Genomic DNA, 461,373 nt, shown 5'->3' on the forward strand with positions numbered 1-461,373 from the left:
GTGATCGCGGCCGCGACGACAGCGAGGTCCCACGGGTCCCGCACCTCGTAGCAGCTCGGGCCCGCGGACGTCAGCACCGCGCAGCGCTGGTTCCACTGCCAGATGCCGACGAACGTGTAGGCGCCGAACACCATGAGCGACACGCCGGTCGCGAGGCCGTCGAGGCCGTCGGTGAGGTTGACCGCGTTCGACCACGCCGTGATGAGGAAGTTCGCCCACAGCACGAACAGGATCAGGCCGATCGTCGCCCCCGCGAACGCCAGGTCGATGCCCGAGTCCCGCACGAACGAGATCTTGGTCGACGCCGGCGTGCGGAAGCTCGCGTCGGGGAAGTTCAGCGCGAGGACCGCGAACGTGATCCCGACGAAACCCTGGCCGATGATCTTGCCGCGCGCCGAGAGCCCGAGGCTGCGCTGACGCGAGATCTTGATGAAGTCGTCGAGGAACCCCACGAGGCCGAGGCCCGTCATGAGGAACAGCGCGAGGAAGGTCGAGATGCTCGGCAACCTGCCCGCGACGATCGCGGACGCCGCGACACCGACGAGGACGGACCCGATGATGACGACGCCGCCCATCGTGGGCGTGCCACGCTTCGTGAAGTGCGCCGTCGGGCCGTCCTGACGGATGAACTGCCCGTACTGCTTGTGCACGAGGTACCGGATGAACAGCGGCGTGAGGAGCAGCGACAGCACGAGAGCCGTGCCGCCCGCGACGAGGATGGCGATCATGCGGCGGCCCCTGCGCCCACGAGCCGGTCGGCGAGGCGCCACAGGCCCGTGCCGTTCGACGCCTTGACGAGGACGACGTCACCCTCCTCGAGATACTCGGCGAGGAGCTTCTCCGCGGCTTCGAGGTCGTCGACCTGGACAACCTCGTCGCCCCACGACCCCTCCATCTGAGCGCCGTCGAAGATGGCCCAGGCGCCCGGCCCGACGACGATCGTCAGGTTGATGTTGAGCCGCACAGCGAGCCGACCGACCTCGTCGTGACGTTCCCGGCTCTCCTCGCCGAGCTCGAGCATCTCGCCGAGCACGGCGACCGAGCGCCGCTCACGTCCTGCGACGACGGCGAGCGCCTTGAGCGCCGCCCGCATCGAGTCGGGGTTCGCGTTGTAGGAGTCGTCGATCACGGTGACGCCGTCAGGGCGGTCGACGACGTGCATCCGGTGCGGGCTGAGCGCCGTCGCCCCGCTGAGGCGCTCGGCGACGGTCGCCACGTCGAGCCCGAGCTGGAGGCCGACCGCAGCGCACGCCAGCGAGTTGGACAGGTGGTGCTCGCCGACGAGCTGCAGGCTCACGGGCGCGCTCGCCCCGGCCGCGCGCAGCTCGAACGACACGCGGCCTGCGCGGTCGATCCGGACGTCGTCGGCTGCGACCTGCGCACCCGAGACCGTCCCGAACGTCACGACGTCGCCCGCAGCGAGCGGCGCCATCGCGGCGACGCGGTGGTCGTCCGCGTTGAGGACGGCGACGCCGCCCTCGGCCGCGCCCGTGACGAGCTCGCTCTTCGCGCGGGCGATCGCCTCCACGCCGCCGAACTCGCCGAGGTGCGCCGTACCGACCGCGAGGACGACAGCGACGTCGGGCGGGGCGATGCCCGTGAGGTACGTGATGTTGCCCTCGTGGTCGGCGCCCATCTCGAGGACGAGGAACCGGGTGCTCTCGGTGACCTGGAGGACCGTGAGCGGCAGCCCGATCTCGTTGTTGAAGGAGCCGCGCGGCACGACCGTCTCCCCCGACGGGGACACGACCTGCCCGACGAGGTCCTTCGTCGTCGTCTTGCCGACGGAGCCCGTCACCGCGACGACCTTGAGCTCTCCGCGCGAGCGCACGCGCGCGAGGACGTCGCGAGCGACCTGCCCGAGCGCCGCCTGCACGTCGTCGACCACGACGACCGACGGAGCGTCCACCTCGCGCGCCGCGAGCACGACGGCCGCACCCGCCTCGGTCGCCCGCGCCACGTAGTCGTGCCCGTCGACGTGCTCGCCCGCGAACGCGACGAACATCCCGCCCGGCTCGACGAGCCTCGAGTCCACGACGACCGGTCCCGTGACGACTGCGTCGCCGTCACCGACGAGCCTGCCGCCGGTCAGGCGGGCGATCTCGTCGGCCTTGAGAGCGATCATGCGTGCGTATCTCCTTCGTCGTGCGGCGTGGCCGGCGTGCGCTCGCGACCTGCGGTGCGGGCGGCCAGCGCGGCCCGCGCCTCCACCCGATCATCCAATGGGAGGTCGACACCGTCGACCTCCTGAACCGTCTCGTGCCCGCGCCCCGCGAGCAGGACCGTGTCCGAGTCACCGGCCTCGAGGACCGTCTGGCGGATCGCTTCCGCGCGGGGCGCGACCTCGAGTATCTCAGGTCCGGGACCTTCACGTCCGGTCGCGGCCCGCGCGCCCGCGAGCACCTCGGCGCGGATCGGGGCCGGCGGCTCTCCGTGCGGGTCGTCGTCCGTGACGACGACGACGTCCGCCCAGCGAGCGGCCACTGCGCCCATGTGCGGGCGCTTGCCGCGGTCGCGCTCCCCCGTCGCGCCGAACACGACGACGAGGCGTCCCGGTGTCGTCGTGCGCAGCGAACGGAGCGCGAGCTCGAGCGCGTCGGCGTTGTGCGCGAAGTCGACGACGACGCGCGGCGCGTCCGAGAGCACCTCCATGCGTCCGGGGACGCGCGCGTCGAACCCTTCCGGTCCGAGGGCCGCGACGAGCTCGTCCGCGTCGACCCCGGACTCGAGCAGCATGACGCACGCGAGGGCCGCGTTCGCGACGTTGAACCCGCCCGGGAGCGCGACGCGCGTGGGGACGCGACGACCGTCGCGGTGCACGAGCGTCAGACGCGTCCCACCAGCCTCGGTCTCGGCGTCGCGCACGGTCCAGTCGGCGTCCGCACCGGCCGTCGCGACGGTCGTCACGGGCACCCGGGCCTCGCGCGCCATGCGCGCACCCCACTCGTCGTCCACGACGACGACCGCGCGACGCGCCCGCTGAGGCCCGAACAGCTCGGCCTTCGTCGCGAAGTACTCCTCGAACGTGCCGTGGAAGTCGAGATGGTCCTGGCTGAGGTTCGTGAAGCCGACGACGTCGAAGACGATCCCGTCGACGCGATGCATCGCGATCGAGTGCGACGACACCTCCATCGCGAGCGTGTCGACGTCGTCCGCGACCATCGCCGCGAGCCAGCCCTGCAGCTCGGGGGCCTCAGGGGTCGTCAGCGTGCTCGGGACGACGGTCTCCCCGAAGCGCGTCTCGACGGTCCCGACGAGCCCCGTGCGGCGGCCGAGCGCACGCAGCGCGTGGTCCAGGAGGAACGTCGTCGTCGTCTTGCCGTTGGTGCCGGTCACGCCGAACGTCGTCATCACCTCCGCGGGCTCGCCGTGCACGTGCGCCGCGGACGCGCCGAGCGCCGCCCTGACGTCCTCGACGACGAGGACCGGGACCGCGCACCCCGCGTCCCGGACGATCTGAGCCCCGGCCGCGTCCGTGAGCACGGCCGTCGCACCCCGGCGCACCGCGTCGTCCGCGAACGCCGCGCCGTGCACGCGCGCACCGGGGACCGCGGCGAAGAGGTCCCCCGGGACGGTCCGACGGTTGTCGAGGACGACAGACGCGACGTTCGCCGAGGGATCTCCGTCGAGCCTGGCGCCGACGTGCGCGGCCAGGTCGGCCACCAGGACCTGTCGACGGGCAGGCGGGAGGATGCGCGGAGAGCTCACGGAGCAGAACCTATCTGGTGCGTGGCGTCCCGGCCCTCGGACGGGCCGCGACGCCACGTGTGAGGAGTGTGCAGGGTCACCACTCGAGCGGGAACGTCTTCGGCTTCGAGTCGTTGGGCTCGACGCCGAGGTGCTGGAGCGCGAACGCCGTCACGTCCGAGAAGACGGGCGCGGCGACCACGCCGCCGTACTGGAGCTCCGGGTAGTAGAGGACGACGGAGACCGCGACGCGCGGGTCGTCAGCCGGCGCGACACCGTTGAACGACGCGACGAAGTGGTCGAGCTTCCCGGTGTGCGGGTTGGCAGCCTGCGCAGTTCCCGTCTTGCCCGCGACGCGATAGCCGGGGATCGCCGCGAGCGAGCCCGTACCTTCGGAGACGACGCTCTCCATCATCGCGAGGACCGTGTCGGCCGTCTTCTCCGAGACGACGCGCACCGGTTCGCCGACCTCGAACGGGGTCACCGTCCCGTCAGGGCCGACGTACTCCTTCACGATGTGCGGCTGTGAGCGGAGCCCACCGTTCGCGATCGTCGCGAACACCTCGTTCGCCTGGATCGCGTTGACGGACACACCCTGGCCGAACAGGACGTTCCACTGGGTGCGGCCGTCCCACTTGTCGACGGGGTGCAGGATCCCGGGCGACTCACCAGGCAGGCCCACGCCGGTGCGCTGACCGAACCCGAACTTCGACAGGAAGTCGTATCGCACCTGCTTCGGCAGCTTCTCGCCGATCTGGACCGTGCCCGTGTTGGAGGACTCCGCGAAGATCCCCGCGACCGTCATCTTCTGGACCGGGTGCTCGTGCGAGTCACGGATCGTCTGGTTGTTCGAGGTCACGTACGCGTCAGGGACCTCGAACTTGCTCGTGGGCGTCACGACCCCGGTCTCGAGCGCGGCAGCCATCGTGATGACCTTCGCGGTCGATCCCGGTTCGAAGACGTTGGACACGGCGCGCGACCCCCACGTGGACGGGTCCGACGAGCTCAGGTCGCCCGGGTTCACCGTGTCGGTCTCACCGAGGGCCAGCACCGCGCCGGTCTTGACGTCCTGCACGATCGCAAAGCCGTAGGTCGCCCCGGTCTTGCGCTTGGCGTCCTGGATCGCGTCCTGCGCCTTCCACTGCAGGTCGCCGCTCAGCGTGAGCCGGACGTCCTGGCCGGGCTGTGCCTCGGTGCGCTCCTGCTCACCGGTCGGGATCTGGTGACCGCGCAGGCCGGTCTCGACCTCGTAGGAGCCGGGCGTGCCGCGCAGCGCCTCGTCGAACGTCTGCTCGACACCTGCCGAACCGATGCCCTCGGAGTTGACGAAGCCGATGATGTTGCCCGCCGTCGTGCCGTTGGGGTACTCCCGGACCGAGGTGCGCTCGGCAGCGATCCCGGTGATGTTGAAGGCCTTGATGGCCTGCCAGGTGTCCGGGAGGACGTTCTTGGCGATGTACTTGCCGCGGGCTGTGCCGACGAGCGTCGCGGCGAGCTCGGCGGGCTGCACGCCGAGGAGCGGTGCGAGCACCTCCGCCGCCGCCTCGATGCCCGTGCCCACGATCTCCCGGTCGACGACATGCTTCCACGTCGGCACGAGAGTCAGGTCGGCCTTGATGTGGTAGCGCTCCCCCGACGTCGCGAGGACGTTGCCCTCCGCGTCGAAGATGTCGCCGCGGCCGGCCGGGATCGTGCCGCTGACGAGCCGCTGCTCGAGGGCGGCGGCAGCCAGCTCGGGGCCCTGGATGATCTGGATCGACACGAGCCGGCCCGTGAAGCCGACGAGGACGGCGAGCACGCACGCCATGAACCAGCGCTGCCGACGGCGAGGGTCGCCGACGCGCGCACGCGGGAACAGCGGGCCGCGGGGCGTGGGAGGTGCAGGCCGTCGGCCCGCAGCGGCACCCTTTCCAGGAGTCTGCTGCCCGGCCCGGGCGCCCGCCGGGACGCGGACACGTGCGGGCGCGCCGGCGCGCTCCTGCGGGCGGCGGGCCTGCGGGGCGGCGGAGCGCGGCGCGCGAGCGGTCGCGCGCTGACCGCGCCCGTCGGTCGCGGAACGGGGCGCGGCATGCGTCCGCGAGGCCCCCTGGTTGCGGGCGACAGGCTGGGTGCGAGGGCTGGCCTCGCCGCGACGTGCAGCGACGGGAGTGCGACGCGGCTGCTCGCCAGCCCGTGGCGGCACGCGACGCGGCTGCGCGGCACCCGACCTCTGCTCGTCCATCCCCACGTCCTAGTTCTTCGCCGGGGCTGGCGCCCCGATGATCTTCCCGGCCGCGAGATCGATGAACGCGGGCGTCGAGTCCTGGACCATGCCCAGCTCGCGGGCACGCGCGGCGAGGGCGCCGGGCGCCGACTTCGCGTCGAGGTCAGCGAGGAGAGCCTGCTCCTGCTCGGCGAGCCGGGCGATCGCCGACTGCAGGTCGCGCTCCTCGTACGCACCGTGCGCCATCGCCGTGTTCAGCAGGAGCACGGCGACGAGCGAGGCGACGAGCACCGCCATGCAGAGCAGGACGAACGGCACCCGGCTGCGGGGTCGTGCAGGAGCAGCGACGAGGTGGATGTCGGGGGCGGACTGCGCCGGGGCTGGAGCGGTGGCCCGCCGTACCGAGGGTGCGAAGGAAGGCACGCGTGCGGGCGCTGCGCTCGAGCTCATGGGTGCACCGCCGTACGGTCGAGAAGGTGGTCAGGGGTCGGACGGGTCCGGCGCGCGGCGCGCAGCCGGACGGAGGCTGATCGCGGGTTGGTCTCGAGCTCCTCACCACGCGCCTCCTCGGCGCCGCGTGTGAGCAGCTCCAGGTAGGGCTTGTGGGTCTCGGGCTCGACCGGGAGCCCGGGGGGCGCGCTCGACGTCGCCCCGCGGGCGAGGGTCCGCTTCACGATGCGGTCCTCGAGCGAGTGGTAGGACTCGACGACGATGCGGCCGTCGACCGCGAGGACCTCGACGGCGGCGGGCACGGCACGCGAGAGGACCTCGAGCTCGCCGTTCACCTCGATCCGCAGCGCCTGGAAGGTGCGCTTGGCGGGGTTGCCCCCGGTCTTGCGGGACGCGGCCGGGATGCAGGCGCGCACGAGGTCGACGAGCTCGGCGCTGCGCGTCCAGGGGCGCTCCTCGCGGCGTCGGACGATCGAGCGTGCGATCTTGCCCGCAAAACGCTCCTCGCCGTACTCGCGGAGGATGCGGGTGAGGTCTCGCTCGTCGTACGTGTTGAGCACGTCGGCGGCGGTGGGTCCGGTCGTCGCGTCCATGCGCATGTCGAGCGGGGCGTCCTGCGCGTACGCGAAGCCGCGGTCCGCCTCGTCGAGCTGGAGAGACGAGACGCCGAGGTCCATGAGGACCCCCTGGACCTCGCGCAGCCCCTGGTCGGCGACGACGTCGGCGATCTCGTCGTAGACGGCGTGCACGGGCGTGAACCGGTCGCCGAAGCGCTCGAGGCGCCGAGACGCGAGCTCGAGCGCCTGGGTGTCACGGTCGATGCCGATGACCCGCGCCTCGGGGAGCTGCTCGAGGACTGCCTCCGTGTGGCCGCCCATGCCGAGCGTGCAGTCGACGAGGACGGACCCTGGGGCCGCGAGCGCTGGCGCCAGGAGGTCGACGCAGCGCTGGAGGAGCACGGGGACGTGACGGTCCGACGTGGGGCGCGGGTCGTTCGCCATGGGCTCTCCTCTCGTGTCTGGTCGCGGCCCGGCAAGGGCGGGAGTACGGGGTGGACGTGGCAGGTCGGGTGGTGGTCGATCAACCGCCCGACCAGGTCTCCCACCGCGACCCCGCTGGCACCGGGGAAGGTGTGCCAGATGGGGCGGGAGGAGGCCGAGGCGTGCGGGTGCGTGGCTCCTAGAACGGGAAGGGCGGCAGCACCTCCTCGGCGGTGTCGGCGTATCCGGACTCCTGGCCGGCGAGGTACTCGTCCCAGGCGGCCGAGTCCCAGATCTCGACGCGCGTACCCATGCCGATGACGGCGACGTCACGGTCGAGGCTCGCGTACTCGCGCAGCGGTGCGGGGATGGAGATCCGGCCCTGCTTGTCGGGGATCTCGTCGCTCGCTCCCGAGAGGAACACGCGGAGGTAGTCACGCGACTGCTTGCTCGTGATCGGCGCGAGGCGGATCTGCTCGTACATCCGGCGGAACTCGTCCATGGGGAGCAGGTAGAGGCAGTGCTCCTGACCGCGGGTCATGACGAGACCGGAGGCGAGCTGCGACCGGAACTTGGCCGGGAGGATGAGCCGCCCCTTGTCGTCGAGCCGAGGGTTGTAGGTGCCCAGGAGGAGGCTCGGCGCGCCCGTGAACGACTCAGCGCCCATGTGGATGCACCTCCCCTCATCTCCCGATGGCCCCACAGTACTCCACAATCCTCCACCGTCAACGACGAGATAGCCCTTCTTGAACCGTGTCCTGAACAAATTCGCAGGTCACAGCAGTGGAGGGAAGTGGAGGGAAATCTGCATCCAGTCAGCCTGACGCTCCGCAGGCCAGCCGAGGAGACCACCGAAAGGCCCCACGAGGCGCCCCAGCACGCCCTGATGAGGGCCCGTGGAGCACAGTGGGGGTCCACCGGGCACCGCCGGTGGAGGGAAGTGGGGGGACGTCCGGAGCGACGCGGGACCCGGACGAATGCCTCACGCCGGTCCGTTCCTCTAGGCTTCACCCAGCCGACGAGGAGGAACCGTGACGACGACGCAAGTTCCGAGCAGCCAGGAGCTCTGGGAGATCACCACCACGTGCGACCAGGTCCGGGAGCAGCTCTCCGGCGTGCTCTCCGGAAAGCCCGAGGTCGTGCTCACCACGATCGCCGTCATGCTCGCCGAGGGTCACATCCTCCTCGAGGACGTTCCCGGCGTCGGCAAGACGACCCTCGCCAAGGCGCTCGCACGTGCGATCGACGGCCGCGTCGGACGCATCCAGTTCACCCCGGACCTGCTGCCGAGCGACCTCACCGGCGTGAGCATCTATCGCGCCCAGCAGCACGAGTTCGAGTTCCGGCCCGGTCCGATCTTCGCGAGCATCGTCATCGGCGACGAGATCAACCGCGCCTCGCCGAAGACGCAGTCCGCGCTCCTGCAGTGCATGGAGGAAGGCCAGGTCACCGTCGACGGCCGCACCTACTCGCTCCCCCGCCCCTTCCTCGTCGTCGCGACCCAGAACCCGGTCGAGATGGAGGGCACCTACCCGCTACCCGAAGCGCAGCGCGACCGTTTCATGGCATGCCTGAGCGTCGGCTACCCCTCCCCCGACGCCGAGCTCGAGATGCTCGAGCGACGCGAGGGACGCGACCCCCTCGACGCCGTCCAGAAGGTCACGGACTCCGCGACCATCGAGCGGTTCGTCCAGACCGTGCACCGCATCCACGCCGCGACCGCCGTCAAGCGCTACATCCTCGACCTCGTCGCCGCGACGCGCGCGACGCCGGCGCTCCGGCTCGGCGCATCACCCCGCGCCTCGGTGCAGCTCCTGCGCGCCGCGAAGGCCGTCGCCGCGCTGTCCGGACGCGAGTACGTGATCCCCGACGACGTGCAGATGCTCGCGCACCCCGTGCTGTGCCACCGGCTGATCCTCAGCCCTCAAGCCCGCGCAGGCGGGCAGACCACCGCCTCCGTCGTCGACGACGTGCTCGCCTCCGTCCCGGTCCCGAGCCCGCACCACGTCTCGTGACGCTGCGCCCCGCAGGCCCGACGCCGGCCCGCGTCCGGCTCACCGGCCGCGGGGTGGGCCTCGCCGGAGCAGGCACCGCGCTCGCCGTCGGCGGTCACCTCGTCGACCTGTCAGCGGTCGCCCTCGCCGGGTGCATCGTCCTCGCCGCTCCCCTCGTGTCCTGGCTCGCCCTGCGCGCACGCCCGCTCGGCCCGCGGCTGCGTGTGCGCCGCTCCCTCCAGCCGACGCCCGCGCACGCAGGTCAGGACGTCTCCGTGACCACCGAGGTGGGACCCTCGCGCCCGACCCCGTGGTCCGTCGCCGCCTCGCGCGCGCTCAACCTCGGCGAGGCCGTGCCCGAAGCGTTGCGCGGCCACGCCGTCCTGCGCGCCGCCGTCCGTCCGACGCCGCGCGGCACCTCGCTGCACTACACCCTGCGTCCCAGGCAGCGCGGTCGCTGGCCCGTCGGGCCGCTCGCGACGCGCCGCTACGACGTGCTCGGGCTCGCGACCGCGACCGAGCAGGTCGGCGCGGCCGTACCGCTCACGGTCTGGCCGTCCCTGCTGACCGGGACGATCAGCGACACAGGGGCCCGCTCGGGCCTCACCCCGATGCGGGCCGGCGCGAACGACCCGAGCGACGAGGACACGTCGCTGCGCACCTACCAGGCCGGCGACGACCTGCGCCGGGTGCACTGGGCGAGCGCTGCGCGCCACGGCGAGCTCATGGTCCGCACGAGCGAGGGCGCCAGCCAGGCCCCCGTGTGCGTGATCCTCGACGTCGCCTCCCTCAACGGGAGCGGTGAGCCCGGCTCGCAGAGGCACGTCGCTCTCGAGTGGACCGTGTCGGTCGCGGCCTCGGTCGCCGTCAGCCTCCTCGACTCCGGCCACCCCGTGCGCCTCGTCCTGTCCGACGGCGGCACCGCCCAGGCGGGCCTGCGCGGAGGCGACGGGCAGGCCGGCGCACGCTGGGTGCGATCGCGCGACGCGCAAGGACACGCGGTGCTCCTCGACCTGACCGTCGACGCAGGGCGCCGCGAGCCAGGAGCCACCATCGCCGGGACCCGCGACGACGTGCTGTCTGGCCTCGTCGGCGACAGCCAGCTCGGCGAGATCGTCATCGCGGTGACCGCCTCGACGAGCCGCGACGAGACGTCGCCTCTCGCCGTCGTCGGCGGGACAGCATCACGCCGCTACGCCATCGTCGTCCCGGTCGACAGGACGCAGGACGCCGTGCCGACGCTCCTCGAGCACGGCTGGCGAGCCACACCCCTGCCCGTGGGCGGGGACCTCCCCGCTGCCTGGGACCGGCTGACCGGAGGGACCCGATGACACGGCTGAGCGCACCGACGCCGTCGGGCATCCCGACCCCCGCCAAGGTGGTCGCTTCCGGGGCCGTCGTCCTCGCGATGACCATCGCGTGCGTGGCCGGTCTGGACGGGCTCATCCTGCCTGGCGCGTGGCGGTGGACTGTCGTCGCGATCCTCACGGCCGTCACCGGGGTCATCGTCGCCGCGCGCCTCGCCCTGCGCCGCTGGTCCGGACCGGACGTGAGCACGCTCGCGAGCCTGACCCCGTCCCTCGCCGGTCTCGTGACGGCCGTGCTGCTGCTGGCCGCGCGGTTCGGCCGCAGCGCGCCGCGCGGGACGAGCGGCGACCTCGACCTGTCCGTGTCACTCGAGAACTTCCGCGGTCTCGCGCGCCTCGCCCGCACGATCGAGGAGATCGCGGTCACGACGATCGCACCGATCACCCCGCTCGAGGCGATCGTGGCGCTCTTCACCGCTGGCGCGTGCCTCGTCCTCGTCCTGATGGACATGTTCGTCGCGGTCCGCGTCCCTGCGCTCGCCGGCCTCGCGACGTCGCTCCTCTGGCTCCCCGCCCTCATGATCGTGGGCGACGTCCCCGCGTGGTCGGTCATCACGGTGACCGGGCTTCTGCTCGTCCTCCTCGCCGTCGACCGTCCCACCGGCGCGACGGCACAGACGGGTCGCCGGACTGCCCGTGAGACAGCGATACCGGTCGCCGGTGCTGGCCTGACGATCACCGCGGTCGTCGCGGTCGGGCTCGCCGTGTCGCTCGTGCTGCCGTCCCTCCCCTGGCGCGGCGTCGTCGCCGCTCCCGACCTGAGGACGGGCGTCGCGAACCTGACCGACGACCTCGACCTGCGCCGCAGCCTGCAGGAACAGTCGACCCGCGAGGTCCTCACGTACACGGTCTCCGAGGGAGCTCCGCCGGTCGGCCCGCTGCGCACGACGTCGCTCGTGGACTTCGACGGACAGCAGTGGCAGCCGTCGGACAGCGCCGGCGAGCCCGCGCGCGCCGGGGACCTGCTGTGGCCGTCTCTCGCCGAGGGGAGCTCGGCGACGAGCTTCGCGCTCCGGATGCAGTTCGAAGGTCTGGCGTCGTCGACCGTCCCGGTCCCGCTCGAGCCTCGCATGATCACGTCGAACCGCCAGATGAGCTACGACCCGGAACGGGACGCGGTCGACGTGGCGAACCGCCTCTCGAGCGGCGACTCCCTCGAGATGACCGTCATGCCCCGCGACCTCGACCCGGCGCGCCTGCGGTCCCGCAACACGCTCGAGCTTCTCGACCAGTCCCTCTCGGGTCCTTTCGTCGACCCGGACCGGACGGTGCCCGAGACCTCGCACTCCGCCGACGTGGCGCAGCTGGCCCGGTCGGTCGTCGGCACTGCGGAGAACCGGTACGACGCCGCCGTCGCGCTCCAGGACTTCCTGCGGACGAGCCCGGACTTCAACTACTCGCTCAGCGTCCCGGCCCCGACGTCCGACGACGCCGTGTGGGACTTCCTCCAGGACGGCACCGGGTACTGCGTGCAGTTCGCGTCCGCGATGACGATCATGGCGCGCACGCTCGGCATCCCTGCGCGGATGAGCATCGGATACCTGCCGGGCACGGTCGGGTCGGACGGTGTCGCGGTCGTCCGCGGTCGCGACGCGCACGCGTGGCCGGAGATCTACTTCGACGACGTCGGCTGGGTGCGGTTCGAGCCCACACCGGCGTTGCAGTCGGGTGCACTGCCCGGGTACGCCGCGACGGCGACGGCGACGCCCACCCCGACGGCGACGAAGACGCCCACCCCCACCACGACGTCGCAGCGCCCGACGCGCAGCGCGACGACAGGTCCGACCCGCACCACGGCGACGGCGACGGCGTCGTCCTCCACGAGCGGGCCCGGTGTTCTCGTCGCATCGCTCGTTCTCGTGCTCGTGGCAGCGGCGGGCGTGACCGCGATGCTGCTGCGTCGACGAGCGTCTCGAGTGCACGCGCGCGACGTCGAGGAGGCGTGGTCCACCATCGTCCGCGCCGCTCGCAAGGGCGGTCTCGAGGTGGATCCTGCCGCGACCGTGCGGTCCACGGCCGCGCGGATCGCCCCTGACGGTGACGCTGTGGGCGAGGTCGGGCGTCGCGTGGAGGTCGCGAGGTATGCGCCTGCACCTCGCGCGACTGACAGGGACGAGCTCGACGGGCTGGTTCGCGCGGCTCTTGCTGAGGTCGCGACGCGGTTGGCGGAGGTTGCCAGGTCCGAGGACGGGGGCGACGACGCCAGCACGGCTGAGGAACGGCCCCGCGAGGCGGGTACGAGCGACCGTGGCGAACCTCGATGAGGTCGCAGGTCTCGTCGAGGTCCCGCGTCTCGTCGAGGGCGAAGGGACGGTCGCGGCCGTCGACGTGTGACCTAGCCGAGCGGGCGTCAGCCCTAGCGAGCGGCACGGGGCGCGGCACGCGCAGTGAGCAAACGACGGCCTGGTTCAGCTCACCGGACGTGTCGGCCGCTCCACGGTCGGGCTGGTGCGCGTCGTGAAGGGACGACGCCCGGGCGGGCGTGACGTCTGCGCGGCGCGCGTGGGTCAGAGGCCCTGGTCGCGGCGCCGGTCCCAGCGCTCTTCGAGGCGGGTCATGAAGTCACCAGATCCGCGGCGCTTGGTCGACTTGGCGGTCTTCGAGATCTTTCCGTCAGCGTCGACGGTCCCGAGGGGGCCCTTCTTCGCGGCGGGGCGCAGGAGCGCATAGGCGACGCCACCGAACATGATGGCGAACCCGATGATCCCGACGGCCGGCACGTCGGTCATGACGCCGACGATGAGGAGAACGACGCCGACGACGACGCCTGCTCCCGCAAGCACGTAACGGACACCCGAGCGCCGCGCAGACGGTGACATCGCGCTCGCAAGCTTGGGGTCCTCGGAGTACAGCTGCTGCTCCATCTGCTCGAGCACCCTCTGCTCATACTCTGAGAGCGGCATGAGCACCTCCTCGTGTCGACGCGCCGGACCTGTTCCACCTCAAGGATAGGTCGAGATCCTGGGAGGCGGTAGTTGCGCCGCTCGGGCCTGTCGCAACCGCACGCTTCAGGAGGAGCGGCGCAGGCCTGCCGCTCCCATGCTGATCGCGGCACTGCCGAACTTGCCTCGGACGAGGTCGAGTGCGGCCTCTGCATCGCGGCGCCCCTGGCTCGTCTCGAGGACGGCATCCTCGAGGGTCGGCTGACTGATGCTCCCGGCGCGTTCTCGCAGGTCCTCGACGCGGATGCCGACCAGTCGCACGTCGAGCCCGCGCAGGTCCACCCCGGAGAACAGCTCGCGCGCGACGAGGTAGACGTCGCGCGCCACGTCGGTCGGCGAGCCGAGGGTGCGTGACCGGGTGAGCGTGCGGAAGTCGCTCGTGCGCACCTTGAGAGATACGACACGCCCGACGACGCCCTGGCGCCTCAGCCGTGTCGCGCAGCGGTCTGCCAGCTCGAGCAGGCGAGCCTCGATCTGCGAGATCTCGGACGAGTCCTCACGGAAGGTCACCTCCGCGCCGATCGACCGTTCGACCTGTGTGGTCTCCACTGCGCGTGGGTCCTTGCCCCACGCGAGGTCGTGGAGCCGGGCCCCTGACGCCTTGCCCACGACACGCTGCAGCAACGACACGTCCGTGTCGGCGAGCTGGGCGACCGTCGTGATGCCGAACCGTTCGAGCGCCTCCTCGGTCTTGCCGCCCACGCCCCAGAGAGCTCCGACCGGGAGCGAACGCAGGAACGGCACGGTCGCCTCCGCCGGTATCACGAGAAGACCGTCCGGCTTGGCGTGCACCGAGGCGATCTTCGCGACGAACTTGGAGCTCGCCACCCCGATCGAGCACGGGAGCCCGAGCTCCGCGCTGACGCGGGAGCGGATGCTGGCGGCGATGTCAGCAGGCGGCCCCAGGCGGCGGCGGGCGCCACGGACGTCGAGGAACGCTTCATCGACGCTCACCTGCTCCACGACGCTCGTGACGTCGCGCAGGATGCCCATGACAGCGACCGACGCCTCGCGGTACGCCGCCATGTCGGGTCTGATGACGATGGCCTGGGGGCAGGCACGCAACGCCCTCGACATCGGCATCGCTGACGACACCCCGAACGCTCTGGCCTCGTAGGTCGCGGCAAGCACGACGGACCGCTCGCCTCCTCCGACGATCACGGGCCGACCGGCCAGCTGGGGCTGGCGCACGAGCTCGACCGAGGCGAAGAACGCGTCCATGTCCACGTGCAGGATGTGGCAGCCGTCGTCGGACGTACCCCACTGCCCCGGACGGACCGTTGCCCGCGGGCCCCGGCTCATGATGCCCTCACGACGGCAGGCCGAGCCGCCGCGACTGCGTCCGCCAGCAGTACCGCGACGGCATCCCGGAAGTCCTCGGCCGCGGCAAGGGCCTGCTCCGCAACCGCAGCGTCCACGGACGACAGGTCGCCTGCCTCGATCGCCGCACGCACGCGAGCGGACCGCGCGAAGACCTGGACCCACTCGGCCAGCTCGGGGACGAACTCCCCCGCGAGCTGCCACACGTTGCGGCCCCGGCCACGCACCTTGGCACGACCGCGCGCCTCGAGGATCGCGCCGGCAGCGCGCAGCGCAGCGAAGTGGGCGTGCAAGAACGTGTCAGCCGGGTCGCTCGACAGCTGGGCGGCAAGGATCTCGGCGTCGCAACGCTCGAGGAGGCGGCCCGCAGCGCGGACGCCAGGCAGCTCGGCGGCGCTTCGGTCGGCGCGGACCACAGCGCCGGACGCTGGGTACGCCAGAACGAGGCGCCCGGCAGGAGCACTGCCGTACCGCTCGTGAGTCGCCGTCGTCATGCTCTCCACCTCCCACATCCATGATCGAACACATGTTCGATACCGTCAAGCCCGCGGAGCCCCGGCACGTACCGTTGAGCCATGGCCCGCTCGTCACGTCGACAGAACCAGAACCCTCTGACATCGCGACGCCCCGAGCTGCCGGTCGGGCCCGTCGACATCGCGTCGGGCACCGTCGAGCTCGTCGCCGACCGCGACGACCCGCGCGCGGTCACCGTGCACGTCAACGGCGTGCCGAGCTCCTACGTCCATCTCGACGACCCGACATTCCTCGCCTTCGAGTACATGCAGCAGATGGCATGCCTCATCGACGCGCTCCCCGCAGGCCCGCTCTCCGTCATCCACGTCGGCGCCGCAGGATGCTCCCTCGCCCGCTACGTCGCCGCCGAACGCCCCGGCAGCCGCCAGGTCGCCCTCGACCCTGACCCCACGCTCCTCGAGCTCGTCCGAGGATGGTTCGACCTTCCGCGCGCACCCGAGCTGCGGCTCCGGGCACAGGACGGCCGCGAGGGGCTCGTGAGCCTGCGCGACTCGAGCGCCGACGTCATCATCCGCGACGCGTTCGCCCCCGACACCACGCCGCGCCACCTGACGACGCTCGAGTTCCTCACCGAGGTCGCGCGCGTGCTGCGTCCCGGCGGGCTCTACCTCGCGAACATCGCCGACCGCGCTCCCCTCACCCTGACCCGCAGCGAGGTCGCGACCGCGCTGCAAGCACGCGAGCATGTCGCTGGACGCACCGAGACACGATCGCCGTGGGCCGACCTCGCCGTCGTCGCCGAACCGGCCGTCCTCAAGGGCCGGCGCTACGGCAACCTCGTCCTCGTCGCGCTCCGCGCCGACGAGGACCTCGCGCCTCGCGACTCCTGGCTGTCCGACGTCGACCGGCCGCTCCGGGTGCTCCCCGTCCCCGCCACACGCCTGGGTCGCGTCGACCTCACCCAGCTCAGCGCAGCCGCGCAGGCGCTCCTCGACCCCGCTACCGGCTGAGCGCGAGGCTCAGCGGGGCTCGGCGCCGTCGTCCTCGCCGCCGTCGGGCGCCTGCTCCGCGAGGAAGCGCTCGAACTCTGCGCCGATCTCCTCCGCCGTCGGGATCGCCACGGGCTCCGCCAGCAGGCTGGTGCGCCCCACGCCCTCGACGTAGGCGTCGTACTGCCGCTCGAGCGCATGGACCACGCTCTGGATCTCCTCGGACTCTGCGGCCTGGCGGCCGATCTCCTCGAGCGACTCGGTCGCCGCGTCCTCGAGCGCCTCAGCGTCGAGGTCGAGCCCCGTGGCCACCTCGACGCGACGGAGAGCCGCGAGCGCCGCGGGCGCGAACTGCCCCTGCGCGAGGTAGTGCGGTACGTGCACGGCGAAGCTCATCGCGTCGGTGCCCGCCTCGCCCAGCCGCCGCTCGAGCAGCGCCCCGAACCCGGCGGGCACGGAGACCCGCCCGAAGATCCGCGGCTGCACGCCGGTCAGCTCAGGACGGGTCGCGCTCGTCGTCGCACCGACGGGCCGCGTGTGCGGAACCGCCATCGGTATGCCGTGGACCCCGACCGCGAGACTCACGCCGAACTGGTCGACGAGCCCTTGCACCGCCGCCGCCACACGCTCCCACTGCAGATCAGGCTCACGACCGTGCATCAGGAGGAACCCCGTGCCCTCCGCGTCCTTCACCAGGTCGATCACGAGCCGCGGCTCGTCGTAGTCGGCCCAGTGGTCCTCGTCGAAGATCATCACCGGTCGCCGCGCACGGTAGCTCAGCAGCTGGTCGACGTCGAACGTCACGAGCCGGCGCGCCTCGAGCCGGTCGCGCAGGTGGTCCGACGTGAGCTCGCCGGTGCTCCCCGCGTCGACGAATCCGTCGAGCAGGTGGATGAGGACAGGGCCGTCTGCGCCGGGAGCGCTCGCCAGGCTGGCAGCGACGTCAGCGTCGAGGTGGTAGATGTCCTGCGGGTCGAGCACCGGCTCCTCCTGGGATGTCGTCGGCTGGGCCCGCTCGTGCGGGCCGCACACGTTGCAACGACGCTCCGCCCCGGTTGATTCCCAAGGCCGTGCGTCCGCCATAATGGTTGGCCGTGGCCGACGAGGAGAGCACGAGGTGACCAGGTGACGGTCGACGACGGTCGGTCAGGAATGGCGGCCCGTCCGCCCGAGGTGCTCAAGGAGCAGGAGGTCGTCGACGGGCTCTACGCCCGGCTCGACGAGCTCCGTTCGCGCGCCCGCGCGCGGCTCGGTCAGGTGCGCCGCTCAGGACCGTCGGGCTCCCCGCAGAACAGGTCCGAGCGCGACGCGTTCGCGACGCTCTACGAGGACCGCCTCGCGCAGCTCGAAGCGGTCGAGGACCGCCTCGTCTTCGGCAGGCTCGACCTGGCGGACGGCGGCGACCGCTATGTCGGCCGCATCGGGCTGAGCGACGAGGCGCACGCCTCTCTGCTGACCGACTGGCGCGCTCCAGCAGCCCAGGCGTTCTACCGCGCGACGAGCGCCCAGCCCGACGGCGTGCTGCGCCGTCGGCACCTCGTCACCCGGGGCCGCGCGGTCCTCTCGGTCGAGGACGAGATCCTCGACCTCGACTCGATCGACGAGCAGGACACGACCCACCTGTCCGGCGAGGGTGCGCTCGTCGCCGCGATGGCAGCCGGGCGCACGGCGCGCATGTCGGACATCGTCGCGACGATCCAGGCCGAGCAGGACCGCATCATCCGCTCCGCGCTCGAGGGCGCGCTCGTGGTCCAGGGCGGCCCCGGCACCGGCAAGACTGCGGTCGCCCTGCACCGCGCCGCCTACCTCCTCTACGCGCACCGGCGGGTGCTCGAGCGCTCCGGGGTGCTCCTCGTGGGACCGAGCGAGGACTTCCTCGGGTACATCGACCAGGTCCTGCCCTCGCTCGGCGAGACGGGCGTCGTGTCGACGACGATCGGCTCGCTCCTCCCGGGCATCCGGGCGACCGCGGTCGAGGGCGACGTCGCGGCACGTCTCAAGGGAGACCTGGGCTTCGCGCGGTCGGTCGCGCGCGCCGTGCGCGCCCGGCAGCGCGTCCCGCAGGCGGACGTCCACCTGGAGCTCGACGGCGTCCCGCTCGTCATCCGTCGCGGCGACGTCGAGCAGGCGATCGACCGCGCGCGCCGCACGCGCAAGCCGCACAACCTGGCGCGGCCGGTCTTCGTCAAGGACGTGCTCAAGCGGCTGGTCGCGCAGTATGCCGAGCACGTCGGGACAGATCTCGAGCCCGAGGAGCGGGCGATCGTCCTCGAGGACCTGCGCTCGCACCGCGACGTGCGCGTGACCCTCAACCTCGCGTGGTTCCCGATCACTCCGCAGCGCCTGATCGAGGACCTGTGGATCAAGCCGCACCGCCTCGAGGAGGCGGCACCGCACCTGAGCGCGGAGCAGCGCGCGGCGCTGCGTCGCGAGCCGGGCGCACCGTGGACGGATGCGGACATCCCTCTGCTCGACGAGGCGGCCGAGCTGCTCGGGGAGGACGACGAGGCGGCACGCGTGCAGGCGCGCGCGGACGCGGAGCAGCGCAAGCGCGACGTCGAATATGCCCAGCAGGTCCTGTCCCGGTCCGACGCGGGCGCGCTCGTCTCCGCCGAGATGCTCGCCGACCGCTTCTCGTCAGGGGGCACGACCCTGACGACGGCGGAGCGTGCGGCGTCCGACAGGTCGTGGACCTACGGTCACGTGATCGTCGACGAGGCGCAGGAGCTCTCGGCGATGGCATGGCGGATGCTCTTGCGGCGCTGCCCCACGCAGTCGATGACGATCGTCGGCGACGTCGCCCAGACGTCGAGCAGCGCGGGCACCCGCTCGTGGGCGTCGATGTTCTCGCAGGTGCTGCGTCCGGGCTGGCGGCTCGAGGAGCTCACGGTCAACTACCGGACGCCGTCGGCGATCGCAGAGGCGGCACAGCGCGCGGCGGTCGCGGCGCGCCTGCCCGTCTCGCGGGTGACGTCGGCCCGCGAGGTGCCCGAGGCGCTGCACGCGGTCGCGCTCGTCGACGGCGACCGTCAGCTGCGCGCGATCGTGGCCGATGCCCTCGACCGGCACGTCCGCGAGGACGGCACGGGGCGCGTCGCCGTCCTGGCGACGTCCGAGCGGGCGGACCGGCTGCGCACGGTCCTGGCGGGGGCCGCCGACGGCGTGCTCACCACCGTGCAGGACGCGCTCGTCGTCCTCGACGTCCGCAGCGCGAAGGGCCTCGAGTTCGACGCCGTCGTGCTCGTCGAGCCCGACGAGCTCGCGCCGTCGGACCTCTACGTGGCGATGACGCGCCCCACCCAGCAGCTCATCCTGGTGCACTCGCGCGACCTTCCGGAGGGCACCATCCCCCAGGCGTGACGGGTCCAGCGGCTGGACGAGTTTGTGAGCCTCCTCGCACCCGGCCGATACTGGCCGGGTGCAACGAGCCCTTCTGCTGGAGAACCTCCACCCTCTCGCCACCTCGATCCTGCAGGCGCAGGGCATCGAGGTAGTCACACGCACGGGCGCTCTCGACGAGCCTGAGCTCATCGAGGCGCTCGACGGCGTGCACATCCTGGGCATCAGGTCCAAGACCACCGTCTCGCAGCGCGTGATCGAGTCCGCGCCCGACCTGATGGCGATCGGTGCGTTCTGCATCGGCACCAACCAGATCGACCTGGCCACCGCTGCCCGCCACGGCGTCGCAGCGTTCAACGCGCCCTTCTCGAACACCCGCTCGGTCGTCGAGATCGCGATCGCCGACATCATCGCGCTCACGCGGCGCCTGACGGTGTTCAACGACGAGATGCACGCTGGCACGTGGAACAAGTCGGCTGTCGGCGCGCACGAGATCCGCGGCCGCACGCTCGGCATCGTCGGCTACGGCAACATCGGCACCCAGCTGTCGGTCCTCGCCGAGAACCTCGGCATGTCCGTCGTCTTCTACGACACGGCGGAGAAGCTTGCGCTCGGGAACGCGCGCCGCATGGAGTCGCTCGACGAGCTGCTGGAGATCGCGGACATCGTCACGCTCCACGTCGACGGCCGCGCGGGCAACGCCGGCATGTTCGGTGCGGAGCAGGTCGCCAAGATGCGGCCGGGTGCGGTGTTCCTCAACCTGTCCCGCGGATTCGTGGTGGACTACGGCGCGCTGCGCGACGCGATCCTGTCGGGTCACGTGGCGGGCGCTGCGGTCGACGTCTTCCCGACGGAGCCCAAGCGGAAGGGTGACCCCTTCGCGTCGGAGCTCCAGGGTCTGCCGAACGTCATCCTCACGCCGCACACCGGCGGTTCGACCGAGGAGGCACAAGAGGCGATCGGCCAGTTCGTCGCGACGAAGATCCGCGACTACCTGACGACGGGCTCGACGACGCTGAGCGTCAACCTGCCGAACCTGGCGCTCGAGCACGGGGACGGCGTCAACCGCCTCGCGTACCTCCACCGCAACGTCCCCGGTGTGCTCGCTCGGGTCAACCAGATCCTCGCGACTCACGACGTCAACATCGAGGGTCAGCTCCTCGCGACGCGCGGCGATCTCGGCTACGTGGTCACGGACGCCGAGGGCAGCATCCCCGCCGAGGTGCTCGACGAGCTCGGGGCGCTGGACGCGACGATCCGGCTCCTGCAGGTGGGCTGACCAGACGACCGACACGAGAGGGGCGTCCGGGACGATGTCCCAGGCGCCCCTCTCGTGTCGTCTGTGCGAAAGCGTCAGCCGGACTTGCGGCGGAAGGTGCGCTGCGTCGGCCCGCTCGTCTCGGAGCCGTGGACCGCGCCCGTGTTCTGCTCGTTGTCACCGCCGGGGTGCTTGCCGGCGCTCTTGCGCTCGAGTGCCTCGCGGAACTTGTCCTTCACGTCCTGCGGCACTGCCTGGCGCTTGTCGTCCGTCATGCCTCACCTCCGAGTGTGTCGACGGGCCGCCATCTGCGGCGCCTGCCCTCCAGCCTGCCCTGAACGCGGCGGAGGTGCCAGGACAAAACACGGACGGCGTGGCGAGAAGGCACGCACGACCGGCCGAGGCCCTACTCGGCGTCCCGGACCGAGTCGGTGTCGACGACCTCTCCGTCGAGCGCTTCGGCGTTCTCGCGGTCAGCGCGCAACGCGGTGATGGCCGACTCGAAGTCCTCGAGCGAGCTGAAGTCCTGGTAGACGCTCGCGAACCGGAGGTAGGCGACCTCGTCGAGCTCGCGCAGCGGCCCGAGGATCGACAACCCGATCTCGTTCGCGTCGATCTCGGCACTGCCGGAACCGCGGATGGAGTCCTCGACGCGCTGCGCGAGGATGGCGAGGTCGTCGTCACTCACGGGACGCCCCTGGCAGGCTTTGCGCACGCCGTTGGAGACCTTCTCGCGACTGAACGGCTCGGTCGCACCCGAACGCTTGACGACCGTCAGGCTCGACGTCTCGATCGTGGAGAAACGCTTCTGGCAGGCCGTGCACTGGCGCCTGCGTCGGATGGAGAGGCCGTCGTCCGAGGTGCGGGAATCGATCACTCGCGAATCCTGATTCCGGCAGAACGGGCAGTGCATCACAATCCTTCGCGACGATCGGGGCGTACTCTCCCGCCGAATCTAGGTGGCGCACCCCGACGAAGCAAGGCAAACCGCCGCGCGCGCGGCAGCGACCTGATCAGGGCAGGACAGGCACGACGAGCTGCTGACCGACCGACAGCTGGCTGCCAGCGAGGTCGTTGAGCTCCATCAGGTCGTCCATGACGTCCCTGACGTCCTCACCCACCGGCGTCGCCGCAGACGCGATCTGCCACAGCGACTCCCCCGACGCGACCGTGTGGACGGTGACCTCCTGAGGCGCCGACGGGGCGTCCGCGTCGGCGACCGACGCGAACAGCACGGCCCCCAGCGCGACGACGAGGAGCGCGAGCAGGGAGAGCACGACCCGGCCCCGCCGGGTCAGTCGCAGAGGCGCCTCGGCCTGGGGTGCACGCGCGACGGAGACCCGCTGCACCCGCGGGCGCAGCTCGACGACGACACCGGCTCGTGCGCCCGGCCCTGCGACCACCATGCTGCTCATCTGAACTCCGCTCCCAGCGCCGCGAGGCGCCTGCTCATCGACCCGAACACCTGTATGACGAACATGTGTTCTATTTCTAGCAGCGTGGGGGCCTCTTGTCGAGACACGATCGAACGGGTGTTTGAAACGAGTCCCTCGCTCCCCTACGCTGAAACAAGAGCATCACGAGCCTCTGACACTGCGGTGCGGCGGTCTGGATGCCCGCCTGACCACACGGGATGGCGACCGTCCGACGATCAGGGAGCCGAGCGTGAACGAGACCAGGACGCGAGAAGCCGACGTGAGCCCGGGGGGCGAGGTCGTCCTCGGCGAGACGTTGACACCGCGCCAGCGTGCGGTGCTCGAGTGCATCCGGCAGTCTCTCGAGGCCCGGGGCTACCCGCCCACGATGCGAGAGATCGGCGAGCGCGTCGGTCTCACGAGCCCGTCGAGCGTCAAGCACCAGCTCGAGTCGCTCGAGCGCAAGGGGTTCCTGCGGCGGGACCCGAACCGGCCCCGTGCGATGGAGATCGTGCAGGCGCACGACGCGCAGCTCGTCCCTCTCGACCGCGGCGCCACCGAGGCACCGGGCCGCCCCGCCCTGTCGCTCGTGTCGGAGGGCGCGGCCCCCGAGGACAGCAGGCCCGCCCCGTCGTACGTCCCGCTCGTCGGCCGCATCGCTGCTGGCGGTCCCATCCTCGCCGACCAGGTCGTCGAGGACGTGTTCCCGCTCCCCCGTCAGCTCGTCGGCGACGGCGACCTCTTCCTCCTGACCGTCGTCGGCGACTCGATGATCGACGCCGCGATCTGCGACGGCGACCTCGTCGTCGTCCGCAGCCAGCCCGTCGCCGAGAACGGTGAGATCGTCGCCGCGATGATCGACGGCGAGGCGACCGTCAAGACGCTGCGCCGCGCGCACGACGGCGTCTGGCTCATGCCTGCCAACGCGGCCTACCAGCCCATCCCCGGGAACGACGCGACCATCCTCGGTCGGGTCGTGAGCGTGCTCCGCTCCCTCTGACCGGCGCCGGCACGCGAGCGAGCGGCCGGAGACGCACCGCGGGCCCGGACCGACAAGGTCCGGGCCCGCGGTGCGTCCAGGTTCTGGGTGTCAGAAGCCGAACTGTCGCGCGACCGCGCGAAGCTGGTCGGCCGAGTTCTTCAGCCCGTCGTACTCAGCGTCGGAGAGCGGGATCTGCAGCGTGTCGTAGATGCCGCGGCGCCCGACGATCGACGGGACCGAGAGGCACACGTCAGTGATGCCGAAGTAGTCGTCGAGGAGCGACGACACTGGCAGGACCGAGTGCTCGTTGTTGAGGACGGCCTCGATGATCCGGGTGCCTGCGAGCCCCACGGCGTAGTTCGTCGCGCCCTTGCCCTCGATGATCCGGTAGGCGGAGTTCGCGACCTCGTGCGCGATCTGGGCGCGGACCTCGGCCGTCAACGGGCCGTGCTTGCCCGAGCGGTTCCACTCGAGCAGCGGGATCGCACCGATGGACGCGGAGTCCCACAGCGGGATCTCGGAGTCGCCGTGCTCGCCCGCGATGTACGCGTGCACGTTCTGCACCGCGACGCCGCAGTGCTCGGCGATCAGGTAGCGCAGGCGCGACGAGTCGAGCACCGTGCCCGAGCCGAACATCTGCTGCGGCGGCAGCCCCGAGATCTTGAGCGACGCATACGTCACGACGTCGACAGGGTTCGTCACCATGATGTAGACCGCGTCCGGTGCGACCTCGACGAGCGGCGGCAGGATCTTCTTCATCAGCTCGATCGTCGCCCCGGCGAGATCGATCCGGCTCTGGCCCGGCTTCTGCTTCGCCCCTGCGGTCACGACGACGACGTCCGCGTCGGCGCACACGGCGATGTCGTCCGAGCCGAGCACCTCGGCCTGCGGGACGAACTGGACGCCGTGCTGGAGGTCGAGCGCCTCGGCCTCGACCTTGGCGGCGTTGATGTCGTGCAGCGCAACGGTGCGTGCGGCACCGCGCATGAGGGCCGCATAGGCGAGCGTCGCTCCCACGGCACCCGCACCGACGACGGCGAGCTTGGTCGTGCGGCGTGCGGGCTCGAGCGACAGGTCAGGGGTGTGCGTTGACATCGGTCCTCCGGTCGTGACGTCGGCGCCGCGCGAGGGCACGCACGGCTGGTGCCAGCCTAGCCAGCCAGGCGACGCAGCGCCGCGACGACCGTGTCGTGGTCGGTCGTCGGCCACAACGGGGGCATCGACCTGGTGAGGAACGTGCCGTAGCGCGCGGTGTGCAGGCGCGGGTCGAGGACCGCGACGACGCCACGGTCGCTCGTCGCACGCACGAGCCGTCCAGCGCCCTGCGCGAGCAGGAGCGCGGCGTGCGTCGCGGACACCTGCATGAAGCCGTTGCCCCCGGCAGCGGCGACGGCCTCGGTCCGCGCGGAGCGCACGGGGTCGTCAGGGCGCGGGAACGGGATGCGGTCGATCAGGACCAGGCTGCAGGCCGGGCCGGGGACGTCGACCCCCTGCCACAGCGAGAGCGTGCCGAAGAGGCACGCCTCCTCGTCCTCGGCGAACTGCTTGACGAGCGTCGGGAGCTGGTCGTCGCCCTGGCAGAGGATCGGCACGTCGAGACGCTCCCGCATCGCTTCAGCAACGGCGTCGGCGGCCCTGCGCGACGAGAACAGCCCGAGCGTGCGGCCGCCCGCGGCCTCGATGAGCTCGGCGACGGCGTCGAGCTGTGCATCGGTCGCGGGCTCGCGCCCGGGCGCGGGCAGGTGCTTCGCGATGTAGAGGATCCCCTGCTTGGCGTAGTCGAAGGGCGTACCGACGTCGATGCCGGACCAGCCCCGGACCGACGGCGCTGCGGAGGGCTCGACGCCGAGGGTGCCCTCGCCGCGCGCGCTCGTCCCAGGCTCGGCTCCAGCAGGGCCGAGCAGCCCGAGCGACCGGGCCACCGGCTCGAACGTCCCGCCGAGGCTCAGGGTCGCGGACGTGAAGATCCCCGTGCGCTCGGTGAGCAGGTGCGTCCGGACGAGCCCCGAGACGTTGAGCGGCGCGCTGTGCAGCCGCGTGATGCCCGACGCGTCCCACCCGCCGTCGGCGGAGCTGCGTGCGCTCCAGAGGACGTCGTGACCTGTCGGGTCGGCGGCCATACCTTCGGCGACCTCGAACAGGACGAGCATCGCGGCCTGGGCGATCTTGGCACCGCCGTCGGTCGCGTCCTTCTCCCCTGCGGCTGGCTTGAGCGCGGTGACGAGCTCGCGGGCTGCGTCGCGTACGTGGGCGACGGCGGCGCGCACGCCGTCGGGCAGGCCGTGCGGGAAGCGCCCCTCGGGCAGGTCCATGAGGGCGGCGCCGAGATCGGCGGCGGCGCGGTCGAGGTCGGGGGTCGGAAGCCCTGCGTGCCGACGCGCGAGCCGCGCGGCAGCCTCGATGGAGGCCGCGGACAGCTCGGCAGTGGACTGGCTGGTGATGCGGTCGGCGAGCTCGTGCGCCTCGTCGACGACGAGCACCGCGTGCTCGGGGAGCACGTGCGTGCTACCCGATGCGGCGATGCCGAGCATGGCGTGGTTGGTCACGACGACGTCGGCCTCACGCGTCTGCGCGCGCGCCCGCTCGGGGAAGCACTCCGAGAGCAGCGGGCACTTCTGCCCGAGGCACTCGAGCGAGGTGACCGACACCTGCCGCCAGGCGCGGTCCGAGACGCCGGGCACGAGGTCGTCGCGGTCGCCGGTGTCCGTCTCCTCGGCCCATGCTCGCAGCCGGAGCACCTCGGCGCCGAGCCGTCGCACGGGCGACGCGTCGGCGCCGGAGGTGTCGGTCTCGATGCTGCGCGGTTCGTCGCCCGGCAGGTCGAAGAGCGTGGCGCCGGGCTCGTCCGACGGGTACCCGCCCGCGAGCCGGTGCTTGCACAGATAGTTGTGCCATCCCTTGAGGAGCGCGATCGCCGGCTTGCGCGGCAGGTGCGGGGCGAGCGCGTCGACGACGAGCGGCAGGTCGCGCGTGAGCACCTGGCGTTGGAGCGCGAGGGTCGCGGTCGAGACGACGACGCGCTCGTCCTCCTCGACGGCGTGCGCGACGACCGGGACGAGGTAGCCGAGCGACTTCCCGGTTCCTGTGCCTGCCTGGACAAGCAGGTGCTCGCCCGTCGCGATCGACGTCGCAACCGCGCGGGCCATGTCCTGCTGCCCGTGACGGACGCTGCCTCCGAGCGCCTCGACGGCGGCACCCAGGAGCGTGATCGCGGTGTCTGCGGCCCGCTCCGCGGCTCCCCGGCCGGCGTAGTCGTCGGTCGTGGGCGTGTCGGTCACCGGCACATCCTACGTGGGAGGGACGGCCCCGGACGGGCTGTCCTCAGGCGAGCGACACCGTCTTGAGCTCGGTAGCGAGGCCCTCCGCGGCGCGACCGCGCAGCAACGTGCCCTGGGCCGTGTGCTCCTCGTGGTCGATCTCACCCTCGAGGTGCATGCGGTTGACGAGGTCTCCACGCGTGTACGGGACGACGACCTCGACGCTGACGTCCGGGCGCGGCAACGCGTCAGCGATCAGCTCGAGGAGCGCGTCGATGCCCTCGCCCGTGTGCGCCGAGACGACGATCGTCGAGCGCTCCCGGCCACGGATGCGGGTGATGACCTCGGGGTCGGCGACGTCGGCCTTGTTGAGGACGATCACCTCGGGGACGTTCTCGACTCCGGGAATCTCGGCGAGCACCTCGCGCACCGCGGAGATCTGCCCCTCGGGGTCGGGGTGGGACGCGTCGACGACGTGCAGGAGCAGGTCGGCCTCGCCGACCTCCTCGAGCGTCGACCGGAACGCCTCGATGAGCTGGTGCGGGAGCGCCCGGACGAAGCCGACCGTGTCGGCGAGCGTGTAGACGCGTCCGTCGGCGGTCTGCGCGCGGCGGACGGTCGGGTCGAGGGTCGCGAAGAGCGCATTCTCGACGAGGACTCCCGCGCCCGTGAGCGCGTTGAGCAGGCTCGACTTGCCGGCGTTCGTGTAGCCGGCGATCGCGACGGCCGGGATCGCGTTCCGGCGGCGCGTCGCCCGCTTCGTCACGCGTGCGGGCGCCATCGCGGCGATCTCGCGGCGCAGCTTGGCCATGCGGTCACGGATACGACGACGGTCGAGCTCGATCTTGGTCTCGCCGGGACCGCGCGAGCCCATGCCTGCTCCGGCGCCGCCGACCTGCCCACCGGCCTGCCGGGACATCGACTCGCCCCAGCCACGCAGGCGCGGCAGCAGGTACTCGAGCTGTGCGAGCTCGACCTGCGCCTTGCCCTCCCGGGACTTGGCGTGCTGCGCGAAGATGTCGAGGATCAGGGCGGTGCGGTCGACGACCTTGATCTTGATGATGTCCTCGAGCGCTCGACGCTGGGAGGGAGCGAGGTCGCCGTCGACGATGACCGTGTCCGCGCCGACCGCCGCGACGATGCCCGCGAGCTCGGCAGCCTTGCCCGAGCCGAGGTACGTCGAGGGGTCGGGCGTCTGCCTGCGCTGGAGGAGGCCGTCGAGGACCTGCGAGCCGGCGGTCTCGGCGAGGGCTGCGAGCTCGCGCAGCGACACCTCGGCGTCAGCGGTGCTGCCGCCCGAGTAGACGCCGACGAGCACGACCTTCTCGAGCCGCAGCTGGCGGTACTCGACCTCGGTGACGTCCTCGAGCTCGGTCGAGAGTCCGACGACGCGCTTGAGGGCGCTGCGCTCGACCAGGTCGAGCTGGTCGCCGTCCGCCGAGGTGTGGACCGTACCTCCCGCGTCGAGCGCGGTGCCCGCCCGAGCCAGCACCCGCGCGACGACGTCGTCGGCGATGTCACGCTCCTCGCGGGGCGTGGGCTCCAGGGTGGGGTGCGTCATGTGGTGCCTTCCTTGCCGGGGGTTCCGGGCGCTGCGTCGTCGACGGCGCCGCCCCTCCAGGGTCCCACGGCCGTGAGGCACGAGCGAGAGATTTCACGCAGGGCGTGAGCGGCGCCGGCGGTCGGGCACGGTCCTGGGCCGGTGCGTGTCGCCGTAGGCTACTGAGGCTGGACAGCCGTCATCGACCCGCAGGAGAGCTCGACGTGAGCAACGACCACTACTTCACGGCGCAGCCCGCGTCGAAGGACGAGCGCCGGCTCGTGAGCGTCCGCCTGGACGGCCGTGACGTCGAGATCGAGACTGCGGGCGGGATCTTCTCCCCCGGTCGCCTCGACCTCGGTACGCAGGTGCTGCTCCGCTCGGTGCCGGAGCCTCCGCAGCGCGGGAACCTGCTCGACGTCGGGTGCGGCTGGGGTCCCGTCGCCCTGACCCTCGCGCTCCAGGCGCCCGAGGCGACCGTGTGGGCGGTCGACGTCAACGAGCGTGCGCTCGACCTCACGCGCCGCAACGCGGCGCGTCTCGGTCTCGACAACGTCGTCGCGCGCCGGCCCGAGGACGTGCCCGCCGACGTCCGCTTCGCGACGCTGTGGTCGAACCCTCCGATCCGCGTGGGCAAGGACGTGCTGCACGGCCTCCTGCGGACGTGGCTCCCGCGGCTCGAGCCTGGCGCTGAGGGCTACCTGGTGGTCCAGCGGAACCTCGGCGCGGACTCGTTGCAGGCGTGGATCGACGCCGAGGTCGCGCCGGGGACGAGCAAGGCCGCCTCGGCCAAGGGCTTCCGCGTCCTGCGGGTGCCCGGACCTGCGTCCTGACGTATCACCGCCGCCCGACGGCACCTCGGTGCGACGCGTCGCCGGGCGACAGAAGTTCACCCCGCCGTCCCCGGACCTCGGCGCGCCAGCGTCAGAGGCCGTCGCTAGTGTGGGCGCGTCGCTCAGGCGAACGTCCGCACCGCACCCGCACGGGAGCACGACGAGGGAGATCAGATGGGGTTCTTCACCAAGCCAGCAGGAGCAGTCGCGACCGGGTCCAACACGCCCGTGACCCGCGAGCGCGTCGCCGCGATCCTCGAGGCCGCTGACTGGAACATCGGGGTGGACGGGGACGGCGACGTGTTCGGCACGTGGGACGGCCACCTCTTCTACTTCTTCCTCCTCGGCGAGCGCGACGAGATCCTCCAGGTGAGGGGGCGGTGGGCGGGTGACGCCCCGGCCGGCGCCCAGGCGGAGCTCCTGCCGTTCCTCGACGAGCACCACCGCGACCGCCTCTGGCCCAAGGTCTACACGCGGGAGGAGTCAGAGAGCACCGGTGTCTACGCCGAGATGTCGACCGACCTCGAGTTCGGGGTCGCGGACGACCAGCTCGAACAGCTCCTCAAGTGCGCGCTCTTCACGAGCCTGCAGCTCTTCGACCGGCTCGCCGAGGCGTTCCCGCAGTGGGCGCCGGCGGACGCGGAGTGACCGGCTCGGCGTCGGCGGAGGCCTCGAGCGAGACGGCTGCGTTCCAGGTCGACCTGCACGGCATGGTCGACCTGCTCGCCCGGCACCTGTACTCGAGCCCTCGCGTCTACCTGCGCGAGCTCCTCCAGAACGGTGTCGACGCGCTGACCGCGCGCGCCATGCACGAGGGGGTGCCAGAGCGTGCAGGAGCGATCTTCCTGACGCCGTGCGCTGACGGTTCCCTCGAGGTGCGCGACGACGGGATCGGGCTCACCCGTGCCGAGGCGGTCGAGCTGCTCGCCACGATCGGCCGGTCCTCCAAGCGTGACGCCGACCTCGGCGCGGCTCGGAGCGAGTACCTGGGGCAGTTCGGCATCGGTCTGCTCTCAGCGTTCATGGTTGCCGACGAGATCGAGCTCGTGTCGCGCTCGGCTCGAGACCCGCACGCGCCGGCGATCCGCTGGCGCGGGTTCGCCGACGGGCGCTACGAGCTGACGGCGATCCGCTCCGACGACCCGGACGTCCCGGGCGGCGGCGGGAGCCTCGTGCGCCTACGCCCTCGGCGGGACATGGAGCACTGGCTGTCCGTCGAGACCGTGACGGCCCTCGCGACCGACGTCGGCGGGCTGCTGCCGGTGCCTGTCCTCGTCACGACGGAGCTCGAGGACGGATCGGGTACCGTCCGCCGCCGCGTGAGCGCAGCTCGGCTGCCGTGGTCCCGGCACAGCGCCACGGACCGCGAGCGCGACGCGGCGCTCGTCGACCATGCGGAGCGGACGCTCGGTTTCACGCCGCTCGCCCGGATCGACCTCGACCTCCCGCTCGCCGGGCTCACCGGTGTCGCATACGTGCTGCCGTCTGCCATCGCGCCGACGAGCACGCCCCAGCATCGCGTCTACCTGCGCCGCATGCTGCTGTCGGCATCGATCCCGGACCTGTTGCCGCCGTGGGCGTTCTTCGTGCGGTGCGTCGTCGACGTGGGCGCGCTGCGCCCGACCGCCTCCCGCGAGGGGCTCTACGACGACGAGGTTCTCCTTGCGACCCGGGAGGCCCTCGGGCGCCAGGTGCGTGCGTGGCTCCTCGAGACTCTCGCCGAGGGGTCGCCGCTCGCGACGGCGTTCCTCCGCACGCACCACCTCGCGGTGCGGGCGCTCGCGCTGCAGGACGACGAGATGCTCGACGTCGCTGCGCGCGTCCTGCCGTTCGAGTCCACACGAGGCCCGATGACGCTCGCGGCCGCTGCCGAGGCCCTCGACGGCGCGCCCCTGCTGTACACGACGGACCTCGAGGAGTTCCGCCGTCTCGCGCCGGTGGCGAGCGCGCAGGACGTGCTCATCGTCAACGGCGGCTACGTCTACGACGGAGACCTCCTCGACCGCGTCGCGCGCCGCTTCCCGGCGTGGCGCGCGGCGCGGGTCCGGGCGGAGGACGTCGCGCACGAGCTCGAGGAGGTCGCGCCGGTGCGTGAGCTCGAGGTCGCGGACGCCTTGCGTGACGCGTCGGCAGCGCTCCACGAGGCGGGGTGCGACGTCGTGCTGCGGCGCTTCGAGCCCGTCACGCTCCCTGCTGTCCTGCTGCGTGACGCCGAGGGCGACCACGCCCGTGAGGCGCAGCGGACGGCTGAGTCGGCTGACGACGTCTGGGGCGGGATCGTCGCGGGGCTCACGGCGCCCGCTCCACCGCGCCGGCTCGTCCTCAACGACGCCAATCCGACCGTCCGTGCCCTGCTCGCCGGGACGGCGGGACCGGTGCGCGACGCGGGCACCCACGCGCTCTACGTCACGAGCCTGCTGTCGTCGGGCCGCCCTCTCCACGACGCCGAGGCACGCCTGCTCGACGGCGCTCTCACGACGCTTCTCGACAGTGCGTTGCACACCGCACCAGACCAGACCACGCAGGACGACCGGGAGGACAACCCGTGACCAGGACGAGCCAGGAAGCCGAGGCAGCCCTCGGTCGCACGAACGCGCTGCCGTACGGCGTCGCAAGGACCGCCGCGACGCTGGCCGAGGTCGAGCGGATCGAGGCGGAAGGGCCCGACGAGGTCCGCGCCTACGCGTACACGTCCCTCGTCGACGCCTACGTGTGGGGAGGCGACGTCGCGAAGGCGTACGTCCCGTTCACGCGTGCGCTGCGCCTCTACGACGAGCGCCCCGACCTGTTCGACGCCTACGACTCGCACGCCCTGTTCTGGTCGTTCAAGTGGATGGTCGGGCACCTGTCCGACTTCCCCGAGATCTCGGTCGCCCAGATCACGTCGACGCTCGAGGACATGGCGCGGCGGTTCGCGGTAGCCGGCCACGGGATGAACGCCGTCGAGCTCAGCCGGTTCCAGTGGGCGCGAGCCCGCGGCGCCGCCCCTGAGGAGGTCGCGGCAGCCTACGAGACCTGGGTCGCCACGCCGCGCGACGACTACTCGCAGTGCGAGGCGTGCGAGCCGGGAGACCGGGCCGCCTACCTCTTCGAGGTGGGGCGCCGGGACGAGGGCATCCGCCTGCTCGAGACGGTGCTGACGGGGTCGCCCTCGTGCGCGACAGAGCCGGGCGACATGCTCTCGCACCTCCAGCTGGCCTACCTCGACGCGGGCGACGCGGACGCTGTCGTCCGCACGCACCGCCGCGGCCTGCGCCACCTCGACGGGGAGACGACTCTCGACGCGCCGACGGCGCGGCACGTCGAGCTGCTCGCCCGCACCGGCAACCACGGCCGCGCGCTCCGCATGCTCGAGAAGGTCGCGGGGGCGCTGCTCGAGGCGGACTCCCCGGGCGAGCGGCTGAGCGTCCTCACGCACGTCGGCGTCGGCGTCCGCGTCATCGCCATGGCCGAGCCGTCGACCCCGGTCTCGCTGCCCGGGGTCCCGGCGTCCTCGGTCGACGAGCTCGCGGCGTGGATCGACGCCGAGGCTCGCGAGCTCGCTCGAGCCTTCGACGCGCGCAACGGCAACGACGCTGCCTCCGCCAGGCTCGCCCGCTCCCGCGACAGGGACGTGCGGACGCTCCGGGTGGACCTCGACGTCCTGTCGACCAGCGCCGCACCCCACGAGCACGGCCCGGCCCAGACCGGGTCAGCAGAGCCCGGCAGCGAGAGTGCCGACAGCCTCGACAACGCCCACACGCTCCTCGCGCAGGCCGAGTCGCTCGTGGCCGACGACCGGGTCGCGGCCGCGCGGGTCTACGCCCAGGCGTCCGCCCTCGCCGAGGCCGAGGGAGACCTCGAGACAGCAGGGCTCGCGCTGGCCGAGGCCGCTCAGCTCGCGGCGCTCGAGGACGACGCCGTCGGCGCGACCGGTGCGTTCCGACGCGCTCTCGCGCTCCTGAGGGCAGGCGGCGCCGCCCCCCGCACCGCGGGCCCCGTCGCGCGGGCCGCCGCGGCCGTCGCCCCGGAACGCGGAGACCAGGAAGCCGTGCTCCAGTTCGTCGACCGTGTCCTCATCGAGATCGCGGGCCAGCAGCCCGACGAGCCGGCACCGGGGCACGGCACGAGCCTCACCGCTCGTGACAGCGCACAGCTCGCGCTCGAGGCCGCCGAGCTGCGGGACACCAGGGCGCGCCTGCTCGCGACGCTCGGGAACCTCGATGAGGCAGCGGAGATCGCGGAGGACGTCGCCGCCGAGATGGCCGGGCTCGGTCGCACGGGTGACGCCGCCCACGCCTTCTGGCTCGCTGGCCGGTGCCGGGCGCAGAGCGACCCGGAGGCTGCGGTCGCCCTGCTCGAGTCAGCCGTGGAGGGTTTCACCATGATCCGTGGCGAACGGTCCAGCCGGGGCGCGGCGTCGGACGAGCTCGTCGAGCTCCTCACCGCCCTCGGTCGCGAGGACGACGCCGCCGCGGTGCTGAGCAGGCTGATGGCGACCTGACCAGCCCGCCGTCACGCGGGTTCGGAGGTCAGCCCCGCCCGCAGCTCGGCCAGGTCGACGTGCCCGTGCGCGACGAGCACCGCCGGTCCCGCGAGCTCGACGCGCTGGTCCGGCAGCATCCGGACCCGCACCCTCCCGCCAGGGACGTCGACGAACCACGTGCTCGGCGCACCCGCGCCGGCCCACGCCGCGACCGCGAGCGCAGCCGCGCATGCGCCGGTGCCGCACGACCGCGTCTCGCCCACGCCACGCTCGTGGACGCGCATGCGCACGGGCCCGACGGTCGTACCGCCGCCGTCGTGCGTCTCCGCGCGCGGCACCACGTACTCGACGTTCGTCCCGGCGGGCGGCACCGGCGCGACCTCGGGGATGCTGGTGAGGTCGAGCCCGTCCAGCTCGGCGTCCGTCGCGAGCGCGACGACCGTGTGCGGGTTGCCCATGTCGACGCTCAGCGCGACCCGTACGCCGTCGAGCCCCGTCGTGCGCACCTGCGCGTCGTAGCCGTCGGCGAGCGCCTGCGTCCCGCCCGTGAGGCGCCACTCCCCCATCTCGACCGCGTACTGGTCGCCCTCGCGCCGGACGCGACGCACTCCGGCGCGCGTGCCGATCGCGAGCGCGCGCCCGTCCGCGAGGTCCGCGAGGCCGAGGTGCTCGAGGAAACGCACGAAGACGCGCACGCCGTTGCCGCACATCTCGGCGATCGAACCGTCGGCGTTGCGGTAGTCCATGAACCACTGCGCGTCCGGGGCGTCCGCGAGCGCGGCGCGTCCCTCCGGGAGAGCGGAGCTCGGCACGACGCGGATGAGGCCGTCGCCCCCGATGCCGGCACGACGGTCGGTCAGGGCGCGGACGTCGTCGGGCGTCAGCGCGAGCTGGTCGTCCGGATCGGCGACGAGGACGAAGTCGTTCTGCGTCCCGTGCCCCTTGGAGAAGGCCAGCTGCTGCGTCATGAGCCCAGGGTACGGCGCACCGGGACGGTCAGGTCGACAGGGTCCAGCGTCCCGGCGTCCGCTCTCTCGACCACAGCGAGCGCCTGCTCGACGACGTCCGGCGCCTGCGCGTCGAGCCACACGATCCGCGGGTCACGCCCGAACCAACCCATCTGCTTGCGGGTGAGCCGTCGGGTCGCGGCGACCGTGCGCTCCTGCGCTTCGGCCTCGTCGATCTCGCCGTCCAGCATCGCGAGGACCTCCGCGTAGCCGACGGCGCGGCTCGCGGTGCGGCCCATGCCGCGCCCGCGCAGGGCGCGGACCTCGTCGACGAGACCGTCACGCCACATGCGCTCGACCCGGGCCGCGACGCGTGCGTCGAGCGCAGCACGGTCGTGGTCGAGCCCGATCTGCACGGTCGGCCGGACGTGCTCCTGGACCGGGAGGTGCGCGCTGAACGGCTCGCCCGTGATCTCGATGACCTCGAGCGCGCGCACGATCCGCTTGGTGTTGCCGGCACCGATGTTCGCTGCGGCCTGGGGGTCGCGTCGGGCCAGCTCGTCGTGGAGGGGGCGCGTCCCCTCCACCTCGGCCCGGCGCTCGAGCGCGGCGCGCACGCCGGGGTCGGTCGGGGGGAACTCGATGTGGTCGAGCAGCGCCCGCACGTACAGGCCAGAGCCGCCAGCGACGACAGGCCGCCCCCCACGTCCGAGGATGCGGGCGACGTCCGCACGCGCCTCGCGCTGGAACGCCGCGACAGACGCCTCCTCGGACGGGTCGATCACGTCGAGCTGGTGGTGGACGACGCCGCGGCGCTGCTCGACAGGCACCTTCGCAGTACCGACGTCCATGCCGCGGTAGAGCTGGAACGCGTCCGCGTTGACCACCTCGCCCTGGACGCCGTCGCTCGGGGCGAGCCTCAGCGCGAGCTCGATCGCCAGGTCGGACTTGCCCGTCGCCGTCGGCCCCACCACCGCGACGACGACGCGTCCGGCGGCGTCGCTCCCGGATTCCCGCCCGTTCGTCCTCAACACCCCGACACGGTACCCGAGGGTAGGGTGGCGATCATGCCCTTCTGGACGCGCGACTCCCGCCGCGGGCCGTCCGAGGAGCCCGACAGCGCAGGTCAGGACGCCTCGGCCGGTCCCACCCTGTCTCCGCTCGACCTTCCGGACGAGCACCCGACCACGACCGATCCCACCGTCTTCCCGCGACCGCTCACGATCGAACGCGTCGCAGCCGACCTGCGCCGACGGGGTGCCGGGTTCTCGGTCGCTGAACGGACCGGCGAGCTGACCGCCCTGTGGGGGACGCGCTCGTTCGTCCTGTCCACGCTCGGTGAGCCGCCCACGATCCTCCAGGTGCGCGGCCAGTGGAACCGTGAGGCGTCGATCGACCACCTCGACGAGATCCTGACGTTCTGCAACGAGTGGAACATGCAGCGCTTCTGGCCCAAGTGCTACGCCCAGGTCCGGGACGACGGCGCTGTCATGGTCCGCGCGGAGAACGCCCAGGACCTTCACGAGGGGGTCAACGACGCCCAGCTCGCGCAGCTCGTCAGCTCTGCCTTCGCCACGACCGCGACGTTCTTCGCCGGGCTCGACGCGCGGTTCCCCGACCCGCTCCTCGAGGCGGGGTCATGAGGGGGCTCCCGTTCCGGCGTCGGGCGGACGAGCCGCAGGCGTCGGGGCCCGTCCCGATCCCGCTCACGCGCGCACGCATCGCGGCATACCTGGACAGCGAAGGCTACAAGCACGTCATGGACGACGACGGCGACCTCGCCGCGAGCTGGAACGGAAACCCGTTCTGGCTCATCGTCTCGGGTGAGCGGGAGGAGGTGCTCCAGGTACGGGGCCGCTGGGCGACCACGCTCCCCCTCGCCGCCCGCGCCTCTCTCCTGCACGTCATCAACGGCTGGAACCGGGACCGCTTCTGGCCCAAGGCCTATGTCCGCGACGAGGGCGGCCTGCTCGCGGTCTACGGCGAGTGGTCGATCGACCTTGCTCACGGCGTCACGGACGAGCAGCTCGGCAGGTCCGTCCTGACGGGGCTGGCGACCACGCTCCAGCTGTTCGAGCACGTCGCAGCGACTCTGCCGCCGTCCGACTCACCTGACGCGGACTGAGGCCGCGCGGCGCCTGAGCGCGACGACGTCAGGCGCGACGGATCATCGGCAGCCCGAGCGTGACCGGTCCACCCGACGCGGGGGCCGAGCCGTGCGAGTGGTCGTCCCCGCCCAGCCCCAGACGGGCGCGCTCGCGCGCGACCCACGCGTCACCGGCGCGCGTCCTGCGCACCTCGTAGACGTCGTCGACCTCGCTGCGGTCCGCGACCAGGTGGTGCGGTGCCGTGCGGGTCACGCGAGCGACGACGAGGTCGCCCGGGCGCGGGAGGCGTGGGTCCACGGCCTCCGCGAGGCGCGCGTCCGCGCCGCCGGCCTCACCCACGACGCGAGCGACGCCGTCAGGCAGTGCGACGTGCACGAGCCGGTTGTCGCGGGCACGGCCCGTGACGCGGTGCGACGCGTCGTCCTTGCGGCCGGCACCCTCTCCGACGAGCACCTCGACGACGCGGCCGAGCTGGCGCGCCGACTCCTCCTCGCTGATCCGGTCCTGGAGCGCCACGAGCCGTTCGAAACGCTCCTGGACGACCTCCTTCGGAAGCTGGTCCGGGAGCTCGGCTGCGGGCGTGCCGGGGCGCGGCGAGTACTGGAACGTGAACGCGTTCGTGAACCGTGCGGCCTCGACGACGCGGAGCGTCTCGAGGAAGTCCTCCTCCGTCTCCCCCGGGAAGCCGACGATGATGTCGGTGCTCACGGCGGCGTCGGGAAGCTGCGCGCGCACCTTGTCGAGGATCGCGAGGAACTTCTCCGAGCGGTACGAACGGCGCATCGCACGGAGGACCCGGTCGGAGCCCGACTGCAGCGGGAAGTGCAGCTGCGGCATGACGTTGTGCGTCTGGGCCATCGCGTCGATCACGTCGTCCGTGAACGCGGCGGGGTGCGGGCTCGTGAAGCGCACGCGCTCGAGCCCCTCGATCTGTCCGCACGCACGCAGCAGCTTCGCGAAGGCACCGCGGTCGCCGAACTCGACACCGTACGAGTTGACGTTCTGGCCGAGGAGCGTGACCTCGATCGCGCCCTGCGCGACGAGCGCCTCGACCTCCGCAAGGACCTGCCCCGGGCGACGGTCGCGCTCCTTGCCGCGCAGGTGCGGCACGATGCAGAAGGTGCACGTGTTGTTGCAGCCGACACTGATCGACACCCAGCCCGCATACACAGACTCGCGGCGCGTCGGGAGCGTCGACGGGAACACCTGGAGCGACTCGGCGATCTCGACCTGAGCCTTCTCGTTGTGCCGGGCCCGCTCGAGCAGGACCGGCAGCGCGTCGAGGTTGTGCGTCCCGAAGACGACGTCGACCCACGGCGCCCGGTCCACGATGCCCGCGCGGTCCTTCTGCGCGAGACAACCACCCACGGCGATCTGCATGCCCGGGCGCTCGCGCTTCATCTCGGCGAGCTGGCCGAGGTTGCCGTACAGCTTGCTCGCTGCGTTCTCGCGGACGGCGCACGTGTTGATGACGACGACGTCAGCGCGGCTGGCAGCCTCGTCGGCCGCGGAGGCCCGGACATAGCCTGCCTGCTCGAGCATCCCGGCCATGTGCTCGGAGTCGTGCACGTTCATCTGGCAGCCGAGGGTGCGCACCGCATAGGTGCGTGCGGCGGCAGCGGACGCGTCGACGTCGGGCAGGGCGGGGGTCTGGGTACGTGTGGACATCCCTCCCAGTTTACGGCGCCAACGAGCCGCTCCCGGCACCCTCGCGCAGCGGCCGTCCGACGCATGAGACCTGCGTCCATGACCCGATCGATACCTCTTCGTGACCTGTCTGGGTGGCGCGCCCGACCGTCAGTACCTACGGTAGGGAAATGGTGGACAACGGCACAACACCGGCAAGTCGGCATGCACCCGGCACTGACGGGCAGTCCCCGCGCGAGTCGACCGGGCCGCTCGTCGAGCTGATCGACGTCAACAAGCACTTCGGCGACCTCCACGTCCTGCAGGACATCAACCTCGAGGTCCGGCGCGGCGAGGTCGTCGTCATCATCGGCCCCTCAGGCTCGGGCAAGTCGACCCTGTGCCGCACGATCAACCGCCTCGAGACGATCGACTCGGGCACCATCCGCGTCGACGGCAAGGTCCTCCCGGAAGAGGGGAAGGAGCTCGCCCGCCTGCGCGCCGACGTCGGCATGGTCTTCCAGTCCTTCAACCTCTTCGCCCACCGGTCCGTCCTCGACAACGTGACCCTCGGCCCCATCAAGGCCCGTGGTGTGTCGAAGAGCGACGCCCAGACGCAGGCGCTCGCCCTCCTCGAGCGCGTGGGCGTGCAGAACCAGGCGCAGAAGCTCCCCGCGGCACTGTCCGGCGGCCAGCAGCAGCGCGTCGCGATCGCCCGCTCCCTGGCCATGAGCCCCAAGGTCATGCTGTTCGACGAGCCGACCTCCGCGCTCGACCCCGAGATGATCAACGAGGTCCTCGACGTCATGGTCGCTCTCGCGAAGGACGGCATGACGATGATCGTCGTCACCCACGAGATGGGCTTCGCCCGCCGCGCCGCCGACCGCGTCGTCTTCATGGCGGACGGCCAGATCGCCGAAGAGGCAGACCCCGAGACGTTCTTCACGGCGCCCCGCACGGACCGCGCCCGCGACTTCCTGTCCAAGATCCTCACCCACTGACCCCCGCCCCACCGCGGCGGGAGACGAGACCCTGGAGGAACACCATGCGCACGAAGCTCATCGCGGCCGGCACGGCCGCTGCAGCCATGGCCGCACTGCTCACCGGCTGCGGATCGTCCGACGACGACAAGCTCACGATCGGCATCAAGTTCGACCAGCCCGGGCTCGGCCTCCGCAGCGGCTCGGACTACTCGGGCTTCGACGTCGACGTCGCCCGGTACGTCGCCAAGGAGCTCGGCTACGAGGCGGACCAGATCGAGTTCAAGGAGACCCCCTCCCCGCAGCGGGAGAACATGCTCCAGTCCGGTCAGGTGGACATGATCTTCGCGACGTACTCGATCACCGACGCACGCAAGGAGAAGGTCGCCTTCGCCGGCCCCTACTTCATCGCCGGCCAGGACCTCCTCGTCGCAGCCGACAACACCGACATCACCGGCCCCGACGCTCTCGACGGCAAGAAGCTCTGCTCCGTGCAGGGCTCGACGTCGGCACAGAAGGTCAAGGACGACTACTCGACGGGCGTCCAGCTGCAGGAGTTCGACACGTACTCCAAGTGCATCGAGCAGCTCGCTGCCGGCACGATCGACGCCGTCACGACCGACGACATCATCCTCGCGGGCTTCGCCGCCCAGCCGGCCAACGCAGGCAAGCTCAAGGTCGTCGGCAGCCCGTTCTCCGAGGAGCAGTACGGCGTCGGACTGCCCAAGGACAACGACACGTGCCAGAAGGTCAACGACGCGATCACGAAGATGATCGAGGACGGGGCCTGGCAGAAGGCCGTGGACGACAACACGGCGGAGGGCTACACCCCCAGCGCCGCGAACCCGCCCACCCCTGCCGCCTGCAGCTGACCCTTCCCGGGCGGGCGCGGGGACGCGCCCGCCCGTCCCTCCTCCGACCACGAGGTGATCGATGACGACGCTCTATGCCGACGTCTCCTCGCTGTTCGCCCAGTACGACATCCTCGGGGCGTTCGCGATGACACTGCGACTGACCGGGATGGCGCTCCTCGGCTCGCTCGGGATCGGAACGGTCCTCGCTGTCATGCGGATCTCGCCGATCCCCTCGCTCCAGCTCGGCGGAGCGATCTACGTCAACGTCGTGAGGAACACGCCGCTGACTCTCATCCTCGTCGCATGCTCCCTCGGCCTCTACACGCAGCTCGGCATCGTGCTCGCGGACAGCTCGTCGCCGACGTTCATCGTGGACAACAACATCCGGCTCGCCGTGCTCGGCCTCTCGGCCTACCACGCGTCCTTCGTGTGCGAGGCGCTGCGGTCCGGTGTGAACACGGTCCCCACGGGGCAGGCAGAGGCCGCACGGTCGATCGGGTTGTCGTTCGGTCAGAGCCTGCGGCTCGTCATCCTCCCGCAGGCGTTCCGCGGCGCGATCGCCCCGCTCGGCAACGTGGTCATCGCGCTGACGAAGAACACGACCGTCGCCGCGACCATCGGGGTCGCCGAGGCGTCGTACGTCATGAAGGAGATGATCGAGTTCCGTCCTGACGTGATCTTCCTGGTGTTCGCGATCTTCGCGATCGGCTTCGTCGTGATCGTGCTCCCCGTGGGCGTCTTCATGACATGGCTGTCCCGACGAGTGGCGGTGACCCGATGAGCACGAACCCCTTGTTCGACGTCCCTGGGCCTCGGACGCGGCGCGCGTTCCGTGTCGCCAACGTGCTGGCCCTGCTGCTGCTCCTCGGCGGGCTGGCGTGGGTGCTGGTCGTGCTCGAGCGTCGTGGCCAGCTGACGGCGGCGAAGTGGGAGCCGTTCCTGACAGCAGGCGTGTGGACCGACTACCTCCTCCCGGGGATCGGCGGCACGCTCACGGCTGCGGCGTGGTCGGTCGTGTTCGCGGGGATCTTCGGCGTCGTCCTCGGGCTCGGCCGGTTGTCGCAGAGCCGCGTCCTGCGTGCTGTGAGCGGAGCGGTCGTGGAGTTCTTCCGGGCGGTCCCGGTCCTCCTGATGATGGTCTTCGTCTACCAGCTCCTGATCGTCTACCGGCTGGTGCCGTCAGACAAGCTCGCGCTGACTGCGGTGGTCACGGCACTGACGCTCTACAACGGCTCGGTCGTCGCCGAGCTGGTGCGCTCGGGCGTCCTGTCCCTTCCCCAGGGCCAGCGAGAGGCGGGGCTCGCGGTGGGCCTGACCCATGGGCAGACGTTGCGCAACGTGCTTCTCCCGCAGGGTGTGACGGCGATGCTCCCTGCTCTGGTGAGCCAGCTCGTCGTGGTGGTCAAGGACTCCGCCCTCGGGTACCTGATCAGCTATGCGGAGCTGTTGCGGCAGGCGGAGTACGTCGCGACGAACTTCTCGAACTACATCCCGGCGGTCATGGTGATCGCGGCGATCTTCATCACGATCAACTTCGCTCTGTCGACGGCTGCGGACCGTCTGGCGCGACGCCTGCGGTCGCGGACGTCGGGACGGCTGACGCCTCAGGCACCCGGGATGGTCACGAGCACGAGGTGACGGCCCGAGGCGCCGTGGCGCTGCGAGATCATCCCGCGGTCGCGCGGGCGCGCAGCTCCCGCACGACGGTGACCGTGACCTGGCCGAGGACGAGGTCGCGCTCGGCGATGTCACGGGCGATCTGGTCGGCAAGATCCGCGAGGGCGGAGTCCGGGACGGCGTCAGGCTCGACGACCACGCGAACCTCGTGCCCGGAGGCCATCACGACGACCCCGGAGACCCCGTCCACATGGCTGACGTGCCTCTCGAGCTCGTCCATCCGGCGGACGAAGGCGCTCGCGTCTTCGCGGCGCGCGCCGGGCCTGGCGGCAGAGATCGCGTCGGCGATCTGGACGATCACGGCCTCGATGGTCTCGGTGGGCACCTCGTCGTGGTGCGCCGCGATGGCGTTGACGATGACCGGGCTCTCGCCGTGCTGGGAAGCGAGCCGTGCCCCCTCCGCAGCATGCGTCCCGGCTCCACCCCGGCTCACGCCCTTGCCGAGGTCGTGGAGGAACCCCGCGCGCCGGGCGCTCTCGGCGTCAGCACCGACCTCGGCGGCGATCGCTGCGGCGATCAGGGCAGTCTCGACGAGGTGCTCCTGCACGTTCTGGCCGCCCGAGGTTCGGTAGGAGAGCTGGCCGACGATCGTCAGGAGCTCGGGTGCCAGGCCGCGGACTCCCGCTTGCTGCGCGGCCGCGAGCCCGCTCGCCTGGACGCGCTCTGCGGTCTGGCGGGTGGCCTCGGCCACCGCGGTCTCGATGCGATCGAGGTTGATGCGCCCGTCGGCGACGAGCCGTTCGAGAGCGACGCGAGCGACCTCGCGCCGCTCGGCGTCGAAGCACGACAGCACGACGTCGTCGGACTGGTCGTCGATGATCATCGTGACACCGGTGAGCGCCTCGAAGGCACGGATGTTGCGTCCGTCCTTGCCGATGACGGGGCCCTTGAGGTCCGGGGACGGGAGCGGCACGACAGACACTGCGGCCTGGGCGCTCGTCGGAAGAGAGAGCCGGCCCACAGCGTCGACGATGATCCGGCGGGCTCTCGCTTCGGATTCCTTGCGAACCTGCTCCTCGTGGCGCCGCGCCTTGTCGAGCGCCTCCTGGCGGGCGTCGTCGAGCAACCGCCGCACCAGCTGGTCACGTGCGTCGCTCACGCTGAGGCCCGCACTGTCGGCAAGCTGCTGGTCGACCTGACGCTCGAGGTCCTCGAGCCTCAAACGCTCGGACTCGACCGTGTCTTGCAGGGCTGCGATGGCCGCCCGATCTGAGACGAGCCGCGCTTCGACGCCCTCGAGCCGCTGACGTTCGGCCTCGACGCTGCGTTCCCGCTCGGTGACTCGCTCGTCGCGGCCCGCGACGTCCTTCGCCTGACCGATCGCGGTCTCGCGCACCGAGGCGGCATAGTCACGCGCCTGCTCGCGGACGGCTTCAGCCTCGCGTCGCGCGACGAGGACGAGGAGGAGTGCGACGAGGCAGGCGCCGAGCAGGACCAGAAGCAGGATGCTCGTCTCGACCGTTCCCATGACCCTCCCTCACGATGCGCACCGGACCTACGGGGCCATCCTTTCAAACGAATGTGGCCCGTGACGACCAGCCCAGGGTGTCGACATCAGTCTGCGCCGTCGACGACCTCACGGATCACCTGCATGGACACGCTCGACGAGTATCCCTTGCGGCCAAGAAACCCTGCGAGCCGTCGCCGGCGCGTGTCAGGGGGAAGGGACGTCATCCGGGCCGCTCTCGAGGCGGCGAGGCGTCGTGCGGCCATGAGCTCGTCGTCGTCGCCGACCTGGTCGAGCGCATCGCGCGCGACCGCCTCGGCGATGCCCTTGTTCCGCAGCTCCGCGGCGAGAGCTCGTCGTGACAGACCACGCTCGGTGAACCGGGTGCGGACGAGCGTGTGCGCGTACTGCACGTCGTCGATCAGCCCGACTTCTTCGAAGCGGTCGAGCACCTCTGCGGCGATGTCAGGGTCGACGTCCCGGTCAGCGAGTCCCCGCGCGAGGCGCGAACGGCTCTTGGCCGAGGCCGTGAGCGCCCGGAGCAGATACTCGCGGGCACGTTCGCGTTCTTCCTCGGGATCGGGCGCAGGCACGGTGGCGTCCCCTCCCTCCTCCGAGATGGACATGGCTCCGCCCTCGCTGCCCATGCGCACGGACGCGCCGTCCCGCCGTGCGGGCCGACGCGTCCGTGCGGCTGGGCGACTCAGAAGTCGACCTTCTTGCTCTTGGCGGCCTTGGTGGTCTTCGCCGCGGGAGCGTCAGCCACCGCGGCCGCGGGAGCGTCTGCGGCCGCCGGCTCGTCGGTGCTCGGCACGATCCCGAGCTTCTCAAGGATGCGGCGCTCGATGTCGGCTGCCAGCTCGGGGTTGTCGCGGAGGAACGACCGCGCGTTCTCCTTGCCCTGTCCCAGCTGGTCGCCGTCGCACGTGAACCAGGAGCCGGACTTGCGCACGATTCCCTGCTCGACGCCGAGGTCGATCAGGCTGCCCTCGCGCGAGATGCCGACGCCGTAGAGGATGTCGAACTCTGCCTGCTTGAAGGGCGGTGCCATCTTGTTCTTCACGACCTTGACGCGCGTGCGGTTGCCGACAGCGTCGGTGCCTTCCTTGAGGGTCTCGATGCGACGGATGTCGAGACGCACGGACGCGTAGAACTTGAGCGCCTTGCCACCCGTCGTCGTCTCCGGCGAGCCGAAGAACACGCCGATCTTCTCGCGAAGCTGGTTGATGAAGATCGCGGTCGTGCCCGAGGTGCTCAGCGCGCCAGTGATCTTGCGCAGCGCCTGGGACATGAGCCGGGCCTGGAGGCCGACGTGGCTGTCCCCCATCTCGCCCTCGATCTCGGCCTTGGGCACGAGCGCCGCGACCGAGTCGATCACGATGATGTCGATCGCGCCCGAACGGATCAGCATGTCCATGATCTCGAGGGCCTGCTCACCCGTGTCCGGCTGCGACACGAGCAGCGCGTCGGTGTCGACGCCGAGCTTGCGCGCATAGACCGGGTCGAGCGCGTGCTCGGCGTCGATGAAGGCGGCGATGCCCCCCGCGCGCTGGGCGTTCGCGACGGCGTGCAGCGCGACGGTCGTCTTGCCCGAGGACTCAGGGCCGTAGATCTCGACGATGCGACCGCGCGGGAGCCCGCCGATGCCGAGCGCGACGTCGAGCGTGATGGAACCCGTCGGGATGACCTCGACGGCTGGGCGGTTGTCGTCGCCGAGACGCATCACCGAGCCCTTGCCGAACTGGCGGTCGATCTGGCTGAGCGCTGCTTCGAGCGCCTTCTCGCGGTCAGCGGTTGCTGCCATGGCTGTCACCTCTGTGCTCGGGCGACCTGCTGGCCGCGCGTCTCCGGTCGTTCGTGCTGTCGTGCCGACACTAGGACCGACCTCTGACACCGTCGCAGGACGGGGCAGGAACGGTGCTTCCCGAGACGTGCCGACGCCTCTGAGGACAGACGATACCGAACATCTGTTCGAGAGGCGACGGTGCTCGCGCCCGGCGTGTCGGCGAGCCGCTCAGCGGCGCGGCGGGGCCTGTCGGTGCGGGTCGGTGCCCCATCGCTTGTCCTCCGGGACGCTCATCGCGTCGCACAGCGCGTGCCACACCACCCTCGGCTCCTCGCCGTCGTCGAGCGCCTGGACCGCAGTCCGGTCCTGGAGCGGGGGCAGCACCTGGTCACCCGTGATCGAGCGCCCGTAGGCGCGGCCGAACACGTCGTCGACCAGGTCCCAGAACTCGCGGTAGCGCACCCACCAAGCCTGCCACGCGACGGGAGCACCGCCGTGCCGTTGTCGGTGGTGAACGACACAATGTCCTGCATGAGCAGTCCTGAGGTGCGCAGCGAGCCCGCGGCACGCGAGCCGGCCGACACCCTCGCCGGCTTCCACCCGGCGACGCGGGCGTGGTTCGAGGGCGCGTTCGCCGCCCCGACGGCGGCACAGTCCGGAGCATGGGCGGCGATCGACGCCGGCGACCACGCGCTCGTCGTCGCTCCGACCGGCTCGGGCAAGACGCTCGCGGCCTTCCTCTGGTCGATCGACCGCCTCCTCGCACGCCCACGCCCTGAGGACGCGTCGATCGCCCCCGAGCCCGTCCAGGACCGGATCGTCTACGTGTCGCCGCTCAAGGCCCTCGCAGCCGACGTCGAGCGGAACCTGCGTGCGCCGCTCACCGGGATCGGCCACGCAGCCCGGCGCCTGGGCTTGACGATCCCCGACCTCACGAGCGGCGTCCGCACCGGTGACACACCGCCAGCCGAGCGGCGGCGCCTCGCGGTGCGGCCGCCCGACATCCTCATCACGACGCCCGAGTCGCTCTTCCTCATGCTCACGTCTTCCGCCCGCGACGGACTGCGTGGCACAGGCACGATCATCGTCGACGAGATCCACGCCGTCGCCGGCACGAAGCGCGGTGCGCACCTCGCGGTCTCGCTCGAGCGGCTCGACGACCTGCTCGACCGCCCTGCCCAGCGGATCGGGCTGTCCGCGACCGCCCGCCCGGTCGCTGTCGTCGCGGAGGTGCTGGCCGGGCACCGGCCCCCGGAGGACGGGGGCCGCGCCGTCACGGTCGTCCAGCCTCCCGCCCGCAAGCAGGTCGAGGTCGACGTCGTGCTCCCTGTCGAGGACCTCACGGACCTCGCGCGGCCGACGTCGGCGATGCCGGCACCGGACCCGACCGACCTGTCCGGCCCGGCCGCGGGCCCGCTCGCACGGCCGTCGATCTGGCCGCACGTCGAGGAGCGGATCGTCGACCTCGCACAGGAACGGCGCTCGACGATCGTGTTCACCAACTCGCGCCGCACGGCCGAACGCCTGACCGCACGGCTCAACGAGATCTGGGCCGAGCGGCAGGGAGAGACGGTCCCCGACCCGGGGGCGACGCACCCGGCGGCGGTGCCGGGCCAGTCCGGCACCGCCGCCGGCGCCGCCGGCGTCCTCGCGCGTGCGCACCACGGGTCCATGTCCCGGGCCGAGCGCACCTTCACCGAGACAGAGCTCAAGGCAGGCAGGCTGCCGGTCGTCGTCGCCACGAGCTCGCTCGAGCTCGGCATCGACATGGGCGCGGTCGACCTCGTCGTCCAGGTGGGCTCCCCGCCGTCGGTCGCGAGCGGGCTCCAGCGCGTCGGACGCGCCGGGCACCAGGTGGGCGCCCCGAGCCACGGCATCGTCCTGCCGACGTTCCGCGGCGACCTCGTCCCCGCCGCGGTCACGGCGGCACTCATGCGCGACGGCCAGATCGAGTCGCTGCACCCCGTGCGCAACCCGCTCGACGTGCTCGCCCAGCAGATCGTCGCGATGGTCGCGATGGAGGACCGTACGGTCGCCGACGTCGCGGCGACGGTACGGCGCAGCGCACCGTTCGCCCACCTGCCCGACTCTGCGCTCCGGTCGGTCCTCGACATGCTCTCGGGCCACTACCCGAGCGAGCAGTTCGGCGAGCTGCGCGCGCGACTGACGTGGGACCGCAGCACCGACGTCCTGAGCGCCCGGCCCGGCTCTCAGCGGCTTGCCGTGACGAGCGGCGGCACGATCCCCGACCGCGGCCTGTACGGAGTGTGCCTCGCGGGGCCGGGCGGCGTCTCAGGCTCGACCACGTCCGACGCCGTCCACACCGACGACGTGCCCGTGCGCGCCCGTGGTGGCCGTCGCGTCGGCGAGCTCGACGAGGAGATGGTCTTCGAGTCCCGCGCGGGCGACACGTTCACGCTCGGGTCGAGCACGTGGCGGATCGAGGAGATCACCCCCGACCGCGTCCTCGTCTCCCCCGCACCCGGCCTGCCCGGGCGGCTGCCGTTCTGGAAGGGCGACGCGCCTGGTCGGCCGGCAGAGCTGGGCCGCGCTCTCGGCGCATGGGTCCGCGCGCTGCCCGCCGCTCCCACGCGTCGTGCACGCGACGCTGCTCAGGAGGTCCTTCCCGCAGACCCGCGCATCCTCGAGCTGCGGGTTCAAGGGCTCGACCCGTGGGCGGCGACCAACCTGCTCACGTACGTCGACGAGCAGAGGACCGCGACCGGGACCGTGCCGGACGACCGGACGATCGTCGTCGAGCGCTTCCGCGACGAGCTCGGAGACTGGCGCATCGTCGTCCACTCCCCGTACGGGGCGCGCGTCCACGCCCCGTGGGCGCTCGTGCTCGCGGCGCGCCTGCGCGAACGGCTCGGTGTGGACGTCGCAGCGATGCACGCAGACGACGGCATCGTCCTGCGCCTGCCCGACGACAGTCCCGGTGGCCCCGGCCGACACGACCCGTCCGGGCCGCGTTGGACCGACTCGTCCGAGGCCCCCGACCTCGTCGAGGACCTCCTGCTCGACCCTGAGGACGTCCACCGCCTGGTACGCGACCACCTCGGCGGCTCCGTCATGTTCGCCTCGCGGTTCCGCGAGGCCGCCGCACGCGCGCTCCTGCTCCCCCGCCGGTCCCCCGACCGCAGGCAGCCCCTGTGGCAGCAGCGGCAGCGCAGCGCGCAGCTCCTCTCCGTCGCGTCCGGGCACGACCAGTTCCCGATCGTCCACGAGGCGGTCCGCGAGTGCCTCCAGGACGACTTCGACGTCGCAGCGCTCGCCGACCTCATGCGCGCCGTCGCGACGGGCGAGATCTCGGTCGTCCACGTGGACACGCCGTCACCGTCTCCCTTCGCGCAGTCGCTCCTGTTCAGCTACACGGCCCAGTTCCTGTACGACGGCGACGCGCCGCTCGCCGAGCGCCGCGCGGCCGCCCTCACGCTCGACCCGAACCTCCTCGACGAGCTGCTCGGCCGCACCGCGGAGGCGCAGGTCGCGGACCTCCTCGATGTCGACGCGGTCGCACGCACCGCGGCGGAGCTCGCCGGTCTCGCCCCTGACCGGCAGTCCCGGCACGCCGACGACGTCCTCGACATGCTCCGCCGGCTCGGGCCGCTCACGCTCGCCGAGGTCGAGGAACGCACCCTGCCCGACGTGCGCGACCACGCCGCCCGCTGGCTGGCGGCGCTCGCGGACGCGCGGCAGGTGTTCAGCACGAGACTGCCGGGTGCGGAGCGTCCTGACCCTGTGTGGGCGGCCACGACCGACGCCGCACGACTGCGCGACGGTCTCGGTGCCCCGCTCCCGGCCGGCCTGCCCGTCGACCTGACGGCGCCCGTCCCGGACCCTGTCGGAGACCTCGTGCTGCGCCACGCACGCACCCACGTGCCGTTCGCTGCGAGCGCCGTCAGCGCGCGGTTCGGGCTGCCCCCGGCCGTCGTCGACGACGTGCTCACCCGGCTGGCTGCTGCCGGACACCTCGTGTCCGGGCGTCTCCTGCCCGAGGCGCTCGGGGGCACAGGGCTCGAGCACTGCCACCGCGACGTCATGCGGGTGCTGCGGCGGCGGTCGCTCGCAGCCCTGCGCGCCGAGGTCGAGCCGGTCCCACCGCGGACGCTCGGCGTGTTCCTGCCGCGCTGGCAGCGTGTCGGCGCGCTCCGCGGCCGCACCGGTCTGCTCTCGTCGATCGAGCAGCTCGTCGGCGTCCCTGTGCCCGCGAGCGACCTCGAGACGCACATCCTCCCGGCGCGTGTCGTCGACTACGAGCCGGGCATGCTCGACGAGCTCACGACGTCGGGCGAGGTGCTCTGGTGCGGGCACTCGGCGCTCCCGGCCGCGGGGCGCGCGGCGGGCAACGGGCTCGTGTCCCTGCACCTCGCCGACACGGCGCACCTGACTCTGCCGTGGGACGGGCTCGCCGGCGGCGCCGTCGGGACCCCTGAGCCCGAGGACACGACCGCCGCCGTGGTCGAGCGCCTCGTGCGGACAGCGCTCGACGGCGCCGGGGCCTTCTTCCTCGACCGGCTCGTCGACCGGGTCCGCGACGTCGGCGACGCCGCCGAGCTCCCCGTGGACCTCACGGCGGCCGTCCGCGACGCACTGTGGCACCTCGTCTGGGCCGGGCGGGTCACGAACGACTCCCTCGGACCTGTCCGCGAGCTCCTCGGCCCGACCCGGTCCCGCGTCAGCCGCACGCGCACCGCACGGCCGGTGCGCCGCGGCCGGACGGGCCTTGCGGCGCTCGCTGCTGCGAGCAGCGCAGGACGCGCCGGGGCGCTCCACGGCGGCGGACGTTGGTCGCTCCTGCCGCGCGCCGAGCAGGACCCGACCGTGCGCGCCCACGCGCTCGCGACCGTCCTGCTCGAGCGGCACGGCGTCGTCACCCGGGCGCTGGCGGCCGCCGAGCAGGTCAGCAGCACCCAGATCGGTGGCGCCTTCCGGGTGCTCGGTGCGCTCGAGTCGCAGGGTGAGGCCCGGCGGGGCTACTTCGTCGAGCACCTGGGCGGCACCCAGTTCGCGCTCCCGGGCGCTGTCGACACGCTGCGGCAGGACGCGCGCGACCTCGAGCGTGCCGCCGACGGCGGCTCCGCGAGCCCGTCGACGCCAGCATGCTTCGTGCTCGCCGCGACCGACCCAGCCAACCCGTACGGCGCAGCGCTGCCGTGGCCGCCGCCGGGCGAGGTGGCCCACCGACCGGGCCGCAAAGCGGGCGCGGTCGTCGTTCTCGTGGCCGGGGAGCTCGTATGGTTCGTCGAGAAGGGCGGCCGCACGGCGCTGTCCTTCACGACGGACGACGACGTGCTCGGGGAGGGCGCGGCTGCGCTCGCCGAAGCCGTGCGCGAAGGCCGTCTGGGACGGGTCACCCTCAGCAGGGTCGACGGGCACGAGGTGTTCGGAGCGTCGAGCCCCGCCCTCGCCGCACTCCTCCGCGCTGGGTTTGCCGTGACGCCGCGAGGGCTGCGCGTCTCGGCAGGGAGCAGCCGTGCCTGAGGGCGACGTCCTGCGACTGACCGCCTCGCGCCTCCACCAGGCGCTCGCGAGCACCACGCTCTCCCGGGTCGACCTGCGCTGGCCCGGGGTCGACGACGCGACGCTCCGCGACGGACGAGTCACGGAGGTCGCCGCGTACGGGAAGCACCTCCTCGTGCGGACCGACCACGGGTGGACGCTCAGGACGCACCTGCGCATGGAGGGTTCCTGGCACGTCGCACGGACCGGCTCCGACCAGGCCCGAGGGCGCTCACCCTTCGTGCGCGCCGTCCTCGGCAACGAGACGTGGACTGCGGTCGGCTACCGCCTCGGGATGCTCGACCTCGTCCGCACCCGCGACGAGCACACGCTCCTAGGGCACCTGGGGCCAGACCTGCTCGCGGACGACCTCGCCGTCGACGTCGATCTCGTGCGCGAGCACCTGCTCGGTGACGAGCCGCAGACCCCGGTCGCGGAAGCGCTCCTCGACCAGACCCGGCTCGCCGGTATCGGCACGATCTACGCGTCGGAGAGCCTCTTCGTCGCGCGCGTGCACCCGTGGGAGCCGCTCGCGAACATCCCTGAGGAGCAGCTCGCCCTCGTCCTGTCGACCGCCCGCGAACTCATGCTCCGAGCGGTCGCTGAGGGCCTCGGTGCCCGCGCGAGGCTGGTCCACGCACGCGTAGGGCGGCCGTGCGTGCGCTGCGGCACGGCTGTCACCGTGCGGCAGGCTCGCAGGCCGCCCTTCGAGCGTCCGATCTTCTTCTGCCCGCGGTGTCAGCGAGGGCAGGGTGGGTGGACCTGACGGCCGCACCGGTGCGGTCGGCTCAGCCGACCGGGGTGAGCTCGCGCCGCGAGCTCGGGTACCTGTCGACCGCCGTGGCGAACTCGTCCGGGACCGTGTCCGGGATGAGCAGACCCTCGGCGACGGCTACGCGGTCGCTGACCTCGCGGAGCACGAGCGAGAGCGGCAGGTCCAGCGCCTCGCAGATGGAGCCCAGGAGCTCGGAAGACGCTTCCTTCTGCCCGCGCTCGACCTCGCTCAGGTAGCCCAGGGACACACGTGCCGACGAGGACACCTCACGGAGGGTTCGCCCTTGCCGCTGGCGCGCATCGCGCAACACGTCCCCGATCTCTCGTCGTAGGACAATCATCAGACGCCCCCTCTCTGCTTGTCGGCCGCCCGCGTTCGGTGCTGTGCACCGCCGTTCGTAGCGACGTCGGTCCGGCTGGTAGTTCTACGGTACCGCCGACCGCCGATAACCACCTCGGCAAATCCGCGATCCTCGAGAATCACCCGCACACTCGTCACAACTACCGGACGGGCGCGTTTGTTCCCGCTCCCGGTGCGTCCTCGCCGAGCACCTCGAGCGCGAGGCCGATCGCCCGGGCAACGGTGGCCGCCCGGATCGCCGCACGGTCGCCGTCGAGAGCCAGGCGGCGCACGGTCGAGCGCCCGTCCACCTGCACGGCGACGAACACCGTGCCGACCGGCTGGCCGTCCTGCGGGTCCGGTCCCGCGACCCCGGTGGTCGCGAGCCCGACCGACGCGTCCGCGAGGCGCGCGACGCCTGCCGCCATCTGCTCCGCCACGAGCGGGTGCACGGCGCCCTCCCGCGCGAGCAGGTCCCCGTCGACTCCGAGCACGCTCGCCTTGAGGTCCGTCGCGTACGCGACGACTCCCCCGCGCAGGACGGTCGACGCGCCCGGCACGTCGACGATCGCGCTCGCGAGCGCCCCGCCGGTGAGCGACTCTGCGACGGCGATCGTGCGCCGTTGCGCTGCGACGAGCGCGACGAGCGCGGCGGCGCGGCCGGTCACCGCTTCGGACGCAGCCGGGCGGCCTGGACGAGGTAGTCGACACCCGTCACGACGGTCACCACCACGGCCGCGACCATGAGGACGACACCCACGACATGGACGAAGCCGGGCAGCACCCAGGTGGGCGCGAGCAGCGCGACGATCGCTGCCGACTGCAGGACGGTCTTGACCTTGCCGCCGCGCGAGGCGGGCAGCACGACGTACCGCAGCATGAAGAACCGCATGACGGTGATGCCGAGCTCACGCACGAGGATCAGTGCGGTCACCCACCACCACAGCTCGCCGATGATCGACAGCCCGACGAGCGCAGTCCCGACGAGCGCCTTGTCCGCGATCGGGTCCAGGAGCTTGCCCAGGTCGGTGACGAGGTTCCGCCGCCGTGCGAGGTATCCGTCGAGCTTGTCGGTGCTCGCCGACACCGCGAAGATCACGGTCGCCACCCAGCGCCACGTCTGGGACTCGCCACCGTCGGCGAGGAGCGCCCACACGAAGAACGGGACGGTCGCGATGCGGGTGGCCGTGATCGCGTTCGGGAGGTTCCACTGCTGGCGCCACGGCGTCGTCGTAGTCGGCACCCACCCAGGATAGGTCCTGCACAAAGGGCGTCCACGCGGGCTGCGTGCTGTCGGCGCCGCGGTCGCGCTAGTGTCCTCGCATGCGCCACGCCCGCCTCACCCCACGCGCCTCACGCGCGCAACGCGTCCTCCTGGGGGCGGCGATCGTGACCGTCGTGGGCGCCGGAGGCCTCGCGGCCGCGACGACGGTGCGCGATGACACGCGGGGCGCCCAGGCCACCACGACCACGACGAGCGCAGCGGGGACGGACGCATCGGCGCCGACCACGACGACGCCCGCGCTCCCAGAGGACATCAGCTTCACGATCCTCGCCGCAGGAGACGTCCTCCCGCACCTGCCCGTCATGAAGTCTGCGCGCGCGGGAGACGGCTACGACTTCAGCCCGCTCCTCGCGGGTCTCGACCCGTGGGTCCAGGGCGCCGACCTCGCGCTGTGCCACATGGAGGTGCCCGTCGCGCCGAAGGGTCGACCAGTGAGCGGCTACCCGATGTTCGGCACGACACCAGCGCTCGTCGAGGATCTCGCGGAGCAGGGCTGGGACGGCTGCTCGACGGCGTCGAACCACTCGGTCGACCGCGGCTACGCAGGTGTCGAGCGCACCCTCGACGTGTTCGACTCGGCAGGCCTGGGACACGTCGGGACAGCTCGCTCGGCGCAGGAGGCGGCGGCACCTGCGCTGTACCGCGTCACCGTCGACGGCCAGCCGACGCTCGTCGCGCACCTGTCCGCGGCGTACGGCACGAACGGCATGCCCGTCGACGCGGACAAGCCCTGGTCCGTGACGCTCATCGACACGGACCGGATCGTCGCGCAGGCCAAGGCCGCTCGGGCCGACGGCGCCGACATCGTGCTCGTCTCGATCCACGACGGCACCGAGTACCGCACCGCCCCGACGGAGCACCAGGAGAAGGTCGCCGCTGCTCTCGCTGAGTCGGGCCAGGTCGACGTCGTCATCGGCCACCACGCGCACGTCCCCCAGCCCATGACGCGGCTCGCGGGCGGGCCCGGGGGCCGCGGCATGTGGCTCGCGTACGGGCTCGGCAACCTCCTGTCGAACCAGTCGGCGGAGTGCTGCGCATCCGAGTCGTCCAACGGGCTCCTGCTCGTCGCCGAGGTCACGCGCGTCGCCGGCGGCCCTGCTGAGGTCACCGACATGACGTGGGTCGGCACGACCGTCGACCGTGTCGGGAAGCACACCCTGCACGCGCTCGCAGACATCGTCGGCGCGGCGACCGGCAAGCTCTCCGCGAAGGAGATCGACGCTCGCTATGCACGCGTGCGCGACGCCGTCGGCACGGACCTCCAGGAGCGCACCTCACCGCCCGAGCACCAGCGCAGCACCGTCGAGGTGATCTCCCGCCCGCGCTGACCGCCTGAGCGCAGTCAGCGACCGGTCTCGTTCCAGGCGTCGTCGACGCCCGGCGTGTCGTCGTCGTAGTAGTCGGTCGCGGCCGGCGGCAGGCCCGCGTCAGCCCCTGCGGCGTAGCGGTCGCCGTCCTCCGACTGGTCGTAGGCCTCCGCGCCCGAGCCGGGCTCAGGCTCCCCACGGAGCATCGCGAGGGTCCCGGCGAGGTCGTCGGGCTGCACGAGCACCTCGCGCGCCTTCGACCCCTCGGAGGGGCCGACGATCTCGCGCGATTCGAGCAGGTCCATGAGACGCCCAGCCTTCGCGAAGCCGACGCGCAGCTTGCGCTGGAGCATCGACGTCGACCCGAACTGTGACGTGATGACGAGCTCGGCCGCCTGCAGCAGGACGTCGAGGTCGTCGCCGATGTCCTCGTCGACCTGCTTCTTCGCCGCGGTGACCGCGACGTCCTCGCGGTAGACGGGCTTGAGCTGCTCCTTGACGTGCGCCACGACGGCGTGGATCTCGCTCTCGGTGACCCACGCGCCCTGGACGCGCATCGGCTTAGCCTCGCCCATCGGCATGAAGAGCGCGTCACCCTGGCCGATGAGCTTCTCCGCGCCCGGCTGGTCGAGGACGACGCGGGAGTCGGTGAGCGACGACGTCGCGAACGCGAGGCGGGACGGCACGTTCGCCTTGATGAGGCCCGTGACGACGTCGACGCTCGGGCGCTGCGTCGCGAGCACGAGGTGGATGCCTGCTGCTCGGGCGAGCTGCGTGATGCGCTGGATCGACGCCTCGACGTCGCGCGGCGCGACCATCATGAGGTCGGCGAGCTCGTCGACGACCACGAGCAGGTAGGGGTACGGCGCGATCTTGCGCTGCGATCCTTCGAGCGGCTTGACCTTGCCCGCGCGCACCGCGGTGTTGAAGTCGTCGATGTGCTTGAAACCGAACATCGCGAGGTCGTCGTACCGGGCATCCATCTCGCGCACGACCCACTCGAGGGCCTCGGCGGCCTTCTTCGGGTTCGTGATGATCGGCGTGATGAGGTGCGGGATGCCCTCGTAGATCGTGAGCTCGACGCGCTTCGGGTCAACGAGCACCATGCGCACCTGGTCGGGCGTGGAACGCATGAGGAGCGACACGATCATCGAGTTCACAAAGCTCGACTTGCCGGCGCCGGTGGCGCCGGCGACGAGGATGTGCGGCATCTTCGCGAGGTTCGCGACGACGTAGCCGCCCTCGACGTCCTTGCCGATACCGATCACCATCGGGTGCTCGGTGCGGCGCGCCACCGACGAACGCAGCACGTCGCCGAGCGCGACCGTCTCGCGGTCGGCGTTGGGGATCTCGATCCCGATCGCGGACTTGCCGGGGATCGGCGAGAGGATGCGGACGTCCGCGCTCGCCACGGCGTACGCGATGTTCTTGCTGAGGGCGGTGACGCGCTCGACCTTCGTGCCCGTGCCGAGCTCGACCTCGTAGCGCGTGACGGTCGGTCCACGGGAGAAGCCCGTGACGGACGCGTTGATCGAGAACTGCTCGAACACGTTGGTGAGCGCCTCGACGACCCGGTCGTTCGCGGCGGAGCGCACCTTGTGCGGCGGACCCTTGACGAGGCTCTCCTCGCTCGGCAGGAGGTAGACGACGTCGCCCTCGAGCATGGGCTGCTCCCCCGGCGGCACGGGAGCCGTCGGGGGGGCCGCGAGCTCGTGCGCGGGCGCGTCGACGGCCGTGATCGCCTCGGTCACGGCGTCGTGGTCGACGGGCGCAGCGAGCGCCTCGGTCGCCGCCGCGAGCACCTCCGTCTCCTCGGCCGCCTCGATCTCGCCGCGGAGCGCGGCAGCCTCGAACGCCTCGTCGCCGACGTAGCCGGGAAGCCCGTCGTGCTGCGCGACGTCCTGCGCGCGGGACCCGCCTCGGCCGAACCGACGCCGACGCTTGGGCGCCTCCTCGGGCTCACCGTCATGCCGGGACACTCCCTCGGCGAGGGCCAGGGGCCCGTCCTCGTCCACGTCCGCAGGGACGCCCTTGCCCGTGAGGCGGTCCAGGAGCGTCCGGAGCCGCGGGACGATCTGGTTGATGGGGGTCGCGGTGAGCACCAGGATCCCGAAGAACCCGAGGATGAGCAGGACCGGCACGGCGATCCACGCGCTCAGACCGGCGACGAGCGGGTTGCCAGCGACGACGCCGACGAGGCCGCCGGCGGACTGCACGGCATCCCACCGCGGCGGGGCCGGCAGCTCTGCCCAGACCGCGACCAGTCCGCACACGGACACGACCATCGCCGTGAGACCGATCGACTTGCGGCTCGTGACGGCCGAGTCGGTGGGGTTGCGCATGAAGCGCACCGAGAGCCACAGCAGGAGCAGCGGCACGACGACGCCCACGATGCCGACCGCGCCCGCCACGACCACGTGCACGAAGTCCATGACGAACCCCTCGAGCCGGAACCACTCCCGGCCCGCCGTGATGATCGTCAGCGCGAGGAGCAGCAGCGCGACACCGTCGCGGCGGTGAGCCGGGTCGAGGTCGTGCGCGCCCTGGCCGATCCGCCGCGCGGAGCCGCCCACGAGGTGGGCGCAGCCCATCCAGGCTCCCTTGACCATCCGGACAGGGAGCGGTGACCGTGCCGGTCCTGCGTCCGTCACGGGCTTGCGCCCGGTCGAGCCGGCGCGCGCGGACCCGGACTTCGCGGCCGCGGGGCGCGCGGCTCCACCCGAGGCGCGCACCGTCGTCGAACGGTTGCGCGTTCCGGAAGAGGAGCTGGACCCACGTGTCGCCATGCTGCGAAATCTACCGTCCAGACGCACGCAGCCCCGGCAGGCGCCGCCGTGAGGCGGGCTGCCGGGGCTGCGTGGCGAGGATCACGCCTCGACGACCACCGGGATGATCATCGGGCGACGACGCAGCCGGTTCGACACGAAACGACCGACGACGCGGCGCATCACCTGCTGCAGCTGGTGCGTGTCGACGCTGCCCGTCGAGGCTGCCTCCTCGAGGGCAGCGGTGAGCTGCGGCAGGATCGACTCGAAGACGGCCTCGTCCTCGGCGAAGCCGCGAGCGTGGATCTCGGGCCCTGCGAGGACCTTGCCGGTCCCCGAGTCGATCACGGCGAACAGGGAGATGAAGCCCTCCTCGCCGAGGATCCGCCGGTCCTTGAGCTCCGCGTCCGTGAGCTCGCCGACGCTCGAGCCGTCCACGTAGACGTAGCCGCACGGGACCGCGCCCACGATCGACGCCTTACCGTCGACGAGGTCGATCACGAAGCCGTCCTCAGCGAGCACGACGCGCTCAGGCGGAACGCCCGTGCGCACCGCGAGGGCGCCGTTCGCGACCAGGTGACGCACCTCGCCGTGGACCGGCATGACGTTCTTCGGTCGAAGGATGTTGTAGCAGTACAGGAGCTCGCCGGCGGAAGCGTGGCCCGAGACGTGAACCTTGGCGTTGCCCGAGTGCACGACGCGTGCGCCGAGGCGCGTGAGGCCGTTGATGACGCGGTAGACCGAGTTCTCGTTGCCCGGGATGAGCGACGACGCGAGGATCACCGTGTCGCCGGGACCGACAGACACCTTGTGGTCACGGTTCGCGATGCGCGACAGCGCGGCCATCGGCTCACCCTGCGAGCCGGTGCACATGAGCACGACCTGATCGTCGCGCAGCGTGTCGATCTTCTTGATGTCGATGAGCAGACCCTCGGGCACGTCGAGGTACCCGAGCTCTGCCGCGATCCCCATGTTGCGGACCATCGAGCGGCCGACGAACGCGACGCGGCGCCCGTGGGAGTGCGCAGCGTTGAGGACCTGCTGGACCCGGTGCACGTGCGACGCGAAGGACGCGACGACGACGCGCTTCTCGCACGTGTCGAACACGGCGTCGAGCACGGGGCCGATCTCCGTCTCGTTCGTGACGAAACCGGGGACCTCGGCGTTCGTGGAGTCGACCATGAACAGGTCGACGCCCTTCTCGCCGAGGCGCGCGAACGCGCGCAGGTCGGTGACGCGCCCGTCGAGCGGGAGCTGGTCCATCTTGAAGTCGCCCGTGTGCAGGACGGTTCCCGCCGACGTGGTCACCGCGACCGCGAGCGCGTCCGGGATCGAGTGGTTGACGGCGACGAACTCGCAGTCGAACACACCGAGCTTCTCGGTCTGCCCCTCCTTGACCGTGAGGGTCAACGGGGTGATGCGGTGCTCCTTGAGCTTCGCCTCGATGAAGGCGAGCGTGAGCTGCGACCCGACGAGCGGGATGTCGCGGCGCAGACGCAGGAGGTAGGGCACGCCACCGATGTGGTCCTCGTGACCGTGCGTCAGGACGATCGCCTCGATGTCGTCGAGGCGGTCCTTGATGTAGTCGAAGTCGGGGAGGATCAGGTCGACCCCGGGCTGGTGGTCCTCAGGGAACAGGACGCCGCAGTCGATGATCAGCAGGCGTCCCTCGTGCTCGAGGACCGCCATGTTCCGGCCGACCTCACCGAGCCCGCCGAGGGGCACGATGCGCAGGGCGCCGGGTGCCAAGGGAGGCGGTGCGGGAAGCTCGGGGTGGGAGTGGCTCAACGTGGTGCCTTTCGTTCTGCTCAGTCGACCAGGCCGGCAGCCACCAGGTGGCTGCGCACGCCGACGACCTCGTCATCGGTGGCTGCCACCTGGGGCAGCCGAAGAATGCGGTTGGGAAGCAGGCCGAGGATCTCGAGCGCTGCCTTGGCCATGACGGCCTGGAAGCCGGCGCCGTTGACGGCGTCGATCGCTTCCGTGATGGTCGAGAACACGCGCCAGGCGCGGGCGTGGTCGCCCGCGTCGAAGGCTGCGGTGATCTCGGCGAGCTGGTCGCCGACGAGGTGCCCGGCGACCGACACGATGCCGCTCGCGCCGTACGCGAGATAGGCGGGGTACAGCGAGTCGTCACCGCAGTACCAGGCGAGGCCGGTCGATGCGATGAGCTTGGAGGCCCCGTAGATGTCACCCGTCGCGTCCTTGATCGCCACGACGTTCTGGTGCTCTGCGAGGCGGCTGATCGTGCTGGGTGAGAAGCGGACCCCGGTCCGTGCCGGGACGTCGTAGAGCATGACCGGGAGGTCGGTCGCCTCTGCGACGGCGAGCGTGTGCCGGTAGACGCCCTCCTGGCTCGGTCGCGAGTAGTAGGGGCTCACGACGAGGAGGCCGTGCGCCCCCGCTGCTGCTGCCTGCTCGGCCATGCGCACGGCGTGCGCCGTGTCGTTCGAGCCGGCACCGGCGACGATCCGTGCGCGGTCTCCGACGGCCTCGACGACCGCAGTGACGAGCTCGGCCTTCTCCGGCGCGTGCGTCGTCGGCGACTCCCCTGTCGTGCCGTTGAGCACGAGACCGTCGTGGCCGTGGTCGACGAGGTGGGTCGCGAGCCGCACCGCGGCGTCGATGTCCACCTCACCGTCGATACGCATCGGGGTGACCATGGCGGTGAGCACTGCGCCGAACGGGCGCGCAGGGGTCTGTGCAGGCATGGTGACAACCTACCGCGCCACGCCTCCGGGCGTGGGCTTGTCCGCCGTCGCGTCGTGCGGGCCAGGGCACCCCAACTGCTATCCTCGCGAACCGTGGGGGCAGGGACAGAACATGATGATGACACGACGCGCGCCGGCACGCCCGAGGGCGACGGCACCGAGGCGTCTCAGGGCGAGCGAGCCGCACGCACGGCCGTCGGCGTCTCGCGGCGCCGGCTGCTGACGACGACGTTGTCCGCGGCGGCGCTCGCCGCAGCGTCGACCTACGCGGCGTCCGACGCCGTCGCGCACCGACCACGCAAGCACAGCCCGACGTATCGCGTCTGCCCGCGCCCCGAGCTGGAGACGGCTCGCCGGGACGCGCGCGTCGTCTGGCGCGGTCACCCCGCGGAGCGACTCGTGTGCCTGACGTTCGACGACGGACCCGACCCACGGTGGACGCCGCTGGTCCTCGACCTCCTCGCCCGGCACGACGCCCGCGCGACGTTCTTCGTGCTCGGCTCTCACGTCGTCGCGCACCCTGACGTCGCCCGCGCGACCGCGCAGCAGGGCCACGAGATCGCGAGCCACGGCTGGGACCACCAGGACATGACCGTCCTCGAGCAGACGCCCCTCCTCGACGAGTTCCGGCGCACTCACGACGCGATCGTCGAGCACACGGGCACGACACCCCGCCTCGTGCGCCCCCCGTGGGGCAGGATCGACTCCCCCGGCCTGTGGGCCGCGTCGGAGCACGGGTACGACATCGCGCTCTGGTCGCACCACCTCCCCACCGACGGCGCGGCTGCGAAGGTCGACCGTGACATCGAGACCGCGAGCCCCGGCATGATCGTCTTGTGCCACGACGGGCGCGGCACGCCCGCAGAGTCGCTGTTCGTCGAGGTCGAGCGGCTCGTCGCGACGCTCACGGCGGACGGCTACCGGTTCGTCACCGTGTCGGAGATGCTCGCAGCGCCCGAGGCGCCCTAACGCCCGGAGCTCTCAGAGCGCTTCAGCTCCCGCGCGCTCGTACCGGGAGATCTCGAACCGCATGCCGTTCGCGGCGGTCGTCCAGCCCTGCGCCGGTTCACGGTCCACGAGCCGCCACTCGTCCAGGTCGACCTCGGGCGCGAACGTGTCCGCCTCGGTGAGGGTGTCGATCGTGGTCACGACGAGCACGTCCGCGTACGGCATCGCGAGCTCGTAGACCTGTCCCCCGCCCACGACCCACGCGTCCTTGCCGCGCACGTGCTCGAGCGCGTCCGCCAGCTCCGTCACGACGAGAGCACCAGGGGCGTCGAGCTCGGGGTTCCGCGTGAGCACGACGTTCTCGCGGCCCGGCAGCGGGCGGAACCGCTCCGGCAGCGACTCCCACTGGAGACGCCCCATGACGACCGGGCACCCGCGCGTCGTGGCGCGGAAGTGCGCCATGTCCTCCGGCAGGTGCCACGGCAGGTCGCCGTCGCGGCCGATCCCCCGGGCGCGGTCCTGCGCCCAGATCATGCCGAGCCGGCCCGCGGTCATACCGCGACCGGCGCGCTGATCGCGGGGTGGTGCTCGTACCCGTGCACGACGACGTCGTCGAACGAGTAGTCGAACAGCGACGCCGCGGGCTTCAGCTCGAGCGTCGGGAACGGGAACGGCTCGCGCGAGAGCTGCTCGCGCACCTGCTCGTGGTGGTTGTCGTAGATGTGGCAGTCCCCGCCGGTCCAGACGAAGTCGCCGACCTCGAGGCCGACCTGCGCCGCGACCATGTGCGTCAGCAGCGCGTAGGACGCGATGTTGAACGGCACGCCGAGGAACAGGTCCGCGGAGCGCTGGTACAGCTGGCACGAGAGCCTGCCGTCCGCGACGTAGAACTGGAAGAACGCGTGGCACGGTGCGAGAGCCATCGCGTCGAGCTCGCCGACGTTCCACGCGGACACGATGATGCGCCGCGAGTCGGGGTCCGTCCGCAGCGTCTCGAGCACCTGCGCGAGCTGGTCGACGTGACCGCCGTCCGGTGTCGGCCACGACCGCCACTGCACCCCGTACACAGGCCCGAGCTCGCCGTCGGCGTCTGCCCACTCGTTCCAGATCCGGATGCCGTTCTCCTGGAGCCAGCGGACGTTCGAGTCCCCGCGCAGGAACCACAAGAGCTCACCGACGACGGAACGCACGTGCACGCGCTTGGTCGTGACGAGCGGGAAGCCGCGCGACAGGTCGTAGCGCATCTGGTGGCCGAAGACGCTGCGCGTCCCCGTGCCGGTGCGGTCCGCCTTGGGCGTACCGGTCGCCATGACGTGCCGCAGCAGGTCCTCGTACTGCGTGTCGACGGGACCCTGCCCGGGGCTGGCGGTCGAGGTGCTGACGGTGTCACGCGTCGGGGCAGTCATGACCCAGATCGTAGTCCGGGCCACGCCACCGACGAGGGTGTGTCCGCGGTGTGCCGCGACGTCCGTCCGTGAGAGAGACTAGGCGGATGAGCCTGTTCTCCCCGACCGCCGACGTCTCGGTCCGCCCCGCGGTCTCGGGTGACGAGGACGCCGTCGCCCGTATCCAGCTCTCCGCCTGGGCCGCGACCCACACGGACGTCCTCACCGAGGACGTGCTCGACAAGCTCGACGCGGACCGCATCCGCGCTCAGTGGCGCGACGCGATCATGTCCCCGCCGGGCCCGGGCTTCGCCGTCCTCGTCGCGTGCTCCGGCCCGCACGTCGTCGGCTTCTGCGCCGTCGCTCCCGCTCAGCTCGTGTCGCTCGAGGTGCTCCCTGAGCACCGTCGCGGCGGTCACGGCTCTCGCCTGCTCATGGCGGGCGTCGACCGGCTCAGGTCGGACGGTGCGGACGAGGTCGTCACGTGGGTGCTCGACGGCGACACGGGCCGCGAGCAGTTCCTCGCCGGTGCAGGGCTCGGGCCCGACGGGCGCACCCGTCTGCTCGCGACCGGCCTCAAGGACGTCCGTGAGTCGCGCTGGAGCGCGTCGCTCTAGCGGAAGTCTCGCTCCGGCGGGTCGCCGTGCGCTAGCGGGCCCCGCTACGGAACAGCGCCGATGCCCGCCGCAGCCCTGAGCGCGCACGCTTGCGGTCCCCCGCGGCGTCGTACGCGAACGACAAGAGGTACCAGGCCTCCCAGCTCTCCGGCTCAGCCTCGGTACGGGCCCGCGCGACCTCGAACGCCGCGTCGGCCGCGTCACGATCGATCCTTCCGCCCGGCGACCGCGGCAGGTCGTCGACCGGGAGCGCCCCGCGCTCGGCGAGCAGGTCCGCCATGCGCTGCACGGTGAACGCGAGCTGCCACTCGCGCACGATCAGCCCGAGGCAGACGAGCGGCGCGACGAGCGCCGCGACACCCATCGTGATCCCGAACGGGTCGCCCGTCCGGACGAGCGCGACCCCCTTGCCCAGGACCGCCCACAGGTACAGGGCGAACAGCGCCGTGACGACGACAGCAGGAACGACTCCGCGCCGCATGCTCGGGGCCTTCAGGAGAGGTCCAGGACGTTCTCGAGGCCGACCGTCAGCCCGGGGCGGGACACGACCTCTCGGACCGCGAGCAGGACGCCCGGCATGAAGGAGACACGGTCGAACGAGTCCTGCCGGATCGACAGCTGCTCGCCGGTGTTGCCGAACAGGATCTCCTCGTGCGCGACGAGCCCCCGCAGCCGGACGGCGTGCACGCGGACCCCGTCCACGTCGGCTCCCCGAGCCTCCCAGCCCGTCTCGGTCGCGTCCGGGCTCGACGCGACGCCAGCCTCTGCGCGCGCCGCCGCGATCGCGTGCGCGGTGTGCCGGGCGGTGCCCGACGGCGCATCGACCTTGTCGGGGTGGTGCAGCTCGATGACCTCGACCGACTCGAAGTAGCGCGCGGCCTTCGCCGCGAACGTCATCGCGAGGACGGCGGACAGCCCGAAGTTGGGCGCGATGAGCACACCTCGCGCCGTGCCGCTCTCCGCGAGGCGCTCGAGGTGCTCGCTCACGCGGGCACGGGACGCGTCGTCCCAGCCCGTCGTCCCGACGACGACGTGCGCGCCGCCGTCGAGCGCGGCATGGACGTTCGCCTCGGTGACCGACGGGACGGTGAAGTCGATCGCGACGTCGGCGCCGCTCTCGCGGACGACCGCGGCGACGTCGTCGCCCACGTCGATGCGGGCGACGAGCTCGAGGTCGGGGGCGCCGTCGACCGCGGCGCACACCGTCTGGCCCATGCGGCCAGCGGCTCCGAGCACGGCGACCTTGAGGGGGGTGGTGGTCTGATTCGTCACGAGGTTCACACTAGCCGCCGCGATGACGCGCGCCGGGGCGTGTCCGCCCTCCGGCGCGCTGCGCCGCGGCGGGCTGGCGCCGGCTGGCAGGCGCGACGAAGCCCCGGCGCCCTGGCCCGCCGGGGCTTCGGTACGGTCACGTGGCCTGGTCGCGAGACTCAGCGGCCGAACGGGCCGACGCGCACGATCGTGCGGTCTCGCGACGCGAGCTCCTTCGCGAGGGTCTGCACGTCCTCCGCGGTGACCGAGCGCATGCGCTCGAGCGCCTCCTCGAGGCTCTGCAGCTCCCCGTGGACGAGCTCGGCCTTCCCGAGCCTGCTCATCCGGGAGCCCGAGTCCTCGAGCCCGAGGACGAGTCCGCCGGAGAGCTGACCGCGGCTGCGCTCGAGCTCGGTCGGCGTGATACCGCCGTCGGCGAGCTTCTCGAGCTCCGCCGCGAGCAGCGCTGTCACCTCGTCGACCTTGCTGGGCGTGCAGCCCGCGTACAGGCCGAAGATGCCGGTCCCGCCGAACCCGGAAGCGAACGAGTACGTCGAGTACGCGAGACCGCGACGCTCCCGGATCTCCTGGAACAGCCGCGAGGACATACCCCCGCCGAGCACCGCGTTGAGGACGGTCATCGCGTAGCGACGGTCGTCGGTCGCGCTGAGCCCGAGGGTTCCGAGCACGACGTTCGCCTGCTCGACGGGACGGTGCACGTCGCACTCGACGCCGCGAGGGATCTCGCCGAGGTCGGCGATCGAGTCCGTGCGGCGCGGACGCGGCGCGTTCGCAGGGTCGAGATCCCACCCTCCCGCGACGAGGGAGTCGGCCACCTGCGCGCAGAGCGCGTCGTGGTCGACGTTGCCCGCAGCAGACACGACGAGCGTCTCGGGGCGGTAGTGCCAGCGGTAGTGCTCCCAGACCGCGTCCCGCGGGACCGCGTTGATCGTCGCGGGCGTGCCGCCGATGGGGCGGCCGAGCGGGTTGTCACCGAGGACGGCGGTCGAGAACTCCTCGTGGACGACGTCGCTCGGGTCGTCGTCGTTCATCGCGAGCTCTTCGAGGATGACGCCGCGCTCGGTCTCGAGCTCGTGTGCGTCGATCCGGGCGGAGGTCACCATGTCGGTGATGACGTCGACGGCCATGGGCAGGTCGGTGTCGAGCACGCGCGCGTAGTAGCACGTGTGCTCCTTGCCGGTCGCGGCGTTGGCCTCGCCGCCGACGGCGTCGAACGACTCGGCGATGTCGAGGGCGCTGCGCCGAGCGGTGCCCTTGAAGAGCAGGTGCTCGAGGAAGTGCGTCGAACCGAAGTGCCCGTCGGTCTCGTCACGAGAACCGACGGGCACCCAGGCACCGAAAGATGCGGAGCGCTGGCCGGGCATCGACTCGGTGATGACCCGGACCCCGCCGGGCAGGATCGAGCGCCGGATGACGGCGCCGTCCTGCCCGGCGGTGAGCTCGCTACCGGGCTCTCCGGCCCGGGTGAGGGGAAGGTCCCAGCTCACGTCAGGCGTCGGCCTGCTCGTCGCCGGACTCTTCGCCCTCGATGACCGCGTGCAGCGACAGCTTGCCGCGCGGGTCGACCTCACCGATCTCGACCTGGACCTTCTGGCCGATCGAGAGGACGTCCTCGACGTTCTCGACGCGCTTGCCACCGACGAGCTTGCGGATCTGGCTGATGTGCAGCAGACCGTCCTTGCCCGGGGACAGCGAGATGAACGCACCGAACGAGGTGGTCTTGACAACCGTGCCGACGAAGCGCTCGCCGACCTCGGGGACGTGCGGGTTGGCGATCGCGTTGATCGCCGCACGAGCGGCCTCGGCCGAGGGGCCGTCGGTCGCACCGATGTAGACGGTGCCGTCGTCCTCGATCGAGATGTCGGCGCCGGTCTCGTCCTGGATCTGGTTGATCATCTTGCCCTTCGGGCCGATGACCTCGCCGATCTTGTCGACAGGCACCTTGACCGCGATGACGCGCGGCGCGTTCGGCGACATCTCGTCGGGCGTGTCGATCGCCTCGTTGATGACGTCGAGGATCGCGAGACGCGCCTCCTTGGCCTGGGTCAGCGCGCCGGCGAGCACGTCGGCGGGGATGCCGTCGAGCTTCGTGTCGAGCTGGATAGCCGTGACGAACTCGCGGGTGCCGGCGACCTTGAAGTCCATGTCCCCGAACGCGTCCTCGGCACCGAGGATGTCGGTGAGCGCCGCGTAGCGGGTCTCACCGTCGACGGTGTCGGAGACGAGGCCCATCGCGATGCCCGCGACGGCGGCGCGCAGCGGCACACCGGCGTTGAGCATCGAGAGGGTCGACGCGCAGACGGAGCCCATCGAGGTCGAACCGTTGGAGCCGAGAGCCTCGGAGACCTGACGGATCGCGTACGGGAACTCCTCGCGGCTCGGGAGCACGGGGATCAGCGCACGCTCGGCGAGCGCTCCGTGGCCGATCTCGCGACGCTTCGGCGAGCCGACTCGGCCGGTCTCACCGGTCGAGTAGGGCGGGAAGTTGTAGTGGTGCATGTAGCGCTTGCGCGTCTCGGGCGCGAGCGTGTCGAGCTGCTGCTCCATGCGGAGCATGTTGAGCGTCGTGACGCCGAGGATCTGCGTCTCGCCGCGCTCGAAGAGAGCGGACCCGTGCACGCGCGGCAGCACCTCGACCTCGGCCGAGAGCGTGCGGATGTCCCGCAGCCCGCGGCCGTCGATGCGGAAGCCGTCCGTGAGGATGCGCTTGCGGATGAGCTGCTTCTGCACCGAGCGGTACGCGGCGGAGAGCTCCTTCTCACGACCCTCGAACTGGGAGGCGAGCTGCTCGACGACCTCAGCCTTGATCTCGTCGAGGCGAGCCTCGCGAGCCTGCTTGTCAGCGATCGACAGCGCCTCGCCGAGGCTCGCCGTCGCGGCAGCCTCGACAGCGTCGTACGCGTCGGCCTGGTAGTCGGGGAACGTCGGGAACGCCTGGGTCTCCTTCGCGGCGCTCGCAGCGAGCTGCGCCTGCGCCTCGACGAGGGCCTTGATGAACGGCTTGGCAGCCTCGAGGCCCTGCGCGACGACCTCTTCGGTCGGTGCGACGGCACCCTCGTCGTGGATGAGGGTCCAGGACGCCTCGGGCGCCTCGGCCTCGATCATCGCGATCGCGACGTCGTCACCGACGACGCGGCCGGCGACGACCATGTCGAACGTGGCGCGCTCACGCTCGGAGTAGCGCGGGAACGCGACCCACTGGCCGTCGATCAGTGCGATGCGGACACCCGCGACCGGGCCGGAGAACGGCAGGCCGGAGAGCTGCGTGGACGCGGACGCGGCGTTGATCGCGAGGACGTCGTACGAGTCGTCCGGGTGGATCGCCATGACGGTCAGGACGACCTGGACCTCGTTGCGCAGGCCCTTGACGAAGAGCGGGCGCAGCGGACGGTCCACGAGACGGCACGCGAGGATGGCCTCGGTCGAGGGACGGCCCTCGCGGCGGAAGAACGAGCCGGGGATCTTGCCGGCGGCGTACTGCCGCTCCTCGACGTCGATCGTCAGCGGGAAGAAGTCGAACTGCTCCTTGGGGTGCTTGCCGGCCGTCGTGGCCGACAGGAGCATGGTGTCGCCGTCGAGGTAGGCGGCGACGGCGCCGGCTGCCTGCTTGGCGAGGCGGCCCGTCTCGAAACGGACGGTGCGGGTGCCGAAACGACCGTTGTCGATCGTTGCTTCGGCGAACTGGATCTCGGGACCCTCCACGGGTGCCCTCCTCTCGTCATCCGCCCTGCTCTCGACGGTCTTCGATCGAGGCCTACGCAACGCGTTCGCGCTGACGGGGGCCACTACCGAGGACCGGACGAGACAGGCAGGGCGGCGGTTCAGATGATGACGAACAAGTCTTCGTCAGGACGGTGACACTACGCCAGCCCGGACCCTGAGGGGTCCGGGCTGGTGAGGTGTCGGATCAGCGGCGCAGACCGAGGCGCTCGATCAGGCTGCGGTAGCGGTTGATGTCGACCTTCTGCAGGTAGCCGAGGAGGCGACGGCGCTGGCCGACGAGGAGGAGCAGACCACGACGGCTGTGGTGGTCGTGCTTGTGCTCCTTGAGGTGCTCGGTCAGGTCCTTGATGCGCTGCGTCAGCATCGCGATCTGGACCTCGGGCGAACCGGTGTCACCCTCGTGGGTGGCGTACTCGGTCATGATGGCCTGCTTGGTGGCCTTGTCGAGGGGCACGGCTCTCCTTGTGTTTCACTCGTTGCGCGGCGCCCTGGGGCTGGTTCACCCGGGCTCTCTCTGTCCGCGGCCGCTATGACGGCACACCGATCCTACCAGGCAGGCAAGAGCCGGCGCAGGACCTACTCAGCGCGCCGTGGTGACGGCGCTCACCCGAACTGTCTTCGCGTCGAGCGTCTTGACGGTGACGGTCCCCGAGAACGCCTTGGGCAGCGTGACGTTCAGGCGAGAGAGCCTGCTTGTCTTGGTCGCCTTGAGGGAGAACGTCTTGACCTTCTTCGTGCCCGTGTAGACGGCGATGCGGCCGTAGCCCTTGCCCTTGCCCGCGGTGACCTGGATCGTCTTGGCGCTCTTGACCTTCGTGACCGCGATGGTCGCGCCCTTCTTCTTCGTCGAGAACGCGAAGTCGCGGAAGTAGCTGCCGTGCCGGACCTTGGTCCACGCCTTGGATCCCTTGGACCGCACGAGCGTCCCGGTCGAGACCGGACGCGTGATCGTGGGGAACGTCGCGCGGGCGGACGTCGTCCTGCCGGGAGCGACGGCGCGGATCCCGACCTGGGCCGACGCGCCGCTCGCGATCGTGACGACGTACTTGCGGGACGTCGTCGTCGCGACGGTCTTCCACGCGCCGTAGCCCTTGCCGTGGGCCGCGGTGCGCACCTGGACCTTGTACGACGTCGCGCCGGGGACGGCCGCCCAGCGCAGCGTGGCCGTGCTGGAGAGCCGGACAGGGGCGACCGTGGCGGCGGGCGTGGTGAGCCCAGGCTTGGCGAGCGCGCTCGGCGCGGCCGGCACGTCGGTCGTCGCGGGGAAGCGCGGGAACGCGAGCGCGCTCAGCGCGACGCGTGCGTCGTCGAGCGTGACGAGACGGATCCGGCCGCTCGTCGGGGCAGGGAGGTCGAGCACCCGCGCGGCAGCGCGGTCGACCGTGGACGCCGACCAGCTGAGCGTCCCGAGCGGCGTGTCGCCGAGCAGGACCTGCGTGCGCCCGCGTCCCGGCCCCGCCTCGCCGTGGACGACGACGCGACGCGCGTCGCGCACGCTCTCAACTGCGAGGCTCGCGCCAGCGACGTTCGTGGACCGCAGGTTGCCGTTGACGGCGCCGTCACCCGGCTCCTGGGTCCAGCGGAGCTTCGACGACCACGTGATGGCCGACGTCGCCACGGGGCGTGCCGTCTGCGTCAGGATGCTGAGCGCCCCGCGGCGCCCCGCGGAGTCGACCCCGCGCACGGCCACGATCCGGTTGGCGCCCGCGTCGAGCCTGACGGTCGCGGACGTCGCCGTCACGGTCGCATAGGTACCCCAGCCGCGGGAGTCCGTCATCGCGTAGCCGTGGCTGCCGACGCGGGTGAGCAGCTCGTAGCGCACCGCACCGGGTACTGCCTGCCACGAGTATGTGGAGCCGGCATCGAGCTGGGCGGGACTCTGCCGAGCATCGTGCGCTGCGACTCGTGGTGCGGGCAGGGCGGCCCCGGCGTTGCCGTGCGCCGCTACCGCCTCGCCGACGGCGGTCTTGACCTTCTTCCGGATCTCGGGGAGCTTCGCGTAGAGGTACTTGCCGGGGCACGCCGTGATGTTCGTGTCGCGGTGCCCCTGGATGACGTTCACGGTGACGACCTCGCCCGGCTTGGCATGCACGCCGCTCTTGGTGCTGGTGCCGGTCGTGAGGCGCACGGTGCCCAGAGGGTCGAGACCGTGCTGGTACGCCTTCCAGGCGAGCACCCGCGAGATCGCGTCGACCATCGCGGCTGTCGGCTTACCCGTCTCGAGGTTGCCGATCGCCGAGATCCCGATCGTCGTCGTGTTGTACCCGCCGGCCTGGGCGCCGATCGGCAGCGTGTCGATCGCGCCGTAGCGCCCCTCGTAGATGGATCCGTACTTGTCGACGAGGAACTGGTAGCCGATGTCGGGCCACTTCATGCTCTGCGTGTGGTACGCGTAGATGCCCCGGACGAGCTTGGGGCCGTCGCCCTTGGCGTAAGAGTTCGAGTTGACCGTGTGGTGCACGTACATCGCGTTGAGGACCGCCGACTGGTCGGGCGTGCCCCAGCCCCTGCGGAGCTTCTCGTCGGCGCCCCACCCCTTGCGCGTGACCACGGTCGGCTTGATCTCGTAGCCGTTCGCGGCGGACGCGGAGGCGGCGGGCGCAGACGGCGAGACTGCGGCAGCGTCAGCGGCCGAGTCGCCGGCGTCGATGAGCTCGATGCGCAGACCCGACGGCGCTTCGCCGCTGAGCGTCCGCACGCGCGCCTGGATGCCGTCCGCACGGGCGGACGCGACCGGCTCGGTGCCCGTCCGGTCGGAGTCGGCAAGACCCTCGGAGGCGGGCAGCGTCGTCCACTCCCCCCATCGGCCGTCCTCGCGGATCCGCACGACGACCTCGATGACCTCCTCGGTGCTCGCCGCGTCCCACGTGACACCAGCCACGGTGAAGGCCTCGGTGCGCTCGAGCGCGCTCAGTGCTGCGAGGTCAGGGTCCTGCGCCGACTCGAGCGGTGCGACCTCCTCGGCGTGGTCCTCGTGGACGCCCTCAGGCTCCTGCGCCTCGGCGAGCGCCAGCGCACGGGACAGCTGCGGGTCCGTCTGCTCAGGGTCCACGGGCGCGTCGATCGCCGTGGGGTCGGCGGCGGCCTCGGGATCGATGCCGTCGAGCGGCAGCGTGGAGCGCTCTGGCGTCACGGGGGACGCAGCGGCGACGGGGAGCGTGACGACTGGGAGCGCCACCCCGGCGATGGTGAGCGCGGCCGTGAGGACGACCGGGACGATCCTGCGCATGCTTCTCCCTCTCGCGCGGCCTCGGGGGTGGCCGCCGTGTGCCTATCGGCGCGGAGGGCCCGACAATCAGCGAACGGGCCCGTCCGAGTTGCACGATAACGCACGGCGCGCGCGCACACGAGCCCCTTCAGCCTCACGCTTCACGCCGCTTGACGCGGCACGCGCGGCCTCTCGACAGCCCGGGCCGCGTCCTTCCAGGTCAGCGGTGCGCGAGCACCTCGCGGCACCGGTCGACGTCCTCGGCCATGCGCGCGACCAGCGCCTCGACCGAGTCGAAGCGCAACGTCGGCCGCAGGTGCTCGACAAGCTCGAGCTCGACGACCTCGCCGTACAGGTCGAGGTCCGTCCGGTCCAGGACGTAGGCCTCGACCCGACGCTCCACACCGGCGAACGTCGGATTCGTGCCGATCGAGATCGCCGCCGGCAGCACGAGGTCCTCGACCGGGGTGCCCTCGGGCGCAGCGTCGCGGCGCAGCCGCCCCGCATACACGCCGTCCGCCGGGACGTGACCCTCGATCGGCCACCCGAGGTTCGCGGTCGGATACCCGATCGTCCGGCCCCGCGCGTCACCGTGGACGACCGTCGAGCGCACCCGGTGGTTGCGCCCGAGCACCTGCGCTGCACGCGCGACGTCACCGTCGACGAGCAGGTTGCGTGCGCTCGTCGACGACCAGCGCCCGCCGCCCAGGCCCAGGTCCTCGATCGCGACGACCTCGAAGCCGTGCTGCGCCCCGAGCTCCGCGAGCGTCGCGAGCGTCCCCGAGTTCCCCCACCCGAACCGGACGTCGTGCCCCACCACGACACGTGCAGCGCGCAGGCCCCGCACGAAGCACGACTCGACGAACTCCTGCGGCGACTGCCGCGCGAAGTCGAGCGTGTAGTCGATCACGAGGACCGCGTCGAGGCCCAGCCCTGCGAGCAGCTCGAGCCGCTGTGCCGGGCTCGTGAGCAGCTCGGGCGCGTGCTCAGGCTGGTGCACGGCGCGCGGGTGCGGCACGAACGTCACCGCGACCGACGTCAGGCCGCGCTCGCGTGCCTGGTCGACGACGCTCCGCAGCACCTCCGCATGCCCCCGGTGGACGCCGTCGAAGTTCCCGATCGTGACGACCGTCGGGCCGAGGTCACCGGGGACCTCCGTCAACCCGTTCCAGACCTGCACGGCTACTCCTGCCCGCGGGTCGTGCCCGCACGGTCCGGCTCGGGCCCACCAGCGGTCCTGGCGGCAAGGTCCTCGAGGGTGCCGAGAACCGCGAGCGGCTGCAGACGCTCGCCCGCGACCTCGACGACGGCGACGAGCGCCCCGTCGGGCGCGATCGCCGCGACGGGCCCCCCAGCATCCTCGCCCTGACGGGCGATCCGTCGGCCGTGCAGCAGCTCGACCACCTCGGCGCCGGTCAGGTCGCGTGCCGCCATGATCGCGCGCGCCGCCCGTGCGAGCGGCAGCACGGGAAGAGGCTCGTCCCGCTCCTGGGCCGCGTCGACCAGGTCGTCGACGGTCGGAGCCTGCTCGACCTTGTACCCGCCGACGCGCGTGCGGCGCAGCGCCGTGAGGTGCCCGCCCACACCCAGGTCCGCACCGAGGTCGCGTGCCAGGGCTCGCACGTACGTCCCCGACGAGCACACGACGACGACGTCCACGTCGAGCACGACGCGCCCGTCGACGTCGACCCGGCGCAGCTCAACCACGTCGAAGCGCGAGACCGTCACCGGGCGGGCGTCGAGCACGACGCTCTCCCCCGACCGGGCCAGAGCGTAGGCGCGCTTGCCGTCGACCTTGATCGCGGAGACCGTGCTCGGGACCTGCAAGATGTCGCCCGTGAGCCGTGCGACGCCAGCACTCACCACGTCCTGCGTCACGCCCGACGCGTCGACCGCGTCGACGGGCTCGCCCTGCGCGTCGTCCGTCGTCGTCGTCTCACCGAGGCGGATCGTCGCGCGGTACTCCTTGTCGGCGCCGACGACGTACGTCAGCAGCCGGGTGGCCCTGCCGATGCCGATGACCAGGACGCCTGTCGCCATCGGGTCGAGCGTGCCCGCGTGCCCGACCTTGCGCGTGCGGGCCAGGTAGCGGACCTTCGCGACGACGTCGTGGCTCGTCCAGCCGAAGGGCTTGTCGACGACGAGGATGCCGTCGGGCGCGGGAGGCCAGGTCCGGGTGTCCGGACGGCGCTGGGGGCTGGGGGTCACGGGTCTCAACGTTATCAGCGGCGCGGCTGCGCCGACGCCGCGAACCGAGGACCGTCCACGGGGTGGTCCGTCACGCACGAGAGGGTCGGACCCGCATGCCGCGGTCCGACCCTCTGCGTGCGACGACGTCGCTCAGGCGTCGTCGTCCTCGGCACGAGGCTTCTTGTACGGGTCGGCGTCGCCGGCGAATGTCGCCTCGCGACGCACCTTCTCGAGCTCCGCGTCACGACGACGCGCCTCGAGCAGAGCCGAGTCGAGCAGCGCCGCGGTCTCGGGGACCGCGTCGAGGATGAACTCGATCGTCGGCGTCAGGCGGATGCCCGTCTGCTTGCCGACCTCGCTGCGGATGATGCCCTTGGCGCTCTCGAGCGCCTTGGCGGTGTCCGCCTGCGCCTCCTGGTCGCCGAGCACCGTGTAGAAGATCGAGGCGTTCTGAAGGTCGCCGGTCACGCGCACGTCGGTGATCGTCACGAAGCCGAGGCGCGGGTCCTTGATCCGCGTCTCGAGCATCTGCGCGACCACGACCTTGATGCGGTCAGCCACCTTGAGGGCCCGGGGGTGATCCACCATGTCGTCGCTCCTGTTCTGGTGGTGATGTCTGGGATGGGACGCCGGGAGGGCCGGACCGTCGGTCCGACCCTCCCGGCGTCACGTGCGTCAGGAGCGCGGCTTCTCGCGCATCTCCCACGTCTCGATGACGTCCTCGACCTGGAGGTCGTTGAACGACCCGAGGCCGATACCGCACTCGAAGCCCTCGCGGACCTCGGTCGCGTCGTCCTTGAACCGCTTGAGCGACTCGATCGTGAGGTTGTCCCCGACGACGACGCCGTCGCGCAGCACGCGAGCCTTCGCGTTGCGGCGGATGAGACCCGACCGCACGATCGTGCCCGCGATGTTGCCGAACTTGGAGGAACGGAAGATCTCGCGGATCTCGGCGGTACCGAGCTGGACCTCTTCGTACTCCGGCTTGAGCATGCCCTTCATCGCAGCCTCGACGTCGTCGATCGCCTGGTAGATCACCGAGTAGAACTTGATGTCCACACCCTCGCGGTCCGCCATGTCGGCGACCCGCTCTGCGGTCTTGACGTTGAAGCCGATGATGACGGCGTTGTCGACCGTCGCGAGGTTGACGTCGTTCTGCGTGATCGCACCGACACCGCGGTGGATGACGCGCAGCTGGACCTCGTCGCCCACGTCGATCTTGAGCAGCGAGTCCTCGAGGGCCTCGACTGCACCGGAGACGTCACCCTTGATGACGAGGTTGAGCGTCTCGACCTTGCCCTGCTCGAGAGCCTGCGTGAAGTCCTCGAGGCTGATGCGCTTGCGACGCTTGGCGAGCGTCGCGGCACGCTCGGCCGCCTCGCGCTTCTCGGCGATCTGACGAGCCGTGCGGTCGTCGGGCGCCACGAGGAACGAGTCGCCGGCGCGCGGCACCGACGTCAGGCCGAGGACCTGGACCGGACGCGCCGGACCAGCGGCGTCGACAGCGTTGCCGTGCTCGTCGAACATCGCACGCACACGGCCGTGGGCCGTGCCCGCGACGATCGAGTCGCCGACGCGGAGCGTGCCCTGCTGGACGAGGACGGTCGCCACCGCACCGCGACCCTTGTCGAGGTTCGCCTCGATCGCGACACCACGCGCGTCCTTGTCCGGGTTGGCCCGCAGGTCGAGCGCCGCGTCCGCCGTGAGGAGGACCGCGCCGAGCAGCTCGTCGATGTTGAGGTTCTGACGGGCGGAGACGTCGACGAACATCGTGTCGCCGCCGTACTCCTCGGCCACCAGGTTGTACTCGGTGAGCTGCTGACGGATCTTCGCCGGGTTCGCCGACTCCTTGTCGATCTTGTTGACCGCGACGACGATCGGCACACCGGCAGCCTGGGCGTGGTTGAGCGCCTCGACCGTCTGCGGCATCACGCCGTCGTCCGCCGCGACCACGAGGATCGCGATGTCGGTGACCTCGGCACCACGAGCACGCATGGCCGTGAAGGCCTCGTGACCCGGGGTGTCGATGAAGGTCAGCGCGCGGTCGACACCGTCGTGCATGTGACGCACCTGGTAGGCACCGATGTGCTGCGTGATGCCACCAGCCTCGCCCGACACGACGTCTGTGCGACGGATCGCGTCGAGAAGACGCGTCTTTCCGTGGTCGACGTGACCCATGACCGTGACGACCGGCGGACGGGCCTGCAGGTCCTCCTCGGACTCGTCGGCGAGCTCGCCCTCGAGGTCGATGTCGAAGGCCCCGAGCAGCTCGCGGTCCTCCTCCTCGGCCGAGACCATCTCGATGACGTAGCCGAGCTCGGCACCGAGGGTCGCGAACGTGTCCTCGTCGAGCGACTGCGTCGCGGTCGCCATCTCACCGAGGTGGAACAGCACCGTGACGAGCGACGCCGGGTTCGCGTCGATCTTGTCGGCGAAGTCGTTCAGCGACGAGCCGTGGCGCAGCCGGATGACCGAGCTTCCGGTGCCGCGGGGCACCTGCACGCCGCCGAGCGACGGCGCCTGCATCTGCTCGAACTCCTGGCGCTTCGCCCGCTTCGACTTGCGCCCGCGGACGGGGCGCCCTCCAGCACGACCGAACGCACCCTGGGTGCTGCCGCGACCGGCACCACCCGGGCGGCCGCCACCACCGGGACGACCGGCAAAGCCGCCGCCACCACCAGCGGGGCCACCACCGGGAGCGCCGCCACCGCCGGGACGGCTGAAGCCGCCACGACCGCCGCCGCCACCAGCGCCACCGGGACGACCGCCAGCACCACCGGGCGCCGGGCGACCGACCGACGTACGGCCAGGCATCATGCCGGGGTTAGGACGGGGACCGCCACCAGGACGCGGCGCGCCCGGACGCGGAGCACCGGGACGCGGAGCGCCCGGACGGGGACCGCCGGACCGCTCGCCCGACGGCGCCGCCTGGGCGTCAGGACGCGCACCAGCACGGGGCATGCCCTGGCTGGGTGCGAACGGGTTGTTGCCTGGGCGGGGTCCGCTCGAACGCGGCATGCCCTGGCTCGGGGCGAACGGGTTGTTGCCCGGACGCGGACCGCTCGCCGACGGCGCCTGAGGGGCAGGCGTCGGGGCTGCGGGCTTGGCGCTCGGCGCCGCCTCGGCAGGCACGGCGGGAGCCGCCGGCGCGGCCGGAGCCGGAGCAGCGGGGGCGGGTGCCTCCGCAGCGGGCTCAGCGGCCTTCTCAGCAGGCGCAGCCGGGCGAGCGGGCGCCTTCGGGGCACGGGCGGGCTTGGCAGCCGCCGGCGCCTCGGCGTTCGCCGGGAAGGCGTCGCGGAGCTTCCGGACGACCGGCGGCTCGATGGTCGATGAAGCCGACCGGACGAACTCACCGAGCTCGCCCAGCTTGCTCATGATGGTCTTGCTCTCCACACCGAGCTCCTTGGCGAGCTCGTACACGCGGATCTTTGCCACTTCTCTCCTGTCCAGGCCCATCCCCGGACAGGGAGGGACCGATTTAGTTCTGGGGGCTCATCGCTGAGTACTCATCGGGTGCCCATCGGCGTCTGACCCGCTTTCCTTGGTGACTGTCCAGACTCGTGACGCCCGGCAGCAGGGAGCTGCCCGTCGCGTCCTTCGTGCTCTTTCATCCAGCTGCGCACCGCCGTGAGATCGGCTGGGCCGTCCAGGCGGAGCGCTCGTGCAGGTGCCCGCCGTCGTTCCGCGAGCTCCAGGCAGCGCAGGTCCGGGTGGATCCACGCGCCGCGGCCTGGGAGGCGCTTCCGCTCGTCGACGACGACCGGGACCGCCCCGTGACCGAGGTCCGGCTGGGCCGGACCGGTGCGCTCGCGCACCAACCTGACCAGCTCGGCACGCTCCCCGGTGCCACGGCAACCGACGCACGTCCGGACAGGTCCGGGGGCATGGTCCTGCCCAGTCTGCGACCCGTCACGGTCATAGAGGGAGGGCACGGCAGGCCCGGTGTGCGTCTGCACGGGGTCCAGTCTAGCGCCCCTGTCCAGTCTCGGGCGCAGGCGCACCGTCACCGCCGCCGTCGGAACGGATGTCGATGCGCCATCCCGTGAGCTTCGCTGCCAGGCGGGCGTTCTGACCTTCCTTGCCGATCGCGAGCGACAGCTGGAAGTCCGGGACGACGACACGAGCCGACCGCGTAGCCTCGTCGACGATCTCGACGGACGACACGCGCGAGGGCGACAGGGCGTTCGCGACGAACGTCGCGGGATCCTCGTGGAAGTCCACGATGTCGATCTTCTCGCCGTGCAGCTCCGCCATGACAGCGCGCACGCGCTGCCCCATCGGGCCGATGCACGCGCCCTTCGCGTTGACACCCGGGACCGTCGCGCGGACGGCCATCTTCGTGCGGTGCCCGGCCTCGCGGGCGAGCGCGACGATCTCGACGGTCCCGTCGGCGACCTCGGGAACCTCCATCTCGAAGAGGCGACGCACGAGGTTGGGGTGAGTCCGGCTCAGCGTGATCTGCGGACCCTTGAGGCCGCGAGCGACCTCGAGCACGTACGAGCGCAGACGCTCGCCGTGCACGTACTTCTCGGTGGGGACCTGCTCGTGGGCGGGGAGGACCGCCTCGGTCCCTCCGACGTCGACCAGGACGACCCGCGGGTCGCGTCCCTGCTGGATGATGCCGCCGAGCAGCTCACCCTCCTTGTCCCGGAACGTACCGAGCACCTGGTCGTCCTCGGCGTCGCGCAGACGCTGCACGATGACCTGGCGCGCGGTCGCAGTCGCGATCCGGCCGAAACCCGCGGGCGTGTGGTCGAACTCGGGGCCGAGCTCACGCAGGGTCCGGGTCGTGCCGTCCTCCTGCTGGACCTCGGTGAGGATCTCCTCGCGAGCGAGCACCGTGACGTGGCCGGACTTGCGGTCCACGACGACGCGGGCGCTGTGGTGCGCGTCAGGTGTGCGCAGGTACGCCGAGTGCAGCGCCTGCTCGATGGCCTCGATGAGCAGGTCCAGCGGGAGCTCGCGCTCGTGCTCGAGCATCCGCAGCGCGGTCATGTCGATGTCCATGTCAGGCCTCCTCGTCCTCGGGTCCGAGATCGACCTCGTCGATCCGCTTCATCTCGACCTCGATGCGTCCGCGACGCACGGTCGCGAGCGGAACGCGCACCTCGTCACCCTCGACGTCGAGGACCACGTCGTCACCGTCCACGTCGGTCACGCGACCGACGACGGGCTGCCCCTCGGTGCACTCGATCCGCACGAGACGCGTCCGCGCCCGACGGAAGTGCCGAGGCTCGGTCAGCGGCCGCGACGTGCCCGGGCTCGAGACCTCGAGCTGGTAGGCGCGCGGGAACAGGTCGGACGCGTCGAGCGCGTCGGAGACGGCGCGGGAAACCTCGGCGACACGCTCGAGCTCGACGCTCCCCACCTCGTTCTCCTCGAGGTCCACGGTCACGCGGACGACGGCGCGCTGCGCCGGTCCCACGATCGTGACGTCCTCGAGGAACAGCCCGCTCGCGCGCACGACCGGGGCGATCACGCTCGCCACCGCTGTCGGCGTCGGTGTCTCGGCCTCTGGTGCCATCTTCATCTCCTGTCGGATCCAGGCGCACATCTGCACCTGGTGACGACCGGTGTGTACTTGTACGCGCAGCAGGCACAGCCTATCGGCACCGCAGGGGTGCGGCATGCCGTGACCTGGTGACGCTCATCGCGCGTGGCATGATCGGCAGCGATGGAACCGCACCCGCTCCTGCCCCCCGCCGCCCCGACCGTCGTCGTGACGTCGCGGGGACGCGCCCACCGCGGCCCGCTCGGCGGTCAGGTGCGTCGGCTCACCGCGGCCGCCGCCGTGGTGGCGATGCTCACAGGCTGCGGGGTCCGCATGGAGACGCCCTCCCCGACGCAGCCGGTGCCGGACGCGGTCGAGGCCGCGCGGCGCGCGGCCGTCCAGGACGTCGTGGACGTCGAGGCGCAGGCCCGCGCGACGATCGCGGCCCTGCCCGCCGACGCGAAGGGCGACGCGAAGCGCACGACCGACGGACAGCGCGAGTCGCTGCAAGCCGTCCTGGACGACGCCGGCGCGCACCTCGCAGCGCTCGGCGGACAGTACGTCTCCGGGCTCCTGGACGCCGACGGCGTCCCCCTCCCCGCTGAGCCGACCCCGGCGGTCGCGGAACCCGGCACCCAACAGACGGTGGACCGGCTCGTGCAGTCGTACGCCCGCGCCCGCGGCGCGCTGACGACCCAGGAGGACGACGCCGTCGCGCGGCTCATGGCGTCCGTCGCCGTCGCGCAGCTCACCCGCGCCCAGTCCCTCGCCGCTGCCGGCGGCGACACGCTCCCAGAGATCGATGCCCCCGTGTCGGCCCAGGTTCCCGACACGCTCCCCGACGGCGTGGACGCGGACCTGGTCCCCCTCGTCGCAGCCGAGGACGCCGCAGGCTACACGTACGAGGTGCTCGCGGCCCGGACGAGCGAGGCCGAGCGGGTCGCCGCACGCACCCGGGCGGCTCAGCACCGCGAGCGCGCGGAGGCGTGGGCGCGTCTCGCTGAGGTGGACGGCACCGCGCAGGACCCGCGCCAGATCGCCTACGCGCTGCCCGACGGGCTCCTCGCCGACCCCGCCGACACCACGGGCGTCCACACGCTCGAGACGAACCTCGCCGCGAGCTACGCGACCCTGGTGTCGCAGGTCGCGCCCGAGCAGCGCACAGCGATGCTCGACTTGCTCACGGACACCTACGGGGCGGCGCTGACCTGGGGTGCGGCACCTGTCGCGTTCCCCGGCCTTCCCGAGCGGCTGCCCGCCAGCTGATCTGCGGCCGCACCTGCACCACCCCGGCGCCCGCACTCGATAGCGTGGCGTCATGACAGCTCCCGCACCCGCCCTGCCCGTGATCGAGGCGCGCGCTCTGAGACGCACGTTCGGGGAGGTCGTCGCTGTCGACGGCATCGACCTGACCATCCGTCGCGGCGAGGTCGTCGCGGTCCTCGGCCCTAACGGCGCCGGCAAGACGACGACGATCGAGATGCTCCTCGGCCTGCGCCGGCCGACGTCTGGCACGGTCCACGTCCTCGGCGCCGATCCCGAGTCCGCTGACGTGCGCGCCCGCGTCGGTGCGATGCTCCAGGACACGGACGCCCCGGCCTCGCTCACGGTCGCCGAGATGATCACGCTCGTCGGCACGTACTACCCGATGCACCTGCCGACGCCGTTCGTGCTCGAGCGGGCCGACCTCGTCGAGCATGCGGGCAAGCGTGTCAACCAGCTCTCCGGCGGGCAGCGGCAGCGGCTCTCGTTCGCGCTCGCGATCGTCGGCGACCCGGACATCCTGTACCTCGACGAACCGACGGCTGCTCTCGACGTCGTCGCGCGGCAGCGGTTCTGGTCCTACGTCCGCGCGTTCGCCGACCTGGGCCGGACGATCGTGTTCTCGACGCACGACATGAACGAGGCCGACGAGGCCGACCGGGTCGTCGTGATCGACCACGGGCTGGTGATCGCGGACGCGAGCCCCACCGAGCTCAAGCGGCTCGTCGCCGCGACGACGGTCACGATGCGCACCGACGCCACGCCGGACGCGCTGCACGGCCTCCCCGGAGTCCGCAGCGCGACCATCGAGGAACCGGGCCCCGACGGGCTGCGGCCCGTGGTGCTCCACGTGAGCGACGCCGTCGCGCCGCTGCGCGCACTCCTCGCGTGCGACGCGACCGTCGTCGACCTCCTCGTGACCGAGGCGAGCCTCACGACGGCGTTCCTCCATCTCACCAGCCAGCCCGAGCAGCCGGAGGTCACCGCGTGAGCACCGACCAGCACCTCGCCCGCGTACCGAGCCCCGAGGCGCTCCCGAGCGGCGGGCGTCTCCCCCGGCTCGCCGCCCAGGTCGCGTCCGAGGTCACCCGCTACCGGCGGCTGCCCGAGTACTTCATCGGCGTCGTCGTGCTGCCTGTCATCCTGTTCGCGATGTTCGGCCTGCCCAACGCGGGCACGACGCTGCCCGGCGGCACGACCGTCGTCGCGCTGCTGTTCGTGTCCTTCTCCTGCTACGGCGTCGTGTCGCAGTCGTTGTTCTCGTTCGGCGCGGAGCTCGCGGCCGAGCGCGAGGCGGGGTGGCTGCGCCGACTGCGTGCCACTCCCATGCCGATGAGCGTCTACTTCGCCGGCAAGCTCGCCGTGAACCTCGTGTTCACGCTCCTCATCGCGATCGCGACGGCGCTCCTCGCGACGTTCGCAGGCGATGCGGCCTTCGCTCCGGGGCGCCTCGCGGCGACGGTCGGCGTGCTGCTCCTGGGCACCGTCGTGTTCTCGCCGATGGGCGCGGCGATCGCCTACTGGGCGCGACCGCGAGCGGCCTCGACGATCGTCAACCTCGTCTTCCTGCCGCTGTCGTTCCTCTCGGGGTTCTTCTTCCCGCCGAGCCAACTCCCCGACGTGCTCCAGGGGGTCGCGCCGTGGCTGCCGACCTTCCACTTCGGCCAGCTCGCCTGGCGAGCGATGGCACCCGCCGACGACGTGCGCCGCTTCGGTGCGGAGCTGTCCGGCAGCGCGTGGCAGCACGTCGCCGTCGTCCTCGTGTGGGGTCTCGTCTGCACGGTCGTCACCGTGTGGGGCTACCGGCGCGAGCTGCAGCGCGAACGGTCCTGACGCGCCGACGGCCGCAGGCACGCTCTCGCGCCTGCGGCCGTCGGCCGGTCCCACGTCTCAGAAGGTGCTGACGATCCCCTCCACGTGCGCGACGACGTCGTCCACGGCGACCTGGATGCGCTCGGTGCTCGTACGCTCGCGCACCTCGATCACCCCGTCCGCGAGTCCGCGACCGACGACGACGATGAGGGGCACTCCGAGGAGCTCGGCGTCGGCGAACTTCACGCCGGGCGAGACCTTGGGGCGGTCGTCGTACAGGACCTCGACGCCGCGCGCCGAGAGCTCCGTCGCGACCTTCTCCGCCGCAGCGAACACGGCCTCGTCCTTTCCGGTCGCGACGACGTGCACGTGCGCGGGTGCGACGTGGGCGGGCCACGTGAGGCCCGAGTCATCGTGGTTCGCCTCAGCGAGCGCCGCGAGCGCGCGCGTCACGCCGACGCCGTACGAACCCATCGTCACGGTGACCTGCTTGCCGTTGACGTCGAGCACCTTGAGGCCGAGCGAGTCCGCGTACTTGCGGCCGAGCTGGAAGATGTGGCCGATCTCGATGCCGCGCGCGAGCTCGAGCGGGCCCGAGCCGTCAGGTGCGGGGTCGCCCGCGCGCACCTCGGCGGCCTCGATCGTGCCGTCGCCGACGAAGTCGCGGCCGGCGACCAGGTCGAACACGTGCGCGTCGGCCACGTTCGCGCCGGTGATCCAGCGTGTACCGGCGACGACGCGCGGGTCGAGCAGGTAGCGCACGCCCTCCTCGTCGCCCGTGTTGGCGCGGCCGACCGCCTGCGGGCCGATGTAGCCCTTGACGAGCTCGGGGTGCTTCGCGAACTCGGCCTCGCCGGCAGGCTCGGCCTCAGCGGGCGCGAGCGACGCCTCGAGACGCTTCATGTCGACCTCACGGTCGCCGGGCAGACCGACGACGACGAGCTCCTTCGAACCGTCCGGGTGCGTGAGCGACAGCACGACGTTCTTGAGAGTGTCCGCCGCCGTCCACTCACGGCCGTCCGAGCGCGGGTGGTTCGCGTTGGCGAACGCGACGAGCGACTCGATCGTCGGCGTGCCGGGCGTGGCCTCGACGTGCGCAGCCGGCGCGTCGTCGAACGGCAGCGCGTCCGGGACGGGGGTCACGACAGCCTCGACGTTGGCCGCATACCCGCCCGCCGAGCGGACGAACGTGTCCTCCCCGATCGGGCTCGGCGACAGGAACTCCTCCGAGCGGGAGCCGCCCATGGCCCCGGCGGTGGCCGCGACGATGACGTACTCGAGGCCGAGGCGCGTGAAGATCCGCTCATAGGCCGCACGCTGCGCCTGGTAGGACGCCTCGAGGCCCGCGTCGTCGATGTCGAACGAGTAGGCGTCCTTCATGATGAACTCGCGGCCGCGGATCAGACCAGCACGAGGGCGCGCCTCGTCGCGGTACTTGGTCTGGATCTGGAAGAGCGTCAGCGGCAGGTCCTTGTACGACGAGTACAGGTCCTTGACCAGGAGCGTGAACATCTCCTCGTGCGTCGGCGCGAGCAGGTAGTCGGCGTCCTTGCGGTCCTTGAGGCGGAACAGGTTGGGACCGTACTCGGTCCAGCGGCCCGTCGCCTCGTAGGGCTCGCGCGGCAGGAGCGCCGGGAAGTGGACCTCCTGGGCGCCAGCCGCGAGCATCTCCTCGCGGACGACCGCCTCGACCTTGGCGAGGACGCGCAGGCCGAGCGGCAGCCACGTGTAGATACCAGGGGCGGCGCGACGGATGTACCCGGCGCGCACCAGCAGGCGGTGGCTGGCGACCTCCGCGTCGGCGGGGTCCTCTCGCAGGGTCCGGACAAAGAGCTGACTCATTCGCAGAAGCACAGGGCAAGCGTACCGACTGGCGGCCCCTGCCCTGGCCGCGTCAGAACATCACGGTCGCGTACGTGCCCTCCCGCACGAACCCCACGCGCTCGTAGGCCGCGAGCGCCCTGGTGTTGTATGCGTTGACGTAGAGCGACACGAGCGGCGCATGGGTCGCGAGCACGGCGCTGACGACCGCAGCCACACCCGGCGCGGCGAGGCCCTCCCCTCGGCGGGACGGCGTGACCCACACGCCTTGGAGCTGGGCGACCTGGGGCACGAGCGCCCCGACCTCCGCCTTGAACACGACCGTCCCGCGTCGCCCTGCTCCTGCGCCGTCGACCCGCACGTACGAGCGCCCCTCGGAGATGAGCTGCAGCACGCGGCGCTCATACCCGGACGACGACGCCGAGAGCGGCGAGTAGCCGACCTCCTCGACGAACATGCTCACGCACGCAGGCAGGAGCGTGCCGAGCTCCTCCGGGAGGCTCGCACGCACACGGGGGTCGGGCTCGACCGCGGGCGAGGACGCGATGACGAGCGACGGCTGCTCCGGCCGGATCTCGCGCGCAGGGCCCCAGGCGCCGTCGAGATGGTTCCAGAGCGCGAGCACCGCCCCGGCACGACCGACGATCGAGGACGATCGACGCCCCCTGTCGCGCGCGAGCGCCGCGAACGCCGCGCACGCCTCGTCTCGTCGACGCGGCGTGAGCCACGGCGACAGGACGGGCACGAGGTTGGCCCCTGCCCAGCAGACCGCCTCGAGGGGCCCCTCGGCAGGGAATCCCCACACCTGTCCTCCCGACGAGGCGAGGCCGCTCTCGGCGGCGGCGACCAGCCGGCAGTACCCGAGCACCGACCCGACCGGGTCGGCGGCGCACAGCTCGAGAGCAGCCGGCAGGTCGACGTCGGTCAGCTGCCGGGCCTGCTCCAGGCCCGGGGCGAGGTCGCGCCCCACGGGTCGTCCGCGCTCAGCCCGCGACCGACACGGTCGGGGCGGCACCCTCGACCGGCTCCATCGTCGCGGCGATACGCATCGCCTCGTCGATGAGCGTCTCGACGATCTGGTCCTCCGGGACAGTCTTGACGACCTCACCCTTGACGAAGATCTGCCCCTTGCCGTTCCCGGAGGCCACGCCGAGGTCAGCCTCGCGCGCCTCGCCCGGGCCGTTGACGACGCAGCCCATGACGGCGACGCGCAGCGGGACCGTGAGCCCCTCGAGGCCAGCGGTGACGCGTTCGGCGAGCGTGTACACGTCCACCTGGGCCCGGCCGCAGGACGGGCACGACACGATCTCGAGCCGACGCGGGCGCAGGTTGAGCGACTGCAGGATCTGGATGCCCACCTTGACCTCCTCGACGGGAGGGGCCGAGAGGGAGACGCGGATCGTGTCGCCGATGCCCTGGCTGAGCAGCGCGCCGAACGCCGTCGCAGACTTGATCGTGCCCTGGAACGCCGGGCCGGCCTCGGTCACGCCGAGGTGCAGCGGCCAGTCGCCACGCTGCGCGAGCAGCTCGTACGCGCGGACCATCACGACAGGGTCGTTGTGCTTCACGGAGATCTTGAAGTCGTGGAAGCCGTGCTCCTCGAAGAGCGACGCCTCCCAGACGGCGGACTCGACGAGCGCCTCAGGCGTCGCCTTGCCGTACTTCTCGAGCAGGCGACGGTCGAGCGAGCCGGCGTTGACCCCGATGCGGATCGACGTGCCGGCGTCGCTCGCGGCACGCGCGATCTCCTTGACCTGGTCGTCGAACCTGCGGATGTTCCCCGGGTTGACCCGCACCGCCGCGCAGCCTGCGTCGATCGCCGCGAACACGTAGCGCGGCTGGAAGTGGATGTCGGCGATCACGGGGATCTGTGACTTCTTCGCGATGATCGGCAGCGCGTCCGCGTCGTCCTGCGACGGGCACGCGACACGCACGATGTCGCAGCCCGCGGCGGTCAGCTCGGCGATCTGCTGAAGCGTCGCGTTGATGTCCGTCGTCGGGGTCGTCGTCATCGACTGGACCGAGATCGGTGCGTCGCCGCCGACCTCGACCGTGCCCACGCGGATCTTTCGGGTCTTGTGCCGGGGCGCCAGGACGGGGGGCTGTTCCTTGACGGACGGGATGCCGAGGCTGATCGGTACGCTCACCCCGTCAGTATCCCCCTCGCGAGGCGACGGCGGCGCCCTGGGACCGAGGTGCTGCACACAATCCACCCGCCCCGCTCAGGTCAGCGTCACCGGCACCACGAGGTCGGCGACGATCAGGAGCGCGGAGATGCCGATGAGCACGGCGAACACGCCGTACGCGAGAGGCATCATCCTGGCGGTGTCCGGAGGCCCCGGCAGCGGCGAGCGGCCGCGCAGGCGGGCGGCCTGGCGGCGCGCACCCTCGTAGAGCGCCCCGACGACGTGACCGCCGTCGAGAGGCAGGAGCGGGATCAGATTGAAGACGAACAGCGCGATGTTCAGGCTCGCGAGGAGCGACACCCAGATGACCACCCGGTCGCCCGTCGTCACGCCCTCGAGGTCCGCAGAGCCGACCTCACCCGCGACCCTGCCGACACCGACGATGCTCATGACCGAGTCCTGGGCGCGCTCACCGCCCGTGACGAGCGTCCGGCCGACGTCCCACACCTGGACGGGCAAGGTGGTGACGATCCGGGCCGTGCCCGTGACCTGGGTCCACAATGCCTCAGCGGTGTCCCCGAGGTCGCCGCGGACCTTCTCGACGGTCGGGCCCACGCCCACGTACGCCGACGTGACGGTCTGCGGCTCCCCCGCGTCGTCGAGCACAGGCGTCCCCGCGGCGTCGACCACCGTGCGCGTCGCGACCTGCGGCTGCACCGTGACCTCGGTGCGCGCGCCGTCGCGCTCGATCACGACCGCCGCCGGGCGGTCGCCGTTCGCGCTGATCGCGGCCGTCACGTCAGACCACGTGTCGACGTCGGTGCCCGCATAGCTGAGGATCCGGTCGCCAGGCTCGAGGCCCGCAGCAGCGGCTGGCGACTGCTGGTCGCCCGCTGCGCACGCGCCCGCCGTCGTCGCGGGGACGCACGGGACGACGCGCTCGACCGTCGTCGTCGGCTGCACGGACCCGACACCCATGACGAGCACGCCCATGAGGACGAGCGCGATGAGGAGGTTCATGAACGGGCCGCCCAGCATGACGACGACCTTCTTCCCGGCCGAGAGCCGGTAGAAGGCACGGTGCTCCTCGCCCGGGAGGATCTCCTCGGCCGACGCGTCGCGGGCGTCCTGCGCCATCTCCGCGAACCGGCCCGGCCGGCTCTCCCCCGTGCCCGGCGCGTACATCCCGACGAGCCGCACGTAGCCACCGAGCGGGATCGCCTTGACGCCGTACTCCGTCTCGCCACGCGTCCGTGACCACAAGGTCGGCCCGAAGCCGACCATGTACTGGCTCACCCGCACGCCGAAGCGCTTCGCGGGCACCATGTGCCCGACCTCGTGGAGCGCGATCGACAGGAGCATCCCGACGACGAACACGACGACACCGATCAGGTACCCCATGCGACTGCTTCTCCTCGGTGCTGTGCTTCGCCCCGACGGGGCGTTCAGGGTGATGGTACGGCTGGCGGGTCCCGGGCAGGAACGGCGGCGTCAGCGCGCGAGCACCTCGTTCGCCCGAGCACGGGCCCACGACTCAGTCTCGAGCACGAGGCTGGGAGTCAGGTGAGAGGTTCCCGGGCCCTCGTGCTCGGCGAGAACTGCCTCGACGGTCGCGACGATGTCGAGGAAACCGATGCGGCCGGCGAGGAACGCGTCGACGCACTCCTCGTTCGCGGCGTTGAGCACGGCCGGGTGCGTCGGCGACGCGGTCACGGCATGACGCGCGAGGCCGACGGCGCGGAACGTCACCTCGTCGAGCGGCTCGAACGTCCACGACGTCGCGGCGGTCCAGTCGCACGCGGGCGCCGCGTCTGGCACGCGGTCGGGCCAGCCGAGGCCGAGCGCGATCGGGATGCGCATGTCTGGTGGCGACGCCTGCGCGATCGTCGACCCGTCCGTGAACTCGACCATCGAGTGGACGACCGACTGCGGATGCACGACGACCGTGATGTCGGCGACCGGCACGTCGAAGAGCAGGTGCGCCTCGATCAGCTCGAGGCCCTTGTTCATCATCGACGCCGAGTTCACCGTGACGACCGGACCCATCGCCCAGGTCGGGTGCGCGAGCGCCTGTTCGGCGGTCACGCCCGCCATCTCCTCGCGCGTCCATCCGCGGAACGGTCCGCCCGACGCGGTGAGCACGAGACGGCGAACCTCGTCACGACGTCCGGAGCGCAGCGCTTGCGCGATCGCAGAATGCTCCGAGTCCACCGGCACGATCTGCCCGGGCCGCACCGCGGCCTTCGTGACGAGCGCCCCTCCGACGACGAGCGACTCCTTGTTCGCGAGCGCGAGCGTCGAGCCCGCCTCGAGCGCCGCGATCGTCGGCTCGAGACCGACAGAGCCCGTGATGCCGTTGAGGACGACGTCCGCACCGCACGCCGCGACCTGGGACGCAGCCCGAGGACCGGCGAGGACCTCGACGCCCGTACCCTCGAGCGCCTCGACGACCGCGGCACGCGCGGACTCGTCGTGCACCGCGACGACGCGTGCCCCGACCTCACGCGCCTGACGTGCGAGCAGACCCGGGTCACGGCCACCTGCGCTCAGCGCGACGACGTCGAAACGACCAGGGTTGCGCCTGACGACGTCGATCGCCTGCGTACCGATCGACCCCGTCGACCCGAGCAGCGCGACCGTGCGACGCCCGTCGGAGGTCACTCGACGCCCAGGAGGACCTCGATGGCGCGGGTGAGGAACGCGTCGACGGGAGCCTCGGCGTAACCGTCCCGACCGCGCCGACGCCGGAACTTGGCCTCACGAACCTCGGTGGACGTGATCGGCTCGCCGCGGTCGAAGTAGCTCACGAGGCGGGCGCACAGAGCGTCGACGTCGTCGGCGTCGTACGACCAGTGGCCCCGGCTGCCAGGAGCGAACTTCTCCCCCGCCGGGCGGCTCAACCGCCCGTACAGCGTGCGTGCACGCTCGGCGAGCAGGGCCATCCACGCCTGCTGCCCGTTCTGGGCGACGTACTCGGTGCGCTCCTTCGCCACGAATGCGGACTCGAGACGGTCGAGCGCCGCGTCGACCTCCGCGAACGCGTAGCCGCCGCGCGTGAAGCCGAACGCAGCCCGGTGGATCGACGCAGCGTCGAGACCCGTGCTTGCCGAGCCCTCGTACTCGCGCCGAGCGCGGTCGAAGAGCTCGTCGACGTCCTCCGGGGCATACCCGGTACGGAGCCTGGACACGGTCGAGAACATGGTGCTGCTCACTCGTCCTCCTCCTCGGCGGCCAGCTGGCCGCACGCGCCATCGATGTCGCTGCCGCGGGTGTCGCGGATCGTCGTGGGGATGCCGTGGCCGCGCAGGCGCGCGACGAACTCTGCCTCGACCGCGGGGTCGCTCGCCGTCCAGATCGAGCCCGGCGTCGGGTTGAGCGGGATCGGGTTGACGTGCACCCAGCCCCGGCCCCGCGCGTTGAGCTTCTTGCCGAGCAGGTCGGCGCGCCACGCGTGGTCGTTCATGTCGCGGATCAGCGCGTACTCGATGCTCACGCGACGACCCGTGACCGTGTGGTACTCCTTCGCCGCGTCGAGCGTCTCGTCGACCGACCAGCGGGTGTTGATCGGCACGAGCTCCGAGCGCAGCTCGTCGTCCGGCGCGTGCAGGGACAGCGCGAGCGTGAGCGGCAGCCCCTCGCCGCTGAGCTTGCGCATCGCGGGCACCAGACCGACCGTCGACACCGTGATGTTGCGCGCCGACATCCCCATGCCGTCCGGCACCGGGGCGACGAGCTGCCGGATCGTGCCCATGACGGCCTTGTAGTTGGCGAGCGGCTCACCCATGCCCATGAACACGAGGTTGTTGAGGCGGCCCGACCCGCCGGGGATCTCACCGTCGACGAGCGAGCGCGACGCCGCGCGCACCTGCTCGACGATCTCCGCGGTCGATAGGTTGCGGGTCAGGCCGAGCTGCCCGGTGGCGCAGAACGGGCACGCCATGCCGCAGCCAGCCTGGCTGGAGACGCACAGCGTCGACCGGTTCGGGTACTGCATGAGCACCGACTCGACCTTCGCGTCGTCGAACAGGTGCCAGAGCGTCTTCACGGTCGTGCCACCGTCGGCCTTGAGCGTGCGAGACGCACGCAGGAGCGGCGGGAAGAGCGTCTCGGTGAGGCCCTCGCGCGTCGCCGCGGGCAGGTCCGTCATGAGCGCCGGGTCCGAGGTGAGGTGCCCGTAGTAGTGCTGCGCGAGCTGCTTCGCGCGGAAGGGCTTCTCCCCCGCCTCGGTCACCGCGACGACGCGCTCCTCGGGGGTTAGGTCCGCGAAGTGGCGCGGCGGCTTGCCCCGCCGGCCAGCGGCCGGGGTGGCGAGGTTGAGCGTCACGGGGACGCGTCGTTCTGACATGGGAGAAGTCTCTCAGGGTTGGTCAGCCCGCGGCCGGCAGGGACACGGACAGCAGGAGGTACACGAACGGGGCGGTAAGGAGCAGGGAGTCGAGCCGGTCGAGCACGCCGCCGTGCCCGGGAAGCAGCGTGCCCATGTCCTTGAGCTCCATGTCTCTCTTGAGCAGCGACTCGGCGAGGTCGCCGAGCGTCGCGGTGACAGGGGTCGCGACGCCGAGCGCGAACCCGACCCAGAGCGGCTCGCCGAGCACGACGACGCCGCCGACGAGCCCGACGGCGAGCGCGAGCAGGAACGAGCCAGCCAGCCCTTCCCAGCTCTTCTTGGGGCTGATCGTCGGGGCGAGCGGGTGCTTGCCGAACCGGACGCCGGCGAAGAAGCCACCGGTGTCGCTCGCGACCGCGAGCAGAACGAACACGAGGACGCGCGTGGCGCCGTCGGGCTGCGCGAGCAGGAGCATCGCGAAACCTGCCATGAGAGGCAGGTACGCGGCGGCGAACGCGCCGGCCGAGGCATCGCGCAGGGCACGCGCTCCACGCGCGTCGATCGCACGCCACACGACGACACCCACGACCGTCAGCACGAACGACACCATGAGGGCCTCGAGGCCCGACGTGTACGCCGAGACGAGGATCCCTGCGGTGCCCACCCACAGCGGGGCGAGCGGGAGGTGCACGTCACGGCGGGAGAACGCCTGAGCCAACTCCCACAAGGCCGCGCACACTGCGACCAGAGCGAACAGGACGAACGCGGGCCGCCACAGGTAGAGGGAGCCGACGACGACGACGAGCAGGCCCACCCCCACCGCGACGGCCTTCGGAAGGTCACGTCCGCCGGTCGAGGAGGTGCGAGGCTCAGCGTCCACGGGCAGGTCAGCCATCAGACCTCGAGAAGCTCGGCTTCCTTGGCGGCGAGGATGACGTCGATCTCGTCGGTGTGACGCTTCGTGAGTCCGTCGAGCTCCTTCTCTGCACGCGAGCCCTCGTCCTCACCGATCTCACCGTCCTTGACGGCGCGGTCGATCGCGTCCTTCGCCTTGCGACGCACGGAACGCACGGAGACGCGCGCGTCCTCAGCCTTGGACTTGGCGAGCTTGACGTAGTCGCGGCGACGCTCCTCCGTCAGTGCAGGCAGCACGACACGGATGACGTTGCCGTCGTTCGCCGGGTTGACGCCGAGGTCGGAGTCGCGCAGTGCCTTCTCGATCGCCGTCATCGCCGTCTTGTCGAACGGGGAGATGAGCACCGTGCGCGCCTCGGTGACGTTGAACGACGCAAGCTGCTGCAGAGGAGTGGGGCTGCCGTAGTACTCGACGAAGATCTTGGAAAACATCGCCGCGTTGGCACGACCGGTGCGGATCGCCGCGAAGTCCTCCTTGGCGACCTCCAGTGCCTTGTCCATCTTTTCCTCTGCCTCGAGGAGAGTCTCGTCGATCACCGGTGCTCCTTGTGTCGCGTTGGGTGCTCGCGTCAGCGAGCGGGGGTTGCTTCGTGGCCACGCTCAGCGCGTGGTGACTACCGTGCCGATGTTCTCACCCAGGAGGGCGCGGGTCACGTTACCGGTCTCCCCCATGCCGAAGACGCGCATCGTGACGTCGTTGTCCATGCAGAGGCTGAAGGCGGTCGAGTCGACGACCTTGAGCCCGTGCAGGAGAGCGTCCGAGTACGTGAGGGTGTCGAGCTTGCGGGCGTCGGGGTCGACGTTCGGGTCGGCGGAGTAGACGCCGTCCACGCCGTTCTTGCCCATGAGGACCTCGTCGCAGCGCGTCTCGAGGGTGCGCTGGACGGCGACCGTGTCGGTCGAGAAGTAGGGCATGCCGGCGCCTGCGCCGAAGATGACGACACGGCCCTTCTCCATGTGCCGGATGGCGCGCAGCGGGATGTAGTTCTCGGCGACCTGGCCCATCGCGATCGCGGTCTGCACGCGCGTCGAGATGCCCTCCTTCTCGAGGAAGTCCTGGAGAGCGAGGCAGTTCATGACGGTGCCGAGCATTCCCATGTAGTCGGCGCGGGCGCGGTCGAGGCCACGCTGCGAGAGCTCGGCCCCGCGGAAGAAGTTGCCGCCACCGACGACGATCGCGACCTGGACGCCCGCGTTGACGGCCGCGGCGATCTCCGCAGCGACACGCTGGACCACGTCGGGAGCGAGCCCGATCTGACCACCGCCGAACATCTCTCCGGAGAGCTTCAGCAGGACGCGGCGCGCCTTCTTCGACGTCTGCGTGGTCGTGGTCTCGTCGCTCATCGGGTCTCGCCTTCTCGTGCTCTCGTGGTCCGTCCGCGCGCCGCGGACAGGTGCTGAGGTGGTGCGGGTGCGCCGTCGGCCCGACCCCACCGGGGTCGGGCCGACGGCGCGTGCAGGAGTCAGGCCCCGACGCGGAAGCGCACGAAGGACACGACGTTGCCGCCGGCCTCCTGAGCGACCTTGCCGACGGTCTTGCTCGGGTCCTTGGCGAGCGGCTGCTCGAGAAGGACGACCTCTTCGAAGAACTTGTTGAGACGGTTCTCCGCGATCTTCGCGATGATGTGCTCGGGCTTGTTGCCGCCCTCGTTGCGCGCCGTCTCCTCGACGATGCGGCGCTCGTTCTCGACAGCCTCGGCCGGGACGTCCTCGCGGCTGAGGTAGGTCGGGGCGAGCGCGGCGACGTGCTGCGCGACGTCCTTGCCCACGGATGCACCGGCGGCGTCGGTGACGACGAGGACACCGATCGTCGGCGGGAGGTCCTTGGCCGTGCGGTGCACGTAGCTCGTGACCTTCGGGCCGGAGACGACGGCGACGCGACGCAGGACGACCTTCTCGCCGATCTCCGCGGACAGGTTGGTCACGGTGTCCGCGACGGTGCCGTCAGCCGTCGGTGCGGCGAGAGCCGACTCGACGTCGGTCGCGCCTGCGGCGACGACCGCGGCAAGCACGGTGTCAGCGAGGCCGATGAACTTCTCGTTCTTCGCGACGAAGTCGGTCTCGCAGTTGAGCTCGACGAGGGTGCCGGTCTCACCCGCGTCGGTCGTGGTGATGTCGACGGCGACGAGGCCCTCGGACGTCGCGCGGTCCTCGCGCTTGGAGACGCCCTTGAGGCCCTTGATGCGGAGGATCTCGAGCGCCTTGTCGGAGTCGCCGTTCGCCTCGTCGAGAGCCTTCTTGACGTCGAGCATGCCGGCGCCCGTGCGCTCGCGCAGCGCCTTGATGTCAGCGGCGGTGTAGTTCGCCATGATGTGGTCCCTTGCCTGTGGTGGTGTGCGGTGGGAAGACGGCAGCCGGGCGGGGTGCTCCCCGCCCGGCTGCAGTCATCACTCGGACTTCGGCGCCTCGGCCTCGGCCGCGGGAGCAGCCTCAGCGACGGGGGCAGCCTCGGCGGCCGGAGCAGCCTCGGCGGCGGGAGCGGCCTCAGCAGCGGCGTCGCCAGCGAGGAGCTCGCGCTCCCACTCGGCGAGCGGCTCGGCCGGCGCCTCGGCGGCACCGGACTTGCCCGACGCACGCTGGAGCAGACCGTCCGCGACGGCGTCAGCGATCACGCGGGTCAGCAGCGCGACGGCGCGGATCGCGTCGTCGTTGCCCGGGATCTTGTAGTCGACAACGTCCGGGTCGCAGTTGGTGTCGAGGATCGCGACGATCGGGATGTTGAGCTTGCGCGCCTCGGCGACAGCGAGGTGCTCCTTGTTCGTGTCGACGATCCAGACGGCGGAGGGGACCTTCGCCATGTCACGGATACCACCGAGGGTCTTCGTGAGCTTGTCCTTCTCGCGGCGGAGCACGAGAAGCTCCTTCTTCGTCAGGTTCGAGCCAGCGACGTCGTCGAAGTCGATCTGCTCGAGCTCCTTCATACGCTGAAGGCGCTTGTGGACCGTGCCGAAGTTGGTGAGCATGCCACCGAGCCAGCGGTGGTTGACGTAGGGCATCCCGACGCGAGCGGCCTGCTCGGCGATGGGCTCCTGCGCCTGCTTCTTCGTACCGACGAACAGGATCGAGCCGCCGTGGGCGACCGTCTGCTTGACGAACTCGTACGCGGTGTCGATGTACGACAGCGACTGCTGCAGGTCGACGATGTAGATGCCGTTGCGCTCCGTGAAGATGAACCGCTTCATCTTCGGGTTCCAGCGGCGGGTCTGGTGTCCGAAGTGGACACCGCTCTCGAGGAGCTGGCGCATGGTCACGACTGCCATGGCACTTCCTTCCGGCACGGCCGCGGATCCTCCGCCTGCCGTGCACCTTGATCGGCGGCCCGTCGGGCCGCGTGCGGTTGTCGGTCGTCCCGGTCGGGACCACCCCTGGTGCCCTGGATCGAGGGACCGGCGAACCGGACCACCCCTCGACCCCCCTCCGCCCGTAGGCGGCCGTGCCTGTCTGGCAGGCATGGAACGGGAGCAGAGCACGCGATGTCACCGGCTGGTCAGGATCGTCGAGGTTGGTCGACGGCATGACGCAGCCAGAGCGGGTCAAGTGTACCTGACGCTCCCCCGTCCACAGTCATCGCCGACGGGAGTGCTCCTCACCGCCGGGCGGGGCGCCGCACGCTGCGCGCGACGCCCGTGCTCGGCTCGTCCCATGATCCTCCCGACCGTGCCGCTGCGTACGCGCCCGGTGGCCGCGATCGTCGCGCTCGTCCTCGCGGCGCCACCTCCCGCCACCCCTCACGAACCGTCACAGGCCGCGCCCGGCCAGCGCTCCGTCGGCTGGGTGCGCCCCGTCCAGCCAGGGGCAGTCGTCGCCACTTTCGATCCGCCCGAGCAGGACTGGCTCGCTGGCCACCGCGGCGTCGACCTGGCTGCTGCGGTCGGTGAGGTCGTGCGCGCTCCCGCGGACGGGGTCGTCACGTTCACAGGGAAGGTCGCGGGGCGCGGCGTCCTCGTCGTCACGCACGACGACGGGCTGCGGACGTCCTTCGAACCCGTCGCCGCGACCGTCGCGCGCGGGGCGACGGTAGGCGCTGGCGAGGCCGTCGCGACCCTGTCGGCAGAGCAGGGTCACTGCGCCCCCGCGTCCTGCCTCCACTGGGGCGTGCGCGTCGGTGAGAGGTACGTCGACCCTCTCGCGTTCCTGGACCGGCCGAGGATCGTGCTGCTCGGCCGGCGGCGCCCGCCCGGTGTCAGGCGTGCTCGGCGGCGACGAGCAGGTCGCGCAGGCGCGACATCGCAGCAGTGTGCATCTGAGAGATCCGCGACTCGGTCACCCCGAGGATCGTGCCGATCTCCGCAAGGGTCATGTTCTGGAAGTAGTAGAACGTCAGGACCAGCTTCTCGCGGTCCGAGAGCCGACCGATCGCCTGCGACAGGAGGAACTTCGTCTCCTTCGCCTCGAACGTGCGGGCAGGGTCGTTGGTCCGGCTCTGGTGCGTCGCGTCCACCGCGCTCACCTGGCCGAACTGCTCGGCGCCGATACTGAGCAGCTCGTCGAGGGCGACGACGTTCGCCGAGGCGACCTGGGTGCGGACCGCGCGGACCTCTTCGACCTGGACGCCGAGCTGGGCGGCGACCTCGCTCTCCTGGGGGCTGCGGTGGTGGATCGCCTCGAGCTCGCTGTGCGCCCGGTCGATCGCACGCGCCTTCGTGCGGACGGAGCGCGGCAACCAGTCGATCGAGCGCAGCTCGTCGATGATCGCGCCACGGATGCGGGACGACGCATACGTCTCGAACTTGATCTCGCGGTCCAGCTCGAACTTCTCGATCGCGTCGATGAGCCCGAACATGCCGTACGAGACGAGGTCGGCGTGCTCGACGGAGCTCGGGAGGCGGGTGGCGATGCGCGACGCGACCGCTGCGACGAGCGGCGCGTAGTGCAGGATCAGCTGCTCGCGGCGTGCCGTGCAGGCCTCACGCTTGTAGTCGAGCCACGCCTGCGCGATCTCGGCCGCCACGTCGACCTCGTCGGGGACGAGGTAAGGGCGGAACGTCGTGCTCGGCGCCTGGACCGGCACCGCGGTCAGGGTGGGCGTCGCTGCTGGCTGGCTCATCGGTGTTCCTCGGGACTCAGGCACGGGGGTGCGCAAGCTGGAATGACGAGCGCAGGCGCTCGGGGCTGACGTGGGTGTACCGCTGGGTCGTGGCGAGGGTCGCGTGACCGAGGACCTCCTGCACGCCGCGGAGGTCCGAGCCGCCCGCGAGGAGGTGGGTCGCCGCTGTGTGCCGCAGGCCGTGCGGCGCGATGTCGTCAACCCCTGCGAGCGCCGTCAGATCGTGGACCGCCTGACGGATCTGGCGCTGCCCCCAACGCTGCCCGCGGTTGCCGATGAGAAGAGCGCGCTGGGAGGCCGAGGACACGAGGACGGGGCGTCCCCTCTCGAGCCACTGCGTGACGGCATCGGCCGCAGGGACACCGAACGGGACGGCCCGCTCACGGTCCCCCTTGCCGACGACACGGACGAGGCGCTGCCCGAGGTCGACGTCCTCGACGTCGACGCCGACGAGCTCGCCGACACGGATCCCCGTCGCGTAGAGCAGCTCGACAGCGGCCCAGTCACGCAGGTGCGTCGGGTCGTCGCTCTCCGCCCGCTCACGGGTCGCCTCCATGAGGCGTTCAGCCGCCTCGACGCCGAGGACCGTGGGCAAGGTGCGGTCGGCGCGCGGGCTCGCCAGCCTGCTCGCGGGGTCGCTGGCAAGATAGCCGCTGCGGGCGGCCCACTCGAAGAAGGAGCGCACGCTCGCTCCGCGCCGCGCGAGCGTCGCGCGCGACAGGTTCCGCTCGCTCTGGTCGGCGAGCCAGCCGCGGAGGTCGTCGATCGTCACGTCGCGCGGGCCGCGGCTGCCGTCCCGGCAGATGTAGGAGACGAGCTGCTCGACATCGCTGCGGTACGCGCGGACGGTGTGCACGGCGAGGCCGCGTTGAAGCTCCAGGTGCGTGCAGAAGTCCGACACGAGCGCGTCCCACTGCGCCGTGTCGCCGGGACCCTGGTCCATCTGCACGGGTCAACGGTGACGTGCCGCACCACCGCTGCACAAGGGGCGACTCCGATAAATCGCGGCAGCCATGTCCGTTTCGTCACAGCCCGTGCCGATATAACGGTTCGCTTCCTGAGAAGTTCACGAGAACGTTATCGGCGAATCGCTTCGACAGTTGTTCAGGCAGGACCTCTGTCCCGGCGCCAACCTGAGCCTGTGCGCACCGCCAGTCCCCGCGCCTCCAGCTCCCCGAGCCCCGAGAGCACGTCGCGAGGCCCGGCACCGGAGGCCTTGGCGAGGGCCTCGACCCGTGCGGACGCCCTGAGCGGGAGCGCGTCGTACACGCTCCGGGCGGCGTCGCCGAGCCCGTCGGTCGCGCGCACCTCCACGCTCCTCTCCGGCGCGGCGTCGCCACCGATCGCCCCAGCCAGCTCGGCGACCTCGTCCGCGTCCGTGACGCACACGGCGGCGTGCTCGCGCATCAGCCGGTGGCAGCCGGCCGAGGCCATCGAGGTGACCGGACCCGGCACCGCCCCCACAGGGCGGTTGAGCCTCGCGGCATGGGCCGCCGTGCTGAGGGAACCCGAACGCCAGGCAGCCTCGACGACGACGGTCGCGCCCGCGAGCGCCGCGATGACCCGGTTGCGCTGCAGGAAGCGCGTCCTGCTGGGCATCGAGCCGGGCGGAACCTCCGACACGACGGCACCACCCTCGACGAGGATCCGTTCCAGCAGGTCCCGGTTGCCTGCGGGGTAGAGGCGGTCGACGCCGCCCGCCATGACCGCGACGGTGGTACCCCCAGCCGCGAGCGCCCCGCGATGGGCTGCGGCGTCGATCCCGTACGCCCCGCCCGAGACGACGACGAAGCGCCGGTCTGCGAGGCCTGCAGCCAGGTCGGCGGCGATGCGCGTGCCGTAGTCGGTGCTCGCGCGAGCCCCGACGAGCGCGACCGAGCGTCCGAGTGCGGCGTCCCAGTCCGACAGGTCCCCGCGTCCGTCGCGGACCCAGAGGCAGAACGGCGCGGCGTCGCCGAGCAGGTCTGCGCCGCGCGGCCAGCCTCTCGCCCCCGGCAGGAGGAGGCTGCCGTCGAGGGACCTCAGGACGCGCAGCTCTCGACGAGGGTCGACGCCGTCGAGCCGGGGCGCCCATCGCGCGAGCCCGGCGAGGATCCGTCGGGCGAGCGCGCTGCGTCGCACCGCCGGGACACCGAGCCTCTCGAGCAGCCCGTCGACGGCGGGCCGTTCGGCACCAGGACCGATCGCAGCGAGCGTCCAGTCCAGGGCGGCAGTCGCCCCCACCGCCCGGACGAGCATGCCGGCGGTCGTGTCACCCGGCTCGGCGACACGGCTCCATGCGGCCGCGGCGAGCACGGGGTCGGCAGTGTCGAACGAGACCTTCATGCGCCACTCCCCCGGGTCCGCAGTGCGAGCGCCTGCCCGATCTCCTCGCGGCCCGGGCTCCCGAGTCCCGCGAGGTCGGCGATCGTCCAGGCGGTGCGCAGCACGCGGTCGGCGCCGCGCAGGCTGAGGGCACCCCGGTCGAGTGCCGCGTCGAGGAGGGCCACGCCTCCGTGCCGTGGTCCGAGCAGCGTGCGCAGGTGGCTCCCGGGGACCTGGGAGTTGGTCGTCCACCCGTGCTGGCCGAGCCGTTCGCGCTGCGCCCCCCGCGCTGCGGCGACCCGTGCCGCGACGACGGCCGTGGGCTCGCCCGGGGTGTTCTCGGCGATCTCCGTCCGCGTGACCGGGCCGACCTCGACCTGGAGGTCGACGCGGTCGAGGAGCGGCCCGGCGAGCCGGCCGAAGTACCGTCGGCGCGCCATGGGCGCGCACGTGCAGCCGGTTCCCTTGCCGACCGCGAGGCCGCACGGGCACGGGTTGGCTGCGAGGACGAGCTGGAATCGGGCGGGGTACCGCGCGGCGCCGCTCACGCGGTGAATGACGAGCTCACCGTTCTCGAGCGGCTGACGCAGCGTCTGGAGCACACGGGTGGCGAACTCCGGGGCCTCGTCCATGAAGAGCACGCCGCGGTGCGCGCGCGAGGCCGCGCCGGGTCGCGGCACACCCGACCCGCCGCCGACGATCGATGCTGCGGTCGCGGTGTGGTGCGGGTCCTCGAACGGAGGGCGCCGGATGAGCCCGCGCGTCGGGTCGAACGTCCCCGCGACGGAGTGCACGGCGGTCACCTCGACAGACTCGTCGTCGGTCAGGTCTGGAAGGAGTCCGGGAAGGCGCGCGGCGAGCATGGTCTTGCCCGCGCCCGGCGGCCCGACCATGAGCAGGTGGTGAGCGCCGGCGGCGGCGACCTCGAGCGCGGCGCGCGCCTCGTGCTGGCCGACGACGTCCGCGAGGTCGGGTGCGCTCTCGAGCGGGCCCGGCGGCGACGGGAGGCCGCGAGCCGCGCGTGCCTCGGGCTCGGGGATGTCCGCCCCGTACGCGTACGCAAGCTCGGCGAGCGAGGCGACCGCGTGGACCTCGGCGCCGGGGACGAGACGCGCCTCGCGCTCGTCGGCGGCGGACACGACGACGCGCCTCGCGCCGCCCGCGACGGCAGCGGCGACCGACGGCAGCACCCCGCGGACGGGGTGCACGCGCCCGTCGAGCCCGAGCTCTCCGAGGTGCACGACACCCCGCGCGGACGCTGCGTCGATCAGCCCGGCACCGCTGAGGGTCGCGACGGCGATCGCGAGGTCGAACGCGGAGCCGTGCTTGGGGAGCGAGGCGGGCGACAGGTTGACGGTCACCTTGCGCTGGGGCCACGACATGCCGCTCGACGTGACGGCGGCGCGGACCCGGTCGCGGGCCTCGCTCAGCGACGCGTCCGGGAGGCCGATGAGCGTGAACCCCGGGACCGACGCCGCGAGGTGCGCCTCGACCTCGACGAGATGGCCCGTGAGGCCGACGAGCGCGACGGCCCCGGCCGTGCCGAGCCCGCTCACGACACACCCACGAGGTGCTCGAGCACGACGGGACGTCCGGGCTCGGCGACGATCGCGACGACGTCGACCCGGACGGAGCGCGGCCTCAGATCGTGCTCGTGGAGCCACTGCCCGCCGAGCCTGCGCACCCGCGAGAGCTTCGTGTCCGTGACTGCCTCGGCCGGGTGGCCGAACCCGCGCCCGGTCCGTGTCTTGACCTCGACGAGCACGAGCTCGTCGCCGTCGAGCGCGACGATGTCCAGCTCGCCGGCATGCCCGCGCCAGTTCCGGTCCAGGACCGTCCATCCGAGCTCTTCGAGCCGCTCTGCGGCCCACTGCTCTCCTCGCCGTCCGACGGCGTCCTTGGCACGCATGGCACCACCTCCGGCCACCAGGGTGCGGCCGGGTGGGCGCAATCCGGGCGGAGCACGGCGAGCACGTGGGCGGAGCGCGCGAAGCAGCCCCTTGTGGGCGGCCGTTCAGTGCGTCAGATCGTGAGCTCCGGCCGGGCGAGCTCCTCGACGTTCACGTCCTTGAACGTCACGACCCGCACGGACTTCACGAAGCGGGCCGAACGGTAGACGTCCCACACCCACGCGTCCGCGAGCGTCAGCTCGAAGTACACCTCGCCTGCCGCCGAGCGGACCTGGAGGTCCACCTGGTTCGCGAGGTAGAACCGGCGCTCCGTCTCCACGACGTAGGAGAAGAGGGAGACGACGTCCCTGTACTCGCGGTACAGGGCCAGCTCCATGTCAGTCTCGTAGTTCTCGAGGTCTTCAGCGCTCACCCGACCATCATCGCCCATCCGCGGCGCCGGACGTCACCACAGCACGCTCCGGGAGAGACCACGACCGGCGGTGCAGCTCGCACGGACCGAGCTCGCGGAGCGCGTCGAGGTGCGTCTTCGCGCCGTAGCCCTTGTTGCGGTCCCAGCCGAACCTCGGGAACTGCTCGTGCGCCGCGGCCATGAGGCGGTCACGTGCGCACTTGGCGAGCACGCTCGCCGCAGCGACCGACGCGCACCTCAGATCGCCCTTGACGACCGTACGGACCTCGCGGGCGACGTCGAGCGGCGCGGCGTCGAACGCGTCGAACAGGTCCCCGCCGGGCGGCGTCAGCCAGTCGTGCTTCCCGTCGAGGACGACGGCGCGCACGGGCCCGCACATAACCTCCGCTGCGGCGAGAGCACGCTCCCCCGCACGACGCAGCGCGACGATGATCCCCGCCTCGTCGATCTCCTCGGGCGTCGCGTGACCGACTCCCCACGCCGTGACCCAGTCCTGCACGAGCGGCTCGAGCCGCTCGCGGGCCGCCGCGCTCAACAGCTTGGAGTCGGTCAGCCCCTCGGGGTACGGGAACCGCAGCGCCTCGGGCCCGAGGACCGCGACGCCTACCGTGACGACGCCAGCGAGCGCTCCGCGGCCCACCTCGTCCATCCCCGCGACGAGGGGCACGCCCTCGGCGCACCACCCGTCCTCGACGAAGACGTCGGGCGGCTGGACCGTCACGGTTCCGGAACCTCGTCGAAGACGTCGCCGGGGTTGCGCATGATCGCGATCCGGTCAGCGGGCCACACCTTGGCGAACGCGACACCCACGACGTTCTCGAGCGGGACGAACGGTCCGCCTGGCTGCCCGCCGGTGAAACGGGAGTCGTAGGAGCCCTGGCGGTTGTCTCCCTGCACCCACAGGTGCCCCTCCGGGACCACAACGTCGAAGTCGACCTGGCTCGGGATCGACCCGGGACGCAGGTACTCCTCCTCGTCGAGCGGCCCACCGTTGACCGTCATCCGGCCCTCGGCGTCGCAGCACACCACATGGTCGCCTGGCAGCCCGATGACGCGCTTGATGAGGTGCTCGCCCGAGTCCTGCGGGAGAAGACCGACGAACGTGAAGAACGACTCGACGGCGTCGGGCAGCCCGCTGCTCGCGGGAGCGGACGAGTCGAGCCAGCCGCCCGGGTCCTTGAACACGACGACGTCACCACGGGAGAGGTCGAACGGTCCCGGCGTCAGCTTCGACACCAGGACGCGGTCTCCCTTGACGAGCGTGGCCTCCATGGACTCGCTCGGGATGAAGAACGGCTGCACGAGGAACGTCTTGACGGTCCAGGAGAGCACGAACGCTGCGACGAGGATGATCGCCGTCTCCTTGAGGAGCGACGCCCACGTCGACTTCTTCTGCGGGGCGCTGCGCGTGCGGCGGGTCTGGTCCACGCCCTCAGGCTGCGGCGCGGCCTCGTCGTCGCGCGGGTCGGTTCCCGGGGCGTCCATGTTCGTCACTGCTCCACTGTGCCATGTCCGGGCGTGCCGGACGTCCGCGGCTCACGGTGCCGCAGGCACCGAGGAGGTCGGGATACGACCGCGGGCGAGCGACCAGTGGTCGCTCGCCCGCGGGGAGGCAGGAAGGCCTGCCGAGTGCTCGTCAGGCCTTGGGGGCCGTCTCGCGCTTCTCCTTGATGCGGGCCTTCTTGCCGCGGAGCTTGCGCAGGTAGTAGAGCTTGGCGCGACGGACGTCACCGCGGGTGACGACCTCGATCGACTCGATCGTCGGGGAGTTCACCGGGAAGGTGCGCTCGACGCCGACACCGAAGCTGATCTTGCGGATGGTGAACGTCTCGCGGACGCCGTCGCCGCGGCGGGCGATGACGATGCCCTGGAACGCCTGGACGCGGGAGCGGGTGCCCTCGACGACCTTGACGTTCACCTTGAGGGTGTCGCCGGCGCGGAACTCGGGGATGTCGGTCCGCAGCGAGGCTGCGTCGACGGAGTCGAGCGTGTGCATGATGTTCTCCTCGTCCTGCCACAGGTCAGGAACGCGTTCGTGGACCGCGAGGGTCCGTCTGTCGAGAGGTGGTGCCTGGCAGGTTGGCACCTGCCTCGCTCAGGCTCTCCCCTGTGGCAGAGGCCCGTGACGCACCGACGAACAATCTTGCCACACGGTGAGCCTGTCGGCGCAATCGCCGTCGCGTGACCGCCGCCTCACCCCGCGGACGGCTCGTGGTGCAGCGCGCCGTCGCGCACGTGCCAGCCCAGCTCGGCGAGCAGCGCCCGGTCCAGCTTGTCGAGCGTGTCGACGTCGAGCGCAGCCACCATGTCCGGACGTCGCTCGGCTGTACGCACGATCGCCTGGTCCCGACGCCAGCGCGTGACCTTGCCGTGGTGCCCGCTCATCAGCACGGGAGGGACCTCGAGGTCCCGCCATGCTGGCGGCTTCGTGTACACGGGGTACTCGAGCAGCCCGGCCTGCGAGTGCGACTCCTCGACGACGGACTCGGGGTTGCCGAGGACGCCCGGGAGCAACCTCGCGACCGCCTCGATCATGACGAGCGCGGCGACCTCACCGCCGTTGAGGACGTAGTCCCCGATCGACGCCTCCTCGACGCGGACGCCAGCCTCGCGGTAGTGCTCGGCGACGCGCGCGTCGATGCCCTCGTAGCGACCGCACGCGAACACGAGCTGGGGGCGCGTCGCCCAGTCCTCCGCGGTGCGCTGCGTGAACGACGGTCCCGACGGCGTCGGGACGACGAGCGTCGCGCCCTCGTCGAGCACGTCGTCAAGCGCCGTGCCCCACACGTCCGGACGCATGACCATCCCGGCGCCCCCGCCCGCAGGCGTGTCGTCGACCGTGCGGTGCCGGTCGGTCGTCCAGTCACGCAGGTCATGGACGCGCAGGTCCAGCAGGCCTGCTGTGCGGGCCTTGCCGACCAGGGAGAGCTCGAGAGCGGCGAGGTACGCCGGGAAGATCGAGACGACGTCGATACGCACTCAGCCGCGCTCCTCGGCCTCGCCCGGCTCCGGGAGCGCGACGTCGAGGTTCTCGGCGTCACGAGCGAGGAGGCCGCCGGGCGGGGTGAGGACGACGCGCCCACCAGGGACGTCGACGGTCGGGACGATCGCGGTGACGAACGGCACGAGGGTGCGCGCGCCGTCGGCCTCCTCGACGACGAGCACGTCGTGCGCCGGGAGGTGCTCCAGCCCCTTGACGGTGCCGACCACGGTCCCGTCCTCGAGCTCGGCGCGCAGGCCCGCGAGCTCGTGGACGTACCAGGCGTCCTCCTCGTCGGACTCGTCTGCGTCGACGACGAGCTCGACGCCGCGCAGCGCCTCGGCGGCGGTGCGGTCGTCGACGCCGTCGAGCTGTACATACCACCGACCGCTCGACACGCGGTTGCGCACGATGGTCAGCGGGCCACGACCGGCCGGCTCCGTGTCGAGGACCGCGCCGACGGCGAGACGCTCCTCCGGGATGTCGGTGCGGACCTCGAGAGCCACCTCGCCGCGAAGACCCTGGGCCTTGCTGATCCGGGCGACGGTGAGACGCGGGCTGGTCATGGGGGGCTCCTGGGTCGTGGTGGGATGCGTCAGGCCCGACACCCTCGCGGGGGCCGGGCCTGACGTGGAGGTACGCGGCGGGCGTGCGGTCGAGGACCGCGCGCTCACCAGGGTGCGATGCTCACCGGCGGTCGACGTCAACCACGTCGACACGCACGGGGCCGTCCGTCGCGAGGGCGCTGACGACGGTGCGCAGCGCCTTGGCGGTACGGCCGGAGCGGCCGATGACGCGTCCCAGGTCGTCGGGGTGCACGCGCACCTCGAGCAGCTCGCCGCGGCGCAGTGCCTTGGCGTTCACCCGGACGTCCTCGGGGTTGTCCACGATGCCGCGGACAAGGTGCTCCAGAGCATCAGCGAGCATCAGGCCTGCTCCTCGGCCTCGGTGCTCTCCTCGGCCGGAGCCTCGTCAGCAACGGGAGCCGCGGACTTCGCCTCGGCAGCCTTCGCCTTGATCTTCTCGGCCTGCTCGGCGGCGGCAGCGATCGCGGCGGCGGGGTCGACCTTGTCGCCCTTGACGCGCAGCGTGCCCTCGGCGCCCGGGAGGCCCTTGAACTTCTGCCAGTCACCCGTGATCTTGAGGAGCACAGCGACCTGCTCGGTCGGCTGCGCGCCGACGCCGAGCCAGTACTGCGCACGCTCGGAGTCGATCTCGATGAGCGAGGGCTCCTCGGTCGGGTGGTACTTGCCGATCTCCTCGATGACGCGGCCGTCGCGCTTGGTGCGCGAGTCGGCGACGACGACACGGTAGTAGGGAGAACGGATCTTGCCGAAACGCTTCAGACGAATCTTGGTGGCCACAGTGGTGGTCTCTCCTGGTTCTGGGTATGGGCGGACCGCACCGATCTCCGGTGGGGCCGGAGCTCAGGATGGTCCAGGACACGGCGCTGCGCGGAGAGAGGGGCCGGGCACACCGAGTACAGGGGAACATTCTGCCAGACGCGAACCTCATCTCCAACCGTGCGACTCGCCACACTCGCACGCCCGACGACGTCCGCCCGGCAGTCACCGGCGCACACGCGAGCCCTACGATCGCCTAGGCTCTCGCCACCCCTGACGCACGCACGGAGGATCGATGACAAGCACCGACGCCCGAGACGAAGCCCGATCGCCGCGGCGGGCCGTAATCGACGGTGTGCCAGTCCTGTGGGAGGACGTGCGGACGGACCCTAGCGCATACCTCGTGCTCGCGGTGGGCTACCGCGACGCCTCCCCCGCAGAGGCAGGCCTCTCGCACCTCGTCGAGCACCTCGTGATGCGCCACGTGGACGTACCTCCGGGGGCGAACGCAAGCTCTGGCCCCGACGAGACGGTGTTCTGGGCGACCGGCCCGGAGCAGGTGCGCGCCGACTTCCTCCTCTCGGTCTGCGAGGCTCTCGAGCACGTTCGCACCATCGACGACGACGCGCTCGACATCGAGCGCCGCACGATCGTGGCAGAGATCGGTCGCGAGCAGCTCTGGGGCACGCACGACCCGTTCAGCCTGCGGTTCGGCCTCAGAGACCTCGGCGTGCTCGGGGTCAACCACGGGCGGCTGCTCGACTGGACGGCCGCCGAGGTGCGCGCGTTCGCCGAGCGACACCTGCACGCGGGCGCCGCGACGCTCGTCCTCACCGACGAGCCCTGGGACGGCATCCGGCTCCCCTTGCCCACCGGACCCGCTCCCGTGCGCAACGCCCCGGAGGACATGCTGGAGCACCGGATCGTCCACCGCGCGCCAGGCGCCCCGCTGCTCTGGACCGCCATGACCGGAGGCGAGCACGCCAGCGGAGCGACCGCGATCGCGCGCACCGTCCTCGAGCGCGCCGTCTACACCGCGGCACGGACGCGGGACGGCAGCGCCTACGCCGTCGAGGCCGTCCGCTGGTTCGTCGGCGCCGGTGAGGCCTGGCACCTCGAGGTCGACGTGCCACCGCACGCCTGCGCGGCGGCAGTCCGCGCGCTCCTCGAGACCGTCGATCGGCTCACGACCGACGGTCCGACGTCGGACGAGCTGGACGCTGCGCGCCGTGCCATCCTCGCGGAGCACGAGCACTCGGGCGCGAGGATCGGGCGGCTCGTCGCCCACGCCACGCTCGAGCTGCTCGAGTCTCCCCGGCTGCCAGTCACCGCGGACGACGTCGCGCGCGCCTCGCTCGAGGAGGTCCGCGCAGCGCTGCATGCCGCGGCGCAGACCGCTGTGCTCACGCTTCCCTTGTCCCCGGAGGCCGAAGACGCAGTCGATGTCGCGGAGACGAACGGGTACGCCTGGTCGACCGGTGTCGAAGACCCCGAGGGACGCAGCCTCAAGGAGGTCGTCGACGCGGCCTTCGACATCCGCGGGACGCTGCGGGGCCGCGCGACGTCGACCGTCCACAACGGGAAGTTCTTCAGCCCCGCTCGCGGCGCGACCGTAGCCGTGTGCGACGACAGGCTCGTCCTCATGGATGCCGGCTTCGCCGCCACGCTCCTGCTCGACGAGCTCGAGCTCGTCGGTCGCGACTCGGACGGCGACGTCGAGCTCGTCACGTCGCGAGGCGGCGTCGTCGTACTCCACCCGGCGCACTACCGCGGCCTCCCGAAGAAGCTGGACGGGTGGATCGCGCGCGCACCGCGCGCTCTCGTGTACGACAAGGCGCGTGTCCCGCTGCTCGGCGGCGCCGACTGAGGAGGCGGGGCCGACAGCTCAGGCGACCCTGCGGCCACGCAGCACGACCGCGCTCGGTGCCGCGAGGACCGCGACGTCGACCGCCGGGTCTGCGGGGTAGACGACGACGTCGGCCTCGGCGCCCTCCGCGACCGGCGCCACGCCGAGGTACGCGCGGGTCCGCCAGCTCGCCGCCGCCAGGATCTCGAGCGGCGGGATGCCGCAGCGGGCGAGCTCCGCGCACTCGGTCGCGATCAACCCGTGGGGGATCGTCCCGCCCGCGTCGGTCCCGACGAGCAGCCGCACTCCTGCGTCGAACAGGTTGCGCACGTGCTCGTAGCGGCGCGCGTGCATGCGGCGCATGTGCTCGGCGTACACCGGGTAGCGGCCGGCGCTCGCCGCGATCGAGTCGAACCGGCCGACCTGCATGAGCGTCGGGGTCACCGCGATCCCCCGCCGTGCGACCTCGGCGACCTGCGCGTCGTCGAGACCCGTACCGTGCTCGAGGCAGTCGACACCAGCGGCCAGCAGCCCGGGCAGCGCCTCGTGGGAGAAGGTGTGCGCCGTGACGCGGGCCCCCGCCGCGTGCACCCTCGCGAACGCGTCGGCGAGCACATCGTCAGGCCACAGCGGCCGCAGGTCCGCCCGCTCCCCCTCGTCGCGGTCTATCCAGTCGGCGACGACCTTGACCCAGCCGTCGCCGCGCGCCGCCTCGCGGGCGAGCTGCGCCGTCAGGTCCTCGACGTGCTCGAGCTCGACGGCGTAGCCACGCAGGTACCGCTTCGGCCGCGCGACGTGCGTCCCGCAGCGCACCAGCCGCGGCAGGTCGTCACGCTCGTGCACCCACCGCGTGTCGAGCGGCGAGCCCGCGTCGCGCTGCAGCAAGACTCCGGAGTCACGATCAGTGACGGCCTGACGCACGGCTTCCTCGCGGGAAACGGCGCCTGTGGCGCCGAGCCCGACGTGGCAGTGCACGTCGACGAGACCGGGCACCGCCCACCCCTCGACGCGCACGACGTCGCGGCCCGGGAGCGTCGGACGCGTGAACGTCAGCCGACCCTCGACGACCCACGCCTCGGCGCGGACGTCGTCGTCGCCCAGGCGCACCGGCCCGGCGAGGTGCAGCACCGCGTCACGGCCCGACGTCATGTCAGCCGCCGAGCAGCTTCTTCAGCTCGTCCATGTCGGGCACGGCAGCGGCGTCAGGCTTGGAACCGAACCCGAACGCGGACCCCTTCGGTGCCGCTGGTGCGTCGGCGATCCCGGCTGCCCGGTTCGCCGCCTCGCGCTCCTGCTGGGCGCGCTTCGCCGGGTTGCCCGACTTCGCCTTGCCCTTGCCCTTCTTCGGCGGCGGAGCCATCCGGCCCTTGGACTTCTTGCCGCCCATACCCGGCAGCGCGCCCATCCCCGGCAGACCGCCGCCCGAGCGCGCCATCTGCTTCATCATCTTCTGAGCGCCCTCGAAGCGCTCGATGAGCTGGTTCACGGCCGTCGTCGTCGTGCCCGCACCCTTGGCGATGCGCGCCCGGCGCGAGCCATTGATGATCCGGTGGTTCGCCCGCTCGGCCGGCGTCATGGATCGCACGATCGCCTCGACGCGGTCGACCTCGCGCTCGTCGAAGCTGTCGAGCGCCTCGCGCATCTGCCCCATGCCTGGGAGCATGCCGAGCATCTTCTTCATCGAGCCCATGTTGCGCATGGCCTGCATCTGCACGAGGAAGTCGTCGAGCGTGAAGTCGTCGCCGCTCTGGAGCTTCGCGGCCATCTTCTCGGCCTGCTCGGCGTCGAACGCCTTCTCCGCCTGCTCGATGAGCGTCAGCACGTCACCCATGTCGAGGATGCGCGACGCCATGCGGTCCGGGTAGAACGGTTCGAAGTCCTCGAGCTTCTCACCCGTCGACGCGAAGAGGATCGGGCGGCCGGTGACGCGCGCGACCGAGAGGGCCGCACCACCGCGCGCGTCGCCGTCGAGCTTCGACATCACGACACCCGTGAAGTCGACGCCCTCGAGGAACGCGCTCGCGGTCGCGACCGCGTCCTGGCCGATCATCGCGTCGATGACGAACAAGACCTCGTCCGGCTGCGTGGCCTCACGGATCTCGCGCGCCTGCGCCATGAGCTCGGCGTCGACGCCGAGGCGGCCAGCCGTGTCGATGATGACGACGTCGTGCTGACGCGAGCGGGCCGTCGCGACACCGCCGACCGCGACAGCTACCGGGTCGCCCGTCGGGACCTCGTCCTCGCCCGCGACCCCGGGGTGGGGCGCATAGACGGTCGCCCCCGCACGCTCGCCGACGACCTTGAGCTGCGTGACTGCGTTCGGACGCTGCAGGTCCGCTGCAACGAGCAGCGGCGTGTGGCCCTGATCCTTGAGGTGCTTCGCGAGCTTGCCCGCGAGCGTCGTCTTGCCGGCACCCTGGAGGCCGGCGAGCATGATGACGGTCGGCGCGGTCTTCGCGAACGACAGACCGCGCGCCTGCTCGCCACCGAGGATCGAGACGAGCTCCTCGTTGACGATCTTGACGACCTGCTGCGCCGGGTTGAGCGCCTCGGAGACCTCGGCCGACAGGGCGCGCTCACGCACCGCCCCGGTGAACTCGCGGACCACAGGGACCGCGACGTCGGCGTCGAGCAGGGCTCGACGGATCTCGCGCACGGTGGCGTCGATGTCCGCCTCGGACAGGCGCCCGCGCGTGCGCAGGTTCTTGAACGTCGATGTCAGACGGTCAGACAGGGTGGCGAACACCGGGTATCCCTCACGATCACAGCAACGATGACAGACGCTCAGCCTACCCGCCCAGGGCCGCCAGGCCGCGCCGGTACAGGTCGTCGACGAGCCGCGCCCGCCAGGCGGTCCACCCGTTCGGCCCGAGCGAAGACGAGTCCGCCTCGGTCACGATGCGCAGGATCTTCAGCAGGTCGCGGCGGTGCTCGACGACGTCGAGCAGCTCGGCGAGCGTCTCGGGCGCGTCCGGGTCCGCGGTCGTCGCGAGACGGGCCAGCGTGAGGTGGTGCCGGACGAGGCGCGCCACGTCCCGGGCGACGCCCTCGTCGAAGCCCATGCGCCGCACGATCGCCGGAGCGATCTCGGCGCCCACGACCGAGTGGTCCGTAGCGCCCGGTCGCTTGCCGATGTCGTGCAGCAGCGCCGACAGCAGCAGCACCTCAGGATCCTCGACCTCACGGCGGTCACGGCCCGCGCGCGCGACCACCTCGACGAGGTGCCGGTCGACCGTGTGCCGGTGGATCGCAGACCGCTGCGGACGGTTGCGCACGGCCGCCCACTCAGGGATCCACCCGGTCACGACGCCCGCGAGGTCGAGCGCCTCCCAGACCGCCACCTGGTCGTGCTGCGACCCGAGCAGCGTCATCAGGTAACCCCGCGCGACCTTGGGCCACGGCTCGGGCAGCGGCGGGCATCCCGCCAGGTTGACCGCCGTCACGGGCGAGACCGCGAGCCCGGTACGGGCGGCCGTCGCAGCGGCGCGCAGCGGCAGCAGCGGGTCCTTGTCGGGCTGCGCGTCGATCGCGAGGACGAGCTCGCCGTCGTGCTCCACGAGGCCGTCCGAGACCGCGCGCAGGCGCGGCGGCACGCGTCGACCGCGCACGACGAGCGGCCTGCGCGCGACCGACGGCCGCACGAGCGCCTGGCGCGCACGCCGGACCGTCGTGTCGAGCGCGTACGTCACGGTGCGCCCCGCCTCGGCGAGCGACGCGAGCAGGTCGTCCGCGTCGCCGACGCCCAGCAGCTGGGCGACCTCCTCCTGGTCCTGCTGGACCAGGCGGTTCGTCGAGCGGCCCGTGACGACCCCGAGCGCGTCGCGCACGTCCAGCAGGTGCGCCCGCGCGCGGTCGACGTCGCCGTGCGGCCGGTCCGTGAGCCACGACGCCGCGAGCGCGGAGAGCACGATCGCGTCCCGGATGCCGCCACGCGCCTCCTTGAGGTCCGGCTCGATCAGGTAGGCGATCTCGCCGCTGCGCTCCGCGCGGGCGCGCGTCGAGGCGAGCAGCTCGGGCAGGCGGCGCCGGGACGCGCCGCGCCAGTCCGTGAGCACGGCAGACGACGCCTTGTGCACGAGCAGCGCGTCCCCCGCGACGACCCGCGTGTCGAGCAGCCCGACGGCGGCCGGCACGTCGGTCGACGCGACCTGACGGCACTGCGCGAGCGACCGCACCGAATGGTCAAGGTCGAGCCCGGCGTCCCACAGCGGGTACCAGAGCCGGTCGGCGAGCGCAGAGAGCTGCTGCGCCGAGCGCGTGCGCCCGTCGTGCAGGAGCACGAGGTCCAGGTCGCTCAGCGGCCCCGCGTCCCCGCGGGCCAGGCTGCCCACCGCGGCGAGAGCGACGCCGTGCTCCGGCTCGTCGCCGAGCGCCTCGCGCCACAGCGCGGCGAGCGCGGCCACGACCACGTCGCTCTGCCGACGACGGCGCTCGGCACCCGACTCGGCGCTCCCCGCGCCCTGCATCGTCCGACGTGCGTCCTCGAGCCGGAAGCGGCGGAGGTCCCGCACCCCGATGATCTCGGTGTGCGGGACCTCCTGCGCCCCGGATCGGATCGTTCCGTCCCGGTCGTCCTGCATGCGACCTACAGAGCGTCCGCGCCGCGCTCGCCCGTGCGCACCCGGGCGACCTCGTCGACGGGCACGGACCAGACCTTGCCGTCGCCGATCTTGCCGGTCTGCGCCGCGGTGACGATGACCTCCAGGACCGTCGCAGCGTCCTCGTCCGAGACGAGGACCTCGATGCGGATCTTCGGGACCAGGTCGACCGTGTACTCGGCGCCGCGGTAGACCTCGGTGTGACCCTTCTGGCGTCCGTAGCCTGAGGCCTCGGAGACGGTCATCCCGCGGATGCCCGCTGCTTCCAGTGCCGACTTCACGTCGTCGAGACGGTGCGGCTGGATGATTCCAGTGACGAGCTTCATGCCTTGCCCTCCGTGATCACTCGGCCAGAGCCGATCGTTTCGTAAGCGGCCTCGCCGTGCTCGGCGAGATCGATGCCGCCGACCTCGGCCTCCTCGGAGACCCTCCAGCCGATGGTCTTCTTGATGGCCAGCCCGATGATGCCGGTCACGACCCCCGAGACGAGGATCGCGACGAGGGCGATGACGACCTGGACCACGAGGAGCTTGGCGCCGTCACCGAAGAACAGCCCCCCCTCGCCTGCCAGGAAGCCGATACCGACGGTACCGACGAGGCCACCCACGAGGTGGACGCCGACGACGTCGAGCGAGTCGTCGAAGCCGAAGCGATACTTCAGGCCGACCGCGAGGGCACAGAGTGCACCGGCGACGACGCCGAGGATGATCGACGTGACGGGGTTCAGGACGCCGGCGGCCGGCGTGATCGCGACGAGGCCGGCGACGATGCCCGACGCGGCACCGAGCGACGTGGCGTGTCCGTCCCGGATCTTCTCGACGACGAGCCAGCCGAGGATCGCGGCGGCAGCAGCGGACGTCGTGTTGATCCAAGCGAGGCCCGCGGCGCCGTTGGCGCCGAATGCCGAGCCCGCGTTGAAGCCGAACCACCCGAACCACAGCAGGGCTGCACCCAGCATGACGAAGGGCAGGTTGTGCGGGCGCATCGGCTCCTTGCCGAAGCCCTTACGCTTCCCGATCAGGATCGCCAGCACAAGTCCGGCGATGCCGGCGTTGATGTGGACGACCGTTCCACCAGCGAAGTCGACCGGGACGACGTTCGCGACGCCGTCGGTGGCGCCGAAGAGCATCGCTGCGATGCCGTTGTCCCCGTTCTTGAGGATGCCGCCCGCTCCCCACACCATGTGCGCCATCGGGAAGTACGCGAGCGTCACCCAGAGGGGCACGAAGAGCATCCAGCTGCTGAACTTCACGCGGTCAGCGATCGCACCCGAGATGAGCGCAGTCGTGATGATCGCGAACGTCACCTGGAAGGCGACATCGATCGCGACGGGGTACTCCCCTCCCTCGAGACCGTTGAGCAGGAACGCTCCGTCAGCGTCGGTCAACGTGCCCGAGAGCCCGAACTGCTCGAAGGGGTTTCCGAAGATGCCCAGCACTGACGTGCCATACGACATCGACCAGCCCCAGAGGACATAGATGACGCCGATGACTGCCATGGCCCCGAAGGACATCATCATCATGTTGAGGACGGACTTGCTCCGGACCATGCCGCCGTAGAAGAAGGCAAGCCCGGGGGTCATGAGCAGGACGAGGGATGCTGACATCAGCATCCAGGCTGCTGCTCCCGTGTCGAATTCCATCGGTGATCTCCCATCGCCAGCCCCTCGGCCGGCCCGGGATCAACAGTCGCGGACCTGCGTTTCGCCTGGACGCGATGCGTGTTCCGACCGTGTGACAGTTCCCGCCGCTACGTGAACACCATGTTTCATCGCCCTGCTGGTGCCGCTCTCAGTCGCCGAGCAGACCGTCGACGAACGCCTCCGGGTCGAACGGCGCGAGGTCGTCAGGGCCCTCCCCGAGCCCGACGAGCTTGACCGGGACCCCGAGCTCACGCTGGACGGCGACGACGATCCCACCCTTGGCGGTCCCGTCGAGCTTCGTCAGGACGATGCCCGTCACGCCGGCGACCTCGCCGAACACGCGCGCCTGGTTGAGGCCGTTCTGGCCCGTCGTCGCGTCGAGGACGAGGAGCACCTCGGTGAGCGGCGCCTCCTTGAGGATCACGCGGGAGATCTTGCCGAGCTCGTCCATGAGGCCGGCCTTGTTCTGGAGGCGGCCCGCAGTGTCGACGAGGACGACGTCCGCGTCCTCGCTGCGGCCGCGCCGGACGGCGTCGAACGCGACCGCCGCCGGGTCCGCACCGTCCCGGTCGGACCGGACGGTCGGGACGCCGACGCGCGAGCCCCAGGTCTCGAGCTGGTCGGCGGCCGCCGCACGGAACGTGTCGGCGGCGCCGAGCACGACCGAGCGGCCTTCGGCGACGAGGACGCGCGCGAGCTTGCCGACCGTCGTCGTCTTGCCGGTGCCGTTGACGCCGACGACGAGCACGACCGCGGGCGTCGGCGAGCCGTCCTCAGCCGTCGCTCCGGTCGTGCCGAGCGAGCGGTCGAGGGTCGGGTCAACGAGCTTGACCAGCTCGGCGCGGAGCATGTCCCGCACGACGGCGGCGTCCGCGACGCCGCGCACGCGCACCTGGGTGCGCAGGGACTCGATCAGCTCGGCCGTCGGGCCAGCGCCGACGTCGGCGAGGAGCAGGACCTCTTCGAGCTCGTCCCAGTCGTCCTCGGAGAGGTGGTCACGGGAGAGGACGGCGAGGAGCTTCTGCCCGAGCGGCGACCCCGAGCGGGCGAGCCGGTCGCGCAGTCGAGCAAGACGTCCGCCGACCGGCTCGGGAACCTCGAGGGACGGCGGGGTCTCGACGTCCTCGGCGAGGAGGTCAGGCTCCTCCTCGACCGCAGCGGCCGCGTCCTCGAGCGTCGTCGTCCCCGGGCCGACGCCGGCGGACGGGACGCTCGGAGGCGCCGCGACCGTGCCGGTGCCGCGACCTCGGCGGACGCGCGGGCCGACGAGCGCCGCGGAGGCGCCCGCGAGGACGACGAGGGCGAGCAGGATCCAGAGCCAGGAGAAGTCGTTCACCGGACCAGTCTCTCAGGTCGAGCGCGCCCAGGCACTGGGACATCTGACAAAACCAACTCACCGTTGACTTCCCTCCGAAACCCATCCGAAACGGACCTCAAGTACGTTTCCCCAAGCGCCAACCAGGGCGCACTACCGCCATGGGTCGTATGGGCTCATGGTCCACAACCAGGGGGTACTCGAAGTGAGAAGAGTTCTGACCGCTGCGGCCACGCTTGTCCTCGTTGCGGCAACATCGATCGTCGTCGCAACACCCTCAAGTGCACTCGACTGCACCCCACGGAAGGCTGCGCCGCGAATGGGATGCGAGGCTTCCGCAGTCATCAATGTCACTAAGAAGATCAACCAGAAGGGCAGGGAACTGGGGTCCTGCTACGTCGATACGAAGGGCGGAACGTGCACTGTGAATGCCTCCGGCACGGTCACGAGGTCTGTGCAGACAGGGGTGGGCGTACCCATCAGTTTTGTCACCGCCAACCTCGGCATCACTGGAAGCGTCTCGTACACAATCTCGACCTCGTGCACGTCAGGAAAGCTCCCGGTCGGCAGCACCTACACCGCCTGGGCTCGGTACACGGAGTACAGGTACCAAGTTCAGCACATTGCTAAGTACGCAGGCGCGCCCAAGGGGGTCCAGACGTCGGGCTGGCTTACCGCACGCGTGCCCGTGCCAGGGGGTATCTATTGCGGGTGATGTCCGGGACGCACCCTCCACCGGTGAACAGTCGAGCGACTGTTCACCGGGGGATGGTGGACATCGCCTCGGTTGGGGAACCGTACCGCTCGCAGCCAGGGCGATGTCCGCCACCACCGTCAGCAGACGGCGAGGTACGGCAGGAGGCCGCGCTCAGGCGGCGGAGCGGGGCCCGCGCTGCGGGACCGTCGTGCGAACGACGTCAGCCGCCTTCTCGAGGCGCGCCGTGATCTCCGCCGCCTGCACGTAACCCGCGCCCTCCTCGAGGTTCGCGAGGAAGAAGTCGCTCATCGACGTCTCGACGGGCGGCGCATCGACGATGCGTGCCACCTCGTCCGACGTGAGCTCGGGAGTCGGTTCGCCACGGCCGCGCAGGCTCGCCCACGCTCCCTTGACGTCGGACAGCATCCCGGCCACGCCTCGTCCCGCGCCGAAGCGCTCCGTCGTGACCGCACCTGCAGCCACCATGACGAGGGCGGCGGCGACGAGAGCGACGAGGAGCCAGGCGGAGAAACCGATGATCTGCTGCACCCCTCTATTGTGGGACGAATTCGCGTGAGGCGGGTGGCGTCCGCGCCGTGGTGCGGGATTCGCCACACGATCTTCACCCACCCGCCCGGGCAGGACGCCGGGCTAGCCGACGGGCGCCGGAGCCGCCTCGCGGCCGTCGCGCAGCCGCTGGCTGATGACCTGCGTGACTCCCTCACGCATCGTGACGCCGTACAGCGCGTCGGCGATCTCCATCGTGCGCTTCTGGTGCGTGATGACGATGAGCTGGGAGTCCTCCTGGAGCTCCCGGAAGATGTCCAGCAGCCGGCCAAGGTTGACGTCGTCGAGCGCCGCCTCGACCTCGTCCATCACGTAGAACGGGCTCGGCCGGGCCTTGAAGATCGACACCAGCAGCGCGACCGCGGTCAGGGACCGCTCGCCGCCCGAGAGCAGCGAGAGCCGCTTGACCTTCTTGCCTGCGGGGCGCGCCTCGACCTCGATGCCCGTGGTGAGCATGTCGGACGGGTCGGTCAGGACCAGGCGGCCCTCGCCGCCGGGGAACATGCGCGGGAACACCCGCTTGAACTGCTCGGCGGTGTCGCGGAACGCGTCAGCGAACACGCGCTCGACGCGGTCGTCGATCTCCTTGACGATCTGCAGCAGGTCCGCGCGCGAGCGCTTGAGGTCGGCAAGCTGCTCGGTCAGGAACTGGTGACGTTCCTCGAGCGCCGCGAACTCCTCGAGGGCGAGCGGGTTGACCTTGCCCAGCTGGGCGAGCGCACGCTCCGCCGTGCGCAGTCGCTTCTCCTGCTCGGCCCGGACGTACGGGACGGTGCGCGGCTCCCCCGCGTCCGCATCGTCGTCGCCCACGGCAGGCTCCCCAAGGACAGGGACAGGCCGGTCCGGCCCGAACTCGTCGACGAGAACCAGCGGGTCGATACCGAGCTCCTCGGTCGAGCGCAGCTCGAGCTGCTCGATCCGCAGCGCCTGCTGCGCGCGGGCGACCTCGTCGCGGTGCACGACATCGGTCAGCTCGCGCAAGGTCCCGGTGAGCGAGTCCACCTGTGCGCGGACCTCGACGAGGCGCGCGTCGCGCGCGGCGCGGGCGACCTCCTGGGCGTCACGCTCCGCAGCGGCGACAGCGAGCGAGGTCTCGAGCACCTGGAGGGTGACGCGGGCGCCCTCGGCGACCGCGGACGCGCGCGCCGCCTGCCGGGCGCGCTGCTCGGCCCGCCTCGCCGCGCGGGCCTGCGCCTCGCGCTCCGCAGCCGCCGCCCTCGTGAGCGACTGGGCCCGACCGGCGAGGGCGCGGGCACGCTCCTCGCTCGTGCGCAGCGCGAGGCGCGCCTCGGTCTCCTTGGCGCGGGCCGCGGTCGCCTCCTGCGCCGACGCGTCGCGCACCGTCATGGCTGCAGCGAGCGCCTCCTCGGACGACTCAGGCTCGACCTCGGCGACTTCCAGCCGCTGCGCAAGGTCGGCGAGCGTCGCCTGCTGCGTCTCGAGCGTCGCCTCAGCGCGGGCGAGCGCGTCCGCGGCACGCTGTTCCTCGGCCGCAGCAGCACGGGCCGTCGCGCCGAGGTGCCCGAGCTGCTCGGCGACCGCCGCGAGCGCGGCGTCCGACTCGTGGAGCCGCTCGAGCGTCTCGTCGTGCGCCAGCGCGGCCGAGCTCTCTTCCGTCAGGGCCTCGACGAGCTGCCCTTCGAGCGTCGCCGCCTCCACGTCGGCGGCTGCCAGGCCGCTGCGCGCGTCGTCGAGCGCAGCCTGCAGGTGCAGGACGCTCGGCGCGGCCGCCGAACCGCCGAGCGCGAGGTCGCGCCCGAGGACGTCGCCCGCGCGCGTGACCGCGACGAGGCCGGGTGCGCCCTCGACGAGGGCGCGTGCGTGCGCAAGGTCCTCGACGACGACGTGATCAGCGAGCAGGGACGCCACCGTCGCGGCAAGGTCCGGCGTCGTGCCGACGATCTCGCTCGCCCAGCGCGCGCCGTCCGGCAGGGTGCGCCGCGCGTGAGCGGGCGCCTCACGTCCTTCGGACGCGACGACGAGCGTCGCTCGGCCTGCGTCGTCGGCACGGAGCCACCGGATGACGTCGACCGCACCGCCGAGGCTCTCGACGGCGATCGCATCGGCGGCGTGGCCCAGCGCTGCCGCGACCGCCTCCTCGTAGCCAGGCTCGACGGTGAGCAGCGCGGCGAGCGACCCGAGGACGGTGGCGAGCTCGGGATCCTCCGACGCGAGGATCGCTCCCGCGGCGTCCTTGCGCTCGAGGCTCAGCTCGAGCGTCTCGGCGCGCGCTGTCAGGGTCGCGCGCGACGCGCGGACCTCGTCGAGCCGTGCACGGATCTCCCGGACGGCAGCCTGCGCAGCGTCGAGACGCGTGACGGCAGCCTCGTGCGCGGCATCGAGCCCCACCTCCCCCTCCTCGACGCCCGCGACCTCGGACTCGAGCCGGGCGAGCTCCGCCTGGGCGGCACGGCCGCGCTCGCGCGCCTCGTCCGCCCCCGAGCGCAGCCGCCCGATCTCCGCGACGGTCGCCTCGACGCGGGAGCGCTGCGCCGCGACCTGACCCGCGAGCCGGGCGAGACCCTCGCGGCGGTCAGCAGCGCCGCGCAGCAGCGCCGCAACCTCACGCTCCGCGTCGTGCGCACGCTTCTCCGCCGCCTCGCGGGACGCAACGACCGTCTCGAGCGCGGCTCGGGCGACGTCGGTCTCCCCCGCGAGCTCCTCCTCAGCGGCGCGTGCGCGCTCAGCCTGCGCCTCGAGCGCGCCCGGGTCAGACCTCTGCTCGACCGGCTCGGGGGTGCCGAGCAGGCGCAACCGCTCGGTCGCGAGCGTCTGCGTGCCGCGGACGCGCTCGCGCAGCGAGGACAGGTGGTACCAGGTGTCCGCGACCTGAGCGAGCCGGGGCGCCGCCGTCGCGGCGGCGGCCTCGAGGGCCGTGAGCTCGTCCCGCGAGACTGCCAGGTCCTTCTCGACCTCTGCCTGCCGAGCGCGCAGCGCAGTCTCGTCCGCCTTCTCCTGCTCGAGGGTCGCGACGAGCTGGACCAGGTCGTCCGCGAGCAGGCGCGCACGGGCGTCGCGCGCGTCTGCCTGGACCACCTGGGCGCGGCGTGCGATCGCCGCCTGCTTGCCGAGCGGGCCGAGCTGGCGGCGCAGCTCGCTCGTGAGGTCGCTCAGGCGCGTGAGGTTCGCCTGCATCGAGTCGAGCTTGCGGAGCGCCTTCTCCTTGCGCTTGCGGTGCTTGAGGACGCCCGCGGCTTCCTCGATGAAGCCGCGCCGCTCCTCGGGGGTCGCGCGCAGGACGGTGTCGAGCCGCCCCTGACCGACGATCACGTGCATCTCGCGGCCGAGGCCCGAGTCGGACAGGAGCTCTTGGATGTCGAGGAGACGGCACTGGGCTCCGTTGATCGCGTACTCGGACCCGCCCGTGCGGAACAGCGTCCGGGTGATCGTCACCTCGGAGTAGTCGATCGGCAGCGCTCCGTCGGTGTTGTCGATCGTGAGCGACACCTCGGCGCGGCCGAGCGGGGGGCGGCCGGACGTCCCGGCAAAGATGACGTCCTCCATCTTTCCGCCGCGGAGGGTCTTGGCGCCCTGCTCCCCCATGACCCAGGAGAGCGCGTCGACGACGTTCGACTTCCCCGAGCCGTTGGGCCCGACGACGCACGTCACCCCGGGTTCGAAGCTCAGCGTCGTCGCGGACGCGAAGCTCTTGAACCCGCGCAGGGTGAGGGTCTTGAGGTGCACGGACCGAGCCTAGCGGCCCGGTCCTGCGGGGCGGCGACAGCGCCGCCCCGCTCGGACGGGCGTCAGAGGTCGGGGAACCAGAGTGCGATCTCGCGCGCCGCGGACTCGGGTGCGTCCGAGCCGTGCACGAGGTTCTGCGCGACCTTGAGACCCCAGTCACGCCCGAGGTCGCCGCGGATCGTGCCGGGGGCGGCGGCCGTCGGGTCGGTCGCACCCGCGAGCGAGCGGAACCCGGCGATCGACTGGTGGCCCTCGATCACGAGGGCGACGAGCGGGCCGGACGACATGAACTCGACGAGCGGCTCGAAGAACGGCTTGCCCGCGTGCTCCGCATAGTGCTCCTCGAGGAGCTCTCGGGTCGCGACGCGCAGCTCGAGCGCCACCAGGCGGTAGCCCTTGGACTCGATCCGGCGCAGGATCTCCCCGGTGAGGCCGCGGGACACGCCGTCGGGCTTGACCAGGACGAGGGAACGCTGCGGAGCGGGGGCTTCAGTCATGGGGCGAGTTTACCGATCTGTCCGCGTCGCGCCTGGTGCGGTCAGACGTTGGGCGCCTCGTCGGGGTGCGCGGCGTCGTACTCCGCGCGCTCCCGGTCGACGCGTCCGCCGAGGCGGAGCGACGCGACCCACAGGCCGATGAACACGAGCGCGACGACGCCCATGAGCGGGATGACGAGGGTCCACGCGGCGATGAGGATCTGGGCGACCGAGCCGGCGACGTAGCCGCCGGGACGCCCGCACGCGCGGGAGAGGACGACGAGCGTGACGAACATCGTCGCCCCGACCGTCCAGATGACTCCCGGCTCGAGGTTCGGCACGGAGTCCGGGAGGCCTGCCGGGACGTCGCGCAGGCCGTAGAGCACGAACGTCGCGAACACGACGACGAAGGCCTCGAGAAGGAGGATCGTCGAGGTGAACTGGACCTTGGCGGACTTCTTGGCGCGGATCACCGGGGTCTCGGGACGGCCGGGCTGAGCGTCTGTCACGCCGCCCAGGCTACCGGCCCGGCCGTCACGGGACGGCGGCCTCGTGCTCATCCGGCGACGGCCTCACCGCGCGCGACCATGCCCGCCTCGTGCGAGAGCCGCACCTCGCGCAGGAAGAGCGACAGGACGAAGCCGAGGACGAGCAGCGGCACGAGGTACCAGAACGACGGCGCGAGAGCGTCGGCGTACGCGTCGATGACGCCCTGCTTGAGCGCCTCGGGGAAGCCGTGGACCGCGGCAGGCGTGAGCCCGGCAGGGTCGAGCCGGGCGAGCTCCGCGGGCGGCACGGAGGCGGCGAGCCCGCCGATGTTGTCCGTCAGACGGTTCGTGAACAGCGTCGAGAACAGCGCGACGCCGACGGCGGCGCCGATCTCACGGAAGAAGTTGTTCGAGCTCGTGGCCGTGCCGAGCTCGTGCGGGTCGACGGCGTTCTGCACCGCGAGCACGATCGTCTGCATGACCAGGCCGAGGCCAGCACCGAGGAAGAACAGCAGGACCGAGAAGGTGACGAGGCTCGTGCTGCCGTCGATCTGCGTCATGACCGCGAGCATGACCGAGGAGAGCGCGAGACCCGCCACGGGGTACAGCTTGTAGCGACCGGACCGCGTGATGAGCACGCCCGAGCCGATCGTCGTGAGCATCATGCCCGCCATCATCGGCAGCATGAGGAAGCCGGACTGCGTGACTCCCGCGCCCGAGGACATCTGCAGGAACGTCGGCAGGAACGTCAGCGCAGAGAACATGCCCATGCCGACGACGAGACCGATCGTCGTCGAGATCGTGAAGGTCCGGTTGCGGAACAGGTGCAGCGGGATGAGCGGCTCCTCGGCGCGCGTCTCCGCGAGCACGAAGAGCACGGTCGCGACGACGAAGCCGGCGGTGAGACCGACGAGCAGCGGGTCCGAGAAGTCGTAGCTCCCCGAGCCGCTCCAGCTCGTCCACGTGGCGACGAGGACGAGGCTCGACGTCGCGAGGATCATCGTGACGATGCCCGGCCAGTCGATCTTGCGACCCGCGCGGTGCGACGGGAGCTTGAGGGTGATCCACGAGACGACGAGCGCGGCGACGCCGACGGGGATGTTGATCCAGAAGCACCAGCGCCAGTCGAGGTGGTCGGTGAACAAGCCGCCGAGGAGCGGCCCAGCCACCGCGGAGACACCGAACAGGGCCCCCATGGGTCCCATGTACTTGCCGCGCTCACGTGCGGGGATGATGTCCGCGATGATCGCCTGCGACAGGATCATTAGCCCGCCCCCGCCGAGGCCCTGGACGGCGCGCCAGACCACGAGCTCGCCGAACGACTGCGAGAACCCCGCACCTGCCGAGGCGAGCGTGAAGAGACCGATCGAGAAGAGGAACGGCCAGCGCCGACCCCACAGGTCACCGAACTTGCCGTAGAGCGGCATGACGATCGCGATCGCGAGGATGTAGGCGGTCATGAGCCAGCCCTGGTGCTCGACGCCGCTGAGCTCGCCGACGATCGTCGGCATGGCGGTGCCGAGGATGGACTGGTCGAGCGACGATAGGAACATCGACGCCATGAGCGACCCGAAGATGAGCCAGATCGTGCGCTTGTCGAGGACGACGAGCGGCGTGTCGACGTCCTCGGGGACGCGCTGGTCCGGGGCGGTCGTGGTGGCTGACATGTCTCTTCCTCCGTCGTCGTGTGCGCCCGACGACGCCGCGCTGGTCGGCGCGACGCAGCGCCGCGGCGCGCGTCGAGGCGCCTGCGGCGGTCGGGACCCAGCGACGTTACACGTCCCACGAGCCCGAAAGGCAGCGAGATCTGTGTGGCGTGCGCCTCAGCGGCGCGTGGAGGCGTGGGCCTCAGACCTCGCCGAAGCCGCCCTCGATCGCCTCGACCACCGCGGCGATGGCCTCCTCGGCCTGCCCGCCGGTGCCGTCGACCTCGACGACCTGGCCGCCCACAGCACCGAGCTTCATGAGCTCGAGGACGCTCGCCGCGTTCACGCCAGCGATCGTCAGGTTCGCGTCGTAGCCCGCGACCATGCGCGCCAGGAGCGCGGCAGGCCGCGCGTGGAGGCCCATCGGGTTGCGGATCTCCACCTGCCGGGCGAGCCCGGTCCCCGTCGCCGCCATCGTGTCCTCCTCGTCCGGGGCCACGCCCTGGGCCTCCTCGCCCAGGGTGCCGGATCCGCGCGCGAACGTCGAACCGGCGTGCTCCGCCGCGCCGAGCACCGCGTCGAGGTCGCCCCCGCCGTGGGCCGTGACCGCAGCCGCGACCGTCCCCTCGACGAACGGCGCGTCCGCGAGACGCGTGCGCGACGCGAGGTCCTCGTCGAGGAACTCGAGAGCGGACTCGACGGTCAGGACGGCGGAGCCGAGGTCCGCGAGGACGACGACGCCGAGCGCGCCCTGCGCGGCGCTGCTCAGCTCCTCGAGGGTCCGGTCGAAGTCGGTGCCGAGACCACCACCCGGCAGGCCACCGACGGGTCGGATCGTCACACCGGGCGCCATCTGGGCAGCGAGCCCAGCGGTCCCCTCGGCGATCTGCGCGCTGTGCGACACGAGCACGAGCGCGACGCGCTCCGGCCGCACGTCGTCAGCCACGCGCGGCCTCTGCTGCCGCGCTGAGCAGGATCACGGTCGAGCGGGCTCCCGGGTCGAGGTGCCCGCGGCTGCGCTCGCCCAGGTAGCTCGCGCGCCCCTTGGTCGCGATCAGGTCGACGGTCGAGGCCGCCCCCTCCTCGGCGGCTGCGAGCGCGGCCTCGAGCACCTCGGCGGGCGCGGCGCCTGCGCCGGCCGCCGCCTCGGCGGCGTCGACCGCGGGCGACCAGGCATCGACCATCGTCTTCTCCCCCACGACCGCACGGCCGCGCGACGTGATCCCCTCGAGGGCGCCCTCGAGGAGCGCGACGACGGCGTGCGCGTTGAGGTCAGGGATGCCCGTGACCTTCGCGGCTCGGAGGAACGCCGTCCCGTACAACGGGCCCGACGCTCCTCCGACCGTCGACATGAGCGTCGTCGCGACGACCTTGAGCACGTCGCCGACGTTCTCGGCCTCGAGGCCGTCGACCTTGGTGCGGACCGCCGCGAAGCCTCGGTCGAGGTTCGCGCCGTGATCGCCGTCGCCGATCTGCCGGTCCAGCTCCGTCAGCTCGTCCCGCGCCTCAGCGATCGAGTCGGCTGACAGCCGGACCCACCTCAGTGCCCACTCGACGTCCAGCGACATGGTGCGTGCTACCTCCAGATGCAGACCGGGGCGCGGCCGCTCACCACCGCAGCGCGGGGGTGTGCACGGGCGCGTCCCACAGGCTCGTCAGCTCGTCGTCGAGGCGCAGCACGGTCAGCGACGCGCCCTGCATCTCGAGAGACGTCACGTAGCTGCCGACCAGGGACCGGTCGACCGTGACGCCGCGGTCCTCCAGGAGCCGCCGTGCCCGACGATAGACGACGTACAGCTCCGACGAGGGGGTGCCACCCATTCCGTTAACGAACAGCAACACACGCTCGCCGCTCTCGAGCCCGAGGTCCTCGACGATCGGGGTCAGGAGCGCCTCGGTGATCGTGTCCGCGTCCGCAGCAGGGACGCGGTGACGGCCAGGCTCACCGTGGATCCCGATGCCGATCTCGATCTCGTCGTCGGGCAGGTCGAAGCTCGGGCGCCCGACGTGCGGGACGGTCGGCGCGTAGAGCGCGACGCCCATGGAACGCACCCCGGACGAGACGCGCTCGGCGATCGCCGTGACGCTCGCGAGGTCGTCGCCGCGGGCGGCGGCCGCCCCCGCGATCTTCTCGACGAGCACGGTCCCGGCGACACCGCGCCGGCCAGCCGTGTAGAGCGAGTCCTCGACCGCGACGTCGTCGTGGACGAGGACCGTCGAGACCTCGACGCCGTCCGCGAGCTCGACGGCGGTCTCGAAGTTGAGCACGTCGCCCGTGTAGTTCTTCACGATCGCGAGCACGCCGGCGCCGTTGTCGACAGCCTCGATCGCTGCGGCGACCTGGTCAGGGGTCGGCGAGGTGAACACGGCCCCGGGCACGGCGGCGTCGAGCATGCCCTCCCCGACGAAGCCCGCGTGGAGCGGCTCGTGCCCAGCACCGCCGCCGGACACGAGGGCGACGGTCCCCGGAGGCGCCTTCGTCGCCCGGGTGACGAACAGCGGGTCCGTGTGGACCCGCACGAGATCGGGGTGTGCCAGGCCGAACCCCTCGACGGACTCGTCGACAGCCTTGGCGGGGTCGTTCAGAAGCTTCTTCATCGCAAGATCCTTCCTGCGGGGACTCAGCCCCTCCCGAGAAGCACCCTGGCCTCTGCGGCCAGGACCACCGAGCCGGTGACGATCACGCCTGCTCCGGTGCCGACGCCGATCGTGTCTTCACTCTCCGCCAATGTCGCTGCGATGTCGAGAGCAGCGTCGAGGCGAGATGCCAGGTGAACCCGGTCTTCGCCGAAGACGTCGACCGCGAGCTCGTGCAGGTCCTCCGCCTCCGTCGACCGAGGGGACGACGACTGCGTCACGACGATCTCCGCGAGGACGGGCTCGAGGACCGACAGGAGCCCCTCGGCGTCCTTGTCTCCCAGCACGCCGACGACGCCGATGAGCCGGGAGAACCCGAAAGCCTCCTCGAGCGCGTCGACGAGCACCTCGGCGCCCGCCGGGTTGTGCGCCGCATCCACGAGGATCGTCGGGCTCGACCGGACGACCTCGAGGCGCCCTGGCGAGGTCACCGCCGCGAAGCCCGCCTCGACGACGCCCGCGGGGAGCGCTGCTCCCCCGGTGACGAGCGCCTCGGTCGCGGCGAGCGCGAGCAGGGCGTTGTGCGCCTGGTGGGCACCGTGCAGCGGCAGGAAGATCTCCGTGTACAGACCGCCCGGTGTCGACAGGTCGACGAGCTGCCCACCCACCGCGACGTGCCGCTGCGCGACGGTGAGCTCGGCGCCGTCGCGCACGAGGTGCGACGCTCCGCGCTCGCGCGCCTCGGCGAGGAGCACCTCCTCGACCTCCTCGACCTGCTCGCCGACGACGACGCTCGCGCCCTCCTTGATGATCCCCGCCTTCTCGTGGGCGATCTCGACGACGGTCGAGCCGAGCCACTGCGCGTGGTCCATCGACACGGGCGTGACGACGGCGACGTCGCCGTCAGCGACGTTCGTCGAGTCCCAGCCGCCACCCATGCCGACCTCGACGATCGCGACGTCGACGGGGGCGTCCGCGAACGCCGCGAACGCCATGACGGTGAGCACCTCGAAGAAGCTCAGCCGCGGCCCGCCTGCGGCCTGGGACCGCGCGTCGACCATCTCGACGTAGGGCTCGACGTCACGGAACACCTCGACGAAGCGCTCCTCCGTGATCGGCTCGCCGTCGATCGCGATCCGCTCCGTGACGCTCGTCAGGTGCGGGCTCGTGAAGCGACCGGTGCGCAGCCCCTGCTCGCGGACGAGCGACTCGATCATGCGCGCCGTCGACGTCTTGCCGTTGGTGCCGGTGACGTGCACGACGCGGTACGCGCGCTGGGGATCGCCCAGCAGCTCGCACACCTCGCGCACACGGTCGAGCGTCGGCTCGAAGTCGTGCTCCGGGTTGCGCGCGATGATGGCCGCGTAGACCTCGGCGAGCTCGGGCGAGCGCCCCAGCGCCTCGTCCTTCTTGCGCGCCATGTCAGCCCTGCGCCTTCGCGACGGCGACCGCGTGCGCGTCCGTGCCCGACGTCTCGACGTTGACCGTCACCGACAGTGTCTCCGCAGCGATGAGGTCGCGGTGCGCCTCGACCGCGGCAACCTGCTCGGCCGGGACCGTGACCGTGAGGTCGATCCGGTCGGACACGTTGAGGCCGGCAGCCTTGCGTGCGTCCTGCACCTCGCGGACGAGGTCGCGTGCGTAGCCCTCGGCGCGCAGCGCGTCGTCGAGCAGGAGGTCGAGGACGACGAAGCCACCGCCGGGCAGGACCGCGGCCCCGACCGTCGGCTCGGTCGCGCCGCCCGCAGCGCCGACGACCGTCGTCACCTCGTACTCGGCGGGCTCGAGCGGCACGTCGCCGTCGGGCGTGACGACGACGACCGTGCCGTCGGCGTCCTCGCGCCAGTCGCCCGACTTCGCGGCCTTGATCGCGGCCTGGACGCCGCGGCCGAGGCGGGGCCCGGCCGCGCGGGCGTTGACCGTGAGACGACGCTCGATGCCGTACTCCTGCGCGGCACCCGAGTCGAGGCCGACGAGGTCGACGGCCTTGACGTTGAGCTCGGAGGCGAGCAGCTCGGCGTACGGCGCGAGCGCCGCCGGGTCGGCGACGACGACCGTGAGGCGCGACAGGGGCTGGCGCACGCGCAGCTTGTTGGCCTTGCGCACGCCGAGGCTCAGCGAGCACACGGCGCGCACGCGGTCCATCGTCGCGACGAGGTCCGCGTCGTCCGCGAGGACCGTACCGAGCACGGTCGCGGCGCCTGCGGCGTCCGTGAGCGTCGGCCAGTCGGTCAGGTGCACGCTGCGGCCACCGGTCAGGCCGCGCCAGACCTCCTCGGTCAGGAGCGGGGCGAGCGGCGCCATGACGCGCGTGAGCACCTCGAGCGCGGTGAAGAGGGTGTTGAACGCCGCGGCGTCCTCGGCCCAGAAGCGGTCGCGCTGCGTGCGCACGTACCAGTTCGTCAGGACGTCGAGGTGGTCGCGGACCGTCTCGCACGCGCCGGCGATGTCGTACGCGTCGAGCTGCTCCTGGACGGTCGTCACCAGCAGGCGGGTGCGCGCGAGCAGGTAGCGGTCCATCGCGGGCAGGCCCGCGACCTCGTCCTCGACGACCTGGCGGGCCGTGATCCCGGCACCGCCGTCCGCCGCACTCGCGTAGAGGGTGAAGAAGTAGTACGTGCTCCACACGGGGAGCAGCACCTGGCGCACCGAGTCGCGGATGCCCTCCTCCGTGACGACGAGGTTGCCGCCGCGCAGGATGGGGCTCGACATGAGGAACCAGCGCATCGCGTCGGAGCCGTCACGGTCGAGCACCTCGGTGACGTCCGGGTAGTTGCGCAGGGACTTGCTCATCTTGCGACCGTCAGAACCGAGCACGATCCCGTGCGACACGGCCGAGCGGAACGCGGGCCGGTCGAACAGCGCGGTCGCGAGGACGTGGAGCGTGTAGAACCAGCCGCGGGTCTGGCCGATGTACTCGACGATGAAGTCGCCCGGGTAGTGGTGCTCGAACCAGTCGCGGTTCTCGAACGGGTAGTGCACCTGCGCGAACGGCATCGAGCCGGAGTCGAACCAGACGTCGAGCACGTCGGAGATGCGGCGCATCGTCGACCGCCCCGTCGGGTCGTCCGGGTTCGGGCGCGTCAGCTCGTCGATGTACGGGCGGTGCAGGTCGGGCTCGCCCTTCTCGTTGAGCGGCAGCCGGCCGAAGTCGGCGGCGAGCTCGGCGAACGATCCGTACACGTCCACGCGCGGGTACGCGGGGTCGTCGGAGACCCACACGGGGATGGGCGAGCCCCAGTAGCGGTTGCGGGAGATCGACCAGTCGCGCGCGTTCGACAGCCACTTGCCGAACTGCCCGTCCTTGATGTGCTCGGGCGTCCAGGAGATGTCCTGGTTGAGCTCGACCATGCGGTCGCGGAACTCGGTGACGCGCACGAACCAGCTCGAGACGGCCTTGTAGATCAGCGGGTTGCGGCAGCGCCAGCAGTGCGGGTACGAGTGCTGGTACGTCTCGTGGCGCAGCACGACGGGGCGCTTCTCGGCCGCGACGTCGGCGAGGGGGCCGGTGCCGTCCTTGAGGTCGCGGATGATCTCGGGGTTCGCGTCGAACACCTGCTGGTCGGCGTAGTCGGGCACGAGGCTCGTGAAGCGGCCGCGCGCGTCGATCGGCACGACCGGCGTGATGCCCGCGGCGTCGCACGCCGCCTTGTCGTCCTCACCGAACGCGGGAGCGAGGTGCACGAGGCCGGTGCCGTCCTCGGTCGTGACGAAGTCGGCGGCCAGCACCTGGTGCACGGCCGGGTTGTCCGCGTCGTCGGCGAAGTAGCGGAACGGCGGCGCGTAGCGGCGCCCGGCGAGCTCCGCACCGCGCAGGCGGCGCAGCACCTGCGCCTCGACGTCGTCGCCGAGGTCGAGCTCCTTCGCGTAGGCGGCGAGGCGCGCGGCGCCGAGCAGGACCTCCTGCCCCGCGACGACGGAACCCTCGCCCGCGCGCACGACGACGTACTCGACGTCGGGCCCGACCGCGATCGCGAGGTTGGACGGCAGGGTCCACGGGGTCGTGGTCCAGATGAGCGCGAGCTCGCCCGTCTCGAGGCGGACGCCGACCGTCAGGGCCGGGTCCTGGCGCGACTGGTAGACGTCGTCGTCCATGCGCAGCTCGTGGTTGGACAGCGGCGTCTCGTCGCGCCAGCAGTACGGCAGCACGCGGTACCCCTCGTACGCGAGGCCCTTGTCGTAGAGCTGCTTGAACGCCCAGATGACCGACTCCATGAAGGAGGAGTCGAGGGTCTTGTAGTCGTTCTCGAAGTCGACCCAGCGCGCCTGGCGCGTGACGTACTCCTGCCACTCCCCCGTGTAGCGCAGGACCGACGTGCGGCACGCCTCGTTGAACGTGTCGATGCCCATCGACTCGATCTGCGACTTGTCGGTGATGCCGAGGATGCGCTCGGCCTCGAGCTCGGCCGGCAGGCCGTGCGTGTCCCAGCCGAAGCGGCGCTCGACCCGACGACCGCGCATCGTCTGGTAGCGCGGCACGACGTCCTTCGCGTACCCGGTCAGGAGGTGCCCGTAGTGCGGCAGCCCGTTCGCGAAGGGCGGGCCGTCGTAGAACACGAACTCGTTGTCGCCGTCCTGGCCCGCGGGGCGCTGGTCGACGGACGCCTGGAACGTGCCGTCCTGGTCCCAGTACGCGAGCACCTCGCGCTCGAGGTCGGGCAGGTTCGGGGACGCGGGGACGGCGCCGTCGCGGTGCTGGGGGTAGACCATGCGAGTGTCTCCTGGCGGTGGTGGCAGTGATGCAGGTGCATGCGAGGACGACGGCCCCGGGCGCTTGCCCGGTACCACCGCGGTACCACCCCGCTTGTCAGTGCGCTTCCTCGCCCGGGGGCGCGGTGGCGTGCTGACCGCTCGTTCGGCTGTGACGGGCCCACCCGTCCGGTTCTACTGGGGCTCGCTCGCGCGCGCCTGTTCTTCCGGAGGCTCGCCGGTGATGGCCGGGTCGACGCCTGTACACGCCATGCTACTACCCGCGCGGGCTCCTCCGCCGGACCAGGGGCGGCGTCAGCGGGCGGCGCAGCGCCGGCGCTGCGTGAACGCCTCGATGTCCCGTGCGACGAGCTCCTCGACGGTCGCAGGACGTGCGCTCCAACGAGAGCGGAGCGTGTCGGCAGCCGCCGGGACGGCGGGCAGCGAGGGCAGGGCGTGCAGGTCGGGGCGTGCACCAGCGTGGAGCTGTGCGGCGGGACGGGTGAGCAGGGCGGTCGCGGTCACGGGTGGTTCCTTCGGCGTCGAGCGGCACGGGGCTGCGGCAGCCGGGACGAGCGGTGCGTCCCGGGATCGGCACGGGCTGCGACGGTGCAGCGGTGCGGATCTGCTCGCCGACCGGGGATCGGTCCTGCCGTCCGGTCAGCGAGCCGTCAACAACAGCGACAGAAGGCCGCCGTGCGGCGCGCGTGGGCGCGCGCGACCCTGACGTCGGCACGGCTGGAGCCGTGCGCGGAGGTCAGGGGCGTCGAGGTCACGGGTGGATCCTCCGTGATGACCCGCGTGAGGACAACCCTCGCCCTGGGCCGTCCCACAGTGTGGGCAGCCGTCGGGCGCGGGGACCCAGGCTCAGGAGTTGCGCGCGACGACCGTGTTCGACGCCTGCGCGCGCGGCCGGATGATGAGCGAGTCGATGTTCACGTGGTGCGGGCGCGTGACCGTCCACACGATCGCGTCCGCGACGTCCTCGGCGAGCAGCGGCTCGGCGACGCCCGCGTAGACGCGGTCAGCAGCCTCGGCGTCGCCGGCGTAACGGTTGAGCGAGAACTCCTCGGTGCGCACCATCCCCGGTGCGATCTCGATCACGCGCACCGGCTCCCCCACGAGCTCGAGCCGCAGCGTGCTCGCGATGATCCGCTCGGCGTGCTTGGCGGCGACGTACCCGGCGCCGCCGGGGTACGTGTCGTGGCCTGCGGTCGACGTGAGGACGACGACGTCGCCGCGACCCGACGCGCGCAGCGCGGGCAGGAGCGCCTGGGTGATGCGCAGCGTCCCGAGGACGTTCGTGTCGTACATGCGCTGCCAGCGGTCGACGTCGGCCTCCGCGACGCTGTCGACGCCGAGCGCGCCGCCCGCGACGTTCACGAGCGCGTGCACGGGACCCTCCGCGGTGATGCGCTCGACGGCCGCCGCGACCGCGGCGGCGTCCGTGAGGTCGGCGACGACGGGGACCGCGCCGGTCTCCTCGGCAACCTCGGCGAGGCGGTCCGCCCTCCGGGCGACGGCGTACACGTCCCAGCCGATCGAGCGCAGCAGCTCGACCGTCGCGCGGCCGATCCCCGACGACGCGCCCGTGACGACCGCGCGCAGCGCCTCGGGGCGAGCGCCCTCGTCCGGGCCACGGCGCGCAGCGCGACGACCTGCACGGGTCGCGGGGATCGTCGACTCGTCAGGGACCGAGGTGGGAGCAGCGTCATCACTCATGACCTCGATCCTCCCACGCAGCGCGCCCCCGGTCGTGCCGTCCGTCGGGCGCGGACACGTCCCCCCTGCTCGGCGCTGCGCCCTAGGCTGGTCGCACGGCCACGACAGGCCGACGTGACCCGCCGAGGCGGGCGAGGACGAGGGGCGGACTCCATGAAGATCGGGTTCATCGGTGCAGGCAACATGGCGACCGCGATCGCGTCGGGCATCGTCGACCGTGGCGTCGTCCAGGGCAGCGACGTCGTCGTCCACGACGTGCACGCCGCCGGCGCGCAGGCGCTCGCCGAGCGCCTCGGCGCGACCGTCGCACCGTCGAACGAGGCGCTCGTCGACGCGGTCGACGTCGTCGTCCTCGCGATCAAGCCCCAGGTGATCCCGGCGGCGCTCCCGCCGCTCGCCGCGGCCCTCGCTGAGAGCGGCGCGCTGCTCGTCTCGATCGCCGCCGGCACGTCCCTCGCGCGGCTCGAGCAGCTCCTGGGCGACGGAGGCGCGGACCTCCCTGTCGTGCGCGTCATGCCGAACGTCAACGCGATGGTCGGCGCGGGCATGGCCGCGGTCGCGGGCAACAAGGCCGCGAGCGAGGAGCAGGTCGCGACGGTCGTCGACCTGTTCCGTGCGGTCGGCGACGCTATCGAGCTGCCCGAGCCCTCGTTCTCGACGTTCACCGCGATCGCGGGCAGCGCGCCCGCGTACGCGTACCTGTTCATCGACGCGCTCGCGCGCGGCGCCCTCAAGGCGGGCATGCCGAAGGCCATGGCGACACGGATCGCGGCGCAGACCGTCCTCGGCAGCGCTCGGATGATCCTCGAGTCGGACGACGCGCCCTGGGTGCTCATCGACAAGGTCTGCTCGCCGGGCGGCACGACGATCGCGGGCCTCATGGCGCTCGAGGACGGCGGCTTCGTGTCGACCGTCGTCGACGGCGTGCAGGCCACGATCGACCGCGACCTCGAGCTCGGCGCGGGGTCCTGACCCGGCTGACCGCCCGCCGGGCTCGCCCGGAGACCCCGGCGACACATGTCGGCGGTAGCGTTGTCCTCACGATCCGCCCGGCCGACCTGCCAGGTGTTGCGAGCCCGTCCATGGGCCGCCGGTCGCCCGGGACGCCCGTGTCGCGCCCCTCCCCGCAAACGTGCCGCGTCGTCGTGCCCGACGGCGCCTGCCGAGCCCAGGAGGCCCAGTGCCCGCAGCGTCGCCCCGCCCCGCCCTGTCGTCCCGCTCCGTCCGTGCCCGCCGCACCCTCACGGTCGCGCCCGTCGTGCTCGCCGCTCTCACGCTCGCCGCGTGCGGTGGCACGTCGTCCCCTGGCGCGTCCGGGGCTGCGACCCCGCCGTCGGCGTCCCCCACGTCGGCGTACCCGCTGACGATCGACAACTGCGGGACGTCCGTGACCTTCGAGGCCGCTCCGACGCGGGTCGTGACGGTCAAGTCGTCGACGACCGAGATGCTCCTCGCGCTCGGTGCCGGGGACACGATCGTCGGGACGGCCTTCCCGGACGGACCAGCACCCGAGCCGTGGACCGAGGCAGCCGCAGCGGTCCCGGTGATCTCGGACAAGGTGCCGAGCAACGAGGTGGTCCTGGCTGAGGAACCCGATCTCGTCTACGCGGGCTGGGAGTCCGTGTTCTCCGCCGACGGCGCCGGCGAGCGCCCCGCGCTCGAGGCGCTCGGCGTGCGCACGCTCGTCGCGCCGTCCGCGTGCAAGGAGAAGCAGTACCGGCCCGACCCGCTCACGTTCGACGACGTGTTCGCCGAGATCACGCAGATCGGCGCGATCATGGACCGCGGCGCGGACGCCGGGGCGCTCGTGGCGACGCAGCGCGCCGACCTCGAGACCGTCGTGCGCGACACGCGGGGGCTGAGCGCCCTGTGGTTCTCCTCGGGCTCTGACACCCCGTACGTCGGCGGCGGCATCGGTGCGCCCGCCCTCATCATGGAGACCGCAGGCCTGACCAACATCGCCGCGGACATCGACGACTCGTGGGGCCCGATGGGCTGGGAGGCCGTCGCCGCTGCGGACCCCGACGTCATCGTCCTCGTCGACTCCCCGTGGAACAGTGCCGAGAAGAAGATCGGCATCCTCGAGGGCTCCCCCGTGACCGCCGCGCTGAGCGCGGTCAAGAACAAGGCCTACGTCGTCGTGCCGTTCCCCGCGACCGAGGCAGGCGTGCGGACCGTGTCCGCAGCTGCGAGCGTCGCCGACCAGCTCACGAAGCTCACGTTCGAGGACTGACATGACCACGGCGACCCGCACCCCCGACGCGCGCGGCACCACCGCGCACGCCGGGGCGCCCGAGCCGGCGCCGCGTGCGCCGCGCCGGGGCGCGCGTACGGCGACGCTCGTCGCGGTCGGCGTGGTCGTCCTCGTCGCGAGCGTGCTCCTCGCGGTGCTGATCGGCCCGGCCGACCTGCGGCCGGACGAGGTGTGGGCCTCTGTGCTGCACCACCTCGGGCTCGGCCCCGCGCCGGCCAGCGCGCTGCGTGACGCGATCATCTGGGAGGGCCGGCTCCCCCGCACCCTGACGGCGGCGGCCGTCGGCGCCGGGCTCGCGACGTGCGGCGCCGTCATGCAGTCGCTCACACGCAACCCGCTCGCCGACCCGTACCTGCTCGGCCTGTCGTCGGGCGCGTCGCTCGGCGCCGTCATCGTGATCGTGCTCGGCGCCGGCGTCGCGCTCCCGGTCGCGGCGTTCGCCGGGTCGTCCGTCGCCCTCGTCGCGGCGCTCGGCCTCGCGGGCGCGCTCGGGTCGCTCACGCCGACGCGCACGATCCTCGCCGGGCTTGCCGTGAGCCAGCTGTGCGCCGCGGCGACGAGCTTCGTCATCTTCTGGTCCGCGACGGGCGACTCCTACCGCGAGGTCCTGTCCTGGCTTATGGGATCGGTCGCAGGGGCGTCGTGGTCGTCGGTCGCGATCGCGGCGGGCGCGCTCGCGGTCCTCGGCGTGCCGCTCGTCCTGGCGGGGAACGTGCTCGACGCGTTCACGTTCGGCGACGCCTCGGCGTCGAGCCTCGGCATCCACGTCCCGGCCGCGCGCTGGGGGTTGCTCGGCGCGGTCGCGCTGCTCACGGGTGCGCTCGTGAGCGTGTCGGGATCGATCGGGTTCGTGGGGCTGATCCTCCCGCACGCGGTCAAGGCGCTGAGCGGCGGGCGGCACCGGGTCGTGCTGCCCGTCGCGGCGCTCGCTGGCGCGAGCTTCCTCGTGTGGGCGGACACGATCGCTCGCACGGTCGTGGACCCGCGCGAGCTGCCCGTCGGGATCGTCACGGCCGCCGTCGGGGCGCCGGTGTTCGCAGCGATCCTCTGGCGCGGACGGCGGGCCGTCGCATGAGCGCAGAGGTCGGCGCGGGCTTGCGCGTCACCGGGGCGACGTGGTCGGTCACCGACCGTCGGATCGTCGACGAGATCGCGTTCACGACGCCGATCGGGACGGTGACGGGGATCCTCGGGCCCAACGGCTCGGGCAAGTCGACTCTGCTGCGGGCGCTCGCAGGGGCGCTGCGGCTCGACGACGGCGCGGCGTCGTTCGGCGGCGACGACCTGCTGCGGATGCGTCGGCGTGAGCGCGCGCGGCGCGTCGCGCTCGTCGAGCAGGACTCGGCTCCCGACCGGTCGATCACGGTCCACGAGGCCGTCCTGCTCGGACGCATCCCCCACCGCTCTCTCCTCGCGGGTGACAGCGCGGCGGACGACGCCGCGGCGGCGACCGCGCTCACGCGCGTCGGCATGGCGGACCTCGCCGAGCGTGATCTCGCGACGCTCTCGGGCGGTGAGCGGCAGCGCGTGCACGTCGCCCGCGCGCTCGCGCAGGAGCCCGAGCTCATGCTGCTGGACGAGCCGACGAACCACCTCGACGTGTCGGCGCAGATCCGCGTGCTCGACCTCTTGCGCTCGCTGACGGGCGAGGGCGTGACCGTGGTGACTGCGTTGCACGACCTCAACCTCGCGGCGTCGTACTGCGACCGGGTCGTGCTGCTCGCGGGCGGTCGCGTCGTCGCGGTCGGCACGCCGTCCGAGGTGCTCACGCCCGAGCTCGTCAAACACGTCTACGACGTGCGGTGCGAGGTGCTGACCCATCCGACGACGGGCCGTCCGCTGCTCGCGTTCAGCAGCTGACGGAGGTGCGCGCGCCGCCAGCCTGCGCCGCTCGTCGGCCCGGCACGGCCCTCGCGCCCGGACGTCCCGCGCGCCAGGGCTAGTGCAGAAGGTCCCTGACCGCTACACTCGACGAGAAGTTGCTTTGTCTCTCGTGTCTTTGCCGCAGTGTGGGTCAGTGCCCGCGGATCTTGATCTTCAAGAGTTGACTACGGATACACCGTGACGGACAGGGCTCCGAAGTGCGGAGCCCCTCCGATCCTCTTGAAGGAGATCACCATGACTGTTGGAACTGTGAAGTGGTTCAACGCTGAGAAGGGCTTCGGCTTCATCGCCCCCGAGGATGGCTCCGCCGACGTGTTCGCGCACTACTCCGCGATCGCGACGCAGGGCTACCGCTCGCTCGACGAGAACCAGCGCGTCGAGTTCGACGTGACCCAGGGCCCGAAGGGCCCGCAGGCGGAGAACATCCGCCCGCTCTGATCTGAGCCGGTGACTCAGCGACGAAGCCTCGCGAGAGACGTTCGTCTGCGCTGATCCCCCCGATGCCCCGGTCCTCGCGACCGGGGCATCGGTGCATCTGCATCCAGGCATCCACAGGCACCGGCGCCCGTGCGAACGCCCTGCCCTGGCGACGTCGCCGCGGCAACCTTCTTGACCGCTCCGCAGACGACCCCAGGAGGTCCTGTGAGCTCTACCGCCCTGTCCGACCCGCCCGCCGCCGACTCCCCCCGCGCTCGCCAGGTCAGCGACTACACCGATCTGGCACGCGAGGTCCGCGAGGCCGGGCTGCTCGAGCGCAACTACCCGTACTACTGGGCGAAGCTCGTGGGGATGGTCGCGGTCTACGCCGCTCTCGTCACCACCTTCGTCCTGATCGGTGACACGTGGTGGCAGCTGTTCACCGCCGTGGTCGCCGCCGTCGTCATGACGCAGGCAGCGTTCCTCGGGCACGACGCCGCGCACCGCCAGATCTTCGTCTCCGGCCGCTGGAACGACTGGACGAGCCTCGTCGTGGCCAACCTCTTCGTGGGGCTGAGCTACGGGTGGTGGCAGCACAAGCACACCAAGCACCACGGCAACCCGAACAAGGATGGTGTCGATCCAGACATCGACCTGCCCGTGCTCGCGTTCACGCCCGCCCAGGCGGACGCCCGCAAGTCACGCCTGACCCAGTGGTTCACGCGCCACCAGGGCTGGTTCTTCTTCCCCCTGCTGCTCCTCGAAGGCATCGACCTGCACTACCAGGGCCTCAAGCGCGTCTTCGGTCGCGCCCCGATCTCGCGCCGCGGCGTCGAGATCGCGTTCCTCGGCGTGCGCCTGGTCGGCTACGTGGCGCTCGTCCTGTGGGTCCTGTCCCCGCTGACCGCGCTCGCGTTCTTCGCGGTCCACCTCGGCCTGTTCGGGCTGTACATGGGTGGCTCGTTCGCGCCCAACCACAAGGGCATGCCGATCGTCCCGAAGGACCTGCGCATCGACTTCTTGCGCCGCCAGGTGCTCATGAGCCGCAACGTCAAGGGCGGCCGGTTCATGGACGTCGCCCTCGGCGGTCTCAACTACCAGGTCGAGCACCACCTCTTCCCGTCGATCCCCCGCACGAGCCTGCGTCGCGCGAAGGTCATCGTCGAGCGCTTCTGCGCCGAGCGGGGCGTCGCCTACACGGAGACGACGCTGTTCGCGTCCTACGGGATCGTCGTCCGCTACCTCAACGAGGTGGGGCTCGGCGTGCGGGACACGTTCACGTGCCCTCTCGCGACGAGCATGCGGTAGACGTCGCACCGCACGCGGCACCTGACGCACGCGAGGTCCTGCCCGCGCCGGGCAGGACCTCGCGTGTTCTCTCGAGAGCGCAGACGGTCAGGTCGACGCCCGCTCGACGAGGGACGTCTGGAGCGTGATCGCGGCGGGCTCCTCACCGTCGATGACGTCGAGGAGGAGCCGCACCATCTCGGCGCTGATCCGCGCGAACGGCTGACGCATCGTCGTGAGCGGCGGGTGGAGAGCCGCGGCGACACCGGAGTCGTCGAAGCCACCCACCGCGATGTCCTCCGGGACCCGCCGTCCCTCCGCCTGGAGCGCGACGAGCGCACCCGCGGCCATGAGGTCCGACGCGACGAAGACCGCGTCGATGTCGGGGCAGCGCTCCACCAGCTCGAGCATCGCGAGACGCCCGCTCTCGCGGGAGTAGTCCCCGTGCGCCACGCAGCGCTCGTCGAACAGCTCGCCGAGCGCCTCCTTGTATCCCTGGAGCCGGAGCTGGCCGCCCGGGGTGTCGAGCGGCCCGGTGATCGTCGCGACGCGCCGACGCCCGCGCGCGAGAAGATGCTCGGTCATGGCCCGGGCGCCGGCGAGGTCGTCGGCAGCGACGTGAGCGACCTTGCCCTCGTGACCGAGGGGCACACCGACGGCGACGGTCGGCACCTTGTGCTTGAGCAGCTCCGTGAGCATCGGGTTGCCCTGGTGCGAGCTGATCAGCAGGACGCCGTCGACGTGACCGGCGGCGACGTACCGAGTGATCCGGGCCCGCTCCTGCGGAGTGCCCGCGACCATGAGCAGCAGCGGGATCTCGCGCTTCGCGAGCTCCTCGGCGGCGCCGCGCAGGAGCACCGAGAAGTTGGGGTCCTCGAAGAGCAGGTGCTGCGGCTCGGTGAGCAGGAACGCGACCGAGTTGGACCGGCCCGTCACGAGCGAGCGTGCGTGCTGGTTCGCCTGGTAGCCGGTCGTGCGGATCGCCTCGTTCACCGCGGCGAGCGCGTCCGGCGAGACCCAGTGCCCCCCGTTGATGACGCGGGACACGGTCCCGCGCGAGACTCCCGCCGCGGCCGCGACGTCGCGGATCGTCGGTCGGCGTCGGGGCGCCGCGGGCGTACGTCTGCCGGAGTCCTCCACAGCTCGTGAGTGTACTGACACGGTCAGGCCTTCACGCCGCCGGCTGCCAGGTCGACCTGCCAGTAGCGCTGCAGCAGCAGGAAGAGCGCGACGAGCGGCACGATCGACAACAGCGCCCCCGTGATGACGAGCGTGTAGAGGGCCGGTTGGGACGCACCCTGGTTGAGCAGGCCTGAGAGCCCCACGGTGAGAGGGAAGAGCCGGTCGTCGCCGAGCATGATGTACGGCAGCATGAAGTTGTTCCAGATCGCGACGAACTGGAAGAGGAACACCGTCACGAGCCCGGGCAGCAGCATCGGGACGGCCACCTGCACGAACGTGCGGGTCTCTCCAGCACCGTCGGTCCGCGCTGCCTCGATGACCTCGTCCGGCACGGCCGCCGCGGAGTAGATCCGTGCGAGGTAGATCCCGTACGGGCTGATGATGCTCGGCAGGAGCACGGACCAGTAGGTGTTGGTCAGGCCGATCTGCGCGAGGAGCAGGTACTGCGGGATCGCCAGGACGACGCCAGGGACGAGCACGCCAGCGAGCAGCACGTTGAAGACGGCGGACTTGCCGCGGAACCGGTACTTGGCGAGCGCGTAGCCCGCGGTCGCGGACACGATGACCGAGAGGATCGCGCCGGCGCCGGCGTACAGGGCGGTGTTCGCCATCCAGCGCCAGAAGAGGCCGTCCCGATACTCGACGAGGTCGCGGACGTTGACGAGGAGATGTCTCGACGGCGCGAACGTGAACGTCGAGAACAGCTCTGCGCCGGACTTCGTCGAGGCGACGAGGACCCAGGCGACGGGAAGGAGGCAGTACAAGGCACCGAGCAGCAGGATCGCGGTCGCGAAGAAGCTCGGCCGGTCGCCGCGGGTGCGGGAGCGTGCACGCGCTGCGCTGCGGTCCGACTCGGCCCGACGACGTGCGAGCGTCGAGGTGTCTGCGGTGTCCGCGAGCGCCGTGGTGGGGCTGTGGGGGGTCATGTCACTTCTCCTGACCGAAGGCGCGGCTCTGCACGAGGCGCAAGAAGCCGAACGAGAGCACGAACGTCGCGACGGCGATGATGACGGACGTGGCCGCGGCTGAGTAGATGTCACCGCGCGTGAACGCGTCGCGGTAGACCTTCATGAGCGGGGTCCACGTGGTGGAGATCGTGTTGCTCAGCGGGCGCAGGGTGGTCGGCTCGGCGAACACCTGCAGGGTCGCGATCATCGAGAACACGAACGTCATGATGATCGACGGCAGCACCGACGGGACCTTGATCCGCCACGCGATCGCGACCTGGGTGCAGCCGTCGAGCTCGGCGGCCTCGTACAGCTCGCTGGGGATCGCCTTGAGCGCCGTATAGATCACGACCATGTTGAAGCCCACGCCGCCCCACACTGCGATGTTCGCGACGGCGAAGATCACCAGGTCGGAGGAGAAGAGCGACGGCACGTCCCAGCCGAGACGGTCGAACACGTAGTAGAACGGGCTCACGCCCGGCAGGTAGAGGAACCCCCAGAGCAGCGAGGAGATCACCGCGGGCACCGCGTAGGGCAGGAAGATCGACACGCGGGAGAAGCCTCGGGCGCGGCTGCGTCGCGCGTCGAGCAGCAGCGCGAAGAGCAGAGCCAGACCGAGCATCATCGGGACGACGAGCAACCCGTACATCCCGACCCTCCCGACGGACGCGAGGAACTCCGGGTCCGCGACGGCGTCGGCGTAGTTGGCGAAGCCGCTCCACACCTCGGTGCGCGACCCCTTGCCAAGGCCGAGCCCGCTCACCTTCTCCGCACGGAAGCTGAGGTAGACCGCGTAGCCGATGGGCAGCGCGAGGAAGAGGGTGAACAGGACGATCGCAGGCGTGAGGAACGCCCAGGGTGCGGTCGCTCGCCGGAGGTTCCTCCGACGTCGGGCGGGTGGGGCCTCACGGCCCCCGGTCGCAGCGGCGTGTGCCGCCTGCGGGTGGGTGGTGCTCACGGGGGCTGTCTCCTTCGACCTGAGCGAGCGTGAAAGTCGGGTGCGTCGGCGGCCGCCCGTGGGCGGCCGCCGAACGCATCACTCGGTGACGTTGAAGCCCGAGCTCTTGAGATCGTCGAGCGTGATCTTCTGCATGGCGGTCACCGCCGTGACGAACGCCGACTTGGACCTCGACTCGGCGGCCTTGGCGAACTCGTCGTTGTAGGCCGAGTACGCGACGTTGACGTTCGGGCCGTACGTGAAGCTACCGGCGGTCTTCGCGGTCTCCCCCGCGATCGTGTAGAAGTCCTCCTGGTTCGAGAAGAACTCGGGCGGAGAGGCGAGCGCCTCGGCCTGGGCGACGGTGTTCGCCGGGTAGATGCCTGCCTCGGCGACGAGCGCGTTGACGGCCTCCTGGGAGGAGTTGAGCCACGAGACGAACGCGGCAGCCTGCTCGGGGTGCTTCGACTGCGACGTCACCGCGGTCGCGGAGCCGCCCCAGTTGCCGGTGGCCGGGTTCGCCGCGTCCCACTGGGGCATGGGCGCCATCTTCCACTTGCCTGCCGTGTCGGCGGCGTTGCCGGCGAGCACGCCGGGCGCCCACACTGCGGACAGCCAGCCGACCTCGGTGCCGTTGTTGAGCGCGGCGTTCCACTCGGGGGTGTACATCGGCTTGTTGTTGATCACGCCTTCTTCGACGAGGCCGCCCCAGTACTCGGCGACCCGCTGGGTGGGCTCCGCGTCGACGTCGACGCTCCAGGCGTCTCCGTCGATCCCCCACCACGAGGCGCCGGCCTGCTGGGCGAGCCCGGTGAACCAGCCTGCGTCGTTGGCGGAGAAGGTGCCGAGGTAGACCTTGGGGTCGGCCTGGTGGATCTTGCGGGCGGCGTCGGCGTACTCGTCCCAGGTCGTGGGGACCTCGACACCGAGGTCCTCGAAGACGTCGGCGCGGTAGTAGAACTGCATCGGGCCGGAGTCCTGCGGCACCGCGAAGACTGCTTCCGATCCGAGCGTGACCGCGTTCCAGACACCCTCGGGGTACTGAGCGGCGAGTCCCGGGTCGATCGCTGCGGAGATGTCCGCGAGCGCGTCGGCGGAGACCAGGGTCGGGATCTTCTGGTACTCGGCCTGCATGACGTCGGGGGCGCCGGAGCCAGCCTTGATCGCGGTGAGCAGCTTGGTGACGGCGGGGTCCCCTCCGTCCTGCTTGTTGACGGTGACCTGGATGTTCGGGTTGGCGTCGTTCCAGAGAGCGACGACCTTCTCCATGTTGGGTGCCCACGTCCAGAACGTGAGCTCGACCTTCTCCGCGGGCGCGCCTGCGGACGTGGTGGGTGCGGCGCTCTGGTCGCCTCCGCTGCACGCGGCGGTCAGCAGGGCGGTGGCTGCTAGGAGCGCAGCGGCCTTGGTGCCTGTGGTCAGGCGCATGAGTCCTCCTCGTCAAGGACCGTCGCGCTCCCTCAGCTTCGCTGCCGGGTGATGCACGACGATGTGTGTGGGGCTGTGCACGGTCACAGTAGCGCTCACACCCGAACACTTGTCAACAGCGTTCACCGTAGTGTTATCTAGGTCTGCGCGGCCAATGATGACTGTGATCGTGCACAGGAATGCACCGAAGGAGCGACATGACCTCGAACCACTACCCGGACATGGGCCCCGCCTACGGCGGCTGGCTGCCCGGCGTCGGGCAGATCTGCTACGGAGGTGACTACAACCCCGAGCAGTGGCCCGAGGAGGTCTGGCACGAGGACGTGGCACTCATGCGCCAGGCCGGCGTGAACCTCGTGAGCATCGGCATCTGGAGCTGGGCCTTGCTCGAGCCGAGGGAAGGCGAGTACGACTTCGGTTGGCTGGACAGGCTGCTCGACCTGCTCCACGCCCACGGGATCCATGCAGACCTCGGCACGCCCACGGCGTCACCGCCGGCCTGGTTCTTCCACACCTACCCCGACGCGCGCGTCGTGACGCGCGACGGGACCACGCTGGGGTTCGGGTCACGCGGCATGGCCGCACCGTCGCACCCCGCCTACCGTCAGGCGGCCGTGCGCATCGCCGACCGGCTCGCCGAGCGCTACCACGCCCACCCCGCCGTCGTGCTGTGGCACGTCCACAACGAGTACGGCGCGCCCGTCTCCGAGGACTACTCGCCCGCGAGCACCACCGCGTTCCGAGCGTGGCTCGAGCAGCGCTACGGCACGCTCGACGAGCTGAACGCCGCGTGGGGAACGCGGTTCTGGGGCCAGGTCTACGGCGCGTGGGAGCACGTCGGCGTCCCCGCCGCGACGCCGACCGTCGCCAACCCGGCCCAGCGCCTCGACTTCGCCCGGTTCACGAACGACGCGCTCCTCGCGTGCTTCACCGCAGAGCGCGACGCGATCCGCGCGCACTCCGACCTGCCCGTCACGACCAACTTCATGGCGGCGTCGTGCCCCGCGACCGACCTCTGGGCGTGGGGCCGCGAGGTCGACATCGTCTCGAACGACCATTACCTGACCGCCGCCGACCCCCGCGGCGAGGTCGGGCTGGCGCTCGCCGCGGACCTCACGAGGTCCGTGGCGGGCGGCAAGCCCTGGATGCTCCTGGAGCACTCACCCTCCGGCGTCAACTGGCAGCCCCGCAACGTGGCGAAGCGCCCTGGCGAGATGCGCCGCAACGCGTTCTCCCACCTCGGGCGCGGCGCCGACGCCATCATGTTCTTCCAGTGGCGCGCCTCCCGCTCCGGCGCTGAGAAGTTCCACGGCGCGATGGTGCCGCACGCGGGCACGACGAGCCGTGTGTGGCACGAGGTCGTCGACCTCGGCACCGAGCTGGCGTCGCTCGCCGAGGTCCGCGGCTCGCGCGTCCGCGCGGACGTCGCGATCCTCTGGGACCAGGAGTCGATGTGGGCGCAAGGCCTCGAGTGGCGCCCGTCCGTGGACGTCGACGCGCTCGAACGCATCACGACGTTCTACGACCGGTTCTGGCGCGACGGCGTGGCCGTCGACTTCGCCCACCCGAGCCAGGACCTCTCCGGGTACCGCCTGGTCGTCGCGCCGTCGTCCTACCTCCTGACCGCGGACGACGCTGCCAACCTCACTGCGTACGTCGAGGGGGGCGGCACGCTTCTCGTCTCGTTCTTCTCCGGGATCGTCGACGAGAACGACGCCGTCCACCCGGGCGGCTTCCTCGCTCCCCTGCGCCGCGCTCTCGGCGTCACGGTCGAGGAGTTCCTCCCCCTCCGCGAAGGCGAGACGCTGCAGGTCGCGCTCGACGGCGGCACGTCCGCGCCGGGCCTCACGGGGGTCGTGACCGGCGACGTCTGGGCCGACGACGTCGCGGTCGAGGGCGCCACCGTCGTCGGGACCTACGTCGACGGCCCCAAGCCGGGCGGCGCCGCCGTCACTCGCCACAGGCTCGGCAACGGCGTCGGCTGGTACGTCTCCACGAGGCTCGACGTCGACACGCTCGCGAGCGTGCTCGCCCCGGCCTACGCCGACGCAGGGATCGACACGCCCGGACGTCCTGAGGGCCTCGAGGTCATGCGTCGGCACGGTGACGACGCGGACTACCTCGTCGCGGTCAACCACACCCCCGTCGACCACGAGCTCCCGCTCGACGCCCCCGCGACCGACCTCCTGACGCGCGACACGCTCGAGCGCACGTGCGTCGTCCCAGCGGGTGGTGTCCGTGCGCTGCGGCTCCCCCAGCAGCTCGCCGCTCCTGGCGCCCACGCTCCCTCGGGGAGCAGCACGCGCGGGTGACGACCCCATACGAGCCGGAGGCACTCTCGTCCGTTCACAGCGCCGCGAGAAAGTCCTCGACGGCCGAGCAGAAGGCCTCCGGCTCGTCCCTCCGTACGCAGTGCCCCGCCCCCGGGACCACCACGCGACGGACGAGAGGGCTACGTGGAGCGGCAGGGCTCATCGTGGGCCCCGGAGGGACCACGACGAGCGTGGGCACCCCGATCGTGTCCCACAGCGCGTCCCACTCACCGCGGACAGCGAGTCCGCCGGTCACGGCCTCGCGGTCCACCCGCGCCTTCGAGTCGGCCCACGCGTCGATCTCGGCATGGCTCCAGCGCGTCTGCGCGCGCATCCGCTCCACCTGACCGTCCCGGTCGGCCATCGCGTCCAGGAAAGCGAGGTTCCCCGCCACGAAGCGTTCCGTGTCCGAGGGGTCCAGAGGCGACGTCGGGTCCTCGAGGACGAGGGCGCGCACCGCCCCGGGGCGCCGGAGCGCCGCCCGGAGGGCAAGGTTCCCCCCGAGCGAGTGCCCCAGGAGGACGACCGGGGCCGGCTGCTCGTCGAGGAGCGCGACGACGTCGTCGAGCATGACCTCCGTGGCCCGCGGCCGCTCGTCCTGCGTGAGACGGGGCGAGCGGCCGTGCCCGCGCAGGTCCACTGCCAGGAGGTCCCATACCGCGCCCCACCGCTCGACGAGGTCCGGCCAGGTGGTGCCGTCCTCCGTCATCCCGTGCAGGAGCAGCATGCGGGGAGCTTGCGGGGTGCCGTACCGGTGAACGTGCAGGTCCATGCCCTGCAGCGTAGGGGTAGCGCCTGACACTCCGGGGGCGCGGTGCTAGCTCGGGGCGTCCGCGTCGCCCGCTCTGGCGACGGCGCGACCGTCCGCGAGTCCGCGTGCGTATGCCTCGGCCGTCCCTTCGGCGAACAGGTCGTCCGCCCCGAGGCGCGGCAGGACGCGGGCTCCCGGGCCGTCGTCGTCCGTGACGAGGTGGCCGAGACCACGGACGATCGCGACGGGACGCCCTGTGACCTTGCCCTTGGCGAGGTCTGCGGCCGCGGCGATCTCGTCGGCGACGGCGCGCACGGTCATCCCCAGCTCGCGGCCCGCGCTGTCGCGGCGGCCGCGCTCGTCCTCGACGACGCGCACGCCTGCCGCACCGATCGCGAGGTCGACGAGGCCGTCGCGCCACACGCGCCCGGCCGTGTCCGTCACGACGACGCCGACACGCACACCGAGGAGCGCGCGCAGCCCCACGCGCAGCCGCGCCGCGGACGCGTCCGGGTCGAGCGGGAGCAGCAGCACCGTGCCCTCGGGCGTGTTGGACGCGTCGACGCCTGCCGCCGCCATGACGAGCCCGAGCCGGTTCTCGACGATGCGCAGCGGCGGTCCGCCCGGCCGCTCGCGCGTCGCGACGACGCGCACGGTCTCCGCGGTGATCGCGTCCTCCCGGTCGTCGGCCGCGACGACGCGCCCCTCGGCCTTCGACACGATCTTGCTCGCGACGACGACGACGTCACCATCCGCGAGGTCCGGGCACGCTGACGCGACGATCGCCGCGAGGTCGTCTCCCGTGGTGACCTCGGGCACGCCGTCGGACGCCCAGATCTGGAAGCCGGCGCTCACCGCGAGAGCTTGGGCAGCACGTCCTTGGCGAACACGTCGATCCACTCGCGCTGGTTGCGGCCCACGTTGTGCAGGTAGATGCGGTCGAAGCCCAGGTCGACGTACTTCTGGATGTTCGCGCGGTGCACGTCCGGGTCGGACGAGATGACCATGCGGCCCTCGAAGTCCTCGGGCCGCACCAGCCGGGCGATCTGCTCGAACTCGAACGGCGAACGGATGTCCGCCTTCGGGAACTTCATGCCGCCGTTCGGCCACTCCGTCATCGCGTTCGCGAGCGCCTCCTCGTCGGTCGGAGCCCAGGACAGGTGGATCTGCAGCACCTTCGGCATCGACTCCGGGTCACGGCCCGACTCGCGCGCGCCGTCGTCGAACTTGCCGAACAGCATCGAGATCTTCTCGAGCGGCGCGCCCACCGTGATGAGCCCGTCCGCGTACTTGCCCGCGCGCTTCGCCGTCACCGGGCCGGCGGTCGCGACGAGGATCTCCGGCGGGACCTCCGGCATGGTCCACAGGCGCGTCGACTCGAGCTTGTAGAACTGGCCCGAGTGCTTCGTGTCCTTGCCCGCGAGCGACGCCGCGAAGAGCTTCTTGATGATCTCGATCGCCTCGAACATGCGGTTGATCCGCTCGGGCGCCTCAGGCCAGTACTGGCCGACGATGTGCTCGTTGAGCGCCTCCCCCGAGCCGAGGCCCAGCCAGTGCCGTCCCGGGTACATCGCGGCGAGCGTCGCGCTCGCCTGCGCGACCATCGCCGGGTGCCAGCGGAACGTCGGCGCCGTCACGCCAGGCCCGATGTCGCCGCGCGTACGCTCGCCGAGCGCGGAGAGCACGTTCCACACGAACGCGCTCTGCCCCTGCTGCGGGACCCACGGCTGGAAGTGGTCGGCAGCCATGACACCGGAGAAGCCGAGCGACTCCGCGTACGCGGACAGCTCGATGATCTCGGTGGGGTGGAACTGCTCGAGCATGGCGGCGTAGCCGATGGTCAGGTCCATGAGCCGAGCCTAGCTGCCGACCCCGACACGTGCCCCGGCACGATGCGCCGAAGCCTCGGCGCGCCTCGCTCGTGCAGAGTTGCCCACCAGCCCCCCGGATCTGGGATCATGGGTTCTCATGAGCACCCCCGAGACCACCGGACCTGAGTCGACGCCCGCCACGGGCATGCAGCACGGCGTGATCACCGCCTCCGTCGGCGAGGTACCGGACAAGGTCAGCCTCGACGGTCTCGAGACGAAGCTCGACGAGCGCTGGGCCGCCGAGGGCACGTACGCGTTCGACCGCACGGCGGAGCGCGCGGACGTCTACTCGATCGACACGCCCCCGCCGACGGTCTCGGGGTCGCTGCACGTCGGCCACGTGTTCTCCTACACGCACACCGACGTCGTCGCGCGCTTCCAGCGCATGCGTGGCAAGTCCGTGTTCTACCCGATGGGCTGGGACGACAACGGTCTGCCGACCGAGCGTCGCGTGCAGAACTACTACGGAGTGCGCTGCGACCCGTCGCTCCCCTACATCGAGAACTTCGTGCCGCCGTTCGAGGGTGCTGAGGGCAAGAGCGTCAAGGCTGCGGACCAGCAGCCGATCGGCCGCAAGAACTTCGTCGAGCTGTGCGAGCGGCTGACGGCCGAGGACGAGAAGCAGTTCGAGGCGCTGTGGCGCCACCTCGGGCTCTCGGTCGACTGGTCGCACCACTACCAGACGATCGGCAAGCGGGCCCAGGCGACCGCGCAGACGGCGTTCCTGCGGAACCTCGCGCGCGGCGAGGCGTACCAGGCGGAGGCGCCGGGCCTGTGGGACGTGACGTTCCAGACGGCCGTGGCGCAGGCGGAGCTCGAGGCTCGCGACTACCCAGGCCACTTCCACAAGGTCGACTTCCACGCGGCTGACGGCAGCGCCGTCCAGATCGAGACGACGCGCCCCGAGCTGCTGCCCGCGTGCGTCGCGCTCATCGCGCACCCGGACGACGAGCGTTACAAGGACCTCTTCGGCACGACCGTCAGGTCCCCGCTGTTCGACGTCGAGGTGCCGGTCCTCGCGCACCCGGCGGCTGAGCCGGACAAGGGTGCAGGCATCGCGATGTGCTGCACGTTCGGCGACCTGACGGACGTGCAGTGGTGGCGTGAGCTGCAGCTGCCGACCCGGTCGATCCTGAACCGTGACGGCCGCCTCACGCGTGAGGTCCCCGCATGGATCAGCTCCGAGCGGGGTGTCGCGCTGTTCGAGGAGATCGCCGGCAAGACGACGTTCTCCGCGCGCACCGCGATCGTCGAGGCGCTCACGGAGTCGGGCGACCTCGCGGGCGAGCCCGTCCCGACGCGTCGCAAGACGAACTTCTTCGAGAAGGGCGACAAGCCGCTCGAGATCGTCACGAGCCGCCAGTGGTACATCCGCAACGGTGGCCGCGACGCGGACCTCAACGCGGCGCTGCTCGCGCGCGGTGACGAGCTGAAGTTCCACCCTGAGTTCATGGCGGTGCGCTACTCGAACTGGGTCGGCGGCCTCAACGGCGACTGGCTCGTCTCGCGCCAGCGCTTCTTCGGCGTGCCGATCCCGGTCTGGTATCCCGTGGACGCCGAGGGCGAGCCCGTGTGGGACTCCCCGATCGTCCCCGACGAGGCGACGCTGCCGATCGACCCGTCCTCCGACGTCCCGCCGGGCTACTCCGCCGAGCAGCGGGGCCAGGCGAACGGCTTCGTGGGCGACCCCGACATCATGGACACGTGGGCGACGAGCTCGCTCACCCCGCAGATCGCCGGTGGCTGGCTCGACGACGCGGACCTGTTCGAGCGTGTCTTCCCGATGAACCTGCGCCCGCAGGGCCAGGACATCATCCGGACGTGGCTGTTCTCGACGGTCGTGCGCTCGCACCTCGAGCACGGTTCGCTGCCGTGGACCGACGCGGCGATCTCCGGGTGGATCCTCGACCCCGACCGCAAGAAGATGTCGAAGTCGAAGGGCAACGTCGTCACGCCGATGGGCCTGCTCGAGGAGCACGGCTCTGACGCGGTGCGCTACTGGGCGGCGTCCGCGCGTCTGGGCACCGACGCGGCGTTCGAGGTCGGCCAGATGAAGATCGGCCGGCGTCTCGCGATCAAGATCCTCAACGCGTCGAAGTTCGCGCTGTCGTTCGCGGGCGAGGGCGAGGTGCGTCTCGACCCGAGCCTCGTGACCGTCCCGCTCGACCGTGCGATGCTCGCGGGCCTCGCCGACGTGGTCGACGCCGCGACCGAGGCGCTCGAGGCGTACGACCACACGCGCGCCCTGGAGATCTCGGAGACGTTCTTCTGGACGTTCTGCGACGACTACCTCGAGCTCGTCAAGGACCGCGCCTACGGCGGGGGCGGCGAGGACGTGTCGGCCGAGACGCAGTCGGCGCGCGTGGCGCTCGCCCTCGCGCTCGACACGTTGCTGCGCCTGTTCGCTCCGGTGCTGCCGTTCGCGACCGAGGAGGTCTGGTCGTGGTGGCGCACCGGTTCGGTGCACCGTGCTCCGTGGCCCGTCTCGGGCGGCCTGCGCGTCGCTGCAGGTGACGCTCGCTTCGAGGACCTGACGGCCGCTGGCAACGCTCTCGCCGCGCTGCGCAAGATCAAGTCCGAGGCGAAGGTCTCGATGCGGACGCCGATCCTCCTCGCGGAGCTCGCTGTGCCGGCAACCGCTCTCGCCGCGGTCGAGTCCGCGGTCGTCGACGTCCGCGGTGCTGGTCGCGTCACCGGCGAGCTCGTGCTCGTCGAGGCGGCCGAGGGCCAGGGTGACCCGAACGTCCAGGGCGGCCTCGTCGTCGTCCGCTCGGAGCTCGGCGAGGCCGAGGCGCGCAAGCCGCGCGGCTGAGCAGCACACCACCTACCCGGGCGGGGGCGCGAGCGTGCCCCCGCCACCCGGACGCCGGTGGCGCCGCCGACGGCGCCACGCCCGACGCCTCAGGGACGTTACGAAAGGCCCCTCATGCGTGAGACCTCCTCCCCCGACCTCGTCGACGTGCCCGAGGGCTCGTCGCTCTGCACGATCCTCGCGCTGCGTGTCGCAGCGAACCCGGGCGGCGTGCTGATCGAGCGGAAGGCGGGCCTCGCCGGCGGGTGGATCCCCGTGACGGCGCAACGCTTCGCCGACGAGGTCGTCGAGGTCGCGAAGGGGCTCGTCGCGAAGGGCGTCGAGGCGGGCGACCGCGTCGCGATCATGTCGCGCACCCGCTACGAGTGGACGCTCCTCGACTTTGCGTGCTGGGCTGCGGGTGCCGTGCCGGTCCCCGTCTACGAGACGAGCTCTGCGGACCAGGTCCGGTGGATCTGCTCGGACGCGGGCGTCAGCGTCGCCGTGGTGGAGTCGTCGGCGCACGCGTCGCTCGTCGACGAGGCCCGTACGGACCTCCCCGAGCTGCGCGAGGTGCTCGTCCTCGAGAACGACGCGATCGAGGAGCTGCGCCGCGCGGGCGCAGGGGTCGACGACGCGGTCGTCGCGGCGCGGACCGAAGCGGTCCGTGGCGACGACCTCGCGACGATCATCTACACGTCGGGTACGACCGGCCGCCCGAAGGGCGCCGAGATGACCCACTGGAGCTTCGCCTACCTGGCGCGCAACGGCATCCGCTCGCTGCCGCAGGTGTGCACCGTGCCGGGCTCTCGCACCTTGCTGTTCCTGCCGCTCGCCCACGTGTTCGCGCGGTACATCCAGATCGTCGCGATCACGTCGGGCTCCGTGCTCGGCCACACGCCCGACACGCGCAACCTGCTGCCTGACCTGAGCACGTTCAAGCCGACCTACCTGCTCGCGGTGCCGCGCGTGTTCGAGAAGGTCTACAACGCGTCGGAGCAGAAGGCCGGCTCGGGTGCGCGCCTGAAGCTGTTCCGGTGGGCGGCAAAGGTCGCGATCCAGACGTCTCGCGCGTGGGACACGCCGCAGGGCCCGTCCGTCGTGCTCAAGGCGCAGCACCAGGTCGCGAGTGCCCTGCTGTTCTCGAAGCTCCGCGCGGCACTCGGCGGTCAGGCGAAATACGCGATCTCGGGCGGTGCGCCGCTCGGCGAGCGGCTCGGGCACTTCTACCGCGGCATCGGCCTGACGATCCTCGAGGGCTACGGGCTCACCGAGACGACGGCGCCGACGGCGGTCAACCGTCCCGACCGCATCAAGGTCGGGACGGTCGGTCCTGCGTTCGCGGGGACGAGCCTGCGGATCGACGACGACGGTGAGGTTCTCGTCAAGGGTCCGCACGTGTTCCGCGGCTACCGCAACAACCCTGCGGCGACGGCGGAGGCGCTGTCTGACGGCTGGTTCCGCACGGGCGACCTCGGCACGATCGACGACGACGGCTTCCTGCAGATCACTGGCCGCAAGAAGGAGATCATCATCACCGCGGGCGGCAAGAACGTCGCGCCAGCGGTGCTCGAGGACCGTTTCCGTGGCCACCCGCTCGTGAGCCAGTGCGTGGTCGTGGGCGATCAGCGCCCGTTCATCGCGGCGCTCGTGACGCTCGACGCCGAGATGCTGCCGGGCTGGCTCTCCTCGCACGGGCTCCCGGTCATGTCGGTCTCCGAGGCTGCGGAGCACCCGGAGGTGCTCGCGGCGATGCACCGCGCGGCCGAGCGGGCAAACAAGGCGGTGTCGCGTGCTGAGTCGATCCGCAAGGTGCGGGTCCTGACGACGGACTTCACGGAGGCGAACGGTTATCTGACGCCGTCGCTGAAGGTGAAGCGCTCGCTCGTGCTCAAGGACTTCGCAGACCAGGTGGACGCGATCTACGGGTGACACCGCACCGGGTACCACGTGTGGATCGCCTCACACAGGTACTCAGGACCATGTCTCACGCCTCGGTCGTATATGTATGATGTGCTCGGAATAATCATTCACGATCAGACGTCAGGACGCTCATGACCTCCCTCAAGCACCTCGTCCCAGCCCTCGCCGTCGGCGCCCTCGTGCTCACCGGCTGCTCCTCGACCGAGTCGCCCACCACCACCGCGACCGACGCGTCGGGCGCTCCCGCCGTCGCGCTCGTCAAGGGCGACGTCCTCACGGTGTGCACCAACCCGCCGTTCGAGCCGTTCGAGTTCATCGAGGGCGACCAGATCGTCGGCCTCGACATGGACCTCACCGGGGAGATCGCGAAGGACCTCGGCGTCGAGCAGAAGGTCCTCAACGTCGGCTTCGACGCCATGGAGTCGGGTGCGGCCCTCAACACGAGCCAGTGCGACGTCGTCGCGACCGGCATGTCGATCACCGAAGGCCGCAAGGCCAACATCGACTTCTCGGAGCCGTACTTCGCCGCCGACCTGGGCGTGCTCGTCAAGGCGGGCTCCACCATCGCCACCGAGGCAGACCTCGCGGGCAAGAAGATTGGCGTCCAGAAGGCCACGGTCGGCGACACCTGGGTGGCCGACAAGGACCTCACGGGCGTCCAGTTCGACGACCTCGGTCTGCAGATCCAGGCCCTGAAGACCGGCCAGGTCGACGCGGTCATCAACGACTACGCGGTCCTCGGCACGTACGAGAGCGACGAGCTCGCGATCGTGGCGACGCTCCCGACCGACGACGTCTACGGCATCGCCGTGAAGAAGGGCAACACCGCCCTCCTGGAGAAGGTCAACGCGACGCTGGCGCGCGTGAAGTCGGACGGCACGTGGGCCAAGATCCACACCGAGCGCTTCGGCTTCGCCCCGGCTGAGGACTGAGCACACCATGACGTCACCGGCTCCCGCCGCCGCCCGGACCGCCCCGGCCCGGGCGCGGCTGAGTCCGCGCCGCCGAGCGCTGATCTCTCGTGTCGTCCAGTATGCGGTGCTCGTCGTCGTCCTGGGCGCCGCCGCCCTGGCGATCGACTGGGACAACGTCGGTACCAACATCTTCAACCCTGACGCCGCGCGCGCCGTCCTGCCGCAGCTGCCCAAGGCGTTCCTCAACACGGTCACGTACACGATCGCCGCGTTCGCGGTGGGTATCGCGCTCGGCACGCTGCTCGCACTCATGCGGCTGTCGTCCGTGGGGCTCTACCGCGCGATCGCGACCGCCTACGTCGAGTTCTTCCGGGGCATCCCCGCACTGCTGTTCGTCCTCACCGTCGGGTTCGGCGTGCCCTTCGCGTTCGGTGTCCAGTTCGACTCGGTCGTCACCAAGGTCGCGATCGGGCTAGGCATGGTGTCGGCCGCGTACATCGCGGAGACGCTCCGTGCGGGTTTGCAGGCCGTCCCCAAGGGGCAGGTCGAGGCAGCACGATCGCTCGGCATGTCGCACACCCGCACGATGGTGACGATCGTGATCCCGCAGGCGTTCCGCATCGTCCTGCCGCCGATGACCAACGAGGTCATCCTCCTGACGAAGGACACGGCCCTCGTATTCGGGCTGGGACTCACAGCAGCCGACTTCGAGCTCACGAAGATCGGCTCGAACGCACTGTCCAGCCCGGCAGGCGGCGGTATGACGGCGCTCTTCGTCGTGGGCTTCTGCTACCTGATCATCACCATCCCGCTGGGATACCTCGCGCGAAAGCTCGAGGCCAAGGGCGCTAGGAGCCGCGCATGAACGCCACGACGCCGGTCGTGCAGATCAGCGACCTGCACAAGTCCTACGGGCCCCGCGAGGTGCTCACGGGCGTCGACCTGACCGTCGAGCAGGGCGAGGTCGTGTGCATCATCGGACCGTCGGGCTCGGGCAAGTCGACGCTGCTGCGCTGCGTCAACCAGCTCGAGACCGCGACGTCGGGCTCGATCGTCGTGCTCGACACGGAGATCACCGACCCGGACGTCGACATCGACGTCGTGCGTACGCACGTCGGCATGGTGTTCCAGGGCTTCAACCTCTTCGCGCACCTCACGGTGCTCGAGAACTGCACGATCGCGCAGCGCAAGGTGCTCAAGCGCTCCAAGGAGGAGGCCGAGCGCATCGCCCTGCAGAATCTCGAGCGCGTCGGCCTCGGCGACCGTGGCGCCGCCCACCCTGCTCAGCTCTCCGGCGGGCAGCAGCAGCGCGTCGCGATCGCTCGCGCGCTCAGCATGGACCCCCAGCTCATGCTGTTCGACGAGCCGACGTCAGCCCTCGACCCGGAGCTCGTGGGCGACGTGCTCGCCGTCATGCGCGAGCTCGCGGAGGGCGGCATGACCATGATGGTCGTCACCCACGAGATGGCTTTCGCCCGCGAGGTCGCCGACCGCGTCGTCTTCATCGACGGCGGCGTCATCGTCGAGCAGGGCCCGCCCGCCGAGGTCATCGGCAACCCGCAGGAGCCGCGCACGCGACTCTTCCTCGAGCGGGTCCTCGACCCCACCCGCGCCCACCCGGGCGACGAGGACTGAGCGACGGACAGAAGCGAAGGGCGCGGTGCGTGAGCACCGCGCCCTTCGCTTCTCCACGCGCCGTCAGGCTCGCGTCGAGAGGGCCGTTCAGGCGGGTGCCCCCGCCTTGGGCGCGGTCGGGCGGGACAGGCTCGCGAGGCCCTCGCGGGGCGTCGTCTCGTCGTGCCAGCGCAGCAACGCACCTACCCCCTCGAGCGGTGCCCGCTCAGCAGGCGCGAAGGTGAGCCCGGCGTCCTGCGCGATCGCGCTGCGCAGGAGCGCGACCGACGCCGGCAGCTCACGAAGGTTCTCGATGCCGAGGTCCTCGAGCTCGCCGCGGGACACCGCGATCTCGAAGGGGTCGTCACCGACCCACACGCTTCCGGTGACGACCGTCTGCTGCGCGACGTCCTCGGAGACGATCAGCTCCTCGACCTGTCCCTTCCGCAGCACGTCGACGACGTCAGCGAGCGAGGACACGGCGCGTCCACCCTTGCCGTGGTGCTCCTCGAACCTCTCCAGGACACGGTCACGCCGGTGGGCACGGCACGCCTCGAGCGCCTCCTCGACCTGCTGCTGGAACGTGTCCTCCTTCGCGCCGGGGTTCCGGCTGCCGCCGGGGACCACGACCGTGAGGGCACGCGCCCGCTGTCCGAGCGCGGACTCGACGAGGCTCACGGCCCGCTTGTCGCCTGAGATCACGATCGCCTCGGGCGCGTCACGGGTGACGAGCCCGTCGAGCGCTGCGGCGACCTCCTCGGCGTTGCGCTCCCACGAGTCGATCGCGCGGTTCTCGATCCTGCCCTCGGACGTGCCGCCGGCGCGGACGTTCTCGATCTCGTCGTGGCTGCCCTCGACGGTCGCGTGCCAGGCGACGTCAGCGGCCCCCCAGCCCTCTCGCACGATGTCGGCACCGCTGCGGTCGACGAGCACGACCACGTGGTCGACGTTCTCGTCGCCGTACAAGGAGGCGAGCAAAAGCTCGGGCACCGGCCCGCGCACGGCGGTCGAGGTGACTGGTGCGACCCGGACGAGACGGTCGACGAGGATTCCCTCGTCGTCAGTGGCGACGATGACGCGGCCACGGGCTCCGAGTCGGCGCACAGGGCGTCCGAGCGCCTCGTCAAGCTCCGTGAGGAGCGACGTAGGCGTGCCTGCCTCCTGGAGCGACCGGTGCAGGGAGCGCCATCGCTCCTCGACCTCCCGGTCTGCTCGGCCACCTTCGCGCGTCACGTCGATCGACACGGTAGTGAACGGAGCCTTGCGGCCCAGCAGCGGACGGATCCAGTCAAGCTTCATCGCGACCCTCGTTTCGCCGTGGCCGGCCCGGGGTGGCCGGCCGTCCCTCTACTCTCCGCCGGAACGACGACGCCCGCCATCGCTCGGCGTGAGCGACAGCGGGCGGGGTGCGGGCTCTAGGAGTAGATGTCGAGGATCGGCGCCTCGCCGTCGCCCTGCTCGGCGATGAGCTGGTGACGGCGCTTGACCTCGGTGACGACGAAGGTGCGGAAGCGCTCCGCGAACACGGGGTCGAGCCCGGCGCTCGCAGCGATCTGCGCGAGGCGCTCGATCTGCTCGGTCTCGCGGCCGAGGTCTTCCGGGGGGAGGCCGCCCTGCGCCTTGAGCTCTCCGACGCGCTGGGTGCACTTGAAACGCTCGGCGAGCAGGTACATCAACGCACCGTCGATGTTGTCGATCGAGTGGCGCAGACGGACGATCTCGTCGGGAAGCTCGGAGGCGGGCTCCCCCATCAGGCGCTCTTCTCGCGGTGCAGGTCGTCGGGTCGCATGACGAACTGCGGCTCGCCCTCACCGAGCACGACGTCACGGTCGACGATGACGCGGTCGATGTCCTCGCGGCTGGGGATGTCGAACATGATCGGCTGGAGGGTCTCCTCCAGGATCGCTCGCAGGCCGCGGGCACCGGTCTTGCGCTCGAGCGCCTTGGCCGCGATCGTCACGAGCGCCTCCTCGGTCAGCTCGAGCTCGACCCCGTCGATCTCGAACATGCGGCGGTACTGCTTGACGAGCGCGTTGCGCGGCTGGGTCAGGATGCTGACGAGCGCGTCCTCGTCGAGCTTCGACACGGACGTGACGACCGGCAGACGGCCGATGAACTCGGGGATCAGACCGAACTTCACGAGGTCCTCGGGACGGACCTCTCCGAAGAGGTCGCCTTCCTCGTCGGAGTCCATGGGCGCACCGAAGCCGACGCCGCGCTTGCGCACGCGCTGCGCGATGATCTCCTCGAGGCCCGCGAACGCACCCGCGACGATGAACAGGACGTTCGACGTGTCGATCTGGATGAACTCCTGGTGCGGGTGCTTGCGGCCACCCTGCGGCGGGACGGAGGCGACCGTCCCCTCGATGATCTTCAGCAGCGCCTGCTGCACGCCCTCGCCGGACACGTCGCGCGTGATCGACGGGTTCTCCGACTTGCGGGCGATCTTGTCGACCTCGTCGATGTAGATGATGCCCGTCTCGGCCTTCTTGACGTCGAAGTCAGCGGCCTGGATGAGCTTGAGGAGGATGTTCTCGACGTCCTCACCGACATAGCCGGCTTCGGTGAGCGCGGTCGCGTCGGCGATCGCGAACGGGACGTTGAGCATCTTCGCGAGCGTCTGCGCGAGGTACGTCTTGCCCGTACCGGTGGGACCGATGAGCAGGATGTTCGACTTGGCGATCTCGACCTGGTCGTCGTCGTCGGCCGTCGGCTTGCCGCTCAGGCCTGCCTGGATGCGCTTGTAGTGGTTGTAGACGGCGACGGCGAGGGCACGCTTCGCGGCGTCCTGACCGACGATGTACTGGCTGAGGAAGTCGAAGATCGTGCGAGGCTTCGGCAGCTCCGCGAGTCCCGTCTCGACGGACTCGGTGAGCTCCTCCTCGATGATCTCGTTGCACAGCTCGATGCACTCGTCGCAGATGTAGACGCCCGGCCCGGCGATGAGCTTCTTGACCTGCTTCTGCGACTTCCCGCAGAAGGAGCACTTGAGCAGGTCGGCGCCGTCTCCGATGCGTGCCAAAGCCTTGCCCCTTTCAGCGCCGTCTCTCCGAGCGAGTGACGGCTGTCGAGTCCATTGCACACCACCGGAGCGCCGATGTCAGTTCCGACGCTCCGGCGGGTGGGTTCAGGCCTTCGGCAGGATCTTCGCCTTCCGGCTCTCCATGACCTGGTCGACGATCCCGTAGTCGGCGGCCTGCTGTGCCGAGAGGATCTTGTCGCGCTCGATGTCCTGACGCACCTGCTCGACCGGGTTGCCGGTGTGCAGGGCGAGAGTGTCCTCGAGCCACTCGCGCATGCGGATGAGCTCGTTCGCGTGGATCTCGATGTCGGACGCCTGCGCGTAGCCGCCGCCCTCCATCGCGGGCTGGTGGATCAGCACGCGCGCGTTCGGCAAGGCGAGGCGCTTGCCCGGCTGGCCGGCGGCGAGCAGCACGGCGGCAGCGGAAGCCGCCTGGCCGAGGCAGACGGTCTGCACCTGCGACTTGATGTACTGCATCGTGTCGTAGATGGCCGTCATCGCGGTGAACGAGCCACCGGGCGAGTTGATGTACATGTTGATGTCACGGTCCGGGTCCTGGCTCTCGAGAACGAGGAGCTGGGCCATGACATCGTCGGCGGATGCGTCGTCGACCTGGACGCCGAGGAAGATGATGCGGTCCTCGAACAGCTTGGCGTACGGGTCCTGACGCTTGAAGCCGTAGGGGGTGCGCTCCTCAAAGCTGGGGAGCACGTACCGGTTGGACGGACCGGCAGGGGCCATGCCCCCGGCGAGCGCGGCACCATAGGGGCCGGCCAGCCGCTGGGCGGTGGAGATGTACTGGGACTCGATGCTCACTGGTTTCTCCTGGAAGCTCGGTGACCTGGGGTGGGAGGCGGACGCGTCAGGCGTTCGCCGTGCCGCCGCCGCCAGGGACGGAACCGGCGTGGGTGACGACGTGGTCGATGAAGCCGTACTCGAGGGCCTCGGTCGCGGTGAACCAGCGGTCGCGGTCGGAGTCCTGGTTGATCTGCTCGACGGTCTTGCCGGTCTGCTCGGCGATGAGCTCGGCGAGCACCCGCTTCATGTGGAGGATCAGCTCGGCGTTGATACGGACGTCGGTCGCGGTGCCGCCGATGCCGCCCGAGGGCTGGTGCATCATGACGCGGGCGTGCGGCGTCGCGAAGCGCTTGCCCTTGGCGCCCGAGGAGAGCAGGAACTGCCCCATCGAGGCGGCCATGCCCATCGCGACGGTCGCGACGTCGGGCTGGATGAACTGCATCGTGTCGTAGATCGCCATGCCTGCGGTGATCGAGCCACCGGGCGAGTTGATGTACAGGAAGATGTCCTTCTCAGGGTCCTCCGCGGCCAGGAGCATCATCTGCGCGCAGATCGCGTTGGCGTTCTCGTCGCGCACCTCCGAGCCGAGCCAGATGATGCGCTCCTTGAGGAGCCTGTTGTAGATGGAGTCGTTCAGGCCCAGGCCTGCCACGTCACCGCGGGCTGCCACCGGCATCTGCTCGTTCACGCTCATCTCCCTATGTATGGGTTTCACCTTCGTCGACCCTAACGCGGGACCCCTGCGGTCTCTGCCCGCTGCGGGCCCCTTTTCGCTTTGGGCGCACATGCTCTGCGACACCGGGCCGGGCAGCGCGAAGGCCGCGCCCGTCGGGGCGCGGCCTTCGCGGTGTTCGTGCTGGTGCGGGAAGGCTCAGGCCTCCTCGGACTCCTCGGCAGCGGCCTCGGCGGCCTCCTCTACGGCCGACACGGCGGCGTCGTCCTCGTCGGATCCGATGAACTCGGACAGGTCGACGACGTTGCCCGACGCGTCCTTGACCTCGATCTGGCGCAGCGCGACGGCGAGGGCCTTCGAACGGGCGACCTCTCCGACGATCTGCGGGATCTGGCCGGAGCCGTCGATCTGCTTGATGAACTCGTTCGGGTCCATGCCGTACTGGCGCGCGGCGCCGAGCAGGTACTCGAGGAGCTCGCCCTGCGCGACCTTGACGTCGAGGCTCTCGGCGAGGGTGTCGAGCAGGATCTGGTTGGTGATGGCGGTCGTGGCCTCGGTGGTGACCTCGGTGCGGTGCTCGTCGTCCTCGAGACGACCCTCACCCTCGAGGTGACGGTGGACCTCGGCCTCGACGACGCCGGACGGGACCGGGATCTCGATGGCGCCCTTGAGCGCCTCGAGGAGCGCGTCGCGCGCCTGGACCGCCTGGTTGGACGTCTTCATGGACGCGACCTGCTTGCGCAGGTCCTCGTCGAGCTCAGCCATCGTGTCGAACTCGGACGCCAGCTGGGCGAACTCGTCGTCGGCCTCAGGCAGCTCGCGGGTCTTGACCGAGGTGGCCGTGACCGAGATGGTCGCGTCCTTGCCCTCGTGCTCGCCGCCGGCGAGGGGCGAGGTGAAGGTCGTGGACTCGCCGGCCGAGAGGCCGATCAGTGCCTCGTCGAGACCGTCGAGCATCGTGCCCGAGCCGATCTGGTAGGACGTGCCGGAGATCGAGTCGATCTCCTCGTCCTCGATCTTGGCGGTCATGTCGATGACGACGAAGTCGCCGTCCTGGGCCGGGCGGTCGACGCCGACGAGCGAGCCGAAGCGCTCCCGCAGGGCGTCGCGACGCTCGGCGACATCCTCGTCCGTGACCTCGACGTCGTCGACCGAGATGTTCAGCGACGACAGCTCGGGGAGGTCGAGCGTCGGGCGGACCTCGACCTCGGCCGTGAAGTGCAGCTCACCGTCGGTCTCGGAGGGGTCCGGAACCTTGGTGACCTCGACGGTCGGCTGCGCGAGCGGGCGGAGCTCGTGCTCACGGACCGCGTCGGAGTAGAAGCCCGGCAGGCCCTCGTTGATGGCGTGTTCGAGGACCGCGCCACGACCAAAACGCTGGTCGATGATGCGTGCGGGGACCTTGCCCTTGCGGAAGCCGGGGACGGTCACGTCCTTGGCGATGTGCTCGTAGGCGTGGTCGATGCTCGGCTTGAGCTCGTCGTACGCCACCTCCACGGTCAGCTTGACCTTGGTGGGCTCCAGGTTCTCGACGGCGCTCTTCACTTGCTGATCTCCAGATGATCGGGGGCCGACCGGGCAGACGCACCGGCGCGCGGGTAACCCGTCAATCCTACGCCATCGCTGGGCTTGCGGGTACGCGAGCCGGACCCGGTGACGTGCGACCGTCAGAAGGTGGCGACGCTGCGCCCGTCCCGGCGACGTCGTGCACGCGCAGCCCCGAGGGCGACGGCTGCAGCCGCCCAGACGGCGCCCGTCACGAGCGCTGCGACGAGGTAGCCGGACGCGGGCTGCGCCGCGCCCGCAGAATGTGCCGCGCCCGCCGAACGCGCCGCCTCGGTCACCCATCCGGTCGGCAAGGCCGCCGCCAACCAGAACGCTGGAGCCGGCAGGTTCGTGATCGCCGCGGCGGCGCCCGCGAAGACGGGCAGACCGAGCTCGGTCAGGTTCACGAGGAGCAACGAGTCACGCATCGTCGCGCTGACGACGCCGACGAACAGACCGAGCCCGACGCCGCTGAGCGACGCCACGAGCAGGCACGCCACCGCGAGGCCGACCCTTCCGTCGTCGCGCAGGTCGACGGCGCGGAAGGCGGCGAGCGCGAGGATGCTCGAGACGCCGGAGCAGAACCCGAACGCGAGGACCACGGCATTGCGCCCGATCGAGACGAGCGACGCCGCCCGACGGTCCGCGAGCGCCCACTGCTCGGTCGTGCCCTCGAAGCGGTCGAACGAGAGGAGCGTCGCGCAGGAGACCGCTGCGGCGACGCCAGCGGCGACGCACGCGGCCGCGAGAGCGTCGCCGAAACTCGCGTCGCCAAGGTCGCCACGGCTCGCGATCGCGAGATAGAAGAGGGCGGTGAAACCCGGGACGAGCACGAGCCTCACGACGACGAGGGCGGGGCTGCCGAGCTCGGGCAGCGTCCGCCAGGCGATCAGGGCGCCAGCCTGAACGTTCGCGACGAGGCCTCGCATCACGCCACCCCGCTCGTGCCGCGCACAGCGGTACGATCCTGCGCCCGCGCGAGGAGCCGGACTCCGACGACGAGCCACCCGACGCTCAGGACGAACGACGCGAGCGCCCAGGTGAGCGCGTCCGTCGGCGTCGCCGCCCGCTCCGCACGCACCGCGCTCGTCAGCGGGTGCAGCAACGCGAGGATCTCCACGGGACGCGGCATGGCCTGCGCAGGGATCACGACGCCGACCAGCAGCCACACCGGGACGAGCAGGAGCGGCTCGAACGCCGTCGCTCGGCGGGTCGCGACGAAGGCCGCAGCGAGCACGTGGGCTGACGCGACGCACGCCACGAGCCCCACCGTGACGCCGAGCGCCTGCTGTGACCCGACGACGGGCGCGCTCCCCGACGCGACCTGGAGCGCGACCGCGACAGGCAGGCCGACGAGGCCGAGCGCGGCGGCGGCCGTGAAGATCGCGCCGAAGACGACGCCGAGACGGCGCGGGGATGCGAGCAGGAGCTCGAACGTCCCGAGGTAGCGCTGATAGCCGAGCATGCCTGTCGCTGTCGTCGTGGTCGCCCAGATCCCGGCGACGAGGCCGTCGAACCACAGGTCTCGCGACTCCACGCCTGCGGTGAGGCGAAGCAGCATGAATGCGGCGGGCGCCGCGAGCGCGGTCTGCAGGAAGAAGGAGGTCCGTGCGAGCTGCTTCACCTGGAACAGCGCGAGAGCGGGCAGAGCCAAGAAGTCGCGGGCCGCCGTCATGCGGCGACCGGCTCTAGCAGCGCCAGGTACACCTCTTCGAGGGTCGCCGGTCGCTCGGCCGGCCCGGCCAGCGTGCCCGGCCCCGCGGCCGCACGGACGAGGGCCACGGACCCGGGCGCTCCCGAGAGGAGCACGTCGACCGTCGTGATGCCGTTGCGTTCGCTCGTCACGACGGCGCGGACGCCGGGGATGCTCTCGAGCGCCCCTGTCGGCGGTGCGCTGTCGGCAGGCACCTGCCAGCTGACGACGGACGTGACACCTGCCGACCGCGCGATCTCGGGCACTCCCCCGTGCGCGACCATGCGCCCGTGGTCGATGACGGCCACGCGGTCCGCGAGCTGTTCGGCCTCACGCATGTCATGGGTCGTCAGGAGGATCGCGGCGCCGTCGTCCACGAGACCGCGGACGAGCGACCGCAGGTCACGCGCCGTCTGCGGGTCGAGGCCGGTCGACGGCTCGTCGAGCAGGAGGAGCCGCGGCGACGACGTGAGCGCACGAGCGATGTGCAGCCGCTGTCGCATCCCGCGGGAGAGAGCCTCGACCGGGTCCGACGCCCGGTCCGCGAGGCCCACCTGCTCGAGGACGATCTCCGTGCGCCTGCGGGCCTCCCGGGAGGTCAGCCCTTGCAGCACGCCGAAGAACCGCACGTTCTCACGGGCGGAGGCCCTCATGTAGAAGCCTCGGTCACCGCCGAGGACGAGCCCGAGCCCGCGCCGGGCCCCACGAGGGTCCCGCACGGCGTCGACGCCAGCGATCGTCACTCGACCCGACGTGGGGCGCAGGAGCGTGGACGCCATCCGCACGGTCGTCGTCTTGCCGGCGCCGTTCGGACCGAGCAGGCAGAGGATCTCGCCAGGATCGACGTGCAGGGAGAGGTGTGCGACGGCCGTGCGCTCGCCGCCAGCAGTCTCGAAGCTGCGCAAGACGTCGTCCATCTCGAGTGCCACCACGGAGTCCCCCTGTCTTGCTGAGCACGAAACTGTTCGCCCCCACCGGGCCGCACAACGGAGCGATCGTGGCGAGAGGCGTCAGCGATGCTCCGCACCCTAAACAACCGCACGACGACGCGACATCAATATTCACGGGAGCCACGGGCCGCCGAGCACGGTGCCACCCGCTCACGGCCTGCTAGAGCGCACCTCCCGCGAGCGCGACAACGTCGTCGACCACCCCACCACGCCCGCCGAGCCCCCCGGAAGCGACGAAACCTCCCGTACGAAGCCCCTCAGGGGCCTCTCACGAGAGGTTCTGTCACCATGAGTGCTGAAGTTGCGTCAGCACCCCATGGTCGGGGTGACAGGATTCGAACCTGCGACCTTCCGGTCCCAAACCGGACGCGCTACCAACCTGCGCCACACCCCGAGAGCCCCGTCAGACGGGGTACTCCCGGTCGAGTGTAGGGCCTCTCCCGGCGCTTCGCGGGGGCCGCCCAGGAGCGAGCGGCAGCGGCCGTGGCGGCTTGGGATGTTTGCTAAGGTATCCGGGCTGGCGCTCGTTGTGGGCGCTGCACGCGGATGTAGCTCAATGGTAGAGCCTCAGTCTTCCAAACTGATTACGCGGGTTCGATTCCCGTCATCCGCTCCATCGCAGGCACGAGCGCCGCTCACTGGTTGACACGGCGTTGCCTCAGCCCCCTCACCACGGCTAACGTTCCTCACGTGCGCGCTGTTCGGCGCGCCGGACACAGCAGGCAGGCCCACCGCGGCGCTGCCCTCGGGACTTGGGAGGCTCCTCGTGCACACGTGCGCTGCCGCTCCCGTCCTGTGCTGCCAGCCGTGTTGCTGCGCAGCCCCCTGTCGCTGTCTGTAGAGCGCTGGCCCCACCTCGGCCTCGCGCACCGCGGGTCGTCCCGCGGTCCGCTCACCGCACCCAGCGCTCTCCCGTGGCCCAGGCCATCTCTGGCGAACCGTCGCCGCACCCAGAAGCACCCTCACCTCCCTGCCGCACCGTCGGCCCCTCCCCCGCACCGCGGGACTACCTGAAGAGGAAGTCATGGCACGCATCTACGAGAACGTCTCGGACCTCGTCGGCAACACCCCCCTCGTCAAGCTCAACCGCATCGCCGAGGGCGTCGACGCGACGGTCGTCGCGAAGCTCGAGTTCTACAACCCGGCGAACTCGGTCAAGGACCGCATCGGCGTCGCGATCATCGACGCGGCCGAGAAGTCCGGCGACCTCAAGCCGCGCGGCACGATCGTCGAGGCGACGTCGGGCAACACGGGCATCGCCCTGGCGATGGTCGGTGCGGCGCGCGGCTACGACGTCGTGCTGACGATGCCCGAGACCATGTCGAAGGAGCGCCGCGCGCTCCTTCGCGCGTACGGCGCCGAGCTCATCCTCACACCCGGCTCCGAGGGCATGAAGGGCGCCGTCAACAAGGCCAACGAGATCGCCGCCGAGCGTCCGGGCGCCGTCCTCGCCCGCCAGTTCGCCAACGCGGCGAACCCGGAGGTCCACCGCCGCACGACCGCCGAGGAGATCTGGGCCGACACGGACGGTCAGATCGACATCCTCGTTGCCGGGATCGGCACGGGCGGCACCATCACCGGCGTGGGCCAGGTGCTCAAGGAGCGCAAGCCTGACGTGAAGATCGTCGCGGTCGAGCCGGCCGAGTCGCCGATCCTCAACGGCGGCCAGCCCGGCCCGCACAAGATCCAGGGCCTCGGCGCGAACTTCGTCCCCGAGATCCTCGACACGACCGTCTACGACGAGGTGTTCGACGTCGACGCCGAGACAGCCGTCGCGGTGGCACGCCGCGCGGCGAAGGAGGACGGTCTGCTCGTCGGCATCTCCTCGGGTGCCGCGATCCACGCCGCTCTCGAGATCGGCAAGCGTCCCGAGAACAAGGGCAAGCTGATCGTCGTCGTGGTCCCGTCCTTCGGTGAGCGCTACCTGTCGACGATCCTCTACGCGGACCTGCTCGACTGACACCGCGCGCTGGTGGCCGCCCGCTCTGGCGGGCGGCCACGAGCGTTCGCCCCCGCACTCTCCGTCGCCCACCGAGGAGCACCATGACCGCCTGGCAGCGCGCCCGCCAGATCCTTCGCGAGGACCTCGAGGCCGCGATCTCGCGGGACCCTGCCGCGCGCACCCGCATCGAGGTCGCCCTCGCCTACCCGGGCCTGCACGCGCTGTGGGCGCACCGGTTGACCCACCGCATGTGGCGCGTACCCGTGCTGCGCCTGCCCGCGCGCCTGATCTCGCAGGCGACGCGTGCGGCGACGGGCGTCGAGATCCATCCGGGCGCGACGATCGGGCGGCGCCTGTTCATCGATCACGGCATGGGAGTCGTGATCGGGCAGACGGCGGTCGTGGGCGACGACGTCGTGCTGTTCCACTCCGTGACGCTCGGGGGCCGCTCGATGACGCACGGCAAGCGCCACCCCACGGTCGGCGACCGTGTCGTGGTCGGCGCGGGCGCGAAGATCCTCGGGCCCGTCTGGATCGGTGACGACGCGCAGATCGGCGCGAACGCGGTCGTCGTCAAGGACGTCCCGGCCGGGGCTGTCGCGGTCGGTGTCCCCGCGAAGGTGCGGCAGACGACGGCGGTCGAGCGTGAGGAGCGCGCAGTCACGCCCCTCGAGGACCCGGCGCTGATCGAGTACATGATCTGAGACGCGTCCCACAACAACCCTGCTTGTTCTAGTTGCCTTAGAACAAATAGGGTTGTCGCATGATCTTCCGGATCGACCCGAGCGCCCCCGAGCCGCTCTTCGCCCAGATCGCGACCCAGGTGCGCCTCGCGGTCGCAGCAGGCGAGCTCGCGCCCGGCGAGCGGCTCCCCGCCGCACGCGCCCTGGCCGAGTCGCTCGACCTCAACGTCCACACCGTCCTGCGCGCCTACCAAGAGCTGCGCGACGAAGGGGTGGTCGACCTGCGCCGCGGCCGCGGAGCGGTCGTCGCCGACGGCCCCGCACCCGACCTGACCGCGCTGCGCCAGGCGATCGCCGTCGTCGTGCAACGAAGCCGCGAGGCCGGCGTCCCGCCCGAGACCACCACCGCCCTGCTCAAGGAGGCCCTGCGATGACGACCGCACGCACCACCCAGGCGAAGGCAGCCGTCCCCCACCGGGGCCGCAACGCGCTGCTCACCCTCGCCGTGCCGCTCGCGCTCCAGACCGTCACCACGGTGGTCGCGCTCTCGTGGCGCGACGACCTCCCCGAGCAGGTCGCCACCCACTGGGGCACCGACGGACCCGACGGTTTCTCCTCGGTCATCGGCTCCGTCGCCACGCTCGGCGGCACCATCATCGCCCTCGCGCTGACGTTCTGGGCGATCGGCCACTTCTGGGGCCAGGCGTCCTCGACCCGGCGCCTCGCCGCAGGCGTCTCCGTCGGCACGGCCGTGTTCCTCGGCGGGATCCAGCTCATCACCCTTGCCGAGCAACGCGGGCTCGAGGACGCCGCCCAGGCAGGGGACGTCGGATTCGCGCTCGGGATCTCCCTGGCCGCGGCGATCGCGATCGGTGCGCTCGTCGCCTGGATCCTCGTGCCCGGCGACGTCGTGCAGGCTGCGACCGCACCCGTCCCCGCGACCGCGCCACGTCTCCCCCTTCCCGAGGGTGAGCGCGCGGTGTGGATCCGCCAGGTGACCGGCCGCTCAGGGGCATGGATCATGGTCGTCACGACCGTCCTGACGGGAACCATGGCCGTCCTCACCGCACAGTGGTGGATGTTGACGATCCCCGCCGCCCTGGCTGCGCTCGGCGCGACGATGCTCGTCTGGACCGTCCGCGTCGACGCACGAGGGCTCGACGTGCGCTCCGCCGTCGGCTGGCCACGCATCCACGTCCCCGCGACGAGCGTCGAGGGCGCCAAGGCCCGGCAGGTGCACCCGCTCCCCGAGTTCGGTGGGTGGGGCTGGCGCACCGGCGTCGGCGGCACGATCGGCATCGTCATCCGCAAGGGCGAGGGAATCGAGGTCGTCCACTCCGGCGGCAAGCGTCTCGTGGTCACCGTGGACGACGCCGAGACTGCGGCCGCGCTGCTCAACACGATGGCGGACCGCGCACGTTGACCCTGCAGGGGCCCTGCGGCACGCAGGGCCCTTCGCTCACGAGACCTCTGGCGCACAGGATCTCTGGCGCACGGGACAGGTATCTGAGACTCTGGGTATCGCTCAGCGCCGGACGACGACGACCGGCCGCGACCACGAGGAGCCCGCATGCGCTTCGGACTGCACACCGGCTACTGGTCCGCCGGCCCCCCGCCCGGCGTCGCCGAGGCCGTCCGGATGGCCGACACCCTCGGCCTCGACTCTGTGTGGACGGCCGAGGCGTACGGCTCCGACGCGTTCACCCCGCTCGCCTGGTGGGGCGCCGCGACCTCCCGCGTCCGGCTCGGCACCGCCGTCGCCCAGATGTACGCCCGCACCCCCACCGCGACCGCGATGGCTGCGCTCACGCTCGACCACCTCTCTGGCGGGCGCGCCGTCCTCGGGCTCGGAGCGTCCGGACCGCAGGTCGTCGAGGGCTGGTACGGCCAACCGTTCCGCCGCCCGCTCGCACGGACCCGCGAGTTCGTCGACATCGTGCGGCAGGTGATCGCCCGCGAGCGCGTCCAGTACGACGGCCAGTTCTTCCGGCTCCCCCTCCCCGAACCCGGTCCCGACGCGGGGCCTGACGCGCCGACCGGGCTGGGCCGTGCGCTGCACTCGACCGTGCGCCCCCTGCGACCCGCGATCCCGATCCACCTGGCCGCTGAAGGACCCAAGAACGTCGCCCTCGCCGGCGAGATCGCCGACGGCTGGCTCCCCCTGTTCTACGCGCCCCGGCTCGACGCCGAGCTCCGCGGCCCGCTCGAGGAAGGCCTCGACCGCCGGTCCGCAGCGCGCTCGCCGCGCGAGACCTTCGAGGTGTGCGCGACCGTCCCGATCGTCGTCCGTGACGACGTCGAGGAAGCCGCAGACCAGGTCCGCCCATTCCTCGCGCTGTACATCGGCGGGATGGGCGCCAAGGGCGCCAACTTCCACCTCGAAGCCGTCGCACGCCTCGGCTACCGCGAGGTGTGCGACGACGTCCAGCGGCTCTACCTCGGCGGTCTGCGCGCGGAGGCTGCCGCCGCCATCCCCCTCGAGCTCGTGCGCGACGTCGCGCTCGTCGGCACGCTCCCGCAGGTCGCGGCGGGCATGGCCGCCTGGGAGTCGACGGCCGTCACCACGATGCTGTTCCAGGCGGACGAGCAGACCCTGCGCGCCCTCGCGTCGGCGCCGGGCCTGCTCGGTTGAGCGCCGCCGCGGAGACGCCGGCCCCTGAGAGGCGCCCCTTCACCCGCTGTTCCTCGCCACTCGGACGACCCCGTGCCGATAGGGAGGGAGATCACGAGAGCACCGAGATCTCTCTCACCCGAACGAGGAGCACCATGGAACCGTCGCCCGCCAAGCAGCGAGCCTCCCTTCTGTCCGGCCGGCCACTGGGCGTCAAGATCGGCGCCGCCATCGCGGTCATGGCGCTCGCCGCGATCGTCACCGGGCTCCTCGCCGTGTTCCAGATCAACAAGGTCGCTTCGGGCCAGCAGTACATGTACACGCACAATGTGCAGCCGATGGTGACCCTCAACGACATCCAACGGTCGTTCCAGGGTGACCGCGCCCGGGTCGTCCAGTACGGGATCGCAGACACGGCGACGCGTGCCGAGCTGCGCACCGAGCTTGTGGAACGCCGGGCCGAGGTCGAGGCACTGATCGAGCAGTACCGCCCCTTCACCATCAACGCCGCGGCGTTCGACTCGTTCGCGACCGGGCTCGCCGCGTTCTACGACGAAGCTGACGGAACGCTGTTCGGCTACGCCGACTCCGGGCAGGCGGACCTCTTCGCCAAGCACTTCCAGGAGACCATGCGTCCGATGCTGACGGCGTTCGTCGAGCCGTTCAACGAGGAGACCGCCGCTCAGGAGTCAGAGGCCGCTGCGCACGCCGCTGAGGGAAGGTCCAACGCCAGGATCGCGGTCATCGAGGTGGTCGTGGCGCTCGCCGTCGGGCTCCTCGCATCGGGTGCGCTCGGCCTCGTCGTCACGAAGGAGATCCTGCGGAACGTGCGCCGCGTCGGCGCGTCCGCCGAGCGCCTTGCCTCGGGCGACCTGACGACCGCTACGGGTGTCAGCGCCCAGGACGAGATCGGTCAGATGGCCGCTCAGATCGACATCGCGCTCGCCAACCTGCGGGAGCTCGTCGAGTCGGTGTCCGGCTCGTCCCAGGCCGTCGCGGCCGCGTCGGAGGAGCTCTCCGCCTCCGCGCTCCAGATCACCTCGACGTCTGAGGAGACCGCAGCACAGTCGACGGTCGCCGCGACGGCGGCCGACGAAGTCTCCCGCAACGTCCTGACCGTCTCGAGCGGCGCCGAGCAGATGGGTGCCGCGATCAACGAGATCTCGCAGTCGGCCAACGACGCGGCCGGCGTCGCGGCCCGCGGTGTCCACAAGGCCGCCGAGACGACGCAACGCGTCGAGCGCCTCGGAGAGTCGAGCCTGGAGATCGGCGCGGTCGTCAAGGTGATCACCGCGATCGCCGAGCAGACGAACCTGCTCGCCCTCAACGCGACGATCGAAGCAGCCCGTGCCGGCGAGGCGGGCAAGGGCTTCGCCGTCGTCGCTTCCGAGGTCAAGGAGCTCGCCCAGGAGACCGCGCGTGCGACCGAGGACATCGCGCGCAAGGTCGAGGCGATCCAGACCGACACGACCGGCGCCGTCGGGGCGATCGCAGAGATCAGCGAGATCATCGGCTCGATCAACGAGTACCAGCTCTCGATCGCGTCCGCCGTGGAGGAGCAGTCCGCGACGACCGCAGAGATCTCCCGGTCGGTCTCCGACGCCGCTATGGGGACGAGCGAGATCGCGAGCAACGTCAGCGCTGTCGCGGGTGCTGCTTCGATGACGACCCAGACGATCACGCAGACCCAGGCTGCTATCTCGGAGCTCGCCCAGATGGCTGCGGACCTGCGCTCTCAGGTGGGCCGCTTCACCGTCTGAGCCTGCCGACGACGTCGGGCGCCCCGGTCTGGTGACGGGGGCGCCCGACTGTGCTGGGTGCCGCGCCACGGTGCCCGGACCGGCGGTTGTCATCGTCCCGGTCGTTGAACCGCCCCGAGCTGTTCGGGGCCGTCACCGTGGTGCCCTCGGTCGCGGGCTGTTCCGGGCCAACGGACCCGGGCAACCTCACGCCGATGCGTCGTCGTCCCCCGTGCGACACAGGCGGGAGACCGACGCGTGCGGGCTGTCGAGGCGTCGGGTGTTCCCGGCGCTCAGTCGAGCGGTGCGCTGCATCGCTGCGCGCTCCTGCTTCCTGCCCTGCTGACTCCCACAACAGCGGGCGTCCCGGAAATGTTCCCGTGCCGGGTGGCCGGGCGTCACGTCATTTTCTGCAGGCGGGCTGCCGAGAGCCGGACACGACCGTCGTCGGTCATCGGGCAGGCCTCTGCGCGGAGCACGTCGAGCGCCTCGAGACGCTTGTGCACGGGCGGGTCACCGGCCGCGTTCACGACCCGCCACCACGGCACAGCAGCCCCGGCGACGCGCAGCGCCGCACCGACCTGACGTGGGCCGCCGCGCTCGAGCCGCGCACCCACCACCTCGGCGATGTCCCCGTACGTCATCACCCGTCCCGGCGGGATCTGGTCGACGACGTCCAGCACCGCCTCCACGTACTCGTCGTCCACCCGCGCCACGCTAGCGTGCTCCGCCGACACGGGAAATGCCCTGGTCGCGGCGCGCTGACGGCTGCGAGAGTGGAGGCATGACGTTCCCCACCGGCTACCGCACGCGTCCGCTGCGCCCCGAGGACGAGCGCGAGGTCCTCGCGCTCGACTCGTGGGGCTTCCCGACCGGGACCGACCTCGACACGCTCGTCGAGATCGGCCTCACCCTGCACTGGGACCGCTTCGTCGGCGTCGCGACCGACGCCGAGGACCCGGACGCCGTGCCGATCGACGGTGCGCGCCCCGTCCGGTCCGAGCTCGTCGCGATGCACGGCTCACGCCCGTTCGCGCAGTTCCCCGTTCCGGGGGCGGAGATCCCGGTCGGCGGCCTCACGTGGGTGGTCGTCCATCCGCAGCACCGCCGCCGCGGCATCTTGCGCGCCATGATCGACCACCACTTCGCTGCGTGCCGCGAGCGTGGCGAGGCCGTGTCCGCGCTCTTCGCGGCCGAGGCGACGATCTACGGCCGCTTCGGCTACGGCCTCGCGGCGAACGACCTGCGCGTGACCGTGCCGCGCGGCGCGGCCCTACGTCCGGCGCTCACGGCCGACGACGCGACGTCGGGCACCGTCCGGATCGAGGAGCTGTCGGTCGAGCGTCACGGCGCGCTGATCGACACGATCGCGACCGAGGCGAGCCGCCGACCGCTCGGTACCGACGCACCGCACGATGCGCTGCTCAACCGCCCGGGCTCGGTCCGGTACGACTCGCTGACGGCGCGCCGTCGGCTCGCCGACCCGCCGGCGTTTCGCGAGGGCAAGGAGTCGCAGCGGATCGTCATCGTCGAGCGCGACGGCGAGCCGCGCGCCTACGCGATCCTGCGCCGCGAGTCGCGCTGGGAGGTCCCGGGCCCGCGCGGCGTCGTCCACGTCTCCGAGGCCGTCGTGACGGACCCTGCCGCGGCGCGCACGTTGTGGGCGACGCTCCTCGACCTCGACCTCATGGCGGAGACCCAGGCGTCGATGCTCCCCGAGGACGACGCGCTGCTCGAGCTGCTCGCCGACCCCCGGTCGGCGCAGGCGCGACGGGCGGACAACCTGTGGGTGCGCGTCGTCGACCCCGCAGCGGCCCTCGCGCAGCGGCGCTACGCCGCGGCGGTCGACGTCGTCCTGCACGTGCAGGACTCGGTGCTGCCCGAGAACACGGGGGCGTACCGCGTCACCGCGCAGCCGTTCGAGCCCGCCACCGTCGTGCGTACGGATGCGTCGCCCGACCTCTCGCTCGACGTGCGCGCCCTCGGCTCCGCCTACCTGGGCGGTGTGACGCTCGCGCAGCTCGCGCTGGGCGGTCACGTCGTCGAGCACACGACAGGTGCGCTCGCGACGGCGTCGGCGGCGTTCGCGTGGCCCGTCGCGCCCGTGTGCCCCTGGGTGTTCTAGCGCAGGGCGCGCCTGGCAGGGCTCAGGCCTGGCAGGACGGGCACCAGAACAGGTTGCGACCTGCGGCGTCGCGCACCTGGACGGGCGTGCCGCACACGCGGCACGCGAGGCCGTCGCGGTGGTACACGTAGAACGATTCGTCACGGCTGACCATGCTCGGGTCGCCGTCGGTGTTCTGCCGCACGCGCCGCGGGTCCATGTGCCCGAGCTCGTGGCCGCGGCCGCGGTGCTCGGGACGCGTCGTGACGATGCGCCCGGTCCGCACGCCGTCGCGCATGAGGCCGACGAGGTCGTCCCACAACGCTCGCAGCGTGTCCGTCGGGACGGCCGTGCCGGGCAGCGACGGGTCGAGGCCGGCTCGGAAGAGCGCCTCGGCGCGGTAGATGTTGCCGACGCCCGCGATGACGTCCTGGTTCATGAGCTGCAGCCCGATCGCGGTCCGCGAACGGTGCGCACGGTCGACGAAGCGCTGCGGGTCGGCGTCGTCGCGGATCGGGTCGGGGCCGAGCCTCGCGACGACAGCGTGGCGCTCGGCGTCGGTGACGACCTCGCACGCGGTCGGGCCGGTGAGGTCGGCGACGGCGTGCTCGCCGAGGATCCGCACGCGCACCTGCCCCCGCGGCGCCGCGGGCACGAACGGACCGTCGACGCCGTCCTGCGCGACGTCGCCCTGCGCGTCCGGCAGCGACGTCTCCGTCTCCCCGACGCGCCTGCGCGGCGCGCCGATCGCGTGCACGACGGCGACCGAGCCGTCGCCCGCGAACGTCCAGGAGCCGTACAGGCCGAGGTGGACGCGCAGCCAGTCCGACTCGGCTTCCGCGACGCGCTCCCCCGGGGCCACACCGCGCGGCGCGAAGCCGAGGAACATCTGCTTGCCGAAGGCCTGCGCGTGCACGAGCACGCGCCCGTCGAGGCGCGCCGCACCTGCTGCGAAGCGGCCCTGCGGGCTCGTCACCGCAACGGGCGCACCACCGAAGAGGTCGCCAAACGTGCGCGCCAACCGGTGGACCGTGTGCCCCTCAGGCACGCGGCACCACCCCGGTGAGGTGCGGCACGATCAGCGCGCGGCCTCGTACGCCGCGAGCTGGTCGATACGACGCTGGTGACGCTCGTCGCCGCTGAACGGCTCGGCGAGGAACGCGTCGACGAACGTCGTCGCCTCCTCGAGCGAGTGCCGACGCTCACCGATCGCGATGACGTTCGCGTCGTTGTGCTGGCGGCCGAGCTTCGCCGTCTCGACGCTCCAGGCGAGCGCCGCGCGGACGCCGGGCACCTTGTTCGCGGCGATCTGCTCGCCGTTCCCCGAACCGCCGATGACGATGCCGAGCGAACCCGGCTCAGCCACGACGGCCTCAGCGGCCGAGAAGCAGAAGGCCGGGTAGTCGTCCTGGGCGTCGTACTCGAACGCGCCGTGGTCCACGACGTCGTGGCCCGTGGCACCGAGGTGCTCGATCAGGTGGGTCTTGAGAGCGAATCCGGCATGGTCAGAAGCGATGTGAACGCGCATGCGCCCATTGTGCCGCACGGCGGTGCGAGCCCCTAGGACCGGCTGACACTCTCGGCACGCCGGATGTCGGTCACCACACCTAGGGTGGGCGCATGACGATCGACGACAACGCCACGCTGCGCTCCGGCATCGACCTCGACGCGCTCGACGCGGCCACCCGCCCGCAGGACGACCTCTACCGCCACGTCAACGGCCGCTGGATCGACTCGTACGAGATCCCAGCCGATCGCGCGCGCGACGGCGCGTTCCGCGCGCTGCACGACCGCGCCGAGGAGCACGTCCGCGACATCATCGTCGAGGCTGGCGAGGGTGCCGCGGCAGGCACCGACGACGCCGCGGACCCGCAGGCGCTCGCCCGCGCCCAGGTCGGGGCGATGTTCGCCAGCTTCATGGACACCGACCGCATCGCCGAGCTCGGCACCACGCCGCTCGAGGAGGACCTCGCGCCGGTCCGCGACGCCGCAGACCGCGAGGCGCTCACGCGCGTCCTGGGGTCGCTGCAGCGCACGGGCGCCGCCTCGGGGCTCGCGTTCTGGGTCGACAACGACGCGCACGACCCGGAGACGTACGTCGTCTACCTCATGCAGTCCGGGCTCGGCCTGCCGGACGAGTCGTACTACCGCGAGGAGCAGTACGCCGACGTGCGCACCGCGTACGCGGCGCACGTCGGGCGCATGCTCTACCTCGGCGGAGTCGTCCCCGAGGGTGACGCGCAGGCCGCGGGCGAGCGTGTCCTCGCGCACGAGACCCTGCTCGCAGCCGAGCACTGGGACGTCGTCCGCGACCGCGAGGCCGAGGCGACGTACAACCCGATGACCCTCGCCGACCTGACCGAGTCCGCGCCCGGCTTCGACTGGCAGACGTGGGTCGACGCGCTCGGCGCCTCCCCCGAGACCTTCGAGCGCGTCGTCGTGCGCGAGCCGTCCTTCGCCGTCGCGTTCGCCCGGCTGTGGGCCGAGGCCGACCTCGAGGACTGGCGCCTCTGGCTCGCCTATCACGCGATCTCCGCCCGGGCGCCGTACCTCACCGACGAGCTGGTCGAGGCGAACTTCGACTTCTACGGACGCACCCTCACCGGTGCGCAGGAGCTGCGCGAGCGCTGGCGCCGCGGCGTCTCCGTCGTCGAGGGCGCGCTCGGCGAGGCCGTCGGCCGCGTCTACGTCGAGCGGCACTTCCCGCCGACGCACAAGGCCCACATGGAGCGGCTCGTCGCGAACCTCATCGAGGCGTACCGGCAGTCCATCACCGAGCTCGACTGGATGGGCGAGGAGACCAAGGTCAAGGCGCTCGCCAAGCTCGACACGTTCAACCCGAAGATCGGCTACCCGACGAAGTGGCGCGACTACTCCGCGCTCGTCGTCGACGCGAACGACCTCGTCGGCAACGTCCGTCGGTCGAACGCGTTCGACCTCGACCACGAGCTGGACAAGATCGGCAAGCCGATCGACCGCGACGAGTGGTTCATGACCCCGCAGACCGTCAACGCCTACTACAACCCCGGCATGAACGAGATCGTCTTCCCCGCTGCGATCCTCCAGCCCCCGTTCTTCGACCCGGAGGCCGACGACGCCGTCAACTACGGCGGCATCGGTGGGGTCATCGGCCACGAGATCGGCCACGGCTTCGACGACCAGGGCTCGAAGTACGACGGCGCCGGGCGCCTCGAGGACTGGTGGACCGAACAGGACCGCACCGAGTTCGAGGCACGCACCAAGGCGCTCATCGCCCAGTACGACGCGTTCGTCCCCGCGCAGCTCGCCGGCACCGACCACCACGTCAACGGCGCGCTCACGATCGGTGAGAACATCGGCGATCTCGGTGGACTGTCGATCGCATTCAAGGCGTACCGGATCGCGCTCGGCGGCGATCTCGGGTCCGCGCCAGTGATCGACGGCCTGACCGGCGCTCAGCGCGTGCTGCTCGGCTGGGCGCAGGTGTGGCAGACGAAGGCGCGCGACGAGGAGGCGATCCGCCTGCTCGCGATCGACCCGCACTCCCCCGCCGAGTTCCGCTGCAACGGCATCGTCAGCAACGTCGACGAGTTCTACGACGCGTTCGACGTCGCGGAGGGCGACGCCCTCTACCTCGCCCCCGAGGAGCGCGTGCGCATCTGGTGACCCCACGCACGACGACGGCCCCGGACCTCGCTGCTCAGGTCCGGGGCCGTCGTCGTGCAGTCAGCGGATCTCGCCACCCGCGCGGGCGAGCGTGAAACCTCGACCCGTCGTGTCGTCCGTGCACGTCACGCCAGCCTCCTCGCTCATGCACGTGTAGCCGAACTCGCGCACGACCTCCCCGTAGTCGAGCACGTCGACCGACTTCTTGGCCTTCGCGGGCTTCTCGTCCTTCGACACGCACGGCACCTCGGGCACGCCCTCCGGCGTGACGACGTACACGTGCCCGACGCTGCCGTCGCAGCCCTCGACCGGGGCCGGGTCGTTCGCAAGGCTCGCGATCCCGCACCGGGCACCCGTCTCGTCGACCGTGCACGTGATGTTCCCGCTCGGCGACGCGAACGTCCGTGCCGTGCCCGTCCGCTCGACGGGCGCTGGGGCGTCCTGGCCCGCAGCCGATGGCGTCGCGCTCGACGTCGCGGTGCTCGTCGCCGTCGGCGTCGACGGGGAGCCCGGCCCACGGAACGTCACGAACGCGACGATGACGACCGCCAGCACGAGGATCACGTCCACGAGGATGAACGCGATCATCCCGTTGCTCAACCGCGGACGGGGGGACGGTCCTGCACTCATCGACATCGCTCCTGGCACCGGGCTCGCAATCAGGGGTCTGCGGGCGCGCCGACGGGCCCGGCCCCCACCCGACGCACGTCCCAGGGTAGGCGCACAGGCCCGCCGGCGCAGGAGGAGTCAGTCGAAGACCGGGCCCCGCGTGCGGGTGCGCTTGAGCTCGTAGAACCCGTCGAACTCGGAGACCAGGACGACGCCGTCCCACAACCGGCCCGCTGCCTCGCCCTTCGGGGCAGGCGTGATGACCGGGCCGAAGAAGGCGGTGCCGTTGAACGCGACGACCGGCGTGCCGACGTCCTCCCCGACCTTCGCGATCCCCTCGGCGTGCGAGGCGCGCAGCTGCTCGTCGTAGCGATCCGTGTCGTACACGTCGATGAGCGACGCGGGCAGCCCGACCTCCGCGAGCGCCTCGACCACGACCTCGCGCCGGTCCGTGCGGCCCTGCGGGTGGAACCGGGTGCCGATCGCGTCGTAGAGCGGCTTGATGACCTGCTCACCGTGCTCCACGCTCGCTGCCACGACGACGCGCACGGGTCCCCAGCAGTCGTCGAGCATCGCGCGGTAGTCGTCGGGGAGGTCGCGACCCTCGTTGAGGACCGACAGGCTCATGACGTGCCAGCGGACCTCGATGTCGCGGACCTTCTCGACCTCGGTGATCCAGCGCGACGTCATCCACGCCCAGGGGCAGGCGGGGTCGAACCAGAAGTCGGCGACGTCCTTCTGCCCGTTCGCGGCAGCGGTCGTGGTCGTGGTGGTCTCGGTCATGGTGCTCCTCGTGTCGTCTGCGTCGCGGGTGCTGTCTCACCGGGCCGAACGTGCCGTCCCGCGCCCATATTCCACGAGAGCTCCGAGGGACGCGCGTGGGATGATCGAGAACGTCACGTCCACCTTCGCGTGGCGACCCACCTCCGCGAGCAGAGGCGCCGTGCGCCCGCTCGCGACGAACCGAGGAGCAGCAGTGCCCGGAGAGAACCTCACCCGCGCCGAGGCCGCCGAACGCGCCGGCATCGTCGCGACCCAGTCCTACGAGATCGACCTGGACCTCACGACCGGGCCCACGACCTTCGCCTCCACGACCGTCGTCCGCTTCACCGCGACGCAGGGCGCGAGCACGTTCATCGACCTCGTCGCACCGACCGTCCGTGAGGTCACGCTCAACGGGCGCTCGCTCGACCCGGCCATAGTGTTCGCCGACTCGCGCATCACCCTCACCGACCTCGCCGAGCAGAACGAGCTGCGCGTCGTCGCCGACTGCGCCTACACGAACACGGGCGAGGGCCTGCACCGCTTCGTCGACCCGGTCGACGGCGAGGTGTACGTCTACACGCAGTTCGAGGTGCCGGACTCTCGCCGTGTGTTCACGGTGTTCGAGCAGCCTGACCTCAAGGCGACGTTCCAGTTCACGGTGACCGCGCCGAACGGCTGGCAGGTCGTGTCGAACGAGCCGACGCCCGAGCCGTCCGTCGACGGCGACAAGGCGACGTACGCGTTCGCGCCGACGCCGCGCATCTCCTCCTACATCACCGCTCTCGTCGCCGGCCCGTACTGGGTCGCCCGCAGCGAGCTGACGAGCTCCGACGGGCGGACGATCCCGCTCGGCGTCTTCTGCCGCGCGTCGCTCGCGGAGCACATGGACGCGGACTACGTCTTCGACAAGACCCGCCAGGGCTTCGACTTCTTCGAGAAGCACTTCGACTTCCCGTACCCGTTCACGAAGTACGACCAGCTCTTCGTGCCGGAGTACAACATGGGTGCGATGGAGAACGCGGGCTGCGTGACGTTCACCGAGTCGTACGTGTTCCGTTCCAAGGTGACCGACGCCGTCAAGGAGCGTCGCGTCGTGACGATCCTCCACGAGCTCGCGCACATGTGGTTCGGCGACCTCGTGACGATGCGCTGGTGGAACGACCTGTGGCTCAACGAGTCGTTCGCGGAGTGGGCGTCGACGCTCGCGACCGCGGAGGCGACCGAGTGGACCGACGCGTGGACGACGTTCGGCTCGATGGAGAAGGCCTGGGCCTACCGCCAGGACCAGCTGCCGTCGACGCACCCGATCGTCGCGACGATCAACGACCTCGACGACGTGCAGGTCAACTTCGACGGCATCACGTACGCCAAGGGCGGCTCGGTGCTCAAGCAGCTCGTCGCGTGGGTGGGCCTCGAGTCGTTCATGAAGGGCGTCGCCGCGTACTTCCGCAAGCACCAGTTCGGCAACACGGAGCTGAGCGACCTCCTCACCGAGCTCGAGGCTGCGTCCGGCCGCGACCTGGGCGAGTGGAGCCGCCTGTGGCTCGAGACGGCTGGCGTCAACACGCTTCGGCCCGAGATCACGGCCGCAGCTGACGGCACGATCGAGTCGTTCGCGATCCTGCAGAGCGCCGCCGAGTCGCACCCGACGCTCCGGCCGCACCGTCTCGCGGTCGGCTTCTACACGCTCACCGACGACGGCCTGAGCCGCACGCACCGTGTCGAGCTCGACGTCGCAGGCGAGCACACCGACGTGCCCGAGCTCGTGGGTCTCGCGCGCCCGGACCTCGTCCTCATCAACGACGACGACCTCGCGTACGCGAAGATCCGGCTCGACGACGTCTCGCGCGCCACCGCCGTCGAGCACCTCGCGGAGATCACGGACCCGCTGGCGCGTGCGCTCGTGTGGGGCTCCTTCTGGGACGCGACGCGCGACGGGGAGGTGCCTGCGAGCGAGTTCGTGCGGCTCGTCGTCAACAACATCCCGTCGGAGACGGGCTCGACGACGTTGCGCACGACTCTCGGCCAGGTCGTCCTCGCGGCACGCAGCTACGTCGCGCCCGCGCGCCGCACGCAGACGCTCGAGGCGGTCGCTGACGCCCTGTGGGCGTTCGCGCAGAGCGCGGACCCGGAGTCCGACGCGCAGTTCCAGTTCGTGAAGTTCTTCGCGCAGGTCGCCTCGACGCCGAGCCAGCTCGACGCGATCGACGCGCTCCTGACGGGCGACGTCGAGCTCGAGGGCCTCACGGTCGACACAGACCTGCGCTGGGAGCTGCTGTTCGCGCTCGTCGCAGGTGGGCGTGCGGGCACGACGGAGATCGACGCGGCCCTCGCCGCGGACGCGACTGCGTCGGGCGAGCAGCAGGCCGCGCACGCCCGCGCCGCGATCCCCACGATCGAGGCGAAGCAGGCGGCATGGTCGAGCGTCGTCGACGAGGAGGGCAAGCCGAACGCGATCATCCGTGCGACGACGGCCGGCTTCGTCACCGCGCACGACCCGCAGCTCCTCGCGCCGTTCGTGGAGACGTACTTCGCGTCGCTGTTCCCGATCTGGGACTCGCGGTCCTACCACATCGCCGAGGAGCTCATCGAGGGGCTCTTCCCGGCGGTCCTCGCCGACGACCACCTGCGATCGGCGGCGCAGGCGTGGCTCGACGCGCACGCGGAGGGGGCGGAGCGTGTGGCGCCGCCCGCGCTGCGTCGCCTCGCGGTCGAGGGTCTCGCCGACGTCGAGCGGGCGCTGGCCGCGCAGGCGGTCGACGCGCAGGCCTGACCGGGCCTGCGGTCGCCTGACCGCCACCCGCCTCACGGACAGCCCGGTCGCACACCTCACGTGTGCGACCGGGCTGTCCGCGTCTCAGGCGGGCCCACGCCCCGCACCACCGCGACGACGACGGCCCGCCACCCGCGTGGGGTGACGGGCCGTCGTACAGCGGGAGCTGGTGTCAGGCGTTCTTCATGACCGCCGCGAGCGAGCGTAGGCGCGGGTGCTCGAACAGCTCGTCGAGCAGGACGGTCTGCCCGGTCGAGTCTCCGAGCGGCACCTTCCAGTTCGGGTACTCGAGGTCTGTGCCCGGCTGGTTCTGCGCCCGGCGCTCCCCGACGGCGTCCGCGATCGAGACGCCGAGGAGGACCGACGGCGTGAGCTTGATGAGGCGGTGCAACGCCTCGACGAGCTCCCGCTCCGACGGGTCGTCGCTGATCAGGCCGCGGCTCGCGAGGAGCCGGACCATGTCCTCGCGCTCAGCACGGGCCTCGTTGCGGACGACCTGGACGGGCGCCTGCAGCAGGCCGAGGCTCTCGCGCAGCTCGACGTGCTCCCCCGCGAGGTATCCCGCGGTCGGGGGCAGGTCGTGGGTCGTGACAGACGTGAGCGACATGCGTCGGTAGCTCTCGGGCGCGAGCGCGTTGCCGTCGTACCCCTTCTCGAACCACAGGATCGACGTGCCGAGGATCCCGCGGTCGGCGAGGTAGTCACGGACCCAGCCCTCGAACGTGCCGAGGTCTTCGCCGATGACGACCGCGCCAGCACGCTGCGCTTCGAGAGCGAGGATGCCGATGATCGCGTCGTGGTCGTAGCGGACGTAGGCACCGTCCTTCGGGCTCGAGCCCGACGGGATCCACCAGAGGCGGAAGAGTCCGATGACGTGGTCGATGCGGATCGCTCCCGCGTGCCGCAGGACCGTCCGCAGCATGTCGCGCAGCGGGCGGTAGCCCACGCGACCGAGCTCCTTCGGGTGCCACGGCGGCTGGGACCAGTCCTGGCCCTGCTGGTTGTACATGTCCGGAGGAGCGCCCACGGACGCACCGGTCGCGAGCACGTGGCGCATCGTCCATGCGTCGGCTCCCGCCGGGTGCACGCCGACCGCGAGGTCGTGCATGATCCCGAGCGACATTCCGCCCTCGAGGGCTGCGGCCTGCGCCGCAGCGAGCTGCTCGTCGGCGACCCACTGGAGCCAGGAGAAGAACTCGATGCGGTCGCCGAGGCGCTCGCGCAGAGCGGTCACGGCGGGGCCGGTGATGTCGAGGAGCTCGTCGGGCCACACCTCCTCGGGGTGGATCTCCTTGATGGCCGACCACAGCGCGAAGTCCTCGAGGCCCTTGCCCTCGGCGGACTTGAAGCTCTCGTACCTCGCCTGGCGGTAGGCGGAGCGCGGGGCGGCGAAGATGACCTCGAGCGCGGACTTCTTCGTGGTCCACACGAGGTCGCGGTCGATCGGGTCCGTGGCGCGGTTGAGCGCGTGCGCCTCCTCGGCGGCCCACTCGACGAGCGAACGGTCGGCTGCGGTGAGGTAGCCGGCCTCCTCGATGTTCTCGGGGCGGACGTAGATCGGGTTGACGAAGCGACGCGTCGTCGGCAGGTAGGGCGACGGCGTCATCGGCACGCCGGACTCGCCCGCGTGCACGGGGTTGATCAGCAGGAAGTCGGCACCGAGCTCGGCGGCCGACCGCCAGGCGGTGGCGGCGAGGTCGTCGAAGTCGCCGAGGCCCCACGACTGCTCGGAGCGGACCGAGTAGATCTGCGACATGAAGCCCCAGGCGCGACCGTGCTCGAGCTGCGGCGGCAGGGACAGGCGCTGAGGCGTGACGACGAGGGTCGCGCGGTGCTCACCGTCGGTGCTGCGCGAGCGGAGCACGTGCCAGCCCAGCGGCAGGTCGCCCGGGATCTCGAACGTCGCGCGGCCGATCATGCGGCCGTCGACCCAGCGCGGCGGCACGTAGACGTCCTGCTGGTAGGCCGGGCGCGTGCCGCCACCGGTCTCAGGGTCGAGCTCGATCCAGACCTCGACCGGCTCGCCGTCCCAGACGTGCACGGGGATCTGGACCGGCTGCCCCTGACGAGAGATCACCGTGGGCGGCAGCGGCTCGCGCCACGGCGCATCCTCGGCGTGCGCGAGCGCGAGGTCGATCCGCGCGGGCGAGGTCGCGTCGATGCCCAGGGCACCGAGCACCGCTACGAGGGTGTCAGCACTGACCTGCTGCTCGTGCCCGTCGAAGGACCAGTACTCCGTCGCAACGCCGCACTCCCTCGCGAGGCGCAGCAACGACTCAGTTCGTTCTGCTTGTTGCTCCACGTCACGATCTTTGCAGACTCCCGGGCCTTCGCGTGGGCCTTTGGCGCCCGATCCGCGTGCAAGTTTCAGAAACGTTACGCAACACCGCCTCTCATGGGGTGTGATCTTCGTCACAAGGACCCGCGCCCTAGGCTTGGCGCATGCTCAGAGCCACCACCCCGACCCCCTCACCCACGCCCGGAGACCTCGACCTCCCGACCCGCGCCGAGGTCGAGACGCACTGGTTTGACTGGTTCGTCGGGACGCCCCTGCGTATCGCGCTCATCCTCGTCGTCGGCATGATCGTCCTCGCCGTCGTCCGGCGCGTCCTGCGCAGCGTGACCAACCGTCTCGCGCGCGAGCCCCGCAACGACTTCGGCAACGTCCTGCGCCGCGTCACCCCGCTCTCCGCCGAGCGCCGGGCGAACCGTGCCCAGACGCTCGGGTCCGTGCTCCGCTCGACCTCCTCGATCGTCGTGGGATCGATCATCGTCCTGCTCGTCCTCGACGAGCTGAGCATCAACCTCGCCCCGCTCCTCGCCTCCGCGGGCGTCGCGGGCGTCGCCCTCGGCTTCGGCGCGCAGAGCCTCGTCAAGGACTTCCTGTCCGGGACCTTCCTGCTGTTCGAGGACCAGTACGGCGTCGGCGACGTCGTCGACTTCGGCACCGTCATCGGCACCGTCGAGGCCGTCGCCCTGCGCGTCACCAAGGTGCGCGACGCCGACGGCACGCTCTGGTACATCCGCAACGGAGAGGTGCTCCGGGTCGGCAACCACTCGCAGGGCTGGAGCCGCGCCATGGCGGAGGTCCGCGTCGCATACGGCGCCGACGTCGCCCTCGTGCGCAACCTCCTGCGCCAGGCGGCCGACGAGGTGCGCTCGGACGACGCGCTCAACCCCCACATCCTCGCCGAGCCCGAGGTCTCGGGGATCGAGGACCTGTCCGGGGAGTCGCTCCTGTTCCGCGTCACGGTCCGCGTCGCAGCCGGCCAGCAGATCGAGGTCTCCCGTGCGCTGCGCCTCGCGTGCCTCACCGCGCTCACCGACGCGGGTGTCGAGCTCGTCGGAGCCGCGCGCATGACTGTCGTCGCGCCGCAGAGCGCAGAGTCCGCGCCGCCGAACGCCGCACTCGCGCCACCGGCCACCGCCGCTGCGCCGCACGGCGCGGCGAGCGCGCCGACGGCGGCGCGCGAGACCGAAACGACGGAGGCCCGCGAGGACTGACGCCGCACAGCACGACGCCCTGGCACCCGTCGGGTGCCAGGGCGTCGTCAGTTCTGCTGGTTCAGATCCAGCGCAGCAGCGGGTCGCCGGCCGCGACCCTCGCGCCGACCTCCGCGCGCAGCTCGAGCGCCTCCGCATCCCCCTGGAGAGCGACGACCGGGCAGACCGCGGCGTACCCGGCCTCCGTCACGGCGTCGGGCGACCAGGTCACGATGACGTCGCCAGCGCGCACGGCAGCGCCTGCCTCGACCTGCTTCTCGAACCCGGCGCCGCGCATGCCCACCGTGTCGACGCCGAGGTGCACGAGCAGCGTGCGGCCGTCGGCAAGCTCGAGCGCGAACGCGTGCGGGAACGACGTCGCGACGACGCCGTCCGCGGGGGCCACGACCGCCTGGTCCTGCCCCGGGTCAGGGATGATCGCGACGCCCGGTCCGACCATCGCGGCCGCGAAGACCTCGTCGGGCACGTCAGCGAGCGACGCGACGGTTCCCGCGAGAGGAGCCGCGACCTCGAGCGGTTCGCGCGCCATGCTCAGCGCAGTCCCTCGAGCTCGGCGGCGAGGTTGTCCGCCTCCGGCCCGACGATGACCTGGACGATCCGGCCGGATCGCACGACACCGAAGGCGCCCGTCTCCCGCAGCCCGGCCTCGTCGACCTGCGCGGGGTCCGTGACCTCGACGCGCAGCCGCGTGATGCACGGCTCGAGGTCGACCACGTTCTCGCCGCCGCCGAGGGCAGCCAGGATCTGCTCCGCCTTGCTCATGTCTGCACTCCCGTGTTCGTCCGTAGCCGCCGAGTCCGGTGCGGACCTCGCGGCCTGATGCTTCGGGCCGGCCTGCGGGCCGGCGCACACACACCTAGCCTACGTCGCGTTCCGCAGCCGGGCTGCCGTCAGCGCCCCGGACATCAGCACGCTGCTGCTCGTTTGGCGCAGCGCCGCCGAGGGGAGACACTGAGGACGGTCACACCCCCTCGACGACCCGCCAACGAAGGCAACGGAGGCACCGTGAACCCGGCACCTGAGCAGCGGACGATCACCGGCATCGGCGTGAGCCGCGGGATCGTCTCTGGTCCCGTCGTCCACCTCCCCGAGCCGATCGCCCAGCCACCGGCAGGCCTGCGCCTGAGCCCGAGCGACGACGCGGTCGCCGCAGCGGCGCGCATCCCCGAGGCCGTCGCGGTCGTCGTCGCGCAGCTCGAGGCCGCAGCAAGCCATGCGACGGGCGACGCCGCGGACGTGCTCGTCGCGACCGCAGCGATCGCAGCAGACCCGACCCTGAGCGCTGACGCGCACCGCCGCGTGGTCGAGGAGCACCTCGTCCCTGAGCTGGCCGTGTGGGAGGCCGCGGACGCCGTCGCGGCGCAGCTCGAGGCCCTCGGCGGGTACCTCGCCGAGCGTGCCAGCGACGTGCACGACGTGCGCGACCGCGTCGTCGCGCAGCTGACCGGCCGCCAGGCCCCGGGCGTCCCCGACCGCCTCGAGCCGTTCGTGCTCGTCGCCGCCGACCTCGCACCGTCGACGACAGCGACGCTCGACCCCGAGCGGATCCTCGCGATCGTCACTGACGGTGCCGGCCCGACGTCGCACACCGCGATCGTCGCCAACGCCCGCGGGATCCCCGCGATCGTGGGCGCGGCCGGGGCGAGCGCCGTCCTCGAGGAGGGCGCGACGGTCCTCGTCAACGGCGCCTCGGGCGTCGTCGTGCTGCACCCCACGCAGGAGCAGATCGAGGCCGCGGGCAAGCTGGCCGCGATCGACCGCACCTTCGACGGCACTGGCCGGACGAGCGACGGGCACCGCGTCCAGCTCCTCGCCAACATTGGCAACCCTGAGGACGCCGAGGCCGCCGCCCGCGTCGGCGCCGAGGGCGTCGGGCTGTTCCGCTCGGAGTTCTGCTTCCTCGGGCGCGAGACGCCGCCGAGCGTCGAGGAGCAGGTGGAGCAGTACCGTCGCGTGCTGTCCCGCTTCCCTGGGCGCAAGGTCGTCCTGCGCACGCTCGACTCGGGAGCCGACAAGCCGCTGCTCTTCCTCACGTCGCCCGACGAGGAGAACCCCGCGCTCGGCGTGCGCGGCCTGCGTGCCGCCGCGACGTGGCCCGGCCTGCTCGACGACCAGCTCGAGGCGATCGCCCAGGCGGCCGCCGCCGAGGAGGCTGAGGTGTGGGTCATGGCCCCGATGGTGTCGACGGTCGACGAGACCGAGGACTTCGTCGCGGCGTGCACCCGGCACGGCCTGCCGACGGCGGGCGTCATGATCGAGGTGCCGAGCGCGGCGCTGCTCGCCGGGCCCATCCTCGCCCGCGCGTCCTTCGCGTCGATCGGCACGAACGACCTCACGCAGTACACGATGGCCGCCGACCGTCTCCTCGGCTCCCTCGCGGCGCTCTCGAACCCGTGGCAGCCGGCGGTGCTCCAGCTGATCGCCGCGACGTGCCGGGCCGGTGCGCAGCAGGACCGCCCGGTCGGCGTGTGCGGCGAGGCCGCGTCCCACGCGTCGCTCGCCGCCGTGCTCGTCGGGCTCGGTGTGTCCTCCCTGTCGATGACGCCGCGCGCGATACCGGACATCGCGACGGCGCTCGGGGCGGTCACTCTCGAGGAGTGCCGCGAGGTCGCCCGGCTCGCCCTCGACGCCGAGACCGCCGAGGCCGCCCGGACCGCGGTGCGTGCGCGCCTCCCCCAGCTCGCCGAGCTCGGGCTCTAGCCCGCCCACGCCGCGACCTGGGTCCCGGGCGTGGGACGCAGGCGTGGGAGGATCGTCCGGTGACTGACGACTCCTTCTACGCAGCGGTGGGAGGTCACGAGACCTTCCAGCGGATCGTCGACGCCTTCTACGAGGGCGTCGCGGCTGACGACGTCCTGCGCCCGATGTACCCCGAGGAAGACCTCGGGCCAGCCAACGAGCGCATGGTCATGTTCCTCGAGCAGTACTGGGGCGGCCCGACGACGTACTCCGAGCGTCGCGGGCACCCGCGCCTGCGCGCGCGGCACATGCCGTACAAGGTCAACCCGCTCGCGCGCGACCGCTGGATCACGCACATGACCGCCGCGGTGCGCAGCGCCGGGCTCTCCCCGTTGCACGAGTCCGAGATGCTCGACTACGTCGAGCGTGCCGCCCACTCGATGCTCAACACGTTCGACGACTGAGGCTCAGATGACCGACACGACCCAGACTCCCCCCGTGGCTGCGGAGCCCTTCCGCAACCTCCAGGCCGTCCTCGAGCTCGACCGCACGGGCGACGACACGTTCGTCGGCACGAGCCTGCCGCAGCTCAACGGTCGCGTGTACGGCGGCCAGGTGCTCGCGCAGTCGCTCCTCGCTGCTGGCGCGACGACGGCCGACGAGCGCCACCCCCACTCGCTGCACGGCTACTTCCTGCGGCCCGGCGCCCTCGACGAGCCCATCACGTTCGAGGTCGAGCGGATGCGCGACGGCCGCTCGTTCAGCGTGCGACAGGTGCACGCGCTGCAGAGCGGCAAGCCGATCCTCACGATGACGGCGTCGTTCCAGGAGGTCCAGCCGGGCATCGACGAGGCGCAGCGGATGCCCGACGCGCCCGCGCCCGAGTCGGTCGAGTCTGCGGTCGACAAGCTCGGCTCGCTCGACCACCCGGTCGCGAAGTTCTGGACGAGCCAGGCTGCGTTCGACATCCGGCACGTCAACGGGTCGCTCTACCTGTCGACCGACCGGTCGGGCGACGACCGGCAGATGGTGTGGCTGCGCGCGCGGGGTCCCGTCGAGGGCGGGCAGCTCATGCACCGCGCCATGACGGTGTACGCGTGCGACCAGCTCATGCTCGAGCCGGTGCTGCGGCGTGCAGACCTCGGATGGGCCACGCGTGGGCTCTCGATCGCGAGCCTCGACCACGCGATGTGGTGGCACCGTGACGTGCGTGCGGACGAGTGGCTGCTCTACGTGCAGAGCTCGCCGAGCGCGTCGGGTGGCCGCGGGCTCGGCGCCGCGCGCATCTTCGCGCAGGACGGCACGCTCGTGGCGTCGATCGCCCAGGAGGGCATGATCCGCGTGCCGGACGTCAGCTGACGTCACGCACGCTTCTTGTCACGGACGGCAGCGTCGCCCTCCGGCTGGTGGGGGCAGGTCAGTCCCAGAACGGCGGGAGGTCGTCCTCGTCCAGGAGACTCGTGGGAACGTCTTCGGTCGTGATGCTCATACCTCTACCCTCGGCAGGGGCGCGCCACGCCGTAGAGGACGTTCGGCCCAGACACGGGCCGTCTGAGACGGCACAGTCCGGTCAGCGGGACGAGGCGGCCGCTCCCGCCGCGACGAGCTCGTCGACGGCGGTGCGCAGGCCGTCGGCAGCCCTGCGTGCGTCGTCCAGGTAGCCGGCGACCATGGCGCCGTCGCGCAGCATCATGAAGGTGTGCGCGGCGGCGCGTGCGTCCGGGTGGCCCGCGCGCTCGAGGGCGCGGCGGGCGACACCCTCGAACCAGGTGCGGTGCTCGACGACGAGCGCGTGCACGGGGTGCTGCGGGTCGGGGTACTCCGCCGCCGCGTTGATGAAGGGGCAGCCGCGGAAGCCGGTGCGGCAGATCTCGCCGCCCATGGCCTCGACCATCGCGCGCAAGAGCGCGGCCGCCTCCTCGGGGTCTTGCGGGTCGGCGCCGAGCCGGGCGCGCAGGGCGTCGTCCTGGGCGTGGAGGTACGCGAGGACCAGGTCTTCCTTGCCGGGGAAGTGCCGGTAGAACGTGGCCCGCGTCACCTGAGCCTGGGCGACGATCCGGTCGACGCCGACGGCGTGGATGCCCTCGGAGTAGAAGATCTGGGACGCGGTGCGCAGCAGCCGCTCGCGGGCGGCCGAGGTGCGGCCTGTTCCGGGGTCGGGGGCGCTGGTCATGGGTCCACCCTAGGCGGGCACCGCCGCGGCGCCAAGCAAAAAGAGGAAGAACGTTCGGTCTTGCAACTTCCTCACGAAGATGTCAGGCTCAGCAAGGCAGAACGATCATTCTTCCTCCATCCGACCAGCACTACCCGAGAGGCCCACCATGAACGTCGTCTACACCGCCGTCGCGACCGCTACCGGCGACGGCCGCAACGGCCGCACCGCCACCTCCGACAACCTCGTCGCCCACGACCTCGCCGTCCCCGTCGAGATGGGCGGCCCCGGCGGCGCCACCAATCCCGAGCAGCTCTTCGCCGCCGGCTACGCCGCGTGCTTCCACTCCGCGCTCAAGATGGTCGCCCGCACCCGCAAGATCGCGATCGAGGACTCTGCGGTCACCGCCGAGGTCGGCATCGGTCAGCTCGACTCCGGCGGCTTCGGCCTCACCGTCGCCCTGCACGCCGAGATCGGCGGGGTCGACCAGTCGACCGCCGACGAGCTCGTCGCCGCCGCCCACGAGGTGTGCCCCTACTCGAACGCGACCCGAGGCAACGTCGACGTCACGGTCGACGCGACGGTCGCCTGACCCTCGAGCACCGCCAGCTCGCGCTCCAGGTTCGCCCGGGCCGCCTGTTCCCACCGCCTCGACCCCTCGGCGGTGGCGAACAGGCGCCCGAGGCCCAGGAGCGAACGCAGCACCGCAGCCCGCCCCTCGCGGAACGCGCCGTCCGGGACGTGCGCGTACTCGGCTCGCACCTGCCGCACGTAGCGGGCATACCCGCTTTCGTCGGACCCGAGGATCGAGAGGTCCGCGTCGCACACGAGCGCCCCGAGCGCGTCGCCGGCCACGACACGGTGGTGCGTCGTCAGCACGACGAGACGCGAGACCTCCGCGACCTCCTCCGGAGGGACGAGCCCCGCGAGGAGCTCGCGCGCGAGCGCAGCCGAGCGCTCCTCGTCCTGCCCCGCGACGCCGTCGTGCACCGCGTCGTGGAACCACAGGGCGAGCGCGACCGGGCGCGGCACGTCCGGATCGACGACCGCGGCCGCACGCAGCACCTGCGCGAGGTGACCCGGACCGTGGTACGAGCGGTGCGGCTCGTGCCAGCGGTCGAGCAGCACCTCCCCCACCTCGGGCGCACCGGGCAGGAGCACGTCCCAGCGAGCCGCGAGCGCCACGCGGCGCCCCTCTCGCCGCTCACGCCCCGGGACGCGCAGTCCCGACGCCGCGAGCCGGCGCGACAGGTCGCGACCCGACACGGGGACCGCACCCCGGGCCACGAGCTCCTCGTACCGCTCCGCAGCGACGTCGTAGTGGTCGAGGTCGAACGCACGCTGCGGCACCCCCGCAGCCTCCGCGAACGCGTGCAGCTCCGACAGCGAGCTGTCCGAGACGAGGTGGGCCCAGAGCGTGCCGTGCGCCGGCCACGCAGGCGCGTCGATCAGGACCGTCACACGGTCACCGGCGGCCGCGCCGGAACGTCACCGGCTCCTCGATGAACGGCTCCCACGCTGCCCGCTCGACGTCTCCGATACGCCGCGGCGAACCCGTCCGCGGATCGACGAGGACCATCGTCGTCACCGCCTTCGCGTAGACCGTCCCCGCCTCGTCGGTGACCTCGTAGCAGATCTCGAGGCTCGCTCCCCCGAGGCGCCCCAGCCACAGCGCGACGACGACAGGCGCGCGCCGGTACGCGAGCGGCGCGACGTACTCGATCTCCTGGTGCGCGACGAGCGTGAACGTCTCCGCGCCGGGCGACGCGTCGAGCACCGCGGTCGGCCGCGCGACGGGCGCGTCAGCCGGATCGCCCTCGACGGCCGGGTGCCGCCAGAACGCCTCGATCCGGGCCTCCTCGAGGAGCCGGAGCATCTCGACGTTGTTGACGTGGGCGTAGGCGTCCATGTCCGACCAGCGCAGCTGGACGGGGATGTGCAGACGGGTCATGCCTTCACGCTAGGCCATGCGTGGACGTCGCCGCGTAGGACCGGCTCCTGCCCGCGTGGCCGCCGCACGGCAGGCGTGCCACGCCTCGAGGCGCGCGCGTGCGGGTCCCAGCACAGCGGCGTCGGCAACCGTGCGGACGCCCACCTCGAGGGCTGCGCGAGCGCGACGGCGACGCCGCGCGGCGGTCGTACGCCCGACCAGGCCCGCGAGCGCCCCGAGCAGTGCACCCGCCGCGAGGCCGCCGACGGCGAGGGTCGTCGGCCACGGCACCGCGAGGTCGCCCGCACGCCACGAGACGTCGGGCGCAGGCAGGCGCAGCGCGTCGAGCCCCGCGAGCGCGGCGAGCCACACGAGACCCGCGACGCCGACGACGAGCAGCGCCGTCTGGACCCACCCGACGACGCGCGCCCAGCGCGGCGGCTCGGGCGAGCCGAGCGGTGCCGCGACGACGACCTGGTCCAGCGCGTCCGCGAGAACGTCCGGGTCAGGGCGCGCGGCGGACGTCGGCTGCCACGGCCCTGGCAGGGCCTGGGCGACCGCATCAGCATGCTCCCGCAGGGCCTCGGCCGTCCGCGCACGGACGGCCGCCGTGGGCCGCGGCAACGAGGACCGACGCACCTCCGGAGCGGCCTCAGCACGCTCCCGACCGGGGTCAGGGCGCAGACCGAGGCGGCGCAGCGGGTCGGCGCGCAGGCGACCGACCCAGCGCGTGACCGGCCACCCCGCCGCCGCGCGCACCTCGCGGCGCGCCGAGAGGCCGACGGCAGTGACGACAGTCGGAGCGCCGCTCGCCTCGAGCAGCGCCTGCACGAGGCGAGCGTCTGCGACGTCGGACGCCCGGGACGCGCCCGCCGGGGGCTCGCTCAGCTCCAGGATGCGGCTCGCGCTCGCGCGCACGTCCTCGAGGAGGCGCGCAGCCATCGCCTGACGCCGCCGTACCGCGTCGGCCACGAGCGCACGCAGCTCGGCGACGCCGAGGCCGTCGGTCGCGGACGTCGCGAGCACCCGCGCGTTCGGCAGGCCGTCCTCGACGACGCGCGCGCGCAGGTCCGCGAGGCACGTCTCACGGTCCGCGTCGGAGAGCCGGTCGGCATGGTTGAGCACGACGACGACCACCCCCTCGTAGGCGGCCAGCCCCCGGAGGTAGCCCTCGTGGAGCGCCGCATCGGCGTACTTCTGCGGGTCGGTGACCCAGATCATGAGGTCGGCGCGGGCGAGCAGGCGGTCCGCCCGCACCCGGTGCTCCGGGACGACGGAGTCGTGGTCAGGGAGGTCGAGCAGCACGAGGCCCTCCGAGCCGTCCCCTCCGCCGTCGACGAACGTGCGCTGGGTGACCTCGAGCCAGTCGAGGAGCGCGGCCGGGTTGCTGCCAGGCCACACCGCCGCGACAGCCCGGGACGTCGTCGGCCGCAGGACGCCAGGCCGCGCGACCTCTGCACCCGCGACCGCGTTGAGGAGGGAGGACTTCCCCGAGCCCGTCGAGCCCGCGAGCGCGACGACCGTCCGGTCGGCGCCGAGCGCGACGCGCTCGCGCACGCGCGGGAGCAGCTCCTCGACCGCGCGAGCGAGCGCAAGGTCGGCGTCCGCGAGGACGTCACGCCCTGCGTCCCATGCCTCCTCGAGCGCCTCGACCCGCTCGAGGATGTCAGCCTCGGCCGGCGTGGCCTGCCGCCCGCTGCTCACCGCACCTCGCCGCGGCCGGACCGGGCACGGGCGAGGGCGTCGCGGGCGCGCTCGATCCGCTCCGCCGCGCCGTCGTCGACATGCTTCGCGTCGAGCCGTGCCTGGAACCGCGCACCGTCAGCCTCGAGCACCGCTCGGACGCGCCCGTCGAGCAGCTCGCGCGCCGTGACCGCGAGCCTGCGCACGGCGTCGTCCCCGAAGACCGCCTCGAGGAGGCGCTGGGCCAGGACAGCCGTCCCTCCCGCGATTCCGACCTCGGCACCGGTGAGCCCGCCCGTCGAGGCGAACACGACGACCATGAGCGCGACGCCGAGGCCGTTGACCCCGAACGACAACGCTCGGGCTCGCCCGCGCGTCGACTGCCCCTGCGTCGAGACGAGCTCGAGCACGTCGCCCTGCCAGGCCCGCACCTGCTCCGCGACGTGCTCACGGACGTGCGGCCCGCCACGCGCAAGACCGTCCGCGAGGTCGCGGCCCGCCGGGTCCCCGCGCCATGCGTCGTACGTGCGTTCCGCGGCCCCGTGCACCGCGTCGAGGATCACGGCCTCGAGGTCGTGCCCGACGGCGCGTGCGACCGCAGGCGCGTCCGCCGTCCGGCCGCGGAAGAACGCCGTGACCCGGTCGCGAGCACGGCCGACGCCCTGCTCAACACGGCGCAGGAAGTCGCCCGTGCCGACGAAGTCCTGCCACCGGGCGAGCACCTCGCCGCGGAGCATCGCCCCGTCGGCCGTGGCGCGCGCCACCTGGGCCGCGGCCGCGTCCTGCTCGCGGCGGAGCGTCGCGGCGAGCCGGTCCCGTGCCGCGACCTGCTCGCGTGCGGCCTCGGCGAGGTCGGCGAGCCTGCGGCCGAGGTCGGCGACCGCACCGTCGAACGTCGCGGCGACGACGCGTCGACGCTCGTCAGGCTCGGTCACCGCGACGAGCCACGCCCGGAGCGCCACGAGGTGCTCGGGTCCGAGCATCCCTGACGCGAGCGCCGTCTCCTCGACGGGAAAGACGCGAGCTCCCGGGTGGCCGCGCTCGGTGAGCATCCCTTCGAGGTGCTCGGTGATCGCAGCGCGGGCGTGCGCGTCGACGCGGTTGAGCACGAGGGCGACCTGCGTGCGGCGCTGCGCCGCGGCGTCGAGCAGGTCCCACGGCACGGCGTCCGCGTAGCGAGCGGCCGTCGTCACGAAGAGCCACAGGTCCGCCGCTGCGAGGAGCTGCGCCGCGAGGTCACGGTTCTCTGCGACCACCGAGTCGACGTCGGGCGCGTCGAGCAGTGCATACCCGGGCCCGACGGCGGCGGTCGGCACGAGCCGCAGCGTGCGGTGGACCGAGTCGGCAGGGACGGCGTCCTGGGCGCCCGCGCGGCTGAGGCCGGGGAGGACGCGGTCGTCGGCGAACCAGGGGGCGTCCTGGGGGTGGTGTGCGAGAACAGGGGCGAGCGTCGTGGGCCGCAGGACGCCGGACGGGCTGACCGGGGCGCCCACGAGCGAGTTGACGAGCGTCGACTTGCCCGCGCCCGTCGAGCCGCCGACCACGACGAGCATGGGCGCGTCAGCTGATCGTGCACGGGGCAGCAGGTGGTCGTCGATGCGCGCGAGCAGCTCGCCACGCAGTGCGGCTGCGTCGTCCGCGCCGGGGCTGGGGAGGTCGAGGCGGAGCGCGCCGACGGCCGTCCGGACGTCCTCGAGCGCGCGGACGACACCGCCGTCTGCCCCGTCGGTCCGCGGGCTCGCCGCACCTGCCGTCATGACCTCACCCTACGGTCGCGGACGTGCGCAGGCCCGGCAGCGCGTGCGCTGCCGGGCCTGCGTCGAGCCTGATGAGGGCTGTCAGTCGCGGGTCAGGCGACGGTGCGTCACGCGGTGCGGACGCGCCGCGTCGGCGCCGAGACGCTCGACCTTGTTCTGCTCGTACGACTCGAAGTTCCCCTCGAACCAGTACCAGTTCGCGGGGTCCTCCTCGGTGCCCTCGTAGGCGAGGATGTGCGTCGCGACCCGGTCGAGGAACCAGCGGTCGTGGGAGACCACGACAGCGCAGCCGGGGAACTCGAGGAGCGCGTTCTCGAGCGAGCCGAGCGTCTCGACATCGAGGTCGTTGGTGGGCTCGTCGAGGAGCAGGAGGTTGCCGCCCTGCTTGAGCGTGAGCGCGAGGTTGAGGCGGTTGCGCTCACCACCCGACAGCACCCCGGCAGGCTTCTGCTGGTCCGGGCCCTTGAAGCCGAACGACGCGACGTACGCGCGCGACGGGATCTCGACGTTGCCGACCTTGATGAAGTCGAGCCCGTCGGAGACGACCTCGAAGAGCGTCTTCTTCGGGTCGATGCCACCGCGAGACTGGTCGACGTAGGAGATCGAGACGGTCTCACCGATCTTGAGCTCGCCGCCGTCGAGCGGCTCGAGGCCGACGATCGTCTTGAAGAGCGTCGTCTTGCCGACGCCGTTCGGGCCGATGACGCCGACGATGCCGTTGCGCGGCAGCGTGAAGCTCAGGCCGTCGATGAGCTGGCGGTCGTCGAAGCCCTTCTGGAGCCCCGTGGCCTCGAGGACGAGCGAGCCCAGGCGCGGTCCGGCCGGGATCTGGATCTCCTCGAAGTCGAGCTTCCGGGTGCGCTCCGCCTCAGCAGCCATCTCCTCGTAGCGAGCAAGACGCGCCTTCGACTTGGTCTGCCGGCCCTTGGCGTTGGACCGCACCCACTCGAGCTCCTCCTTGAGGCGCTTGGCGAGCTTGGCGTCCTTCTTGCCCTGGACCTGGAGACGCTCCTGCTTCTTCTCGAGGTAGGTCGAGTAGTTGCCCTCGTAGGGGTACAGGCGGCCGCGGTCGACCTCGCAGATCCACTCGGCGACGTGGTCGAGGAAGTAGCGGTCGTGGGTCACGGCGAGGATGGCGCCCGGGTACGTCGTCAGGTGCTGCTCGAGCCACAGCACCGACTCGGCGTCCAGGTGGTTGGTGGGCTCGTCGAGGAGCAGCAGGTCAGGCTTCTCGAGGAGGAGCTTGCACAGCGCGACGCGGCGACGCTCACCACCGGAGAGGACCTTGACGTCCATGTCGCCGGGCGGGCAGCGCAGCGCGTCCATCGCCTGCTCGAGCTGGGAGTCGAGGTCCCACGCGTCGGCGGCGTCGATGGCCTCCTGGAGCTTGCCCATCTCTTCCATGAGCTCGTCCGAGTAGTCCGTCGCCATCAGCTCGGCGATCTCGTTGAAGCGGTCGAGCTTCGCCTTGATCTCGCCGACAGCCTCTTCGACGTTGCCGAGGACGGTCTTCTCCTCGTTGAGCTTCGGCTCCTGCATGAGGATGCCGACGCTGTAGCCGGGAGACAGCCGCGCCTCACCGTTCGAGGGCTGCTCGAGGCCGGCCATGATCTTGAGGATCGTGGACTTTCCGGCACCGTTCGGGCCGACGACGCCGATCTTCGCCCCGGGGAGGAAGTTCAGCGTGACGTCGTCGAGGATGACCTTGTCACCGTGCGCCTTGCGCGCCTTGTACATGGTGTAGATGAACTCAGCCACGGATTCTTGGACCGCCTTGTGATCGTGAGGGGGGTGAGCGTCGCACGCCGCGAGGCGTGCCGTGCCCGTCGCCGCCCGGGCGGCCTGGCTCGTCGAGCCGGGCGCGCAGGCGTCGACGGGCGACGCACAGACCCTCCAAGCCTACGCGGTCGCGGGCTCGAGCGCTCCGAGCTGCTCCTCGACGTCGACGGCGGTGTCGAGCGAGTCCTCGTCGGCGTCCGGCGTCGGGGCAGGCTGCGCGCCTGCATCGTCGACGGCGGGAGCAGCGAACGGGTCCTCCTGTCGGCCGGCTCCCGACGGGGCGGGCTCGAAGCCTGTCGCTGCGGTGCGCACGCAGCGCGTGAACTGGGCGAACCCGCGCGTGAGGTCGTGGCCGAGCGTCGCGCCGCGCACGCCGAGCGACGAACGCGGGCCCTCCTCGCTGTCCCAGCGCTCGAGCACGAGCCTGCCGGTGAGCACGACAGGCTCGCCCTGACGCACCGACCGCGCGACGTTGTCGGCGGCGTCGTCCCAGAACACCGCGCTGAACCACTGCGTGTCACCGTCGACCCACTCGTTGCGGGAGTCGCGGTAGCGGTGCGTCGACGCGACGCGGACGGTCGTGAAGACGCGGTCGTGGGCGGTGCGGGTCAGCGTCGGCTTGTTGCCGACCCACCCGCGCACCGTGATGGTCGAGCTCATCGGTCCTCCAGGGAGCGGGGACGGCCTGGTGCCGTCCGAGGGCCCCACGCTCGCGCCCGTGCCGGGTGGACCGCGAGCGCTCTCCCCCGGCCCAGGGCCGTGGGAGCTTCGTCAGCTCCCTGTGGGCGACTGCTCCGCTGCGGCGAGCGCGAGCACGCGCGCGTCGTGGTGGTCGCTCAGGATCGGCGTGGACGGCTGCAGGACGAGCTCGCGGACGACCGCTGTCAGCCGCTCGCGCGCCTCCCCCACGAAGCCCGAGCCACGCTCCGCGGCACGCCGCCGCCGTGCCCGGCCGCGCACGAGCACCGCGACGCCCGCGGCGAGCGCGAGCGCGCCAGCCCCGACGAGGAGGTACGTGCCGAGGTCGACGCCGCCTGGCCTGTCCCACCACCCGAGCAGCAGCGCCAGTCCCGTCCCGGCGGCGACCACAGCGAGGGCGGCGAGGACGAGGGAGAACGCGCCTGCGCGGCGCACCGCCGCACCGGGGCCTGGCTCGAGCCGGACCCCTCCCACCGCACGGTCGACCGCCGCAGCGATCTCGTCGGCCGGCGCGACGACGCGCTCGAGGTTCTCCTGCCACCCGTGCGAGAGGTGCCGCCCGACGTCGTCGAGCCACCGGGAGCGAACCGACTCCGCCACCTCAGGAGTCACGGAGACACCCGCCGCCGCGGTCGAGCCGTCGTCGAGCGTTAGCGCGGCCGTCCGGCCGCGCGCCTCGAGACCGACACCCGTCGCGAGCGCGTCGACGGCAGCCGGCACGAACGCGTCGAGGGCACGCGGAGCCTCCGCCGAGAGCGCCTCCGCGACGAGGGTCCCCGCACGCGTCAGCTCGCTGCCGACGCGTACCGCCGCGACGGAGCGCGCCACGACGACCTTGGCGAGGCGCGCCCGCAGCTCGTCGATGCCGTTCCCGGTGACCGCGGACACCCCGAGGACGTCGACCGAGCCGAGCCCGTCGTACGTCAGCAGGCTCGACACGTCCGCGAGGATCTCCTCGCGCTGCGCAGGCGGGACCGTGTCGAGCTGGTTGAGGACGACGAGCATCGACCCCTCGGCCCCCACGAGGGTCTGGAGGTATCCGGAGTGCAGCGCGTCGTCCGCGTACTTCTGCGGGTCCACCACCCACACGAGGAGGTCGGCCAACGGCACGACGCGGTCGACGACCTCGCGGTTCTCCGTGCGAACCGAGTCGTGGTCCGGGAGGTCGAGCAGCACGAGGCCGTCGAGCTCGCGCTCAGAGTCGTCGTCGAGGGCGGAGATGCGGTTGATGCGCCGGTCCGCGTCGACCCCGACCCAGTCGAGCAGCGCGTCCGCGTGGTCGCTCCAGGCGCACGCCGTCATGCGCGACGTCGTCGGGCGCTTGACGCCCACGTCGGCGAAGTTCAGTCCCGACACGGCGTTGAAGAGGCTCGACTTCCCGGAGCCGGTGCCGCCGACGAGCGCGACGACCGTGTGCTCGACGCCGAGGTCCAGGCGCTCGGACGCGCTCTCGAGCGCCGTGCGCGCGACGGCGAGAACCTCGGGATCGCTCCGGTCGGCGATCCGGTCGAGGGCACTCCGCAGGTCCTTGACCCGCCCACGAAGGTCAGCCGCGTCGGTCCGTGCTCCCATGCCGGCATCCTCTCCTCGTGTCCGCTCTGGTCCCTTCCTCACACCAGCCGGCGAAGCTCGGCGAGCCTGAGCCGCACCGGTGTCGCCGCCTCGTCCTGCAAGGACGGAAGGTCCAGACGCTCAGCGTACGGTCCCTCTTCGTCGAGCACGACAGCACGGCCCCGATCGACGAGCTCCGCCCTGACGTCGGCGAGCACGTCGGAGGCGGACGCGCCGAGGAGGCCGTCGAGCATGCGCTGCGCGCCCACGTTGCCGAGCGCCGCGACGACCGTGACGACGCGCAACCCCTCGACGCCGACGCGGCGTCGGGCACGGCGCACGGCGGCCTCGTCAGCGCGGTCGGCGAGGTGCTCACCCACGGCGGCGGTCCACCTGGCGGCCGTGGACACGGCGGTGCGCTCGCGCCACGCGCCGATCTCAGGGTCTCCTGCGACGACGTCGCGCAGCGCGGCTCCGCCGGGCAGGCCCGGCTCCTCGGCGATCGCGTCGCCGATCGCCTGTCCCGCCACCTCGGACGCGCGGACGAGCAGCCGAGCCACGGCACGCTCAGCCTCGTCGAGCACAGGCGCGAGGCTCTCCTCGCGCCGGCGCACGCGTCGGGCTGACGGCGCCCGGAAACCGGTGGACGCACGCAGGATGCCCGGGTCGGCCTCGATCGCGGACTGCCATGCCGCGACGAGAGCACCCGCGTCGAGGGTCCCGTCGGCGACGGCCTTCTCGATGACCGGGACGCCCACGCTCGCGTGCGCGGCGACCTCCGCGCGCAGGCTCGAGGCGTCGACCGCCTGGTCCTCGATCACGGCGGCGAGGTCCTCGACCTGTGCGGGCAAGGTCGACAGCGCGCCGCGCAGGGTCCGCAGGATCAGGCGCCGTGCCTGCTCGGCGCCCGCGATGGTCGAGAGCCAGCGGCGGATGCCCGCGACGTCCTTCCCGGGGAGCAGCCCTTCGTGGGGGCCTGCGTCGGGGACGATGAACAGAGGCGTCGACTGCATGCCGTGCTCGCGCAAGCGGTCGAGCAGGTCGACGCGCACCTCCGCGACCGTCGCGTCGGGAGCGCGGTTGAGGACCATCGCCATGGTCGCGCCGCGCTCGCGGGCCGCGGACAGGACGTGCCAGGGCAGCGCGTCGCCGTAGCGGGAGGCTGTCGTCACGAAGAGGCCGACGTCCGCTGCGGCCAGGAGGCGGGCGGCCGTCTCGCGGTTGGACCGCAGCAGCGAGTCGAGGTCAGGGGCGTCGAGGATGCACAGGCCGCGCGGCACGGACTCGTGCGCGACACGGAGGGCGTCCTCGAGGACCGTGTCCCCGAGCAGGCCCGCGTCAGCAGGATGGTGGACGAGCACGGGCTCGCGCGTCGTCGGGCGGATGACCGACGCACGGGACACCTCCGCGCCGACGAGCGAGTTCACGAGCGTCGACTTGCCCGCGCCCGTCGAGCCGACGACGACCACGACGGCCGGGCGGGAGAGCTCGCGCAGGCGCGGCAGCAGGTGGTCGTCGATCTGTCCGAGCAGTGCGAGGCGCACGTCTCGGCCGTGCTCCGTGCCCGGTGTCCGCAGCGGCATCTCGAGGTGCTGGACGTCGCGCCGCAGGTCGGAGACGACGTCGAGCAGCGTTGCGTCCGGGTCGACCTCAGGGGCGTCGTCGTGCGCGAGGTCGGCGTCGCGCAGGGCGGCCGTGCCGTCCTGGGTGCCGTCGACGCGCTCGTTGCTCACAGTGCAGATTGTCCCAAGTTGCCAGGTGCGGACCAAACGCGCGCGCCGCGACGGACGGGCTGATCGGTCGACGACGCGCAGAGCGCCCCCGACAGGACTCGAACCTGCAACCGACGGATTAGAAGGCCGTTGCTCTATCCATTGAGCTACGGAGGCGCCTCGATTCTACCGTCGCGCAGCGGGAGGCCGGTCCTGCGCCTGCCACCTGTCGACGCACACGACGACGCCGAGGACCGCGACCGCGAGGCACGCGCCCGCGAGGACGTCGGTGACGAAGTGGTAGCCGAGGTAGAGCCGGGTCGCAGCCACGACGACGATGACGACGACGCTCACGACCGCCCACACGACCGTCGCCCGCCACGTGCGCCGCGAGCGCGCGACGAGGTAGGCGAGCACGAGGACGAGCGTCGCAGCGCCGATCGTGTGCCCCGACGGGAAGGATGCGGACGTCTCGACGCCGGGCACGCTCATCGAGGCCTCGGGCGGCCGCGGGCGGCCGACGAGCGCCTTGATCGCGGTGCTCACCGCGACTGCGAGCAGCATCGCGGCGACGAGGAGCGCCGGGTCCCGCCAGCGGCGCGTGACGAGCCACCACACGCCGCACGCGACTGCGACGAGCACCGGCAGGATCGTCGGGCCGAACGTGTTGGTCACTCCCGTCGCGAGGGAGGTCAGCCACCCGACCCGGTGCGCCGCGAGCCACTCGAGGACGGGCTCGTCGACGCGCCACACGTCCTCCTGCTCGTTCACCGCGTCGAGCACACCGGCGAACAGCCCGATCCCGAGCCCGACGAGCAGAGCGCCAGGGAGCAGGGCGAGCCACAGCTCGCGCCTCGATCGTGCGGAGGGACGGGCGACCTGGGTGCTCGGGGCCTCGGGCATGTCTCGACGCTAACCGAGCGGGGCCGGCCCCACACCCGCGCGTACCCTGGACCAGTGGCCAGCAACCTGAACAACGACCGGATCGTGTGGATCGACTGCGAGATGACCGGCCTGGACCTCCAGGCCGACGCGCTCATCGAGGTCGCCGCGGTCGTCACCGACTCCGAGCTCAACGTCCTCGGCGAGGGCGTCGACGTCGTCATCCGTCCCGAGCCCGCCGCGCTCGAGCAGATGAACGACTTCGTCCGTGACATGCACACGACGTCCGGCCTGCTCGACGAGCTCGACGCCGGCATGACGCTCGAGGACGCTCAGCAGGCCGTCCTCGACTACGTCCGTGCGTGGGTCCCGGACCCGGGACGCGCCCCGCTCGCCGGAAACTCGGTCGGGACCGACAAGGCGTTCCTCGACCGTGACATGCCCGAGCTCGCCGGTCACCTGCACTACCGGATCATCGACGTCTCCTCGATCAAGGAGCTAGCGCGGCGCTGGTACCCGCGGGCCTACTTCCAGTCGCCCGAGAAGCACGGGGGCCACCGCGCGCTCGCCGACATCCTCGAGAGCATCGACGAGCTGCGCTACTACCGGGAGGCGATCTTCGTGCCGCAGCCTGGCCCGGACTCGGTCACCGCGAAGGCTGTCTCCGCCAGGATCAGCGAGACGAGCGTCACGATCCGCGAGAGCGGCACGACCGCCCCCGGAAACCCTGTACACTCGTCTACGGCCCGGTGAGCTTGGCTCGCCGGACCGCGCTGTTGATGCCGGTCTGACCGGTTCGCACAGCACACATGGTGGGTATAGCTCAGCTGGTAGAGCACCTGGTTGTGGTCCAGGGGGTCGCGGGTTCAAGTCCCGTTACTCACCCCATGCGAAGGCCCGGTCCGCGAGGACCGGGCCTTCGTCGTTCCCGGGTACTGAGCGTGCCCCTGGGCGAGGGCTCGGACCGCAGCTACCGTGTCCTCATGGCCAGGACGACACGGGACGCCAACGCGGCGCGCCCCGCCGTCTCGCACGACGACACCCGCCTCCGCGACATCGTGACGATGCGACGTGTCCGGGACCGGATCGACCGCGAGTTCGCTTCTCCGCTCGACATCGAGGCCCTCGCCCGTGGCGTGCACATGTCTGCTGGCCACCTCAGCCGGGAGTTCCGGCGCGTCTACGGCGAACCGCCGTACTCCTACCTCATGACCCGTCGGATCGAGCGCGCGATGACGCTCCTGCGCCGCGGCGACGTGTCGGTGACCGACGCGTGCTTCGCGGTGGGCTTCTCCTCGCTCGGGACGTTCAGCACGCGTTTCACCGAGCTCGTCGGCGTGCCCCCGAGCGTCTACCGGCGGGACTCCTCCCAGGCGGCCGAGGGCATCCCCGCGTGCCTCGCCCGGCAGGTGACGCGACCGGTCAGGAATCGAGAAGCACGGAGCGGCGGACGCATCTAGCGTCGGCGACATGGACATCTCGATTCACTACACGTTCCTCCCCCACACCGACCCTGAGGCCTCTCTCGCGTTCTACCGCGACGTGCTGGGCTTCGAGGTCCTCAACGACGTCGGCTACGGCGACATGCGTTGGATCACCGTCGCACCTCCCGGCTCCGTGACCTCCCTCGTCCTGACCCCGCCCAACGTGGACCCGGGTCTCTCGGACGACGAGAAGCGCACGGTCCTCGAGCTCATGGCGAAGGGCGCATACGGCGCCCTGACCCTCGCGACCGACGACCTCGACGCCCTGTTCGCACGCGTGCAGGGCGAGGGCGCCGAGGTCGTGCAGGAGCCTGCCGACCAGGACTACGGCGTGCGCGACTGCGCCCTGCGCGACCCGTCGGGCAACCTGCTGCGCATCAACCAGCGGGCCTGACGCCGGGCGGCCCGCTCACGCGGATGGGTCGGCGGTCAGGGTGTACTTCGTCTGCAGGTACTCGTCGATCCCTTCGGCGCCGCCCTCGCGGCCCAGGCCCGAGTGCTTCCACCCGCCGAACGGTGCGGCAGCGTTGGACACGACACCGACGTTGAGCCCGACCATGCCGGACTCGAGCCGCTCGATCATCCGCTGCCCGCGCGCGAGGGACTGCGTGTACACGTAGGCCACGAGCCCGTGCGGGGTGTCGTTCGCACGACGGACCGCCTCGTCCTCGTCGTCGAACGTCGAGATCGCGAGGACCGGACCGAAGATCTCCTCGCGCAGCACGTCGGAGCCCGGCGCGACGTCGGTCAGGACCGTCGCCGGGTAGAAGCTGCCCGGTCCGTCGAGCGGTGCCCCGCCCGTGCGGAGCACCGCCCCGCGCGCGACGGCGTCCTGGACGAGCGCGTGCACCCGCGCGACCGCAGCCTCGTCGATGAGGGGTCCGATCGTCACGCCGTCCTCGGTGCCGCGGCCCGTGCGGAACGCCTCGACCTTCTCGGTCACGCGCCGCGCGAAGTCGTCCGCGACGGAGCGGTGCACGAGGAACCGGTTCGCGGCCGTGCATGCCTGCCCCGTGTTGCGGAACTTGGCCGCGAGCGCGCCCTCGACCGCGGCGTCCAGGTCGGCATCGTGAAGGACGAGGAAGGGCGCATTGCCGCCGAGCTCCATCGACGTGCGCAGCACGCCGTCCGCCGCCTGCCGCAAGAGCGACTGCCCGACGGCGGTCGAGCCCGTGAAGGACAGCTTGCGCAGGCGCGGGTCGCCCAGGATCGCCTCGGAGACCGGGCCAGTCTGCGTCGTCGTGAGGACGTTGATGACGCCCGCGGGCACGCCTGCCTCCTCGAGGATCGTCGTCAGGAGCAGCGTGGTCAGCGGCGTCGCGCTCGCCGGCTTCACCACGGCGGTGCAGCCCGCTGCGAGCGCGGGCGCGATCTTGCGCGTCGCCATCGCGAGCGGGAAGTTCCACGGCGTGACGAGGTAGCACGGGCCGACGGGGTGCTTCGTGACGATCATGCGCCCGGCCCCTTCCGGCGTCGCGCCGTAGCGGCCATGCACGCGCGCGGCCTCCTCGCTGAACCAGCGGAGGAACTCGCCGCCGTACGCGACCTCGGCGCGCGACTCGGCAAGCGGCTTGCCCATCTCGAGCGTCATGAGCAGCGCAAGGTCGTCGCTCCGGTCCTGGACGAGCTCGAACGCGCGACGCAGCGTCTCCGCGCGCTCGCGCGCGGGCGTCGCCGCCCACACTGGGAAGGCGTCGCACGCGGCGTCGAGCGCCGCGCGGCCGTCGTCGACGGTGGCGCTCGCGACCTGGGCGAGGACCTCGCCGGTCGCAGGGTCGTGCACCGCGAACGTCCCGCCGTCGGCTGCCTCGCGCCACCGCCCGCCGATGAACAGCCCGTTCGGGACGCCCTCCAGCAGCGCGCTCTCCTGCTCCTGACCCATGGCTCCTCCAGCACGTCGTCGCGAAACTCGACTGTAGGCGCAGGCGTGCGGCCCCGCAGGGCGGCGGCACAGCCCGGCCCGGCCCCGCGTGCGGGGCCGGGCCGGGTGCCGGTCAGAGGTACGCGGAGTACGCGGGAAGGTCCAGCACACCGTTGCCGGACAGGCCGATGACGATGACCTCGCCGTCCGCGGCCGTGCGAGCGTGCGCGACGGCGCCCGCGACCGCGTGCGTCGACTCGGGCGCGGGGATGATGCCCTCCGCGCGAGCGAACAGCAGACCCGCCGCGAACGCGTCGTCCTGCTCGACGGCGATCGCGTCCATGAGGCCGAGGTGCACCGCGTGCGACACCATCGGGCTCATCCCGTGGTACCGCAGGCCACCCGCGTGGATCGACGGCGGGACGAAGTCCTTGCCGAGCGTGTACATCTTCATGAGCGGCGTCAGGCCCGCGACGTCGCCCGCGTCGTAGCGGTACTCCCCCTGCGTGAGCGACGGGCAGGCCGCCGGCTCGCACGCGACGAGCCGCGTCGTCGTGCCCTCGCGCAGGTTCTGCCCGAGGAACGGGAAGGTCAGGCCGGCGAGGTTGGAGCCGCCACCCGCGCATCCGAAGACGACATCCGCACCCTTCTCCCCCGCCTCCGCGAGCTGGACGAGGGCCTCCTGACCGATGACCGACTGGTGCAGCATGACGTGGTTGAGGACGCTGCCGAGCGCGTAGTGCGCCCCCGGGTCCTTGACCGCGGCCTCGACGGCCTCGGAGATCGCCATGCCAAGCGAGCCGGTCGTGTCCGGGTAGGCCTCACGCATCGCACGACCCGCGTCGGTCAGCTCGGACGGGGACGAGTGGCACACGCTGCCGTACGTCTCCATCTGCATGCGCCGGTACGGCTTCGCGTCGTACGACGCGCGGACCTGCCACACCTCGCACGTCAGGCCGAGCAGCGCGGCGGCGAAGGAGAGCGAGGCACCCCACTGGCCCGCGCCCGTCTCGGTCGTCAGGCGCGTAGTGCCCTCGAGCGCGTTGTAGTACGCCTGCGGCACGGCCGTGTTCGGCTTGTGCGAGCCGACCGGGCTGACGCCCTCGTACTTGTAGTAGATCCGGGCCTTCGTGCCGAGCGCGCGCTCGAGGCGAGACGCCCGCACGAGGGGCGACGGCCGCCACCCGGCGTAGATCTCACGGACCGCCTGCGGGATCTCCACGTACCGCTCGGTCGTGACCTCCTGCTCGATGAGCGCCATCGGGAACAGCGGTGCGAGGTCGGCGGGAGTGAGCGGCTCACCCGTGCCGGGGTTGAGGTGCGGCGGGACCGGCTCGGGAAGGTCCGCCGCGAGGTTGTACCAGTGCGTCGGAACCGTGGACGGCACCGCCGTCCCGAGCGGCTCGATCGCCACGGCCGGCGGCATCGCCTGGGTGTGGGTCATGACTCTCCTTCGTGTTCGACCGGGTCGACCGGTCCCACGAAGCCTGCGAGACCGGACATGAGAACGGTCAGCGCTAGGGACGCCACCGTCAGTGGTGGCGCCATCCGTCAAGTGCCGTGAGCAGGATCACACGGCGACCGTAGGCCAACGGCGCAACAGCAAGCCCGTACGTCTCGCCCACTGGACCGGGCGTCGCGTACGGGCCTCGTGAGGTGGGCGAGCCCAGGCGGAGCCAGCCTCAGGCGAGGCGCGCGAGCACGGCGTCCGCGAGACGGCCCGCCGCGTCGTTCTCGAACGCGAGGAACAACGACGGCTCGGTCAGCTCGAGCTCGATGATGAGCGGCTCACCCTCCGTGCCAGGCACGACGTCGACACGCGCGTACAGCAGCTCGGTGCCCGGGGCCTCCTTCGCGAGGACCTCCTTCGCGTACGCGATCGCACGGTCACCGACAGCGCGCTCCTCCGGCGTCGTCGGACGCGTGCTCATCTCCTCCTGCTTGTACAGCCCTGCCATGCCGCGGTAGGGCCCCTGGAGCATCGCGCCCTTGCGCACCGAGTGGGAGAACTCGCCGTCGATGTAGACGAGCGCGGTCTCACCCTGCGTGTCGACCTCCATGAGGTAGCGCTGGATCATCACGTGGCGCCCCTCCTTCATGAGGGAGACGGCGTGCGAGATCGCGAGGCCGCGCGAGTGCGCCTCACCGGCCTCGTAGCGGCCCGTGTCACGCGACCCGCGCGAGACGGTGGGCTTGATGACGAAGTCCCCCGAGGCGGGCATACGGGTGTGCACGGCACGAGAGGACAGCTTGCGTGCCGGGTCGAGCCAGATCGTCGGGATCACCGGCAGGCCGGCCTCCTCGAGCTCACGCAGGTACGCCTTGTCGGTGTTCCACTCGACGAGCCCGGCGGGGTTGAGGATGCGCGGCACGCTGCGCGCCCACGCGACGAACTCGTCGCGCCGCGACGAGTAGTCCCACGTGGACCGGACGACGACAAGGTCGAACGAGGACCAGTCGACCTCCGGGTCGTCCCAGACGGCGGCCACGACGTCAGCGCCACGCTCGCGCAGCGCGCGCAGCAGGAGCTGGTCGTCCTCGGCCAGGTCCGGGTGGAAGTTGCAGGTCGCCAGTGCGATGCGTGCGGTGCTCACGGACCCGATCCTATCCGCAGCGCACGCCTGGGGCCCGGGTCAGGAGCGTCGGTCGCGGCGCCGGAACGCCAGGTCGGTGGCCTCGCGGCCCGCGCGCAGGCCCTTCGCCTCGAACGAGGTCAGCACGCGCCCGTCGAAACGCGCGACGGTGCCGTCCGTCCCCGGCTCGAGCGGCTCGAAGTCGGGGCTCGCGCCGATCACCTCGATCATCTCCTCCGCGTACGGGCGCCAGTCCGTCGCGAGGCGCCACACGCCCCCCGGGCGGAGCACGCGCGCCACGAGCTCCGCGAACGACGGCGTGACGAGGCGGCGCTTGTGGTGGCGCGCCTTCGGCCACGGGTCGGGGAAGAACACCCACACCTCGTCCGCGCTGCCTGCAGGGAGCGTCGTCGCGAACACCTCGGGCGCGTTCGCCTGGACGAGCCGGAGGTTGGTGACGTCCTCGCGCTCGGCGCGCAGGATCGTCTGGGCGAGGCCAGGCAGGTAGACCTCGAGCGCGATGTGGTCGACGTCGCGGCGCGCGGCGGCAGCCGCGGCGACGCACTCCCCCATGCCCGTACCGACCTCGACCACCAGCGGCGCCCTCCGGCCGAACACTGCCGCGACGTCGAGCTCGAAGCCCGGGTCGACCGACGTCCGCGCGATCGCGCGCGGCACGTCGATGATCAGCCGCTCGCCCGAGCGCTCGAGCGCGTTGGCCTGCCCTGTCGAGAGCCGGCCGCTGCGCCGGATGAAGGAGACGGGCTCCGTCCGAAAGGTCCCGTAGGCAGGCTCGAGGCCTTCCGGGACGGACGAGGTCTGGGGGTCTGCGGGGGTCGCGCTCATGATGTCCTCACCCTAGGTGACACGCGAACGGGCGGAGACCACCCGATGGTGGCTCTCCGCCCGTCGCGGGGCGTTCAGAGCGCCTTGACGATGTCCTCGACGCGCTCCTTGGCGTCGCCGAAGAGCATGGAGGTGTTCTCCTTGAAGAACAGCGGGTTCTGCACGCCCGCGTAGCCGACGGCCATCGAGCGCTTGAACACGACGACCTCCTTGGCCTTCCACACCTGGAGCACGGGCATGCCGGCGATCGGCGACCCCGGGTCGTCCTCGGCAGCAGGGTTGACCGTGTCGTTCGCGCCGATGACGAGCACGACGTCGGTCGACGGCAGCTTCTCGTTGACCTCCTCGAGCTCCTCGACGATGTCGTAGGGCACCTTGGCCTCGGCGAGGAGGACGTTCATGTGCCCCGGCAGGCGACCGGCGACCGGGTGGACGCCGAACCGGACGTCGACTCCCGCGGCGCGCAGCCGCGACGTCAGCTCCGCGACGGGGTACTGCGCCTTGGCGACCGCCATGCCGTAGCCGGGGGTGATGACGACGGAGGACGCCTCCTTGAGGAGCTGTGCGACGTCTGCGGCGGTCGTCTCGCGGTGCTCGCCCTCGATCGCGGCGGCCGCGGGGCCGCCCTCGGTCGCGCCGAAGCCGCCGAGGATGACCGAGACGAACGACCGGTTCATGGCCTTGCACATGATGTACGAGAGGATCGCACCGGAGGACCCGACGAGCGCGCCCGTGATGATGAGCAGGTCGTTCGAGAGCATGAAGCCCGCGGCGGCTGCGGCCCAGCCGGAGTACGAGTTGAGCATCGACACGACGACGGGCATGTCGCCGCCGCCGATCGCGACGACGAGGTGCCAGCCGACGGCGAGGGCGATGACCGTCATGATCGCGAGGGGCCAGATCGACGGCGCCGCGATGAACCAGCCCATGAGGCCGAAGGACGCGAGGACCGCGACGAGGTTGAGCATGTTGCGGCCAGGGAGCGTCAGCGGCGACGACTTGAGGCGTGCCGAGAGCTTGCCGAACGCGACGAGCGAGCCCGTGAGCGTGATCGCACCGATGAACACGCCGAGGAACACCTCGACGAGGTGCACGGCGCCGCCGTGCGTGTCCGTGAGGTACGAGTTGAAGCCGACGAGCACTGCGGCGAGACCGACGAAGCTGTGCAGGAGCGCGATCATCTCGGGCATCTGCGTCATCTCGACGCGGCGGGCCTGCCACGTGCCGATGATCGCGCCGATGCCGAGCGCGAGGGCGATGAGGCCGGCGGTGACGCCGACGTTGCGCTCGGACTCGATGAGCGCGAGGACGACGGTCGCGGCGAGGGCGAGGCCCATGCCGACCTTGCCCGCGAGGTTGCCACCGCGGGCGGTCTCCTGCTTCGCGAGGCCCGCGAGCGAGAGGACGAACAGGATGCCGGCGACGAGGTAGACGCCGTAGACGAGCTGGGTGAGGGTGTCCATGGCTCAGGCCTCCTTGCGGAACATGGCGAGCATGCGGCTCGCGACGGAGAACCCGCCGAAGATGTTGATCGACGCGAACGTCGCCGCGACGACGGCGAGGACGGTCACGACGGTGTCGGTCGACCCGATCTGCAGGAGCGAGCCGACGAGGATGATGCCGCTGATCGCGTTGGTCTGGGCCATCAGGGGCGTGTGCAGCGAGTGCGTCACGCCCGTGACGACGTAGAACCCGACGACGACGGCGAGCGCGAACACCGTGAGGTGCGAGGCGAACGAGGCGGTCGAGAACGCGACGGCTGCGACGACGAGGAGCGCGGTGATCGCTCCCCCGACGACGACGCCGGTGCCCTTGCGAGCCTTCGGCGCGGCAGCCGGGGCCGGCTCGACGGCCGCAGGCGGCGCGGGCGGGGCAGCGGGCGCGACCGAGACCTGGACGGGAGGCGGGGGCCAGAGCAGCTCGCCCTCGCGCGTCACGGTGATGCCGCGCTGGACGACGTCGTCGAGGTCGAGGACGACCTGACCGTCCTTGCCCGGCGTGAGCAGCTTCATGAGGTTGACGATGTTCGTGCCGTAGAGCTGCGACGTGTGCTTCGGCATGCGGCCCGGCAGGTCGGTGTAGCCGATGATCGTCACGCCGTTGTCGGTGACGGTCTTCTCCCCCGGGACGGTCAGCTCGCAGTTGCCGCCGCCCGAGGCGGCGAGGTCGACGATCACGGAGCCGGGGCGCATCGCGGCGACCATCTCGGCGGTGATCGTGATGGGGGCCTTGCCGCGGATGAGGGCGGTGGTCACGACGACGTCGGCGGCGGCGCTCTCGGCGGCGTAGACACGCTTGGTCGCGGCCTCCTGCTCGTCGCTCAGCGCGCTCGCGTAGCCGTCGGCGCTCTCCTGCGCCGCGGCGTCGACGCTGACGTATGTCGCGCCCATCGACTCGATCTGCTCGGCGACGTCGGAGCGGACGTCGTACGCGCGGACGGTCGCGCCGAGGCTGCCTGCCGCGCCGAGCGCGGCGAGACCTGCGACACCCGCACCGATGACGAACACGCGTGCGGGCGGCGTCGAGCCGGCTGCGGTGACCTGGCCGCCGAACATGCCGGCATACGCCTCGGCTGCCTCGATGATGCCGCGGTAGCCGGAGACGTTGGACATGCTCGACAGGACGTCGAGGGACTGCGCGCGCGAGATGCGCGGCACGGAGTTGAGGTTGAGGGCCGTGACGCCGGCGGCGCGCATCGCCTCGACGAGCGTCGGGTCGTCGTCGGGAGCCATGCGGGCCACGATCGTCGCGTCGGCGCGCATGCGCGCGACCTCGGCGATGGTCGGGGCGTCGACCTTGACGACGACGTCGCTGCCCCACACCGCGTCGGCGTCGCCGATCGTGGCACCTGCCGCGACGTACCCCTCGTCGGGGATCGAGGCGTCAGCGCCCGCGCCCGTCTCGACGACGACGTCGTAGCCCAGCGCGACCAGCTTCTCGACCGTCTGCGGGGTGGCTGCGACGAGCCGCTGCCCCGGGTCGGACTCTCTCGGTACTCCGATGTGCACGTGGTGCTCCTGCAGTTCGGGCCCCACGGGACGTCCCGGCGGGACGCCCCGCCACAGGACGAGCTTCTGAGACAATTGATATCAGCCTGCGGGCCGCCACAGGTGGGACCTCGGGCCCCGCATCTTCGCTGACAGCGGGCTCCGACCTGGACTGCGGTCAGGAAACGACGAACGGCACCCCGTGGGGTGCCGTTCGGTCTGTGCGCCATCAGGGACTCGAACCCCGAACCCGCTGATTAAGAGTCAGCTGCTCTGCCAATTGAGCTAATGGCGCCCGCTCGCGGACGAGCCGCTCGCGTTCTTGCTGCCGATCGCCCGGCAACGAGAAGAAACACTACACCGGATCTGCGGCGAGACGAAATCGGCGCGATCCTGCGGCTGAGCCGGGGTCCTGCGTCAGGACTCCTCGGCGAGGAGACGCTCGGAGTCCGGCCCGAAGGGGCTCACGAGGTCAGCGAGCAGCGCGAGCGGGATACGGTCCAGGACAAGCTTGGCCGGGTCCATCAGGCTCAGGAGCTCCTCGTCCGAGAGGATCGGCAGGAGGCGCTCAGGCTCCTCGTCCTCGACCGCACGGACGACGACCGCGCGGTCGTCGAACTCGATCCCGTCGTGCTCGATCCACCCGTGCCCGGGCGCGACCTCACGGCGCGGATGCTGCTCCTGAGGAGCGGTGCGGGCCAGCGCACCGTTCTGTGGTTCTGCGTTCATGCTCATCTCCCCCCGGAGATGGACGACATCGACAAGACCATGGCATCACCGGTCACGCGGGAGCACAACAGGAACAAAGGTGAAGATCCGGGTGAGACCTCGCGAGAACGGTGCCAAGGCGCAGGTCACACCCGGTGCGCACCGGGAACGGAGGCCGAGCGACATAGGCTGAGGCCGATCCCGCCCCCCATCGCAGGAGGAACCCATGCCCCGTCTCGCCGCAGGCGACACCGCCCCCGAGCTCACGCTCCCGGCCGCGGACGGCTCCACCTTCAACCTCTCCGGCCTCCGCGGGCGCGACGTCGTCGTGTACTTCTACCCGGCCGCCGCCACCCCGGCCTGCACGCAGCAGGCGTGCGACTTCCGCGACTCCCTCGCGAGCCTCACGTCCGCCGGCTACGAGGTCGTGGGCGTCTCACCCGACCCGGTCGAGAAGCTCGCCGCCTTCGCGGCCGACGAGGCCCTCCCCTTCCCGCTCCTGTCCGACCCCGAGCGCACGACCCTCGAGGCGTGGGGCGCGTGGGGCGAGAAGAACCTCTACGGGAAGATCGTCACGGGCGTCATCCGCTCGACCGTCGTCGTCGGTGCGGACGGTCGCGTGCGCCTCGCGCAGTACAACGTCAAGGCCACGGGCCACGTCGCCAAGCTCCGCCGCGACCTCAAGATCGCCTGAGCGCCCGCGTACGATGGACCCTGGCCGCGAGGCCGACGCGCGCGAGTGGCGGAACTGGTAGACGCGCAGGATTTAGGTTCCTGTGTCTGAGGACGTGTGGGTTCGAGTCCCATCTCGCGTACAGCACGAAGCCCCGGCCGGGAGACCCGGCCGGGGCTTCGTCGTCGCGTACGCCCCGTCAGGAGGCAGGAGCGTCCTGCTCGGCGATCTGCTTGCGGACGTCGTCCATGTCGAGCGCCTTCACGGCGTCGACGACCTGCGCGAGCTGCGACGCCTGGAGGGCACCCGGCTGGTTGAACACCAGGACACCCTCACGGAACGCCATGAGCGTCGGGATCGACGTGATGCCAGCCGCCGCAGCGAGACCCTGCTCAGCCTCGGTGTCGATCTTGCCGTGCACGATGTCCGGGTTTGCGTCCGCCGACGCCTCGAACACCGGGCCGAACTGGCGGCACGGGCCGCACCAGGACGCCCAGAAGTCGAGCAGGACGATGTCGTTGGACTTGATGGTCTCCTCGAACGAGGCCTCGGTGAGTGCCGTGGTAGGCATGTCGTCTCCTTGTGCTTCTTCTTACGCTTCCAGTGGAACAACCATCCCAGGCGCCACATATTCCCGCCGGACCCCGCCCGCCGTTCGCCCATCCGCGTCTCGGGAGGATAGAACTGTCAGGTGACCGAGACAGCCGACTTCCCGTCCGAGAGCCCGCGCCCGTCGGGATGGCTCAGCCGCCCCGACATCAACCGCATCCGCGCGCAGGTCCCGATCGTCTACGTCGACGCCGTCCCCGTGCGGGTCGACGACTCGGGCGACGTGGTCGCCGTCGGGCTCCTGCTGCGCGTGACGCCGGAGGGCGTCATGACGCGCGCCCTCGTCTCCGGACGCGTGCTGTTCCACGAGCGCGTGCGCGACGCGCTCCTGCGGCACATCGAGAAGGACCTCGGACCGGTCGCGCTCCCCCAGATCCCCGCCGCGCCGCAGCCCTTCACAGTCGCCGAGTACTTCCCCACGCCCGGTGTCACGCCGTACTACGACGCTCGCCAGCACGCGATCTCCATGGCCTACGTCGTCCCGGTGCACGGCGACTGCACCCCGCAGCAGGACGCGATCGACCTCGCCTGGATCACCCCCGAAGAAGCCGTCAGCGAGGCCGTCCAGGTCGAGATGCACGGCGGCAGCGGCTTCCTGCTGCGCCAGGCGATGGCGCACGTGGGTCGCGCCGTCTGACACGTCGCGACACCCGCGCCCCGCGCTCAGCCCAGGTTGAGCGTCGGCCAGTCCGCGAGGTCCTCGCGCATGCGCCGGTCGTGCGTCGCGACGACGACGGCCGCAGGCGTGCGGCGCAGCGCGAGCGTGAGCTCGTCGACGAGGTCGATCGACAGGTGGTTGGTCGGCTCGTCGAGCAGCAGCACGTGCGGCGCCGCGAGCAGCGCGCACGCGAGGTCGAGGCGACGCCGCTGCCCCACCGACAGGTCGACGACCGGACGGTCGAGGTCCTCCTCGGGCAGCAGTCCCAGGAACGCGACGGGAACGACCAGCTCGGGGTCGAGCGCCCCGGCCTCGAGCAGCCGCAGCGCGAGGCGCGCGCACAGGTCGAAGCCCGTCGCGCCGTCGGCCACCGACGCCGCGAGGCCCGACAGGTCGACGCCCGCCTGCACGCCCATCCCCTCCTGCCCGACGACGCCCAGCCGCGCCCCGGGCCGCACGACCCGCTCGCCGCGGTCGCTCGCCAGGGTCCCCGCCAGGACTGCGAGCAACGACGACTTGCCCGTCCCGTTGCCGCCCGTGATGAGCAGCCTGCCCGACGCCGGCACCGCGATCCGCGTCCCCGGCAGGTCCAGCCGCCCCGGAACGCGCGGGCTGCGCACCGCGAGCACCTCGAGGGCGGCGGCACGCGACCAGTCCTCGGCCATCGCGGGGAGGTCCGGGAAGTGCAGCTCCGCGGGCGGCACCGGGACCTCGACCGCCTGCGCCTCGAGCCGCTCGACCAGCCGGTCGGCTGCCTTGACGTGAATCCGCGCGCGCGTGCCGCGGCGGTTCTTGTTCGAGCCCTTCGGCGGACGCCACTCGTCCGACAGCCCCTCGTAGGACGCGTCGAGGCGCTGCGCGAGCACCTCGCGCCGCTTCGTCTCCGCGCGGAAGCGCTGCCGCCAGCGGTGCAGCGCCTGGTTCTTCGCGAACCGGAACGACAGGTAGCCCGGCTGCCCGTAGAGGACCGGTCGGCCGTCCATCGCCGGGTCGAGGTCGAGGATCCCGGTCGCGACGTCGTCGAGCAGCATGCGGTCGTGCGTCACGATCACGACCGCCGCCCGCGACTCGAGGAGCTGCGCCGTCAGGTACTCGATGCCCGAGTCGTCGAGGTGGTTCGTCGGTTCGTCGAGCAGGAGGACGTCCGCGCGCTGCGCGAGCCTGCACGCGAGGCGCACCCGGTGCCGCTCCCCGACCGACAGGTGCGCGAGCTCACGCGCGCGGTCCGTGCACGCCCCCAACCGGGAGAGCGCCTCCTCGACGCGGCGCCCGGCGTCCCACGCGGCGACGTGCTCGGCACGCGCGAGCAGCTCGGTCAGGGCAGCGAGGTCGCCGCGCTCGTGGTCGAAGTCTCGCGTCGCCGCGTCGAGCTCCGCCGCGAGCTCGCGGACGTGCACGAGCGCCTCGTCGATCTCGTCGCCGACCGTGCGACCAGGCTCGTGCTCCATCTCCTGCGGCACGACGGCGATGCTGCCCTCGCAGCGCACCTCGCCCGCCGACGGCGCGAGCTCGCCTGCGAGGACGCGCAGCAGCGTCGTCTTGCCGCTGCCGTTCTCGCCCACGACGGCGAGGCGCTGCCCCGCTGAGACGTGCGCGGTGACGTGCTCGAGGACCTGGCGCCCCGGATATCCGTAAGCGACGTCGTCGGCGACGAGGTGCACGGTGGGCATCGGTCTCCTGGGGTCGCTACGGGCGGCTGCAGCATCCCAGCCTACGGCCGCTACCGTGGGCTCATGACCGACCGCATCGAGCACGACAACCCGCACGACCTGCTCGGCACGCCGCTGCCGCCCGCCCGCACGCCTCGCAACGTGGTCGTCATGGCGGCCGTCACGGACGCCCTCGCCGTGCTCACGTTCGCCGCGATCGGTCGGGCGAGCCACGACGAGGCGCTCGGGCTCGCCGGGCTCGCGGGGACGGCATGGCCGTTCCTCGCCGCGCTGCTCGTCGGCTGGCTCGTCCTGCGCGCGCACCGCGCGCCTCGGGCGGCGTGGCCGACAGGCGCGGGCCTGTGGCTCGTCACCTGGGGCGGCGGCATGCTGCTCCGTGCTGCGACGGGCGGCGGGACGGCGACCGCGTTCGTGATCGTCGCGCTGTGCTTCCTCGGCCTGTTCCTCGTCGGCTGGCGGCTGCTCGCCCGCCTCCTGGGCAGCCGGTCGCTCCTCCCCGGACTCTCGGAGAGCTGACTGCTCAGGCGCTCGTGAGCGCCGCGGCGATGTGCGGGGCGAGCGCGCGGAACGCGCGGCCTCGGTGGGAGATCGCGTTCTTCTCGTCCGGCGTCAGCTCGGCGGTGGTCCGCTCGCTGCCCGCGGGCAGGAGGATCGGGTCGTAGCCGAAGCCGCCCGTGCCGCGCCGCGCGGTGAGCAGCGTCCCCCGCAGGTACCCCTCCTCGACGTGCTCGACGCCGTCGGGCGTCACGAGCGCGGCCGCGCACACGAACTGCGCGCCCCGGTGCTCGGGGGCGATGTCCGAGAGCTGGGCGAGCAGCAGGTCGAGGTTCGCGGCGTCGTCGCCGTGCTTCCCGGCCCAGCGCGCCGAGAAGATGCCGGGCGCACCGCCCAGGACGTCCACGGCGAGGCCCGAGTCGTCCGCGACGGCCGGCAAGCCGGTCGCCTTCGCGAGGGCACGCGCCTTGATGAGCGCGTTCGCGGCGAACGTGAGGCCGTCCTCGACGGGCTCGGTGACGCCGAAGTCCGTCGCCGAGACGACCGACGCAGGGTCGAGGCCAGAGACACCCGAACCGTCCGCTGGCACGAGGATCGCGCGGAGCTCACCGAGCTTGTGCGCGTTGTGCGACGCGAGGACGAGCCTCGCAGGGACGGTCTGGGCAGGCACGGTCATGTCGTCTCCAGCGGTTCGCGGGTGGTGGTCTGGCGATTCAGACGGCGTACGTCTCGCCCGGATGGGCGAGCTCGGCCGGGCCAGCGTACGTGGAGCGGGCCTCGTCGAGGATCACGTCCGGGGCTGTCCACGGCTGCAGGTGCGTGAGCACGATGCGGCGGGCACCGGACGCCGTCGCGACCTCACCTGCTCGCCGTCCGGTCAGGTGGATGCCGCGTGCCTCGTCGCGGTCCTCCTGGAAGGCCGCCTCGACGAGGAACAGGTCGGCGTCACGGGCGGCGTCCACGATGTTGTCGCACACGTCCGTGTCGCCCGAGTACGTGATCGTGACGTCGCCGTCCCCCGACTCGCTCGGCCCGGTGATGCGCAGCGCGTACGCCTCGACAGGATGGTCGACGGCGTACGGCTCGATCGTCAGGGGGCCGACCTGCCACGGCTGGTCCCACGTGCCGAGGTCGAAGCAGCACAACCGCTCGGCCGCACCGAGACCGAAGGCCACACCGACCCGCTCGTCGGTCGCAGCCGGGCCGCGGACCGGCATCCGGCGGCACTCGCCGCGCGCGTCCTGACCGTGCTCCGGGTGGTAGCGCAGGTAGACGTACAGGCCGCACAGGTCGATGTAGTGGTCAGGGTGCAGGTGCGTGATCGCGACCGCGTCGAGCGAGCTCGGCTCGACGTGCGACTGCAGCGGACCGAAGGCGCCGCTGCCGAGGTCGAGCAGGACCGTCCACGTGCGGCCGTCCGCGTCGTCGGCCGCGACGAGGTAGCTCGAGGCGGGCGACTGCGGGCCGGCCATCGACCCGGAGCACCCGACGACGGTGAGCCTCACGAGTGCCTCACCAGGTCATCGTGGCTCTCGCCCTCGACCGCGGTGACCTCGGGCCCGAGGAAGCGTCGCGCGAGCGTGTGGAACGACGTCGGGTCGCCGGTCGCGACGAACCGGTGCTGCGGCGGGCCGGCCTCGGGGCTGCGCGCGAGGTCGTGGGCGACGAGGGTGCGGTAGACGTCCTTCGCGGTCTCCTCAGCGCTCGAGACGAGCGTGACGCCCTCCCCCATGACGTAGGAGATCGGGCCGGTCAGGAGCGGGTAGTGCGTGCAGCCGAGGACGAGCGTGTCGACGCCCGCGTCGCGCACAGGCTCGAGGTAGCGCTTCGCGACCTCGATCGCCTCAGGGCCCGACGTCGTCCCCGACTCGACGAGCGACACGAAGTCAGGGCAGGCCTGCGACACGAGGCGGACGTCCTGTGCGATCGCGAACGCGTCGTCGTAGGCGCGGGAGTCGATCGTGGCGCGCGTGCCGATCACGCCGACACGGCCGGAGCGGGTCGCGGCCATCGCGCGGCGCGCGGCGGGGAGGATCACCTCGACGACGGGGACCCCGTGGCGGACGGTGTAGCGCTCGCGCGCGTCACGCAGGACGGCAGCCGAGGCGGAGTTGCAGGCGATGACGAGCATCTTGACGCCCTCGTCGACGAGGCGGTCCATGATCTCGAGAGCCATCGCGCGCACCGCAGCGATCGGCTTGGGGCCGTAGGGGCTGTTAGCAGTGTCCCCGATGTAATGGATCGACTCCTGCGGGAGCTGGTCGAGGATGGACCGCGCCACCGTCAGACCTCCCACGCCGGAGTCGAAGATGCCGATGGGCGCGTCGTTCACGGCTCCGAGCCTAGCGAACGGTCCTGACGGACGCGGTGCCTGCCGTCACGTTGAGCCGCACCTCACACCGGGGAGGCGCGTCCCGGTCGCAGATCGCGCCGGTGCAGGAAACGCCGCGGGGCGGCCCCGGCCAGATGGCCAGGACCGCCCCGCGACGAAGGGGTTGGAGCGTTGCCGCTTAAGCCCTGCTACGTCCGCGGCCGACGAGACCCAGGATCAGGCTGACGACGAGGACGGCGACGCCGATCCAGACGAGGAGCGAGCCCACCCCGGAGAAACCGACGATCATGAGAATGACACCGACGATCAGAATCAGAAGCCAGCTAGGCATGAGAATCTCCTCTCGTTGGGCGGCCCGGGCAGGCCGCCTTTCTCCTCAACCATGCAGGGGGTCATCGCTGGCCGCACGCTGAACCAATAACACCAGGGTGGTAACACCCATCACAGTGTTTCAAGTTGCGGATCATCGACTTCTGAGGTCTGCGAGCATCAGCTCGACGAGGGAATCCTGCAGGAAGCCCGTGAGCACATAGACCGACCCGAGCAGCCGGACCCGCTCGTCGAGCCCGTGCTCCGCACGGGGCCGCCCCTCCCACGCCGCCGCCACCGCGTCGTCGAGACGCTCCGCCGACTCCTCGTCCACGATCTCGAGGCGGTCCGCGAGCACGAGGCGCAGGTCCGTGAGCGCCCCCGCGACGTCGGCAGCCTCGTCCCGGCCGACGACGACGTCACGCGCCCCGAGCCCCAGGTCGTCCTCGCTGAAGAACGCCGTCGCCGAGGCCGCGCCGGTCGACTCCTCCGCACGCACGAGACGCCCGATGAGGTCGACGAGCCGCGCGACCTTGTGTCGGGCGACGTCCTGCTGGGTGAGCCGCCGGAACTCGGCAGACACCTCGGGCTCGGTCGGCGCGGCGTCCGGCAGCAGACGCGCGATCGCCGAGTCCGACGGCGCGTCCGGCACCTCGGCCGTCACGCCCGCGAGCGGCCACCCCTCCGGGACGTCCACGTCGGCGTCACCCTCGTCGACGTCGAGCCCCACGACCTCAGACTCGAGCAGCTCGATGACCTGCTCCGCGACCTGCGCCAGGACGTAGCGCTCGTCACGGGTCAGCCGCGCCACGTACCGCTCAGGGCGCACGTCGTCGACACGGAAGACCTGCATCAGCGCGGCGACCTCTCGAACGTCGCCCACAGGCCGCGCTCGTGCATCGCCTGCACGTCCCTCTCCATCTGCTCCCGGCTGCCCGTCGAGACGGCCGAGCGCCCCTCGTGGTGCACCTCGAGCATGAGCTGCTCGGCCTTGGCCTGCGTGTAGCCGAAGTACGACTCGAAGACGTACGCGACGTAGCTCATGAGGTTGACCGGGTCGTTCCACACGATCGTGACCCACGGGTCGTCGGGGCGCGCGAGCGTCGCCGTCGCGCCGCGCTCCTCGGCGTCCAGCTGTGTCCCGTCCTCACGTCCTGCCACGGTGCCAGCCTAGGACAGCGTGCAATACGGTCTGAGGATGACCGGTCACCCCACGCACAGCTCCGCGCTGCTCACGGACAAGTACGAGCTCACGATGCTCCAGGCGGCGCTCGCAGCAGGAACCGCCCACCGCAGGTGCGTGTTCGAGGTCTTCACCCGGCGGCTGCCCGCAGGCCGTCGCTACGGGGTCGTCGCGGGTACCGGCCGGTTCCTCGAGGCGCTCGAGCGCTTCCGTTTCGGCACCACCGAGATCGAGTGGCTGCTCGCCGACGGCGTCGTCGACGAGCCGACGGCGCAGTACCTCGCGGACTTCCGCTTCTCGGGGACCATCCGCGGCTACGCGGAGGGCGAGATCTACTTCCCCGGGTCGCCGCTCATGGTCGTCGACGCGCCGTTCGCCGAGGGCGTCGTGCTCGAGACGCTCGCGCTGTCGATCCTCAACCACGACTCGGCCGTCGCTGCCGCCGCCTCGCGCATGACCGCCGCCGCCGGCGACCGGCCCTGCCTCGAGATGGGCGCCCGCCGCACCCACGAGGAGGCCGCGGTCGGGGCGGCGCGCGCCGCCGTCGTCGCGGGCTTCGTCGGGACGTCGCACCTCGAGGCGGCACGCCGGTACGGGCTCGCCGCGATCGGCACGGCCGCGCACGCGTTCACGCTCCTGCACGACGACGAGGAGCAGGCCTTCGCCGCCCAGGTCGCCTCGCTCGGCACAGGCACGACGCTGCTCGTCGACACGTACGACGTCACGCAAGGCGTCGAGCGCGCGATCAAGGTCGCGGGGACGGGGCTCGGCGCGGTACGGCTCGACTCGGGCGACCTGGGCGCGCAGGCCGTCGAGGTGCGCCAGCAGCTCGACGCCCTCGGTGCGACCGGCACGCGGATCACCGTCACGAGCGACCTCGACGAGCATGCGATCGCGGCCCTCGCGTCCGCGCCGGTCGACTCGTACGGGGTGGGCACGCAGCTCGTCACCGGCTCCGGCCACCCCACCTGCTCGATGGTCTACAAGGTCGTCGCCCGCGAGGACGCGGCAGGTCGGCTCGAGCGGGTCGCGAAGGCGTCTGCGTCCAAGGCGAGCGTCGGCGGGGCGAAGAACGCCGCCCGGACGCTCGACGGACGCGGGCGCGCGACAGGCGAGATCGTCGCGGTCGGGACGCCCGAGGCGGTCGCCGCGTGGACCCCGACCGGGCGGACGCGACCGCTCCACGTCGACCTCGTGGTCGACGGCGAGATCAACACTGACCTGACCGGGGCGCAGGGCGTACGCCGGGCCGCAGAGCACCACGCGCGCGTGCGCGCCGAGCTCCCGCTCGACGCGTTGCGACTCTCGGTCGGTGACCCGGCGCTCTCGGCGAAGGTCGTCGACCTCGGCTGACCTGGGCGGTCGTCAGCGCTTGCCGATGAACCAGCGCCGCACGAGAGCGACGCGCGCCTCGAGCTGCTCGACGGTCGCGAGCGGCACCTCGGGCCCCCCGCACTGCCGACGCAGCTCGACGTGCACGGTTCCGTGCGGCTGGCCCGACCGGCGGGCCCAGCCCGCGACGAGCTGGTTGAGCTCGCGTCGCAGCTCGGCTGCCTTGCGGTGGTCCATCTCCTCGCGGACCGCGTCCGCGCTGCCACGGCTCATCTGCCCGGCCTGACGCTGCCGCAGCAGCGTCGTCACCTGGTCCGCGTCGAGAAGCCCGGGCAGGCCGAGGAAGTCGAGCTCCTCGTCCGAGCCGACGTCGGCACCCAGGCCGAACTCGCCGCCGTCGAACAGGACCTTGTCGAACGACGCCTGCGCCTCGAGCGCCTCGAACGAACCGAGCAGGTCGCCGGCGGCCTTGTCCTCACGGTTGGCCGCAGCGATGAGCGAGTCCTCGAGCTGCCCGTCGGTCTCCCCGGGCTTCTCCGGCCGGTCGAGCGCGTGGTCACGCTCGACCTCCATCGCGTGCGCGAGCTCGAGGAGCTGCGGGACGCTCGGGAGGAAGACCGACGCGGTCTCGCCGCGACGCCGTGCGCGCACGAAGCGACCGACGGCCTGCGCGAAGAACAGCGGCGTCGACGCCGACGTCGCGTACACGCCGACCGCGAGACGCGGGACGTCAACACCCTCGGAGACCATGCGGACGGCGACGAGCCAGCGCGAGTCCGACGACGAGAACTCCTCGATGCGCTGCCCTGCACCTGCGTCGTCCGAGAGGACGACCGTCGGCGACTCGCCCGTCAGCCGGGCGATGTGGCCCGCGTACGCGCGCGCGTCCGTCTGGTCGGTCGCGATGATCATCGCGCCCGCGTCGGGGACGGAGCGCCGCACCTCGGTGAGGCGCTTGTCCGCAGCCGCGATGACCGACGGGATCCACTCGCCGTTCGGGTCGAGCGCGGTGCGCCACGCCTGCCCGGTCATGTCCTTCGTGAGCGGCTCGCCGAGGCGCGCGCTGATCTCGTCGCCCGCCTTCGTGCGCCAACGGACGTTCCCGGAGTACGACATGAAGATCACAGGCCGCACGACGTGGTCGCGCAGCGCCTGACCGTAGCCGTACGTGTAGTCGGCCGACGAGCGCCGGATGCCGTCGTTGCCGCGCTCGTAGCGCACGAACGGGATCTTGGCGGTGTCCGAGCGGAAGGGCGTTCCCGTCAGCATGAGCCTGCGGGTGGCGCTCTCGAACGCCTCGCGCACCGCATCACCCCAGCTCAGCGCGTCGCCCCCGTGGTGCACCTCGTCGAGGATGACCAGCGTGCGGTCGGCCTCCGTGCGGGCGCGGTGGAGCGCGGGGTTGGCAGCGATCTGCGCGTACGTGATCGCGACGCCGTCGTAGAAGGCGCCGTGCCGCCCCTGGTTGTTGCGGAACGACGGGTCGATCTTGATGCCCACGCGCGCAGCCGCGTCGGCCCACTGGTGCTTGAGGTGCTCGGTCGGTGCGACCACGGTCACGCGCCGCACGACGCCCGCCTCGAGGAGCTCGGTCGCGAGCCGCAGCGCGAACGTCGTCTTGCCGGCGCCCGGGGTCGCGACAGCCATGAAGTCGCGCGGGTGCGTCGCGCGGTACCGTTCGAGCGCCTCGGCCTGCCACGCACGCAGCTTCGTCGCGGTACCCCAGGGCGCACGCTGCGGGAACGCGGGCGCGAGCTGAGACGCCGCCGCCGACGACGCGTGCACGGGCATGCTCTGCACAGCCTGCCGCGGCGCGGGCCCACCGACGGTCGCCCGGGCGCGCTCCGCCGAACGTTCGCGAGCCCGCTGGACGCGGTCCTCGAGAGCGGAGGCGAAGAGGTCAGGCTGCTCTGCTGCCTCCGTCACTTGTCCGAGTCGCCGGCGCCGTCGTTCCCGTCGCCGTCCTCGGGCTTGCGGAAGCCCTCGTAGATCTCCTTGCACACGGGGCACACCGGGAAGCGGTTCGGGTCGCGACCGGGGACCCACACCTTGCCGCACAGCGCGATCACGGGGTTCCCCGAGACGGCGGAGGCGAGGATCTTCTCCTTGCGGACGTAGTGCGAGAAGCGCTCGTGGTCCCCCGGCTCGACCTCCTGCGTCTGCTCGACGCGCTCGAGCAGGCCCGTGGCGCCGCCGTCGCGGCTCGGCCCGCCGGGGCCCGTGGGGCCGGACGGGGCAGAAGGTCCGTTCGGGGAGGGGAGGGTCTCGCTCATGAGCACGAGTCTACGACGCCCCCTCCGACACACCCGGTCCGTCCGGGCGTCGGTACAGTGCTCGGGTGACCTCCCCCGCAGCCCCGTCGCCGCCTCCCGGGAGCCCTGCGCCCGACGGCGCGAAGGCCCGCGCGGACAGCTGGACGTGGGCGGTGCGCGTCTACCGGACACGCTCCCTCGCCGGCGCGGCGTGCCGCGCCGGGCACGTGAGCGTCAACGGGGAGAAGGCCAAGCCGTCGTCGCCCGTCCGGGTCGGCGACGAGGTGCGCGCCCGCACGGACGCGGGCGAACGCATCCTCGTCGTACGTCGGGTCCTCACCAAGCGGGTGAGCGCGCCGCTCGCGGCCGAGGCCGTCCAGGACCTCACACCTCCGCCTCCCCCGCGCACCGAGGTCCCGCTCGCGCCGATGCGCGAGCGAGGCGCCGGGCGTCCCACGAAGCGGGAGCGGCGACAGATCGACGAGCTCCGCGGTCGCGAGGCCCGCTGACGCCTTGAGGCCTGCTCAGGCGAGCGGGCTCGCGAGGGTGTTCGTCCCGAACCCCGAGGAGAAGGTCGGGCCGCGGTCGGCGAGCTCGCGCGCGAACTCGTGCTGCCACGCGGGGAACGGTGCGTGCGCGAGGGACTCGTTCGCGAACCGGCGGTCCTCGGTCACCTCGGTGACGCAGAACGACGGGATGCTGAGGTTCGTCACCGGAGTACCGCGCTCGCACTCGGCGATGACGAGGCCGCGGTTGCGCCCCGCGAAGACGTCGACGACCCAGCCGTCGTCGCCGAGCCAGGCGGAGTAGCGGTTCTTGACGATGCGAGCTCCCCCGCGCCGCATCATCTCGATGCCGACGTGGACGTCGATCTCGCGCTCGGCCTCGTACCGCGTGCCACCGACCTGCGGGCCCTTGACGGTGAGCGCGCAGAAGTCGAAGCGGTCCGCGTGCACGTCGAGGAGGTCGACCGCGTCGAGGTCGGCGCTCGGGTCGAGCACGATCCCGTCCGCCTGGACGCGCAGTCGCATGGCGTAGCCGTCGACTGCCAGGAAGTAGGACTGCACGATGAGCGTCGGCGTCGGGTCGTCCCGCACCGCGTCAGGCAGGCCTCGGACGAAGAAGCGCCGCTCGAACTCGAAGTCGCCGTATCCGGTCTCGCTCATGGGGTGTCCTGGTGTGGGGGCCGGTGGTCGTCGGCGGGGACGCCGTCGGGCTGAACGTAGCACCGCGGGCCCCGGATTCGTGGGATCTCGGGGCTGTGCGGCCTCTCTCGGGACTCGTCAGCGTCCGTAGGGCAGCGAGCGGCGTCCCTCGGGGTCGATCCGGCCGAGGATCAGGTCGCTGATCGTGTGGAGCTGGGCGACCTGCTCGTCGCTGAGCGGTTCGAACACCTGGGAGCGGACCGTGCGCGCGTGCCCGGGTGCGGCCTCGACGACGGCGTCCCAGCCTGCGTCGGTGAGGCGGGCGTTCATCGCCCTGCGGTCCGCGTCGCAGACGGCGCGGCTGACGAACCCGCGCTTCTCGAGGCGGGTGACGACGTGGGAGAGGCGCGGCAGGGTCGCGTTGGTGCGGGCTGCGAGGCCTGTCATGCGCAGGGTGCGGTCCGGGGCCTCGGAGAGGATCGCGAGGACGTAGTACTCGAAGTGGCTGAGCCCGCTGTCGCGCTGGAGCTGGGAGTCGAGGACGCCCGGCAGGAGCTCGACGACGCCGATGAATCGCACCCAGGCGGACAGCTGCTCGGGGCTGAGCCAAGGGCTGTCGTCGGGGGCCACCACGGTGCTGTCGTCGTTCATACCCTCATCATAGCGCATTGGTTGACGCTTCAACCAATGCGGCGTAGCGTCGATGAAACCGGGCCGCCCGCTCGGCACCACCCCCGTCGAAGGAGCTCCTCATGACCACGATCACCATCATCGGCACCGGCAACATGGCCCACGCGATCGGCGGCGTGCTCGCCGACGGCGGCGTCTCGGTCCAGTACGTCGGCCACGGCGAGAACACCCCCGTCCAGGGCGACATCGTCATCCTCGCCGTCCCCTACCCCGCCGTCGACGACGTCCTCGCGACGTACGGCGACCAGCTCGACGGCCGCGTCGTCGTCGACATCACGAACCCCCTCGACTTCAGCACGTTCGACTCCCTCGTCGTCCCGTCCGACAGCTCCGCGACCGCGCAGATCGCCGCACGCATCCCCGGCGCCAAGGTCCTCAAGGCGTTCAACACCACCTTCGCCGCGACGCTCTCCGCCAAGACCGTGGGCGGCCTGCCCACCACGGTCCTCGTCGCCGGGGACGACACCGACGCCAAGGCCGCGCTGATCGGGGCCGTCACCGCGGGCGGCGTCTCCGCCCTCGACGCCGGAGCGCTCTCCCGGGCGCGCGAGCTCGAGGCCCTCGGGTTCCTGCAGCTCACCCTCGCCGTCGGCGAGAAGCTCCCGTGGACCGGCGGCTTCGCCGTCGCGCGCTGACCGTCCGAGGAGGTGTGCGCCAGGCGGCGCGCACCTCCTCCCGCGCGAGCCACAGACCGCGGGTGCCCGAGTTGCCCCGTTTGCGGCATTCCCGGCACGGACTTAGCGTCACAGGGTCCGGCACGAGCCGTCGACCGCAGCGTGGCGGCCGGCACACGGCTGGGATGCCGGACCCGACCGACGGGCTCACCCGCCCGCCGAAAGGGGCAACGCGATGAGGTCCACACCCACACGATCGCGCGTCGCCGGGGCCGCACTGGCCCTCGTGCTCGCCGGGACCGTCGGAGCCTCCGGCTCCGGATGGCACGGCCACGACAAGAAGCACCACCGCGACGACACCCGCGCGAAGAACGTCATCTTCATCGTCGGCGACGGCATGGGCATCGCCCACCGCGAGCTCATCAGGCTCGCGACCGTCGGACGCGACGCGGAGCTCGAGATGGACCAGATGCCGTACCACGGCTGGGCCCACACAGACCCGGCGGATCCCGAGGACGTCGTCACCGACTCCGCGGCCGGCGCGACCGCGTTCGCGACCGGGGTCCGCTCCTACAACGGCGCCGTCGGCGTCGACGTCGACGGCAAGCCCGTCACGAGCCTGCTCGAGCGAGCCAAGAAGTCTGGCAAGGCGACCGGGCTCGTCACCACCTCCCAGGTCACCGACGCGACGCCCGCCTCCTTCGGGTCGCACGTCGCGGACCGCGGCGACCAGAGCGAGATCGCCCGCCAGTTCCTCGAGGTCACCCAGCCAGACGTCATCCTCGGCGGCGGCGAGGACTGGTGGTACCCCGCGGACGAGGAAGGCGCGTGGCCGGACAACCCGCCGACCGACCCGAGCGAGCAGTCGAAGGGCACGAAGGGCAACCTGGTCGAGCGCGCCAAGACGCTCGGGTACGAGTACGTGACCGATGCCGACACCCTCGCCGCCGCCAAGGTCCGCGAGGGCGGCAAGCTCCTCGGGCTCTTCGCCAACGAGGAGATGTTCGAGCACCACAACGAGGGACCCGACGCCATCTACGACCCGTCCGTGCCGCTGCCGACCATGGCCACCAAGGCCCTCGACGTGCTCAAGAAGGACAAGCAGGGCTTCTTCCTCGTCATCGAGGAGGAGGGCATCGACGAGATGGCGCACCACGGCAACGCGACGCTCATGATCGAGGCGGGCCGTGCGCTCGACCGGACGGTCGCGCTCGCACGTGACTTCGCGAAGAAGGAGGGCAACACGCTCGTCGTCGTCGCGGGCGACCACGAGACCGGCGGCCTCGCCATCGAGAACCCCGACGACGACGAGTCGGGCGACGGCGAGCAGGCCGAGGACGGGCCCATCACCCTGTACGGGACGGACCAGGAGTTCTACGTCGACTGGACGACCGGCGGCCACACGGGCGCCGCGACCCCGGCCACCGCTGAGGGCCCGGGCGCGGCCCGCATGCGCGACGTCCGCGACAACACCGACATCCACGACCTCGTCCTCGCGGCGATGAAGCTGGACCGCGGACGCCGCTGACCCGTCAGCGCGGCGCCGCCGTCGCGCGACGACGCCCGCGGCGACGACCCGCGGCGGCGACATCGCACGACGACGCGGGCGCCCGCACCGGTGAGGTGCGGGCGCCCGCGTCGTGCTGCATCCTGGCTCCGCGCTGCGGCGCAGCCGTGCGCGCTACCGCGTCGCCGTGCTCCAGGTACGGATGCCGCCGTCGAGGTTGCGGACGTCGTCGTGCCCGAGCTGCGCGAGCAGCAGTGCGGCGCTGTGACCGCGCTGCCCGACGGCGCAGTGCACCACGACAGGCCCCTCCCCGATCTCGCCGTGCCGCTCGCGCAGCTCGTCGAGCGGGATGTTGACCGCGCCGGGGATCGACTCGCGCTCGTGCTCGGCCGGGGTCCGGACGTCGACGAGCGTCGCACCCGCCGCGAGGACGGCGTCCAGCTCGTGCCACTGGACCGACCGCGTCAGGCCGGACGCGAGGTTCTCCGCGATCATGCCGAGCATGTTGACCGGGTCCTTCGCGGAGCCGAACTGCGGCGCGTAGGCAAGCTCGAGGTCGGCGAGGTCGCTCGCGTGCAGCCCGCTGCGGATCGCCGTCGCGACGACGTCGATCCGCTTGTCGACGCCCGCCTCGCCGACACCCTGCGCACCCAGGATCTCGTCCGTCGCAGCGTCGACGACGAGCTTGAGCGCCATGGGGCGCGCCCCCGGGTAGTAGCCGGCGTGGTCGCTCGGGTGCGTGTGGATGACACGGACGTCCCGACCTGCCGCGCGGGCACGGCGCTCGCTCCACCCGGTGGAGGCGGCGGTCAGTCCGAACACCCCGACGATCGCCGTGCCGAGGACCGGCTGGGACCGCACCGGACGGCCGGTGATCGCGTCCGCGACGAGGCGGCCGTGACGGTTGGCGGTCTGCGCGAGCGGGACGAACGCGTCGCCGCCACTGATCGCGTCGCGCTTCACCGCGACGTCGCCGACGGCGAAGATCGCAGGGTCGCTCGTGCGCTGCTGCTCGTCGACGACGACAGCGCCGCGCTCTCCCGTCTCGAGCCCCGCCTCGCGGGCGAGACGTGACTCGGGCGAGACTCCGACGGCCATGACGAGCAGGTCCGCCGGGACGGTCGAGCCGTCGTCGAGCACGAGGTCGGTCTCGGTGACGCTCGTCGCCGCAGCGCCGGTGCGCACCGTGACGCCGTTCTCCTCGAGGCGGGCGCGCACGAGCGCGGCCATCTCGACGTCGAGCGGCGGCAGGACCTGGTCCGCGAGCTCGACGACCGTGACGTCGAGACCACGCAGCGCGAGGTTCTCGGCGAGCTCGACGCCGATGAAGCCCGCACCGACGATCGCGGCGGTGCGCGGTCCTGCGGCGACTGCCGCGACGATGCGGTCGACGTCGGCGACGTCGCGCAGCACGTGCGCCCGCTCGGCGCCCGGGAGCGCGGGGCGGATCGGGGAGGCGCCCGTCGCGATGACGAGCGAGTCGTAGCCGAGCTCGACCTCCTCGCCCGACCGGAGCCGGGCGGTCACGGTGCGGGCGCCGCGGTCGATCGCGACGACGTCGTGCCCGGTGCGCACGTCGAGGCGGAAGCGCGCGCCGAGCGACGCGGGCGTCTGCAGCAGGAGGGCCTCACGGTCCTCGATGACGCCGCCGACGTGGTACGGCAGCCCGCAGTTCGCGAACGAGACGTGCTCGCCGCGCTCGAGGACGACGATCTCGCGGTCCTCGTCGAGCCTGCGCAGCCGGGTGGCGGCGGACATTCCGGCGGCGACGCCGCCGATGACGATCGTGCGGGGTACGGCCTGCGGGTTGCTCATGGCGCGCCTCGTCAGCGGCCGAAGAGGCCGGAGAACCAGCCGCCGGACTTCTGCTGCGCGCCGACCGAGGTCTGCGGCTCGTCAGCGCAACGGCACTGCTCGGACTTTGGCACGGACGCCATGACGGAGTCGACGTGCTGGCCGCAGCCCGCCCAGGTCGTCTTGCCGCACTTCTTGCATGCCACCGGTCGGCACATGTGTTGCTCCTCGCTTTCTCGTCGGAAGATACCCCCTGGGGTACCTGATGCTCGCAACGGTACACCCCCGGGGGTATGCTGTCCACATGAAGCTCCCACCCGAGACCACCCAGGCCGTCACCACCCGGCTCAAGCGCGCGCACGGCCAGATCGCCGGGATCATCAAGATGCTCGAGGAGGGCCGGGAGTGCGAGGACGTCCTCACTCAGGTCGCAGCCGTCAGCAAGGCGCTCGACCGCGCCGGCTTCGCGCTCATCGCCGGCGGTATGCGCGAGTGCCTCGTCGCCGACGACCCGTCGGTGTCGGACCAGGAGCGCCTCGAGAAGCTCTTCCTCTCCCTCGCCTGACCTCTCTCTGGCGCTCGAGGCTAGAAAAGTGATATCACTTTGCTACCAACGAGCACGAGGAGAGGCAGACCATGAGCGAGGCAGACCAGTCCGTCGGAGGCACCCCCAGCACCGTCCCCGTCGGACATGACGGCGTCCGCGTCGAGATCGACGAGCGCACCGTCACCATGCGCAACGGATGGGCCGCGCTCGGAGGCGCCACCCTGCTCCTCGCCCTCGCGGCCGGAGCCTTCGTCGGGATCGAGCTCGTCGACCCGGTCGCCCTCAAGGCCCTCCTCGCCGTCGCCGGCTCGATCCTGTCCATCGTGTCGGTCCTCGCCTACAGCGCCCTCACGATCGTCAACCCCGGCCAGACCAAGGTCGTGCAGTTCTTCGGCCGCTACATCGGCACCGTCCGCCGCACCGGACTCGTCCTGACGCCCCTGCTCTCCTCCCGCAAGACCGTCTCCGTGCGCGTCCGCAACTTCGAGACGAGCGAGCTCAAGGTCAACGACGCCGACGGCAACCCCGTCAACATCGGCGCCATCGTCGTCTGGCAGGTCGCCGACACCGCCCGCGCGACGTTCGCCGTCGAGGACTACGCCAACTTCGTCCGCGTCCAGTCCGAGGCCGCGCTCCGGCACGTCGCGACGACACACCCCTACGACAACGCCGACGACGGCGAGGCCACCCTGCGCGGATCCACCGACCAGGTCTCCGCCGAGCTCGCCCACGAGGTCGCCGAGCGCGTCGCGCTCGCCGGCGTCGAGATCATCGAGGCGCGCATCTCGCACCTCGCCTACGCCCCCGAGATCGCCCAGGCGATGCTCCAGCGCCAGCAGGCCGGCGCGATCATCGCGGCCCGCGAGAAGATCGTCGAGGGAGCGGTCGGCATGGTCGAGACCGCGCTCGAACGCCTCGAGCGCGACTCGATCGTCGCGCTCGACGACGAGCGCCGCGCCGCCATGGTGTCCAACCTGCTCGTCGTCCTGTGCGGCGACTCGCGCGCGACCCCGATCGTCAACACCGGCAGCCTCTACAGCTGACACGTGCACGACGACGCGACCACCCCGGCAGGGCGCGGCACCGACGGTGCCCCGCCCTCCTCGGGCGAGCCCGCGCCCCGCACCCCGCACGACGAGAACACCCGCAGCAGCGCGGGCGGGGCACGCCCCGCTCGTGCGGCGCGCAAGCAGGTGCTGCTCCGCCTCGACCCGGCCGTGCACGACGCCGTCGCGCACTGGGCCGCCGACGACCTGCGCAGCGTCAACGCCCAGATCGAGGTGATCCTGCGCGACGCTCTCGACCGCGCTGGACGCTCCCCCCGGGGCGCGGGCCCACTCCCCCGACGGGGTCGCCCGCCGGGCGAGACGACACCCTGAGCCGGGGGCGCCTCACCGAGCCCGAGCCCGCCACGCCCTCGCTCCGCGAAGGTGGCGGGTACGACGAAGGGCCCCGCCAGCGGCGGGGCCCTTCGTCGTGCAGGGGTGGAGGTGCGGGGAATCGAACCCCGGTCCGGTGACGCGTATCCAGGACTTCTCCGGGCGCAGTCTGCTAATGGCTTTTCTCGGCCCCAGCTCTCATGCAGACATGCTGCTGACAGGCCCAGTCATCTGAGAGTCCCCACGCCGCCGATGACGAGCGACGTGAGCAGTGGCTTCCTAGATGACGCCAGGAACCGGGACGGAAGCTAGCCCGGGCTGACGGACTTCGGGGCTCGCTCAGGCGGCGAGGGCGAAGTCGGTGCGCTTGGAATCGGCACCTATTGGTTTGCAGACATCGTTAACGAGATAAGTCTGCATCCTCGGCCCGCTTCTCCTCGAAGCACGACCACCGTCGAAACCGATCACCCCCTGTGCAGTTGTCAAGCAACGCCCGCGGGCGCCACCCCGAGGGGTGAGCCTGACAAGCAAGACCAGTCTAGAGCACCCTCGTCGGGGCCCGCACTGCTTTTTGTGGTGGCACCGGACACGCCCCACCCGACGTCGGACCTGCCCGGACGAGCCGGGCCGTCGCGCAAGGTGTCAGCTCATCTCCCGGTGACGCATGGCGCGCTGTGCCTCGAGGTTGTCCTGACGCTCGCGCAGCGTCTGACGCTTGTCGTACTCCTTCTTGCCGCGCGCGAGCGCGATCTCGACCTTGGCACGGCCGTCGAGGAAGTAGATCGACAGCGGGACGATCGTGTGGCCCTTGGCCTGCACGTCGTTGCCGAGCCGGACGATCTCGTTCTTGTGCAGCAGAAGCTTGCGCTTGCGACGCGGCGCGTGGTTGGTCCACGTGCCCTGGGCGTACTCGGAGATGTGCGCGTTCTCGAGCCACGCCTCACCCCGGTCTACGGCGACATAGCCGTCGACGAGCGACGCCCGGCCGGCGCGCAGCGCCTTGACCTCCGTGCCGGACAGGACGATGCCCGCCTCGTAGACGTCTTCGATCACGTAGTCGTGACGCGCCTTCTTGTTCTGCGCGATCATCTGCTTCACCGGCACCCGCCCGGCGTCGGGCCGGTGGCTCTTCTTGGAGCCGTCAGGGATCTGGTACAGCTTGCCCTTCACCATCGTCCCTCCTCCGGGATGAGTCGTGCTGCGGCGCCGATCGGCCGCGACCATCCAGGATACCCGGCGAGCGCCTGGTCTCCCGAGCGATTATCGGTTCAGAGCATCGACATGGGGTTGACGGTGGACCCGTTGACGTAGACCTCGAAGTGCAGGTGGCAGGCGGTGCTCGTGCCGGTCGTGCCGGAGTATCCGACGAGCTGTCCCTTGGAGACGCGCTGGCCCGTCGCCACGGCGAACTTCGAGAAGTGGTTGTAGCTCGTCATGAGGTTCGCACCGGCCACGGTCCCGTGGTTGATGAGGACCTGGTTGCCGAAGCCCGACACGTAGCGCGCCCACTGCACGGTGCCCGCAGCAGACGCATAGATCGGCGTGCCGCAGTATGCGCGGAAGTCGGTGCCCGCGTGCAGGCGGAGATACCCGAGCACGGGGTGCATGCGGTAGCCGTACCGCGACGTGATGTGCACGTTCTTCACCGGGTAGGCGAGGAACTTCGAGCTGGACGGCGGGTCGTTGCCGGGAAGCGACGTCGGCGGGTTGCTGCCGTTCTTCTTTGCGTCCTCAGCCGCCTTCTTCGCAGCTTCCTCAGCAGCCTTACGCTCCGCCGCGCGGATCGCGGCGAGACGAGCCTTCTCCTTCTGCGTCAGGCCGATGACCTTCTGGATCTCGCTCTCGAGCGCCTTCGCGTCGGCTTCCTTCTGCGCCTTCGCCGCGAGCTGCTGCGCCTTGCGGTTCTCGATCTTGGCGAGCTGTGCCTGCTGGGACGAGACGAGGGCCGCGACCTCCTGCTTCTTCTTCTCGGCCGCGCCCTGAGCCTCCTGCGCGGCGACGACCGCGGCGTCCGCCTCGGTCTTGAGCGAGGCGATCTGCTCGCGGACCCCGGCAAGGCGGGCCTGCGCGTTGCGCGACGTCGCCTCCGCCTGCTGCAGGTCCGTGAGCGAGTTCGTCTGGGCGCGCAGGGCGGTCTGGGAGAGCGTGTAGCGGTCGACGAAGTCCTCGGTGCTCGACGCGCCGACGACGAGTCCGAGGCTGTCGGCCCGGCCCTCGCCGCGGTACGCGCGACGTGCGAGCTCGGCGATCGACGCACGCGTCGTCGTCGCGGCCGCGTCCTGCTCCTGGACCTGGGTGACGAGGAGCGACTCCTGGGACTTGGCGTCCTCGAGACGCTCGCCGAGCGAGTCGGCCGCGGCCTGCGCCTTCGTGTGCGTCGCGACGGCCTCGTCGAGCTCGGCCTGCGCGACGGGCAGGAGCGCCTCGACGCGCTTGAGCTCGACGTATGCGGCCGCCATGTCGGCGTCCGTGTCCTCGAGGTCCTCCTCGAGGTTGTCGATCTCCTTCTCGGCGGCGCTCCGCGCCTTCTGCGCGGCTTCCTTCTTCTCGCGCAGGTCGTCGAGCGTGTCCGCGCCCGCGGGTGCGGGCGCGACGACCGCGACCAGCCCGACGACGATCAGGGCGGCAAGAGAACGACGCAGGTTCCTCATGTCACACCTTCGTGTAGCGGTTGAGGGTCACCAGGGAGGAGATGGCGGCAAGGATGATCGCGACGGCGAGCAGCAACGGGGCGATCGTCCAGACCTCGCCGACACCGACGAGCGGCACCCACGAGACCTCGCCCGCGAGCCAGTCGGTCACGAGGTACTTCACGCCCAGCCACAGCCCGCCGACCGCCATCACCGCACCGAGCGCTGCGGCCAGCGCGCCCTCGAGCATGAACGGCAGCTGGATGAACAGGTTGCTCGCGCCGACGAGCCGCATGATGCCCGTCTCACGCCGTCGGCTGAGCGCCGAGAGGCGGATCGTGGTGGTGATGAGCAGCACCGCGGCGAGCAGCATGACCGCAGCGAGCCCGACGGCGAGCACGGACGCACGGTTGAGCACGAGGAACAGCGAGTCGAAGATCTTGCGCTGGTCCTCGACGCTCTCGACGCCCGGGCGGCCCGTCAGGACGTCAGAGACGACCTGGTAGTTCTCGGGGTTGACGAGCTTGATGCGGAAGGACGCCTGCATGTCCTCGGCACGGATCGCCTCGGCCCAGTCCTGACCGGAGAAGTACTCCTGGAAGGACTCGAACGCCTGCTCCTTCGTCTCGAACCACACCTCCTGGATCTCCGGGGCGAGCTCGGGCGACTTGATGAGCGCCTCGAGGTCGGTCACCTGCTCGGGCGTGGCCTCGCCTGCGGCGCACTGCACCTTGGACGAGCCGTTAGGGCACAACAGGACCGTGACCTCGACCTTGCCGTACCAGTCGTCCTTGAGCTTGGACACCTGCATCTGCAGCAGGCCCGCGGCACCCACGAACGTGAGCGAGACGAACGTGACGAGGATGACGGAGATGGTCATCGACAGGTTGCGACGCAGCCCGATGCCGATCTCGGAGAGGATGAACTGAAGTCTCATGATCCCGTCCCTCAGCGCGCCGAGCCGTACACGCCACGGTGCTGGTCGCGGACGAGCTCGCCCGCGGACAGCTCGATGACGCGCTTGCGCATCTGGTCCACGATCTCGTCGTCGTGCGTCGCCATGACGACGGTCGTGCCGGTGCGGTTGATGCGGTCGAGCAGGCGCATGATCCCCAGGGAGGTCGTCGGGTCGAGGTTGCCGGTCGGCTCGTCGCACAGCAGGATCGGCGGGCGGTTGACGAACGCGCGAGCGATCGCAACGCGCTGCTGCTCACCGCCGGAGAGCTCGTGCGGGCGGCGCTTCTCCTTGCCGCCGAGGCCGACCATCTCGAGGACGTCAGGGACGACGGTCTCGATGTGGTGCTTGGGCTTGCCGATCACCTGCAGCGCGAACGCGACGTTCTCGAAGACCGTCTTGTTGGGCAGCAGGCGGAAGTCCTGGAAGACGGCGCCGATCTGGCGGCGCAGTGCGGGGACCTTCCAGCTCGACAGCGTCGAGAGGTCCTTGCCGGCCACGAGGATCGTGCCCGACGTCGGGCGCTCCTCGCGCAGCGCGAGCCGCAGGAAGGTGGACTTGCCCGAGCCGGACGCGCCCACGAGGAACACGAACTCGCCACGCTCGATCTCGAGAGAGATCGAGCTGAGCGCGGGTCGCGCACCGCGTGCGTAGATCTTGGTGACGTTCTCCAGGCGAATCACGTGGGGTGCCGGTTCCGTTCCTTCGTGCCGGTCGGCCAGACGACCGACAGCCCCCGTGGCGGGTCGCGTCGCGACCGCAGACCACGGTGAGCCTCGTCGAGCGTAGGCAGACCCGTCCCGGAGTTCGGGGCGGACACGCCGCCGCCCGCCGTCCTGGAAGCGCTCTGGGAGTCTTCTGGACGCACCGCGCGGCCGTGCGGCGTGCGGGGATCAGTCGCGCTTGGACCGGCGCCAGCGGATGCCGGCCTCGATGAAGTCGTCGATGTCGCCGTCGAACACGGCGCCCGTGTTGCCGACCTCGTGCTCGGTGCGCAGGTCCTTGACCATCTGGTAGGGCTGCAGCACGTAGGAGCGCATCTGGTCGCCCCAGCTCGCCTTGATGTCCCCGGCGAGCTCCTTCTTCTTGGCCTTCTCCTCAGCCTGACGCTCGAGGAGGAGGCGCGACTGGAGGACGCGCATGGCAGCCGCGCGATTCTGGATCTGCGACTTCTCGTTCTGCATCGACACCACGATGCCCGTCGGGATGTGCGTGAGGCGCACGGCAGAGTCGGTCGTGTTGACCGACTGCCCGCCGGGGCCGGACGACCGGAAGACGTCGACCTTGATCTCGTTCTCGGGGATCTCGATCGAGTCGGTCTGCTCGATGAGCGGGATGACCTCGACGGCGGCGAAGGACGTCTGGCGGCGGCCCTGGTTGTCGAACGGCGAGATGCGCACGAGGCGGTGCGTGCCAGCCTCGACGGACAGGTGGCCGAACGCGTAGGGAGCCTTGACCTCGAACGTCGCGGACTTGAGGCCCGCCTCCTCGGCGTAGGACGTGTCGAGGACCGCGGTCGAGTAGCCGTGCCGCTCGGCCCAGCGCAGGTACATGCGCATGAGCATCTCGGCGAAGTCGGCGGCGTCGACGCCACCCGCGCCGGCGCGGATCGTCACGACGGCCTCGCGGGCGTCGTACTCGCCCGACAGCAGGGTGCGGACCTCGAGCTGGTCGAGGTCCTTGCGGATCGTGAGGAGCTCGGTCTCAGCCTCGGCGAGCGTCTCGGCGTCGTCGTCGCCCGCGCCCTCGGTCGCCATCTCGACGAGGACCTCGAGGTCGTCGATGCGCGACTCCATCGAGGTGATGCGCTCGAGCTCGTTCTGCGCCTGGGACAGCGCGGTCGTCACCTTCTGCGCCTTGTCGGTGTCGTCCCACAGGTCGGGGGCGGTCGCCTGCTGCGACAGGTCCTCGATGCGTGCGCGGAGCGCCTCAGGGTCGCTCACGGCACTGATCGTGCTCAGGGTCGCCCGCAGGGCGCTGATCTCGGCGGAGAAGTCGGTGGTGGCCACGAGAGTCAAGGTTACCCTCCGCGGCCCGCCGCTCCCTCACGGAATGCGGGCCGCGGTGGCGGGGTTGTGCGGTCAGGCGGAGCGGCAGGTCGGCGCTCCGCCGCTGGCGCACCCGTGCCAGCCCGTCGGACGCAGGAGCGGCACGTGCACTACGGTCATCGCCTCGAGCTGGGCACCTTCATCACTCCGGGCGCCGCCCAGCCGAACGCGACGGTCGCGCTCGCGCAGCTGAGCGAGGAGCTCGGGTACGAGGTCGTGACGTTCCAGGACCACCCGTACCAGCCAGCGTTCCTCGACACGTGGACGCTCATGAGCTGGGTCGCAGCGCAGACGACGCGGATCCGGGTGGCGGCGAACGTGCACAACCTGCCGCTGCGCCCGCCCGCCGTGCTCGCGCGGTCGGTCGCGAGCCTCGACCTGCTCTCGGGTGGCCGCGTGGACCTGGGGCTGGGTGCGGGGGTGTTCTGGGACGCGATCGAGGCGATGGGCGGGCGGCGGCTGACGCCCGGCGAGGGGGTCACGGCCCTCGAGGAGGCGATCGACATCATCCGCGGCGTGTGGGCGGTCCACGAGCGGTCGCCTCTGCGCGTGGACGGAAGGTTCCACCGCGTCGACGGCGCGAAGCGCGGGCCTGCTCCTGCCCACGACGTGCCGATCTGGCTCGGCGCGCTCAAGCCGCGCATGCTGCGGCTCGTGGGCCGCAAGGCGGACGGCTGGTTGCCCTCGCTCTCCTACCTGGCCCAGGACGACGGCGGCAACGGCACGCAGGCGTTCGCGCGCGGCAACGCGGCGATCGACGACGCCGCGGAAGCGGCGGGCCGTGACCCGCGCGAGGTGCGGCGCCTGCTGAACATCGGTGGGCGGTTCACGCCCGTGCGGCGAGGCTTCCTCGACGGCCCCGCCGGGTCGTGGGTCGAGGACCTGCTCCCGCTCGTCGTCGAGCAGGGTGCGGGGACGTTCATCGTGTCGAGCGACGACCCGAACGTGCTGCGGGAGTTCGCGCTGGACGTCGCGCCCGCGCTGCGCGAGGCGGTGGACCGGGAGGTCCCGGGTGGGTCGGCGGGCGTGCGGGTGCGGCCGCGGGCGTCGCTCGCGCTGCGCCGCGAGGGCGTCGCGTACGACGACGTGCCTGAGTCCCTGCGCGAGCTCGCGGTCGAGCCCGGCGACCGGGAGTTCCACCGCCTTCGCGGCGGATACATGCGCGGGGGCAACCCGGGGCTCGTGCTGCGGCCGCGCAGCACGGCCGAGGTGGTCGAGGCGCTCGCGTTCGCACGCCGGCACCCGGACCTGGACCTGGGCGTGCGCTCGGGCGGGCACGGCATCTCGGGCCGGTCGACGAACGACGGCGGCCTGGTGCTGGACCTGTCGCGCATGAACGCCGTCGAGGTGCTCGACGAGGCGGCGCGGCTCGTGCGGGTCGAGCCGGGTGCGCGATGGATGGACGTGGCGCGGGTGATCGCGCCGTTCGGGTGGGCGGTGACGTCGGGCGACTTCGGCGGTGTGGGCGTGGGCGGGCTCGCGACGGCGGGCGGCGTAGGCTTCTTGAGCCGTTCGCAAGGGCTGACGATCGACCGCGTGCGGGCGGTGGAGATGGTGCTCGCGGACGGTTCGGTGGTGCGTGCGAGCGCTGACGAGAACGCGGAGCTGTTCTGGGGTGTGCGCGGCGCGGGCGGCAACCTGGGCGTGGTGACATCGTTCGAGATCGAGGCCGGCGAGGTGGGTGAGGTTGGCTGGGGTGTGCTGACGCAGGACTTCTCGGACCCCGTGGACTACCTGGTGCGGTGGGGTGCGGTGGTCGAGGCGGCGCCGCGCGACCTGACGAGCTTCCTGCTGACGGGGGCGCCGCGGGCGGGGCAGCCGCCGGTGGTCCAGACGATGTCGATGGTCGTCTCGGACGACGCGGAGACGATCGTGGAGCGGCTGCAGCCGATCGCGGCGATCTCGCCTCTGTATGGGCAGGACGTGCGGTTGACGACGTACGAGTCGGTGATCGCGAACGCGCCCGAGGAGGGGCACGTGTCTGACGGCGAACCGCACTCGCGCTCGGGGCTGTTGGAGCGCGTGACGCCGGGGTTTGCGCGGGCGACTGCGGAGGCGTTGGCGTCGGGCGAGATCTACTTCTTCCAGATCCGTGCGCTGGGCGGTGCGACGACGGACGTGCCGGCGGAGGCGACGGCGTTCGCGCACCGGGGTGCGCAGTTCGCGGTCTCGGCGATGGGCCGGTCCGAGGAGTCGTTGGAGCGGGTGTGGGCACCGCTGCGCGAGCACATGGTGGGCTTGTATGCGAGCTTCGAGACGAGCCGCTCCCCCGAGCGGGTCGCGGAGGCGTTCCCGCCCGCGACTCTCGAGCGGCTGCGCGCTCTCAAGGCCGAGGTGGACCCGGACAACGTGTTCCGCCACAACGTCGACGTGACGACGCGGTAGCGCCCCGCGTCCGCCCACCCTCGTCGAGCCGGAGAGCGAGCACCCACGCACACGTTGCGTGTGCAGGCGTGCTCACTGTGCGGGCGGGACGTCAGCTGCCGCGGGCCGCGCCCTCGACGACGATGCGGACGCCGCCGTCGTCGTCCAGCACGTCCATGAGCCAGCCGACGAGTGCTGGCCGTGCCACGCCCGCGAGCTCGACGACGGCGGTCTGCCCGTCGGGCGATGTCCCAGAGACGAGCCGCACGTCACGCAGCGGCACGACGTCGGCGGAGGCGTCGAGGTACTCCTGCGCGGCCGACGCCACTGATGCGTCGGTCAGCACGATGACAGGATCCACGGTCGCGTCGCCGACCTGGTCGAGGTTCGCGTGGAACAGCGTCTCGTCGAAGGTTCCGGCGGCATACGCGGCAGCTGCGTCGGCCACGGACAGAAGGCGCTTGCGCTCCAGCTGGACACTCGTCACAGCGGCCACCGTCGCGATGAGTGCGAGCGCCACCGCAACGAACCCGATCGCGAGGACCAGCACCTGACCGCTGTCATCGTCGCGCAGACGTCGCGCAAGTCGCCTCGCCCTTACCGCGGGCGTCACGGCGCGGCTCGCAGGCGGTCGACGACGCCCCGCTGGGACGCCTCGACGGGCACGGACATGCTGTCGAGCCCGATGCTCGCGACACCGGGAAGCGGCACCCGGACGTGCACGCGCACCGATATGTCCTGCCCCGGGGTGACGCACGGCTCGGTGCAGTCGACCTCGACGGCCGCGCGGTCGGCAGAGAGCCCGTGGTCCTCCAGCGCGACCTTGACGGCCGCTGCGGCACGAGCGGCAGCGTCAGCATCGTCGTCCGCGATCGTGTAGGCCCGCAGGACGTCCCGGGCGGCCCCCTCGGTCGCGAACGCCGCCGCCTGCACCTGGCTGAGGAACACGACGAGGTAGACGAGCGGGATGATGAAGACGACGGCCACGAGGAGGAACTCGACCTGGGCGTTGCCAGCGTCGGCGCCCAGGCGCACCCGTCGAGCGAGACGGGCTCTGCGCGGCCGGCTCTTCACTGCTGCTCCATGATCGCGTGGCCGCGCACCGTGATCGTCCCTGCGGACCCGATCAGCCCGATCACCGGGGCGGGGGCCGTCACCGTCACCTCAGCGAGCAGCACGTCGTCATGGGTGACCGTCCCTGCGACGACGTCCTGCGCATACCTCTCTGACAAGGAACTCGTCAGGAGGTGGACCGTGCGGTCGACGCCGTCCCGCGGGGTGCTGTCCGCGCGTGCAGCGAGGCGTGCGCCCTCCGCAGCGGCGTCGACGAGGGTCGTCCGCACGTGCAGCACGAGCGCGAGCTGGAGCGCCGCGACGAACAGCACGACGACGAGCCCGCCGACGAGGACGAACCCGACGGGGGCAGAGCCTGCGTCCGCGGCACCGAGCCGCGCACCGAGACGGGTCAGGGTGCCTTGACGCTCTTGACCGCGTCCGTGAACAGCTGGGAGAGCAGCCCGCCCGCCGTGGTCCACAGGATGATGACGAGGCCTGCGCTCATCATCGTGACGAGCACCCAGCCAGGGACGTCTCCCCTGTCGCGCGGGCCCGACATCATGACGCGCGCAGCGAGGCGCGCCTTCCATGACACGTCCGGCGCTCGCCACGTCGTGGTCCCCTGGTTCATCGTGATCCTTCCTGATGGTCTTTCCGGCGCCCACGGCGGGCGCCGGTCGTGCAGGTGCTGGCAGAGCCTCGTCCTGTGTCACAGCCCGATCCTCAGGACGAAGAGCGACGGGAACACGGCGAAGACGACGGTGATCGGCAGGACGAGGAACACGACCGGGACGAGCATGAGCACCTCCTTGCGGCCACCCACCTCCATGAGCGTCCGCTTCCCCTGCTCGCGCACGTCCTGGGCCTGAGCCCGGAGCACCTCCGCGACGGGCGTCCCACGCTCGACAGCGACGGCGACGCCCTCCGCGAACCTGCTGAGCGGCGCGAGCCCTGTCCTGTCCGCGAGGCCTTCGAGCGCGCCGCTGAGCGACGCTCCTGCGTGGACGTCCGCGAGCGTCATCCGCAGCTCGCGCGCCAGCTCGCCGCTCGCGGTCCGGGCGACGCGCTGGAGGGCCGCGACCGGAGCCTCCCCTGCGGCCACCGCGAGCGCGAGAAGCTCGGCGATCGTCGGGAACTCGAGGAGCATGACCTCGTCTCGGGCGCGGATCGTCCGGGCGAGCGCCCGGTCGCGGAGCATGGCCCCGCTGGCGCCCGCGATGAACACGAGGACTGCCCCCAGCAGCACTGGGAGGTTCCGGGTCGCGGAGAGGACGAGCGCGAGGAAGAGCCCGGCAGCGAGACCGATCGTGCCCCAGAGAAGCTGTTGCGCCCGGTACTGCTCGACCGTCCAGCGCGAGCCGGCGCGCTGCAGCCGGCGCCTGAGCTGGACCGTCGGTGTGCCGAGCCTGGCGACGAGCCCACCGAGGGTCGCGACCCAGGGTGCGACCAGCATCTCGAGCGTGGGGAACGGCGTGATGGCGCGGCACTCCTCGAGGAGCGCCGACCCGGTGTCTCGACGACCGACATACGGCGCGACGCGCGCGGCGAAGGTGATCCGACGCGCGCGCAGGCGCCACGCGATAGTCAGCAGCCCGACGCCGCCCACGAGCCCGATCGCCGCGCCCTTCACCACCTCCGGGCTCATCGCAGCACCCGCACGTCGTCAGGAAGCCGCCCGATGCGCAGCATGGCCCAGTAGGCGAACGTCGAGACCGCGCCGCCTCCGGCGAGCACGAGCGCACCCTCGATCGAGCTGTAGGCCGACGCAGTCTCAGGACGCGTGCTCAGGAGGGCGAGGATGACCCAGGGTCCCGCGACGGCGAGCCTCGCTCCGGCGACCGTCCAGCTCTGCCGGGCCTCGAGCTCGCCGCGCGTCCTGAGGTCTTCGCGCAAGAACGCGGAGAGCGTGCGGAGCAGACGACCGAGGTCCGTCCCGCCGACCTCGCGGCTGAGGCGGAGCGACTCGACGATACGGTCCGCGACAGGATCGGCCATCCGGGTCTTGAGATCGTCGAGGCAGTCGTTGAACCTGCCGGTCGCGCGGTAGTCGCGCGCAAACGCGGCGAACGGCTCGCGCAGCTCTTCGGGGCCGCGTACCGCGAGCTGGCTGAGCGCCTCGGGCAGCGAGAGCCCGGCGCGCACTCCGGAGGCGAGGTGGTCGACGACCTCGGGCCAGACCTCGCGGAGCGCCTCGCGGTGCTTGCGCGCGCGGTGCCTCACGATCGCGACCGGTGCCCCGGCTGCGATGACCGCGAAGCTCGCCGCGATCGGGAACGAGCGTGTCGCCGCGAACGCGACGAGCAGCACGGCCACCGCACTGCCGAGGCACATGCCGACGACGCTGCGTACCCGCACGCCCGGCAGGCCCGCCGCCCGCAGGGCGTCGTCCATCCGGGCCCCGCGCGTAGTCCCGCGCGGACGGTCCTGCTGCTCCCAGCAGGACAGCCAGAGGCACAGGACCCCGGCGCCCAGGAGGAGCCCGACGACGACTCCCATCAGCTCGCGGCCCGCAGCTCGGCGGCGATGTCGATGCCCGCGCGTTCGAAGCGCTCGAGCCCTGGCGGGAAGCCGTCTCCGCGGACCAGCGCGCCGTCGACCGTGCGGAAGACGTCGGCAAGCTGCACGAACCCCGCCTCGGCGCGGCCGGGGACCGCCGCGATCTGCTCGACACGCCGTGTCCCGTCAGACCGGACGCCAAGGTGCACGACGAGGTCGATCGCGGACGCGACGGTCGGCACCACGAACGTCGCCGAGACGTTCTCCCCCGCGAGCAGCGGCAGCAGGCAGAGCTTGGCGACGGCGTCTCGCGCAGAGTTGGCGTGCAGGGTCGCCATCCCGGGGATGCCGGCATTGAGGGCGATAAGCAGGTCGAGGCTCTCGGCCTCACGAACCTCGCCGACGACGATCCGGTCGGGACGCATGCGCAGCGCTTCCTTGACGAGTCGCCGCAGCGGGATCTCGCCCGTCCCCTCGAGGCTCGGCTGGCGGCACTGCATCGCGACCGTGTCGCGGCACGCGAGCCTGAGCTCGAAGACCTCCTCGCACACGATGACCCGCTCCTTCGCGGGGATCGAGCCGCCCAGGGCGTTCACCATGGTGGTTTTGCCTGCCTGGGTGGATCCGGACACGAGGATGTTGAGCCCCGCCCGGACCGCCGCGTCGAGAAACCGCGCTGCGTGCACGGTGAGCGACCCGAGCGCCACGAGGTCCTCGAGACCGCGAGCGGCGACGACGTACTTGCGGATGTTGACGGCCCACTGCCGCGTGATGTCAGGGATCACGACGTGCAGGCGCGACCCGTCGGGCAAGGTCGCGTCGACGAACGGAGAGGACAGGTCGAGGCGCCGTCCGCTGGACTTGAGCATCCGTTCGACGAGGTCGCGGAGCTGGGTCTCGGTGAGGATCGTCGTCGTCAGCTCGGGGACTCCGCGCCGCGCGACGAAAACCCTGTGCGGGCCGTTGACCCAGATCTCCTCGATCTCGGGGTCGTCGAGGTACGGCTGCAGCGGGCCCATCCCGGCGACTGCAGCGACGATCTCGCGCGTCGCGTCGTCAGCGTCGGCGAGAGTCGGGACGACGCCGCGTCCCGAGCGGCGGTCGTAGTCCTCGACCGCCTCGCGGACGAGGATCGCGAGGTCGCCCGAGTCGCGCTCGGGGTCGATCCCCCGGCGTCGGATGAGCTCGCGCACCTCGCGCTCGAGGATGGCCACACCGTCCACGTCGTCCCCCGTCCTGCCCCGCCCCCGCGGTGCTGGCGTGCCGCCCCCGCGGCACGCCAAAGCAGACCATAGGGGGTTTTCGGGCGGAGCGCGCGGCGACTGTGGACAACTCACCCGGTGAACCCGACGCGCGTGAGCTGCCCGGCGAATCGGGAGCGCGGGCCGATCAGCCCTAGGACGCGACCTCGAGCTGGGGCCGGCGACGGGCGCGGACGTGCACGGTCACGCCGGAAGCGATCACGAGGACCGCGGCACCGCCCACGGCGAGGTAGGTGCGCTCCCAGGCCCTCTTCGCCTCGGCCTGGTACCGGTTGTAATCGTCGCTCGACAGCTCCGGGTGCCCGACCGGATAGGCGATGTACACGGGGTCACCCGCTCGAAGGCCGCACCACGACGTCTGCCTCGGCTCGAGATCGACGCCCTCGTACCGCGTGCCGCCCGCATCGAACGCGTAGGTCACGGTGCAGGTGCCCACGTGCCTCCGGGGGATCGCTGCCTGCGAGAGCGCGATGCCCTCCTCCTCGGCGCCCTTCCGCGCCTCGGCGATCTCGTCCTCGTTGACGACCCGGCCGGGGCCGACCGACACGACGGTGCCCGTCACCGACACCTCGGAGCCGTCCGTCACGCCGGACCAGGAGAGCCCGACCAGCAGCGCGCCGACGCTGTAGATCACGACGAAGGCCCCGATGAGGACGGCTCCGACGCCGTAGGCACTGAGGACGATGATCCTGGTCTTGTGCACGGGAGCCCCCGCTTCCGTCCGTGGCGCGGCGTCGCCGCGCGAGCGTGGGTGCGCTAAGCCCGTGATGAGCGCGCGCCGAGCATAGCGACGTCGTCACTCACCAGGAAGACGGTCCTGCGGCGACCTGACCTGCGCGTTCGGCTGGCGGGACGGTCCCGGCAGCGGGCGGGTGACCCACGCGTCCGGCTTGGCGAGCATGTCGGTCGCAGCGGGCGGGAGGTCACCGGAGGCGACGTCGGCGAGCGTCACGTGCTCGAGGACCGTGCGCATCGCGACGCGCAGCGCGACCCACGTCTCGCGCAGGTGCGCGGCCGAGCCCTGGTAGTCGACGTCCTCCGGCTGCACCCCGGCGATGTTCGCGAGCGGGCCGTCGATCGCGCGGATCACGTCCGCGACCGAGATCGTCGCAGGGTCCCGCGCGAGGCGGTATCCGCCGTCGGCTCCCCGCCTCGACTCGACGAGACCGGCGCCCCGCAGGTCGCCGAGGATCGACAGCATGAACGGAGCTGCGATCTGCTGCGCCGTCGCGACGCTCTCCGCCTTGACGAACCCGCCGTCGTACGTGGTCGCGAGCTCCAGACAGCCCCGGACGGCGTAGTCGATCTTGGCGGTGATGCGCATGGGCCACAGTATGCCCGGCCCGCGGTGGCCCGAGCGTGGGCGCCCAGCGTCAGGCGTCGCCCCACGCGCCGCCGCGCCGGTAGGCGGGCGTCGCGACGGCGAGGACCGTCACCGCGAGCGCCACCGCGAGCGTCATGACCGCCGCCATCGCGACCGCCGTCCCGCCGAGCACCCCGACGAGCGGGCTGATCAGCCCCGCGAGGCCGGCCTGCATCGCCCCCATGAGCGCGGCCGCCGTGCCCGCCATGTGACCGTACGGCGTCAGGGCGATCATCGACGCGTTCGCCGGGATCATCCCCTGCATGCCCAGCACGAGCCACAGCACGCACAGCAGCGCCACGAGCCCGCCCGCGCCCGTCGCGGTGACCGCGACGAGCGCAGCGCCGAGGCCCATCTGCACCACGAGCGCGACCCGCAGGATCCGCATCGGCGACACGCGCCGCACGAGCGCCGCGTTGAGCTGCGCCGACCCGACGAGCGCCACACCGTTGATCGCGAACGCGATCGCGAACTGCTGCTCGCTGAGCCCGTACTCCTCCTGCAGCACGAACGTCGACCCGACGACGTACGACATGATTACCGCCTGCCCCAGCCCGGGGATGACGGCGACCGCCATGAACTTCTTGTCCTTCAGCAGCGACGCGTAGCCGGCGGAGACGCCACGCGGGCCCGCGATGCGGCGCCGGTCCCCCGGCAGGGTCTCCGGCATGAAGCGCCACACGATCACCAGCAGCACCGCGCCGATCACGGCGAGCGCCGCGAACACGAGGTGCCACGTGCCGCGCGACGCGATCGCCCCGCCGACTGTGGGTGCGAACAGCGGCGCGACACCGATGACGAGCATCAGGCGTGACAGGAGGCGCGCGGCCTCGGCGCCGACGAACCGGTCACGGATGACCGCGATCGCGACGACCGACGCGGCCGCGTTGCAGAAGCCCTGCAGCACGCGCAGGGCGATCAGGATCTCGATCGTCGGAGCGACGATGCACGCGAGCGACACGAGCACGTGCGCCGCGACGCCGATCAGGACGGGCAGCCTCCGCCCGAACCTGTCGGAGAACGGGCCGATGACGAGCTGGCCGACGGCGCCACCGAGCAGCATCCCCGAGACGGTGAGCTGAGCGGCAGCCGCGGTCGAGCGGAGATCGAGCGCGACCGTCGGGAGCGACGGCAGGTACATGTCGACCGTGATCGCCGGCAGGGCCGCGAGCGCGCCGAGCATGAGCACCCACTTGAAGCCAGCGCCTCGGGGTGCGGGCGGGGCTGAGACGGGGTCGTTCGGGCGCGGGCTCACACGCTCGATCTTATCGATTCGATCCAGTGGCAGACCTCGCGGCAGCGGCTGTCACGGAGGCATGCGTCACAGCTCTGCGGTCGCGACGGTCTCGTGTCACGCCGTGGGGAACCGTCGGGCAGGGCGGCGCCGTGCGGCTCAGGGCACCGCGACCTCGATGCCGACCGAGGCGCGGCCCAGGGTCAGGGTCGCAGGCCCCGGCGGCGTCTCGGCGGGGACCGTCACGCTCGTGCGGACCGACGCGTCGGCCGCGGCGTCGAACGTCCCGAACAAGACCGTCTCAGTGCCCTCGGTGTCCGGGGCCAGCGTGAGCGGGAGCCCCGTGCTCACCGGGCTCGGCCCCTCGCCCTGGTCGTGGCACGCCGCGAGGAAGCCCTCGCCGGTCACGGTCACCGTGCCGCCTGCCACGACCCGCTCTGGCTCGACGGTGACCCTCGGTGCCGCGCACTGCGCGTCGCCCGACGTGCACCCGGCCAGGGACGTCGCCCCTACCACCGCGAGCAGCATGCCGCTCCTGAACCGCGCCATCGTCGTCCCCCCTTTGCACGCCAGGTCGACGCGTCCGCGTCGTCGCCGGTCGCGTCACGAGCAGCCTCCCACCGACGGCGCTACCTGACCAGGGCCAGGACTCGCCGGACCGCTGCCGCTCGCCGCCTCCCGCGCCGATGTCAGAGGGGTGCGGGACAGTGGAGGCATGTGCGGACGCTTCGCCTCGTTTCGGCAGACCCAGGACCTGCTCGACGCCTTCATGATCGACCCGACGCTCCCCCTCGACCCGGAGCTCGCGGCCTGGCAGGCGTCGTGGAACGTCGCGCCCACCGACCCGGTGCGGATCGTCGTCGAGCGCGCACCGCGCGGTGCGGCACCGGGAGCGGCAGCCGAACGGTCGCTGCGCCTCGCCCGCTGGGGTCTCGTGCCGTCCTGGTCCAAGGACCCGAAGGGCGGCGCCCGGATGATCAACGCGCGCAGCGAGACCCTCCTCGAGAAGCCCGCGTTCGCCAAGCCGATGGCGGCCCGCCGCTGCCTCGTGCCGACCGAGGGCTACTACGAGTGGAAGGCGGGCGCCGACCCGAAGGCCCGCAAGCAGCCTTACTTCATCCGCCCCACGAGCGAGGGCGTGACCGCGTTCGCGGGCCTCTACGAGTTCTGGCGCGACAAGGACAAGGCCGACGACGACCCAGCACGCTGGCTCGTCACCACGACCGTCATCACGAAAGCCGCGACAGGCGACATGCTCGACCTCCACGACCGAGTGCCCGCCGTGCTCCAGCCCGATCTCTGGGCCGAGTGGCTCGCTCCCACGACGAGCGCCAGCGACGCCCGGGCCCTTCTCGACGTCCCCGTCCCCGACCTCGAGTGGTACCCCGTCAGCGCTGCGGTCAGCACCGCGACCACCGAAGGGCCGCAGCTCATCCAACCGGTCTCCTGACCGGCAGAGGCGACGCAGTCAGTGCGCCTCGGGCGCGCGCGCCCAGTCCAGCCGCACCGGCGTCAGCACGCCCAGCCCCGCGACCTCACGCGGCTCGAGCGTCGTCTGAGCGAAGCGCGGGTTGTTCACCAGACGGTGCGCCGTCACCTGGTCCATCAGCACCGTCGACGGAGCCGCCTGGTCCGTGAGCCGCGACGCCAGGTTCACGCTCGGACCGAACACGTCACCGAACCGCGACAGCACACGGCCCCACACGAGGCTCACGCGCACGGGCCGTCCCGCATATCCCGCGACCGCCATGTCGGCCTCGTCCGCGCTCGCCAGGCTCAGCGCGACGTCAGCACCCGTCACCACGTCGTCAGCGATGAACAGCAGCGCGTCACCCACCGTCTTGACCACACGGCCACCGTTCGCCGTGACGATGTCCCGAGCACGCGTCTCGAACGTCTGGATGAACTCCGCGAACTCGCTCGCACCGAGCTGAGCCGTCAGCCGCGTGAACGACACGATGTCCGCAAACCCCACCGCACGCGGCAGCGGCAGCTCGCCACCCTCCGCACGCGCGACCGAGTCGCGACGCACCCCCGCACCGAACTCGACCGCCTGCCTGCCCACCAGCGCCGCCATCTGCCGGCGCCACGCATGGACGAGCTGCTTCTCGAGCGCAGGCGCCAGCCGTGACATCTCCTGCGCCACCTTGAGGCGCGCCTCCGGGTCGCTCACCCCGTCCCGGCGGACGACGTGATCGACGAGCGCCTCGAAGTGCCACAACGACAGCCGCTCCGTCGAGTGCCCGACTGACCGGATGAGCGTGCCCATCGTGCGGTCGTCGAGCCCCTCACGGCTCGACTCCTGCGCAAGGTGCCGCAGAGCGTTCGCGTCCTCGTGCGTGAACTCTCGCGCCGACGGGTCCGTCACCGGGAGCCCCATGAGCTGCCAGTACCGCTGCGCGAACTCCGGCTCGAGCCCCGCCTCCTCGGCGAGCTCGTCCAGGTTCAGCTCGGGTCCGCCCCCGAGCAGCGCGGCGATGAGCTGCTCAGCAGCGTCGGACCAGGAGGAGAGCACGGCCCCATCCTAGGCGGAGCCGACGGTCCGAACGTGGCTCACGTCACCGCTGCGCACCTCGCACCTCTCACCGTCCGCCAGCTCGAGCAGGAGCGACCCGTCCGCCCCGAGCCCCACCGCGGCGCCCCGTACCTCCTTGCCGCCCGGCACGAGGACGCGCACCTCACGACCGATCGTCGCCATGCGCGCCTCGACCTCACTACCGAGCCCAGCCGCGAACGCGTCACCGTCCCCGTCACGCCACTGCCGGACGACGTCCGCGAGCGACTCCTGCAGCGCCGTCAGCAGCATCTCCCGCGACGGCGACGCTCCCGAGAGCCACAGCGACGACGCGCTCGGCACCGGCAGCTCGTCCGCCGTCTGCAGCACGTTCAGGCCCAGGCCCACGACCACACGCTCGTCGTCGACCACCTCCGTGAGGATGCCGCCCACCTTCCGCAGCGCACCCCAGCCGAGCATGTCCTCGCCGTCGGGCGCCTCGACGAGCAGGTCGTTCGGCCACTTCGTCAGGACCTGCACGCCCGTCGTCGCGCTCACCGCACGCGACGCCGCGAGGCCCGTCAGGAGGGGCAACCATCCCCACGTGTCACGCGGTGTGCCGGGCGCGAGCAGCAACGAGCACGTCAGCGCCGTGTGCGGCGGCGTCTGCCACGCCCGGTCGAGCCGGCCACGGCCCTGCGTCTGGTGGTCCGCGACGACGAGCGACGGCAACGGCCACGCGTGCGCCTGCGCACGCGCCTCCTCGACGAGGTACGTGTTCGTCGACCCGACCTCACCGAGCACGACGACGCGCGCCGCGATCCCCGTCGGCGCCCTCAGCAGGTCCTGGACCAGCCCAGCATCGAGCCGGTGACGCGGGGGCAGCGCAGTGACGTCGTCCATGCCCCCATCTTGCCCCCGTCAGCCAGCCGCGCTTGTGCGTTCCCGACGAAATCTCTCGCCCTTAGCCGTGCGCGGCCTGCACTGGCGGCGCCAAGGGCGCGGCCTAGGCTCGGGGGGTGACCGACGTGAACACGACCGACGCGACCCCGGCCTCCTCGAAGGTCGCTGATCTGCAGGAACGACGCAGGTCCGCGATCGACGTCCCCGAGGCGGCAGCACGCGAGAAGCAGCACGCCCGCGGCAAGAAGACCGCCCGCGAGCGCATCGAGGCGCTCCTCGACGAGGGCAGCTTCGTCGAGCTCGACGCGTACGCGACGCACCGCTCGACGAACTTCGGCCTCGACAAGAGGCGCGTCCCCGGCGACGGCGTCGTCGTCGGGCACGGCACGGTCGACGGCCGCCAGGTGTGCATCTACTCGCAGGACTTCACCGTCTTCGGCGGCAGCCTCGGCGAGGTGCACGGCCAGAAGATCACCAAGGTCATGGACCTCGCCCTGCGCACCGGCGTGCCGCTCATCGGCATCTCCGACGGCGGCGGCGCACGCATCCAGGAAGGCGTCGCCGCGCTCACGCAGTTCGCAGAGATCTTCCGCCGCAACGTCGCCGCGTCGGGCGTGATCCCGCAGATCTCGCTCATCCTCGGCCCGAGCGCGGGCGGCGCGGTCTACTCCCCCGCCCTGACCGACTTCATCGTCATGGCGGACGGCACGTCCAACATGTTCATCACCGGCCCCGACGTCATCCGGGCCGTCACCGGCGAGGACGTCGGCTTCGAGGAGCTCGGCGGAGCGACGACGCACAGCACGCGATCCGGAGTCGCCCACTACATGGGCGCCGACGAGGACGACGCGATCGACTACGTCCGCCACCTGCTCGCCTACCTGCCCCAGAACAACATGACGGACGCCCCGACGTTCCCCCTCGACGTCGACCTCGAGGTCACGGACGAGGACCTCGAGCTCGACACGCTCGTCCCCGCCTCCGACTCCCAGCCGTACGACATGCGCACGGTCATCGAGCACATCGTCGACGACGGCGAGTTCCTGGAGGTCCAGCCGCTGTTCGCCGGCAACGTCCTCGTCGGGTTCGCGCACGTCGACGGGCAGTCCGTCGGCATCGTGGCGAACCAGCCGCTCAACATGGCCGGCACGCTCGACATCGACGCCGCCGAGAAGGCTGCGCGCTTCGTGCGGACGTGCGACGCGTTCAACATCCCCGTGCTCACCCTCGTCGACGTCCCCGGCTTCCTGCCTGGCACCGACCAGGAGTGGAACGGCATCATCCGCCGCGGTGCCAAGCTCATCTACGCGTACGCGGAGGCAACCGTCCCGCTCGTCACCGTCATCACGCGCAAGGCCTACGGCGGCGCCTACATCGTCATGGGCTCCAAGCAGCTCGGCGCGGACATCAACCTCGCATGGCCGACCGCCCAGATCGCCGTCATGGGGTCGGGCGGCGCCGTCAACATCCTGCAGCGCGGGGCGCTCAAGGCTGCTGCCGACGCCGGTCTCGACGTGGACGCCGAGCGCCGCCGCCTGACCGCGGAGTACGAGGACGCGATCGTCAACCCGTGGGACGCCGCCCAGCGCGGCTACGTCGACGACGTCATCGCGCCGTCGACCACACGCGTGCAGGTCGTGCGCGCCCTGCGCGCGCTGCGCACCAAGCGTGCCTCCCTCCCGCCCAAGAAGCATGGGAACATCCCCCTGTGACGAGCTCTGCACCCACCCCCGACCCCGCCGACATCCCGGACGACGTCGACCCCCGCCACCGCGCGCCGCTCGTCGTCGACGCGACACCCCTGCACGCGCTCGTCGACGAGCTCAGCGCACTCATGCACTCCTACGTGAGCACCGCCGTCGGCGTGCGCGCCGAGTTCGACGCCGCGACCGCCGAGGACGACCCCCGGGTCGGGGACCTCGAAGACCGGATCGCACGCCTCAACACGCGCCTCGGCGAGGCGTTCGAGCAGCAGCTCGGCCTCGTCTCCGGGCACACGGCCGAGTCCTGGGAGGACGACGACGAGGACGACGAGGACGATGACGACGAGAGCGGGACGTTCGAGCTGACGTTCGTCGTCGACCTCGACGACGACCTCGACCACGACGCGCAGCTCGCGCTCGTCGAGAACCTCGGCACCGCGACCGCGGACCAGCTCGAGGCCGCGGGGCTCGACGTCCAGCACTGGGGCGTGGCCTACCTCGGCGACGAGGACGAGGACGACGAGGAGTGAGCGTCCCGATGACCGAGCTGCCTCCCGTGCGGATCGTCCGCGGCACCCCCGACGACGACGAGGTCGCGGCCCTCATCGCCGGGCTCGCCGCCGCCCAGCAGGGCGACGCCGAGCCGGCCGCACCAGCACCTCGCTCAGCCTGGCGACGCGGGACCACCCGTGCCGGCGAGAGCTTCGGCCGGACGCCCGACGGCTGGCGCTGGAGCGTGCGCTGACCCGCTGCTGACGCCGCGCACCCACCACGTCCCGCGCGGCTGGACGAGCCAGCCCGTCGCCCGCCGCACCGGCGCAGACGCAAGCACGAGGGCGACGAGCACGGCCGCCGCCACGAGCACGACCAGGTCCGCTGCAGACGACACGTGGTCGAAGAGCCGCACCGACCGCGCCTGGCTCACGAGCAGCGTGTGCAGCACGTACACGTACATCGCCCCGCTCCCGAGGTACGTCACCACCGGCAGGCGCCGCGTCGGGACGAGCAGCACGACCGCGACCGCGCCGCCCGCCGCCACCGCGAGGAGAAGGCCGCGCAGCCCGGCCTGGGCGACCTGCTCCTCCCAGGCGCCGTCGTACGGCAGCAGGCGCAGCGCCTTGCGCGGCACCGACCCGGCAAGGACGAGCAACGTGACGGTCGTCGCGCCCAGGACCGCCCCCGCCGCGACCCGCCACCCGTGACGCCCGCGGTCCTGCGCCCCCCACCACTGCCGCGCACCGCAGCTCCGCAACCACCACCCCAGCAGGAACAACGGGAAGAACGTCACCGTCCGCGCCGCGGAGAAGCCCTGTCCCACTTCGTCGAAGAACCCGACACCCAGCGCAGCCACGACAGCGACGGCTCCGTGCCACCGCACCAGGACCACCACCGGCAGGAGCAGACGCCACACGAACAGCGACAGCAGGAACCACATGCCGAACGCGGGAACCGCAGGCTCGTACCGCCAGATGTCGTCGACCAGCCCACGGCGCACGAACGCCAGGACGTCGACCGCGAGGTAGACGCCGAGGACGGACCGCACGAGCGCGACAGACCGGCGGCGGTCCAGCTGGCGTGCGTCGGAGAAGTAGCCCGCGACGAGCGCGAAGACCGGGATGCGCGCCGGCCACGTCGCCCAGTAGATCGCCGTCGCGGTCTCCGACCGCGCGAGCACCGGTTCGAGCGCGTGGCAGACGACGACGAGGACCGCCGCGACGATCCGCACGTTGTCCGGCCACGGGTCGCGCAGGGAAGGCGCCCGCTCCGCCGGCGCGGAGCCTCCCCGGCGGACGGTCGTCGGCGAGGGCGCACGGGACAGGAGCGGGATCGCGGTCACGCGGGCAGGCTAGGCGGTCCGAGCGACCCCTGAACGTCCAGAACACGTCCCTCGGCGGACGTTCCCCAGGAGTTCACCGCGCCGACAGACCCGTCCCGGCTCGTCGCCAGGTCGACACCGTCCGTCCGTGCAGCGCACCCCGGCACGTCACCACGACTCCCTAGCGTCACCGACGTGACCACATCACAGACCCACCCACCGCAGCCCGCGAGCTCCGGTCACGCCGTCGTCATCATCCCGGCGCGCGGCGGTTCCCGGGGCGTACCGATGAAGAACCTCGAGCGCGTCGGAGGCGTGAGCCTCGTCGGCCGCGCCGTCCAGACCGCGACCTCCGCGCCGTCCGTCCGTCGCGTCGTCGTCTCGACCGACCACCCCGGCATCGCCGCCGAGGCACGGCGGCACGGCGCCCACGTCGTCGAGCGCCCCGCGGGGCTCGCGAGCGACACCGCCAGCTCCGAGAGCGTCGTGCTGCACGCCCTCGCGGCGCTCGACGCCACGGCGGACGTCACGCCCGTGACCGTCCTCCTGCAGTGCACGTCCCCGTTCATCGACGCGACCGACATCGAGGCCGCCGTCCGCCGCGTCGCCTCGGGCGAGCACGACGTCGTCCTCTCCGCGACACCGAGCCACGCCTTCCACTGGACCGAGCAGGACGGCACCGCGACCGCTCGCGGGCACGACGCCGCGCACCGCCCCCGCCGCCAGGACCGCGAGCCCGAGCACCGCGAGACCGGCGCCTTCTACGCGATGCGCACGACCGGGTTCCGTGAGCACGAGCACCGCTTCTTCGGGCGGGTCGGGCTCCAGGTCGTGCCGAGCCTCACCGCGATCGAGATCGACACCCCCGCCGACCTCGAACTCGCCCGCGCGCTCGCCGCGACGCTCGTCCCCGGGCCGACGCTCACCGCGATCGACGCTGACGCGGTCGTCACCGACTTCGACGGCGTCCACACCGACGACCACGCCTTCGTGACCGCCGACGGCACCGAGCACGTCCGCGTGCACCGCGGAGACGGCCTCGGCGTCGCCGCGCTCCGCCGCGCCGGCATCCCGCTGCTGATCCTGTCGACCGAACGAGACCGGGTCGTCGCAGCGCGCGGCCGCAAGCTCGGCGTCGAGACGCGGCACGGCGTCGACGACAAGGCCGCAGTCCTCGCGACGTGGCTCGCCGAGCACGACCTCGACGCGTCACGGGTCGCCTACGTCGGCAACGACGTCAACGACCTCGCCGCGATGGCGACCGTCGGATGGCCCCTCGCGGTCGCCGACGCCCACCCCGCCGTCCGCGCCGCAGCGCGGCACGTGCTCACGAGCGAGGGCGGGAACGGCGCCGTCCGCGAGGCCTGCGACCTCGTCCTCGCCGCACTTCCCCGCGTGTCCACGAGCGCACCCGTCCGGCGCGCTCCTCTCTCCGTCTGACCCCACCGACCGACCCAGCTCAGGAGTTCACATGGTTGCCAGCAGCGTCCGCACCGCCCCCGTCCAGATCGGCGACCGGCTCGTCGGCCCGGACCAGCCCGTCTACGTGATCGGTGAGATCGGCATCAACCACAACGGCGACGTCGAGATCGCCAAGCAGCTCATCGACGTCGCAGCCGAGGCCGGCGTCGACGCGGTCAAGTTCCAGAAGCGCACCCCTGACATCTGCACGCCGGCCGCGCAGCGCGACCAGGTCCGCTCGACGCCGTGGGGCGAGATGACGTACCTCGACTACCGGTACCGCGTCGAGTTCGACCGCGGCGCGTACGAGAAGATCGCCCTGCACGCGGCCGACCGCGGCCTGCAGTGGTTCGCGTCCCCGTGGGACGTGCCGTCGGTCGCGTTCCTCGAGGACCTCGGCGTCGTCACCCACAAGGTCGCGTCCGCGTGCGTGACCGACCTCGGCCTCCTGCGGGCCCTCGAGGAGACCGGCAAGCCGATCATCCTGTCGACCGGCATGTCCACGATCGAGCAGGTCGACCGCGCCGTCGATACGCTCGGCACCGACCGGCTCGTCCTGCTCCACGCGACGTCGACATACCCCCTGCCTCCGGAGGAGGCGAACCTGCGCACGATCGAGACGCTCCGCGAGCGCTACCAGGTCCCCGTGGGCTACTCCGGGCACGAGCGCGGGCTGCAGATCTCCGTCGCAGCGGTCGCGCTCGGCGCCGTGGCGGTCGAGCGGCACATCACCCTCGACCGCACGATGTGGGGGTCCGACCAGGCGTCGTCGCTCGAGCCCACCGGTCTGACCCACCTCGTCCGTGACATCCGGATCCTGGAGAAGGCGATGGGTGACGGCGTCAAGCAGGTCTTCCCCGGCGAGCTCGCACCGCTGTCCCGCCTCCGCCGGATCGACGGCTGAGCGCCGCACCCGGGTTCGCAGCGTGACCGCCATCCATGCCCGACCGCGCGTCAGCGTGGTCGTCCCCGCGAAGGACCAGGCCGCGTTCGTCGACGACGCGCTCGGCAGCCTCGCCCGGCAGCTCGACGACCTGCACGACCTCGAGGTCGTCGTCGTGGACGACGGCTCGACCGACGGCACGGGCGAGCTCGTGGCGCAGCACGACGCGCGGCTGCCCGTGCTGCGGCTGCTGCGCAACGAGACGCCCGTGGGTCCGGCGTCGGCGAGGAACCAGGGGCTCGCGGAGGTGCACGGGCGGTTCGTCGCGTTCCTCGACCCCGACGACTGGTTCGCGCCGCGTCACCTGCAGCACCTCGCGGACGCCCTCGAGACGCTCGACGTCGACTTCGTGCGGACGGACCACGTCCGCCACGAGGGCGGGCGCCGGACGGTGCGGCGCGTCCCGGAGCACCGTCGCGGCACGCCGCTCGACCCGCGCAGCGGCATCGGCCCTGCCGACCGCACGACGCCGGTCGACTACTGCTTCCCACCGTTCGGGCTCTACGACGCCCGGCTGCTCGAGGACGGTCTCCTCACGTTCCCGAGCGGTCGCTTCACGGCCGAGGACCGCCCGTGGATCTGGGACCTGCACCTGCACGCCCGGAGCTATGCCGTCGTCGACTCCGTCGGGGCGTTCTACCGCCGCGGCGTACCGACGTCCCTCACGCAGGTGCGCGACCCGCGCCAGCTGGACTTCCTGCCGTGCTACGACCTGATCCTCGCCATGGTCCGCGAGGATCGTGCGCCCGAGACGCTGTGGTCGAAGGCCGTCCAGCAGCTGCTCGCGATCGCGTGCCACCACCTCGAGAGGTCGCCGGAGTCGTACCGGCCCGACCTCGTCGCGGGGATCGCGAGGACTCTCGCGAACGCCCCCGACGACGTCGTGCGGGCGGTCGTCGGGCGGCTCGACACGCGGCGGCGCGACCTGCTCGCCGACGTCCCCGGACTCATGCTCAGGAGCGCCTCGTGATCCAGCTGTTCGTCGTGACCGACCCGTTCCAGGCCGTGGTGCTCGCGGCCGCGCTCGACTCGGGGACGCTCGACCCGGACGAGACCTCTGCGGGTGCGGCCGAGCGCGTCCTGGTCACGGCGTCGACGGCGGCCGTGCCCGAGGCCGCCCCTGCGCTCCCGGCGCACCCCGGGCTCGACGCCGTCGCACGCAGGTTCGACCGGGTCGTCGACCTCGACGCGGTCGTCGCACCGCTGCGCCCCGTGGACCTCGCCCCGCGCGATCTCGAGCTGCCGCTGTGGGAACGGCTGCTGCGCGACCGGTGGGCGCTCGGCGACGCCCCGCTCGAGCTGTTCGTCGAGCCGCCGTACGCGGGGACCGGCCTGGCGCTCGCGCGCATCTTCGCGACGGCGAGGGTCTCGGTGCACGCCGGACGACTGCTCACGTACGGGCCTACCCGGCGACGTGTGCCAGCCGACGTCGCCGCACGGCTCGGCGTGCTCGTGCACCCCGAGCTCGTCGCCGGCGTCCCGGCGCTGCTCCTCGGCGACCTCCAGGTGCCGACCGCCGCGGTGGGCACGGACGCGGTCCGCGCCGTGGTGGCCGAGGTCGCGGCCGCGGTCCCTGCGCCGCACGACCCGCGTCCCCGCCCGTTCGCCCTCGTGCTCGGCCCCGACGGCGCGCACGCCGCAGACGACGACGCCGGGGCCGCGCGGACCGCCGCCCAGGCCGAGCTGCGAGCCTCGCTCGAGACGGTGCGCGCGCACGGCGTCCGCCACGTCGTGCTGCGCCCCGGGGACGCGCGCGTCCCGACGGGCGCCGTGCTCGCCGTCGCCCGGGAGCTCGGGATGTCGATCGGGCTCGCCGACCGCGACGAGCTCGTGGAGGCCGTCGCCGTGCGCGAGCAGCCGGACCTGCTCGTCGGCTGCACGCCGACGCTCGTCACGACCGGCGCCCTGGTCGACGGCGCCACGGTCGCCGTCGGCGCCGCGGAACGCCTCGACGAGCTCGCGCCGTTCCAGACGAGCGCACGCATCCCCTGGACGATCCTGGACGCACTGCACTCGCCCGACGCCCCGGCCGCGCCGCTCCCGCACCTCGTCAAGACGGTCGCCCACTGCATGCAGCCCGGACGCACGCCCGACCTCCGGCCCGTCGCCGAGTCGTTCCTGGCGAGCCAGCCGCGCGAGGCGTGGCGGCGCTACGTGCGCGTGCTGCGCGCAGAGCGCGTCGGGCTCCTCGCCCCTCGCGTCCCCGCGCACCCGGAGGTGCGCGGGCTGGCCCTCGTCGAGTCGCCGCTGCAGCTGCTCGGCGCGTACGAGGCCTTCTGCCGCGGCCTCCTGGGGACGCGCTGCGACATCCTGGTACGTCCAGGACCAGGGATGGCACGGACCGCGGACGCCCTGCGCACGGAGCTGCCGCCCGGCCTGAACCTCGCGCTGGCTGCGGGTGGCGACGGCACACCACGTCCTGACGTCGAGATCCTCGCGGTCGGCGACGCCCTCTCGGGGCAGATCCAGGCGCGGCTCGTGGCCCGCCGTCTCCCGCCCCGGGTCCTGCTGCTCGACGACGGCATCGCGAGCATCGCGGCCCTCGGAGTGATCGCCGACGGGCGCGGCCCGCTCGTGCGCGGGCACGTGCCTGCGCCCTTGCGGCGGAGGCTGCTCGGCCGCGCAGCGACGCGGACGCTCGCGCGCCTCGCCCGTGAGGGTCGGCTCGTGACTCTCACCGCGCTGCCTCTCCCTGACGGTCTCGAGGCCCGGCTGACGAGCGCCGGCATCGACGTGCAGCGGCACACGTTCGAGCACCTGCGCGGTCTCCGCGGCAGCTCCCCTGCCATGCCGCGGGAGCGGCTCGTGCTGCTCGGCTCGGCCCTGCCCGCCGACGGGCTCGTGGACGAGGCCGCGTACGTCGAGTGGGTCGCCGCGCAGGCCGCGTCGGAGCCTGTCCGTTACCTGCCCCACCGGCGGGAGACGCCCGAGGTGCTCGACCGGCTGCGCCGCCTGCCCGGGATCGTGGTCGACAGCGCGGGCCTGCCCGCCGAGCTCCTGCTGCGCGACCTGCGAGCTCCCCGCGCCGGTGACATCGGGCCTGCGCTGCGCGTGCGCTCGCTCCCGTCGACGGCGCTGCTGACGCTGCACCCCGTGCTGAGTCCCCGGGGCGTGCGCATCGAGCCGGTCGCGGTGCCGCCGCACTGGTGGACCTCCTCGGCGACGCCCGAGCTGCGTGCGCACCTCGAGCGTTCCGTGCCTGCGGTCGAGGACGGCGCCGCGGTGCGGGTCGTCGAGCGATCGGACCGCCGATGACCGCCACGACGACCGCGCCGGCGCCCGTGGCGGCGCGCGCAGCAACCCCGCCGATCCGTGTCGTGGCTGTCGCGGACTCGGACTCGTACCTCAAGTGGGGCGCCGCGACGCTCGACCGGCTCGGGCCTGACCACGAGACGACGCTGCTCGTCGTCCGTTCGCCGATCGCACCCACGCCGAGCCAGGTGGGTGCGGCGACGGCGTCGACACGGTTCGCTGCTGCGCCGCCTCCGGTCCTCGGGGTCGCGGCGCTGCGGCGCACGCTCGCGCGCCTCGCACCTGACGTCCTGCTCGTCTCCGCCACCGGGCCCGTCGCGGAGCTCGTGTGCGAGATGGCCGCGCGCCTGCCGCAGCGGCCCGTCCTGGTCTCCGGCCTGCCGGGGATGGCGCTGCCCGCGACGCTCAAGGCGCTGCGCTTCCGGGCTCGCTGCGACGTGCTCGTGACGCACTCGCGGCGCGAGCGTCGCGAGTATGCCGCCGTTGCTGAAGGGCTCGGTCTCAGCCCTGCGCTGGCGCTCGCGCGCCTGCCGTTCCTGCCGCCTGCACCTGGCACGGAGGGGGACGGCACGGACCGGGCGATGCCCGAGGTGAGCCGCGTCGTGTTCGCCCCGCAGGCCAAGGTCCCTGCGGCCCGCAGCCAGCGCGAGCGGATCCTCGTCGCCCTCGACGACCTTGCCCGCACCCGCCCCGACGTCGAGGTCGTCGTCAAGCTCCGTGCGGCGCCGGGCGAGCAGCAGACGCACGAGGAGCTCCTGCCCTTCGACGCGCTCTGGACGGACCTGGCCCGCGCCGGCCTCGTCACCGAGTCCCACGTGACCTTCGCGACGGGCCCGCTCAGCGACCAGCTGGTGCCGGGCAGCGCGCTCGTGACCGTGTCGTCGACCGCGGTCCTGGAGTCGGTCGCGGCCGGCCTGCCGGCCCTCGTGATCGAGGACTTCGGTGTGAACGAGCGCATGCTCAACGCGGCGTTCGTCGGGTCGGGGTGCCTCGGCAGCCTCGACGACCTCGCGGCGGGCCGCTTCGGGCGGCTCACCGACGCGTGGGCGCAGGACAACTACCTCCACCCTGAGCCGGACGACCTCGCCGACGTCCTCGGCGGCCTCGTCGCGCGGCGCCGTGACGGGACCCTCCCTCCCACCGACGTGCGGATCGAGGTCGCTCGGCGTGGGCACCGCAGGCGGCTGCTGCGAGCCGCGCTGCGCTCGACGCTGCCGCGCCAGGTGCTCGTCGTGGCGGGCGCCGTGCGGCACCCGGTGGCGTTCGTACGTCGTGGGTCGCGCTGACGCGCGAGCCTGCTCAGCCGAGCAGGACGGTCCCGTACTTGGACACGATGAGCGCGGCGATCGTCACGAGCACGCCGATCGTCACGAACAGGTCGGCGTCGGACCGGACGAACGCGAGGGCCCGCTCCTGCATGCGCCGGGACAGGTACAGGTTGTCGTGCAGGATGTTGTGGTGCAGGAGCGTCATGAAGACGAGCGTGGTGCCGAGCGTGATGACGAGGCACCAGGGGCACAGGGCGCCGATGTCCCACATCGACTGCGTGAACAACCAGTACGCGAACACGAGACCGACGAGGTAGATGGCCTGCGCGGTGAACATGAACCACCGCGGGAAGCGCACCCCGGCGAGGCCTGCCACAGCGATCGTGATGACGACCGGCTCGCACATCATGCCGAGGAACGCGTTGGGGAAGCCGAGCAGCGAGGCCTGCCACGAGAGGGCGACGGTCCCGCAGCTGAGGACGGAGCTGATGTCGCACGCGAGCTGCTGGTCCGGGTTCGCGGCGAGGAGGATCGCGTCGTAGGACAGCGTGAAGGACGCGACGAGGCTCAGGCACGCGGAGAACAGCATCGTGGCGAAGATCCAGGTGCGGCTGTGCCGGAAGCCCGGCATCTGCGTGAAGGCGCGTGCGCGCGGCTCGCCACGCTCCCCGGCCGGCAGGGTGACGTCCACGTCGGCGTCTCCTGCTGGGCTGGTCGTGGTTGTTGCTGGCATGAGCACCCCTCCGAGAGTTCAGGTCTTATCGTCGCCGTGCCGGAACTGCGCCGCTCGGGACGAATGTCCCGGCGACTGCCGGTAATGGTCGGCGCCCGACGGGAGGCGTGACCGCACCGGTCCCACCAGTGTGCCGCACTAGCCTGGACGCATGACCGCCACCCCTGCCGCCCGCCCAGCCAGTGATGTCGACCGCGTCGCGGAGGCGCACCTCGAGGCGGTGTGCCGGCTCGACCCGGTCGCCGCGACGTCGATGGGCGTCGCGGGGTACGACGGCGAGGTCCCCGACCTGTCCCCCGCGGGCGTCGAGGCACGCGCGACCGCCGCGCGCGCGACGCTCGACGCGGTCGCCTCGCTGGACCCCGCGACGTTCGACGATGTCGACCGCGTGACGGTCGCCGCGCTCCGCGAGCGCCTCGGCCTCGAGGTCGAGCTCGCGGACGCGGGCGAGACCCTCGCACCCCTGAACGTGATCGCCTCCCCGGTGCAGGACCTCCGCGACGTCCTCGACCTCATGCCGACCGGGACGGTCGAGGCGTGGGAGAACGTCGCGTCGCGCCTCGGCGGGCTGCCGACGGCGATCGACGGGTACGTCGAGAGCCTGCGGCTCGCGGCGTCGCGCGGCGAGGTCGCGGCGGTGCGCCAGGTCGCGGCGTGCGCGCAGCAGGCGCGCGAGCTCGCCGACCCGTCGTCGGGCTTCTTCGCGTCGTTCGTCTCGGGACCGGAGGTCGACGCCGTGCTCGACCCGTCGTCGTCGTGCGCGTTGCTGCGACGTGAGCTCGAGAGTGCCGCGCAGGACGCCGCGGCGGCGTACGGCCGCCTTGCGGACGTGCTCGAGCAGGAGCTCGCCCCGCAGGCCCCGACGGTCGACGCCGTCGGCGAGGAGCGCTACTCGCTGTGGTCGCGCTACTTCCTCGGTGCGCGCGTGGACCTGCGCGAGACGTACGAGTGGGGGCTCGAGGAGCTGGCTCGTGTCGTCGCGGACCAGGAGCGCACGGCAGCGCGCGTCGCAGGCCCGGGCGCGTCTGTCGAGGACGCGGTCGCGAGGCTCGACGCCGACCCGGCGTACCGGCTCGACGGCACGCACGCGCTGCGTCGGTGGATGCAGGAGACGTCCGACGCCGCGATCGCGGCGCTCGACGGCGTCCACTTCGACATCCCCGAACCTGTCCGGACGCTCGAGTGCCGCATCGCGCCGACACAGACGGGCGGCATCTACTACACAGGCCCGAGCGACGACTTCAGCCGGCCGGGACGCATGTGGTGGTCGGTCCCCGCGTCGGTCACGTCGTTCAGCACGTGGCGCGAGCGCACGACCGTCTACCACGAGGGCGTCCCGGGTCATCACCTGCAGGTGGGCCAGGCGGTCTACGAGCGGGCGACGCTCAACTCGTGGCGCCGCCTCGCGTGCTGGACGTCGGGCCACGGCGAGGGCTGGGCGCTGTACGCCGAGCGCCTCATGCAGGACCTGGGCTTCCTCGACGACCCGGGCGACCTGCTCGGCATGCTCGACGGTCAGCGCATGCGCGCGGCGCGCGTGGTCCTCGACATCGGCGTGCACCTCGGCCTGCCGTGCCCCGAGCGCTGGGGCGGCGGCACGTGGGACGCCGCGAAGGCGTGGGAGTTCCTGCGTGCGAACGTCAACATGCCCGAGGACTTCGTGCGCTTCGAGCTCGACCGGTACCTCGGCTGGCCGGGGCAGGCGCCGTCGTACAAGGTGGGCCAGCGGCTGTGGGAGCAGGCGCGAGACGGCGCCCGCGCCGCCGCGACCACGCGCGGCGAGGACTTCGACCTCAAGGCGTTCCACGCGCGTGCGCTGCGGATGGGGTCGGTCGGTCTGGACGTGCTGCGCGACGAGCTCGCGCGCTGACGCGGGGGGGCGGGGGCGGCCACGCAGGTCGCCCCGTCCCCGCGTGTTGGAGGGCACTCGTGACGGGGCGACCGACGCAGAAGCGTGGGTGCACCCAGGCCCCGGAGGGGTACGTGAACCCGGGCACACCCACGCTTGTCAGCGGGACGGCACCGTTACCGTCGGGAGGGGGGAAGCCGGGTGGCGGCAGGAGACGCCTCCAGGAGCTCCCCTCGATCTCCTCGTCCCATCATGGTTCGCGCAGCCTCGGCAACGTCGGGACCAATGTCCCCGGCCGAGAGTCTTTCGGGGCGCCCTCGGCTAACCTCGGGTCATGCCTCGTCTCGTCCTCGCCTCGGCGTCCCCTGCCCGTTCCGCGACGCTCCGCTCGGCGGGAGTCGAGCCGCTCGTGCGGGTGTCGAGCGTCGACGAGGACGCGAGGCTCGCCGAGGCTGGTGAGCGGCTCGGCCCCCTCGAGCCCGCGGACGCGGTCCTCGTGCTCGCGCACGCGAAGGCGCTCGACGTCGCCGCGGCCTGGCAGGTCGCCGACGAGGACGACGACGACGTGCTCGTGATCGGCTGCGACTCGATGCTCGAGATCGACGGGGAGATCCTCGGCAAGCCGTACGACGCCGCGACCGCGACGGCCCGCTGGCAGCAGATGCGCGGCCGCTCCGCGACGCTGCACACGGGCCACTGGCTGATCGACCTGCGCGACACGGACGACGACGGCACGGGGGCGACGATCGGCGCGACGAGCTCGACGGTCGTGCACTTCGCGGACGTGAGCGACCGCGAGATCGACGCCTACGTCGCGACGGGCGAGCCTCTGCACGTCGCGGGCGCGTTCACGATCGACGGTCTCGGCGGCCCGTTCGTCACGGGTGTCGAAGGGGACCACCACGGTGTCACCGGTCTCAGCCTGCCGCTCGTGCGCGAGCTCCTGGGCGAGGTCGACGTGACCTTCCCCGACCTCTGGAACCGCTGACCGCGTTGTGCGGCCGCGACAACGCGGCCGCCGCTCACCCGGGATGCGCCGGCGAGCGTTGTAGGTTTCCTACCACCGCGGCCGGCCCCAGTTGGTCCCAGGTCCAGTGTTGTGGGCACGGGGCCGTGCCGCTGCCGACTAGGACCTTCATCCGCGTTACCGTGAGCCGTGCCCGCTATCACCAAGGTCCTGATCGCCAACCGAGGTGAGATCGCCGTCCGCGTCATCCGAGCATGCGCCGACGCCTCGATCGCCTCCGTCGCCGTCTACGCCGACCCCGACCGTGAAGCCCTCCACGTCCGTCTCGCGGACGAGGCCTTCGCGCTCGGCGGCGCGCGTGCGCAAGAGACGTACCTCGACATCCCGAAGCTGATCGACGTCGCACGCCGCAGCGGCGCGGACGCCGTCCACCCGGGCTACGGGTTCCTCGCCGAGAACTCCGCGTTCGCGCGCGCCGTGATCGACGCCGGGCTCGTGTGGGTCGGCCCCTCCCCCGACGCGATCGAGGCGCTCGGCGACAAGGTCAGCGCCCGCCACATCGCGCAGCGCGCCGGCGCGCCGCTCGTGCCCGGCACGCCCGACCCGGTCGGGTCCGTCGCCGAGGTCGAGGAGTTCGCGCGCACGCACGGCCTCCCGATCGCGATCAAGGCGGCGTTCGGCGGCGGCGGCCGCGGCCTCAAGGTCGCGCGCACGCACGAGGAGATCGCCGAGCTCTACGACTCGGCCGTCCGCGAGGCCACCGCGGCGTTCGGCCGCGGCGAGTGCTTCGTCGAGCGGTACCTCGACCGGCCGCGCCACGTCGAGACCCAGTGCCTCGCCGACGCGCACGGGACCGTCGTCGTCGTCTCGACGCGCGACTGCTCGTTGCAGCGCCGCCACCAGAAGCTCGTCGAGGAGGCGCCCGCGCCGTTCCTCACGCCCGCCCAGGAGCGGCAGCTCGTCGAGGCGTCGCAGGCGATCCTCCGCGAGGCGGCCTACGTCGGCGCCGGCACCTGCGAGTTCCTCGTCGGCACCGACGGCACCCTGTCCTTCCTCGAGGTCAACACCCGCCTCCAGGTCGAGCACACCGTGACCGAGGAGGTCACGGGCATCGACCTCGTGCGCGAGCAGCTCCGCGTCGCCGCGGGCGAGCCGCTCGGCTACGACTCCGTCGAGACGCGCGGCCACTCGTTCGAGTTCCGTCTCAACGGCGAGGACCCTGCCGCAGGCTTCCTCCCCGCCCCCGGCACGATCACGCGCTTCGACCTGCCGACCGGCCCGGGCGTCCGCGTCGACTCGGGCGTCACGCAGGGCGACGTCGTCTCGGGCGCGTTCGACTCGATGATCGCCAAGCTCATCGTCACGGGCGCCGACCGGCACCAGGCGGCGCAGCGCGCCCGTCGTGCGCTGCGCGAGCTGCGCATCGAGGGCATCCCGACCGTCGTGCCGTTCCACCGGGCCGTCATGGACTGCGACGCGTTCGTCCCCGCGGGGGACGAGCCGTTCTCGGTGCACACCCGGTGGATCGAGACAGAGTTCACCGACGAGCTCGCCGCGCTCTCACCCGCCGCCCCCGCACAGACGGAGACGACGCCCGAGGCGCCCGCGACCGAGCGCGTCGTCGTGGAGGTCGGTGGCAAGCGCCTCGAGGTCGTCATCCCGGCCGGGCTCAGCATGAAGCGCGGGGGCGGCTCGAGCCGCCCGCAGCGTCCGCGCCGCAGCTCCGGGCGTCCGACGGCGCAGGCCTCGGGCGACACGCTCACGTCGCCCATGCAGGGCACGATCGTCAAGGTCGCGGTCGCCGAGGGCGACCAGGTCGAGCAGGGCGACCTCGTCGTCGTGCTCGAGGCGATGAAGATGGAGCAGCCGCTCGTCGCGCACCGCGCCGGGACGATCACGGGCCTCGCGACCGCCGTCGGCGCTGGTGTCAGCGCGGGCACCGCGATCTGCTCGATCTCCTGACGCGGTCCCGCAGAGTCCGGTAGGCGACAGGTCCCGCCTGCCGGTGCGCCGCGCGGCGTACCGTTGACCCGTCTGCACGTACGACCCTAGGGAGAGCTGTGCCCACCTCACCGATCGACGCCACCACCACGGCCGCCTGGCGCGACCTCACCGCGCACCGCGACGAGTTCCGTGGCGACCTTCGTGGCTGGTTCGAGTCCGACCCGCAGCGCGCGACGCGCCTGACCCGCGTCGCGGGCGACCTGCACGTCGACCTGTCGAAGAACCTCGTCACCGACGAGACCCTCGCGATCCTCGTGCGTCTCGCCGACGAGGTCGACCTGCGCGGCCGCACCGAGGCGATGTTCACCGGCGAGCACATCAACGTCACCGAGGACCGCGCCGTCCTGCACACCGCGCTGCGCCGCCCGATGGGCATGACTCCCGCGCTCGTCGTCGACGGGCAGGACGTGGACGGTGACGTCCAGGCCGTCCTCGCGAAGGTCTACGCGTTCGCGGACAAGGTCCGCTCGGGCGAGTGGACCGGCGTGACCGGCAAGGCCGTCAAGACGGTCGTCAACATCGGCATCGGCGGCTCCGACCTCGGCCCCGTCATGGCGTACGAGGCGCTCAAGCCCTACGCCGGTGACATCGAGCTGCGGTTCGTGTCGAACATCGACCCGTCCGACGTCGCCGAGACCGTCCGCGACCTCGACCCCGAGACCACCCTGTTCATCGTCGCGTCCAAGACGTTCGGCACGCTCGAGACCCTCACGAACGCACGTCTTGCGCGCGAGTGGCTCTGGGAGACCCTCGCGGCTGCGGGCGCGGTCGACTCCTCGGAGGAGAGCCGCAACGGCGCCGTCGCGAAGCACTTCGTCGCCGTGTCCACGGCGCTCGACAAGGTTGCGGCGTTCGGCATCGACCCCGAGAACGCGTTCGGGTTCTGGGACTGGGTCGGCGGCCGCTACTCCGTCACCTCGGCGATCGGCACGAGCCTCGCGATCGCGGTCGGCCCCGACGGCTTCCGTGACTTCCTCGCGGGCTTCCACACGATGGACGAGCACTTCCGCAACGCGCCGTTCGAGCAGAACGTGCCCGTGCTCATGGGCCTGCTCAACGTCTGGTACGTCAACTTCCTCGACGCGCACACGCACGCGGTCCTGCCGTACGCGCAGTACCTGCACCGCTTCGCGGCGTACCTGCAGCAGATGACGATGGAGTCGAACGGCAAGTCGGTCCGCTGGGACGGCTCGCCCGTCACCTCGCAGACCGGTGAGATCTTCTGGGGCGAGCCGGGCACGAACGGCCAGCACGCGTTCTACCAGCTCATCCACCAGGGCACGCGTCTGGTCCCGGCCGACTTCATCGCGGTCGCCACGCCCGCGCACCCGCTGCGTGACGGCGAGGCGGACGTCCACGAGCTGTTCCTGTCGAACTTCTTCGCGCAGACGAAGGCGCTCGCGTTCGGCAAGACGGCCGACGAGGTCCGCGCGGAGGGCACCGCCGAGGAGCTCGTCTCCGCGCGCGTGTTCTCGGGCAACCGTCCGACGACGTCGATCATGGCGCCGTCCCTCACGCCGTCGGTCCTGGGCCAGCTCATCGCGCTGTACGAGCACATCACGTTCGTCCAGGGCATCGTGTGGGGCATCGACTCGTTCGACCAGTGGGGCGTCGAGCTCGGCAAGAAGCTCGCGATGGAGATCGCTCCCGCGGTCGGCGGCGACTCTGACGCGCTGGCTGCTCAGGACCCGTCGACGCGCGGCCTGATCGAGTACTACCTGGCGAACCGCACCCGCTGACGCGACACGCCTCGAGGACGGCCGCCCCGCACCCGCGGGGCGGCCGTCCTGCGTCTGCGAGGTGCGCGGGCCTGGGCGTCACGGGCGGGATACCGTCGTGACCATGGATGCTCGGCACGTCAGACGCCCCGGCGACGGCTGGCTCCACTGCGCGTGCGGGCGCGAGCACTGGGGCTTGCACGGGGCTGCCGGCCTCCTCCTCGCCCGCACGGTCGCGACGGACGGCGGCGCGCCGCGCGTCGAGGTCGTCCTGCAGCACCGCGCGGTGTGGTCGCACCACGGCGGCACGTGGGGCATCCCCGGAGGCGCGATCGCTCCCGACGAGACGCCGACCGAGGGCGCGCTGCGCGAGGCTCAGGAGGAGGCCGGGATCGAGCCCGCGGACGTCGTCGTCCGGTCGACCCATGTCCTCGATCACGGCACGTGGGCGTACACGACGGTGCTCGCGACGCTCCGTCCGGGCGCGCCGGGCGCGGTGCGCGAGGCCGACGACGAGAGCCTCGAGGTGCGCTGGGTGCCCGTCGACGAGGTCACCGCGCTCCCCCTCCTGCCCGCGTTCGCCGACGCGTGGCCCCAGCTGCGGGCGGAGATCGAGGCCGGGTAGCGGGCGTCGACCGCGCGGGCGGACCGGGCGGCCCGGCCGCAGCAGGACACGGTCGTGTCCAATAGGCAACAAGGACGTGCGCTAAATGCCCTGACAGGAGTACGCTCTCGATCGTTCGGTAAGGCTTCCCTTAGAAGGCGCGCCGGCATCCCTGCCCCCGTCCGAAGGACAGCTCCCGTGCTCGCGAACTTCCTGATCGGCCTGCGCGAAGGCCTCGAGGCTGCGCTCGTCGTCAGCATCCTCGTCGCCTACCTGGTCAAGACCGGCCGGCGAGACCTCCTCCCCGCGCTCTGGACCGGTGTCGGCGTGGCAGCGCTCGTCTCGCTCGGCTTCGGCGCCGCGCTCACGTTCGGTCCGAAGGGCCTGAGCTTCGAGGCGCAGGAAGCGATCGGCGGGACCCTCTCGATCGTCGCAGTCGGGCTCATCACCTGGATGATCTTCTGGATGGGCAAGACTGCTCGCCACCTCAAGGCGAACCTGCACCACCGCCTCGACGACGCCGTCGCAGCCGGCAAGGGTGCCGTCGTCGTCATGGCGCTCCTCGCCGTCGGGCGCGAAGGCCTCGAGACCGCCCTCTTCCTGTGGGCAGGCGCGAAGGCGACGGGCGCGAGCACGAACCCGCTCGTCGGCGCCGTCCTCGGCCTCGCGGTCGCGGTCGCGCTCGGCTGGGCCGTGTACCGCGGCGCCGTCCGGCTCAACCTGCGCCTGTTCTTCGCGTGGACCGGCGTCCTCCTCATCGTCATCGCCGCCGGCGTGCTCGCCTACGGCGTCCACGACCTGCAGGAGGCACGCCTCCTGCCCGGGCTGCACTCGGTCGCGTTCGACGTGTCGGCCCAGGTGCCGCCGTCGTCCTGGTACGCGACCCTGCTCAAGGGCGTCTTCAACTTCTCCCCCGTCACGACGTGGCTCGAGGCCACGGCCTGGGTCCTGTTCGTCGTCCCGATCATGACGCTCTTCGTCCGCAGCGTCTGGTTCACGCCCACGCCCGCACGCGCCCCCGCGCCCGTCGGCGTCCCCGCCGCCGCACACTGACCGAGACGCGCACCCGAGGCGCACCACCTGCGCGCGGTCGCGGCAGCCGAGCCGCCCCACCCGCCGCGCCCGCTCCACCCTCAGCACACCACTGCCCACCTGACGCCCCGCGCGGCCACCCGCCGACCGGCACGACCCGAAGGACAGCCATGACCCACCGCACCGGACGCCGCCGCGCCGCCCGCCTGCTCCCCGCGCTCGCCGCAGTCGCACTCGTCGCCCCCCTCTCCGCGTGCGTCGACAACGCACCGAGCACGGACGCGACCGGCACCGCGGGTGCGCCGTCGTCCCTCACGGTCGACTCGTCCGCAGACGCGTGCACTCTCTCCGCGACGACCGCGCCGTCGGGCAACCTCGTCTTCACCGTGACCAACACCGGCGCGGACGTCACCGAGTTCTACCTGCTCGCCGACGACGGGCTGCGCATCGTCGCCGAGGTCGAGAACATCGGCCCGGGCCTCTCGCGCGACCTCGTCACGGTCGCGAAGCCCGGCAGCTACTTCACCGCCTGCAAGCCGGGCATGGTCGGCGACGGCATCCGCGCGCCGTTCACCGTCACGGACTCCGGCGCCGACATCGCGCCGACGGGCGAGCTCGCCGACCAGATCGCCGCCGCGACGACCGGCTACGTCGCCTACATCAAGGACCAGACCGAGCAGCTGCTCACCGGTACGGAAGCGTTCGTCACGGCGTACACGGCGGGCGACGACGACGAGGCGCGCGAGCTCTACGCCCCCACGCGCGTCCACTGGGAGCGCATCGAGCCCGTCGCCGAGTCGTTCGGCGACCTCGACCCGCGCATGGACCTGCGCGAGGCCGACCTCGCCGAGGGCGAGGAGTGGACCGGCTGGCACCTCCTCGAGAAGGACCTGTGGCAGCCCGACGCCGCCGCGAACGGCGGCGAGGAGTACGTCCCGCTCACGGACGCGCAGCGCAAAGAGTATGCCGACCAGCTCCTCGCCGACACGCAGGAGCTGTTCGACCGCACCCACTCGACCGAGTTCGCCGACGAGATCACGGCGGACTCCATCGGCAACGGCGCGAAGGGTCTGCTCGACGAGGTCGCGACCGGCAAGGTCACAGGCGAGGAGGAGATCTGGTCGCACACCGACCTGTGGGACTTCCAGGCGAACGTCGACGGTGCGCGCGTCGCGTACGACGGTCTGCGTGACGTCGTCGTCTCGAAGGACGCTGCACTGACCGAGGACCTGGACGCGCGCTTCACCGAGCTGCAGGGGCTGCTCGACCAGCACCGTGACGGTGACGGGTTCGTCCTGTACACCGACCTCGACGAGACTCAGGTCAAGGAGCTGTCCGTCGCGGTCGACGCCCTGAGCGAGCCGCTGTCGCGCCTGACGGCTGCCGTCGTCCTCTGACACCCTGCGCAGCACCGAGGTGACCATGAACACGGAGAAGGACCCGACGCCCTCGGCGGACGAGTCGCCGTCGGCCCTGTCCCGGCGTGGCCTGCTCGGCCTGGCCGGGGCGGGGCTCGCCGCCGTGGGCCTCGGCGGCCTGGGCGGGTACGCCGTCGCGGGGACGCGCACGGGTGGCGCCGTCAGCACGACGGCGCCCGCCGGGCGGACGTACGCGTTCACCGGGGCGCACCAGGCGGGCATCGTCACGCCTGCGCAGGACCGGCTGCACTTCGCCGCGTTCGACGTCACGACGTCGAGCCGCACGGCGCTCGAGACCCTGCTGCGTCGCTGGACGTACGCCGCGGACCGCATGGTCCGGGGCCTCCCGGCCGGAGACCTCGGTCCGTCGTCGGGCCCGTACGACGCGCCGCCGGACGACACGGGCGAGGCGGACGGCCTGCCGCCCGCGGGCCTGACGATCACGTTCGGGTTCGGCCCGTCCCTGTTCGTCGACGCCGACGGCCGGGACCGCTTCGGTCTCGCCGCACGGCGGCCAGCCCTCCTCGAGGACCTGCCGCACTTCCCCGGCGACACGCTCGACCCCGCTCGCACGGGCGGCGACCTGTGCATCCAGGCGTGCGCCGACGACCCGCAGGTCGCCGTGCACGCCGTGCGCAACCTGTCGCGCCTCGCGTTCGGCACGGCAGCGATCCGGTGGAGCCAGCTCGGGTACGGCCGCACGTCCTCGACGTCGACCGCGCAGACGACGCCGCGCAACCTGTTCGGCTTCAAGGACGGGACCGCGAACATCATGGCGGAGGAGACGTCCGAGCTCGCCAAGCACGTGTGGGTCTCCCCGGAGGACGACCCCGCGGCGGCGTGGCTCGCGGGCGGCTCCTACCTCGTGGCTCGCCGCATCCGCATGACGATCGAGACGTGGGACCGGGCACCGCTGCGCGAGCAGGAGACGCTCGTGGGGCGCACGAAGGGCTCGGGGGCGCCGCTCTCGGGCGGCGAGGAGCACTCGGAGCCCGACTTCACGCTCGCGGGTCGGGGCGGTGCGCCGCTCATCGACCCGGCGTCGCACGTCGCGATGGCCCACCCGAGCAACAACGGTGGCGTGCGCATGCTGCGTCGCGGGTACAACTACACGGACGGCTCCGACGGCCTGGGACGGCTCGACGCCGGGCTGTTCTTCGTCGCGTTCGTCCGCGACCCGGCGACGCAGTACGTGCCGATGCAGACGGCGATGGCGCGGAACGACCTGCTCGTCGAGTACCTCCGCCACACGGGCTCCGGGCTGTTCGCCGTCCCGCCCGGTGTGCCCGACGGCGCGCGGCTGTCCCCGACCGACGGCGCGTTCGTCGGGCAGCGGCTCTTCGCCTGAGCGCCGGCCGCACGGTCGACGGCCGTGCCGTCCCGACCGGCGGCACGGCCGCCGGTACGCTCACGCCCATGACCTTCTCGCGCAAGGCCACCGCCACCTTCACGCTGCTCGTGCTCGTCACGGCGGTCGCCGTCGAGCTGGTCCGCGCTACCGGTCCGATGTTCGACCGTGCGTTCACCGCGGGCATCGTCGTCGTCGCGCTCACCGCGCTCGGGACGTACGTGGCCCCTGGCCTCGTCGCCGCTCTCCTCGTCCGGGGCCGGCCGGTGACCGGGCGCACGGTCGTCCAGGGTGTCGCGCTGCTCGCGGTCGCGCGGGCGGCCGTCCAGGTGCTCGACGGCGTCGCGCGCTACTGGGTGACGCTCGCGGCGGCGGCCCTCGCGATCGGTGTGCTCGTCGTCGTGCTGGTGCGGTCGGTCCGCGTGCTCGGCGCGGCGACTGCGGCGCTCGCCGTGACGACGGGCGGCGCGCTCGCGACGGGCGTCTCGCTCGTGCTCGGCACGTGGGACGCGATCTGGCGCAGCGGCGCGAGCGGCTGGGCGCCGACGGCGCTGACGCTCGTCGCCGCGGCGGCGTGCGCGTGGGCCGTCCGGGCCGACGACGCGGCTGACACCCCGGGCGCCCGCCCAGCCCGGGTGTGGGTGCTGGGCCCGTACCTCGGCGTCACGCTCATGGTCGTCCTCAACCCTGCCTACCTGGCGTCGCAGCTCGGGCTCTCGCTGACCGTCGCCGCGAGCGCGCTCGCCGCAGGCGTGGTCCTCGCCGCGGCCCTGACGCTCTGGTCGCTGCCGCGCCAGTCGGCTCTGCTCCCCGCTGCGCTGCGGGCGGTCGTCCTCGTCGCGGCGGCCGCTCTCGTCCTGTTCCCGATCACCGCGGAGGGCGAGGATGCTGGCACGCTCCTCGCGGTGGGGCTCGGCGTCGTCGTGGCCCTGCTCGTGGCCGTGAGCACGACGTCGCTCGCGACCGCGTGGGACGCGCCGGCGAAGGACCGTGGCCCCCGCAGCGCGGGTGTCACCCTCGCCGGGACCGCGAGCGCGGTCGGTCTCGGCGTGATCCTCCCGCTGCTCGTCTACCAGGTCGACTACGACGTGCCGCTCGGCTTCCCGAACGCGTTCGTGATCCTCGCGGCGGTGGTCGTGGTCGCGCTCGGTGGTCTGCGTCGCCGCACGCCGCCGACGGACGTCGACGCGGCTGCGCCCCGCGCGGACGTACGCGCGGCATGGCTGCCCGCCGTCCCCGCCCTCGCTGTCACGGCCGCGCTCGTCCTCGTGGGAGCCGCCGTCAACCGCGTGCAGGTCGAGGAGACGGTGCGCGTCGCGGGCGGCCAGCCGGACGCGCCGCTGACCCTGCTCGACTGGAACCTGCACTACGGCGTGACGCAAGAGCCCGGCCTCGACCTCGGTCGCATGGCCGACGTCATCAACACGTCCGGCGCGCAGGTCGTCGCGCTCCAGGAGATCTCGCGCGGCTGGATCATGGGCGGCGGTGCGGACATGGCGACCTACCTCGCCCGCGCGACCGGCATGCGCGTCGTCTCCGCCCCTGCGGCCGACCGTCAGTTCGTCAACGTCCTGCTCGTCTCGCCGTCGGTCGGCGAGCCGCAGCACGTCGTGCGCACCCGCCTCCCGTACGGGGACGGCCCGCAGCAGCGCTCCGCGATCACCGCGACGGTGCGCAACGCTGCGGGAACGCCGTTCGTCGTGACGAGCGCGCACCTGCAGCACCGCGAGGAGAACACGCCGACGCGGCTGCAGCAGCTCGACGTGCTCATGTCTGCGGACGTCGCGTCCTCCCCCGCGGCCGTGATCGCGGGCGACCTCAACTCCGAGCCGGGCTGGCCGGAGATCGCCTATGTCGAGGCGGCGGGCTACGTCTCGGGTCAGGACACGGCTGGCGACCCGGGCCGGCGGACGTTCCCCGCGCACGCGCCCGAGGTCCGCATCGACTGGGTGTTCGGGCGGGGCGTCACCTTCTCGGACGTCCGGGTGCTGCCCGACGGCGGCTCGGACCACCTCCCGATCGTCGCGACCGTGCACCCCGTGGTGGACTGAGACCATGTGGGTCACCGCACCGCTCGACGAGCTGCTGCACCTCGCGCTCCGGGGCGAGGGGCTGCCGCCGTTCGTGACGTCCGCCGAGCTCGTCGGCTCGCTCCTGCGGGCGGAGGTCGACGTCCGCGACCTGCCAGGCCTCACGGGAGCGGCGCGGCTCGCTGCGCGGGCGGTCGGGACGGTGCACGTGGACGTGGCTCTCGCGGGGTACCGTGACGGCGTCGCGCAACTCGCGGTCGAGGCGCACGCCCGCTCCGTGCCCGCGCACCGCCTCGCGGCGCTCTTCACCGGACCGCTCGACGCCGCCCTGGCGCGGACGCTCACCGCCCGCGGCCTGCCGCCGGGCCTGACGACGGTCGGCGAGTCGGGTGGCGTGCTGACGGTCGCGGTACGGGTCCAGGACGCGCTCGACGCGGCGCCGCTCCCGCCGTTCCTGCGCGGCGCGGTGGTCGACGGCCTGACCCTCGCGGACTCGCAGGTCGCCGTGGCCCTCACGCTGCCCGCCTGAACCGTCATCGCCCGCACCGCCGTCTTCTGCACCGCCGGCGCCCGCAGGACGGCGGCGCCCCGCCGCCGCGACCTCTGGGACGATGGGGTTGTGCGACACGACCTCATCCTCCTCGACCTCGACGGCACCCTCATGGACTCGGCGGCCGGGATCATCTCGTCGATCCGGCACACGTACGTGACCCTGGGCGTTCCCGCGCCGCCCGACGACGACCTGCGCCGCTTCGTCGGGCCTCCCATCACGGAGAGCTTCCTCGCGCACGGGTTCACGCCTGAGACGCTGCCCGAGGCGATGCGCGTCTACCGGGCGGACTTCGCGGCGCGCGGCATGCACGACAACCGTGTGTTCGACGGCATCGAGGAGACTCTCACCGCGCTCGTCGCGGCGGGCGCGACGCTCGCCGTCGCGACGTCGAAGCCCGAGGTCTATGCACGCGAGCTCACCGCGGAGTTCGGCCTCGACCCGTACCTCGCGGGCACGTACGGGGCGACCCTCGACGAGCACTCGCGTGCGTCGAAGGCGGCCGTCATCTCGTACGCGCTCCTCGAGCTCGAGGAGACGACGTTCGCGGAGCGTGGCCTGCCCCCGCTCGAGCGGATCGTCATGGTCGGCGACCGGTCGCATGACGTCGACGGCGCGCGTCTCAACGGGCTCGCGTGCGTGGGCGTCGCGTGGGGCTACGCCGACGAGGGCGAGCTGGCCGCGCACGGCGCGTCCACTGTCGTCGAGACGCCGCACGAGCTCGCGGACCTGCTCCTCGGCTGACCCTCGCCGGGCGCCGGGGCGTCCCGTGCGCCGCGGCGGCCCGGCTCAGCCCGGCGCGCCGGTCAGTCGAGCCGGCGGTGGTGGCCCATGCGGGCGACCTCGCCGATCGAGCCCGTCAGCGACGGGTAGATCGTGAACGCCTCCGCGACGTCGTCGACCGTGAGGCGGTGCTGGACGGCGAGCGTGATCGGGAAGATGAGCTCGCTCGCGCGCGGCGCGACGACGACGCCGCCCAGCACGACGCCCGCGTCCGGGTGGAAGAACAGCTTGACGAAGCCGTGGCGCATGCCGAGCATCTTGGCGCGCGCGTTGCGGGCGAGCGGCAGCATCGTCACCGAGTACTTGGACTTCTGCGCCTGGAGCGCGACCTCGGAGTATCCGACCGTCGCGATCTCGGGCGTCGTGAAGATGTTGGCCGCGACCGTGCGCAGGCGGATCGGCACGACCGTGTCGCCGAGGACGTGCGACATCGCGATGCGGCCCTGCTGAGCCGCGACGGACGCGAGGGGGAACGTGCCCGTGCAGTCGCCGGCCGCGTAGATGCCGCGGACCGTCGTGCGCGAGACGCGGTCGACCTGGACGTGGCCCGACTCGGAGAGCACGACACCGGCCTCTTCGAGACCCATGCCTGCGGTGTTCGGGATCGAGCCGACCGCCATGAGCACGTGCGACCCGGTCAGGACGCGACCGTCGGCGAGCGTCACCTCGACGTGCTCGTCGTCGCCCGCCCCCACGACCTGGGCCGCGACCGCGCGCGAGCGCGGCACGAGCTCCATCCCGCGGTCGCGGAACACCTCCTCGATGACGGCGGCCGCGTCGGCGTCCTCGTTCGGCAGGACGCGGTCGCGGCTCGAGACGAGGACCACGGGCACGCCGAGCGCGTTGTACGCGCCCGCGAACTCGGCACCCGTGACGCCCGAGCCGACGACGATGAGCTTCTCCGGCAGGACGTCGAGGTCGTAGAGCTGCGTCCAGGTGAGGATGCGGCGCCCGTCGGGGCGCGCGGCCTCGAGCTCTCGGGGCGTCGCGCCCGTCGCGACGAGGACGGCGTCGCAGTCCACGACGGTCTCCGCACCGTCCGAGCCCGCGACGACGACGCGCGACGCCGACTCGACGCGTCCCGTGCCGTCGAGGACGCGCACGCCCTCGCGCTCGAGCCGCGTGCGGATGTCCTGCGACTGCGCCTGGGCGAGCGAGCGCACCCGCTCGTTGACCACCCGGAGGTCGACGACAGGACGCGCGACCCCGTGGCTCGTCCCCGGCACGTCGCCGGTCGGCAGGGAGATGCCGAGCTCCGCGGCGCGCTCGGCGATCGTCATCCAGTCGGCGGTCGCGATCAGCGTCTTGGACGGCACGACGTCCGTGAGGACCGCCGCGCCGCCGAGCCCGCGACGCTCGACGACGACCACCTCGGCGCCGAGCCGACGGGCCACGAGCGCGGCCTCGTACCCGCCCGGACCACCCCCGACGATGACGATCGTGGTGGCCTGGAGATCGCGTGACTGAGTTTCCACGGTGCCCATCGTGCCACCATGCGGACAACCGCACGATCAGGGGCGGCCACCGCCCCGGAGCCGCCGAGGCTCTCGGTAAACTTCGCTCATGACGGAACTCGACGCCCCTGGCACCAACCCCTTCGACGTCGCCCGCGAGGCGGCCGCACACATCGCCGAGGCGACCGGAGTCGCGAAGCACGACGTGGCCCTCGTCCTCGGCTCCGGCTGGGGCGGCGCGGCCGACCTCCTGGGCGAGACGGTCGCCGAGATCCCCAGCCACGAGATCCCCGGCTTCTCCGCCCCTGCCGTGGCCGGACACGTCGCGACGACGCGATCGATCCGCATCAACGGCACCGACAAGCACGCGCTGGTCCTCGGCTCGCGCACCCACCTGTACGAGGGCAAGGGCGTGCGTCGCGTCGTGCACGGCGTGCGCACCGCGGCCGCGACGGGCGCGACGTCCGTGATCCTCACGAACGGCTGCGGAGGCCTCAACCTCGACTGGGCGCCCGGCTCGCCGGTGCTGATCAGCGACCACATCAACCTGACCGCGACGTCGCCGCTCGAGGGCGCGACGTTCGTCGACCTGACCGACCTGTACTCGTCCCGCCTGCGCGACCTCGCCCGTGAGGTCGACCCCTCCCTCCCGGAAGGCGTCTACGCGCAGTTCCCCGGCCCGCACTACGAGACCCCTGCCGAGGTCCGGATGGCTGGCCGCATGGGTGCCGACCTCGTCGGCATGTCGACGACGCTCGAGGCGATCGCGGCACGTCACGCCGGCCTCGAGGTGCTCGGCATCTCGCTCGTGACCAACCTGGCTGCGGGCATCTCCCCCGTCCCGCTGTCCCACGGTGAGGTCATCGAGGCGGGCCAGGCTGCAGGGCCGCGCATCAGCGCGCTCCTCGCCAAGATCGTCGAGAGGATCTGACCCATGTCCACGCAGGACTCGCTCGTCCCCGAGCTCTCGGACGAGCTGCGCGCCCAGGTCGAGGCGTGGATCGTCGACGACCCGGACGAGGCCACGAAGAACGAGCTGCAGGACCTGCTGTTCGTCGCGTCGGGCCGTGAGCCGAGCACCGGCCCGCTCGCCGACCCGGCTGCCGCTCAGGCGGCGGCCGTCACGGAGATCCAGGACGCGTTCTCGGGGCTGCTGCAGTTCGGCACCGCCGGGCTGCGCGGCCGCATGGCGGCAGGCCCGAACCGCATGAACCGCGCGGTCGTCATCCGCGCGGCGGCCGGGCTCGCCGCGTACCTCCTCGAGGCGCGCGCCGCCGTCGGCGACGGCGGTCGGCCGTCGATCGTCATCGGCTACGACGCCCGCTACAACTCCGCGACGTTCGCCCAGGACACGGCCGCCGTCATGACGGCCGCCGGCGTCGACGCGCACCTGTTCCCGGGTCACTGCCCGACGCCGGTCGTCGCGTTCGCGGTGCGCCACCTCGGCGTGGACGCGGGTGTCGTCGTCACGGCGAGCCACAACCCGCCGCAGGACAACGGTTACAAGGTCTACCTCGGTGGCACGCTCGTCACGGACGAGGGGCAGGGCGCGCAGATCGTCCCGCCGTACGACGGGCTCATCGCCGCGAAGATCTCGGCCGTGCCGTCGGTCGCGTCGGTCGCCCGCGCCCACTCGGGCTGGCAGACCGTCAGCGACGACGTCGCCGAGACGTACCGTGCGACCGTGTCGAGCAACGCACTGCCCGTCGGCCCGGAGGCGCCGCGCGACCTGCGCGTCGTCTACACGCCCATGCACGGCGTCGGCGCGAAGACCGCCGAGGCGGTCCTCGCCGCGGCCGGGTACACGGACGTGCACGCGGTCCCCGAGCAGGTCGAGCCTGACCCGGACTTCCCGACCGTCGACTTCCCGAACCCCGAGGAGCCCGGCGCGATCGACCTGTCTCTCGCGCACGCACGCCGCGTCGGCGCGGACCTCGTCATCGCGAACGACCCGGACGCCGACCGTTGCGCCGCAGCGGTCTACGACCCGCGCTGGGAGCGCGAGGCCGACGGGGACACCCCGGCGCGCGACGGCTGGCGCATGCTGCACGGCGACGAGGTCGGCGCCCTGCTCGGGTACACCGTCGCGGAACGTGCGGCGCGTCAGCGCATCGCTCCCGGGACGCTGCGCCTCGCGAACTCGATCGTGTCGTCGCGGCTGCTGGGCCGCATCGCCGCGCACCACCACCTCGAGTACTCGGCGACGCTCACGGGCTTCAAGTGGATCTCCCGCGCGAAGGGCCTCGTGTTCGGGTACGAAGAGGCGCTCGGCTACTGCGTCGACCCCGCCCAGGTGCGGGACAAGGACGGCATCAGCGCGGCGCTCATGCTCGTGCAGATCGCTGACGGTCTCAAGGCGCAGGGCCGCACGCTCGTCGACCTGCTCGACGACCTCGCGCGGCAGCACGGCCTGCACCTGACGGACCAGCTCTCGGCCAGGTTCACTGACCTGTCGCAGATCCCCGCGACGATGGAGCGGCTGCGTTCCAACCCGCCGGAGACCCTCGTGGGGTCGCCCGTCCTGAGCGTCGACGACCTCGCCGACGGTGTCGACGGGCTGCCTCCGACCGAGGGCCTGCGCCTGCTCATGCAGGACGGCTCGCGCGTCATCGTGCGTCCGTCCGGCACCGAGCCGAAGGTCAAGTGCTACCTCGAGGTCGTGTTCCCCGTCGAGATGGACGCGTCGTTCGACATGATCACGCGCGCTCGCGCCGAAGCGCGCGAGCACCTCGAGTCCATCAAGGCGGAGATGCGTACGGCGCTCGGCCTCTGAGCCGGCTCGTCGCCCCCTCCCCTAGACAGATCGCCCGTAGGCACACGTCACGTGTGCCTACGGGCGATCCGTCGTTGTGGAAGGAGGGCGCGGGCGCGGCGGGTGCGGGCGCGGAGCGCCCGAGACCTCAGGTGAGCGCGGCGTCGTCCTGCTCGACCGCGGCCTTCCAGTCGGCCTTCTCCGCGCGCCACGCCTCGTCGGCGCTCCCGAGGCGCCAGTAGCCCGACGCCGACAGGTCCTCGCGCGCGACCCCACGCTCCGAGCGCAGGTGACGGCGCAGCTCGCGCACCATGCCCGCCTCTCCGTGCACGAACGCCTGCAGGCGCCCGGACGGCAGCGGCGCGCGGCGCACCGTGTCGATGAGAGCTGCGCCGAACGACTCGCCGCGCACGACCCACGTGAGCTGCGCGCCGTCGGGCACCGGAAGGTCCTGACGCTCGAGCGTGTCAGCCACCTCGACGAACGCGAAGGCCCGCACCCCGGCGGGCAGGCGCTCGAGGGCGACCGCGATCGCGGGCAGCGCCGACTCGTCGCCGACGAGCACGGTCGCGTCGCACGCAGGGTCAGGCAGGAACTCGCCGCCCTGCCCGCGCAGGACGACCGGGTCGCCAGGACGTGCATCGCGCGCCCACGGCCCCACGAGCCCGTCGTCTCCGTGCACGACGACGTCGAGCGTCACCTCGTGCCGGTCCGGGTCCCAGCGGCGCACCGTGTACGAGCGCGCCGCACCACGAACGCCAGCAGGCGCGGGCACGTCAGCGGGCGTGTGCCCGCCGTCGGGCACCTCGACCTTGACGTAGTGGTCGACCCACGGCAGGTCGACGAAGTCGACGAGGCCGCTCCCGCCGAGCACGAGACGGACGAGCTGCGGTGTCACTCGTGTCGAGGACACCACGGCCGCCTCGTGCTCGGCACGCACCCGGGTGGGTGCGGCAGCCGTCACTCAGTAACCGCCGGAGCCGTCGCCAGCAGCGTCGGCGGCGGACTGGCCCGCCGCGATGCCGTCGAGCACGGCAGCGGTGCCGGAGAGGCCGAGGCGGGTCGCGCCGGCCCCGATCATGGCGAGCGCCGTCGCGCCGTCACGGATCGCGCCGGAAGCCTTGACGCCGAGGCGTCCACCGACCGTCTCCGCCATGAGCCTGACGGCGTGGACCGACGCACCACCCGCAGGGTGGAAGCCCGTCGACGTCTTGACGAAGTCCGCGCCCGCGGCCTCCGCTGCGCGGCACGTGCCGACGATCTCCTCGTCGGAGAGCGCCGCCGACTCGATGATGACCTTGAGGATCTTGTCCGCGGGGACCGCGGCACGCACGGCGGCGATGTCGGCCTGGACCGCGGCGAAGTCGCCCGTCTTGGCGACGCCGACGTCGATGACCATGTCGACCTCGTCGGCACCGTCCGCGATCGAGCGGGCCGCCTCGGCAGCCTTGACCTCGCTGTGGTGCTTGCCCGAGGGGAAGCCGCACACGGTCGCGACCTTGAGGCCCTTGGCGTCGAGGGGAAGCATGGACGGCGAGACGCACACGGAGAACACGCCCAGGCGCACGCCCTCGTCGACGAGAGCAGCGACGTCGGCCGCGGTGGCCTCCGGCTTGAGCAGGGTGTGGTCGACGATCGCGGCGACCTCGGCAGGGGTGGTGGTGCTCATAGGGACTTGCGCTCCTCACGGACGACGGTGGCGCGCGGAAGAACGAGCTTCTCGACGAGCTCCTGGCGCTCGTCGAAGCCGATGAAGGCGTTCCACGCCGCCGTCAACGTTACGGCAAGGAAGTCGTCGAGGATCCAGTCGGCCTCGGTCGCGAGAAGGTGCATCTCACGGGTCATCGACGTACCCGACATCAGGCGGTTGTCGGTGTTGACCGTGACGGCGAAGCCGAGGTTCTTGAGCAGGGAGATGGGGTGCTCGCGCACGCTCGGGGCGGTCGCCGTCTGGACGTTCGACGACGGGCACAGCTCGAGGGCGATGCGGCGGTCGCGGACCCACGCGGCGACGGGGCCGACGACGAGCTCGCTCAGGTCGGCCTTGCCGCGCTTGCGCATGGCCTCCGCGGTGCCCTGGATGTCCTCGACGATGCGCGCACCGTGGCCGAGGCGCACCGCGTGGCCGGCCGTGATCGCGTCCTCGATCGACGCGACGCCGTCTGCCTCGCCCGCGTGCACGGTGGCGGGCACGAGGTTCTTGTTGAGCATGTCGAACGCGGCGCTGTGGAGCGACGGCAGGAAGCCCTTCTCCGCACCCGCGATGTCGAAGCCGACGACGCCGTGCTTGCCCTTGTTCGCGAGCGTGAGCGCCGCGATCTCCTGGGAGCGGTCGGCGTGGCGCATGGCGGTCACGAGCTGCCGCGCCACGATCGCGCCGCCCGCGTCGCGGACCATCTGCTCACCCTGGGCGAGGCCCCGGCCCACGGCCTCGACGGTCTCCTGGAGGCTGAGGCCGCCGCGGAGGTGCTGCTCCGGCGCCCACCGCTGCTCGGCGTAGACGACGCCGTCGGCGGCGAGGTCGAGCACGGCCTCGCGCGCGACGCGCTCGAGGGCGTCGGCCGTCTGCATGACCGCGATCGTGTGGTCGAAGGTCTCGAGGTACTTCACGAGGGAGCCCGAGTCGGCTGCGTCGACGAACCACGTGCCGAGGGCGTCGGCGTCGTTCGCAGGAAGCTGGTGGCCGATCGGCTCGGCGAGCTCGAGGATCGTCTGCGGTCGCAGGCCGCCGTCGAGGTGGTCGTGCAGGACGACCTTCGGCAGCAGGCGGATCTCGTCGACGGTGGGCACGGGAGGCGTTGTCATGCGTGAAGGATAGCCGTCCGCAGCCCCGGATCTGCGCGCTTCCGTGGGCGCGTCACGGGTGATTGCGAACCCTTCGCGCGGGGCGGACGCGGGCGCGCTAGAGCGCGTCCTCGGCGCCCTCCTCGCCACCGTCGGGGAGGCCGTCGCCCAGGTCGACGACGATCGCCTGGTCGGCGACGTCAGCCTCGGACGCCGCGCCCTCGACGTCGGCTCTCGGGATGCCCGGACGGTAGTCCTCCCCCTCGGCCTCCGGGGTGTCCCCGGCGCGCAAGAGATCGACGACCTCGCCCGGTTCATGCCCGTCCAGCCCCGTGTCCCGCCAGGCGTCCTCGCCAGGAAGCGTGCTCATCGCCCTGCTCCTCTCCTTCGGTAACGGTGCCCTCCCATCGTGCCCCGCGCCGCGGGGACCCGCCAGTGCCGCGTCACGCGAGGTCAGCGAGGCAGGAGCACCCATGCCGGGACGGACCAGCCGCCGAGGGCGGGCCTGCGGCCGGGGGCAGCGAGCTCGTCGCGGCGCAGCTCTAGCACCTCGCCGCGCGACGGCTCGAACACGTGCCAGCCCGACGCCGTCGCACGGGTGACGAGGACGACGTGGCGCGGGACGGCGGTCGCGAGGCCGGTGCGGAGGGTGCCGCCGGTGAAGAGCGGCACGGGCACGCCCGTACGCAGGGCAGCGTCGACCGCGGCGACGGCGCGGGCGAGCCTCGCCGGGGACGCGGCGTCGACGACGGCGTGGCGGTAGGTGACGTCTGCGTACCGGGCCGCGCGGGCTGCTCCCCACGGTGGTGTGCCGAAGCGGTCGGGCCAGCGCATGCCGAGGAGGGCGTCCTGCGCGGTGCGGCGCTTGAGCGCGCGCTGCAGCGCGATGAATCGCGTGTCGCCGGGCTGGCGGGCGCGCGCTGCGGCGACGAGCTCGGGCGGCTGGACGGGGCCGATGCGGCTGCCGGTCTCGAGCCAGAGCGCGAGGACCGGGTCGCCCGCGGCGGCGAGCTGGGCGAGGACGGTCGAGCCGCACGTCGTCGGGTCGTGCTGCCGGGCGGGCTCCCCCGCCCAGCGGAGCGGGCCGAGGCCGCTCGCGGTCGTCGGGCTGAGGGGGGCGGCGATCGCGCGCCGGGCGGCTCCGAGGGCCGACCATGACGCCTCGAGAGCCGTGACGGTCTCCTGCGGGTACCCCCGGCGCCGGGCACGTAGGGCGACGGCGTCGGGCAGCGCGTCGGTGAGGTCGCCGTCGGGGCGTGCGGTCCGGGCGGGGGCGCTCACGGTCGTGGGGCCCGCGACGGGCCGGCCGACAGGTTTGGCTGGCATGCCGTGCACGGCCTCTGGATCAGCGGCGGACGCGGGCGGCAGCCGCCACGCGCCGACGGACGCGAGGACCCGGGACAGCGACAGGTCTGCGAGCACCTGCCCTCCTCCCTGCGGGACCTGGGGCGCCCGCTGAGGGCGCCCCAGGTCTGCCGGTCAGAACCCGCTGATGCGGTCGAGCACCACGTCGCTCGGCGTGAACGAGGTGCCAGGAGCGGCGACCTCGATGCCGCCCTCGAGCGCCTCGAGCGCACGGTCGAAGCGCTCCGGGGTGTCGGTGTGCAGCGTGAGGATCGGCTCGCCCTTGCGGACAGCGTCGCCCGGCTTGGCGTGCATCACCACACCAGCGCCCGCCTGGACCGAGTCCTCACGACGCGCACGTCCGGCGCCGAGGCGCCAGGCCGCGATGCCGACGTCGTAGGCGTCGAGCTTGGTGAGCACGCCGTCCTCCTCCGCGAGCACCTGCTGCGTGTGCGTGGCCCACGGCAGCTCGGCGTGCGGGTCGCCGCCCTGCGCGGAGATCATCGCGTTCCAGCGGTCCATCGCGCGGCCGTCCGTGAGAGCGGCGCGGACCTCGTCCTCGCCGACCGGGCGACCAGCGGCAGCCAGCATCTCGACGGCGAGTGCGACCGTGAGGTCGACGACGTCGGCGGGGCCGCCACCGGCGAGGACCTCGACGGACTCGCGGACCTCGAGCGCGTTGCCCGCGGTCAGGCCGAGCGGCGTCGACATGTCGGTCAGCAGCGCCACCGTCCGCACACCTGCGTCGGTGCCGAGGTCGACCATCGTGCGAGCGAGCTCGCGGGCGCGGTCGATGTTCTTCATGAACGCACCCGAGCCGACCTTGACGTCGAGGACGAGCGCGCCCGTCCCTTCCGCGATCTTCTTGCTCATGATCGAGCTCGCGATGAGCGGGATCGCCTCGACGGTGCCCGTGACGTCACGCAGCGCGTAGAGCTTGCGGTCGGCCGGGGCGAGGCCGGAGCCTGCCTGGCAGATGACCGCACCCACGTCGTCGAGCTGGGCGAGCATCGCCTCGTTCGACATCGCCGCCTGCCACCCGGGGATGGACTCGAGCTTGTCGAGCGTGCCGCCCGTGTGGCCGAGGCCGCGGCCCGAGAGCTGCGGCACCGCGACGTCGAACACCGCGACGAGCGGAGCGAGCGGCAGCGTGATCTTGTCGCCGACGCCGCCGGTCGAGTGCTTGTCCGACGTGGGGTTGCGCAGGGACGAGAAGTCCATGCGCTCGCCCGAGGCGATCATCGCGTTGGTCCAGCGCGCGATCTCGGCACGGTTCATGCCGTTGAGCAGGATCGCCATGTTGAGGGCCGACATCTGCTCCTCGGCGACGACGCCGCGCGTGTACGCGTCGATCACCCAGTCGATCTGCTCGTCCGTCAGGACGTGGCCGTCGCGCTTGGCGATGATGACGTCGACCGCTGCGAACTTCTCGGTACCGCTCATGACTTGCTCTTCTCTGCGTAGTCGGTGAGGTCGTCGGGCCCGAAGGCGTCCGGGAGGACCTCGCTCATAGGCTTGATGCCGCTCACGGAGTCGACGAGCATCTTCGCCCCGCCGTGCTCCCACAGGAGCTGGCGGCAGCGGCCGCACGGCATGAGCGTGTTGCCCTGCCCGTCGACGCACGTGAAGGCGACGAGCCGCCCGCCCCCGCTCGCGTGGAGCTGGGACACGAGGCCGCACTCAGCGCACAGCCCTACCGGGTACGACGCGTTCTCGACGTTGCAACCGACGACCACGCGACCGTCGTCCACGAGGGCGGCGACGCCCACCGGGAACTTCGAGTACGGGACGTAGGCGCGGGTCATGACGTCGCGAGCGGCCGCCCGCAGCGCCTCCCAGTCGATCTCAGGCTGGTCCGTCACCGTCACTCCTTCACGTAGGGCTCGCCCGAGGCGGCCGGGCCGCGGGACTGCCCGACGAGACCGGCGACGGCGAGGAGCGTGACGACGTACGGCAGCATGAGCATGAACTGGCTGGGCACGGGCGAACCGACGATGCTCATCGCGCCGGCGAGGGCCGACGAGAAGCCGAACAGGAGCGCCGCGAGCGTGGCCTTGATCGGGTCCCACTTGCCGAAGATGACGGCGGCGAGGGCGATGAAGCCCGCACCCGCGGTCATGTTCTTGCCGAACGAGGAGACCGACACGAGCGTGTAGTAGGCGCCGCCCATACCGACGATGCCACCAGCGATGAGCAGGGCGCGGTAGCGCACGCGCTCGACCTTGATGCCGACCGTGTCCGCAGCGAGCGGGTGCTCACCGACGGCGCGCAGGCGCAGGCCCCAGCGGGTGCGGAACATCGCGAACCAGACCGCCGGGACCGTCAGGTACATGAGGTACACGATGAGGGACTGGTCGAACAGAGCCGGGCCGATGATCGGGATCTGTCCGAGGACGGGGATCTCGACGGTCGGGAACCGCACGGTCTTGTTGTACAGCGCCGACTGCGGCACGAGCACCTGGGAGTAGACGAAGCTCGTCACGCCGAGGACCAGCACGTTGAGCACGACACCGACGATGACCTGGTTGACGCGGTAGGTGATCGTGAACATGCCGAGGACGAGCGCGACGAGCGCACCGGCGAGCAGCGCGGCGACGAGACCCGCCCACGGGCTGCCCGTGATCGTCCCGACGATCGCGGCGACGAACGCCGACGCGAGCAGCTGGCCCTCGATCGCGATGTTGACCACGCCCGCACGCTCGCCGATCGCACCGCCGAGCGCACCGAACACGAGCGGCACGGCGAGCAGGACGGACGAGCTGATGAGACGCACGACCGGGAAGTCGCTCGAGGAGCCGGCGCCGGCCCACGACAGGAACCCGGCCATGAAGAACAGCCCGAAGACCGCGCCGACGTACCAGGGGGTGCGTCGCCCGGCGGCGTAGAGCGCCCACGACACCGCGGTGAGCAGCGCCATGACGACGACGCACACCCACGCGACCGTCATGCCCGGCACGGTGACCGACGGGATCGACACGAAGTCGTCAGGGGACGAGAACCGGAACTTGGTGTGCCCCTCGCGCGCCGCGAACGCGACGATCGCGAGCAGGACGACGAGGACGGAGGTCAGGACGACCGGGAACTTCTTTCCGACGATCTCGACCTTGCGCAGGTTCTCGGAGACCGGGGACTCGTCGGGGATGATCGTGGCGGCGCTCATGCTGCCACCTCCTTGCGGGCACGGCGGGAGGACTTCGCGGAGCCCGGGGCGGGCAGCCTGAAGATCGCTCTGACGAGCGGCGGAGCCGCGATGAACAGGACGATGAGCGACTGGATGACCGTCACGATCTCGATCGGGATGGTCTCGGCGGCCTGCATCGTCGCACCGCCGGCCTTGAAGGCTCCGAAGAGGATGCCGGCACCCAGCACGCCGAGGGGCGACGAACGGCCGAGCAGTGCGACGGTGATTGCGTCGAAGCCGATGCCTGCGTCGACGTCGGTGCTGAAGCCGGTCACCGAGGTGCCGAGCACCTGGGTCGCACCCGCGAGGCCTATGAGGGCGCCCGAGACGAGCATGACGTAGAGGGTCGTCCGCGGGACGTCGATACCTGCGACGCGCGCTGCGGACGGGTTCTCACCCACAGCCTTGAACGTGAAGCCGATGCGCGAACGCTCGAGGATCCACCACGTGACCGCGACCGCGACGAGCGCGAGCACGAAGCCGACGTGGATCGGGAACCCACCCTGGAAGAGCACGGGCATGACCGCGGTCTCCTTCATGGCGGGCGTCTTCGGGTTCGAGGAGCCCGGCGCCTGCAGGAGGCCGGGGGTCGCCAGCAGGAAGAAGAGCAGGTAGTACGCGGTGTGGTTGAGCATGATGGTCGTGATGACCTCGTGCGCGCCGGTGAACGCCTTGAGCGCACCGGCGATGCCGGCCCAGAGCGCGCCCATCGCGAGGCCGACGACGACCGCGACGACGAGGTGGACGCCGACGGGCAGGTCGAGCTTGAAGCCGATCCAGCCCGCGCCCATGGCGGCAAGGATCATCTGTCCCTGACCACCGATGTTGAACAGGCCCGCACGGAAACCGACGGCGAGGCCGAGGCCTGCACCGATGAGGGGTGTCGCGTACTTGAGCGTGACCGTCAGCGGCTTGATGGCGTCCGTCAGGTTGTCGGCCTTGTAGTTCCACACACCACCGCGGAAAAGCGCGAGGTAGGCGTCCCGGATGGCCGCCCACGCCGCGTCGAGCATGTCGCCCGGGCGCGAGAAGAAGTACGACGACGCGGAGCGGACGCTCTCGTCGGTGGCGATGATCATGATCGATCCCGCGACGAGCGCGAGGATGACGGCGCCGATCGAGACGCCCCACGATCCGCTCACGATCTCGCGGAGCGCCTTCGTCCAGCGCGAGTCAGCCTGCTCGGACCTCTCGGTCGGAGCGGGTGCGGCCTGTGCGGGCTGCGGTGCTTCGGTCGTGCTCATGCGGCTTCGTGCCCTTCTACCGAGATGCCGGCCATCATCAGGCCAAGCACGTCACGCGGGGTGGTCGACGGGACGATCCCGACGATGCGTCCGCGGTACATGACGAGGATGCGGTCGCCGAGCGCGAGCGCCTCGTCGAGCTCGGTGGCCACGACGATGACGGGGATGCCGGCGTCGCGGGTCGCGACGATCCTCTTGTGGATGAACTCGATCGACCCGACGTCGACGCCGCGCGTGGGCTGGCAGGCGACGAACAGGTTGAGGTCGCGCGAAAGCTCGCGCGCGAGGACGACCTTCTGCTGGTTGCCGCCCGAGAGGCGGCCAGCTTCGGTCTCGATCCCCTGGGTGCGGATGTCGAACTCCTCGACCCGCTCCCGCGCGAACTCGTCGCGCTCCCGGAGCTGCAGCGAGCCGCCGCGCACGAAGGGCGGGCCGTCGGTGCGGTTGAGGATGAGGTTCTCCGCGACCGAGAACGAGCCGACGAGGCCGTCGTGGCCGCGGTCCTCGGGGACGAACCCGATGCCCGCGTCGAGGAACTGGCGGACGCTGCGGCCCACCAGGTCGGTCCCGTTGAGCTCGATGCGACCGTCGGCGGGCGTCACGAGGCCGAGGAGCGCGTCCGCGAGCTCCGTCTGGCCGTTGCCCTGGACGCCGGCGATCACGAGGACCTCGCCGCCGCGGACCTGGAACGAGACGTCGTCGACGAGGACGAGGCCCGACTGGTCGCGGATCTCGAGGTTCTTGACCGACAGGAGCGCCTCGGAGTACTTCGGCGCGTCCTTGTGGACGGTCAGCTCGACCGCACGCCCGACCATGAGCGAGGCGAGGTCGGCGTCGCTCGACCCGGGCTGGGCCTCGCCGACGACCGCGCCGCGGCGCATGACGGTAATGCGGTCAGCGACCTCACGGACCTCACGGAGCTTGTGGGTGATGAAGACGATCGCGGCACCCTCGTCCTTGAGCTGGCGCATGATGCCCATGAGCTCGTCGGTCTCCTGGGGCGTCAGGACTGCCGTCGGCTCGTCGAACACGAGCACCTTGGCGTCGCGCGAGAGCGCCTTGATGATCTCGACGCGCTGCTGCACACCCACGGGGAGGTCCTCGACGAGCGCGTCAGGGTCGACGTGGAAGCCGAAGCGGTCGGCGATCTCACGGACCTTGGCGCGCGCCTGGTCGAGGTCGAGCCGGCCACCGCTCTTGGTGGGCTCGTGGCCGAGCATGACGTTCTCGGCGACGGTGAAGACGGGGACCAGCATGAAGTGCTGGTGCACCATGCCGATGCCCGCGGCCATCGCGTCGCCGGGACCGGCGAAGCTCACAGGGACGTCGTCCAGCAGCACCTCGCCCTCGTCGGCGGAGTAGAGGCCGTACAGGACGTTCATGAGGGTGGACTTGCCGGCGCCGTTCTCACCGAGGAGGCAGTGGATCTCCCCAGGAGCGACCGTGAGGTCGATGTGGTCGTTGGCGACAAGCGCACCGAAGCGCTTGGTGATGCCGCGCAGCTCGAGCTTCATTGACCGATCTTTCTGACGTTGCGAAGGAGTCGTGACGCACGTTCTCCCCGGGGAGAGAGCTCCCCGGGGAGAACGTGTGGTGTCACTTGTTGAGGTAGGACGTGACCTTGACCTTGCCGGCGATGATGTCCGCCTTGAGGGCGTCCACCTCGTCGAGCAGGGCGGCGTCGACCTTGCCCTCGAAGTTGTGCAGCGGCGCGATGTCCACGCCACCGTTCTCGAGCGTGCCGACGTAGGCCTCGGCGTCGAACTCGCCGCGGCCAGCAGCCACGATCGTGTCGTAGACGGAGACGTCCATCTTCTTCTGGATCGACGTCAGGACGACGTCAGCGGTGTTCGGGTCCGTGGTGAACAGGTCGGAGTCGACACCGATGAGGGCGATGTCGCGGCCCGCGTCGGCGATCGAGTCGAGCGCGGCCTGGTAGATCGGGCCACCGACGGGGAGGATGACGTCGACGCCCTGGTCGATGATCGAGTCAGCCGCGTTGCGCGCGTCCTGGTTGTTCTCGAAACCACCGGTGAAGGTGCCCTTGTCGCCACCCTCGAAGCCGACGACCTCGACCTTGGTGCCCTTGACCTTGTTGTAGTGCTCGACGCCCTGCTTGAAGCCGTCCATGAAGATCGTCACGGTCGGGTACGGCTGGCCGCCGTACGTGCCGACCTTGCCCGCCTCCGAGTAGCCGGCGGAGAGGTAGCCGACGAGGAACGCGGCCTGCGCCGTGTCGTACAGCAGCGGCTTGATGTTCTCGGCGTCCTTCTTGCCGTCGAAGTCGTTGTCCGCGGCGTCGTCGACGAGGACGTACTGGACGTCACCGTTGGCGTTGGCGGACTCGACCGTCGCCGCCGAGAGCGCGAAGCCCACGGAGATGATCGTGGTGCAGTCGGTCGACAGGAGCGACTCGAGGTTCGGCGCGAAGTCGGAGTCAGAGGTCGACTGGACCTCGCCGAAGTCGATCGCGAACTCGGAAGCAGCCTTCTTCAGACCCTCGTAGGAGATCTGGTTGAAGCTCTTGTCGTCGAAGCCGCCTGCGTCGGAGACGATGCAGGGCCGGAAGCCGTCGACCGCCTTGAGCGCGGGGCCCGCGCTCGTCGTCGTCTCGCCGGCGGTGGGAGCCTTGGTCGGGTCATCGGCAGGCGCGTCCGCGCATGCCGTCAGGACCAGTCCGGCCGCAGCACCGATCGCGGCAAGCTTGATCATCTTCTTCACAGAGCACTCCTACTTGAGTTCGAGGTGTGCGCCCGGCAGCAGGAGCCGTGCGTCTTTGCACGGCCCCCGTCCTGCCGGACGGCTTTCGATGTGACGACTCTAGTCATCCCTAGATGACGCGAACGTTAAAACGGTGAGTCCCAGCCGAGTCGTTACGCACTCGTCACCGATGCGCAAGCGGACGGAACGGGACCATCCACATGGCGAGACCAGCCGTGGTCAGCGGCTCGCTCGCCCTGACGCGACCGTCGCGAGCAGGCGGATCCCGACGCGCAGCGCCTCCTCGTCGACCCGGAAGTCCGCCTGGTGGATGTCGAACGTGCGCCCGCCTGGCAGACGCGTGCCGAGACGTGCGAGCGCGCCGGGCACCTTCGTGAGGTACCAGGCGAAGTCCTCTCCCCCGAGCGACTGCTCGGTCAGCTGCACCGACCGCGGGCCGACCGCCGCGCGGGCCGCGTCCTCGAGCGCTGTCGTGCACTCGGTGTCGTTCTCGACGGGCGGCACGCCCCGGTTGTGCTCGATCTCGACCCCGACGCCGAACGGCGCCGCGACCTGCTCGACGGCGTCGTGCAGCACCTGCGCCGCGAGCTCCCACGCGCGCACGTCCAGGCAGCGCAGCGTGCCGCGCAGCGTCCCGATCGTCGGGATGGCGTTGTGCGCGCGCCCCGCGTTGACGGCGCCCCACGTGAGGTTGACGCCCGAGCGCGGGTCGAGGCGGCGCCCGAGGATCGCAGGGACCTGGGAGATGACCTGCCCCATCGCGTACACGAGGTCGCCGGTGAGGTGCGGGCGGGAGGTGTGCCCGCCGCGCGACGTGAAGGTCAGCGTGACCTCGTCGGACGCCGACGTGATCGGGCCGATGCGCGTCCCGACGACCCCCGTGTCGAGCTTGGGCTCGCAGTGCACCGCGTAGATGCGCTCGACGCCGTCGACCGCACCCTGGGCGATGAGGTCGAGGGCGCCACCCGGCTGCACCTCTTCGGCAGGCTGGAAGACGAGCCGCACGGGTGCCTCGAGAGTCCCCTGCCGAGAGAGCCGAGCGAGGACGATCCCCGCACCGAGGACGACGGACGTGTGCACGTCGTGCCCGCACGCGTGCGAGACGCCCGGGACGGTCGACGAGTACGGCAGGTCCGTCGCCTCCTGCACCGGGAGCGCGTCGAGGTCGGCGCGGAGCGCGACGCGGCGGCGCGAGTCTGCGCCAGCGCCTGCAGGGATGTCGCAGACGAGGCCGCTGCCGGGCAGGAGCCGCGGCGTGAGGCCCTCGGCCGCGAGCCGCTCGGCGACGAGCGCCGTCGTGCGGATCTCCGTGCGCGCAAGCTCGGGGTGCGCGTGGATGTCGCGGCGGATCCCGACGATCTCGTCGAAGAGCTGGTCCGTGACGCGCACGATCTCCGCGACGACCGGGTCCGTCGCGACGGTGGGCGCGGCGACGCTGGCCGCGCCGTCCCGCGCCTGCGCGGCGGTCGCACCGGAAAGGGTCGTGTCGTCGTCGAGAGGGCTCACCGTTCCACGGTATCCCTGCGAGACGCTGAGCGGTCGTGACGCCCGCCAGCCGGGCACACGTCAGAGCAGGTCGTCGAGCCCTCGGTCGCGCACGGCGTCGACGACGGACTTGAGCTCTTGGGCGCGCGCCCGCGTCGTGACGAGCACCGCGTCCGGGGTGTCGACGACGACGACGTCGTCGAGCCCGAGCACGGCGACCGTGCGACCGCCTGCGGGCACGATGACCGAGCCTGCGCTCGCGAGCCGCACGACGCGGTCCTGGTCGCCGAGGACCTTCGAGCCAGCGCCGTCGACGGCGGGCAGGAGAGCAGCGAGCGAGTTGAAGTCACCGACGTCGTCCCACCCGAAGTTGCCCGGAACCATGGCGACGCCGCCCGCGGCGGCGACGGGCTCGGCGATCGCGTGGTCGATCGCGATGCGCTCGAGCCCTGGCCACACGGACGAGACGACCTCGTCGCGCTGCGGCGTGTCCCACGCGCGAGCGATCGTCGCGATGCCCGCGTGGAGGTCAGGACGCTCGCGTGCGAGGTGGTCGAGGAGCACCGACGTGCGGGTGATGAACATGCCCGCGTTCCAGCGGTACTCGCCGGTCTCGAGGTAGCGGCGCGCTGTCGCGGCGTCGGGCTTCTCGGTGAAGCCGAGCACCTGGCGCACCGACGGCGCGCCCTCGAGGCCGAGCAGGTCGCCCGACCGCACGTACCCGAACGCGACGGACGGTCGCGACGCCGCGATGCCGATCGTCGTGACGTACCCGGCACGCGCCGCCTCGATGCCCTCGCGGACCGCCGCGACGAACGTCGGGGTGCTCGTGATGACCTGGTCCGCAGCGAACGAGCCGAGGACGACGTCGCCGTGGCGCTCCTGCAGCACCGCTGCCGCGAGCCCGATCGCGGCCATCGAGTCGCGCGGGGACGGCTCGGCGAGGACGTTTGTCTCCGCGAGGGCAGGGAGCTGTTCGCGGACGGCCGTGACGTGCCGTGCACCGGTGACGACCATGACGTGGGAGCTGTCGGCGACCTCGCCGAGGCGGTCGACGGTCGCCTGGAGCAGCGAGCGGCCTGCCCCGGTGAGGTCGTGGAGGAACTTCGGCGTGCCGGAGCGGGACAACGGCCACAGCCGCGATCCTGCTCCTCCCGCCGGGATCACGGCGTAGAAGTCGGCAGCGTCATGGGCGTGCTGGGGCGGCGTCGCGGGCATGCGGACATCCTATGAGGTGGTGCTACGACGACCTTCCGGCCGTGTGGGATGCGTCACACACGGCCGCTAGCACACGCCTGACGGCCCAGACAGGGACCGAAGGCCCAGGAGATTCACTACAGTGATCCCCAAGGAGCGGATCGTCCGACCCGCTCGCCGCACCTCCTCGACCGGGACGACGACGTCGCCGTCACGGCTGAGACCGCCACACAGGAGGCTCCCCCGTGCCCAAGGCGCCAGTTGGGACTCTGTACCGCGGCCGTGAAGGCATGTGGTCCTGGGTCGCGCACCGGGTCACCGGTGTCCTGATCTTCTTCTTCCTGCTCGTGCACGTCCTCGACACCGCGCTCGTCCGGGTGTCCCCCGAGGCGTACAACGCGGTGATCGGGACGTACAAGAATCCGATCATGGGGCTCGGCGAGGCCGGTCTCGTCGCCGCGATCGTGTTCCACGCCTTCAACGGCCTGCGCATCATCCTCGTCGACTTCTGGGCCAAGGGTCCGCGGTACCAGAAGGTGATGCTGTGGGTCGTCGTCGGCCTGTTCGTCGTGACGATGGCAGGATTCCTGCCGCGGCACCTCTCCCACGTCTTCGGAGGCTGACCATGAGCACCGCCGCCTCGGCCATCGCCTCCCCGCGCGACCCGTACAAGCGCCGGAAGACCACACGCTCGAACTACGAGCTGTACGGCTGGATCTTCATGCGCGCCTCGGGCGTCATCCTGATCGCCCTCATCTTCGGCCACCTGTTCGTCAACCTCATGGCCGGCGACGGCATCAAGGCGATCGACTTCGCCTTCGTGGGCGGCAAGTGGACGTCTCCGTTCTGGCAGGTCTGGGACCTGCTCATGCTGTGGCTCGCGATGATCCACGGCACCAACGGCGTCCGCACGATCATCAACGACTACGCCGAGAAGGACCGTACGCGCGGAATCCTCAAGGTGCTCCTCTACACGGCGTCCGCCGTCGTGATCGTCGTCGGCACCCTCGTCATCTTCACGTTCGAGCCGTGCCCGGTCGGAGCGCCCGCAGAGCTGCTGCCGTCCGTCTGCTTCGACTGACCTTCCCACCAGAACTCGTCCCAGGAGGCATCGAGACCGATGCAGACCCACAGCTATGACGTCGTGATCGTCGGTGCCGGCGGCGCAGGCATGCGCGCGGCTCTCGAGTCCTCGGGCCGCGCCCGGACCGCCGTCATCTCGAAGCTCTACCCCACCCGCTCGCACACCGGCGCCGCCCAGGGCGGCATGTGCGCGGCCCTCGCGAACGTCGAGGAGGACAACTGGGAGTGGCACACGTTCGACACGGTCAAGGGCGGTGACTACCTCGTCGACCAGGACGCCGCCGAGGTCATGGCGAAGGAAGCGATCGACGCGGTCCTCGACCTCGAGCGCATGGGCCTCCCGTTCAACCGCACGCCTGAGGGCAAGATCGACCAGCGCCGCTTCGGCGGGCACACGCGCAACCACGGCGAGGCCGCCGTCCGCCGCTCGTGCTACGCCGCAGACCGCACCGGGCACATGATCCTGCAGACGCTCTACCAGAACTGCGTCAAGCAGAACGTCGAGTTCTTCAACGAGTTCTACGTCCTCGACCTCATCCTCGACCACGACCTCTCCCACGAGGACGTCCCCGAGGGTGAGCCTGTCTCGGTGGCCGGCGTCGTCGCCTACGATCTCGCCTCCGGCGAGATCCACGTCTTCCGCGCCAAGTCCGTCGTCCTCGCGACCGGTGGCGCCGGCAAGATCTTCAAGACGACGTCGAACGCCCACACCCTCACCGGTGACGGCATGGCGCTCGCGCTGCGCCGCGGCCTGCCGCTCGAGGACATGGAGTTCTTCCAGTTCCACCCGACCGGCCTCGCCGGCCTGGGCATCCTGCTCTCGGAAGCGGCACGCGGCGAGGGCGGCATCCTCCGCAACGGCGAGGGCGAGCGCTTCATGGAGCGGTACGCCCCGACCATCAAGGACCTCGCACCTCGCGACATCGTCGCGAGATCGATGGCCAACGAGGTGCGCGAGGGACGCGGCGCCGGACCGAACAAGGACTACGTCCTGCTCGACCTGACGCACCTCGAGCCAGCGCACATCGACGCGAAGCTCCCGGACATCACCGAGTTCGCCCGCACCTACCTCGGCATCGAGCCCTACACGGAGCCCGTGCCCGTCTACCCGACCGCGCACTACGCGATGGGCGGCGTGCCCACGAACATCACCTCCGAGGTGCTGCGCAACAACACCGACGTCGTGCGAGGGCTGTACGCCGCGGGCGAGGTCGCGTGCGTGTCCGTGCACGGCTCGAACCGGCTCGGTACAAACTCGCTGCTCGACATCAACGTCTTCGGCAAGCGCGCGGGCGTCGCCGCCGCCGAGTACGCCGTGAACGCACCCTGGGTCGAGATGCCGGAGAACGCGGCAGCCCGCACCGTCGCCGAGCTCGAGGCCATGCGTCGTCGGCCCGACGGCGAGCGCGTCGCCGACCTGCGACGCGAGCTGCAGGAGGCGATGGACAAGGGCGCGCAGGTCTTCCGCACGCACGAGTCCCTCACCGAGACGCTCGACGTCATCAAGGACCTCCAGGAGCGCTTCTCCCACGTGTCGGTCCAGGACAAGGGCCGGCTCTTCAACACGGACCTCCTCGAGGCGGTCGAGCTCGGGTTCCTCATCGACCTCGCCGAGGTCGTGGTGCTGGGCGCCCTCGACCGCAAGGAGTCCCGTGGCGGTCACTTCCGCGAGGACTTCCCCGACCGCGACGACGCCGCCTACATGGCGCACACGATGGCGTACCGCCGCGTGAGCACCGCCGAGGCCGCGGACGCGGCCGGAATCCCCCCGCACGAGACCCGGCTCGACACGAAGCCGGTCGTCGTGACCCGCTACCAGCCGATGGAGCGTAAGTACTGATGACTGCCACTCTGGACGAGACCGCTCCTGCAGCGGCCGCTGGCGAGATCCCCAGCTTCGAGGTCACCATCCGGGTCCTGCGGTACTCCCCCGAGTCGGAGCACGGCACCTCGTCGTACTGGGACGAGCACACGCTCACGATGTACGGGACCGACCGGGTGCTCGACGCGCTCCACAAGATCAAGTGGGAGCAGGACGGCTCGCTGACGTTCCGCCGCTCGTGCGCGCACGGCATCTGCGGCTCGGACGCGATGCGCATCAACGGCCGCAACCGGCTCGCGTGCAAGACGCTCCTGAAGGACCTCAACATCAACAAGCCGATCACGGTCGAGCCCATCAAGGGGCTGCCCGTGATCAAGGACCTCGTCGTGGACATGGAGCCGTTCTTCGCCTCCTACCGCGAGATCATGCCGTTCCTCATCACGACGGGGAACGAGCCGAGCGGCGAGCGGATCCAGTCGGCCGCTCAGCGCGAGGTCTACGACGACACGACCAAGTGCATCCTGTGCGCGGCGTGCACGTCGTCCTGCCCGGTCTTCTGGACGGACGGGCAGTACTTCGGCCCCGCGGCGATCGTCAACGCGCACCGCTTCATCTTCGACTCCCGCGACGAAGGAGCGGCGCAGCGGCTCGAGATCCTCAACGACAAGGAGGGTGTCTGGCGGTGCCGGACGACCTTCAACTGCACCGAGGCGTGCCCTCGCGGCATCGAGGTGACGAAGGCGATCCAGGAGGTCAAGCGCGCGATGATCACGCGCGCATTCTGACGTAGCCCGTCGCGCCGCGGTCTCGGCCGCGGCGCGACGCCCGCCGCACCGCACGCGACGCGGTCAGCCCCAGCAGCGAGAGACGCACCACCTCGACGGAGAGGTTCAGCCCCCGAGGGGGAACGTCTCGACCGTCCGCCACACGCCGTCGTCGCCGTGCTCGAAGAGGTCCACCGCGGCGACCTCGAACGTGGCCTCGAAGCCCGCAGACTCCTCGAACGCGCGGTCGAGCGCGTCAGCGTCGACGTCGTGCGCGATCGTCACGTGCGGGTGGTAGTTGAACCGCAGGTCCTGGTCCAGGATCCCTGCCCTCACGACGCGCTCGAGCTGCTCGCACTCCGCGATGCCCTGCGCCACCTGGATGAAGACGACCTCGGACACGGGCCGGAAGGTGCCCGTCCCGCGCAGGATCATCGTGAACGCCTCGGCCGCTGACGTGACCGCCGCGAGATGCTCGGACACGGACCCCATCGCGGACTGGTCGACGACCGTGGGCCCCAGCAGGGTCACGTGCGGAGGGATGAGGTCGGCGAACCCGTCGCCGCTGCGACGCCGCGCCTCAGACAGGATCTCGGAGTAGGGAGCCGGGACGGGGATGGCGACCCCGATCCTCGTCTGGCCCTCGCCCCGCTCAGGGAGCCTCATGCCGGTACCAGCTCCGCACCGCTCCCGGCGACACCAGGCCTGCCACTTCGAAAGCGCTCACACATCGCACCATTGTGGCAGTTGCGCCCACGCGTGGGAAATCTCGTGGCGTGCGCCACGAGCCGTCAGGTGGCCTCGTCGTCGAACGGGGTGACGTCAGGGCGCGGGCCGCTGACGACTCCCGCCGCTGGCGCTCTCAGCCCGCGCGGAGCCCCGACGGCGGCGGCAGCGGCGCCAGCACGGCCGGGCAGCGGGGCAGGCTCGGGATCGAGCAGCGCATCGCGCACGATGCGCCGCGGGTCGTACTGGCGCGGGTCGAGGCTCGACCAGTCGAGCTCGCCCAGGCCCTCCCCGACCTCCTCGTCGACGCGCTCCTTCGCCTTGCGTGCGTAGTCGCGCGCACCACGCACGAAGCGTGCAAGCTGCTCGGCGTACTGGGGCAGGCGGTCCGGACCGACGACGAGCGCGAGGACCAGCAGGATGACGACGAGCTCGCCGCCGTTGACGTTGAAGAGGCCGTTCATCAGCTGCTGGTCACCTCGTCGAGGACCATGCGCACCGTGCGCTCGCCGTCCTCGCCCTCGCGCAGCGTCAGGGTGACCACGTCCCCCGGCGCGTGTGCGCGGATCGCGACGATCAGATCGTCCGGGCGGGTCACCGGGCGGCCGTCGATCGCGACGATCACGTCGCCCGGCAGGATCCCTGCCTTCGCGGCAGGGCCGTCCGGGGTCACGGGATCCTGGTCCCCCTGCGCCTGCTCCATGACCCGCACGCCCTGGCCCGTGTACGTCCGGTCGAGCAGGACGCCGATGATCGGGTACGTCGCGCTCCCGGTCTCGATGAGCTGCGTGACGGTCCGCAGCGCCTGGTTCGACGGGATCGCGAAGCCCAGCCCGATGCTCCCGGCAGCGCGCGCGACGCCGGGCGGCTGAGCGATGGCTGAGTTGATGCCGACGACCTCGCCGGCCGAGCTGACGAGGGGACCTCCCGAGTTGCCCGGGTTGATCGACGCGTCGGTCTGTACCGCGTTGATGAACGCGGCGTCGTTCGCACCGCCCGCGACCACGGGCCGGTTGAGCGCCGAGACGATACCGGTCGTGACCGTGCCCGCGAGGCCGAGCGGCGCGCCGAAAGCGGTCACCGGGTCACCGACGACGAGCGCGTCCGAGTCGCCCAGCACGAGCGGGACGAGCCCGTCGGCGTTGACCTTGACCACGGCAAGGTCATAGCTGGCCGTGCTCCCGACGACCTCACCGTCGAGCTGCGTGCCGTCCGCGAGCACGACGACGACGCGCCCCGCCTTGCCTGCCGTGACCGCGAGCTCGACCACGTGATAGTTCGTCACCACGAAGCCGTCCTCGCTGAAGACGAACCCCGACCCCGTGGACTCTGCGTCGGTGCCCTTTACCTCGAGCGAGACGACCGAGGGGGTCACCCGGGCTGCGACGTCGGCGACCGAGCCCGCCGGGCGGTCGGCAGGCTCCGCGGCGGGCGACGCGACGACGACGTTGACGACCGGACGCGACGCAGGGAGCTGCTGCCCGACGTACGCGCCCGCGCCGCCGGCGACGATCCCGAAGACGGCGAGGGAGATCCCGGCGGCGAGCGTGCGGCCGCGACGCTGAGCGCGACGCGTCGTCGTCAGCGGCGCACCGGGCCAGGACGAGCCGCCCGTACCGTCCGCACCTCCCGGCGTCCCCTGCGCGGCGTCGCGCACCGGGGCCTGCCCCGTCGACGGTCCAGGAGCCGACGGCGCGGGTGCGGAAGCTCCGTGCACGGGCGGGCCGTACGGCGACGCGGGGACGCCCTGGCGCTGCGGGCCGTAGGCCGACGCCCCTGCCGCGGGAGGCCCCGCGTACGGCGACGCGGGGACTGCGCGCCCCTCGCCGTCGCCCGCGGCATGCACGGGGCGACGCGGCGCCTCGCCGCCCGGCGTCGCGAACAGGCCGCCGCCCTGGACGTCGCTCATCGACCGCTCACCACCGTCGTGATGCTCTGCCAGCCACGCATGATCCGACGCCCCACGGCGACGGGTACCGGGGCCTCGGCCCCAGGGGCGGCGACGATGCTCTCGGCGAGCGGGTTGGACTCGGCGCAGTACGCCTCGAGGACGAGGTCGCCCGACTGCCAGGTGACGTGCCACGGAGACTGCGACAGCACGTACAGCGTGCGACCCTCCGCCTCGAGGACGGTCGCACCCGAGAGCGCGTCGATGTCGAGGCGACCGACCTGCTCTCGCAGCACGAGCGCCCCCTCGGTCGTCGCGACCTCGAGCTCGAGCCTGCCCTCGCCGTCGACGCGGTGCGCGACGACCTGGGCGCCTTCGACGAGCCTCGGCACGTGCCAGCCCTCGTCACGCAGCGCGCCGAGGGTCGGGTCCGACTCGGCAGGGTCGGTCGCCGACGCGACGCCGCCGCTCCCACCGAGCCCGGCGGTCGCCACGCGGCTCGAGCCGACGGTGCGCGCGAGAGTCGTGAGCGCCTCCGCCCGGTGCGCAGACGGCACGACCCGCGGAGGGGCGCCGAGAGCCGCGAGACCGCCCGCTCCGAGCCCCAGGCCCACAGCACCGACGACGACAGCCGCGACGACGCTCCGACGAGCGCGCAGGTCTCCCGTGAGCGCCGGGAACGTCGGCGACTCGCCCGGCCGCAGCGTGCGGAGCTCGGCGGGCCTCTGGCCGCGGCCCGCCGCAGCGCGCGCACCGGGCCGCACCCGCCCCGCGGGCTGCCCCGCCTGGTCCGCCTCGTCCTGGCACGCGAGCGCAAGGAGCCGCTGCGTCAGCGCCGCGCTCGGCTCGGCCTCCGTCGCCGCGAGCAGCAGACTCCGGGCCTCCTGCTCCGCCGCGAGAGCCTCCGCACACGCGGCGCACTGCAAGAGATGAACCTGGAGGCGCGCGTCCTGCGCCCGCGACAGCTCCCCGTCGAGGTGCGCGCTGATCCACTCCCCGTAGTGCCCCGGGCCCGTGACCGTGCTCATGACGCCGTCCACAGCGTCGCCGCAGACCCTAGGTCCGTCTCACCCTGCTCCGCCGGGGCACCCCCGGGCGCGGGGCGACGGTGCGCGAGCGACGCGCGTAGCTGCGACCGCGCGCGGTGGATCCGGGAACGCACCGTGCCGAGCTTCACGCCGAGCGTCACCGCGATCTCCTCATAGCTGAGACCCTCGATGTCGCACAGCACGACAGCGGCCCGGTAGTCGGGCGGCAGCGCGTCGAGCGCGCGGCGTACGTCGAGGTCCAGGTTCCCGTGCTCGAAGCCCCGCTCCGGCTGCGCCTCGACCGAGCCCGCCAGCTGACCGTCGTCGTCGCCCATCGCATCCATGCGGATGCGCTTCTTGCGGCGAGCCGAGTCGAGGAAGAGGTTGGTCGTGATGCGGTGCAGCCAGCCCTCGAAGTTGCCCGGCTCGTAGCGGTCGAGCGAGCGGAACACGCGGACGAACACGTCCTGGGTGAGGTCCTCGGCGTCGTGCCGATCACCCGTGAGCCGATAGGCGAGACGGAACACGCGCGGCGAGTGCTCGCGGACGATCTCCTCCCACGACGGCCCCGGCGCCGTGCCCTGCACGGTCGACCCTGAGTTCCCGTTCTCGCTCACCGTGACATTCTCGCAGAACGGGGCCTTCGTGCCGACCGTGTGCGCCGCAGGCGAACAGCCGCGGCGGTACGATGCGGCAGGGACGGCCGCCGTCCCCGCCGCGTCGTCAGACCGGTCCCCCCGCACGCGAACGACAGCCCCGGAGGCCATCATCTCCAGCGACAAGACCCTCAGCTGGGACTACTGCGAGGACTTCCGCCCCGAGGACGAGGTCCTGCTGCGCGCGCGCGAGCGCGCCGCGCAGTACGGCTGCGCGGCCGTCGCCCCGGGAGCAGGCGCCGTGCTGCAGCTCCTCGCCGCGTCGGTGCAGGCGCGCACGGCCGTCGAGGTCGGCACGGGCACCGGCGTCGCGTCCCTGTGGATCCTGCGCGGCATGGCACCCGACGGCGTCCTCACCACGATCGACATCGAGGCGGAGCACCAGCGCGCCGCCAAGGCCGCGTTCGCGGAGGACGGCATCAGGCCGACGCGCGTCCGTGCGATCACGGGCCGAGCGCTCGACGTCCTGCCGCGCCTCGCGGACGCCGCGTACGACCTCGTGCTCGTCGGCGCCGACAAGGCGAGCTACCCCGAGTACGTCGAGCAGGGCCTGCGGCTGCTGCGCCCGGGTGGCGTCCTCGTCGTCGACGACGCCCTCGCACGCGACCGGGTCGCGGACCCGGCCCGACGGGACGAGCTCACGACGACCGTCCGCGAGGTGGGTCGCCGGCTGCGGGAGGACGAGCGCGTCGTCCCCGCCCTCATCCCCTCGGGCAGCGGGCTGCTCCTCGCCGTCCGGCGCTGACGCGACGCCAGGGCGTCGCTCCTCAGGTCAGAGCTGGTCGAGAGCGTCGAGCAGGAGCCTCACGCCGAAGCCTGTCGCACCCGCCGGGATCTCGTGCTTGTCCTTCTCGGCGATCGACGGCCCCGCGATGTCGAGGTGCGCCCACGGCTGCTCCCCCGCGAAGTGCTGGAGGAACAGAGCGGCGACGATCGAGCCGCCGCCGACGGACTCGACGGGCACGTTGCGCAGGTCGGCGACCGCCGACGACGTCACGGCGGACTCGTAGTCCGCGACGAGGGGCATGCGCCAGACGCGCTCCCCCGTGCGTCCGGCGGAGGCCTCGAGCGTCGCGGCGAGGGCGTCGTCAGACGCGTACAGCGCCGCGTGGTGCGGGCCGAGGCCCTGGACCGCCGCGCCCGTGAGGGTCGCGACGTCGACGACCACGTCGGGGGCGAGGCTCGTGCCCGCGTACGCGAGCGCGTCCGCAAGGACGAGTCGTCCCTCTGCGTCCGTGTTGCCGACCTCGACGGTCGTGCCGTCGTAGAGCCGCAGGACGTCGGCGGGGCGGTACGAGGCTCCGTCGAAGTGGTTCTCGGCGAGCGGCAGGACCGCGGTGACGCGGTGCGGGCTGCGGCTGCGAGCCGCGCCGAGCACGGTCGCGAGCACGACGGCGGCGCCCGCCATGTCGGTCTTCATCGTCACCATCGAGGTGCGCGGCTTCACGTCGATGCCGCCCGTGTCGTAAGTGATGCCCTTGCCCACGAGCACGACGTGCCGGGCGCCCGCGACGACCGCCCCTGCGTCGTCGACCGGGCGGTAGCTCACGGTCACGAGTCGCGGCTCGCTCGCAGAACCCGAGCCGACGGCGAGGATGCCGCCGAAGCCGTCGCGGCGCAGCGCGGCGACGTCACGGACCTCGATCTCGAGGCCTTCCTCGGCACCGAGGCGTGCGGCGACGTCGGCGATCCACGCGGGGTTCGCGATGTTCGCCGGGGCGTTGGTGAGGTCCCGCGCGAGCCACGTGCCGCGGGCCGCCAGGACTGCGGCCTCGACCGCGGCCTCGTCGTGGCTGCCGAGCAGCACGAGCTGCTCGGCGGGCGCGGGTGCGGGTTCACCGGTCGCCTGTGTGGGCGAGCGGTACGCGCCGAGGAGGTACCCCTCGACGAACGCACGCTGGTGTGCGGGCGTGTCCGTGCCCGTCGCGGTGGTCAGGACGCGGCCGCGGCCGCGGGTGCGGCGCGCGAGCGCTGCGCCGGCCTTGCGCATGTCGCCGACGCTGCCCCGCCCGAGCCCGAGAAGGACGACACGCTCGGGCAGCCCGGCCCACGGGAGCGCGGTTCCCGCCCGCTGCGGGCGGGGAAGGTCGATGACGTGGGCCTGGCCGGCCCGTCCGTCGAAGTCGGCGCGCTCTGCGAGCTCGGCCAGGTCGATCCCGTACCTGACTCCCGCGTCGATCGTGCCGTGACGCGGCTCGAGGCCGTCCTCCTCCTCGGGCCCGGGGGCCACAGGGAGGACGACGACCTCGACCTCGTCAGCGTTCAGGAAAGTGCAGTCGGCGAGACGACCCGAGGCCACGACGACCTCAGGGAGCGCACGCTCGGTGCGCCACGCGCTCGCCGCGTCCTGGTGCGACGACCTGAGCGAGGCCGACGCCGTGCCGGTGCGAGCCAACTGAGTCAGCCCACGACGCCGTTCAGCGCAGCGCCCAGGTCGGACGCCTCCTGCGCGGTGAGCTCGACCACGAGCCGACCACCACCCTCGAGCGGGACGCGCATGATGATGCCGCGCCCTTCCTTCGTCACCTCGAGCGGTCCGTCCCCGGTCCTCGGCTTCATCGCAGCCATCGGTGGCATCCTCTCCTCAGTCGTGCCGTCACGTCGATCGTGGACCGCCAGGCAGCCGTACGCCGCGCTGCCCAGCAGCGAGGCGCGATCAGCCCCGCACGCAACGGGTGTCGACGGACATTCTAGGTCATCGCAGGCCCCGGGGGCGCAGCCGTCCCACCTGGGACGACCTCGCCGCACGTGCCGCGACCTGCGCTCAGACCGTCACAGGCCGCGGACCGGCGCGCGCGGCGGCAGCTCCCCGCGCACAGCAGCGACCATGTCGAGCACCCGGCGCGTCGCGCGCACGTCGTGCGTACGGAAGACCCGCGCGCCCTGCCACGCTGCGAGGGCCGTCGCGGCCAGCGTGCCCTCGAGCCGCTCGTCGACCGGGAGGTCGAGGGTCTCGCCGACGAAGTCCTTGCGGGACAGCGCCATGAGGACCGGGTACCCGAGCGCGACGAGCGCCGCGGTGCGCCGGACGAGCTGGAGCGAGTCGACCGTGCGCTTGCCGAAGTCGTGCGTCGGGTCGACGAGGACCGAGCGTTCCGGGACCCCGCACGCGATCGCCCGGCGAGCGCCCGCGCTCAGCGTCGCCACGACGTCGGCGACGACCGCGTCGAGCGGGTCCGCGTCCGCGGGAGCGTCAGGCGGGAGGCTGAAGCGCACGTCGACGGGGTCCGTGCGGGGCGCTGCCCCGCCCGTGTGCGAGCAGACGACGCCGAGCCCGTGCTCCCCCGCGACCTCGACGAGGTGCGGGTCCGCACCGGCCCACGTGTCGTTGATGAGGTCGGCGCCTGCGGCGGCGACCTCCCGGGCGACCTCGGCGCGCCACGTGTCGACCGAGACGATCACGTCGGGGTGCTCGGCGCGCACGCGTGCGACGAACGGCGCGACCCTCGCGATCTCCTCGGCCGTGCCGACCTCGGGGCCCATGCCGGCCCGGACGCCTCCGACGTCGACGATCTCGGCCCCGTCGGCGACGGCGCGGGCGACGGCATCCATCGCGGCCTCGTCGTCCGCGTAGCGCGCGGGCGCGTAGAACGAGTCCGTCGTGCGGTTGACGATCGCCATGACCGCGCCGCCCGCAGCGCCGACGGAACGTCCGCGCAGCACGAGGTCCGGCGCACGCGGCGGGACGGGGGCGAACGACGACGTGAGCGCCTCCCACGTCGTCGCCACGGCGGGTTCGTTCACGCGGGAGCGGTCCCGCGCTCGGCGGCGGAGGCCGCCTGCGCGGCCGCCACGTCAGCGGCGTAGGCCTCGGCGGCCCGGCGCTCCTCGTCGCGCAGCTGCGTGTCGCGGTCGACGACCGTCCGCACCGCTTCCTCAGCCGTGTCGACGACCTTGAGCAGGTCGATGTCCGCCTCGCGGATCATCCCGCGCTCGAGGACCGGGCCGCGCAGCCACTCGATCATCGGCCCCCAGTACGACGAGTCGACGAGGACGATCGAGAAGCCCGTCACCTTGTGCGTCTGGACGAGCGTGAGCGCCTCGAACAGCTCGTCGAGGGTGCCAAAACCGCCCGGGAGCACGACGAAACCTGACGCGTACTTGACGAACATCGTCTTGCGGGCGAAGAAGTACCGGAAGTTCACACCGAGGTCGACGAACGGGTTCATGCCCTGCTCGAACGGCAGCTCGATGCCGAGGCCGACGGACACGCCGCCCGCCTCCTTGGCGCCCTTGTTGCCGGCCTCCATGATGCCCGGGCCGCCGCCGGTGATGACGGCGTAGCCGGCCTCGACGAGCCCGCGCGCGACGTCGACCGCGAGCTCGTAGTCCGGGTGGCCCGGCTGCGTGCGTGCGGACCCGAAGATGCTCATCGCAGGGCCGAGCTCGGCGAGCGCGCCGAAACCCTCGACGAACTCGCTCTGGATCCGCATGACGCGCCACGGGTCGCCGTGCACCCAGTCGGCGCCGCCGCCCTTCGCGAGCAGCCGCTGGTCGGTCGTCTGGGCGGGGATCTGGTCGCCGCGCAGCAGGACAGGCCCCTTGCGGTAGCCCTTGCCCGGTTCGAAAACTCCGTCGTCGCTCATGGTCCTCACCCTAGGACGCGGAGGTGGCCTGCGTGAGCCAGGAGAGGAGCGCGTCGTAGCACGTACGGATCTGGGTGACCGGGCACCGTTCGTCGTCCTTGTGGGCGAGCAGCGGGTCACCAGGGCCGAAGTTGACCGCAGGGACGCCCAGCTCGGCGAAGCGGGCGACGTCGGTCCAGCCGAGCTTCGCGGTCGGGACGCCGCCGGCGCGCCCGAGGACGGACTCGACGAACTGGGCTGCGAGCGGGTGCGTGAGCCCCGGCCGCGCTCCCCCGGCGGCGTCGGTCACCGTCACCTCGTACCCGTCGAAGACCTCGCGGACGTGCGCCTCGGCCTGCGCGAGCGTCAGGTCTGGCGCGAACCGGTAGTTGACCGTGACGATGCACTCGTCCGGGACGACGTTCCCGGCGATGCCACCCCGGATGCCGACAGCGTTGAGGCCCTCGCGGTACTCGAGCCCGTCGACGTCGACCGTGCGGGGCTCGTACCCGGCCAGGCGCGCGAGGACCGGCGCGGTGTCGTGGATCGCGTTGCGCCCCATCCAGGCGCGCGCAGAGTGTGCGGTCACACCGGGGACACGCACGTCGACGCGCAACGTGCCGTTGCAGCCGCCCTCGATCCCGGCGGCCGTCGGCTCGCCGAGGATCGCGAAGTCTCCCGCGAGCCACCCGGGGTGCTCCCGGACGAGCCGTCCGAGCCCGTTGAGGTTCGCGGCGACCTCCTCGTGGTCGTAGAACACCCACGTGACGTCGGCGGCCGCGGGCAGGTCCCCTCCGACGCGCGCGGCGAGCGCGAGCGCGACCCCGACACCGCCCTTCATGTCGACCGTGCCGCGACCCCACAGGACCTCGTCGTCGCCCTCGCCTGTCCGCCACGTCGGCACGTTGGCGACGCCGGGCTGGCCCGGGCGGTCGGCGACCGGCACCGTGTCGAGATGCCCTGCGACGACGACGCGGCGCGGCAGGCCGAGGTTCGTCCGGGCGACGACGGCGTCGCCGTCGCGCAGCACCTCGAGGTGGTCGAGGCCGCGCAGCGCGGCCTCGACGGCATCGGCGAGCCGGGTCTCGTCGCCGCTCACGGACGCGACGTCGCACACCGCGGCCGTCAGGTCGACGACGTCGGCGCGCAGGTCGAGAGGTGCGGGGACGGCGTAAGGGTCGGGTGCGGCGGTGCCGGGCGGCGTGGTGTCGTGGGTCACGTCCCGACCCTAGACGAGCGCGGCGTTCGTCGTGCGAGACGTCTCGCCCACGGGCGGGGCCCGCACCATAGGCTCTCCTGCATGACTTCGCGCGCAGCCTGGGGCCTCGGACTTGCCTCGATCCACTCTGACGGAACCGTCCTCGACACGTGGTACCCGCAGCCCCGACTCGGGTCGGCCCCTGCCGAGGAGGACGCGCTCGCAGCAGAGCTGCGTGCGCTCGAGGCGACGGACGACGCGCGCGGCGTGCGTCGCGTGCTCGTGACGACCGAGATCGACCTCGACGCCGCGCCTGCCGACGCGAGCGACGTCTACCTGCGCCTGCACCTGCTGTCGCACCGCCTCGTCCGTCCCCACGGCCTCGACCTGACCGGGATCTTCGGCCACCTCGCGAACGTCGTGTGGACCAACCACGGCCCCTGCTCGACCGTCGACTTCGAGACGACCCGCCTGCGCCTGTCCGCGCGCGGTCCGGTCGTCGTCTACGGCGTCGACAAGTTCCCCCGCATGGTCGACTACGTCCTGCCGACCGGCGTGCGCATCGCCGACGCCGACCGTGTGCGGCTCGGCGCGCACCTCGCCGACGGCACGACCGTCATGCACGAGGGCTTCGTCAACTTCAACGCGGGCACGCTCGGCCACTCGATGGTCGAGGGCCGCATCTCGGCGGGCGTCACCGTTGGCGACGGCTCGGACATCGGCGGCGGTGCGTCGATCATGGGCACGCTGTCCGGCGGCGGCACGCAGGTCGTGACGATCGGCGAGCGCTCGCTCCTCGGCGCGAACGCGGGCATCGGCATCCCGCTCGGCAACGACTGCGTCGTCGAGGCCGGGCTGTACGTCACGGCGGGCACGAAGGTCACGCTCGTCGGCCGCACGGACGACGACGGCGCTCCCGTCACGGTCAAGGCGCGCGAGCTCGCAGGCCGCGACAACCTGCTGCTGCGGCGCAACTCGGTCACGGGTGCGGTCGAGGCGGTCGACCGGGCCGGCACGGGCATCGTCCTGAACGCGGCCCTGCACGCCAACTGACGTGACCGGTCGCGCAGGGGGCGCCACGTCGGTACGTCCCCGACCTGCGGCGGGCCGGCCCGCCGCGCGCGGGACGGTGCGGCGGCCGACCGCGCGCCGTCGGGTCGCGCGAGCGCTCGTCGTCGTCGGCATCGTCGTGGGCCTGCTCGCGGGCGCGATCGGCGCCGTGATGATCATGCTCGACAAGATGCGGCCCGTCCCGGAGGCCGCGCACCGCTGCTACGCGGAGCTCGACGGCACCCCGTGGTCGCTCGATCCCGAGCAGGCGCAGAACGCCGCGCTCTTCGCCGCGATGGCGGCTGAGCGCGGCCTTCCCGCACGGGCGGTGACGATCGCGATCGCGACCGCCCTCCAGGAGTCGCGGATGATCAACATCGACTACGGGGACCGGGACTCCGTCGGGCTGTTCCAGCAGCGGCCGTCCCAGGGCTGGGGCTCCGTCGAGGAGATCATGGACCCGGTGTACTCGACAGGGAAGTTCTACGACGGGCTGGTCAAGGTCGACGGGTACACCGACCTCGAGGTCACGGTCGCGGCGCAGGCTGTCCAGCGCTCGGGCTTCCCCGACGCGTACGCGCAGCACGAGACGCGCGCCCGGGCCTGGGCGTCCGCGCTCACCGGCCAGAGCCCCGAGACGCTCACGTGCGAGCTGCGTGATGCGCTGCCCGGTGGGGACGTCGCGCGGCTCGCCGCGCGCGCGGACCGCGACCTGCCGTCCGCGGAGGTCTCGACGGACGCCGCCCGACGGAGCGTGTCCCTCGCTCCCGGCGGTCTCGCCACGGGCGACGGCAGCGCCGCGAGCCGCGTCCGGGCGGCGCTCGCGAGCTGGGCGGTCGCCGTCGCCGACGAGCAGCAGGTCGAGTCCGTCAGCCTCGACGGTCGGACGTGGCAACGCGAGTCAGGAGCCTGGACGGACACGGACGCCGTCGAGTCCGCGTTGCGCGGTCCCGACGGCGTCGTGGTGGTCACCGTCGCGCGGTGACCTGGGTCTGCATGGCCCCGGTCGAGCGTGTCGTCAGCGGTCGGCGGCCGGCACGTAGTCCCGGGACGTCGCGCCCGTGTACACCTGGCGCGGACGACCGATCTTGGTCTGCGGGTCCTTCATCATCTCGCGCCACTGCGCGATCCAGCCGGGCATGCGTCCGAGCGCGAACAGCGGCGTGAACATGCTCGGCGAGAAGCCCATCGCCTTGTAGATCAGGCCCGTGTAGAAGTCGACGTTCGGGTAGAGCTTGCGCTCGATGAAGTACTCGTCGTTGAGGGCGATCTCCTCGAGGCGCAGCGCCATGTCGAGCATCTCGTCCTCGACGCCGAGCGCCTCGAGCACGGCGTGCGCCTTGTTCTTCACGATCGCGGCGCGCGGGTCGTAGTTCTTGTAGACGCGGTGGCCGAAGCCCATGAGCCGGACGCCCTGCTCCTTGTTCTTCACGCGCGTCATGAACGTGTCGACGTCGTCCCCCGAGGCCTGGATCTCGGTGAGCATCCGCAGCACGGCCTCGTTGGCGCCGCCGTGCAGCGGGCCGGAGAGCGCGTTGATGCCAGCACCGACCGACGCGTAGAGATTCGCGTGGCTCGAGCCGACCATGCGCACCGTCGACGTCGAGCAGTTCTGCTCGTGGTCGGCGTGCAGGATGAGCAGCTTGTCGAGCGCGTCGACGACGACCGGGTCCGTGTCGTACTGCATGTACGGCACGGCGAAGGTCATGCGCAGGAAGTCGTCGACGTAGCCCCGCGAGTAGTCCGGGTAGAGCAGCGGCTCGCCGACGGCGCGGCGGTGCAGGTAGGACGTGATCGTGCGGGTCTTCGCGAGGAGGAGCACGGTCGCGAGCTCGACCGTGTCGTCGTCGAACGGGTCGAGCGACTCCGGGTAGAACGTCGACAGCGCGTTGATCGCGGACGCCATGACGGCCATGGGGTGCGCGTTGCGGGGGAACGTCCCCATGAAGGTGCGGAAGTCCTCGTGGACGAGGGTGTGCCGGTTGACGCGGGTGATGAACGCGTCGAGCTCGGTCGGGCTCGGCAGCTCTCCGTTGATGAGCAGGTAGGCGACCTCGAGGAACGTCGACTGCTCGGCGAGCTGCTCGATCGGGTACCCGCGGTAGCGCAGGATGCCCTCGTCGCCGTCGATGTAGGTGATCTGGGACTCGCACGACGCGGTGTTCATGAAGCCTGGGTCCACCGTGACCTTGCCGGTGGTGCGCAGGAGCGAGGAGACGACGATCCCGTCGTTGCCCTCCGTGGCGCGCACGACGGGCAGCTCCTGGGAGACGCCGCCGACCTCGAGGGTCACGGCGTCCGATGCGGTGTCAGTCATGGCTTCCTTCCTCGGTGCTGCGTGGCATGTGCCTGCGAGCATCCCTGCTGTGCCTGTGGCCATCGCGGCAGCTCCCTGTGCAGCACCGGGTGCGGCGGGCTACGTCGGCCGTCCTCTCCCGAGGCTAGCCGCGCCTCACCCCGGACCGCCATCTGCACAGGGTCACGGGGACCTATGATTTCCGTGATCCCCGTCACAAAAGAGGACCGAAGGCCCAGGGATGGCCCGCGCGGGAGTGCTAGGCGCCCACCGAGCCCCGGAGGCGGTCGGCCGCCGCGCGAACCCTCTCGTCGCTCGCCGTGAGGCTTATCCGCACGTGACGGGCCCCGTCCTCGCCGTAGAACGCGCCTGGCGCGACGAGCACGCCCCGCTCCGCGAACCAGTCGACGAGCCCCCAGCAGTCGCCTGCCCTGTCCGGACGACGCGTCCACAGGTACAGCCCGGCCTCGGAAAGGTCAATGGCGAACCCGGCGTCGGTCAAGGCAGGGACAAGGATCTCCCGCCGCCGGCGATAGGTCTCGCGCTGCTCGGCGACGTGCGCGTCGTCCGCGAGCGCCGCCGCCATCGCCGCCTGGACGGGCGCCGGGACGATGAGACCGATCTGCTTGCGCAGGGCGAGCAGGTCTCGCACGACCGCCGGGTCACCGGCGACGAACGCCGCACGGTAGCCCGCCATGTTCGACTGCTTCGACAACGAGTAGGTCACGAGCAGGCCCGTGTGGTCCCCGTCGCACACCTGCGGGTCGAGCAGGCTCGGCACGCCGTCGCGCACGAGATCCTCGGCCCAGGGCAGCTCGGCGTAGCACTCGTCGCTCACGACGACCGCTCCCGCGCGTCGCGCCGCAGCCACGACCGCGCGCAGCTCGTCGACGGTCGCGACAGCGCCGTGCGGGTTCCCCGGGGAGTTGACCCACACGAGCTTCACGTCCGGGCGGTCGGCCCAGTCGGCGACGTCGTCCGTCGCGAGCATCTCTGCGCCCGCGAGCCGCGCACCGATCGCGTACGTCGGGTATGCGACGCGCGGCAGCACGACCGTGTCACCTGCGCCGAGACCGAGCATCGCGGGCAGGAGCCCGACGAGCTCCTTCGAGCCGACGGTCGGCAGCACGCCGTCCGGGTCGACGGTCGCGGAACGGCGCCGCGCGAACCAGTCGGCGACCGCCTGGCGCAAGGCGGGGGTGCCGTACGTCTGGGGGTAGCCGTGCGCGTCAGACGCGTCCGCGAGGGCACGTCGCACGACGTCGGGTGTTGCGTCGACAGGCGTGCCGATCGACAGGTCGACGACGCCGTCGGGGTGGGAGCGTGCTCGCTCGCCGTACGGCGAGAGCAGGTCCCACGGGAAGTCGATGCCCGCGAGGCTACCGAGCCCCACGCGTCACTCGCCCTGGGGCGGGAGCGCGGCGACGAGCGGGTGGTCCTTGTCGATCAGACCGAGCTTGGCCGCGCCGCCCGGCGAGCCGAGGTCGTCGAAGAAGTGGACGTTCGCGTCGTAGTAGTCCGACCACTCGGCAGGGACGTCGTCCTCGTAGTAGATCGCCTCGACGGGGCAGACGGGCTCGCACGCGCCGCAGTCGACGCACTCGTCCGGGTGGATGTACAGCGACCGGTTGCCCTCGTAGATGCAGTCGACGGGGCACTCCTCGACGCACGCCTTGTCCTTGACGTCCACGCAAGGCTGGGCGATCACATAGGTCACGGTCGGTCCTTCCAGATGAGCGAGGGGTCTGGGGCCACTCTACGACGGTCACCTGCCACCTCGTGCCGCGTCGCACGTCCGTCTCACAGGGCGATTCCCGCCGCCCGGCGTACCCCGTGAGCACCCCAGAGTCGACCCCGTCCCGCGATACGGACCGCGTTGACGAGGGGTGAGACGGCTCCTACGTTCGGCCCCATGGCCCGCCTCGACACGACGCTCCCCCGCCCCACGGCGACCCCGCGTCTCGTCATGCCCGGCCGCCCGCGCACGTGTCGCTGTTGTTGACCCGCGCCTGACGAGGCCGCCCCACCGGCGGCACGAGCCCAGGTGCGCGACCGGCCTGGAGACTCCTCCCCGCACCGGAACGCGCACGCCCACGCCATCACCGAGACGCGAGGAACTTGATGGTCAGCCCGGCCCCCGCCAGAACCGCAGCACCGACCGGCACCGCACGGCCACCGCGCAGCGCCCGCCCCCACGGCCAGTGGAAGATCGACGGCACCGCGCCGCTCAACGCGAACGAGGTCCTCAAGCAGGCCGACGACGGCCTCAACGTGCGCACGCGCATCGAGGAGATCTACGCCAAGGAAGGCTTCGCGTCGATCCCGAGCGAGGACCTCCACGGCCGCTTCCGCTGGTGGGGCCTCTACACCCAGCGCAAGCCCGGGATCGACGGCGGACGCACCGCCCAGCTCGAGCCGCATGAGCTCGAGGACGAGTACTTCATGCTGCGCGTCCGCGTCGACGGCGGCGCCCTGACGACCGAGCAGCTCCGCGTCATCGGCGAGATCTCCGTCGCCTTCGGTCGCGACACCGCGGACATCACCGACCGCCACAACGTCCAGCTGCACTGGGTCCGCGTCGAGGACGTCCCCGAGATCTGGCGACGCCTCGAGGCCGTCGGCCTCCAGACGACCGAGGCGTGCGGCGACGTCCCGCGCGTCGTCCTCGGCAGCCCTGTCGCGGGAGTCGCCGCCGACGAGATCATCGACCCCACGTGGGCGATCACCGAGATCGTGCGCCGCTACGTCGGCGACCCGACGTTCTCCAACCTGCCCCGCAAGTACAAGACGGCGATCACCGGCCACCCGAGCCTCGACGTCCTGCACGAGATCAACGACCTCGGCCTCGTCGGGGTCGTGCACCCCGAGCTCGGACCGGGGTTCGACCTGTGGGTCGGCGGCGGCCTCAGCGCGCAGCCACGCCTCGCCGAGCGCCTCGGCGCGTTCGTCCGCGAGGATCAGGTCCCCGACGTGTGGGTCGGCGTCACGTCGATCTTCCGCGACTACGGCTTCCGGCGGCTGCGCAACAAGGCCCGCCTGAAGTTCCTGCTCGCCGAGTGGGGTCCCGCCCGCTTCCGCGAGGTCCTCGAGACCGAGTACCTCGGGTACGCGCTCGCCGACGGCCCCCCGCCCGCCCCCGCGCCCCGCTCCGGAGACCACGTCGGGGTGCACGAGCAGAAGGACGGCCGGTTCTACGTCGGTGCCGCCCCCTACGTCGGCCGCGTCTCCGGCTCCACGCTCGTCGCGGTCGCCGACCTCGCCGAGGCCCACGGCTCGCACCGCGTCCGCCTCACCCCGCACCAGAAGCTCCTCGTGCTCGACGTCCCGAAGGACGAGGTCCCCGCGGTCGTCTCGGGCCTGCGCGAGCTCGGCCTCGAGGCCGAGCCGAGCCCGTTCCGCCGCAGCACGATCGCCTGCACCGGCATCGAGTACTGCAAGCTCGCGATCGTCGAGACGAAGGCGCTCGCGCGCGACGTCGTCACACAGCTCGAGGGTCTCGACCGCGGCGGCCGCACCCCGATCGCGCTCAACATCAACGGCTGCCCCAACGCGTGCGCCCGCACCCAGGTCGCTGACATCGGCCTCAAGGGACAGCTCGTCACGACCGACGACGGCGTCCAGGTGCCGGGTTTCCAGGTGCACCTCGGCGGCGGTCTGAGCGCGCACGAGCGCGACGAGGCGGGCCTCGGCCGGACCGTGCGCGGGCTCAAGGTCGCAGCCGACGACGTCGCGGCGTACGTCGAGCGCGTCGTGCGCCGCTACGACGAGCAGCACGTCGGCGACGAGACGTTCTCTGAGTGGGCGCTGCGCGTCGACGACGAGGACCTCGCGTGACCGCCCCGACGAGCCCGCTCGCCGCGGGCCGCGAGCGCGCGCTCGCCCACCGGGCCGCACGCGAGCAGCACGCAGCCGAGCGTCTCGCCCGCGCCGAGGCCGGGCGCGCGCGTCGCACGGACGACGAGCTGCGCCAGGTCGTCACCGACGGTCTCGCCCTCCTGACGGCGCCGTCGGGCGCCGAGGCTGGGGCCGACGAGGTCGCCGCCTGGGCCGGCGAGCAGTTCGGCGACCTGCTCGCCGTCGCGTGCTCGATGGCCGACACGGTGCTCCCCCACCTCGTCGCGACGTACGCTCCGTGGGTCGACGTGCTGTTCCTCGAGACCGGCTACCACTTCCCCGAGACCTCCGGCACGCGCGACGCCGCCGAGCTGCGGATGCCGGTCACGATCGTCGACGTCCTCCCGGAGCAGACCGTCGCGGAGCAGGACGCGACGCACGGCCCCCGGCTGTACGAGCGCGACCCGGCCCTGTGCTGCCAGCTGCGCAAGGTCGACCCGCTCAGCCGCGTCCTCGGCGGGTACGAGGCCTGGGTCACCGGCGTGCGTCGCGACGAGGCACCCACCCGCGCCGGCACTCCGCTCGTCGCGTGGGACACCAAGAACGGCCTCGTGAAGATCAACCCGCTCGCCGCCTGGAGCTTCGACGACCTGCTCGCCTACGCCACGCGCCACGGCGTGCTCCTCAACCCGCTCCTCGACGACGGGTACCCCTCGATCGGCTGCGCGCCGTGCACCCGCCGGGTGGCCCCCGGCGCCGACCCTCGCTCCGGCCGCTGGGCCGGCCTCGACAAGACAGAATGCGGGCTCCACACATGACGTCGACCGCCTCGACCATCACGCCGACCGCGGCCACCGCCGCGCCCCGGCGCCTTAGCCACCTCGACCTCCTCGAGTCCGAGGCGATCCACATCATCCGCGAGGTAGTCGCCGAGTTCGAGCGCCCCGGGCTGCTCTTCTCCGGCGGCAAGGACTCCGTCGTCATGCTGCACCTCGCGACGAAGGCCTTCTGGCCTGCGCCCGTCCCGTTCCCGGTCGTGCACGTCGACACCGGGCACAACTTCCCCGAGGTGCTCGCCTACCGCGACGCCGAGGTCGAGCGTCTCGGCCTGCGGCTCGTCGTCGCCGCCGTGCAGGACTACCTCGACGACGGCCGCCTCCGCGAGCGCGCCGACGGCACCCGCAACCCGCTGCAGACGCACCCGCTGCTCGACGCGATCTCCGACAACCGGTTCGACGTCGTGTTCGGCGGCGGGCGCCGCGACGAGGAGAAGGCGCGCGCCAAGGAGCGCGTGCTGTCGCTGCGCGACGAGTTCGGCCAGTGGGACCCGCGCAACCAGCGCCCCGAGCTGTGGAACCTCTACAACGGTCGTCACCGCCCGGGCGAGCACGTGCGCGCCTTCCCCCTGTCCAACTGGACCGAGCTCGACGTGTGGCGTTACGTCGAGCGCGAGCGCATCGCGCTGCCCGGCCTCTACTACGCACACGAGCGCGAGGTGTTCGACCGCGACGGGATGCTGCTCGCCGTCGGCCCCTACTCGCAGCCGCGCACCGACGCCGAGGCGGCGTCCGTCCGCGCCCTGACCGTGCGCTACCGCACGGTCGGAGACATGTCCTGCACGGGCGCCGTCGAGTCCGGCGCCGCGACCGTCGCCGACGTCATCACCGAGGTCGCCGCGACCCGCGTCACCGAGCGCGGCGCGACCCGTGCCGACGACCGGATCTCCGAGGCAGCCATGGAGGACCGCAAGAAGGAGGGCTACTTCTGATGGCCGCCTCCCCCACGACCACCGAGGCCCGCACGAAGGAAGACCAGCCATGAGCGCCACCACCACGACCGGGACGCTGCTGCGCCTCGCGACCGCAGGCTCCGTCGACGACGGCAAGTCGACCCTCGTCGGCCGCCTGCTGTTCGACTCGAAGTCCGTCCTCGCCGACCAGCTCGACGCCGTCGAACGGGTCAGCCGCGACCGCGGGCTCGAGGGCGCCGACCTCGCCCTCCTCACCGACGGCCTGCGCGCCGAGCGCGAGCAGGGCATCACGATCGACGTCGCCTACCGCTACTTCGCGACCGCACGGCGGTCGTTCATCCTCGCGGACTGCCCGGGCCACGTGCAGTACACGCGCAACACGGTCACGGGCGCGTCGACGGCTGACGTCGTCGTGCTGCTCGTCGACGCGCGCAAGGGCCTGCTCGAGCAGACCCGCCGGCACCTCGCGGTCGCGTCGCTCCTGCGCGTCCCGCACGTCGTCGTCGCGGTCAACAAGATCGACCTCGTCGGCTTCGCGCAGGACCGCTACGACGAGCTCGCGGCGCAGATCCGTGCGGCGGCCGCCGACCTCGGCGTGCCCGCGGTCCACACCGTCCCGGTAAGCGCGCTCGACGGTGACAACGTCGTCGAGCGTTCGGCACGCACCCCCTGGTACGACGGACCGAGCCTCCTCGAGCTCCTCGAGGACCTGCCGACGGCGGACGACGTCGAGACGCAGCCCTTCCGGCTGCCCGTCCAGACCGTCATCCGGCCGCAGAGCGCCGCACCCGCCGGGTACGAGGACTACCGCGGGTACGCCGGCCAGGTCGCAGGCGGCGTCGTGCGCGTGGGGGACGAGGTCGTCGTGCTGCCGTCAGGTCGACGGTCGACGATCGAGGGCATCGACACCGCCGACGGCTCGCTCGCCGAGGCGTACGCGCCGCAGTCCGTCACGGTCCGCCTCTCGCACGACCTCGACGTCGCACGCGGCGACATGATCGTCGCGGCCGAGGACGCACCGACGCCCGTCCAGGACGTCACCGGCACCGTCGCGTGGTTGTCCGACCGGCCGCTGCGCCCGGGCGCGCGCGTCCTGCTCAAGCACACGACGCGCGTCGTGCAGGCCGTCGTGCGCGATGTCGTCGGACGGCTCGACCTCGACGCCGCTGCGCTCGCGCCCGCCGAGGAGCTCGGGCTCAACGACATCGGGCGGGTCCAGCTGCGCCTCGCGGCGCCCGTCGCGGCCGAGGAGTACGTGACGTCGCGGCGCACAGGAGCGTTCCTCCTGATCGATCCGCAGGACGGGTTCACGCTCGCGGCAGGTATGGTCGGTGACGCACTCGCGGCCGCCCGCTTCCCGGGCGACCGGCCCGTCCAATACACGATCTGAGCCGCCCATGAGCACCTCGGCCCCCGCACCCGAGCCCACCGGGACCGACCCGTCGTACCCGCTCACGCTCCGCGTCGCCGGGCGCCGCTGCGTCGTCGTCGGCGCCGGGCCCGTCGGTGCGCGCCGCGCGCGCTCGCTCGTCGAGGCGGGGGCTCAGGTCGTGGTCGTCGCGCCGGTCGCGTGCCCTGAGGTCGTGGCGGCGGCCCGGGACGGCGGCCTCACGTGGATCGCCCGCGACTACCTCACGGGAGACCTGGACGGCGCCTGGCTCGTGCACGCGGCGACGGGTGTCGCAGCCGTCGACGACCAGGTGTGCGACGACGCCGAGTGGCAGCGAGTCTGGGCGGTGCGGGCGTCCGACCGCGACCGTTCGAGCGCATGGACGCCCGCGGTCGCGCGGGTCGACGACGTGCTCGTCGCGGTCAACGCAGGCGGCGACCCGCGCCGCGCCGTCGCGCTGCGCGACCACGTCGCCGCGGACCTGCGGGCACAGGCCGCGCGGGAGCACGCGCCCGACGGCGTCGCACGGCACGGCGCGGGCGCGACGCCGCCCGCTCGGGCGGTCCACTCGGGCGCCGGGACGACGACCAGCGGGACCGCACAGGGCGGCACCGTCGCCCTCGTCGGCGGCGGTCCCGGCGACGACGGCCTCCTGACCGTGCGGGCACGCGAGCTGCTCGCGAGCGCGGACGTCGTCGTGATCGACAGGCTCGCCCCGCAGGGCGTCCTCGCAGACCTGCCCGCGCACGTCGAGGTCGTCGACGTCGGCAAGTCCTCCGGGTTCCACCCCGTCCCGCAGGAGGAGATCAACGCGACGCTCGTGCGGCACGGGCTCGCCGGCAAGCGTGTCGTCCGCCTCAAGGGAGGCGACCCGTACGTGTTCGGCCGCGGCGGCGAGGAGCTCGACGCGTGCGTCGCGGCAGGCCTCGAGGTCGAGGTGGTCCCGGGCGTCACGAGCGCCATCTCCGTCCCCGCCGTCGCGGGCATTCCGCTGACGCACCGCAGCCTCTCGCGCGGGTTCACCGTCCTCACCGGGCACGCCGACGTCGGCCGTGTCCCCGAGGCGACCGACCACACGCTGGTCCTGCTCATGGGCGTGCGCCGGCTCGGCACGACGTGCGCCGAGCTCATGGAGCGCGGACGCGACGCCGACACTCCTGTCGCGGTGATCGAGGACGGGTTCGGGCCGCGGCAGCGGACGACGGTCGGCACGCTCGCGACGATCGCGGCACGCATCGCCGAGGCAGGCGTGCAGCCGCCGGCGATCGCCGTCGTCGGCCGTGTCGTGACACGCGCCCCCGAGTGGTCCGCCTGGACGGACCGGCCCCGCACGCAGGACGACGAGGCCAGGTCGGCGACGAGCGACCCCTCGGACGCCTCGTGAGCACCGCAGAGCCCGCACCCTGGCGCGCGTGGACGCCGGGTACCCGGGTCATGGTCCGCCGTCGGATCGACGACCCGGACCACCCCTACACCGACGTCCTCGGTGACGTCGTCACCAACGACGGGTCGGGTCTCGTGCTGCGCACCCGTCGCGGGGACGTCCACGTCCCGGGCGACGCGATCGCGATCGGCAAGCCGATCCCGCCCGCCCCGGTGCGGAAAGCGCGTCCGGCTCCGGCGTCTGGCAACTGAGCGTCCGAGGAGCGGTGCGCTGGCGCCGTCAGGCCGCGAGGCGCTTCGCTCCTGACCCGGGCGTGCTCGCGGTGGCGCTCAGGCAGGCGGGTACGTGACCCGCAGGGTCGCGGCGGCCGTGTCCGCGCCGACGACGAGCCCGGTCCGGGTCTCGCCGAGCAGACGCTCGCGCCAGTCGTCGCCGTCCAGCGTGACCACCGTGGCAGGGTCCTCGGGGGCTGCAACCCGCGCCCCGGAACGCACCTCGGCGGCCGCGTCGAAGAACCCGCTCACCGGTTCGCCCGCCTCGAGGGCGTCGGCCAGGGCCGTGAGGTCGCCGACCGCGCGCCGCAGTACGGGCACGACCCCTGCCGCGTTGTCGACGACCATCGCCTCCGTGCGGCGCGGGTGCGTCCCCGCGACGCGCGTGCCGTCGCGGAACGAGCCCGCGGCGAGGGCGAGCGCGAGGTCGCGCACGTCGGCACTCCCGACGAGGCCGAGGATCTCGGTCGCGAGGACGTGCGGGACGTGGCTCACGAGCGCGACCGCGGCGTCGTGCACCGCGGGCGTGGCGACGCGCGCGACGCCGCCGAGCGGTCCCGTGACGAGCGCAGCGACGCGCAGGAACGCGTCGCGGTCCGTGTCGGGCTCGATCGTGAGCGCCCACCGCGCCGCGTCGAGAAGGCTCGGGTCCGACGCCGCGTAGCCCGCCTGCTCGGTGCCTGCCATCGGGTGCGCACCCACGAAGCGCGAGGACAGGCCGGCCGCGCGCACGACGTCGACGACCGCGACCTTGACGCTGCCCGCGTCCGTGACGACCGTCGCGCCGCGCACGTGCGCGGCGACCTCGCCGATCACGTCAGCCATCGCGCGCAGCGGCGGCGCGAGCAGCAGGACGTCCGGCTCGGCGGCGCACAGGGACTCGATCGAGGCGTGCGGCACGACGCCGTCGCGCTCTGCCGCCGCGAGCGCGGGTGCGCTCGGGTTCCAGGCGTGCACCTCGAGGCCCTGCGTGACGAGCCGTCGGGCGACCGAGCCGCCGATGAGCCCGAGGGAGACGACGCCGACACGCCGCGCCGGGCCGGTCACCACAGCAGCCCCCGGTCCGCGTCCGCGGCGGGCGCCCCACGCTGGACCGACGCTGCGGGTACGCGCGAGTCGTCAAAGCCCGCGTCCGACGACGTACGGTCCGGGAAGACACCGAGCGTCTTGAGCGAGTCCCCCGCCTCGAGGAGCTGCTCGAGCAGGGTGCGGACGTGCGGCTCCCACGGCGCGCCGTCGAGCGTCACGACGAACACGTACGTGCCCTCCTGCGCCTTGAGCGGTCGCGTGATCAGGCTCGACATGTTGACACCGCGCTCGCCGAACGCCGCCGTGATGCGGGCGAGGACGCCCGGCCCGGTGACGTGCGGGGTGATCGCGAGCATCGTCCGCCACCCGGCCACCGCGCCCGAGGCACGTGCTGCCGCGAGCTCGGCGCGCGCGACGTCGCGGCGCGTGAGCGCGAGGAAGCGGGTACGCCCTCCCGCGAAGTCCTGCACCGCCGACGCGAGCGTGTGCAGGCCGTACAGCTCGGCGCACAGCGACGGACCGAGCGCGACCTGGTGCGGCTCGACGTCGCGGCACGCGGCCGCGTTCGACGACGCCGGGACCGGCCGCAGGCCGCGTGCCGCGATCCACGCGGCGCACTGCGCGAGGCCGTGCGGGTGTGCCGTCACCTCGGTCAGGTCGGTCGCGCCCGGGCGGGTCAGGGCGTCGAAAGAGATGTCGAGCGTGACCTCGTCGACGGCGACGACGTCGCGTGCGGCGACGATCGCGTCGAGCGACGGCACGACGTACCCCTCGACCGAGCTCTCGATCGCCACGACCCCCGTGCTCACCGCGCCCGACGCGACGGCGTCGTACACGTCGGTCACCGTCGCGAGAGGCACGGGCGTCCCGCGCTCCCCGAGCGCGAGCGCCGCGGCGTGCGTGAACGTGCCCTCCGGACCGAGGTACGCGAGACGAGCGGCCGCCGTGGTCGCGGTCTCGGAGGCCGCGACGGTCACAGCGGTCGCGCCCAGCGCGGCTCGACCGCGTCCGCACCCGGCGCGAAGTCGCTGCCTGCCATGACCGCGAGCACGCGGTGCGCGACGCCGTGGTCCTGGAGCGCGGCTCGCAGCCCCCGCAGCGCCGCGGAGCCGTCGCACCGGAACGACGCGAGGAAGAGGTGCGGTCCTGCGACGGACTGCTGCGAACGCAGGTGGTCGAGGTCGAAGCCGGCCCCGGCGATCAGGCCGAGCGTCGACTGCAGGGAGCCGCGGTGGTCGTCCCGCGGACCGAACGCGAGCCACACCTGCGCCGGCGCGGTGAAGTCGACGGGCGTGCTGACCGGCTCGACGAGCCCGAACCACAGCGGGGGCAGCTCGGCGAGGCGCTCAGACCCGGGCACCTCGTGGAAGCCCGCGGGGATCAGGGCGCGCTCGGCGACCGACCGTTCGACGACGATCGACCCGGCCTCCCCGGCGAGAGCGACGCGCTCCTCGAGCGGGGTGCGCGTCGGCACGAGGTGCGGGCTCGCGCCCATCGACCGGACGACGTGCCGGCAGTCGCGCATGGCCGCCTCGTCGACGACGACGTGGTCGCTCACCTCGGCGGCCCGGCTCACCCACACCCACTCCGGGGTGACCGCGACCGCCGACGTCACGCGCAGGTCGGGGGCAGCCGCGAGGAGCGCGCGCTCGAGCCCGTGGTCCGGCTGCGTCGGGTGCCCGATGTGCATGATCGCCCGCAGGTCGCTGATGCGGGCGACGGTCGCGAGGGCGGCCGTCATCGACCCGAGGTCAAGGACGTCGCTCAGCTCGTCGCGGTTGTGCGGGACGTCCCAGCCGCCGATCCGTGCCGCGGCGAGCACGTGCGCAGCCGACTCCCGTTCGCTCCGTCCGAGCATGAACGTCCTCCAGTTCGTGGGTCGCGCAGAGTCTAGCCGCGCGCGCCCTCAGTCCTTCTTCTTGTCCGAGGGCGCCTTGCCGCACACGACCGCGTTCTGCGGGTTGTAGCGCCACGTGCGCGGCTCGTCCTTGACCAGCTCGTCCCCGAGGTACACCTTGCGCGTGACCGTCACGGTGAACCCGGGGCTCCCGGCGCCCTGCGCGATGCAGCCGGGCGCCGTCGAGTACTTCGTCGTCGGGCTCACGACGCCGCTCCGGGGCGTCGTCGTCGACTCGACCCGGTAGTGCGGCGTGCTCCACGCACGGACGGTGACCTGGCCGTCCTTGACGTAGGCCTGCAGCAGGATGCCGTAGGGCGTGTCGTTCTTGAAGCGCATGTCGATCGACCCGACGTAGATCGTCGCCTCTCGCCCTTCCGGGTACCGGGAGAAGTAGTAGCTGTGCGGGCGGTGCTCGACGTCCTCGATGCCGAGCAGGTACCCGACGTTGTACGTCGTGGTCGCCATCTGCGACAGGCCTCCGCCGACGCCCTCGGTCAGCTGCCCGTTGTTGACGATGCCTGCGGCCTGGTAGCCGCCCTCGGCCGTGATCGGGCTGAGCGTCTCGGTGAGCGACCATGTCTCGCCCGGGAGGACGAGCTGGCCGGTGACGCGCTCGGCGCCGAGCTTGAGGTTGTGGATGCGCGCCGCAGAGCTCACCCCGAGCGGGGTCGAGAACTTTGCGACGACCTCCTTGATGCCGAGCGCCTCGAGCTTCTCCTTGCTCTCCTGCGCGTCGACGGGGACGAGCTCGACGCGCGCCGTGCGGTCGCCTCCTGTCGTGGCAGCCGCCAGGACGGCGGCAGCGAGGCCCTCGCGGTCGAGGCCGAGACCGGAGTCGCCGCCCTCGAGCACAGGCTTGCCCTTGACGAACACGAACTTCGCGTCGGCGGCCTTCTTCTCGAGGTCCGTCGTCCGGTCGATCACCGCGTCGGCGACGAGGTCCTTGTCGAGCTGCAGCTGAAGGTTGCCGTCCGCGGGGACGAAGCTTGCGGAGGACGCGAGCACGGAGATCGGCAGCTCGGCCTGCTGCCCTGCGACCTCGACGCGCACGGGCGCGGAGACGAGGCTGCGGCCGAGGGCGAGGGCGGCGTCCGTCTCCTCCTGCGTGACCGTCGGCTCGCTCGTGACGACGGGGAGGGCGAGGGGGCCGTCGGCCGTGAGCCAACCCGTCACGACGACCTCGCGCGCAGCCTCGACGTCGACGTCGGAGCCCGACGCGGCCGGGGTCGCCGAGACCTGGCCGTCCGCGAAGACGACCGCCCCGTCGACGGGCTCGACACGCAGCGCCTCGGCTGCTGCCGTGAGCTCGGCGTCGAGGGCGGCGTCGTCGACCGTGGTGCGCGGCGTCACGTCGTCGCCACCGACGAGCGTGTGCCACAGGTGTGCGGGCGACAGCCCGAACCCGACGAGGCCGTCGACCGTGCCCGCCGCGTCGAGCCCGAGCCCCGCACTCTCCGGGTCGATCTCCGCGGCGTTCCCGCCCGCCTCGACAGGGATGGGCGAGGTCAGGCGTTCCGCGAGCCCGGCCTCGAGGGCCGCGGTCGCGTCTTCCGCGCTCTTCCCGCCGATCTCGACACCCGCGACGGTCGTGCCGCGCGGGACCTTGTCCGCGACAGCCCACTGGCCGGCGACGTACAGACCGACGAGCACGACCAGCCCGATGCCCGTCCACATGAGGACCTTGGGGGTGCGGCTGCGGCGGGGCTCCTCCGGCTCGAACCCGTCCAGCGGGGACGCCTCCGGCCTGGTCGTCTCGTCGCTCTTCGCCATCACACGCGCCCCACTATCTGCTAGAACGTCCGCGGCGCGACTCCTGGCTCCCCGCAGGTACCGACGGACGTGTTACATCGTAAGGGCGCGCGGCGCCCGTTCCTCACGCGTCTTGCTGTGCGTCGCGATCTCGCCACGGGACCTCCGCGAACCATCGCCGGGGGGCGAGCAGCGGGGCGAGGACGGCGACGAGACCGCCGTAGACCCAGACGTAGCCGATCGTCGCGGCCGGAACGAGGACGTCGCCGCCCGGACCTCCTGCCGAGAGCAGCTGGACGGCGATCATCCACCCGGCGCCAGCCGCGAGGAGCGAGCCCGCCCCCGCCGCCGCCCGGGCGACCGTGCAGACCGCGAGCAGGGTCACGAGCGCGGCGACGACGCCCCACGGCGGCGCGCTGCGGTGGGCGATCGTGCCCACGAGCCCGACGATCGCACCGAGCACGAAGCACACGGCCCACGCGGTGAGGGCCCCCGGCGCGAACAGGGGGACGGCAGACACCGCCGGGCTGGTCGGTTCGGGCTTCCTGGTCATGTCCGTCACGCTACCGCGCGCACGCCGGGGACGGCCGCACCGGCCAGGACGCGCCTGAGGGCGCTCCGGTCACCCGCGAGGAGCGCATAGCCCTCGGTCGAGGGGATCGCTGCAAGGACGTCGTTGCTGAGCGCGTACGCCCCGAGGACCGTCGCGCCGTCGGGCGCAGGCGTCACCGCCTGCACCTGGGTCCCGTGTGCGCGCAGCGCGCCCGTCACGGCGCCGAGGACGGGGCGCACGTCGACCTCCAGCACGACGTCGCGGTCGTCGCTCGCGACCGCGGGCAGGTCCGCGTCGGGGTCGGGGGCCACGAGCCCCGCGGCGGCTGCGAGGTCGCGCGCCCACGTCTCGCCGGCGAGCGCACGCCGCTGGGCACGCAGGGCCTCGGTCGGGACGGTCGGGCACAGCAGCAGCGGCACGTCCGCGCCCGTCTCGGCGAGACGCGGGGCCGCGATCTCGAGCGCTCGCACGGTGATCTCGTGGGCCCGGACGTGGTCGGGGTGACCGTAGCCCCCGCCGGCGTCGTACGTCACGACGACCGCGGGCCGCTGCTCGACGACGAGCTCGGCGAGGTGCGCCGCTGCCGTGTCGAGCCGGACGGAGACGAGCGCTCCCGGCGGGACGTCGTCGGGCAGGCCAGCGGTGCCGGCGACGGCGCCGACCCATGCCATGCCCGAGTCCTCGTACCTGCTGCCCCCTCCCGGGGCGAGGGCGTCGAGGAAGTGGTGCTCCTGGACGCCCAGGACGGCGAGGGCTGCCGCGATCTCCTGCTCACGGTGCGCGGCGAGCGCAGGTCCGTCGCCCTCGAGGTGCGCGAGCGGCGCCCCGATGACCTCGCCACGCTCCCCGCGCGTGCAGGTCACGAGCGTGACAGGACGACCCGCCCGGGACCACGCCGCCAGGAGGGCGCCGTTCGAGAGGGTCTCGTCGTCAGGGTGCGCGTGCACCGCGAGCAGCCGCACGTCTCCTCCTCAGCGCCTCGCGGCGCGTAGCACGCGACCTCCGGCCCTCAAGAGGGCCGGAGGTCGCACGGGTGCCCGTCGTCGACGGGCGGTTCTCAGCTCTTCTTGTTGCGTGAGGCCGCGCGGCCACGCTCCGTCTGGTCGAGGATGACCTTGCGGATGCGCACGAACTCCGGGGTGACCTCGACGCACTCGTCCTCGCGGGCGAACTCGAGGGACTCCTCGAGCGTGAGGTGACGCGGCGGCACCAGGTTCTCGAAGTTGTCTGCGGTCGAGGACCGCATGTTCGTCAGCTTCTTCTCCTTGGTGATGTTGACGTCCATGTCCTCGTTGCGCGAGTTCTCGCCGACGATCATGCCTTCGTAGACCTCCTGCGTGGGGTCGACGAAGAAGGAGCCGCGCTCCTGCAGGTTGATCATCGCGAACGGCGTCACCTTGCCGGCGCGGTCGGCGACGAGCGAGCCCGTCACGCGGGTCTCGATCGGGCCGGCCCACGGCTCGTAGCCGTCGGCGAGCGAGGACGCGATGCCGGTGCCGCGCGTCTCCGTGAGGAACCGCGTACGGAAGCCGATGAGACCGCGGGCGGGGACGACGAACTCCATGCGGACCCAGCCGGTGCCGTGGTTCGACATCGTCTCCATGCGGCCCTTGCGCTGCGCGAGCAGCTGCGTGACGGCGCCGAGGTACTCCTCGGGGACGTCGATCGTCATGCGCTCCATCGGCTCGTTCCGCTTGCCGTCGATGAGCTTCGTGACGACCTGCGGCTTGCCGACGGTGAGCTCGAAGCCCTCACGACGCATCTGCTCGACGAGGATCGCGAGCGCGAGCTCGCCACGGCCCTGGACCTCCCAGGCGTCCGGACGCTCGGTCGGCAGGACGCGCAGCGACACGTTACCGATGAGCTCGGTGTCGAGACGGTCCTTGACCTGGCGCGCGGTGACCTTGTGGCCCTTGCCGCCCTTGCCCGCGAGCGGGGAGGTGTTGATACCGATCGTCATGGAGATGGCCGGGTCGTCGACCGTGATGAGCGGCAGCGGGCGCGGGTCGTCCGGGTCCGTGAGGGTCTCACCGATCGTGATGTCGGCGATGCCCGCGACGGCGACGATGTCGCCAGGGCCAGCCTGCTCGGTCGGGACGCGGTCGAGCGCCTTCGTCTCGAGGAGCTCGGTGATGCGCACGTTCTGGATCGTGCCGTCGTGGCGAGCCCACGCGACCGTCTGGCCCTTGCGGATCGTGCCGTTGAACACGCGCAGGAGCGCGAGGCGGCCGAGGAACGGCGAGGCGTCGAGGTTGGTGACGTGCGCCTGCAGCGGCGCGGACTCGTCGTACGTCGGTGCGGGGATCTTCTCGAGGATCGTGCGGAACAGCGGCTCGAGGTTCTCGCTGTCCGGGAGGCTGCCGTCGGCAGGCTGCTCGAGCCCCGCGCGGCCAGCCTTCGCGGCGGCGTAGACGACGGGGACGTCGAGGATCGCGTCGAGGTCGAGGTCCGGGACGTCCTCGTGGAGGTCGGACGCGAGACCGAGCAGGAGGTCGGTCGCCTCGGCGACGACCTCGGAGATGCGCGAGTCGGGACGGTCGACCTTGTTGACGACGATGATCACCGGGAGCTTCGCGGCGAGCGCCTTGCGCAGCACGAAGCGGGTCTGGGGCAGCGGGCCCTCGGACGCGTCGACGAGGAGCACGACGCCGTCGACCATCGACAGGCCGCGCTCGACCTCACCACCGAAGTCGGCGTGGCCGGGGGTGTCGATGACATTGATCGTGATGCCGTCGGGCTCGCCGAGCGCCGCCGCGGACGGACCGGTGTACCGGACCGCCGTGTTCTTGGCGAGGATCGTGATGCCCTTCTCACGCTCGAGGTCACCGGAGTCCATCGCGCGCTCGTCGACGTGGGCGTGGGCACCGAAAGCACCGGACTGGTGCAGCATCGCGTCGACGAGGGTGGTCTTCCCGTGGTCGACGTGAGCCACGATGGCCACGTTGCGCAGGTCAGAGCGCACAGACATAGAGGTACTCATTTCAGTGGAGGATGAGATCGCGTGCGTGCATCTCCGCTACGCAACGGTCCATCCTATCGCGAACGCAACCTGATCTTCTGTGACGTCCGTGACGTGAGCGGCTCTCCCGCTCGATCTGGGCCACCGCCGGCGTGGGACAGACGGCACGAGGCCCGGCGGACGTGCGTCCACCGGGCCTCGTGTCTCGCGCTCGTGCGCAGGCTCAGACCTCCGGGGCCTCCGGGCCGAGCTGGAGGCTCGCGCCGGGGATGGCGCCGAGCAGCTCGCGGGTGTACTCCTCGCGGGGCGAGTCGAACACCTCGTCGGTCGTGGCGTGCTCGATGATCCGCCCCTGCTTCATCACGCAGACCTCGTCCGCGATCTGCCGCACGACCGCGAGGTCGTGCGTGATGAACAGGTAGCTCAGGCCGAGCTCGCTCTGCAGGTCGTTGAGAAGCTCGAGGATCTGCGCCTGGACGAGCACGTCGAGCGCCGAGACGGCCTCGTCGCACACGACGACCTCAGGCTGCAGGGCGAGCGCGCGCGCGATCGCGATGCGCTGGCGCTGACCGCCGGAGAGCTCGTTCGGGAAGCGGCGCATCGTCGACTGCGGCAGCGCGACGAGGTCGAGCAGCTCGCGGACGCGGGCCTCGCGCTCCTTGGGCGTGCCGACCTTGTGCACCCGCAGCGGCTCCTCGATCGTGCGGTAGATCGAGTACATCGGGTCGAGCGACCCGTACGGGTTCTGGAAGATCGGCTGCACCCGGCGACGGAACGCGAAGAGCTCCTTGCGTCCGAGGGTCGACATGTCGACGCCGTCGAAGATGATCTTGCCCTCGGTCGGGTCGAGCAGGTTGAGCACCATGTTCGCGACCGTGGACTTGCCCGAGCCGGACTCGCCGACGAGCGCGACCGTCGTCCCCCGCTTGAGCGAGAACGACACGTCGTCGACGGCCTTGAAGTCGCGCGCACCCTTGGCGGCGCCGCGGATGTGGAACACCTTCGTGAGGTTCTCCACGACGACGACGTCGTCACGCTCGGTGGAGACGCCGTCGCCGCCGGTCTGGGCGAGGAGCTCCTTGACCTCGACGCCCGCAGCCTTGGCGCTCTGGATGCGGCGCGACGCGAGCGACGGTGCCGCCGCGACGAGACGCTTCGTGTACGCGTGCTGCGGGTTTGCGAGGATCTCGCGGGACGGGCCCGACTCCACGACCCGACCGCGGTACATGACGACGAGGTGCTCAGCGCGCTCCGCGGCCAGGCCGAGGTCGTGCGTGATGAAGAGGACGGCCGTGCCCAGCTCCGAGGTCAGGCGACCCAGGTGGTCGAGGATCTTGCGCTGCACGGTCACGTCGAGCGCCGAGGTGGGCTCGTCCGCGATCAGCAGCTTCGGGCGAGCGGCGAGACCGATCGCGATGAGCGCACGCTGACGCATGCCACCCGAGAACTCGTGCGGGTACTGGCGGGCGCGACGCTCGGCGTCGGGCAGGCCGGCCTCGGCGAGCAGGCCCGCCACGCGGTCCTTGCTCGACGCGACCGACGTGAGGCCCTCGACAGCGGTCGGGGCAGACGGCATGCCGAGGCTCTCGAGCACGACGACGGCCTCGAGGCGGGTCGTCGAGCCCGTCACGAGCCGGGCATCTGCCTCAGCCAGCACAGCTTCACGCTCGGCCTCGGGACGCGAGGCGAGCTCCTCCTTGAGGAGCGAGATGAGCGTGCGCTTCGCGTCGTGGCTCAGGAGCAGGTCGCCGCCCGCGAGCTGCAGGCCCTCGCTCTCGGCGAGGCCGAGAGCGAGCTTGCGCTGGGTGCCGCGGCTGACGTCGATACCGTTCGCGCGGAGACCTTCCTTGACCTGGAAACCGATCGACCAGACCGGGTTGAGGTTGGACATCGGGTCCTGCGGCACGAGACCGATGGACTTGCCGCGCAGCGCGACGATCTCGCGCTTGGACGCCTTGGTCACGTCCACGCCGTCGAACATGATGGACCCGGCGGTGACCTTTCCGGTCCCGGGGAGCAGGTCGATGATCGCGTGGGCGGTCGTGGACTTGCCGGAGCCGGACTCGCCGACGATCGCGACGGACTGGCCGGGGTAGATCGTCAGGTCGGCGCCGACGACGGCGTGGACGGGGCCACCGCGCGTCTGGAAGTCGATGCTCAGGTCGCGGATCTCGAGGAGCGGCTTGGCCGCTGTCGTGTCGTTCATCGCTTGCGCGCCTTCGGGTCGAGGGCGTCGCGCACGACGTCGCCCATCATGATGAAGCTCAGGACCGTCAGGGCCAGCGCCATCGACGGGTAGAACAGGATCGACGGCTGCGTCCGCAGGGAGACCTGAGCCTTGGAGATCTCCGCACCCCAGGACAGCACGGAGCCCGGGAGGCCGAGACCGAGGAAGGAGAGCGTGGCCTCGGCGACGATGAACGTGCCGAGCGACACGGTCGCCACGACGACGACGGGCGCGAGCGCGTTCGGCACCACGTGCCGGATGAGGGTCATCCACTTCGACACACCGAGGGACTTGGCCGCGGTGATGAAGTCGTTGTTCTTGACGCTCATGACGGCGCCTCGCGTGATGCGGGCGACCTGCGGCCATCCGAAGACTGCGAGGACCGCGATGACGCGCCACACGCCGCCGCCGGTGAAGACCTGGCCGACGACGATCGCGGCGAGCACGAGCGGGATCGCGAAGAAGATGTCCGTCAGGCGCGCGAGGAGCGAGTCGAGCCAGCCGCCGTAGAAGCCGGCGAGCGCGCCGATGATGCCACCCAGGAGGACGACGGCGAGGGTCGTGACCAGGCCCACCGTCACCGAGGCGCGCGCCCCGTAGATGACGCGGGAGTACACGTCGCAGCCCTGCCGGTCGAAGCCGAACGGGTAGCCGGGCGCCGGGTCGGCGAGCGACTTCGAGAGGTCGCAGTAGAACGGGTCGTTCCGCGTGAACAGACCCGGGACGAACGCGACGAGCGCGACGAGGACGATCAGAGCGGCGGAGACCCAGAACAGCGGGCGGCGGCGCAGGTCGTTCCACGCGTCACGCCACAGGCTCGAGGGCGCCTCCGTCTCGTCGACCTTGTCGACGACGGCGAGGGGGGTCAGCGCGGCGTCGGCGACGAAGTGGGCCTGGCCCGGACGCGGAGAGGTCATGTTCTGCTCAGGCATATCGGATCCTCGGGTCCAGGACCGCGTACAGCAGGTCCACGATCAGGTTGCCCACGATGTAGACGATCACGAGGATCGTCACAAAGCTGACGACGGTAGACGGCTCGCCCTTGATGATGGCGTGGTAGAGCGTCCCGCCCACGCCGTGGATGTTGAAGATGCTCTCCGTGACGATCGCACCACCCATGAGCGCACCGAGGTCCGCACCGAGGTAGGTCACCACGGGGATCAGCGAGTTGCGCAGGACGTGGACGTTGACGACGCGGCCGCGGGACAGGCCCTTGGCGGTCGCCGTACGGACGTGGTCGGCGGTGAGGTTCTCTGCGACGGACGTCCGCGTCAGGCGCAGGACATAGGCGAAGGACACGGCGCCGAGCACGATCGCTGGCATGAGGAGCGCCTTGACCGAGTAGTCGGCACCGACGGTCGCGGGCAGGAGCTGCCATTTCACGCCGACGAAGAACTGGAGCAGGAAGCCGATGACGAAGGTCGGCGCTGCGATCACGATGAGGCTGACGACGAGCAGCGAGGCGTCGAAGAACTTGCCCTTGCGCAGTCCGGCGATCAGGCCGAACAGGACACCGAAGACCGTCTCGATGACGAGAGCCATGAGCGCGAGCTTGAGCGTGACCGGGTAGGCGCCGGCGACGACGTCCATGACGGGCTGCCCGGAGAACGACTTGCCGAAGTCCAGCGTGAAGATGCCCTTGAGGAAGAGCAGGTACTGCACGATGAACGGCTGGTCGAGGTTGTACTGCGCCCTGATCTGCTCAGCGACGGCGGGAGACAGGCCGCGGTCACCACCCATCGCGGCGATCGGGTCGCCGGGCATCGCGAAGACCATCGCGTAGATGAGCAGCGTCGCGCCCAGGAACACAGGGATCAGCTGCAGCAGTCTTCGTCCGAGATATCGGACCATCGGTCTTTCCTTCCACACTTGCCGTGTCGTGCTGTCGGATCGACCTAGATCCGCCAGACGACTCTAGTAGACGCACGAGCCTCGAGGCGTCGACGCGCGCACGATCGCGTCGGGGCACGACCGTGGGGTGAGGGACTCGGTCCCTCACCCCACGTCGTCATGCGGAGGTCGGTCGGGCCGGACGCGTCCGGCCCGACCGACCTGAGATGTCACCGGAGGGTGATCACCACTTGCTGATGGCGTCGGCCTTGGCCCACAGCTCCTTGGCCTTCTCCGGGTTGTACGTGAGAACCTCGGAGCCCTTGAGCTTGTCGTTCCAGCCGGCGATGACCGGGGACGTGAAGTCCTTGGCCGGGGTGCGGGTGCCCTCGAAGATCGCCTTCGTGATGGCCTCACGGTCGATCGACATCGAGATCGCCTGGCGGCGGAGGATGCCCTCCTCGCCCGAGAAGTGCTCGAGCTTCTCGGGGATGGTGAAGGACTGGAACACGGCCGAGGCCTGGTTCACGGCGCGGCCGTTGAGGTCACCCTCGAACGTGGAGAACGCGCTGTCCGGGACGGCGTCGAGGACGTCGAGGTTGTTCGCGAGCAGGTCCGTGTACGCGGTGTCCTGCGACGTGTAGAACGAGAAGCGGATGCCCTTGTTCTGCGGCGTGCGGGGGCCGTCGTAGTCAGGGTTCGGCACGAGGTCGATCGACGTGTCGTGCTTCCAGCTGCCCTCCTTGACGATGTACGGGCCGTTGGCGATCGGGGCCTGGCCGTAGGCCTCCATGTCCTCGAACGCGACGGACGGCAGCGGCATGAACGCCGTGTAGCCCAGGCGCAGCGGGAAGTCAGCCTCGGGCTGCTTCAGCTTCACCGTGAACGTCTGGTCGTCGACGATCTTGAGGCCGGTGAGCTCGGAGTCCTCGTCGTACGAGAAGCCCTCGATCGACTCGAAGAAGTAGGAGCTCAGCTGGGCGTTCTTGAGGAGCGCGCCGTAGTTCCACGCGTCCACGAACGACTTCGCGGTGACCTCTTCGCCGTTCTGGAACTTGTGGCCAGACTTGATCTTGATGGTCCAGGTCTGGCTGTCGTCGCTCGTGATGGACTCAGCGAGCTCGTTCTGCGGGGAGCCGTCAGCCTTGTAGGACACGAGACCCTGGAAGATCTGGTCCATGATGCGGCCGCCGCCGGTCTCGTTCGTCATGCCCGGGACGAGGGGGTTCGCGGGCTCGGAGCCGTTCGCGAGGACGATGCCGTCGCCCTTGTCCTTCTTGACGGCCGAGTAGATCGGCTGCGAGTTCCAGCCGAACTCGACGTCGGTGACGTTCTCGGACGAGCCGCCCGTGACGTTCGAGTACCACAGCGGGATCGCGGGCAGGTCGGTGAAGAGCTGCTCCTGCGCCTGGTCGAAGAAGCCGTTGGCCTCCTCGACGGACTTCGCGGCGAGACCCTGGCGGAGGAGCCCGTCGAAGTTCTCGTTGCTGTAGTCACCGTCGTTGGAGCCAGCGCCCGTGCCGTAGAGCGGGCCGAGGAAGTTGTAGAGCGACGGGTAGTCCGCCTGCCATCCGGTGCGGAACGCGCCGGTCATCTTCCGGTCCTGGACGTCCTTGCGGAGCTCCGCGAACGTCGCGTACGGCTGGCCCTCGGCCTGGATGCCGAGCGTGTTCTTGATCGAGTTGGCGACCGCGTCGACCCAGGCCTGGTGGCCTCCGTCACCGTTGTACGCGATGGTGAACTTCGTGGTCGAGGTGCTCGTGGGGGCCGAGCTCGAGGTGTTGTCGCCGTCACCGCTGCACGCGGTCAGGGCGAGCGCGCCGACGGCGGTCAGAGCCACCGCAGCGTGCATCCGCTTGTTCTTCAATGTTCCTCCTCGTGGGGGTGGCCCCCCTCGGGCTTGGCGCTTGAGCGCCGAGGCACCGACAGCCATCGGTGCAGCCTGGGGCAGCCACGTACAGAACCAACTGTGGTTCTTGGAGACGGTACACAGCAAATCCGCTGATTAGGGGGCCCTGACCTCGTTCTGCGAGCCAATCGTTACAGTTCCGGGATATACGGTTCGTCCACACCGAGCCCCGACCGAGAGAGCGTGTGACGCCGCGACCTGCGCAAACGCGATCACGTCCCAGATGCCGGACGGTCGCATATCGCCTGGTAGCAATTTCGGAGAGAGACCTGGGTCACACCGCAACGGCGCTTCCGACAAAAGCCCAGGATGTGACCCTCACTATCTCAGGCATCGGACTGTTAACTTCATGTAACAGTTGCTCGTAGCAACGCTCAACCCGCCGCCTCCCCCTGCCCACCAGGGGCAAGCCACGACGACCCCCAGGGGAGCACGTGAAGATCTGCATCATCGGCGGTTCGCAGGGAACCGGCGCCCAGCTCGCCACGCACGCCATCGACGCGGGGCACGACGTCGTCGTGCTCTCCCGCCGCGGGACCGCACCCGCAGGCGCGGGCGGCTCCTCCGTGCAGCTCCCCCGCGCGATGCGCGGCATCACGATGCTCGCGCTCGCCAAGCCCCTCGCCGACCACGACGAACAGGAGGCCGCGGTCACGGGATCCGGCTTCGACTGGACGATCGTTCGTCCGAGCGGGCTCACAGACAAGCCCGCGACGGGCGCCTGGACCGCCCTCGAGGTCGGCCAGCCCGGCACGCTGCGCGGCACTATCCCGCGCGCGGACCTCGCTGCGTTCACGCTCAACCTCCTGACGGACGACGCCGCGCTCGGCAAGGCGTTCGGCGTCAGCTCGCGCTGAGGCCCCGCATGAACGTCGACGTCTCCACCGACCTCGGTCCCGGCCGCCTCGTCGTCGACTCAGCGACCGACGCCCGAGCGGTGCTCTGGCTCGGCCACGGCGCCGGCGGCGGCATCGACGCGCTCGACCTCGCAGCGCTCGCCGAGACGCTGCCCGCAGCAGGAGTCACGGTCGTGCGGTACGAGCAGCCGTGGCGCGTCGCCGGCCGCAAGGTCGCGCCTCGTCCTGCAGCCCTCGACGTCGGCTGGCTCGCCGCCGCTCCGCACGTCGCGCAGATCGCCGACGGGCGACCGCTCGTCGTCGGCGGCCGCAGCGCCGGAGCGCGCGTTACATGCAGGACCGCGCAGGCGGTCGCGGCGACCGGCGTCGTCTGCCTCGCCTTCCCCCTGCACCCGCCGGGCAAGCCCGAACGCTCACGTATCGACGAGCTGCTGCTGCCGAGCGTCCCCAGGCTCGTCCTCCAAGGTGATCGCGACACGTTCGGCACCGCCGACGACGTCCGCGCGGCACTCGCCACGGCCCCCACCGCCGACGTCCGCGTCACCGCGGTGCCGGGCGCCGACCACTCCATGAAGGTGCTCAAGTCCTCCCCTGTCGACGCGACCGCCGTCGCGCGGCGCGTCGTCGACGAGGTCCGCACGTTCGTCGAGTCGCTCGGCTGAGCCGTATGACGAGCGGGCGTCAGTCGGCGGCGGGAACGTCGGCTGGTGTCGTGGGCTCGACGTCGTCGTGCTCGTTGCGGGCCGGCAGGCCCACCGTGGCGAGGAGGCCGACGAGCAGCGCTCCTGCAGCCCCGAACGTCGTGACGCGTGCGGCAGTGACCATGGCGTCCTCGGCCGCCGTCTGCACGGCGTCGCCCGCACCGGGCATCTGGGACAGGCTCGGGATCGCGGCGCCCGCGGACCCCTTGACGACGGCGACGAGCTCCTCCTGCGCCTGCGGGGTGAGGCCTTCGACCTTCTCGAGGTTCGACATCGTCGCGCTCGCGAGCGTCGTCACGAGGACCGTGCCGAGCACGGCGACGCCGAGCGCCGCGCCGAGCTGTCGCACGGTGCTCTGGAAGCCTGAGGCCTGGCCGCTCTCGGCGACCGGGACGTCGATCATGATGACGTTCGTGAGCTGCGCGGTCGCGAGCCCGACGCCGACACCGTAGAGGAACAGCCACGCGCCGAGCACCCAGGCGCTCGCCGTTCCGGAGATGCTGAGCGCGAGGCCTGCGACCGCGATGACCTCGAGGAGCAGGCCGATGCGGACGATGCTGCGGCCGCTCATGCGGCGCGCGAGCTGCGCGGTGCCGCCCGAGATGAGGAACGTGCCGATCGCGAGCCACAGGACGAGCAAGCCGGTGTTGAGGGCCGTGTACCCGAGGACCCCTTGGAGGTAGAGCGGCAGCGCGAAGAGCATGCCGAACTCGCTGAGCGCGACGATGAGCGCCGCGACCGCGCCGTAGCGCAGGCTGCGGATGCGCAGCAGGCCGAGGTCGAGCAGGACGGGGCGGCCGGTGGCCGCGCGACGTCGCTCGACGACGACGAACGCCACGATGGAGAGCACGCCGATCGCGAACGTGAACGGGACGGGCGACATCGTGTACTCCCACGTCCAGTTGCCGACGGTCGGCGCGATGTCGGTGTGCCACCAGCCGTAGCGCTGCCCCTCGATGAGGCTGAAGACGAGGGCTGCGAGGCCGACGATCGACAGGGTGATGCCTGCGGCGTCGACGCCACGCTCGGCGTGCGGGTCGCGGGTCTCGGGGACCCACAGGACCGTGCCGATCACGATGAGGATGCCGATCGGCACGTTGATGAGGAACGCCCAGTGCCAGGAGAAGTCGGTCGCGAGCCAACCGCCGACGAGCGGGCCGACGGCGGCCATACCGCCGATCGTGGATCCCCAGATCGCGAAGGCGATGCCGCGCTCACGACCGGTGAACATGGCGTTCACCGTGGAGAGCGTCGACGGCAGGATCATGGCGCCGCCAACGCCCTGCAGCAGGCGGCCGGCGAGCAGGACGGCGCCGCTCGGTGCGGCGGCAGCGATGAGGCTCGCTGCGACGAAGACCGAGATGCCGACGAGGAGCAGCTTGCGTCGACCGAACAGGTCACCCATGCGACCCACGGTGATGAGGAGCGCCGCGAAGACGAGCGCGTAGACCGAGTTGGCCCACTCGGCCTCCGCCGCGTTGAGCGAGAGGTCCTGGATGAGAACCGGCAGGATCACGTTCACCACTGTGGCGTCCATGATGATGATCGAGACGGCCAGCGATACCGCGGCCATCGCGTACCAGCGCTTGGGGTTCGGTGCTGCCTTCTGTTCGTCCACGGGACCATTCGCTCTCGACGTGCACTGCCACGATCGGCGGGTTACCGACGCTGTGTCAGGATACTCCCGCCTGCGCTTCGCGGCGGCGTGATCGCGCTCACCACCTGAGCGCATCCACCCGTGTGGCGATCGCCGGACCTGCCTACGGTGAGGCACGCCGTCCGCGCACCCGACAGCCATAGGAACCCGGGGCGTGATCAGCATCAAGCTCACGAGCATCTACGTCGACGACCAGACGAAGGCTCTCGCTTTCTACACCGAACCCGACCAGCACCCCGCCGCGCAGACCTTCAAGGCCGCCCTCACCGCAGACGGGGTCCCCTTCACGCAGGACGTCACCGACTACGGGAACGTCGCCGTCGCCGTCCTCGACGACACGTGCGGCAACCTCATCCGGCTCGCGATGACCAAGGACGCCACCGCCTGACTGTCACACGTTGAAGCGGAACTCCACCGGATTACGTTACGGAGCAACCTCTGCCACCGATTGCCACCGGTTCTCTCACGACGTCGTAGGTTGCTGCCTGACAAACTAGATTCCATGCCAGCAGACCTCAACCAATGGGAAGCATCCGTCGCAGACCTCTGGGACACATTCGACTCCCTCAGCCGTGATGAAGGCGTCAAGACCATGCGGGAGTTGGCTAACGCGTGCCCAGCGCGCGACGGCCGGGGCGCATTCGAGCTCGCGAGCATGTACGACTCGATGGGATTCGAAGCTGAGGCAGGCGCGGAGTATGAGCGCGCGCTCGAACTCACCCTCGACGACGCTCGGCATGCTCAACTCGCCGTGCAGTACGGATCGACCCTGCGCAACCTCGGCCGACTTGACGAAGCCATCGCTGTCTTGAGCGCCGCCCCGACTCACGAATCGACAGGCTCAGCGCCTCGTGTCGTGTTGGCTCTGGCGCTTCATAGCGCGGGCCGCAAGGATGAGGCGCTCCGGGTCGCCATCGAGGCGCAAATCGAGGCATTGCCCCGGTATCAGCGCTCGATGCGCAACTATGCCGCCGCGCTAACCGAGCCAGCGACTCCAGACGAGCCGACTACACGTTGAAGCGGAACTCCACGACGTCGCCGTCCTGCATGACGTAGTCCTTGCCCTCGACGCGGGCCTTGCCCGCGGCGCGGGCGGCGGCGACCGAGCCAGCGTCGACGAGGTCGTCGAAGCCGATGACCTCAGCCTTGATGAAGCCGCGCTCGAAGTCGGTGTGGATCACCCCGGCCGCCTGCGGGGCGGTCCAGCCCCGGCGGATCGTCCAGGCGCGCGACTCCTTCGGGCCTGCCGTCAGGTAGGTCTGGAGGCCGAGCGTGTGGAAGCCGACGCGGGCGAGCTGATCGAGGCCAGCCTCCTCCTGCCCGTTGTCCGCGAGCATCTCCGCGGCCTCCTCGGGCTCCAGCTCGACGAGCTCGGACTCGAACTTGGCGTCGAGGAAGATCGCGTCGGCGGGCGCGACGTGGGCGCGCAGCTCAGCCTGGAACGCCTCGTCGGCAAGGCCTGCGTCGTCCGTGTTGAACACGTAGATGAACGGCTTCGCCGTCATGAGCTGCAGCGAGGCGAGCTCCGCGAGGTCGAGCTTCTCGGCGTCGGCCGCGGAGAAGAGGGTGCGTCCCGACTCGAGGATGGTCTGCGCGCGCTGGGCAGCCGCCAGGAGGGCGGGGTCGCCCTTCTTGATCTTGACCTCCTTCTCCATGCGCGGGACCGCCTTCTCCAGCGTCTGGAGGTCCGCGAGGATCAGCTCGGTGTTGATCGTCTCGATGTCATCCTTCGGCGAGACCTTGCCGTCGACGTGCACCACGTCCGGGTCCGCGAACGCGCGCGTCACCTGGCAGATCGCGTCCGCCTCACGGATGTTCGCGAGGAACTTGTTGCCGAGGCCCTCGCCCTCGCTCGCGCCACGCACGATGCCCGCGATGTCCACGAAGGACACGGTCGCGGGCAGGATGCGCTCCGAGCCGAAGATCTCCGCGAGCTTGCTCAGCCGCGGGTCCGGCAGCGGCACGACGCCGACGTTGGGCTCGATCGTCGCGAACGGGTAGTTCGCCGCGAGCACCTGCGCGCGCGTCAGAGCGTTGAAGAGGGTCGACTTGCCGACGTTGGGGAGTCCGGCGATCCCGATAGTGAGGGCCACGGTCGCCAAGTCTAGAGTGCATCGGTGACCACCGAACCCTCCGCCCCCGACCAGCCCGCCCCGACCCCAGGCTCGCGCGTCCTCGTCGTCGGCATGGTCGCGCTGATCACCGTGGGTGCGTTCGAGGCTCTCGCCGTCTCCACGGCGATGCCCGTCATCGCGGAGGCGCTCGACGGGCTCGGCCTGTACGCGGCCGCGTTCTCGCTCACGCTCGCGACGTCCGTGATCGGGATGGTCGTCGCCGGAGCCCTCGCCGACCGCGCTCGGCCGGTGCAGCCGCTCCTCGTCGGGGTCGTCGCGTTCGCCCTCGGGCTCCTCGCCGCCGGCCTCGCCACGAGCATGACCGTCCTTCTCGTCGGCCGCGCCCTGCAGGGCCTCGGCTCCGGGATGTTCGTCGTCGCGCTGTACGTGATCGTCGCGCGCGCCTTCCCGGCCGCGCAGCGCGCCAAGGTGCTCGCCGCGTTCTCCGCCGCGTGGGTCGTGCCGTCGCTCGTCGGCCCGATGATCTCCGGCTTCATCGTGCAGACCTTCGGATGGCGCTGGGTGTTCCTCGCCGTCGTCGTCATCGCCGTGCCCGCCGCGGTGATCATCGTCATGACCACATGGCGCGTCCCCGCGCCCGACATGACCGCCGACGGCGCCTCGACCGGCCCGCTGCCGTGGCGGCGCTTCGGGCTCGCCACGCTCGCCGGGGCCGGCGTCGCCGCCATGTCCCTCGGGGCCGCCACCGACGGCACCGCGCGCACCGCGCTCGTCGCGGGCGGCGCGATCGTCGCCGCCGTCGCCGGGACGCCGCTCCTGCCCCGAGGCACGCTCCGCGCCGCTCGCGGCCTGCCGACCGTCATCGCGCTGCGCGGCATCGTCGCCGCCGCGTTCTTCGCGACCGAGGTGTTCCTCCCGCTGATCCTGCAGACCGAGCGACACATGTCCCCCGCGAGCGCCGGCACGATCCTCACCGTCGGGGCGGTCACGTGGGCGACCGGCTCAGCCGTGCGCGGCCGCGGGCACTGGTCCCCCACGACCTACCTGCGCCTCGGCTCGACGCTCATCGCGGTCGCGATCGTCGCCGCCGCGACCCTCGTGCTCCCCGGCTCCCCGGTCGCGATCGCCTGGGTCGGCTGGGCGTGCGGCGGCTTCGGGATCGGCATGATCTACCCGACGCTCGCCGTCCTCGTGTTCGACCTCGCCGCACCGCACGAGCAGGGTGCGAGCACGTCCGCGCTCCAGGTGTCGGACTCGCTCATGAGCGCGTTCGTCCTCGCCCTCTCCGGGACGGCCGTCGCGGCGCTCGTCGCGCACGTCGGCGTCGGCGGCTACGCCGTTGGGTTCGCGGCGACGCTCCTGCTCGCGCTCCTCGCCGTCGTCATCTCGCCGCGCGTCGTCCGGTGACGCCTCAGCCGACCATCCGAAGCCGCTGCATCAGCTCCGGCACGCCCGCGTCGTAGAGCTTCGCGCCCCACCGCAGGCCTGCCGCGACCACGGCGGCGCCCAGCGCCGGGCCGACGACGACGAGGGCCCAGCCCGCGACGTCGCCTCCGCGCATCGCGAGCACCGCGAGCGCGACGAGCGGCGCGACGAGCACGAGCAGGACTGCCCACGCGGCGCCCTGGACGACGAGGTTCGCGGTCGCCGACCCCTGCGGGGTCGAGAGCGGCCCGTCGCCAGGCCGCGGCACGGCGAAGACGAAGCGCGCGGAGATGATGCTCGACAGCCCGGCCGACGCTCCGAACACGCCCAGCGACAGCCCCAGGACCGCCGCCAGCTGGTCCCACCGCCCCGTGAGCGCCGCAGCGGCGACCGCGCTCGCCACGATGATCGGCAGCCCCACGATGCACAGTGCGATGAACCGCCCGAGGCGGTCGTCGCGCCCACGCACGCCGCACGCGACGTGCAACCAGAACGCGGTGTTGTCGTACGCGACGTCTGCCGCGATCGCCCAGCCGAGCGTGAACGCCACGAGCGGCGTCACCACGAGCAGCATCGCCGTGTGCGAGCCGTTCGTGAGGAAGTACGCCGCGACAGCCATGACGGGCAGCACGGTCAGGTTGCCGACGTACCGCACGTCCCGCACCCAGTACGTCAGGCAACGTGCGGCGACAGCCCACGCGGGCGTCGTCGGGACCCAGGCGAAGACTCCCGGGCCGTGCGTCCTGCGCGAGCCGACCTCATCGGACAGGGGCGACACGAGCACCCGCCCGACACCGCGCGCCCACACCACCACGAGCGCGACGGTCGTCAGCAGCGCGACAGCGAGGTGCGCGCCCGCCGCCGCCCAGTCGCGGTGCGCGACCGCCACCGGGACGGCCCACGCCGCCCCGGGCGGCGTCCACGAGACGACCTCGACGATCTTGGGCACGAGGTCCGCCCCCTCGCGCAACGTCCGCCCCAGGTTGACGACCACGGGGCCCGCGATCGCGACCGGCACGAGCACCATGAGGCCCGCGACCTCCCGGAAGCGACGCGTGCGCATGAGCGGAGCGAGCAGCGTCGTCGTCGCGCGGGAGCCCACCACGCACTGCGCCACCACGATCGGTGCCACGACGAGCCCGGCCGCCGTGGCGCACCTGTCCGGCAGCCAGAGCAGCGGCAGGAGGGACGCGAGCGCGACCGTCGCCAGCCCCGGGACCCCGATCACCGCGGCGAGAGCCATGCCCACCAGCAGACGGCGCCGGTCGGTGCCGAACGTCGCGAACCGGGGCGGAGCGAGGCTCGAGTCCACACCGAACGCCATGAGCGGCAGGACCCACCACCCGAGCACGAGGATCGCCCCGACGAGCACACCGGTCGACTCGAAGAGCTCGTCAGAGACGCGGCGCGTGAAACCCACCCCGCCGAGGACCACCAGCACGACCACCACGGCGTTGCCGAGCGCGAGCAGCGTGCCGAGCGCGAACCAGACGCTGCGCCGCAGCGAGTTGGCGTACAGCTGCAGCCGCAGCCTCAGGACGTGCGCAACCACTCCAGCCCCTGCCCTTCGCGCCGCCCGCCGACGAGCTCGACGAACGTCTCGTCGAGGCTGCGCGTGCCACGCACCTCGTCGACCGTCCCCGCAGCGAGGACGTGCCCGCCCGCGATGATCGCGACGTGGTCGCACATCCGCTGCACGAGGTCCATGACGTGCGACGACACGACGACCGTGCCGCCGCCGTCGACGTAGTGGCCGAGGATCTGGATGATGTTCGTCGCCGAGACCGGGTCGACCGCCTCGAACGGCTCGTCGAGGACCATGACGCGCGGCGCGTGCACCATGGCCGTCGCGAGCGCGATCTTCTTCGTCATGCCGGCCGAGTAGTCGATCACGAGGGTGCCGGCCTCGCGGGTCAGGTCGAACGCGTCGAGCAGCTCGGCCGTGCGGGTGGCGACCGTCTCGCGGTCCATGCCGCGCAACAGCCCCGCATACATGACCATCTGCGCGCCGGTCAGGCGGTCGAAGAGCCGCATGCCGTCAGGCAGCACGCCGAGCGTGCGCTTGGCCGTGTCCGGGTCGCGCCACAGGTCGAAGCCCTGGACGTGCACGCTCCCCGCGTCCGGACGAAGGAGTCCCGTCGCCATCGAGAGCGTCGTCGTCTTGCCTGCGCCGTTGGGCCCGACGAGGCCGTAGAACGACCCGGCGGGCACGGTCAGGTCGATGCCCGCGACCGCGGTCTTCTCGCCGAACCGCTTCCACAGCCCGCGCAGGGCGAGCGCGGGCGCGCTCTCGCGGGTGGACGACGTCGACATGACCCGAGCGTACGGGACCTCGCCGCGCGTGGCGGGGGCGGATTGTCAGTGCCCCCTGCCAGGGTGGCGCCATGGACATGAGCCCGACCGCGCTCGCGGTGTCGTTCGTCGCCCTCGCGCTCGCCTTCGTCGCCGGGTACCTCCTCGCAGGCGCACGTCGCGGCGCCGACGAACGTCGTACCGCCCTGCGTGCCGAGCGCCTCGCCGCGGAGCTCGACGCCGAACGGCGGGCCGCGGCGCAGCGCGAGGAGATCCTTGCGCACGAGCGGCAGCAGGCCGCGACGCAGTTCCGTGACCTCGCCGCCGAGGCGCTCGCGACGAGCTCCGAGCGTCTGCTCGAGCTCACCGAGCAGCGCGTCCGCACGACGCAGGTCGCGGGCCAGGCCGACATGGAACGACGCGAGGCGGCCGTGCGCGCGCTCGTCGACCCGCTCGCGACGACGCTCGCGCAGCTCAAGTCCCAGGTCGCCGAGGCCGAGCGCGCCCGGCTCGCCGGTACGTCGACGCTGACCGAGCAGGTCCGCGCGATGCGCGAGTCGTCGGAGCTGCTGCGGGCCGAGACTGGCCGCCTGGTCACCGCGCTGCGGTCCGCGCAGGTGCGTGGGCGCTGGGGCGAGACTCAGCTGCGCCGGGTCGTCGAGAGCGCGGGGATGCTCGCACGCGTCGACTTCGTGGAGCAGTCGAGCGTGCGCACCGACGACGGGCTGCTGCGCCCGGACATGGTCGTGCGGCTCGCAGGCGGCAAGAACGTCGTCGTCGACGCGAAGGTGCCGTTCAACGCGTACCTCGAAGCATCCGAGACGGACGACCCCGCCGTGCGTGCCGAGCGCCTCGCCACCCACGCCCGCGCCGTGCGGCGCCACGTCGACGAGCTCGCGGGCAAGCGCTACTGGGAACAGCTCGCGCCGTCACCCGAGTTCGTCGTGCTGTTCGTCCCCGCAGACCCGTTCCTCCACGCTGCGCTCGAAGCAGACCCAGGGCTCGTGGAGCACGCGTTCGACCGCAACGTCGTCGTCGCGACACCCATGACGCTGCTCGCGCTGCTGCGCACCGTCGCGTACGCGTGGCGCCAGGAGACGCTCGCCGACAACGCCCAGCAGGTGCTCTCCCTCGGCAAGGAGCTGCACGGCCGCCTCGCGACCCTCTCCGGGCACCTCGGCAGGCTCGGCCGCGCGATCGAGAGCAGCGCCGCCGCCTACAACCAGACGATCGGCTCCCTCGAGACCCGCGTCCTCGTCTCCGCCCGCCGGTTCCAGTCGCTCGGAGTCGTCGACGACGAGCTCGAGAGCCCCGCGCCCGTCGACCCGCGCCTGTCGACCGTGAGCGCACCCGAGCTCGTGGCCGCGCAGCGAGACGACGCCGCCCGCATCCCCGACCTCGGGGACAGGGTCCGTAGCCTGGGCTGAGCGACGCACCGCCGCACCGAGACGTGGAGGAACCGATGGGCGAGCAGCAGTACCCGACGATCGAGTCGACCGTCGGGTCGACTCCCCTGGTCCGGCTCCAGCGCCTCGCGGAGGACGCCGCTCCCGGGACGGTCGTCCTCGCCAAGCTCGAGGGCAACAACCCGGCAGGCTCCGTCAAGGACCGGCCCGCGCTGTCCATGATCGCCCGCGCAGAGCAGCGCGGGGACATCCGCCCCGGCGACACCCTCATCGAGGCCACGAGCGGCAACACCGGCATCGCGCTCGCCATGGCCGCCGCGATCAAGGGCTACCGGCTCGTCCTCGTCATGCCCGAGGACCTGTCCGTCGAGCGCGCCCGCACCATGCGCGCCTACGGCGCCGAGCTCGTCCTCACCGCCCGCGAGCGCGGCATGGAGCACTCGCGCGACGTCGCAGCCGCCATGGTCGCCGCCGGAGAAGGCATCGTCCTCGACCAGTTCGCCAACCCCGACAACCCCGCCGCCCACGAGGCGAGCACCGGACCCGAGCTGTGGCAGCAGACGAGCGGACGACTCACCCACCTCGTCTCGTCGATGGGCACGACCGGGACGATCACCGGGACCGGCCGCTTCCTCAAGAAGCAGTCCGGAGACGTGCGCATCGTCGGCGTCCAGCCCGAGGAAGGCGCCCGCATCCCCGGCATCCGGGCCTGGCCGCAGGAGTACCTCCCCCGCGTCTACGACCCGAGCGTCGTCGACGAGCTCCGGTACGTCAGCCAGACCGACGCCGAGGACACGATGCGGGCGCTCGCCCGCCGTGAAGGCATCTTCGCCGGCGTCTCGTCCGGCGGCGCGGCAGCCGTCGCGCTCCGCCTCGCCCGAGAGACCCCGGACGCGACGATCGTCTTCATCGTCGCGGACCGCGGCGACCGCTACCTGTCCACCGGAGTGTTCCCCGACTGACCGGCGCGGGCAGTCCCACGGATCCCGACGACGACCGTCGCGTCCAGCTCGTCCGAGCGCTCCACCCGGACCTCGAGGCCGCGCGCCGCGAAGACCTCCGCCGACTCCGCCGCCTGACGCTCGCTCGTCTCCACGAGGACGTGCCCGCCCGGCGCGAGCCACCCGCCCACCTGGTCCGCGAGCCGACGGTGCAGGTCCAGGCCGTCCCGCCCGCCGTCGAGCGCGTGCCTGGGCTCGTGGTCCCGCGCCTCGCGCGGCATCAGGTCGACCTGCTCGCTCGGCACGTACGGCGCGTTCGCGACCACCACGTCCACGCGTCCCCGCAGCCTGGCAGGCAGAGCCGCCAGCAGGTCCCCCTCGTGCACCTCGCCGGCAAACGGCGCCACGTTCTGGCGGGCGAAGCCGAGCGCGACCGGGTCGACGTCGCACGCGTGCAGCTCCGCCGTCGCCCCCTGCGCCTGCTCCACCCGGTGCGCGACGAGCGCACCGATCGCGCCGCACCCGCAGCACGCGTCCACGAGCACCCCGCCCGGCGGCACCATGCCGACCGCAAGGTCGACGAGCAGGAGCGAACGCTGCCGCGGCACGAACACGCCCGGCCCCACCGCGAACTCAACACCGCCCAGCTCCACCCGGCCGACGACGTGCTCGAGCGGCTCACCCGCCACGCGCCGCGCGACGAGCGCCGCGAGCCGGTCACCGTCCGCGGCAGCGCGAAGAACCGCTGCCTCGTCCTCCGCGAACACACACCCGGCGCGGCGGAGCTCCGCGACCAGCTCGTCGACGCGAGGATCCACGAGGGCTGCGGCTAGGCCGGGTCGAACGGGAGGGAGCGGCGCCCGCCGCGCGCAGGACGCGCGGGGCTCTGCCCCGACTCCTTGAGCGCGGTCCGCAGCTCTCGCGGGAGCGAGAACATGAGGTCCTCGGTCGCGGTGCGCACCTCGGAGACGTCAGCGAACCCGCGCTCGGCGAGGTAGGCGAGGACGTCCTGGACAAGGATCTCGGGGACAGACGCACCGGACGTCACGCCGACCGTCGCGACGCCGTCGAACCACGACGGGTCGATCTCCTTCGCGTAGTCGACGAGGAATGCCGCCCGTGCGCCATACTCCTTCGCGACCTCGACGAGACGCACCGAGTTCGAGGAGTTGCGCGAGCCGACCACGATCACCAGGTCGCACTCGGGGGCGAGCTTCTTGACCGCCACCTGACGATTCTGCGTCGCGTAGCAGATGTCGTCGCTCGGCGGGTCCTGCAACGTCGGGAACCGCTCGCGCAGGCGCCGCACCGTCTCCATCGTCTCGTCGACCGAGAGCGTCGTCTGCGAGATCCAGACGACCTTGTCCGGGTCCCGCACCGTCACGCGATCGACCTCGTCAGGCGAGTTCACGACCTGGACGTGCTCGGGGGCCTCGCCCGCCGTGCCCTCGACCTCCTCGTGGCCCTCGTGGCCGATCAGCAGGATGTCGTAGTCGTCCGCCGCGAACCGCACCGCCTCGCGGTGCACCTTGGTCACGAGCGGGCAGGTCGCGTCGATCGTCTCGAGCGAACGCCGCGCTGCAGCCTCGTGCACCGCCGGCGAGACGCCGTGCGCCGAGAACACGACCCGCGCGCCCTCGGGCACCTCGTCCGTCTCGTCGACGAAGACCGCTCCACGCTCGGAGAGCGTCTCCACGACGTACTTGTTGTGCACGATCTCCTTGCGGACGTACACGGGTGCGCCGTAGTGCTCGATCGCCTGCTCGACCGCGACGACCGCCCGGTCGACGCCCGCGCAGTAGCCGCGCGGGGCAGCCAGCAGCACCCGCTTCGCCGCCGTGCCGTCGCCTCGCTCCACCGCGGCGTCGTCACGGCGGTGGCGCCCCACGGCGGGGGCTCCGGAGGTCCGGGGCGCGAGGGTCTCGGTCACCTCGCAAGTCTAGGTGACCGCCCTCGCCGCGGACCGGACGGTACGTGGAGAGCCTGTGTCACCCCCGTGGCCGATGATGGGGGCGTGACCGACGCTCCCCTCCCCTCGTCCGCGGCCCCTCACGGTCCCTTGCCAGCGCGCGCCCTCGACACGACGGCGGAGCGGCCGTGGCCCGTGCGGCTGCTGTCGTCGAAGATCGCGGAGTACATCGACAAGATGTCGCCCGTCTGGATCGAGGGTCAGGTCGTCCAGCTCAACCGCCGCCCGGGCGCGGGCATGGCGTTCCTGACGCTGCGCGACACCGATGCGGACGTGTCGTTGCCCGTCGCGATGTACGCGAAGGTGCTCGCCGGGCAGACGACGCCGCTCGCGGAGGGCGCGCACGTCGTCGTCCACGCGAAGCCGACGTTCTGGAAGGGCCGCGGCTCGTTCCAGATGCAGGCCGACGAGATCCGCGCGCTCGGCCTCGGCGACCTCCTCGCGCGGATCGAGCACCTCAAGTCGATCCTCGCCGCGGAGGGCCTGTTCGCTGCCGAGCGCAAGCGACCGCTGCCGTTCCTGCCGCGCGTCGTCGGGCTCGTGTGCGGCCGCGAGTCCAAGGCGGAGCACGACGTCGTGGTCAACGCGCGCGCACGCTGGCCGGAGGTGCGCTTCGAGATCCGCGAGGTCGCGGTGCAGGGCACCGCAGCCGTGCCGCAGGTATCCGCCGCGATCGCCGAGCTCGACGCTCGCGCTGACGTCGAGGTGATCGTCGTCGCCCGCGGTGGCGGCGCCGTCGAGGACCTCCTGCCGTTCTCGAACGAGGCGCTCGTCCGGGCGGCCGCCGCGTGCCGCACCCCGCTCGTCTCGGCGATCGGCCACGAGACCGACTCGCCGCTGCTCGACCTCGTCGCCGACTTCCGCGCCTCGACCCCGACCGATGCCGCGAAGCGCATCGTGCCGGACGTCGCGGAGGAGCGGCTGCGGCTCCGACAGGCACGCGAGCGGATGCAGCGCGCCGTCCGCGGGCGTCTCGATCGCGAGCAGCACGGCCTCGACGCGATCCGCTCACGGCCCGTGCTCGCGGATCCGGGCTCGATGATCGAGCGCCGCTCGGACGACGTCGAGCAGCTCGCGCGGCACGGCCGCAGCGCGTTCTCCGCGGCGCTCTTGCGCGCGGGCGCCGAGGTCGACCGGCTGCGCGCGCAGGTCCGCGCGCTGTCCCCCGCGTCCGTGCTCGAGCGTGGCTACGCCGTCGTGCAGGTCGCCGACGGCAGCGTGCTGCGCGACGCCGCCCAGGTCGCGTCAGGTGACGCGCTGCGCGTCCGCCTCGCCGACGGCGAGGTCGCCGCGACCGTCGACTGACCGTCGGACGCCCGACGGACCGGCAGCCGACACAGGACGGACGGCCCGGAGCGTGTCGGTCGCCTTGGCTACGGTATGTCCGTGACCACATCCCAGCCGCTGCCCGACGTCGGATCCCTGAGCTACGAGGACGCGCGCGACGAGCTCGTCCAGGTCGTCGCCCGGCTCGAGGCCGGTGGCGAGCCGCTCGAGGCGAGCCTCGCGCTCTGGGAGCGCGGCGAGGCGCTCGCCGCCCGCTGCCAGACGTGGCTCGACGGCGCTCGCGAGCGGCTCGAGTCTGCGCACCAGCGCGCGGCAAGCACTGCGACCGACGAGAAGGACGAGGACTGATGGCCCCCAAGACTGCTCTCGGGGCGGCCGACGCCGCACCCGCCCAGGTGCTCGTCGTCGGCGAAGCGCTCATCGACGTCGTGCACCGCCAGGACGGCACGGTCGACGAGCACCCGGGGGGCAGCCCCGCGAACGTCGCCATCACGCTCGGCCGCCTCGGCCGCACCGTCGAGCTCCTCGCATGGCTCGGCGAGGACGCCTACGGCTCGATGATCCGGCGGTGGCTCGGCGCGTCCGGCGTCGCCCTCGCGCCCGGCGCCACGGGTGCCGCGCAGACGTCGATCGCGACCGCGCAGCTCGACGAGAAGGGCGCCGCGTCGTACGACTTCGAGATCGAGTGGCGCATGCCCGCAGACGTCGACGTCCCGCAGAGCACGGTCGCGATCCACTCGGGCTCGATCGCCGCGACGCTCCCGCCCGGCGGGGACGACGTCGTCGCGCTCATGCGCCGCTTCCAGCCGAGCGTGACGATCACGTACGACCCGAACGTCCGCCCGACGCTCATGGGCATGCCGCTCACCGCGGCGCCGCGCATCGAGGAGCTCGTCATGCTCGCGGACGTCGTCAAGGTCTCCGACGAGGACCTTGCCTGGCTGTACCCGCACCGCGCCCCCGAGGTGAGCGCCGCCCTGTGGCAGAAGCGCCAGGGCAGCATCGTCGTCATGACACGTGGCGGCGAGGGCGCGGTCGCCTGGTACCCGGGAGGCACGGTCGAGGTGGCCGCTCCTCTGACGGAGGTTGCCGACACGGTCGGCGCCGGCGACTCGTTCATGGGGGCGCTCATCGACGGCCTGTGGTCCGCCGACCTGCTCGGCGGCGCACGCCGCGCCGCGCTCAGGGCGATCGACGCCGACGCGCTCACCGCCGTGCTCGAACGCTGCACGAAGGTCGCCGCGATCACCGTGTCCCGCCCGGGCGCCAACCCGCCGCGGCTCGACGAGCTCGACTGAGGGACGCGTCGCGCGAGCACGCTCGCCCCACGCCGACCCGCGCTCGCACCCCCGGTCGCGTCGTCGGCCGGAGGCACGGCTGGAATGTGGACGCGCGCTGCGAGACCGCCGGACGCGACGCATGATGTCCACCATGAGCAACCGCACCGACGGCACGGCCGCCTCCTCCTCCGTGACCGGCCCGATCTCGACCCCCGCCGAGGCGTGGGCTGCGCTCAGGGACGGCAACCAGCGCTTCGTCCGGGACGAGATGGCGCACCCCTCGCAGGGTGCCGGCCGACGGCAGGAGCTCGCCGTCGCGCAGAACCCGTTCGCCGTGATCTTCGGGTGCTCCGACTCGCGTGTCGCCGCCGAGATCATCTTCGACCAGGGGCTCGGCGACACGTTCGTCGTGCGGACCGCCGGGCACGTCCTCGACACGACGGTCATCGGCTCGATCGAGTACGGGATCGGTGTGCTCGACGCGCGCCTCGTCGTCGTGCTCGCCCACGACTCGTGCGGCGCCGTCGCGGCGGCAGCCCACACCCTTGCGACGGGCGAGCAGGCCACGGGGTTCGTCCGCGCGGTCGTCGACCGGGTCATCCCGTCCATCGTGAACGTCACGAGCCGCGGCGAGGACGTGCGTGACGAGAACATGCTCCGCCGCGAGCACGTCCGCCACACCGTCGACCAGCTCTACGGGTACTCCGCGGCGATCCGCGCGGCGGTCGACGACGGCTACGTCGCGATCGTCGGCGTCGAGTACACGCTCGCGGACGGTCGCGCGACGCTCCTCGAGGTCAAGGGCGACGTCGGCGAGAAGCCCGTCACCGCCTGACACCACCGTCCGGCGTGACCCAGGTCACAACCGAGCCCTGTCGTGCCGTCACGGCACCCGCACGCCCTGCGGTGCGGCACGATGGGACCATGACTGACAACGCCGTCGGCAGCACGCCGAACTCGCAAGGATTCCGCATCGAGCACGACACGATGGGCGAGGTGCGCGTGCCTGCCGCCGCGCTCTACCGCGCCCAGACGCAGCGCGCCGTCGAGAACTTCCCGATCTCCGGCTCGCGCCTCGAGCGCGGCCACATCGAGGCCCTCGCCCGCGTCAAGAAGGCCGCCGCGCGCGCGAACGCCGAGCTGGGCGTCCTCGACCAGGACGTCGCGGACGCGATCGTCGCCGCCGCCGACGCCGTCGCTGCGGGCGAGCACGACGACCACTTCCCCGTCGACGTCTACCAGACCGGCTCCGGCACGTCGTCGAACATGAACACGAACGAGGTCCTCGCGACGCTCGCGAGCCGCTCGCTGGGCCGCGAGGTCCACCCGAACGACCACGTCAACGCCTCGCAGTCGTCCAACGACGTGTTCCCGACGTCGGTCCACGTCGCCGCCACCTCCGGCGTCGTGCGCGACCTCGTCCCGGCGCTCGAGCACCTCGCCGCGGCGCTCGGCGCGAAGTCCGAGGAGTTCGCCGAGGTCGTGAAGTCCGGCCGCACGCACCTCATGGACGCAACGCCCGTGACGCTCGGCCAGGAGTTCGGCGGCTATGCGGCCGCCGTGCGCTATGGCGTCGAGCGCCTGCAGGCCGCGCTCCCCCGAGCGGCCGAGGTGCCGCTCGGCGGTACCGCCGTCGGCACCGGCATCAACACGCCCGCAGGCTTCCCGCAGCGGGTCATCGAGCTGCTCGTCGAGGACACCGGCCTGCCCCTGACAGAGGCGCGCGACCACTTCGAGGCGCAGTCGGCGCGCGACGGCCTCGTCGAGCTGTCCGGCGCGCTCCGCACGATCGCGGTCTCCCTCACGAAGATCTGCAACGACCTGCGCTGGATGGGGTCGGGCCCCAACACGGGCCTCGGCGAGATCTTCATCCCCGACCTGCAGCCGGGCTCGTCGATCATGCCGGGCAAGGTCAACCCGGTCGTCCCTGAGGCCGTCCTCATGGTTGCCGCCCGCGTCATCGGCAACGACGCGACCGTGGCGTGGGCGGGCGCGAGCGGCTCGTTCGAGCTCAACGTGCAGATCCCCGTGATCGCGTCGGCCGTGCTCGAGTCGATCCGTCTGCTCTCGACGTCGTCGCGCGTGCTCGCCGACCGCACGGTCGACGGGATCACCGCCAACGTGGAGCGCGCCCGCGCGCTCGCCGAGTCGTCGCCGTCGATCGTCACGCCGCTCAACCGTGTGATCGGCTACGAGGCGGCGGCGAAGGTCGCGAAGCACTCCGTCAAGAAGGGCCTCACGGTCCGCGAGGCCGTCATCGACCTCGGCTTCGTCGAGCGTGGCGAGGTCACCGAGGAGCAGCTCGACAGCGCGCTCGACGTGCTGTCGATGACGCGTCCGCCGCAGGCCTGACACCTCGAGCGAAGGGTCCGTCGGCGGCGCCGACGGACCCTTCGCTCTGCCGCGTCAGCGCGGGCAGGTCGGCGCAGCCGCGTCAGCGCGGGGAGCGACTCATCAGGAGGCTCGCGACGAGCCCGGTCGCGAGCACGCCAGCGGTCAGCAGGAGCGTCTGCGAGACGGCGGTGCTGAAGCCCGAGTGGACGGCCGCGAGCGCGGCCTCGCGCACCTGGGCGACGAGCTCGGACGGGACCGAGTCGGGCAGCGCGAGCTGCCCGGCACCGCCTCCGGAGAACGCGGAGCCGTTCGACGACGCGAACGCCTCGACGAACGGGGCGCGGACCTCCTCGGGGAGGCGGGCCGCGGCGTCGGCCGCTGCTGCCGGCACCTCGACGCCCAGGCGGGACGTCAGCATCGCGACGATCGCCGCTGACCCGAGCACCCCGCCGACCTGACGGTTCATGTTGAACGCCCCGGCGCCCGCGCCCGCGGTCGAGCGGTCGAGGCCCGACGTCGCGAGGTTGGCGAGGGGCGAGAAAAGCAGGCCCGTGCCGATGCCGAACACGGTCATCGGCGGGAAGAACGCCCACATCGAGGCGTCCGGCGAGACGACGAGGGTGAGCCAGAGGACCGAGCCTGCGAGGAACGCGAACCCTGCCGCGACGACCCACTTCCCGGGGATGCGGTCGGACAGCCGGCCCGCGAACGGCGCGACGACGCCGGACACGAGCGAGCCTGGCAGGTTCACCATCGCGGCCATGAGCGGGGACAGCCCGAGCACCTGTTGCAGGATCAGCGTGAGCGGGAAGAAGATGCCGATCATCGCGAAAGACGACACGGCACCGGCGACGTTCGCGAGCGTGAAGTTGCGGTGCGTGAAGAGCGTGAGCGGCAGCAGCGCGTCGTCGCCCCGGCGCTTCTGCCACAGCAGGAACGCACCTGTGACGAGAACGCCGGCACCGATCATGCGCCAGACCGTGATGGGGCCGACGACCTGACCCCACTCGAACGTCTCGCCCTCCTGCAGGCCGAAGATCACGAGGAACAGCCCGACGACGGAGAGGACGACGCCGGGCAGGTCGAGACTGCGGGTGTGCGTCTCGAGGCGCGGGAGGCGCGTGACGGCGAGCCACAGCGCGACCGCGCCGATCGGGACGTTGACGAAGAAGATCCACTCCCAGCCGATCGTCTCGACGAAGATCCCGCCGAGCACCGGCCCTGCGATCGTCGCGACGCCCGCGGTGGCGCCCCACAGGCCGAGGGCGGCGCCCCGGCGCGCGGGCGGGAAGACGCGCGTGATCATGGCCATCGTCTGCGGGGTCATGAGTGCGCTGCCGACCCCCTGGACCGCCCTCGCGACGACGAGCGTCTCGACGGATCCCGCGAGGCCGCACGCGATCGAGGAGAGCACGAACACGACGAGCCCGGAGACGAACATGGTCTTCGCGCCGTACCGGTCACCGAGCCGACCCGTGACCAGCAGGAGCACCGCGAAGGTGAGGAGGTAGGCGCTGTTGACCCAGCCCACGGCGGCGAGCGACGTCTGGAACGTCGCCACGAGCGTCGGGACGGCGATGTTGACGATCGTCGTGTCGACCATGATGACGAAGAAGCCGAGGCACAGCGGGGGCAGGATGCTCCACGGGCTGCGGCCGCCCAGGTCGACGAGGGCGGCGTCGGGGCCCGGAGCAGGGAGGGACGGTGCGGTGCCGGAGGGCGTGGGATCGGTGGTCACGACCTAGGTTAAGCACGCCGTGTCACGAACACCCACCGGAGTCCACGTCACGGTTCGAGCCCTTCGAGGATCTCGGTGACGAGCGCCGCGACGGGCGAGCGCTCGGACCGCGTGAGCGTCACGTGCGCGAACAGCGGGTGCCCCTTGAGCTTCTCGATGACCGCGGCGATCCCGTCGTGCCGCCCGACACGCAGGTTGTCCCGCTGCGCGACGTCGTGCGTGAGCACGACGCGGGAGTTCTGCCCGATGCGCGAGAGCACGGTGAGCAGGACGCCACGCTCGAGGGACTGCGCCTCGTCGACGATGACGAACGCGTCGTGGAGCGAGCGTCCGCGGATGTGCGTGAGCGGGAGCACCTCGAGCATGTCGCGTGCCATGACCTCCTCGACGACCTCGCGCGCGACGACGGCCCCGAGCGTGTCGAAGACTGCTTCGGCCCACGGGTTCATCTTCTCGGCCTCGGTGCCCGGGAGGTACCCGAGCTCCTGCCCGCCGACGGCGTACAGCGGCCGGAACACCATGATCTTGCGGTGCTGCCGCCGCTCGAGGACGGCCTCGAGCCCTGCGCACAGGGCGAGCGCCGACTTGCCGGTGCCCGCGCGCCCGCCGAGCGACACGATGCCGACCGACTCGTCCATGAGCAGGTCGATCGCGACGCGCTGCTCGGCGCTGCGCCCGCGCACACCGAACACCTCCTGGTCCCCGCGGACGAGCTGGACGTGCTTGTCGGCCGTCACGCGGCCGAGCGCAGAGCCCCGGGGCGAGTGCATGACGACGCCCGTGTTGACGACGAGGTGCTCCGGCTGGCTCACGGTCGTGAGGTCGAGGTCGGCGAGCTCGACCGACTCGGCTTCCCAGAGCGCGGCCATCCGGTCGGCGTCGACGTCGATCTCGGTCATGCCGGTCCAGCCCGTGTCGACGACGAGCTCGTGACGGTACTCCTCGGCGGCGAGCCCCACGGCGGACGCCTTGACGCGCATCGGCAGGTCCTTCGACACGACCGTGACGTCGTGCCCCTCGGCGCCGAGGTTGGCGGCGACGGCGAGGATGCGCGAGTCGTTGTCGCCGAGGCGGAAGCCAGCCGGCAGCACCTCGGGCGAGACGTGGTTGAGCTCGACGCGCAGCGTGCCGCCCAGGTCGCCCACGGGGATGGGGGCGTCGAGCCCGCCGTGCTCGACGCGCAGCTCGTCGAGGAGCCGGAGGGCGCTCCGCGCGAAGTAGCCCAGCTCAGGGTGGTGGCGTTTCGCCTCGAGCTCGGTGATGACGACGATCGGCAGGACGACGTCGTGCTCCGCGAAGCGCAGCATGGCGCGCGGGTCGGAGAGCAGGACGGACGTGTCGACGACGAACGTCCGGCGAGGATCTTCGGGGGGTGGGGCCCCTGCGTTCGTGCGGCGGGGGGCGCGCTGCGCCGAGGATCGCGTGCTCGGATCGGTCATGTCCGGCTCCCGGGGTGCGGGACGACGGTGTGTCGTCCGTCACACCACAAGTTACGCCCGTGTCATTCGTCTGGCGAGGGTGCCCGCGTAACCATCACGTGAACAATCGACCGGTGCGACGGCGACCGGCGCTCACTAGGCTCGACGCCATGGCCGAGCTGCACGACCTCACCGCTCTCGAGCTCGCCGCGGAGATCCGCGAAGGCGAGACCTCCCCCACTGACGTCGTGCGCCACGCGCTCGACCGCGCCGAGGCGCTGGGACCTCAGGTGGGCGCGTTCGTCACGCTCGCGCCCGAGCGCGCCCTCGCGGAGGCCCGAGAGGCCGAGGCGGTCCTGCGGGCCGCGACCGACACCGACGCGCTGCCGCCCCTGCTCGGCGTGCCGTGCCCCGTCAAGGACCTCAACGCCGTCGCGGGCGTCCCGATGTCTGCAGGGTCGCGTGCTCTCGCCGGCTACGTCCCCGAGCACGACGACGGGATCGTCACCCTCCTCAACCAGGCGGGCACCGTCATGCTCGGCAAGACGACCACCCCCGAGCTCGGCCTGCCCTGCTACACGGAGCCCGACGGGCAGGCGCCCGCCCGCACGCCCTGGGACCTCACCCGCTCCGCGGGCGGCTCGTCGGGCGGCGCTGCTGCCGCCGTCGCCGCACGCATCGTCCCCGTCGCGCAGGGAAGCGACGGCGGTGGCTCGATCCGCATCCCCGCGAGCGCGTGCGGTCTCGTCGGGCTCAAGCCGAGCCGCGGCCGCATCAGCCCGGGACCGTACGCCATCGACGGCGCGGGCCTCGCGACGCTCGGCTTCCTCACGCGCGACGTGCGCGACACGGCCGCGCTCCTCGATGCGACGGCGCGGCCGTGGCCCGGGGACACGTTCGAGCTGCCACCCCCGACGATCTCCTTCCTCGAGGCCGCACGGCGTCCCCCGGGGCGACTGCGTGTCGGCATCCTGACCTCGCCGGTGATCGCCGACGACGCTCCGGTGCACCCCTCGTGCCTCGCCGCGGTCGCGGCGGTCGCGGACGTGCTCGTCGAGCTCGGTCACGACGTGTCCGAGGCGCCTGTGCCGTTCCCGGCCGAACGCTGGGGGGCGTTCCGGGCGCTGTGGTCGGTCATGGCGCTGCAGGCGCCCGTCCCGGCGGACCGCGAGGAGCTCCTCGTCCCCCTCACCCGCTGGCTGCGTGAGCAGGGGCGCGCGGTGACGGGACTCGAGCACGCCCAGGCGGTCGCGGCGGTGCAGGTGCTCACGCGCGAGATCGCGCGGAGCTGGGCGGCGTTCGACGTGATCGTCTCCCCGACCCTCGCCCAGCTCCCGGCGCCCCTCGGCGCCTTGCGCGACGACACGGACCCTGCGGGTGACTTCGCCGCGCAGACGCGCTTCACGCCCTGGACGAGCGTGTGGAACCTGTCGGGCCGCCCGGCGATCTCGCTCCCCGTGGCGATGCACGACGACGGCGGCACCCTGCTGCCGGTAGGTGTGATGCTCGGCGCCCGGTACGGTCGTGAGGACGTGCTGCTCGGTCTCGCGCGGACGCTCGAGGAGGTCTTCGGCTGGCAGGACAGGCGCCCGCCGGTCGCCTAGCGGCAGGTGTCGGGACGAGTCGCGGGTGGCTCAGGCGCCTGCGGTCTGCTGCACCTGCGCGACGATCGAGCGCGCCCACTCGCGCACCGCGTCCATGTCACGTCGGTCGCCCTGCTTGCCACGGGCCGCAGCGATGATCGCGCGCTCCGCGAAGTTGAGCACGTTGAGGTCCAGCCGGCCGGAGAAGTGCCGGTGCCCGACGGCGCCCGTCGCAGTCATCCGCTCGTGCGTCTCGGCGGGTCGGTTCGACCCCTTCGCGGGAGCGTCCGCGAGACCGGACGAGAAGAGCCACACGGTCTTCGTGAGGAGCTCGTCGGTCAGACGCTCGACGAGCTCGCGCGCCTCGGGCAGCCAGCGGCCCGTGTAGATCGCCGATCCGACGATCACGACGTCATAGTCAGAGACCGAGGTGACGTCCTCAGGGGCGATGAGGTCGCACTCGATCCCGTTCGCGCGGATGGTCTCGGCGACGACCTCGCCGATCTCCAGTGTCGCGTTGTGACGAGATGCCACAGTCACGAGTGCCCTCATTAAAGTTCTCCTCACAGATGCCGAATGGATACGACCCCTCGCATTCCGTATCCATCCTCGCCGGGCGACACGACGGCTGTGTGGGCCGTATGTCCCGACGGGAAGTGACGTACGCCCCGTCGGGAATCTCCCGTCCGACCTGCGTGTGCGCTCGGCTGAGCCTCAGCGGGCGAGCCTCAGAGGTCGAGCCTGCGACCCGGTCCGCGCCGGGGAGCGTGCGGGTCTCCCGGGCGCGGTGGTGCCACGGGCATCCAGCGCTGCGGCTCCGGCTCGACGTCGGGCACGCGCTCGGGCGGCAGGCTCCCCACCGGTGCGGCAGCCCCCGGGTAGGGCGGGGGCTCGAGGACGCGACCGTGCGCCGCCGGGTCGACCGGCGGGGCGGGGCGGGGCGCTGCAAGCGGAGGCTCCGGCCGAGGCGGCACGCCAGCGTCCTCGGCGCCTGCGTAGACCTGAGGGAACGAGGCCGCGAGGCGCGGGTCGTACCCCTCGGGGACCGTCGCGGTCGCCAGGTGCGACGTCGGGAACCTCTGCGCCGGACCGCCCGCTCGCGCCCCGCGCGCCTGCGCGGCCGCGATCATCGCGACCTCGACACCCACCTCGCGGCGCGCCATGCGCTCGAGCCTGCGCTGGTTCATCGCCCACGCGTGCACGACCGACGTGACCCGGAGGATCCAGATGACCGCCGAGACGGCGATCTCGTCAGCGGTGCCGAAGAACAGCCCTCCCCCGCCGAGCGTCCCGCCGCCCAGGGCGACGAACCCCCACACCCAGGCCCAGAGCTCGTACCGGCCCTTCTCCTCCGGGTCGAGGTTGGCGCGCATCCAGAACCAGACGAACGACAACGTGCCGAGGGACAGCAGCGGGACCAGCAGGAGCCAACTCTTCGGGCGGGTCCAGGACGGGTCGGCGAGCCGCTCCTCGACCGTGCGCACGTGGTGCCCGTACATCAGAAGACGACCTTCCGGCCGCCGCCGTCAGGGCCTGCGTCGAGGGGCGACGCGCCGTGCGGCCCGATCGGCGCGAGCGGCTCGTCGGAGACGGTCGCCGCGACCGCGCGGCTCGCAGCCCACTCGCGGATCGTGGCGACCTGCTCGGCCTGCGTGACGGAGAGCGGCACCGTCGAGACGACGGCACGCTGGAGGTCCTGCACGCTCAGCGCACGGCGTTCCGCGTACGCGTCGAAGCACGCGGACACGACAGCCTGCTCGATCTCCGCGCCCGAGAACCCGTCCGTGCCTGCCGCGAGGTCCGCGATCAGCTGCTCGGTCACGAGAAGGTCGCCACCGAGCGCGTCCCCGTCGCGCAGCCGCCGCCCCAGGTGGAGGGCCCAGATCGTGCGGCGCTCGGAGTCCGTGGGGAGGTCGACGAAGAAGATCTCGTCGAAGCGCCCCTTGCGCAGGAGCTCGGGCGGCAGCGCGTCGATCTTGTTGGCGGTCGCGATGACGAACACCGACGAGCTCTTCTCCTGCATCCAGGTGAGGAACGTGCCGAAGACGCGCTGGCTCGTGCCGGAGTCGCCGCTCTGCGCGCTCGTCGCGGAACCGAAGCCCTTCTCGATCTCGTCGATCCACAGGATCGACGGCGCGACCGCCTCGGCGAGCCGGAGCGACGCGCGCATGTTGAGCTCGGACGACCCGACGAGGCCCGAGAAGATCTTGCCGACGTCGAGCCGCAGGAGCGGCAGGCCCCACAGGCTGGACATGCACTTGGCGGTCAGCGACTTCCCGCAGCCCGGCACGCCCGTGATGAGCACGCCCTTCGGCGGCGAGATGCCCCAGCGTGCCGCGTCCGGGAGCCACGAGCCGTTGCGCTTGGCGAGCCAGCGCTTGAGGTTCTCGAGCCCGCCGACGTCGTCGATCGAGCCGGCCGGCGGCACGAACTCGAGGAGGGCGGACTTGCGGATGGTCTGGCGCTTCTCGTCGATCACGCGATCGATGTCCGTGACGTCGAGGATCCGGTCGCCGGCGATCGCGCGGGCGAACGCGTTCTCCGCCTCCCACCGCGTCAGGCCGCGCGCCGCATGGACGAGCCGCACCTTCTCCTCGGGAGTCAGCCGGTTCTGGATCCCGGCGGCGTTGGCCTCGATGATCGCGTCGAGGACCTCCTCGATCTCGTCCGTGTCGGGCAGCGGGAGGTCGACGACGGACACGACCTTCTCGAGGTCCGGCGGCAGGTCGAGGCCCGGGGAGACGATGACGAGCGTGTGCGGGACGTCGCCGACCTTGAAGGCGGCGGCGACGTCGAGGATCGCGCGGACGAGGAGCGCGTCGGGAGACTGGCCGTCCGACCCGAGGAAGTGGTGCAGGTCCTGGAAGACGAAGATCGTGGGACGGGTCATCCCCGCGGCAGCGGCCAGCGCGGCCTCGGCGACCTGCGGGCGTCCGGGGTCGCCCGGGTAGTGCAGCCCGCGACTGACCGAGTAGCACATGACCTGGCGTGCGCTGCGCAGCGCGGTCGGGTCCGTCGCGATCGACTGGACAGCGCCGATCACGCGCTCGGCCTCGTGCGTCTCGACGACGAGCACAGGGTGGCGCGCACGGATCAGGTCGACGAGCGTGTCCCTGAAGCTGGCCGAGCTCCCCATCCCTGTCCCCTTCTCGCGTGGCAGACCGCTGCGCGCGCGTGCTGCGGGCCGCGCGTGCGGCGGCCGTCGTCAGCGCAGTCACGGTACCGCAGCGCACCGCGGTCGAACAGCGCACCCCAGCGGTAGGTTTGCCCCATGGCCACGCTCTTCACCAAGATCATCGACGGCGAGATCCCGGGACGTTTCGTGTGGGCCGACGACCGCGCGGTCGTCTTCTCGACGATCGCGCCGATCACCGCCGGCCACGTGCTCGTCGTCCCCCGCGAGGAGGTCGCCGAGCTCACGGACGCGGACGACGACCTGCTCGCGCACCTCGTGCGGGTCGCCAAGGTCGTCGGCAACGCGCAGAAGTCAGCCTTCGACGCCCCGCGCGCCGCCCTGCTCGTCGCAGGGTTCGAGGTGCCGCACCTTCACCTGCACGTCCTGCCCGCGTGGGGAGAGGCCGAGCTCTCGTTCACGAATGCGCGCCCGGACACCCCGGGCGGAGAGCTCGACGCCGCGGCGGAGCGGCTGCGCGCTGCGCTCCGCGAGGCGGGCGAGGACGAGCACGTGCCCGCGTCCCTGACCGCGCTCGACCCGATCGGCTGACATTCGGACAGCCGGGTGCAAGTCACGACGGGCAACTACAGTCGTCCACGTGAGTGACAAGGAAAACGCCCAGGCCCCGTCCGAAGACCGTCGCCACGCACGTCACGAGCTCCCGGACGAGCTGCGTGCGGACGTCCGCCTCCTCGGCGGGCTGCTCGGGCGTGTCCTGACCGAGTCCGTCGGCCCCGACCTCCTCGACGACGTCGAGAAGCTGCGGTCCCTCACGATCGCCGCGTACTCCGACCCGTCCCCCGAAGCGATCGCAGCCGCTGAAGACCTCATCGAGACGTTCTCGCTGCAGCGCGCCGAAGAGGTCGCGCGCGCGTTCCTCTGCTACTTCCACCTCGTCAACCTCGCCGAGGAGCACCACCGTGTGCGCGTGCTGCGTCGCCGCGAGGCCGAGGGCGAGACGCACGGCGACTCGCTCGAGCACGCCGTCGCACAGCTGCGCGAAGAGATCGGCGACGAGGAGACGACGCGCCGCATCCAGGGGCTCGAGTTCCGCCCGGTCCTCACCGCGCACCCGACCGAGGCACGGCGTCGTGCGGTCGCTGCCGCGATCCGGCGCGTCACGGAGCTGCTCGCCGAGCGTGACACGGTCGCCCTCGGCGGCATCAGCCTCGCCGACAACGAGCGCCGCCTGACCGCGGAGATCGACGCGCTGTGGCGCACCTCCCCGCTGCGCTCGTCGAAGCCGTCCCCGCTCGACGAGGTCCGCACGGCGATGTCGACGTTCGACCAGACGCTCTTCGAGGTGTTCCCCGAGGTCTACCGCCGCTTCGACCAGCTCCTCTCGGGCCCGGACGCGGGCCGGGTCGCACCCGTCGTCCCGCCGTTCGTCCGGCTCGGCACCTGGATCGGCGCGGACCGCGACGGCAACCCCAACGTCACCGCGACGATCACGCGCCAGGCGGCGGCGATCGCGAACGAGCACGTGCTCATCGCGCTCGAGCAGGTCGCGACGCGCCTCGGACGCTCCCTGACGCTCGACGCCGACACGACGCCCGCGTCCCCCGCGCTCGACAAGCTGTGGAAGTCGCAGCAGGTCATCGCCGAGGAGCTGACCGCGGACATCGCGATGCGCTCGCCGAACGAGCCGTACCGCCGCGTGCTGCTCGTCATCGCGCGCCGGATCTCCGCGACGCTCGCCCGCAACGCGGACCTCGCGTACGACAAGGCCGAGGACCTCCTCGCGGACCTCCTCGTCGTGCAGGGCTCGCTCGTCGAGGCCGGCGCCCCGCGCGCGGCGTACGCCGAGCTGCAGCAGCTCATCTGGCAGGTCCAGACGTTCGGCTTCCACCTCGCCGAGCACGAGATCCGCCAGCACTCCCAGGTCCACCGCGAGACGCTCGCAGAGATCGCGGAGAAGGGCGCCGACGGCGACCTGTCCGACCGCAGTCGCGAGGTGCTCGACGTCTTCCGCGCGATCGCCTCGATCCAGAAGCGCTACGGCGTCCCGGCCGCACGCCGGTACATCGTGTCGTTCACGACGAGCGCCGAGGACCTCGCGAACGTCTACGAGCTCGCCCGGCACGCCCTCGGTCAGGACGCCGAGCTTCCCGTGCTCGACGTCATCCCCCTGTTCGAGACGTTCGCCGACCTCGAGGCCAGCGTCGACGTCCTCGAGGAGACGATCCAGCAGCCCGCCGTCCGCGAACGGCTCGCCGCGACCGGCCGCCGCCTCGAGGTCATGCTCGGCTACTCGGACTCGTCCAAGGACGTCGGCCCTGTCTCCGCGACGCTCGCGCTCTACGACGCGCAGAGCCGCATCGCCCAGTGGGCGCGGCGCAACGACATCACCCTGACCCTGTTCCACGGCCGTGGCGGCGCGCTCGGCCGTGGCGGCGGCCCCGCCAACCGCGCGATCCTCGCGCAGCCACCGCACTCGGTCGACGGCCGGTTCAAGCTGACCGAGCAGGGCGAGGTCATCGCGGCACGCTACGGCCACCCGGTCATCGCGGCCCGCCACATCGACCAGGTCGCGGCCGCGACGCTCCTCGCGTCCGCGCCGAGCATCGAGGAGCGCAACGCAGGCGCAGCCGAGAAGTTCCGCGACCTCGCGGACGTCATGGACGCCGCGTCGCGCGACCGGTTCTTCGAGCTCGTGAAGTCGCCGGGCTTCCCGCAGTGGTTCGCCCAGGTGACCCCGCAGGACGAGGTCGGGCTGCTGCCCCTCGGCTCGCGCCCGGCCAAGCGCGGACTGTCGATGAACTCCCTCGACGACCTGCGCGCCATCCCGTGGGTCTTCGCGTGGACGCAGGCACGCATCAACCTCACCGGCTGGTTCGGCCTCGGCACCGCGCTCCAGGCGATCGGCGACCCCGAGAAGCTGCGTCAGGCGTACGAGGAGTGGCCGCTCTTCGCGACGATGATCGACAACGTCGAGATGTCGCTCGCCAAGACCGACGAGCGCATCGCCCGCCGGTACCTCTCCCTCGGTGACCGCGAGGACCTCTCCGAGCTCGTGCTCGACGAGATGCGCCTGACGATCGAGTGGGTCCTGACGACCACCGGCCGTTCGCGGATGCTCGCAGACATGCGGGTCCTCGGCCGGGCCGTGCAGATGCGCAGCCCGTACGTCGACGCGCTCTCGCTCATCCAGGTCCGCGCCCTGCGGGTGCTGCGCCTCGACGACACGCGCCCCGAAGAAGAGGTTGCCCGCATCAAGCGGCTCCTCCTGATCACCATGAACGGTGTCGCAGCCGGGCTGCAGAACACCGGCTGACACTGGGCCGGGCGCGGCCCCGGCGGAAAGAAGCAACGAGATGGGCCGGGACCACGCTGACGTGATCGACCGGGTGACGTGGCGTGCCGTCGTCGTCTGGTCGATCGCGGTCGTCGCGTACGCGATCGCGGTGCTCGCGCGCAGCTCGCTGTCCGCGACCGGCGTCGAGGCCGCGCTGCGCTTCGAGACGTCCGCCTCCGCCCTGTCGATGTTCGCGGTGCTCCAGCTCGCCGTGTACTCCGGCATGCAGATCCCCGCAGGCATCTTCCTCGACCGGTACGGGGCACGGGTCGCGATCACCCTCGGGTGCGCCCTCATCGCCGCCGGGCAGGTCGCGATGGCGTTCGCCTCGTCCGTCCCCGAGGCGGTCGGGGCGCGCGTGCTCGTCGGAGGCGGCGACTCGTTCGTGTTCATCTCCGTGGTCCGGCTCGTGCCGGCGTGGTTCCCGCCGCGCGCCGTCCCGCTGACGACCCAGCTCACCGGGATGCTCGGCCAGCTCGGCCAGCTCGGCAGCCTCGTCCCGTTCGTCGCCCTCCTCGACGCCCGCGGCTGGCCGACAGCGTTCGTCACCGCGGGCGCTCTCGCCGCCGGCATCGCAGCGCTCGTCGCGATCGTCGTGCGCGACGGACGGGCACACGTCGTCGTCGACCTGCCTGACGAGCCGCCGCCCGCACGCCCGGACGGGCGCGCGGCCCCTGCCCCGGTGCGTCCGCCCACGATGCGCGAGACCTGGCGCAACCCCGGCACACGCGCGGGCTTCTGGGCGCACTTCGTCGCACCGTTCCCCACCTACTCGTTCGTCCTGCTGTGGGGCTCGGTCTACATGACCCGCGCAGAAGGCCTCAGCGCCGAGGCGAGCCTCGGGGTACTCAACCTGTACGTCGTCTCGTGCCTCGTCATGGGGCCGGTCCTCGGCGTCCTCGCGGGCCGCTTCCCCGGCCGCCGCCTCGTGCTCGTCCTGAGCGTCGTCGCGGCCCAGGTGCTCGCGTGGGCGATCGTCCTCGCGTGGCCCGGACGCGCCCCGCTCGCGACCCTGCTGGTCCTCGCGACGACGATGGGCGCAGCCGGTCCAGGATCACTCCTCGGCTTCGACTACGCGCGCGAGACCAACCCGCTGCGCACGCTGGGGGTGTCGACAGGAATGGTCAACACGGGCGGGTTCATCTCGACGCTGACGATCATGCTCCTCGTCGGCGTGGCGCTCGACCTGGTCGGTGAAGGTACCCCCGACCTGATCACGGACCGCGGCTTCACGCTCGCGTGGCTGACGTTCATCCCGCTGTGGGTCCTCGGCATCACGAACCTCGTGCGTGCCGACGGCCGCCTGCGCCGTGCACAGGCGGCCGTCTGACCGTCCCGGTCCGGGCTGTCAGCGCAGCCCGTCGGCGTGCCCCAGCCGCCCCTGCGCGCGCGTCTGCGCGATCATCAGGCGCAGCGCCTCGACGACGAGGGCGTGGTCGTCCATCTGGGGCAGCCCCGACACCGTGACGGTGCCGACCATGCCCACGCTCTGCACGAGCACGGGGAACGAACCGCCGTGCGCCGCGAAGCGCGCCTCGTCGAACCACGGGTCGTCCTCGATCCGTCGACCGTTCAGGCGCGGGCGCAGGCCCACGAGCAGCGAGGGCTCCCCGTAGTGCAGGACCGTGGCGGTCTTGCGACGGATCCAGTCGGCGTTGCTCCGCTTCGCTCCGGGCATCGCGACGTGGAACAGGACGTGGTCGCCGCGCGAGATGTCGATCGCGACAGGAAGCTCGCGCTCCTCCGCGAGCCGCACGAGCGTGAGCCCGAGCCTGCGGGCGTCGTCTGCCGTGAACGAGGCCAGGTGCAGCTCGGCCATCTCCGCCTCGATCTGCGAGATCGCTGCGGCGATCTCCTCGGTGTCCTTCGGATATTCGGTCATGGTCACTCCTCGGGTCGAACCTGCGGTTTGCGCGCTGACGGGTCACGAGGCTGCGACGGCAAGCACCTCCCCCTGCCGGGCGGCGCGGCGTGCGGTCTCGAGCACGTCGAGGACGGCCGCGGCGTCGGTCACGCTCACGGGCGCGGGGGCGCCCTCGTGGAGGGCGCGGGCGACGCCCGCGTAGAACGCCGGGTAGTCCCCCGCGTGGACCGGCCGCGTCGAGCGCTCGGGTCCCGCGACGACGTCGGCGGTCGCGGGCGTCTCGGCGACGCCCCACAGGGAGCCGTCGTCGGCGAGGCCGTCACCGACCGGGACGCGACCGGCGCGCAGCGCGTCCTCCTGCGGGTCGAGCCCCCACGTGACGATCGCCGCCTTCGAGCCGACGACGCGGAAGCGTGGGTTCTCGTGCGCGGCGACGGCGCTCATCCACAGGTGCGACCGCACGCCACCGGTGTGCGTGAGGGCGACGAACGAGTCGTCGTCGGCCTCGACGCCGTCACGACGGACGTCGCACTCGGCGTACACGCTCGCGACGGGGCCGAAGAGCTGGACCGCCTGGTCGACGAGGTGCGCGCCGAGGTCCCAGAGCAGGCCGCCCGCCATCTCTGGGGCCGCCGTCTCGCGCCACCCGCCCGTCGCGACCGGGCTCCACCGCTCGAACCGCGACTCGAACCGGCGCACTTCTCCGAGCAGCCCGGACGCGACGGCGTCGCGCACCGTGAGGAAGTCACCGTCCCAGCGACGGTTCTGGAAGACGGTGAGCAGCAGCCCGCGGGAGCGGGCGAGCGCGTCGAGCTCGCGCGCCGCACGCGCTCCCGGCGCGACGGGCTTGTCGACGACGACGGCGAGGTCCCGCTCGAGCGCGGCACGCGCGAGCGGCACGTGCGAGTCGTTGGGCGTCGCGACGACGACGAGGTCGACGTCGAGCCCCCACAGGTCGTCGACCGTGGGGACGACCCGCGCACGCGGGTACCGCGCGGCCGCAGCGGCCGCCCGCCCAGCCCGGGAGGTGACGATCGCGGACAGCTCCAGACCGGGTGTCGACGCGATCAGCGGGGCGTGGAACGCCTCCCCCGCGAGCCCGTACCCGATGAGGCCTACCCGTGCGTCCTTGCGTGCCACGTCGTCCATGCCGTGCCTGTCCTCCGTCGTCGTCGACCGGTGCCACCTCCATCTTCGCCCACGTGAGGGCCCCGTATCCATCCGTGGCCGGCGGCCGTAGGCTCGACAGGTGCCTCGTACCTCCGTCCCCCGCCCCGGTCGCGCGCGCTCGCGGCGCCTCGCGGCGCTCGGCGCGCTCCTCCTCGTCGCGACCGCCGCGTGCGGACCGGGCGCCCCGACCGCGCCCGCGTCCCCGTACAGCGACTCCGAGGGCCGGTACCACGTGCCCGTCCACATGGTCGACATGCGCTTCGAGCCGTCCACGATCGTCGTGCCGGACGGCACGCACCTCGTCGTCGACCTCGAGAACACGGACGGCATGCCCCACGACCTCGTCCTGCAGGACGGCACCACGTCAGGGCTGCTGTCGCGCGGTGAGAAGGCGACGGTCGACGTCGGGACCGTGACCGGCGCGATCGAGGGATGGTGCTCGGTCCAGGGCCACCGGGCCGCAGGGATGGTGCTCGGCATCAGCGTCGGCTGACGCGCGCAGGGGACCATCGACCCGCGGAAACCCGCCGCACGGCCGCAAGACTGGCGAGCAGGAACAGTTGGCGTACGCGGGAGGGAGCACCGTGCGGGAGGTCCTGGTCGTCGGTGCGACCGGCATGCTCGGCTACCACGCGACGACAGAGCTCGTCAGGCGGGGGTACGCCGTCACGGGCGTCGCCCTCCCCGAGCCGGGAGCCGCGCAGCTCTTCCCCACGGGCGTCGAGCTCGTCCTCGAGGACCTCAACGCCATGTCGGACGGCCAGCTCGCGAACCTGCTCGCCGGCAAGCACGCGGTCGTCTACGCGGCAGGCTTCGACGACCGGGTCGTCCCCGACAGCCCCGCCGCGCACTTCTTCTACGAGGTCAACGTCCGCCCGGTCCAGCGCGTGGTGCGCGTCGCCCGCGCGACCCGCGTCTCGCGCTTCGTCCTGTTCGGGTCGCACACCGTCGAGTGGGGCGAGATGTGGCCCGAGCTCGGGTTCCGGACACGCAACGGCTACCCCCGGACACGCTTCGTGCAGGAGGAGGTCGCGGTCCTCGAGGGCGAGGGCTCGATGACCGTGACGGTCCTGCGCCTCCCGTACGTCTTCGGCACGACCCCGAACCGGCCGTCGCTGTGGCAGGTGTTCGTCGACCGCGTCGCCGCGCAGCAGGGCGACGTCGTGGTCCAGGGCGGCTCGACGTCGTCCGTCACCGTCCGCCAGGTCGCGCAGGCGACCGTCGGCGCGATCGAGCGCGGCGAGCACGGGGGCCGGTACTCGATCAACGGCTACGACCTGTCCTACGCGGAGCTGCACCGCGTCATCTGCGGTGAGCTCGGACGCGACCCGGGCGACGTCGTCGTCGCGCCGCTCGAGTCGCAGCTCGCGAGCATGGAGCGCTACGACATGGCGACCGCGTCGATGGGCAAGGAGCACGGCATCCACATGGCTGACGCGGTCCGCTTCCAGGACCGGCACGCGTGCACCCCGACGCGCCTGACCCAGGACGTCCTCGGCTACGAGGACGACGACGTGCCCGCTGCGATCACCGCGACCGTCCGCGAGTGCGTCACCCGGAGGGCGGGGCGGGGCGCCTGAGCGCCTCACGAGGCGAAGGGGCACCCTGCGCACGCGACCGACGCGAGCGGCGACGACGCCGTCGGGCAGGACGCGCAGCCGTCCACGGACGTGCGCCCGGACACCATGACGAGACCCAGCCGACGCGCGAGGTCGAGCGCCGCGTCGACCGCACCGAGATCGACGCCGAGGTCCGCGGCGATCCGGCGCGCCGTCGCACCCTCCCCGGCGCGTGCGACGACGTCGGCCACGAAGCCCTGGCTGGTCGTCACCACCACAGCCTCCCGACCTGGAACACCGCGACCGCGAGGAGCCACGCCGTGACGAGCTGGATCGCGACCGCGACCGCCGTACGGCGCGCGCCCAGCAGGCGAGCCTGCTCGGCGACCGTCGCGAGGCACGGCGTGTAGGTCAGGACGAAGACGAGGAACGCGATCGCGGCGACACCGCCGTGGCCACCGGAACTCTCGTCGAAGGACGCGCGCAGGCGCTCCGCGAGGCTCCCGCCGTCTGCCGGGTCCTGCGGCTCGTCGACCGCGAACGACTGTGCGAACGACCCGACGACGACCTCCTTCGCGACGAAGCCCGTCGCGAGCGCCGCCGTCGCGTGCCAGTCCCCGAAGCCGGCCGGCCCGAACACCGGCGCCGCGGTCTGGGCCGCCCACCCGTACGCGCTGTCCCCCACCGGGACGTCCGCGACCTGGTGCTCGCCCGTGACCGGGACAGCCTGCAGGAGCCACACGACCGTGAGGGTCAGGACGATGATCGTCCCCGCCTTGCGCACGAACGCCTCGACCCGCTTACCTGCGGACAGCAGCAGCGCTCGCAGGCGCGGCCGCTGGTAGGCGGGCAGCGCGATCACGAGCGGCTCGCGGCCGAGGTCCCGGAAGACCGTGCGACGCAGCACGAGACCCACCACGACCACCATGAGCACCGACACGACGTACATCGCGAGCACGACCGTGCCGGCGTGGTCAGGGAAGAACGCCCCCGCGAGGAGCACGTACACGGTCAGCCGCGCCGCGCACGACGTGTACGGCACGAGGAACGCCGTGAGCGTGCGCTGCCGGGCGTCCGGGAGCGTGCGGGTCGCGGCGAGCGCCGACAGGTTGCACCCGAACCCGACGACGAGGGGCAGCACCGCGCGGCCGTCGAGACCGATCGCGCGCATCGCACGGTCGGCGACGAACGCGGCCCGGGCGAGGTAGCCCGAGTCCTCGAGCAGCGCGACGCCGACGAACATCATCCCCATGAGCGGCGCGAACGACAGGACCGTGCCGAGGCCCGCGACGAGGCCGTCGACGACGAGCCCCTCGAGCCATGCCGGCCCTGGCATCACGTCGGCGAGGAGCCCTGCGAACCAGCCGCCCACCGCCCGGTCGACGAGGTCCATGAGCGGCGCGGCGACCGACGTCGCGACCTGGAACGCGAGCCACATGACCACGAGCAGGACGGGCAGGCCGACCCACGGCTGCAGGAGCCACCGGTCGACGCGGTCGGTGACGCTCGGGCGAGCCATCTCAGGGACGTCGACGACCGCACGCTGCACCTCGTCGACCCAGGCGAAGAGCACGTCGGCGTGCGCGAGCTCGGCCTCGAGGGAGACCGACTGCCGGGGCTCGGCGCGCACGGGGGCCGAGCGCGCGACGAGCGCCGCGAGGGACGTGGTGCTGGACGTGTCCGCCGGACCGGCCGTGGCCGCGCCGTCGAGCACGCGCAGCACCTCGCGGGCGAGCGCGTCTCCTCCGCGGCCGCGGCGCGGGTCGATCGCGACGACCGGCACGCCCAGCGTCTCCGCGAGCGCGTCGGCGGGGACGGGCGCGCCTGCGCGCGCGGCGACGTCGTTCATCGTCACGGCCACGACGACCGGCACGTGCTGCTCCGCGACCTGAGCGAGCAGGTACAGCGAGCGCGGCAGGGCGGACGCGTCGACGAGCACGACGACGACATCGGCACGGTCGGGCCCGCGGTCGGCGACGGCGGCCGCGGTGACCTCCTCGTCGGGCGACCGCGCGAGGAGCGAGTACGTGCCGGGCAGGTCGGTCAGCCGCACCGGGCGGTCGTCTGCGCTCCACGTGCCGCGGTGCAGCTCGACTGTCGTGCCGGGGGCGTTCATGACGTGCTGACGTGAGCCGGTGAGGAGGTTGAAGAGCGTCGACTTGCCGACGTTCGGGTTGCCGACGAGGAGGACCGTCGGGACGTCGAGGGTCCGCGCCTGCGTTGCTCCCGCGGGCTCGTGGCAGCTCATGAGGCCTCGGCGGGGAGGTGCACGCGGATCGCGCGGACGGTGGGCCCGTCGACGCCGAGCCGCATGCCGGTCGTCACCCCGTGCGACGCGCTCGCTCCGGGCGTGCCCAGCGCGAGCACGCGACCGCCGAAAGCGGCACGGTTGAGCACGCGGACCGTCGCACCCGGGCGCAGCCCGAGCTCGCCCAGCCGGAAGGTCACGTCGGCGTCCGCACCGACGTCGACCGAGGCGATGCGCGCCGTCGCTCCGACGGGAAGGTCCACGAGGTCCATGCGCCGAACGTAACGCTGAGGTAAGGCTAACCTCCTGGGACGGAGGTCCCGGGGGCTACTCGAAGCGCGTCGTGTCCCCCGCACCCGCACGTGCCACGACAGGGTCGCCGTCCGAGAAGTCGACGACGGTCGTCGGCTCGGTGCCGCACTCCTCTCCGTCATCGACGATCGCGTCGAGCACCGCGTCGAGCTCGTCCTTGATCCGCCACCCCTCGGTCATCGGGGCTTCGTCACCGGGCAGGATGAGCGTCGAGCTGAGCAGCGGCTCACCGAGCTCGCTCAACAGCGCCCGCACGACGGGATGGCTCGGGATGCGCACACCGACGGTCTTCTTGCGGGGGTGCGCGAGGCGCCTCGGCACCTCTTTCGTCGCCGGCAGGATGAACGTGTAGGGGCCGGGGGTCGCCGACTTGACCGCACGGAACGCCTTGTTGTCCACATGGACGAACTGGCCGAGCTGCGCGAAGTCCGCGCACACGAGCGTGAAGTGATGGTCCGGACCGAGGCCGCGGATCTTGCGGATCCGGTCGGCACCGTCATGGTTGCCGATGCGGGAACCGAGCGCGTAGCAGGAATCGGTCGGGTAGGCGATCACGGCGTCGTCCTGGAGGAGCGCGACGACCTGCGCGATCGACCGCGCCTGCGGGTCACGAGGATGCACGTCGAAGTAGCGAGCCATGATTCAGCGTAGCCCTGGGCCCCGGCTCCCCGCACCGCCGCCAGACCGCCCGCCACCCGCTCCGCTGCGGCCGCGCGGGTCGTGCGACCCGAGCGCCCACGGCGCTCGGGCGAGACACTGGGGGCATGAGCCCCGATCCCTCGACCACCGAGATCGCGGACGTCTCCGTCGTCGACGCGCACGACGTCGCGCGCCGTCTCGGCACCGACCTCGCCACCGGCCTGTCCTCGGTCGAGGCAGCAGCGCGGCTCGCCCGCGACGGCGCGAACGAGCTCGCTCCCCCGGACCGCGTGCCCGCATGGCGCAAGGTGCTCGCCCAGCTCCGCGACCCGCTCGTCGTGCTGCTCCTCGTCGCGATCGCCGTGTCGTTCGTCGCATGGCTCGTCGAGGGCGCCCAGGGCGTCCCGTTCGAGGTGATCGTCATCGCCGTCATCGTCATGGCGAACGCGGTGCTCGGCTATGCGCAGGAGGCGCGCGCCGAGGCGGCGGTGGCAGCGCTCGCCGACATGAGCGCCGCCCACGCGACGGTCGTGCGCGACGGCGAGACCCGGTCGGTCCCCGCCGCCGAGGTCGTCGTCGGCGACCTGCTCGTGCTCGGCGAGGGCGACACGGTCGCCGCCGACGCGCGCCTCGTGTCGGCGGCCGCGCTGCGCATCGCCGAGGCATCTCTCACCGGCGAGAGCGAGCCCGTGCTCAAGGACCCCGCGACCCTGCCTGCGCCCGCGGCCCTCGGCGACCGGCTGTGCCTCGTGTTCTCCGGCACCGCCGTCGCGCAGGGGTCCGGGCGCGCCGTCGTCACGGCGACCGGGATGCGCACCGAGATGGGTCACGTCGCCGACCTGCTCGCGTCGACCGTCGAGGAGCCGACGCCCCTGCAGCGCGAGATCTCCGGCGTCGGCAGGATGCTCGGCGTGGTCGTCGTCGTGATCGCGCTCGTCGTCGTCGTGACGATCCTCGCGACGTCGCACGTCCGCACCCTCGACGGCCTCGTGACCGTCCTGCTCCTCGGCGTCTCGCTCGCCGTCGCCGCCGTCCCTGAAGGGCTTCCCGCGATCCTCTCGGTCGTGCTCGCGCTCGGCGTGCAACGCCTCGCCAAGCGGGGCGCGATCGTCAAGAAGCTGTCGTCCGTCGAGACCCTCGGCTCGGCGACGGTCATCTGCTCGGACAAGACCGGGACGCTCACCCGCTCCGAGATGACGGTCGAGCGTGTCGTGACCGCGTCGGGCGAGGTGACGTTCACCGGCGAGGGGTACGCCCCCGAGGGCCAGGTCAGGGTCCCCGACGACGACGCACCCCTGACCCCCGGCACGCACACCGAGCTGTTCCTCGAGGTCGCGATGGTCCTCGGCGGCGGCTCCCTCGCCAACGACTCGTCGCTGCGCCGCGACGGCGACCGCTGGGTCGCGCAGGGCGACCCGACCGAGGTCGCGTTCCACGTCGCCGAGCGCAAGCTCGGCACGACCGAGACCCGCACCGCACGCTTCGAACGGGTCGGCACCGTGCCGTTCACGTCGGAGCGCAAGATCATGTCGACGCTCGAGGCGGACTCCGCGCCGGACGCCGCCGACCATGCGCTCGTCACGAAGGGTGCCCCCGACGTCCTCCTGGACCGCTGCACGCACCAGCGCGTGGGCGACGACGTCGTCCCTCTCGACGACGCGGCGCGGGGGCGCGTGCTCGCGCACGTCGACCGCCTCTCCGACATGGCGCTGCGCACTCTCGCGGTCGCGTACCGCCCGCTCCCCGACGTCGCCGACAGCCTCGACGACGACGCGCTCGCCGAGCTCGAGCGCGAGCTCGTCTACGTCGGCATGGTCGGCATCATCGACCCGCCGCGCCCGGAAGCCGCGACGGCGATCGCCGAGGCGCACCGCGCCGGGATCCGCATCGTCATGATCACGGGCGACCACCCGCGCACCGCGGGTCGCATCGCCGGCGACCTCGGCATCGTCGAGCCTGGGGCGCGCACGCTCACCGGGACCGAGCTCGACGAGGTCGCCGCCCAGGGGCCCGACGCCGAGGCGCAGGCCGTGCGCGACGTCTCCGTCTACGCGCGCGTCGCCCCGCGGCACAAGATCGAGATCGTCGACCTGCTCCAGGCCGACGGCGAGACGGTCGCGATGACGGGCGACGGCGTCAACGACGCGCCCGCCCTCAAGTCCGCCGACATCGGCGTCGCGATGGGCATCACGGGGACCGAGGTCTCGAAGCAGTCCGCGACGATGATCCTCGCCGACGACAACTTCGCCACGATCGTCGACGCCGTCCGCGAGGGACGCGGCATCTTCGACAACATCCGCAAGTTCTTGCGCTTCCTGCTGTCGTCGAACATGGGTGAGGTCGCGACCGTCTTCTTCGGTGTCGTCCTCGCAGGCGTGATCGGCCTCGCGAGCGACGACGGCACGCTCGTCCTGCCGCTGCTCGCGACCCAGATCCTCTGGATCAACCTGCTCACGGACACCGGCCCCGCGCTCGCGATGGGCGTGGACCCGGCGACCGAGGACATGATGGCGCGCCGCCCGCGGCGCCGCGACGAGCGCGTGATCGACGGGCGCATGTGGCGCGACGTCCTCGTGGTCGGCGCGGTCATGGGTGCCGTGTCGCTGCTCGCGATCGACCTCGTCCTGCCCGGCGGCCTCGTCGAGGCACCCGCCGCCGTCGCCGGTGCAGGCACCCTCGAGGCCGCGCGCACCGCCGCGTTCACGGTGCTCGTGCTCGCGCAGCTCTTCAACGCGTTCGCGGCGCGCTCGGAGACCGTCTCCGCGTTCCACGGGGCGTTCGCGAACCGCTGGCTGTGGGGCGCGACGATCCTCGCCGTCGTGCTGCAGGTGATCGTCGTGAACGTGCCGGCGCTGGGCGAGGCGTTCGGCACCGCCCCCCTCACGGGGATGCAGTGGCTCGTGTGCGTCGGCCTCGCGAGCACGGTCTTGTGGGTCACCGAGCTGCGCAAGGTCTTCCTGCGGGCGGCAGACCGGCGCCGGGCGTGAGCCTGGGCCGCCAGGCCGCCGGGACGGTCAGCCGCGCAGGCGCGCGACCGTGTCGGCGAGGACGTCGTGGAACGTCGGGAAGGTCTTCTTCACGCACGCCGGGTCGTCGAGCGTGACGCCCTCGGCACGCAGGCCTGCGATCGAGAAGGCCATCGCGATGCGGTGGTCGCGGAACGTCTCGACGTGCACCGGCTGGTACTCGCCAGGGTAGATCTCGATCCAGTCGTGCCCCGTCTCGACGCGGATGCCCGCGCGACGCAGGTTCGAGGCGCACGCCTCGAGGCGGTCGCACTCCTTGACCCGGGTGTTGTAGACGTCCTCGATGCGCACCGGCCCGTCGGCGAACGGCGCGATCGCGGCGAGCGTCGGCATCGTGTCGGAGATGTCACGCATGTTGACCGTGAGGCCGCGCAAGGTACCGATGCCCGTGACCGTCGTCGCGGCCTGCGTCCTCTCGACGTGCGCGCCCATCTGCTCGAGCACGTCGACAAAGGCGAGGTCACCCTGCAGGGCACCGGCGCCGAGGTGCGGGACGGTGACGCTCTCACCGAGGAGAGCCGCGGCAGCGAAGAAGTAGCTGGCCGACGACGCGTCGGGCTCGATCGCGTACTCGCGCGCGACGTAGGGCTGCGGGCGGACGCGATAGGTGCGACCGTCGACGTCGACCTCCACGCCGAACGCGCGCATCATCTCGGTGGTGATCCGCACGTACGGGACCGAGACGAGGTCCGTGACCTCGATCGTCATGCCGTCGCGCGCGAGCGGCGCGACGAGCAGGAGCGCGGTGAGGAACTGTGACGACGTGCCCGCGTCGAGCGTGACCGTCCCGCCGGGCAGGGCGCCCGTCCCGACGACGGTCACGGGGTGGTGGTCGGGCTCGCCCGGGAACTCGAGCTGCGCACCGAGCTCCGTGAGCGCGTCCGTCAGGGGCGCCATGGGGCGGCGGCGCATCTGGTCCGACGCGTCGAAGCGGAACGTGCCCGTGCCGGTCGTGGCGAGCGCGGGCAGGAAGCGTGCCGTCGTCGCGCCGTCGCGGCAGAACACCGCGACGTCGTCGACCTGCGGGCCGGTCGCCGAGCCGTGGATCGTCCACACGCTGCTCGTCACGTCACCGGTCGTCCGGGTCCCCTGCTCGACGACGTACCCGAGCGCGCGCAGTCCCTCGACGAACGCTTCCGTGTCGTCGGAGAGCAGCGGGTCGACCAGCGTGGTCTCGCCGCCCGCAGCGGCCGCGAGCAGCAGGGCGCGCGCGGTGATGGACTTGGAGCCGGGGATCTGGACGTGGACCACGCCTCGGATGGTAGCCGAGGCCGCTCAGGCCTCCGGAGACCGTCCCACGGGCGGCGGTCAGGACTGCGTGAAGCCCGCTCGAGTCATCTCGCCCCACTCTGACTCCTTGCGGCGCAGGGCCCGCAGAACCCCGACGGCGCGCCACCACGAGTGCACGAAGTGGAACCAGAACGGCTCCGCGATCGCTGCCCACAGGAGCGCCGCGACGTCACGGGTGCGCGGGTACCGCGCGAACGACACCTCCTCGACGAGCATCGCCGCGAGCGAGCCGAGCGTCGCCAGGAGGACCGACGCACCGACGTACATCCACAGGAGCGACCACGGCAGCGTGCCCGTCACGAGCCCGACCGCCACGACCGCGACGCCGAGCAGCTCGACGAAGGGGCCGACCAGCTCGAAGAGCACGAAGTACGGCATCGTGATGACGCCGAGCACGCCGTACCGGGGGCGACCGATCATCTTCCGGTACTTCCAGAGCAGCTCGCCGAGGCCTTGCGACCACCGCTCACGCTGCCGCTTGAGGACCGACACCCGGTCGGGCACCTCCGTCCAGCAGACAGGCTCAGGGCTGAACACGACCCGGAACGGCACGCCACGGTCCCGCATCATGCGGTGCAGGCCCACGACCAGGTCGGCGTCCTCCGCGAGAGACGTCGCGTCGAGGCCGCCCAAGTCGACCACTGCCTGCCTGCGGAAGATCCCGAACGCCCCCGAGATGATCAGCAGCCCGTTGAGGCTCGACCAGCCGGACCTGCCCACGAGGAAGGCGCGCAGGTACTCGAGGACCTGCGTGCGCACGACGAGGCTGCGCGGCACGCGCGTCGCGACGATGCGCCCGTCGCGCACGATCGCACCGTTCGACGGGAGCACGACCCCTCCCGCTGCGACGACCCTGTCGTCGTCGATGAACGGCTGCACGACGTGCAGGAGCGCGTCCGGGTCGAGTATCGAGTCGGCGTCGATCATGCATACGAGCTCGTTCGACGCGACGCGCAGGCCCGCGTTGACCGCGTCCGAGCGGCGCCCGACGCTCTCCTTGCGGATCACCACGAGGCCCGGGTTGGTCCGCGACCGCAGCGTCTCGATCGTCGCCCCCTCCTGCTCGATCGACTCGGACACGGGCAGCCGCTCCGGGACGAGGTCGAACGCCTCGACCAGGACGGCGGCCGTGCGGTCCCGCGAGCCGTCGTCGACGACGACGACCTCCGTGCGCGGGTAGCGCAGCCGGAGAAGTGCCGTGACCGACTCGAGGATGACCGCCTCCTCGTTGTGCGCCGGCACGATCACGGAGACGCCGGGTGCGAGCGGGTTCGCGAAGGTCAGCGCCTGCGTCAGCTCCGCAGGCCATGCGACCTCGTCGGTGATCGCGGCCCCCGCCCGCACCACGAGCAGGATGTACACGAGGTTGTAGATCAGGTAGTAGACGACCAGGACGACGGTCACGACGCTGACCAGCGTGGTGAGGGCGGTCATGCGCTCCTCCCCGTCGCGCCGAGCTGCGCGAGCGCAGCGTCGATCGCACGACGCTCGACGCTGCCGAGCGACGCACGAGATCGCGCGGCGCTGAGAGCGGGCACCGCCGTGGGTGCGCCGATCCGACCGAGGGCGACCGCCGCACGCAGCCGCAAGGTCGGGTCCGTGTCGACGAGCGCCTCCTCGATCCGTGTCCGGGCATCAGCGAGGCCGAGGTACCCCGCGGCGTCGACCGCGAGCCTGCGGACCCGGGGGTCCGTCGAGGTCCACGCCGCGTCGAGGTGGTCTGCGCGCGTCGGCGCGGCATGGACGATCGCCATCGCGGCGCCGCTCATCGTCACGCCCGCCCTGCGTCCGGCGACGGCGTGCAGGAGCGCGGGCAGCGCGTCGACGGCGTGCGCATGTCCGAGCGCCTGCACGGCGGTCGCACGCACGCCCGCGTGCGGGTCGCGCAAGAGCTCGACGACTGGTCCGGGGTCTCCCCCGGGCGCTGCGGCGACGTAGAGCTGGACGGCGCGCGCGCGGCGGACGGCGCTGCGCGACCTCATGCCGCGACGCGCTTCCTCGAGGAAGCCGTGCTCGCGCAGCCATGCGCCGAGCGCCTCGCGGTCTGCACCGCGCACCTTGTGGGACATCGACGCGGCGACCTGCCCCATCATCGTGCGGAGCCTGCGGCCTTGCGGCATCGGCGGATCCTCGCCGTCGGTCACGGCCAGGACGACCGGGAGCACCTCGGCGCGGGCGCGCTGGTCGCGCCGCCTGCTCAGCACCGTCCAGGCACGCGTCCCAGCGATGAGGAGCATGAGGACGACGACGGCGCCGGCGACCGCGACGAGCATCGCCGCCGTGGCGTCGAGAACCCCCATCAGGTCCGCGCGAGGATCGACTCGGCACGCACGATGAGCTCACGGGTGCTGAACGGCTTCTGCATGTACTCGTCTGCGCCCGAGCGGAAGGCGCGCTCGAAGTCGCTCTCCTGCGCCTTCGCGGTGAGCATGAGGATGCGGGTCGCGGCAAGCTCCGGGTCGGCGCGGACCGTCTCGCACACGGCGATGCCGTCCGGTCCGGGGATCATCCAGTCGAGCACCACCAGGTCAGGGCGTTGCGTGCGGATCGCGGCGAGCGCCGCGTCGCCGTCCTCGACCTGCGCGACGTCGTGCCCCGCGGACCTGAGCTTGTGCGCCACGAGGGCGGCGATGTCGATGTCGTCCTCGACGACAAGGATGCGTGCCATGCTCCAGCTCCTCGTCCTGCGCCCGACCGCCCACCTGGGAGGTCGTCGGCAACGGTGTCTTCCCAGCATAATCAACAGGAACGACTTCCACGCGAGGGGGGCACATGCCCACGAGCCTGCTCATGCATACCCGGACGCGCTCCCAGATGGTGCTGCTGCACGTCGCTCTGCTCGCCGTGGCGCTCGCGCTCGGCTCCGGGGCGGCGAGCCTCGCGCGGGGTGGGCCCGTGTCGCTGTGGTGGCCGGCGTCCGGTGTCGCCGTGCTCGCGGTCCTCGCTCTCCCGCGCGAGCTGCGCTGGCTGGGCCTGGCCGACGTCGCGGTCGTCACGACGGTCGCGAACGTCCTCGCGCACCGCGACCCGCTCCTGGCGGCCGGGCACGGTGTCGCCAACGCGGTCGAGGCAGGTGTCGTCGTCCTCGTGCTCATGCGCGGGCGTCGGATCCCGGCGCTCGTGACGATGAACGACCTGCTGCGGCTTCTCGTCGGCGCGTGCTTCGGCGCGCTCGCAGGCTCGGGGGTCAGCGCTGTCGGTTTTCTCGCCGCGACGGGGGAGGTGCCCGTCCGGGCGCTGCTGACGATCGTGACGAGCCACGCGTCAGCGATCCTGATCATCGTTCCCGTGGTCATCGGCGGCAACCATCCTGCGGCTCGGCGCGGACCTGGGCACGTCGCTCAGGCGGTGCTCCTCCTCGCGGTCGTGCTGCTCGTGTTCTGGCCCGGCATCCACCTCCCGCTCACCTACCTGCCCATGCCGCTCCTCGTGTGGGCGACGTTCCTGTTCTCCACGCGGCACGTGGCGCTGCAGCTCCTCCTCGTCGCGGCGGCCGTCACGACGCTCACCACGCTCGGCGGGGGACCGTTCGCGACCGACGACCGCGTCCCCGATCCGGGGGTGGAGCTGGCGGTCATGCAGATCTTCCTGCTGACCTACGGCGTGTCGATCCTCGCGTTCGCCGTGACGCAGGAGGAGCGGCGCCACCTGCGCGACCACCTCGCCGAGCGCGAGCAGATACTCCAGGGAGGGATCGTCGACGCCCAGTTCGGCCTGATCATCATGAACGAGATCTCTCCGGACCAGATCCAGGTGCTCCAGAGCAACCGGCTTGCCGCGCGCCTCCTGCCTGAGGTCCCGTTCGTGCGACGTGACCTGCTCCACGAGGCGGACGGTGAGGAGCCCGAGCTGCCGCTCCTGCCGCTCGACGCGGCGGGAGGCTCGGCCTTCATCGACGCTATCGACTCCGTGCGCATGTCCCCCCGCGGGGAGGTCTACGCCGAGCTCGCCGCCGCGGGCGGGCGTCACCTCGAGCTGCACCTGACGCGTGCCCCGCGCGGGAACGGCGAGGCGTTGCTCACCGCGCAGCTCATCGACGTCACCCAGCAGCGCCGCGCGGACGCCGCCACGCTCCGCGCCCTCGAGGACGAGCGCGCCGCGGCCGAGCACCTGCGCGACCTCAACCAGCAGAAGGACGACTTCGTGTCGACCGTCAGCCACGAGCTGCGCACGCCGGTGACGAGCATCCTCGGCTTCGTCGAGCTGCTCATCGACGAGACGGACCCGACCGAGGAGCAGAGCCGCCACCTCGCAGTCATCGAGCGCAACGCGCTTCGCCTGCGCAACCTCGTCGAGGACCTGCTCGCTGTCGGTGCGGGGGCGCAGGGTCGGGCGGTCCCGGTCCCGACAGACGTGCAGGCGCTGGCGGCAGACGTCGTCGAGGAGCTCACGCCGTCGGCCCAGCGACGCGAGGTGACGCTCCAGCTGCTGCCGGGCGCGCCCGTACGGGGCTTGGTCGCCCCGAGCGACATCGCGCGGGTGGTGACGAACCTCGTGACGAACGCGATCAAGTTCACGCCCGCGGGCGGGCTCGTCGCGGTCCAGGTGGCTGAGCGCGCGGACGACGTCGTCCTGACGGTCACGGACACGGGTGTCGGGATCAAGCGCGAGGACCTCGACCGGGTGTTCGACCGCTTCTACCGCAGCTCGAGCGCCTCCTCGCGGAAGGTCCCCGGCGCGGGTCTCGGCCTGACGCTCGTGCGGAGCCTCGTGACGCGCAACGGCGGCACGGTCGACCTCACGTCGAACGGAACGAGCGGGACGCAGGCCACCGTGCACCTGCCCGCGGTACGGCCCGACCCGGCGCCGGTCGCCGCCCCAGAGCCGGCGCACGCCCCTGACGTGCCGTGACGGCCGGACGAAGGTCCACCGGCGCCACCCGTCACCGCCCCTAGCCTGGGAGCCATGAGCGATGAGGTCGTCGACGCGGTGCGTCGACGTTTCGACGGTCGCGCCGCGACGTACGACGAGAGCGCGATGCATCGTGACCTTGCCGGCGCGGTCGCAGAGTTCGTCGACGTGCCACCAGGTGCTGCGGTGCTCGACGTCGCGACCGGGACGGGTCTGGTGCTCCGCGCGCTGACGGCGCAGGGTGGTGTGCGCCCCCTCCAGACCGCAGGTGTCGACGTCTCCCCCGGCATGGTCGAGGTTGCTCGCCGACATCTTCCGGACGCGACGCTCGTCGTCGCTGACGCGCGTCGCCTGCCGTTCCCGGACGCGTCCTTCGACCTCGTCACGTGCGTCACAGGTCTGCACCTGATACCGGACACCCCGGTCGTCCTGGCGGAGTGGGCGCGAGTGCTACGGCGGGGCGGCGTCGCCGTGACCGCGACCTTCGCCGCGTTCGACGCGTCGCGCCACCACCGGGAGCACACGGGCCCCGCTCCTGCCCCCTACCCGCTGCGCCACGACGAGTTCCGCACCTCGGAGGGGCTCGTCGAGGCGGCCGCCCCGCACGGGTTCCGGCTCCGTCGCTCGACGACGTGGTCGGACGGCTTCGACACCCTGCTCGTCGCCGAGCTGGCGCTCACCGAGGCCTGAAGCTGCGCGTCAGGACGCGTCGACCGCCTCGACGATCACCGTCGCGAGGTCGTCGGGTCGCGTCATCTGCGGCCAGTGACCGGTCGGCAGGTCGACGTACTCGACGTCCGTCATGCGGGCGAGCTCCGCGACCATCGGGTGCCCGTGCGCGACCAGGCCTGCGAGAACCTCTCCCGAGAACTCGCAGGCGACGATCGTCGCGGGCACGGCGAACCGACGCTCGTCGCGCAGCACCTGGGGATCCTGCGCGACGCCGCGCGGCTGCGGGATCGCCCGCGCGCGGAACTCGGCGCGCAGACGGTCGTCGAGGTCGACGAGGTCCTCGTCGTCGAACAGCTCCCAGGGCGGGAGCGGCACGTCCCCGTCGACCACGGGGAGCTGGTCGTTGATCGCCTCGCCGTCGCCCAGCGGGCCTGCGTCCACGTGGATCACGCGCGCGACGGCGTCGGGCCGCGCGTCTGCGGCAGCGTGCGCGATCGCACTGCCGCCAGAGTGCCCGACGAGCACGACCGGCGCGTCCGCGGCGTCGATCTCCCGGACGACGGCGGCCACGTGGTCCGCGAGGCCGATGCCGCTGCGGTCCGCGTCGACGGACTCGAGCCCCGGAAGGGTCAGGGGGCGTGCGACGTGCCCGGCGCGCTCGAGCGCCTCGGTGACGACGGACCAGGAGCTCGCGTCGAGCCAGAAGCCCGGGATGAGGATGACGTGCATGGCTCGACGCTATCGCCGTCCACCGGCACGGGCGAGGGTGACGAGGCCCGGCAGCAGGGCCCGTCACCTCTCCAGGCGCAGCGCGAGCGCCGGGCAGACCGAGGCGGCGCGCCGGGCGTGCCGCACGTCGTCGTCCGGCACGACCGGGTCGAGGACGGCAGGGAAGCCGTCGGGCTCCATCCGGAGCTGTTCCGGCAGCAGGAGGGCGCAGAAGCCGTGCCCGTCGCACCGCGTCCAGTCGATCTCGAGCCTCACCGGACGTCGCCACCCAGGGGCAGCACACCGAGGTAGGGGCGGCCGCAGCCGCCGCGGGCGTGCGCCGCGATCTCGTCGGGCATCGCGGCGAGCGCGCTGGAGACGAACGCGGCGGTGCCGTCAGGGTGGGCGCACGCGCCGCGACCGACCAGCGCGTGCAGGCGGGTCGCGACGTCGGGCGCCGGCCAGCCGTCGAGCAGCGCGGCGACGTCTCGCGCGACCGCGGCGGTGCCGAACAGGCACGGACCGCACTGCCCGGCGGACTGGGCGGCCAGCCAGCCGCTCACCGCGACGACCTCGGCGAGCGGGCACCCGGAGACCGGGATGCGGGCGACGACACCCGCGTTGAGCGGCACCCCCGCCGCGCGCAGCGCCGGCCTCGAGACGCTCAGCCCGTGCGCGGCCCGCACCCAGGTGCCGTGATAGCCACCGACCAGGACCGGACCGCCCTCCCCGGGCAGGAGAGCGTCGAGCGGGAGGCCGGTCGGCACCTCGACGACACCCGGGTGGGGGACGTCGCCGAGCAGCGTGAGCAGGCTCGTACCAGGTTCTGCGGGATCGCCCACCCCCGCGTACCCGCGCGGCCCCGTCGACACGAGCAGCGCGAGCTGGGCGAAGGTCTCGACGTTGCTGGCGAACGTCGGCGCCCCGTTCAGGCCGCGCTCCGACGCGTGCACCCGCCGGCCGGAGGGAACGGCGGCCCGGCCCGCCAGCCCGTTGAGGACTGCGCGGACCTCTCCCGCCACGAACCGGCCCGGCTGGACGACGACGGCCACGCGTTCGCGGTGGGGCTCGCTCGCGAGCCGCTCGCCGAGCGCCCGGACGAGGGAGTCGTGCGCGGAGCGGTCGTGGACCGCGATCGTGACCTGCCGCGTGCCCAGCGCACGGGCGACGAGGAGCGCACCGTCCAGGACCAGGTGCGGCGCGAGCGTCATCAGCGTGCGGTCCTTGAGGCTTGCAGGCTCGCTCTCGGAGCCGTTCACCACGACCTCGACGGACGGGCCGGGAGACACGGCGAGCAGCTTGGTCGCGACCGGGAACGCCGCACCGCCGCGCCCGAGGAGGCGTACCGCAGCCGCGTCGTCCGCGAGCGCCCGCTGGCTGCGGTAGCCGGGCTGGGGGTGATGCCGCCGGTGGGTCGGGAGGTCGGCGCGCGCACCGCCTGCCACTCCGGCGAGCAGCCGCGAGGACCCGTAGGCCGTCGGCGCGGCCGGGGCGTCGAGCACCGTCATGATGACCTCCGTTCGGCGAGCACACCCGCGACATGCTGCTGCTCGGCGCCGAGGCGCCACCAGACGGCGCTCATGACAGCGACTGCCGACCCCGCGTAGAGCAGCCAGGCCCAGGGGGCCTCGGTGTCCGTGCCCGCGAGGACGCCGTGCGCCATCACGAGCGGCCAGGCGACGTACGCGAGCAGGTGGACCGGCCGCCACCACCGCGGGGTGCGGGCCGAGCCGGCCAGGCGTCCGCGGAGCGCGCCGGTCAGCGCGACCGCCGCGAAGCAGTAGGTGGCGAGGGTGCCGAGCCCGAGGGCGACGCCGCGGTAGCCGGCGGTGAACGCCACGAGCGCTCCCGGCACGGTGAGCGCGACGTGGCTGTCCAGCACGAGCAGGACGGCGTGGAGCCCGAGCAGCGCCAGGGTCACCACCGCGGCCGAGCGGTGCGCGAGCTGGAGGAGCAGGCGGGTCTCGGCACGACGGGCGCGGGTCACAGGCGTGGAACCGGACGCGACCGCACCCAGGCTCACCGCGGCGGTCGCACCCAGGAGCGCCATGAAGCCTGCAGCGCGGGCCAGGAACCAGAGCGTCATGCTGCACGCTCCTGCGTCGGCCAGGGCCCCACGTGGCGGACGGCGCCGTCGTCGCCGACCAGGCGGGCGGCGACGCCGGCCGGCTCGAGCCGGGCCGCGGCCTGCGCACCCCAGACCAGGGCAGCGGTGCTGAACGTGTTGGCCTCGCGGCACGACGGAGCCCAGACGGTGGCCGAGCGGACCGGGCCCGAGGTGGGCGCGCCGGTTCGCGGGTCGATGACATGGTGCGCGGTCCGGCCAGCGGCTCGCCACGCCCTGGCGAGAGTCGACGAGGTCGCGAGCCCGCCATGGGTCAGACCGACCACCTCCCCCGGACCGCCGGCGGTCTCCGCGACCCGGACGGACCACGGCTCGTCCACGTGCCCGGCTGCGGCGACGTCGCCGCCGATCTCGACCAGCACAGGCTGACGGAAGCGCGCGGCAACCCGGCGGGCGCCCTCGTCGGCCGTCCACGCCTTCGCGGTCGCACCGAGGTCGAGCCGCAGGCCGCGGGGCACACCGACGCGGCCGAGGTCGTGGTCCACGACGACCTGTCGCCAGTCCGGGTGCAGCCCGTCGACTACGGTGGCCACGCGCTCGCCCGGGTCGGCGCGCACGGCCTGGACGTCCGCGTCGTAACCCCAGGCGGTGACACGGTGGCCGACGGTGGGGTCGACCGCTCCTTCGGTCTGGGCTGCCGCCGCGAGCGCGGTCTCGACGAGCTCGAGCGTGAGCGGGCTGACCGCCAGCAGGCTCGGTGCGGCGTCGTTGACGCGTTCCAGCTCGGAGTCTGCGCGGAACCGGCTCACCGCGCGCTCGACGTCGGCCATCAGGGTGGCGACGAGCGCCGCAGCGTCGTCCGCGACGTCTGCCCGGCCCACGACGACCCGGACCGTGCACGACCAGTCCTGCCACGTCCTCGCGGTCATGACGCGTTCGTCCCGGCCTGCGGCGCCTTGGGCGCCGGTGCGGGCTCGACGACGGTCGGCCGGCGGGGCGACGGCGCTGGCTCGGCGTCGTCGGACTCGCTCGAGCGGGTCGACGGTGCTGGCACGACGCCGACCGCCCCGTCCTGGTCGCTCGTGCCGGGCTGCCCGACGAGGTCCGCGGTGCCGCTGCTCGGGGTGGCGCCGACGGGGGGTGTCGCGTCGGACGCCACCGCGGTGAGCGCGACGGTTCCGCTCGCCGCGGCGACGACGATGCCGACGGTCACGGCGCGAGCCTGCCCGAGGAGCCTGCTGCGTGAGGTTGCCTTCATGGGACCACCGTCGCCCGCGGCCGTTCAGGCCAGCCCGAACGGGCGGTCAAATCGACGTCAAATCGGCCGGTGCGTCACCTCAGGGTCGCCCGAGCAGGAGGCGCACGACCTGCCAGCCGTCCTCGGCCACGATCTCCATCCGCCCGCCGCTGACCTCGGCGCACGTCCGCGCGATGTCGAGACCCAGCCCGGTCGACCCGCGATCGCTGCGGCCGCGGCGGGACGCGCCGGACGGGATGCCGGGGCCCTGGTCGCGGATCTCGAGACGGACCAGCCCGGGCGCCCCTGGGGCGGGGTCTTCCAGGCGCACCGAGAGCGCGACACCCTCCGGCGTGTGCGCGATGCAGTTCTCGAGCAGGGCGTCGACCGCAGCCCGGAGGTCGTCGCCCGCGCACCTCACCTCGACCGGGGCGTCCGGCACCTCGAGCGTGACGGCACGGTCCTGGTCCTCGGCCAGCGGCCGCCAGAAGTCGACGCCCTCGCGGAGCACCTGCGCCGCGTCGCACTGCGGTCGCACGCCTTCGCGCTCCGTCCGGCGGGCTGCACGGATCACCGAGGTGAGCGTCCGTTCGAGGTGCTCGAGGTGGGCTTCGAGCTCCTCGGTCCGCTCCGACGGCGGCAGGCCTTCGACGTCGAGCCGCACCGCGGTCAGCGGCGTGCGCAGCCGGTGGGAGAGGTCTGCCACGGTCTCGCGCTCGCCGGCGAGGAGCTCGCCGATCCGGCCCGCCAGGCGGTTGAGCGCTGCCGAGACGCGCTGCACCTCGGACGCGCCGCCGTCCTCGGGTGCGCGGGCCGAGAGGTCACCCTCGCTGAGCCGGTCGGCGACGGCGGCGGTCTCGTCGAGCTCGCGCACGAGGCGGCGGGTGACGATCTCGGCTGCGCCGGCAGCGAGGAGGACGAGCAGGAGCGCCGCGGCCCCGAGGGCGACGAGCCGCTCGGCGACCTGCGTCCGGGCCCGGTCGAAGCTGGCGTAGGCGACGACCGCCGCGGGCCCGTCGGCTGTCGTGGTCCACACGCTGACGAGCTGACCGCCAGCGACGTCGTGGACCTCCGGTTCCGAGACAGGCAGAAGACCGTCGTTGTCGCCCCGCTCGTCGCCGTCGTCGTCCTCGCCCCGCGCATGAGGCCGGTTGAGGTCGTCCGGCGCGGCGGCGGGCAGGTCGGCGCCGATCAGGCGGCCGTCCGGGAGCACCACGGTGACCTCGGCGCGGTCGGCGCGGGCGTTGAGCCGTTCGACGTACGCGGTCAGCACCCCCTCTCCCGGCGGGCCGGTGCTGACGTAGTCGGCGACGCCGCGCGCGACCTCGGCGGCGGCCTCACGGCTGTCCTCGGTCGCGGAGCGGTCGAGCAGCACCCACAGCGGGACCGCGAGGAGCAGCATTACGCTGACCGTCGAGACGACGACCAGCGCGAGGATCCGCCGCCGCAGGCTCACGGGCGCCTCACGACGCCGACGGGGCGACGAGCTTGACGCCCACGCCGCGGACGCTGACGAGGTACCGCGGCTCGGCCGCCGTCTCGCCGAGCTTGCGGCGCAACCACGAGAGGTGGACGTCGACCGTGCGGTCGGCGCCGCCCCACGGCATCTGCCACACCTCGGCGAGGAGCTGTCGCTTGGTCACGACCTCTCCCGCTCGCGAGGCGAGGGCAAGCAGCAGGTCGAACTCCTTGCGGTTGAGCGCGAGCTCGCGCCCGTCGAGCACTGCGACGCGGGAGACCGGGTCCACGACGAGGTCGCCGACGACGACGCGGGGGTCCTCGTGCTCGGGAGGTGAGGTGCGCCGCAGCACGGCGCGCACGCGCGCCATGACCTGTGCCGCGGAGAACGGTTTGATCAGGTAGTCGTCGGCGCCGGCGTCGAGCAGCCGCACGATCTCCCGCTCGTCGTCGCGGGCGGTCGCGACGACGACCGGGAGGGTGCTGCTCGCCCGGATCAGCGCGAGCACGTCGGCGCCGTCCAGGTCTGGCAGGCCGAGGTCGAGGACGACGGCGTCGGGCCGCTCGGCGCCGACCGCCTTGATCGCCTCGACCGCGGTCGCCACGGGCACCACCGTGGCGCCCTGCTCCCCGAGGCCGCGCGCGAGGGCGCGTCGGACCTCGGGGTCGTCCTCGACGACCAGGATGCGCACCATGCCGGTCACGCTACTCCGCCGAGCCTGACGCGCTCCCGACGTCCGACCAGGCGGCCGCGGCCCCGCTGTGACCGATGCGGGCGACCTGGACACCCGTCGCGGCTGCGGCGACGATGGCGAGCCCGCCGACGACGGCCACGAGGGTACGTGCTCGGTCCTGCGGCTGACGCCGTCCGAGCCACCAGAACGCCGCAGCGAGCACGAACAGCGCCACGGTCATCGGGATGAGCTGGTCCCCGAGCTCCGCGTGGCGCTCGAGCAGGGCCGTCTCGGCGACGGAGCGCTCCAGGTTCTCGCCGCTCTCCGTCGAGAGGGGCGTCAGGACGAGCGCGACGAGGCTCAGCAGCGCGGGGAGGGGTCCCGCCCACCGGCGGAACCGTGGCACGAGGACGGCGAGCACGACCGTCACGACGGCGAGCGGTACGAGCACGGTGGTCGCGTGGACGATGAGCGGGTGAAGCGGCAGCCCGAAGACGGTGGAGGGCATGGGCGTCCTTTCGACGTTGGTGCCACCACCGTGACGGGCCGCGGCTCAGGGCGGCCCCAACGCAACGTCAAAGGAACCTCAAGCTTGTCGCGGCGGTCCCCACGTCGGTCCCGGTCCGGCGGGCGCCGCTCGGGCCGACGGCCGCGAGAACGGGCCTGGTACGCGAAACGACCGTGGCCCCCACGTCTGTGAGGGCCACGGTCGAGAGTCTGTCGACTCGATCTGTAGCGGGGGCAGGATTTGAACCTGCGACCTCTGGGTTATGAGCCCAGCGAGCTACCGAGCTGCTCCACCCCGCGTCGGTAGTCACCACACTACGGGGTGGAGCCCCGATCACCAACCTGGGAGCGGTGTCGGCCGCCTCACACCGCTCGCACTCGTCTCACCTCATGATGCCGCACACGGTGACGGCGACGAAGGTGCGTGCGTGCGTGAGTCTCAGCGCCGGCGCCAAGGTCGCGTCTGCGAAGGGGGCGACGGTCAAGGTCGCTGTCCACCTCCCCGTCCGGTAGGCGCCTGCAACGGGGCCCCTCGGAGGTCGCGGCGCGGCTTGCATTGACGGGCGCCGAGACACAGGCGACCTTGGTCCCTCGCGCCCACCATTCGGCAGTCATACGTTTCGAGTGTGACTGATTCAAGCACCCTTGATGTGATGCTGACCCGTGACGAGCGGATCGAGCTGCTGCAGGCTGCAGCCGATCCGGTGCGGTGGGCGGTGCTGGAGGAGATCGCCGACACGACCAAGTGTGTCTGTGACATCCGGCAGGGGGTGCCGGTGCCGGCCAACCTGCTCAGCTATCACTTGAAGGTGCTGCGCGACGCCGGGCTCGTCACTGCGACACGACGCGGTCGGTGGATCGACTACACCGTCGCTTCCGACGCGCACGACCGCCTGCGTGCGGCTCTCCCCGGCACAGCTCTGGCTGTGGCCCCGTGAGAGTCACCGAGCGCCTACGAGTCGCGACACCCACCGGCCGGTGGGTGTCGCTGGTGCTGGGCGCCGGCCTGTGGGCAAGCCTCTACGCGCTCAACGAGGTCCTCTGGACGTGGCTGGTCCGCGACGTCGTAGGCGCGGATCTCGCTGCCCGCCTTCCTGGCGCCGTGCACTTCTTCCTCTACGACGTCTCCAAGATCTTCCTTCTCCTGTCCGGCCTGATGTTCGTCATCGGGCTGCTGCGGGCCAGCTTGGACGTCGAACGGGCACGCGCCTACCTCGAAGGGCGCGGTCTGTTCGCGGGCCTTCTGCTGGCGGTGGTGCTCGGCGTCGTGACCCCGTTCTGCTCGTGCTCGTCGATCCCGCTGTTCATGGGCTTCGTCGCCGCGGGCATCCCGCTCTCGGTGACCCTCACCTTCCTGGTCGCCTCACCGCTCGTCAGCGAGGTGGCTGCGATCATGATCGGCGACCAGTTCGGTTGGGGCATCGCCGCCTCCTACGTGGCCGCTGGCGCCGTCATCTCACTGCTGATCGGGTGGGTCCTCTCCCGGTTCAAGCTCGAGCACTGGGTCGAGGACATGGTGTTCACCACCCGGATCGCTCAGCTGCGCGCTGAAGGCCACGTGCCGACCTGGCCCGAACGCGTCGACGCCGCAGCCGCGGAGACGCGCGAGATCTTCGGCAAGGTGTGGAAGTGGGTGCTCGTGGGCGTAGCCATCGGCGCTGCCATCCACGGTTGGGTCCCCACCGAGTTCTTCGCCGACGTCGCCGGCGCCGACAACCCGCTTGCCGTGCCGGTCGTCACCCTGGCAGGGATGCCCTTGTACGTCAACGGCGCTGGGGTCGTCCCGATCGCCGAGGCCCTGTGGAGCAAGGGCATGCCGCTCGGCACCGTCATGGCCTTCACCATGAGCGCGATCGCCCTGTCCGCGCCTGAGGCCGTGATGCTTCGCCGTGTCCTCAAGCCGCCGCTGCTCGCGCTCTTCTTCGGGGCCGTCACCGTGGGCATCATCACTGTCGGCTACCTGTTCAACGCCCTGTTCTGACCCCGCCTATCGAAGGGAACCACCGTGAAGATCAAAGTCCTCGGCCCCGGCTGCGCCAACTGCGTCAACCTCGAGAAGGCCACCCGCGAGGCCGTCGCCGACCTCGGCATCGATGCCGAGATCGAGAAGGTCACGGCCTACGCCGCGATCGCCGGCTACGGCATCATGCGCACGCCGGGCCTCGTCGTGGACGAGCAAGTCGTGCTCTCCGGGCGCGTGCCGACGGCAGCGACGGTCCGCCAGCTCCTCGAGCCGCTGATCGCCGACAGCACGCAGTAGGCCCGTGGAGCCCGACTCTGAGCGTGCGCAGACATGCGGCATGCATCAATGCCAGAGGCCCTCGCGATCCGAGAATCGAGAGGGCCTCTGAACTGCACTACCACTGGTAGCGGGGGCAGGATTTGAACCTGCGACCTCTGGGTTATGAGCCCAGCGAGCTACCGAGCTGCTCCACCCCGCGTCGGTACCTCAACTGTACGGAACTACGCGCTGACGACCAAATCGGCGGCCCGGGAGGGGCTCCCGAGCCGCCGACCTGCCGCGTCAGCCCAGGGCACTCTCGGCCTCGAGGGCCTTCTGCAGCGCGTCGTTGAGACGCTTCTGCGCCTCGCCGTACTTGGCGAAGTCGCCGGCCGTGAGAGCCGCCTCGCTGTCCTTCATCGCCTGGTTGGCAGCCTGGAGAGCGGCGTCGAGCTGCTCGCGCGGCGTGCCGGGCGCGGGCGGCGTCGCGGGCTCAGTGGGTTCCGTCGGCGCAGCTGTCTCCGTCGGCGCAGGCGTCTCCGTCGCCGGCGGCGTCTCGCCGTCGGTCGGCGGTACCGGCGTCGTGGGCACGCCCGTGTCGGGCACCTCTTCGTCCAGATCGACGCCGGAGTCGCCACTGAACACCTGGTCGAGCGCCTCCCCGAGCGTGTCTGCGTAGCCGACCTTGTCGCCGAACGAGACCAGGACCTTGCGCAGCAGCGGGATCTTCGTGCCGGCCGAGGACTGCACGTACACGGGCTGCACGTACAGCAGTCCACCACCGACGGGGACCGTCAGCAGGTTGCCGTTGAGCACCGTCGAGTTGCCGGTCTTGAGGATGTTGAGCTCCCTCGAGATCTTGTCGTCCGAGTTGAACTTGTTCTGCACCTGCCCGGGCGCCGGGACCGTCGAGTCCTTGGGCAGCGTGAGCAGGCGCAGCTTCCCGTAACCCTCGGCCGGCTTCCCCGCCACGTTCCCAGCCTCCGAGTCGACCGCGAGGTAGCCCGTGAGGATCTGCCGGTCGGAGTTCCCACCCGGGATGAACGTCGACATGAGCGAGAACGCCGGAGACGTCTGGTCAGGCATCTGCAGCGACAGGTAGTACGGCGGCTGCAGCGCGGCGTTCGTCGTCCCCGTGGCCGTCGGCTCGACCGGGTTCGTCCAGAGGTCCTCCCCCGAGAAGAACACCGAGGGAGACGTCACGTGGTAGGAGGACAGCAGCGATCGCTGCACCTTGAACAGGCCTTCCGGGTACCGGATGTGGCTCATCAGGTCACCGGAGATCTCGTCGATCGACGTGAGGGAGGTCGGGAAGATCTTCGACCACGCCCGAAGGATCGGGTCCTCGACATCCCATGCGTACAGCGTGACGGAACCGTCGTAGGCGTCGACGGTGGCCTTGACCGCGTTGCGGATGTAGTTGACCCGCTCCGGCGCCAGCTGCGCGACGGCCGCGCGCGCGGTCAGCGAGTCCGTCGTCGCGTCGTCGAGCGATGCCGACGCCGAGTAGGGGTAGTGGTTCGTCGTCGTGTAGCCGTCGACGATCCACTTGACCCGGCCGTCGACGACGGCCGGGTACACGCGGCCGTCGAGTGTCAGGTACGGGGCGACCTTCTGCACGCGGGTGCGCGGGTCACGGTCGTAGATGATCTGCGACTCGGAGTTCACGCGGTCGGAGAAGAGGATCTGCTCCGTGCCGAACTTGATCGAGTACAGCACCTTGTTCACGAAGCTGCCGATCGCGGGACCGACCGGCGTCTCCTTGGTCGGGAACGTCGTGAGGACCTGGCCGCTCGCCGTGTCCGGGTAGTCGAGCTCCCACGGCTCCGTGCCCTCAGGAGCACCGACGATCGAGTACTGCGGGGAGCTCTGACCGAAGTAGATCCGCGGCTCGTACTCCCCGAGCTCGCCGACCGACGGGATGCCGCCCTCGAAGAAGGCCGGCTGCCCGTCCGACGTCGTCGAGTTGCCGAACGCAGCAGCGACGCCGTAGCCGTGGGTGTACACGGTGTGGTCGTTGACCCAGTTGCGCTGGTCGTCACCCACGCCGGCCAGGTTGAGCTCACGCACCGCGATCACGGTGTCGCGCTTCTCCCCTTCGATGTCGTAACGGTCCACCGAGAGCGTGTCTGCGAAGTCGTAGTACTGCTTGTTCTGCTGGAGCTGCTTGAACGAAGGGCTGACGATCGACGGGTCGAGCAGGCGGATCGAGGCGGTCGTCTCGGAGTCCTCGCGCAGCGCGCCCGCGGTCGCGGTCGTCTTCGCGTCGTACTCCTGCTCAGCGACGTCGTTGATGCCGAACGCCTTGCGCGTCGCGTCGATGTTCCGCTGGATGTACTCGGCCTCGAGCTCCTGCGCGTTCGGCTTCACCTGGAACCGCTCGACGATCGCGGGGTAGATCCCCCCGATTGCGATCGCGGACACGACCATGAGCCCGACACCGATCGCCGGGAGCCGCCAGTTGCCGCGGATCGCGGTCAGGACGAACAGCACGGCGACGAGCACCGCGACGCCGGCGAGGATCGCCTTGGCGGGCACGACCGAGTTGATGTCCGCGTAGCCGGCACCGGCGAACCGCTCCCCCTGGGTCGTGAGGATCGCGTACCGGTCGAACCAGTAGTTCGCGGCGAGGAGCAGCATGAACGTGGCAGCCAGCACGGAGAGCTGGACGCGGGCGGCGCGCGTGGCACGCGAGTCCCCCGGCGCGACGGCACCGGCGCGCAGACCGCCGTAGAGGTAGTGCATCGCGAGGGACGCGATGAGCGAGACGATCAGCACCGCCATGAGCAGCGACACGAAGAAGCGCAGGGCGGGGAGCGTGAAGACGAAGAAGGAGATGTCGATCCCCCACTGGGGGTCCGTCACGCCGAACGACTCGCCGTTGAGCCACAGGAGCACGTCTTCCCAGCGTGCCGCAGCCGCGAGGCCGGCGAACACGCCGAGCACGGCGGGCAGCGCGACCATCACGAGCCTGCGCAGCGGCTCGATCGCCTCGCGGTACTGGTCGAGCGTGGCCTGCTCAGGGGTGGACGGCGCGTACACGGGCCGGTTGCGGAACGCGAGGTTCAGGTTGAGACCGACCACCCCGGCCATGATGGCGAAGGCGACCGCGAAGAGCGCAGCCTTGGTACCCCACTGCGTCCAGAGCACCTTGGAGAAGCCGAGCTGGTCGTACCAGAGCACCTCGGTCCAGAAGTTGGCGGCGAGGAGCACGAGGGCGACGATGACCGCCAGGACTGCGGCGGTGACGCCGAGCGGGCTCACCTTCCGGCGCTCGCCGCTCGCGCGCCGTACCGGTCGAGGAGGGTTGGCAAAAGACACGGGGTTCTACCTCTGGTCGGGAACGGTTCCTTCTGGGCCAACGTACGGCACCCCGGGGCGGTTCCACCGGTCAGGTCCTGTTCTCCGATCGTGACCTGCCGCGCGGGGCGCGGCGGCACCGGGGACCTCTGGGAGAATCGAGGCATGACGAACGAGAACGAGCGCACCTACACGCTCGAGGAGCTGACCCTCGCGAACACGGTGCAGGAGATCGAGACGCACGTCGCGCAGGGCGGCTGGGACGGTCCGCCGCGCGTGTTCGCGATCATCCGCACGAAGGAGGCGCTCGAGACGACGCCCGAGCTCGCGACCCAGATGCCCGAGCTGCTCGTCCAGCTCGAGGCGAACGAGCTGAGCATGCTGTCGATCGAGCAGGAGGGACTGCCCGACACCGAGACGCTCGAGGAGCTTCTCGGTTCGCTCACCTGGCCATCGACCGTGCACGGGGCGGGGATCGTCGTCGAACGGGTCATGGTCCCGCCGGAGGCCGAGGCGCAGATGCCCGCCGACCCGGACGAGGCTCTCGCCTTCCTCCACGACCACCCGCAGCGTGAGGACGTCCGCCTCGCGGTCGGCGTCCTGCGAGACGGACCGTCGTGGTGCGCGATCCGCACGCGCCGGCACGACGACGCGTCGAAGGTCGCGACGGGACCGGACCTCGTGCCGGGGCTCGTGGCCGGGCTCCGCGCGACGTTCGAGGACTAGCTCAGGAGCAGCCGGGGAGCGTCGCTCCCCGGCCCGCGCCGATCGCGACGACCGCGTCGTAGGCCTCGGCGAGCGTCTCGACGGACACGACGGTCATCCCGTCGGGGACGTGGTCGACGACCTCGTCGCAGTTGCCGCGCGGCGCGAGGAACCACGTCGCACCCTCGTCGCGGGCACCGCGCATCTTGAAGGTGATGCCGCCGATCTCGCCGACCTCGCCGGCGATCGTCTCGAGCGTGCCCGTGCCAGCGATGACCTGGCCGCCCGCCTCGTCCTCGGGGGTGAGCAGGTCCATGATCCCGAGCGCGAACATCATCCCGGCGCTCGGCCCGCCGACGTCGTCGATCTGCACCGTGACCGGGAAGGGCATGTCGAAGTCGATCTCGAGGCTCACGCCGAGGTAGGCGCGTCCGCCGGAGGCACTGGTGACGATCTCCAGGTCGAACGGCTTGCCGTCGCGCAGCACGCCGACCGTGACCGTGCTGCCCGGGGTCTTGCCGTCCATGAGCGTCGACAGGTGGTCGAAGTCCGTGAGCTCGACGCCGTCGAGCGTGGTGAGGACGTCGCCCGGCTCGACGACGCCGACCGCGTTCATGTCCGGGTCCGCGCTCACCACCGTGAGCGTCGAGGGCACGTCGATGCCGAGCTGGCGGAGCGCCGCGACGCTCGCGCGCTCCTGGCTCGTGACCATGTCCGCCTGGTTGACCTGCGTCGTCTGGTCGACGGTGACGCCCTGCGGGTAGATGGCCTCGAGCGGGTAGACGCCCTCGTCCGGGTCGAACCAGGCCCGTACGAGCCGCAGCACGGGGACGCGGCTGTCCGGGTTGCCGAGCGCGGAGACGGTCGTCAGGCGCAGCTGGCCGCTCGGCTTGAACGTCTCGCGGTCCTCGATGACGATGACCCGGTCGTCGCCCTCCCCGCCGAGCGTGTCGAAGCTGGGCCCGGGCATCCGCACGACGAACGAGGTCGGCAGGGCGAGCATGATCGCGAGGCCGAGCGCCGCGACCACGACTGCGACCGACTGCACGACGGCGCGCCGCGTCAGCAGCGGCGCGGGCGGCTCGGGTGACGGTCCAGGGCTCGTGTCGAGGTCGTCGAAGAGCTCGGGACCGGGACGCTTCTCGTCAGGCACGGCCCCATCATCGCCGACGATCCTGAAGATCCGCTGCGCCGACCGGCTGGCGGCACCGTCTCAGCGCCGTCGTAGCTGGCGCCGCACCGCGGCGGTGCCGAGCAGCGCGACGGCCGCGCCGACCGCACCGACGGCGGCCGCGTCACGGCCGCCGACCCGTCGACCTGCGACCCCGAACCTGCCGCGCACGTCGTCGAGCACGACGCCGAGGCAGTCGTCGTTCGACCATGCGGGTTGCCAGCCCGCGGCGAGGAGGCCTGCAGGGTCGACGGTCCAGTCGTGGACGACGTAGCCGAGGTCTGCCGCCGGCGCGGGCAGGACCCCGGCGCGGTGCAGGCGCTCGGCGACGGACAGCGCGGTCGACTCGGGCAGCTCGACCGCGCGCATCCCGGAGACGGCGAGGACGTGCGCGAGCGGCAGCGCGCCGGGCGCGCCCACGACGTGGTCGGTGCGCAGGCCGTTCTCGAGCATCACGCCGACGGCGGCCGCGACGTCGTCGACGTGCACGAACTGCCACGACCGGGCGTGCCCGCGCACGGCGAGCAGCCTCGGCGCTTCGAAGTGCCGCGTGATCATCGTGTCGACGCCGGGCCCGACGAGCGGCGCGGTGCGCAGCGTGGCAGGGTGCACGCCCGCCGCGGCGAGCGCGCCGCGGAGGTGGTCCTCGACGAGCGCGAGCTGGAGGGCGGTGCCGTCGAGGTCCGGCGCGACGGTCGCGTCGTCGGTCAGAGGCGTCGGGTCAGGACGCGCGCCGAGGGTCGCGGCGCTGCTCACGACGACGACGCGCACGCCGTCGGCGTGCGGGGCGAGCTCCTCGGCGAGCTCGTCGACCGCGGTGTACGTCTCCGCCTGGCGCTGCGCGACCTTGCTCGGTGCGACGGGTGCGAAGGTCCCGCCGTCGAGCACGACGACGACGGCGCACGCCGCATCGGCGGCGCCGTCCGGCTCCGCGCCGAGGACGCGAGCGAGAGCACCGACGAGCGGCCCGGTCCCGCGCACGACGATGCGCCGTGAGCGAACCTCGCACTCTGACACCGCGAACCGCCTCCTCCGGGGACCTCGGTCGATTACCGTGGGAGGGGTCAGCGTTCCCGCCCCTCGCATGTCCTCGTGGACATGTTCTCAGGAGTTCACCATGACGACGTACGGCGCCGGCGGTCCCCGCGAGGGCGAGGAGCCCTGGGAGCGCCTGCTCCGGTCCGTGTTCGGCGCCGACGCCGACGAGGCGATCGCCGAGCTGCGCTCGCGCGGCATGGACGTCGACGCACTCAACGCCGCGGCCGGCCTCGCCGACGACCCCGCGATGATGGACCAGGTCCTCTCCCAGGTGCGCTCGCTCCTGTCCTCGACGACGGGGGGACCCGTCAACCCCGACGTCGCGCACGACATCGCGCGGCAGGTCGCGGTCGCCGAGGGCGACCCGAGCATCGACGCCGTCGAGCGGCGCACGACCGTCGACGCGCTGCGCGTCGCGGAGCTCTGGCTCGACGCCGTCACCGACATCGCGCCGTCGGGCGGCAGCCGGTTCGTGTGGAGCCGCTCCGAGTGGGTCGAGCGCACGATCCCGGCATGGAACTCTCTCGTCGAACCGGTCGCCCGGTCCGTCGTCGCCGCCCTGACCCGCGTGCTCCAGGAGCACCTTCCCGAGGACCTCGACGTGTCGCTCGGCGACGCGGGCCTGCCCCCGGGGATGGCCGCGATGCTGGGCAGCGGCCCCGGCGGGTTCGACCCGAGCGAGCTGGTCGAGCGGCTCGGTGCCGCGATGTTCGGCATGCAGGTCGGCCAGGCGGCCGGCGCGATGTCCCGCGAGGTGTTCGGCCTGACCGACCTCGGCGTGCCGCTCGTCGACGAACCGGTGGCCGCGCTGCTGCCGACGAACGTCGCCGCGTTCGCCGAGGGGCTCGACGCGCCGCTCGAGGAGGTCCGCCTCTATCTCGCCCTCCGCGAGGCGGCGCACGCGCGGCTCTTCACGCACGTCACCTGGTTGCGGGGGCACCTGCACGGCCTCGTCGACGCGTACGCGCGCGGCATCACGATCGACACCGAGGCCCTCGAGGACGCGGTCGCCCACATCGACCCGACCGACCCCACCGCGATGCAGGCCGCGCTGTCGGGCGGCATCTTCGGCATCCCGACGACCGAGGAGCAGAAGGCCACGCTCGCACGGCTCGAGACGAGCCTGGCGCTCGTCGAGGGGTGGGTCGACGAGGTCGCGACGACGGCGGCGCTCCCCCACCTGCCCCACGCGATGTCCCTGCGGGAGATGATCCGCCGGCGGCGGGCCGCTGGCGGCCCTGCCGAGCAGACGTTCGCGACGCTCATCGGGCTCGAGCTGCGTCCGCGCCGCTCGCGCGAGGCGGCAGCGCTGTGGGCGCTCATCGGGCGCGACACCGACTCCACTCGACGCGACGACGTGTGGGCGCACCCTGACCTCATGCCGAGCGCGCTCGACCTCGACGACCCGGCAGGCTATCTCGCGCGCCGCGAGCAGGTCGCCGTCGAGCAGGCTGACGTGGACCGCGCGATCGAAGAGCTCTTGTCGGGCACGGCGGCCGACGGCGACGACGCCCCGGAGGACGGCGGCTCCGCGACGCCGGAGGACTGAGCGAGGCTCAGTCGCCCGTCTCGTCGGGGCTGGACTCGTACGGCACTCCGGTCTCCTCGCTGAAGGCGATGCCCTCGAGGAAGCCACGCGCCCGCTCGGTGCGGGGGTACGGCTCGAGCAGCGCCCAGAACTGCGGGCCGTGACCGGCATGCAGCAGGTGCGCAAGCTCGTGCAGCAGGACGTAGTCGAGGACCCAGCCGGGGAGACCGCGCACGCGGTCCGAGATGCGGATCGCACGGTCCTGCACGCTGCAGGATCCCCAGCGCCGGTCCATGTTCGTCACCCAGCGGACGCTCACCGGTGCCGCCTGGCCGCCCAGGTAGCGGGTCGACAGTGCGGCTGCCCGCTCCATCAGCTCCGCGTCCGACGGGCGACGACGCTGCTCCTTGGCCGAGAGGCGCGCGAGCATGCGCTCGACCCATTCGCGCTCCTGCGCCCGGGTGAACCGTGCGGGGATCGCGACGATCGTGCGGTCGCCTTCGCGATAGGCGCTCACGGTGCGCGAGCGGCGGCGGCTGCGCCGGACCTCGACGGCATCGCCGGCACCGGGGACGTTCAGGGTCGTGTCAGGGCGCGCCGAGCCCTTGCGCGTCGCTCCCTCGTCGTCCACGTCCGGTTCCCCCAGGCTCGGCGGCGAACCGCACACATCGTCCACGAGACTGTCCACAGGAAGAATCCCCCATTCGCGCGCCCGCCGCGACCCCGACACGCCCTCTGTGGATAACTTCCGGGATCTACCTGTGGAAACCGCTCACGTGCGGCGACACACTGGGATGCTCCCTCCCATGGCACCCACGACCCCACCGCCGCTCACCTCCCGAGCCACCGCCGCCGTCGGCGTCCTCGGCCTCGGACGCCTCGGGCTCCTCACCACGCTCAGCCTCGCCACCTCAGGGATAGGCCGTCTCGTGCTCGACGACGCCCGGCACGTCACCCAGGCCGACCTCGGCCCCGGCGGGTACGGGTCTCGCGACGTCGGATCGCTGCGCCGCATCGCGGCCGCGCGGCTCGTCGCCGAGTCCGCGAGCGGGACGAGCTCACGTGTCGCGCCCTCCCGCCCGCACGACGTGCCCCTCGCTGCCCTCGACATGCTCGTCGTCGTGACCGACGAGGACCTCGCTCCCGACCGTGCGTGGCGGCTCATGGGTGAGCGCGTCCCGCACCTCGTCGTGCGCTGCCGCCCTGACGCCGTCGACGTCAGCCATGTCGTCGTGCCTGGCCGCACGCCGTGCCTGTGCTGCATCAGCCTGCACACCCAGGACGAACGTGGCACCGACGCGTTCACCGCGTCAGCATGGGCGCCGTCGGGCCCGCGCGCTCCCCGGGTCAGAGAGCTCACCCCGGACGAGCCGCTGCTCGCCAGCGCAGCGGCCGTCGTCGTGACGCGCTCCGTCCTCGCCTTCCTCGACACCGGCAGCCTCGCCGTGACCGGGGCCGAGCCGACGTGGGACCGGTCCTGCCGGACCGTCGTCACGTCGACGCACCTCGCCCTCCCCGACATCCGCGCCCGGGAAGAACGATGGCCGGTGCACCCGGGTTGCGGGTGCACCGGCCAGGGGGCCGTGCGGTCGTCGAGCCGTGCAGCGACCGCCTGAGGTCGCGGGTGGTCACGCGAGGCTCGGCTGAACCTTGCGGGGCCGTCCGCGGCCTCGCTTGACGGCGACGACGCGGCCGTCGACGAAGACCTCGCCGCCCCACACGCCCCACGGCTCCTGCCGGTCGATCGCGCCGGCGAGGCAGGCGTCGACGAGCGGACAGGCGCGGCACAGGGCCTTCGCCTGCTCGACCTGGACGGTCTTCTCGGCGAACCAGAGCTCGGGGTCCTCGACGCGGCAGGGCAGCATCGAGCCCATGAGGCGGTCGAACTCGGCGCGGTCATCCTGCGTCTGCGTGGCAGGTGCAGGTGATCCGGCGCGGGTCGTTGAACGGGGCAGGGGGGCGACGACGACGGGCGTGTCGCGCTGGGTGCTGGTGTCGAGCAGCATGCTGAGCCGCACGATGTCCTCCGGGAAGTCCGTTTGCGAGTGTCGATGGACGACTCGAGAGGACGCTCTCCGGGTCCGGCTCCGCCCTGGTCAGGGCGGGTTGCTCGGAGCTCACCCGTCAGAGACGGGGAGGAGGTGCGTCCGCGGGAGTCGCGATGGTGCAGTGGTGAGGGGGGCGGGGGTCAGTGCCCGCGAACCCGATCACGTGCCACCAGATGTGCGCCTGCCGGTGCTGCGGCTGCGCGTGCGAGGTGAGTGCTGCGCCGGTCGTACGACGCGGCGGCAGAGACACGGACGGGAAGCGGGCTAAACGCCGCTCCGGTCATCATGTTCTTCTTCATCGAGCACTCACCTCCATCTCTCCATCGGGCCGTTCCCTCTCGGGTCAGGCCGCTCCTGCAAGGACTCGTTCACACTAGACCTGCCCCGCGAACGGGGACAACTTAATTAACCAGCGAGTTTCCGAACACCGGGTGCGAGTGGTCTCCGCGACCTCCAGGACGTCACGATCTCGCGGCTCCGGACCGCGCGACGATCCCGAGGATCGCCGCCCCGTACTGGTTGATCTTCGTCGGGCCGACCCCCTTGACGCGCACGAGCGCCCGCTCGTCCGCGGGCCGGGTCTCGGCGATCTCCGCGAGCATCTGGTCAGACAGGACCGTGAACTTCGGACGGTCGACCGCCACCGCGACGCTGTCGCGCCAGTCCCGCAGTGCCTCGAAGAGCTCCTGGTCGTACTCCCCCGTCAGCCGGACTGCCGCTCCGTCGGCAGGCCTGCGGCCCGGGAGCGACGGCTCGGCTGCGGGCCACAACCGGTCGAGGAACCGCGAACGACGACGGCTCCCCCGCCCGCCCGGGTTGCGCGACCGGGCCCACGACAGCCGCAGGTGCACCCGTGCGCGGGTGATCCCGACGTAGAGGAGACGCTTCTCCTCGGCGATCGCCTCGGGCGTCTCCGCGAGGGAGATCGGCATGAGGCCTTCGCTCAGCCCGACGAGGAAGACGGCATCCCACTCGAGGCCCTTCGCGGCGTGCAGCGACGCGAGCGTCACCCCCTGGACGGCGGGCGCGTGCTGGGCGGCCGCACGCTCGTCGAGCTCCGCGACCAGCTCGGGAAGGCCGGCCTTCGTCGTCGCGTAGAGGTCGTCCGCGAGCGCGACGAGCGCCTGCATCGACTCCCACCGTTCCCGCACCGCGCCGCGCGCCGCCGGGGGCTCGGGCGCCCAGCCCGCGTTGACCAGCACGTCCCGGACGATCTCGGGGAGCGTCTGCCCCGGGTCGACGGCGCGCGCAGCCCCCCGCAGCAGCACGATCCCCTCGCGGACCTCTCGACGCTGGAAGAAGCGTTCGCCACCACGCACGAGATACGCGATGCCCGCGTCCGCGAGAGCCTGCTCGTACAGCTCCGACTGGGCGTTCGTACGGTAGAGCACGGCGATCTCGCCTGCGGGGGTCCCGGACCTCACGAGGCGCCCGACGGCCGCGGCGACCTGTGCCGCCTCGGCCTCGTCGTCGTCGTACACCGTGAACGTCACGGGAGGGCCCGAGGGACGCTGCGCCTTGAGCTCGAGGCCCGCGAAGCCGCGACCGGCGCGGTCCGCGAGCAGCGCGTTGGCGAGCGAGACGACCTGCGGGGTCGAGCGGTAGTCGCGCACCAGGCGCACCTCGACCGCCTTCGGGTAGGTCTTGCGGAAGCTCAGGAGGTGGTGCGGTGTAGCCCCCGTGAACGAGTAGATCGTCTGGCTCGGGTCGCCGACGACGCACAGCTCGTCACGATCGCCGAGCCACTGGTCGAGCACGAACTGCTGCAGCGGCGAGACGTCTTGGTACTCGTCCACGACGAAGCGGCGGTACTGGCGCCGGATCTCGTCGGCGACCGGCGGGTTGGAGTGGATCATGTCGCCGACGTAGAGCAGCACGTCCTCGAAGTCGATGACGCCGCGCGCCGTCTTGGCCTCCTCGTAGGAGCGCATCAGACGCGCGACGGCGTGCGCGTCGAAGCCCGCCGGCGGCTCCCGATGGAGCGCTGCGACCGCACGCGGGTAGTCGTCCGCGGGGATCATCGAGACCTTGGCCCACTCGATCTCCGAGGACAGGTCGCGCACCGCGACACGGTCGACCGTCATGCCGAGCGCGGCGGCCGCCTGCCCGACCGCGGGCGCCTTGTGCTCGAGGATCCGGGGCGGCGCCCCGCCGACGATGCGGGGCCAGAAGTAGCTGAGCTGCTTGAGCGCGGCCGCGTGGAACGTGCGCGCCTGCACCCCGGCGACACCGAGGTCGCGCAGCCGCGTGCGCATCTCCCCCGCCGCCCGGGCGGTGAACGTCACGGCGAGGACGCTCGTCGGCTGGTAGACGCCGGTGCGCACGCCGTACGCGATGCGGTGCGTGATCGCCCTCGTCTTGCCCGTGCCCGCGCCCGCGAGGACGCACACGGGCCCGGTCAGGGCGGTGGCGACAGCCCGTTGGTCGGGGTCGAGCGCTTCGAGGATCTCGTCGGCAGACATCACCGGAGATTCTCTCAGGCGCGGCTGACACCGACAGCCGCCGAGGTCGCCCCTGGGGACGGCTCAGCGATCTCCGCGCGGTCGGGGCGACCACCCCGACCGGGCGGAACGTGCGGCGTCACGCGCCGATGCGCTCCTTGACCTGCGCGAGCGACGGGTTGGTCGCCGACGACCCGTCAGGGAACACGACGGTCGGCACGACCCAGTTCCCGTCGTTGACCTGCTCGATGTACGGGATGACGCTCGACTCCTGCTCGATGTCGATCTCCGTGTAGCCGATGCCCTCGCTCGTCAGCTGCTTCTTCAGGCGCTGGCAGTAGCCGCACCACGTGGTCGAGTACATGACGACGGAGCCGGCGTCGGGCGTGTGCGGGGCGGGGATGGTCACGGGTGTCCTCCGGTCGGTGGGTCGGTCGCCCACCATAACCGCGCGGTGCCTGCGAACCTTCCCGATCACTCGGTTCGGTCGGCGAGCGGGCCCCCGTACCACTCTTCGATGAGCCCGCGCGCGATCGACGACCGCATCGGCAGCAGCACGCGCCCGGCAGCGAGGTCCGCCGCGAGCCCGTCGCGCGTGAACCAGCGCGCACCCGTCACCTCGACACCGTCGACGACGACGTCGGTCGTCAGGGCGTGAGCCCGGAACCCGAGCATGAGCGAGCGCGGGAACGGCCACGGCTGGGACGACCGGTACTCGACGTCGCCGACGACGACGGTCGTCTCCTCGCGCACCTCGCGGCGCACGGCAGCCTCGACGGACTCGCCCGCCTCGACGAAACCGGCGAGGGTCGAGAAGCGGCCCTCGGGCCAGGTGGCGGCATGGCCGAGCAGGAGGCGGTCGTCGTCGTCGACGACCGCCATGATCACGGCCGGGTCGGTGCGCGGGAAGGTCTCGCGGCCGTCGGACGTGCAGACGCGCGACCAGCCGTGGCGAGCGGGCCGCGTCGCCTCGCCGCAGTGCTCGCAGCGCAGCGCGCGCACGTGCCACGCAGCGACGCCGACGGCGGTCGTCGCCAGACCGGCGTCACGCGCGTCGAGCAGGTGGCCCGCGTCGCGCAGGCTCTCGAAGCGGCGGCCTCGCCCGAGCAGGTCCTCCGCGCGCGCAGGCACGACGCCCGAGATGTCGACGTCGTCGTCCGGCTCGGCGGGCAGCACGAGCGCCAGGTACGCACCGTCGTCGTCCGTACCGAGGAACAGCCAGCCAGGCGCGTGCGGCGCCGTGAGCTCCGACGACGCGGCGCTCAGCGCGGCGACGACCTCGCCCGCTGGGACGAGGTCGAGCGCGAGCGCACCTGGCGCCGTCGCGGCGCGCACGGCGAGCGACGCGCCGCGCACGAGCACGACGCGGGTCGACGACGTGGCGACGAGCCGCTCGACGAGGTCGACCTCGTCGCGAAGCTCGGCCGCGCGGTCGACCGTCGTGCGTGACAGCGGGAGCTGGGCCCAGTCGGTCACCGGTGCAAGGTTCATGCGATCACGGTACGACGGGCGGACGCGGTCGCGTCGTGCGGCCCGAGCGGCACCCGGCGACGTACCGTGGACCCGTGCACCGCTCCGCCCTGACCCTGGCCGCCCTGTCGACCGCCGCCGTCCCCGGGATGGACGTGGTCGACGCTCGCCTGCTCGACTCGGACGGGTCGAACGACGTCGCCGTCGTGATCGACTCGACGCGCCGGCACTGGATCGTGCGCGCCCCGCGCAACGCTGCGGCGGGTGCGAGCCTCGAGGCCGAGATGGTGCTGCTGCGCAGGCTCGCCGACCGTGTCGACGCCGGGGACCTTCCCTTCGCCGTCCCGACCCCCGCTGGCTTCGCGACGCTGCCGGAGGGCGGTCGCGCCGTGGTGCACCCGGAGGTTCCCGGGGTGCCGCTGCAGGCCGACCGGCTGCAGCCTGGCCCAGGGCTGGCCCGTTCCGTGGGGCGTGCGATCGCAGCGTTGCACGAGCTGCCGACGTCGCTCGTGGAGGATGCGGGCCTGCCGAGCTACTCGGCCGAGGAGTATCGACAGCGGCGGCTCTCGGAGGTCGACGAGGCGGCACGGACCGGGCGCGTGCCTGCGCGTCTGCTGCGGCGCTGGGAGCAGGCGCTCGAGAACGTCGCGATGTGGCGGTTCCGGCCGGTGGTCACGCACGGCGAGCTCAACGGGGACCACATCCTCGTGGCACAGCAGTCCGTGAACGGGATCGTGGACTGGGCGGAGTGCAAGGTGGCGGACCCTGCAGACGACCTGTCGTGGCTGCTGGTCGCGGCGCCGCCGGAGTCGGTCGAGTCGATCCTCGAGGCGTACCAGCTCGCGCGGACGGAGTCGGCGGACGCGCACCTCGTGGACCGGGCGCTGCTCGCGGGCGAGCTCGCCCTGGCACGGTGGCTCCTGCACGGCGTGCGTACCGAGCAGAAGGACGTCGTGGACGACGCGGTCGAGATGCTCCTGGACCTCGACGAGGCCGTCCATGAGGGTGCGGAGGGCGCGGACGAGGCCGACGACGCGCCGGTGGACGAGCCGTCGCGCGACGACGACTGACGCCAGACGGCCTCGCTCAGGGACTCAGCCGCGCAGGAGTGCCTCGAGCTCGTCGAGGTCGAGGAGGCGCGCGGGGCGGCGCGTGACGCCGTCGCCGAGGTAGCAGAAAGCAGCGTCGACGTCGTCGAGCGGCGTGCCTGTCCAGCGGGACCAGGCGAGCCGGTAGACGGCGAGCTGCACCTCGCGGGCGCGCACGGCGGCCGGGTCGGTGGGTTCGCGGCCGGTCTTCCAGTCGACGACGACGACCTGCCCGGGACTGCACCCGGGGCGGGGGTCAGGGAAGACGGCGTCGATGCGTGAGCGGGTCATGACGCCCGCGAGAGGCGTCTCGATGTCGACCTCGACGGCGATCGGGTCGAGCGACGCCCACGGGGTCGCGAGGAACGTCTGGCGGAGTTTCTCGAGGTCGGCGTCAGGCTCGGTGTCGTCGGCGTCCGTGAGGTCGTCGAGGTCCATGAGGACCGGCGACGAGTAGAACTGCTCGACCCACGCGTGGAAGGTCGTGCCGCGGCGGGCGTGGACCGACGGCTCGCTCGGGACGGGGCGGCGCAGGGAGAGGGCGTACTCCTCGCGGCTCGCAGCGAGCCGCACCATCGCGGACGCGGACACGTGCGCAGGGATCTCGACGTCCGTGACGGGCCGGCGGCGTGCGTCGCGCTCGGTGAGGAGGATCTCGGCGAGCTGCGCGAGCGGGACGGTCTCGTCGGCCCCTGCGCGGGCGGGAGCCAAGTCCACGGGCGACGTTGCGCCCGGTGCGGACTCGGTCGTCGCGCTGCGCCCGGACACGCCTGCGTGCGCGGCGTCGCCGTGCGTCTCCTGGGCTTCGGCGCGACGTGCTGCGCGCACGCGCGCGGCAGCGGAGGCGAGCACGGGGTCGACGCCGTCTGCCGCAGGCCAGGTCGCGGTGACCTCGCGCTCGAGCGCGGGGTTGACCCCCTCAGGCTCGCCGGTCCAGGTCGACGTGTCGACGAGCCCGGCGTCGGCCAGCTCGGTGAGGAAGCACGAGGGCGGGGTGGCGCTGCTGCGCTCACCGCGGAACCACGAGCCTGTCAGGAGCAGGCGGGAGCGCGCGCGTGTGAACGCGACGTAGGCGAGCCTGCGTTCCTCGGTGACCTGGTGCGCGCCGGCGTCCTGCTTGAACACCTTCTGCAGGCTGTCGAGGTCCTTGTGGTTCTCGGCGTCCTCGAAGGCGAACCGCGGCAGGTCGCGGGCGTCGCCGCGCAGCGGGTACGGGAGCGTGCCGAGCCCCGTGAGCCATGCGGAGTCGGTGGGTCCCTGAGGGCCGGTGCAGGCGGTGCTGGGGAGGCCGCCGTCGACGAGCCCGGGGACTGCGACGACGTCCCACTCGAGGCCCTTGGCCGCGTGGATGGTGACGATCTGGACGGCGTCGGGATCGGGGTCGGAGATCGCGGTGTCGATGCGCTCGTTGGTCGTGGCCACGTCGAGCCACGAGAGGAAGGCGCCGAGCGTCGGCAGGTCGGCTCCGTCGACGAACGAGATGGCGAGGTCGCGGAACGCGTCGAGGTTGGCGCGGGCGCGGGCGGCGTGCGGGCCGTCGAGCAACCCGGCCTCGATGTCGAGGCCGAGGGCGCGCTCGGCCTCGACGACGATCTCGGGGACGGAGAGGTAGGTGCTGGCGCGCAGGCGTGCCAGGAGGGCGGACAGCCTGGTGAGACGGGCGTGCGCGTCGGGCGTGAGGGACCTGCCGCCTGGGCTCTGCCATCCGGGTGCGGGGAACTCGTCGAGCACGTCGACGATCGAGTGCGAGTCGACGACGTCTGCCTCCGTCACGACGCTGGGCGCGGTGGCCGCGTCTCTGGCGTCGCCCGGTTCCGCGCTGCTGGGCTGCGGTTCCGTGCCGCTCCCGCGCTGCGCGTCAGCCGCGCGGCTGGCGGCGTAGGCGTGCCGCCGGGCGAGCTCGCGGACGAGGTCGGCAACGGCGAACAGGTCGGCGGCACCGAGCGCGGTCCACGGCCCCGTGAGCAGCCTCATGAGCGAGTCGCCGCGGGAAGGGTCGTGGACCACCTGGAGGAGCGAGACGACGTCGACGACCTCGGGCGCCTCGAGGAGCCCTCCGAGGCCGACGACCTCGACGGGGATGCCTCGCGACCGCAGCGCGACCTCGACGGCGGCGAACTGCTTGCGGCTGCGGCACAGGACGGCCGCGGTCGTCGCGCCGTCGCGGGACGTGCGAGGTCGCCACCATCGTGCGACGAAGTCGGCGACGGCGGCCGCTTCCTCGTCCTCGGTCGCCGTGTAGGCCGCGCTGACGTGACCGGGGCCCGCTCCCGGGCGGGCGTGCAGCTCGATGACCGCGGCGTCGCCGGTGGACGTCGGGGCGGGGGCGCCTGCGACGCGCTCCGGCGCGGGGTCGCGGAGCGGCGTGGCGACCGCGTTCGCCACGTCGAGGATGGCCTGGTCGTTGCGCCAGGAGGTGCTCAGGGCGAGGTGGTGCACCTGGCCGACACCGGAGAACTGCTCGGCGAAGCGCGAGAGGCCGGAGGCGCTCGCGCCGCGCCACCCGTAGATCGACTGGTTCGGGTCGCCGACGGCGGTCACGGCGTGACCGTCGCCGAACAGGGCACCGAGCATCCGAGCCTGGGCGTACGACGTGTCCTGGTACTCGTCGAGGAGGACGACGCGGTACCGCGCACGCTCGGCGACGCGCACCTCGTCGTGCTGCTCGGCGAGGCGCGCGCCGAGCTCGACCTGGTCGGCGAAGTCGAGGGAGTCGGTCGAGCGCTTGCGCCTGCGGTACTCGTCGACGAGGTCGAGGAGCTGGACACGGTGGCTCATGAGCTCGAGGAGCTTCGTCGTCGAGGCGTAGGGGCCCTTCTTGCCCTTCGCGTCGGGCGTCGCGAGGAGCGTGTCGATGATCGTGGTCATGCGGGCACGGGCCTGGTCGGTGCTGAGCAGGTGCTCGCTGAGCGATCCGGAGAGGTGGCGCACGGCGTCGACGACGGTGCTGAGCGCCGCGTCGGTACCGAGCTCGCCGGTCCAGCGCTCGACGACCTCCTGGGCGAGCTGCCACTGGCTCGCCTCCCCGAGGAGCCGCGCGCCGGGCTCGATGCCGAGCCGGAGGCCGTGCTCCTTGACGAGGCCTGCGGCGTACGAGTTGTAGGTCGCGACGGTGGGGCGGCGCATCGACGCGAGGAGCGCGGCGTCCGGGGTCTGGTCCTCGAGGTCGCCGAGCAGTGCGTGCTGACCAGCGTCGCGCATGCGCGCGGTGAGTGTGCGCAGCCTGCGACGGATCCGCTCCCCCAGCTCACCCGCGGCCTTGCGGGTGAACGTGAGGCCGAGCACCTCGTCGGGCTCGACGAGCCCGTTGACGATCAGGTAGACGACGCGTGCGGACATCGTCTCGGTCTTGCCGGAGCCCGCGCCCGCGACGACGAGCACGGGTTCGAGGGGCGCCTCGATCACCGCGAGCTGCTCGTCGGTCGGGCGGTGCTGCCCCAGCAGCTCGGCGATCTCGGTCGCGGGGACGAGCCTGCGCGAGGGCGCGTGCGCGGCAGGGGTGACGATGGGTGGCGCTCCCGGCGCGTCGGCCGTCGCAGTGCGGCCGCCGGCCGTGATCGCGGCGACGTCCGGCGCGCCGGTCCCGGGCCTGGCGGGCTCTGTCGCCGGGCGGGTGGGTTCAGGGGTGTACGGCGTCATGAGGCCTCCTGCCCGAGCGTGCGTCCTACGGTCTGCAGCGGGCAGCTGCGGCGGACCGGGCAGAAGCCGCACAGCGGGTTGATGCGCGCTTCGAAGCACGCCGACGCCATGGTCCCTGCGACGTCCTCGACGAGGTCGTGGGCCCACCGCGGGTCGTCGGCGGTGTGGAGCGCGGGCTGGGTGCGCAGCGTCGCGTCCTTGCCCTGGTTGACGTGCACGAGCTGCGCGCCAGCGCTCAGTGCGCCTTCCTCGAGCCCAGGCACCTCGTGGAAGGCGCCCTCGGCGAGAGCGACCTGGTAGGCGCCGAGCTGGGGGTGGCTCACGGCCTTGTCCTTGCTCGGGGCGGCACCGGTCTTGAGGTCTTCGACGAGGACGGTGCCGTCCTCCTGCCGCACGAGACGGTCGACGCTCCCGCTGAGCACGGCGCGGCCGACCTGGGTGGTGAACCGGGCCTCGACGGCGAGGACCTCGCCGCTGTCCTGGAAGTGCCGGGCGAGCCGCTCGACCATCGCGCGGGCACGGGTGCGTGTGACACGCTCGGGCCAGCCGGGTGCGAGCCCGAGCTCGGGCCAGCGGCGGTCGAGCGTCGCGGCCAGCTCGTGGAACGAGGCCGTGGGCGCTTCCTCGGCGATCGAGTGGATGAGCGAGCCGAGCGACTGGGAGAGCGCGTCGGCGGAGCGACCGCCCGCAGTCTCGAGGGCCCAGCGCAGCGCGCACGTCGAGACTGACTCGACCTTTGACGGCGAGACCGGGACCGGTGCGTCGGCCTCCCACGTGGGTCCGGTGCTCGAGACCGGGTGGACGCCGTACCAGCCTGCCGGGTCGGCACCCGGGACCTCCGCCTCGGCGAGGCGCGCGAGGACCGCGGCGGCCTCGCTCGCGTGCGGGGAGGTGGCCTCCGCGCCGTCGCGTCGGACCTCGTCGTGGAGCTGCGCGCGGGCTCGCAGGACGAGCCCGCGCAGGTCGAGGGCCTCGGGGACGTCTCGACGGCGCGCGTCCGGCGCCTCGTCTTCCGCGCGGTCCGTGTCCGGGACGGGGTCGACGAGGTCGACGAGGACGGACGGAAAGCTCTCGGTGTCCTCGACCGCGGTGACGAGCAGGTGCTCGCGCGCGCGGGACACCGCGACAAGGAAGGCGCGCACCTCGTCGGAGAGGACGGCGCGGCGGGCGTGCGCCGCGTGCGCGGCGCTGTCGCCTCCGGGCACGACGATGCCGGCGACAGCGTCGACGAGCGTCTGCGCGCCGAGCAGGGAGTCACGCAGGCGGAGGTCCGGCCACACGCCCTCCTGGACACCCGCGACGACGACGGCACGCCACTCGCGACCGGCTGCGCCTGCTGGCGTGAGGACGGCGACGGCGTCCTGCGTGCCGCCGCTCGCCGCGAGCGAGTCGGCGGGGAGGTCCTGCGACCGGACGTGGTCGACGAAGGCGCTCGCTCGCGCGCGCGGGTTGCGGTCGACGAACCGCTCGGCTGCCTTCGACAACGCCATGACGGCGTCGAGGTCGCGGTCCGCGCGCATGCCCGCGCTGCCCCCGGCGAGCGCGGCGCTGCGCCACCGCGCGGAGAGTGCGGTCGCGTCCCACACGGCCCACAGGACGGTCTGCGCGTCAGCGCCCGGGCGTGCGGCAGCCTCCCGGCCTCGTGCGAGCACCGCAGCGACCTGCGCCGCGCCACGTCGGACGGCAGCGGGAAGCTGAGCGGCGAGCGCGGGATCATCGAGGACCTCGACGAGCAGGGTGTCGGAGCTGCGTCCGCCCCCGGCCGCGATCTCCTCGCCGCGCAGGACGCGACGCAGGCGGCGCAGCGACACTGCGTCGAGGCCGCCCACCGGCGAGAGCAGCAGCCCGAGCGCACGCTCGACGTCGAGCGGACGACCGTCGGCCACCTCGACGGCGTCGAGGAGCGGCCGCACCGCGGGCTCGTCGCGCAGCGGCCCCTGGGACCCGAGGACGCTCACCGGTACCGATGCCCCGATGAGGGCGCGCTGCAGCGCGCTGACCTGACCTCCTGAGCGCGTGACGACGGCCATCTCCTCCCACGGGACCCCGTCGAGCAGGTGCCACGCCCGCAGCGTCCGCGCGATGTACGCATGTTCCTGCGACGGCCCCGCGAGCAGAGCGACGCGTGCGGGACGGTTCCTCTCGGCGACCAGACTCGTCACGACCGGGTCCGACGTCGCCGAGCCGCGTGCCGCACCGTCGTCGACCGCGCCTGCCCGCCGGTGCGCGACCGTCCCCGCAGCCGCGACCGCCTGGGCCACGCGCCGCGTGACCGCGCGCAGGTCCGGTCCGTGTCGCCAGGCACGCTCGAGCGGGACGTGATGAGCGCCGAACGCACCTGGTTCGGCGCCGGGGGGCGCTGCCGAGCGTGCGACGAGGGCAGGCACCGCACCGCGGAACCCCTGCACCGCGGCGTCGGGGTCTCCGACGAGGACGAGCCGCGCCCCGTCGGCGTGCAGCACCGCGAGCAGACGCGCGACCGCCTGCGTCGCCTCCTGGTAGTCGTCGACGACGACGAGGTCCCAGCGGGGGCGCGCGACCTCCGGCACCTCGTCGTCCCACGAGGTCAGCGCGTCGATCGCGTCGTGCACGACTGACGCCGGGTCGACCCGCGCGCCCGCGTCCGGCGTCGCCTGCCGCAGCGACATCACGTCGCGGTACTCCTCGAACAGCCGCGCGCACGTGCGCCACGCGGTCCGCCCGTACCGCTCCCCCAGCTCGTCGAGCGCGACCGGGTCGAGACCGCGTTCTGCGGCGCGCATCAGGACGTCACGGAGCTCGTCGCGGAAGCCTCGGGTCCTGAGAGCCTCGGCGGGGACCGACGGCGGGAGGTCGAGAGGCACGCCCTCCCCCGCGAGATGGCCCTCGATCAGCTCGGCGAGGATCCGGTCCTGCTCAGGTCCCGACACGAGCGTCGGCGCCGGCTCGCCCCACGCGCTCGCGCGCCGCGCCAGGATGCCGTGCGCGACCGAGGCTGCCGTCCGGACGAGAGGCTGGCCGACCGTGCGGGCCGCGCGGCCCGCGAGCCGGTCCCGCATCTCTCCCGCCCCACGACGGGTCGCAGCGAGCACGAGGACGCGCGACGGGTCGAGCGGCACCCTGCCGTCACCCGGGACGAGGTGATCGACCGCGACCGCGAGCGCCGTCGTCGACTTGCCCGTGCCCGGCGCGCCCGTCACGAGCGTCACGGGATTCGTCCGCGCGGCCTCGACCGCGCGCTGCTGCGACGCGTCGAGCGCGGGCGGCTCCCCGTCGGTGCGCTCGACGTGCTCGCTGAGCACTGCGCGCAGCCCGGTCGTCGTCATGGATGAGATCCCATCACGGGCCACCGACACTCCCCGGCCGCGACGCGCGTGCCCCGACCGAGCGAGTGCGCGCTGGGCGAACAGCGCACCGAGAACGCCCCGCGGCACGCCGCGAGGTGCGATTCTGGTCGCGAGAGACATCCGTCCGTGCGAACAAGGAGATCGACGTGGAGATCACGATCGGCGTGCAGAACCAGGCCCGCGAGCTCGTCCTGGAGTCCGACCAGACCGCAGCCGAGGTCACGGCGGCCGTCACCAAGGCGCTCGAGTCGGGCTCCGTGCTCGACCTCACCGACCACCGCGGCCGCCGCGTGCTCGTCCCGACGGCCGCGATCGGCTACATCGAGATCGGTTCCGAGGAGCAGCGCAAGGTCGGCTTCGGCCCGCTCTGACACGCGGCACGTACGGCACGGCCCGGCGGCAGGTCTCCCTGCCACCGGGCCGTGCCTGTGCTCGCGCACGACGCCGCGGCGGGCTGCCCCGAGCAGGGTGCGCCGGCTCGGGCAGGGCTCAGGCCGCGAGGCCGAGACGTCCCATCCGGCGGGTGTGCTCGGCGGTGAGCTGGCCGAACAGCCACGAGGTGTGGTCGGCCGGACGCTCGTCCTCGCTGAACCGCTGGTCGATCGCCGTCGCGAGGAGCCTGGAGAGGGACGGCCGGTCGGCGAGGAGCGACTGCACGAGGCTCAGCGCCTCCCCGACGAGCCGACGGCCCCACAGCGCGAGCCGCGACGCGAGAACTTCGTCGTCCGTCGTCGCTCTGTCGAGCACCTCGATCGACCGCTCGGACGCCATGCCGTCCTCGATCACGCCCATGATGATCTCGCGGCTCTGCGGGTCGAGCGCCCCAGCGACGATCCGGCAGAAGTCCACCGCGACCCCATGCCCGACGTAGCTCTTGAGGATCTCCTCCCACCAGCTGCTCGGCTGCGTGCGCTGGTCGTAGTCGTCGAACGTCGCGTCGAGGCCGAGCATGAGCTCGTCGGCGGCGTCCGTGTCCCCCTCCAGCTCTGCGATGCGACCCAGGATCGTCTCTTGGCGTGCGAGCGCGGCACCCGCGAGGCGCGCGAGGCGCAGCCGGCTCAACGGGTCCGGGGCCGCCGTGGCGGCGCCTGCGATGCGGAGGAACGCGACCGACTCGATCTGCGCGACGAGGGCGAGGAGCTCCGTCGTGTCGGCGATGCTCGCGCCCCCTCCGGCGGGTGCGGTGGCGGGTGCCCCGGGCTCAGCGGCGGGGGTCGACCCCGGCTGGACGCCCGGCGCGTCGTGCTCGACGTGCGGTGCCTGGCTCATCCGTCCAGCGTAGCGGCCCACCACTCGCCCTTGACCCGTCCGATATGCTGCCCCTGTACATCGGATGCCCGGTCGTCTCGACGCACGACTATCTGTGAACTGACCTGGCTGCCCGTCGCCCGCGCCTCGGCGCGTGCCCCGGCACCCCCGCATCTCCGCGATCGGCTTCCGGCCCTCCGGCGCGACAGCGCCGGCACCGCCGTGACTGCCCGTCGCCGCTGGCCGCAGCACCGCTGCGCAGCGCACCCGCCCGTCCCCGGTGCCGCGCCACCACGCCCTTCACCACCCGTGAGGCACAGTGACCACCACCGACCAGACGGACGTCTCCTCGAGCGTCCAGTCGGACCAGAACCCCTCCTTCGGCGACTTCGGCGTCAAGCAGGAGATCGTCGACGCGCTCGTCGCGGCCGGCATCACCCACCCGTTCCCCATCCAGGCGATGACTCTCCCGGTCGCGATGCAGGGCCACGACATCATCGGCCAGGCGAAGACGGGAACGGGCAAGACCCTCGGGTTCGGCGTCCCCCTCCTCCACCGCGTCGTCGCTCCCGGTGAGGACGGCTACGAGGACCTCAAGCACCCGGGCAAGCCGCAGGCGCTCGTCGTCCTGCCGACGCGCGAGCTCGCGGTCCAGGTCGCGGGCGACCTGGCCACGGCGTCCGCGAAGCGCAGCGTCCGCGTGATCCAGCTCTACGGCGGCCGCGCGTACGAGCCGCAGATCGAGACGCTGCGCACCGGCGTCGACGTCGTCGTCGGCACGCCGGGGCGCATGATCGACCTCGTCAAGCAGGGCCACCTGGACCTCAGCCACGTCAAGTGCGTCGTCCTTGACGAGGCCGACGAGATGCTCGACCTGGGCTTCCTGCCCGACGTCGAGACGCTCCTGTCGAAGACGCCGGCCTCGCGTCACACGATGCTCTTCTCCGCGACCATGCCGGGCGCCGTCGTCGCGATGGCGCGCCGCTACATGTCGCGGCCGACGCACATCCGGGCGAACGACCCGGACGACGAGGGCATGACGAAGAAGGACATCAAGCAGGTCGTGTACCGCGCACACGCGCTCGACAAGGTCGAGGTGCTCGCGCGCATCCTGCAGTCCGAGGGGCGCGGCCGCACGATCGTGTTCGCCCGCACCAAGCGCACGGCGGCGAAGGTCGCGGACGAGCTCACCGAGCGCGGTTTCGCGGCGGGCTCGCTGCACGGCGACCTCGGCCAGGGCGCTCGTGAGCAGGCGCTGCGCGCCTTCCGTCACGGCAAGATCGACGTCCTCGTCGCGACCGACGTCGCGGCTCGCGGCATCGACGTCGACGACGTCACGCACGTCGTCAACTACCAGTGCCCTGAGGACGAGAAGACGTACCTGCACCGCACCGGCCGTACCGGCCGCGCGGGCAACAAGGGCACCGCAGTGACGTTCGTCGACTGGGACGACGTCCCGCGCTGGTCGCTCATCGACAAGGCGCTCGGCCTCGGCGTGCCGGAGCCTGTCGAGACGTACTCGTCGAGCGAGCACCTCTACACCGACCTGAACATCCCCGCGGGCACGAAGGGCCGCCTGCCGAAGAGCAAGCAGGTCCTCGAGGGCCTCGCGGGCGAGGTCCTCGAGGACCTCGGCGAGACGGGCAAGCGCCCGTCCTCGCGTGGCGCCGGCACGCGCGACGGCGGTCGCGAGGGTGGGCGTCGCGACGGCGGCCGGAGCGAGGGCGGCCGTGACGGACGACGTCGCGACGGCGCTCGCGAGGGCGGTCGGCGTGACGGGGGCCGCGACCTGGGCGCAACCAAGGCCGGGTCCGGGGCGGAGCGTCCGGCGTCCGACGACGCAGCTCCTGCGAGCGACCGTCCGCGCCGCTCGCGCAACCGTCGCCGCACCCGCGGTGGCCAGGGCGCAGAGGGCACCACGACCGAGTCGTGACCCGCTGAGACAGTCGCAGATCGCCCCCACCTACGCGCTCGCGCGTGGGTGGGGGCGATCTGTCGTGACGGGTACGCAGCCGTGGCGGCAGTCGTCACGCAGGGCCGGGGCCCGGCTCCCCTACGCCGTCTGGACCCTACGCCGTCTGGACGAACGCGATGACCGCGTCGGCGACGAGCTGCACGGCGATCGCCGCGAGCAGGAGGCCTGCGATCCTCGTGACGAGGATCGTGCCGGACTCGCCGAGGACCTTCATGACGACGCCCGCGAAGCGCATCGCGACCCACAGGGACAGGAGGACCAGGGCGAAGCCGATGGCGACCGAGACCCAGTCGGTGACCGACCCGTCGACCCGCTGCACGAAGAGCATCGCGGCGACGATCGCGCCCGGTCCCGCGAGCAGCGGCGTGCCGAGCGGCACCATCGCGACGTTGACGTTGCCCTTGGGCGCTTCGGGGTCCTCGAGCTTGCCGGTGAGCAGCTCCATCGCGACGAGCAGGAGGAGCAGGCCGCCCGACGCCTGGAGCGCTGGCAGCGAGATGTGCATGTACCCGAGCAGCTGCTGACCGAAGAGGGCGAAGCCGAGGATCACACCCGCGGCGACGAGCACGGCCTGGCGGGCGGCGCGGTGACGCTCCTTGCCGGTCATGGTGCTCGTCAGAGCGAGGAACAGCGGCACGGTCCCGGGCGGGTCCATGATGACGAAGAGGGTGATGAAGACCTCGGTGGCCAGTCGGATGTCGATCAGGTCGCTCATGGCCGGACCACCGCGCTCCTCCCTCGGCGCTCGATCTCCTCGAAGACCTCGCGCACAGTCGTGTTCTCGCCGAGCAGGTTGGTCTTGCCCGTGCCGTGATAGTCGCTCGACCCTGTCATGAAGAGGCCGAGCCTCGTCGCCAACCGGGACAACCGCTCTCGCTGGGCAGGGTCGTGGTCACGATGGCCGACCTCCAAGCCTGCCAGCCCGGCTGCCACGAGCTCCTCGACGACAGCATCTGAGACGATCCGTCCCCGCATCTGAGCGCCCGGGTGGGCGAAGACGGGAACCCCGCCCGCGGCACGGATCGCGCCCACCGCGTGCACGGCGTCGGGCACCTCGTGGTGCACGTAGTACCGCGAGCGCGGCCCTAGGACCTGCGCGAACGCCTCGTCGCGGTGCGAGAACACCCCGGCGGCGACGAGCGCGTCCGCGAGGTGCGGACGGCCGATCGTCGTGCCGACCGCCGTCTGCTCGAGAACGCCGCCCCACGTGATCGGGAAGTCCACGGAGAGGAGCTCGACCATCCGCTGCGCGCGCGTCTCGCGCGACACCCGCACCCTGGTGAAGAGCTCGGCGAGCGCGGGCTCGTCCGGATCCTGCAGGTAGCTGAGCAGGTGCACGTTCACCGAGCCCGATCGTGCGCTCACCTCGGTCCCGCGCACGAGCGTGATCCCGTGCTCGACGGCGGCACGCGCGGCCTCGTCCCAGCCCGCCGTCGTGTCGTGGTCGGTCAGCGCGAGGACGTCGAGCGGACCGTCGGCGAGGGCCCCGGCCGGGCCCCGGCCTGCCGCCGTCGCCACCAGCTCGGACGGGGTCTGCGTCCCGTCGGACACCGTCGAGTGGGTGTGGAGGTCGATGCGCACACCCCACCTTACGTTTCCCCGCCGTGCGGACGGTGGGACGATGGGAGGAGACACAGCACACCACGACACGAGGATGACGATGAGCTCCGAGACCACGCCCGCCGGGAACACGCACGAGGACCAGTCGATCGCCGAGCGGGGCTCCAACCGTTCGCAGCGCCCGTCGTCGGACGCTTTCCGCAGCTTCATCTGGTCCGGCTGGGCGCCGCGGCCTGACGCGCGCCCGGAGCGGGCGCCCGTCGCCGACTTCACGGCAGACCGGCGCGAGGCGCTCTCCGCGCGCTTCCCGGGTGCGCGACTCGTCATCCCCGCAGGCACCCTCAAGGTCCGCTCCAACGACACGGACTACCGGTTCCGCCCGCACTCGGCGTTCGCACACCTCACCGGCCTGGGCACGGACCAGGAGCCCGACGCGGTGCTCGTCCTCGACCCGCGCGAGGGCGGCGGGCACGACGCCGTCCTGTTCTTCCGCCCGCTCGCCGAGCGCAACACGACCGAGTTCTACGCCGACGCCCGCTACGGCGAGTTCTGGGTCGGTGCGCGGCCGAGCCTCGCGGACCTCGAGGCGCTCACCGGCATCACGACCGCGCACGTCGACGAGCTCGCAGACCGCGTCGCGAAGGACGCCGGGCACGTCCAGGTGCTCGTCGTCACCGGCGCCGACGAGACGGTCGAGACGCTCGTCGAGTCGATCCGCGAGCAGGCTGGCATCCAGGAGGACGCCGCCGCCGAGACGACCGAGGGCCTGACCGACGCCGCGCTCGTCGAGGCCGTCTCCGAGCTGCGTCTGGTCAAGGACGAGTTCGAGATCGCCGAGATGCGCAAGGCTGTCGCCGCGTCGATCGCAGGCTTTGCCGAGGTGGTCCGCGCGCTCCCCCGCGCCGTCGGGCGTCCGCGCGGCGAGCGCGTCGTCGAGGCGACGTTCGACGGGCACGCCCGCATCGAGGGCAACGAGGTCGGCTACGACACGATCGCGGCCGCAGGCGAGCACGCGACCACGCTGCACTGGACGCGCAACGACGGGGAGGTCCGCGAGGGCGAGCTGCTGCTCCTCGACGCGGGCGTCGAGGTCGACTCCCTCTACACGGCCGACGTCACGCGCACCCTGCCCGTCTCCGGCACGTTCACCGAGACGCAGCGCAAGGTCTACGAGGCAGTCCTCGACGCGGCCGACGCCGCGTTCGCCGCCGCCGTCCCCGGCCGCCGCTTCCGCGACGTGCACGCCGCCGCGATGGAGGTCATCGCGGCCCGGCTCGAGGAGTGGGGCCTGCTGCCCGAGGGCGTCACGGCCGAGGAGTCGCTCACTCCCGAGGGGCAGTACCACCGCCGCTGGATGGTGCACGGCACCTCCCACCACCTCGGGATCGACGTGCACGACTGCGCCCAGGCCCGCGCCGAGATGTACCTCGACGGCGTCATCGAGCCCGGCATGGTCTTCACCATCGAGCCGGGGCTCTACTTCAAGAGCGACGACCTGCTCGTCCCCGAGGAGCTGCGCGGCATCGGCGTGCGGATCGAGGACGACGTGCTCGTGACAGCGGACGGCAACGAGAACCTCACGGCAGCGCTCCCCCGCACGCCCGACGAGCTCGAGGCGTGGATGGCGTCGGTGCGCTGACGCGACACGTCTGCAGGCGCGCAGCCTCGGCTGCGCGCTTGCAGCGCGCTCAGGAAGGGTTGCCGCCGCGTCAGGCGGCGTCCCGGGACCCGCTCAGACCGAGGGGGTGTCCCCGTCGGGACGCGCGTCCTGCACCGCCGGTGCGTCCCCCGGAACCGCCGGCGGAGCGTCTGCGCCCTTCGGCGCGGCGTCCTGCGTGCGGACGCCGTACCGCGGCCGGCCGTCGGACGTGACGTACTGGCTCGAGATGTGCGACGGCGTCGGGCGAGCCTGAGGCGCGACAGGTACCGACGGCGCAGCCGCGACGTGCGCGATCGGCGTGTCCGCCGCCGTCGACCGGATGCCCGCCTCCGCGAGAAGACGGCGCGCCTCGTTCGCCTTCTCGACGCTGCACAGCACGACGTAGCGCGTCGCGACGATCTGCGACTGCGACGTGAAGTCCCGCTTGCCCCGCGTCGCCGCATAGGAGATGAGGGCGAACATGAGCCCGAAGCCCGCGCCGATCACGACACCCGAGATGACGGTCGCCGCGACGTCCTCCGAGGCGAACATCGCGAGGAGCAGACCGACGAACAGGCCGAACCACGCGCCCGACGCGAGGCCGCCGACCGCGACCCGCCCCGTCGTCAGCCGGCCCATCACGCGCTCGACCATCGTGAGGCCCTCGCCGATGATCGACAGGTTCTGCACCGGGAACGCCTGGTCAGAGAGCAAGTCGACGGCGCGCTGCGCGTCGACGTAGTCCGTGAAGGCCGCGACGGCGTCACCCTTCGGCATCGTGACGGCGGCCTGGGGAGCTCGGTTGAGGTTCGGCTGGCTCATGCCACCAGTCTGCCCCACCGCGATCTTCTTGCTGCCCGCGCGCTGCGCGCCCGCCTGGCCGTTCGGTGGATGCGCACTAGGATCGGGAACCGTGAGCGGCGCAGCAACGAGAGTGTTCATCGCCCGGCTCGCCGAGACCTTTGTCTTCGACCCTCTCGGGGACAAGGTCGGGCGCGTCCGGGACGTCGTCGTGCTCATGCGCTCCAAGGGTGCGCCGCGCGCCGTCGGGCTCGTCGTCGAGGTCCCCGGCCGGCGCCGCGTCTTCCTCCCCTTCACGCGTGTCACCTCGATCGACACCGGCCAGGTCATCTCGACGGGCCTCGTGAACATGCGCCGCTTCGAGAAGCGACGCATGGAGACGCTCGTCATCGGCGAGCTGTTCGACCGCGTCGTCGAGTTCACGGACGGCTCGGGCACGGCCCGCATCGAGGACGTGTCGATCGAGCTCGAGCGCAGCGGCGACTGGGTCGTCGACCGCCTCTTCGTGCGACGGGACAACCCCTCGAAGGGGGCACTCGGCATCCGACGTCGCAACCAGGGCGAGGTCGTCGCCGTCCGCGCCGTCACGTCCCTCGCGTCTGCCGAGCAGAAGCAGGGGGCGGGCCTGCTGCTCGCTGCCTACGAGGACCTCAAGCCCGCCGACCTCGCCGACGCGCTGCACGACCTCACCGACAACCGCAGGCTCGAGGTCGCCGAGGCGCTCGACGACGAGCGGCTCGCCGACGTCCTCGAGGAGCTCCCGGAGGACGACCAGGTCGCGATCCTCTCCTCGCTCGAGCCGGGCCGCGCGGCCGACGTCCTCGAGGCCATGCAGCCGGACGACGCCGCCGACCTCCTGCACGAGCTGCCCGACGCGCGCGCGAGCGAGCTGCTCGCGCTCATGCAGCCCGAGGATGCGCGCGACGTGCGTCGCCTCCTCGCGTACGACGACTACACGGCCGGCGGTCTGATGACGACCGAGCCGGTGATCCTCGGCCCCGAGACGTCGATCGCCGCGGCGATGGCGCACATCCGCCGTCAGGACCTCGCGCCCGCGCTCGCGTCGATGGTGTTCGTCGTGCGGCCCCCGATCGAGACGCCCACGGGGCGGTTCCTCGGCGTGGTGCATTTCCAGCGGATGCTGCGCGAGCCGCCGCACGAGTCGCTCGGCTCGGTGCTCGACGAGGTCGACCACGTGTCGCCGCAGGCGCCACTCGGTCAGATCACCCGTCTGCTCGCGACGTACAACCTGCTCGCCCTCCCGGTGCTCGACGGCGAGAGGCGTCTCCTCGGTGCCGTGAGCATCGACGACGTGCTCGACCACATGCTGCCCGAAGACTGGCGCGAGGACGACCACGTCCCCGACGTAGCGGGCGGCGGTGGTCAGCATGGCTGAGCGCATCGACCAGCCGAAGGCTGCGCGCCGCGGCTTCCGGGCGCGATTCCTGCCGGAGCGGAAGCCTGGCAACGACCGGTTCGGCCGCCTGTCCGAGGGCATCGCCCGGTTCATGGGCACGCCCCGGTTCCTGCTGTACATGACGGTGTTCTGTGCGGCGTGGCTGATCTGGAACACCTGGGGGCCTGTCGGTGGGCGGTTCGACAGCAAGGAGTTCGGCTTCACGCTTCTGACGCTCATGCTGTCGTTGCAGGCCTCCTACTCGGCGCCGCTGATCCTGCTCGCGCAGAACCGGCAGGACGACCGCGACCGCGTGTCGGCCGAGCAGGACCGGCGGCGGGCCGAGCGGAACCTTGCGGACACGGAGTTCCTCGCTCGGGAGATGGCGGCTCTACGCATCGCCCTCGGTGAGGTCGCGACGCGCGACTTCGTGCGGTCGGAGCTGCGGAACCTGCTCGAGGAGATGGCCGCGGAGCGGGAGGCCGAACGGGAGGCCGACCGCGAGACAGAGCTGGTGGCAGAGCGCGACAGCGAGCCACCCTCAGCCTGACCTGCCCCTGCGCCTGCCCCGCACCGGCCGCACCGGTAGCCGACGTGCACACCCCACGTGTGCGTACGGGCTATCGGCGCCACCGAGACCCGGTGGTGCGGTTCAGAGCGGGGTGATGCTCAGCTTGCGGCCCGCGAGGCCGCGCTCCTTGCTGACGAGCGCCCGCGAGATGGCGACGAGGGCACGTGCCGCGTCGGAGTCGGGTGCCGAGAGCACGACCGGCACGCCGGTGTCGCCGGCTTCGCGCAGCGCGATGTCGAGCGGGACCTGGCCCACGAGCGGGACGGGCGTGCCGAGCCTCGTGCTGAGCGACGCAGCGACCTGCTCGCCACCGCCGGAGCCGAACACCTCGAGCCGCGAGCCGTCGGGCTGCACGAGCCACGACATGTTCTCGACGACGCCGACGACCCCCTGCTGGGTCTGTCGCGCGATCGAGCCGGCGCGCTCCGCGACCTCGGCGGCCGCCTGCTGCGGCGTCGTGACGACGAGGATCTCGGAGCCGGGCAGGAGCTGGGCGACCGAGATCGCGATGTCTCCCGTGCCGGGGGGGAGGTCGAGGAGAAGGACGTCCAGGTCGCCCCAGAACACGTCGCCGAGGAACTGCTGAAGCGCACGGTGCAGCATCGGCCCACGCCAGACGACCGGCTGTCCGGGCTCGACGAACATGCCGATCGACACGACCTTGACGTCGTGGGCGATCGGCGGCAGCAGCATGTCGTCGACCTTGGTCGGCATGCTGCGCGCGCCGAGCATGCCAGGGATCGAGAAGCCGTAGATGTCGGCGTCGACGACGCCGACACGCAGGCCGTCACGTGCCATCGCGACCGCGAGGTTCGCGGTGAGAGAGGACTTGCCGACGCCGCCCTTGCCGGACGCGATCGCGAAGACCTTGGTGAGGTTGCCCGGCTGGGCGAACGGGATGACGGGGTCCCCCTCGCCGCCGCGAAGCTGCTTCTTGAGCCGGACCCGCTGCTCGGGGCTCATGACCCCCATCTCGACCTGGACCGCCGTGACTCCGTCGACGCGGGAGACGGCCTCGGTCACCTCGGTGATGATCGTCGCCTTGAGCGGGCAGCCCGCAGTCGTCAGGTCGATGTGCGCGCGCACGCCGCCGTCGGGGAGGAGCTCGATCTCGCGGACCATCCCGAGCTCGGTGATGGGGCGACGGATCTCCGGGTCGATGACGTTGTCGAGGGCAGCGCGGACCGACTCGGTCGTGGGGAGAGTCATGTGTTCATCCTAGGCAGCGGGCGGTCGTGCTCCTCGGGCCGGGGGTCCCTTCCCGCGTGCCGGGACACCCGCAGGGATCGCCAGCCGGCATGCTCCTCGTGCCACCGGGGTCGCTCTGCGGGCGCGGTCTAGATCTCGTACTCGACGGTGACAGGTGCGTGGTCGCTCCACCGGGTGTCCCACGACGGCGCGCGCCAGATCGCGACCGACCGTGCGGCCTCCGCGAGCTCCGGGGTGGCGAGCTGGTAGTCGATGCGCCAGCCGGAGTCGTTGTCGAATGCCTTGCCCCGGTTGGACCACCACGTGTACGGCCCGGGGCCGTCCCCGCCGAACCGCCGGCCGAGGTCTGCGAAGCCGAGCTCGTCGTACCAGAGGTCGAGGTAGGCACGCTCCTCGGGCAGGAAACCTGCGGACTTCAGGTTGCCCTTCCAGTTCTTGATGTCCACCTCGCGGTGCGCGATGTTGAGGTCGCCCGCGACGACCGTCCGGCCACCCGCGGCAGCGAGCTCGCGCATGCGAGCCGTCACCTTCTCCAGGTGGGCGTACTTCTGGTCCATCTTGGGCGTGCCCGCCGTGCCCGAGTGGATGTACGCGGAGACCACGGTCACGTGACCGCCCGCGGGGAGAGCGACGTCAGCCTCGACCCAGCGCCCCGTGTCGACGTCAACCTCAGGCTCGCCGTTGCCCAGGCCGACGCGCACGGCGTCGAAGGGCAGGCGCGACGCGATCGCCACGCCGGCCCGACCCTTGATGTCGCAGGCCTGGTGGACGATGTGCCAGTCCTCCCCGAGCAGCTCGGCGACGATCTCGTCGGTCGCGCGGACCTCCTGCAGGAGGAGGACGTCAGGCTGCTCGGACGCGAGCCACGCAGGCATGCCCTTGCGGTGTGCGGCGCGGATCCCGTTCACGTTCACGGTGGTGATCTTCACGGTCCACATCCTCCCTCATCCCCCTGACACGCGACGACCCGCGGCCAGGTCGCGGACGCACGCAGGGCCGGGTGGTCGCCCACCCGGCCCTGCGTGTCACGCCGTGTCGATCACTTCACGAGGAAGGTCACTTCACGTTCACCCTGGTCGTCGTCGACGTCTTGTTGACGTTGGACGAGCCCGAGTAGGTCACCGTGTAGGTGTGCTTGCCCGTGCGGAGCGCACCCAGCTTGACGGTGGCCTTGCCGTTCTTCAGAGACACGGCCTTGCCGGAGCGTCCGTCGACCGCCAGGGTCACCCGGCCCGAGGGCTTGGTGCCCGGGGCCGTGACGGTGATGCTGACCGTTCGACCAGCGTTCTTCACCGACACCGTGACCTTGGCCGTGGCCTTCACGACCTCGTAGGCGAGCTTCGCGGTGCTGGCGGCCTCGGTGTTCGCGTTGCCCGAGTACTTCACCGTCAGCGTGTGCTTCCCGATCGAGAGGTTCTTCGGGAGCGTGATGGTGACCTTGCCGGTGTTCCCGTTGACCTTGAGGGTCCCCGAGGCGATCGACTTGCGGCCCTCGTAGACGGTGACCTTGCCCGAGGGCTTGGCCGACTTGCCCTTGACCGTGACGGTCACGGTCGACGGGCTGCCGTAGGCAGCCTTCTTCTTGGAGAGCTTCGCCGCGATCGTGGTCCCAGACTTGGCGACCTTCACCGACACCGTGGCCGACGTCGAGCCGCTGAACGCCTTGGCGTCCGCCGGCACAAACTGCGCGGTGAGACCGTGAGACCCGGCCGAGAGAGCCTTCTTGATCGAAGCCTTGCCCCCCGTGACCTTCGCGGTCCCCAGGACGGTCGAGCCGTCCCGGAAGGTCACCGTGCCGGCAGCCGCAGGAGCGACCGACGCCGTCAGGGTGAGCGGCTCGCCCGCGACGGCCTTGCCGGTGACGGCGAGCCTCGTCGTCGTGCGGACCGCAGGGGCCTTGACCGTGACAGCCACGGCTGCCGACGTCGAGCCGGTGAACGCCGCGGCGTCCGTCGGCACGAACTGCGCGGTGAGGCTGTGCGAGCCGGCTGCGAGGGCCTTCTTGATCGAAGCCTTGCCCGCCGCGACGTTCGCGGTCCCCAGGACGGTCGAGCCGTCCCGGAAGGTCACCGTGCCGGCAGCCGCAGGAGCGACCGACGCCGTCAGGGTGAGCGGCTCACCGGCGACAGCGTTGCCCGTGACAGCGAGCGTCGTCGTCGTGGCGACCGCGACGCGGGCGGTGACCGTGAGCGGGATGCTCACGGTCGTGCCCGACGGCGCCGCGACGAGCGTGAGCGTCGTCGCGCCCTGGGCCGCGGTCGGGACCGTGCCCGCCACGGTGACGGCGCCGCCCGTGACCGTGAAGTCACCGAGCTTGACACCCTCGGCCGGGAGGGACCCGCCCGAGAACGTCGCCGTGACCGTCGTGTTGAGCGGCGAGCCGAGGCTCGTCATGTCGAGCTTCGAGACCTCGAAGGAGAGGTCCGAGCCGACCGCGACCGACGCGGGGTTGCCCACGACCTTCGCGTGCGACCGGGCGAAGCTCGGCGTCAGGCCCTGGTTGTCCTCGTCGCTCAGGTAAGCCATCCACGCGTCACGGTCGATGAGACCCGTGTCGACCGTGCCGGTCCCGTTCTTGAAGACCCGGAAGTTGTCCCCACCCTCGGCGAGGAAGGAGAACGTGCCCACCCGGAACGTGTCGTCCGGGGTGACCAGCGCGCCGTTGATCGTCACCGAGGTGATGCGGTCGCCGGCGGGACGGGTCTCGTCGTACGTGTACGTGACGTTGTCCGAGAGGCCGAGCTGCAGGTAGGACCGCGACGGGACGTTCCCGTTCGCGTCGGTCTGCCACTGCTGCTCGAGCATCGTCTTGACCTGCGCGCCCGTGAGGGTCGTGGACCACAGGTTGTTGAGGAACGGCAGGACCGCGTTCGCTTCGGCGAACGTGACGATCCCGTTCTCGGTCTCGGCGCCGCTCTTCGCGTAGAGGAGCTCGGCGCGCAGGCCGCCCGGGTTGACGACGCCGAAGTCGGCGCCGGCCTGGTGGGCGGCGAGCGTGTCGCGCAGCGAGTTGGCGACGAGGTTGCCGAGCGCCGACTCCGAGGCGCGGTCGTCGCGGCCCGTCGTGGTGCCCGGCGCGGAGCCGACGTACTTGCCGTCGACGTAGGACCCGCCCGCGAACGCGGACGTGATGTCGGCGGTGATCGTGCCGACCTTGACCGAGCCCTTGACGTTCGCCTCGGCGATCGCCGCGTCGACGATCGCGCTCACCTCGGCGACGCGGGGGAACGCCGCGACGAGCGGCGCGTTGGCCGTCGTCGTGCGCTTGACGTTGCGCGCCTTCGAGCCCACGACGTCCTTCGTGACCGGGTCGATCTCGAGCTGGACCTGGCCGATGTTCGCGCCGTACGACCCGGTCTGGACGATCGGACGGGACGCGGTCGGGTCACCGGGGACCGGGCCGGACCAGACGTACTCCTTGTGGGTGTGGCCCGTGAAGATCACGTCGACCGCGGCGGACGTGTCCGTCACGATCTCGGCGAAGGCACCGCCTGCAGCGATCTCCTGCGCGAGCGTCGCACCCTCGGGGGTGCCGAAGCCGGCGCCCTCGTGGTACTGGGCGACGATCACGTCAGCCTCACCGTTCGACGGGTCGCCGTCGGTGAGCCGGGCCGCGACCCTGTTGACGGCCTCGACCGGGTTGCCGAACTCCACGGTGGCGATGCCGCCCGGGGTCACGAGCGACGGGGTCTCCTCCGTCACCGCGCCGATGACGCCGACCTGGACGCCGTCGACGTCGACGATCGCGTACTCGTCGAGCGCCGGGGTCGTGGTGCCCTTCTCGTACACGTTGGCAGCGAGGTACGGGAAGTCCGCCTCGTCCGCGACCCGACCGGTCAGGTCAGAGAGCCCCTGGTCGAACTCGTGGTTGCCGACACCCGAAGCCTTCAGGTCGAGCGCGTCGAGCACGTCGATCGTGGGCTTGTCGAGAGCGGACGACGACGCGAACAGCGAGGCGCCGATGTTGTCGCCGTTCGAGAGGAACAGGGTGTTGCTCTCGCCCGCCTCGGAACGCAGCTTCTCGATCGTGCCCGCGAACTTCACCGTGTCGCCGTCGATGCGGCCGTGGAAGTCGTTGATGTTGAGCAGGTTGAGAGGCTTGGTGGTCGGTGCGGTCGCGGTGCCCTCATCGAACGCGACGATGACCGGGTCGTGGTCGCTGGAGCGGTACGGGGTGGCCTCGTGGAAGGTCTCACCGTGGGAGTTGTACCGCGAGTACTCGAACGCGATGGTCTCGCCCGAGTTGATGTTCCAGACGTCGGCACCCGTGCTGCGCGCGAGGAACGAGTCGTTCAGCAGCACGTGGTCGAGCGAGCCAGACAGCCCGGAGAAGCTGTAGGAGAACAGCTCGTCCCCGTTGAACTGCTTGTCCGCGTTCTTGTACCCGGCGCTGTAGAGCACCTGCAGCGGGTCTTCCTGCGAGTACGAGTTGAAGTCGCCGACGAGTGCGACGTCGTCGACGGCGACACCGCCGTAGGACAGGTCCACGAGAACCTTCGGGACCCAGTTCTTCAGCGCGGTCGCCTGCGCGACGCGCGACGCGTTCGACGCGCCCTGGCCGTCACCCGTGTCTGCGTCTCCGGCGAGCGGACCCGCAGAGCCCTTCGACTTGAAGTGGTTGACGACGAGCAGGAACGGCTCGCCGCCGTCGACCGAGGTGAACGCCTGCGCGAGCGGCTCGCGAGCGTTCACGAACGGCTGGCCGGTCGCGCTCTGGTCGCCGAGGGCCCGCGAGGGACCGACCGGCTCGACCACGTCGGACTGGTAGATGATCGCGTTGGAGATGACGTCCTGCTGCGCGACGACCGGGAGGTCGAGCGACGAGCGCACGTAGTCCCACGACTTCGACGGGTCGGCCGCGTTGAGGGCGTCGACGAGCGTCGCCGTCGCCTCGTCGGCGGTCTCGCCGAGCTTGGCCGAGTTCTCGATCTCGAGGAGGCCGATGACGTCGGCGTCCATCGTGTTGATCGCCGACACGATCTTCGCCTGCTGACGCGCGAGCGAGGCCGCGTCCCACGCACCGCGCGGGCCGTTGCCCGTGCACGTGTTCACGGTGATGCCGTTGCCTGCGCGGTCGTTGTAGGAGCTGCAGCCAGGGATGTTGGCACCGAGGGTCGTGAAGTAGTTGAGCACGTTGAACGACGCGAGCTTGATGTCGCCGTCGCCCAGACGGGCGGCGTCAGGCGCGGCCGTCCGCGTGTTCTCGATCGTGACGAGGTCGCCCTCAGCACCCGCGAGCAGCTGGCTCGTGGGGTTGAGCTTCCACGTGCCGTTTCGGTAGTCCACGACGACCGGCTCGCTGAACGTCACCGGGGCGCCCACGCGGACCGGGTTGGTCTGCGAGACGAACGGGGGCACCGACGACTGGTTCGCCGCGGCGAGGTAGTTCGTCGTCGCGCCGTCGTCGAGCGTCACGCCGCGGGCGGCGTTGTCCGCCTTGACGGCGTCAGCCTCCGGCGTGCTGGGGCGCGCGACGTCGGTCCACTGGATCAGCGGCTTGGTGCCGGACGCGAGCCCGACCTCGCCGTACTGGTTCGTGGAGTACGTGTTGGAGACGGTGAAGGGGCCGGTCGGCTTGAGGAGCATGCTCTCGAGCTTCTCGCGCGCGACGTCGGTCGTCGGCCAGGGACCCTCGACGACGGTGGCGGTGCCCGTACCGGCCAGGTCGACCGCCACCTTGTCGTTGGTGGTGGTGATCTGGGTCAGGCCGCCGAACTCGTCGACCGTGCCCTCGACGACGACGTGGTCACCGATGCTCACGGTCGGGTTGTTGCCGCTGCCGAGGTAGACGAAGACGGCGTCAGACGCGTCAGGCGTGGTGTCTGCGCCGGGAGTCTGGATGACGAAGCCGTTGAAGCCACCGGTCTTGTAGGACGCGGTGACGACACCGGTCGTGCGCACGACCGTGCCCTTGATCGGAGACTCCGTGCCGGTGCCCTGGATCTCGGCGATCGTCTTGTCGACCGCTGGCGCAGGCGGGACGTACCCCGGGTTGGCCGCGCCGGGGGTCTGCGTACCCGTGGCAGCGAAGTCCGCGCCGTTGTCCGCCGTGTTGACCGGCGTACCGTCGACGACCTTGCGCGCGACCGAGCTCGTGTTGCTCGGCGCGGGAGCTGCCGTCCCTGCGAAGGCGGCCCCGCTACCGAAGCCGACGAGGTCGACGACCGCGGGGTCTGTCGCACACGCCGCCGTAGCGCAGGTGAGGGAGGTGGCGCGGCTGACGAGCGCGACGTTTCCGTTCGTGCCCGAGAGGTTCACGTTGCCGGACGCCTGCGGGCTGACCGGCAGCGCGCTGCCGCTCGCACCGCTGGCGCCAGCGACGAGGTAGAAGGCTCCCGGCGCGATGGAGCCCGAGAGCGGGATGACGCCGCCCCAGCTCGTGCCGGCCGCCGCGGCGTACTGGACGGACCAGCCGTTCAGGTCGACGGGAGCCCCCGAGACGTTCAGGAGCTCGATGTAGTCGTGCGTGTAGGTGGCGCCAGAGTTGCCGCCACCGCCGTAGACCTCGTTGATGATGACCGGCGCCGTCGTCGAGACCGCGGCCTGGGCCGCTCCCCCGGTAGCGACGAACGAGACGCCGATCAATGAGGTGCTGGCGACGGCCGCTACGGCGCGCCCCAGCCTCTTTCTGTGCTGCATGCGTTCCCCAATCTTGCACGTGCTCCATTGCGCGTGCGTATCGTCGGACCGGCCTACTGTGGCCGGTCCGACGCGGCACGCGCGACGTGTGGACGGGCAAGGTCTATCGGGGGAACGTGTCCGGCCGGGGTCGCATGCGTTAACGAGATGGTTCCCAGAAGAAACACGAGGCGCGACTTTCTGGCTGTCTCATGCGGTTCACGAGGGTTGTCCGGTGGCCCCGGACCCTCTCGGGGCTCGAGAGCAGCCCTCTGAGAGCCTCGAGGAGCGCCACAATCGTGATGACCTCGTGACATCCGGATGAGCCGCATTTCTCACCATGCGGACGGCGACGGCGGCGCGCACGAACCTGAAAGCCCCGTGTCTGTGCAGGTGAGGGCGATGTCGAGCGCGCACGACGACGGGGACCAGGCTGCTGCCCGGTCCCCGTCGTCGAGGCACCTCCCCCACGAGCGCGGGTCAGCTCAGCTCACACGGATCCTGCCCGTGGCGCTCCTCGCGGCCACGGTCGACGAGCCCTTGTAGCTCACCTTGTACGTGTGGTTGCCGCGCGACGTCTTGCTCACCGTGACCGTGGCCTTGCCCTTCTTGAGGGTCGCGGTCTTGAGCGCCCTGCCGTCGCGGTACACCGTCACCTTGCCGCTCGGCGTGACGCCGGTGGCGGACGTGGTCACCTTGACCGTGCGACCGTGCGACGAGACCCGGAACTTCACGGACGGCACGGACTTCACGACCGTATACGTGAGCTTCGAGGACTTCGCAGCCTTGGTGGTCTCCGAACCCGGGTAGTACACGGTCAGCTTGTGCGAGCCCACCTTGAGCTTGGGCAGCGTGAGCTTCGCGGTGCCGACCTTGCCCTTGACGGAGAGCTTCTTGGAGACGAGCACCTTGGAGCCCTCGCGGATCTCGACCTTGCCGGACGGAGCGGCGGTGGCACCCGTGACGGTCACCGAGACCTTGGCCGGCTTGCCGTAGGAGCCTCCGGTCTTGTTGAGCTTGCCCTTGACAGTGACCGCCGAGACGGCCGTACCCGTGAGCGGCAGGACGACGGTCGTGCCCGACGGCGCGGCCTCGAGGGTCAGGGCCGTCGCGCCCGCGGCTGCCGCCGGGACAGCCCCCTTGACGGTCGTGGCACCGTCAGTGACAGGGAACGTCCCGAGCGCGACACCCGCGGGCGGCAGCGAGCCGCCGGTGAACGTGGCGGTCAGCGACGTGTTCTTCGGCGAGCCCAGGCTCGTGAGGTCGAGCTTCGACACGTTGATCGAGAGCGCGGAACCCACCATGGCGGTCGACGGGTTGCCCGACACCGCGACGGCGCGACGTGCGAACGACGGGGCCAGGCCCGGGTGCGCCTTGAGGTAGGCGACCCACGCGTCGCGGTCGACGAGGCCGGAGTCGACCGTGTTCTTGCCCGAGGTGAACACGCGGAAGTTGTCGCCACCGGTCGCGAGGAAGGAGAACGTCCCGACGCGGTACTCGTCGGTGGCCTTCACCTGCTTGCCGTTGATCGTGATCGACGTGATGCGGTCACCCGCGGCGCGGGCGGCGTCGTACGTGTACGAGACGTTCTTCGACAGCCCGAGCTGTAGGTACGGGCGCGAAGGCACCGTGCCGTCCGCGTTGGTCTGCCACTGCTGCTCGAGCATCGTCTTGACCTGAGCACCCGTGAGGGTCGTCGACCACAGGTTGTTCACGAACGGGAGGACCGCGTTCGCCTCGCTGTACGTGATGCTGCCGTCGGGCGCGTAGAGCAGCTCGCCGCGCAGGCCGCCCGGGTTCACGACACCGAAGTCCGCGCCAGCTGCCGTGGCCGCCAGCGACTCCTGGAGCGCGTCAGCGACGAGGTTGCCGAGCGTCGACTCGGACGCGCGGTCGTCGCGCACCGGCGTGCCGGACGCGTTCGGAGCGAACGCCGTCGTGATGTCAGCGGTCACGGAACCGACCTTGACGTCACCCGCGGTCTTCGCCGCGGCGATCGCGGCGTCCGTGAGGGTCTTGACCTCGGCGACGCGCGGGTACGTCGCGACGAGCGTCGCCGGGTCCGCCGTCGAGCGCTTGACGTTGGACGCGACCGCAGCGGTGACGTCCGTGCCGTCGACGGTCAGGACGACCTTGCCGATGTTCTCACCGTAGGAGCCCGTCTGGACGATCGGGCGGGTCTTGCCAGACTGCCCGGGGACGGGGGCGTCCCAGGCGTACTGCTTGTGGGTGTGGCCCGTGAAGATGACGTCCACCTGGGCCGACGTGCCAGCGACGATGCTGGCGAACGCGCCACCAGCCGCGACCTCCTGGGCGAGCGTGGCACCCTCCACGGTGCCGGCCCCTGCGCCCTCGTGGTACTCGGCCACGATGATGTCAGCCTCGCCGTTGGCGGGGTTGCCGTCCGAGAGGTCGCCCGCGACACGGTTGACCGCGGCGACCGGGTCCCCGAACGTGAGGTTGGCGATGCCCGACGGGGTGACGAGCGCCGGGGTCTCCTGCGTGACGGCACCGATGATGCCGACGGTCAGGCCGCCCACCGTGCGGAGCGCATACTCGTTCAGCACCGGTGTGGCGGTGCCCTTGAGGTAGATGTTCGCGGCGAGGTACGGGAAGTCGGCGGCGTCGGCGACGCGCCCGTAGAGGTCGGTGATGCCCTTGTCGAGCTCGTGGTTGCCGACGGCGGAGGCGGAGAGGTCGAGAGCGTTGAGCACGTCGATCGTCGGCTTGTCGTCGGCGTACGCCGACTCGAAGAGCGAGGCGCCGATGTTGTCGCCGGCGGAGAGCAGCAGCGTGTTGGCCTCGCCGGCGTCAGCGCGCTCCTTCTCGATGGTGCCGGCGACCTGGACGGTCTTGTCCTTCTCGATGCGCCCGTGGAAGTCGTTGATGTTGAGCAGGGTGATGGAGGTGATCGGAAGAGCTGAGGCGGTCCCTGCCGTCACGAGCGTCGCTCCGACCAGTGAGCAAGCAGCGGCAGCTGCGACGAGCCCCGCCCTCCTGCTGTGCGTGTAGCGCATGTGCTAGTCCTCGTTCTTCCCGTGTCTTCGCACGACGACACCCTGTCCTCGTCGGGCTGGGCGTCGGGCGGTGTGGGACGTGTCGGTCACGTCACATGCCATCCGACCCGCGCGCCTGTCCGCTGTCAAGGAGCACGCTCCGCTGGCGAGCCCCGTCTCGGTCCGCGAGACCGGAGAAGCCGGGCCCCACGGGGTCAGAGGTTGCGCTCGGCCGTGTCCACGACGTTCGCGAGCAGCATCGCGCGAGTCATGGGCCCGACCCCGCCCGGGTTGGGCGACAGCCAGCCCGCGACCTGCGCGACGTCAGGGTGGACGTCGCCGAGCAGGCGTGCCTTGCCCGCCTCGTCGACCGTCCGGCTCACGCCCACGTCGAGCACGATCGCGCCCGGCTTCACCATGTCCGGGGTCACGATGTGCGCTACCCCGGCGGCAGCGACGATGACGTCCGCGCTGCGCAGGTGCGCCGCGAGGTCCGTCGTCCCGGTGTGGGTCAGCGTGACGGTCGCGTTGATGTCCTTGCGGGTCAGCAGCAGCCCGATCGACCGCCCCACGGTGGTGCCGCGGCCCAGCACGACCACGTGCTTGCCTGCGAGGTCGAGCCCGTGCCGCTGCACGAGCTCGACGATCCCCGCCGGGGTGCACGGCAGCGGCGAGTCGATCGGCTCGCTCACGCGCAGCACGAGACGCCCGAGGTTCGTCGGGTGCAGGCCGTCAGCGTCCTTGGCCGGGTCGATCAGCTCGAGCACCCGGTTCGTGTCGATGCCGCCCGGGAGAGGAAGCTGCACGATGTACCCGGTGCACGCAGGGTCCGCGTTGAGACGCTCGACCGCAGCCTCGATGTCCGCCTGGCTCGCGTCTGCGGGAAGGTCCTCGCGGATGGACTCGATGCCGACCTCGGCGCAGTCGCGGTGCTTGCCGGCGACGTACGAGCGCGAGCCTGGGTCCTCCCCGACGAGCACCGTGCCCAGCCCTGGGGTCGATCCCCGGGCGCGCAGCGCCGCGACACGCGCGGCCAGCTCGTCCTTGATCGTCGTCGCGGTGGCCTTGCCGTCCAGGACCTGTGCGGTCATGACGGTCCTCCCTGGTTCCTCGGTCTGTCGGGGGTCGCGGGCACCGTCCGCCTCGGCCCCGCTGAGCGCGAGGCCGAGGAGGACGTGCCAGGAGAGGCTCAGTACTGCTCGAGGCCCGGGTACAGCGGGAAGTCCGCCGTCAGCGTGGCGACGCGAGCGCGCAGCGACTCGACGTCCGCGGCCTGGCCACCCTTGAGCGCTGCCGCGATGATCTCGGCGACCTCGGCGAACTCGGCGTCACCGAAGCCCCGGGTCGCGAGCGCCGGCGTGCCGATGCGCAGCCCCGACGTGACGCGCGGCGGGCGCGGGTCGAACGGGACCGCGTTGCGGTTGACCGTGATGCCCACCTCGTGGAGGAGATCTTCGGCCTGCTGGCCGTCCAGCTCGGACTTGCGCAGGTCGACGAGCACCAGGTGCACGTCGGTGCCGCCCGTGAGGACGTCGACGCCCGCGTCCTTCACGTCAGCCGCCGTCAGACGCTCCGCGATGATGCGCGCACCGGACAGCACCCGCTCCTGGCGCTCCCTGAACTCCGCCGATCCGGCGATCTTGAAGGACACGGCCTTGGCAGCGACGACATGCATGAGCGGGCCGCCCTGCTGGCCCGGGAAGACCGCCGAGTCGATCTTCTTGGCGTACTCCTCACGGGAGAGGATGAAGCCCGAGCGCGGGCCGCCGATCGTCTTGTGCACGGTCGACGAGACGACGTCGGCGTGCGGGACGGGGCTCGGGTGGAGACCCGCGGCCACGAGGCCGGCGAAGTGCGCCATGTCCACCCAGAGCTTCGCGCCGACCTCGTCGGCGATCGAGCGGAACGCCGCGAAGTCGAGCTGGCGCGGGTACGCCGACCAGCCACCGATGATGACGTCGGGACGGGCCGCGAGCGCCTGCTCCCGCACCTTGTCCATGTCGACGAGCATCGTGTCAGGGTCGACACCGTACGCCGCGACCTCGTAGAGGCGCCCGGAGAAGTTGATCTTCATGCCGTGCGTGAGGTGGCCGCCGTGCGCGAGCTCGAGGCCCATGATCGTGTCGCCCGGCTTGATGAGGGCGTGCAGCACGGCCGCGTTCGCTGTCGCACCCGAGTGCGGCTGCACGTTCGCGTGCTCCGCACCGAACAGCTCCTTGGCGCGCGTGATCGCGAGCGACTCGGCGATGTCGACCTGCTCGCAGCCGCCGTAGTAACGGCGGCCCGGGTAGCCCTCCGCGTACTTGTTCGTCAGGACCGACCCCTGCGCCTCGAGGACGGCGCGTGGGACGAAGTTCTCGCTCGCGATCATCTCGAGGGTGTCGCGCTGACGCGCGAGCTCACCGTCGAGGACGGCGGCGATCTCCGGGTCGACCTCGGCGAGGCCCTTGTTGACGACGGAGTCTGTGGACTGGCTCATGGGCGTTCCTCACAAGTCTTCGATGAAGCCGTGCTGGGCGGCTGCGCTGCGCGCCGGACGACACCATGTTCCGGCACGCACACGTAGCTGTGTGGTGACCGGGGCCCAGGCGAACGACCCGAAGTCGGAGGAAAACTCGTCGCTCCCCGGTGGTGACCCACCTGATGCGCCAGTCGCGACGCGATCATGCTACCAAAGGCAGGCCCGTCAGCCGGCGTCGTCCGCCGTCTCGACGTCGCCCAGGATGCGGCGCAGGTACGCGTAGGTGAGGTCGCCCGCCGCCTGGTCGTACTGGTGCTCGTAGCCCTGCTGCTGGTACATCGCCAGGTTCTGCTTCGAGTCCTTGCCCGTGAACACCCAGATCTCCTCGACGCCCTCAGGGAGGAGCGGCGCGACAGCGAGCATCATCTGCGTGCCGATCCCCTGCCCCTGCCGGTCGGGGGCGACCGCGAGGCGGCCGAGCGTCGCCTTCGAGTCCTCGATCTCGATGCGGACCGAACCGACGAGCCGCGACCCGTCCCACGCGCCGAGCGTGATGACGCCCGGTGCGACCATGTCCGCGCGCAGCTCTGAGAGCGTCTGCGTCAGCGGCGGGATGAACGGGTCCTCGTAGGCCTGGGCCTCCGTGACGAACGCCGCGCGCCGCAGCGTGAGCAGCTCCCCGGCGTGCTCGTCGGTGACCTGGTCGATCCGGATCTGGGCGTCGCTCGTGTCGCTCATGCGTCCATGCTCTCAGGTCCCCGCCGTCGGCACGACGGGGGACACGGACCGAGACGCCGACGGGCCGTGGGACGTCGCCACCAGGCTGCGGGCGTTGGACTACCCTGCGGGTGTGCCTTCGCAGAACCTGACCGACGCCGCGCCCACCGAGCAGACCCACTGGGTCCTGACCCTGTCCTGCCCGGACGGTCCCGGGATCGTGCACGCCGTCGCGGGCCTGCTCGCCGAGCACGGCGGGAACATCACCGAGTCGCAGCAGTTCGGCGACCCGGAGACTCGGCTGTTCTTCATGCGGGTCCAGGCACAGTCGACGGCATCTCGCGAGGAGCTCGTCGCCGCGATCGAGCCGGTCGCCGAGCGCTTCTCGATGACGTGGACCCTCGACGTCGTCGGGCGTCGCATGCGCACGCTCATCCTCGTCTCGAAGGCGGCGCACTGCCTCAACGACCTGCTCTTCCGTGAGCGCGCCGGCGACCTCCCGGTCGACGTCGTCGCGGTCGCGGGCAACCACACGGACCTCGCGCCGCTCGCCGCGTTCTACGGCAAGGGTTTCCACCACGTCCCGGTCACCCAGGAGACGAAGGCTGCCGCGGAGGCGCAGCTCCTCGACCTCGTGCAGCGCATGGACATCGAGCTCGTCGTCCTCGCCCGCTACATGCAGGTCCTCTCCGACGACATGTGCCGCGAGCTCGAGGGCCGCGTGATCAACATCCACCACTCGTTCCTGCCGAGCTTCAAGGGCGCCAAGCCCTACCACCAGGCGCACGACCGCGGCGTGAAGCTCATCGGTGCGACGTCGCACTACGTGACGGGCGACCTCGACGAGGGCCCGATCATCGAGCAGGACGTCGAGCGCGTGGACCACTCGCACGCGACCGACCGGCTCGTCGCGCTCGGGCAGGACGTCGAGCGGCGTGTGCTGGGCCGTGCGGTGCGCTGGCACGCCGAGCACCGCGTCCTGCGCAACGGGCACCGCACCGTCATCTTCCGCTGAGCGGGTCCGCGGCCTGCGCCGCACGCCTCAGCGTGGCTGGAGGGCACCCCTCTTGAGCCTCGTGTCGAGCGCGACGGCCAGGACGAGCACCGCGCCGATGATCATGTAGCGCACGGACAGCCCAGCGTTCATGAGCGTCAGGCCGCTCGCGATCGACTGCACGACGAGCACGCCGACGAACGCCGACCACGCGCTCCCCCGCCCGCCGAACAGGCTCACCCCGCCGATGAGCACCGCGGCGATCGCCGTGAGGCTCGCCTCCGCGCCCCCGGACCCCTGGTTCGCAGCAGCCAGGCGCCCGACGGCGAGGACGCCACCGACCGCGGCGAACGTCGAGCTGATGACGAACACCTGGACGGTCACCCGACGCACCTGCATGCCCGCGCGCCGCGCCGAGTCGACGTTGCCGCCGACCGCGCGCACCGCGCGCCCCCAGCGGGTCCGCCGCAGGCCGACGTCCGTCAGCGTCACGACGAGCAGCAGCAGGGCGACCGGGTAGCCGATGCCGCGGTCCTTGCCGAGGTAGAGGATGCTCACGGCAAGGAGGACGGCGAGCCCGACCACCTTGAGCCCGATCCACACGAAGGAGTCGGCTGGCAGGTCAGCACGCTCGCGGCGCCCGCGCTCGTGCACGAGCGTCCACGCGTTGAGGGCGACGACACCGGCCGCGACGAGGAGCGAGGTCGTCGTGCTCAGGAAGCCCTGCTGGGAGAAGCGGACGAGCCACGTGTCGAACGGCAGGTTGACCGAGCCCGTGTCGCCGAGCACCCACAGCTGCACGCCGAGCACGACGAGCAGCCCCGCGAGCGTCAGCACGAAGCTCGGCAGCCCGAGGTAGGCGCTCAGCAGGCCGTACACGAGCCCGATCGCCGCACCGCACGCGACCGCGGCGACGACCGCGACCCACAGCGGCAGGCTCGCCTGCATGAAGACGACCGCGACGATCGCGGACGACAGCCCGCTGACGGCCCCGACCGACAGGTCGATCTGCCCGATCATCATGACGAGCACGACACCGAGCGCGAGGAAGCCGAGCGACGCCGACTGCAGCGTCAGCGCGACGAGGTTGTCCGGTGTGAGGAACGCAGGGCTGATCACCCGGAACACGACCCAGATGAGCACGAGCGCGCCGACGCCGGCGAGCGACCGGAGCTGGCCCGTGCGCACCCGCTCGCGCACGTCGGCGAGATGCTCGAGCACCTGGTCCGCTGCGCCGCGCACGGTCGCGCGCGGCTTGTCGATCGTGCTCATCGTGCCCCTCCGTCCGAACCTGCCAGCGGCGTCCCCGGGCGGCCGCGACCGAACCGGTCCGCCCCGCCGCGCGCACCCGTGACCGCGGCGAGCAGGTCTTCGTAGCTGGTCTGCGCGGCCTCGAACAGGCCGTTGAGGCGCCCGAGGCGCAGCACGGCGATGCGGTCCGCGACGGCGTGCACGTCGGCCATGTTGTGGCTCACGAGCACGACCGCGTGACCGCGGTCGCGCAAGCGCTCGACGAGCGTGAGGACCTCCGCGGTCTGCGCGACGCCGAGCGCCGCCGTCGGCTCGTCGAGCACGACGACGCGCGGGTCGCCCAGGAGCGACCGCGCGACCGCGACCGCCTGCCGCTGACCGCCGGACAGCGCCGAGACAGGCATGCGCACCGACGGCACGCGAGCGGCGAGCTGCGACAGCAGCTCCCACGCACGCTTCTCCATCTCGACCTCGTCGAGCAGGCCGCCGCGGACCGCCTCGTTGCCGAGGAAGAGGTTCTCGACGACGTCGAGCGGCTCGCACAGCGCGAGGTCTTGGAACACCGTGGCGATGCCGAGGGCGCGCGCCTGCGCGGGCGACGAGAAGACGACCGGCTCGCCGTCGACCTCGATCGTGCCCGTGTCAGCCATGAGGGCGCCCGCGACGATCTCGACGACGGTCGACTTGCCGGCGCCGTTGTCACCGACGATCGCGAGGACCTCGCCCGCACGGATGTCGAGGTCGACGTCCACGAGAGCGCGCAGCGCCCCGTAGCTCTTGGACACCCCGCGCAGCGACATCACCGGCTGCGTACCGGACGTGCTCATTGCTCCTCCTCCGTCAGGCCTGCGGCGGTGCAGGCCTGGGTGAACGGTTCGACGCAGATCTCCCCGAGCGTGAACACGCCCTTGCGGAGGATGACCGGCTCGATCTCCTTGCGGGTCACGGCGAACGGCGCGAGCAGCATCGTGGGGACGCCACGCACCTCGGTAGGTGCGTCGGCCTGCTCCCCGCGGGCGAGGTGGACGGCGGCGTCCGCGGCGAGCGCCGCCTGCTGTTCGATGTCCTTGTACACGGTCATGAACTGGTCCCCCGTGACGATGCGCTGGATCGCGGCGAGCTCGGCGTCCTGGCCCGTGACGAGCGGCATGTCGGTGATCCCGGCGGCCCGCATCGCGGAGATCGCGCCTGCAGCGAGGCCGTCGTTGGCCGCGTACACGGCGACGACGTCGTCGCGGTAACGGCTCAGCTGAGTCGCGACCCACTCCTGCGCCTTGTCCGGGCTCCAGTCGGAGATCGTGGTCTCGGCGAGGATCGTCAGGTCGGTCGAACCGAGGACGCCCATGACGCTCTGGCTCAGGCCGGGGCTGTTCGCGTCTGTGACGGCACCGTGGGCGACGAGGATGCCGCCGGTCGTGATGCCGCGCGCCTCGAGCCCGTCGACGAGCGCCTGCGCCTGGAGGCGGCCCACGCGGGCCGGGTCGAACGAGATGTAGTACGCGACGTCCGGGTCCTCGAGGAAGCGGTCATACGCGATGACAGGCACTCCGCGTGAGGTCGCGGCGGCGACGATGCTGAGCGCCGCCTGCGCGTCGACGGCCGCGAGGACGAGCACGTCGGCACCGCGGATGAGGAACGACTCGGCCTGCTGCTGCTGGCGAGCGGCATCCTGCTGCGCGTTCGCGTACAGCACGGTGCACTCGGCGCACGTGCCCACGACGGTCTTCTCGAACGACGGGCGGTCGAGCGTCTCGTAGCGTGCGGTCTTGGTCTCGGGCAGCAGGAGCGCGATCGTCGGACCGTCGTCGCGCGAGGTCGCGCCGTCGGTGCAGCCGGCGAGCACGCTCGCGGCGACGAGCAGCGCGGCGACGACAGCGGCTCCGCGCCTCTGCCGGGTGTCACGGGCGCGCTTCACGAGGCGGCTCCTCTCGCTGTGACGTCGACGTGCTCGAGCGCGAGCAGCAGCGCGCCGTGCAGCTCGGCCGACGCGCCGAGCTGCCCGCTCACGACGGGGACCGGGCCGGCGTTGGACGGGATCGCGCGTCGGGACAGCACCGCGCGCAGCGGGTCGAGGACGACGTCGCCCGCCTCCGCGAGCTGACCGCCGACGACGACGACCTCCGGGTCGACGAGGTTGCACACGTTCGCGACCGAGATGCCGAGGTGAGAGCCCGCGTCCTCGAGGACGCGCCGGCAGCCGAGGTCTCCCTCGCGTGCGCGCTGCAGGACGTTCGCCATCGACAGGTGCCCGTGGCTGCCCTCGAGCATTCCGAGGATGACGGGGGCGCCGACGTACATCTCGAGGCAGCCGCGGTTGCCGCAGCGGCACACGGGCCCGGTGTCGTCGATCGTCGTGTGCCCGATCTCCCCTGCCGTGCCGGACCGGCCGTGGAAGATCTTGCCGTCGAGCAGCAGCCCGGCACCGACGCCGTGCGAGATGCGGATGTACACGACGTGCTCGAACCCGCGCGCGGCCCCGCGCCGCGCCTCGGCGAGCGCACCGAGGTTCGCGTCGTTGTCCACGTGGACAGGCGCGGCGATCTGCTGCCCGAGCATCTCGGTGACGGACACGCCGTCCCACCCCCGCAGCAGGCCGCGCGTGGACACCTCGCCCGTACGGATGTCGACCGGAGCGGCCACACCGACACCGACGCCGAGGAGCTCGGACGGGTCCGCCCCGACCTGGTCGAACATCTCGCCGAGGAGGAGCGCGACACGGTCGAGCCCGATGTCGGCGCGGTGGTCGGGGGCGAGCGGCATGCGCTGCTCGGCGACGATCTTGTGGGAGGTGTCAGCGAGCGCGACGCGCAGCGTTCGCGCCCCGAAGTGGACGCCGGCGACGAGGCCGAGGGTGCGCGCGAGAGTCACCTGGTGCGCGCGGCGGCCCGAGCGGGAGGTGGGAGACGTCGTCAGGACGCCCGCAGCGGCGAGCTCTTTGACGATGTTGGAGACCGTGGCCGGGGACAGCCCTGTGACGCCAGCCAGCTCGACCTGCGTGAGGGCGCCGCGCTGCTGGACCGCTCCCACGATCCGGGCTCTGTTCGCTTCCCGAAGGGAAGTCTGGGAGCCCGGCGTCACCCGGTCGTTGCTCACGCGGTGAGCCTACACGCGGCGGGGCTGCGAAGACGCGGATCCTGGGCGGGTGCGTGCCTCGGCCGGCGGGGTCTCGAGAAGCGTGTCGGTGCGCGCGGCCTGGGTTCATCTCTTGACGCCTCAGGACGGCGCGCAGGCGCCCGGCCGGGTGTCCCCGACCGGGCGCCTGCGCTGTCTCGGCCTGCCGCTCTGTCAGCGGCGCGCCGCCCTGGTGATCTTGACCTTGACGGTCGTGCTCGTGCCCGAGACGGTGCTCGACCCCGAGTACTTCACGGTGATCGTCTGGGTGCGCACGGAGGTCGCGAACGACCGGGGCAGCGTCACTGTCGCCTTCCCGTTCTTGACCGTGGCCTTGCCGATCGTGCGACCGCCCGAGACGACGTGGACCGTCCCCGACGCCTTGCCTGCCGGGGCAGACACGGTGACCTTGACCTTGGCCCGGTTGCCGAGCGTGGCGCCCGTGACCGAGGTCTTGACCTTGGACCTCGCCTTCGTCACCTTGAGCGTCCCGGTCGCGGAGGACGACGCCACGACCTTCGCGGAACCGAGGTAGTAGGCGCGGACCCTGGTCGTCCCCGCCTTGGCCACTGCCTTCTTCGACAGCTTGACCTTGGCGACGCCGTTCTTGACGGTCGCCGAGCCGAGAACCTTCTTGCCGTCCCGGATCTCGACCTTGCCGCTGACGGGCTGCGTGCTGCGCACCCGCACGTCCCACGTGATCGTGGTGCCGAGCCGGGTCGTGCGCGACGCCGGTGACAGGACCGTCGTGGACCTCGCCTTGACCGGCACGGCCGGTCGCGGCTTGACGAGGATCTTCAGGGCCGCCGAGGACGATCCGGCGACCGTGCCCGATCCCGAGTACACGGCGACGAGCGACCGTGCGCCAGGCGACCTGGTGAACGAGCCGGGCAGGCCGATCTTCGCGCGACCGGCCACGAGCGTGCCGGAGGCGACGACGGTCGAGCCCTCGCGGACCTCGACGGTGCCGGTCGGCACCACGCCGTCAGCGGTGACGACCACGTCGACCGTGACCGGGTCCCCCTGGGTGGCGGTCCCGGTCGTGGTGGTGAGCGTGGTCGTCGACGCGACCTTCACCGGCTCGACGGGACCACCCTTGGCCTGGGTGAGCACCGCGACGGTGCGTCCCGGCACGGTCACGGTCCCGCTGGCGGCGTCCCACGTCGTCGTCTTCACGACAGCGTCGGCACCGTCCTTCTGGACCTGCGACAGCGCGAGAGCGCGCCCTGCGAGGCCGGGGACCTTCTCTGTGATGGGCGCCGGGCTCGCGTTGAACACCACGAGCACGCCGTCCAGGGCGGGGTCCACGTCCGTGCCGACCGTGTCGTCGACACGCATGACGAGCAGGCCGGGGGTCGCGTCAGCGCCCGAACCCGGGAAGGAGACCTTCTGCTTGATGAGGTCCGCGCTGCCGAGCCGCAGGAGCGGCGTCGAGTAGCGCAGGCGCAGCAGGTCGAGCGCCTGGGCGTTCGCCGCGGCGATGTCCGTCGCGGACGGCTTGAGCGCGGGGTCGGCGAGGAGCGGGCGCATGAGCCCCCACTTCTCCTCGTTCTTCTCCTTGCTCGGCAGCCCGACACCGAAGTTGTTGCTCTGGCCGGACCAGTCGACCTTGTTGAAGTGGTCGCCCGAGTTGTAGCTGTCCCGGTCGAGCGACTTCGACCGGAGCAGGTCCGTCCCGGCGTGCCAGAACGTCGGCGTCTGCGACAGGGTGGTCGTCGCGAGCGACAGCGTGTTCATGCGGACGCGGTCGGCCATCGACGTCGCCGTCGGCAGCTTGAGCGTCAGCAGGTCGAACAACGTCTCGTTGTCGTGCGCGTCGACATAGGTGACGACCTCGCCCGGCTCGCTCGCGTAGCCGGCCGGAGCACCGCGGTAGTCGAGCTCGTCACCGCGCTGGGCGGCCCCGGAACTCGTCACGAACGTGAAGTCCTCGAGGTTGCCCGCGAGGCCCAGCCGGACCAGGTCGGACTGGTGCGCGAGATCCGCCAGCTCGGCTGCGGAGCCGTCGTTGACGCCCCCGTCGCCGCGCTTGTTCCCGTTCGGGTCGGTGCCCAGACCGGTGCCGAAGCCCTGCTGGAACGTCGAGCCGCCGTCGACCGGGCTGCCGCCGTGGACGGCGTCGCGCAGCCGGTCGGAGAACGTCCCGATGCCGGTGCCGTTCAGCTGTCCCTGCGTCGCCTGCTCGAATCGGGCGTTGTCAGCGACCTCGCCGAAGTTCCAGCCCTCGCCGTACAGGTAGATCGACTTTCCGTCGACACCGTCGCGTGACAGCGTCAGCTCGTCGAGCGCCTCCCGGACGGCGAGCATGTTCGCCTTCGAGTGGTGCCCCATGAGGTCGAAGCGGAAGCCGTCGATCCGGTACTGCTTCGCCCACGTGACGACGGAGTCGACCATGAGCTTCTGCGCCACCAGGTTCTCCGTCGCGACGTTCGAGCAGCACGTCGAGGTCTCGACGCCGCCGGTCGCGCTGAGCCGCTGGTAGTAGCCGGGCACGACCCGGTCCAGGACGGACTTGGGGTCCTGGCCGCTCGCCGCCGTGTGGTTGTACACGACGTCCTGGACGACCTGCAGACCGTTCTTGTGCAGCGCGCCGACCATCGTGCGGTACTCGGCGACGCGGGCGCCGCCGTCCTGGTTGCCCGCCGAGGCGTACGACCCCTCGGGGGCCGTGTAGTGCATCGGGTCGTAGCCCCAGTTGAAGCCGTCCGCGTCCTTGATCGCGGCGACCGCCGCCTGCTGCTCCTCGCCGTCGGGCGCGAAGCCGGACAGGTCACCGGTCGTGGCCTGCTTGCTGCGGTCCTCCTCGATCGTCGCGATGTCGAAGCTCGGCAGCAGGTGCACGGTGTTCAGGCCCGCCGCAGCGAGCTTGCGCAGGTGCTTGACGCCGTCGCCCTCCCCCGCGAACGCGAGGTAGGTGCCGCGCTCGGCCTCGGGAACGCTCGGGTCCGAGATCGAGAAGTCGCGGATGTGCAGCTCGTAGATGCTGCGGTCCACGTCCCGGGCGATCGTCGGCGCCTTCGTCGTCGCCCACTGCGTCGGCCGGTGGGCCGGGTCAGCGAGGTCGACGAGCACGGAGTGCGTCGAGTTGAGGGTCAGGCCCACCGAGTACGGGTCGGTGACGACGTTGTGCTCGACCTTGCCGGTCGAGGGCACATACACCTCGATGTCGTACTTGTAGGGCTTGTCCTTCCAGGACGCGTCACCCGCGGTGACCCACGAGCCGTCCGCCTGGCGCACCGCGGGGACCTCGGTCGGGTCGGACGCGATGTCGCCGTCCGTCCAGACGAGCGTCGTCACGGAGCGTGCGGTCGGCGCCCATACCGCGAGGGTCGGGACGTCCCCGGCCCACGTGGCGCCGAGGTCACGGTCGACGACCGCGGCGAACACGTCGTCGAGCACCGGGGCGATCTGGACGCCCGTCGCGTACTCGACGACCGCGCCCGAGCGCTGGACCAGGAAGAGCTGCCCCGTCAGGTACTCCTCGAGCTCCTCACGCGTGAGGGACTCGGGCAGCTCGAGCGCCACGTAGGCCGCCAGGTGCGGGTACTTCGCGCGCAGCTCCGGCGCGAGGCCGCTGGCGTCCTGCGTGAGGTCGACCGAGAGAGCGTCGGCCGGGACGGTGACCTTCTCCTTCGTCGCGGACAGGCCACCCTCGGGAGCGGAGTACAGCGTCCACGTGCGCGACGCCGACTCTCCGGGCACAGCGCCGACCGGCAGCGCGACGGTACGGGAGTCCAGCCACACGGCCCGCGAGCCCTCGCCCGCGACGGTGGTGTCAGCCATCGCCGTGAACTCCTTCGTCTCCATGTTGAGGGTGAAGACCATCTTCGCGTAGTCGGTCGGGACGGAGAACCCGACGTTGGAGCCGGGGTAGGCCTCCGCCCACGCCTTGTCGAGCGCGGCCTTCGCCTCGTAGGTGCCCTTCTTCAGGCGGTTGGTCTCGTACGTGTAGACGACGCCGTCACGGCCCCAGTCCTGCAGCCACGAACCGAGGCACGCGGGCGCCCAGGACGCCGCGCAGCCGAGCTGCGGCTGGATCGTGCCCGCGATCGTCGCGAAGCGGCTCTCGCTGCCCGGGTAGATCGCGGTGACGAAGTGCGACTCGTCGTCGTAGACGAACGTGACGTCCGTCTCGGCGTCGAGGCTGAGCGGGATGTTGGCGCCACCGTTGTCACGGTCGCGGCCGTAGTTCTCGTCCCACGCGTGACCGATGACGGCCTTGTACTCGTAGTCGCCCGCAGGCAGGGTGAACGTCGCCGAGTAGTTCGCGCCGACGCGCTCCGTGAGCTCGGCCTCGACGCACGTGGCGTCCCAGTCGGCCGCACAACCCATCTCCGAGTTGAGGCTTCCTGCGATCGAGACGACGGCGTCGCGCAGGGGTTCCGGGCCCTCGCTCGGCGCCTCGCCCGTCTCGACGGACAGGACGCCCGTCGTCAGGTCGAGCGTGGCGATGGCGGCGGGTGCCGCCTCGGTGATCTCGAAGGAGACGTTGCCGCCGTCCTCCGCGCCGTAGGACGTGTCCCAGGACAGGCCGTCGACGGCCTTGACTGCGTACGTACCAGGCTCGAGGCCGGTGAGGACCGCGCGGTACGTGCCGTCGGCACGCAGCTTCAGCTGGTTGTCGAGGCACGTCTCCTTCCAGTCGGCCCCGCACTTCGTCTGCGACGAGAAGCTGCCGACGAGCGAGAGCACGGGGCCCTCGGCGGTGTTGGCGCCGAGCTTGGTGATCGGGTCGAAGTAGAACGTGATCGGCCCGCCCGCGTGGGTGTAGGCGTAGTTCTCGCCGCCCGCCAGCGTGCCGTTGGAGTCGTAGTCGCGCCCCCACTCGGTGCCGAACGCGAACTTGTAGGAGTACGAGCCCGCCGCGATGTCGAACGTGCCCGCGTACGAGTCGTTGGCGCGCTGGGTCAGCGCCGTGCTCGCGCAGCCCGGGGTCCAGTCGGCGCAGCCGCCGATCTCGGTGCCGTGGCTGCCGGGGATCGTCAGGCGGTTGTCGACGTCGCTGCCAGCCGCGTAGCCGGCGCCGTGGTCGTTGCCGACGACGGCGACGGTCGACGTCTGCGACAGGTTGCCTGCGGCGTCGCGCACGACGGCGCGCACCTGGAGCAGGTCGCCGTCGGCGTAGCCGTGCGCCGCCGCGTCGAAGAACACGCGGGGCGTCGTCGTGTCGTCGGTGCCGAGGAGCTTCCAGTCCTCGGCGCCCACGCCCCGGACGTAGACCGACGTCTCGGCGTAGCGCTCGGTGCCGAGGTCGACCGAGATGTCCGCGAGCGGGCGCAGGCCGCCCGTCGGTGCGACGGTCGTGAGCTGCGGTGCGATCGCCTCCGCGTCAGCGACGAGAGGGGACCCCGCCTTGAGCACGACGGCGGACAGCGCCGGGACCTCGACCGTCACGGCGCCGTCGGCACCCGACGTGACGTCGTCGTCCGTGCCGTACAGGCCGGTGAAGGTCGCGCCCGGGGTGAGCGCCGTGAACGTGGCCGAGGCGGCCGTCGTCGCGTTGTTGACCGCGACGACGTACTCGACCATGTCATCGGCAGACGTGTCGACGCGCGAGAACGCGTAGATGCCGGCGCCCGAGTCGGCGTGCTGCTCGATCTGGGCACCGGAGGACAGCGCCGGGTGGGCGCTGCGGAGGGCAGCGAGCCGGGCGATGTGCTTGTAGAGCGCGGCGTCGGTGTCGAACCGGTCGACCGCGCCTGCGGTCTCACCGTCGAGCAGCTTCTGCGACGTGAACTCGTCGACCTGCGACGCGAAGAGCGACTGGCGGGCGTTCTTGTCCTTGCCGTCACCCGCCGCGCCCGCGAAGCCCTGCTCGTCGCCGTAGTAGACGACCGGCTGGCCGCGCGTGAGGTACATGAGCGAGTGCGCGAGCTGCGAGCGCTGCTGCGCGGCGTCCTTGTCCTTGACGAAGTAGCCGATGCGGCCCATGTCGTGGTTGCCGAGGAACGTCGGCAGGGAGTGCGCGTTCTTCGTCGCGGTCGTGTAGTAGTCGTCGCCCTCGAAGAGCGTCGTCAGGTTGGAGGCCTTGCCCCCCTGCGCCCACACGGCCGCGGCGTCCTGGAACGTGAAGTCGAGGACGGCGTCCATGTCGGAGTTGCGCAGGTACGGCGACAGCTTGACCGGGTCGGCGTCGTAGACCTCGCCGAACATGAAGAAGTCCGGGTTCGTCGCGGCGGTGGCGTCCTTGATCGCCGTCGTCCACTGCTCCCAGAAGGAGAAGTCGACGTGCTTGGCGGTGTCGATGCGGAAGCCGTCGATGCCGGACGTCGCCCAGTGCTCGTAGATGTCGATGAACCCGTCGACCACGTCCTGCTTCTTCGTGTCGAGGTCGTCGAGGCCGTCGAAGTCGCCGAGGATGGCCGACTCGCCCTGCCACGTGGAGTTGCCACGGTTGTTGTACATCGACGTGTCGTTGAGCCACGCGGGGACCTTGATGTCCTCGAGGCCGACGGGGATCACCGGGGTGTAGGCCGGGACCGGGTTGCCCGCCGCGTCCTTCGTCGGGCGGTACGTGTACTCGCCCTCCTCATAGCTGATGATGTCCGCGGTGTGGTTGACGATGATGTCGAAGTACACCTTGATGTCGCGTGCGTGCGCCTCGTCGATCAGCGCGTCGAGCTCGGCGTTCGTGCCGAGGTGCGGGTCGATCTGCGTGAAGTCGGTGATCCAGTAGCCGTGGTAGCCGGCGGACTGGTCGGCGCCGGTGCCCTGGACGGCGCGGTTCTTGAACGACGGGGTCAGCCAGATCGCGGTCGAGCCGAGGCCCTCGATGTAGTCGAGGTTGGCGCGCAGACCGGCGATGTCACCGCCGTGGTAGTAAGCCTTGTCGGTCGGGTCGAAGCCCGAGACGCTGCGGTCGTTCTCCTCGCCCTCGGGGACGAGCCCGCCCGTGTCGTTGCTCGGGTCGCCGTTGGCGAAGCGGTCCGTGAGGACGAAGTAGAACTGCTCGTCCGAGCCCGGCTGGCGCACGGGCGCCGGCGCGTCGGCCTCGGTGGCCGGCTCGACCGTGTCGTCGACCGGTGTCACGGTGGTCTTGCCGGTCGCGGTGTCGAACGTGAAGCGGAGCTCGGCGTCTCCCCCGAGGCCGAGGTCGATGTTGGGTGCACCAGCGGCGCTCGATCCGTTGGCGCCCCAGGCGGGTGCCTCCCAGCTGTCGCCGTCGAGGACCTTGAAGGCGTACCGGCCCGCGGCGAGCGGAGCGGTCAGCGCGTAGACGGACGTGTCGCCGACCTGCGCGAGGAGGCCGCCCTCACACTCGGGCAGCCAGTCGTCAGCGCAGCCGAGCTGCGTCTGGAAGCTTCCGACGAGCCGGTAGGCGGGCGGGTCGGCTGCGACTGCGGTGCTCGGCACCGCCGCGACGCCGGTGGCCGCGAGGGCCGCCGTCGTGAACGCCGCGGCGGTGCCGCGGAGCCTTCGCCCGGACGGCCAGCCCGCCCGGGCGTGTGTTGCGTGAACCATGGATGGACCCCTTTGTCAGTGCGGACCACGACGTCCGCACGCAGCATGTGGGGGCGAGGCTAACCGTTGCAGCAACTTGCAGCAAGCGCTCGAACTCGCGTTGCAGGGTAGGACGAATCGGACGCCAGGAACGGCATGATCCCGTCATGACCAGGCCGGATTCTTGCAACGTCCGACGACGCACCCGCAGGCCGCAAACCGCCCATCCCGGACATGACGAGACCCCGGCCCTTCCGGGTCCGGGGTCTCGTCAGCGCACCGCGAGGTCAGATGAGCCCGAGCTTCTCCACCGCAGCCCGCTCCTCGAACAGCTCCGCGACCGACGCGTCGATGCGCCCACGGGAGAAGTCGTCGATCTCGAGCCCCTCGACGATCTGCCACTCGCCGCCGCGCGACACGACAGGGAACGAGGAGATGACGCCCTCCGGAACACCGTACGAGCCGTCCGACGGGATGCCTGCGCTCGTCCACTCCCCCTCCGGCGTGCCACGGACCCAGTCGCGCACGTGCTCGATCGCCGCGTTCGCCGCCGACGCAGCCGACGACGCGCCACGCGCCTCGATGATCGCGGCACCACGCTTCGCGACCGTCGGGATGAAGTCCTCGGTGAGCCACGCACGGTCCTCCGCGAGCTCCGCACCGCTCCGGTCCCCGACGCGGGCGTGGAAGATGTCCGGGTACTGCGACGCCGAGTGGTTGCCCCAGATCGTCACGTTGCGCGTGCGGCGCACCGGGACGCCCGCGCGACGCGCAAGCTGCGACAGCGCGCGGTTGTGGTCCAGACGTGTCATCGCGTTGAACCTCTCCACCGGGACGTCCGGCGCGTGCTTGGCCGCGATGAGCGCGTTCGTGTTCGCCGGGTTCCCGACGACGAGGACGCGCACGTCCGAGGCCGCACCCGCGTTGATCGCCTCGCCCTGAGGCCCGAAGATCCCGCCGTTCGCGGCGAGGAGATCTGCGCGCTCCATGCCCGCACCGCGCGGACGCGCACCGACGAGCAGCGCGACGTTCACGCCGTCGAAGGCCTTGACGGGGTCGTCGAAGATCTCGATGCTCTCGAGCCGGTCGAACGCGCAGTCGTCGATCTCCATCGCCGTGCCCTCCGCAGCACGGACCGCCTGCGGAACCTCCAGGAGACGCAGACGGATCTGCGTGTCATGACCGAGCATCTGACCTGAGGCGATGCGGAACAGGATGCCGTAGCCGATCTGCCCGGCAGCTCCTGTGACCGTCACTGTCACCGGCTGTGCGTTCATCGTTCAACTCCCTCGTCGTCGTGCCGCACGCGACCCGCCGATCAGGCGGGACGCCTTGTCCCATCATGCCAACAGCGGCCTGCCCGGGAATCCGGACAGGCCGCTGCTGATCAGGTTCCGCTCAGGCCGCGAGACGGGCCGAGAGGTTCTCGTCGAGCGCTGCGAGGAACTCCTCCGTCGTCAGCCACTCCTGCTCCGGACCGATGAGGAGCGCGAGGTCCTTGGTCATCTTGCCGGACTCGACCGTCGTGATGACGACGTCCTCGAGGGTCTCCGCGAACGTGACGACCTCGGGGGTGGCGTCGAGCTTGCCTCGGTGCATGAGGCCGCGCGTCCACGCGAAGATCGACGCGATCGGGTTCGTCGACGTCGGCTTGCCCTGCTGGTGCTGGCGGTAGTGCCGGGTCACCGTGCCGTGCGCCGCCTCGGCCTCGACGGTCTTGCCGTCGGGCGTCATGAGGACCGACGTCATCAGGCCGAGCGAGCCGAAGCCCTGCGCGACCGTGTCCGACTGGACGTCGCCGTCGTAGTTCTTGCAAGCCCAGACGTAGCCGCCCTCCCACTTCATGGCCGAGGCGACCATGTCGTCGATCAGGCGGTGCTCGTAGGTGAGGCCGGCAGCGTCGAACTGCTCCTTGAACTCCGCGTCGAAGACCTCCTGGAACAGGTCCTTGAACTGACCGTCGTAGGCCTTGAGGATCGTGTTCTTCGTCGAGAGGTAGACCGGGTAGCTGCGCTGCAGGCCATACGCGAAGGACGCGCGGGCGAAGTCCTTGATGGACTCGTTGAAGTTGTACATGCCCATCGCGACACCGCCCTCCTCGGGGAACGTCACGACCGTCTGCTTGATCTCCTCGGAGCCGTCGGCAGGCGTGTACGTCAGCGTCAGCGTGCCCGCGCCGGGGACCTTGAAGTTGGTCGCCTTGTACTGGTCGCCGTGAGCGTGACGCCCGATGATGATCGGCTTGTTCCAGCCCGGGACCAGGCGCGGGATGTTCGAGATGATGATCGGCTCGCGGAAGACGACGCCACCGAGGATGTTGCGGATCGTGCCGTTGGGCGAGACCCACATCTTCTTGAGGCCGAACTCCTCGACGCGCGCCTCGTCAGGCGTGATCGTCGCGCACTTGACGCCGACGTTGTACTGCTTGATCGCGTTGGCGGCGTCGATCGTCACCTGGTCGTCGGTCGCGTCGCGGTTCTCGATCGACAGGTCGTAGTACTTGAGGTCGATGTCGAGGTACGGGTGGATGAGGCGGTCTTTGATGAACTGCCAGATGATGCGCGTCATCTCGTCGCCGTCGAGCTCGACTACCGGGTTGACGACCTTGATCTTGCCCATGCGCACGGATCTCCTGTGTGTCTGCGGGGGGTTTCCTCGGCCGAGCCTATCCGATTTCTTGACGTCAAGATAGTTCGTGCGGCGTGGACCAGCGCACGTCCTGGTGCCACACTCAGGCAGTGCTCAGCCCATGGTGAGAGCATCCAGCGACCCACCGGACGCCCCAGACGGGGCCCCACAGACAGGACACGCATGTCGACGACAGCGCCCGAGACCGACCTCGGCCTCACGAACGACCTCCCGGACACGCCGGGCCTCCTCTCCCGGATGGGCGCCGAGGTCTTCGCCACCTTCGTGCTCGTGCTGCTCGTGGGCGGCGCCGCGGTCTACTCCTCGATCAACGTCATCGGCACGGGCACGCTCGGCGTCGCCCTCGTGGCCGCGGCCGCCGTCGCCGCAGCAGGGTCCGCCGTGTCGCGCGTGTCCGGCGGGCACCTCAACCCGGCCGTGACGCTCGGCCTCGCCGTCGCCGGCCGCTTCTCCTGGCGCGACGTGCTCCCCTACTGGCTCGCGCAGCTCGTCGGCGGCGCCCTCGGCGGCCTCACGATCTTCCTCGCGACCCCGCAGTCGTTCGGGACGGCGCTCCAGCTCGAGACGCAGCGCGACGTCGTCTCGATCGCCGCGAACGGCTTCGGTGCGCACTCCCCCGTCGGGCGCATCTCCGAGGGTGCGATCGACGTGTCCCTGCAGAACGCGCTCATCGTCCAGGCGATCGCGGCGGCCGTCCTCGTCGGCGTCTACCTCGGTGTCACCGGCCGCCGGTCGTGGGCAGCGAACCCCCTCGTGCTCGTCGGTCTCGTCTTCGGTGGCCTGATGGTCGTGACGATCCCGCTCACCAACGGCGGCATCAACCCCGCGTCCTCGTTCGGCATCGCGATCTTCTCGACGTCGTGGGCGCTGTCGCAGCTCTGGCTGTTCGCGGTCGCGCCGCTCGTCGGAGCGGTCGTCGCCGGTGCCTGCTACCGGCTCGTCGTGACCGAGGTGCCCCCGGCGCTCCTCGACCCCTCCGGCGAGGAGGACGCAGCGGTCGCCGCCGACGCGGGCATGCTGGTCGACGCCGAGCCCGACGTCGAGCCCGGGGCCACGACCGACGTCACGACCGACGCCGAGGCAACGGACGAGGAGCCCACGGCTCCGCGCGACTGACGCACCAGCACCACGCCTCACAGCGACGGCCGCCACCCCGTACGGGGCGGCGGCCGTCGTCGTCCCAAGGCTGCGGCTAGATCTGCGGTGCGGTCACGGCGATCACGGTGATCGCGGCGCACAACGTCCAGAACAGACCCACGTCGAAGATCCGCGAGCGGATCGCCAGCCCCGCGACCGGCTCCGACGCCACGAGCCGCACGCCACCGCACACGGCGAGCTGCGCGGCAAGCACGAGCGCGGCGATCCGGGAGCCGACCACGAACGCGAGCACGCACACGACGACGATCATCGCGATGTTCGCCCAGATCCACAGATTGCGACGCGGGGCGATCGCCCGCGAGGCCGCAGCGACGTCGTCGACCGGGACGCGTCCGGCGTCGACCTCGGGGTCGTCGCCCGCGCTCGTCTGCTCCACGACGGCCTCCTCGTGCGTCTCGTGCGGGCCGTCCGGCCCAGGTCCGCCCACGAGACTACCGTTGTCCCGTGATCGAGCCCGCACCCACCAGCGCCCGCGTCCCTCGTTCTGTCGTCGTCGTCGGGGCGGGCCTCGCCGGGGCACGCACGGCCTCACGACTGCGGGACCTCGGCTTCGCGGGCCGCCTCACGGTCGTCGGCGACGAACCGCTCGCGCCGTACGACCGGCCACCGCTCTCGAAGCACCTCCTCGACCGTCCGCAGCCGACGTGGCTCGCCGACGACCTCGGCATCCGGCTCTCCGAGCTCGCGGACGAGGTCCTCCTGGGCGTCGCCGCCGTCGGGATCGACGCCGTGGCGCACGCCGAGCACCCCACCTACCGCGTCGCCATCCGCGCCGCGGACGGCACGCCCCGCACGCTCGAGGCCGACGCCGTCGTCCTCGCGTGCGGCTCACGGCCCGTCCGTCCGGCGGGCTGGGAGCACGCGCTCGTGCTGCACACCGCCGACGACGCCGACCGGCTGCGCGCCCGACTCGCCGAGGCGTCCGCCGCAGGCGGCCGACGGCACGTCGTGTGCGTCGGCGCAGGATGGATCGGTGCGGAGCTGGCCGGGGTCCTCACGGACGCGGGCATCGACGTCACCGTCGTCGAGGCGGCGCCCGTGCCGCTCGCCGCAGCGCTCGGCGAGCACGCGGGCCGGCTCACGCTCCCCTGGTACGACGAGCGTCCCGGGCTGCGCCTCGTCACGGGTGCGAGGGTCGACGCTGTGCGGCCGGGCGGGGTGGACCTCGGCGACGGCACGACGATCTCGGCGGAAGTCGTCGTCGCGGCCGTCGGGGCCCGTCCCGCGACGGCGTGGCTCGACGGCACCCTCGCCGGGCTCGTGGAGCTCGGCCCGCGCGGCGCGGTCGTCGTCGACGAGCAGCACCGACCGATCGACGCGACCGGTCAGCCCGTGGCAGGGCTCGAGGGCGTGCGCGTCGTCGGGGACGCGGCGCTGCGCCGCTCCCCACGGCACGGCTGGGTCGCGGGCGGGCACTGGGACGCCGCGCTCACCGGACCCGAGACCGCGGTGCGCTCGCTCCTCGGGTGCCTCGACGGGCCCACGCCCGACCCGGCGCCGTACGTGTTCTCGACGCAGCTCGGCCACGAGCTGTCGATGTTCGGGGTGCCGGGCGCGGACGACGACGTCGTCGTGCGCGGCGGTGACGAACGCCCCGGCGGGACCGGCGGCTGGACCGCCCTCTGGTTCGCACCCGAGGACGGCCGCCCAGGACGCACGCTCACGGCAGCGCTCGCCGTCGACCGGCCGCGCGACGTCGCTGCCGCCCGCCGCCTGTTCGCCGGAGCCGAGCTGCCGCGGCTCGACCCGGCCGTCGCCGCCGACCCCGACTCACGGCTGCGGTAGCGCCGCCCGCTCCCGCACGAGGAACAGCGGCGCCGCGAGCGCGAGCACGACCCCACCGACGACCATCGCAGCCCCCGTCGACGCGCCCGTCGCGACGGCGCCCAGCACGACGAGGCCGAGCGACGCGGAAGGCTGGCCGACCATCGAGGCGAGCGACAGGACCGTCGCCCGGTGCTCGTTGTCCACCTGCTCGTGCAGCAGGGTCTCGTAGAGGACGCCCGACGACTCGTGCACCGCGTACGTGAGCAGGTAGGCGGCGACGAGCCCGACGACACCGCCGACGAGCCCCATCCCGACGACGGTCGCGCCCTGCACGAGGCGCAGGACGAGCGAGACGGTACGGATGCTGCCGAGCCGCAGGAGCGGCGCGACGAGCGCGGCGCCGAGCGCCGCGACCCCCCACCCGGCCGCGGTGACGGGACCGAGGAGGGCTGCCGCGGCGTCGGGCCCGCCGACAAGCTCGGCTGCGCGCACCGGCATGAGCGACTCGAACGCGACCATGCCGAACCCCCAGAAGAGCTCGACGGCGACGAGCGCGGCGAGCACGCGCGAGCGCCGCAGCAGGAGCACGCCTGCGCGGATCGTGCGCGGCGTGCCCAGGACTGAGCTGACGAACGCGCCACGCTCGCGCGGCCGGTCCTCCCGCACGAGCAGGGCCGCGGCCACGAGCTGACCGACCGTCGTGCCGATCGCGACGTACACGACCAGGTCGAGCGCGCCCGCAGCCCCGGTGGGCGCCCACGCGACGACGCCACCCGCCACGAGCGCGCCGGCCGCGATGCCTGCGCCGCAGACGACGCCCGCGCCCGAGAGGCCGCGCGCGACGGTCGCGGACCTGGTCTCGGCGTCGTTCTCCGCGGACGCCGGGCTCGCGTGAACCGCGTCGACGAACCACGCGTTGAGGGGGCCGGAGTCGAGGGCGCGGAACACGCCCATGACGCCGAACGCGACCGCGAACGCGAGGGGCGTCTGCGCGACGGCGACGAGTCCGAGCGCGACGATCGCGAAGACCGCGGACGCGAGGATCACGGGACGACGGCCGAGCGCGTCCGCGAGGCCGCCCGTCGGCAGCTCGAGGAGGAGCACGACGATCCCCTGCGTCGCGAGCGCCGCGCCGAGCTGGGCGACGGTGAGGCCGCGCTGCAGCGGCAGCAGCATCATGACGGGCAGGAGCAGGCCGACGGGGAGCCATCTCAGGCCGGCGAGCACCCAGAAGCGGTTGCGGACCTGCGTGAGCGTCAGCGGCGGGCGCAGCCGCGCGGGGCGTGCGGCGGGCGCAGGGTCTGCGGTGGGGCCGGCGCTCATGTCGTGGCCGGGAGGGCGAGGAGGTGCACGGAGATGGGCAGCTCGCCCTCGCGGCCGCTGTACCGCAGGACGACCTCGCGGAGCTCGGCGAGCATCGCCTGGGCGTCGCCGCGGTCGAGGTGCACGAGGTAGTCGGAGTGCTCGTAGGCAGGGTCGGCGGGGTCGGTCGTCTCGATCCTCGCGGCGATCCCTCGGCGCAGGTGCTCGGCCTGGCGGGCGGCGAGCTGGGTGTGCGCCTCGCGCCCACCCTCCCCCGACCACAGCTCGGGAGGCAGCTCGGTCTGCTGGTGGGCCGCTCGCCAGCGGCGTTCGCGCCGCGACGTCGGTTGCGCGTCGTCGCCCTCGTTGTCGACGACGTAGCCGTAGCGCTCGAGCTGGCGCAGGTGGTACGACGTCGACCCGCTCGACTCGCCGAGCGCGCGGGCGAGCTCCGAGGCGGTCGCGGGGCCGTCGAGGCGCAGCGCACCGAGGATGCGCATGCGCAGGGGGTGCGTGACGGCGCGCAGCATGTCGAGATCAGTGACGACCTTGGTTCTCATGCCGCCAGCATAGAGCGCAAAGGCGTCTTTGCAAAGAGTTCTTTGCGGTTCGGTCGTGGTCGAGCCCCTCCCTCCGGACACGATCGGGAGACGGTGAAGGCCCGGCCGCCGCAGCAGCCGGGCCCTCGCCCGGTCCTCAGTACGCCCCGGCGTCGGTGCGCCCGGCGTCAGTGCGCGAAGTGGCGCGTCCCCGTGAAGTACATCGTCACGCCCGCAGCCTGCGCCGCCGCGACCGACTCGTCGTCACGCACCGAGCCGCCCGGCTGCACGACCGCGCGCACACCCGCGTCGAGCAGGACCTGCAGGCCGTCCGAGAACGGGAAGAACGCGTCCGACGCCGCGACCGCGCCACGCGCCCGCTCCGCGTCCCCCGAGTTCGCCCGCTCGACCGCGAGCCGACACGAGTCGACCCGGTTGACCTGCCCCATCCCGACCCCGACGGACGCGCCGCCGTCAGCCAGGAGGATCGCGTTCGACTTCACCGCGCGCACCGCCCGCCACGCGAACGCCAGGTCGGCGAGCGTCGCCTCGTCGGCCGCCTCTCCCGCCGCGAGCGTCCACGTCGTCGGGTCGTCACCGTCCGCGTCGACCCGGTCGACCGCCTGCACGAGCAGGCCACCCGAGATCGGGCGCGTCTCGACCGCCGCCGTCGGCGGGTTGTCGACCATGAGCAGACGCACGTTCTTCTTCGCACGCAGGATGTCGAGCGCCTCCGGCTCGTAACCCGGCGCCACGACGACCTCCGTGAAGATCTCCGCGATCTGACGGGCAGCCTGGACCGACACCACGTCGTTGAGCGCGATCACGCCGCCGAACGCCGACAGCGGGTCGCACGCGTGCGCACGGGCGTGGGCGTCCGCGATGTCCGCGCCGACCGCGATGCCGCACGGGTTGGCGTGCTTGATGATCGCCGCCGTCGGCTGCTCACCGTGGTCGTGCGCCGCACGCCACGCAGCGTCCGCGTCGACGTAGTTGTTGTAGCTCATCGCCTTGCCGTGCAGCTGCGTCGCCTGCGCGAGGCCCGCGTCACCCGAGCCGACCGTGTAGAGCGCGGCGCGCTGGTGCGGGTTCTCGCCGTAGCGCAGCACGTCGGCCCGCTCGTACGTCGCACCGATCCACGCGGGGAAGCCCGTCGCGACGACCTCGCCGTCGAGCGCGACGTCGTCCGTCGGCGACACCACCGAACCCATCCACGACGCGACCGCGACGTCGTAGCTCGCCGTGTGCACGAAGGCCTGCGCCGCGAGCGCCTTGCGCTGCGCATACGTGAAGCCGCCGCCCGTGACAGCCTCGACGACCGCGTCGTACGCGACCGGGTCGACGACGACGGCGACCGACGGGTGGTTCTTCGCCGCCGCACGCACCATCGACGGCCCGCCGATGTCGATCTGCTCGACGCACTCGTCCGGCGTCGCACCCGACGCGACGGTCTCCGTGAACGGGTAGAGGTTCACCACGACGAGCTCGAACGGAGCGATCTCGAGCTCCGCGAGCTGCGCGAGGTGGTCGGCCTTACGGGTGTCCGCGAGGATGCCCGCGTGCACGCGCGGGTGCAGCGTCTTGACGCGACCCTCGAGGCACTCGGGGAAGCCGGTGAGCGCCTCGACGGGCGTCACCGGCACGCCCGCTGCCGCGATCGTCGACGCCGTCGAACCGGTCGAGACGATCTCGACGCCCTCGGCGTGCAGGGCCTGGGCGAGCGGGACGAGGCCCGTCTTGTCGTAGACCGAGACGAGCGCGCGGCGCACGGGGCGCCGAGCGTCGTCGGCCAGGGGCGTCACGGCCTGGTCAGAGGTGTGCGAGGAGAACATGCTGGCTCCTGAGGTTGCGTTCGGATACGTGTCCGACAGGGCGCCCAGGCGGGCGGCGCCCTCGGCAGGGAACCTCAGCCGCTTCCCGGTGGTTGAGCCCACCTTCGCCAGTCACGACCAGGGACCAGTCTAGCGGCCCCGTCGCACCCTCCGCAGGGTCGGAGGCCGCCGCCGGCAGAGCCGAGCCCAGCCGTCTGCAGTGTCAGCCGCAGCCCGCGCTTCGTCAGGCCCAGCCGCGACCGACGACGGCGCGGCCCGCCTCGACCCGCAGCCCGCCGCGCGCGAGCCTGCCCACCTGCGCCACGAGCATCTCCCGCTCCGCGACCTTGATGCGCTCGTGCAGGGACTCCTCGTCGTCGTCGTCGAGGACCTCGACGACCGTCTGGGCGATGATCGGGCCCGTGTCCACGCCTGCGTCGACCACGTGGAAGGTCGCACCCGTGACGCGCACCCCGTACGCGAGCGCGTCGCGCACGCCGTGCGCACCAGGGAACGACGGGAGGAGCGCCGGGTGCGTGTTGACGGTCCGCCCCCCGAACTCGGTGAGGAACGCGGCCCCCAGGATGCGCATGAACCCCGCCGAGACCACGAGGTCCGGCGAGAAGACGCTCACGCTGCGCGCGAGCGCGCGGTCCCACGCGGCGCGGTCCTCGAAGTCGGCAGGCGCGACGACCGCCGTCGGGACACCCGCAGCACGAGCGATCTCGAGCCCGCCAGCAGCAGCCTTGTCCGACACGACTCCCACGACACGAGCGCCGTACGCGTCGTCGTCGTGCGCCGCGAGCAGCGCCGCGAGGTTGGAGCCCGCCCCCGACACGAGGACGACGACGCGGGTCACGTCGGTTCGCCCTGCAGCACTCGGGTGGGACATGATCGGAGCGGAGTCATCAGCCACGGGACCGACCCTAGCGCCACCCGGCGCCGTGCCCGCGCGTCAGAACGGAGCCCCCTCGGTGTCGCAGCGCCTCACCCACCGCCCGCCGACGGAGCCCGGCCGCAAGCCCGCACGCCCCGCCCCTGAGCCCGAGCAGGTCGCCCTCGCGGCGCGCCGCTCCATGCAGCTCGGGGTCGCGATGGTCTTCACCATGCTCCCGACGTTCGCGAGCTTCCCGGCGCGCATGCTGACGATCCCGTTCGGGATCGTCACGGTCGTCGTCGGCGTCCGCGCGATCGTCGCCGCCGTGCGCGCCCGCTCGGGCGGCCTGCTCCTGCCGGCCGTGTCTGCGGGGACGGTCCTCGCAGCGGTGTTCACCCTCTCCGTCGCGTCGACTCTGCTCGTGTGGGACATCCAGGACCGGGACGCTCGCTGCCGAGCCGAGGCGATCACGGTGCAGGCTCGCATCGCGTGCCAGGACCGGCTGAACGCAGACCTCGAGTCGTGGCGCGACGGCCTGCTCGAGCGCGCCCGAGGCGGGTCCGCGGACTAGTCGGCGCTCGACGCGGCGGTCGAGGCGGTCGTCGCCGTCCTCCCGGTCGCGGCCGTGGCGCCGGTCGCCGCCGTGGACCCTGTGGTCCCGGTGGTCGCCGTGCGCGACGTCGCGGAACTCGCGCCTGTCGCTGCCGTACGGCCTGTCGCCGCCGTGCGGCCCGTCGTCGCCGTGCGGCCCGTCGACGCCGTGCGTCCCGTCCCGGCGGTCCGACCGGTCGGCGTCGTGCGCACCGACCGCGCTGTCCTGGGTGAGCGGGTGGCGACGTCGGGCGTAGCGTCGTCTGGCGTAGCGTCGTACTCCGGCTCGGGCACGCGGCGCCAGCGGTCGCGGGTCACGAGGCTCCCCAGCCAGGCGCGCGTCGACTCGTGCCACAGTCCGAGCCACAGTGCCACGCCGAGGAACGTCTCGGCGGTCACGGCACCCGCGACGGCCCACCGGTCGGCGCCGACCTCCTGCATGCGGCCCGGGCCGACGGCCCCGCCCGCGACGGACGCGAGCGCACCGACGACGAGGCCCGCGCACAGCGCGGTCGTCACGGCCGCGACGGCTGCCTGCGGCCACGACATGCCGGGCAGACGGCGGCGCACGAGCACTCCCGCGACCATGCCGAACAGCACGACGAGCAGCGGAACCAGGGACCAGGCGGGGTGCACGTCGGACGTGCTGGGCAGCGCGCCGAGCAGAGGCACGACGGGCATGGGGCCGGCCTCTGCGGCGGTCGGGCCGAAGTGGCTGCCCGTGCCGACCACGAAGCCCGGGCCCGCGATCCAAGCCGTGCCCCACGCGACGAGGTTGCCCACGTACGTCGCCTGCGCGGCCGCGAGGACGACCGCGTCGAAGCCCGTGACGCCGAGCGCCGTGACGACGTCCATCGAACGGGAGCGTCCGAGGAACATCCACAGCAGGGCGAGGAAGGACGCCGCGACCACGAGGAGCCCGGTCACGACGAGCCCGCCGCGCACCCCCACCCTGAGCGCGGCGGGGAGCCGGTCGGTGAGCGGCCGCAGCACGCCCGCTGCGCGCAACCCGTCCGGGTGCACCACAGACGCGGCGCCGAGCGCGACGCCGGAGACGAGCACGCCCCCGAGGACCGCCATGCCGGCCTGTGGCAGGCCTGCGTGCCCGGACACGAGCATCACGAACAGGACGATCGCGGTGTACGTCCCCACACCGGCGCCCCACGCCGCGAGCCCGGGGTGAGCGGTACGTCGTGCGGAGCCGTAGCAGAGCAGCCCAGCGAGCAGGGACAGGCCGAGCGGGACGAGCGAGACGTCCGTCCCGCCGACGACGAGCGGGACACCGTGCGCGAGGAGCCACAGGCCGGCTCCCGTGGAGGCTGAGGTCGTCCACTCGACGCCCTGGTTCGTCGGCTCGCCCGAGGAGAGCACGAAGACGATGACGGCGGGCAGGACGAGCAGCGCGAGCGACGCGATGGCCGCCTGCACGGCAGCGAGCACCCCGGTGACCCAGGGTGCTGTCTCAGAGGTGCGGGGCTCGTGCGCTGCGCCGTCCTCGATGACGCGGCGGCGCCGGCCCAGGACGGCGAGCGCGCCTGTCGGTGCGCTCACCCGCCCATCGTCGCCCACGCGTCCGACATGGCGACGACCCGACACGCACCACCACGGGTCTCACACACACCGCGCCGGAACACAGACGCGACAGCGCCCGCCGGGACGTGGTCCGGGCGGGCGCTGTCGTGCTTCTGCTCAGCTCAGGCGGAGAGGATCTCCCGCATGATCGCGGCAGTCTCGGACGGCGTCTTGCCGACGCGGACACCCGCGGCCTCGAGGGCCTCCTTCTTCGCCTGCGCGGTGCCGGACGAGCCGGACACGATCGCGCCTGCGTGGCCCATCGTCTTGCCCTCGGGGGCGGTGAAGCCCGCGACGTAGCCGACGACCGGCTTGGTGACGTGCTCCGCGATGTACGCGGCCGCGCGCTCCTCGGCGTCGCCGCCGATCTCGCCGATCATGACGATCGCCGCGGTGTCCGGGTCCTGCTCGAACGCCTCGAGCGCGTCGATGTGCGTGGTGCCGATGATCGGGTCGCCGCCGATGCCGATCGCCGTCGAGAACCCGAAGTCACGCAGCTCGTACATCATCTGGTAGGTCAGCGTGCCCGACTTCGACACGAGGCCGACCTTGCCCGGGCCCGTGATGTCTGCCGGGATGATGCCGACGTTCGACAGCCCGGGGCTGATGAGCCCGGGGCAGTTCGGACCGATGAGGCGGACACCCTTGGCCTGCGCGTGCGCGAAGAACTCCGCGGTGTCCGCGACGGGGATGCCCTCGGTGATGATGACGACGAGCGGCATGCCCGCGTCGATCGCCTCGATGACAGCAGCCTTGGTGTGCGCCGGCGGGACGAAGATGACCGACACGTCTGCGCCGGTCTTCTCGATGGCCTCGGCGACCGTCCCGAACACGGGGACGTCGACGGAGGCGTCACCCTTCGGGAACGTCACGGACGTACCCGCCTTGCGCGGGTTCACGCCCCCGACGATGTTCGTGCCCGAGGCGAGCATGCGCGTCGTGTGCTTCTGCCCCTCGGAGCCGGTCATGCCCTGGACGACGACCTTGGAGGCGTCGGTGATGAAGATTGCCATGTCTCGTTCGCTTCTCTCTTGTCCGGGCCGGCTCAGGCGTTGGCCAGCTCGGCGGCCTTGTCGGCCGCGCCGTCCATGGTGTCGGCCAGGGTCACGAGCGGGTGGTTTGCCGCCTCGAGGATGCGACGACCCTCGGCGACGTTGTTCCCGTCGAGACGCACGACGAGCGGCTTGGTCGCGTGGTCCCCGAGGATCTCGAGCGCCTTGACGATGCCGTTCGCGACCTCGTCGCACGCGGTGATGCCACCGAAGACGTTCACGAACACGGACTTGACCTGCTCGTCACCGAGGATGACGTCGAGGCCGTTCGCCATGACCTCGGCGGACGCGCCGCCGCCGATGTCGAGGAAGTTCGCCGGCTTCACGCCGCCGTGCTTCTCCCCGGCGTACGCGACGACGTCGAGCGTGCTCATGACGAGGCCCGCACCGTTGCCGATGATGCCGACCTGGCCGTCGAGCTTCACGTAGTTGAGGTTCGCGGCCTTGGCCTTCGCCTCGAGCGGGTCGGTCGCGGCGGCGTCCTCGAGCTCGGCGTGGTCAGCGTGACGGAAGGCCGCGTTCTCGTCGAGCGAGACCTTGCCGTCGAGGGCGACGATGTCGCCCGACTCGGTCAGGACGAGCGGGTTGACCTCGACGAGGGTCGCGTCCTCGCCCTTGTAGACGTCCCACAGCTTGATGATGACGTCGGCGACCTTCGCCGCGATCGAGGCGTCGAAGCCGGCGGCCGCGACGATCTCGTCAGCCTTGGCCTGGTCGATGCCGACCTGCGGGTCGACGGGCACCTTTGCGAGCGCCTCGGGGCGCTCGACGGCGAGCTGCTCGATCTCCATGCCGCCCTCGACCGAGCACATGGCCAGGTAGGAGCGGTTGGCGCGGTCGAGCAGGACGGAGAAGTAGAACTCCTGGGCGATGCTCGCGCCCTCGGCGATCATCACGGTGCGCACGACGTGGCCCTTGATGTCGAGCCCGAGGATCTCCTCGGCGCGCTGCTGCGCCTCGTCGGCGGACTTCGCGAGCTTGACGCCGCCGGCCTTGCCGCGGCCGCCGGTCTTGACCTGCGCCTTGACGACGACGACGGGCGAGTTCCCGCGAGCGATCAGATCCTCAGCACCGCGGCGGGCCTCTTCGGGGGTCGTGGCGACCACGCCACCGAGCACGGGCACGCCGTGCTTCTCGAAGATGTCGCGCGCCTGGTATTCAAACAGGTCCACCCTGCGTGTCCTTCCATCGGCCGGCTCGGATGTCTCGACATCGAGACACCTCCGCCTAGCGTAGACCGGAACGAGATGTCACGGGACCTCGGCCCTGTGTAGCCCACCTCACACCTGCCCGGTCGTGGTGTCAGTCGTTCTGCCCTGTCCCGTCGTCGCAGGGTTCGGTCGTCTCGCCGCACATCAGCATCCCGACCGGGACCTCGAGAAAGTACGCACGTCCGTCGACCACGTACCGGATCCGCACGCCCAGCCAGCCCCCACCTGCGGGCCCTTGGGCCTCGAGGCCGACGACGACGTGCTGGAGCGGGCGGTCGTCACCGCATTGGAACGTGAACTGGCCCTCCGAGATCGGTGCCAGAACGGCGTCAGGCGGGATGTGGGCGGGGTACCCGTCTGCCGAGATGAACGGGTCCTCCGACGCCCCCACCGTGTGGATCATCGCGGGGAGGTTGCGCACGTCGCCGATACGTTCGACGGGCTCGACCGCGATGATCCGGGCGCTCTCCCCGTACGCGAGGCAGACGAAGACCCCGAAGCTCTTCGAGGCCTCCGTCGGTGTCCGCGTCAGTGTCGAGGTCGACCACGAACCTCCCGAGATGGAAGCATCCGCCGAGGTCCCGTGCCGGAGCGGTTGCTCCGCCTCGACGAGCGTGGGCCAGCGGGCGTCGACGTCATCGCCCCGGGCGCACCCGCCTGACCACGGTACGAGGACGATGACGGCCGCGGCAGCCGCGGCCGAGCTGAGCAGGCGACGACGCGACGGCATGACACCCCTCCCCCTGGGCGGCCCTCAGGACCGCGATGGCACGACCGTGTCACGAGCGAGTATCGAGATCAATGGTCACGGCGGCAGCCTCGTTGGGCATCGCCCAGGTCTGGCCGAGTCTGGACGACAGCGCGCTCGCCGTCGAGATCGACGCCCTCAGCCGAGCGGACCCTCCGCGAAGGCGGCGCGGGCGAAGCGCTCGCCGACGAAACGGTGCGTGTCGGCGTCGGGGTGGAGGTTGTCGCGCAGCGGGTGCGCGGCCTCGTCCTCGGCGCCGTACAGCTCGAGGCCGTCGAGCAGGTGCAGGTTGGGGTCGGTGCGGCGTCGCTCGGCGACGATGCGGGCGGTCTCGGCGCGGATCGTCTCGAGGGTGAGCCGCCCGGCGGGGACCTCGGCGGGATCGCCGGTCGCACGGAAGCCGAGCCGTCCCTCCGCGAGGGCTTCAGGGTCGAACGCGCCGGGGCCGGGCGTCGTCTCGTGGATCGCGCAGTGCAGCGGCGTGACGACGAGCAGCGGGGTCGTGGGGTGGCCGTCGCGGACCGTGTCGATGAACCCGTGGAGGCCTGCGCGGAACGCGCGCATCCGCATGACGTCGGCGTTGACGATGTTGATGCCGAGCGAGAACGAGATGACGTCAGCCGGGAGGTCGCGCATCGTGCGCGCGACGAACGGGTCGAGCAGGGCGGCGCCCCCGAACCCGAGGTTCGTCAGCTCGAGCCCTGCGAGGCGCGCCGCGACCGCAGGCCAGGTTCCCGTCGGCCGGGCGGCGTTGGAGCCCTGACTGATCGAGCTGCCGTGGTGCAGCCAGGTCCGCCGCTGCTCCGCGACCGGCTCGACAGGAGCGTTCGCGCGGACCTCGACGATCTCGAGCGTCTCGTTGTGCGGAAGCCACACCTCGACGTCCTTGACCACGGGGGCGAGGCCGGTGAACGACGCCGTGAAGTCCTCCCCTGGGATGAACGTCGGCTGGCCGGTCACCATGTCGAGCTCGGTCGTGCTGCCGCCGGACGACCGCTTGCGGGCGACCACCTCGCCGTCGACGACGAGGTCGACGCTCCCGTCGGGACGCGCGGGCGCGCCCGCGTAGGTCACGCGGGTCCGGTGCGCCACGAGCTCGACGGACGTCGCGGCGGTGCGCAGGACGACGCGGACGCCAGCTCCTTGCGCCTCGACCATCGCCAGCTGCGGGTCGGCCGCCTGCTCGACTGCCCATGCGGGCAGACGGTGCAGGGCCACGCCCCGCTCGGTCGGCTCGAGGCGCAGTGCGCCGCGGACATGCTCGAGGTCCAGCGGGACGGTGTGCCAGGTCGTGTCAGTCATCAGGTCCCTGTCTCGGTGAGCGGAGTAGCGACGGATCGCCCGGAACCACCGGGCGGGTGTGCATCTGGGCGATCCGTGCGTCTGGTCGTCGTGCTAGAGCTTCGTGACCGGCGAGTAGCGGAGCAG

General features: G+C 71.9%; 409 protein-coding genes, 8 tRNA genes, 1 other RNA gene, 2 pseudogenes and 2 riboswitches (2 of these 422 running past the window's edge). Of the genes and pseudogenes, 143 read left to right on the plus strand and 277 right to left on the minus strand.

What is annotated here, in order from left to right:
• The 7 genes from mraY to mraZ form a co-directional block, all read right to left on the minus strand.
• A protein-coding gene (mraY, locus tag HF995_RS00290) for a phospho-N-acetylmuramoyl-pentapeptide-transferase (protein WP_168445855.1) crosses the window boundary here: on the minus strand, positions 1-728 show its 5' portion. Its footprint begins 358 nt before the window's first position; 728 of the gene's 1,086 nt are visible here — the first part of the coding sequence; its start codon is at positions 726-728; its stop codon lies beyond the left edge, outside the window.
• Complete coding sequence (locus tag HF995_RS00295; protein WP_168445856.1) at positions 725-2,125, minus strand: UDP-N-acetylmuramoyl-tripeptide--D-alanyl-D-alanine ligase; 1,401 nt, start codon at positions 2,123-2,125, stop codon at positions 725-727. Before HF995_RS00295 ends, mraY begins: the two co-directional genes overlap by 4 nt.
• Positions 2,122-3,708, minus strand: a complete 1,587-nt coding sequence (locus HF995_RS00300) for a UDP-N-acetylmuramoyl-L-alanyl-D-glutamate--2,6-diaminopimelate ligase (RefSeq protein ID WP_168445857.1) — start codon at positions 3,706-3,708, stop codon at positions 2,122-2,124. Before HF995_RS00300 ends, HF995_RS00295 begins: the two co-directional genes overlap by 4 nt.
• 76 nt (positions 3,709-3,784) lie before the next feature.
• Positions 3,785-5,908, minus strand: a complete 2,124-nt coding sequence (locus tag HF995_RS00305) for a peptidoglycan D,D-transpeptidase FtsI family protein (protein ID WP_168445858.1) — start codon at positions 5,906-5,908, stop codon at positions 3,785-3,787.
• A 9-nt stretch (positions 5,909-5,917) separates the two neighbouring features.
• On the minus strand, positions 5,918-6,340 hold the full coding sequence (ftsL, locus tag HF995_RS00310; protein WP_168445859.1) for a cell division protein FtsL: 423 nt from the start codon (positions 6,338-6,340) through the stop codon (positions 5,918-5,920).
• Positions 6,337-7,341, minus strand: a complete 1,005-nt coding sequence (gene rsmH / locus HF995_RS00315; RefSeq protein ID WP_168445860.1) for a 16S rRNA (cytosine(1402)-N(4))-methyltransferase RsmH — start codon at positions 7,339-7,341, stop codon at positions 6,337-6,339. Before rsmH ends, ftsL begins: the two co-directional genes overlap by 4 nt.
• A gap of 178 nt (positions 7,342-7,519) precedes the next feature.
• Positions 7,520-7,987, minus strand: coding sequence for a division/cell wall cluster transcriptional repressor MraZ (gene mraZ / locus HF995_RS00320; RefSeq protein ID WP_168445861.1), 468 nt, complete (start codon positions 7,985-7,987; stop codon positions 7,520-7,522).
• Positions 7,988-8,351: 364 nt separating this feature from the next.
• On the opposite strand from mraZ, the gene HF995_RS00325 reads away from it, so the two are divergent.
• From HF995_RS00325 to HF995_RS00335, 3 genes are read left to right on the plus strand one after another with little or no spacing between them, the layout of a single operon-like run.
• On the plus strand, positions 8,352-9,335 hold the full coding sequence (locus HF995_RS00325) for an AAA family ATPase (protein WP_168445862.1): 984 nt from the start codon (positions 8,352-8,354) through the stop codon (positions 9,333-9,335).
• Positions 9,332-10,645: a DUF58 domain-containing protein gene (locus HF995_RS00330; RefSeq protein WP_168445863.1), complete on the plus strand. Its 1,314-nt coding sequence runs from the start codon at positions 9,332-9,334 to the stop codon at positions 10,643-10,645. Before HF995_RS00325 ends, HF995_RS00330 begins: the two co-directional genes overlap by 4 nt.
• Entirely contained in the window at positions 10,642-12,945 is a 2,304-nt protein-coding gene (locus HF995_RS00335; RefSeq protein ID WP_168445864.1) for a transglutaminase TgpA family protein, read from the plus strand. Before HF995_RS00330 ends, HF995_RS00335 begins: the two co-directional genes overlap by 4 nt.
• 243 nt (positions 12,946-13,188) lie before the next feature.
• Here HF995_RS00335 and HF995_RS00340 read toward each other — a convergent pair whose 3' ends face one another.
• The 3 genes from HF995_RS00340 to HF995_RS00350 form a co-directional block, all read right to left on the minus strand.
• Entirely contained in the window at positions 13,189-13,584 is a 396-nt protein-coding gene (locus tag HF995_RS00340; protein ID WP_168445865.1) for an SCO2097 family morphological protein, read from the minus strand.
• Between the two features lie 105 nt (positions 13,585-13,689).
• Positions 13,690-14,925 (minus strand): DNA polymerase IV, encoded by a 1,236-nt coding sequence (gene dinB / locus HF995_RS00345; RefSeq protein ID WP_168445866.1) that lies wholly within the window; start codon positions 14,923-14,925, stop codon positions 13,690-13,692.
• A complete protein-coding gene (locus tag HF995_RS00350) occupies positions 14,922-15,437 on the minus strand; it encodes an SAV_6107 family HEPN domain-containing protein (RefSeq protein ID WP_168445867.1) in 516 nt (171 codons plus the stop codon). Before HF995_RS00350 ends, dinB begins: the two co-directional genes overlap by 4 nt.
• An 81-nt stretch (positions 15,438-15,518) precedes the next feature.
• On the opposite strand from HF995_RS00350, the gene HF995_RS00355 reads away from it, so the two are divergent.
• A complete protein-coding gene (locus HF995_RS00355; RefSeq protein WP_168445868.1) occupies positions 15,519-16,427 on the plus strand; it encodes a spermidine synthase in 909 nt (302 codons plus the stop codon).
• Between the two features lie 9 nt (positions 16,428-16,436).
• On the opposite strand, the gene HF995_RS00360 is transcribed toward HF995_RS00355, so the two are convergent.
• Positions 16,437-17,387: a PAC2 family protein gene (locus HF995_RS00360; RefSeq protein ID WP_168445869.1), complete on the minus strand. Its 951-nt coding sequence runs from the start codon at positions 17,385-17,387 to the stop codon at positions 16,437-16,439.
• 171 nt (positions 17,388-17,558) lie between these two features.
• On the opposite strand from HF995_RS00360, the gene HF995_RS00365 reads away from it, so the two are divergent.
• Together HF995_RS00365 and serA are read left to right on the plus strand one after the other, a co-directional pair.
• Positions 17,559-19,766 carry a HelD family protein gene (locus HF995_RS00365; RefSeq protein WP_168446915.1) on the plus strand — a complete coding sequence of 736 codons (2,208 nt, stop codon included), beginning with the start codon at positions 17,559-17,561 and terminating at the stop codon, positions 19,764-19,766.
• A gap of 58 nt (positions 19,767-19,824) precedes the next feature.
• On the plus strand, positions 19,825-21,024 hold the full coding sequence (gene serA / locus HF995_RS00370; RefSeq protein ID WP_168445870.1) for a phosphoglycerate dehydrogenase: 1,200 nt from the start codon (positions 19,825-19,827) through the stop codon (positions 21,022-21,024).
• Between the two features lie 74 nt (positions 21,025-21,098).
• Here the strand turns inward: serA and HF995_RS00375 are convergent, their stop codons facing one another.
• From HF995_RS00375 to HF995_RS00385, 3 genes are all read right to left on the minus strand, one after another.
• Positions 21,099-21,278 (minus strand): DUF5302 domain-containing protein, encoded by a 180-nt coding sequence (locus tag HF995_RS00375; RefSeq protein WP_168445871.1) that lies wholly within the window; start codon positions 21,276-21,278, stop codon positions 21,099-21,101.
• Between the two features lie 131 nt (positions 21,279-21,409).
• Positions 21,410-21,916, minus strand: coding sequence for a transcriptional regulator NrdR (gene nrdR / locus HF995_RS00380; RefSeq protein WP_168445872.1), 507 nt, complete (start codon positions 21,914-21,916; stop codon positions 21,410-21,412).
• A 100-nt stretch (positions 21,917-22,016) separates the two neighbouring features.
• Positions 22,017-22,418, minus strand: a complete 402-nt coding sequence (locus HF995_RS00385; protein ID WP_168445873.1) for a LysM peptidoglycan-binding domain-containing protein — start codon at positions 22,416-22,418, stop codon at positions 22,017-22,019.
• A gap of 280 nt (positions 22,419-22,698) precedes the next feature.
• Between HF995_RS00385 and lexA the strand changes: the two genes are divergently transcribed.
• Positions 22,699-23,418, plus strand: coding sequence for a transcriptional repressor LexA (lexA, locus tag HF995_RS00390; protein ID WP_434060838.1), 720 nt, complete (start codon positions 22,699-22,701; stop codon positions 23,416-23,418).
• A gap of 90 nt (positions 23,419-23,508) precedes the next feature.
• Here lexA and HF995_RS00395 read toward each other — a convergent pair whose 3' ends face one another.
• Genes HF995_RS00395 through hflX form a run of 3 tightly spaced genes read right to left on the minus strand, consistent with a single transcriptional unit; the run spans position 23,509 to position 28,218 of the window.
• The gene (locus HF995_RS00395) at positions 23,509-24,495 is read right to left on the minus strand and encodes an L-lactate dehydrogenase (RefSeq protein WP_168445875.1); all 987 of its coding nucleotides are present in this window, start codon (positions 24,493-24,495) and stop codon (positions 23,509-23,511) included.
• A 56-nt stretch (positions 24,496-24,551) separates the two neighbouring features.
• Positions 24,552-26,678, minus strand: a complete 2,127-nt coding sequence (locus tag HF995_RS00400) for an ATP-dependent DNA helicase (RefSeq protein WP_434060828.1) — start codon at positions 26,676-26,678, stop codon at positions 24,552-24,554.
• Positions 26,679-26,721: 43 nt separating this feature from the next.
• Complete coding sequence (hflX, locus tag HF995_RS00405; RefSeq protein WP_168445876.1) at positions 26,722-28,218, minus strand: GTPase HflX; 1,497 nt, start codon at positions 28,216-28,218, stop codon at positions 26,722-26,724.
• Positions 28,219-28,421: 203 nt separating this feature from the next.
• Between hflX and HF995_RS00410 the strand changes: the two genes are divergently transcribed.
• From HF995_RS00410 to HF995_RS13995, 4 genes are all read left to right on the plus strand, one after another.
• Positions 28,422-29,030 (plus strand): class I SAM-dependent methyltransferase, encoded by a 609-nt coding sequence (locus tag HF995_RS00410; RefSeq protein WP_168445877.1) that lies wholly within the window; start codon positions 28,422-28,424, stop codon positions 29,028-29,030.
• Between the two features lie 174 nt (positions 29,031-29,204).
• Positions 29,205-29,678, plus strand: a complete 474-nt coding sequence (locus HF995_RS00415; protein WP_168445878.1) for a type III secretion system chaperone family protein — start codon at positions 29,205-29,207, stop codon at positions 29,676-29,678.
• The gene (locus HF995_RS00420; protein WP_350308670.1) at positions 29,675-31,579 is read left to right on the plus strand and encodes an HSP90 family protein; all 1,905 of its coding nucleotides are present in this window, start codon (positions 29,675-29,677) and stop codon (positions 31,577-31,579) included. The genes HF995_RS00415 and HF995_RS00420 overlap by 4 nt, the downstream gene beginning before the upstream one ends.
• Positions 31,576-33,513, plus strand: a complete 1,938-nt coding sequence (locus HF995_RS13995) for a hypothetical protein (protein WP_168445879.1) — start codon at positions 31,576-31,578, stop codon at positions 33,511-33,513. The genes HF995_RS00420 and HF995_RS13995 overlap by 4 nt, the downstream gene beginning before the upstream one ends.
• Before the next feature lie 11 nt (positions 33,514-33,524).
• On the opposite strand, the gene dapF is transcribed toward HF995_RS13995, so the two are convergent.
• Together dapF and miaA are read right to left on the minus strand one after the other, a co-directional pair.
• Complete coding sequence (gene dapF, locus HF995_RS00430) at positions 33,525-34,463, minus strand: diaminopimelate epimerase (RefSeq protein WP_168445880.1); 939 nt, start codon at positions 34,461-34,463, stop codon at positions 33,525-33,527.
• Positions 34,460-35,476: a tRNA (adenosine(37)-N6)-dimethylallyltransferase MiaA gene (gene miaA, locus HF995_RS00435; protein WP_350308671.1), complete on the minus strand. Its 1,017-nt coding sequence runs from the start codon at positions 35,474-35,476 to the stop codon at positions 34,460-34,462. Before miaA ends, dapF begins: the two co-directional genes overlap by 4 nt.
• Positions 35,477-35,509: 33 nt before the next feature.
• Between miaA and HF995_RS00440 the strand changes: the two genes are divergently transcribed.
• Together HF995_RS00440 and HF995_RS00445 are read left to right on the plus strand one after the other, a co-directional pair.
• Positions 35,510-36,085 (plus strand): type III secretion system chaperone family protein, encoded by a 576-nt coding sequence (locus HF995_RS00440; protein ID WP_168445881.1) that lies wholly within the window; start codon positions 35,510-35,512, stop codon positions 36,083-36,085.
• Positions 36,082-36,567 carry a YbjN domain-containing protein gene (locus HF995_RS00445; RefSeq protein WP_168445882.1) on the plus strand — a complete coding sequence of 162 codons (486 nt, stop codon included), beginning with the start codon at positions 36,082-36,084 and terminating at the stop codon, positions 36,565-36,567. The genes HF995_RS00440 and HF995_RS00445 overlap by 4 nt, the downstream gene beginning before the upstream one ends.
• Positions 36,568-36,595: 28 nt before the next feature.
• On the opposite strand, the gene miaB is transcribed toward HF995_RS00445, so the two are convergent.
• A complete protein-coding gene (gene miaB, locus HF995_RS00450) occupies positions 36,596-38,218 on the minus strand; it encodes a tRNA (N6-isopentenyl adenosine(37)-C2)-methylthiotransferase MiaB (RefSeq protein ID WP_168445883.1) in 1,623 nt (540 codons plus the stop codon).
• 149 nt (positions 38,219-38,367) lie between these two features.
• Between miaB and HF995_RS00455 the strand changes: the two genes are divergently transcribed.
• The 4 genes from HF995_RS00455 to HF995_RS00470 all read left to right on the plus strand — a co-directional run bounded on the left by HF995_RS00455 (position 38,368) and on the right by HF995_RS00470 (position 41,648).
• On the plus strand, positions 38,368-39,177 hold the full coding sequence (locus HF995_RS00455) for an amino acid ABC transporter ATP-binding protein (RefSeq protein ID WP_168445884.1): 810 nt from the start codon (positions 38,368-38,370) through the stop codon (positions 39,175-39,177).
• Positions 39,178-39,221: 44 nt separating this feature from the next.
• On the plus strand, positions 39,222-40,028 hold the full coding sequence (locus tag HF995_RS00460; RefSeq protein WP_168445885.1) for a glutamate ABC transporter substrate-binding protein: 807 nt from the start codon (positions 39,222-39,224) through the stop codon (positions 40,026-40,028).
• 61 nt (positions 40,029-40,089) lie between these two features.
• Positions 40,090-40,791 (plus strand): amino acid ABC transporter permease, encoded by a 702-nt coding sequence (locus HF995_RS00465; protein ID WP_168445886.1) that lies wholly within the window; start codon positions 40,090-40,092, stop codon positions 40,789-40,791.
• The gene (locus HF995_RS00470) at positions 40,788-41,648 is read left to right on the plus strand and encodes an amino acid ABC transporter permease (protein WP_168445887.1); all 861 of its coding nucleotides are present in this window, start codon (positions 40,788-40,790) and stop codon (positions 41,646-41,648) included. The genes HF995_RS00465 and HF995_RS00470 overlap by 4 nt, the downstream gene beginning before the upstream one ends.
• 28 nt (positions 41,649-41,676) lie before the next feature.
• Here the strand turns inward: HF995_RS00470 and HF995_RS00475 are convergent, their stop codons facing one another.
• From HF995_RS00475 to HF995_RS00490, 4 genes are all read right to left on the minus strand, one after another.
• Complete coding sequence (locus HF995_RS00475) at positions 41,677-43,155, minus strand: HD domain-containing protein (protein WP_168445888.1); 1,479 nt, start codon at positions 43,153-43,155, stop codon at positions 41,677-41,679.
• An 86-nt stretch (positions 43,156-43,241) separates the two neighbouring features.
• Positions 43,242-43,760, minus strand: a complete 519-nt coding sequence (locus HF995_RS00480) for a regulatory protein RecX (protein ID WP_168445889.1) — start codon at positions 43,758-43,760, stop codon at positions 43,242-43,244.
• Positions 43,761-43,837: 77 nt separating this feature from the next.
• Complete coding sequence (gene recA, locus HF995_RS00485) at positions 43,838-44,938, minus strand: recombinase RecA (protein WP_168445890.1); 1,101 nt, start codon at positions 44,936-44,938, stop codon at positions 43,838-43,840.
• A gap of 210 nt (positions 44,939-45,148) precedes the next feature.
• Positions 45,149-45,382 carry a DUF3046 domain-containing protein gene (locus HF995_RS00490; protein WP_168445891.1) on the minus strand — a complete coding sequence of 78 codons (234 nt, stop codon included), beginning with the start codon at positions 45,380-45,382 and terminating at the stop codon, positions 45,149-45,151.
• Between the two features lie 69 nt (positions 45,383-45,451).
• Between HF995_RS00490 and HF995_RS00495 the strand changes: the two genes are divergently transcribed.
• Both HF995_RS00495 and HF995_RS00500 read left to right on the plus strand, forming a co-directional pair.
• On the plus strand, positions 45,452-50,404 hold the full coding sequence (locus HF995_RS00495; RefSeq protein ID WP_210727035.1) for an Lhr family ATP-dependent helicase: 4,953 nt from the start codon (positions 45,452-45,454) through the stop codon (positions 50,402-50,404).
• The gene (locus HF995_RS00500; protein WP_168445893.1) at positions 50,397-51,188 is read left to right on the plus strand and encodes a DNA-formamidopyrimidine glycosylase family protein; all 792 of its coding nucleotides are present in this window, start codon (positions 50,397-50,399) and stop codon (positions 51,186-51,188) included. The genes HF995_RS00495 and HF995_RS00500 overlap by 8 nt, the downstream gene beginning before the upstream one ends.
• Positions 51,189-51,210: 22 nt before the next feature.
• On the opposite strand, the gene HF995_RS00505 is transcribed toward HF995_RS00500, so the two are convergent.
• The 3 genes from HF995_RS00505 to pgsA all read right to left on the minus strand — a co-directional run bounded on the left by HF995_RS00505 (position 51,211) and on the right by pgsA (position 52,779).
• The gene (locus tag HF995_RS00505) at positions 51,211-51,537 is read right to left on the minus strand and encodes a helix-turn-helix domain-containing protein (RefSeq protein ID WP_168445894.1); all 327 of its coding nucleotides are present in this window, start codon (positions 51,535-51,537) and stop codon (positions 51,211-51,213) included.
• 160 nt (positions 51,538-51,697) lie between these two features.
• The gene (locus HF995_RS00510; protein ID WP_168445895.1) at positions 51,698-52,204 is read right to left on the minus strand and encodes a CinA family protein; all 507 of its coding nucleotides are present in this window, start codon (positions 52,202-52,204) and stop codon (positions 51,698-51,700) included.
• Entirely contained in the window at positions 52,201-52,779 is a 579-nt protein-coding gene (gene pgsA, locus HF995_RS00515) for a CDP-diacylglycerol--glycerol-3-phosphate 3-phosphatidyltransferase (protein ID WP_168445896.1), read from the minus strand. The genes HF995_RS00510 and pgsA overlap by 4 nt, the downstream gene beginning before the upstream one ends.
• Before the next feature lie 80 nt (positions 52,780-52,859).
• Between pgsA and HF995_RS00520 the strand changes: the two genes are divergently transcribed.
• The gene (locus HF995_RS00520) at positions 52,860-54,149 is read left to right on the plus strand and encodes a CapA family protein (RefSeq protein WP_168445897.1); all 1,290 of its coding nucleotides are present in this window, start codon (positions 52,860-52,862) and stop codon (positions 54,147-54,149) included.
• 14 nt (positions 54,150-54,163) lie between these two features.
• Here the strand turns inward: HF995_RS00520 and HF995_RS00525 are convergent, their stop codons facing one another.
• The 3 genes from HF995_RS00525 to dapA all read right to left on the minus strand — a co-directional run bounded on the left by HF995_RS00525 (position 54,164) and on the right by dapA (position 59,604).
• The gene (locus HF995_RS00525) at positions 54,164-56,914 is read right to left on the minus strand and encodes a DNA translocase FtsK (RefSeq protein ID WP_168445898.1); all 2,751 of its coding nucleotides are present in this window, start codon (positions 56,912-56,914) and stop codon (positions 54,164-54,166) included.
• A gap of 81 nt (positions 56,915-56,995) precedes the next feature.
• A complete protein-coding gene (locus HF995_RS00530; RefSeq protein ID WP_168445899.1) occupies positions 56,996-58,681 on the minus strand; it encodes a ribonuclease J in 1,686 nt (561 codons plus the stop codon).
• 20 nt (positions 58,682-58,701) lie between these two features.
• Complete coding sequence (dapA, locus tag HF995_RS00535; protein WP_168445900.1) at positions 58,702-59,604, minus strand: 4-hydroxy-tetrahydrodipicolinate synthase; 903 nt, start codon at positions 59,602-59,604, stop codon at positions 58,702-58,704.
• A gap of 93 nt (positions 59,605-59,697) precedes the next feature.
• On the opposite strand from dapA, the gene HF995_RS00540 reads away from it, so the two are divergent.
• Entirely contained in the window at positions 59,698-60,573 is an 876-nt protein-coding gene (locus HF995_RS00540; RefSeq protein WP_168445901.1) for a polysaccharide deacetylase family protein, read from the plus strand.
• Positions 60,574-60,585: 12 nt separating this feature from the next.
• On the opposite strand, the gene HF995_RS00545 is transcribed toward HF995_RS00540, so the two are convergent.
• Together HF995_RS00545 and HF995_RS00550 are read right to left on the minus strand one after the other, a co-directional pair.
• A complete protein-coding gene (locus tag HF995_RS00545) occupies positions 60,586-61,107 on the minus strand; it encodes a dihydrofolate reductase (RefSeq protein ID WP_168445902.1) in 522 nt (173 codons plus the stop codon).
• Positions 61,104-61,958: a thymidylate synthase gene (locus tag HF995_RS00550; RefSeq protein ID WP_168445903.1), complete on the minus strand. Its 855-nt coding sequence runs from the start codon at positions 61,956-61,958 to the stop codon at positions 61,104-61,106. Before HF995_RS00550 ends, HF995_RS00545 begins: the two co-directional genes overlap by 4 nt.
• 86 nt (positions 61,959-62,044) lie before the next feature.
• Here HF995_RS00550 and HF995_RS00555 point away from each other — a divergent pair, with 86 nt between their 5' ends.
• Positions 62,045-62,554, plus strand: coding sequence for a GNAT family N-acetyltransferase (locus tag HF995_RS00555; RefSeq protein WP_168445904.1), 510 nt, complete (start codon positions 62,045-62,047; stop codon positions 62,552-62,554).
• Between the two features lie 31 nt (positions 62,555-62,585).
• On the opposite strand, the gene HF995_RS00560 is transcribed toward HF995_RS00555, so the two are convergent.
• The 13 genes from HF995_RS00560 to rimP form a co-directional block, all read right to left on the minus strand.
• Entirely contained in the window at positions 62,586-63,035 is a 450-nt protein-coding gene (locus HF995_RS00560) for a hypothetical protein (RefSeq protein ID WP_168445905.1), read from the minus strand.
• Between the two features lie 11 nt (positions 63,036-63,046).
• Entirely contained in the window at positions 63,047-63,826 is a 780-nt protein-coding gene (dapB, locus tag HF995_RS00565) for a 4-hydroxy-tetrahydrodipicolinate reductase (protein WP_350308672.1), read from the minus strand.
• 158 nt (positions 63,827-63,984) lie between these two features.
• Positions 63,985-65,313, minus strand: a complete 1,329-nt coding sequence (locus tag HF995_RS00570) for a M16 family metallopeptidase (RefSeq protein WP_168445906.1) — start codon at positions 65,311-65,313, stop codon at positions 63,985-63,987.
• 1 nt (position 65,314) lies between these two features.
• Positions 65,315-67,528 carry a polyribonucleotide nucleotidyltransferase gene (locus tag HF995_RS00575; RefSeq protein WP_168445907.1) on the minus strand — a complete coding sequence of 738 codons (2,214 nt, stop codon included), beginning with the start codon at positions 67,526-67,528 and terminating at the stop codon, positions 65,315-65,317.
• 205 nt (positions 67,529-67,733) lie between these two features.
• On the minus strand, positions 67,734-68,003 hold the full coding sequence (gene rpsO, locus HF995_RS00580; RefSeq protein WP_098457171.1) for a 30S ribosomal protein S15: 270 nt from the start codon (positions 68,001-68,003) through the stop codon (positions 67,734-67,736).
• Between the two features lie 126 nt (positions 68,004-68,129).
• Complete coding sequence (locus HF995_RS00585; RefSeq protein WP_168445908.1) at positions 68,130-70,778, minus strand: N-acetylmuramoyl-L-alanine amidase; 2,649 nt, start codon at positions 70,776-70,778, stop codon at positions 68,130-68,132.
• Positions 70,779-70,977: 199 nt separating this feature from the next.
• A complete protein-coding gene (locus HF995_RS00590) occupies positions 70,978-71,937 on the minus strand; it encodes a bifunctional riboflavin kinase/FAD synthetase (RefSeq protein WP_168445909.1) in 960 nt (319 codons plus the stop codon).
• Positions 71,938-71,939: 2 nt separating this feature from the next.
• Complete coding sequence (gene truB / locus HF995_RS00595) at positions 71,940-72,965, minus strand: tRNA pseudouridine(55) synthase TruB (protein WP_168445910.1); 1,026 nt, start codon at positions 72,963-72,965, stop codon at positions 71,940-71,942.
• A gap of 132 nt (positions 72,966-73,097) precedes the next feature.
• Complete coding sequence (gene rbfA / locus HF995_RS00600) at positions 73,098-73,535, minus strand: 30S ribosome-binding factor RbfA (protein ID WP_168445911.1); 438 nt, start codon at positions 73,533-73,535, stop codon at positions 73,098-73,100.
• Positions 73,536-73,622: 87 nt separating this feature from the next.
• Positions 73,623-76,382, minus strand: coding sequence for a translation initiation factor IF-2 (gene infB, locus HF995_RS00605; RefSeq protein WP_168445912.1), 2,760 nt, complete (start codon positions 76,380-76,382; stop codon positions 73,623-73,625).
• Between the two features lie 71 nt (positions 76,383-76,453).
• A complete protein-coding gene (locus HF995_RS14000) occupies positions 76,454-76,954 on the minus strand; it encodes a YlxR family protein (protein ID WP_350308673.1) in 501 nt (166 codons plus the stop codon).
• The gene (gene nusA, locus HF995_RS00615) at positions 76,914-77,954 is read right to left on the minus strand and encodes a transcription termination factor NusA (protein WP_168445913.1); all 1,041 of its coding nucleotides are present in this window, start codon (positions 77,952-77,954) and stop codon (positions 76,914-76,916) included. Before nusA ends, HF995_RS14000 begins: the two co-directional genes overlap by 41 nt.
• 1 nt (position 77,955) lies before the next feature.
• Complete coding sequence (gene rimP / locus HF995_RS00620) at positions 77,956-78,471, minus strand: ribosome maturation factor RimP (protein WP_168445914.1); 516 nt, start codon at positions 78,469-78,471, stop codon at positions 77,956-77,958.
• A gap of 150 nt (positions 78,472-78,621) precedes the next feature.
• Between rimP and HF995_RS00625 the strand changes: the two genes are divergently transcribed.
• From HF995_RS00625 to HF995_RS00635, 3 genes are read left to right on the plus strand one after another with little or no spacing between them, the layout of a single operon-like run.
• Positions 78,622-79,704, plus strand: a complete 1,083-nt coding sequence (locus HF995_RS00625) for a ferritin-like domain-containing protein (RefSeq protein WP_168445915.1) — start codon at positions 78,622-78,624, stop codon at positions 79,702-79,704.
• Between the two features lie 52 nt (positions 79,705-79,756).
• Positions 79,757-80,692: an ABC transporter ATP-binding protein gene (locus tag HF995_RS00630; protein ID WP_168445916.1), complete on the plus strand. Its 936-nt coding sequence runs from the start codon at positions 79,757-79,759 to the stop codon at positions 80,690-80,692.
• The gene (locus HF995_RS00635; protein ID WP_168445917.1) at positions 80,689-81,534 is read left to right on the plus strand and encodes an ABC transporter permease; all 846 of its coding nucleotides are present in this window, start codon (positions 80,689-80,691) and stop codon (positions 81,532-81,534) included. Before HF995_RS00630 ends, HF995_RS00635 begins: the two co-directional genes overlap by 4 nt.
• A gap of 57 nt (positions 81,535-81,591) precedes the next feature.
• Here the strand turns inward: HF995_RS00635 and HF995_RS00640 are convergent, their stop codons facing one another.
• The 12 genes from HF995_RS00640 to rpsB form a co-directional block, all read right to left on the minus strand.
• Complete coding sequence (locus tag HF995_RS00640) at positions 81,592-83,355, minus strand: proline--tRNA ligase (protein ID WP_210727040.1); 1,764 nt, start codon at positions 83,353-83,355, stop codon at positions 81,592-81,594.
• A 52-nt stretch (positions 83,356-83,407) separates the two neighbouring features.
• Positions 83,408-84,304 carry a GNAT family N-acetyltransferase gene (locus tag HF995_RS00645; protein ID WP_168445919.1) on the minus strand — a complete coding sequence of 299 codons (897 nt, stop codon included), beginning with the start codon at positions 84,302-84,304 and terminating at the stop codon, positions 83,408-83,410.
• Positions 84,305-84,317: 13 nt separating this feature from the next.
• Complete coding sequence (ispG, locus tag HF995_RS00650) at positions 84,318-85,481, minus strand: flavodoxin-dependent (E)-4-hydroxy-3-methylbut-2-enyl-diphosphate synthase (protein ID WP_168445920.1); 1,164 nt, start codon at positions 85,479-85,481, stop codon at positions 84,318-84,320.
• 75 nt (positions 85,482-85,556) lie between these two features.
• Complete coding sequence (locus HF995_RS00655) at positions 85,557-86,861, minus strand: M50 family metallopeptidase (RefSeq protein WP_168445921.1); 1,305 nt, start codon at positions 86,859-86,861, stop codon at positions 85,557-85,559.
• A gap of 90 nt (positions 86,862-86,951) precedes the next feature.
• Positions 86,952-88,121, minus strand: coding sequence for a 1-deoxy-D-xylulose-5-phosphate reductoisomerase (gene dxr / locus HF995_RS00660; protein ID WP_168445922.1), 1,170 nt, complete (start codon positions 88,119-88,121; stop codon positions 86,952-86,954).
• Positions 88,118-88,672, minus strand: a complete 555-nt coding sequence (locus tag HF995_RS00665; RefSeq protein WP_350308674.1) for a DivIVA domain-containing protein — start codon at positions 88,670-88,672, stop codon at positions 88,118-88,120. Before HF995_RS00665 ends, dxr begins: the two co-directional genes overlap by 4 nt.
• Positions 88,669-89,805, minus strand: coding sequence for a 23S rRNA (adenine(2503)-C(2))-methyltransferase RlmN (rlmN, locus tag HF995_RS00670; protein WP_168445923.1), 1,137 nt, complete (start codon positions 89,803-89,805; stop codon positions 88,669-88,671). The genes HF995_RS00665 and rlmN overlap by 4 nt, the downstream gene beginning before the upstream one ends.
• 22 nt (positions 89,806-89,827) lie before the next feature.
• A complete protein-coding gene (locus HF995_RS00675; RefSeq protein ID WP_168445924.1) occupies positions 89,828-90,682 on the minus strand; it encodes a phosphatidate cytidylyltransferase in 855 nt (284 codons plus the stop codon).
• Positions 90,682-91,239, minus strand: coding sequence for a ribosome recycling factor (frr, locus tag HF995_RS00680; RefSeq protein WP_168445925.1), 558 nt, complete (start codon positions 91,237-91,239; stop codon positions 90,682-90,684). Before frr ends, HF995_RS00675 begins: the two co-directional genes overlap by 1 nt.
• Before the next feature lie 63 nt (positions 91,240-91,302).
• Positions 91,303-92,046, minus strand: a complete 744-nt coding sequence (gene pyrH / locus HF995_RS00685; protein ID WP_168445926.1) for a UMP kinase — start codon at positions 92,044-92,046, stop codon at positions 91,303-91,305.
• Positions 92,047-92,165: 119 nt separating this feature from the next.
• The gene (gene tsf / locus HF995_RS00690) at positions 92,166-93,011 is read right to left on the minus strand and encodes a translation elongation factor Ts (RefSeq protein WP_168445927.1); all 846 of its coding nucleotides are present in this window, start codon (positions 93,009-93,011) and stop codon (positions 92,166-92,168) included.
• A 78-nt stretch (positions 93,012-93,089) separates the two neighbouring features.
• Positions 93,090-93,962 carry a 30S ribosomal protein S2 gene (rpsB, locus tag HF995_RS00695; RefSeq protein ID WP_168445928.1) on the minus strand — a complete coding sequence of 291 codons (873 nt, stop codon included), beginning with the start codon at positions 93,960-93,962 and terminating at the stop codon, positions 93,090-93,092.
• A gap of 382 nt (positions 93,963-94,344) precedes the next feature.
• Between rpsB and HF995_RS00700 the strand changes: the two are divergent.
• Positions 94,345-94,767, plus strand: a pseudogene (locus tag HF995_RS00700) (peptidoglycan DD-metalloendopeptidase family protein); the annotation flags it as partial.
• A gap of 118 nt (positions 94,768-94,885) precedes the next feature.
• On the opposite strand, the gene HF995_RS00705 reads toward HF995_RS00700, so the two are convergent.
• The 13 genes from HF995_RS00705 to rpsP form a co-directional block, all read right to left on the minus strand.
• Positions 94,886-95,749 carry a FliA/WhiG family RNA polymerase sigma factor gene (locus HF995_RS00705; RefSeq protein WP_168445929.1) on the minus strand — a complete coding sequence of 288 codons (864 nt, stop codon included), beginning with the start codon at positions 95,747-95,749 and terminating at the stop codon, positions 94,886-94,888.
• 16 nt (positions 95,750-95,765) lie between these two features.
• Complete coding sequence (locus HF995_RS00710; protein ID WP_168446922.1) at positions 95,766-96,692, minus strand: tyrosine recombinase XerC; 927 nt, start codon at positions 96,690-96,692, stop codon at positions 95,766-95,768.
• A gap of 161 nt (positions 96,693-96,853) precedes the next feature.
• Complete coding sequence (dprA, locus tag HF995_RS00715; RefSeq protein ID WP_168445930.1) at positions 96,854-98,074, minus strand: DNA-processing protein DprA; 1,221 nt, start codon at positions 98,072-98,074, stop codon at positions 96,854-96,856.
• A complete protein-coding gene (locus HF995_RS00720; RefSeq protein WP_168445931.1) occupies positions 98,071-99,609 on the minus strand; it encodes a YifB family Mg chelatase-like AAA ATPase in 1,539 nt (512 codons plus the stop codon). Before HF995_RS00720 ends, dprA begins: the two co-directional genes overlap by 4 nt.
• A complete protein-coding gene (locus tag HF995_RS13680) occupies positions 99,606-99,962 on the minus strand; it encodes a YraN family protein (protein WP_168445932.1) in 357 nt (118 codons plus the stop codon). The genes HF995_RS00720 and HF995_RS13680 overlap by 4 nt, the downstream gene beginning before the upstream one ends.
• A 113-nt stretch (positions 99,963-100,075) precedes the next feature.
• A complete protein-coding gene (locus tag HF995_RS00730) occupies positions 100,076-100,375 on the minus strand; it encodes a DUF2469 domain-containing protein (protein ID WP_098457199.1) in 300 nt (99 codons plus the stop codon).
• Between the two features lie 7 nt (positions 100,376-100,382).
• Positions 100,383-101,096 (minus strand): ribonuclease HII, encoded by a 714-nt coding sequence (gene rnhB, locus HF995_RS00735; protein ID WP_350308675.1) that lies wholly within the window; start codon positions 101,094-101,096, stop codon positions 100,383-100,385.
• The gene (gene lepB, locus HF995_RS00740) at positions 101,093-101,860 is read right to left on the minus strand and encodes a signal peptidase I (protein WP_168446924.1); all 768 of its coding nucleotides are present in this window, start codon (positions 101,858-101,860) and stop codon (positions 101,093-101,095) included. Before lepB ends, rnhB begins: the two co-directional genes overlap by 4 nt.
• Positions 101,861-102,011: 151 nt before the next feature.
• The gene (gene rplS, locus HF995_RS00745; RefSeq protein WP_168445933.1) at positions 102,012-102,371 is read right to left on the minus strand and encodes a 50S ribosomal protein L19; all 360 of its coding nucleotides are present in this window, start codon (positions 102,369-102,371) and stop codon (positions 102,012-102,014) included.
• A 197-nt stretch (positions 102,372-102,568) separates the two neighbouring features.
• Positions 102,569-103,354, minus strand: a complete 786-nt coding sequence (gene trmD / locus HF995_RS00750; RefSeq protein ID WP_168445934.1) for a tRNA (guanosine(37)-N1)-methyltransferase TrmD — start codon at positions 103,352-103,354, stop codon at positions 102,569-102,571.
• On the minus strand, positions 103,355-103,921 hold the full coding sequence (rimM, locus tag HF995_RS00755; RefSeq protein WP_168445935.1) for a ribosome maturation factor RimM: 567 nt from the start codon (positions 103,919-103,921) through the stop codon (positions 103,355-103,357).
• Between the two features lie 121 nt (positions 103,922-104,042).
• The gene (locus HF995_RS00760; protein ID WP_168445936.1) at positions 104,043-104,282 is read right to left on the minus strand and encodes an RNA-binding protein; all 240 of its coding nucleotides are present in this window, start codon (positions 104,280-104,282) and stop codon (positions 104,043-104,045) included.
• A complete protein-coding gene (gene rpsP, locus HF995_RS00765) occupies positions 104,282-104,719 on the minus strand; it encodes a 30S ribosomal protein S16 (protein ID WP_168445937.1) in 438 nt (145 codons plus the stop codon). Before rpsP ends, HF995_RS00760 begins: the two co-directional genes overlap by 1 nt.
• A 355-nt stretch (positions 104,720-105,074) precedes the next feature.
• On the opposite strand from rpsP, the gene HF995_RS00770 reads away from it, so the two are divergent.
• The gene (locus HF995_RS00770) at positions 105,075-106,565 is read left to right on the plus strand and encodes an insulinase family protein (protein ID WP_168445938.1); all 1,491 of its coding nucleotides are present in this window, start codon (positions 105,075-105,077) and stop codon (positions 106,563-106,565) included.
• A gap of 18 nt (positions 106,566-106,583) precedes the next feature.
• On the opposite strand, the gene HF995_RS00775 is transcribed toward HF995_RS00770, so the two are convergent.
• The 6 genes from HF995_RS00775 to ftsY form a co-directional block, all read right to left on the minus strand.
• Positions 106,584-107,693 carry an amidohydrolase family protein gene (locus tag HF995_RS00775; RefSeq protein ID WP_168445939.1) on the minus strand — a complete coding sequence of 370 codons (1,110 nt, stop codon included), beginning with the start codon at positions 107,691-107,693 and terminating at the stop codon, positions 106,584-106,586.
• Position 107,694: 1 nt separating this feature from the next.
• Entirely contained in the window at positions 107,695-109,290 is a 1,596-nt protein-coding gene (gene ffh, locus HF995_RS00780; protein ID WP_168445940.1) for a signal recognition particle protein, read from the minus strand.
• A 43-nt stretch (positions 109,291-109,333) separates the two neighbouring features.
• Complete coding sequence (locus tag HF995_RS00785; RefSeq protein ID WP_168445941.1) at positions 109,334-111,124, minus strand: [protein-PII] uridylyltransferase; 1,791 nt, start codon at positions 111,122-111,124, stop codon at positions 109,334-109,336.
• A gap of 5 nt (positions 111,125-111,129) precedes the next feature.
• Positions 111,130-111,468 (minus strand): P-II family nitrogen regulator, encoded by a 339-nt coding sequence (locus HF995_RS00790; RefSeq protein WP_168445942.1) that lies wholly within the window; start codon positions 111,466-111,468, stop codon positions 111,130-111,132.
• Entirely contained in the window at positions 111,465-112,784 is a 1,320-nt protein-coding gene (locus HF995_RS00795; protein WP_168445943.1) for an ammonium transporter, read from the minus strand. The genes HF995_RS00790 and HF995_RS00795 overlap by 4 nt, the downstream gene beginning before the upstream one ends.
• Before the next feature lie 148 nt (positions 112,785-112,932).
• On the minus strand, positions 112,933-114,120 hold the full coding sequence (gene ftsY, locus HF995_RS00800; RefSeq protein ID WP_168445944.1) for a signal recognition particle-docking protein FtsY: 1,188 nt from the start codon (positions 114,118-114,120) through the stop codon (positions 112,933-112,935).
• Positions 114,121-114,277: 157 nt separating this feature from the next.
• Here ftsY and HF995_RS00805 point away from each other — a divergent pair, with 157 nt between their 5' ends.
• On the plus strand, positions 114,278-114,814 hold the full coding sequence (locus tag HF995_RS00805) for a hypothetical protein (RefSeq protein WP_168445945.1): 537 nt from the start codon (positions 114,278-114,280) through the stop codon (positions 114,812-114,814).
• A gap of 153 nt (positions 114,815-114,967) precedes the next feature.
• On the opposite strand, the gene HF995_RS00810 is transcribed toward HF995_RS00805, so the two are convergent.
• The 12 genes from HF995_RS00810 to HF995_RS00865 all read right to left on the minus strand — a co-directional run bounded on the left by HF995_RS00810 (position 114,968) and on the right by HF995_RS00865 (position 130,645).
• Positions 114,968-115,345 (minus strand): hypothetical protein, encoded by a 378-nt coding sequence (locus HF995_RS00810; RefSeq protein WP_168445946.1) that lies wholly within the window; start codon positions 115,343-115,345, stop codon positions 114,968-114,970.
• A 102-nt stretch (positions 115,346-115,447) separates the two neighbouring features.
• The gene (smc, locus tag HF995_RS00815) at positions 115,448-119,047 is read right to left on the minus strand and encodes a chromosome segregation protein SMC (protein WP_168445947.1); all 3,600 of its coding nucleotides are present in this window, start codon (positions 119,045-119,047) and stop codon (positions 115,448-115,450) included.
• Between the two features lie 62 nt (positions 119,048-119,109).
• Entirely contained in the window at positions 119,110-119,544 is a 435-nt protein-coding gene (gene ndk, locus HF995_RS00820) for a nucleoside-diphosphate kinase (RefSeq protein WP_168445948.1), read from the minus strand.
• A 41-nt stretch (positions 119,545-119,585) separates the two neighbouring features.
• Positions 119,586-120,032 carry a DUF4233 domain-containing protein gene (locus tag HF995_RS00825; protein ID WP_350308676.1) on the minus strand — a complete coding sequence of 149 codons (447 nt, stop codon included), beginning with the start codon at positions 120,030-120,032 and terminating at the stop codon, positions 119,586-119,588.
• Between the two features lie 47 nt (positions 120,033-120,079).
• Entirely contained in the window at positions 120,080-121,678 is a 1,599-nt protein-coding gene (locus HF995_RS00830; RefSeq protein WP_168445950.1) for an MDR family MFS transporter, read from the minus strand.
• A gap of 181 nt (positions 121,679-121,859) precedes the next feature.
• Entirely contained in the window at positions 121,860-122,603 is a 744-nt protein-coding gene (gene dhaM, locus HF995_RS00835) for a dihydroxyacetone kinase phosphoryl donor subunit DhaM (protein WP_350308677.1), read from the minus strand.
• A complete protein-coding gene (dhaL, locus tag HF995_RS00840; protein WP_168445951.1) occupies positions 122,596-123,225 on the minus strand; it encodes a dihydroxyacetone kinase subunit DhaL in 630 nt (209 codons plus the stop codon). The genes dhaM and dhaL overlap by 8 nt, the downstream gene beginning before the upstream one ends.
• A gap of 40 nt (positions 123,226-123,265) precedes the next feature.
• Positions 123,266-124,255, minus strand: coding sequence for a dihydroxyacetone kinase subunit DhaK (dhaK, locus tag HF995_RS00845; protein ID WP_168445952.1), 990 nt, complete (start codon positions 124,253-124,255; stop codon positions 123,266-123,268).
• Between the two features lie 23 nt (positions 124,256-124,278).
• Positions 124,279-125,655, minus strand: a complete 1,377-nt coding sequence (locus tag HF995_RS00850; protein WP_168445953.1) for a bifunctional folylpolyglutamate synthase/dihydrofolate synthase — start codon at positions 125,653-125,655, stop codon at positions 124,279-124,281.
• Position 125,656: 1 nt separating this feature from the next.
• Positions 125,657-128,944, minus strand: coding sequence for an isoleucine--tRNA ligase (gene ileS / locus HF995_RS00855; protein WP_168445954.1), 3,288 nt, complete (start codon positions 128,942-128,944; stop codon positions 125,657-125,659).
• Positions 128,945-129,238: 294 nt separating this feature from the next.
• Positions 129,239-129,448, minus strand: coding sequence for a hypothetical protein (locus HF995_RS00860; protein WP_168445955.1), 210 nt, complete (start codon positions 129,446-129,448; stop codon positions 129,239-129,241).
• Positions 129,449-129,790: 342 nt separating this feature from the next.
• A complete protein-coding gene (locus tag HF995_RS00865; RefSeq protein ID WP_168445956.1) occupies positions 129,791-130,645 on the minus strand; it encodes an SDR family NAD(P)-dependent oxidoreductase in 855 nt (284 codons plus the stop codon).
• A gap of 153 nt (positions 130,646-130,798) precedes the next feature.
• Between HF995_RS00865 and proC the strand changes: the two genes are divergently transcribed.
• From proC to HF995_RS00895, 6 genes are all read left to right on the plus strand, one after another.
• Positions 130,799-131,617, plus strand: a complete 819-nt coding sequence (gene proC, locus HF995_RS00870) for a pyrroline-5-carboxylate reductase (RefSeq protein ID WP_168445957.1) — start codon at positions 130,799-130,801, stop codon at positions 131,615-131,617.
• A 208-nt stretch (positions 131,618-131,825) separates the two neighbouring features.
• Positions 131,826-132,878 (plus strand): putative F420-0 ABC transporter substrate-binding protein, encoded by a 1,053-nt coding sequence (locus HF995_RS00875; RefSeq protein WP_350308678.1) that lies wholly within the window; start codon positions 131,826-131,828, stop codon positions 132,876-132,878.
• 1 nt (position 132,879) lies between these two features.
• On the plus strand, positions 132,880-133,974 hold the full coding sequence (locus HF995_RS00880; RefSeq protein ID WP_168445958.1) for a putative F420-0 ABC transporter permease subunit: 1,095 nt from the start codon (positions 132,880-132,882) through the stop codon (positions 133,972-133,974).
• Positions 133,971-134,759, plus strand: coding sequence for an ABC transporter ATP-binding protein (locus HF995_RS00885; protein ID WP_168445959.1), 789 nt, complete (start codon positions 133,971-133,973; stop codon positions 134,757-134,759). The genes HF995_RS00880 and HF995_RS00885 overlap by 4 nt, the downstream gene beginning before the upstream one ends.
• Before the next feature lie 258 nt (positions 134,760-135,017).
• Positions 135,018-135,221 carry a cold-shock protein gene (locus HF995_RS00890; RefSeq protein WP_098457228.1) on the plus strand — a complete coding sequence of 68 codons (204 nt, stop codon included), beginning with the start codon at positions 135,018-135,020 and terminating at the stop codon, positions 135,219-135,221.
• 204 nt (positions 135,222-135,425) lie between these two features.
• Positions 135,426-136,508, plus strand: a complete 1,083-nt coding sequence (locus HF995_RS00895; RefSeq protein WP_350308679.1) for a fatty acid desaturase family protein — start codon at positions 135,426-135,428, stop codon at positions 136,506-136,508.
• Positions 136,509-136,595: 87 nt separating this feature from the next.
• On the opposite strand, the gene HF995_RS00900 is transcribed toward HF995_RS00895, so the two are convergent.
• The 4 genes from HF995_RS00900 to HF995_RS00915 all read right to left on the minus strand — a co-directional run bounded on the left by HF995_RS00900 (position 136,596) and on the right by HF995_RS00915 (position 140,981).
• Complete coding sequence (locus tag HF995_RS00900) at positions 136,596-137,627, minus strand: LacI family DNA-binding transcriptional regulator (RefSeq protein WP_168445960.1); 1,032 nt, start codon at positions 137,625-137,627, stop codon at positions 136,596-136,598.
• Positions 137,628-137,650: 23 nt separating this feature from the next.
• Positions 137,651-138,595 carry a carbohydrate ABC transporter permease gene (locus tag HF995_RS00905; protein WP_168445961.1) on the minus strand — a complete coding sequence of 315 codons (945 nt, stop codon included), beginning with the start codon at positions 138,593-138,595 and terminating at the stop codon, positions 137,651-137,653.
• 1 nt (position 138,596) lies between these two features.
• Positions 138,597-139,574 carry a carbohydrate ABC transporter permease gene (locus HF995_RS00910; protein WP_168445962.1) on the minus strand — a complete coding sequence of 326 codons (978 nt, stop codon included), beginning with the start codon at positions 139,572-139,574 and terminating at the stop codon, positions 138,597-138,599.
• A gap of 78 nt (positions 139,575-139,652) precedes the next feature.
• Positions 139,653-140,981: an ABC transporter substrate-binding protein gene (locus tag HF995_RS00915; RefSeq protein ID WP_168445963.1), complete on the minus strand. Its 1,329-nt coding sequence runs from the start codon at positions 140,979-140,981 to the stop codon at positions 139,653-139,655.
• 221 nt (positions 140,982-141,202) lie between these two features.
• Here HF995_RS00915 and HF995_RS00920 point away from each other — a divergent pair, with 221 nt between their 5' ends.
• On the plus strand, positions 141,203-143,293 hold the full coding sequence (locus tag HF995_RS00920; protein ID WP_168446927.1) for a beta-galactosidase: 2,091 nt from the start codon (positions 141,203-141,205) through the stop codon (positions 143,291-143,293).
• Positions 143,294-143,327: 34 nt separating this feature from the next.
• Here HF995_RS00920 and HF995_RS00925 read toward each other — a convergent pair whose 3' ends face one another.
• From HF995_RS00925 to HF995_RS00935, 3 genes are read right to left on the minus strand one after another with little or no spacing between them, the layout of a single operon-like run.
• Positions 143,328-144,065: an alpha/beta fold hydrolase gene (locus HF995_RS00925; protein WP_168445964.1), complete on the minus strand. Its 738-nt coding sequence runs from the start codon at positions 144,063-144,065 to the stop codon at positions 143,328-143,330.
• 45 nt (positions 144,066-144,110) lie between these two features.
• Positions 144,111-144,899: a coenzyme F420-0:L-glutamate ligase gene (locus HF995_RS00930; protein ID WP_168445965.1), complete on the minus strand. Its 789-nt coding sequence runs from the start codon at positions 144,897-144,899 to the stop codon at positions 144,111-144,113.
• Positions 144,896-145,894 carry a TIGR03557 family F420-dependent LLM class oxidoreductase gene (locus HF995_RS00935; RefSeq protein WP_168445966.1) on the minus strand — a complete coding sequence of 333 codons (999 nt, stop codon included), beginning with the start codon at positions 145,892-145,894 and terminating at the stop codon, positions 144,896-144,898. The genes HF995_RS00930 and HF995_RS00935 overlap by 4 nt, the downstream gene beginning before the upstream one ends.
• Before the next feature lie 118 nt (positions 145,895-146,012).
• Here HF995_RS00935 and valS point away from each other — a divergent pair, with 118 nt between their 5' ends.
• From valS to HF995_RS00960, 5 genes are all read left to right on the plus strand, one after another.
• The gene (gene valS, locus HF995_RS00940) at positions 146,013-148,727 is read left to right on the plus strand and encodes a valine--tRNA ligase (protein ID WP_210727043.1); all 2,715 of its coding nucleotides are present in this window, start codon (positions 146,013-146,015) and stop codon (positions 148,725-148,727) included.
• A 114-nt stretch (positions 148,728-148,841) separates the two neighbouring features.
• Positions 148,842-150,638 (plus strand): AMP-dependent synthetase/ligase, encoded by a 1,797-nt coding sequence (locus tag HF995_RS00945; RefSeq protein ID WP_168445967.1) that lies wholly within the window; start codon positions 148,842-148,844, stop codon positions 150,636-150,638.
• Between the two features lie 122 nt (positions 150,639-150,760).
• A complete protein-coding gene (locus HF995_RS00950; protein WP_168445968.1) occupies positions 150,761-151,561 on the plus strand; it encodes a transporter substrate-binding domain-containing protein in 801 nt (266 codons plus the stop codon).
• Positions 151,562-151,568: 7 nt separating this feature from the next.
• A complete protein-coding gene (locus HF995_RS00955) occupies positions 151,569-152,408 on the plus strand; it encodes an amino acid ABC transporter permease (RefSeq protein ID WP_168445969.1) in 840 nt (279 codons plus the stop codon).
• Entirely contained in the window at positions 152,405-153,178 is a 774-nt protein-coding gene (locus HF995_RS00960) for an amino acid ABC transporter ATP-binding protein (RefSeq protein ID WP_168445970.1), read from the plus strand. The genes HF995_RS00955 and HF995_RS00960 overlap by 4 nt, the downstream gene beginning before the upstream one ends.
• Positions 153,179-153,265: 87 nt before the next feature.
• Here the strand turns inward: HF995_RS00960 and HF995_RS00965 are convergent, their stop codons facing one another.
• The 10 genes from HF995_RS00965 to HF995_RS01010 all read right to left on the minus strand — a co-directional run bounded on the left by HF995_RS00965 (position 153,266) and on the right by HF995_RS01010 (position 162,232).
• On the minus strand, positions 153,266-154,456 hold the full coding sequence (locus HF995_RS00965) for a baeRF2 domain-containing protein (protein ID WP_168445971.1): 1,191 nt from the start codon (positions 154,454-154,456) through the stop codon (positions 153,266-153,268).
• Positions 154,457-154,572: 116 nt separating this feature from the next.
• A complete protein-coding gene (locus HF995_RS00970) occupies positions 154,573-154,908 on the minus strand; it encodes a chorismate mutase (protein ID WP_168445972.1) in 336 nt (111 codons plus the stop codon).
• Positions 154,908-156,179 carry an ATP-dependent Clp protease ATP-binding subunit ClpX gene (gene clpX / locus HF995_RS00975; protein WP_168445973.1) on the minus strand — a complete coding sequence of 424 codons (1,272 nt, stop codon included), beginning with the start codon at positions 156,177-156,179 and terminating at the stop codon, positions 154,908-154,910. The genes HF995_RS00970 and clpX overlap by 1 nt, the downstream gene beginning before the upstream one ends.
• Positions 156,180-156,284: 105 nt before the next feature.
• Positions 156,285-156,995 (minus strand): ATP-dependent Clp protease proteolytic subunit, encoded by a 711-nt coding sequence (locus HF995_RS00980; RefSeq protein WP_350308680.1) that lies wholly within the window; start codon positions 156,993-156,995, stop codon positions 156,285-156,287.
• A 46-nt stretch (positions 156,996-157,041) separates the two neighbouring features.
• Positions 157,042-157,671 (minus strand): ATP-dependent Clp protease proteolytic subunit, encoded by a 630-nt coding sequence (locus HF995_RS00985; RefSeq protein WP_286189126.1) that lies wholly within the window; start codon positions 157,669-157,671, stop codon positions 157,042-157,044.
• A gap of 177 nt (positions 157,672-157,848) precedes the next feature.
• Positions 157,849-159,195, minus strand: a complete 1,347-nt coding sequence (gene tig, locus HF995_RS00990; protein ID WP_168445974.1) for a trigger factor — start codon at positions 159,193-159,195, stop codon at positions 157,849-157,851.
• A gap of 122 nt (positions 159,196-159,317) precedes the next feature.
• Entirely contained in the window at positions 159,318-160,124 is an 807-nt protein-coding gene (locus HF995_RS13685; RefSeq protein ID WP_168445975.1) for an ABC transporter permease, read from the minus strand.
• The gene (locus HF995_RS01000) at positions 160,124-160,870 is read right to left on the minus strand and encodes an ABC transporter (RefSeq protein ID WP_168445976.1); all 747 of its coding nucleotides are present in this window, start codon (positions 160,868-160,870) and stop codon (positions 160,124-160,126) included. Before HF995_RS01000 ends, HF995_RS13685 begins: the two co-directional genes overlap by 1 nt.
• Positions 160,867-161,820 carry an ABC transporter ATP-binding protein gene (locus tag HF995_RS01005; RefSeq protein ID WP_210727045.1) on the minus strand — a complete coding sequence of 318 codons (954 nt, stop codon included), beginning with the start codon at positions 161,818-161,820 and terminating at the stop codon, positions 160,867-160,869. Before HF995_RS01005 ends, HF995_RS01000 begins: the two co-directional genes overlap by 4 nt.
• Positions 161,821-162,155: 335 nt before the next feature.
• Positions 162,156-162,232, minus strand: a tRNA-Pro gene (locus HF995_RS01010).
• Between the two features lie 148 nt (positions 162,233-162,380).
• Between HF995_RS01010 and HF995_RS01015 the strand changes: the two genes are divergently transcribed.
• From HF995_RS01015 to HF995_RS01045, 7 genes are all read left to right on the plus strand, one after another.
• Positions 162,381-162,454 (plus strand) — tRNA-Gly (locus HF995_RS01015).
• 408 nt (positions 162,455-162,862) lie between these two features.
• A complete protein-coding gene (gene cysK / locus HF995_RS01020) occupies positions 162,863-163,798 on the plus strand; it encodes a cysteine synthase A (RefSeq protein ID WP_168445977.1) in 936 nt (311 codons plus the stop codon).
• Positions 163,795-164,484 carry a serine O-acetyltransferase EpsC gene (epsC, locus tag HF995_RS01025; RefSeq protein WP_286189243.1) on the plus strand — a complete coding sequence of 230 codons (690 nt, stop codon included), beginning with the start codon at positions 163,795-163,797 and terminating at the stop codon, positions 164,482-164,484. The genes cysK and epsC overlap by 4 nt, the downstream gene beginning before the upstream one ends.
• 59 nt (positions 164,485-164,543) lie before the next feature.
• Positions 164,544-164,897 (plus strand): GntR family transcriptional regulator, encoded by a 354-nt coding sequence (locus HF995_RS01030; protein WP_168445978.1) that lies wholly within the window; start codon positions 164,544-164,546, stop codon positions 164,895-164,897.
• Positions 164,894-165,886: an SdpI family protein gene (locus HF995_RS01035; RefSeq protein ID WP_168445979.1), complete on the plus strand. Its 993-nt coding sequence runs from the start codon at positions 164,894-164,896 to the stop codon at positions 165,884-165,886. The genes HF995_RS01030 and HF995_RS01035 overlap by 4 nt, the downstream gene beginning before the upstream one ends.
• A gap of 147 nt (positions 165,887-166,033) precedes the next feature.
• Positions 166,034-167,095, plus strand: a complete 1,062-nt coding sequence (locus HF995_RS01040; protein WP_168445980.1) for an LLM class F420-dependent oxidoreductase — start codon at positions 166,034-166,036, stop codon at positions 167,093-167,095.
• Positions 167,096-167,229: 134 nt separating this feature from the next.
• Positions 167,230-168,834 (plus strand): methyl-accepting chemotaxis protein, encoded by a 1,605-nt coding sequence (locus HF995_RS01045; RefSeq protein WP_168445981.1) that lies wholly within the window; start codon positions 167,230-167,232, stop codon positions 168,832-168,834.
• 377 nt (positions 168,835-169,211) lie between these two features.
• Here HF995_RS01045 and HF995_RS01050 read toward each other — a convergent pair whose 3' ends face one another.
• On the minus strand, positions 169,212-169,520 hold the full coding sequence (locus HF995_RS01050) for an MGMT family protein (RefSeq protein WP_168445982.1): 309 nt from the start codon (positions 169,518-169,520) through the stop codon (positions 169,212-169,214).
• Between the two features lie 77 nt (positions 169,521-169,597).
• Here HF995_RS01050 and HF995_RS01055 point away from each other — a divergent pair, with 77 nt between their 5' ends.
• A complete protein-coding gene (locus HF995_RS01055) occupies positions 169,598-170,938 on the plus strand; it encodes a GNAT family N-acetyltransferase (RefSeq protein WP_168445983.1) in 1,341 nt (446 codons plus the stop codon).
• Positions 170,939-170,960: 22 nt separating this feature from the next.
• Here HF995_RS01055 and HF995_RS01060 read toward each other — a convergent pair whose 3' ends face one another.
• A complete protein-coding gene (locus HF995_RS01060; RefSeq protein WP_210727046.1) occupies positions 170,961-171,938 on the minus strand; it encodes an Fpg/Nei family DNA glycosylase in 978 nt (325 codons plus the stop codon).
• Positions 171,939-171,995: 57 nt separating this feature from the next.
• Positions 171,996-172,445 (minus strand): ribose-5-phosphate isomerase, encoded by a 450-nt coding sequence (locus HF995_RS01065; protein ID WP_168445985.1) that lies wholly within the window; start codon positions 172,443-172,445, stop codon positions 171,996-171,998.
• Between the two features lie 92 nt (positions 172,446-172,537).
• On the opposite strand from HF995_RS01065, the gene HF995_RS01070 reads away from it, so the two are divergent.
• Positions 172,538-174,562, plus strand: a complete 2,025-nt coding sequence (locus HF995_RS01070) for a M13 family metallopeptidase (protein WP_168445986.1) — start codon at positions 172,538-172,540, stop codon at positions 174,560-174,562.
• A 60-nt stretch (positions 174,563-174,622) separates the two neighbouring features.
• On the opposite strand, the gene HF995_RS01075 is transcribed toward HF995_RS01070, so the two are convergent.
• Complete coding sequence (locus HF995_RS01075) at positions 174,623-175,192, minus strand: hypothetical protein (RefSeq protein WP_168445987.1); 570 nt, start codon at positions 175,190-175,192, stop codon at positions 174,623-174,625.
• Between the two features lie 117 nt (positions 175,193-175,309).
• Positions 175,310-175,954 carry a mycothiol-dependent nitroreductase Rv2466c family protein gene (locus tag HF995_RS01080; protein WP_168445988.1) on the minus strand — a complete coding sequence of 215 codons (645 nt, stop codon included), beginning with the start codon at positions 175,952-175,954 and terminating at the stop codon, positions 175,310-175,312.
• 193 nt (positions 175,955-176,147) lie between these two features.
• Here HF995_RS01080 and pepN point away from each other — a divergent pair, with 193 nt between their 5' ends.
• Positions 176,148-178,709 (plus strand): aminopeptidase N, encoded by a 2,562-nt coding sequence (pepN, locus tag HF995_RS01085; protein ID WP_168445989.1) that lies wholly within the window; start codon positions 176,148-176,150, stop codon positions 178,707-178,709.
• Between the two features lie 172 nt (positions 178,710-178,881).
• Here the strand turns inward: pepN and malQ are convergent, their stop codons facing one another.
• Positions 178,882-181,011: a 4-alpha-glucanotransferase gene (malQ, locus tag HF995_RS01090; RefSeq protein ID WP_168445990.1), complete on the minus strand. Its 2,130-nt coding sequence runs from the start codon at positions 181,009-181,011 to the stop codon at positions 178,882-178,884.
• A 140-nt stretch (positions 181,012-181,151) separates the two neighbouring features.
• Between malQ and HF995_RS01095 the strand changes: the two genes are divergently transcribed.
• On the plus strand, positions 181,152-182,213 hold the full coding sequence (locus HF995_RS01095; protein ID WP_168445991.1) for a mechanosensitive ion channel family protein: 1,062 nt from the start codon (positions 181,152-181,154) through the stop codon (positions 182,211-182,213).
• Positions 182,214-182,274: 61 nt separating this feature from the next.
• Here HF995_RS01095 and HF995_RS01100 read toward each other — a convergent pair whose 3' ends face one another.
• Together HF995_RS01100 and HF995_RS01105 are read right to left on the minus strand one after the other, a co-directional pair.
• Positions 182,275-182,742 carry a PTS sugar transporter subunit IIA gene (locus HF995_RS01100; RefSeq protein ID WP_168445992.1) on the minus strand — a complete coding sequence of 156 codons (468 nt, stop codon included), beginning with the start codon at positions 182,740-182,742 and terminating at the stop codon, positions 182,275-182,277.
• A gap of 2 nt (positions 182,743-182,744) precedes the next feature.
• Positions 182,745-183,065 (minus strand): PTS sugar transporter subunit IIB, encoded by a 321-nt coding sequence (locus HF995_RS01105; RefSeq protein WP_350308681.1) that lies wholly within the window; start codon positions 183,063-183,065, stop codon positions 182,745-182,747.
• A gap of 153 nt (positions 183,066-183,218) precedes the next feature.
• Here HF995_RS01105 and ptsP point away from each other — a divergent pair, with 153 nt between their 5' ends.
• Genes ptsP through HF995_RS01120 form a run of 3 tightly spaced genes read left to right on the plus strand, consistent with a single transcriptional unit; the run spans position 183,219 to position 186,251 of the window.
• Positions 183,219-184,913: a phosphoenolpyruvate--protein phosphotransferase gene (ptsP, locus tag HF995_RS01110; RefSeq protein ID WP_350308682.1), complete on the plus strand. Its 1,695-nt coding sequence runs from the start codon at positions 183,219-183,221 to the stop codon at positions 184,911-184,913.
• A gap of 59 nt (positions 184,914-184,972) precedes the next feature.
• Complete coding sequence (locus HF995_RS01115) at positions 184,973-185,356, plus strand: globin (RefSeq protein WP_168445994.1); 384 nt, start codon at positions 184,973-184,975, stop codon at positions 185,354-185,356.
• A 7-nt stretch (positions 185,357-185,363) separates the two neighbouring features.
• Positions 185,364-186,251, plus strand: a complete 888-nt coding sequence (locus HF995_RS01120; protein WP_168445995.1) for an acyl-CoA thioesterase — start codon at positions 185,364-185,366, stop codon at positions 186,249-186,251.
• A 211-nt stretch (positions 186,252-186,462) separates the two neighbouring features.
• Here the strand turns inward: HF995_RS01120 and HF995_RS01125 are convergent, their stop codons facing one another.
• The gene (locus HF995_RS01125) at positions 186,463-187,065 is read right to left on the minus strand and encodes a TetR/AcrR family transcriptional regulator (RefSeq protein WP_168445996.1); all 603 of its coding nucleotides are present in this window, start codon (positions 187,063-187,065) and stop codon (positions 186,463-186,465) included.
• Between the two features lie 148 nt (positions 187,066-187,213).
• On the opposite strand from HF995_RS01125, the gene HF995_RS01130 reads away from it, so the two are divergent.
• Positions 187,214-187,636, plus strand: coding sequence for an organic hydroperoxide resistance protein (locus tag HF995_RS01130; protein WP_168445997.1), 423 nt, complete (start codon positions 187,214-187,216; stop codon positions 187,634-187,636).
• Here HF995_RS01130 and HF995_RS01135 read toward each other — a convergent pair.
• The 10 genes from HF995_RS01135 to HF995_RS01180 all read right to left on the minus strand — a co-directional run bounded on the left by HF995_RS01135 (position 187,579) and on the right by HF995_RS01180 (position 199,058).
• Positions 187,579-188,505: a DUF4031 domain-containing protein gene (locus tag HF995_RS01135; protein WP_168445998.1), complete on the minus strand. Its 927-nt coding sequence runs from the start codon at positions 188,503-188,505 to the stop codon at positions 187,579-187,581. The genes HF995_RS01130 and HF995_RS01135 overlap by 58 nt on opposite strands.
• Before the next feature lie 4 nt (positions 188,506-188,509).
• Positions 188,510-188,995, minus strand: coding sequence for an acyl-CoA thioesterase (locus HF995_RS01140; RefSeq protein WP_168445999.1), 486 nt, complete (start codon positions 188,993-188,995; stop codon positions 188,510-188,512).
• Positions 188,996-189,004: 9 nt separating this feature from the next.
• Positions 189,005-190,678: a GTPase family protein gene (locus HF995_RS01145; RefSeq protein WP_350308683.1), complete on the minus strand. Its 1,674-nt coding sequence runs from the start codon at positions 190,676-190,678 to the stop codon at positions 189,005-189,007.
• Entirely contained in the window at positions 190,675-192,414 is a 1,740-nt protein-coding gene (locus HF995_RS01150) for a dynamin family protein (protein WP_168446000.1), read from the minus strand. Before HF995_RS01150 ends, HF995_RS01145 begins: the two co-directional genes overlap by 4 nt.
• Before the next feature lie 81 nt (positions 192,415-192,495).
• Positions 192,496-194,172 carry an energy-dependent translational throttle protein EttA gene (gene ettA, locus HF995_RS01155; protein WP_168446001.1) on the minus strand — a complete coding sequence of 559 codons (1,677 nt, stop codon included), beginning with the start codon at positions 194,170-194,172 and terminating at the stop codon, positions 192,496-192,498.
• Between the two features lie 141 nt (positions 194,173-194,313).
• Positions 194,314-194,853, minus strand: coding sequence for a single-stranded DNA-binding protein (locus tag HF995_RS01160; protein WP_168446002.1), 540 nt, complete (start codon positions 194,851-194,853; stop codon positions 194,314-194,316).
• 111 nt (positions 194,854-194,964) lie between these two features.
• Complete coding sequence (locus HF995_RS13550) at positions 194,965-196,464, minus strand: GTPase (protein ID WP_210727048.1); 1,500 nt, start codon at positions 196,462-196,464, stop codon at positions 194,965-194,967.
• Between the two features lie 38 nt (positions 196,465-196,502).
• Positions 196,503-198,176, minus strand: coding sequence for a dynamin family protein (locus HF995_RS01170; RefSeq protein ID WP_168446003.1), 1,674 nt, complete (start codon positions 198,174-198,176; stop codon positions 196,503-196,505).
• 83 nt (positions 198,177-198,259) lie between these two features.
• Positions 198,260-198,332, minus strand: a tRNA-Arg gene (locus HF995_RS01175).
• Between the two features lie 9 nt (positions 198,333-198,341).
• Positions 198,342-199,058 (minus strand): phosphatase PAP2 family protein, encoded by a 717-nt coding sequence (locus HF995_RS01180; protein ID WP_168446004.1) that lies wholly within the window; start codon positions 199,056-199,058, stop codon positions 198,342-198,344.
• A 54-nt stretch (positions 199,059-199,112) separates the two neighbouring features.
• Between HF995_RS01180 and orn the strand changes: the two genes are divergently transcribed.
• From orn to HF995_RS01200, 4 genes are all read left to right on the plus strand, one after another.
• The gene (gene orn, locus HF995_RS01185) at positions 199,113-199,790 is read left to right on the plus strand and encodes an oligoribonuclease (RefSeq protein WP_168446005.1); all 678 of its coding nucleotides are present in this window, start codon (positions 199,113-199,115) and stop codon (positions 199,788-199,790) included.
• A 59-nt stretch (positions 199,791-199,849) separates the two neighbouring features.
• A tRNA-His gene (locus tag HF995_RS01190) sits at positions 199,850-199,925 on the plus strand.
• A gap of 95 nt (positions 199,926-200,020) precedes the next feature.
• Complete coding sequence (locus HF995_RS01195; RefSeq protein ID WP_168446006.1) at positions 200,021-200,497, plus strand: helix-turn-helix transcriptional regulator; 477 nt, start codon at positions 200,021-200,023, stop codon at positions 200,495-200,497.
• Positions 200,498-200,507: 10 nt separating this feature from the next.
• On the plus strand, positions 200,508-200,915 hold the full coding sequence (locus HF995_RS01200) for a VOC family protein (protein WP_168446007.1): 408 nt from the start codon (positions 200,508-200,510) through the stop codon (positions 200,913-200,915).
• 15 nt (positions 200,916-200,930) lie between these two features.
• Here HF995_RS01200 and HF995_RS01205 read toward each other — a convergent pair whose 3' ends face one another.
• The 8 genes from HF995_RS01205 to HF995_RS01240 form a co-directional block, all read right to left on the minus strand.
• Positions 200,931-202,403 carry an NAD-dependent succinate-semialdehyde dehydrogenase gene (locus HF995_RS01205; protein ID WP_168446008.1) on the minus strand — a complete coding sequence of 491 codons (1,473 nt, stop codon included), beginning with the start codon at positions 202,401-202,403 and terminating at the stop codon, positions 200,931-200,933.
• 112 nt (positions 202,404-202,515) lie between these two features.
• Positions 202,516-203,826 (minus strand): TrpB-like pyridoxal phosphate-dependent enzyme, encoded by a 1,311-nt coding sequence (locus HF995_RS01210; RefSeq protein WP_098457278.1) that lies wholly within the window; start codon positions 203,824-203,826, stop codon positions 202,516-202,518.
• A 238-nt stretch (positions 203,827-204,064) separates the two neighbouring features.
• Positions 204,065-204,976, minus strand: coding sequence for an ATP-grasp domain-containing protein (locus HF995_RS01215; RefSeq protein ID WP_168446009.1), 912 nt, complete (start codon positions 204,974-204,976; stop codon positions 204,065-204,067).
• Between the two features lie 39 nt (positions 204,977-205,015).
• The gene (gene trmB, locus HF995_RS01220) at positions 205,016-205,801 is read right to left on the minus strand and encodes a tRNA (guanosine(46)-N7)-methyltransferase TrmB (RefSeq protein ID WP_168446010.1); all 786 of its coding nucleotides are present in this window, start codon (positions 205,799-205,801) and stop codon (positions 205,016-205,018) included.
• Positions 205,802-205,875: 74 nt separating this feature from the next.
• On the minus strand, positions 205,876-207,264 hold the full coding sequence (pntB, locus tag HF995_RS01225; RefSeq protein ID WP_168446011.1) for a Re/Si-specific NAD(P)(+) transhydrogenase subunit beta: 1,389 nt from the start codon (positions 207,262-207,264) through the stop codon (positions 205,876-205,878).
• Between the two features lie 3 nt (positions 207,265-207,267).
• On the minus strand, positions 207,268-208,809 hold the full coding sequence (locus HF995_RS01230) for a Re/Si-specific NAD(P)(+) transhydrogenase subunit alpha (protein ID WP_168446012.1): 1,542 nt from the start codon (positions 208,807-208,809) through the stop codon (positions 207,268-207,270).
• Between the two features lie 201 nt (positions 208,810-209,010).
• Positions 209,011-209,083, minus strand: a tRNA-Lys gene (locus tag HF995_RS01235).
• Positions 209,084-209,205: 122 nt separating this feature from the next.
• Positions 209,206-209,517 (minus strand): hypothetical protein, encoded by a 312-nt coding sequence (locus HF995_RS01240; protein WP_168446013.1) that lies wholly within the window; start codon positions 209,515-209,517, stop codon positions 209,206-209,208.
• 205 nt (positions 209,518-209,722) lie between these two features.
• On the opposite strand from HF995_RS01240, the gene HF995_RS01245 reads away from it, so the two are divergent.
• Both HF995_RS01245 and HF995_RS01250 read left to right on the plus strand, forming a co-directional pair.
• A complete protein-coding gene (locus tag HF995_RS01245; RefSeq protein WP_168446014.1) occupies positions 209,723-210,190 on the plus strand; it encodes a peroxiredoxin in 468 nt (155 codons plus the stop codon).
• 39 nt (positions 210,191-210,229) lie between these two features.
• Positions 210,230-210,311: transfer RNA gene (locus HF995_RS01250), tRNA-Leu, on the plus strand.
• A gap of 57 nt (positions 210,312-210,368) precedes the next feature.
• On the opposite strand, the gene trxA is transcribed toward HF995_RS01250, so the two are convergent.
• Positions 210,369-210,740: a thioredoxin gene (gene trxA, locus HF995_RS01255; RefSeq protein WP_168446015.1), complete on the minus strand. Its 372-nt coding sequence runs from the start codon at positions 210,738-210,740 to the stop codon at positions 210,369-210,371.
• A gap of 120 nt (positions 210,741-210,860) precedes the next feature.
• Here trxA and HF995_RS01260 point away from each other — a divergent pair, with 120 nt between their 5' ends.
• Positions 210,861-211,415 (plus strand): NUDIX hydrolase family protein, encoded by a 555-nt coding sequence (locus HF995_RS01260; protein WP_168446016.1) that lies wholly within the window; start codon positions 210,861-210,863, stop codon positions 211,413-211,415.
• A 26-nt stretch (positions 211,416-211,441) separates the two neighbouring features.
• On the opposite strand, the gene HF995_RS01265 is transcribed toward HF995_RS01260, so the two are convergent.
• Positions 211,442-213,106, minus strand: coding sequence for an ABC-F family ATP-binding cassette domain-containing protein (locus HF995_RS01265; protein WP_168446017.1), 1,665 nt, complete (start codon positions 213,104-213,106; stop codon positions 211,442-211,444).
• Positions 213,107-213,169: 63 nt separating this feature from the next.
• On the opposite strand from HF995_RS01265, the gene HF995_RS01270 reads away from it, so the two are divergent.
• A complete protein-coding gene (locus tag HF995_RS01270; protein WP_210727049.1) occupies positions 213,170-213,622 on the plus strand; it encodes a DUF3054 domain-containing protein in 453 nt (150 codons plus the stop codon).
• A 4-nt stretch (positions 213,623-213,626) separates the two neighbouring features.
• On the opposite strand, the gene rdgB is transcribed toward HF995_RS01270, so the two are convergent.
• The 6 genes from rdgB to clpS form a co-directional block, all read right to left on the minus strand.
• Entirely contained in the window at positions 213,627-214,277 is a 651-nt protein-coding gene (gene rdgB, locus HF995_RS01275; RefSeq protein ID WP_168446018.1) for an RdgB/HAM1 family non-canonical purine NTP pyrophosphatase, read from the minus strand.
• Between the two features lie 37 nt (positions 214,278-214,314).
• The gene (locus HF995_RS01280; protein ID WP_168446019.1) at positions 214,315-215,106 is read right to left on the minus strand and encodes an MBL fold metallo-hydrolase; all 792 of its coding nucleotides are present in this window, start codon (positions 215,104-215,106) and stop codon (positions 214,315-214,317) included.
• Positions 215,103-215,933, minus strand: a complete 831-nt coding sequence (murI, locus tag HF995_RS01285) for a glutamate racemase (RefSeq protein ID WP_168446020.1) — start codon at positions 215,931-215,933, stop codon at positions 215,103-215,105. The genes HF995_RS01280 and murI overlap by 4 nt, the downstream gene beginning before the upstream one ends.
• A 178-nt stretch (positions 215,934-216,111) precedes the next feature.
• A complete protein-coding gene (locus tag HF995_RS01290; RefSeq protein WP_168446021.1) occupies positions 216,112-216,264 on the minus strand; it encodes a hypothetical protein in 153 nt (50 codons plus the stop codon).
• 132 nt (positions 216,265-216,396) lie between these two features.
• On the minus strand, positions 216,397-217,125 hold the full coding sequence (locus HF995_RS01295) for a DUF2017 family protein (RefSeq protein ID WP_168446022.1): 729 nt from the start codon (positions 217,123-217,125) through the stop codon (positions 216,397-216,399).
• Positions 217,095-217,376 carry an ATP-dependent Clp protease adapter ClpS gene (gene clpS / locus HF995_RS01300; RefSeq protein WP_210727129.1) on the minus strand — a complete coding sequence of 94 codons (282 nt, stop codon included), beginning with the start codon at positions 217,374-217,376 and terminating at the stop codon, positions 217,095-217,097. Before clpS ends, HF995_RS01295 begins: the two co-directional genes overlap by 31 nt.
• A 64-nt stretch (positions 217,377-217,440) precedes the next feature.
• On the opposite strand from clpS, the gene HF995_RS01305 reads away from it, so the two are divergent.
• Positions 217,441-218,778 carry a nicotinate phosphoribosyltransferase gene (locus HF995_RS01305; protein ID WP_168446024.1) on the plus strand — a complete coding sequence of 446 codons (1,338 nt, stop codon included), beginning with the start codon at positions 217,441-217,443 and terminating at the stop codon, positions 218,776-218,778.
• Positions 218,779-218,790: 12 nt separating this feature from the next.
• Here the strand turns inward: HF995_RS01305 and HF995_RS01310 are convergent, their stop codons facing one another.
• Both HF995_RS01310 and HF995_RS01315 read right to left on the minus strand, forming a co-directional pair.
• Complete coding sequence (locus HF995_RS01310; RefSeq protein ID WP_168446934.1) at positions 218,791-220,548, minus strand: DEAD/DEAH box helicase; 1,758 nt, start codon at positions 220,546-220,548, stop codon at positions 218,791-218,793.
• A gap of 131 nt (positions 220,549-220,679) precedes the next feature.
• The gene (locus tag HF995_RS01315; RefSeq protein WP_168446025.1) at positions 220,680-221,030 is read right to left on the minus strand and encodes a DUF3039 domain-containing protein; all 351 of its coding nucleotides are present in this window, start codon (positions 221,028-221,030) and stop codon (positions 220,680-220,682) included.
• 65 nt (positions 221,031-221,095) lie between these two features.
• Between HF995_RS01315 and HF995_RS01320 the strand changes: the two genes are divergently transcribed.
• Entirely contained in the window at positions 221,096-221,518 is a 423-nt protein-coding gene (locus HF995_RS01320; protein WP_168446026.1) for an RNA-binding S4 domain-containing protein, read from the plus strand.
• Positions 221,519-221,533: 15 nt separating this feature from the next.
• Here the strand turns inward: HF995_RS01320 and HF995_RS01325 are convergent, their stop codons facing one another.
• Entirely contained in the window at positions 221,534-222,175 is a 642-nt protein-coding gene (locus tag HF995_RS01325; RefSeq protein WP_168446027.1) for a CYTH domain-containing protein, read from the minus strand.
• Positions 222,176-222,292: 117 nt separating this feature from the next.
• On the minus strand, positions 222,293-222,805 hold the full coding sequence (locus HF995_RS01330; protein ID WP_168446028.1) for a MarR family winged helix-turn-helix transcriptional regulator: 513 nt from the start codon (positions 222,803-222,805) through the stop codon (positions 222,293-222,295).
• A gap of 101 nt (positions 222,806-222,906) precedes the next feature.
• On the opposite strand from HF995_RS01330, the gene HF995_RS01335 reads away from it, so the two are divergent.
• The gene (locus tag HF995_RS01335; protein ID WP_168446029.1) at positions 222,907-223,479 is read left to right on the plus strand and encodes an NADPH-dependent F420 reductase; all 573 of its coding nucleotides are present in this window, start codon (positions 222,907-222,909) and stop codon (positions 223,477-223,479) included.
• Positions 223,480-223,693: 214 nt separating this feature from the next.
• Positions 223,694-224,986: an alkaline phosphatase gene (locus HF995_RS01340; RefSeq protein ID WP_168446030.1), complete on the plus strand. Its 1,293-nt coding sequence runs from the start codon at positions 223,694-223,696 to the stop codon at positions 224,984-224,986.
• Positions 224,987-225,139: 153 nt separating this feature from the next.
• Here HF995_RS01340 and HF995_RS01345 read toward each other — a convergent pair whose 3' ends face one another.
• Positions 225,140-226,780: an FAD-dependent oxidoreductase gene (locus HF995_RS01345; RefSeq protein WP_168446031.1), complete on the minus strand. Its 1,641-nt coding sequence runs from the start codon at positions 226,778-226,780 to the stop codon at positions 225,140-225,142.
• Positions 226,781-226,791: 11 nt separating this feature from the next.
• Positions 226,792-226,977, minus strand: coding sequence for a DUF8730 family Cys-rich protein (locus HF995_RS01350; RefSeq protein WP_168446032.1), 186 nt, complete (start codon positions 226,975-226,977; stop codon positions 226,792-226,794).
• An 86-nt stretch (positions 226,978-227,063) separates the two neighbouring features.
• Between HF995_RS01350 and HF995_RS01355 the strand changes: the two genes are divergently transcribed.
• From HF995_RS01355 to HF995_RS13690, 3 genes are all read left to right on the plus strand, one after another.
• Positions 227,064-227,324 carry a metal-sensitive transcriptional regulator gene (locus HF995_RS01355; protein WP_168446033.1) on the plus strand — a complete coding sequence of 87 codons (261 nt, stop codon included), beginning with the start codon at positions 227,064-227,066 and terminating at the stop codon, positions 227,322-227,324.
• Between the two features lie 71 nt (positions 227,325-227,395).
• On the plus strand, positions 227,396-228,349 hold the full coding sequence (locus HF995_RS01360; RefSeq protein WP_168446034.1) for an SPFH domain-containing protein: 954 nt from the start codon (positions 227,396-227,398) through the stop codon (positions 228,347-228,349).
• Between the two features lie 3 nt (positions 228,350-228,352).
• Complete coding sequence (locus HF995_RS13690; protein WP_168446035.1) at positions 228,353-228,685, plus strand: type II toxin-antitoxin system antitoxin; 333 nt, start codon at positions 228,353-228,355, stop codon at positions 228,683-228,685.
• Positions 228,686-228,788: 103 nt separating this feature from the next.
• Here HF995_RS13690 and ssrA read toward each other — a convergent pair.
• The 6 genes from ssrA to prfB all read right to left on the minus strand — a co-directional run bounded on the left by ssrA (position 228,789) and on the right by prfB (position 234,279).
• Positions 228,789-229,157, minus strand: a transfer-messenger RNA (tmRNA) gene (gene ssrA / locus HF995_RS01370).
• A gap of 170 nt (positions 229,158-229,327) precedes the next feature.
• Positions 229,328-229,774, minus strand: coding sequence for an SsrA-binding protein SmpB (gene smpB / locus HF995_RS01375; protein WP_245854886.1), 447 nt, complete (start codon positions 229,772-229,774; stop codon positions 229,328-229,330).
• Positions 229,775-229,953: 179 nt separating this feature from the next.
• On the minus strand, positions 229,954-231,336 hold the full coding sequence (locus tag HF995_RS01380) for a M23 family metallopeptidase (protein WP_168446036.1): 1,383 nt from the start codon (positions 231,334-231,336) through the stop codon (positions 229,954-229,956).
• A gap of 1 nt (position 231,337) precedes the next feature.
• On the minus strand, positions 231,338-232,252 hold the full coding sequence (gene ftsX / locus HF995_RS01385; RefSeq protein WP_168446037.1) for a permease-like cell division protein FtsX: 915 nt from the start codon (positions 232,250-232,252) through the stop codon (positions 231,338-231,340).
• Positions 232,253-232,263: 11 nt separating this feature from the next.
• A complete protein-coding gene (gene ftsE / locus HF995_RS01390) occupies positions 232,264-232,953 on the minus strand; it encodes a cell division ATP-binding protein FtsE (protein WP_098457306.1) in 690 nt (229 codons plus the stop codon).
• A 210-nt stretch (positions 232,954-233,163) separates the two neighbouring features.
• The gene (gene prfB / locus HF995_RS01395) at positions 233,164-234,279 is read right to left on the minus strand and encodes a peptide chain release factor 2 (protein ID WP_168446038.1); all 1,116 of its coding nucleotides are present in this window, start codon (positions 234,277-234,279) and stop codon (positions 233,164-233,166) included.
• Between the two features lie 144 nt (positions 234,280-234,423).
• On the opposite strand from prfB, the gene HF995_RS01400 reads away from it, so the two are divergent.
• Entirely contained in the window at positions 234,424-236,703 is a 2,280-nt protein-coding gene (locus tag HF995_RS01400) for an LLM class flavin-dependent oxidoreductase (protein WP_168446039.1), read from the plus strand.
• A 91-nt stretch (positions 236,704-236,794) separates the two neighbouring features.
• Here the strand turns inward: HF995_RS01400 and HF995_RS01405 are convergent, their stop codons facing one another.
• The 11 genes from HF995_RS01405 to HF995_RS01455 form a co-directional block, all read right to left on the minus strand.
• Positions 236,795-237,295: a pilus assembly protein TadG-related protein gene (locus tag HF995_RS01405; protein WP_350308684.1), complete on the minus strand. Its 501-nt coding sequence runs from the start codon at positions 237,293-237,295 to the stop codon at positions 236,795-236,797.
• Positions 237,292-237,756 (minus strand): pilus assembly protein, encoded by a 465-nt coding sequence (locus HF995_RS01410; RefSeq protein ID WP_350308685.1) that lies wholly within the window; start codon positions 237,754-237,756, stop codon positions 237,292-237,294. Before HF995_RS01410 ends, HF995_RS01405 begins: the two co-directional genes overlap by 4 nt.
• Complete coding sequence (locus HF995_RS01415; RefSeq protein WP_168446936.1) at positions 237,753-238,151, minus strand: TadE/TadG family type IV pilus assembly protein; 399 nt, start codon at positions 238,149-238,151, stop codon at positions 237,753-237,755. The genes HF995_RS01410 and HF995_RS01415 overlap by 4 nt, the downstream gene beginning before the upstream one ends.
• A complete protein-coding gene (locus tag HF995_RS01420; RefSeq protein WP_168445801.1) occupies positions 238,148-238,369 on the minus strand; it encodes a hypothetical protein in 222 nt (73 codons plus the stop codon). The genes HF995_RS01415 and HF995_RS01420 overlap by 4 nt, the downstream gene beginning before the upstream one ends.
• A gap of 78 nt (positions 238,370-238,447) precedes the next feature.
• Positions 238,448-239,383, minus strand: coding sequence for a type II secretion system F family protein (locus tag HF995_RS01425; RefSeq protein ID WP_168446041.1), 936 nt, complete (start codon positions 239,381-239,383; stop codon positions 238,448-238,450).
• Positions 239,380-240,234 carry a type II secretion system F family protein gene (locus tag HF995_RS01430; RefSeq protein WP_168446042.1) on the minus strand — a complete coding sequence of 285 codons (855 nt, stop codon included), beginning with the start codon at positions 240,232-240,234 and terminating at the stop codon, positions 239,380-239,382. Before HF995_RS01430 ends, HF995_RS01425 begins: the two co-directional genes overlap by 4 nt.
• A complete protein-coding gene (locus tag HF995_RS01435; protein WP_168446043.1) occupies positions 240,234-241,457 on the minus strand; it encodes a TadA family conjugal transfer-associated ATPase in 1,224 nt (407 codons plus the stop codon). The genes HF995_RS01430 and HF995_RS01435 overlap by 1 nt, the downstream gene beginning before the upstream one ends.
• A gap of 172 nt (positions 241,458-241,629) precedes the next feature.
• Positions 241,630-242,199 carry a hypothetical protein gene (locus tag HF995_RS01440; protein WP_168446044.1) on the minus strand — a complete coding sequence of 190 codons (570 nt, stop codon included), beginning with the start codon at positions 242,197-242,199 and terminating at the stop codon, positions 241,630-241,632.
• A 93-nt stretch (positions 242,200-242,292) separates the two neighbouring features.
• Complete coding sequence (locus tag HF995_RS01445) at positions 242,293-242,820, minus strand: RrF2 family transcriptional regulator (protein WP_168446045.1); 528 nt, start codon at positions 242,818-242,820, stop codon at positions 242,293-242,295.
• A gap of 49 nt (positions 242,821-242,869) precedes the next feature.
• The gene (locus tag HF995_RS01450; RefSeq protein ID WP_350308686.1) at positions 242,870-244,114 is read right to left on the minus strand and encodes a multidrug effflux MFS transporter; all 1,245 of its coding nucleotides are present in this window, start codon (positions 244,112-244,114) and stop codon (positions 242,870-242,872) included.
• Positions 244,115-244,252: 138 nt separating this feature from the next.
• Positions 244,253-244,642 carry a hypothetical protein gene (locus tag HF995_RS01455; protein ID WP_168446046.1) on the minus strand — a complete coding sequence of 130 codons (390 nt, stop codon included), beginning with the start codon at positions 244,640-244,642 and terminating at the stop codon, positions 244,253-244,255.
• A 166-nt stretch (positions 244,643-244,808) separates the two neighbouring features.
• Between HF995_RS01455 and HF995_RS01460 the strand changes: the two genes are divergently transcribed.
• The gene (locus HF995_RS01460; protein WP_168446047.1) at positions 244,809-245,543 is read left to right on the plus strand and encodes an SOS response-associated peptidase; all 735 of its coding nucleotides are present in this window, start codon (positions 244,809-244,811) and stop codon (positions 245,541-245,543) included.
• Positions 245,544-245,561: 18 nt separating this feature from the next.
• On the opposite strand, the gene HF995_RS01465 is transcribed toward HF995_RS01460, so the two are convergent.
• Together HF995_RS01465 and HF995_RS01470 are read right to left on the minus strand one after the other, a co-directional pair.
• Entirely contained in the window at positions 245,562-246,608 is a 1,047-nt protein-coding gene (locus HF995_RS01465) for an adenylate/guanylate cyclase domain-containing protein (protein ID WP_168446048.1), read from the minus strand.
• Between the two features lie 9 nt (positions 246,609-246,617).
• Entirely contained in the window at positions 246,618-247,490 is an 873-nt protein-coding gene (locus HF995_RS01470) for a biotin--[acetyl-CoA-carboxylase] ligase (RefSeq protein ID WP_168446049.1), read from the minus strand.
• A gap of 116 nt (positions 247,491-247,606) precedes the next feature.
• Here HF995_RS01470 and HF995_RS01475 point away from each other — a divergent pair, with 116 nt between their 5' ends.
• From HF995_RS01475 to HF995_RS01485, 3 genes are read left to right on the plus strand one after another with little or no spacing between them, the layout of a single operon-like run.
• Positions 247,607-249,202: an acyl-CoA carboxylase subunit beta gene (locus HF995_RS01475; RefSeq protein WP_168446050.1), complete on the plus strand. Its 1,596-nt coding sequence runs from the start codon at positions 247,607-247,609 to the stop codon at positions 249,200-249,202.
• Positions 249,199-249,723, plus strand: coding sequence for a hypothetical protein (locus HF995_RS01480; RefSeq protein ID WP_168446051.1), 525 nt, complete (start codon positions 249,199-249,201; stop codon positions 249,721-249,723). The genes HF995_RS01475 and HF995_RS01480 overlap by 4 nt, the downstream gene beginning before the upstream one ends.
• An 8-nt stretch (positions 249,724-249,731) precedes the next feature.
• On the plus strand, positions 249,732-249,938 hold the full coding sequence (locus HF995_RS01485; protein ID WP_168446052.1) for an acyl-CoA carboxylase epsilon subunit: 207 nt from the start codon (positions 249,732-249,734) through the stop codon (positions 249,936-249,938).
• Here the strand turns inward: HF995_RS01485 and HF995_RS01490 are convergent.
• On the minus strand, positions 249,858-251,030 hold the full coding sequence (locus tag HF995_RS01490) for an acyltransferase family protein (protein WP_168446053.1): 1,173 nt from the start codon (positions 251,028-251,030) through the stop codon (positions 249,858-249,860). The genes HF995_RS01485 and HF995_RS01490 overlap by 81 nt on opposite strands.
• Positions 251,031-251,204: 174 nt before the next feature.
• Here HF995_RS01490 and HF995_RS01495 point away from each other — a divergent pair, with 174 nt between their 5' ends.
• From HF995_RS01495 to HF995_RS01515, 5 genes are read left to right on the plus strand one after another with little or no spacing between them, the layout of a single operon-like run.
• Positions 251,205-252,449 carry a cytidylyltransferase domain-containing protein gene (locus HF995_RS01495; protein ID WP_350308687.1) on the plus strand — a complete coding sequence of 415 codons (1,245 nt, stop codon included), beginning with the start codon at positions 251,205-251,207 and terminating at the stop codon, positions 252,447-252,449.
• A 31-nt stretch (positions 252,450-252,480) separates the two neighbouring features.
• Positions 252,481-253,374 (plus strand): N-acetylneuraminate synthase family protein, encoded by an 894-nt coding sequence (locus HF995_RS01500; protein ID WP_168446054.1) that lies wholly within the window; start codon positions 252,481-252,483, stop codon positions 253,372-253,374.
• Positions 253,375-253,396: 22 nt separating this feature from the next.
• Positions 253,397-254,383 (plus strand): glycosyltransferase family 2 protein, encoded by a 987-nt coding sequence (locus HF995_RS01505; protein WP_350308688.1) that lies wholly within the window; start codon positions 253,397-253,399, stop codon positions 254,381-254,383.
• Complete coding sequence (locus HF995_RS01510; RefSeq protein ID WP_168446055.1) at positions 254,380-256,668, plus strand: hypothetical protein; 2,289 nt, start codon at positions 254,380-254,382, stop codon at positions 256,666-256,668. The genes HF995_RS01505 and HF995_RS01510 overlap by 4 nt, the downstream gene beginning before the upstream one ends.
• Positions 256,665-257,951 carry a DUF6716 putative glycosyltransferase gene (locus HF995_RS01515; RefSeq protein WP_168446056.1) on the plus strand — a complete coding sequence of 429 codons (1,287 nt, stop codon included), beginning with the start codon at positions 256,665-256,667 and terminating at the stop codon, positions 257,949-257,951. Before HF995_RS01510 ends, HF995_RS01515 begins: the two co-directional genes overlap by 4 nt.
• A gap of 13 nt (positions 257,952-257,964) precedes the next feature.
• Here HF995_RS01515 and HF995_RS01520 read toward each other — a convergent pair whose 3' ends face one another.
• The gene (locus HF995_RS01520) at positions 257,965-258,624 is read right to left on the minus strand and encodes a vitamin K epoxide reductase family protein (protein WP_350308689.1); all 660 of its coding nucleotides are present in this window, start codon (positions 258,622-258,624) and stop codon (positions 257,965-257,967) included.
• Positions 258,625-258,817: 193 nt separating this feature from the next.
• On the opposite strand from HF995_RS01520, the gene HF995_RS01525 reads away from it, so the two are divergent.
• The 11 genes from HF995_RS01525 to HF995_RS01575 all read left to right on the plus strand — a co-directional run bounded on the left by HF995_RS01525 (position 258,818) and on the right by HF995_RS01575 (position 272,930).
• Complete coding sequence (locus HF995_RS01525; RefSeq protein WP_168446057.1) at positions 258,818-260,536, plus strand: DUF885 domain-containing protein; 1,719 nt, start codon at positions 258,818-258,820, stop codon at positions 260,534-260,536.
• Positions 260,537-260,849: 313 nt separating this feature from the next.
• Positions 260,850-261,503 (plus strand): Maf family protein, encoded by a 654-nt coding sequence (locus HF995_RS01530; protein ID WP_168446058.1) that lies wholly within the window; start codon positions 260,850-260,852, stop codon positions 261,501-261,503.
• A gap of 168 nt (positions 261,504-261,671) precedes the next feature.
• On the plus strand, positions 261,672-263,444 hold the full coding sequence (locus HF995_RS01535) for an acetyl/propionyl/methylcrotonyl-CoA carboxylase subunit alpha (RefSeq protein WP_168446059.1): 1,773 nt from the start codon (positions 261,672-261,674) through the stop codon (positions 263,442-263,444).
• A gap of 98 nt (positions 263,445-263,542) precedes the next feature.
• Positions 263,543-265,225, plus strand: a complete 1,683-nt coding sequence (gene pgi / locus HF995_RS01540; protein WP_168446060.1) for a glucose-6-phosphate isomerase — start codon at positions 263,543-263,545, stop codon at positions 265,223-265,225.
• Positions 265,226-265,328: 103 nt separating this feature from the next.
• Entirely contained in the window at positions 265,329-265,829 is a 501-nt protein-coding gene (locus tag HF995_RS01545; RefSeq protein WP_168446061.1) for an NUDIX domain-containing protein, read from the plus strand.
• Between the two features lie 177 nt (positions 265,830-266,006).
• Positions 266,007-266,861, plus strand: coding sequence for an iron uptake transporter permease EfeU (gene efeU / locus HF995_RS01550; protein WP_168446062.1), 855 nt, complete (start codon positions 266,007-266,009; stop codon positions 266,859-266,861).
• A 149-nt stretch (positions 266,862-267,010) separates the two neighbouring features.
• Positions 267,011-268,237: an iron uptake system protein EfeO gene (gene efeO / locus HF995_RS01555; protein WP_168446063.1), complete on the plus strand. Its 1,227-nt coding sequence runs from the start codon at positions 267,011-267,013 to the stop codon at positions 268,235-268,237.
• Between the two features lie 25 nt (positions 268,238-268,262).
• Complete coding sequence (efeB, locus tag HF995_RS01560; protein WP_168446064.1) at positions 268,263-269,606, plus strand: iron uptake transporter deferrochelatase/peroxidase subunit; 1,344 nt, start codon at positions 268,263-268,265, stop codon at positions 269,604-269,606.
• Between the two features lie 68 nt (positions 269,607-269,674).
• Positions 269,675-271,657, plus strand: a complete 1,983-nt coding sequence (locus tag HF995_RS01565) for an endonuclease/exonuclease/phosphatase family protein (protein WP_168446065.1) — start codon at positions 269,675-269,677, stop codon at positions 271,655-271,657.
• A 4-nt stretch (positions 271,658-271,661) separates the two neighbouring features.
• Complete coding sequence (locus HF995_RS01570) at positions 271,662-272,165, plus strand: hypothetical protein (RefSeq protein ID WP_168446066.1); 504 nt, start codon at positions 271,662-271,664, stop codon at positions 272,163-272,165.
• A 90-nt stretch (positions 272,166-272,255) separates the two neighbouring features.
• Complete coding sequence (locus HF995_RS01575; RefSeq protein ID WP_168446067.1) at positions 272,256-272,930, plus strand: HAD hydrolase-like protein; 675 nt, start codon at positions 272,256-272,258, stop codon at positions 272,928-272,930.
• Positions 272,931-272,992: 62 nt separating this feature from the next.
• Here the strand turns inward: HF995_RS01575 and HF995_RS01580 are convergent, their stop codons facing one another.
• Positions 272,993-274,453: an NAD(P)H-quinone dehydrogenase gene (locus HF995_RS01580; protein ID WP_168446068.1), complete on the minus strand. Its 1,461-nt coding sequence runs from the start codon at positions 274,451-274,453 to the stop codon at positions 272,993-272,995.
• A gap of 79 nt (positions 274,454-274,532) precedes the next feature.
• Here HF995_RS01580 and HF995_RS01585 point away from each other — a divergent pair, with 79 nt between their 5' ends.
• Entirely contained in the window at positions 274,533-275,354 is an 822-nt protein-coding gene (locus HF995_RS01585) for a purine-nucleoside phosphorylase (RefSeq protein ID WP_168446069.1), read from the plus strand.
• Positions 275,355-275,357: 3 nt separating this feature from the next.
• Entirely contained in the window at positions 275,358-277,196 is a 1,839-nt protein-coding gene (locus HF995_RS01590; RefSeq protein WP_168446070.1) for a phospho-sugar mutase, read from the plus strand.
• Between the two features lie 127 nt (positions 277,197-277,323).
• On the opposite strand, the gene HF995_RS14005 is transcribed toward HF995_RS01590, so the two are convergent.
• The 13 genes from HF995_RS14005 to HF995_RS01655 all read right to left on the minus strand — a co-directional run bounded on the left by HF995_RS14005 (position 277,324) and on the right by HF995_RS01655 (position 291,152).
• A complete protein-coding gene (locus tag HF995_RS14005) occupies positions 277,324-278,088 on the minus strand; it encodes a siderophore-interacting protein (RefSeq protein WP_350308690.1) in 765 nt (254 codons plus the stop codon).
• 51 nt (positions 278,089-278,139) lie between these two features.
• The gene (gene deoC / locus HF995_RS01600) at positions 278,140-278,844 is read right to left on the minus strand and encodes a deoxyribose-phosphate aldolase (protein WP_168446071.1); all 705 of its coding nucleotides are present in this window, start codon (positions 278,842-278,844) and stop codon (positions 278,140-278,142) included.
• Positions 278,841-279,980 carry an adenosine deaminase gene (locus tag HF995_RS01605; protein WP_168446072.1) on the minus strand — a complete coding sequence of 380 codons (1,140 nt, stop codon included), beginning with the start codon at positions 279,978-279,980 and terminating at the stop codon, positions 278,841-278,843. Before HF995_RS01605 ends, deoC begins: the two co-directional genes overlap by 4 nt.
• 97 nt (positions 279,981-280,077) lie before the next feature.
• The gene (locus tag HF995_RS01610; RefSeq protein WP_210727053.1) at positions 280,078-280,329 is read right to left on the minus strand and encodes a hypothetical protein; all 252 of its coding nucleotides are present in this window, start codon (positions 280,327-280,329) and stop codon (positions 280,078-280,080) included.
• An 83-nt stretch (positions 280,330-280,412) separates the two neighbouring features.
• Positions 280,413-281,381 carry a hypothetical protein gene (locus HF995_RS01615; protein WP_168446073.1) on the minus strand — a complete coding sequence of 323 codons (969 nt, stop codon included), beginning with the start codon at positions 281,379-281,381 and terminating at the stop codon, positions 280,413-280,415.
• A 57-nt stretch (positions 281,382-281,438) separates the two neighbouring features.
• The gene (locus tag HF995_RS01620; protein WP_168446074.1) at positions 281,439-282,746 is read right to left on the minus strand and encodes a thymidine phosphorylase; all 1,308 of its coding nucleotides are present in this window, start codon (positions 282,744-282,746) and stop codon (positions 281,439-281,441) included.
• Entirely contained in the window at positions 282,743-283,165 is a 423-nt protein-coding gene (locus HF995_RS01625; protein ID WP_434060829.1) for a cytidine deaminase, read from the minus strand. The genes HF995_RS01620 and HF995_RS01625 overlap by 4 nt, the downstream gene beginning before the upstream one ends.
• A 2-nt stretch (positions 283,166-283,167) precedes the next feature.
• A complete protein-coding gene (locus HF995_RS01630; protein WP_168446076.1) occupies positions 283,168-284,463 on the minus strand; it encodes an ABC transporter permease in 1,296 nt (431 codons plus the stop codon).
• Complete coding sequence (locus HF995_RS01635; protein WP_168446077.1) at positions 284,460-285,728, minus strand: ABC transporter permease; 1,269 nt, start codon at positions 285,726-285,728, stop codon at positions 284,460-284,462. The genes HF995_RS01630 and HF995_RS01635 overlap by 4 nt, the downstream gene beginning before the upstream one ends.
• Positions 285,725-287,242, minus strand: a complete 1,518-nt coding sequence (locus HF995_RS01640; protein WP_168446078.1) for an ABC transporter ATP-binding protein — start codon at positions 287,240-287,242, stop codon at positions 285,725-285,727. Before HF995_RS01640 ends, HF995_RS01635 begins: the two co-directional genes overlap by 4 nt.
• A gap of 82 nt (positions 287,243-287,324) precedes the next feature.
• Positions 287,325-288,449 carry a BMP family lipoprotein gene (locus HF995_RS01645; RefSeq protein ID WP_168446079.1) on the minus strand — a complete coding sequence of 375 codons (1,125 nt, stop codon included), beginning with the start codon at positions 288,447-288,449 and terminating at the stop codon, positions 287,325-287,327.
• Positions 288,450-288,668: 219 nt separating this feature from the next.
• Positions 288,669-289,841 (minus strand): amidohydrolase, encoded by a 1,173-nt coding sequence (locus tag HF995_RS01650; RefSeq protein ID WP_168446942.1) that lies wholly within the window; start codon positions 289,839-289,841, stop codon positions 288,669-288,671.
• A gap of 174 nt (positions 289,842-290,015) precedes the next feature.
• Positions 290,016-291,152: a mannose-1-phosphate guanylyltransferase gene (locus HF995_RS01655; protein WP_168446080.1), complete on the minus strand. Its 1,137-nt coding sequence runs from the start codon at positions 291,150-291,152 to the stop codon at positions 290,016-290,018.
• A 224-nt stretch (positions 291,153-291,376) separates the two neighbouring features.
• Here HF995_RS01655 and sdhC point away from each other — a divergent pair, with 224 nt between their 5' ends.
• The 4 genes from sdhC to HF995_RS01675 are packed head-to-tail and all read left to right on the plus strand — an operon-like array spanning position 291,377 to position 294,821.
• On the plus strand, positions 291,377-291,754 hold the full coding sequence (gene sdhC / locus HF995_RS01660) for a succinate dehydrogenase, cytochrome b556 subunit (RefSeq protein ID WP_168446081.1): 378 nt from the start codon (positions 291,377-291,379) through the stop codon (positions 291,752-291,754).
• Between the two features lie 2 nt (positions 291,755-291,756).
• Positions 291,757-292,212, plus strand: coding sequence for a succinate dehydrogenase hydrophobic membrane anchor subunit (locus HF995_RS01665; protein ID WP_168446082.1), 456 nt, complete (start codon positions 291,757-291,759; stop codon positions 292,210-292,212).
• Positions 292,213-292,251: 39 nt separating this feature from the next.
• Positions 292,252-294,054, plus strand: a complete 1,803-nt coding sequence (gene sdhA / locus HF995_RS01670) for a succinate dehydrogenase flavoprotein subunit (RefSeq protein ID WP_168446083.1) — start codon at positions 292,252-292,254, stop codon at positions 294,052-294,054.
• The gene (locus HF995_RS01675; RefSeq protein WP_168446084.1) at positions 294,054-294,821 is read left to right on the plus strand and encodes a succinate dehydrogenase iron-sulfur subunit; all 768 of its coding nucleotides are present in this window, start codon (positions 294,054-294,056) and stop codon (positions 294,819-294,821) included. Before sdhA ends, HF995_RS01675 begins: the two co-directional genes overlap by 1 nt.
• Before the next feature lie 105 nt (positions 294,822-294,926).
• Here the strand turns inward: HF995_RS01675 and HF995_RS01680 are convergent, their stop codons facing one another.
• From HF995_RS01680 to sigE, 5 genes are all read right to left on the minus strand, one after another.
• Positions 294,927-295,466: a 2'-5' RNA ligase family protein gene (locus HF995_RS01680; RefSeq protein ID WP_168446085.1), complete on the minus strand. Its 540-nt coding sequence runs from the start codon at positions 295,464-295,466 to the stop codon at positions 294,927-294,929.
• A gap of 125 nt (positions 295,467-295,591) precedes the next feature.
• On the minus strand, positions 295,592-295,990 hold the full coding sequence (locus HF995_RS01685) for a twin-arginine translocase TatA/TatE family subunit (RefSeq protein ID WP_168446086.1): 399 nt from the start codon (positions 295,988-295,990) through the stop codon (positions 295,592-295,594).
• Positions 295,990-297,435, minus strand: coding sequence for a S1C family serine protease (locus HF995_RS01690; protein WP_168446087.1), 1,446 nt, complete (start codon positions 297,433-297,435; stop codon positions 295,990-295,992). The genes HF995_RS01685 and HF995_RS01690 overlap by 1 nt, the downstream gene beginning before the upstream one ends.
• Entirely contained in the window at positions 297,432-298,442 is a 1,011-nt protein-coding gene (locus tag HF995_RS01695) for a zf-HC2 domain-containing protein (RefSeq protein ID WP_168446088.1), read from the minus strand. Before HF995_RS01695 ends, HF995_RS01690 begins: the two co-directional genes overlap by 4 nt.
• On the minus strand, positions 298,439-299,059 hold the full coding sequence (gene sigE / locus HF995_RS01700) for an RNA polymerase sigma factor SigE (RefSeq protein WP_168446089.1): 621 nt from the start codon (positions 299,057-299,059) through the stop codon (positions 298,439-298,441). Before sigE ends, HF995_RS01695 begins: the two co-directional genes overlap by 4 nt.
• A 151-nt stretch (positions 299,060-299,210) precedes the next feature.
• On the opposite strand from sigE, the gene HF995_RS01705 reads away from it, so the two are divergent.
• On the plus strand, positions 299,211-299,843 hold the full coding sequence (locus HF995_RS01705; RefSeq protein ID WP_168446943.1) for an O-methyltransferase: 633 nt from the start codon (positions 299,211-299,213) through the stop codon (positions 299,841-299,843).
• Between the two features lie 27 nt (positions 299,844-299,870).
• Here HF995_RS01705 and HF995_RS01710 read toward each other — a convergent pair whose 3' ends face one another.
• The 5 genes from HF995_RS01710 to dapE form a co-directional block, all read right to left on the minus strand.
• On the minus strand, positions 299,871-301,493 hold the full coding sequence (locus tag HF995_RS01710) for a leucyl aminopeptidase family protein (protein ID WP_210727054.1): 1,623 nt from the start codon (positions 301,491-301,493) through the stop codon (positions 299,871-299,873).
• A 5-nt stretch (positions 301,494-301,498) separates the two neighbouring features.
• Complete coding sequence (locus HF995_RS01715) at positions 301,499-301,666, minus strand: DUF3117 domain-containing protein (RefSeq protein ID WP_098457354.1); 168 nt, start codon at positions 301,664-301,666, stop codon at positions 301,499-301,501.
• Between the two features lie 204 nt (positions 301,667-301,870).
• A complete protein-coding gene (gene folP, locus HF995_RS01720) occupies positions 301,871-302,842 on the minus strand; it encodes a dihydropteroate synthase (RefSeq protein WP_434060830.1) in 972 nt (323 codons plus the stop codon).
• Positions 302,839-303,684, minus strand: a complete 846-nt coding sequence (locus HF995_RS01725) for an LOG family protein (protein ID WP_168446090.1) — start codon at positions 303,682-303,684, stop codon at positions 302,839-302,841. The genes folP and HF995_RS01725 overlap by 4 nt, the downstream gene beginning before the upstream one ends.
• Positions 303,685-303,694: 10 nt before the next feature.
• A complete protein-coding gene (dapE, locus tag HF995_RS01730) occupies positions 303,695-304,882 on the minus strand; it encodes a succinyl-diaminopimelate desuccinylase (RefSeq protein ID WP_168446091.1) in 1,188 nt (395 codons plus the stop codon).
• An 81-nt stretch (positions 304,883-304,963) separates the two neighbouring features.
• On the opposite strand from dapE, the gene dapD reads away from it, so the two are divergent.
• Together dapD and HF995_RS01740 are read left to right on the plus strand one after the other, a co-directional pair.
• Positions 304,964-305,914: a 2,3,4,5-tetrahydropyridine-2,6-dicarboxylate N-succinyltransferase gene (gene dapD, locus HF995_RS01735; protein WP_168446092.1), complete on the plus strand. Its 951-nt coding sequence runs from the start codon at positions 304,964-304,966 to the stop codon at positions 305,912-305,914.
• Position 305,915: 1 nt separating this feature from the next.
• On the plus strand, positions 305,916-306,896 hold the full coding sequence (locus HF995_RS01740) for a hypothetical protein (RefSeq protein ID WP_210727055.1): 981 nt from the start codon (positions 305,916-305,918) through the stop codon (positions 306,894-306,896).
• Between the two features lie 33 nt (positions 306,897-306,929).
• On the opposite strand, the gene HF995_RS01745 is transcribed toward HF995_RS01740, so the two are convergent.
• The 3 genes from HF995_RS01745 to fdxA form a co-directional block, all read right to left on the minus strand.
• Positions 306,930-308,228 (minus strand): citrate synthase, encoded by a 1,299-nt coding sequence (locus HF995_RS01745; RefSeq protein WP_168446093.1) that lies wholly within the window; start codon positions 308,226-308,228, stop codon positions 306,930-306,932.
• 238 nt (positions 308,229-308,466) lie between these two features.
• Positions 308,467-309,600: a succinyldiaminopimelate transaminase gene (gene dapC, locus HF995_RS01750; RefSeq protein WP_168446094.1), complete on the minus strand. Its 1,134-nt coding sequence runs from the start codon at positions 309,598-309,600 to the stop codon at positions 308,467-308,469.
• Between the two features lie 3 nt (positions 309,601-309,603).
• Positions 309,604-309,924, minus strand: a complete 321-nt coding sequence (gene fdxA / locus HF995_RS01755) for a ferredoxin (RefSeq protein ID WP_168446095.1) — start codon at positions 309,922-309,924, stop codon at positions 309,604-309,606.
• Positions 309,925-310,328: 404 nt separating this feature from the next.
• Between fdxA and HF995_RS01760 the strand changes: the two genes are divergently transcribed.
• Genes HF995_RS01760 through HF995_RS01785 form a run of 6 tightly spaced genes read left to right on the plus strand, consistent with a single transcriptional unit; the run spans position 310,329 to position 316,816 of the window.
• A complete protein-coding gene (locus tag HF995_RS01760; protein WP_168446096.1) occupies positions 310,329-312,041 on the plus strand; it encodes a nitrite/sulfite reductase in 1,713 nt (570 codons plus the stop codon).
• Complete coding sequence (locus tag HF995_RS01765; RefSeq protein ID WP_168446097.1) at positions 312,038-312,859, plus strand: phosphoadenylyl-sulfate reductase; 822 nt, start codon at positions 312,038-312,040, stop codon at positions 312,857-312,859. The genes HF995_RS01760 and HF995_RS01765 overlap by 4 nt, the downstream gene beginning before the upstream one ends.
• Positions 312,856-313,809 carry a sulfate adenylyltransferase subunit CysD gene (gene cysD, locus HF995_RS01770; RefSeq protein WP_168446098.1) on the plus strand — a complete coding sequence of 318 codons (954 nt, stop codon included), beginning with the start codon at positions 312,856-312,858 and terminating at the stop codon, positions 313,807-313,809. Before HF995_RS01765 ends, cysD begins: the two co-directional genes overlap by 4 nt.
• 49 nt (positions 313,810-313,858) lie before the next feature.
• Positions 313,859-315,181 carry a sulfate adenylyltransferase subunit 1 gene (locus tag HF995_RS01775; RefSeq protein ID WP_168446099.1) on the plus strand — a complete coding sequence of 441 codons (1,323 nt, stop codon included), beginning with the start codon at positions 313,859-313,861 and terminating at the stop codon, positions 315,179-315,181.
• A gap of 7 nt (positions 315,182-315,188) precedes the next feature.
• A complete protein-coding gene (cobA, locus tag HF995_RS01780; protein WP_168446100.1) occupies positions 315,189-316,565 on the plus strand; it encodes a uroporphyrinogen-III C-methyltransferase in 1,377 nt (458 codons plus the stop codon).
• Entirely contained in the window at positions 316,562-316,816 is a 255-nt protein-coding gene (locus HF995_RS01785; protein WP_350308691.1) for a putative acetyltransferase, read from the plus strand. Before cobA ends, HF995_RS01785 begins: the two co-directional genes overlap by 4 nt.
• Positions 316,817-316,894: 78 nt before the next feature.
• Here HF995_RS01785 and HF995_RS01790 read toward each other — a convergent pair whose 3' ends face one another.
• From HF995_RS01790 to HF995_RS01840, 11 genes are all read right to left on the minus strand, one after another.
• Complete coding sequence (locus tag HF995_RS01790) at positions 316,895-317,884, minus strand: prephenate dehydrogenase (protein ID WP_168446101.1); 990 nt, start codon at positions 317,882-317,884, stop codon at positions 316,895-316,897.
• Positions 317,881-318,843, minus strand: a complete 963-nt coding sequence (locus HF995_RS01795; RefSeq protein WP_168446102.1) for a prephenate dehydratase — start codon at positions 318,841-318,843, stop codon at positions 317,881-317,883. The genes HF995_RS01790 and HF995_RS01795 overlap by 4 nt, the downstream gene beginning before the upstream one ends.
• Entirely contained in the window at positions 318,840-319,724 is an 885-nt protein-coding gene (locus HF995_RS01800) for a hypothetical protein (protein WP_168446103.1), read from the minus strand. The genes HF995_RS01795 and HF995_RS01800 overlap by 4 nt, the downstream gene beginning before the upstream one ends.
• Positions 319,725-319,772: 48 nt before the next feature.
• Positions 319,773-321,536 (minus strand): VanW family protein, encoded by a 1,764-nt coding sequence (locus tag HF995_RS01805; RefSeq protein WP_168446104.1) that lies wholly within the window; start codon positions 321,534-321,536, stop codon positions 319,773-319,775.
• A gap of 103 nt (positions 321,537-321,639) precedes the next feature.
• Positions 321,640-322,068, minus strand: a complete 429-nt coding sequence (locus HF995_RS01810) for a DUF6113 family protein (RefSeq protein ID WP_168446105.1) — start codon at positions 322,066-322,068, stop codon at positions 321,640-321,642.
• Between the two features lie 5 nt (positions 322,069-322,073).
• Complete coding sequence (locus HF995_RS01815) at positions 322,074-323,030, minus strand: PIG-L family deacetylase (protein ID WP_168446106.1); 957 nt, start codon at positions 323,028-323,030, stop codon at positions 322,074-322,076.
• 95 nt (positions 323,031-323,125) lie between these two features.
• Positions 323,126-325,036 (minus strand): translational GTPase TypA, encoded by a 1,911-nt coding sequence (gene typA / locus HF995_RS01820; protein WP_168446107.1) that lies wholly within the window; start codon positions 325,034-325,036, stop codon positions 323,126-323,128.
• A 214-nt stretch (positions 325,037-325,250) separates the two neighbouring features.
• Complete coding sequence (locus HF995_RS01825; protein WP_168446108.1) at positions 325,251-327,233, minus strand: dipeptide ABC transporter ATP-binding protein; 1,983 nt, start codon at positions 327,231-327,233, stop codon at positions 325,251-325,253.
• The gene (locus HF995_RS01830) at positions 327,230-328,186 is read right to left on the minus strand and encodes an ABC transporter permease (RefSeq protein WP_168446109.1); all 957 of its coding nucleotides are present in this window, start codon (positions 328,184-328,186) and stop codon (positions 327,230-327,232) included. Before HF995_RS01830 ends, HF995_RS01825 begins: the two co-directional genes overlap by 4 nt.
• Positions 328,179-329,105 (minus strand): ABC transporter permease, encoded by a 927-nt coding sequence (locus HF995_RS01835; RefSeq protein WP_168446110.1) that lies wholly within the window; start codon positions 329,103-329,105, stop codon positions 328,179-328,181. The genes HF995_RS01830 and HF995_RS01835 overlap by 8 nt, the downstream gene beginning before the upstream one ends.
• Before the next feature lie 223 nt (positions 329,106-329,328).
• Positions 329,329-330,936 carry a peptide ABC transporter substrate-binding protein gene (locus HF995_RS01840; RefSeq protein WP_168446948.1) on the minus strand — a complete coding sequence of 536 codons (1,608 nt, stop codon included), beginning with the start codon at positions 330,934-330,936 and terminating at the stop codon, positions 329,329-329,331.
• A 491-nt stretch (positions 330,937-331,427) separates the two neighbouring features.
• Between HF995_RS01840 and HF995_RS14010 the strand changes: the two genes are divergently transcribed.
• Both HF995_RS14010 and HF995_RS01850 read left to right on the plus strand, forming a co-directional pair.
• Entirely contained in the window at positions 331,428-331,850 is a 423-nt protein-coding gene (locus HF995_RS14010) for an NAD(P)H-binding protein (protein ID WP_168446111.1), read from the plus strand.
• Between the two features lie 8 nt (positions 331,851-331,858).
• Entirely contained in the window at positions 331,859-332,512 is a 654-nt protein-coding gene (locus tag HF995_RS01850) for an alpha/beta hydrolase family protein (RefSeq protein ID WP_168446112.1), read from the plus strand.
• 19 nt (positions 332,513-332,531) lie between these two features.
• Here HF995_RS01850 and HF995_RS01855 read toward each other — a convergent pair whose 3' ends face one another.
• A complete protein-coding gene (locus HF995_RS01855; RefSeq protein WP_350308692.1) occupies positions 332,532-334,169 on the minus strand; it encodes an MFS transporter in 1,638 nt (545 codons plus the stop codon).
• 193 nt (positions 334,170-334,362) lie between these two features.
• Here HF995_RS01855 and HF995_RS01860 point away from each other — a divergent pair, with 193 nt between their 5' ends.
• Both HF995_RS01860 and HF995_RS01865 read left to right on the plus strand, forming a co-directional pair.
• Entirely contained in the window at positions 334,363-334,596 is a 234-nt protein-coding gene (locus HF995_RS01860; RefSeq protein ID WP_168446113.1) for a VOC family protein, read from the plus strand.
• Positions 334,597-334,710: 114 nt separating this feature from the next.
• Complete coding sequence (locus tag HF995_RS01865; protein WP_168446114.1) at positions 334,711-335,226, plus strand: tetratricopeptide repeat protein; 516 nt, start codon at positions 334,711-334,713, stop codon at positions 335,224-335,226.
• Here the strand turns inward: HF995_RS01865 and ychF are convergent.
• Entirely contained in the window at positions 335,216-336,301 is a 1,086-nt protein-coding gene (ychF, locus tag HF995_RS01870) for a redox-regulated ATPase YchF (RefSeq protein ID WP_168446115.1), read from the minus strand. The two genes, HF995_RS01865 and ychF, sit on opposite strands and share 11 nt — an antisense overlap.
• Before the next feature lie 24 nt (positions 336,302-336,325).
• On the opposite strand from ychF, the gene HF995_RS01875 reads away from it, so the two are divergent.
• Positions 336,326-337,690: an MFS transporter gene (locus tag HF995_RS01875; RefSeq protein ID WP_168446116.1), complete on the plus strand. Its 1,365-nt coding sequence runs from the start codon at positions 336,326-336,328 to the stop codon at positions 337,688-337,690.
• Between the two features lie 4 nt (positions 337,691-337,694).
• Here the strand turns inward: HF995_RS01875 and HF995_RS01880 are convergent, their stop codons facing one another.
• A complete protein-coding gene (locus HF995_RS01880; RefSeq protein ID WP_168446117.1) occupies positions 337,695-339,260 on the minus strand; it encodes a hypothetical protein in 1,566 nt (521 codons plus the stop codon).
• The gene (locus HF995_RS01885; RefSeq protein WP_168446118.1) at positions 339,242-340,021 is read right to left on the minus strand and encodes an ABC transporter ATP-binding protein; all 780 of its coding nucleotides are present in this window, start codon (positions 340,019-340,021) and stop codon (positions 339,242-339,244) included. Before HF995_RS01885 ends, HF995_RS01880 begins: the two co-directional genes overlap by 19 nt.
• 71 nt (positions 340,022-340,092) lie before the next feature.
• Between HF995_RS01885 and HF995_RS01890 the strand changes: the two genes are divergently transcribed.
• Complete coding sequence (locus tag HF995_RS01890) at positions 340,093-341,427, plus strand: DNA recombination protein RmuC (RefSeq protein ID WP_168446119.1); 1,335 nt, start codon at positions 340,093-340,095, stop codon at positions 341,425-341,427.
• Between the two features lie 35 nt (positions 341,428-341,462).
• Positions 341,463-342,368 carry a cysteine synthase CysM gene (cysM, locus tag HF995_RS01895; RefSeq protein WP_168446120.1) on the plus strand — a complete coding sequence of 302 codons (906 nt, stop codon included), beginning with the start codon at positions 341,463-341,465 and terminating at the stop codon, positions 342,366-342,368.
• Here cysM and HF995_RS01900 read toward each other — a convergent pair.
• Both HF995_RS01900 and HF995_RS01905 read right to left on the minus strand, forming a co-directional pair.
• Positions 342,338-343,165, minus strand: coding sequence for a putative protein N(5)-glutamine methyltransferase (locus HF995_RS01900; RefSeq protein ID WP_168446121.1), 828 nt, complete (start codon positions 343,163-343,165; stop codon positions 342,338-342,340). The genes cysM and HF995_RS01900 overlap by 31 nt on opposite strands.
• Positions 343,166-343,176: 11 nt before the next feature.
• Positions 343,177-344,235 (minus strand): 4-hydroxy-3-methylbut-2-enyl diphosphate reductase, encoded by a 1,059-nt coding sequence (locus HF995_RS01905; protein WP_168446950.1) that lies wholly within the window; start codon positions 344,233-344,235, stop codon positions 343,177-343,179.
• Between the two features lie 126 nt (positions 344,236-344,361).
• Between HF995_RS01905 and xseA the strand changes: the two genes are divergently transcribed.
• The 5 genes from xseA (at position 344,362) to HF995_RS01930 (ending at position 349,235) form a co-directional block, all read left to right on the plus strand.
• Positions 344,362-345,621: an exodeoxyribonuclease VII large subunit gene (gene xseA / locus HF995_RS01910; RefSeq protein ID WP_350308693.1), complete on the plus strand. Its 1,260-nt coding sequence runs from the start codon at positions 344,362-344,364 to the stop codon at positions 345,619-345,621.
• 75 nt (positions 345,622-345,696) lie between these two features.
• On the plus strand, positions 345,697-345,951 hold the full coding sequence (locus HF995_RS01915) for an exodeoxyribonuclease VII small subunit (protein WP_168446123.1): 255 nt from the start codon (positions 345,697-345,699) through the stop codon (positions 345,949-345,951).
• Positions 345,951-346,901: a carbohydrate kinase family protein gene (locus HF995_RS01920; RefSeq protein WP_168446124.1), complete on the plus strand. Its 951-nt coding sequence runs from the start codon at positions 345,951-345,953 to the stop codon at positions 346,899-346,901. Before HF995_RS01915 ends, HF995_RS01920 begins: the two co-directional genes overlap by 1 nt.
• 133 nt (positions 346,902-347,034) lie before the next feature.
• Positions 347,035-347,718: a carbonic anhydrase gene (locus HF995_RS01925; RefSeq protein ID WP_168446125.1), complete on the plus strand. Its 684-nt coding sequence runs from the start codon at positions 347,035-347,037 to the stop codon at positions 347,716-347,718.
• 89 nt (positions 347,719-347,807) lie between these two features.
• The gene (locus HF995_RS01930) at positions 347,808-349,235 is read left to right on the plus strand and encodes a class II fumarate hydratase (RefSeq protein WP_168446126.1); all 1,428 of its coding nucleotides are present in this window, start codon (positions 347,808-347,810) and stop codon (positions 349,233-349,235) included.
• Between the two features lie 82 nt (positions 349,236-349,317).
• Here the strand turns inward: HF995_RS01930 and HF995_RS01935 are convergent, their stop codons facing one another.
• Both HF995_RS01935 and phoH2 read right to left on the minus strand, forming a co-directional pair.
• Positions 349,318-350,955, minus strand: a complete 1,638-nt coding sequence (locus HF995_RS01935; protein WP_168446127.1) for a DHA2 family efflux MFS transporter permease subunit — start codon at positions 350,953-350,955, stop codon at positions 349,318-349,320.
• 47 nt (positions 350,956-351,002) lie between these two features.
• On the minus strand, positions 351,003-352,394 hold the full coding sequence (gene phoH2, locus HF995_RS01940; RefSeq protein ID WP_168446128.1) for an RNA 5'-3' helicase PhoH2: 1,392 nt from the start codon (positions 352,392-352,394) through the stop codon (positions 351,003-351,005).
• A gap of 149 nt (positions 352,395-352,543) precedes the next feature.
• Here phoH2 and HF995_RS01945 point away from each other — a divergent pair, with 149 nt between their 5' ends.
• The gene (locus HF995_RS01945; RefSeq protein WP_168446129.1) at positions 352,544-353,977 is read left to right on the plus strand and encodes an amidase; all 1,434 of its coding nucleotides are present in this window, start codon (positions 352,544-352,546) and stop codon (positions 353,975-353,977) included.
• Positions 353,978-354,007: 30 nt separating this feature from the next.
• Here the strand turns inward: HF995_RS01945 and HF995_RS01950 are convergent, their stop codons facing one another.
• The 3 genes from HF995_RS01950 to HF995_RS01960 all read right to left on the minus strand — a co-directional run bounded on the left by HF995_RS01950 (position 354,008) and on the right by HF995_RS01960 (position 357,092).
• On the minus strand, positions 354,008-354,508 hold the full coding sequence (locus HF995_RS01950) for a flavodoxin domain-containing protein (RefSeq protein WP_168446130.1): 501 nt from the start codon (positions 354,506-354,508) through the stop codon (positions 354,008-354,010).
• A gap of 176 nt (positions 354,509-354,684) precedes the next feature.
• Positions 354,685-355,455 (minus strand): hypothetical protein, encoded by a 771-nt coding sequence (locus tag HF995_RS01955; protein ID WP_168446131.1) that lies wholly within the window; start codon positions 355,453-355,455, stop codon positions 354,685-354,687.
• The gene (locus HF995_RS01960) at positions 355,455-357,092 is read right to left on the minus strand and encodes an AAA family ATPase (RefSeq protein WP_168446132.1); all 1,638 of its coding nucleotides are present in this window, start codon (positions 357,090-357,092) and stop codon (positions 355,455-355,457) included. The genes HF995_RS01955 and HF995_RS01960 overlap by 1 nt, the downstream gene beginning before the upstream one ends.
• 135 nt (positions 357,093-357,227) lie before the next feature.
• Here HF995_RS01960 and HF995_RS01965 point away from each other — a divergent pair, with 135 nt between their 5' ends.
• From HF995_RS01965 to HF995_RS01975, 3 genes are read left to right on the plus strand one after another with little or no spacing between them, the layout of a single operon-like run.
• Positions 357,228-357,680, plus strand: a complete 453-nt coding sequence (locus HF995_RS01965; protein ID WP_168446133.1) for an HIT family protein — start codon at positions 357,228-357,230, stop codon at positions 357,678-357,680.
• Positions 357,681-357,729: 49 nt separating this feature from the next.
• Complete coding sequence (locus HF995_RS01970; RefSeq protein ID WP_168446134.1) at positions 357,730-360,405, plus strand: phosphoenolpyruvate carboxylase; 2,676 nt, start codon at positions 357,730-357,732, stop codon at positions 360,403-360,405.
• A 40-nt stretch (positions 360,406-360,445) separates the two neighbouring features.
• Positions 360,446-361,756, plus strand: coding sequence for an MFS transporter (locus HF995_RS01975; RefSeq protein ID WP_168446135.1), 1,311 nt, complete (start codon positions 360,446-360,448; stop codon positions 361,754-361,756).
• A gap of 18 nt (positions 361,757-361,774) precedes the next feature.
• On the opposite strand, the gene HF995_RS01980 is transcribed toward HF995_RS01975, so the two are convergent.
• Both HF995_RS01980 and HF995_RS01985 read right to left on the minus strand, forming a co-directional pair.
• Positions 361,775-362,308: a heme-degrading domain-containing protein gene (locus tag HF995_RS01980; protein ID WP_168446136.1), complete on the minus strand. Its 534-nt coding sequence runs from the start codon at positions 362,306-362,308 to the stop codon at positions 361,775-361,777.
• 42 nt (positions 362,309-362,350) lie between these two features.
• Positions 362,351-363,439, minus strand: a complete 1,089-nt coding sequence (locus HF995_RS01985) for a Gfo/Idh/MocA family protein (protein ID WP_168446137.1) — start codon at positions 363,437-363,439, stop codon at positions 362,351-362,353.
• Between the two features lie 100 nt (positions 363,440-363,539).
• Between HF995_RS01985 and HF995_RS01990 the strand changes: the two genes are divergently transcribed.
• Together HF995_RS01990 and HF995_RS01995 are read left to right on the plus strand one after the other, a co-directional pair.
• Positions 363,540-363,953 carry a cupredoxin domain-containing protein gene (locus HF995_RS01990; RefSeq protein ID WP_168446138.1) on the plus strand — a complete coding sequence of 138 codons (414 nt, stop codon included), beginning with the start codon at positions 363,540-363,542 and terminating at the stop codon, positions 363,951-363,953.
• Between the two features lie 91 nt (positions 363,954-364,044).
• The gene (locus HF995_RS01995; protein WP_168446139.1) at positions 364,045-365,040 is read left to right on the plus strand and encodes an NAD-dependent epimerase/dehydratase family protein; all 996 of its coding nucleotides are present in this window, start codon (positions 364,045-364,047) and stop codon (positions 365,038-365,040) included.
• A gap of 5 nt (positions 365,041-365,045) precedes the next feature.
• Here the strand turns inward: HF995_RS01995 and HF995_RS02000 are convergent, their stop codons facing one another.
• The 4 genes from HF995_RS02000 to HF995_RS02015 are packed head-to-tail and all read right to left on the minus strand — an operon-like array spanning position 365,046 to position 368,218.
• A complete protein-coding gene (locus HF995_RS02000; RefSeq protein WP_168446140.1) occupies positions 365,046-365,291 on the minus strand; it encodes a hypothetical protein in 246 nt (81 codons plus the stop codon).
• A complete protein-coding gene (feoB, locus tag HF995_RS02005) occupies positions 365,288-367,267 on the minus strand; it encodes a ferrous iron transport protein B (protein ID WP_168446141.1) in 1,980 nt (659 codons plus the stop codon). Before feoB ends, HF995_RS02000 begins: the two co-directional genes overlap by 4 nt.
• Positions 367,264-367,539, minus strand: coding sequence for a FeoA family protein (locus tag HF995_RS02010; RefSeq protein WP_168446142.1), 276 nt, complete (start codon positions 367,537-367,539; stop codon positions 367,264-367,266). Before HF995_RS02010 ends, feoB begins: the two co-directional genes overlap by 4 nt.
• A gap of 55 nt (positions 367,540-367,594) precedes the next feature.
• Positions 367,595-368,218 (minus strand): L-threonylcarbamoyladenylate synthase, encoded by a 624-nt coding sequence (locus tag HF995_RS02015; protein WP_168446143.1) that lies wholly within the window; start codon positions 368,216-368,218, stop codon positions 367,595-367,597.
• Positions 368,219-368,343: 125 nt separating this feature from the next.
• Between HF995_RS02015 and HF995_RS02020 the strand changes: the two genes are divergently transcribed.
• Positions 368,344-371,205, plus strand: a complete 2,862-nt coding sequence (locus HF995_RS02020; RefSeq protein ID WP_168446144.1) for a cation-translocating P-type ATPase — start codon at positions 368,344-368,346, stop codon at positions 371,203-371,205.
• 27 nt (positions 371,206-371,232) lie between these two features.
• On the opposite strand, the gene aroA is transcribed toward HF995_RS02020, so the two are convergent.
• From aroA to HF995_RS02040, 4 genes are read right to left on the minus strand one after another with little or no spacing between them, the layout of a single operon-like run.
• Complete coding sequence (aroA, locus tag HF995_RS02025) at positions 371,233-372,495, minus strand: 3-phosphoshikimate 1-carboxyvinyltransferase (protein ID WP_168446145.1); 1,263 nt, start codon at positions 372,493-372,495, stop codon at positions 371,233-371,235.
• A gap of 57 nt (positions 372,496-372,552) precedes the next feature.
• On the minus strand, positions 372,553-373,968 hold the full coding sequence (locus HF995_RS02030; protein ID WP_168446146.1) for a glycosyltransferase family 2 protein: 1,416 nt from the start codon (positions 373,966-373,968) through the stop codon (positions 372,553-372,555).
• Complete coding sequence (locus HF995_RS02035; RefSeq protein ID WP_168446147.1) at positions 373,965-374,834, minus strand: HEAT repeat domain-containing protein; 870 nt, start codon at positions 374,832-374,834, stop codon at positions 373,965-373,967. The genes HF995_RS02030 and HF995_RS02035 overlap by 4 nt, the downstream gene beginning before the upstream one ends.
• Entirely contained in the window at positions 374,834-375,202 is a 369-nt protein-coding gene (locus HF995_RS02040; RefSeq protein ID WP_168446148.1) for a response regulator transcription factor, read from the minus strand. The genes HF995_RS02035 and HF995_RS02040 overlap by 1 nt, the downstream gene beginning before the upstream one ends.
• 104 nt (positions 375,203-375,306) lie before the next feature.
• Here HF995_RS02040 and HF995_RS02045 point away from each other — a divergent pair, with 104 nt between their 5' ends.
• Positions 375,307-377,385, plus strand: coding sequence for an ATP-binding protein (locus tag HF995_RS02045; RefSeq protein WP_168446149.1), 2,079 nt, complete (start codon positions 375,307-375,309; stop codon positions 377,383-377,385).
• A 54-nt stretch (positions 377,386-377,439) separates the two neighbouring features.
• The gene (locus tag HF995_RS02050) at positions 377,440-378,075 is read left to right on the plus strand and encodes a class I SAM-dependent methyltransferase (protein ID WP_168446150.1); all 636 of its coding nucleotides are present in this window, start codon (positions 377,440-377,442) and stop codon (positions 378,073-378,075) included.
• Between the two features lie 9 nt (positions 378,076-378,084).
• Here HF995_RS02050 and HF995_RS02055 read toward each other — a convergent pair whose 3' ends face one another.
• The 10 genes from HF995_RS02055 to HF995_RS02100 form a co-directional block, all read right to left on the minus strand.
• Entirely contained in the window at positions 378,085-378,786 is a 702-nt protein-coding gene (locus HF995_RS02055) for an alpha/beta fold hydrolase (protein ID WP_168446151.1), read from the minus strand.
• Between the two features lie 63 nt (positions 378,787-378,849).
• Positions 378,850-379,041 (minus strand): ferredoxin, encoded by a 192-nt coding sequence (locus HF995_RS02060; protein WP_168446152.1) that lies wholly within the window; start codon positions 379,039-379,041, stop codon positions 378,850-378,852.
• The gene (locus HF995_RS02065) at positions 379,038-380,273 is read right to left on the minus strand and encodes an NADH-ubiquinone oxidoreductase-F iron-sulfur binding region domain-containing protein (RefSeq protein ID WP_168446153.1); all 1,236 of its coding nucleotides are present in this window, start codon (positions 380,271-380,273) and stop codon (positions 379,038-379,040) included. Before HF995_RS02065 ends, HF995_RS02060 begins: the two co-directional genes overlap by 4 nt.
• Positions 380,270-380,851 carry a ferric reductase-like transmembrane domain-containing protein gene (locus HF995_RS02070; RefSeq protein ID WP_168446154.1) on the minus strand — a complete coding sequence of 194 codons (582 nt, stop codon included), beginning with the start codon at positions 380,849-380,851 and terminating at the stop codon, positions 380,270-380,272. The genes HF995_RS02065 and HF995_RS02070 overlap by 4 nt, the downstream gene beginning before the upstream one ends.
• Positions 380,848-381,759, minus strand: a complete 912-nt coding sequence (locus tag HF995_RS02075) for an FAD:protein FMN transferase (protein WP_168446155.1) — start codon at positions 381,757-381,759, stop codon at positions 380,848-380,850. Before HF995_RS02075 ends, HF995_RS02070 begins: the two co-directional genes overlap by 4 nt.
• On the minus strand, positions 381,756-382,088 hold the full coding sequence (locus tag HF995_RS02080) for a hypothetical protein (RefSeq protein WP_168446156.1): 333 nt from the start codon (positions 382,086-382,088) through the stop codon (positions 381,756-381,758). Before HF995_RS02080 ends, HF995_RS02075 begins: the two co-directional genes overlap by 4 nt.
• A 79-nt stretch (positions 382,089-382,167) precedes the next feature.
• Complete coding sequence (locus tag HF995_RS02085; RefSeq protein WP_168446157.1) at positions 382,168-383,523, minus strand: sensor histidine kinase; 1,356 nt, start codon at positions 383,521-383,523, stop codon at positions 382,168-382,170.
• Between the two features lie 7 nt (positions 383,524-383,530).
• Positions 383,531-384,220 (minus strand): response regulator transcription factor, encoded by a 690-nt coding sequence (locus HF995_RS02090; RefSeq protein WP_168446158.1) that lies wholly within the window; start codon positions 384,218-384,220, stop codon positions 383,531-383,533.
• Between the two features lie 10 nt (positions 384,221-384,230).
• Positions 384,231-384,707 (minus strand): DUF2231 domain-containing protein, encoded by a 477-nt coding sequence (locus tag HF995_RS02095; protein ID WP_168446159.1) that lies wholly within the window; start codon positions 384,705-384,707, stop codon positions 384,231-384,233.
• Positions 384,708-384,932: 225 nt separating this feature from the next.
• Positions 384,933-385,006 (minus strand) — tRNA-Met (locus tag HF995_RS02100).
• Positions 385,007-385,332: 326 nt separating this feature from the next.
• Between HF995_RS02100 and HF995_RS02105 the strand changes: the two genes are divergently transcribed.
• The 3 genes from HF995_RS02105 to HF995_RS02115 are packed head-to-tail and all read left to right on the plus strand — an operon-like array spanning position 385,333 to position 386,966.
• Positions 385,333-385,644 (plus strand): ArsR/SmtB family transcription factor, encoded by a 312-nt coding sequence (locus HF995_RS02105; protein WP_350308694.1) that lies wholly within the window; start codon positions 385,333-385,335, stop codon positions 385,642-385,644.
• Positions 385,641-386,687: a permease gene (locus HF995_RS02110; RefSeq protein ID WP_168446160.1), complete on the plus strand. Its 1,047-nt coding sequence runs from the start codon at positions 385,641-385,643 to the stop codon at positions 386,685-386,687. Before HF995_RS02105 ends, HF995_RS02110 begins: the two co-directional genes overlap by 4 nt.
• Before the next feature lie 24 nt (positions 386,688-386,711).
• Positions 386,712-386,966, plus strand: a complete 255-nt coding sequence (locus HF995_RS02115; RefSeq protein WP_168446161.1) for a thioredoxin family protein — start codon at positions 386,712-386,714, stop codon at positions 386,964-386,966.
• Positions 386,967-387,070: 104 nt separating this feature from the next.
• Here HF995_RS02115 and HF995_RS02120 read toward each other — a convergent pair.
• Positions 387,071-387,147 (minus strand) — tRNA-Met (locus HF995_RS02120).
• An 83-nt stretch (positions 387,148-387,230) separates the two neighbouring features.
• Entirely contained in the window at positions 387,231-390,248 is a 3,018-nt protein-coding gene (locus tag HF995_RS02125) for a UPF0182 family membrane protein (protein ID WP_168446162.1), read from the minus strand.
• A 144-nt stretch (positions 390,249-390,392) separates the two neighbouring features.
• Between HF995_RS02125 and HF995_RS02130 the strand changes: the two genes are divergently transcribed.
• The gene (locus tag HF995_RS02130) at positions 390,393-390,953 is read left to right on the plus strand and encodes a PPA1309 family protein (RefSeq protein ID WP_168446163.1); all 561 of its coding nucleotides are present in this window, start codon (positions 390,393-390,395) and stop codon (positions 390,951-390,953) included.
• A 1-nt stretch (position 390,954) separates the two neighbouring features.
• On the opposite strand, the gene HF995_RS02135 is transcribed toward HF995_RS02130, so the two are convergent.
• Positions 390,955-392,085 (minus strand): YlbL family protein, encoded by a 1,131-nt coding sequence (locus HF995_RS02135; RefSeq protein WP_350308696.1) that lies wholly within the window; start codon positions 392,083-392,085, stop codon positions 390,955-390,957.
• A gap of 60 nt (positions 392,086-392,145) precedes the next feature.
• Entirely contained in the window at positions 392,146-393,120 is a 975-nt protein-coding gene (locus tag HF995_RS02140; RefSeq protein WP_168446164.1) for an NAD-dependent epimerase/dehydratase family protein, read from the minus strand.
• A gap of 100 nt (positions 393,121-393,220) precedes the next feature.
• On the opposite strand from HF995_RS02140, the gene HF995_RS02145 reads away from it, so the two are divergent.
• The gene (locus HF995_RS02145) at positions 393,221-394,690 is read left to right on the plus strand and encodes a zinc-dependent metalloprotease (RefSeq protein ID WP_168446165.1); all 1,470 of its coding nucleotides are present in this window, start codon (positions 393,221-393,223) and stop codon (positions 394,688-394,690) included.
• A gap of 7 nt (positions 394,691-394,697) precedes the next feature.
• Here the strand turns inward: HF995_RS02145 and HF995_RS02150 are convergent, their stop codons facing one another.
• Entirely contained in the window at positions 394,698-395,249 is a 552-nt protein-coding gene (locus HF995_RS02150) for a SprT-like domain-containing protein (RefSeq protein ID WP_210727157.1), read from the minus strand.
• A 226-nt stretch (positions 395,250-395,475) separates the two neighbouring features.
• Here HF995_RS02150 and HF995_RS02155 point away from each other — a divergent pair, with 226 nt between their 5' ends.
• Positions 395,476-396,285 (plus strand): hypothetical protein, encoded by an 810-nt coding sequence (locus tag HF995_RS02155; protein ID WP_168446166.1) that lies wholly within the window; start codon positions 395,476-395,478, stop codon positions 396,283-396,285.
• Positions 396,286-396,297: 12 nt separating this feature from the next.
• On the opposite strand, the gene HF995_RS02160 is transcribed toward HF995_RS02155, so the two are convergent.
• The 4 genes from HF995_RS02160 to nudC form a co-directional block, all read right to left on the minus strand.
• Positions 396,298-396,687, minus strand: coding sequence for a WhiB family transcriptional regulator (locus HF995_RS02160; RefSeq protein WP_350308697.1), 390 nt, complete (start codon positions 396,685-396,687; stop codon positions 396,298-396,300).
• Positions 396,688-397,178: 491 nt separating this feature from the next.
• Complete coding sequence (locus HF995_RS02165) at positions 397,179-399,179, minus strand: ATP-dependent helicase (RefSeq protein ID WP_168446167.1); 2,001 nt, start codon at positions 399,177-399,179, stop codon at positions 397,179-397,181.
• A 118-nt stretch (positions 399,180-399,297) separates the two neighbouring features.
• The gene (locus HF995_RS02170; protein WP_286189269.1) at positions 399,298-399,522 is read right to left on the minus strand and encodes a mycoredoxin; all 225 of its coding nucleotides are present in this window, start codon (positions 399,520-399,522) and stop codon (positions 399,298-399,300) included.
• A gap of 110 nt (positions 399,523-399,632) precedes the next feature.
• A complete protein-coding gene (gene nudC, locus HF995_RS02175; RefSeq protein ID WP_168446169.1) occupies positions 399,633-400,649 on the minus strand; it encodes an NAD(+) diphosphatase in 1,017 nt (338 codons plus the stop codon).
• 74 nt (positions 400,650-400,723) lie between these two features.
• Between nudC and HF995_RS02180 the strand changes: the two genes are divergently transcribed.
• A complete protein-coding gene (locus HF995_RS02180) occupies positions 400,724-401,698 on the plus strand; it encodes a phosphotransferase (RefSeq protein WP_168446170.1) in 975 nt (324 codons plus the stop codon).
• A 24-nt stretch (positions 401,699-401,722) separates the two neighbouring features.
• On the opposite strand, the gene HF995_RS02185 is transcribed toward HF995_RS02180, so the two are convergent.
• Positions 401,723-405,355: an ATP-dependent helicase gene (locus tag HF995_RS02185; protein ID WP_168446171.1), complete on the minus strand. Its 3,633-nt coding sequence runs from the start codon at positions 405,353-405,355 to the stop codon at positions 401,723-401,725.
• On the minus strand, positions 405,352-408,660 hold the full coding sequence (locus tag HF995_RS02190; protein WP_168446172.1) for an ATP-dependent helicase: 3,309 nt from the start codon (positions 408,658-408,660) through the stop codon (positions 405,352-405,354). The genes HF995_RS02185 and HF995_RS02190 overlap by 4 nt, the downstream gene beginning before the upstream one ends.
• Positions 408,661-408,827: 167 nt before the next feature.
• Between HF995_RS02190 and HF995_RS13705 the strand changes: the two genes are divergently transcribed.
• Positions 408,828-409,052 carry a DUF3107 domain-containing protein gene (locus HF995_RS13705; protein WP_350308698.1) on the plus strand — a complete coding sequence of 75 codons (225 nt, stop codon included), beginning with the start codon at positions 408,828-408,830 and terminating at the stop codon, positions 409,050-409,052.
• Positions 409,053-409,170: 118 nt separating this feature from the next.
• On the opposite strand, the gene HF995_RS02200 is transcribed toward HF995_RS13705, so the two are convergent.
• A complete protein-coding gene (locus HF995_RS02200; RefSeq protein ID WP_168446174.1) occupies positions 409,171-409,950 on the minus strand; it encodes a ferritin-like fold-containing protein in 780 nt (259 codons plus the stop codon).
• Between the two features lie 298 nt (positions 409,951-410,248).
• Between HF995_RS02200 and HF995_RS02205 the strand changes: the two genes are divergently transcribed.
• Positions 410,249-411,862, plus strand: coding sequence for a DEAD/DEAH box helicase (locus HF995_RS02205; RefSeq protein WP_168446175.1), 1,614 nt, complete (start codon positions 410,249-410,251; stop codon positions 411,860-411,862).
• Positions 411,863-411,998: 136 nt separating this feature from the next.
• Here HF995_RS02205 and HF995_RS02210 read toward each other — a convergent pair whose 3' ends face one another.
• Both HF995_RS02210 and HF995_RS02215 read right to left on the minus strand, forming a co-directional pair.
• Positions 411,999-412,619 (minus strand): MarC family protein, encoded by a 621-nt coding sequence (locus HF995_RS02210; RefSeq protein WP_168446176.1) that lies wholly within the window; start codon positions 412,617-412,619, stop codon positions 411,999-412,001.
• Positions 412,616-413,485 carry a PHP domain-containing protein gene (locus HF995_RS02215; RefSeq protein ID WP_168446177.1) on the minus strand — a complete coding sequence of 290 codons (870 nt, stop codon included), beginning with the start codon at positions 413,483-413,485 and terminating at the stop codon, positions 412,616-412,618. The genes HF995_RS02210 and HF995_RS02215 overlap by 4 nt, the downstream gene beginning before the upstream one ends.
• A gap of 79 nt (positions 413,486-413,564) precedes the next feature.
• On the opposite strand from HF995_RS02215, the gene HF995_RS02220 reads away from it, so the two are divergent.
• Positions 413,565-415,103 (plus strand): aminopeptidase P family protein, encoded by a 1,539-nt coding sequence (locus HF995_RS02220; protein WP_168446178.1) that lies wholly within the window; start codon positions 413,565-413,567, stop codon positions 415,101-415,103.
• 93 nt (positions 415,104-415,196) lie between these two features.
• Here HF995_RS02220 and HF995_RS02225 read toward each other — a convergent pair whose 3' ends face one another.
• Positions 415,197-415,925, minus strand: a complete 729-nt coding sequence (locus tag HF995_RS02225; RefSeq protein WP_210727057.1) for a YflT domain-containing protein — start codon at positions 415,923-415,925, stop codon at positions 415,197-415,199.
• A gap of 91 nt (positions 415,926-416,016) precedes the next feature.
• Between HF995_RS02225 and HF995_RS02230 the strand changes: the two genes are divergently transcribed.
• Both HF995_RS02230 and HF995_RS02235 read left to right on the plus strand, forming a co-directional pair.
• Positions 416,017-417,300, plus strand: a complete 1,284-nt coding sequence (locus HF995_RS02230) for a magnesium transporter MgtE N-terminal domain-containing protein (protein WP_350308699.1) — start codon at positions 416,017-416,019, stop codon at positions 417,298-417,300.
• Positions 417,293-417,850, plus strand: coding sequence for a DUF1003 domain-containing protein (locus tag HF995_RS02235; protein WP_168446180.1), 558 nt, complete (start codon positions 417,293-417,295; stop codon positions 417,848-417,850). The genes HF995_RS02230 and HF995_RS02235 overlap by 8 nt, the downstream gene beginning before the upstream one ends.
• Before the next feature lie 102 nt (positions 417,851-417,952).
• On the opposite strand, the gene HF995_RS02240 is transcribed toward HF995_RS02235, so the two are convergent.
• The 8 genes and pseudogenes from HF995_RS02240 to HF995_RS02270 form a co-directional block, all read right to left on the minus strand.
• A complete protein-coding gene (locus HF995_RS02240; protein ID WP_168446181.1) occupies positions 417,953-419,080 on the minus strand; it encodes an Mrp/NBP35 family ATP-binding protein in 1,128 nt (375 codons plus the stop codon).
• A gap of 128 nt (positions 419,081-419,208) precedes the next feature.
• A complete protein-coding gene (locus HF995_RS02245; RefSeq protein ID WP_168446182.1) occupies positions 419,209-420,018 on the minus strand; it encodes an exodeoxyribonuclease III in 810 nt (269 codons plus the stop codon).
• A 118-nt stretch (positions 420,019-420,136) separates the two neighbouring features.
• Positions 420,137-425,719 (minus strand): ExeM/NucH family extracellular endonuclease, encoded by a 5,583-nt coding sequence (locus tag HF995_RS02250; RefSeq protein ID WP_168446183.1) that lies wholly within the window; start codon positions 425,717-425,719, stop codon positions 420,137-420,139.
• Positions 425,720-426,183: 464 nt separating this feature from the next.
• Entirely contained in the window at positions 426,184-426,450 is a 267-nt protein-coding gene (locus tag HF995_RS13710; protein ID WP_350308762.1) for an Ig-like domain-containing protein, read from the minus strand.
• Positions 426,451-428,628: pseudogene (locus HF995_RS02255) on the minus strand (5'-nucleotidase C-terminal domain-containing protein); the annotation flags it as partial.
• A gap of 281 nt (positions 428,629-428,909) precedes the next feature.
• A complete protein-coding gene (locus HF995_RS02260) occupies positions 428,910-429,785 on the minus strand; it encodes a bifunctional methylenetetrahydrofolate dehydrogenase/methenyltetrahydrofolate cyclohydrolase (protein ID WP_168446185.1) in 876 nt (291 codons plus the stop codon).
• A gap of 98 nt (positions 429,786-429,883) precedes the next feature.
• Positions 429,884-431,173, minus strand: coding sequence for a serine hydroxymethyltransferase (gene glyA / locus HF995_RS02265; RefSeq protein ID WP_168446186.1), 1,290 nt, complete (start codon positions 431,171-431,173; stop codon positions 429,884-429,886).
• Positions 431,174-431,269: 96 nt separating this feature from the next.
• Positions 431,270-431,360: riboswitch (ZMP/ZTP riboswitch) on the minus strand.
• Between the two features lie 20 nt (positions 431,361-431,380).
• Positions 431,381-431,893 carry a GNAT family N-acetyltransferase gene (locus tag HF995_RS02270; protein ID WP_168446187.1) on the minus strand — a complete coding sequence of 171 codons (513 nt, stop codon included), beginning with the start codon at positions 431,891-431,893 and terminating at the stop codon, positions 431,381-431,383.
• Positions 431,894-432,005: 112 nt separating this feature from the next.
• On the opposite strand from HF995_RS02270, the gene purU reads away from it, so the two are divergent.
• A complete protein-coding gene (purU, locus tag HF995_RS02275) occupies positions 432,006-432,887 on the plus strand; it encodes a formyltetrahydrofolate deformylase (protein WP_350308700.1) in 882 nt (293 codons plus the stop codon).
• A gap of 27 nt (positions 432,888-432,914) precedes the next feature.
• Here the strand turns inward: purU and HF995_RS02280 are convergent, their stop codons facing one another.
• The 7 genes from HF995_RS02280 to HF995_RS02310 all read right to left on the minus strand — a co-directional run bounded on the left by HF995_RS02280 (position 432,915) and on the right by HF995_RS02310 (position 447,287).
• A complete protein-coding gene (locus HF995_RS02280; RefSeq protein ID WP_168446189.1) occupies positions 432,915-434,138 on the minus strand; it encodes a sugar ABC transporter permease in 1,224 nt (407 codons plus the stop codon).
• The gene (locus tag HF995_RS02285; RefSeq protein WP_168446190.1) at positions 434,135-434,944 is read right to left on the minus strand and encodes an ATP-binding cassette domain-containing protein; all 810 of its coding nucleotides are present in this window, start codon (positions 434,942-434,944) and stop codon (positions 434,135-434,137) included. Before HF995_RS02285 ends, HF995_RS02280 begins: the two co-directional genes overlap by 4 nt.
• Positions 434,941-436,032, minus strand: coding sequence for a substrate-binding domain-containing protein (locus HF995_RS02290; RefSeq protein ID WP_168446191.1), 1,092 nt, complete (start codon positions 436,030-436,032; stop codon positions 434,941-434,943). The genes HF995_RS02285 and HF995_RS02290 overlap by 4 nt, the downstream gene beginning before the upstream one ends.
• A complete protein-coding gene (locus tag HF995_RS02295) occupies positions 436,029-437,210 on the minus strand; it encodes an ROK family transcriptional regulator (RefSeq protein WP_168446192.1) in 1,182 nt (393 codons plus the stop codon). Before HF995_RS02295 ends, HF995_RS02290 begins: the two co-directional genes overlap by 4 nt.
• A gap of 192 nt (positions 437,211-437,402) precedes the next feature.
• Positions 437,403-444,689, minus strand: coding sequence for a pullulanase-type alpha-1,6-glucosidase (gene pulA, locus HF995_RS02300; protein WP_168446193.1), 7,287 nt, complete (start codon positions 444,687-444,689; stop codon positions 437,403-437,405).
• Between the two features lie 266 nt (positions 444,690-444,955).
• Positions 444,956-445,945 (minus strand): malate dehydrogenase, encoded by a 990-nt coding sequence (locus HF995_RS02305; RefSeq protein WP_168446194.1) that lies wholly within the window; start codon positions 445,943-445,945, stop codon positions 444,956-444,958.
• A gap of 121 nt (positions 445,946-446,066) precedes the next feature.
• Positions 446,067-447,287, minus strand: a complete 1,221-nt coding sequence (locus tag HF995_RS02310; RefSeq protein WP_168446195.1) for an NADP-dependent isocitrate dehydrogenase — start codon at positions 447,285-447,287, stop codon at positions 446,067-446,069.
• Positions 447,288-447,479: 192 nt separating this feature from the next.
• On the opposite strand from HF995_RS02310, the gene HF995_RS02315 reads away from it, so the two are divergent.
• Positions 447,480-448,433: an MIP/aquaporin family protein gene (locus HF995_RS02315; RefSeq protein WP_168446196.1), complete on the plus strand. Its 954-nt coding sequence runs from the start codon at positions 447,480-447,482 to the stop codon at positions 448,431-448,433.
• A 76-nt stretch (positions 448,434-448,509) separates the two neighbouring features.
• On the opposite strand, the gene HF995_RS14015 is transcribed toward HF995_RS02315, so the two are convergent.
• Positions 448,510-448,851 (minus strand): DUF3017 domain-containing protein, encoded by a 342-nt coding sequence (locus tag HF995_RS14015; protein ID WP_168446197.1) that lies wholly within the window; start codon positions 448,849-448,851, stop codon positions 448,510-448,512.
• Positions 448,852-448,919: 68 nt separating this feature from the next.
• On the opposite strand from HF995_RS14015, the gene HF995_RS14020 reads away from it, so the two are divergent.
• A complete protein-coding gene (locus tag HF995_RS14020) occupies positions 448,920-450,260 on the plus strand; it encodes an NAD(P)/FAD-dependent oxidoreductase (protein ID WP_350308701.1) in 1,341 nt (446 codons plus the stop codon).
• Here HF995_RS14020 and HF995_RS02330 read toward each other — a convergent pair.
• From HF995_RS02330 to purN, 4 genes are all read right to left on the minus strand, one after another.
• Positions 450,246-451,565, minus strand: coding sequence for an MFS transporter (locus tag HF995_RS02330; protein WP_168446198.1), 1,320 nt, complete (start codon positions 451,563-451,565; stop codon positions 450,246-450,248). The two genes, HF995_RS14020 and HF995_RS02330, sit on opposite strands and share 15 nt — an antisense overlap.
• Positions 451,562-452,104 carry a winged helix-turn-helix domain-containing protein gene (locus HF995_RS13565; protein ID WP_210727058.1) on the minus strand — a complete coding sequence of 181 codons (543 nt, stop codon included), beginning with the start codon at positions 452,102-452,104 and terminating at the stop codon, positions 451,562-451,564. Before HF995_RS13565 ends, HF995_RS02330 begins: the two co-directional genes overlap by 4 nt.
• Before the next feature lie 167 nt (positions 452,105-452,271).
• On the minus strand, positions 452,272-453,915 hold the full coding sequence (gene purH, locus HF995_RS02340; RefSeq protein ID WP_168446199.1) for a bifunctional phosphoribosylaminoimidazolecarboxamide formyltransferase/IMP cyclohydrolase: 1,644 nt from the start codon (positions 453,913-453,915) through the stop codon (positions 452,272-452,274).
• A gap of 35 nt (positions 453,916-453,950) precedes the next feature.
• Positions 453,951-454,040: riboswitch (ZMP/ZTP riboswitch) on the minus strand.
• Between the two features lie 98 nt (positions 454,041-454,138).
• Positions 454,139-454,786: a phosphoribosylglycinamide formyltransferase gene (gene purN / locus HF995_RS02345; RefSeq protein WP_168446956.1), complete on the minus strand. Its 648-nt coding sequence runs from the start codon at positions 454,784-454,786 to the stop codon at positions 454,139-454,141.
• A gap of 82 nt (positions 454,787-454,868) precedes the next feature.
• Between purN and HF995_RS02350 the strand changes: the two genes are divergently transcribed.
• Positions 454,869-455,342 (plus strand): hypothetical protein, encoded by a 474-nt coding sequence (locus HF995_RS02350; protein ID WP_168446200.1) that lies wholly within the window; start codon positions 454,869-454,871, stop codon positions 455,340-455,342.
• Here HF995_RS02350 and HF995_RS02355 read toward each other — a convergent pair.
• From HF995_RS02355 to pcrA, 6 genes are all read right to left on the minus strand, one after another.
• Positions 455,339-456,913, minus strand: coding sequence for a cell division protein PerM (locus HF995_RS02355; protein ID WP_168446201.1), 1,575 nt, complete (start codon positions 456,911-456,913; stop codon positions 455,339-455,341). The two genes, HF995_RS02350 and HF995_RS02355, sit on opposite strands and share 4 nt — an antisense overlap.
• 143 nt (positions 456,914-457,056) lie before the next feature.
• Positions 457,057-457,947 (minus strand): succinate--CoA ligase subunit alpha, encoded by an 891-nt coding sequence (gene sucD, locus HF995_RS02360; protein WP_168446202.1) that lies wholly within the window; start codon positions 457,945-457,947, stop codon positions 457,057-457,059.
• 32 nt (positions 457,948-457,979) lie between these two features.
• Positions 457,980-459,158 (minus strand): ADP-forming succinate--CoA ligase subunit beta, encoded by a 1,179-nt coding sequence (gene sucC, locus HF995_RS02365; RefSeq protein WP_168446203.1) that lies wholly within the window; start codon positions 459,156-459,158, stop codon positions 457,980-457,982.
• A 130-nt stretch (positions 459,159-459,288) separates the two neighbouring features.
• Positions 459,289-459,927 (minus strand): hypothetical protein, encoded by a 639-nt coding sequence (locus tag HF995_RS02370; protein ID WP_168446204.1) that lies wholly within the window; start codon positions 459,925-459,927, stop codon positions 459,289-459,291.
• 156 nt (positions 459,928-460,083) lie between these two features.
• Complete coding sequence (locus HF995_RS02375; protein ID WP_168446205.1) at positions 460,084-461,247, minus strand: SGNH/GDSL hydrolase family protein; 1,164 nt, start codon at positions 461,245-461,247, stop codon at positions 460,084-460,086.
• A 93-nt stretch (positions 461,248-461,340) separates the two neighbouring features.
• A protein-coding gene (pcrA, locus tag HF995_RS02380; protein ID WP_168446206.1) for a DNA helicase PcrA crosses the window boundary here: on the minus strand, positions 461,341-461,373 show its 3' end. 2,505 nt of this gene lie beyond the right edge of the window; the window shows 33 of its 2,538 coding nt (coding positions 2,506-2,538); its start codon lies beyond the right edge, outside the window; the stop codon is at positions 461,341-461,343.

The organism is Sanguibacter hominis ATCC BAA-789, assembly GCF_012396185.1.
Taxonomy (GTDB): domain Bacteria; phylum Actinomycetota; class Actinomycetes; order Actinomycetales; family Cellulomonadaceae; genus Flavimobilis; species Flavimobilis hominis.

Coding starts and splice junctions, on each gene's coding strand:
- HF995_RS00295 (WP_168445856.1), bottom strand. CDS start 2,125: ATGATCGCTCTCAAGGCCGACGAGATCGCCCGCCTGACCGGCGGCAGG.
- HF995_RS00305 (WP_168445858.1), bottom strand. CDS start 5,908: ATGGACGAGCAGAGGTCGGGTGCCGCGCAGCCGCGTCGCGTGCCGCCA.
- ftsL (WP_168445859.1), bottom strand. CDS start 6,340: ATGAGCTCGAGCGCAGCGCCCGCACGCGTGCCTTCCTTCGCACCCTCG.
- rsmH (WP_168445860.1), bottom strand. CDS start 7,341: ATGGCGAACGACCCGCGCCCCACGTCGGACCGTCACGTCCCCGTGCTC.
- mraZ (WP_168445861.1), bottom strand. CDS start 7,987: ATGGGCGCTGAGTCGTTCACGGGCGCGCCGAGCCTCCTCCTGGGCACC.
- HF995_RS00335 (WP_168445864.1), top strand. CDS start 10,642: ATGACACGGCTGAGCGCACCGACGCCGTCGGGCATCCCGACCCCCGCC.
- HF995_RS00340 (WP_168445865.1), bottom strand. CDS start 13,584: ATGCCGCTCTCAGAGTATGAGCAGAGGGTGCTCGAGCAGATGGAGCAG.
- dinB (WP_168445866.1), bottom strand. CDS start 14,925: ATGAGCCGGGGCCCGCGGGCAACGGTCCGTCCGGGGCAGTGGGGTACG.
- HF995_RS00350 (WP_168445867.1), bottom strand. CDS start 15,437: ATGACGACGGCGACTCACGAGCGGTACGGCAGTGCTCCTGCCGGGCGC.
- HF995_RS00355 (WP_168445868.1), top strand. CDS start 15,519: ATGGCCCGCTCGTCACGTCGACAGAACCAGAACCCTCTGACATCGCGA.
- HF995_RS00365 (WP_168446915.1), top strand. CDS start 17,559: ATGGCGGCCCGTCCGCCCGAGGTGCTCAAGGAGCAGGAGGTCGTCGAC.
- HF995_RS00375 (WP_168445871.1), bottom strand. CDS start 21,278: ATGACGGACGACAAGCGCCAGGCAGTGCCGCAGGACGTGAAGGACAAG.
- nrdR (WP_168445872.1), bottom strand. CDS start 21,916: ATGCACTGCCCGTTCTGCCGGAATCAGGATTCGCGAGTGATCGATTCC.
- HF995_RS00385 (WP_168445873.1), bottom strand. CDS start 22,418: ATGAGCAGCATGGTGGTCGCAGGGCCGGGCGCACGAGCCGGTGTCGTC.
- HF995_RS00395 (WP_168445875.1), bottom strand. CDS start 24,495: ATGTCAACGCACACCCCTGACCTGTCGCTCGAGCCCGCACGCCGCACG.
- hflX (WP_168445876.1), bottom strand. CDS start 28,218: ATGACGCACCCCACCCTGGAGCCCACGCCCCGCGAGGAGCGTGACATC.
- HF995_RS00415 (WP_168445878.1), top strand. CDS start 29,205: ATGGGGTTCTTCACCAAGCCAGCAGGAGCAGTCGCGACCGGGTCCAAC.
- dapF (WP_168445880.1), bottom strand. CDS start 34,463: ATGACGCAGCAGCTGGCCTTCTCCAAGGGGCACGGGACGCAGAACGAC.
- HF995_RS00440 (WP_168445881.1), top strand. CDS start 35,510: ATGCCCTTCTGGACGCGCGACTCCCGCCGCGGGCCGTCCGAGGAGCCC.
- HF995_RS00445 (WP_168445882.1), top strand. CDS start 36,082: ATGAGGGGGCTCCCGTTCCGGCGTCGGGCGGACGAGCCGCAGGCGTCG.
- miaB (WP_168445883.1), bottom strand. CDS start 38,218: ATGTCCACACGTACCCAGACCCCCGCCCTGCCCGACGTCGACGCGTCC.
- HF995_RS00455 (WP_168445884.1), top strand. CDS start 38,368: ATGGTGGACAACGGCACAACACCGGCAAGTCGGCATGCACCCGGCACT.
- HF995_RS00460 (WP_168445885.1), top strand. CDS start 39,222: ATGCGCACGAAGCTCATCGCGGCCGGCACGGCCGCTGCAGCCATGGCC.
- HF995_RS00465 (WP_168445886.1), top strand. CDS start 40,090: ATGACGACGCTCTATGCCGACGTCTCCTCGCTGTTCGCCCAGTACGAC.
- HF995_RS00470 (WP_168445887.1), top strand. CDS start 40,788: ATGAGCACGAACCCCTTGTTCGACGTCCCTGGGCCTCGGACGCGGCGC.
- HF995_RS00475 (WP_168445888.1), bottom strand. CDS start 43,155: ATGGGAACGGTCGAGACGAGCATCCTGCTTCTGGTCCTGCTCGGCGCC.
- HF995_RS00480 (WP_168445889.1), bottom strand. CDS start 43,760: ATGTCCATCTCGGAGGAGGGAGGGGACGCCACCGTGCCTGCGCCCGAT.
- recA (WP_168445890.1), bottom strand. CDS start 44,938: ATGGCAGCAACCGCTGACCGCGAGAAGGCGCTCGAAGCAGCGCTCAGC.
- HF995_RS00495 (WP_210727035.1), top strand. CDS start 45,452: ATGAGCAGTCCTGAGGTGCGCAGCGAGCCCGCGGCACGCGAGCCGGCC.
- HF995_RS00505 (WP_168445894.1), bottom strand. CDS start 51,537: ATGATTGTCCTACGACGAGAGATCGGGGACGTGTTGCGCGATGCGCGC.
- HF995_RS00520 (WP_168445897.1), top strand. CDS start 52,860: ATGCGCCACGCCCGCCTCACCCCACGCGCCTCACGCGCGCAACGCGTC.
- HF995_RS00525 (WP_168445898.1), bottom strand. CDS start 56,914: ATGGCGACACGTGGGTCCAGCTCCTCTTCCGGAACGCGCAACCGTTCG.
- dapA (WP_168445900.1), bottom strand. CDS start 59,604: ATGCCTGCACAGACCCCTGCGCGCCCGTTCGGCGCAGTGCTCACCGCC.
- HF995_RS00545 (WP_168445902.1), bottom strand. CDS start 61,107: ATGACCGCGGGCCGGCTCGGCATGATCTGGGCGCAGGACCGCGCCCGG.
- HF995_RS00550 (WP_168445903.1), bottom strand. CDS start 61,958: ATGACTGCCCCGACGCGTGACACCGTCAGCACCTCGACCGCCAGCCCC.
- HF995_RS00555 (WP_168445904.1), top strand. CDS start 62,045: ATGAGCCTGTTCTCCCCGACCGCCGACGTCTCGGTCCGCCCCGCGGTC.
- HF995_RS00560 (WP_168445905.1), bottom strand. CDS start 63,035: ATGCGGCGCGGAGTCGTTCCTGCTGTCGTCGTCACGGCGCTGTTCGCC.
- HF995_RS00585 (WP_168445908.1), bottom strand. CDS start 70,778: ATGCGCAGGATCGTCCCGGTCGTCCTCACGGCCGCGCTCACCATCGCC.
- rbfA (WP_168445911.1), bottom strand. CDS start 73,535: ATGGTGGATCACCCCCGGGCCCTCAAGGTGGCTGACCGCATCAAGGTC.
- nusA (WP_168445913.1), bottom strand. CDS start 77,954: ATGGACATCGACATGACCGCGCTGCGGATGCTCGAGCACGAGCGCGAG.
- rimP (WP_168445914.1), bottom strand. CDS start 78,471: ATGGCACCAGAGGCCGAGACACCGACGCCGACAGCGGTGGCGAGCGTG.
- HF995_RS00625 (WP_168445915.1), top strand. CDS start 78,622: ATGGAACCGCACCCGCTCCTGCCCCCCGCCGCCCCGACCGTCGTCGTG.
- HF995_RS00630 (WP_168445916.1), top strand. CDS start 79,757: ATGACAGCTCCCGCACCCGCCCTGCCCGTGATCGAGGCGCGCGCTCTG.
- HF995_RS00640 (WP_210727040.1), bottom strand. CDS start 83,355: ATGAGTCAGCTCTTTGTCCGGACCCTGCGAGAGGACCCCGCCGACGCG.
- HF995_RS00655 (WP_168445921.1), bottom strand. CDS start 86,861: ATGGGGTACCTGATCGGTGTCGTCGTGTTCGTCGTCGGGATGCTCCTG.
- rlmN (WP_168445923.1), bottom strand. CDS start 89,805: ATGTCAGAACGACGCGTCCCCGTGACGCTCAACCTCGCCACCCCGGCC.
- HF995_RS00675 (WP_168445924.1), bottom strand. CDS start 90,682: ATGGCTGACCTGCCCGTGGACGCTGAGCCTCGCACCTCCTCGACCGGC.
- pyrH (WP_168445926.1), bottom strand. CDS start 92,046: ATGAGCGACGAGACCACGACCACGCAGACGTCGAAGAAGGCGCGCCGC.
- tsf (WP_168445927.1), bottom strand. CDS start 93,011: ATGGCGAACTACACCGCCGCTGACATCAAGGCGCTGCGCGAGCGCACG.
- rpsB (WP_168445928.1), bottom strand. CDS start 93,962: ATGGCAGTCGTGACCATGCGCCAGCTCCTCGAGAGCGGTGTCCACTTC.
- HF995_RS00705 (WP_168445929.1), bottom strand. CDS start 95,749: ATGAGCCAGCCAGCAGCGACGCCCACCCTGACCGCGGTGCCGGTCCAG.
- HF995_RS00710 (WP_168446922.1), bottom strand. CDS start 96,692: ATGGACCAGGGTCCCGGCGACACGGCGCAGTGGGACGCGCTCGTGTCG.
- dprA (WP_168445930.1), bottom strand. CDS start 98,074: ATGAAGGTCTCGTTCGACACTGCCGACCCCGTGCTCGCCGCGGCCGCA.
- HF995_RS13680 (WP_168445932.1), bottom strand. CDS start 99,962: ATGCGTGCCAAGGACGCCGTCGGACGGCGAGGAGAGCAGTGGGCCGCA.
- lepB (WP_168446924.1), bottom strand. CDS start 101,860: ATGGACGCCCCGGGAACCGACCCGCGCGACGACGAGGCCGCGCCGCAG.
- rplS (WP_168445933.1), bottom strand. CDS start 102,371: ATGCACACGCTCGACTCCGTCGACGCAGCCTCGCTGCGGACCGACATC.
- rimM (WP_168445935.1), bottom strand. CDS start 103,921: ATGACCAGCCCGCGTCTCACCGTCGCCCGGATCAGCAAGGCCCAGGGT.
- HF995_RS00760 (WP_168445936.1), bottom strand. CDS start 104,282: ATGCTCGCTGATGCTCTGGAGCACCTTGTCCGCGGCATCGTGGACAAC.
- HF995_RS00775 (WP_168445939.1), bottom strand. CDS start 107,693: ATGACGTCGGGCCGTGACGCGGTGCTGCACCTCGCCGGGCCGGTGCGC.
- HF995_RS00785 (WP_168445941.1), bottom strand. CDS start 111,124: ATGCAGGACGACCGGGACGGAACGATCCGATCCGGGGCGCAGGAGGTC.
- HF995_RS00790 (WP_168445942.1), bottom strand. CDS start 111,468: ATGAAGCTCGTCACTGGAATCATCCAGCCGCACCGTCTCGACGACGTG.
- HF995_RS00795 (WP_168445943.1), bottom strand. CDS start 112,784: ATGGAATTCGACACGGGAGCAGCAGCCTGGATGCTGATGTCAGCATCC.
- HF995_RS00805 (WP_168445945.1), top strand. CDS start 114,278: ATGGTCCACAACCAGGGGGTACTCGAAGTGAGAAGAGTTCTGACCGCT.
- ndk (WP_168445948.1), bottom strand. CDS start 119,544: ATGACTGAAGCCCCCGCTCCGCAGCGTTCCCTCGTCCTGGTCAAGCCC.
- HF995_RS00830 (WP_168445950.1), bottom strand. CDS start 121,678: ATGTCAGCCACCACGACCGCCCCGGACCAGCGCGTCCCCGAGGACGTC.
- dhaL (WP_168445951.1), bottom strand. CDS start 123,225: ATGTCGCTGGACGTCGAGTGGGCACTGAGGTGGGTCCGGCTGTCAGCC.
- dhaK (WP_168445952.1), bottom strand. CDS start 124,255: ATGAAGAAGCTTCTGAACGACCCCGCCAAGGCTGTCGACGAGTCCGTC.
- HF995_RS00850 (WP_168445953.1), bottom strand. CDS start 125,655: ATGGCGCGCAAGAAGGACGAGGCGCTGGGGCGCTCGCCCGAGCTCGCC.
- ileS (WP_168445954.1), bottom strand. CDS start 128,944: ATGGTCTACCCCCAGCACCGCGACGGCGCCGTCCCCGCGTCCCCGAAC.
- HF995_RS00865 (WP_168445956.1), bottom strand. CDS start 130,645: ATGAGTGATGACGCTGCTCCCACCTCGGTCCCTGACGAGTCGACGATC.
- proC (WP_168445957.1), top strand. CDS start 130,799: ATGAAGATCGGGTTCATCGGTGCAGGCAACATGGCGACCGCGATCGCG.
- HF995_RS00880 (WP_168445958.1), top strand. CDS start 132,880: ATGACCACGGCGACCCGCACCCCCGACGCGCGCGGCACCACCGCGCAC.
- HF995_RS00885 (WP_168445959.1), top strand. CDS start 133,971: ATGAGCGCAGAGGTCGGCGCGGGCTTGCGCGTCACCGGGGCGACGTGG.
- HF995_RS00890 (WP_098457228.1), top strand. CDS start 135,018: ATGACTGTTGGAACTGTGAAGTGGTTCAACGCTGAGAAGGGCTTCGGC.
- HF995_RS00905 (WP_168445961.1), bottom strand. CDS start 138,595: ATGACCCCCCACAGCCCCACCACGGCGCTCGCGGACACCGCAGACACC.
- HF995_RS00915 (WP_168445963.1), bottom strand. CDS start 140,981: ATGCGCCTGACCACAGGCACCAAGGCCGCTGCGCTCCTAGCAGCCACC.
- HF995_RS00920 (WP_168446927.1), top strand. CDS start 141,203: ATGGGCCCCGCCTACGGCGGCTGGCTGCCCGGCGTCGGGCAGATCTGC.
- HF995_RS00925 (WP_168445964.1), bottom strand. CDS start 144,065: ATGGACCTGCACGTTCACCGGTACGGCACCCCGCAAGCTCCCCGCATG.
- HF995_RS00935 (WP_168445966.1), bottom strand. CDS start 145,894: ATGGACCTGACCATCGGCTACGCCGCCATGCTCGAGCAGTTCCACCCC.
- valS (WP_210727043.1), top strand. CDS start 146,013: ATGAGCACCCCCGAGACCACCGGACCTGAGTCGACGCCCGCCACGGGC.
- HF995_RS00945 (WP_168445967.1), top strand. CDS start 148,842: ATGCGTGAGACCTCCTCCCCCGACCTCGTCGACGTGCCCGAGGGCTCG.
- HF995_RS00950 (WP_168445968.1), top strand. CDS start 150,761: ATGACCTCCCTCAAGCACCTCGTCCCAGCCCTCGCCGTCGGCGCCCTC.
- HF995_RS00955 (WP_168445969.1), top strand. CDS start 151,569: ATGACGTCACCGGCTCCCGCCGCCGCCCGGACCGCCCCGGCCCGGGCG.
- HF995_RS00960 (WP_168445970.1), top strand. CDS start 152,405: ATGAACGCCACGACGCCGGTCGTGCAGATCAGCGACCTGCACAAGTCC.
- HF995_RS00965 (WP_168445971.1), bottom strand. CDS start 154,456: ATGAAGCTTGACTGGATCCGTCCGCTGCTGGGCCGCAAGGCTCCGTTC.
- HF995_RS00970 (WP_168445972.1), bottom strand. CDS start 154,908: ATGGGGGAGCCCGCCTCCGAGCTTCCCGACGAGATCGTCCGTCTGCGC.
- HF995_RS00985 (WP_286189126.1), bottom strand. CDS start 157,671: ATGAGCGTGAACGAGCAGATGCCGGTGGCAGCCCGCGGTGACGTGGCA.
- HF995_RS13685 (WP_168445975.1), bottom strand. CDS start 160,124: ATGCGAGGCCTCGTCGCGAACGTTCAGGCTGGCGCCCTGATCGCCTGG.
- HF995_RS01000 (WP_168445976.1), bottom strand. CDS start 160,870: ATGACGGCGGCCCGCGACTTCTTGGCTCTGCCCGCTCTCGCGCTGTTC.
- cysK (WP_168445977.1), top strand. CDS start 162,863: ATGGCACGCATCTACGAGAACGTCTCGGACCTCGTCGGCAACACCCCC.
- HF995_RS01030 (WP_168445978.1), top strand. CDS start 164,544: ATGATCTTCCGGATCGACCCGAGCGCCCCCGAGCCGCTCTTCGCCCAG.
- HF995_RS01035 (WP_168445979.1), top strand. CDS start 164,894: ATGACGACCGCACGCACCACCCAGGCGAAGGCAGCCGTCCCCCACCGG.
- HF995_RS01040 (WP_168445980.1), top strand. CDS start 166,034: ATGCGCTTCGGACTGCACACCGGCTACTGGTCCGCCGGCCCCCCGCCC.
- HF995_RS01045 (WP_168445981.1), top strand. CDS start 167,230: ATGGAACCGTCGCCCGCCAAGCAGCGAGCCTCCCTTCTGTCCGGCCGG.
- HF995_RS01055 (WP_168445983.1), top strand. CDS start 169,598: ATGACGTTCCCCACCGGCTACCGCACGCGTCCGCTGCGCCCCGAGGAC.
- HF995_RS01065 (WP_168445985.1), bottom strand. CDS start 172,445: ATGCGCGTTCACATCGCTTCTGACCATGCCGGATTCGCTCTCAAGACC.
- HF995_RS01070 (WP_168445986.1), top strand. CDS start 172,538: ATGACGATCGACGACAACGCCACGCTGCGCTCCGGCATCGACCTCGAC.
- HF995_RS01075 (WP_168445987.1), bottom strand. CDS start 175,192: ATGAGTGCAGGACCGTCCCCCCGTCCGCGGTTGAGCAACGGGATGATC.
- HF995_RS01080 (WP_168445988.1), bottom strand. CDS start 175,954: ATGACCGAGACCACCACGACCACGACCGCTGCCGCGAACGGGCAGAAG.
- HF995_RS01095 (WP_168445991.1), top strand. CDS start 181,152: ATGCTCAGAGCCACCACCCCGACCCCCTCACCCACGCCCGGAGACCTC.
- HF995_RS01100 (WP_168445992.1), bottom strand. CDS start 182,742: ATGGCGCGCGAACCGCTCGAGGTCGCGGCTCCTCTCGCGGGAACCGTC.
- HF995_RS01120 (WP_168445995.1), top strand. CDS start 185,364: ATGACCGACACGACCCAGACTCCCCCCGTGGCTGCGGAGCCCTTCCGC.
- HF995_RS01125 (WP_168445996.1), bottom strand. CDS start 187,065: ATGACCAGCGCCCCCGACCCCGGAACAGGCCGCACCTCGGCCGCCCGC.
- HF995_RS01130 (WP_168445997.1), top strand. CDS start 187,214: ATGAACGTCGTCTACACCGCCGTCGCGACCGCTACCGGCGACGGCCGC.
- HF995_RS01140 (WP_168445999.1), bottom strand. CDS start 188,995: ATGACCCGTCTGCACATCCCCGTCCAGCTGCGCTGGTCGGACATGGAC.
- HF995_RS01150 (WP_168446000.1), bottom strand. CDS start 192,414: ATGACGGCAGGTGCGGCGAGCCCGCGGACCGACGGGGCAGACGGCGGT.
- HF995_RS01160 (WP_168446002.1), bottom strand. CDS start 194,853: ATGAGCTCGACCATCACGGTGCGCGGGTGGGTCGGCAACAAGCCGACG.
- HF995_RS13550 (WP_210727048.1), bottom strand. CDS start 196,464: ATGGGAGCACGGACCGACGCGGCTGACCTTCGTGGGCGGGTCAAGGAC.
- HF995_RS01180 (WP_168446004.1), bottom strand. CDS start 199,058: ATGCCCGAGGCCCCGAGCACCCAGGTCGCCCGTCCCTCCGCACGATCG.
- HF995_RS01195 (WP_168446006.1), top strand. CDS start 200,021: ATGGCCAGGACGACACGGGACGCCAACGCGGCGCGCCCCGCCGTCTCG.
- HF995_RS01200 (WP_168446007.1), top strand. CDS start 200,508: ATGGACATCTCGATTCACTACACGTTCCTCCCCCACACCGACCCTGAG.
- HF995_RS01205 (WP_168446008.1), bottom strand. CDS start 202,403: ATGGGTCAGGAGCAGGAGAGCGCGCTGCTGGAGGGCGTCCCGAACGGG.
- HF995_RS01210 (WP_098457278.1), bottom strand. CDS start 203,826: ATGACCCACACCCAGGCGATGCCGCCGGCCGTGGCGATCGAGCCGCTC.
- trmB (WP_168446010.1), bottom strand. CDS start 205,801: ATGAGCGCGACCCCCGCAGACCCCCAGACCTCGTCCGTCCCGGAAGGC.
- pntB (WP_168446011.1), bottom strand. CDS start 207,264: ATGGACACCCTCACCCAGCTCGTCTACGGCGTCTACCTCGTCGCCGGC.
- HF995_RS01240 (WP_168446013.1), bottom strand. CDS start 209,517: ATGAACGCAGAACCACAGAACGGTGCGCTGGCCCGCACCGCTCCTCAG.
- HF995_RS01245 (WP_168446014.1), top strand. CDS start 209,723: ATGCCCCGTCTCGCCGCAGGCGACACCGCCCCCGAGCTCACGCTCCCG.
- trxA (WP_168446015.1), bottom strand. CDS start 210,740: ATGCCTACCACGGCACTCACCGAGGCCTCGTTCGAGGAGACCATCAAG.
- HF995_RS01265 (WP_168446017.1), bottom strand. CDS start 213,106: ATGCCCACCGTGCACCTCGTCGCCGACGACGTCGCTTACGGATATCCG.
- HF995_RS01270 (WP_210727049.1), top strand. CDS start 213,170: ATGACCGACCGCATCGAGCACGACAACCCGCACGACCTGCTCGGCACG.
- rdgB (WP_168446018.1), bottom strand. CDS start 214,277: ATGACCGTGCCTGCCCAGACCGTCCCTGCGAGGCTCGTCCTCGCGTCG.
- HF995_RS01290 (WP_168446021.1), bottom strand. CDS start 216,264: ATGCCTAGCTGGCTTCTGATTCTGATCGTCGGTGTCATTCTCATGATC.
- HF995_RS01305 (WP_168446024.1), top strand. CDS start 217,441: ATGACCGGTCACCCCACGCACAGCTCCGCGCTGCTCACGGACAAGTAC.
- HF995_RS01310 (WP_168446934.1), bottom strand. CDS start 220,548: ATGCCCGTGCACGCGTCGTCGGCGGCGGCGTCTCAGCTCGCGCCCGCG.
- HF995_RS01315 (WP_168446025.1), bottom strand. CDS start 221,030: ATGAGCGAGACCCTCCCCTCCCCGAACGGACCTTCTGCCCCGTCCGGC.
- HF995_RS01325 (WP_168446027.1), bottom strand. CDS start 222,175: ATGAGCGAGACCGGATACGGCGACTTCGAGTTCGAGCGGCGCTTCTTC.
- HF995_RS01330 (WP_168446028.1), bottom strand. CDS start 222,805: ATGAACGACGACAGCACCGTGGTGGCCCCCGACGACAGCCCTTGGCTC.
- HF995_RS01335 (WP_168446029.1), top strand. CDS start 222,907: ATGACCACGATCACCATCATCGGCACCGGCAACATGGCCCACGCGATC.
- HF995_RS01340 (WP_168446030.1), top strand. CDS start 223,694: ATGAGGTCCACACCCACACGATCGCGCGTCGCCGGGGCCGCACTGGCC.
- HF995_RS01345 (WP_168446031.1), bottom strand. CDS start 226,780: ATGAGCAACCCGCAGGCCGTACCCCGCACGATCGTCATCGGCGGCGTC.
- HF995_RS01350 (WP_168446032.1), bottom strand. CDS start 226,977: ATGTGCCGACCGGTGGCATGCAAGAAGTGCGGCAAGACGACCTGGGCG.
- HF995_RS01355 (WP_168446033.1), top strand. CDS start 227,064: ATGAAGCTCCCACCCGAGACCACCCAGGCCGTCACCACCCGGCTCAAG.
- HF995_RS01360 (WP_168446034.1), top strand. CDS start 227,396: ATGAGCGAGGCAGACCAGTCCGTCGGAGGCACCCCCAGCACCGTCCCC.
- smpB (WP_245854886.1), bottom strand. CDS start 229,774: ATGATCGCGCAGAACAAGAAGGCGCGTCACGACTACGTGATCGAAGAC.
- HF995_RS01380 (WP_168446036.1), bottom strand. CDS start 231,336: ATGAGGAACCTGCGTCGTTCTCTTGCCGCCCTGATCGTCGTCGGGCTG.
- ftsX (WP_168446037.1), bottom strand. CDS start 232,252: ATGAGACTTCAGTTCATCCTCTCCGAGATCGGCATCGGGCTGCGTCGC.
- HF995_RS01420 (WP_168445801.1), bottom strand. CDS start 238,369: ATGAACCAGGGGACCACGACGTGGCGAGCGCCGGACGTGTCATGGAAG.
- HF995_RS01425 (WP_168446041.1), bottom strand. CDS start 239,383: ATGAGCCCGGAGGTGGTGAAGGGCGCGGCGATCGGGCTCGTGGGCGGC.
- HF995_RS01430 (WP_168446042.1), bottom strand. CDS start 240,234: ATGGGAGTCGTCGTCGGGCTCCTCCTGGGCGCCGGGGTCCTGTGCCTC.
- HF995_RS01445 (WP_168446045.1), bottom strand. CDS start 242,820: ATGCGCATCACCGCCAAGATCGACTACGCCGTCCGGGGCTGTCTGGAG.
- HF995_RS01455 (WP_168446046.1), bottom strand. CDS start 244,642: ATGGCGCGGTTCAGGAGCGGCATGCTGCTCGCGGTGGTAGGGGCGACG.
- HF995_RS01460 (WP_168446047.1), top strand. CDS start 244,809: ATGTGCGGACGCTTCGCCTCGTTTCGGCAGACCCAGGACCTGCTCGAC.
- HF995_RS01470 (WP_168446049.1), bottom strand. CDS start 247,490: ATGGACGACGTCACTGCGCTGCCCCCGCGTCACCGGCTCGATGCTGGG.
- HF995_RS01485 (WP_168446052.1), top strand. CDS start 249,732: ATGACCGAGCTGCCTCCCGTGCGGATCGTCCGCGGCACCCCCGACGAC.
- HF995_RS01500 (WP_168446054.1), top strand. CDS start 252,481: ATGGTTGCCAGCAGCGTCCGCACCGCCCCCGTCCAGATCGGCGACCGG.
- HF995_RS01515 (WP_168446056.1), top strand. CDS start 256,665: ATGACCGCCACGACGACCGCGCCGGCGCCCGTGGCGGCGCGCGCAGCA.
- HF995_RS01525 (WP_168446057.1), top strand. CDS start 258,818: ATGACCGCCACCCCTGCCGCCCGCCCAGCCAGTGATGTCGACCGCGTC.
- HF995_RS01530 (WP_168446058.1), top strand. CDS start 260,850: ATGCCTCGTCTCGTCCTCGCCTCGGCGTCCCCTGCCCGTTCCGCGACG.
- HF995_RS01545 (WP_168446061.1), top strand. CDS start 265,329: ATGGATGCTCGGCACGTCAGACGCCCCGGCGACGGCTGGCTCCACTGC.
- efeO (WP_168446063.1), top strand. CDS start 267,011: ATGACCCACCGCACCGGACGCCGCCGCGCCGCCCGCCTGCTCCCCGCG.
- efeB (WP_168446064.1), top strand. CDS start 268,263: ATGAACACGGAGAAGGACCCGACGCCCTCGGCGGACGAGTCGCCGTCG.
- HF995_RS01565 (WP_168446065.1), top strand. CDS start 269,675: ATGACCTTCTCGCGCAAGGCCACCGCCACCTTCACGCTGCTCGTGCTC.
- HF995_RS01570 (WP_168446066.1), top strand. CDS start 271,662: ATGTGGGTCACCGCACCGCTCGACGAGCTGCTGCACCTCGCGCTCCGG.
- HF995_RS01580 (WP_168446068.1), bottom strand. CDS start 274,453: ATGGGCACCGTGGAAACTCAGTCACGCGATCTCCAGGCCACCACGATC.
- HF995_RS01585 (WP_168446069.1), top strand. CDS start 274,533: ATGACGGAACTCGACGCCCCTGGCACCAACCCCTTCGACGTCGCCCGC.
- HF995_RS01590 (WP_168446070.1), top strand. CDS start 275,358: ATGTCCACGCAGGACTCGCTCGTCCCCGAGCTCTCGGACGAGCTGCGC.
- deoC (WP_168446071.1), bottom strand. CDS start 278,844: ATGAGCACCACCACCCCTGCCGAGGTCGCCGCGATCGTCGACCACACC.
- HF995_RS01605 (WP_168446072.1), bottom strand. CDS start 279,980: ATGACAACGCCTCCCGTGCCCACCGTCGACGAGATCCGCCTGCTGCCG.
- HF995_RS01610 (WP_210727053.1), bottom strand. CDS start 280,329: ATGAGCACGCTTCCTGGCGAGGACGCCTGGCGGGACACGGGGCTGGAC.
- HF995_RS01620 (WP_168446074.1), bottom strand. CDS start 282,746: ATGAGCGGTACCGAGAAGTTCGCAGCGGTCGACGTCATCATCGCCAAG.
- HF995_RS01630 (WP_168446076.1), bottom strand. CDS start 284,463: ATGAGCGCCGCCACGATCATCCCCGACGAGTCCCCGGTCTCCGAGAAC.
- HF995_RS01635 (WP_168446077.1), bottom strand. CDS start 285,728: ATGAGCACGACCGAAGCACCGCAGCCCGCACAGGCCGCACCCGCTCCG.
- HF995_RS01640 (WP_168446078.1), bottom strand. CDS start 287,242: ATGAAGCTCGAGCTGCGCGGCATCACCAAGCGCTTCGGTGCGCTTGTC.
- HF995_RS01655 (WP_168446080.1), bottom strand. CDS start 291,152: ATGCCCGCGACGCCGCCCCAGCACGCCCATGACGCTGCCGACTTCTAC.
- HF995_RS01665 (WP_168446082.1), top strand. CDS start 291,757: ATGAGCACCGCCGCCTCGGCCATCGCCTCCCCGCGCGACCCGTACAAG.
- sdhA (WP_168446083.1), top strand. CDS start 292,252: ATGCAGACCCACAGCTATGACGTCGTGATCGTCGGTGCCGGCGGCGCA.
- HF995_RS01675 (WP_168446084.1), top strand. CDS start 294,054: ATGACTGCCACTCTGGACGAGACCGCTCCTGCAGCGGCCGCTGGCGAG.
- HF995_RS01680 (WP_168446085.1), bottom strand. CDS start 295,466: ATGAGGCTCCCTGAGCGGGGCGAGGGCCAGACGAGGATCGGGGTCGCC.
- HF995_RS01685 (WP_168446086.1), bottom strand. CDS start 295,990: ATGAACGGCCTCTTCAACGTCAACGGCGGCGAGCTCGTCGTCATCCTG.
- HF995_RS01690 (WP_168446087.1), bottom strand. CDS start 297,435: ATGAGCGACGTCCAGGGCGGCGGCCTGTTCGCGACGCCGGGCGGCGAG.
- HF995_RS01695 (WP_168446088.1), bottom strand. CDS start 298,442: ATGAGCACGGTCACGGGCCCGGGGCACTACGGGGAGTGGATCAGCGCG.
- HF995_RS01715 (WP_098457354.1), bottom strand. CDS start 301,666: ATGGCTGCGATGAAGCCGAGGACCGGGGACGGACCGCTCGAGGTGACG.
- HF995_RS01725 (WP_168446090.1), bottom strand. CDS start 303,684: ATGAGCGACGACGGAGTTTTCGAACCGGGCAAGGGCTACCGCAAGGGG.
- dapD (WP_168446092.1), top strand. CDS start 304,964: ATGACTTCGCGCGCAGCCTGGGGCCTCGGACTTGCCTCGATCCACTCT.
- HF995_RS01745 (WP_168446093.1), bottom strand. CDS start 308,228: ATGACTGACACCGCATCGGACGCCGTGACCCTCGAGGTCGGCGGCGTC.
- HF995_RS01760 (WP_168446096.1), top strand. CDS start 310,329: ATGGTCAGCCCGGCCCCCGCCAGAACCGCAGCACCGACCGGCACCGCA.
- cysD (WP_168446098.1), top strand. CDS start 312,856: ATGACGTCGACCGCCTCGACCATCACGCCGACCGCGGCCACCGCCGCG.
- HF995_RS01775 (WP_168446099.1), top strand. CDS start 313,859: ATGAGCGCCACCACCACGACCGGGACGCTGCTGCGCCTCGCGACCGCA.
- cobA (WP_168446100.1), top strand. CDS start 315,189: ATGAGCACCTCGGCCCCCGCACCCGAGCCCACCGGGACCGACCCGTCG.
- HF995_RS01800 (WP_168446103.1), bottom strand. CDS start 319,724: ATGCTCGGACGGAGCGAACGGGAGTCGGCTGCGCACGTGCTCGCCGCG.
- HF995_RS01805 (WP_168446104.1), bottom strand. CDS start 321,536: ATGGCGAAGAGCGACGAGACGACCAGGCCGGAGGCGTCCCCGCTGGAC.
- HF995_RS01810 (WP_168446105.1), bottom strand. CDS start 322,068: ATGACCAGGAAGCCCGAACCGACCAGCCCGGCGGTGTCTGCCGTCCCC.
- typA (WP_168446107.1), bottom strand. CDS start 325,036: ATGTCTGTGCGCTCTGACCTGCGCAACGTGGCCATCGTGGCTCACGTC.
- HF995_RS01825 (WP_168446108.1), bottom strand. CDS start 327,233: ATGAACGACACGACAGCGGCCAAGCCGCTCCTCGAGATCCGCGACCTG.
- HF995_RS01830 (WP_168446109.1), bottom strand. CDS start 328,186: ATGCCTGAGCAGAACATGACCTCTCCGCGTCCGGGCCAGGCCCACTTC.
- HF995_RS01835 (WP_168446110.1), bottom strand. CDS start 329,105: ATGGTCCGATATCTCGGACGAAGACTGCTGCAGCTGATCCCTGTGTTC.
- HF995_RS01840 (WP_168446948.1), bottom strand. CDS start 330,936: ATGCACGCTGCGGTGGCTCTGACCGCCGTCGGCGCGCTCGCCCTGACC.
- HF995_RS01850 (WP_168446112.1), top strand. CDS start 331,859: ATGAACGTCGACGTCTCCACCGACCTCGGTCCCGGCCGCCTCGTCGTC.
- HF995_RS01865 (WP_168446114.1), top strand. CDS start 334,711: ATGCCAGCAGACCTCAACCAATGGGAAGCATCCGTCGCAGACCTCTGG.
- HF995_RS01885 (WP_168446118.1), bottom strand. CDS start 340,021: ATGTCGACGTCGTCCACCCGCGAGAGCGCGCCCGCGCTCGCCCTGCGC.
- HF995_RS01890 (WP_168446119.1), top strand. CDS start 340,093: ATGGACATGAGCCCGACCGCGCTCGCGGTGTCGTTCGTCGCCCTCGCG.
- cysM (WP_168446120.1), top strand. CDS start 341,463: ATGGGCGAGCAGCAGTACCCGACGATCGAGTCGACCGTCGGGTCGACT.
- HF995_RS01915 (WP_168446123.1), top strand. CDS start 345,697: ATGTCCGTGACCACATCCCAGCCGCTGCCCGACGTCGGATCCCTGAGC.
- HF995_RS01920 (WP_168446124.1), top strand. CDS start 345,951: ATGGCCCCCAAGACTGCTCTCGGGGCGGCCGACGCCGCACCCGCCCAG.
- HF995_RS01925 (WP_168446125.1), top strand. CDS start 347,035: ATGAGCAACCGCACCGACGGCACGGCCGCCTCCTCCTCCGTGACCGGC.
- HF995_RS01930 (WP_168446126.1), top strand. CDS start 347,808: ATGACTGACAACGCCGTCGGCAGCACGCCGAACTCGCAAGGATTCCGC.
- phoH2 (WP_168446128.1), bottom strand. CDS start 352,394: ATGACCGATCCGAGCACGCGATCCTCGGCGCAGCGCGCCCCCCGCCGC.
- HF995_RS01945 (WP_168446129.1), top strand. CDS start 352,544: ATGGCCGAGCTGCACGACCTCACCGCTCTCGAGCTCGCCGCGGAGATC.
- HF995_RS01950 (WP_168446130.1), bottom strand. CDS start 354,508: ATGAGGGCACTCGTGACTGTGGCATCTCGTCACAACGCGACACTGGAG.
- HF995_RS01955 (WP_168446131.1), bottom strand. CDS start 355,455: ATGTACGGGCACCACGTGCGCACGGTCGAGGAGCGGCTCGCCGACCCG.
- HF995_RS01960 (WP_168446132.1), bottom strand. CDS start 357,092: ATGGGGAGCTCGGCCAGCTTCAGGGACACGCTCGTCGACCTGATCCGT.
- HF995_RS01965 (WP_168446133.1), top strand. CDS start 357,228: ATGGCCACGCTCTTCACCAAGATCATCGACGGCGAGATCCCGGGACGT.
- HF995_RS01975 (WP_168446135.1), top strand. CDS start 360,446: ATGGGCCGGGACCACGCTGACGTGATCGACCGGGTGACGTGGCGTGCC.
- HF995_RS01980 (WP_168446136.1), bottom strand. CDS start 362,308: ATGACCGAATATCCGAAGGACACCGAGGAGATCGCCGCAGCGATCTCG.
- HF995_RS01985 (WP_168446137.1), bottom strand. CDS start 363,439: ATGGACGACGTGGCACGCAAGGACGCACGGGTAGGCCTCATCGGGTAC.
- feoB (WP_168446141.1), bottom strand. CDS start 367,267: ATGAGCTGCCACGAGCCCGCGGGAGCAACGCAGGCGCGGACCCTCGAC.
- HF995_RS02010 (WP_168446142.1), bottom strand. CDS start 367,539: ATGGACCTCGTGGACCTTCCCGTCGGAGCGACGGCGCGCATCGCCTCG.
- HF995_RS02015 (WP_168446143.1), bottom strand. CDS start 368,218: ATGGCTCGCTACTTCGACGTGCATCCTCGTGACCCGCAGGCGCGGTCG.
- HF995_RS02020 (WP_168446144.1), top strand. CDS start 368,344: ATGAGCCCCGATCCCTCGACCACCGAGATCGCGGACGTCTCCGTCGTC.
- HF995_RS02030 (WP_168446146.1), bottom strand. CDS start 373,968: ATGACCGCCCTCACCACGCTGGTCAGCGTCGTGACCGTCGTCCTGGTC.
- HF995_RS02035 (WP_168446147.1), bottom strand. CDS start 374,834: ATGGGGGTTCTCGACGCCACGGCGGCGATGCTCGTCGCGGTCGCCGGC.
- HF995_RS02040 (WP_168446148.1), bottom strand. CDS start 375,202: ATGGCACGCATCCTTGTCGTCGAGGACGACATCGACATCGCCGCCCTC.
- HF995_RS02045 (WP_168446149.1), top strand. CDS start 375,307: ATGCCCACGAGCCTGCTCATGCATACCCGGACGCGCTCCCAGATGGTG.
- HF995_RS02050 (WP_168446150.1), top strand. CDS start 377,440: ATGAGCGATGAGGTCGTCGACGCGGTGCGTCGACGTTTCGACGGTCGC.
- HF995_RS02055 (WP_168446151.1), bottom strand. CDS start 378,786: ATGCACGTCATCCTCATCCCGGGCTTCTGGCTCGACGCGAGCTCCTGG.
- HF995_RS02065 (WP_168446153.1), bottom strand. CDS start 380,273: ATGACGGTGCTCGACGCCCCGGCCGCGCCGACGGCCTACGGGTCCTCG.
- HF995_RS02070 (WP_168446154.1), bottom strand. CDS start 380,851: ATGACGCTCTGGTTCCTGGCCCGCGCTGCAGGCTTCATGGCGCTCCTG.
- HF995_RS02075 (WP_168446155.1), bottom strand. CDS start 381,759: ATGACCGCGAGGACGTGGCAGGACTGGTCGTGCACGGTCCGGGTCGTC.
- HF995_RS02080 (WP_168446156.1), bottom strand. CDS start 382,088: ATGAAGGCAACCTCACGCAGCAGGCTCCTCGGGCAGGCTCGCGCCGTG.
- HF995_RS02090 (WP_168446158.1), bottom strand. CDS start 384,220: ATGGTGCGCATCCTGGTCGTCGAGGACGACCCCGAGGTCCGACGCGCC.
- HF995_RS02095 (WP_168446159.1), bottom strand. CDS start 384,707: ATGCCCTCCACCGTCTTCGGGCTGCCGCTTCACCCGCTCATCGTCCAC.
- HF995_RS02130 (WP_168446163.1), top strand. CDS start 390,393: ATGACGAACGAGAACGAGCGCACCTACACGCTCGAGGAGCTGACCCTC.
- HF995_RS02145 (WP_168446165.1), top strand. CDS start 393,221: ATGACGACGTACGGCGCCGGCGGTCCCCGCGAGGGCGAGGAGCCCTGG.
- HF995_RS02155 (WP_168446166.1), top strand. CDS start 395,476: ATGGCACCCACGACCCCACCGCCGCTCACCTCCCGAGCCACCGCCGCC.
- HF995_RS02165 (WP_168446167.1), bottom strand. CDS start 399,179: ATGTCTGCCGACGAGATCCTCGAAGCGCTCGACCCCGACCAACGGGCT.
- HF995_RS02170 (WP_286189269.1), bottom strand. CDS start 399,522: ATGTACTCGACCACGTGGTGCGGCTACTGCCAGCGCCTGAAGAAGCAG.
- nudC (WP_168446169.1), bottom strand. CDS start 400,649: ATGAACCTTGCACCGGTGACCGACTGGGCCCAGCTCCCGCTGTCACGC.
- HF995_RS02185 (WP_168446171.1), bottom strand. CDS start 405,355: ATGACGCCGTACACCCCTGAACCCACCCGCCCGGCGACAGAGCCCGCC.
- HF995_RS02190 (WP_168446172.1), bottom strand. CDS start 408,660: ATGACGACGACCGGGCTGCGCGCAGTGCTCAGCGAGCACGTCGAGCGC.
- HF995_RS02200 (WP_168446174.1), bottom strand. CDS start 409,950: ATGAGCCAGGCACCGCACGTCGAGCACGACGCGCCGGGCGTCCAGCCG.
- HF995_RS02210 (WP_168446176.1), bottom strand. CDS start 412,619: ATGAGCGACCTGATCGACATCCGACTGGCCACCGAGGTCTTCATCACC.
- HF995_RS02220 (WP_168446178.1), top strand. CDS start 413,565: ATGAGCTCCGAGACCACGCCCGCCGGGAACACGCACGAGGACCAGTCG.
- HF995_RS02225 (WP_210727057.1), bottom strand. CDS start 415,925: ATGAGCCAGCCGAACCTCAACCGAGCTCCCCAGGCCGCCGTCACGATG.
- HF995_RS02235 (WP_168446180.1), top strand. CDS start 417,293: ATGGCTGAGCGCATCGACCAGCCGAAGGCTGCGCGCCGCGGCTTCCGG.
- HF995_RS02240 (WP_168446181.1), bottom strand. CDS start 419,080: ATGACTCTCCCCACGACCGAGTCGGTCCGCGCTGCCCTCGACAACGTC.
- HF995_RS02245 (WP_168446182.1), bottom strand. CDS start 420,018: ATGTGGACCGTGAAGATCACCACCGTGAACGTGAACGGGATCCGCGCC.
- HF995_RS02250 (WP_168446183.1), bottom strand. CDS start 425,719: ATGCAGCACAGAAAGAGGCTGGGGCGCGCCGTAGCGGCCGTCGCCAGC.
- HF995_RS02260 (WP_168446185.1), bottom strand. CDS start 429,785: ATGACCGCACAGGTCCTGGACGGCAAGGCCACCGCGACGACGATCAAG.
- glyA (WP_168446186.1), bottom strand. CDS start 431,173: ATGAGCCAGTCCACAGACTCCGTCGTCAACAAGGGCCTCGCCGAGGTC.
- HF995_RS02270 (WP_168446187.1), bottom strand. CDS start 431,893: ATGAGCGACACGAGCGACGCCCAGATCCGGATCGACCAGGTCACCGAC.
- HF995_RS02280 (WP_168446189.1), bottom strand. CDS start 434,138: ATGAGCACGATCGACAAGCCGCGCGCGACCGTGCGCGGCGCAGCGGAC.
- HF995_RS02285 (WP_168446190.1), bottom strand. CDS start 434,944: ATGAGCACGTCCGGTACGCAGCCGGTGATGTCGCTGCGCGGGGTGTCC.
- pulA (WP_168446193.1), bottom strand. CDS start 444,689: ATGGTTCACGCAACACACGCCCGGGCGGGCTGGCCGTCCGGGCGAAGG.
- HF995_RS02305 (WP_168446194.1), bottom strand. CDS start 445,945: ATGAACGCACAGCCGGTGACAGTGACGGTCACAGGAGCTGCCGGGCAG.
- HF995_RS02310 (WP_168446195.1), bottom strand. CDS start 447,287: ATGGGCAAGATCAAGGTCGTCAACCCGGTAGTCGAGCTCGACGGCGAC.
- HF995_RS02315 (WP_168446196.1), top strand. CDS start 447,480: ATGTCGACGACAGCGCCCGAGACCGACCTCGGCCTCACGAACGACCTC.
- HF995_RS02330 (WP_168446198.1), bottom strand. CDS start 451,565: ATGAGCGCCGGCCCCACCGCAGACCCTGCGCCCGCCGCACGCCCCGCG.
- HF995_RS13565 (WP_210727058.1), bottom strand. CDS start 452,104: ATGAGAACCAAGGTCGTCACTGATCTCGACATGCTGCGCGCCGTCACG.
- purH (WP_168446199.1), bottom strand. CDS start 453,915: ATGTTCTCCTCGCACACCTCTGACCAGGCCGTGACGCCCCTGGCCGAC.
- purN (WP_168446956.1), bottom strand. CDS start 454,786: ATGTCCCACCCGAGTGCTGCAGGGCGAACCGACGTGACCCGCGTCGTC.
- sucD (WP_168446202.1), bottom strand. CDS start 457,947: ATGGCAATCTTCATCACCGACGCCTCCAAGGTCGTCGTCCAGGGCATG.
- HF995_RS02370 (WP_168446204.1), bottom strand. CDS start 459,927: ATGCCGTCGCGTCGTCGCCTGCTCAGCTCGGCCGCGGCTGCCGCGGCC.
- HF995_RS02375 (WP_168446205.1), bottom strand. CDS start 461,247: ATGACTGACACGACCTGGCACACCGTCCCGCTGGACCTCGAGCATGTC.